Genomic DNA, 423,364 nt, shown 5'->3' with positions numbered 1-423,364 from the left:
TGTTTGTTGTGAAATTTATTGTTAGTTAAAAAAAGAGGAATTGATTTCCTCTCGTTGATTATAGCTCGGCAAATATGTGAACAAAATTATTAATAAAAAAATATTTTATCGTTGAATATTAGGAATTTTTTTTGCATGTTTAAACCGTTACCGAAACTACAAAAAAATAACGACAAATTAGTATGAAAGAGAATGAAATTTTTATAAGAATTAGATATGGTGAAACCGATCAAATGGGTGTTGTTCATCATGGTAATTACGCATTATACCTAGAAATGGGGAGGACAGAGTGGTTAAGAACGTTTGGTATTTCTTACAGCCAGATGGAAAAAGAAGGTGTGATGCTTCCTGTGATTTCTATGTCTTTAAATTATAAGAAATCAGCACATTACGACGAGGTTATTAAAGTAAAAACGCAACTTAAAAAGACGCCTGCTGTTAAAATTGAATTTGAATATGAAATTACAAACGAAGCTGGTGAAATTTTAGTACAAGCGAATACCGTTTTGGCGTTTATTAACATGAAAACTAGAAGACCGATGAAATGTCCAGATTATATTTTAGATAAACTGTAGAAACTTCTCGTTATACCACTTCGATTTTTATTTCAAATTGGTTGTCGAAAGTTTTAAATACAGATTCTGAGTCGTTTTTTCTTACAGATATAAAAACTTTGCAGTCCAATTCTAAAATTTGATTGGTAATATTTAGGTTTTTCTCTTTAATAATTCGCATCACTTTATTCATGTTTTTGTATTCAAAAGAGATGCAGTATTCTATATTAATAGTTTTTGTAATAATTTTGGAAGCTTCTAGAGCCATTTGTGCTCCCGTTCGGTACGCGTTTATTAACCCGCCAACGCCAAGTTTTACACCACCAAAATAACGCACTACTACAATTAGGATGTTGGTTACGTCAAAAGACTGTATTTGTCCGTAAATTGGCATTCCCGCGCTATTATTTGGTTCGCCATCATCATTTGCGCGATAGGAAAGGTTTTTTTCGTCGGTTCCAAATTGGTATGCGTAACACCAATGTCTTGCAGCATGGTGTTGTTTTTTTAAATCTTCTATATGTTGTTTTACTTCTTCCTCATTCTGAATTGGAAAGGCATATCCAAAGAACTTCGAGTTTTTATCTTTGAATAAAACTTCTTCCGAAGGCGTAGTAATGGTTCTATAGGTGTCTTTTTCTTCCATTTACGCTAAAGTAACTAATACAATAGAAACTATGGCAAGCCCAATTCCTATCCAATTCTTGTTTTGTAGTTTTTCTTTAAAAATAAGGAGTCCAATTAAAGTAGACAACATTACTATTGCTACATTATTTACGGTGAAAATAGTGGAGCTTTCAAATCCTTCAAATTGTAAGGCTTTTAATAGCATATAAATCGAGTAGTAGTTGGTGATTCCTAAAAGAATCCCACCAAAAATACTGCGGTAATCAAATTTAAATTTTCCTTTTAAAGCTTGTATACTAAGCAGCACAATTCCTATTAAACCTGCAATACAAAAAATGGTTGCAGAAAATATAGGAATCCCATTTGACGAAACATAGCTTGTTTCCACATATTTTATGGAAGTATCAATGACTCCAGAACCAAAGAATAAAACAATAGGTAGCCATAAATTCTTAAGGTTAAAAGTCGCAGTTTTCGCTTTTACAGAAGTTAAATATACAGCAACTAAAGCTAAGATAATACCAAGTCCTTTTTGCCAACCTAAACTTTCGTTATAGGCATATAAGCCAAAAATAATAGGAATCACCACACTCATTTTACTTGCTACAGATGTAACTGTTAGTCCGTTACGTTGCGCTGTTAATGCCATGACATTAAAAATGGAAATAAAGAGAAAGCCTAACCCAATAGCACCAATAAACCAATCTTCCTTTATAATCTTAGAAACATTTACCGTTTCCTCGTACATTAGAATACCCGTTAAACAGGCTGTGAAATAGTTAGCAACAATAGCCTGCAGCGTATTAATTTTGTATTTACCTAGCAGTTTGAAAATAATGAATATTAGCGTAGATGCTAGAATGCTAAATAAAAGGTATATCAAAATAAGTCTTTCTTAATGGTAAATAAATCGATAATATCTTCATTGGTTTCATCAATATTCCAAACATGGATTCCTAGTTTTTTTGCTGCTTCGGTGTTTTCTAAAGTATCATCAATAAAAAGTGATTCTTCTGCTTTTAGGTTGTTTTCGTTTAAAACGAATTCATAAATATTCGCATTTGGTTTGCGTAATTGAATCTCATGCGATAGATAAAACGGGTCAAAACACTTTTTAAAATCTTCATAAAACGAAATGTTTTCTTTAATCCAATCTATATGAAGTTCATTGGTATTGCTTAATAAAATAAGTTTATACTTTTTATCTGCAGCTAATTGTTGGATGAATTCTAATCGCTTTTGCGGAAAATCCTTCAGAATAAAATTCCATGTATTTATTATTTCATCTGCTGTTAACTTCGGAAAGTTTTCTAAGTAAAACTCTAAGAACTCTTCTGTATCCAATAGTCCTTGTTCGTATAAGGTATTGATGGCAATTAAGTCTTCTGGAAGCGCATCTGCATTAAATACGTCTAAAGCGTTTTGTATGGCTCCTGCTTTATCTAGGTTGATAAATACATCTCCAAAATCGAATATTATGTTTTTAATCATGTTTATTTCCTGCGTTGACAGGAATCTTTTTAATTATTAGTAAATATTTTAAGCGTATCATCTATTATCTTTTCTGTAGAAACAAGATCGCCATAAAAATTTGGAGCTTTAACACCTTCTTTAAATAAAACATTTCCTGTAAATACTCGAGCTTCATCCCAAAGATTTTCATCGATAAACATTTGCAAGGTTTTAGAGCCTCCTTCAATAATTATGGAATTTATGTCCTCCTTATATAATTGATTACAAATAGCTTTAGCTGTGTTCTCTTTAAGTGTAATGGTTTTGGCTTCGTCATTAAAAACAGCATATGCTTTAGAAAGAACATTATTTCTGTCTAACACCACGCGAATCGGATTATTTCCTGTATAATCTCTAACGGTTAAACTCGGATTGTCCGCAATAACCGTATTTGTGCCAACCAGAATAGCTTGTTCTTCTGCACGCCATTTATGAACTAATTGTCTAGAAATGGTATTCGTTATCCAAACTGGTTTGTTTTCGTCTTTTTGTTTCGGAGCGATAAAACCATCTGTGGTTTCCGCCCATTTTAAAATAATATACGGACGCTTTTTGTTGTGAAATGTAAAAAAACGTTTGTGGTGTGCTTTGCATTCTTCCTCTAAAACACCAACCGTAACATTACATCCAGAATCTCTTAGCTTTTTAATGCCTTTTCCTGCAACTTCCGGATTATCATCTACGCAACCAATAACTACATTCGGTATTTTATGTGTAATAATAAGATCACTACAAGGTGGGGTTTTTCCAAAATGGCTACACGGTTCTAGCGTAACATATAAAGTAGCTTCTTGTAAAAGGGATTTGTCTGTACAGGCGTTTATTGCGTTTACTTCGGCATGATTGCCACCATAAGCGCTGGTATAGCCTTCGCTAATAATACGATTATTATGTACAATTACAGCTCCAACCATTGGATTTGGCCTTGTGGTTCCTAATCCTAGTTTTGCAATTTGTATGCAGCGTTTTATGTAGTCTTCGTGTATAATAATAGCGTGGTTTAGAACTTGATTTTTACGTTTTCAGTTTGGTCTACATCATAAGTGTGTGAGAAACCAAATACTTTATATTTAATTTGCCCTTTGTATTGCACTTTCATTTTTTGAGAAAGTAAGCTTCCTAATAATCCGCTTAAACTTTTATCGCTAAAAATGCTATCTGTTGGTACATTTGCTTTTAACGGAATAGAGAATTCTTTTCTTGCAGGAACTTTAAAGCTCTCTGTAGTTACCGTTGCCATCTGATTATTATTAACAAACACTTTAATCTCGTCGGTTTTTAATTCTCCACTAATATCATTTTTATTCAAAAAATACGCATCCGCAGTAAGTGTAATGAATTTAGAATTAGAATCGTCTACCTTTATATTGTCTACTCTTAAAAATTCTGGTTTCTCTTTTACCGAACAACTTAAAATAGTAAGCGTTACTGTTAATAAGATTATAAACTTCTTCATTTCAATTTTTTTAGATTTAATGTATCTTCACCAGCAAAAATAATGAACTCATGTGAACTTTTTAGATTGTAGCGAAAAATAGTTTTTTTTGCTCAATTGAAATCTTTTTTGAGCAGCATAGTATCACTATGGAGTAATAAAAAGGTGAAAAGTGAGTGAAAAATCACATTTTGTAGCCAATTAAAAAAGTTTAAATGAGTTCAAAATTTAAAAAAGTGAGGAATAGCAATATCATTATAAGAGAAATTGAACAAAAGGATAATGCACAAATAGAAGCAGCTATTAGGTGGTGTTTTCATGAATATGAAATCCCTTTGGTTGGTACTGCTTATGAAGATGCCGAAACACCAAGAATGTTTGAATCTTATCAAAATAAAAATGAGGTTTATTATGTGGTGGAGTTGGACGGAAAGGTTTTTGGAGGTGCAGGAATACAACCTTTAAAAGATTTTGAAACGGAAGTATGCGAGATTCAGAAAATGTATTTTGCTCCAGAAGTAAGAGGAAAAGGAATAGGGAAACCGCTTTTTGAAAAATGCATGGAAGCTGCGAAAGCGTTTGGATATAAACAATGTTATTTAGAAACGATTCCGAATCTAAAAGCGGCAATTCATATTTATGAAACTTTCGGATTTAAGCATTTAGAAGCTCCTTTAGGAAACACAGGACATAATGCTTGTGGTATTTGGATGCTGAAAAATCTATAATGATAATGGAATTAATGAAGTTAAAAGAGATACAACAAACCTTTCATAAAGAACTAGATGTCATTTATGGTATAGACGAAGTAAATAGTTTTTTCTATTTGTTAATTGAAGCATTCTGTGATTTTTCTAGAATAAAACTAGCGTTAGTCCCAGGTAAAACCATTACTAAAGTAGAAGAAGGTGCTATTCGCGATGCGTTGCAAAGACTGAAAGAAGAAGAACCAATTCAGTATATTTTAGGAGAAACAGAGTTTTACGGATTGCCTTTTAAAGTGAATGCAAATACATTAATACCAAGACCAGAAACAGAAGAGCTTGTTGATCTTATTATAAACGATGTCAATTCGAGTGCATTTGAGAAAACTATTTCCATTCTAGATATTGGAACAGGAAGTGGTTGTATTGCTATTTCGTTAGCTAAAAACTTGCCGAAAGCGAAGGTTTATGCCTTAGATGTTTCCGCGAAAGCGATAGAAAAAGCAAATGAAAACGCCGCATTAAATAATGTGGAAGTGGAGTTTATAGAAGGGGATATTTTAAATGAAAAGTCTTGGGGTTTGAAATTTTCAAGTTTAAAATTTGACATCATTGTATCGAATCCGCCATACGTTAGAAACGTAGAGAAACAAGAAATGAAACCTAACGTTTTGCAAAACGAACCACATTTGGCCTTGTTTGTAGAAGACAATAATCCGCTGCAATTTTATGAAGCAATAACAAAATTTGCTTTGGATACCTTGAAGCCGAAAGGAGAATTGTATTTTGAAATAAACGAGTATCTTGGTAAAGAAATGATAGCTTTATTAGAAGAGAATGGTTTTGAAGATATAGAATTAAAGCAGGACATTTTTAGAAAAGATAGAATGTTAAAAGGAATGAAGATTAACGATTGCTGATAAAAGATTTTTGATTTCAGATTTTGATTAAGAAAATAGATACTTATATCTATCTGTTTACGGAAAGGTTTTTTAGGGAAAGAGATAAAAGAATTAAATGAATACAAAAGAATACATACAAAACTTACGTAACGAGCTTCGTGAGCACAACTATAATTATTACGTTTTAGATAATGCGACTATTAGTGATTACGATTTTGATATAAAATTAAAAGAACTTCAGGCGTTAGAAGAAAAGCATCCAGAATTTTACGATGCAAACTCACCAAGCCTACGCGTAGGAGGTACAGTAACTAAAAATTTTAATACCGTTGTACATACGCACAGAATGTATTCTTTAGATAATTCGTATTCCTTAGAAGATTTACAAGACTGGGAAACTAGAATTAAAAAGATGGTGGATGGAGAAATTCAATACACCTGCGAGTTAAAATACGATGGTGCATCCATAAGTTTAACCTATGAAAACGGAAGTTTGCTTCGCGCAGTAACTCGTGGCGATGGTATGCAAGGGGATGAAGTAACCGCAAATATTAAAACAATAAAGTCGGTACCATTACAATTAAAAGGAGATTACCCACCTGTATTTGATATACGCGGCGAAATTGTTTTGCCTTTTGAAGGGTTTAATAAAATGAACGAAGAGCGTATAGATATTGGGGAAGAACCTTATAGAAATCCGAGAAACACAGCATCTGGAAGTTTAAAACTTCAGGATAGTGCAGAAGTTGCAAAGCGACCATTAGAATGTTTGTTGTATAATATTACAGGAGAAAATTTAGGGATTGCAACACAAATGGAAAGTCTAGAAAAAGCGAGACAGATGGGATTTAAAGTTCCGGATGCAGCCAAACTAGTAAACTCTATTGATGAAGTTTTGGAGTTTATAAATTATTGGGACAAAGAAAGACATAATTTGCCTTACGAAACAGATGGAGTAGTAGTAAAGGTAAATGATTTACAGCAACAAGAAGAATTGGGTTATACGGCCAAAGCACCACGTTGGGCAATGGCGTATAAGTTTAAGGCAGAGCGCGTTTCTACGCGATTAAACAGCATTTCTTATCAGGTTGGAAGAACGGGAGCGATAACGCCAGTTGCCAATTTAGAACCTGTAGAACTAGCAGGAACCACAGTAAAAAGAGCTTCTTTACATAATAGTGATCAAATTGAAAAGTTAGATATTAGAGTTGGTGATGAGGTGTTTGTAGAAAAAGGAGGGGAGATTATACCTAAAATAATTGCCGTAGATTTTACCAAACGACCAGAAAATTCACAACCAACCATATACATAACGCACTGTCCGGAATGCAACACGCTTTTAGAAAGAGATGAAGGAGAAGCAAAACATTTTTGTCCGAATTATTATGGTTGTACCCCACAAATTGTTGGAAGAATTCAGCATTATATTTCTAGAAAAGCAATGGATATCGAAGGTCTTGGTGGTGAAACTGTAGCACTTTTAGTGCAAGCAGGATTGATTACCAATTATTCTGATTTGTATACGTTAACTAAAGAGCAGTTGATGCCTTTAGAAAGAATGGCCGAAAAAAGTGCTGAGAATTTAATAAAAGGCGTGGAAGCTTCAAAGCAAATCCCTTTTGAAAGGGTGCTTTTTGCTTTAGGAATTAGATATGTAGGTGAAACGGTTGCTAAAAAATTAGCAAAACATTATAAAAGTATAGATGCCATCGCTAATGCAACACAAGAAGAATTAGTAAATGTAGATGAAATAGGGATTAAAATAGCGGAAAGTGTTGTGCTGTTTTTTGCTTCGGAAGAAAACAGAAATACCATTGAAAAACTAAGAAGTTTTGGTGTGCAGTTAGAAGTTTCTGCTGAAAAATTAGCTAATCAAACCAACAAATTAGAAAATAAAATATTTGTCGTTTCGGGAGTTTTTGAGGTTGTTTCCAGAACCGAGCTTAAAAAATTAATAGAAGATAATGGTGGTAAAGTTTCGTCTTCTATATCTGCTAAAACGAGTTATATTGTAGCAGGAGACAAAATGGGACCAAGTAAAAAAGAAAAAGCAGAGAAATTGGGAGTATCATTAATTTCTGAACAGGAATTCTTACAAATGCTTGATTAATTCTGGTAAGTTTTTTTGAGGTTTAAACCGATAAAGATCATTAATTTAAGATAAATTACATTTTTTATTTATATTTGAAAGTTCATAACTTTACTTTATAGGGTGTTTAAATTATTTTATGTTAGCTGATTTTCTTGGTCTTACAGTATCTGCTATGCTAGATAGTTCTATTTTTTCTATTTTAGAATTGCTAGTAGTTCCTGTGCTTACTGTATTTTATTTTATTTCAAGAAAAGAAAAGTCCTTATTCTTTTTATTATTTCTAGTTAGTTATTCTTCCGCCGATATATTGCATATAATAGATGGAGATAATTTATCAGAAACATTATATTTTCTTTGTAATAGCCTTTATATTTTTGCTTTCCTGTTTTTGTTATTTGAAATTTTTAAAACATTAAATTTAAAAATTCTTATAAAGAAATTCTTAGTGCAAACTATTATACTGTTAGTTCTTGTGGTTTATCTATTTACTGTTTTGTGTGGTATTATAGATCCAATTTTGTTTGAAACGGAAGTTTTAGGGATGGTAAGACTGTTGGAACATAGCTATAATTTAGTTTTACTTGTTCTTTTAGCTGTTTCCTTTTTGAACTTTTTGGAAAATGATACAAGAAAATCTTTGTTTCTTTTTATCGGTTGTCTAACCATAAGTTTTTCAGATTTTTTATTAATAGGCTATTACTATCTTTCCGATATTGAAATACTTAATTATATCGCGATAGCTTTAAATATATTTGCTTTTGTAATGTTTTATCTTCAAACGGATGTTGAAATAGATTCAAAAAAAAAATCTAATATTTTCGCTTAAGTCGATTTAAAACATGCAATCTGCATAAAAGCAGTATCCTTCCTGAGGAAATAAAAATTGGAATTGTAGTGATGAATAATACGTTATTAGTTGTTATAATATCTAATTCTGTAATATGTATCCTAGTCGCTTCTCTTCCTGTTTTTAATGCGGACATTACTCTAACTTATGCTTTCTTGGTGTTAGTAATAATTATGCTATATGCTTCTGCTTTCTGCTGTAAAAAAAAATGTACGATCTAGTTATCCCATAAATTGAAACCCTAAAGTTGGTGTAAAAGGATAACAACAACAATTCCCTAATAGGAATGTGATAATCTTTAAATAGTTTGAAATTTAGTGGGTATACGAAGGTTTTGTTGTTTGCTTCATAATGAGAGAATTATACAGAAAATCGTATAAAAAGCATGTATTTCATCGATTAAGTGTAATATTTCATCGTTGTGTGTAATATTTATTTTATGTTTGCACTAACCTACTTATGATTATGATTGTTAAAAATTGGATAAAAAAATTTCCTAACAAGATGTTTTTGAGCATATTGTTTGTGCTTATGCTAATTAATGTAATAGCGACTATTAGTGCAAATGATTTGTTTCAGCAATTAACAAAGCCTCTTTTTGTTCCAGTATTCTTAATTTATTTTTTATTAAGAAATAAGCAAATTAAAATAAGCATTCTTGCTTTTTTGTTGTTTTCCTTTATTGGAGATTTCACTTCTGTTTTCACCTATAACTTGATGCTTGTAAATATTTCTAGTTTAGCATACTGCTTAAGTTATTCTTTTTTGATTATTGCAGTGGCAACTAGGATTAAAAAACTAGAACTAGATAAAGTAATTAGCTCGTATTTAGTTTTCGTGTTTTTAATTAATGCTTATCTATTGTATACACTTTTTGATGTTATCAAGTATTATATTCCAGACAGTATAGAGGTTTCGTTATTTGGAATTAAAAGTGCCACTTTAATAGCGCTTGCTTTTGTTTCGTTTGTAGATTACTTAAATTCAGAAACCAAAGTGTCTATTCAGTTTTTAATTATGGTTTTATGTTTTGTGTTTTCTGATGTGTTAAATTACATAAGTACGTATTATTTGTATAATTCGAGCTTTGTAATGTTGGATAGAGTTTTACACTTATTAGGTTTATTCTTCCTGTTTAGTTATGTATTGGAGCGGAATAAAGCGAAAAAGGAGCTTAATGTAAAAGCTGCCTTTTTTCTTCCAAAAAAGTTAAAAAATTTACACTAAAATAGAAGTTCCTTTTGCGGCTTTGTTTTTATCTGCATCAAAATAGAAGTCTATTTTTCCTAGGTTAATTCCGTAACAACCAACTTGATTTACTAAAACATTTTTCCCTATGCTATTTTTTGCAATGGTAGGCTTCGGTAAAAAAGTATGTGTATGTCCGCCAATAATTAAATCGATATCTTTTGTAGCCTTTGCAAGGTTTAAATCACTAATTTTTTCTGTAAAATTTTTGTAATGATATCCTAAATGCGATAAGCAAATTACTAAATCACATTTTTCATTTTCTTTTAAAATGCGACTCATATCTTGAGCGATTTCAGTTGGATCGAGATATTTGGTTTCTTTATATAGATTCTTATCTACTAAACCATTTAGTTCAACACCTAAGCCAAAAACACCAATTTTAATTCCACCTTTTTTAAATACTTTATACGGTTTTATATAAGCGTCCAGAACGGTATTAGAAAAGTCATAATTAGCCGACAGAAAATCAAATTTAGCATGCGGCAATTGTGCTAATAAACCATTTACTCCATTATCAAAATCGTGATTACCAATGGTTGCTGCATCGTATTTAAGCATGCTCATTAGTTTAAACTCTAACTCGCCACCATAATAGTTAAAATATGGTGTTCCTTGAAAAATATCTCCAGCGTCTAATAGTAACGTATTTGGATTTTCGTTTCTAAGATTTTGAATTAAACTAGCTCTTCTTGCAACTCCACCTTGGTTCGGATTTCTACCGTCTTCAGGTCCAAAAGCATCAATATGACTATGTACGTCATTGGTATGAAGTATCGTGATTTTGGTTGTTTTGCTTCCAGAGGTAAACGATTGTAGTCCTAAACCTCCTAATGTAATTAATGCAGCTGTAGCAGATGTTTGTTGTATAAAATCTCTTCTTTTCATCTGGTTTATTTTAATTGAATAAATCTGTCATCCATAACAGGGTTAATGGTGTCTTTTTTAAGAAAATAGTCTAATAGTGCATTTCTTACTTTATAATTTAAAACATGCAAGCTATCATTTGTTTGAAAAAAGGTCATTCTATCGCCTCCATGGTACAAATAGTCATTCGTTGCAACGTAATAGGTTTTATCTGCTTCAATTGGCTGGTTGTTAATACTAGCTTTAATAGCGTTAAAATCTTTATCAAGCGTCAATTTTAAACCAGCAATAGGATGTGCGCGTTTTGCTTTGCTTAAATAATTTATTAAACTGTCTTGTATTGTTTTTCCTTTCATTTCTGCAACTACTAAGCTGTTTTCAAAAGGCATAATCTCATAAGCTGTTCTGGTGGTTATGTCTCCTTTAGATATAATAGCGCGAATACCTCCGTGATTTAGTAAAACCATGTCTACGTTATGCCCAGTTCGTTTTTTTAAAATCGGACTAGATTCTTCAAGAACGGCATCTGCAAATAGATTTCCAATTGCGGTATTAAATTCTCCATCACTTTTAGAGTACGTGTCTACAGCATAAGAAATGATACTATCTAAATTCTTATTAACATGATCTCTATATGGTTTTACAAAGTCCTCAATTTCTTGATTAATTTCTAGGCTATCATTAATATTTATTTGTTTTCCTTCAATTTTAATAAGGGATAGATTTTCTTGTTTGCAACTATAAATGAAGAGCGCAAAAACAATTAAAAAAAGATGTTTAAATTTCATGTGTAAAGGACTAGGATTTAATAAACAAAACTAACTACTTTTGTTACCTTTGTAAGAAAGTATAAATATAAATGATTTTAAAGGGTTTTAAACAAAATTCTACTAAAAAACATCTTAGTAAATTATTAAATTCTAGACATGTTTTTTTAGACGAAGATAAAATAGCTAGTCTAGGTGTGATAATAAACATAGATGAAACGGATGATTTTGAGTCTTTTAGGAAGCTTGCAGAAGTAATGCATGTCAAACAAAATAAGCTTAAAATTATAGCGTTTACTTCTAATAAAAAAGAAGACATAAGCGCTTGGGATGTTTGTTTTAATCCAAAAGATTTTAGTTGGAACGGAAAAATAAAAAACAAAGAACTCCAAGAATTTTTAGATACACCATTTGATGCTTTAATTAGCTATTATGAACAAGATGTATTAGCGCTTAAAGTTTTAACAGCAGCATCTAAATCTAAATTTAAAATAGGCGTGTTACAGTCGGATAACAGACTGAATGATTTTATTATTAAAACCAATTTAAAACAGTTTGATTTATTTAAAAACGAGTTAATAAAATACCTTAATACATTTAATAAAATAAGTAATGAATAATAAATTTGTAGGTACAGGAGTTGCATTAATTACACCTTTTAATGAAGATTTAAGTGTAGACCACAAATCTTTAGAAGATATTGTAGCATATAATATAGAAAACGGAACAGATTATCTAGTAATAAGTGGTACAACAGGAGAAAGTGTAACCATTACAGCAGCAGAAAAAGCAGCAATTACTAAAACGATAATTAAGGCTAATAAGCAAAGATTACCATTGGTTTTAGGAATTGGTGGCAATAACACTGCGCAAGTAGTGGAAGAAATTAAAAACACAGACTTCTCTAATATCGATGCTATTTTATCGGTATCTCCATATTATAGCAAGCCAACGCAAGAAGGATTATATCAACATTTTAAAGCGATAGCCGAAGTGTCTCCTGTTCCAGTAATTTTATATAATGTTCCAGGTAGAACGGCTAAAGATATGACGCCAGAAACGACTTTACGTTTGGCAAATGACTTTGAAAATATTATAGCCGTTAAAGAGGCCGGAAATAATGTGCACCAATATTTACAGCTACTTAAAAATAAACCGGAAGACTTTTTAGTAATTTCTGGTGATGATGATTTAGCATTAGGAGTAGTGTTAGCAGGTGGAGCAGGAGTGATCTCTGTACTTGGACAAGCACTTCCTAAAGACTTTACAACAATGATTAATTTAGGGCTAGAAGGTAAAGCTAAAGAAGCTTATGCGCTACATTTTAAGCTTATGGAGATGACTGGTCTAATTTTTGCTGAAAACAATCCGGCAGGAATTAAAGCTGTTTTTCAAGCATTAAATATGTGTAATGCTAATGTGAGATTACCACTAGTGGAAGCTACAAATACGCTAAAACAAAAAATAGTAGAAGCGCTTAAAGTATTTGCTTAAAAGTTAAATATTACTTAAACCTTTAAATTACTTGAATTCATCAATTATTTTAGCAGAATAAAATATTTTTAAAATCCATATTAAAAGACTAATTTTGCATTCTGTTTTAAAATTAAGAAATAAGTATAGCTAATACAGGAAACATTAGTACACTTGATTCTATTATAGAATTGCATTAGATAGTTAAAAAACAGTAAAATTAACAAATGAATAGATTAATTTACATAGTATTAGTAGGCTTAGTATTAAGTTCTTGTAGTCCATATCAAAAAGCTGTAAATGGTGACGATATTGCTGCAAAATTTAAAGTAGGTGAAGAAATGTATAATAAAGGGAAATACATGAAGGCTAGTAGGTTGTTTGAGCAGATTATGCCGCAATACAGAGGGAAGCCTCAAGCCGAAAAGTTATCCTTTTTACATGCAGATTCTTACTACAAATCAAAAGAATATTACTTAGCAGGCTATCAATTTGACCGTTTTGCTGCAGCATATCCTAAAAGTGAAAAAGCAGAAGAGGCAGAATTTCTTTCCGCTAAAAGTAGCTATATGCTATCTCCAGCATACACTAAAGAGCAACATGCAACTAAAGATGCGATTGAAAAGTTTCAATTATTTATAAACGCTTATCCAGAGTCAGAATTTCTTGAAGAAGCAAATAAATTGGTACATGAGTTAGATGGTAAACTAGAGCAGAAATCTTTCGATATTGCATATCAATATTACAAAACGGTAGGATATACAAGAGATTATAATGCAGCGATAAAAGCTTTCGATAATTTTATATTTGAGTTTCCAGGATCTAAACTTCGTGAAACAGCGTTGTTTTATAGATTAGATTCTGCTTACCAATTAGCTATTAATAGTGTAGAAAGAAAAAAAGAAGATAGACTAATAAAAGCAAAAACATATTACCTTTCATTTGTAAATAAATATGCAAATTCAGAGCATATGGATGAGACAAAGGATATGTTAGAAAATTTAGAAGAAGAATTAAAAAAATACAGTACTAAAAGTTAATATACTATGGATTTAAAGAAGATTGATGCACCTACAAGTACAACAACGTACAATAGAAATGAAGTTGATGCTGCTACAGGGAACATCTATGAGTCTATTTCAATTATCTCTAAAAGAGCAGAACAAATAAATTCTGAAATTAAAAAAGAGCTAATTGAAAAATTAGAAGAGTTTGCAACTTACAACGATAGTTTAGAAGAGATCTTTGAAAACAAAGAGCAAATTGAAGTGTCTAAATTCTATGAAAGATTACCTAAACCACACGCTTTAGCAGTTAAAGAATGGTTAGATAATAAAATTTACTATAGAAATACAGAAGAAGACAACCAGTAAAAAAAACAAAGATGTCTATACTAAGTGGCAAAAACATACTATTAGGCGTAACTGCTGGTATTGCTGCTTACAAAACAGCATCACTAGTAAGGTTATTTATTAAAGCTGGAGCAGACGTAAAAGTTGTAATGACTCCAGCTAGTAAAGACTTTGTAACGCCTTTAACCTTAGCAACACTTTCTAAAAATCCAGTACATTATTCTTTTACAAATGAAGAAGAAGATAATGGTGTTTGGAACAACCACGTAGAACTTGGGCTTTGGGCAGATTACTTTATTGTAGCGCCAGCTACAGCAAATACCATGTCTAAAATGGCAAATGGTGTTTGCGATAATTTACTTTTAGCGACTTATCTTTCGGCTAAATGTCCTGTTTATTTTGCTCCTGCAATGGATTTAGATATGTATAAGCATCCATCTTCATTAGCATCCTTTAAAAAACTAGAATCTTATAATAACATAATTATTCCTGCAACAAGTGGGGAACTTGCTAGTGGTTTAATTGGTGAAGGTAGAATGGCAGAACCAGAAGAGATTGTTTCTTTTTTAGAAAATGATATTTTAAATACTCTTCCGCTACGGAATAAAAAAGTGATGTTAACAGCAGGGCCAACATACGAAGCAATAGATCCGGTTCGATTTATTGGTAATCACTCCTCTGGTAAAATGGGGTTTGAGCTGGCAAAAGCAGCTGCTAATTTAGGTGCTGAGGTTATCTTAATCACGGGACCAACACATCAAAAAGTAGCACACAGTTCCATACAAGTCGTTCCTGTAATTAGCGCTCAAGATATGTATGACGCAGCACATCAATATTTTAAAAATATGGATATTGCCATACTTTCTGCTGCAGTTGCAGATTATAAACCTAAAAATGTTGCAACGCAGAAAATAAAAAAGAAGGATACTACGTTAACCTTAGAGCTAGAAAAAACAAAAGACATATTAGCATCTTTAGGGCAAATAAAAGAAAAACAATTTCTGGTAGGCTTTGCATTAGAGACTAATAATGAGCTTGAAAATGCAAAAGGAAAACTAAAAAAGAAGAATTTAAACTTAATTGTCTTAAATTCGTTAAACGATAAAGGAGCTGGTTTTAAAAAGGAAACCAATAAAGTAACGCTTATTGATGTAAAGGAGAATATTACGGAATACGCTCTTAAATCGAAAGCTGAAGTAGCAATAGATATTTTTAACCAAATTATAAAACAAATACATGCGTAACATACTATTAGTTCTTATAATGTGTATTAGTTTTGCAGGATTTTCGCAAGAATTAAACTGTAATGTAGTAGTAAATGCACAGCTTACAGGTAATGAAAACTTGCAAATATTTAAAACACTAGAAAAGCAACTTAACGAATTTGTAAATCAAACCGAGTGGACTAAGAAAAAATTTGGACCACAAGAACTTATAGAATGTAGTATTGTTATTAATGTTACAGGACAAAGTAATGATTTATTTAACGCATCGATACAAGTACAATCTGCAAGACCTGTTTATGGTTCTACATATACCACTCCTGTTTATAATATCAACGATAAAGATTTTTCTTTTAAATATTTAGAATTTCAAAATCTTATTTATAATTCCAATCAGTTTGAATCTAATTTAGTTTCTGTATTAGCATTTCATATACATATGATTTTAGGGTTGGATGCAGATACTTTTAAATTAAGAGGAGGAGAAACCTATTTTAAACAAGCACAAAATATTGTAAACTATTCGCAACAAGAAAACTTTAAAGGTTGGAAATTAGAGGATGGTTTACAAAGTAGATTTATTTTAGTAGATAATATTCTATCCCCAACCTACAAAGATTTTAGAGAGGTTTTATACAATTACCATAGAAAAGGATTAGATATTATGAGTGAAAGCGATAAGGAAGCTAAAACTCAAATAGCAAATGCAATTATACAAATGGATGCGGTACACAGACAAAGACCAAATTCATACCTATCTCGTACTTTCTTTGATGCAAAAGCAGATGAAATTGAACAAATTTTTTCTGGAGGACCAAATGTAGATATAAGTAAATTAATGGGAATATTAAATAAAGTGGCGCCAATGCATTCTAGTAAATGGCGAAATATTAAGTTCTAAATAGATTTTTATTTATTTAAAACTGACACTGTATACTGATTACTGTTTACTGAATACAATAAAACATGCTAAGCTCACTATCCATAAAAAACTATGCTTTAATAGATGAACTTTTGGTTAATTTTAATCAAGGGTTTACTATAATTACTGGTGAAACAGGAGCCGGAAAATCTATTCTATTAGGAGGTTTGTCTTTAATCTTAGGAAAACGTGCAGACTTAAGTAGCCTAAAAAATAAAGATCAAAAATGTGTTATAGAAGCCGTTTTTAATATTGAAAACTACCAATTAGAAAATCTATTTAAAACCGAAGATTTAGATTTTGAGTCGCATACTATCATTAGAAGAGAAATACTTCCTTCAGGAAAGTCTAGAGCCTTTGTAAACGATACTCCTGTTAATTTAACCACATTACAATTGCTAGGGAAACATCTAATTGATGTACACTCACAAAACCAAACTATGCAGTTGGTAGATGATGATTTTCAGTTTCAAATAATTGATGCATTAGCAAATAATAAAGCCAGTTTAGAAAAATATCAAGCCCAATTAAATGGCTTTAAACAACTTCAAAAAGAATTAAAAGTACTTTTTAATCAGCAAGCTGAAGCATTAAAAGAACAAGACTATAATACCTTTTTATTAAAAGAATTAACCGAAGCTAATTTAGTAGATGGCGAATTTGAAACTTTAGAAGAAGAGTATGAAACCTTGAATAATATTGAAGAGATTCAAGAAAAACTTACACATTCCCATCAATTATTGCAAGAGGAAGAGTTAGGGATTCTTAGCATGCTAACCCAATTAAAAAATACATTACACAAACTCGTTAATTATTCTAATACCTACGAGGGTTTATATACAAGAGTAAATAGCAGTCTTATAGACTTAGATGATACTTTTGCCGAAATTGAAGCACTTCAAGAAAACCTGGATGCAGATCCTAAAAGGTTAGAAGTAGTTAATGCAAAGTTACAAACGCTTCATAATTTGATGCAAAAGCATGTAGCCGAAAATGTTTCCGAGCTAATAACTATTAAAAATGGATTAGTCGAAAAAGTTTCGGCATCCGAAAGTTTAGAAGAAAGCATCCTTCTGAAACAAAGAGAAATTCAGGAAAAAGGGATTAAACTAGATGCTGTTGCTGAAAAAATTCATCAAAACAGAAAAAAAACAATTCCGAAGCTTACCAAAGAACTAGAACGTATTTTAAACGATTTAGGAATGCCAAATGCACAATTCAAAATAGAAGTAGCATTGGTGAAGGATTATATGTATAACGGAAAAGATGAATTGTCCTTTTTGTTTTCCGCAAATAAAGGAGGTCAATTTAACGAACTTAAAAAAGCAGCATCAGGAGGAGAGTTAGCGAGAATTATGCTAGCCATTAAATCTATATTATCTAATTATATTCAGCTGCCAACCATTATGTTCGATGAGATTGATACCGGAGTTTCTGGTGAAATCGCCAATAAAATGGCAGACATTATGCAAGACATGAGTAAAACCATGCAAGTATTTGCTATTACGCATTTACCGCAAATTGCAGCAAAGGGACACACGCATTTTAAAGTATATAAAGAAGATGTAGATGAGGTAACTACTACCAATTTAGTGAAGCTTAATCATGACGATCGTATTTTAGAAATAGCACAAATGCTAGGTGGAATAGAAGTTTCTAGCTCTGCAATGGCACATGCAAAGGAGTTGTTGAATTAAGTAATATACTATGTATGCATAACTAATACCAATTGAATAAGTAGCCCATAAATATTAATTTAGCTACCTTTGAATAACAATTTATAAAACTAATAATACCAAATAACATATTACATATGTACAATTTATTAAAAGGAAAAAAAGGAATCATATTTGGCGCACTAGACGAGAACTCAATCGCTTGGAAAACAGCAGAACGCGTTCATGAAGAAGGAGGAACCTTTGTCTTAACTAATGCTCCTGTTGCTTTAAGAATGGGAACTATTAATGCTTTAGCTGAAAAAACAGGATCTCAAGTAATTCCTGCAGATGCTACTTCTATAGAAGACTTAGAAAATCTTGTTGAAAAATCTATGGAAATCCTTGACGGAAAAATAGATTTTGTTTTGCACTCTATTGGTATGTCTATAAATGTTAGAAAAGGAAATGCATACACGAATCAAAATTACGATTGGACTCAAAAAGGAACAGATATTTCTGCAATGTCTTTTCATAAAGTAATGCAAACCTTATATAAGAAAGATGCAATGAACCCTTGGGGAAGTATTGTAGCACTTACATATATGGCAGCACAACGTGTTTTTCCAGATTATAATGATATGGCAGATAATAAAGCATATTTAGAAAGTATTGCTCGTAGTTTTGGGTATTTTATGGGTAAAGACAAAACGGTTAGAGTAAATACAATATCACAATCACCAACACCAACAACTGCTGGTTCTGGAGTAAAAGGATTTGATGGTTTTATTGCTTATGCAGATAAAATGTCTCCTTTAGGTAATGCAACGGCTTTAGATTGTGCTAACTATACGGTAGCTATGTTTAGTGATTTGACTAAAATGGTTACCTTACAAAATCTATTTCATGATGGAGGTTTTAATAACGTAGGTGTAAGTAATGAAGTAATGGAAGCGTTTATGGACAACTAGTTCGCGAACAATAATATAGATGAAAAAGGCTTTGTGAAAACAAAGCCTTTTTGCATTAATAATAGGATTAGTTCATGAATCGAATACACTTTATCGTTAAAAAATGGTTATTATCGATTAATCAATGTATTAGTAAAAGGTTTCGATTATTATCAATAAATTAGGTATTACGCTTAGAATTAATCAACTAAAACTAATTTATCATGAAAAAAATTACATTACTATTATTCTTGCTAATTGCTTTTTCTATCAGTTGGCATGCACAAGCACAATATCTTACAGAAGATTTTGAAACGGCTGTTCCTCCAACCGGATGGACGCTAACCACAACGAATGCTGGTTTTACTTGGTATCAAGCTGCAAATCCGCATTTGGGAGCATCTTCTGCACAAGTAGATTATGATCCTGCTTTAGTACCTCAGGACGAAGTGCTTACAACGCCTGTTTTAGATTTTACAGCGGCTGCAGCACCAAGATTGAAGTTTTGGTTTAACATGAGTTATTATTGGGGAGTAGATCCTTTTGATAATTATGATTTCGCAGTTAGTATAACAGATGGTACCACAACAACGTTACTTTGGGAAGAAGCAGATTTTGGTGTGTTTGAAAATTTTACTTGGAACGAAATTACATTAGATTTAAGTGCGTACGCAGGTGCCAATAACATACAAATACTTTTTAGTTATGTTGGTAGTGATGGCGCATCTTTAAATATAGATGATATTTTAATTGAAGAAACACCTGCTTGTGAAGACCCTAATACACTAGCAGCTATGAACATTTCAGATGTTGCTGCAGATTTAAGTTGGACAGAAGCTGGTACAGCGACTACATGGAATATAGAATGGGGAACTACTGGTTTTACTCCTGGAGCAGGAACAACAATTACTGGAACGACAACTAATCCATATAATTTATCCGGATTAACAATAAACACAAGTTATGATTTTTATATTCAGTCAGATTGTGATACTAATGGAGTGAGTAACTGGGTTGGACCTTTTAATTTTTCTACGCTCTCTACAGCACCGCCTGCAAATGATTTATGTGCTAACGCCATACTTTTAGCTTGTAATCAAACCGTTACTGGGCAGACTACTGTAAATGCTTCTGGAGGAACTGCAGCTTCTTGTATTGGAACTATTGGAGACGAGGTATGGTATCAGTTTACTGGAAATGATATGGAAATTGAACTAACCGTAAATGCAACAGTAGAAGAAGCTCAAGTTGAAGTTTTTGAAAGTACAGATGGTACTTGTGCTGGTGTGGATACAACCGCTTGTTTTGCTTCAGCAGGAACCGAAGAAAACCCTGTTGTTGTTAATTTTATTGCAGCCTCAGGCACAGAATATTTTATAAGAGTAGGAAATTGGATTAATGGAGATCCTGGAGTAGATTTTTCTATAGAAACAGCCTGTATTGTTTGTACGGAACCAACAAATTTAACTGCTAATGCTATTACAACAGTATCTGCTGATTTAGGATGGACTGAAAATGGTTCAGCTACAGCTTGGGATATTGAATGGGGAACAGCTGGATTTGTGCCAACTGGGACTCCAATGATAAATGATACTACAAACCCATATATGCTTACTGGATTAACAGAAGATACTGCCTATGCGTTTTATGTACGTTCAGATTGTGATATGGATGATACCAATGTAAGTAATTGGGCAGGACCATTTACCTTTAATACTGCTTTTTTACCACCAGCATGTGGGGGTAATTTTTATGATTCGGGTGGAGCTAGTGCTAGTTATGCAGTTAGCGAATCGTCAACAACTACTATTTTTCCAGATAATGTTGGAGATGTAGTTACAATAACATTTACGTCTGTAGATATAGAAGCTTCCGCAACGACGAATGGTACTCAAGATGGCTGTTGGGATTTTATGACTATTTATGATGGTCCAGATGTTACAGCTCCAGTTTTAGCACAAACGTTGTGTGGTGAAGAAAGTGGAGACGGAGACGTACCATTTGTAGCAGCTAGTGAGTTAAATGTTGGAGACTCCTTTACATCAACACATACTAGCGGAGCATTAACTATCGTTTTTAGTTCAGATACAAGTGTCGTAGAAACAGGCTGGGAAGCTAATGTAGTTTGTGGGCCATTATCTGTTGAAGATTATGTGTTTGCAGGATTTTCCTATTATCCAAACCCAGCTAATGATTACTTAACATTAAAAGCACAAAAAAATATGGATAGCATATCTGTTTACAACATTTTAGGTCAAGAAGTACTGCGTACTGCTCCTAATGCTGTTAATACAGAAGTTAACATGTCTGCTTTACAATCTGGTGCTTACTTTGTTAAAGTAACAATAGGTAATGCTACAGAAACTGTAAGAGTTATTAAGAACTAATAATTTATTGTATTAATAAAAAAAAAGTCGCCTTTTAGGCGGCTTTTTTTTATGGGTAACAATTGTATTTATGTTAAGTAATTTCGCTGTTTCTTTATACTTTATTAGAATCACCAACAATTGCAGGTTCTAGAGTAAAAGGATTTGATAGTTTTATTGCTTATGCAGATAAAATGTCTCCATTAGGTAATGCAACCGCTTTAGATTTTGCAAATTATACCGTGGCTATGTTTAGCGATTTAACTAAAATGGTTACCCTACAAAACTTATTTCATGATGGAGGATTCAATAATATAGGTGTTGGTAATGAAGTTATGGAAGCTTTTGTAGAAGCTCAGGAGAAATAGAAAAATTACTAGTATTAAAACAATTAAAAAAGGCTTTGTGAAAACAAAGCCTTTTTTTAATATAGCACAGTCTAGCATGTATTTCACCGTGAAAATTGGAGTATTATCGATTAGTTAGAGTTTTGGTAAAAGTTTTCAATTATTATCAATAGTTTTAGTGCTTATGCTAATAATTAATCAACAAAAACCAATTTAATATGAAAAAAATTACCTTATTACTATTCGCAATGTTTGCCTTTGCTTGGCAAGCTAATGCGCAATTCACAGAGAATTTTGATACTGAAATTCCAGCAACTTGGACAGTAACGAATGTAGACGCTGGAAATACTTGGCTTCATGTGACCGCTGAAAATTACTTAGGTGATGGTCATGCTCGTATTTCTTGGGATTCTAATGCTCATGACGATTATTTAATTACACCACAATTCACAGTTACTGCAGGTGCTTCGGATAGAGTGTCTTTTTGGGCCGCAATCTCAAATAATTGGACAGAAACATTTGAAGTTAGATTATCCACTACAGGTTTTGCTCCAGCTGATTTTACTACCCTTTTGGGTAGTGAAACGGCAACTATTAACGTGCCAAATTATGCACAATATACATATGATTTATCATCCTATGATGGTATGACTGTTTATGTCGCAATTAGAGCTACAGATACTGATAAGTTCTATTTGCATATTGATGAGTTTGTTAATGATGCAGCTCCAACGTGTACTACAGCAGTAGTGAATAGTGCTACGGTGATGCCAGATTGTTCTAATGCACAATTTAGTGTAGATGTAGACGTGGCAACAGTAGGAGATGGTGCTAATGTTACCGATGGTTTAGGTGGAACTTTTCCTGTTGTTTCAGGAATTGTTACTGCAGGACCTTACGCAACTGGAGTTACAGTAACTTTAACTTTGGAGCATACAGATGCTGCTTGTGATTTCTCTCTTGGAGATTTTAGTTATGATGATTGTCCAACACAAGTTATTTGTGGGACACCAACAAATGCTACTGGTTGTTATGAAAACAATAGTAATTTAGACTGGTTGTTTGCAAGTTCAGATGGTACTAGTGGATTAAAAATCACAGTTAATTCTGGAACAGTTGAAAATACGTATGATGAATTTATTGTATATGACGGAGTAGATGCTACGGCACCAGAATTATATAACGGTTATGGTACTGCTGGAGATTTAACAGGATTAACATTTAATTCTACAGGTACTTCACTATTTGTAAGAATAGCAGGAGATTCATCAAACTCTTGTGGTAGTGCAGAGCAAACTTCAATAGATTTTAATGTAGAGTGTCTATCTTGTGCTCCTGCAACAGTAACAGCAACAGTGGTTGACGATTGTGCAGCTTCTGGAGGATTTAAGATTGAAGTAGATATTACAGATTTAGGTTCAGCGACGTCAATGACAGCTTCAGATGACCAAGCAAGTGCTTCGCAAACTTTAAACGCGGCAGGAATGTTAACTTTTGGACCTTATACAAACGGAACAGTTGTAGCTATAACGGTTGCTAATGATCAAGACCCAGTGTGTTCTTCATCATTTAATGGTTTAGTTCAAGATGCTTGCCCAGCAACAAATGATGAGTGTGCAAACGCTATAGATTTAGATTCAGTAATGAATGCAGACGAAGTAACATGTACTTTAACGTATACTGGTAGTAATCTTGGAGCAACTAATTCTGCAGGAGAAGTAGCTCCTAGTAGTACTTGTACAAATGCTACATCAGATCCAAATCCTAGTGATATTTGGTTTACTTTAACTGTTCCTGCTTCAGGAGGGTTTATTTATGATAGTATTGTGGGGCCTGGATATAGTTCTATTGTAGAAGTGTACACAGGAACTTGTGGTGCTTTAACAGCTTTAGATCCTGTCGTTTGTAATAGCTCTTTAGACGAAAAAATATTTGAAGGCTTAACTCCTGGAGATACAGTATATTTAAGATATTGGGATTATGGTAGTAATGATGAAGGTGCATTAGAGTTTTGTATTAAGCCAACACCTACATGTCCAGAACCAACTGCTGGTTCTGCAACTGCAATTACAGATTCTTCTGCTGATTTAGGTTGGACAGAAGGTGGAACTGCAACAACTTGGAATGTGGAATGGGGAACTGCTCCATTAACAATGGGAACAGGAACTATGATTACTGGTACCATGACAAACCCACAAGCATTAACAGGATTAACTGCAGAAACGGATTACGAATATTATGTACAAGCAGATTGTGGTGGTGGAGACACTAGTTCATGGTCGGGACCATATGCATTCTCAACTACAGAAGTATGTCCTGCACCATCTGCTGGTTCTGCAACTGCAATTACAGAAACTTCTGCTGACTTAGGTTGGACAGAAAATGGAACTGCAACAATGTGGAATATAGAATTAGTTGATGTTGCTGGTGGAGGAACTGTTACAGGAAATGCAACAGCTTCGGGGGTTACAAATCCTTATGCTGCTACTGGTTTAGTAGGAGATAATTCTTATGCGTTTTATGTGCAATCAGATTGCGGTGGTGGAGACACTAGTGCTTGGTCAGGACCATATACATTTGCAACACCTTACGTTGCTGTAATACCAAGTTGTACTAGTGGTGTTTTCTTAGATGCAGGAGGAGCCAGTAGTGATTATCCAAGTGGTGAAAATGTTACATATGTAATTGCACCAGACGTTGTAGGTGATGCTGTTACGGTTACTTTTACTGCTTTTAGCTCAGAAAATAATGGAACAACAGGTTGTTGGGACGGCTTAACAGTTTATAATGGACCAGATGATACAGCTGCTACTATTGATCCTCCAGGAGGTGGAACAATTTGGTGTTGGGATAGAGATGATATTATAGACCAAGGAACAGGAGATTTACAAGGTATGTCTATAACATCTACACATGCATCAGGAACTTTAACCTTTGTGTTTACTTCTGATAGTAGTGTAACAAGAGAAGGATGGGAAGCTACAGTAACTTGTTCTACATTATCTACGCAAAGCTTTGATAACGAATTAGCATTCACTTACTATCCAAACCCTGTATCTAGTGCTTTAGTTTTAAAAGCTCAAAAAGATATAAATAACATAGCTGTTTATAACATGTTAGGTCAAGAAGTACTTCGTACTGCTCCTAATGCTGTGAATACAGAAGTGAATATGTCTTCCTTACAAGCTGGAGCTTACTTTGTTAAAGTAACAATAGGTAATACTACAGAAACAGTAAGAGTAATTAAGAACTAATTTTTAGATCTTTATATAGTAATAAAAAGCCACCTTTTAGGTGGCTTTTTTATGTAATTAATCGTGATAATTTTACTTTTATCGATTAGTCAATCTTTAGAGCTAGCCATTCAATTATTATCAATAATTTTAGGGCTTACGCTAATAATTAATTAACAAATACAATTTAATATGAGAAAAATTACTTTATTAATGGTATTGTTTGCCATGTTTAACTTAAATGCGCAAACGGTTTTTACCGAAGATTTTAATGCGGCATTATCACTTCCAGCTGGCTGGACAAACAACGACATTGAAGGAGGAGGAGAAGTTTGGGCTTTTGCTACAGGAGGAGAAGCTATAGGCTATGCAGATGGCAATACTATTTATTATGAATATGGGGGAATGAGTGGTAATTACGGTGTTTTCGATAGTTTTGCTTATGCAGGTATCATTGCAGAAAATGCGGCTTTAGAAAGTCCAGCTTTTGATTGCTCTGGTTTAACTAATGTTACCTTAAATTACAACCACTTTTTTACTTCTGGTTATGGAGGTGCTGGTTTTGTAGAAGTATATAATGGTTCTGCTTGGGTAGAGGTGGCTTCTTATGGAGCAAGTACCGTTTACGGATTACAAAATATTGATGTTTCTGCGGAATTAGCAGGTGTTTCCAATGCAAAGGTGCGATTTAGATGGGTAGGTAACTATGCATGGGGTTGGGCTTTTGACAATGTGGAAGTGTATCAATGTACAGAAATAGCAGTTCCAGCGTGTACTATTCCTATAGCGCCTGTAGACACTGCAACAGATGTGGTAACCACAGAATCAACTGATGGCCTTAGCCGAGTAGTGGCTTTTTCATGGGATGCTATTCCGGGAGCACTAAATTATGATTTTGTATTTGAGGGAAATACCATAGCAAATGTGTCTACTCCAAATATAAATATTACAGGTTTAGATTATGATACAACGTATTCTTGGTCGGTTATTCCAATAAATTGTTTTGGTGCTAGTACCGGTTGTGCAACTTGGACTTTTACTTCTGAGTCTGCACCACCACCACCAGCAAATGATAATGTTTGTAATGCTGAAGGGTTAACTGTGGATGCAGCTCCGCTTGCAGGTACGAATGCATTATCTACTTTTGACGCGACCGAAGTTGCTGGTTCCTGTTGGGGATCTACAACAACCGGTAATACTGTTTGGTACTCATTTGTAGCTCCTGCATCTGGTTTAGTTGAAATAACTACGGATTTTGAAACAGAAATGACAGATTCTCAATTGGCATTATATGCTTTCACAGATTGCACAGATTATTCTACTGGTACAGAATTAGAATGTAGTGACGATGATGGAGAAACTGGATTTGGTTATATGTCTGTTATAAATACAGCTGCATCCCCATTAACAGGTGGTAGTACTTATTACATTCAAGTGGATGGTTATGGTAACGCAGTAGGTGCATTTCAAATTCAAGTAAAAGAACTGTTAATAAATGATGAATGTTCGGGTGCTATTGAAGTAATTGTAGGAGGTGCAGCAGTAGCTTATGATAATACGGCAGCTACAGATTCAGGAGTTGTGGACACAGCTTGTTTTACTGGTGCTACCGTTAATGATATTTGGTATACATTTACAACACCTGCAACTGGTATTTCTACTCTTGTTATTACAGGTCCAGCGACTATGTATGCTTTATATAGTGATTGTGCAACGGCTATTGATGGCGGTTGTTCTAGTGACAATCCTGAATTAGTTCCTAGTGCAACGTATCTTGTTGCAATAACGGATGATGGTGTTGCACGAGCAACAGGTGCTGGTACAATTTCAGTAACGAATACCTTATCTACACAAGATTTTGATAACGATTTAGCTTTTACTTATTATCCAAATCCAGTTTCTAATGTTTTAGTACTAAAAGCGCAAAAAGATATAGATAACATTACTGTTTATAATATGTTAGGTCAAGAAGTACTACGTACTGCTCCTAATGCGGTTAATACAGAAGTTAATATGTCTGCTTTACAAGCTGGAGCTTACTTTGTTAAAGTAACCATAGGTAATGCTACAGAAACAGTAAGGATTATTAAGAATTAATTTAAACCTTATTTTTATATTAAAAAGCCACCTTTTAGGTGGCTTTTGTTTTTTTGTTAATTTGTAGTTAATCATAATTTTTTAATTTTTATCGATTAATTAGTGTTTTACTTAAAACGTTCAATTATTATCAGTAGTTTTACATAAATCACTAATGATTCACTAACAAAAACCAATTTAATATGAAAAAAATTACTTTATTATGTATTGCCTTTATCGCATTTGCATTTTCTTTTCAAGCTAATGCACAATGTGATTACACTTTAGAAATGAACGATTCCTGGGGAGACGGCTGGACTGGTGGAACTGTAGATGTTCTAGTAAATGGAGCTGTAGTTTTAGATGAAGCTACATTGAATTCTGGATATCAAGGGACATTAACCTTTGCTGTAAATGATGGAGACGACGTAACAGTTATGCATTCTATGGACGGTACTTTTCCTGGTGATATGTCTTATCGGATTTTAAATCCTCTAGGAATAGTAGTTGGAACAGGTGATCCATTAAATGATATTCTTACAGGAACAATTACGGCAGCATGTCCTACATGTACGCTTGCTTTAACAGATGGAGGAATGGTTGTTAAAGATTGTGCTAGTAATCAATTCTCTATTGATGTAGATGTTACTCTTATTGGTGATGCTACTAGTATTACAGATGGTACAACACCTCAAACCATAACAACTACAGGGATTTATACTTTTGGGCCATATTTATCAGGAGATTCGGTTACAATATCTCTTGTTCATTCGGATGCGGCATGTAATTTTGATTTAGAAGCTATGGGTGGAATTTGTGGTCCTTCTGAAACTTCTTGCGGTGCTTATTCTAGTACGCCAGGAAGTTTTATTACTACAGGTTCTCCTGTTAATGATATCATTACTGTCACTGGAACATCTACTCAAGAAATTTTAGATTTAAACGTTATTATTGCTATTGATCATACTTTTTTAGCTGATTTAGATATTAGCTTAACAAGTCCAACAGGTACTGTTGTAGATCTTATGTTTGATCAATGTACTTCTAATGAAAATATGGATATTGAGTTTGATGACGAAGGTGTGGCTATTGATTGTGGTTCTGAACCAACAATTGGTGTTTTCACTGTTACAAATGCATCCGGGACATTATTATCTGATTTTGATACAGAAACTTTTGACGGAGACTGGACATTAACCGTTGTTGATGATGCTAGTGGAGATGATGGTACTTTATTACAATGGTGTTTAGTGCCTACATTACAAACTTTAGGTATTGAAGAAGTAACACGTATTAGTTTTTCTTACTATCCAAACCCAGTGAATAATACCTTAGCTTTAAAAGCGCAAAAAGATATTGAAAACGTATCTGTTTATAATATGTTAGGTCAAGAAGTACTACGTACTGCTCCTAATGCGGTGAATACAGAAGTTAATATGTCTGCTTTACAATCTGGAGCTTACTTTGTTAAAGTAACTATAGGAAGTGCTACAGAAACGGTAAGAATTATGAAGAATTAATAACCAGTAGTAAATTATTAAATATTAAAAATCCCGTTGCATAGCAACGGGATTTTTTTATTTAAGTGACATCATTAATTCTTTTTTTAACTAAATAACTTCGATTTTAATTTAGAAATAAAACCGTTGTTTGCGGGTGTTTTTATTATAACACTATCTTTTTTAAAGACGAGCTGTTGTTTATATAAATTAGAAGGGTTTCCTTTAAAAACATGATTCAATGCATTGCAAATTTGTTCCGTCTTTTTTAAGGGGTCCATTTCTTTATCTAATGTATTTAATTTTTTTGCTAATGGAGTATTAGTATAAGATGCATTCATGGAAGCAATAAAATAGTCGTTCCATAGATTTACATAGGTTTTACCATCTTTTATTTTAAGATGTTTATGCAGATAAAGATTTAAATCGTTAAAAAACTGTTGATGGGTATGTATAAAATTTTTTTCCTTTAGTCCAGTTTCTAATAAATTAAATCGTTCCGTATATTTTAAAACATAGTTGTATTTATCTCCTTTAAATTGAATTGCTTTCGCGTTAAAATCTTTTGTGTTCTCTTCAAATCTCTTTAAACAATATGCATAGAGTTTAAAATCTAAGGCATTATTTTTTTTGATTAATTCTTTGGTTTCTTCCGAAATGTTTTCCAGTTTTGGCCTATTAAGTGTAATGCGTTTTACATCTATATGCTTAGGTAATTTAATCCCGGTAATGGAGCTAAAATAAGATAAGGATTTTGCGTACGCTTCAAAAACACCAACATGAATATCTAAGTTGTTTATAGTATTAATAACCAATTCAAAATCATCTTCATTCACCAAATCTTCGTCATACATACGCTTTCCTAGTAAAAAGCCAACCATATAATTTTGAGTCTGTTTGTTTTTAATGTAATCGCTTAAGTTTTTTGGAACAGGTTTTATTAAAGACATAAATTCGGAACGGTCTTTAATAAAATAATATTCAGAAATTAAACGATCTATAGGGTTTCTTAAGAGCATGAAAATATTATAAGCTTCATACTTATCATAATTTAAAGGATTAAAAATATCTTTTGAATTAGATCGTTTTGTTTCGTATAAAATATGGCGATAATTAAAATCTGGTTTCGTTTGCCATTGGGTTTTATTCATTACACAATTTATAGTTGTGCCTCCAGTTTTAGGAATGTGAATAAAAATATTCTTAGAATTCATAGTGACTAAATTTAAAATTTAAAGATACTATTTTTTGAGTGATGAATATTTATTGGTTTGCTTACCTTTGTTGCCATGCAATTAGAGTTTTCTTTTATTATTCCGGTTTACAATAGACCTCAAGAAATTGAGGAGCTGTTGCATAGCTTTACATTATTAAAAACCAAAGTTAAGTATCAAGTAGTTATTGTAGAAGATGGTTCTACAATACCTTCTAAAGAGGTGGTAAGTAAATATGAAGACCAATTAGATATTGCATATTATTACAAACCAAATTCAGGTCCTGGTGACTCTAGAAATTTCGGTATGCAAAAAGCGACAGGAAACTATTTTATCATACTAGATAGTGATTGTATTTTACCAGCAAACTATTTAAATGCTGTTGTTTCTAGTTTAGAAAAGGAATATGTAGCTTGTTTTGGCGGTCCAGATGCCGCAGATGCTTCTTTTTCAAACCTGCAAAAAGCCATTAATTTTGCAATGACTTCGTTTATAACTACAGGTGGAATTAGAGGAAATAAAAATAGTGTAGATAAATTTCAACCTAGAAGTTTTAACATGGGGATTTCTAAAGAAGCCTTTTTAAAAACAAAGGGATTTGGCTCTATCCATCCGGGAGAAGATCCAGATTTGTCTATTCGTTTATGGAAACTTGGTTATACAACCAAATTAATTCCAGAAGCTTATGTGTACCATAAAAGAAGGATTTCTTGGTCTAAATTTTACAAACAAGTATTTAAATTTGGAATGGTAAGACCAATACTTAACACTTGGCATCCGCAAACAAAAAAAATCACATATTGGTTTCCTAGCCTTTTTAGTTTAGGTTTCATTCTAGCCGTAATTTTAAGCTTTTTCCATTTTAGAGCATTACTAATTGTTTATATTTTATACTTTGGTTTGGCATTTGTTTTAGCTATATTAAAAACAAAAAATATTATAATAGCAATACAGGCTATGCTAGCAATTTGTATTCAGTTTTTTGGTTATGGTTATGGATTTATTAAATCGACGATACTTGTTGGTTTGTTAAACAATAAACCAGAAGAACAATTCCCTGAATTATTTTTTAAGAAATAATGATAAAAAAAATTAAATCGGAAATTCTATCCTTTATAAAGACTAAGAAGATCAATATCTTTTTATTGTTTTTAGCATTAGCTTTTGGAATTTTATTACTTACAAAATTATCTAAGAGTTACACAAATACCTTTGTTTTTACTATTGATAAAATCAATATTCCAGAAGAGGAAGTCATTATTAATGATAGCAGTCAAGTGTTAGAAATTACTTTAAAAACCTATGGTTTCGATTTGTTACAATACCATTTTTCTAAACCTAAAATTAGCATCGATTTTTCGAAACATATCGATAAAACAGATTCTGCTTATATCTGGAGTAAAAACAAAGGGTTTTCTGCATTGCATAAACAATTTAATAAAAATATAGAGCTTGTTAATATCGTTCCAGATAGTTTATGGTTTACTTATGATGTCAATGCCGTTAAAACGGTTCCTGTTAAATTACTCTCAAAAATAAGTTATAGTCCTGGTTACAACCTTACCAATACTATTGTTTTAGAGCCTGATTCAATTAAAATTATAGGAGCAAAGGCCATCCTAGATAAAATAGATAAAATAGAAACAGACACTGTTGTTTTAACGAATGTAAAACAGAACATTTCAAAATTCACAAATTTAAATTTTCAAGGTTTAGATAATGATTTAAAGTTTTCTGTAAATAAAGTTGCTCTTAAAGCTAAAGTGGAAAAATATACGGAAGGTACATTGCCAATTACGGTACAAATAATTAATGTGCCCATAGATGTAAAGTTAAAGCACTTCCCTAAAAAAGTAAACGTTTCTTATTACACAAGTTTGGCTAATTTTAATACTATAGAAGCCAAAGATTTTAGGGTAATTTGTGACTATAGCAAATTAGTAAAAGGACAATCTTATTTAATCCCAGAGCTCGATAAAAAACCAGAATCTGTGAAGCATTATAAAATTAAGCAAGATTATATAGAATTTATTATTGCAGAATAAACTTTCCGTTATAGAAGGTTAGTAATCATAATTAATAGTATAGTACATGAAAATAGTTGGACTTACAGGTGGAATTGGTAGTGGTAAAACCACAGTAGCAAAAGAATTTGAAAAACTAGGCGTGCCTATCTATATTGCAGATGATGAAGCCAAGAAACTCATGAATAGGTCTAAAGTTATTAGACGAAAGTTAATTGCTCTTTTTGGAGATGATGCGTATAAAAACGACAAGCTAAACAGACCTTATTTAGCTAAGATTATTTTTAATGACAAAAGTATTTTACAAAAAATGAATGACATTGTGCACCCTAAAGTTGCCAGTCATTTTAAAAGATGGTTAAAAAAACAAGACGCACCATACGTCATTAAAGAAGTAGCTATTTTATTTGAAAACGGAAGCTACAAACAATGTGATTACATCATAACGGTTACTGCAACAATAGAAACGCGAATAGCACGTTTGTTAAAAAGAGACGAAACCACAGTTTCTAAAATTGAAGCTATTTTGAAAAATCAATGGCAAGACGAAGAAAGAATAGCATTGTCTCAATTTGTTATTCAGAATGATATTTTAGAAAATACTATTATTCAGGTGCAAAAAACCCATAATCAACTACTTAAATCTATTATAAGTCTATAATTTTAACATTTCTGTTAATGTAAGGTTAAAAGCGATAACACCTAAATGTTAAAATGTTAATTTTGACCAGATGAGCAAAAAACTATTCATCTTACTAATTATCTTAATGAGCTTATCGCTGATAGGAATTATTTCTGTACAGGCGTATTATATAAAAAACTCAATAGATAATAAGAAGGAGCAGTTTACATTTAATGTAAAAAAAGCATTAAGTTATACTACAGCTACGATAGAGAATAATGAAATAGATAAGTATTACACCTCGTATCAAAAGCTTGCGGAAGAAAAAAAGCAAGCAGATACAGTAGCAATTAGAAACTTATTTATTGTTCAGCAAAATCAAAACACTAACGAAACAATAGTGTATAAAAGTGGGATTTTTGAAGAGAATTACGCATTGTCTTCCGCGTTCTTTGACATAGGTTTAGATAGAGATAGTATTAATATTCAAAAAATAATAAGCAACTCGGAAACCAAGATTTATTCTAATGCTAGCGGAACGGATATCGATTTAAAAAGAAATCCAATATTGAGTATTTCCAATTCTGGAAGACTTACCGAAGCAGAAAAAATAAATTTTGAAAAAGCATCTAGAATATATGCAAGTAGAGTGCCTATTCATCAAAGAGTATTAAAAAAAGAACTTAATAGATTATTAAAAAAGCAGCTTAATGAAGATAATATTAATATTGATTTTCAATATGCTATTTATGATAATGATCTTGCAACAAAAGTGCATAGTGATGCTTTTGAATTACAAAATGCTTCGACCTTTAGTGTGCCAATTTTTGAAAACGAATTAAACGAAAACAATTATAGATTACTAGTTAATTTTCCGGAGCATAATAAATTTATTTGGTCTTCGGTGATTACCATGATGTTATTGTCTGTAATATTTACATCCATAATTATTATTGCTTACGCAAGTGCATTATTACAACTTTTTAAGCAACGTAAAATTTCTGAAATTAAAACAGATTTTATTAATAATATGACGCATGAGTTTAAAACACCAATAGCTACTATTAACTTGGCTTTAGACGCAATACGAAATCCGAAAATTATAGACGATAAGGAAAAAGTACTGCGTTATCTTGGCATGATAAAAGAAGAAAATAAACGGATGCATGCGCAAGTAGAAAATGTGCTAAGAATATCTAAACTTGAAAAAAATGAATTAAATATTAGTAAGGAAAGTGTAGACTTGCACGACTTAATAGAAGATGCAATTACACATGTAGCGTTAATTATAGAAGACAAGAACGGTTTCTTAAAAACAAATTTAGCCGCAGAGAAAACTACGGTTTTAGCAAACGATACACACTTTACTAATGTAATTGTAAATATTCTGGATAACGCCATCAAGTATTCTCCAGAAGCACCAGAAATAGAAGTTTCTACAGAAAATGTAGGAGAAAATATTCTGTTAAAAATTAAAGACCACGGAAGTGGTATGAGCAAAGTAGCTCAAAAACGTGTTTTTGAAAAATTTTATAGAGAACACACAGGAAATATACATAATGTAAAAGGTCATGGATTAGGTCTTGCTTATGTAAAAAGAATGATTGAAGATCATGAAGGTCATGTATCTGTAGAAAGTGAAAAAGACAAAGGAAGTACTTTTACCATAAGGCTTCCATTAATATCATAAAGCTATGAATGAACAACAAAAAAGGATATTACTAGTAGAAGACGATCCAAATTTCGGAATTGTTTTAAAAGATTATTTAATGATGAATGATTACGAAGTTACACATGCCAAAAATGGTATGGAAGGCTTTGAAAAATTTAAAAAAGATGATTTCGATTTATGTATTTTAGATGTAATGATGCCTTATAAAGATGGTTTTACGCTAGCAAAAGAAATACGAGAAAAAAATAAAGAAGTGCCTATCATTTTTTTAACTGCAAAAGCAATGAAAGAAGATGTGCTTAAAGGGTATAAAGTTGGTGCAGACGATTATTTAAATAAACCTTTTGATAGTGAAGTGCTTTTAATGAAAATTAAAGCAATAATTCAACGTAAAGGTTCAGATACTATTACAGATAGCAAACAATTTGAGTTTAAAATTGGAGGGTTTGATTTAAACTCTAAACTTCGTTTTTTAACTTATAATGGAGGGGATCAAGTAAAACTTTCTCCAAAAGAAAACGAGCTTTTACGTATGTTAGCATTACATGAAAATGATTTAATGCCTAGAGAATTAGCGTTAACCAAAATATGGAGAGACGATAATTACTTTACATCAAGAAGTATGGATGTATACATAGCAAAGCTGCGTAAATATTTAAAACTAGACCCTAAAGTAGAAATACTAAATATTCATGGAGAAGGCTTTAGATTGGTAGTGAATACCGAAGCTTAAATTATATGATACTAAGAATAAAAAAAATCCAGCGTTTGCGTTGGATTTTTTTTTGCTTCCTACTTTATTATAAAGCTATAAAATTGTTTTAAAACGAATTGCTCTTCAGTTTTGAAATAATAATGTCAACGTCCTTTTCTTCAAATTTAGCGATTACTTTTAATGCAAATTGTAGCATTTTAGATTTTGGTGATTTTATAATTTCTGATAATTTTAAAACCAGTACATCTATTTTATCTATGGCTTCTGTATTTGCATTATTCCCTATAGACCATAACAAATTGGTACTGTTCCATGCTTGTTGTCTGGCTTTTCGCATACTAAAATCTATAATTTTCTCATCTGTATTTTTGCCTAGTATATCTAACAAAAACATAAGGCGAGACACTTTGCTTAATCGGTCTTGCATTTCATTAACAATACTAAAAAGAATGTCATTTATTGTATTAAAATCGTTTTCAATATCCACTAAATCTTCTCCAGCCATGGTTGCACTTGTAGAAATACTTAAGTCTAAATTAATATGTGCATTCATGCCTAAGAGAATGTGCTGTAAAATGGTTAGACTTTCGGATTTAGTATGAAACGCAAATTCCCAACATTTACGTATTGGTTTATTATTTATGTAGTTGTTGTACGCATCTAAATAAAGGTTTGCAAAAGCTACGTCTAGTTTTTCTAAGCGAGCATTATCTTCAAAGTTTTTTAGTTGAATTTCTTTCAGGATTTCGGCAGTAGTCCTTCTGTAAATAAAGGCGAATAAGCCAATTCTATCATTATTAGCTATCGATTGCTCTATGATGATATCTAATTGGTTTAGAACTTCTGGAATGGTGGTAGGACGATGCATAGCATTGATTATTATTCCATTAAGATAATCAATTACCAGTAATTATTAAGCGTTTATTTTATTCGAAACTTTTTTAATTATTGTTTCTAAATCCGTTTCAAAGTCAAACCACAAGGTATTTTCATTTCTTTTAAACCAGGTAAGTTGTCGTTTTGCAAATCGGCGAGAATTCTTTTTTATTTCGCTAATTGCAAATTCTAAAGTCCACGTTTCATTAAAATAATTAAAAATCTCTTTATAACCGACCGTATTTAAGGCGTTTAAATTCTGATAGGGCGTTAGTTTTTTTACTTCGTCTAGCAAACCTTCTTCTAGCATAATATCTACACGTTTATTTATACGATTATAAATAATCTCACGATCTGCAGTTAAACCCAAAGTGATGGTTTTAAAAGGTCTATTGTTTTTGTCTTTATTTAAAAAAGAGGAATATGGTTTTTGGGTACCAATACAAACTTCTAAAGCGCGAATTACACGTTGCGGATTCTTTAAAGCAATGGTATTATAGGTTTCTAGGTCTAAGTCCTTTAATTGCTCCTGAAGTGATTCTAAGCCTTCCTTTTCTAATTCCGCATTTAGTTTTTCTCGGATGCTTTTATCTACCTCAGGAAAATGATCTAATCCTTTGGTAACGGCATCGACGTATAAACCAGAACCACCAACCATAATCACCACATCCTTTTCTTTAAATAAAGTTTCTAGTTTTTGTATGACATCTTTTTCAAAAGCACCCACGCTGTATGGTTCTTCAATAGATTTATGATGAATAAAATGATGCTTTGCTGCTGCTAATTCTAATGGAGTAGGAGCTGCAGTACCAATTTGCATTTCTTTAAAAAACTGTCTGGAGTCTGCCGAAATAATTTCGGTATTAAAATGTTTTGCGAGTTTAATGCTGAGGTTTGTTTTACCAATAGCAGTTGGACCTACAATAGAGATTAATATTTTATGTGAAGTTGTTGGTTTGATAATTTACTTATTTGTGGGTAAAGATACTTGTTATTAGCAATAAACAAAAGTGTTAACGATTGAAGTGTCATCCTTTTTTGTTTATGGGAATATTACTGTGGGAAAAATATATTTTTATAGGAAGCACAAAACATCTTCTAATCCGGCTCTCGACAAAAAAGACCTACCTGCCGGCAGGCAGGTATAAAGGAAAGCCTGGTGCTACGAAGCTTTTGCGTAGTAGAAAACGCCCAAAAATTAAAGATGTAATTTATGTCCGCAAGAATAACAAAATTCTGCATTGTCTTTATGACCTTCTTTAGAACAGTTTGGGCAAGCTTGTGTGTTGGTGTGAATCTTTTTATCTGGCCCCATCGTTTTAGTTAGCTCTGAAGTCACAATCCCTGTTGGTACTGCTATAATTCCATACCCTAAAATCATTACTATAGAGGCTATAAATTGGCCTATTGGGGTTTGTGGTGCAATATCTCCATAGCCAACCGTTGTAAGTGTTACAATACACCAATAGACGCTTTTTGGGATATTAGTAAAACCATTTTCTTCGCCTTCTACCATGTACATAATGGTACCTAGAATGATAGATATAATAACTACGGCAAATAGGAAAACAGAAATTTTTACACGACTTGCTTTTATTGCGGTTAGTAAATTATTAGAGGCTCCTAAATAACGAGCGAGTTTTAAAATCCTGAAAACACGCAGCAAACGTAAAGCACGTAAAGCCGCAAGCGCATGCACACCTCCAAATATTAGAGATAAATATTTTGGGATGGTAGAAAGTAAATCGATTACCCCATAAAAGCTAGTAATATATTTTAATGGCTTTTTTACGGTAATAATTCTCGCGACATATTCTAAAGAAAAAAGAATAGTGATAACCCATTCTGAAATATTAAGAAGATTGTGGTATTTTAAATCAATACTTCTTACGCTTTCTAGCATAACAAGTATAATACTAGCGATAATTGTTATAAGCAAGACTACATCAAATAGCTTTCCAGCAGGAGTATCTGCTTCGTAGATAATTTCTTGAAGTTTAAGTCGCCATTTATTTACTTTATAAGTAGTCATAGTGTCAAAAGTAGTGAAAAGATTTGTTAGTTTCTTTTTAAAACAATTGAAGAGTTGTTTTGTACGTTAACAACGGTACTCATTATTTCTTTTAAATACGGGTAAAACTCTTTAATATATATGGCTTTTTTGAAGGTCAGCTTAAAGTACATTATAATTTCATTATTTTTAACCGTCGTTTTAAAGATTAATTGGCCTGTGTTTTCTGGTAATTTAAGGGAAACGTCTTTAGGTGTCTCTACAATTTGAAAGGCGTCATCGATAGCTATTTTGTAGGAATAAACAAAAGCATCTTGATAGCCAAAATCTATGGGGTACGATCTTTCTTGAAGTTTAAAAGGGTTTTCTTTAAAAAATTTAAATAAAAAAGGATCTAAATAAATATTGTCTCCAATTTTTTCTGCTTCATAATTAATTTTAAAATTTTCTTTAAACTCTAAGCTGTTTTTGTCTTCTGTTTCCGCTTGATAATCAGAAATAGTAAAATTTTTATATTTTTCTATGAGTTTGTTTTCATGTTGGGAAGCATTTTTAAAGAAAGATTTTTTTTCGGATAATGCATGATGGCCTGAGGTTATATGGTTAACTTCTCCTTTAATATTTAAGGCTTCATCTAAACTAATATTTACTCTGTATCTTGAATTTGATATAGACGCGTCTTCAATATCTATCCATTTACTGCCATTTTTAAAATCTAAAAGTCTTCCATATTGATTTAAACACCTAAATGGTAATTGGCCAAAGTGCAAAAAGTTGTCGGTTGCATCTAAAAAATAGATTTTGTTATTAATAGTTACTTGTACAATTAAATAATTGAATTCGGAGATTACAGGAAAAACAGTTGTTGGTAATCCGTTTTTTCTAGTAGATAATAAAATGGGTTTTACAGGAATATTGTTTTGAGCTAGTAAATTATGCAGTAAGATATTAATTTCTGGAGCAGTTCCGGATTTAACTTTTATTAAGTTTTTTATGGAAGTGTCTCCAAAAAGATTATACTCTTGATTCCAGATATACTTATTTTTAACAGTTTCAAAAATGGCTTTTGCTTTTTTTAATGTGTCTGTTTGATTAAGAATAGATGCTTCTAAAATATCATTTGAAGGAACATTTTTATTAAGTTGCTTACCAATATTAGGGTCTAATTTTATTTCTTTATCTGTAGTTTTCCAGTTTTTAGTAATATAGTCTACGCCTCCTTCAAAATCTCTATATATTTTTAATTCATATTCAATTCTAGCAAGGTAATTATCCCTCGTTGTCATGTATTTTTCATTAACAAAAGCAGGAATATCTTTCATTATATACACATAATTTGAACAATTAGCACTTCCTCCATTTCCGGCTTTTAAACAATATTTTACAATTTCAGAAGTATTGGTCGTCAGTTTTTTTCCGCCTACAAGTTTTATGTTGTACTCGTAATTACCAGGAATACTTGCATGATACTCGCTGTGTAATTTTGGTATCTCACTTTGAAAATTCCAGCCTTTATATTTATATATGAATGGAGATTCTAAAGTGTAGGAATAGGTTAAAACAGATCCTTCTTTTATATTTGGAAAGGTGAACTTTATTATGGTATAATTATCATTGTATTTTTCTTCAAAAATGTCGCTTTCTTTTAATTGTGTTTTAACAACCTTGTTGTCAATTAAATTAGTTGTAGTAGCATTTATATCTTTTATTTTAACCTTTTTATCATCACTATTGTATAAATAAATCGAGATGTTTGCATGGTCAAACCCTTTTCTGTTAAAAATTTTTAATTTTTGTTTAAAGTCGGTATTTAGTTTAAAACTATGTTTGTCTACATAGCTATTTCCCAGTTCGTAAATAACTAATGCATTAGCTGTAGAATCTTTTTCAAAGGTATTGGTTTCAAGGTCGCTTCTGCTTATAGCAAAATCATTTGATTGAAATTTTTGGGATTGTGAAAAAATAATTGTTGTAAAAAGTAAGAATAGGAATAATAGCCTTTTTTTCATTTAATCTAAATTTATAACCTTCAGTCTTTTATTTCGTCTTAAATAGCTTTTAATAATATGTTGCGTGTCTTTATTATTTTCCATTGGAGTAATTATAGACTGCAAAACATCTATATTGGTTATTTGATAGTTTAAACTATAAAATCCAACACCTTTAAAAACACCATTTTGTATAAGTATGGCAGCACGTTCATCTACTTCACGACCTTTATCTATAATTACAATGTTTTCGTTAGAAAAAGCATTTTTATCTATAAGTTCTTGTACACGTTTATTGTAGGTTTCTGGGTTTTCTTCTTGTACACAAGCACCTTCACAGCTTTTTACGGTATAATTAAAACAGTTTGTTTTTGTTTCGTATAAACCGGTAAGTTTCTGACAAAGATTGTATTCTTCCACGCGACTAAACATAAAGCTTTTTGCACTTTGTCTATTGTTAAAAGTGGTTATTGGTTTTTTTCTACCATCCACTTTATCAATCTTTAGGTTGATATAACCCTTTTCATCTTCAAAACTGTAAAGTGCATGTGTGAAAACCGTTTTTCTTAAGGCTCTGTTATAAATGGGTTTGTTTTGTTTTATGGCTTCGCTTTCTTTTAATAAAGCAACCAACTCGCTACCACAAGCCTCATAAGTTACTGTTGCAACTTGTAGTTGTATTTTTTTAGCTTTATGGGAAGTACCCGTAAAATGCTGGTTAACCCGTTTTCTAATATTCTTACTTTTACCAATGTAAATAATTTCGCCATCTTCTTTATGCATAAAATAAACGCCAGTTGTAGATGGTAAAATTTCAATAATATTTAAAAGTCTAGATTCTACTTGGTTTTTAGGCTCTTGTCGAATAGATTCTTGAATAATGTTTTTTTTCAAATCTTTATCTAATAACATTTTAAATAGCTTCACGGTGGCAAAAGCATCTCCTGAAGCTCTATGTCTGTCGGCAATAGGAATTCCTAATGCTCTTGTTAGTTTTCCTAAGCTGTAAGAAGGTTGATCTGGAATAAGATCTTTAGAAAGTTCTACCGTACAAAGTGTTTTTCGTTTAAATTCGAAACCTAAACGTCTAAATTCTGTACGTAAAATTCGGTAATCAAACTTAGCGTTATGCGCAACAAGAATAGTGCCTTCGGTAATTTCTACAATACGTTTTGCTACCTCGTAAAACTTAGGGGCATTGCGTAACATATTGCTGTTAATTCCTGTTAGGTTGACTACAAATGGTTGTATTTCGCGCTCTGGATTTACTAAACTTATAAATTGATCTACCACTTCATGACCATCATATTTGTAAATGGCTATTTCTGTAATACCTTCTTCATTATACTTTCCACCAGTGGTTTCTATGTCTACTATTGTGTAAATAAGTGTATTTGTTTATTTGTTTTTCATTTATTTGATGTGTTAAAAACGAAAAACTAATTATTATAATTTCTGTCTCCAAAGATACTACTTCCAACACGAACCATCGTGCTTCCACAATTTATTGCTAGTTTAAAATCGCCACTCATACCCATAGAAATAGTAGTAAATTTATGGTTTACTTTTTTTAAGTCTTCGAATATGGATTTTAATAGCTGAAATTCGCTTCGGATTTGTTCTTGGTCTTCGGTAAATGTAGCCATTCCCATAACACCAATAACAGTAATGTTTTTTAATTCTGAAAATTCTGAAGATTGTAGTATTTCGGAAGCTTCGTCTGCAGTCATTCCAAATTTAGAATCTTCGGAAGCTATTTTTATTTGTAATAAACAGTCAATGTTTCTATCGTGTTTTGCTGCTTGTTTGTTTATTTCTTTTAGCGTTTTAAAATTTTCTACACCATGAATTAAACTTACAAAATGTGCCATGTATTTGACCTTATTGCGTTGTACATGACCAATCATGTGCCAAGCAATGTCTTTTGGCATTTCCTCATATTTATCTACCATATCCTGAATCTTGTTTTCTCCAAAAATGCGTTGACCGGCTTCATAGGCTTGCATGATGTCGCTTACAGGTTTGGTTTTAGAAACCGCAACAAGGGTTACGTTTTCAGGGACTTGTGATTGTATGTCTTGTAAATTTTTTGTGATGCTCATACTTATTTCCTGCGTTGACAGGAATCTTATTAATGTTATTACTTATTTTATTAATTCATGAGATTCCTCGACTGCGCTCGGAATGACAACTAATGCCTTCTTCTTTTTATCTTTTGCTATAAAACTTAAAACTCATAAATAGTAACGCCGCTTCTCAGCTTCGGTTCTATGTATGTGCTTTTTGGAGGCATTTTTAAACCATCGTCAGCAATTTGTTTCATCTCCTTTATAGTAACAGGAATCATACCAAAGCCAACGGCAAATTCACCATTGTCAATGCTGCTTTTTAAATTGATGATATCTGTTTTTCCGTTTAGATACTTGATACGACTATCATTTCTTAAATCGTCGATACCTAAAATGGGCTGTAAAACGGTTTTATACAATAATTGCGAATCTAATGCATCTAACGAATTATTAAAATTGTAATTCGTTTTTCTTAAATATAACGAATAAAATTCGCCATCCAAATACATACTAAAATGATGTTTTTTACTTGGCTTGTATGGTATTATTCCTCTGTTTTCAATTCGGAATGCGGTATCTAGTTTAATTAAAAAAGTTTCTTTAGTTAAACCATTTAAATCTTTTACTAATCTATTAAATTCATGAATACGTAATTCAGATTCCGGAATTAAAAAGCTCATAAAAAAATTATAAGGCTCTGTTCCGTTATGTTCTGGATTACTTTCTTTTAAATCTTTACTTAATAAATAAGAAGAAGAGGAACGATGATGCCCATCTGCAATATATATAGTTTCCATTTTTTGAAATTCTTTGGAAATGGTTTTTACTATAGCTTGGTCTTCAATTTTCCAAAGATAATGGGTGTCTCTATAGGTTGTGGTGAACTCAAATTCTGCTCGTTCCTTTTCTGTTTCCTTTAAAATAGAAGCAATAATTTTATTATCCGGATAGGTGAGTAGTACTGGTTCTGCATTAAAGCCAACGGTTTTTAAATAGTCTTTAAAAATAGTCTCGCGAAACTCTAAAGTGTCTTCGTGTTTTTTGATGGTATCTTTTTCGTAATCTTCGGCACTTGCAGCTGCTACAATACCATGAAAAACTTGATGTTCCCGATCTACAATTTTATAAATATAAAAGGATGGTTTTTTGTCTTGAACAAAAATATTGTCTTCTTTAAATTCGGAATAGCGATTTTTTACTAAGGTATAACGTTCTTCTCCCGTAATCTCATGTGCATACTTGTAGCCAGGATTTACAATATGTAAAAATGAAAACGGATTGTAATCTAATCGTGCCTCACGTTCTGCTTGTGTGTAGGTTTGGTACGAGCGTGATGCTACCAGACTTACTTTGTCACGAGTTGGACGAACGGCTTTAAAGGGAATTATTTTTGGCATAAATTTTAGTTTTCAGTCACCGTTTTCAGTCGCAGTAGCAGGACTGAGTATGACTGTGACTGCGACTGAAAGCTGCGACTGTTTTATTACTTAACAAACTGCTTCGAAACATGCTCGGCTTTTCTACTCTGCGAGTAATCATAAAAACCTTCACCAGATTTCACACCTAGTTTTCCAGCTCTTACCATATTTACTAATAACGGACAAGGTGCGTATTTTGGGTTTTTGAATCCGTCATACATCACATTTAAAATAGAAAGACAAATATCTAGTCCAATAAAATCTGCTAATTGTAATGGTCCCATTGGATGCGCCATTCCTAATTTCATAACGGTATCAATTTCTTCCACACCGGCAACACCATTGTATAGTGTTTCAATAGCCTCGTTAAGCATTGGCATTAAAATACGGTTTGCAACAAAACCAGGGTAATCGTTTACTTCTGTTGGTGTCTTTCCTAATTTTCTAGAAAGTTCCATAATGGTATTGGTTACTTCGTCACTGGTATTATAACCTCTTATAATCTCTACCAATTTCATAATTGGCACTGGATTCATAAAGTGCATACCAATTACTTTATCCGGACGATTAGTAACTGCAGCTATTTGTGTAATAGAAATAGAAGAAGTATTGGAAGCTAAGATGGTATCTGCAGCACAAGCTTCGTCTAACTGCTTAAAAATATTCAGCTTTAAATCCACATTTTCTGTAGCTGCTTCAACAACAAGACTTGCGTTTTTAACACCTTCAGGAATACTTGTAAAAGTGGTAATATTTCCTAAGGTTTCTGCTTTATCTGCTTCTGTAATTCTTTCTTTAGCCACCATTCTATCTAAATTTTTAGAAATGGTGTTTATTCCTTTTTCCAAAGAAGCTTCGCTTATATCTATAAGTTGTACGTTAAATCCAGATTGTGCAAAAGTATGCGCAATACCATTTCCCATGGTTCCAGCTCCGATTACTGCTACGTTTTTCATAAAAATAATTTTTATTTTTTATTTCCGCGAAAGCGGAAATCTGTTAGTTTAATATTCCCATAAGGCTGCCAACTGACAGGAAGGAATGGGAAGCTGTTTATCATTAATTTAAAACTCCTCTTTCTTTTGATTTCTTTTAAAAGTGAAATCAAAATTCATTCTCCTCTTTAACTAAAGAGGAGAGCAAGTTTCAAGTTTGTTTTTCTAAAATTGATCGATTATCATGGTTGCAACACGTAATGCTTCGGTACCATCATGTAAGGTTACAATTGGTTTTGTGTTGTTGTTTATGGCATCTGCAAAAGATTCTAATTCGTCAAGAATAGCATTGTTTCCTGCTACATCGGGATTATCGAAATAGATTTGCTTTTTAATACCTTCGGCATTTTGTAAAATCATATCGAAATCTCCTGGTTCTTTCGGAGCATCTTTCATTTTAACCACTTCACATTTCTTTTCTAAGAAGTCTACAGAAACATAAGCGTCCCTTTGAAAGAAACGTGTTTTACGCATGTTTTTTAAAGAAATTCGACTTGCAGTTAAGTTCGCAACACAACCATTTACAAACTCTATTCTTGCGTTTGCAATATCTGGAGTATCACTAATTACAGATACGCCACTTGCGCTAACGTGTTTTACTTTAGATTGTACAACACTTAAAATAATGTCTATATCGTGAATCATTAAATCTAAAACCACAGGAACATCAGTCCCACGAGGATTAAATTCTGCCAATCGATGTGTCTCAATAAACATGGGCTTATCTAGCATGTCTTTCACCGCTGTAAAAGCTGGATTAAATCGTTCTACATGTCCCACTTGTCCTTTTACACCATATTCGGCAACTAAAGTCCTAAGTGTTTCGGCTTCTTCTACCGTATTGGTTATTGGTTTTTCAATAAATATATGTTTGCCTTTTGCAATAGCTTGTCTAGCACATTCATAATGTGAAAGGGTAGGAGTTACAATATCTACCATATCTACAGCTTCAATAAGTTTTTCAATAGAATTGAAATAAGTGTACCCAAACTCGGCAGCTACTTTTTTTGCGTTTTCTTCGTTGGCATCATAGAAACCTACAAGTTCATATTTGTCAGATTGTTGCAGTAATCTTAAATGAATTTTCCCAAGGTGACCAGCACCAAGAACTCCAGCTTTTAGCATTCTTTTACGTTTTTAACAAAAATAAGATATTTAATTTTTTAATTGTTAATTCTTAACATTCTTTTTAAAGGATTTCATTTTAAGAAAGCCTTAACTACCTTTTAACGAGAATTTGTGATTTGTGCGAAATCTATTGTTAAAACCTTGTACGTAAATATAGTGTACGACTTATAAGAGCACACATTGTTTCACTTAAAACATATAAAATCATGAAAAAAATAATCATAACATTAGGCGCAGTATTTTTTATAGCAACGACTATTTCTGCAAACAACGGAACACAAACGTTACAAGATAAAGACTTGAAAACAAAACTCGATAGATTTAGTAATAACTATAAAAAAGACATGTATTTATGGGAAGTCGAAAGTAATTATGGTAAAGCGACAGGGTATTCGGTATCCCTTGAAAAAGCCAAAGAAATGATTGCTTTAGTTGGTAAAGAAGACGTTACAACGTACAAGATAATTGTATCCAATTAAAGTCATTTTTAATAAAAGGCAAAGCATCAAGTGGTTATAATTTGATGCTTTTTTTTGTCTTTTTATTCACCGTCTTTAAAATGTTTGTTTAATTTTAGCATTCTAAACGAACCCATTTTTTGAAAGACACATTTAAACACCAAGGATTAAGGCAAAAGCTAGTAGATGTTCTAGTTGCCAAAGGAATACAAGACAAACAAGTGCTAGCTGCTATTAGAAAAATACCACGACATTTGTTTATGGATTCTAGCTTTTTAGATCATGCATATCAAGATAAAGCGTTTCCTATTGGAGCAGATCAAACTATTTCACAACCGTATACCGTAGCTTTTCAGTCGGAATTATTACAAATAAAACCTACCGATAAAGTTTTAGAAATTGGTACAGGAAGTGGTTATCAAACGGCCGTTTTGTGCGAATTAGGTGCTAAAGTGTATAGTATAGAAAGACAGCAAGAACTTTTTAAAAAAACTTCTAAGTTTTTACCGAAGTTGGGTTACCGACCAAAAAAACTAATTTTTGGAGATGGTTATAAAGGTTTAAAAGAAGAAGCCCCTTTTGCGAGTATTATTGTAACTGCAGGAGCGCCTTTTGTACCAAAACCTTTGTTGCGACAATTAACCGTTGGCGGACGATTAGTAATTCCTGTTGGTGATGATGTGCAAACCATGACTTTGTTTATACGAAAAGGAGAAAAGGAATTTGAGAAATACGAATTTGGTGAGTTTCGTTTTGTGCCTTTATTAGAAGATAAGAATTAGTATTTCTATAATTTTGGAAAACGAAACTATAGGAATACAATATAAGCTTCAGGAATTTATTTTTAAAGTGTAAAGGAAATAATTCAGAAGAAAAGTTTTAATAATTAAAAAGTAGTTAATTATTAAAACTTTTTTTAATTCTAGCTAAGTCTCTTTTGTTATCATTGTCTTTCATGGTCTCTCGCTTATCGTAAAGTTTCTTACCTTTTGCTAAAGCAACAACTAGCTTGGCTAAGCCTCTTTCATTTAAAAATAGACGTAACGGAACAATCGTTAATCCTTTTGTGTTTACTTCTTTTTCTAGCTTTTTAAGTTCGCGTTTGTTTAATAAAAGCTTGCGTTCCGCTTTTGGAGCATGATTGTAGTAGTTACCATAAACATATTCTTGTATGGTCATGTTAATTACAAATAGCTCTCCTTTATCATTAAACTCGCAAAAACTTTCTGCAATAGAAGCTTTACTATCTCTAATAGATTTTATTTCGGTTCCCGTTAAAACAATTCCAGCAGTGTATTTATCGAGTATCTCGTATTCGAATCTTGCTTTCTTATTTTTTATGTTTACAGTGTTTTGCATGTTCGCCAAAATTACATAATTTAATTAAGTACTAAAATGTTATTAATTGATTAATTTTCCGACAACCTAAAGAAACGTATATTTCATGCAAAATTTAAAATACCTAATTGTAGTTTGTATCCTCTTTATAGCTTGTAAAACTGAAAAAGTAGAAACCGCAAATACTATTATTGATAAAGCAATTGAAGTAGCTGGAGGCGAAAAATATGTTGCTGCTGAAATAGTCTTTGATTTTAGAGATAAGAAGTACACTGCTATTCGTAAAAATGAAATATATCAATACGAACGTGAGTTTAAAGATGCTACACAGGTAATTCGTGATGTATTAAATAATGAAGGATTTAAAAGATTTATTGATAATAAAGAGGTGGTAGTTGCAGATACGATGTCCGTAAAATATGCAGCATCCGTAAATTCGGTACATTATTTTGCTTTATTGCCTTACGGATTAAATGATAATGCAGTTATTAAAGAGGATTTAGGAGTAGTTTCTATTAAAGGAAAAAAATATCATAAAATTAAAGTGACTTTTCAGCAAGAAGGTGGCGGAGAAGATTTTGAAGATGTATTTGTATATTGGGTAAATACCGAAACATATACTGTAGATTATTTAGCTTATTCTTATCAAGAAGATTCTGGTGTTGGTATGCGTTTCCGCGAAGCATATAACGTACGAACTATAAGCGGTTTGCGTTTTGTAGATTATAACAATTTTAAACCAAAAGACGAAAGCCTTAATCTTTTAGATACAGACAAGGCTTTTGATGCTAATAATTTAAAGCTACTTTCAAAAATAGAGCTTAAAAATATTACGGTAAAATAAATGCTTAAGCTAGTTCTAAAGCAATCTCTATCATTTCTTTAAAAGTAGTCTCTCTTTCTTTACTTGTCGTTTTTTCTCCAGTGACTAAAGAGTCAGAAATGGTAAGAATGGTAAGGGCATTCACATTATGCTTTGCAGCAACCGTGTATAAACCTGCAGTTTCCATTTCTACGCAAAGCACACCAAATTTGCTCCACTTTTTATACGATTCAAAATCGTCTGCATAAAATTCGTCACTTGTAAAAACGTTACCAGCTTTAATGGCAATTTTTTTCGTCTTTGCGGCATCTACAGCTTTTTGAAAAAGTTCAAAACTCGCAGTAGGAGCATAGTCGGCACCGCCAAAACGTAGTTCATTTACACCAGAATTAGAAGAAGCTGCCATTGCTAAAACTACATCTCTTATTTTAATATGTTCTTGATACGAACCAGAACTACCAACACGAATAAGATTTTTAACACCAAACTGCGTAATGAGTTCATGTGCATAAATAGAAATACTTGGTACTCCCATTCCTGTTCCCATTACAGAAACACGTTTGCCTTGATACGTTCCTGTATAGCCTAACATTCCTCGTACTTCATTAAAACAAACAGGGTTTTCAAAAAAAGTTTCAGCAATCCATTTTGCTCGTAAAGGATCTCCTGGTAATAAAATAGTTTCTGCAATATCGCCTTTGTTGGCTCCAATATGTATGCTCATTTGTCGTTGTTTTTTTTTGATTAGTAATTGTTTTCTTCGGAAGTATTTCCAGTTACAATTGCAATTCCGTTAGAGGTGCCAATTCTTTCTACACCAAGATTGATATATGTCAAAGCAGTTTCTGTATCTCTAATTCCGCCGGAAGCTTTTATTTTAGTGTTACCATTAGCAATGGCAGATTTCATTAGTTTTATGGCGTTAATGGTAGCTCCTCCGGTTCCAAATCCTGTAGAAGTTTTAATATAATCTGCTCCAGCATGAATAGCTAGCTCACTAGCCTTAATGATTTCTAGATCTTCTAAATAACAGGTTTCTAATATTACTTTTAAAGTATGATCTGGCATTACTTTTTTTACGGATTTTATGTCTTGCGCAACCGCTTCAAAATCTTTGCTTTTTAAAAAACCAACATTTAATACCATGTCAATTTCATCTGCTCCATCTTTTAAGGCTTGTTTGGTTTCTTCCACTTTTGCTTTAGTGCTCATGGCTCCTAAAGGGAAACCTATAACACTGCAAACTTTTACATCCGAGTTTTTTAGTGCTTCTTTCACTAAAGGAACGTAACAAGAATTTACACAAACCGAAAAGAAATCGTGTTCTAAGGCTTCTTTACAAACTTGAATAATATCTTCTTTAGTTGCTGTAGCTTTTAAAAGCGTATGATCTATATATTTGTTTAATTTCATTTAAGTAAGAATTGACTATAAAATTACTTCATTTTTTTTGAAAAATGAAGCGAGTTTAGAAGTAATATTGTTTTGTCAAAAAGAAAAAAAAAGAAAACTTCAACCTATGACTTTTGTCATCTTTTAAGGTTTATTTCACTATTAATTTTGTTTAAAATTTAAACCCAATTAATTATGAAAAAAATATTTATTACAGCTTTAATAGCATGTTTCGCTTTTATTTCTACTAACGCACAAGAGAGTACTACAGAAGATACCAGTTTTACAAAATTTCAACTTCGAGTGAGAGCTTTGGCTGTAGTGGCTAATGAATCTGCTACTATAGATGCCATTGGAGGAGATGTGAAAATAAAAAATGATTATGTTCCAGAATTAGATTTAACGTATTTCTTTACTAAAAACATTGCAGCAGAATTAATTTTAGCAACAACGCAACACGATGTGAAAGCAATATCTACAGCTGCTGGAGATATTCCTTTAGGCGATGTTAGATTATTACCTCCAACTTTAACGGTGCAGTATCACTTTGATAGTGAAATGGTACATCCTTATGTTGGAGCAGGAGTTAATTATACCTTATTTTACGATGAAAATTCTGGACCTGTAGCAGATAAAGTGGAATATGATAATGCATTTGGTTTTGCTTTTCAATTAGGATTTGATTTTGATATAACAGACAAATGGTTTGTTAATTTAGATGCTAAATATTTATTGCTAAACACAGATGTGACTGTCGATGCTACTACAGCATTAGGAGCTAAAGTTGGTGCAGATGTAGATATTAACCCTTTTATTGCAGGTGTTGGTATTGGTTATAGACTATTTTAACACTAATGATTTATTATAAAAGGTTGCTATATGCGGCCTTTTTTTTGTTTAAAAATTAAATATATGAAAGGACTTGCATATATTTAAGCCTAAATGATAGTATATAATTATGCAAGATATAAATGCCGTTAAAGAATACGATTTAATTTGTGTTGGAGGAGGAATCATGAGCGCAACGTTAGCGCTGATTTCTAAAATTTTAAAACCAGACCTTAAAATTTTAATAGTGGAACGATTAGATGCTGTTGCTCAGGAAAGTTCTGCAGCATGGAATAATGCAGGGACAGGGCATTCTGCACTTTGCGAATTGAATTATTGTCCCGAAAAGGAAGATGGTTCTGTAGTTATAGAAAAAGCAGTAAAAATTTGCGAACAGTTTGAGACATCAAAACAATTTTGGAGTTATTTAGCAGAAGAAGGTTTGCTAGAAAATCCGGAGGAATTTATTTCTCCTGTTCCACATCATAGTTGGGTTTTAGGAAAAGAAAATGCCGATTATTTAGAGAAGCGTTTTCATAGTATGAAAGATCATTTTATGTTTAATACTATCGAGTTTACTCGCGATAAAAGTAAAATGGCTAATTGGTTTCCTTTAATAATGCACGATAGAAAGGAAGACGAAATCATGGCTGCTTCTCGAATCGATAGAGGAACAGAAGTGAATTATGGAGCACTTACAAAAGCACTTTTTAAAATTCTAGAAACGAAATACAACACACCTGTACATTGTAATATGGAAGTGCAGGATGTTGACCCTAGTGCAGATATTGATTGGACTGTTGCAATGAAAAACCTAGAGACAGATGAAAAACACAATCTAGAATCTAAGCATGTTTTTATTGGAGCAGGAGGAGGAAGCTTACTATTATTACAAAAAGTAGAAATTGATGAAAAAGAAGGTTATGGCGGTTTCCCAATAAGTGGCGAATGGTTAGTTTGTAAAAATGAGGAAATTATAAAACAGCACAATGCTAAAGTATATAGTAAAGCAGGAATTGGAGATCCGCCAATGTCTACACCACATTTAGATACAAGATATATTGATGGTAAACGCGAATTGCTTTTTGGACCTTTTGCTGGTTTTAGTCCGAAGTTTTTAAAGGAAGGTTCTAATCTCGATTTATTTAAATCGGTGCAATTGGATAATATTTCACCTTTATTAGGTGCTTTTTGGCATAATTTACCTTTGACCAAATATTTAATTGAGCAAGTAACTTCTTCTCATGAAGATAGAATGAAAGAATTACGAAAATTTGTTAAAGATGCTAAAAGTGAAGATTGGGAAATTCTAGTTGCAGGACAACGTGTTCAAATTATTAAAAAGGATGAGTACGAAGGAGGCGTTCTTCAATTTGGTACAGAAGTAGTAAGTAGTAAAGACGGAAGCATTACTTGTTTGTTAGGCGCTTCACCTGGAGCATCCACAGCAACTTCAGTAATGTTGGAGGTTTTAGAAAAAGCATTTCCTGAAATTTTAAATAGCAAAGAAGGAAAAGAATTAATCCATAAAATAGTTCCTTTGTGGAAGAAAGAGGTGGATGCGGAAACTTTTCAGCAACAGCTGGAAAAATCTAAAAATTCGTTGAAGCTATAAATTAAATAATAGGCTATAGAAGAAATGTATTTAGGTTTTGTAAGCTGTGTTTCTGAAACTTTAAACCACGTATAAACCCTTGTTTTTGAGTAATTATGAGGTAGAGGAAATGCTATTTTGTTAAATTGATTTATCTTGCTAATGCTAATAATCAATTTAATTTATATTATGAAAAAACAAAATACTTATTTTTTGATGCTATGCATTGCGCTTAGCCCAACTTTATTTGCACAACAAGACGACCCAGGTAGTAGTTTTGCTCCTGTAGATACCAGTGTACAAGTGATTGCCGAAGATTTAGTGGTTCAAGGTAGTTTGGCAATTGGTTTTGATGTTACTTCAGCAGAAAGTTTTGGTTTTGATACCTTTAGGTTAAAAGAAAATAATCTAAGAATCCATTTTGATGATACGTCAGCTAGTGCCAGTTTCCCTGGTAATGATTGGAGAATTTCAATTAATGATACGGGTAATGGAGGTCTTAATTATTTTGCAATAGATGATGCTACGGCAGGAACAAATCCTTTTCGTGTTTTAGCAGGAGCAGGAAATAATGCATTATATATAGGGGCAGCTGGTAATGTTGGTTTAGGAACTGCAGCTCCAGTAGTAGAGTTACACGTTACAGATGGAGATACGCCAACTATGCGTTTAGAGCAAGATGGTGCTAATGGCTGGACTCCTCAAATTTGGGATGTTGCAGGTAATGAAACCAATTTTTTTGTAAGAGATGTTACGAATGGAAGTTTACTTCCTTTTAGAATACAGCCACAGGCAGCAACCAATTCTCTATATATTGCCTCTACTGGTAATGTTAGTTTGGGGGATGCTTCACCTTCAGAAAAATTAGAGGTAAATGGTAATGCAGCAATTACTGGTAATACGTTTATTGCTGGTCAAGCAGGGATTGCAACGATTACTCCAGATGCAAATGCGTCTTTAGATTTAGCTGCAACCGACAAAGCTTTATTATTAAATCGTTTAACAACAGCGAGTAGAACTGCTTTAGGAGCAACTGCTGTTGCAGGAATGTTGGTGTATGATACCGATGAAAATAAGACCTATTACTTTGATGGAACGGATTGGGTAGATCCTTCTAGTGACAATCAAAATTTAGCTTCTGCATCTTTAGCAGATACAACCTTAACTATCGCTATTGAAGGAGGAACTTCAGTAGATGTAGATTTAGCACCAATTTTAGTGCCTTTACAAACAGCAATTACAGATTTAGAAGATGTAAATACTGCACAACAAGCGCAAATTGATGCTTTAATGTCTCGTTTAGATATTATTGAAGCTTGTGCTTGTGGAGGAACACTAAGTATTGAAAATCCTGATGGTCCTTTAGGTGAAAGTGAGAATATTAGATTAAATCAAAATATTCCTAATCCATTTACAGGGAATACAACTATAGATTATTATATACCAACTAAATATAGTTCTGCTAACATTCAAGTAGTTTCTGCTTTAGGTCAAGTGGTTTATGATATTCCTATTAACCAATTTGGTGATGGTTCTGTTACCTTAAGTAAAAACAATATGCAATCTGCTGTTTATTTTTATACCCTTTATGTGGATGGAAAGAAAATAGCCTCTAAGCGTTTGGTAGTAAACTAATACGTATTGCATAGGTTACAAAAAAAAACAGCGCTCGTCTTTTAAAAAGATTCGCGCTGTTTTTCAACTAACTAACCAACTTAATATGAAAACGTATAAACTTTTAACTTATTTTACGTTAACAATACTTTATGATTTACTCGATATAGAACTGTTTTTTCTATAAAGAATATATCATTTTATGCTTCTTCAGTAACCAAATTATTTTGGTTTCTAAAAACTAGTTCTCCATCAAAAGCATCTAAGAGAATAATACTATCTGTACTTACAGTTCCTCCTAATATTTCCTTACTTAATTCGTTTAATACTTCTTTCTGAATTACTCGTTTTACTGGTCTTGCTCCATATTCTGGATTATACCCTTTTTCTGCTAAATAATTTATTGCTTCTTGTGTAGCATCAAAAGTGATGCCTTGTTGTGCAATCATTTTTGTGATACCTTTTAACTGTAAACCTACAATTTGTACAATGTTTTCTTTGCTTAAAGGTGTAAACATAATAGTGTCATCTATTCTGTTTAAAAACTCTGGTCTTACGGTTTGTTTTAATAAAGCTAAAACATCCACTTTTGCAGCTTCAATTGCAGAATTAACATCCTTGGTTGCTTCAAAACGCTCTTGAATTATCTGACTTCCCATGTTGGAGGTCATAATAATTATGGTGTTTTTAAAATCGGCAACACGACCTTTGTTATCTGTTAACCTTCCTTCATCTAATACTTGTAATAAAATATTGAAGGTATCTGGATGCGCTTTTTCAATTTCGTCTAAAAGCACCACTGAATATGGTTTTCTTCGTACCGCTTCTGTAAGTTGTCCGCCTTCATCATAACCAACATATCCTGGAGGTGCACCAACAAGTCTGCTTACTGCATGACGTTCTTGGTATTCACTCATATCTATTCTAGTCATCGCACTTTCATCATCAAAAAGGTATTCCGCTAATGCTTTTGCTAATTCTGTTTTACCAACTCCTGTTGTTCCAAGGAATAAAAAGGTTCCTATTGGTTTTTGCGGATTTTGTAAACCAGCTCTAGAGCGTCGTACAGCATCACTTACAGCAACAATTGCTTCTTCTTGACCAACCACACGTTTGTGTAATTCATCTTCCAGTTTTAAAAGTTTTTCACGATCGCTTTGAAGCATTTTTGTTACAGGAATTCCTGTCCATTTTGCTACAACATCTGCAATATCTTCATAGGTAACTTCTTCTTTAATTAAAGAGCTTTCACTTTGATTTTCTTGCAATTCTTTTTGCAATTTCTCCAACTGCTCTTGTGCATCCTTAATTTTTCCGTAACGTATTTCTGCTACTTTACCATAGTCGCCATCACGTTCTGCACGTTCTGCTTCCAGCTTAAACTCTTCAATATTAGATTTCGCTGTTTGAATGTTATCTACAACGTCTTTTTCGGTTTTCCATTGCGCATAAATCTCGTTACGATCTTCTTTTAAATTTGCTAAGTCCGCACGTAATGCCTTTAATTTCGTTTCGTCTTTTTCACGTTTAATCGCTTCAATTTCGATTTCTAATTGCATGATTTTACGATCTAAAACATCTAACTCTTCTGGTTTAGAATTTATTTCCATACGTAATTTAGAAGCAGCTTCATCCATTAAATCAATGGCTTTGTCTGGTAAATAACGATTGGTAATATATCTTTCAGAAAGCTCTACTGCACCAATAATCGCTTCATCTTTAATACGCACTTTATGGTGTGTTTCATACTTTTCTTTTATTCCTCTTAAAATAGAAATAGCACTTTCTGTATCTGGTTCATTAACCATTACTTTTTGAAAACGACGCTCTAAAGCTTTGTCTTTTTCAAAGTATTTTTGGTATTCGTCTAAAGTGGTTGCTCCAATAGCACGAAGCTCACCACGAGCTAATGCAGGTTTTAAAATGTTTGCTGCATCCATTGCTCCTTGACCACCTCCAGCGCCAACTAGTGTGTGAATCTCATCAATAAAAAGAACAATGTTTCCGTCACTTTCTGTAACTTCTTTTATAACTGCTTTTAGTCTTTCTTCAAATTCCCCTTTAAATTTTGCACCAGCAATTAATGCTCCCATATCTAGAGCAAAAATTTGTTTGTCAATTAAGTTTTCAGGAATATCACCATCTACAATTCGATGTGCTAAACCTTCTGCAATTGCTGTTTTACCAGTTCCTGGTTCTCCAACTAAAATGGGGTTGTTTTTGGTTCTACGAGATAAAATTTGAAGTATTCTTCGTATTTCTTCATCACGACCAATTACTGGATCTAATTTTCCATCTCTGGCTAATTGATTTAAGTTTTTAGCGTATTTATTTAAAGAGTTGTAGGTTTCTTCCTGACTTTGTGATGTCACGCGGTCTCCTTTTCGTAATTCATCTATAGCTGCTTGTAATCCTTTTTCGGTAACACTTTGGTCTTTTAAAACTTGGGCGATTTTACTTTTAGATTTAAAAATAGCAAGTATTAAATGTTCTATGGAAACATAATCATCGTTCATTTTCTTCGCAATAATAGATGCTTCATTTAGCATTTTTCCTGCTTCTCGTGATGCCATAATATCTCCTCCTGAAACTTTAGGGAAGCTTTCTAGCTCCTTATCTAAAATTTGTTGGAGCATTGGGACATTTACATTCAGTTTCTTTAATATAAAAGGTAAAACATTTTCGTCTACTTCAAAAATAGCTTTGAAAATGTGTTCATTCTCGATTTGTTGGTGACCATAACCTTGCGCAATTTGTTGCGCTTGTTGTATGGCTTCTTGTGATTTTATTGTATAATTGTTGAAGTTCATAGTTATGTTGTGTTTTATAGTTTATTATAAGATGTACGTCTTTTAGTTTTCTTTATTCTGAGTAGTATAAGTCAACAATCTTACCAGTTTTATTCGTAAGACAAAATGACTGTTTTTATCAGAATCAGGATGACGTTTTGTCTGTTTCTGTAATTGCGTTTACTTATAGTAAAGTTTTCGAAAATATTTCGACATAAAGAATGATTAATATCATTAAATGGATATTAAAGTATTTAATTTAAAATTAATTCCGTTTTATAGGAATAAAAATAGCGTCTATGTTTAAAAAAATATTCGGTTCATCAAAACCAAAAGAAGAAAAAGTATTGCCTTGGATTCCTTTAAATGATATGCAACAGTTGCAATTTATGGAAGAAAAATCTAAAACAAAAACACAAGTTATATTTAAACATTCTACGCGTTGTGGGATTAGCCGAATGGTAATGAATCAATTTGTTGCTATGTATAATTTAACCGAAAAAGATTTAGATTTATACTATTTAGATTTACTAAACTACAGAGAAATCTCTAATGAGGTTGGTGTTAAATTCATGGTCATGCATGAGTCTCCGCAATTAATTGTAATTAAAAATGGTAACGTTGTAAATTATGCTTCTCATGGAGGAATTAATGATATAGATTTAAGTAAATTTGTGTAAAACGTTAAGTATGAAAAATGTATTACTATTGTCTGCTGTAGTTTTGTTTCTTTTAGGATGTGACCAGCAAGAAAAAAAAGATGCTTTACCATCTAATAATTGGGAGTCCATAAAGTGGAATAAACCTCTTAGTGATTCCTTAGAAAGAGGTGCTACCTATTTATCTGTCTATTCCCAAGTGTATAGTACTACAGAGCATAAAACACATGATTTAACAGCAACGGTTAGTATTAGAAACATTAATAAGCGAGATACCATTTTTGTTCAAAACGCGAAATACTATGATACTAAAGGCGATTTAATTAGAACGTATTTTGAAGCGCCTATTTTTGTAAAACCTATGCAAGCTATTGAGATCGTTATTGCTGAAAAAGACAAATCAGGAGGAACTGGTGCCAATTTTGTTTTTGATTGGTTAGTACCAGATAATGCACAAGAACCTTATTTTGAAGCTGTAATGATTACCACTTACGGACAACAAGGTTTATCTTTTACAACACAAGGTATTCCTATTAATGATTAGTTTTTTTTATTAGAACGTTTCTATTAATTTAGTACTACATAGCCAAAACTACACAATGCAATTGCGATTAGAGATAAGGCGAATTTACTATTCTTTTTTAAGTCTTTAAACGAAATAAGTAAAGCAATAGCCATCACTATCATACAGCCCACAAAGTTTAACCATAAAAACGGAAGGTTTATCATTTCGTATTGGTTTAACATGAACAGTGCAATTACAAGTACTTGTGTAATTAAAGCAGCTACAAAAACAGCATTTGCTTTTACAGACTTAAAGAAAAAGGCTAATAGGAATATCCCTAAAACATTTCCATAAAAAATGGAACCTATAATATTTACTAGCTGAATTAAATTTTCGGCAAGATTGGCTACACAGGCTACACCAATAGCAATAATTCCCCAAGCTAATGTAAATAACCTAGAAGTTTTAACCATTTCTTTTTCGGTCTTTTCGCTGGTGTTACGTTTGTATAAATCTATAGTTGTTGTACTTGCTAATGCATTCAATTCACTAGATGTACTAGACATTGCTGCACTTAAAATTACGGCCAATAATAGACCGATTAAACCTCTTGGTAAGTTGTTTAATATAAAGTGAATAAATACATAATCTTTATCGTTGCTTTCTACTTTTACTTGTTGCGCTTCTCCAGCTTTATCGATTAAAAGTTTGGCTTCGTTTCTAATATCATCACTTGCTTCATTGGCTAAGTTAATGTAGCTTTTTAATTGTTCGCTTTCCGAATCTGTATACTTATTGATTAAAGTTTGCTTGTCGTTAAATATTTTTTCTTGTTCTAGCTGAAGGGATTTATACTCGGCTGCATATTCCGAATTTAAAACTAACTCTGTTGCTGTAGGATTAAAATTCATTGGCGCAGGATTGAATTGATAAAACACAAACACCATGACACCTACTAGCAAAATGAAGAATTGCATTGGCACTTTTAATAATCCATTAAATATTAACCCAAGTTGCATTTCCCTCAGTGATTTTCCTGACAAATAACGTTGCACCTGACTTTGGTCTGTACCAAAATACGAAAGCATTAAAAAGGTTCCGCCAATAATTCCAGACCAGAATGTATAGCGATTATTTAAGTTGAAAGAAAAATCTAAGACCTCCATTTTTCCGCTAGCTCCAGCAATATGTAGAGCTTTAGAAAAGTTGATATCAGCAGGAAGCTTATTGATTATTAAAATAAAAGCAATTACCATCCCTGTGAAAATCACTACCATTTGATGCTTTTGTGTCACGTTTACTGCACGCGTTCCTCCTGAAACGGTGTAAATAATTACGAGAACTCCAATGATGATGTTTAGTAATAATAAATTCCAACCCAATACCGCAGATAGTATAATTGCAGGCGCAAAAATGGTAATTCCTGCTGCTAAACCACGTTGTATTAAAAATAAAATAGCTGTTAATGTTCTCGTTTTTAAATCGAATCTGGTTTCTAGAAACTCATAAGCAGTATAGACTTTCAGTTTGTGATAAAGTGGAATAAAAACCATGCAAATTACCACCATGGCTATTGGTAATCCAAAATAGAATTGCACAAAACCCATTCCGTCATTAAAAGCTTGACCAGGAGTAGAAAGAAAGGTAATTGCACTGGCTTGTGTTGCCATTACCGATAAACCAATAGTCCACCATTTAGAAGAATTTCCTCCTCTTAAATAATCTTGAACGTTTTTACTTCCACGTGTTTGCCATGTTCCATAACCAACAATTAGTAATAAGGTGCTAATAAGTACAATCCAATCTAATGTTTGCATAATTTATAGTGCTTTGGTTATAAAGTAAAATGCAATGATATAGACTGCGTTGGCTACAAGTACTAAGGTGTACATGTTATTCCATTTGTATTTTGGTTGGTTCATTGTAGTCGGTTTTAAAGATGATGTGTAATTGAACTTGTCGAATTTTCACTTATTTGCATAAGAAGGCTACGATAAGCTCTGGCTGACAGTTTAGTTTTTTATTGCGTTTTCAGTATTCATATTTTCTTTCCCAATACTTAACATATTAGCAAAAAGTCGATATGCGCCAGAAACTCCAGCAGGAAACTCTCTAAAGAAACTTAATCCTGTGTATATATAATATCCTTTGCCATGTTTTGCGACTAGTAAACTTCCTTTTTTTGCAGATTCTCCTTTGTCATGCATCGATAGAATAGGAGTGAACTCTTTAGACCATTTGTTTGGAAAATATAAACCGCGTTCTTGCGTCCAGCCTTCAAAATCTTTTTCCGTTATTTTATTCGGAAAATTAAGTAACTTATGATTTGGTTCTAGTAAGGTTACTTTGGCATTTTCGTCGGTTACACGATCTCGAGAAAGCGCTAAAGAATACGGAGCAATTTCCTCTGTTTTTAATCTATGGTTGGTGTTGTATTGCACAATCATGTTTCCGCCATTAGCGACAAAATCAAACAAAGCTTGTTGTTTAAATTTTAAAGTTTCTACCGTGTTGTATGCTCTAATACCAACAACTACAGCATCAAACCTACTTAATGTTTCAGCATTAATGTCTTCTGGATTAATAGTAACTACGTTATAACCAATTTGCTGTAAGCTTTCTGGAACCACATCTCCAGCACCTTCAATATATGCAATGTTTTCTCCTCTTTTCTGAATGTCTAAACGTACTACTTTGCTTTCGCTTGGTAATAAAACCGTTTGAAATGGAATATGATCGTAGTCTATTTCTATAAGCTCTTTGGTGTATGTGTTTTCTCCAACATGTACCATCGGCGTTATTAATCCTTCGCTTTGATTTTTAGGAGGAATAACTGTAAATATTAATGTTTGTTCTTGACCTTTATAGGCTATGGATATTTTTTGCTTTTCCGGAAAAACACTCCAATCTTTTGGATGTGCAATTTCTACATAACCTTCTAGGTTATCTTTTCCTGCTTTAATAATTACAGGGATTTCTTTTTGCTTGTCATTTTCAAAAATGATTACTTTTTCTGCAATTTTTGCGGAAGCTTCAGATATGATTTCAAACGGTTTGTATACTTCTCCTTTTACTGGGTCGTTGGTTTTGTATATAATAGGTTTTGTAAAACTAATAGCAATATTGTTTATGCTTAAACCAAAAGTAACATTAAAATAACGAGGAGTTTCTGGTTTACCTATCAGACTTTTATCATCTACTTGATACATGCCAAGTGTTCCTTTTTTTGTTAACCAATATGGCGTTGTTGGTTCTTGGTTAGCATTTACAGTAAAAGATTTTTTAAGTGCTACTTTTTCATTTTTAGCTAAAACTTGCGTTTCTAAAATGGAAGCGTCGTTATTAATCTGTAACGTTTTTAATTGTACATTTTCAGCAGCTCTATTAATAAGTTCTATATTTAAATTAACCATTTCGTTTGCTGTTGCATGATTGCTTTCTGCAACGGCTTCTAGGTATAATCCTGCACAATTATAGATGAGGTTTTTAATTTCTTCCGATTTAATATTCTTCCAATGGGTATCTTCTAATTTTTCAATTAATTGATATGCTTTTAATAATTCAGGGATGGAAGCAGAAGGGTTTGTAAAATCGTAATCTTTTTCTACTTGGTATAAAATGTTTCCTATTGCTGTTCCTCCTTTAACACGATTCCATGTGGTATCAATTCCTTCAAAAACATTCGATGGATCGGAAGGCATTTCGCCTTTAATCAATTCTATATATTCCATTTGGCTACCACGAGTACCTGTGTTTCCAAAACCTTGTGATTTATGCTGACTTCTACTTAGTGAAGCAATTTCGGTATTACTCAATCCGCTAGAAGCGTAGTATTCGCCAATATCAAAATGTAGGAGTTTGCTTTTATCTGCTTTGTCAAATTTTTCTTGACTTCCATAAAACCACCATGAAGTATTAAAAAACACACGTTGTGCTTGCCACAAACCAGTATCTTTTAGTTGGTTGGTGTACTTCGTATTATCATTAGTAATATCAAAAGCCTCTAAGCTCAATATGGCCGAACTGGTATGGTGACCATGCGTTTTTCCTGGTGTTCTGTGGTCAAAACGATTAATAATAACGTCTGGTTTAAATTGACGAATTGCCAAAACGACATCGCTTAACACTTCTTCTTTATTCCAAATAGCCAAAGTTTCGTCTGGGTGTTTGGAGTAGCCAAAATCGTTTGCTCTTGTAAAACGTTGTTCGCCGCCATCTATATTTCTTGCAGTAAGTAATTCTTGTGTTCTAATTACCCCAAGAAGTTCTCTTATTTCTGGACCAATAAGATTTTGTCCGCCGTCACCACGAGTTAGCGATAAGTATGCTGTTCTTGCTTTTACATGGTTTGCCATATACGAGATTAAACGTGTGTTTTCGTCATCTGGATGCGCGGCAACATATAAAACAGATCCTAAGAAATTTAGTTTTTTTATAGATTCAAAAATTTGAGAAGCATTTGGTTTTTTAGGTTGTTGTGCTAGTAAGCTGGAATTGGTGAAAAAAGAAATGAAAAAATAGAGTAGTAGCTTGCGCATGATTATAGTTGGTTTAAGAGCCAAATATAAAAAAGATACGAGCGTAAGAACGGGTTTTAATGTTTATTTAACTTAATATTTAGATAAGGTCAGAGCCGTGTTCAAAATCTTCAATAGCATCTTTTTGTAATAGGGTAACGGCCTTCTGCAAAATGAGATTATTAGGGTACGTTACCAAATCACCATTGTCTTGTCTAAGGTGTAATTGAAACGCTCTAATGTCTTCAATAATGGCTACTATTGGAAAATCTTTATCGTGTATTTGAATTTTATCACCTACTTTATACGGAAAAGAGAAAAACATAATTACTCCAGAAGTAATATTGCTTAAAATAGACCAAATTGCAAATAAAGCAATACCAATAACTGCAAAAACAGAAGAAAATACTAGTGCCAGTTCTTCTAATTGCGCACCAAAAATAAAAGCTAAAATAAGTGCGAAAACAAAGAATAATGTAACCGAAGAATATCTAATAATTAAATGAATACGCGCATCATTGATGCCAGATTTTCTTCCGATTTTACGAATAGAAATTTTCTGAATCATCCAAATAATTATAAAGACTCCTAATAGAATTAAGGAATTAATTAATTGGTCGTTATATGTGGTAAAAAAATCTTTCATAAACTTTATTAAAGCACAAAGATAAATTAGATTTCGTTCTTAAAAACAAAAAAAGCGGTTAGTTTACAATTTCTAATAATGTTTGATACACTAAATGAAGGGGTAAACCCATCACATTATAATGAGAACCTTCAATTTTAGTAATTGCGATATAGCCAATCCAGTCTTGTATGCCGTAAGCACCAGCTTTATCATAAGGTTTATAATGGTCTAGATAGTAATTAATTTCGTCATCGGTTAATTCTTTAAAGGTAACTTTAGTAACATTACTTACTGTTTTTTGCGAATTTGTAGTCGTAAAACAAACGGATGTAATAACTTCATGTGTTGCATTGCTTAAGGCTTTTAATATTTGAAAAGCTTCGTCTCTATCTCTAGGTTTTCCTAATGCTTTTTCGTTTTGCCAAACAATAGTATCACTAGTTACCAAAATATTTTTGGCTTGTAAATCGGCTTTAAAAGGAAGGGCCTTTAGTTGTGCTAGATAATCTGTGATTTCAAAATGACGAAGTTTCTTAGGGTATTCTTCAACAACGGGTTTTAATTGAATAGTAAAATCTAGATCTAGATCTGAGAAAAATTTCTGTCTTCTAGGTGAAGCAGAAGCAAGAATCAGATTGTAATTTTTAAGTTTTTCTTTTAGCATTATTTTAAAATTAAAGGATAAAGTAGCATGGAAAGCATTCCGAAAAGCATAACAAGTTTTAATATAATACTAATATGTGAATATTCTTTTTTTGTTTTTGCTGAAAACAGTTTTATACTAATATAAATCAGGGGAGCTACTACGAGTATTAGGAAGTAAGCAACAGCAATTTCTTGTTTATATAAAAAATTAGTGATGTAAAATATAACAGCAACTATAGGGATTAATGAAAGAATAAAGATGATTTTATTCGCTCGATCTCTTCCAATAGCAATGGGCAATGTGTTCATCTGTGCTTTGTAATCTCCATCAATATCTTCCATGTCTTTAACCATTTCGCGAATAAGATTTATAATAAATGCGAAAAGAGCGTAGTCTAGAACAATTTTAAAAAAAGTTAATTGAGCTTCTTTATTGGAAGGGGTAATCGCAGGAAGTAAATCAAAAATACTGACAATAATTAAGCTTAAAGCGACTAAAGCAGAAATCACAATATTGCCAATAAAAGGCAGTTGTTTTAAATAGGAAGCATAAATGTAAAGTAGTGCTGAAATAATCACGAATAAGGTGAAAAACGGACTTTTACCAACCACATGCGACAAGTAAAAGCCAAGTCCAACACCAATAATATTAAGCGCGAAAAACAAGTTATAGGCTGTTTTTTCTGAAATGGTTTTACCAACAATTACGCGTTCTGGTTTGTTTACTAAGTCGGTTTCTACATCATAAATGTCATTTATAATGTTTCCTGCAGCAGCCAAACATAATGTAGCTAAAATTAAAACCGAAATACCTATGCCGTTTAATGTAATGGTTACTCCAAAAGGCTCGAAAAGCGCATATTTAATTAATAATTGCACCAAGGCAATCATGATTAAGTTTTTCCAGCGAATGAGTTTTAAAATACTTTGCATTTATTTAAAGTAAAAATTAAAAAGTAATAATTAAAAAAGGACAAGGATTACACGAGTATTTTATTTTTGGAACACTGCAACTGTGGCTGAACACTAAAACCTAGTCATACTTCGCATCAAAGCTACCATTCCATTTTCCTTGTACTTTTAGTACTTGCTCAATAACATCACGAACAGCACCTTTTCCTCCGTTTTTGTGTGAAATATACTTCGAAATAGCTTTGATTTCTGGAACAGCATCTTGCGGACAAGCAGGTAGGCCAACTAATTGCATAACTGGGTAATCCGGAATGTCATCTCCCATGTATAAAGCATTTTCTAATTTTAAGCTATGCTTTTCTAGGTAATCGTTAAGCTGCTCAATTTTATTATGTGCGCCAAGATAAATGTCAGTAAGACCTAAGTTTTCTAAACGTTTTCTAACGCCTTCATTACTTCCACCAGAAATAATACATACATGATACCCTTTATCTACAGCAGTTTTTAAAGCATAACCATCTTTGATGTTCATGGTTCTTAGCATTTCGCCATCTGTGGTAACCGTTACGGTTCCGTCTGTAAGTACGCCGTCTACATCAAAAATAAATGTAGTGATTTGGTTTAGGTATTCTTTATAGCTTTTGTCTTCCATGGTATTTATTTTTTATTTGGCTTCGCTTTCGGTTTAGTGAAAGTGCCATGTGTTTGTTGTATTGATTTAGTTAGCAACTCGTAAACGTCTTTATGATGTTCATCAGTTAGCGCTTTTAAATGTTTTTTTATTGTCTTTTTGTCGTTGCGTTTTGCAGGACCAGTTTGTGCTAGAAAAGGAGAAACTTCGTCTAGCTTTCTAGCTGTTTCTTTAATTAAGGGTTTTAATATTTCAAATTCTGCACCTTGAGATTCTGTGATTTCATGTGCTAGTCTGTAAATCTGATTGGTGAAATTATTCACAAAAACAGCAGCCAAATGTAAGGCAGCACGTTGATCGCTATTCACTTTATGTGGTTGACTACCAATTGCTTTTGCTAATTTTTTCAAGATAGGAAGATCTTCTTTGTTTTTTAAAGCTTCTAAACACAAAGGAACATCTGAAAAATCGACATTAGCAGCTTTGCTAAACGTTTGTAACGGATAGAAAACACCACGTTTGTGTTTTTTGTCAATAGCATATAAGCTAACACTACCAGAAGTATGCACCACTAATCTGTTTTCAAACGGAAGTTGTGAAGATAAATCGGCGACAGCATCGTCACTTACGGCTAAAATGTAAATGTCTGCTGCTACTAAATCCTCTAAATTATCTGTAATTGCAACTTTGTTTTTATGCTTTTCAATGGTTCTTAGGTTTCTATTATACCATTGTTTTACAGTTACTTCTTCCGCATTTGTAAAAGCTTTAAATAAGTGGGTTGCTACATTTCCTGCACCAAGTAATACTACGTTAATCATTTTGCTAAAATAATAAGAATAATCAATTACTAATTAAGAATATTTAATTCCTTTTTTCAAAATAAAGACTTAATTTCGATAACATGAATAAATCCGATATAAATACGCGAGAAGATATCTTTTTGTTAGTTTCTAATTTTTATAAAAAAGTTAGGAAAGAGGAAACACTTGGCCCGTTTTTTAATGAAACCATTACAGATTGGGAAGCACATTTGGAACACTTGACTACTTTTTGGGAAACGAGTCTTTTTATGACTCGAAAATTAGAAAAGAAATATCGTGGAAATCCGTTAGAAGCACATGTTAGAGTAGACAAGAAATTTAACCATACTATAGATAATCTACACTTTGGTATTTGGTTAAATTTATGGTATCAAACTTTAGACGAAATGTTTGAAGGGGAAATTGCAGATAATGCAAAACGAAGAGCCAGAAAAATGGGCACTTTTATGTATATGAATATTTTTGCTGCACGAGGAAAGGAGTAAGCAGGATTCAGTCACAGTATTCAGTCGCAGTATTCGGTCTCAGTATTCAGTCCTAGTAATTAGTGTCAAAAGCTTCAACGTTTTGCGATTTTTTGGAAGTGTGATTCTGTGGAACAAAATACTTGGCAAAGTTTATAGTGATTAGAGTGGTTTCGTAAATTCTTTTCAAAAACAGACGAAGTTATAAGGGAAGCATAATTTAACACAATATTTGTTTCGTTTAGACTCTTAAATAAACAAAAAACCCTAAATTTGCACGAGCAAAAAAAAGCTTGTGATTATGCTAAAGAAACTCTCCAATATTCTGTTCTCAACCAGACTAACTGCTATTCTTTTTATTTTATTTGCAACAGCAATGGCTGTTGGTACTTTTATGGATGCAGGAATGGATACCTCTCCAACGCCATACAGTAGGAATTTAATATATAACACGTGGTGGTTTGAAGGTATCATGCTGTTTTTTGTTATCAATTTTGTTGGAAATATTTTCAGATTCCGTTTATATAAAAAGGAAAAATGGGCAACTTTAGTGCTGCATTTGTCTTTCATATTTATACTACTAGGAGCATTTATTACTCGATATGCAAGTTTTGAAGGTATGATGCCAATTCGTGAAGGTGCCACCGAAAGTAAATTCTTATCGCAAAAAATATACATAACAACGTATATTGATGGAGACTACGAGATTGATGGTGTTCCACAAAGATTACCAGTAGAACGTGCCGTAGATTTTTCGCCACGTTTAGAAAATAGTTTTGAAGTAAATACTCATTATAATAACCAACCGGTTAGCATTGAGTTAGAGAAGTTTGTAGGTGGCGCAGAAGAAGATATTGTTCCAAGTGAAACCGGAGAAGAATATCTAAAAATTGTGGAAGCAGGAAGTGATGGACCTCATAATCATTTTTTAAAATCAGGAGAAGTTCAAAGTATTCATAATGTTTTAATAGCATTAAATAAGCCTACAAAGGGTGCTATAAATATTACACAAGAAGGTGATCGATTAAATATTCATTCTCCATTTGAAGGAGAATATCTAACCATGGCAACCATGGAATCAGGAAGCTTGATAAAGGACAGTTTACAACCATTAGTTTTACGTTCTCGTTATGTAATTGGTAGTATGCAAATGGTTTTTCCTAAGCCAGTGGTGAAGGGGGAATTTGATATTGTAAAGAAGTCGGAAATGTTTAAAGGTGACGAAGACGGTATTGTTTTAAAAGTAACTGCAAATGGGGAAACAAAAAGAGTAGGACTTCTTGGAGGTCCATATAAAAACAATGCATTTAAACAAGTTAAAATTGGTGGTTTGGACTTTGCGTTTCGTTATGGAGCAAAAGTTTTAGAGCTTCCTTTTAGTATAAAGCTAAACGATTTTATTGCAGAACGTTATCCTGGTACAGAAAGAAGTTATTCTTCTTATGCTAGTGAAGTAACTGTTTTAGATGAAAAAGAAGGCGATTTTGATTATAGAATTTATATGAACAATATTCTAAATCATGGTGGTTATAAGTTTTTTCAATCGAACTTTGATCCAGATGAAAAAGGAACTATACTTTCTGTAAATCATGATTTTTGGGGAACTTGGATTACCTATATTGGTTACTTTTTACTATATTTTGGTATGATAGCAATATTCTTTTCCAAAGGATCTAGATTTGGAGATTTAAGAAGGCATTTGGATAAGATTAAAGTTAAAAAAGCAAAGTTGCTTTCCGTAGTATTTCTGTGTTTCGCTATGCAGACTTTTGCACAGGAAGAACAGCATCAAGCACCAACTCCAGCACAAATAGATTCTATTTTGATTGCTAATGCGACACCAAAAGAACATGCAGATAAATTTGGACGATTAGTTATTCAGGATTTAAGTGGGCGTATGATGCCTATGAATACATACGCATCGGAGTTAGTTAGAAAAATACACCATAGTGAAACCTATGCAGGATTAACACCTAATCAAATATTACTTTCTATAAGCGAGAGTCCGTTACTTTGGTATAATGTCCCTATTATATACCTAAAGGCGATGAAAACAGATTCGCTTAAAACGATTTTAGGTATTCCGAAGGAGAAAAATTATGCAACTATTGTAGATTTCTTTGACGAAAACTTAAGTTATAAGTTGAATCCGTATTTAGAAGATGCGTATAAAACGAAATCACCAAACGGGTATCAAAAAGAATTAAAGTTAGCAGATCAACGTGCCACTGTTTTGTCGAATGCGATTGAAGGGTTAACATTAAAAATATTTCCTGTACCTGAAGACGACAATAATAAATGGATCTCTCCTTTAGAATATAGAAAGGAAGGTTATAAAGAAAAGATTACAGATTCCCTTTACGGAAACTTTGTGAATTCTGGGTTTTCAGCATATCTATTTACTTTAAATAAAGCGAAACAATCTGGAGATTATACCGAAGCTGAAAAATTATTAGAATCCTTTAATAAAACACAGCATAAATACGGAAGTGAGGTAATGCTTAGCGATAATAAAATAAGCGCAGAGATTAATTATAACAAATACAATATTTTTAAGAATTTATATAGATATTACCTATTGGCTGGATTCTTAATGTTTGTATTTTTAATAACACAAATATTAAGTAGTAAAAGAAAAGGTATTGATGTCGCTGTAAAAATTAGTAAATGGCTAATTATAGCTTTATTTATAGCCCACACTATTGGTTTAATAACACGTTGGTATATTTCAGGTCATGCACCTTGGAGTGATACGTATGAAACTATGTTATATGTAGCTTGGTCTGCAATGTTATTTGGTTTGTTCTTTGGTAGAAAAAGTGATTTAACTATTGCGTCTACAGCTTTTGTAGCATCTATTATTTTGTTCTTTGCACATCAAAACTGGTTAGATCCTGCAATTGCAAATCTGCAACCCGTTTTAAATAGTTACTGGTTAATGATACACGTATCTATTATTGTTGCAAGTTACGGGCCATTTGTTTTAGGAATGATTTTAGGAATCGTTTCTCTTATTTTAATGATTGCGACTACAGATAAGAATAAAGAGAAAATGTTAATCAACATCAAAGAGTTAACCATTATTAATGAAATGGCTTTAACTGTTGGTTTAGTCATGCTTACCATAGGAAACTTTCTTGGTGGTATGTGGGCAAACGAAAGTTGGGGAAGATATTGGGGTTGGGACCCTAAAGAAACTTGGGCTTTAATTAGTATTATGGTGTATGCGTTTGTGTTACACATGCGTATAGTTCCTGGACTTCGTGGTCGTTTTGGCTTTAACTTGATGTCGATAATAGCTTTTGCTAGTATAATGATGACCTATTTTGGAGTGAACTTTTATCTTGCAGGATTACACTCTTATGCAAGTGGAGATCAGGTGATGAGCGTTAAAATTATAGGAATCTCATGTGCTATTGTTACTTTGCTTGGTTTCTTTGCCTATAGAAAGTATGCTAAGTTTTATAAGAAATAGCGTTAAGTGTAGTTAAGGACTTGCCTTTCTTCGGTTTATTTCATTTAAATATGGGGTAGTATGGCTTGCTGTACTACCCCATATTTGGATAGTTGATTTTAAGTTTTTACTTTATTTGTAGAAATAAGAAGTGTTCGTTAAAATGTTAATAGATTGGTTGCTAGCGTATTAATAGTTATGCGCATATCTTTAATTTAGCATCGGTGAAGGTATAACAACGGTCTATAATGTCTTTTTAATATGAGATCCGATTCTGTGATTTTTCAATAGTTTTTATGTCTTAATAAATCGCTTTATGAAACCACAGAATGGTTTGGTATAGGGGAGTTCTGTTTTTTTTATTTAAAAGGAATGGATTTGTTTCTGTTCTAAATGAATATATTTGCAGCTTTAAATAATAGAAAGATGAAATTTTTAAAAGAGTTTAAGGAGTTTGCTGTAAAAGGAAATATGATGGATATGGCAATCGGTATCATTATTGGTGCATCTTTTAATAAGGTAATAGATGTATTAGTAAAAAAGGTAATGATGCCACCTTTGTCTTTAATGACCGATGGCTTAAATTTTCAGGATAAAAAATATATACTTCGTGATGCTGTAAATAATAGTGAAGGTGTGGCGACTACCAAAGAAGTTGTTATAGAGTACGGAACTTTCTTAGAAGTCTCTCTTGATTTTTTAATCGTTGGATTAACGGTGTTCTTGGTTGTAAAAGCAATGAATCGATTGCGCACAAAGGCGCACGATGAAAAAGACACAACTGTGGCTACTCCCAAAGATATTGAGCTTTTAGCAAAGCTCAATGATTTAATGGAGGAACAAAATAAATTACTAAAAGCTACTAAAAATTAAGGTAATTTAATTGGCTCTTTGTCTAAGTTAAGATCATCAAGCATATCTTGTGTAAACTTGTAATGACCACGACGTGTAATTACTTTAAATCTATCGTCTTTCATTCTAGATAAAACATCTAAGAAACGCCATTTAGATTTTAAAAGTGTAGGTTCTTCACTTTTTAAACCAATTTCAAAATAGTGCTTTCTTCCGGCTTTTTCTGCTACAATGTCAGGAGTTATGGAAGAATCAACACCTTTACTTTTTTTAGTATAAGATTTTGGTGTTTCATAACCTTCAACATCTGCTTGAATATTATCAAAGCCTTTGTTTTCTAGATATAAAATACTCTCTTTTAAAAATTCTAAATTTACTTGTTTGTCTGCTGCTGTCATAACGTGCAAGATACAAAAAAATAATAAATAATACCTAATGTATAATAAAAATATTAAAATGTAAACTATTAGTAAACAGGTGTTTAAGGTTTTGTTTTTTGTCGGAAATGAAAGTGAAAACAATTAAAATAATGGTTAAAACTTTAATTTTTAGAGTAGTATGTGCTTATTATTCCAATAGATTTAAAAAGTTACGAAGTAGCAAATGAGAGACTAAAAAGCATTTATTTTTTCTATTTCTCCTGACTTTAATTTTAGTAATATATCACCAATTCGTACTCTTACTAAACGCAAGGTTGGATATCCAACAGCTGCAGTCATTTTTCGGACTTGTCTAAACTTACCTTCTGTTAACGTTATAGAAACCCAAGACATTGGTCCGTGTCGCGCATCTCTAACTTTTCTATCTGCAAAAGGAAAGTCGTCTACAGTAATTACAGCCCTTACTTTACAGGGTTTGGTAGTGTATTTTGTGCCGTTTATTCCAATTTTCACTCCTTCTTGTAGCTGTTGCATTGCTTGCTCCGTAATTATGCCGTCTACTTGAGCGAAATATTCTTTTTCAACTTTAGCGCTTCGGATGGTTTCACTTACTTTTCCGTTAGTAGTTAAAAATAATAAGCCTTCTGAGTTTTCGTCTAATCTACCAATGGCCATAGTGCCTTCTGGAAAATCGTATAATTCGCCTAGTAAGCGTTTATTCTTCCTTTTATTTTGGTTGTTTATTAACTGACTTAAATAGCCATAAGGTTTATGTAGTATAAAGTGGTGATGTTGGATTAATGCATTCAAAATAATAGTAGTTTTCTATAAAAAGCAATTTAGTTACTTTATTTATAATACTTAAATTAAAAATTATTTTAAATTTACACATGCCAAAACCTAAAGGACAAAAAAACACGAAAAATAAAGCGAAGCATTCCAAGCTTATCGCTAGAAAAGTGAATAAACAAAAAGCAGAAAAAGCTTTACGTAAAGAACGTTTAAAAGAAATAGTACAACGTGCTAAAGAGGGAAACGCAGATTAAAGTGTTTTTCTGTTTATACCATTATAAATAAGGAGTTGTTTTATCCCGTTGTTTAACACAATTTTTCCATAACTTTATAGCACTAAAAAGTACTATTATTATGCAAAATAAAAAGTTAGGAATCAATACCATTTGTACGCATGTTGGTGAAACGCCAGATGAACAGTTTAAAGGAGCTGTCTCGCCAATGTTTATGTCTACTTCGTATGAGTTTATGGATGTGGATGTTAAGCGTTATCCGAGATATTTCAATACACCAAATCAAGATTATTTATCCAAGAAAATTGCTGCTTTAGAACATACAGAAGCTGCTATGATTTTTGGATCTGGAATGGCTGCTATTAGTACCGTTCTGCTTGCTTTTTTGAAGGCTGGAGATCATGTGGTGGTACAAAATGATATTTATGGAGGAACAAGAAACCTGATTGAAAAGCATTTTGAGAGTTATAATATCGCATTCACTTTTACGAAAGATTTAAAAATCACTTCGTTTGCAGCGTGTATACAGCCAAACACCAAACTTATTTATATTGAAACACCTTCTAATCCGCTTTTAAAATTAGTAGATATGAAAGCAGTAGCAACTTTAGCAAAGTCGGAAAATTTATTATCTGTAATCGATAATACTTTTGCTAGTCCTATTATACAAAACCCAATTGATTTTGGAATCGACATTGTTTTGCATAGTGCAACCAAGTATTTTGGCGGTCATAGTGATATTTGTGCTGGAGCAGTTGCAAGTACCCAAGCGCATATAGATACCATTTGGCAAACTGGAATTGCACTTGGCGGAAGTCTGAGTGATTTTACTGTTTGGATGCTAGAACGAAGTATGAAAACCTTAGCAATTCGTGTAAAAGCGCAACAACGAAATGCAAGAAAATTAGCCAAGTTTTTAGATGCACATAAAGCCATTGAAAAAGTATATTATCCAGGTTTAAAGAGCCATGAAAATCATGCGTTAGCAAAAAAACAAATGAAAGGTTTTGGTGCAATGCTTTCTTTCGAATTAAAAAAAGACATAGATGCAGAAGCGTTTTTAAAAGCATTATCGCTTATAAAACCTTCTATGAGTTTGGCAGGAATAGAAAGTACCATGCTATTGCCTTCTAAAACCTCCCATTCTTTATTAACTGCCGAAGCTAGAAAAGAACAAGGAATAAAAGATGGACTGATTCGTTTTTCTGTTGGAATCGAATCTAAAAAAGATTTGATAGCGGATATCGAACAAGCTATAAACAAAACAAAAAATGCATAAAAAAAACAAACATAGTAAAGGGTACGATTTTGAAACACTATTGAAGGAGTTTCCAAAACTAGAACCTTTTGTCTTTACTAATACCCACGGAACACAAACGATTGATTTCGCGAATCCGGAAGGAGTAAAAATACTGAATAAAGCATTACTTAAAAGTTATTATAATATAGATTATTGGGAGTTTGCAGATGCGCATTTATGTCCGCCAATCCCTGGTCGTGTAGATTATATACATCATTTAGCAACCCTTTTAAAACCATATTCTTTTAAAAATAAAATTCAGGCGTTAGATATTGGTACAGGAGCAACTTGTATTTATCCTTTGCTCGGTTTTGCGGAATATAATTGGCATTTTGTTGGAACAGATGTAGAAAGCGCTTCCTTGAAAAACGCACAAAAAATTATAGACAAAAATAAGTTGCAGGATGACATCTCCTTGCGTTTACAAAAGGAAAAGGCTCACGTCTTAAATGGAATAGTAAATTCCAAAGACACTTTTATGGTTAGTATGTGTAATCCTCCTTTTTATAAAGACGAAGAAGAGGCTTTGGAAGCAACACAACGTAAGTTGAAAGGCTTAGGGAATGAAGGAAAACAACTAGTTAGAAATTTTAGTGGAACAGCAAGTGAACTTTGGTTTACAGGAGGCGAAAAAGCTTTTTTACATACCTATTTGTATGAAAGTTCTTTGCATAAAAACAATTGCTTTTGGTTTACAAGTTTAGTTTCTAATAAATCCTTGGTGAAATCGATGCAGAAATCACTTAAGAAATTAGGAGCAACAGAAGTAAAGGTGATTAATATGCAGCTTGGTAATAAAATAAGTAGAGTAGTGGCTTGGACTTTTTTAACGGAAGAAGATAAAAAAGACTGGTTGTTGTAGTTAGAACAACAAGTTAATGAAGCTTTTGTTGATTAACGTGAGATTTAGATTTTCTGTAATCGGTTAGGATACTAATTCCTATTTGAATACGATTAAAATTCTTTTTTCTAATATGATGTTTTAAATAATCCATCTGTAGTTGTGTGTGTTTAAACAGGTGAAAACCAGCTCCAATGAAAAAACGATTTTCATGAAAAGCTTGATCCTGAAAATTAATAAAAGGTTCTTCTTTTATACCAAGGAATAGCGTTTTATTGATGTTATATTTTAAACTAAATCGATAACGTAATCTATTTTGCAATTCGTTTTTATCAGCTAATTGCAAAAAGCGTTGCTCTAGTCTAAAGCGATGCTGTACATTAAAAGCACCAAGTTTATGCTTATAATTGTATTGTTCATAGATTCTATTTTCTGTTGTATTGGGACGATTGTCTTCGTCAAAAACACTATCAATATCTAAGTACGCATATGCAATACTAAGGGTTTTATTCTGTTTAAGATGGTAATTTCCGGAAAGGCTAGTGAAAATTAAATTATAATTGGATATAGGTTCATAGAACCGTAGCTCGGCATATGTGGTTACACTAATTTTTTCTGTGAATCTATGGTTAATTCCTAGCGTATACCAAGAACCTAAGTAGTCTTCAGAAGTTTTTTGAGGAAACAATTGTGCTGGAACGAATAAGGAAAAAAGTAGTACGAATAGGGTGGTTTTTATAATCATGGAAAAAAAATAAAAAAGCCCATTTCTGGGCTCTTTTTAGTTATCATAATATTAAATATGTTCTTTTAAGTGATGGTGTTCATCAATTAATGGACCTCCTTCAATTATTTGTTCGGAAGCTTCACTCGCAAATTTTTCAAAATTTAAATGGAATGAATGTGCTAATTGAATCGATTTGCTGATATAAGCTCCTTTGTCAGTCCAAGTATTCATTGGGTCTAATAATTCTACAGGTACATTCGGACACGATTTTGGCATGAATAATCCAAATATGGGATGTTGAGAATAATCTACATTATCTAGATCTCCATTTAGGATTGCAGTAATCATAGCTCTAGTGTATTTTAATTTAATACGAGAACCAACGCCGTAAGGACCGCCACTCCAGCCTGTATTTATTAGCCAAACGTTAACGCCAGCATCTTGCATTTTTTTGCTTAGCATTTCAGCATATACTGTTGGGTGTAATGGCATAAATGGTTCTCCAAAACACGCAGAGAAAGAAGGTACAGGTTCTGTGATACCAGCTTCTGTTCCTGCAACTTTAGCGGTATATCCTGAAATAAAGTGATATGCTGCTTGGCCTGGAGTTAATTTAGATACTGGAGGTAATACTCCAAAAGCATCCGCTGTAAGGAAAAATATATTTGTAGGATTCTTAGCGTAGGATGGTTTTTGAATATTATCAATATGATAAATAGGGTAACTTACACGTGTATTTTGTGTAATACTACTGTCCATATAGTCAATTTCACCATTGTCTTTAAAAACTACATTTTCAAGAATAGCTCCTGGTTTAATAGCTCTAAAAATATCTGGTTCTTTTTCTTCGGAAAGATCAATAACTTTAGCATAACATCCGCCTTCAAAATTAAAGATGTTATTATCTGCTGTCCAGCCATGCTCATCATCACCAATTAGTTTACGATAAGGGTCTGCAGATAACGTTGTTTTCCCTGTGCCAGATAATCCAAAGAATATAGCAGTATCACCAGCTTCTCCAACATTAGCAGAACAGTGCATTGGTAAAACGTCCTTTTCAACAGGAAGAATAAAGTTTAAAGAAGAGAAAATACCTTTCTTTATTTCTCCAGTATATCCAGATCCTCCAATTAAAGCTATTTTTTTTGAAAAATTAAGTACTGAAAAATTACCTTGACGTAATCCAACAGATTTGGGGTCTTTTGCTTCGTAACCAGGAGCACAAAGTACTAACCAATCTTCTTTGAAATTTTCTAATTCAGACTCCTCAGAACGTAAAAACATATTGTAGGCAAACATGTTTGACCAAGGATATTCGGTAACGGTTCTCACATTTGTTTTGTATTCTGGATCTGCACATACATAAGCATCTCTTACATAGATTTCTTTACCGCTGAGATATTTTGTGATTTCAGATTGTAAATATTCAAAATTTTCAGGAGAGATTGGTTTGTTTGTTTTTCCCCACCAAACGCGATTTTTTGTATAATCATCTTTTACAATAAATCGATCTTGAGGTGAGCGTCCCGTATATTTTCCAGTGTTAATAGCTAATGTCCCGTTAGCAGTTTCTTTACCCATTCCTTTTTCAATAGTAATGGCTTGTAATTTTTCAGGGGAAAGATTCCAATGTGCATTGGTGTCTTTAATTCCGTACTTTGTTAGATCTCTTGTTTTCATAATCGGTTGTTTTAATGTATTGTTCCAGATGTAAAAATGTTAAAAAGGCCAAAATAATGGCACTAGTATTAATGATGTTATTAAGAAGAGTAGCAGCAATGGAGCTCCTACTTTTAAGTAATCCATAAATTTATATCCACCAGCTGTCATTACCATAGCATTTGTTGTTGTGCCAACAGGAGTTAGAAATGCGGTGGATGCACTAATAGCTACTATAATCATAAAGGGAGCAGCAGAAAGGTTTAGAGAATTTGCGGTAAGAATTGCTATAGGTGCCATTAATACAGCTGTAGCTGAATTATTAATAACCTGACTAAAGGATGTGGTTAATAGAAAAATACCTCCTAGTAGTACAATAGGATGTAAAGCTCCTAAAGTGTTAACAAGTCCATTGGCTATTAGCTCTGCCGTTCCTGTTTTTTGTAAAGCAACTCCCATAGGTATCATAGCAGCAATCATAATAACACTCACCCAACTAATACCTTTATATGCTTTAGCCATTGGAACACAGCCAGTGATTAATACAATGCCGGCAGAAATTAATGCCGCAATCGATCCAGGTACAAGTTTAAATACCAATAAAACAATCATTAATATTAAAGATAATAATGCGATATAAGATTTAAGGGTAATATTAGTTACGGTCTTAACCATGCCTTCCGGACTGCCACAAATTACGATATGTTCATGATGTTTTTTTAAATCGTCAATAGCACTCCATTCTCCTCTAATTAAAAAAGAATCCCCCGCTCTTACTGTAATTTCTCGTTCTGTTAGCGGTTTTGAGTTGCGTGAAGCAGCCATTAATTGTACATTATATCTATCAAAAAAGTGAATAGATTTTATTTGTTTTCCAACTAAAGAAGATTGAGGTGTTACCAATATTTCCGTCATACCAACTTCTCTATTAATGAGGTTGGTTCTTAGCTCATTTGCAATAGGTTTTAAAGGTAAAAGCCCTAGTCTTAAACTAATCATTAATGCATTTATAGCCTGCGTTTCTCCCTTTACTGTTATGATATCATGATACAAGAATTTTGTATCCTCTGTTGGAAGTTCAATATAAGGGTCCTTTCCTTTAAGACGGTTAGGGTGTCTTCTCTTAATACGAAGTATAGATACACCATATTTATTTTCAAAATCCCAATCTCCTAATTTAGTATTTAATAATGGCGACACAGACCTTACTCTTAATCTATAGTATTCACCATCTACTTGATAAGCTTCAATCCATTTATGAAGCGTATTACTTATATCTACAGGTTTATTATTCGTTTTGTTATCAGGTAAAAGTCTATGTCCGATAAATTTAAAATAGAGAAGAGTTATTAGTAATAACGGAATACCTATTAAACTAAATTCAAAGAAAGAGAAACCTTCAAGTCCACTTTCTATCATGGCGTTATTTACTATAATATTAGGAGGCGTTCCTGTTAGTGTTAATAAGCCTCCGGTATTAGAGCCAAAGGCAACGGGCATTAATAATTTAGAGGGCAATGTTCCAATACTCCAAGCAGAAGCGATGGTTACTGGCATTAGTGTTGCTACTGTTCCTGTATTACTTACTACTCCAGAAAGTAGTCCAGAACCTAATGTGGTTATTAGTAAAAGTTTCGTTTTACTTTTACCAGCCATTTTTATAAATTTTTCACCAGCCAAAGCTGTCCAGCCAGTTTGCGATAATCCTTCTCCAATAATAAATAAAGCAGCAATCATAATAACAGTTGGATTACTAAAACCGCTTAGTGTTTCTGTTAAGTTTAAAATCCCAAAAAGAAATAAACTTAACATTGATAGTAATGCGATAATATCTGGTGTAAATTTGCCCCAAATAAATAAGGCGATGGTGATAATAAGAATTGCTATCATTAAAGTCATAATTACTAAAAATTCATTGTATTTAATTATGGAATAAAGGTATAGTCATTAGGAAGTAATATTTATGACTATTATCATACTTCGAAGTATTGCAAATTTTATAATTTTGACTATTCTTTATTAAGAATTCTTTAATTTATTTCAAACAATAATGATTGCTAGTTAAAAAGAAAGCGGTTATCTGTCTTCTTTTTAATATTTTTGATATTCAGAAAAACGAAAAACACATATGAAACTAGATATATTAGCCTTTGGTGCACATCCAGATGATGTAGAATTAGGTTGTGGTGGTACTATAGTAAAAGAAATTAAAAACGGAAAAAAGGTTGGTATTATAGATTTAACGCGAGGCGAACTAGGAACTCGTGGTACTGCGGCAACTAGAAAACAAGAAGCTACAAATGCGGCTAAGATTTTAGGAGTTGCTGTACGTGAAAATCTTGGTTTTGCGGATGGTTTTTTTATTAATAACCGACAACATCAATTAGAGATTATAAAGATGATACGTAAGTATCAGCCAGAAATTATTTTATGTAATGCTATTGATGATAGGCATATAGATCACGGTAAGGGAAGTCAGTTAGTGAGTGATGCTTGCTTTTTAAGCGGATTAATAAAGATTGAAACCGAAGTAGAAGGAAGCCTGCAAGAGCAGTGGAGGCCAAAGCAAGTATACCATTATATACAATGGAAAAATATTGAACCTGACTTTGTGGTAGATATTTCTGGATCTATAGAAACCAAGATGGCATCTGTTCTGGCTTACCAAACACAGTTTTTTGATGCGAATAGTAAAGAGCCTGAAACGCCTATTTCGAGTAAGAATTTTACAGATAGTGTAGATTATAGAGCTAGAGACCTAGGAAGATTGATTGGAGTAACCCATGCAGAAGGCTTTACTACAGAGCGTTATGCAGCCGTAGAAAGTTTGTTTGATTTAAAGTAAAAATTTTGCAAAAAAATCTTTGCAGTAATTACTAAATAATTTACATTTGCACTCGCATTCTTAAAGAATGTCTTAAGGTAGTTCTTCACTAGTTAGTTAGAACGTCCTTTTGGAAAGCTTTTAAAGTTTGAAAATAAAATGGTTGCTTATTAATCTTTGTGGATTAGAGTGTTCCTTTTAGAAAACTGTTTAAAGTTGGATAATAAAACGGTTGCTTATTAACCCTTGTTGGTTAGAGCGTTCCTTTAGAGAAACTTTTTTAAAGTTTTAAAATAAAACAACATGGTGATTGTAGCTCAGTTGGTTAGAGCATCGGTTTGTGGTACCGAGGGTCGCGGGTTCGAATCCCGTCTTTCACCCAAAAGCAAAAGCTTCTCTTTTTAAGAGGAGCTTTTTTTGTATATATAGATTCCTTTTTTTTATTAACTATTAAAAATTTACATACCATGAAGAAAACAACGGTACTCTTAGTTCTAACTCTTATAGTCGCTTCCTTTTGTAACGCGCAGGAAATGACTTTTAAAAGACATTCGTTTACTGGATATACATTTTATGAGGATGGAAATAAATTAGCGCTTAACGAATTAATTGAAAAAGTAGAAACGAATGCCGAAGTTTTACATTTAGTACGAAGTGCGAAGTCGAAAAGTATTTTTGCTACGGTTATTAGTTTTTCTGGTGGAGCTTTAATTGGGTGGCCAATTGGAGAAGCCATTAGTGGAGGTGATCCTAATTGGGTGCTTGCAGGAATAGGAGCAGGATTGGCTATTGTTGCAATTCCTCTTGGGTCTAGTGCTAATAAAGATGCGAATAAAGCGGTGGAGTTATATAATGCGACTTTAAATGCCACGTCTTATAAAACGTTTAAACCAGAATATCAAGTTATAGCCAATGGTACCGGAATTGGTTTGGCTATGCGCTTTTAGTTTTTGTAAAAAGAGACAGGTAAAAAAAAAGAGTTATAAAATAAAATTTTATAACTCTTTTTTTTTGCGTTAGCGATAGTAACGGCATCCTTTTTTGCTTTTTTGTAAAAAGATATAGTGGATAGCGCGGTGCTACGTAGCTTTTTTTTAGCGTAGTAGTGAACGCCCAAGTTCGCTAAAACTTCGTTGGACAAGCCCAAATACTAATTTGCTTTATCTACAATAATTCTGTCTTTACGATTTGCTAATTCCCAAGCGGTATAGAAAATTAAACGTGTTCTGTTTTCTAATAAATCGTATTCAATTTTGTCTGGCGTATCACTTGGTTTGTGATAATCTGCATGTGTTCCATTAAAATAAAAGATTACAGGAATGTTGTTTTTTGCAAAGTTGTAATGATCACTTCTGTAGTAAAAACGGTTTGGATCATTATCATCATTAAAGGTGTAATCTAAATCGATGTTACAATATTTGGTGTTCATTTCTTCTGAAATGTTGTGTAAATCGGTACTTAACTTATCACTTCCAATTAGGTAAAGATAGTTTCTGTTAGTCTTTTCACGTTTCGGATCTGTACGCCCAATCATGTCTATGTTTAAATCGGCAACCGTATTTGCTAACGGAAAAATTGGATCTTGGTCTGTGTAATATTTAGAACCTAGTAAGCCTTTTTCTTCTCCTGTTACGTGTAAAAAAACGATAGAACGTTTTGGTCCTTGTCCGTTTTCTACTGCTTTTTGAAATGCTTCTGCAATTTCTAGAATCGCCACGGTACCAGAACCGTCATCATCTGCACCATTATAAATTTCACCGTCTTTGATACCTTCGTGATCTAAATGTGCAGATACTACAATATATTCTTCAGGTTTTTCACTTCCTTTAATGATAGCTACCACATTTTCAGATTCAAAAGTATTAGAAGCATTTTTATAATTAAATTCAATAGCGCTATTTAGTGTTTCTGTTTTGTCTGAAGTATCAATAGTGCTATGAATTGCTTTTGCTAAATCGGTATTTATAATGAAGTAGTATAGGTCTTTTGGTGGTTCTACTAAAGACATTCTACCATGACTTCCTCCAAATCTTTTGGCAACAAAACTGTAAGCATCTGCATTATAGAATAAAACTGCTTTTGCACCTTTGTTTTCTGCAGCCTCACGTTTGGCAACAAATTCTTGTCTTAGATTAGACCATTTTGAAGTTTCATCAGTTCCGGAAATCGTATAGTTTCCATCACTGTTTTTAGGTTCTCCTGCTTTAAAAAGAACGACTTTACCTTTTACATCTAAATTGGTATAGCTTGAGAATTTTTCATCATCAATACCATAGCCAACATAGATTATTTCTTTAGCATCAAAGGTGCCATCTGGACTAGAAATCACAGATACGTAGTCTTCAATATTTGTAAATGATTTTCCGTTTACTAATAAATCTATTTCTGGTGTACTTAATGTTTGTAATGGTACTTCTTGAAAGTAATCATTATTAGGTAATGCGGAAGGAATTCCTAGGTTTACATAATGATTTTTTAAATATTCTACTGCTTTCTTTTGTCCGGGATCTCCAGTGTTTCTACCTTCAAATTCATCGGAAGCATAGGTGTAAAGTGCTTCTTTAAGTTCAGCAGAAGTAATACTGTTTCCAAAGGTTGTAACATCTTGGGATTTTGTACTATTTGTTGCTGTTTTGTTTTGCGAAGACCCACAAGAAAAGAGTATTGTAGATATCCCAAAAAGGAATAACAGTTTTTTCATAAGATTGTGTTTTAATAAAATGAGTTGGTTTTGTTGTGTACTATAATGAATAGTAATCTACTATATTACGAAAAAGCGAAATAAAAGCAGAAATAATTAAAAAGGTTTATTAAAATTTTAACAACTAAATTTTAAAAATCGGTATTCATTAAAAGCTTATTTTCTTGATTAGCAAGTTGCCAAGCAGTAGCAAAGATGAGTTTTGTTCTTTTTTCTAAGACAGCATAATTTATTTTATCTGGAGTGTCTGTTGGTTTGTGGTAATCTTTGTGTTCTCCATTAAAATAAAAAATTACAGGAATATTGTGTTTTGCAAAGGTATAATGATCGCTTCTGTAGTAGTATCTGTTACTATCGTCTTCACTGTTATACTTATATTCTAAATGTAAATTGGTGGTAGTGTTGTTTACTTTTTCGCTAACATAATGTAGCTCTTTGCTTAGCCGGTCTGCACCAATAATATATATGTAATTCGGGTTTTCTATATGAAACGGATCTACTCTTCCTATCATATCTATATTTAGATTAGCGATCGTATTTTCTAATTTAAAAATTGGATTTTTGGTATAGAATAGGGATCCTTGTAAACCTATTTCTTCAGCAGTTAGGTGTAAAAAAAGGATGCTTCTTTTTGGTCTATAACCATCTAATTCTGCTTTTCTAAATGCTTTCGCAATTTCTAGTATAGCAACCGAACCAGAGCCATTATCATCTGCTCCAAAATGTATTTCATCATTCTCTATTCCTAAATGGTCTAGATGTCCCGAGATAATAAGCACTTCTTCTGGTTTTTCACTTCCTTTAATAAATGCTAATACGTTTTCGGAAGCATTTGTGCCTTCTGGTAAAAATTCTTTTGGTATGTTTTGATAATATGTAGTGTCTGCAATTGGTGATGCTATGCCTTGTGATTTATAAAAATCGGATAAAAAGTTAGCTGCTTTTTTTTGACCTTCTTCTCCTGTGGCGCGACCTTGAAAATCACTGGAAGCAAATTGGTATAGTTTTATTTTTAATGCTTTGGCGGTAATTGTAGCAGCATATTTTTTAGCTAAATCTCCATCTATAAGAACTATGCTATCTTTAAGGTTTTCAATTTTTGTAGCATATTTTTTTTCTGCACAAGAGCCAATAAGAATAAAAGCAGAAAGTAGAAAATACATCTTCATAAATCGTCAATTTTTTGAGCATCAAATATATACAAAATTTGGTAATGATTATTTAGATAAATCTAAACCTTCTAGTTCTTCAATGGCTTTATCTTCTGCTTCTTGTATGCGAATTTCTGGATCTATTTTAATATCAGATAAATCTAAATCTTCTAATTCTTCAATGGCGTTATCTTCTGCTTTTTGTTCACGAACTTCTAATTCTTTCGTATCACCAACCTTCGTTTCGCTAAAAACGGCTTTATATATAGAAAGACATAAAGAGACTATCGTTAGTAAAAATATTAACTGCACTACTTTTTTAGATTCATTTTCCTTTTTAGATGAATAAAAGGCTGCGAAACCAAAAGCTAAAGCAGCTAAAGCAGGAATAAATGCCATGTTAAATAATGGCAAAGAAGATAAAACAACTGCAATTATTGCTGCAATTAAACCCAAGATAATAAATAATTTTCTCATAACTATTTTAATTTTTTAAACCTGTTGCCGATTTTATTTTAAGTTCTCCACTACCAACTGCAACTCTAAATTTTGCATATACTGGTATTTTATTTTCGTCTGCTGTTAACCATAGTATGTTAGCATTATTTCCTCTTAAAACATCACTACCGTCTATTCGAATAGCTAGTTTGTAACATTCTTTTTTACCAATATTGGTGCTAATCGTTTCTTTTCCTAAAAGGGTAAAAGAAATTCTTGTTTCTTCATTATCAAATAATACTTTAAAAGAATCAGAAGCTCCAACAGGCGCTTTATGGATGTCTAAATTTCTAATATGGTAAATGGTGGTTACCAAATCTTTCGTTCCTGGATTTATTTTTACTACATCATTTCTATCCCAAAAACCAGAATCAAAATTTTTGCTTTTTTGTCTTCTTAAACTTTTTACCGTATTTGATTTATGATTGAAAGTATATTTCACAAATTTGTAATGTCCGCCTTCATCAATATCTCTTTGGTATAAGTAAGGTGTAAGTGTGTTTGGATTTACATAACTTTCGTAGATGTCTCGAATTTTAAAAAAGTTATCCCATTTGCTATAGGTTGTTGCTGTGCATTTAAGACGTAACAAAGTAGCTGAAGAAGTTTTAACTTGACTAGTTTCCATACGTACTTCTGCAAGGTCTGTTAATAAACCAGACATATTGTATGATGCTGTAAAACTTAATTTTTCACCAGCTTGAAATGCATTGTTTTGAGCAAACGAAACAGCACTTATGCTAAGTAAAAGGAGTAGGATTATTTTTTTCATAAATTCTAAAAATTTTTCAAATATACAAGTTTGTAACATTAATTATGCCGAAGCTTATATCTTAACCTCTTTTTATGCCTTTTATTTTAAATCAAAGGATTTAAATTTTTAGTTTCCTTTTATTTTGTACTTCTTAATTAGACTAATTCCGTATCTATTAAAACCTCACTTTGCAAGGTTCTGTGCACAGGACATTTAGAAGCAATTTCTTTTAATCTTTGTTTTTGCTTGTCGTCTAGATTTCCAACAAATTTTAATTTCTTTTGTAAATGATCAAAGCGTGTTGGTTTATCTACTTCCATCCTTAAATCATCGCTATGCTTTTTAGAATAGGTGATATACACAAAAACTTCTTGTAAATCCCATTTTTTTCTTTGGGCATACATTTTTAATGTCATTGCCGTACATGCCGCTAAACCAGCACTTAAAAAATCGTAAGGTGATGGTCCAAAGTCATCACCACCAGCAGCTATTGGCTCATCTGCAATTAGGTTATGATTTTTTGTTTGAATAGTAGTGGTGAAATTATCTTCTAATAGATTTAAATGACCAACCAATTGTTCTCCTTTGGTTTCTAGCATTTCATTTTCTACGGGTTCAAAATAGCGTTGTACCCAAGTACCAATCATATTTCCAGCATACACGCTATCTTTCGAATTAGTTAATAAATGATCGGCGCCATCCAACGTGATAAAACTCTTAGGATGATGTGCGTTGTGATAAATCTCTTCTGCATTTTTAATTCCGACTATAGTATCTGTTGGCGAATGCATAACCAGTATTGGTTTGCGCAAGTTTTTTACAATAGTAGGTAAATCGGTTTTGCTAAAGTTTTCAATAAAATCTTTATTAATAGTAAAAGGTCGGCCACCAATATTTACTAGCGCTTCTCCTTTTTCTTTTACCTCATTTATTCCATGAGAAAATAAATGTGTCACATGATCTACAGAAGAAGGAGCACCAATAGTTGCAATTGCTTTTATATTTTCTAATTGTGCTCCCGCCGCAATAACTGCTGCACCACCAAGCGAATGACCTACTAATAACGATGGTGCTTTGTAGTGTAATTGCATATAATTACTCACTGCTATTAAATCGTCTACATTGGCAGAAAAATGACTCTCGGCAAATTCTCCTTCACTTTTTCCTAATCCGGTAAAATCAAATCGGAGTACCCCAAAACCATGAGAAGTTAACGCACGACTAATATTTTTTACAGCACTTAAAGTACTACTGCAGGTAAAGCAATGTGCAAAAATAGCGTAGTAGTTTGGTTTCTGATTTGCGGGTAATTCCAGATGTGCTTGTAAAGCTTGTCCGTTTTTATTTTCTATTTTTAGTTTGGTGCTTTTCATAATGTTGGATTTATTTTTTAAGATACTCCGAAAACTTTTTAGAAAGCATTTCTAATTTCGGATGAATAAATTTTTTGCAAAAGGGCTTTTCAGGATTTTTAATATAGTAATTCTGAATCGCTTCACGCGACCCTTTAAATACCGAAAAAGGCAATACTTGTGTAATTAATTGATGATTAAACGCGGATTGAAAACTTTTAATTAAATCGGAAGCTTCCTCTTTTTGTGCTTCGGAAAATGTATAAATTGCAGAACGGTATTTCTCACGCATCGAATGATTGCTGGTACTTTTATGTGTTCTTAAATGTACTTCTGTTACTATTTTTAATGTTATTTCTTCCGGATTAAAATGCACAATAACTGCTTCCGAAAAACTAGAGTTTTCCTCATTGGAAGCAACAAAACCTTGTTCCACTTTTTCTACACCTTTTAAAGACTGAAAAACAGCTTCGGTACACCAATGACAACCTCCTCCAAATGCTATTTTAATCATAAAAAGTTTTCCTATTAATTTAATTCCACGCTAATTGTTTTCTTTCTTGCCAATATTCCATTGGATTGACTTTAAAGGTTTTTAGCAGATTTATTTCTTCTTCCGATAAGGTAATTGTATCTACTTGAAGATTCGATTTTAATTGTTCTGTATTACTTGCGCCACTTAAAACAATACTGTTTTTAATGTTTTGCTGACAAAATTTTAAAGCGATTACATCTAATCCTACTTGGTGTTTTGTTGCTAATGTTTCTAAAGTATCATATAATTTAGCGTACTCAGGATACTTAGAGTTTCTAAAGATTCTACCATTTGCAACGGCTTCTTTAATAATAATTTTCTTGTCTTGTTGTACTAGTTCCTTCGCTATGGCTTCTAAACTTTGATCTAAAATATTATAGGTAATCTGAAAACCATCAAACAGCTGTTTTCCTTCCACCGAAACATCTAATGCTTTTTTTATGACTTCCAATTGGTTGCTTCCAGTGGTTGTAATTCCAATTTGTGTGTTATGTTCGTTTTTTAAAAAAGCTAAATGCCTTAAGACGTCGGTATTATTTAGAATACCAGTTTCTAAGGTTGCAGAATGTATTTGATATATTTTTAAATTCGGAAGAAATGCATTCGATACTTCCCATTGTTCCTTTAGTTTTTCTAAACTGTGTTCTTTTACTTCATGCACTTTTGCATTTGCGTCAAAATTTGCGACATAGGTATAACCCCATTTTGTTGCTATTTGAATTGTAGGGTCGTTTTTGGTTTGTAGCCACTCTAATAATAAATCTTCTGCCAATCCGTAGCCAGGAGCAGTATCAAAATACCGAATTCCTAATTGGTACGCGTGCTCTAACACGTTAAAGCTATTCTGTTTAAAGGCTTCTAAATGCGGATTTACATTTTTATCCGTTCGTATATTAATGTATTGTGGTCTTCCTAATGCTGCAGTACCTAATCCTAACATTGTATTTGTTTTTAGTGTTTTAAATGCCTTCAGAATAACCTGCGGACAATTTGTGTTTTTATTTTAATTAACGAATTATGAACTACAAGATAACATAGAACAGCCGACTTTATTTCTTGCCCAATCCGGACGCTTGGCAAACCATTTTTCATTTTCTGGTTGCTCTTCGTATGGTTTTTTAAGTAGCTGAAATAGGGTGTCTATCAATTTGTAATCGCCTTTGTTGGCATCGTCAATGGCTAGTTGCGACATATAATTACGAAGGACATATTTAGGATTGACCTGATTCATTTTTTCCTTTCGCGCTTCGGCGGAAATACTTTCCTTTTGTAAACGATTGGCGTAATCTGTAAACCAAGTATTCCATTTTTCTTTTATAACCTCGGAAATTTCGTTTGGTGTATAAAAAGCATCCTGAATAATTTGTAATCCTTCCGAAGGGTTTTTCGCAGAAAAAGCACTTAAGTTTCTAAAAAAGATAGTCATATCCGTTTCGGTTAGCTGAAGGATTTCGTCTAAACTAAAAATTAAGGAAACATCATTTTCACTTTCTAAAAACAATCCTAATTTGCTTTGCATCATAGCTACGTATTGTTCTGCAGCCTTTTCGTTATACTGATTTAAAATATTTTCTAAACCTTCCGCTTCACCAATTAAAGGATACAGCGCATTTGCTAGTTGAAATAAATTCCAAAGACCAATTTCTAACTGCGCACCAAAACGATAGCGTTTATGTTGGTTGTCTGTAGTATTTGGCGTCCAATTGGCATCATAACCTTCTAGCCAGCCATATGGTCCGTAATCGATGGTTAATCCTAAAATAGACATATTATCGGTGTTCATTACACCATGTACAAAACCAACACGTTGCCAATGAATAATCATTTTTATAGTATCGTTTAGAACCGTTTCAAAAAACGCTAAATACGTTTCTTTACTTGGTTCCCCTAAATGCGAAAAATGATGTTTTATAGTATAATCTACAAGTGTTTTTAAGGTCTTGGTATCTTGTCTTGCTGCTAAAATTTGATAGCTTCCGAAGCGTAAAAAACTAGGAGCAATACGCGAAACAATAGCACCTTTTTCATAAGCAGCATTACCATCATATAACATATCTCGCAATACCTGATCGCCAGATAAACTTAAAGATAAAGCTCTGGTGGTTGGCACGCCTAAATGGTACATGGCTTCGCTGCATAAATACTCCCGAACGGAAGAACGCAAAACCGCCAAGCCATCTGCAGTACGCGAATATGGTGTTGCTCCAGCGCCTTTTAATTGGATTGCCCAATGTTTGTTGTTATGTGCAACTTCGGTTAAATTAATAGCGCGACCGTCACCTAATTGTCCTGCCCAATTTCCAAATTGATGTCCGCCATAACACATCGCATAGGGTTTTGTATTTGGTAAAACATCATTTCCAGTAAAAATCTTTAAAAATTCTTCGCTTTTTGCTTCTTCTTCTTCTGTGATACCTAATTCGCTAAGCATTTCGGGTGAAACATGTACGAGTTCCGGATTTGCCGTTTTTGTAGGTGTCACATAAGAAAAACAAGCGTTTTCCACCTGTCGTCTTGTGTTTTCCAGAATAGAATCTGCTGGTAATTCGGTATTAAATCTATCTTGTATATTCAGTTTCATTTTTTCCCTTTCCTTAAACTTCTTATTTTAGTTTATCGCTGTGTAGCTTTCTAAGCTTTGCTAATTTTGGGTCGATTACAAAAGAACAATAGCCATAACCAGGATTACTTCTGTAGAAATCTTGGTGCTCTTTTCCTGCTTCATAAAAGACATCAAAAGCACTGATTTCTGTTACAATTGTATTTTCATAAAATGGAGCAATCTCTTTAATAACTAATTTGGCAATTTCTTTTTGCTTTTCATTATGATAAAAAATAACCGAACGATATTGCGTTCCGCGATCGGCACCTTGTTGATTTAAAGTGGTAGGATCATGTGTAGTCATAAAAATAACTAAAATATCTTCATAAGAAATTACATTGGCATCAAAGGTAATTTGAATCACTTCGGCATGTCCTGTTAATCCAGAACATATCTCGCGATAGGTTGGATGTCCGGGAACTGTTCCGCCAGCATAACCAGAGATTACTTTTTCTACGCCTTTTACTTCAAGGAATACAGCTTCTGTACACCAAAAACAACCACCACCAATAGTGGCTAATTGTAGGTTTTTAGTTTTCATTTACGGTCCCTTTCTCTAATTGCATGGATGCAGAATTAATACAATAACGCAATCCGCTAGGTTCTGGTCCGTCCGGAAAAATATGCCCTAAATGTGCATCACAAGTATTACACATCACTTCTACGCGAACCATACCAAAAGCAGTATCTTTTTCATACTTAATGGCATTTTCTTTTATGGGTTGTGTAAAACTTGGCCAACCAGATCCTGAGGTAAATTTAATAGTCGAGTCGAACAAAGGCGTATTGCAACAAACGCAATTGTATTGTCCTTCGTCATAAATACTGCAAAGCGCGCCACTATGCGGAGCTTCGGTTCCTTTTTTTCTAGTAACTCTAAATTGTTCAGGAGTAAGTAGTTCGCTCCATTGGGTTTCGGTTTTTTCTACTCTTTTATCTGGAGTAGGGTTTCCGTTTACGGTGTAATTAATAATATGTTTCCAAGTAAGCATACTGTAGTTCCTTTCTTAAATTAATAGATGTTTTAAAGATACATTTTTAGACGCATTTTTGTTAAAAAACTTACAGCTTATTATAAAACCAGCAAACGTCATTAAAAGAATGGAAGCAATTGTTTAGGGGTTTTAAAAGTAGCTTCCGTCTTTGTGCCTAGGTGGTATAATTACCTAATAGGAGATTTAATAATTTTTACTATATTTTAAATATCCTGCTGATATATATCATTGTTATACAACTTGTATTGAGATATTTTTATATAATAATTTTAAAAAAAATATTATGAAAGCAGTTTATTTAGTAATCGTTTTATTTCTAATGGTTGGTTGTTCATCTACTAAAATGGGAGATAGTTGGAAAAGTCAAGAATATACAAACTACAAGCCTAAAAAAGTTTTAATTGTAGGAATGACAGATAATCTTACTGCCAGAAAGCAGTTTGAAGAACAATTAACTTCGGAATTTAAAAAAAGTGGTATCGAGGCAATGGGCAGTTCTGATGTATTTGAACCATCTTTTACCAATGTAAAACAAACAGAAGACGACATTAATACCGAATTAGAAAAAATTTCTAAAGATGGGTTTGACGCTGTTTTAATTTCGGCAGTAAAAGGGGTAGATGAAAAAGAAACATATTCTGGTACGACATATAGACCTGGATATTATTGGAAACGTTTTGGCCGATATTATTACTTATATCAAGATGTTTATTTTGATGATGGGTATTATGAAAAATATAAAGTATATCATATTGAAGCTTCTTTATATAATATAAAAGAAAACAATGACAAATCTTTAGTTTGGGTAGCTTCATATGATATTGTAGACCCAAAACAAATTAATACAACGGTTAAAGATTATGTAAAAGTTATTATGAAATCTTTAAGTGAAGAAGGTATTGTTAATATAAAATAGTAAAGATTATAAAACTACTTGTTTTTAGTACTGAAAACAAGTAGTTTTTTTATGCGTAAAATTACTTTTACAGAAGAACTTTGTTCGCTAGAACGTGTGTGAAGTCATCTAGTTATGAGTCTTGTAGCTTTTATTTATTCCGTGTTTCGAGGATAAATGAAGGATTACATTTTGAGATCAACCAAAAAGTCGGGACAGTAAATAGGGATAATAAAAAATACAAATACTAAAAATAAAACAGCCCAAAGCACCCACATTAAAAGCGGGAAAGTAATTAATTCCCCTTTTGATTTTGGGCGTAAGGAATGTGCAATTAACCCATGAATACCTAAACTCAATAGTAAAAAATCAAGAGTAGAAATGATAATTAAAAAACTTTTGGTATGGGATTCTTTTATTATAAAAAGGTAAATTCCTAATGCAACTGCTAGTAAAATAACGATTCTAAATATTCTTCTGGACATCTTATTATATGTTTTAGTGGTTAATTTTTATAAATGGAATATGCCATAATTTTTGGCGTTAAAACTTATCACAGGAATCTTTCCATAAGATTCCATTTTTTTAACTAAATCTCTATGGAATACGTGTGAGGATAGCATTTGGTTTTCTCGTTCTAGCATGCCAACTAGATCGGCATTGGAATTGCCAAAGTATGTTTTAAGGGTATTAAATATATCGTCTGCATATAAAATATCAAGTGTTACGTTGGTATATTTAATTTTTTCATGAATTTTATCTTCTACCTCTTTCTTTTCGGCTATGTTTAATTTTTCTTTTAATGGGAAAACATGAACAAGTTTGATTTTAGGTTGAAGAGGTTCTACAATTTCTGCTAGTTTATTTATGGCGCCTAAGTCTTCTTCTTCAAAATCTGTGGCATATACAATAGTATTAATTTTGGTATGGCTCGCATCTTCTGGAATAGTGAGTACTGGACAAGGTGAATTTTTAAGGAGGTTTTTAGCAGTGCTACCCATAATGATTTCCTTTATAGCACTAACACCTTTCATTCCTGTAATAATAAAAAAAGCATCCAACTCAGTCGCTTTTTTTGTAATGCCGTGGACTACAGATTTATCTTCAATAGCTTCCACTTTTATGTGCATTTTATCTAAATCGGAACCTAAATGTTCTTCACAAAACGCATAAAGTTTTGAAATATGTTTTTTAATAGCATCACCTTCCAAGTCTGGAAATGGATCTTCGGCTTTTAAACTAAAATGATCTAACAAGGTTGGATAATCAAAAACATGAATCACTTTTAATGTCGCTCGAAGGGCTTTACTTAGCGAATACGCATATTTTAAAGCAGGAACAGAATTTTCTGAATAATCAGTAGCATATAATATCGTTTTCATTTTTGCATCGGTTTTTTTATAGACACCTAAATTACAAACTATTAACTTGTGAGTAAATGATTTTCGTCAGTATGGTGTTTTTAAACAAAAAACCGAAGCAAATAGCCTCGGTTTTTTGATTCACAAGATCCTAATGAAGTTTTTTTTTCCATTATTTAATGGATTTGAAAAAAGAATCTATGAGTACTTTAGGGGATTTATCATGTTTTGTAATTTTAGGTATTTCCAAATCAATATTTAATAATTGATAGACTGCAGTTTGCGCAGCTCTAACAGAATATTCCACAGTAAATACAACATCATCTTTAAGTTCTACAAACTGGCTTACAAATGCTAGATTTTTGGAGCTTTCAGGAACCGGTTTTGGTCTGTCGTTGTAAGCACGTGGCATAAACATAGAAGTGATATATGGCATTCTGCATGGTACGCAAACTGCGTCTTCAAAGACACTGTCATCAAAATTAAAATGTCCCGCTAACTCTTTAAGTATGTCTTGCCCATTACTTTCAATCATTGTTTTTGGTATAAAATCACCAACACGGTTTCCATGTAAGGCATAACCCCAAAGAATATAGACATCATCCGGTTGATCAATAAAATGAGGTTGATTATAAAGTACAACAGACATTAACCAATTAGAATCTTTGAAGGTTACCAGTCCTCCAGTTCCAGCTTTATTACCGGTCATTTTTTCTATTTTATCAAAAAAATCAGAGGATTTAAAAGTTACTGTAAACGATTCCCAAAAAGACTCGGGAATACTGCTGTTAAATGATGCAGGATTTCCAAAGTCAGGTCTTCCTTTTGCAAGTTTTTCCCAAAGCGTCCAACCTTTACTATCTGCTTTTGTTTTTTTAATAGGAGGATGGTCCATAGAACCAATACTTGAAGCATCCACCATAGAGCCATTTTGGAAAATAACAATATCGTCAGGGTTAACTGCAACTTGTTTAGTGCCTTTTTTATTAATTACTGTAAGTGAAGTAACAGTAACTTTTCCATCGATATCTTCCACGTTTATATCGTCTACAGTAGTAGCTAATTCAAAATGAACTCCTTTATCTTGAAGCCAAGCTATAAGAGGAAGTACTAAAGAGTCGTACTGGTTATAAATAGTTCTTTTAACACCACCAAGTGTGTTGATTCTTGGAAATTCATTCATGAAACGGTGTAAATAACGCTTAAACTCTACGGCACTATGCCAAGGTTCAAAAGCAAATGTTGTTTGCCACATATACCAAAAGTTTGTTTTAAAAAAACCAGGAGATAACCAATCGGTAATTTTTGAGGTGCCTAATTTTTCTTCTGAAGCTTCAAGAAGTTTAACAAATTCTAATCTATCATGCATATCAAAACCCATAGTAGAAGTGTCTACAATATGACAGTTTTTATCTACTAAACGACCTTGAGAGTGTGCGATGTGTTTTTTATTAAAGGCAATTGTTTCGTCTTTTACAGACATACCTTTATTGTTAATGGATGGGATGTCTTTAAACAACCCCCAAAAACATTCATAAGCATCTGTGGTAAGCATTCTGCCACCACGAAGGGAATAACTGCCATCTTCAAGACGTGCACCATCTAAGCAGCCTCCTAGTGTTGGTAGTTTTTCGAAAACAGTAATTTGATTTCCTGAAATTCCGCCATCACGAATCATAAATACAGCTGCAGATAGGGAGCCAAGTCCACCACCTAAACAATATGCTTTAAAATTTTTAGTTCTCATATTTTTAATTTTTTTATATTAAATATTGTGTGTTCTACAAAATTAGAGTTGGCAATGGTTTACAGAAATGATATAGGTCAGTGGTCCTATTCCTTTTAAAATTGAAGAGATATATTATTTGCGAAATTTTACCGATCTGGTGTTTCATAATTTTAAACTGACCAAAGTCATTTCTTTGGGGGAATTTCATCTTTATCTTTATACTTTAAATAATACTAGTTATGAATGATTATAGAATCAGACCCAAAGACAACTTTATTCATGAAGCAACTTGGACACAGTTGTATGCGCTTACCGAGCACTGGAAATCGGATATGCAATTTTATAAAGGCGATTTAAATTTTCTGCATCATCTTATTGATAAATATTTCTTATATCTATCCAAAAAAGAGAATATAGATTTGGTGCTTGAAATGGAAGTAAACCTGCTTCAAGTGGAAAAACAATGTAATTCATTAGTAGATCGTATTAATAAACATTTTCATCATTTAGCGGAGTTGGTAGACGATCCTTTTACTTATGTTTCCGATAAATTTAGAACGGAACACGAACAATTGGAAGATGATCTTTCTCTATTTGTAAAAGACTACCGGAAAAATAGAAAAGAAATTTTTACAATAACAGAGCACATGATTGGAGGAGAAGAATTGATTAAGCAACTTAATGTTTTACATAAATAGTTGGTTTAAAATTTAGTTTTACCAATTGCAGTAAATATGGCATATGGTCCTTAATTACAGCAATTTTTCATACTGATTTATATCATTAAAACTTTGAATAGTTCAAGCTAATTTTATAATCATAAAATGATTAGGATATGAAAAAATACAAATGGTTAATTATAATACTAATTATTGTAGTTGCAGTAGTAGGCTATTTCTATTTAAAACCAAAATTGGAATCTAAAAAATTAGATTATACGTATACCTCCATACAAAAAGGAGATGTGGAGTCCGATGTTTCTAGTACTGGTACATTAGAAGCTATTAATACCGTTGATGTTGGTACTCAAATATCTGGTACGATTGCAAAAATCTATGTGGACTATAATGACAGGGTTACTGCAGGACAATTACTTGCCGAAATGGATATGAAAATGTTAAATACGTCTTTGGAATCTGCTAGAGCAAATTTAGCAGTAAGCCAAGCGCAACTAAATGAGGCGGAAGATAAATACAATAGAAATAAAGTATTGTTTGAAAAAGGGGTTATCTCTCAGCAAGAATATAACACGTTAAAATTTAGTTATGAGCAAGCCGAAAGCTCAAAAAAAGCAGCGCAAGCTTCATTAACGAATGCTCTGGTTAATATTAGTTATGCTAAAATTTCATCACCTATTAATGGAATTATTATTGAAAAAACAGTAGATGAAGGACAAACAGTTGCGGCTAGTTTCTCTACACCAACCATGTTTATTATTGCCGAAGATTTATCTAAAATGCAAATTTTAGCAGATGTTGATGAAAGTGATATTGGTTATATAAAAGATAGTATGCAAGTTCGTTTTACCATACAAACTTATCCTGAAAAAGAATTTTACGGAAAAGTGAGTCAGATTAGATTACAGCCTATAGAAATCAATAATGTGGTTAATTACCAAGTCGTTATTGATATCGATAATGAGGGTGGATTATTAATTCCTGGTATGACGGCAAATATTGAGTTTATTACTGCAAAGGCAAAAAATGTATGGCTTATTAATAATTCGGCTCTGCGTTTTAGACCTACCGAAGCAATGCTACAAGACATTAAACCTATATTAGAGGAAAGAGCAAAAACAATGCTTCCAGATTCGCTTCAAGTGAAATTTAACAAGGATATAAACAATGAAGAGTTATTTACTCCTACTAATTTTAAGAAAAATTTGCCCACAAATATAAATGGCTTCTTTTTTAAAAATGAAAGCGGAAACTTAGATTTTAAATTTATAGAGACAGGTATTAAAACAGGCTTACAATCTGAAATTATAAAGTTTTTAGATGGTTCAGAAATATCTGAAAGCATCAAAGCAATCAACGGAATTAAAGCAGAAAAATAAACAATATGCCCGTAAAAAAAGTCATAGAGACAAAAAAGCTAAGTCGTGTATTCAAAAACGGTGAGATTGAAGTGCACGCACTTACAGATATCGATATGGTTATTGAAGAAGGAGAATTTGTAGCTATTATGGGAGCATCAGGATCTGGTAAGTCTACATTATTGCACATCATTGGTTGTTTAGATAGAGCAACATCTGGTGAATATGATTTAGATGGTGTACGCGTAAATTCATTAGACAAAAATCAATTAGCAGATGTTAGAAATCAAAAAATAGGTTTCATTTTTCAAAGTTATAATCTATTGTCTAGAACCACCGCTTTAGAAAATGTAGAATTACCTCTTATTTATGATAGAACAGGGCAATTTTCAAACTCAAAAGAACTTGCAAAAAAAGCACTAGAACAAGTTGGTTTGGCAGATCGTATTTATCATAAAACCAATGAGCTTTCTGGGGGGCAACAACAACGCGTTGCAATTGCTAGAGCCTTGGTTAATAATCCAGCGCTTATTTTGGCAGATGAACCTACAGGGAATCTAGATAGCAAAGCGAGTATAGATATTGCAGACCTTTTTGTTCAATTGAATAATCAAGGAAAGACGATTGTAATGATTACGCACGAACCAGATATTGCTCAATTTGCTAAACGAATGCTTTATTTAAGAGATGGACGAATTATATCGGATAAAATTATTGAAAACAGAAGTACCAAAGCATTTGCTATTAAAGAATTAGAAAAACCTGTAACTCCTTAAAAACATAATTATGAGAAGGTTTTTTAAAATATTCAAAGTCGCTTTTAAATCCATAAATAAGAACCGAACACGGAGCTTATTGACCATGCTTGGAATTATTATAGGAGTTGCTGCAGTTATTATGACTATTTCTGCAGGAGAAGGAGCAACATTGCAGGTGGAAAATCAGATCTCAGGTTTAGGAACTAATCTATTGATGATTCAAACCAAGTCGGAACATAAGGCTGGTATAAACGTGAGAATGGGACGACCTATAGATGAGAAAGATTTTGATATGCTCCAGAAAAATTCTGTATGGATGCCTAAATTATCACCTTTAGTAGCTATTGGAGCACAAGCTATTGGTCCAAGTGGTTATAAATCCACAATGGTTTATGGTGTGTCCTATGATTATTTTTTTATTACCAGTAGAGATATACAGTCTGGTAGCTTTTTTACGGAAGACGATGTAAGAACTGCTAAAAAGTATTGTGTTATTGGTCAAACCATACGAGAAGAACTTTTTCCTGGTGAAGACCCTATTGGTCATCAAATACGAATTGATAAAGTGCCTTTTACTGTGATAGGTTTGTTAACAGAAGAAGGCTCAGGAGGAATGCAAGATATGGATGATATTATAATAGCTCCTTATACAACGGTACAAAATAGATTGTATGGTCACCAAAGAGGTTATACCATGATTATGGCAAGTGCGTTGAGCGAAGACCATATTGCGGACGCCGAAATGGAGGCTACAGAATTGTTACGAGAGTCTCATAAAATAAAAGATGAAGATGAAGACGATTTCGAGATTATGACGCAAATCGAACTTCAAGAAATAACAGGAAATATTACGGGGATTTTAACTATATTATTAGGAGCTGTAGCTAGTATTTCATTGCTTGTTGGTGGTATTGGTATCATGAATATTATGTTGGTTTCCGTCACAGAACGAACTCGTGAAATAGGAACAAGGCTTGCTATTGGTGCAAGGGAAAGTGATATTCTTACTCAATTTTTAATAGAAGCCATTGTATTGAGTCTCGTTGGTGGTCTTTTGGGTGTTTTATTTGGGATTATTGGGAATCAAATAATTTATAAAGCTACCAGTTTTTATATTCCAACAGCAATGTATTCTATATTGATAGGTTTTGGATTTGCAGCACTTGTTGGTGTTACTTTTGGATACTTTCCCGCTCGAAAAGCAGCAAAATTGAACCCAATTGATGCCTTACGTTATGAATGAAAAACAAATTATTATACACAATAATTAAAACTATAAATAATGAAAGATTTACACAACATTCTTACAGAAATTACACAGTTAACCAATAAAATAGAAACTAATTACCCGGAACTCTATCGGTCTCTTGATGAAAATCCATTAACGTTACCTGTTAGTAAAAGTCCGCACATGGATAAAAAAGTAATGGTCGAATATCTAGAAAGTTTAAAGCAACTTTTAGGGCATTATATCGAGGAAGAAAAAATAAAAAATCAATAGACTTTTAATCTTTAAATTATGGGAGAAATTGCAACATCAAAAAGACAAATAACAGTATACTATAATTCAAAATCGGATATAGCAAAACAAACCTTAGCCTATGCTAAAGCAGATGGTTTTAAGGTGCAAGAAATAGATGTATTAAAAACAAAAATTACAGGAACGCAACTTGTAGAACTTGCAGAAAGATTACACCTAGAAGTCGCAGATCTTATAAACCAAAATAGTCCGGCGTATACCTCTGTTTTTGAACCTCATAATCTATCTACAGATGATTGGATAAAAATGATACAACACAATCCGGAAATTATGAAGCAGCCAATAGCTTTACGTGGCAATAAAACTATTTTGGTGGAGACACCTACAGATATTCTAAAGATCTAATATATAAGGTCATCCCTTCTTAAAAGATAGGGTTTGGATAGCGTTACTGAAAGAAAATAGTCGAATTAATTAAAATTCTAGCTGTTCTCCGCGGAGTACTTTTAGATATGCTGCAATTTGTCCTCTATGATAAATTTCATGTTCTAAAACCTTTCGCATTATAAACCACCACAAAGTTGTTTTTTCATTATTATCTCCAGTTATTACTGCGTTTATTTTTAAAGTATCCAGCGAGCAAATAACAGTGTAACGTTTTTGTTGAAAATTTCTTAGTTTTTCTAGCATGGATTCATAAGTTGTTTTGTCAATTGCAACATGTGGTTCTTCAGATCCTAAAGTCCATTGAAACTCATTTTCTTTAGATTCTGCTAAACTAAAAAACAATTCATCAACATGGATTAGGTGTTGTACAATTTGCGCAAAACTCATCGCGGTATTGTTCAAACGCCAATGGGTAAAATCTTCAGGAACTTCTTGTAGTCTTTTAAGTGTGACTTCTCTTATTTTTGAAGAAAAAGAAGCTAAACGGTGTATGTTTTCTTTAGTATCCATAATGCTAATGTCTTTTTTAAATCATTATCTAATTTTACAATAATTTAATAAATAGAACACTGATAAAAATCATAGTAAATAGCATTGGTTTTTTTTAAATTACTAAAATTATTTGTGTAATAAACGATTTAATTCTTAATGCATTAAAAACCTGTTATTCCATTTCTTATTATGAAAAAAAGTACCTTAATTCCTTTTGTTGCATTTTTAATTCTTCTAGGATGTAAATCACAAATAGTGCAACAAAAACACGAATCTTCAAGAATAGAAAAGACAGATATTCCTATTCGTGAATATACTATTCAGGCCGTTTTATGGCAGCAGCAAGCAGCAGAATATCGTGCTTTATCGTATCAAGCATTTAATCTTGCTCAAATGCAGTTGCATACTATTTTAGATAGAAAATCAGACTATAAAAAGCCTATTGCTATTGTAACAGATATTGATGAAACGGTATTGGATAATAGTCCTTATAGTGGTAAGCAGATTGAATTAGATGAAACGTATTCTACATCAAGATGGACAGAATGGGTAAAGGAAAAAAAGGCAAATGCAATTCCTGGAGCTCTTGATTTTTTCAATTACGCAAAAAGTAAAGATGTAGTCGTTTTTTACATTTCTAATCGATCTACAAATCAGAAAGAAGAGACTATTGAAAATCTGCAAAGAATTGGTTTCCCTTATGCTGATCAAGCTCACGTCTTATTAAAAGACAGCACTAGCGAAAAGAAACCTAGAAGGCTTCTGGTGCAAAAAGAATATGATATTGTATTGCTAATTGGTGATAATTTATCCGATTTTTCTGCCATATTCGAGAATAGATCTACCATAGAAAGAAATAGAAGTGTAGATAGTTTGAAAGCTTTTTTTGGAAAAAAATTCATCGTATTACCCAATCCAACCTATGGGGATTGGGAAACCAAAGGTGTTTTAGAAGGAAAGTATAATTGGACCAATTTTCAAAAAGACTCTATTCGTCATCAAAAAATAAAAAGCTACTAATAAATTATTTAAAAGACTGACCTATGTCATTTTTAATGCCGTACAAAAAGGTAATCTTTGTTTTACTAATTATAAATAATAAACAATCATGGAAAAAGAAGTTTTATATAACTCTAATATGCATTTTGAACACGAACAATGGAAAGGGGAATTGGCATTTTGGAAAGACGAATTAATGTTCTTTAATAACAGATTAAGTGAACTAGTAACACGATGGACTAACAAAGATGTGCTTGCGCAATTAGAGCATTATCAAAACGAATTTATTCTTCATGGAGGTGTTATTGAAGATTTACAAGAAACCATAGAAAAACATGAAGAGCGTATTGCAGGACAAAGCATAGAAGGCGAAGACGCAATCGATGTGCAATTAGCAAAAGAGCATGTAGAATTTAGAAATAAAATGGAAACACAACGTGAGATTTACGCAGATCTTAAAAAAGAATTTTTCAGATTTTTAGAAAAATATATGTAATATTAAATGCAATGGTATCAGGAAATTAGTGAGCTCGTAGGGTCTTATATGCTAGGAGTTCTAATCAGTTTAGGGATAGGTCTTATACTTGGTCTAGAAAGAGAGTACGACAAACTCAAGGAAGACAAAGGTATAGCAGGTATAAGAACTTTCCCTATTGTTACCATTCTTGGATTCTCATTAGGTAATCTTACCGAAATATTTACGCCTTGGCTATTAATTATCAGTTTGGGCACTTTTATTCTCTTTTTGGCATTTAATACCTATTCTCAAAAACAAGACACACTTGGTCAAGACCTAACTACCAATTTAGCCTTAATAGCAACCTTTGTTTTAGGAGTCATGGTTTCGGTAGCATATTACCGAGATGCCGTAGCAACTGCTGTAATTATAGTAACCTTATTATCTCTAAAAACGAGGTTTCGTTCTGTAATTCAAAATATTACTTCCGAAGAGCTTTTCGCTTTCATAAAATTCGTAATCATAGCCTTATTAATTCTTCCTTTTTTACCCAACAAAACCTATGGCCCAGACAATCTATTAAATCCATTCGAAATTGGATCCATTATCGTTATTGTTTCTTTCTTAAACTTTATAGGTTACTTTCTTGTCAAATTTATTGGCTCGAAAAAAGGAATTATACTAACGGCAATCCTTGGCGGACTTATCTCAAGCACAGCAGTAGCTTGGAATTATGCATCCAGTAGTAAAGAATCTCCAGAGCTTTCCAAAAAGTATAGTGCAGGAATCATAGTAGCATCCGCAATTATGTTTCCTAGATTAGCCTTACTAGCATACATTTTTAATAGTAATATATTAACCCATTTAGCATTACCCTTTGGTATATTAACCTGCATTTGCGTGGCAGCAACGTTGTTTTTAATGCGCAAAGACGATGCAATTCCTGACACCAATATTAAATTAGGCAATCCATTAAATATCTTAAATGCCATAAAATTCGGAGCAGTATATGTCATTATTCTTTTCGCCGTTTTTTATAGCAATCTGTTTTTTGGCGAAAGTGGTTTGTATTATTCCGCGTTAATTGCAGGTCTGGCAGATACTGATGCCATTACCATTAGCATGTCTAAATTCTCTTTAGATGGCGACAAATTAACCCTCGCATCTTCCGTAATTATTGCAGCGACCATTAGTAATATGCTAGTAAAACTGGGTATCACCGTATTCAAAGGTTCTAAAGCAGCAGGTAAACTTGTTGGCTATGCTTTTGGAAGCGTTATTCTGGTTGGTATTCTTTATATTCTTATTATTCGTAGCTAATTGTATTTCTGTTTTTAAAAGTTGGGCGTGACCACAAGGGTCAGGCTTTACACTACAATTCCTCGCATCTCCTGCGTCGAGCTGCGGGATTTTCACTGCAATCCTTCACGCAAATTCGCAAAACAAAACACCCTTCAAAAAAACAGATTCTTTTTTTATCACGCTGACGTAGGTCAGTGTTTGTGTGCTTCAATACAAGTACTTTTATACTAGAAATTAAGACATTGGTTTTATCAATTTTCTGTCCAATAAATTACAAGACAATGAAAAAATTAAATGCACAAGAAGCAAAAGAAATTGGGGATAATCTTGGTATTCTATGGACAGATGTTCCATTAGATGAGTTCACAAAAGGAATAAATGTAGAATTTGAACACGGTTCAAGATATCCAGAAACTAATGTTACTAACGACGATAAAAGCATCACCGGAAAAATAGCTTGGGCGCATTTAAAAGAGTTTCCAGATTACTATACACGCTTAGAAAAAATGGAAAATGAAGCGGAAGAATTTTGGAACAAAAAGGAGTAAACTGATTTAAATCAGTTTACTAGTGCTGACGTAGGTCAGTGTGTCTCTCCTCATAACAATATAATTTTGAAGTGTAAACAGATATCAAAAATTAGATACTTCAAAACAAAAAATAAATATTTTAAATAGAAAGAACATGAAAACAAAATCAGAATTTTTAAGCGAAGCAATGGTGAAGTTGCTAAATTATAGAGTAGAACAAGAAGAATATTCTTCAAGAATATATTTAGCCATGTCTACTTGGTTAGATGATAAAGGGTTTGTAGGAGCAGCAAAATTATTTAAACAATATAGTGATGAAGAGTTGGTGCATGCAGCTAAAGCAAAAAAAATGCTTTTAGCAAATGGTATCCAACCAATCACTCCAGCTTTAAAACAACCAAAACAAGATTTTATTAGCCTTCCAGATGTTATTCTGGCAGCATTAGAACATGAAAAAGAAATTACCACACAATGCTATGCACTTACCAAAGCAGCACATACCGAAGAAAACTTTATGGTTGTAGAATTGGGTTTATGGTTTTGCAAAGAGCAAGCAGAAGAGTTAAGCAAAGTGCAATATTTAATAGGACGATTAGAAGCTTTTGGAGAAGAGTCTATCATGCTAAGAGAGTTGGATGAAGAGATGGGAGAATTAGCCGATTAACACATTCGTGTGATTAAAATCAAGATCAATTAAAACAAGTATTAATAGTTAAAAACTAGAAAAAATGGCAAATATTATCGTTATTCCTTTTAAGGAAGAGAAAAAAGCAATAGAAGCTTTACACAAAATGAAAGAACTAGATGTATATGGAGATATTACGCTCTATGAACATATGATGATTCGTAAAAAAGATAACAATCAATACGAAGTATTAAATGATCAAACCGATGGAGAAGGTTGGAGAACCTTTACAGGTATGGCTCTTGGTGGTATTGTAGGAGCTTTAGCAGGGCCTTTAGGATTAATTATCGGACTATATACAGGTGTAGTCGCAGGAGCCGTTTGGGATATTAGTCGCTATGATTTTGAAGATGCATTTATTAAAAGAGTGAGTAATAAAATGACTCCAGGAACTATAGCTATTGTGGCAGAAGTAGCAGAAGATAGTTCTATTTTTATTGATGAGGCTCTTAAAGGATTAAGCTCAGAAATTATTAGAAGTGAAGCAGGAATAGAATTCGATGATTATGTAGATGAAAAAGTAGAAGACATTGAAGATAGTATTGAAGACCAACGTCAAAAACTTAGAAAAGCTACAGCTGAAGAAAAAATTAAAATTAAAGCAAAGATTGCAGATCTAAAAGCAAAAAGAAAAGCCGAAATGGCAGCATTAGAAGTAAAGAGAAAAGCCACTTTAAATAAGATTAAAAACGAAACGAAATCTAGAATTAACAAATTAGAATCTCGTTTGGATGATGTGGAACATGATATTACAGATGCTTTTGCTAAAGCAAGAAAAAATAGACTGAATAAGAGAATCAAAAAGGAAGAAGAAAAGTTATATCAACTGCATAGTGCTTTAGGAGAAGATATTGAGGATTAACAAAGAAGAATATAGCGTTAGTAATATTTCAAAAATAAAATAGAAGTGGGAAAGCTCATATTAGTAAGACACGGAAAAAGCCTTTGGAATATAGAAAACATATTTACGGGATGGACAGATATCGATCTTGCTCCTCAAGGAATCCAGGAAGCTAAGGTAGCTGGTCAAATTATAAGGGATAATAAATTAGCTATAGATATCTGTTTTTCATCTTATCTAAAAAGAGCGATACGAACCGCATGGATTATTTTAGATACTGCCAATTTAATGCACATAGACTTCCTAAAAAGTTGGAAACTTAATGAACGAAATTATGGCGCTTGGCAAGGTCGAAAAAAAGAAGCGGTAAGAAAAGAAGTGGGAGATGATCTTTTTTTAAAGGTTAGAAGAGGTTTTAGTACGCCGCCTCCAAGCTTATCTATGGAAGACGAAAGGAATCCGAAATTTGATCCGAAGTATGCTAAGCTTCCTACCGAAGAATTACCATTAGGTGAATCCTTAGAGGAAACTAGGCATAGAGCTGTTCAATACTTCTTTGAAGCGATAGTCCCAGAATTAGTAGAAGGTAAGACCGTTTTAGTTTCGGCACACGGGAATTCTATTCGAGCATTAATGGGACATATTGAAAAAATTTCTCCCATTGAAATTTCTAATGTGGAGGTGAAAACTGGAGTGTTAAATATTTATGAGTTTGATACCGAAATGAGATTAAAAGATAAATATGTTTTAGAGCATGAAAAGTAATTCGCAATTTAAATAATGAGATATGAAAGCTAAAATATTTGCATCGGTTGTACTAGTAATTCTCTTAGGAATTGGATGCATTGGTTGCAGTTCTGCGACAAATAAAAGTTTAAAATTAGCTAATGAAAACAGTAAGGAAGCTAATCTGCAGGTAAATCAAGAAAGAAAAGATTCCTTAAAAGTAGATTGGGAGACATTTAAAAAAGATGCGGAAATAGCTGTTAAAGCAAGAGAGCGTCAAATTGAAGATTTAAAACGAGAATTTTCCGAGATAAATAAAGAAGAACAAAAATGCAGGACAGCACTGGATACCTTAGAACAAAAAAAGAACGGTCTCCAAGAGAGATTGGCTCAGATTAATAAAAAGATTACCACAGATATGGAACATTTTAATGAAAATGATGAAGCCATAAAAGCAACCTTTGAAAAGTCGTTTGTCCGTGATATGAATGAACTTATAATAGGCCTTAGAGAATTTTGTAAAAAAGAAGAGTATTAATTATTAACAAATAAAACAATCAATTATGAAAAAAAATATTTTATCCTTAACCGTAATCGTATTTATGGCAGGAGCAGTTTTAACTAGTTGTGGACAGTCATCTAAACAAGATGCTAAATCGGTTAAAGAAGACGTAAAAGAACTTAATAATGATCTAAAACAAGGAGCAAAAGACACTAGTGAAGAAATTAAAACTAGTGTGACTTCCGATTGGCAGAAATTTAAAACATCATCAGAAACTGCCATTGAAAATACAGAGCATAAGATTAAAGAGCTTCGAGAAAAAATTGCAGTAGCAAATAAAAAGGAAAAAGAAAAATTGACAAAAGAACTAGATAAGCTAGAACAAAAAAATAAAGAACTTAAAGAGAAATTAGCAAAAAGAGCTAAAGCGTTTGAAGACGGTGTGATTTCTTTTAATGCTGCTACTGTAGCAAGTGAGCTGAAATTCGAGCGTGAGTTTAATCATGATATGAGTGAGCTAGGGACTGCTTTAAAAGATCTTTTTAAAAATAATGTCGATTAATAATTTTAAATAAAAACGTTATGGCAACTACAATTTTAAGTTCCGCACAATCTGCAGTAAAAAATTGGTGGGTATCACTTTTAATAGGGATTCTATACATCATTGCAGGAGTTTGGGTGTTTCAAACACCCTTGGCAAGTTATGTTTCATTAAGCATTGTTTTTAGTGTGTTCATTTTTGTTTCCGGTATATCTCAAATCTTTTTTTCCTTATCGAGTAGAAATGAGGTCCAAGGTTGGGGCTGGTATTTGGCAGGTGGTATTCTAGATCTTATAATAGGTCTATTATTAATAACACATCCATTAATGACTATGGCAATTCTACCTTTCTATGTTGGATTTTGGCTTTTGTTTCAAGGTTTTATGGCCATTGGATTATCGTTTCAGTTTAAAGCTGCTGATGTTCCAAATTGGGGATGGTTGTTATTTTTAGGATTACTCACTTTAGTGTTTGCATTTTTGCTATTGGCAAATCCTGTTTTTGCAGGTTTAAGTATTGTTTACATGACAGCTATGGCATTTGTAAGCGCAGGCGTTTTTAGAATATTTCTAGCGTTTGATTTGAAAAAAATTAAAAAAGAATTTAGTTAACAACAACAATTTAAAGCAATGTTATAACCGTGAGTGGTCATAAGTTAGGGCTTGGTCTTTTATTATTTGCAAACTCACTAGTTGGTAAAACAGCTGTTGCCAATTTGCTTATAGAAAATACATAAACGGTTATCTCATTGTTTTTTAATTATTCTTATCAAAAAATTATACAAATAATGAAAACTAATATAAAAGATACTAAAGCCTATTTAGTAGGTGGAGGTATTGGGAATATGGCTGCTGCTTCATTTATGATCAGAGATGGAGGAATACCAGGAGAAAATATTACAATTTATGAAGCACTACCTGTATTAGGTGGCGTTTTAGATGCTGCTGGAAATGCAGAAAGTGGTTACTCTATGCGTGGAGGACGAATGTTATGCGCAGACATCTACGAGTGTATGTGGTCTCTAATGAAAACGATTCCTTCATTAACAGATCCTAATAAATCAGTTTATGACGAAACTGTAGAATTCAATAAAGTGGTTAAAACGGATGCTCATGCACGTATTATCAACAAAAACCGTGCGGTTCCAGATCTTTCTTCATTGGGTTTATCCATGCACAATCGATTTGAATTGCTTAGACTATTAGAAACCAGTGAAGAAAAACTTGGTAATGATAGGATTACAGATTGGTTGTCTCCAGAATTGCTAGAATCTAATTTTTGGTACATGTGGATTACTTCATTTGCTTTTGAACCTTGGCATAGTGCTGTTGAGTTCAAACGTTATATGCACCGTTTCTTAAAACAGTTTACACAAATTGCAACCATGGGTGGAATTTCACGTACGGTTTATAATGAATATGATTCTCTTGTGCGTCCTCTTGAAGCTTGGTTAGTCGAAAAAGGAGTTAAGATTTTAAAAGGACATACGGTTACAGATCTAAATCTTGATTTTGATGATGAAGATGGTAAATGGGCTGTAAACAAGATTGAATATGTGGTTGAAGGTAAGACAGAAACGATTCCAATAAGTAAGAATGATTTGGTGTTTTTCCAAAATGGCTCTATGGGAGATGCAACTAGTATTGGATCAATGACAAGTCCGCCTAAGCGTTTAACAAAAGCAGATAGTAAAGGTTGGGATTTATGGGAGAAACTAGCAAAAGGACGTCCAGAATTTGGTAATCCTGCTGTATTTAATTCTAGCATCCCAGAATCTAATTGGGAGTCATTTATTGTAACGTTAAAAGATCCCGTGTTTTTTGATAAAATGGAAGAATTGACAGGGAATAAACATGGTACAGGAGCTCTAGTGACTTTTAAAGATTCCAATTGGTTATTGTCAGTTGTATTAAAACATCAAAGACGTTATCCACAACAACCAGATGGTGTACAGGTCTTTTGGGGTTATTCTTTACGTCCAGATCGTATTGGTGATTTTGTTAGCAAGTCCATGACAGAATGTAACGGTCAAGATATCCTTAAAGAAATTTGTGGGCATCTTCGTTTTGATATGGATGAGGTGTTTTCAAATGCAACCTGTATTCCTTGCAAAATGCCATATATCACTAGTATGTTTATGCCACGTACCAATACAGATCGACCATTGCCAGTGCCAAAAAACTCAAGAAACTTGGCCTTTGTAAGTCAGTTTGTAGAAATACCACATGATACTGTTTTTACAGTAGAATATTCTGTTCGAGCAGCACAAATGGCAGTTTATGAATTACTGGATATCCATAAGAAAATTCCACCGATCACACGTCATGACAAAGATTTAAAAGTAAACCTTGATGCTGCGCTAAGAACGTTAAAAAATTAAGTAAACAAGTCCTCAAGGAAAGTAAAGACTTTTCTTGAAGATAAATAAACAAAAGTTATGAAGCATTGCTGTAACTGTATACGCGAGTTCGTTTTTTATTTGTGGATAGGTCCAAGTATTAAAACTAATGGAACAAAAAACGTAACAGTTGCTGCTTTGCTTTGTAATTATTACCTATAAAATCATGAAAAGAGCAAAAAATAAAAACTCAGAAGAAGCTAAAGTATATCTTATAGGAAGTGGAATAGCTTCTCTTGCAAGTGCCGTTTTTTTAGTTAAAGATGCAGGGGTACAAGGAAAGAATATACATATTTTAGAAAAAGATAATATCCTTGGTGGTGCCTTGGATGGAGCAGGCAATAAAGACGACGGTTATGTGGTTAGAGGTGGAAGGATGCACGAAAAACATTATGAGTGCTACTGGGATTTACTATCTTATATTCCATCTTTGGAAGACCCTAATGTTTCAATTCGAGATGAATCGTTTGAATTTAATGAAAGGTTTGTTTCAAACGGTAAAGCGAGGCTGTTAAAAGAGGGTAAAAAACTAGATGTATCTTCCTACGGTTTATCATTAAAACAGCAAGCAGATTTTTTAAAGCTATTAATGACATCTGAAAAGTTACTAGAAAACAAAAGAATTGAAGATTGGTATGATCATGATTTTTTTGAAACTAATTTCTGGTATATATGGTCAACGATGTTTGCTTTTCAAAAATGGAGCAGTGTTGCAGAAATGCGTAGATACATGAGACGTTTAATTCATTTAGTGGATGGACTTTACCGATTAGGAGGTGTAATGCGCACAAAATATAATCAGTACGATTCAGTAGTGCGCCCTATGAAAAAACACCTAGAAGAAAGAGGCGTTGTATTTGATATGAAATGTGAGGTTGTTGATATAGATTTTGATTTATCTTCAGATAAAAAAACAGCATCTGTCATACATCTAAAAGATAAGAATGAAATTGTGCTTGGTAAAAACGATTACGTGTTTATTACTAATGGTTCTATTACCGATAGTACAGACAATGGAGCTTGGGATAGACCTGCAAAGTTAAAAGGACTAGCAGAATCAGGATCTTGGAAACTTTGGAAAAATATTGCTAAAAAAGATAAAGCTTTTGGTAATCCTGGCGTTTTCTGCGATAATATAGATTTACAAAAATGGTATTCATTTACAGCTACGTTGAAAGATAGTACCTTCCATGATTATATGGAAAATTTTTCAGGCAATGTAGATGGTACAGGTGGTTTAGTAACCATGACCGATTCTAATTGGCTCATGTCTATTGTGATTGCACGTCAGCCACATTTTCCTAATCAACCCAAAGATGTTAAGGTATTTTGGGGTTATGGTTTATATCCAGATAGAAAAGGAAATTATGTCAATAAAACAATGGCAGAATGTACAGGTGAGGAAATCCTGGAGGAACTTTGGTATCATTTAAAAATTCAGAATTTAATGAAGCCTATTGTAGCTGAAGGAAAAGTAAACTGTATTCCAACAGCAATGCCTTTTATTGATAGCTTATTTATGCCAAGAGCGTATGAAGATAGACCAGAAGTTTTAGTTGAAGGTGCAACTAATTTTGCCTTTTTAGGTCAGTTTGCTGAGGTACCAAAAGATATTGTGTTTACTGTAGAATATTCAGTAAGAACAGCACAAATGGCAGTTTACGGATTGTTCGAAACAGGAAAAAAAGTAATTCCTGTTTATCCTTCAATTCATGAAGCAAAATCGCTTATTAAAGCTGCTAAATCTATTAGTAGATAGACTAAAATCGCTATTGCTGCTATGTGAAAAAGTATTAAAACACAAAGTGTCTTTAGTTTAGGATATCTAAATTAAATACAAGCTTATAATATGAAAAACAAGAAAAAAATTTTAGTTCTAGGATGTAATTTCGCAGGACTTACTGTAGCACGTTATCTGCATAGAGAAGCAGGTGACCAAATAAAAATTACGGTTATTGACCGTAAAAACTATATTAATTTTATTCCTAATATTCCTATTGAAGTTTTTAATAATCACAACCCAGCAGATACTTTAGAATTTCAGTTTCAGAAATTTTTAAAATCAGATGGAAGTGAATTCATTCAAGGAGAAGTGGAGCATATAGACGCAATTACTAAACAGGTTTATTATACTCCTAACGAAAGAAAAGGTTCTGCGCAAGAACATATTGTGTATGATTATTTGGTCATTGCTTTAGGTTGTAAACTTGCTTATGATAAAATTGAAGGGTTTGCAGAGTTCGGACATACTTTTTCGGATACTTTTTATGGTAATGAGGTTCGTCATTATTTAAATAACGATTACAAAGGAGGGCATATTGTAATAGGATCAGATCGCTTTATTCAAGGTCAAAGTCCAAAGCTTCCTAAAATTCCAATGGCATTAGCTGCTTGTGAAGGTCCTCCTGTAGAACTGGCTTTTTCTATGGCAGATTGGTTAAAAAATAATAAAAAAGGAGATGCTACCAATATAACGTTATTTACTCCTGGAGATGTTATTGCTGAGGATGCTGGTAAAACCATACTCGATCAATTACTTCCAATGGTATCAGAAATGGGCTATGGTTATAAAACCAATACAATTGGGATTAAAAGACTCTATAAAGAAGGAATAGAATTTAAAGATGGAACTAGCTTAGATGCGGAAATGAAAATCGTTTTTCCAAATTGGGAACCACATGCTTTTATGAAGGGACTTCCATTTGTAGATGATCAAGGATTTGTTATTACCGATTTATTTATGAGAAATCCAGATTATCCTGAAATTTTAGCAGTTGGTGATGCAGCCGCTGTTACCATACCTAAGCTGGGTTCTTTAGGACATATGGAATGTGAAATTGTATCGAAGGTTATAGCGAATGAAATTCTTGGTAAAGAGGAACAAATAGATCCACTGCACCCAATGCTTTTGTGTTATGGTGATATGGGGAATCATAAAGGGTTTTATATGCATACCGATGAATGGTGGGGCGGAAAAACAAGTATCTTGAAAATGGGATACACTCCATACATTTTAAAAATGGGGTTTAAAACTATGTATCAAACATTAGGTGGAAAAGTACCAAGTTGGGGATTACCATTATCTGAAATAGTGGGTGATCATTCCATAATATAAGACATAACCGCTAGTAATTTATGCTAGTAATCTTGTTTTTTTTTAACTATTGCTAACATATTATACCTTACCCTTTATATTTATAAAAAATATAAAGGGTAATTTTAAATTAGTATTATATGAAAATCAGCGGTATAATAACCTCAAAAAAGGTTTGGTTTGTTTTTTTATTTGTAGCAGTTTGGCTAAATTCATTCTTTGGTACTACAGACATTAAAAATTGGGGTATCGAAAATACATTAACGGTTATTGCACTGCTTTTTTTAATACTTACCTACGCAAAGTATCGCTTTAGTAATTTTAGTTATTTTTTAATTTGTATCTTTCTTTGCCTTCACGTGTATGGTTCTAAATACACCTATGCGCAAAACTTGTTTGGCTATTGGTTGCAAGAGGTTTTTCATTCTTCAAGAAATCATTATGACAGATTAGTCCATTTTAGTTTTGGCCTTCTATTGTATTACCCATTGCAAGAATGCCTTTCCAATTGGATTAAAATCCCCAAAAAAATAGCTTTAAAACTTCCCATTTTAGTTATTCTATCTGCAAGTGCTTTATATGAAATTATAGAATGGCTTGTAGCAACTGTATTTTTTGTAGAAGAAGGACTTTCTTATTTAGGTACACAAGGTGATGTCTGGGATTCGCAAAAGGATATGGCAGTAGCATTTTTAGGTGTTGTATTTGCTTCCGTGGGATATCATATCTATTCGGTATTAAAAAAATCTTAAAAATAGTGTCTACTGACCTAGGTCATGATAATTGTTTAAAGCATCGAATATCTTTACTTCATAATTAATTAAAAATCATAAAGATGAAAAAACCAAACATAGGAATTTCAGCAGAAAACAGACAAGCCATAGCAGATCAATTATCCAAAATACTAGCAGATGAATTTGTATTGTATTCTAAGACTTTAAACTTTCATTGGAATATTGAAGGTCCAGATTTTCATTCGGTGCATGTTTATTTAGAAACCTTATATGAAGAGCAACAAGAAGTTGTAGATACGGTAGCAGAAAAAATACGTATGTTAGGTCATTATGTGCCTGCAACTTTAGCAAAGTATTCAGAATTGACACATCTTACTGAAAAAACAAAAGGTAAAAATGATAGTCAAAGTATCTTTGCAGAATTGTTAGAAGACCACGAAAGTATTATCGTTTTTATTAGAGAAGAAATAAAACCTATTGTCGAAAAATGGCAAGCAGATGGTATTAGTGACTATATTACTGGACTTATGGAACAGCATGAAAAAACAGCATGGATGTTACGATCCCATTTACAATAAGCATTATAATTTATAAATGCATCTCCATTAAAAACCCAAATAGTAGATATACTGTTTGGGTTTTTTGTTAGAGAGATTAATGCCTACTAATAGAAGATTGCTTTGTTAAAGTTTTCAGAAAAAAGAACCATACTGATGTAGGTCAGCGTCAGTGTTTTAGGTTCCTTATATCTTTGGTGTATAATAATTGTATAATAATTGTTTAATTTAAAACATAGAAATTATGAGATCAGATTTAAGTATTAAAGAAGACATCTTAGATGAATTAGAATGGCAACCAAGTATTGATGAAACCCAAATTGGTGTTGTTGTAAAAGATGGTATTGTAACGCTAACAGGAACTGTAGATAGTTATGTTAAAAAGCGTGAGGCCGAAAAAGCAGCTATGAGTGTAGTGGGAGTGAAGGCTGTAGCCGAAGAGATTGAAGTACAGTATAGTGCTTCTTCACAAAAATCGGATACAGAAATAGCCAAAGCGGCAGTGAATGCTTTAAAATGGAATATTTCGGTACCTTCCAATAAAATTGACGTCAAAGTGGAAGATGGTTGGGTGTATCTAACCGGTGAAGTGATGTGGGATTTTGAAAAAACTGCAGCTAAAAAAGCGGTTGAAAACTTACAAGGTGTAAAATATGTGGTAAATAATATTGCATTAAAAAACCCGGTAAGAGCACAAGATATTAAAGAAAAAATTAAAAAAGCATTTGAACGTTCTGCAGATATTGACTCTAAAGGGATTACTGTAAAAGCCGATGGTCATAACATTAAATTGACGGGTAAAGTACATTCGTTAAAAGAAAAAGAAGATGCAAGACGAACTGCTTTTTACGCACCAGGAGTATGGAGCGTTGAAAATGAGTTAGAAGTTGAGTATTAATTTTTTTCGAAAACATATAGGAAGTCAATATGATTGTTTTTTATAGAAAATAGTCCTAATTTATTTATTGGATTAGGACTATTTTTTTACACTGACCTAGGTCAATAATTCGTACAATTTACTTTGGTAATTTTGTAATGAATTATTTGATACAAGAATAAAAAGTAGAGACCATGAAAATAGATTTAGAAATTAAAAATAACATCCTAGAAGAATTAATATGGCAGCCAATTCTCAGAAAAGCGGAAATAGGAGTAGAAGTTAAAAATCGTATTGTTACGCTTACTGGTATAGTTAGCAATTTAGCGGAGAAAATAATGACTATAAACGCTGCGAAAAAAGTAAAAGGAGTTAAAGCTGTTGTGGATGGTATTGAAGTTAAATGCAGAGCAAACTTTAATGATACAGACATTGCCAAAAAAATCCTTTTCGATTTAGAATGGAATACCTCTGTACCACAAGAAAAGATTAGTGTAAAAGTTAAAGATGGTTATGTTTTCTTATCAGGTACAGTAAAATGGGCCTATCAAAAAAGAGAAGCAATAGAAAGCTTAGAATATATTGATGGTATAAAAAGCATAACTAATGATATTATTATAAATGATGAAGAAATACCTATAAATATAGAACAAAAAATCAAAAAAGCGTTCGAACGTTCAGCAGATATTGATGCAAATAACATTACTGTAAAAATAGATGGTCATACTGTAACGTTAACAGGTAAAGTACATTCGTTAAAAGAAAAAGAAGATGCAAGACGAACTGCTTTTTACGCACCAGGAGTATGGAATGTGGAAAACGAGTTGGAAGTGGAGTATTAATTTTCTAAATTTATAAGAAACAATAATAGTGTTGCCTTATAAGAAATCACCCTAACACATTTCATGGTGCTAGGGTGATTTTTTTTGTACTGACATAGGTCAGCATATAATATTATTTACCGCAGTAACTTTATACTAAATTAGATATCAAAATATTTAAAGTATATGAATTATGAAAACAGATTTAGAAATTAAAAATGACGTTTTAACCGAATTAAAATGGCAACCCAATATTGAGGAAACCGAGATTGGTGTAACCGTAAACAATGGTATTGTAACACTTACTGGAATGGTAAGTAACTTACCAAAAAAAACAGCAATTGAAAATGCTGTTAAGCGTATCTCTGGCGTAAAAGCTGTGGCTGAAGAGATTAAAGTGAAATACACAGATAGCGATAAAAAATCGGATATAGAAATAGCAAAAGCAGCAATAAGTGCTTTAGAGTGGAATGCCTCTGTACCTTCCGAAGATATTATTGTTACAGTAGAAGATGGAATAATTTATTTAACTGGAGAACTAGAATGGGAGTACCAAAAGAGTTTTGCAAAAAGAACCATCGAGCATTTATATGGTGTTAAAGAAGTAATCAATAATATTGATGTAAAGCCGAAAGTAACGCCACAGAATGTGGAAAGTCAAATTAAAAAAGCATTTGAACGTTCGGCAAATATGGATGCCAAAAACATTAAAGTGGCTATTCATAATCAAGAGTTAACATTAAGCGGAACTGTGCGTTCTATGAAAGAAAAAGAGGATGCCGAAATCGCGGCGTATCATGCTCCAGGAATTGCGAATGTGATCAATCAATTGGAAGTCGAATATTCTCCAATATATTTATAAAAACAAATTAAAAAATAGTGCCATGAATTATAAAAATGTAACCATAGCAGGAAGCGGTGTTTTAGGATATCAAATAGCATTTCAAACAGCGTTTCACGGATTTAAAGTAACGGTTTACGATATTAATGATGCAGTTTTAGATAAAGCAAAAGCAAAATTTGAAACCATGAGTGAAGCTTTTAAAAGAGATTTAAACGCAACACAAGAACAACTAGATAAAACACGTCAAAATTTAAGTTATACTTCTAATTTAGCAGATGCTGTAAAAGATGCAGATTTATTAATTGAAGCAGTACCAGAAAATCCAAAAATTAAAATAGAGTTTTACCATAAATTAGCGAAAGTCGCTCCAGAGAAAACCGTGTTTGCAACAAACTCTTCTACACTTTTACCAAGTCAGTTTGCAGAAGCCACAGGACGACCAGCCAAGTTCTTAGCGCTACATTTTGCAAATAATATTTGGTTACATAATACAGCAGAAGTTATGGGGCATGCTACTACAGATCCACAGAATTTTAAAGATGTTGTAGCTTTTGCAAAGGCTATTGGTATGTTGGCTTTACCACTTCATAAAGAGCAGCCAGGATATATTCTTAACTCTTTGCTAGTGCCGTTATTAAGTGCAGCGACTAACTTATTGGTAAACGACGTTGCAGATGTGCAAACTATAGATAAAACGTGGATTAAGGCAACAGGAGCACCTGTAGGACCTTTTGGAATTCTCGATATCGTTGGGATTACCACTGCGTATAATATTAATCAAATAGCAGCAGAGAAAACCAATAATCCAATAACCATTAAAACGGTAAAATATCTAAAAGAGAATTTTATAGATAAAAACAAATTAGGAATCTCTACAGGAGAAGGTTTTTATAAATATCCAAATCCTGCGTTTAAGAATCCCGATTTTTTAAAATAAATAGTAAGTCATTTTACTTATTAATAAACATAAGGAATAGAAGTTTTAGGCACGTGTATTTATGAAAAAGCATAAAAAATTAAGCGAGTTGGCAGCAACTGCTATTTGTGGAAATGATATTAGTTCTTCCGTATTATACGTGTCTGCTTTGGCTATTGCTTTTGCTGGACAGTATGCCTGGATTACGTTGCTTATCGTGTCTTTGGTGCTTTTTTTGTTTCGAAAAATTTACGGAGAAGTCGTTGGTGCATTACCATTAAATGGAGGAGCTTATAATGCACTATTAAATACAACAAGTAAATTTATGGCCTCTTTTGCAGCCACACTAACCCTGTTGTCTTATATGGCTACTGCAGTTATTTCAGCAAATGAAGCCATTCATTATTTACATCATTTGGTGCCTTCCATTTCTGTAATAATTGCGACCATCATACTGCTTAGTTTTTTTGGAGCGCTCACTATTGTAGGTGTTTCAGAATCTTCCAAAGTCGCTATTGGTATTTTTCTTTTTCACTTACTGTCTTTTGCTATATTAAGTGGTTTTATTATTTTCTTCTTGATTAATAATGGCATTGGTTTATTTCTTGAAAATTGGCATTTCCCAACCACTTCAGGGAGTATAACCAAAGCCATTTTTCTTGGTTTTGCAGCTTCTATGTTAGGGGTTTCAGGATTTGAAAGTTCTGCAAATTTTGTAGAAGAACAACAGAAAGGCGTATTTCCAAAAACACTAAAGAATATGTGGATTGTAGTAAGTGTACTCAATCCGTTAACCGCATTGTTTGCACTGTCTTTATTTGCAATACCTTTATTACAAAGTGATGCATATCAAAATACACTTTTAATCGAAATGGCATCACATGTTGGTGGTAATTGGTTAGCGATTTTAATAAGTATAGATGCCTTTTTAGTACTTAGTGGAGCGGTATTAACAAGTTTTGTTGGTGTTTCTGGATTGTTAGAAAGAATGGCTTTAGATAGAGTTTTACCTCAGTTTTTTCTTAAGAAAAATAGTAGAGGAAGCTCGTATCGCATTATCCTAGTTTTCTTAATTTTAACCATTTCTGTTTTACTTATTACCAAAGGAAATGTAAAACTGTTGGCTGGTGTTTATACCATTTCCTTCTTATCTGTAATGACATTATTCGGAATAGGGAATGTACTTCTTAAAGTAAAAAGAAACAGTTTGCCACGTCCTGAAAAAGCAAGTTGGATTGCAATACTTATTGCAATTACGGCTGTGATTATAGCGTTAATAGGTAATGTAGTTATGCCTCCAATAGAAGGTGGTGCTAGTAATGTAGCTGTCTTTTTAGATTATTTTATTCCTGCTATTGTTTTTACAACGATAATGCTGAATAGAACTTTATTGCTAAAAGTGCTATTAAAAGTAATCCATACCATTTTTGATCCTGTTCGTAGTTTTGTGATGAAAACAGATAGTAAAATACTGGCAGTAATTGATACGATTAACTCTCAGGAATTTGTCTATTTTACAAAGGATGACGATGTGGAGACACTAAATAAAGTGTTGCTATATATTCAAAGAAATGAACATACCAAAAAATTAAAAGTCGTTACGGCAACTAAAAATGGTAACCCGATTACAGAACAATTTAGAAATGATATTGATGTCGTGGATAGAGAATACCCCTTAATTGAAATCGAGTTTATAGAACTAGATGCTAATTTTGGACCAGAACTAATCACTAAATTATCCAAAGAATGGAACATTCCAATCAACTTTATGTTTATCGGTTCGCCAGGAGACCATTTTCCGTATAAAATTGAAGAATTAGGTGGTGTACGATTAATCATTTGATGGAAGGTTTTTCCATTAGAAAGTCCAAATTTTAAAACGAATGTATTAAATTTATAAAAAAACCACTTTCCCATAATTTTTTAATGCAAACAAATAATTTTAACATAAAAGGGCTGACCAATGAAGAAGTATTGGCTGCACGAACTAAATACGGTTATAACAAGCTAGAAGCAAAAAAAGAGTATCCTTTTTTGGATGCTATTAAAAGTTTAGTAAAGGAGCCCATGGTTATTTTACTGTTGGTAGCTTCTTCCATTTACTTTATTAGTGGGAATATAGGAGACGGTATATTTCTTACGGCAGCTACAGTTCTTGTCGCCGCCATTTCCTTATATCAAGATTCTAGAAGTCGGAATGCTTTAGAGAAACTTAAAACCTTTTCAGAACCTAAATGTAAAGTCATTCGTAATGGCGAAACCGAGGAAATAAAAAGTGAATTATTAGTTGTAGGTGACAGCCTTATCCTGGAAGAAGGAGGAACTATCGCTGCAGATGGAATTATTGTCCATTCCAATGACTTTTCAGTAAATGAATCTATCCTAACCGGAGAATCTCTATCCGTTTATAAAGACAAAACAAAAGAAGATCATCAAGTATATCAAGGAACATTAGTTTCCGGCGGATTGGCTATTGTTACGGTTACTGCTATAGGTAGTGAAACGCAATTAGGAAAAATAGGAAAAAGCTTAGAAGGAATACAAAAAGAAAAAACGCCATTAGAATTACAGATTAACAATTTTGTAAAAAAAATGGCTATTATTGGTGCTGTTGTTTTTATAATTGTTTGGGGAATTAACTTCTACCATTCTCATAATATTTTAGATAGTTTACTGAAAGCTTTAACCTTAGCGATGAGTATTTTGCCTGAGGAGATTCCTGTCGCTTTCGCCACCTTTATGGCAATGGGAGCATGGCGATTAATGAAATTGGGAGTTATTGTGAAACAAATAAAAACGGTGGAAACTTTAGGTAGTGCCACTGTTATTTGTACAGATAAAACGGGTACTATAACCGAAAATAAAATGAGTCTTGCGAGACTTTACACTTTGTCTTCTAACAAAATATTCAAAATAGAGGATAGTTTTGGTGTTGCTGAAAAAGAACTAATTCGAATATCCATGTGGGCAAGTGAACCTATTCCTTTTGATGCTATGGAAATAGCCTTGCATGCTGCATATAAAAATACTAGCGAGATAGACGAACGTTCCCAATTCCAATTGGTACACGAATATCCTTTAGGTGGAAAACCACCAATGATGACACATGTCTTTGAAAACAAGCAAGGAAAAAGGATTATTGCAGCAAAAGGAGCTCCAGAAGCCTTAATGGCGATTTCAAATCTTTCCACTTTAGAAAAGGAACAAATAAATAATGCGATTAAAATAATAACATCAGAAGGATATCGTGTGTTGGGAGTGGCGGAAACGCATTTTGAAGGGAATGATTATCCAGAGAAACAGCAAGATTTTCCATTTCATTTTAAAGGAATAGTTGCTTTTTACGATCCGCCAAAGAAAAATATAGCATCGGTATTCGAAGATTTTAATTTAGCAGGAATAAAGGTTAAAATTATTACTGGTGATAATGCATTAACGACTAAAGCTATTGCCAAAGAAATTGGATTCAAAGGCTATGAAAAAAGTATTACTGGCGATGAATTAATGCAGCTAAATGCCACCGAATTACAGCAAAAAGTAGCAGACACTACTATATTTACAAGAATGTTTCCGCAGGCAAAATTAAAAATTATCAACGCTTTAAAAGCGAATAATGAAATTGTTGCCATGACTGGAGATGGTGTTAATGACGGACCTGCGCTAAAAGCGGCACATATTGGTATTGCGATGGGTAAAAAAGGAACTGAAATAGCGAAACAAGCAGCTTCCTTGATTCTATTGGAAGATGATCTATCCAAAATGGTAGATGCTATTGCTATGGGCAGACGGATTTATGCGAATCTAAAAAAAGCCATTCAGTATATTATCTCTATTCATATCCCAATTATTTTAACCGTTTTTATTCCTTTAGCCTTGGGTTGGGAATTTCCAAATATATTTTATCCGGTACATATTATTTTTTTAGAATTAATTATGGGGCCAACATGTTCTATTATTTATGAAAATGAACCGATAGAAAAAAATAGCATGCTTCAAAAACCGCGTCCGTTTACGGTTACTTTTTTTAACGGAAAAGAATTAGCCACGAGTATCGTGCAAGGTTTAATAATTACCTTGGGTGTGCTTATTGTATATCAATATGGCATTCAAAATGGTTATAGCGAAGCGCTAACACGAAGTATGGTTTTTACCACATTAATTTCCGCGAATATATTTCTAACCTTGGTTAATCGTTCTTTTTATTATTCCGTTTTAACGACCTTAAAATATAAGAATAAGCTAGTTCCATTAATAATTGGTATCACCATTGTTATTACAGTATCGTTGCTTTTTATAACACCATTCGCAAACTTTTTCACTTTTGAAACGTTAAACCTTTTTCAACTATTAATTAGCGTGGGAACTGGTTTTTTAGCTGTGATTTGGTACGAAGCTGTCAAGTGGTATAAACGTAAAAAAGCACAATAGTAAATGCGATTTCTATGGTGTTTATTTATTAATTAAAACGATATTTTTTAGGTTTAAATAATTTAAATATATTTTATATAAAAACAAATTAGAGGTAGTCGATTACACTAAAAAAAAATAGATTTTATGAAAATTGTGTCTTGGAATGTAAATGGAATACGAGCTATAGTGAAAAAGGATTTTTTTGAATCTATAGGGATTTTAAACCCAGATATTTTGTGTTTGCAGGAAACAAAAGCGCAGGATAATGAAGTGGAAAAAGCGCTGTTGTCGATGCATGGTTATGAACAGTATTATAATTCTGCAGATAAAAAAGGGTATTCTGGAACGGCCATTTTAAGTAAAACGAAACCACTGTCTGTTAGTAATGATATGAACATTTCAGAGCATGATACAGAAGGTAGAATACAATGTGCAGAATACGAAGATTTTTATTTAGTAAACGTTTATGTGCCTAATTCTGGTCAAAAATTAGATCGTTTAGACTATAGGCAACAATGGGATGCCGATTTTTTGAAATATTTAAAAAATTTGGAAAAGACAAAACCGGTTATTGTTTGTGGTGATTTTAATGTTGCACATAAAGCTATCGATTTAAAAAACGATGCATCTAATTACAATAAAACAGCAGGTTATACACAAATTGAAATAGACGGAATGGATCATTTTATCCAATCTGGATTTGTAGATAGCTATAGATATTTACATCCCAATACGATTGCATATACTTTTTGGAGCTATCGCTTTAAGTCTAGAGAGCGTAACACCGGATGGCGAATTGATTACTTTTTGGTAAGTAATTTACTAGTTGAAAAAATAGAAGCTACAAATATATTATCCGAATACTATGGTTCTGATCATTGTCCAATTAGCCTGGAAATCAATTTGTAAAACGCTTTACTTATTTAATGCTCATTAAGGAATTCTTTTAAAACATCTACTTGAAAGCTTCCTACAAGAGGTAAACTTTTATCGGCATTCAATATTACCAATCCATATCCTAAATGGGAAAGTTTGCAATCCTGAATAATTTGTTCATTTATTCCACTATATACTGGCATAAAATGTTTGTTTGTCTCCATACCAGATGTTTTTGCAATGCTAATGGCTGTTGCAACGGCATCTGTGATTTGGTCAGGAGATAATCCTTTTTGTAAAAGATCACTGGCCAAATGTGTCATATGTAAACTGTAGTATAAATCCATAAAATTATGAATAGTATCTGCCTCATTATATGTTTTAGTATATAGTAATAATTCCATAGTTGTTGTGCTTTAGTATTTTATGTTAAAAAATAACTACTGAAGAAATTGGGTTGTAAACTACAATGCTAATTTCTTCAGTAGTTATGATAATTATAGACCTTTTGCGTAATCAAAAACAATTCTTTTAAACGTTTTAAAATCTTTTGTAAACGTGTTCATCCTTGCTAAAAGTTGCGCGTGTTTTTCTCTGTAATTATAATCGGATAATCCTTTTTCGCCCAATTCAATTTTCGATAATAATTGCTCGTGTTCCATAACGCTTTCTTTTAAATCATCAAACAAATCAGCATGTACCTTGTCTAAGTTTTTTAGCATGTTTTCATATTCTGAATTGTTTTTTTCTGACCCTTCTTTTTTCTTTAATAAATCATTAAAAAATCTAATTTCATCTTTCCAGAAGTCAATAGTTTCTAGCCATTCTCTACTTTCAAAGTGTAAAACATCTAGTCCTGCACCAAGTAAATATTGTGTTTTTGGATTTGAAGTTGCTGTATTCATAATGGTATGTATTAAGTTGTATTATTTTATATTAATCGTTTGGATATCTATTGAAAAAACTTAGCTGTAAAGCTTTCTTCGCATCTTTTAAAAGTTGTGTTACTTCTTCCACTGTATTTTTTCGTATTTCGGCAATTTCTTCCAGCTCTAGTTTTTGGATGGTAGATAGTTCAAACACATTTCGCATAGCATATGGTAAGTTGTGTAATACCATTTCGATGTGATTTTTAATTTCTTCATCGCTTAAATCTGCATCTATTTTTTCAATCCAGCCTTTTTCTTTATTCTCAATAAATACATGATTTAAAGTGTAATCATTGTGATTGTAAGACCTGTCATCAAATTCTTCAATCAATCGTAAGTGTCCATCTCCTTCTGCATCCGAGCTATACTTTTCTTGCATAGCATCCCATTCTGGTCTAGAATAGTCATCAATGTTTTTAAAGAAAAAATCATCAAACTCTTCTTCTACAATAATATCATCCAACAATGCATTGGTTTTTTTAAATAGCCATAGATAAAAGTGTTCTTCTTTTTCAACCTCTTCAATATGGTCGTAAATTTCAATAAATAGTTGATCTATTATATCGTCAGCTTTATACTTGTTTTTGGAGAAATCCCCTTTTCTAATAGCAGCATTTAATTGTGTATTCACATACTGTCTTATTTGAGGCATTATTTTTAGCACTAATGCATTAAAGGAGGTTTGATCTCCTTCTTTTTTTAGTTTAATTAGATTCGGAAAGGATTTTGTTACGAATAATCGGAACTCCTTTTTATTTTCGAAATATGAAACATTTGTTTCCATGGTATAGGTCTTAAAAAGTTATATGTAAAGGTGGTAACTTAACATTAGATGTAAAATGACTTAGATCAGTTAATAAAAAAAAGATAGTTGGCTGACTTGTATCATTTTAAACTTCGATAAGCAGAAGTATATTTATATAAATTATTAGAGGTGTAGTGTTTAATTAAAAAACAACAACAACTTGATATTCATTTTTTTTAAGCCTAAAAATAGAACCTTATGAAGACAGATAATCACCATATACAAATTACTCATAAAGATAAAATTCTATTCCCTAATTCTGGAATACTAAAACAAGACGTAATGGCTTATTACGAAAAGATAGCCGATTATATCCTTCCTTATTTAAAGAATCATCCTTTAACCATGCAACGATTCCCCAATGGTATTGCTGAAGATGGATTCTTTCAAAAAAATGCATCTGCCTATTTTCCTGATTGGATAAAAACGGAAGAAGTTAGGAAAGTTGGAGGTTGGGTGAATCAAGTGATTTGTGACAATAAAGAGACACTCCTTTATTTAGTGAATCAGTATGTGGTTACTTTTCATATTTCATTAAGTAACATAGATAATATGGAGTATCCAGATACACTTATTTTTGATTTAGATCCTCCAAAAGAAAACTTTGCATTAGCAGTTGAAGGCGCTAAGGCTTTACGATTGTTACTAGAAAAGGATTTAGGTTTTACAACCTTTTTAATGACTACAGGTTCTAAAGGATTGCACGTTAATGTTCCCTTAAAACAAAAAGAAGACTTCAATAAAGTACATGCTTTTGCAAAGGATATATCCAATTATATTGCCATGCAAAACCCAGCTAAATTCACAACTGCAATACGCAAGAATAAACGCGAGGGACGTTTGTATATAGACTATCTAAGAAATTCTTATGGGCAAACAAGTGTTGCACCATATTCAGTAAGAGCTATAGAAAAGGCTCCTGTGGCTACACCTATATTTTGGAAGGAATTAGAGGATGAAAAGTTGCATGCACAGTTTTGTAATATTCAAAATATCTTTAAAAGACTAGAACAAATCGAAGATCCTTGGAAAGATTTTTCAACTTCTGGAAAACGCATTAAAAATGCTAGAAAGAAATTGGAGTTATTGGTGAAGTCAAGCTTGTAAAAAAAAAAATCTATAGAGGTAAATCTGCAATTTAATGTAGAACCTTATTTGTTATGAAATCCGTTTTGTTCCTCTGTTGTACTTTTATCTAGTCTTATATTTGGTAGACCAATCAAACCTCTTAAAAGACCATGAATAATTGCAATTGGTAATAAAAAGATACTTGTTATTAACGTTCCAAGTTCAAAAAACATAGAGCTGTCTTTGTACGGTTTGCCCTTTAGTCTGGATTGAAATGCACTAAACGGAATACCTAGCATATTGCCAACAGTTATTATTTGGATTACAGAAAGAATGACAAGTGTTTCTTTTTCACCATATTCTTTTACAACCACATCATAAGCATATTTTTTAGGAAAACCTCTGGAATCTGCAAAATGTTGGGCAAACATAATTGCTTTGGCTTCTTCTGGTTTTATAAAATGATCTTCGCCACTTAAAAAGCTACTTATTTCTTCACCACTCATACCTTGACGCAAGGCCATTTTAGTATGTCCATAGGAGCAGATAGCGCAACCGTTTACTTCCGTTACTGCCAATTGCAAACGTTTTGCAAAATCATTATCAACTAATTGGCTTTTGCTGTTCCCAATCATCTTTATCATTGCTCTAGGCAGGAAAACAAAAGCGCGATACATTTCCCGTAAACTGAACTTGTTTTTAAACTCGGTTTGTGGGCTTTTAACCTCTGATATTTCAATGGTATTTTTCATTTTCAGAATATATCAATTACTTTTTTAGTCAACTCTTTTATACTTGATTTAAAGAAAAATATTACGTTAAAAAAGGATTCTAAAAAAGTAAAGCAGTGACAAATTACCTTTAAGGAACCCTTTTCATAAATAAATACTCAATTACTACTAATCCATAATAGCAAAAGACACTTTTGTGGTCACACGATATTGAACTACTTGATTATTAGTAACTTTTGCCTCCATATCTTTTACGTAAACAGATTTAATGTTTTTTACTGTTTTGGAAACTTCTGCAACAACGTTTTTAACCGCATCATCAAAACTTACGGTAGAATTACCTAATACTTCAATTACTTTTAAAACAGACATAATATATTGATTTAATTATTAATATAAAACAAAAATAATTGGAATTCACGCCATGTCAAATGATTTGAGTCAGCCCGAAAATAATATTACATGAATCTATATTATTTCATAAAGCTCAATGAAGGCATTCTTTTATATATTTATATAAAAAGCTTGAAGTAGTTAGTAAGGCTCATAAAATGTAAATACTATTAGTTTGGATTGTTGTAAAATTAATTTTGCGTTTTTAAGAAAACTAAGGTGTTTACAAATCCCAGTTTTCTTTTTTAAAAGATTCCTCTATGGTGCTCTTATTCACTGTCTGTATTTAAAGACATGTTTACTCAATTCAACAAAACTTCATCAACTGATTCAAGTCATTTCGTCTCAAGACTATTCATTTTAAATTTGTTGTATAATTAATAGATTAGAAGCTTTTCTAAAATCCATAGTTAGGTATTTCTATCTATAGTTTTCAAATTAATTAATATCTAAAATTTAAAAAAATGAAAAAATTTATTTTAGGCCTAATTTTAATAGGGTTGACAATGCAATCTTATGGCCAAGGCGTGCTTTTTCAAGCAAAAATTAAAAAAGACAAAGTTCCAGGAGTCATTATTGAAGCCATCGATACTGACTTTGGTGATTTTGAAATGACGGAATTTTATGCAATTCCTATCGAATTCATTGAAGAAGAGGTATATGTAAATAGAAACATGGATGCTGAGGAAGACTATGAAACGTATCAAGTAATTTTGAAAGGAAAAAACAGTAAAATAGTGACCACTTACAATAAGGAAGGGGAGTTATTAAGTACCGTAGAGCACTTTAAAAATACGGCACCAAATTTAGAGGTTAGAAACGCTATGGCAAAAGCATTTCCTGGTTGGTTAATAACAAAGGATCATTATAAATTAACACACTATTCTGGCAAACAGAAAAAAGAACGATTTAAATTTATTATAACAAAAGGAAAAGAAAAAAAGGTGGTCTTTATGGATGGAAAAGGAGAAATCTTAAAAGTCCAAAAAAAATTAAACCTAGAATTGAAAAAAAAATGATATAAATACTAAATATCATTGCTAAATATTTTAACAACAAGCCTTGTGTTTTGTTGTAAGTAAAAAAGGAAGTCTTCATTGGTTGGCTTCCTTTTTTTATGCAATATCCTTTTACATTAATGAATAACGATTACGACTATGAAATGTTTTAATTTTTTTTAAAAAAATATTTATCACATCGATTTTTTTGAAAATTCGCAAAATACAATCCATTTACTATTTCGTTATAGAAGCAACAATCCTGAGATTGCAATAAAAAAAGAGCAAAATGACTTTAGTCATTTAGAATAGAAAACAGAATGAGTATTTTTAGGATGAAATTAAATAAATGAAAATATGGAATCGCGTATCAAAAAGTTTAGTGAAATTGCTATTAGTGATATAAGTCTTGTAGGAGGGAAGAATGCTTCTCTAGGAGAGATGTATAATAAGTTAACCTCAAAAGGAGTTCGTGTTCCAAACGGATTTGCAACAACTTCTGCAGCTTTTTGGGAGTTTTTAGAGGGGAATGAGATTCAAGAATCTTTAAAAGTACTTTTAACTCAACTCGACAGAGCGTCCTATTCTAATTTAGAAGCTATTGGAGAACAAGCTCGTAACTATATTTTAAATGGAACTTTTTCAGCCGTTTTTTCAGATGAAATAAAATCCGCTTATAAAAATTTATGTAAAGAAAGTAATTGTGCGGTTGCTGTAAGAAGTAGTGCCACAGCCGAAGACTTACCAGATGCTAGTTTTGCAGGACAACACGAAACCTTTTTAAATATAAAAGGCGAACAAGAATTACTAAAGGCAATTAAAAAGTGCATGGCATCTTTATATACCAATCGTGCTATAAAATATCGGGAAGACAAAGGTTTTAAGCATGATACCATAGCTTTATCTGTTGGCGTGCAACTTATGGTTCGTTCTGATAAAGGATGTTCTGGAGTGGGTTTTACCATAGAGCCAGAGTCTGGTTTTAATAATATAATTCACCTTTCTGGTGTTTGGGGTTTAGGGGAAAACATTGTGCAAGGTGTTGTAAGTCCAGACGAATATTATGTCTTTAAACCAAGTTTGAAAACGAATAAGTATCCCATCATTCAAAAAAAATTAGGAGATAAGAAGTTAACCATGATTTATTCAGAATCTTCTAATGACATTGCAACCATAAATATAGAAACCCCTGAAGAAAAACAACAACAATTTGTATTAACAGATGCAGAGGTAGTTATTATGGCAAAGTGGGCAAAATGTATAGAAGACCATTATCAAAAAGCAATGGATATTGAATGGGCAAAAGACGGTTTGTCTGGAGAGTTGTTTGTTACACAAGCGCGACCAGAAACGGTGCATCAAACAAGAAATAAAAATATCCATATTGAATATAATTTATTAGAAAAAGGGGAATTATTATCGCAAGGAAATGCGGTAGGATCTAAAATAGCAGTAGGAAAAGCACGCCTTCTAAAATCTCCAAAAGATGCAGATCAACTATCGTCAGATACTATTATTGTGACAGATACGATTACGCCAGATTGGGATCCATTATTAAAACAAGTAGCAGGTATAATAACTAACAAAGGAGGTAGAACAAGTCATGCTGCTATTGTAGCTAGAGAATTAGGTGTTCCAGCAATTGTTGGATGCGATAATGCTACAGATATTATCCAGAATGGTGAAATAATAACGGTTACTTGTTCCCAAGGAAAAACGGGATATATCTACCAAGGAAAGTGTGCTTTTGAAAAAAAAGAAATTGATTTTTCAAATATTAAACTACCCAAGACCGAAGTGAAAATGATACTTGCCGATCCAGAAAATGCATTCCAACTATCGTTTTATCCAAATAATGGAGTAGGATTGTTACGCATGGAATTCATTATCACACACTTGGTAAAAGTGCATCCTATGGCTTTGGTAAAGTTTAATACTATAGAGGATGTTGCCATTCAAAAAGAGATAATCGAAATTACTAAAACCTATTCTGAGAAAACGGAATATTTTGTAGATAAGTTATCACAAGGTATTGCAACTATTGCAGCTGCTTTTTATCCTAAAGAAGTCATTGTACGACTAAGTGATTTTAAAACCAATGAATATGCCAATTTAATTGGTGGAGCTCAATTTGAACCTAAAGAAGAGAATCCAATGTTAGGTTTTAGAGGAGCGTCACGCTACTATAGTGATCTGTATAAAGATGGATTTGCATTGGAATGTAGGGCGATTAAAAAAGTACGTGAGGTTATGGGACTTACTAACCTAAAAGTAATGGTGCCGTTTTGTAGAACAATAAAAGAAGGTGAAAAAGTATTGGTCAGTTTAGAGAATAATGGGTTGAAACGAGGTAAAAATGGACTGGAAGTGTATACTATGGTAGAGATTCCTAGTAATGTGATTTTGGCGGAACAATTTGCTGAAATATTTGATGGATTCTCCATAGGTTCTAATGATCTTACCCAACTAACATTAGGTATTGATAGAGATTCGCAATTAATGGGTAAGCTATTTGACGAAAATGATCAAGCAGCAAAAAAGATGATTTCCATGGCAATCCATTCCGCGAAAACAACAAAAACTAAAATTGGTTTGTGTGGTCAAGCACCTAGTGACTTTCCAGAATTTGCAACTTTTTTGATTAACGAAGGTATAGATAGTATTTCTTTTAATCCAGATGCTTTATTACAAGGTATCGAAAATATGAATAAATCAGAAAAAAGTATTTTGGATAAAAAGCCAATGCCTAATTAGAAAAAAAAAATCCAATTGGAAGTCATTTTACAGCAATCAAATATCCATTAATTTAGTTATATCATTAATGCCATATCGTTCTTTAAAAAAAATAGAAGTATGATTTTTTATGGTGGTAATGCATTTAAAATCGAGATGGTATGAAAAGTATGTTATACATTTTATACCTTATCAAGGTATCAAGGTATCAAGGTATCAAGGTATCAAGGCATCAAGGCATCAAGGTATCAAGGTATCACGGAATCGATGGATACAAACTGCTATAAGTAGAAAATAAAGCATGTATAATACTTGTAAAACAACCAATATGTTTGGGGTTTTGCGACTTAAAGCTAGAACGTATTTAGTACTTATCTTATATTTTTTTTATAACACTTTTAACTCCTTTTTGGTGCCTCTAATTATTAATAAGTAGCGTCCAAGTTGTAATGCTTTTAAATTTAATGCAGCACTTTCAGGGTATATTCCTAAGCCTCTTAAAATTCCATAAGGCCCCGTTAGCATGGCGCCAATTTCTTTGCGTTCTATTTCTTGTAAAAATGTGGATACAAGAAATCCTGTAATGAAAATGGTACCAATATCAGGATTGGAAAGAATGCCAAAGTCTATCGGGTATGGAAATAACGCTTTGCATTTTGTTTCCATTTCCTCTTCTAAAGCAGTTAAATTTTTAGTAGCATCCAAATGTTCTTCATCAAACTTACCAATAATAGAGATTTGTTGATTTTTATTCTCAGGTAGGTTCATCCCTTTTATTAGTGCTTCTATTTGCTGAAATTTTGGATATGATTTTATAAAAATGCGCTTTTGGGTTGTTTCTCTTATTTTAGATTCCATGGTAATTACTTATTGTAGGTCTAAAGTAAGATGATTTGTCTCAAAAAGGAATGACTTACATCATTTGGCTATTTTTTTTTATCCTGTTATTAATTTTTGTCAGAGTGACCTAGGTCATTCTAATTTCTAGTTTGTTGCCCTACTTTTGAGGTATAGAAATTAATTTACTAATCTTAAAATTATAGAATTATGTCAAGTACTAAAGAAAATACACTGTTAGCTTTATTAGCTGGAGCTGCAATAGGAGCAGGAATCGGAGTTTTATATGCGCCGGATAAAGGGATTAAAACTAGAAAAAAAATTAAACAAAAAGCAGACGAAACAAAACATGATATTTCGGAACGTGTATCGCATGCTAAAGCAGACCTTACAAGATCTGTACATGAGAAAAAACAAGAAATGAAAGAAAAGTTAGATGAAACTATTTCTCATATGAATGGTAAGGCAGAAGACATTATTTCTAGCTTAGAACGTAAGTTAGAAGAGCTTAAAAATATGGAGCCTCAAAAATAATAATTATGGCTTTTGAAAAATTAAAAGAAAACGTATTAGACACAGATGTCCATATTCACGCTTATTTAAAAAGCAGTGAAGATTACATGAAGCTTAAAAGCTTTAAAGTGCTTATGCTAGGCGTTACTTATATCACAAAAGTTATTGTGATAGGTTCTTTGGCCTGTATTACTTTATTAATATTATCTTTTGCAGTAGCTTTTAGGTTAGCGCAAATTTTAGATGATACGTTTTATGGTTTTTTAATTGTTGGATTGTTTTATGTGTTAGTTGTAATGGTTGTTTATTTTTTAAGAGATAGGTTTAACGGACCATTATTAAGAAAATTTTCTAAATGTTATTTTATAAAAGATGATACCAAATAGCTACAATTCGTTTGACGAAATAGATAATCAGTTAAAAATTTTAAGTCTGCAAAAACAGATTTATAAACAACATATAAAACTGAATTTAAAAAGCTCTAAAGATAGCCTTAGCGCAACTACTATTAAAAATGAGGTTAAAGTAGCTTTGCAAGAACAACTGCTAACATTTATAATGAATAGTTTGATTAAAAAGTTTAGATAATAAAAAAGAGTTTTACTTTGTGATTATAGTAAAACTCTTTTTTTATTTTATAACTATTATCCAAATTCTGAAATTTGTTTTAGACTTTCTTTGTCTAATATAACAAGCCTTCTGTTTGTTTCTACGTCAATTAAACCTTCATGTTTAAATTCGGTTAACATACGTATAGCCGTTTCTGTTGCTGTACCAATTAATCCTGCAAAATCTTCTCTAGGAATACTTATACCCGTATGTTTATTATCTTTAATTAGTCCTTTTTCATCTAGTTCTAACAATGCTTTGGCTGTTCTTTTTCGTACTGTAGCGTAGGCCATATCTACTAAATGTTCCTGCATGTCTATTAAATTATTAGAGATAATATCTATAAATTTATTAGAAACCTCTTTGTTGCCGTACAGGAGTTTGGTGAAATCTGCTTTTGGGATTCCGCAAATCTCTGCATCTTCTAGTACACTTGCCGTTTCTACGTATAAACCTTTATCGCCAAGAAGTGATAACTGACCAATAAAATCTCCAGGTCCATATAAGCCGGTAACAAATTCTTTTCCAGATTCGGTAGTTCTATATGTTTTTACATTTCCGCTTTGTATAAAATATAATTGATGGGCAGCAGTACCTTCATTAAAAATACAATCTTTCGTTTTATACTTTTCTAGATTGCGATCTTTAGATAGTTCTTCTAACTTTAGAAAGTCTGAAGCTTCGTTGATAAATTCACTAATACCTTCTATGTTTTTAGAGAATTCTTTTTTTAAAAAATCACTCTTTTTTATACGGCACACTATAGCGTCTAATAATTCCTCCTCTTCAAATGGTTTGGTTAGATAATCATCCACGCCAATATTCATTCCTTTTCTTATATCTGATTTTTCCGATTTAGCACTTAGAAAAATAAAAGGAATCCGTGCTGTTTTATGGTTTTTACTTAAGCTTTCAAAAACACCATAGCCATCTAAAATAGGCATCATTATATCGCATATAATAATATCAGGATGATGTTTTAGGGCTTTTTTAACACCTATTTCACCATTTTCTGCAGTAATGACGGCATAATTATTTAATTCAAGAATATCCGCGGTATTTTCTCGTACGTCTTGATTGTCCTCAATTAATAGTATTTTATTCATCTTTTGTTTCATTTAAAGGAAAGGTTATAGAAAAGGTAGATCCTTTATTTATTTCACTTTTAAAGGTAATGGTACCACCCATTAATTCGGTATATTGTTTTACTATATTTAATCCTAAACCAGTGCCTTGAATATTGGAAGCATTATTCGCACGATAAAAACGTTGAAACAAATGGTCTTGATCTTCGGCTGGAATACCAATACCTTTATCTTTTATGTCTATGCACACCAACTGGTTTTTAATTGCTATTTTAATGTTGATTTCTTGTTGTTCTTCGGAATACTTTATAGCATTCGATACTAAATTGTAAAGGATGTGTTTTAGAAGTTTTGAATCTAAAAACACTTTAATAGAAGAATGCTCACATTGTAAATTGATGATCTGGTCCTCTTTTTTGATGTCCTCCATTTCTTCAATTAACGATTTAGAAAAATCAATAAGATTGAAGGACTCTGGATGCGCAATGACTTTACCTTCTTGTAGTTTGCCTAAAGAAAGAAAGTCATTTAGTATCACGACGAGGTTTTTTACATTCGATCTAATTTTAGTTACATAACCTATTCTTTTATCTTCTTTTCCAGGCTCATTTTGTTTCTCAATGAGTATCGCTGAAGACAGAATAGCACTTAAAGGCGTTCTAAATTCATGTGAAGCCATAGAGATAAACCGCGATTTTAATTCGCTTAACTCTCGTTCTTTTTTAAGCGTATTTAACATTTCAAGTTCGGTCTCTTTTTGATGTGTGATATTGTGATGTACCATCAACACTTGATTTATTTTGTTTTCGGCATCGTAAAGTGGTGTAGAATTTATTAAATACGTTCTGTTTTGATATTCTACCTCGAAAGAGCAATGTTCGCCTTGAAACGTTTTTAGAACATTTCGTTTTACCTTCTCCTTTACATCATCGGGAACACCTATGACATCATTAATTAAGGTTTTTGCACTTGCTAGACCTTTAAAACCTAATTCATCTACTTCTTCTCCTTCAACTAATAGAAGATTAAAATCTGAATTACAAACAGCAACAAATCCCTTTGGAAAATTATGAGAAATATCATGAAGTAATGACATACTACTTAAAGCTTTGTTCTCTGCCTCCTTAGTTTCATTTATTTGGTCTTCAAGGCTTAAATTAGATTCTACTAATTTTTGAACAACCGTAGTCAATTCTTTGGTTCGTTCTGCTACTTTTTCTTCTAATACAAAAGTGTACTCCCGCAGTTTTTCTTCACTTTCTTTTAATTTTTCTTCTGCTAACTTTTGCTTTGTAATACTATTAGTTACGCCTATTATACGTTCTGGTTTGCCTTTTTGGTTTTTAAAAACCTTTCCTTTTTCTTGAAGCCAATGTATCGATAAATCAGGATGTGTTATTCTGTATTGTACGTTATAATTACTGGTTTTTTTTATTGCTTGCGTTATTGCTAATTGTACCTTATCTCTATCTTCGGGATGTATTTTATTTAAAAAATCGGAATAGTTAATTATATTTTCTTCTGCTTCCATTCCAAATAAAGAGTTTTGATATTTGTCTCTTACTATTGTATCGGAAAGTAAATTCCAATCCCAAGAACCAAACTCGCCTGCTTCTAAAGCTAATCGGAGTCTTTGTTCGTTGTCTAGAATCTTTTTTTCTGCATTTTCACTTTCAGTAATATCTCGTATGATGCATAAAAAATTATTGGTGTCTGTTTTTACTATTCGGGATTCAAAATGTGTCAACTTGCCCATAATGGTAAGTGAGTACTCTACAATTTGATTTTCTTTCGTTTTTTCGCAATCGGCAAACCCCTTTCTTATTTTGTCGCAAACCTTTTTTGGAAGTATCTTATCAATATTATTACCTATATGGTCATCGTAAGGAGCAACAAGTTGATAGTTTTCAGGAGCATGAACTTCTAGATGATTCCCATGCTTATCATAAAGAATCATTACATCTGGTAAAGCTTGTAGTAAGGCTTGAGTTTTTTCTTTACTCTTTTTTAGTTTTAATTCAATGTCTTTATGTCTTGTAATATCCTGGATGCTACCATATAGTTCTTCTGGCTTGCCTGCTGCATCATATATAGTTTTACCTTTTGCTAAAATGTGTCTTACAGTACCATCTGGTCTAACAATTTTTTGTTTGTGTTTATATGGTGTTTTATTTTTTACAGCTTCATTTATCGCTTGTATTGTACTTTCTTTATCATCTGGATGAATAAAACTTCTTACAGATTCTGAATTTAATCTTTTATCTCCAGGAGGAAGACCAAGGATTCTGTAAAATTCGTCAGACCAACTTCTCTCGTCTGTTTGTATATTCCAATGCCAATTTCCTACATGAGCAAGACGTTGCGCTTCTGCCATTCGGCTTTCACTAGCTAATAACGCTTGTTTTGCAGCCATACGTTCTGTTATGTCTATTACAAAAGCAATTACAAGCTGTTTATTCTCAATTTCTGTAGGGCTTAAACTTATTTCTAAGGGAAATTGTGAACCATCTTTTTTCAATCCCCATAAATCTAAATCCAATCCCATTCGTCTTGATTTGGGTTTTTTTGAATATTTGTCTCTATGGGATTTGTGATTTTTTTTGAATTGGTTTGGAATAAGATCCTCTACTGTTTTATTAATTAATTCTTGTTTGTTATAACCAAACATTTGCTCGCTAGCAGGATTGGCTTTAATAATAACACCAGAATCATTTATAACCAAAATCCCTTCTACGGAAGAATGGAAAATACTTTTAAAAAGGATATTATCTTTTAATTCATCTATCATTTTTTCTGTTTTATAGATAGTCTTTAATGTTTATATTTTAAATACTTCCATTTCTCTTATTTTAGGTAAAGATGCGGGGTGTTTTTCTTGTATAAAATCTATTAATTGTTCCCGTATATCACAACGCATCGTCCAAGTGTCTGAAGCATTTTTTGCACTAAATGTAGCTCGTAGTTCCATGGCTTTTTCATTGCTTTTTGTCACCAAAAGTTCTCCTGTTTTTTTATTCCATAAAGGATGTTCTTTTAAAATATCCATGAGTTTCGTTCTTAAAACAGAAACAGGAAAGGTATAATCTACATAGAGAAAAACAGAGCCAATTAATTCGGTAGAGTTAAAGGTCCAGTTTACAAAAGAATGATCATTAAAATAATTAAGAGGTAAAACCAATCGTCTTTGATCCCAAGTTTTAATAACAACATAGGTTAATGTAATATCTTCTACGGTACCAAATTCGTCTTCAATAACCACTTCGTCATCTATTTTAATAGGTTGGGTAAATGCGATTTGAAATCCGGTAATTAGGTTTGCAATCGATTTTTGTGCTGCAACACCTGCTATAATTCCAATAACACCAGCAGAGGTAAGTATAGTGGTACCTAGTTTTCTTACTCCTGGAATATTCCATAGTATGGCAGCAATGGCAAGTGTGAAAATAATAACAATAGAAAGGCTTTTTAAAAAGCGTAGTTGCGTCAATACTTTTCTATCCTTTGTTTTATGGCTGCCATTAACCATGAATTTTTCCTTAACTACTTCTTCTGAAGCATTTAATAAAGCAATTAGTATCCAAGAGAGATTAATAATAATAAGACTTTCAATAATTTTATGCCAAAAGGAGTCTAATTCTAAAAGAGAAAGCGAGCTGTAAATAAATAAAATGGGTAGGAGAAATTTGGCTGGTGCTTTTAAATGTTTAAATAACTGCGCTTTTAAAACGGTAGGTTTTCTTCGGTTAGAAAATTTAATAATTGAAAATAAAATCCATCTTAAAAGTAGACCGAGTAATATACAGCATAGAAGTACCAAACTATACGTGATCCAAGATTTTAAATGTAGCGATGTTAAAATGTTATCAATATTCATTTTATTATTTAATACTAGTCTTGTATTTTTCAATAAAAGACGATGTGTATAATTACTATGCTAATAAATTATTGTTTTCTTCCAGCGCTTTTTTTGTAGCAGTATATCCCAAACTAAAAATAGCATCTATACTGTTCATGTCAAAAGTGCCGAAATTAATTAATCCTTCCGGAGAAATAATTAAATCACAATCGGAGAATTTTGACATCGACTCGTTAGCAACTTTAATTTTATAGGCTCTTTCTACTACGCTATACGAATGTTTTAAATCTTTAATGCTAATTTTTTTTAGCGGATTAACGTATACACCAATAATTTTATCACAGTTTTTTTGTAACGGCTCTACAGGAAAATTATTTAAAGTACCGCCATCAATATAGAATTTCCCATTAATTTCGGTCGGTGTAAAAACCCCTGGAAAAGATGCCGAAGCGATAATAGGTTTAATGAGTTGTCCTTTACTAAAAACTTTTAAGGAACCGTCAATAACATTTGCAGCAGTGATAAATAGCGGTTTTTTTAAAGCACTAAAATCATCAATAGGAAGATATGTTTTGAGGTCATTATAGAATTTTTCCGAATTTATAAATCCGGGTTTATTACGTGCATATCTAGTGGTTTGAAAGATGGATATATTTTTGAAAAAATCTAACATTTCCGTCCAACCTACACCTGCTGCATATAAAGCGCCAATAATAGCACCTGCACTTGTTCCTGAAATATGTGTTGGAAAAATGCCAGATTCTTCAAGCGCTTTTATAGCACCAATATGAGCTGCTCCTCGAGCTCCTCCTCCAGAAAGGACTAATCCTGTATTCATTTGTGAGTTGTGTTATTTTAATGTAAATGTAATACGTTGATTACATAAAAATAATGATTATTATCAGTTGCTCATTAATTAGGGTTCAAAATTTTTGTTCCATCATTTTTTTAATGGGCTATTTTTAGTCTTTAATAGTGTTGTTGATTGTCCATTTAATCTCTCGTAAATTCTCTGTCCACCGCCTTTCCTAGTAATTAAATATGGATTAGAAATAGAGATGTCTTTTTGGATTAATAATTATTTGAAATAAAGTTGCGATGTCGAAGAGAATTTAAAACCTGTATCATTTGCAGCAATTTGTACTTTCTTAACATGGTTTGTTTCCGAATAAAAACGAAAAGTAGTAAACTAATAATATGAATTCTAAAATAAAGATTAATTGATATCCTCTTTGTACATGATTTAAGTCATTCATTTTTTTTCTAAGAGGAAGTACCTTTGAGGAATAATTTGAAATATGTATTTTTTATAAGCAGATGAAAAATCCGAATAAAAAAAATGTAAATATTCCTTTAAAAGCATTGTTAGCTTTAAGCATTCTAGTGCTATTACCTTTGTTTGTAAAAGGACAAGATCGAGAATTAAGTATTGCGGAGGCGTTAGCATGGAGTTATTCTAATAATGAGCAAATAAAACGGTATTCGGAGCGCGTAACCCAAAAAATTTACGAAGACAAAGCGGCCAAAGGAAATTTTTTGCCTTCTATTAATTTTTTAGCTGGTTACACCTATTTAAGTGAGAATATGGAAGTAAATACCTCGCAGGTTAAAAGCTCTTTAGATGATTTAGGTGGTAAATATGGAGCAGCATTTGTAGAAACCTATGGGGATGAAATAGGTTTGTCAGGAATAACCTCAGAAGCTGCTTATAGTACGATAGTAAATGCTTTGGGAGACCTTCCAGCATATAATGTTGTTGTTGATAATCAACAAATTCCAACAGCAGCAATTACAGCAACACAACCTATTTTTACAGGAGGGAAAATAATTGCTGGTAAAAAATATGCCGAAGCAGAGTTAGAGACGGCAAACATAGAGTTGAAACAGGTTAAAAATGACATTGCTCACGAACTTATAGAACGTTATTTAGATGTGGTACTCTTAAAACAAGTGGTTAAAACACGGTTTGAAGTTTATAACGGAATGCTAAAACATAAGGAACAAGCAGCACGTGCTATTCAATTGGAGATTCTTCCTAAACATGTTTTATTAAGAGCAGAAGTAGCAGTTGCCAATGCAGAGAGAGATTTAAGTAAGGATCAGAATACATTGCAATTAGCAAAAATGGCGCTGCGTACCACGATGAGTATGCCAGATTCTGAAATCTTTCAGGTAATGGATAGTATTCCATATCACGAACTAAATCTAGACTTTAATCAACTTTTAAATACCGCTTATACACAGCAACCTGTTTTAGAATTAATCGATCAAAAAGAGATTATGGCAAAGCAGTCTCATACTCTTGAAAAGTCTAAATTTCTTCCTAACGTGGCCGCTTTTGGTACTTATAATATGTATCGTGATCAGTTACCAATTATTCCTTCAAGGTTTATTGTTGGGGTGCAAGCTCAGATTAATATTTTTAATGGATTTAAAGATGTAAATAAGTTAAAAGCAAGTTCTCATTTGCAAAAGGAAGTAGAAAACGCCAAACAATATGCCACAGAACAGATTCATTTGCTAGTTAAGAGTAACTATATCAATGTTCTTAATCAAAGAAAACTATACCATAGCCATCTAACAACAGTAGATCTGGCTAAAGAAAATCTTAGAATCAATACGCGACGTTTTGAAGAAGGTTTAGGGAAATCTATAGATGTAATAGATGCCTCTTTATTATATGAAAAATCAAAAGTAGAACAATTGGTTGCTTTAAACGATTATTATAAAGCAATTGCTAGTCTGTATACAAGCGTTGGAGAACCAGAAAAAATTATTCCAATGATTGGGAGTAAATAAATGTTAATATGAAAAAAGCATACATCACATTAGTGATTCCTGTAGTAATTATCGTGTTCGCCATAATATTTTTTATGGTGAAAGCAAGTACTCCAGAACAGGAAGTATATTCGGGTTTATTAGAAACTACAGAGGTCAATGTATCTTCTGAAATTCCGGGAAGAGTACTTTCTATATTAATTGAAAAAGGAAATACGGTTAAAAAAGGAGATGTTTTGGCAACCTTAGAACCTGATGTACTAGATGCCAAAAAAAACCAAGCGGAAGGTATGGTGAAAGCAGCCCGTTCTTTGGTTGATAAAGCAGAATCTGGTGCTCGAAAAGAAGAAATTAGTGCGCTTGAAAACCAATATCAAATGGCTAAAAGTCAGTTTGATTTTGCAGAGAAAACCTATAAAAGATACCAAGCACTTTATGCCGATAGTATTATATCTAAACAAGAAATGGATGAGCTTCAGTTTAAATACGACGCTGCAAAAGAGCAAATGAATGCTGCGAAATCTATTTGGGAAATGTCTAAAAATGGAGCAAGAAAAGAAGATGTTAGAGCAGCCTACGGGAGTTATGAAAGTGCACAAGGTGCTTATAAAGAAGTAGAGACATATTATGACGAATTGCAGATTACAGCGCCCATTTCTGGGGTGGTAAGTAATCAAATAGCAGAAGAAGGAGAAGTTATGGATGCAGGATACCCTATAGTAACAATACAACGACCAGAAAAAATCTATGCCGTATTTAATGTAAGAGAAGATGATTTGGCTGATTTTAAAATGGATAATCTATATAAAGCAAAAGTGCCAGGATTGGCTAATGATGAAGTTAATTTTAAAGTCACTTATATAGCTCCTATGGCCGATTTTGCTACTTGGGTTCCGGTAAAAGCGAAAGGGGAATACGAGCTTAAGACTTTTGAGATTCACTTAAAACCTCAAGAACGTATTGAAGATTTACGTCCAGGTATGTCGATTCAGATTTACAAATAAATAGATGTTTAAAAATTGGCCTATATATCAAGTTTTTAAAAGGGAAATGCTAAGACTAGCAAAGCAGAAATCGATTAGAAATCTCTTTGTTATTATTCCTTTTATTGTTTTTTTTTTATTAGGTTCTATATATTACAAAGGATCTCTTAGAGAGGTTTCTATTGCTGTTTATGATAATGATAACAGTACGTTAAGTCGTATGTATATTCGTTTTTTGGAATCTTCTCCCTATCTAAATGTCACCCAATATTTGTCGTCTAAAGATGCTATAGAAAGTGCTTTTGTTAAAGACCATGTGCAAGGCGTTTTTTATATCCCAAAAGATTTTCACAAAGATGTGCTTAAAAGTAATCCCGTTCAGGTAAAAATATATACCAATTCTACCAATATTGTTTTTGGAAATCTCTTGTATAAAGCGGGAGTAGGAGTTACTCAGTCACTTAGTGGCGCAGTAGTGATGAAAAGAATAGCACCATTGGGAATTAATCCTTCAAAAATTATGGGAACCGTGCTACCTATTAAAATAAATACAAGAGTTTTAGGGAATCCGCAATATAATTATGTCTATTATTTATTGCCAGGTTTAACTACTGTTTTATTACAAATGATTATTTTTTTAGCAGCATCAAGAGCTTTTAATAAGGAATGGGAATCGCAAACGTATAATCAGTTATATGCAACGGCAAAAGGAAATATTTTAGCCATGATTTTGGGGAAATATTTTGCGTTTTTGGTATATGGGTTAGGATTGTGCGGACTCATATTCGCTGTTGTTTTTCCAGTTTTTAGAATCCCTATCTATGGGAATAGCATACATTTATTAGCGCTATTAATTCTTTTTTTAAGTGTTAATATTTTACTTGGTTTCGGACTTTCATTAATAGTGAAAAATCAAATTATCGCATTAGATATTGCCGTTTTTTATAATTCGCCAGCATTCGTTTTTAGTGGTTTTACATTTCCTATTTGGGCAATGCCTTGGTTTAATAGCGTGTATGCACAAGCAATACCATATACGCATTTTTTGACAGCGTTTCTTAAAATCTATCAATTAGACACTCCTTTGTTTTTTATTTGGCCAGAGGTGTGGAAATTGATGGTATTTCTTATTGTAGGTGTGTTTTTGATAGCATTAGGACTTATTATGAATAGGAAGCACATTTTTATAACTCCAAAATTAACTATAGTATGAACCTAAATGTTATTTGGAAATTATTAAAAAAAGAAGCCGAACTGGTATTTAATGATCACAGTATTTTGTTGGCTTTGCTAGTTGCGCCTTTGCTTTATTTTTTGTTGATGGGCTCGACTTATAGTAATAAAGATGAAGAAAAAGTAAGCGTTGGAATTGTGGATTTAGATCATACAAAAAGTAGTAGGACTTTTCTAAACAAGGTGAATGCGACACAAAAAATAGCAATTACCAAAACGTATACAAGTCTTTTAGAAGCTGAAAAAGGATTGCAAGCTTTCGAAATACAAGGCATTATTACTATTCCTAATGGTTTCGAAAAAAAATTAAAGAAGAATGAAAGTACACCTATTGGACTAATATTAAATAACACCAAGTTTTTATCCTCTAACGATATTAATAAGGCCGTAAATCTTGTTGCATTAGATTATGCTTTAGAAGTACGACAAAAGTTTTTTGAGTCTAAAGGTGTTAATCCTTCTTTCGCAAAACAAAAGGCAAATCCTATAACAGCTCAGGTTAACGCAGTATATAATCCTACCAATAATTATGGAGATTTTTTATTACCAGCATTACTGCTATTAATTCTGCACCAGACCTTACTCATTGGTTTGTCTGAAAGTGTGGCTTCCAATCGTCAAAAAGGAGAAATGAACCTTGATTTTAAAGCGAGCAAAAATAACTTCATTAATTATATATTTGGCAAAACAGGATTCTATTTAATATTATACTCTGCCTATATGCTATTCACTTATTTGGTAGTTTTTCCTTTTTTCAATTTACCAATTCATGGTAGTTATTTTACACTAATTGCGGTTTCGGTACTATTCTTTTTTACAACCCTTTTATATGGATGGTTTGTGTCTTCCTTTTTTAAATCGCAAGCAAGAGCAATGGAAGTCATGGCGTTTACCTCTTATCCTATTTTTTTAGTTACCGGAATAACCTGGTCGATCCCGGAAATGCCACTTTTTTTGCAGTTTATTTCGAATCTGATTCCGTTACAGCCTTTTTTTGCATTCCTAAAGAAAATAACGGTTATGGGAGTTTCAAGTAATTTGTATTCCCACGAGATCATTCATCTACTACTTCTATTATTGCTAGGGTATATAGCGGCTTTTTTAAGATTCCGTTATTTACAAAAACAGGTAATGAAATGGAAACCTGCTTTGTCCTAATACAACGAATTGTTTTTCGGATAGGTATTTGATTCCGAGAAAATTACACGCCTTATTTTTTTGTGATTAATATAAGAAGCATGACTTATGTCATTGGAATGCTTCATTGCTATCTGTACTTTTGAGTATATCCATATACATCATTTCAAAGAAGATATAGCATCTAAAAATAAAGAATTAGATGGTAAAAACTGGTTTTCTTTACAGATAGATGGAATGGGAAAAGTTTCAAAAGTTATTCTGAATAAATAATCAAGTTACTTAAAGTATTAAATAACAATTTTAATAGAAAACATATGAAAACGCAAAAAAGGTTAGGTATTTGGATGGATCATTCCACTGCAAATTTATTGGATTTAAATGCTAAGAAAGACAGTCGTTCTATAGTGTCCAAATTTAATGAAAGCACCAAAGAAGAAGCATTAAAAAGAAGTGAAAGCTTGATGCACAATAAAAGACAACAAATGCAAGAAGAATATTATAAAGAAATTGCAGATGTTATTTTGAAATATGATCATGTGCTTTTGTTTGGTCCAACAAATGCAAAAACAGAACTACATAATTTTCTGAATAAAGATTCCCATTTTAAAGATGTAAAAATAGATGTGGCATCTGCAGATAAGATGACTGAAAATGAAAAAAATGCATTTGTAAAAAAATATTTTGAGAACATACATTAAGCACATTCAAATGATATGCATGGCTAAAGCGGTATCCGTGTTTTTCTAATCAACGATCACGCTGGTGAATAATTTTCAGGAAAGCAATATAAAAAAGTAAAAAACAAGTTGGGAGTGGGGTAAGAAATGCATACATATCTCACCCATTTAAGGATTATTAATTAAATATATATAACATGAAAAATTTAAAATTATTAGTATTCGTATTATTTGCAACAGCAACATTAAGTGCGCAAGAATTAACAAAAACAGCAGTGCCACAAAGTTTTACAGAAGGACTTTTAAAAGAATATCCTAAAGCGCAAAACATAGAGTGGAAACGAAATGGTAATGACTTTAAAGTAACGTTTGACGTAGGAAACATGGAGCGCGAAGTTTGGTTCAACAGAGAAGGAACAAAGGTGCGTGTAGAAAAAGAAATTTCGCATGTAGAGTTACCATCTGCACTTGCAACCTTACTAAAAACGCAATATGCAGATTATAGAATAGATGGTGTAGAGTCTAACGAAAAAGAAGGCGTAATCACTTATAAAGTAGAGTTAGAAAAAGGATGGAATGAAGAAATAGAAATTACATTTACTAGTACAGGAAAGGTATTAAATATCTATAAAGAGTAATCTTAATAATTTTATTTAATGTTGTATGATTTGAATTGCTATAGAAGAAACTTGTAAATCGCATCTATAGGATACCGTTTTAAAGTATAAAAAGATTCTTTTGAATAATAAAAAAATTTGAAATTATATGAATGATAAAGAATTGTCTTAAAAAAAAACATTTTATGAAACAACTATTTAAAAACACTGCTTATTTTTTTTTGTAATACCTCAAAAAAAGATACAACAAATACAACAGTAACTGAAAAGGTAAACATTCAAGAAAATCCTTTGTATTCTATAGATACTGTTGGTATTTCCGTTTTATGGACAGCCTATAAGTTTACCCAATAAACTTGGTGTTAGTGGGAAGTTTGAAGATTTTAAATTTTCAGGAAGTAATGAAGCCTCTTCGATTGAAGAATTACTAAAACAGTCTAAAATTGCAATCTTTACCGCATCGGTAAATTCTAATTCCGAAATAAGAGACCCGAAATTAAGAGTATCTTTTTTTAAGGTATTTAACACTTCCACTATAGAAGGTGCTGTGTTGGAGACAAAGGAAGGAAAAGGGATTGTTAGTTTACAGATGAATACCGAGGCACATCCTTTAGAGTATACCTATTCCTTTAAAAAGGACACCATAGTTATGGAGGCCAAAATAGATTTAAATACATGGAATGGAGAAGAAGCGATGCAATCTTTTAATAAAGAATGCTATGATCTTCACAAACGAACTGACGGCATATCAAAATTATGGACAGATGTAGATGTTCTTATAAAATTGCCAGTCACTAAGACTGCAATAATAGATTAGCAAACTGTGAATTATAAAGAAATAAATATTCCAATAGAAGACATTACTTTAAAAGGTCGTTTACGACTTGCTGAAAATCAAAAGGGACTTATCATCTTTTCTCACGGAAGTGGAAGTAGCAGAATGAGTAGTCGAAATAACTATGTTGCAGACTTGCTTTTAAATGAAGGGTTTTCATCATTATTGTTTGATTTATTAACTGAAACAGAAGATTTAATCCGTGAAAACAGGTTTAATGTAAATCTACTTGCTCAAAGATTGGTAATAGTAACCCAATGGATAGATAAACAAAAAGAAACACAAAATGTTCCCATCGGATTTTTTGGTGCAAGTACAGGTGCTGCGTCTGCGCTAATTGCAGCATCAATTTTGGGTGATAATATAAAAGCTATTGTTTCTAGAGGAGGACGACCAGATTTAGCAGAACCCATTTTAGATAAAATAAATATTCCAACACTTTTAATTATTGGAGGTAACGATGGCATTGTAATAGAATTAAACCAAAAGGCTTATGCTCAATTACAGGGAATCAAGAAAATTGAAATCATAGAAGGTGCAACACATTTATTTTCTGAACCAGGAAAGTTAGAAGCTGTTGCAAAATTAACCTCCAATTGGTTTACTGAATATTTAAAAGCATAGAAGAAATGATTTTTAAAGATAGAATTGAAGCTGGCACTTTATTAGCTGCAGAACTGAGAGTTTATAAAAACGAAAACGCACTAGTTTTAGCCATTCCTAGAGGAGGTGTTCCTTTAGGTTATGTCGTGGCAAAGCAATTACATTTGCCTTTGGAAGTGGTTCTTTCAAAAAAAATAGGACATCCACTTCACAAAGAATTTGCCATTGGTGCAGTCACCTTGAAAAGTCGGGTTTTAAGTGATACAGCTTTAGAAGTATCTCAGAGTTATATTGACGAAGAGACTAAAAGGATTAAAGCCTTACTTGCCAAACGTTATCAAGAGTTTTATGGTAAAAAAACACCACTTCAATTAAAAGGTAAAATATTAATTATTATAGACGATGGCATTGCTACAGGAAACACTATTATATCAACTATTGAAATGTTACACGAAGAACAACCCAAAAAAATTGTGGTAGCTATTCCAGTGTCTTCTAAAAGTGCCTTAATAAAGCTGAAAAACACGCCTTTTGTGGACGAGGTTATCTGTCTATCTACTCCTGAAAATTTTAGAGCTGTAGGTCAATTTTATGAAACCTTTGATCAGGTTGATGACGCAGAAGTTAAAATCTTGCTGAATAAGAATACAGTAGATTAATTTTGTTTCTATCTATCCATTTGCCCAAAAGGGTGAAAATCTATAAGCTTAGTCCTTTCTGTTTGAGTTGCTATTGGTGTAATGGCTTTTGTTTTATTAAACCAAATATACTCGTCAAATTGCGAAGGTAAAGCAGCTTTAAAATAATGACTCATTCGTTCTGTTTCTGGTCTATAAATAACGCCAATAGCGCGCTCAAGTCTTGGTGTGCTTAAAAAATCTCTTAATTTTTTTTCAACATGTTCTTCGCGTAAAGGCAATGTAAAGTTAGGTACATTTGTTCTATGACAAAGGTTTTCATAGCTATCTTCCAGAGAATTATTTATACTCATAATTTCCATAGGTTCTCCCCAATTTTTGGAGGCTGCTACAGTTCCTGTATGTGTTCCAAAACCAATATTATAACATTTGTCACCAAAATTTTCTTTACATAAATGCCCAATATTTATTTCACCTCTAGAATACATTTCTGTTGCCAAGGCATTACCAATATGAGAATTATGCGCCCAAACTATGGCTTTAGAATCTTTGCCAGAATAAGATAATAATGACTTTAATGTATAAAACATATGAAAATCCCGTAAGTTCCAAGATTCTGCATTACCATAGTACATGGCTTTATAATAGCGTTCTGCATCCACTACAACTGTAGCATTTTGGTAGGCGTAAAAATAGGCTTTAGAATGGTTCAGTTTATTTTTGTTTTTTAATAAATCAAACAACATTTTTAAAACTTCCTTCTCACAACTCTTTAATTTATCATTTTTTACTAGTTGTCCATATACTGCTGGGTTTAACATATATGGCATAATGCATGAGTAACGTAATTTTGCAAGTGCTGCCAAGTCAGGGTCAACATCCTGTAGATAGTTAATTACTAAATCAATAGAATTCTCTAATCCATATAAATCCAAGCCATAAAACCCGATGGTATTATTATGTTTGGTATTATATTTTTTAAGCCATTCTACAAAATTGAGTACATCTGTATTTTTCCACATCCATTCTGGAAAGCGCTTAAAAGGCATCCAATTTTTTGATGTATATTCGTTTTGTACATAATTATTAATTTGTTCAGCATCAGACCAATCTGCTTCTGCGCAAACAAGATTAAACCCTTTTTTTTCTATAAGTGCTTTTGTGATTTCTTGTCTGGTTGCATAAAACTCTGAAGTTCCGTGAGAAGATTCACCTAATAACACAACTTTAGCATCACCAATTCTCTCTAATAACCCATCTATTGGAAACTTTTTAATAGTTTTAAAAGGAATGGAACTGATGCCTATTTCATCTATAATTTCATTTTCTGGATAGGTTTCAGCACCTATTTGAGGAAGTATTTTTGGCTTCGGAATAAAATAATTATCTCTTAATGCTTTTGTAACAAATTCGGTTTCAGAAATCCGTTCTATAGTTTCTAATATAATATGTGCCCAATCTGGACCAATTGGTGCCAATAATTTAGATCCAACTTTTAATTGTTCCTTTAGTAATTTTGGAGTTTTGTCAAATTCTGAAGCACTTAAAATAGCATTAAATGGTGCGTTCTCTTTCCATCCTTTTTCAAGAGAACCTATTTTTATATGCACATTGGTAATATCAATTGTTTTTAATACTTCTAATGCCCAATTTGCATAAGTTTCGGTTGTTTCAACAGCATAAACATTTTTATAAATTTTAGCAAGGACTGCCAAAATATAAACAGAATCTACACCAATAATAAGGATGTTTTCTTCTTTTTTTATTTCCAATTGCTCTAACATTCTGGCAATTACAATAACTCTTGGTTCTGTTTTTTCGCTGGATTTCCCAACGCTTAAATTTTCGTAATAATAGGGATGCAACGTTTCTGATAAAAAAAAAGCTTTAGGAATATCATGAAATGCTTTTAAAAGTAATGTATTGCTTATGCCCTTATCCTTTAATTGTTCTGTAATATTAATATCCTTCATCGCTTATATATTTTAATAGACTTATAAATTTATTAAGACGTAATCAATTATGGAATGATACAGGTCATCTTAAGTCATTTTAGTTTCTTGAATTGCTAAGCAATATTTTTGATACATTAAAATGTACCTCCAAAACGTTTTATAATCTGCGCTAAAGCCAATGAACCTATGGCAAAAACAAATACCAAACCTATTTGTTCTATCGATAACTCAGTTAAGAAAAGTGTTTTTGCAACAGGAGATATATAATATGCACTGATGGTAATAAATAACGATAGTATAATCGCAGCCCATACCCAAGGATTATTCGTGATTTCATTATTAATGAAAGGTATATTATTTTTAGTCATGTTAAATACGTTAAGCAACTGCGCCAAGACTAAAGTATAGAAAGCCATATTGTTTATTGTTTGGGCAGCTAGTTGTAATACAAAATAAGAATAGGCTGTAATACCAACAACAGCAAGCGTTATACAAAGTCCGTAGATAATGGTAGACAACCAAAGTTTTCGCGTCATAATGGGTTCGTTAGCTTTTCTTGGTTGTCGTTTCATAATATCCGCTTCACCTTTTCCCATACCTAAAGCTAATGCAGGAAATATATCTGTAACGAGATTTAGAAATAAGATTTGTAGTGGCAGTAAAGGAGCTGGCAAATTAAGTAATGCTGCTAAACCCACAGAAACCACTTCTGCCAAATTACACGATAGTAAATACACTACAAACTGCCTTATATGATCAAAAACAGCACGACCTTGACTAATGGCAAGCTCCATGGTTGTAAATTTGTCATTTTTAAGAATTATATCGGCAGCCTCTCGCGCAGCTTGCGTTCCCCTAATACCCATAGCAATACCAATATCTGCTTTTCGTAATGCAGGTATATCGTTTATTCCATCGCCAAACATACCCACAACATTTTTATTCTTTTGATAAAATGCTACTAGATTTAATTTTTGTTCTGGTGTGACTCTTGCAAAAACCGAAGCATCAAGTAGTTTCGTTTTTATTGTATGATCGGTTTGGTCTTCAAAATGTAAATCTTTACCATGTATAATACTATTTGAAGCTGCATTTTTTGATATTAATCCTATTTCTTCAGCAATTTTTTTTGCAGTTCCAGGATGATCTCCTGTCATCATAACAACTTTAATACCAGCTTCTTTATAAATTTTTATTGTTGGTTTTACATCTTCTCTGGCAGGATCTAAAAAGCCAATAACTCCTAAAAAAGTTATATGTGATAATAAATCTTCTTTTTTAGGTTTGGTTTCATAATTTTTAAATGCAAAAGCTAATACTCTTAGACCTTGAGAAGCCATATCATTCACACGATTAGTCCATTCTTTTTTATTTTCAAATTCTTGTGCTTTATTATCTTTTAAGATGGTTTCGCAATGATTAATAATACTCTCAAATGCTCCCTTTACATAAACAGTATAACCATTACCGTTTTTATTTAATGTTGCCATTAACTTACTGGATGTATTAAAAGGAATTTCTATTTTTTCAGGATTATTTTTTTTAATTATTTTTGGATTAAATTGTAATTTTTCAGCAAATTGAATAAGTGCAACTTCAATGCTATCACCTCTCATTTCTTCAGCATTTATATCAACATTATTACACAAAATACTAGTCCTCATTATAGCATTAAAAGCTTTAGATTGCTTTATATCACTAAAGTAAGCACTGTGTTTGTTTCGTATTTCGCTTAAAATTTCACCTTCAACAACCAGTGTGTGCACTTGCATTTTATCTTCAGTAAGTGTTCCTGTTTTATCAGTGCAAATAATATTTGTTGCTCCCAATGTTTCGACTGATTCCATTTGTTTAATAATGACTTGACGTTTAGAGAGTTTTAGCATTCCTCTTGCTAAAGCAATGGTTGCTACTACAGGAAGTCCTTCTGGTATTGCTGCAACAGCGAGTGCCACTGCTGTTTCTATAATCATTAGCATATCCTGAGTTCTTAAATATCCTGTAATAATAATGAGAACTGCAAAAATTAAGGTGAGCCAAATAAGCCCTTTACTTAATTTATTTAACTTTTTTTCTAATAGTGTTGGTTGTTCTTCAACATCGCTTCCCATTTTTTGAATTTTTCCAAGTTGCGTGTGAGATCCAGTATGTATCACGATTGCTTTTGCAGAACCTTGCTCTACCGTTGTTCCCTTAAATACCATATTCTTCCTACCTGATAATATGGTTTCTTTACTAAGCGAACTTGTATCCTTATATATGGTTCTACTTTCGCCTGTTAAGCTAGCTTCTTTAACAGTTAAATTATCTATTGTTATTAAGCGTGCATCAGCTGAAACCACATCTCCAGCTTCGATAAAAATGATATCTCCAGGAACTACTAGTGATGATTTTATTGTTTTAATTTTTCCTTCACGTAAAACCACACATTCTGTAAATCCCATTAGGCGAAGTGCTTCAAGAGAACGAATACCCTGTAATTCCATTACAAAACCAATCGTTATTGTTATTAAGACAACTGTAATTATGGCTATAGTCTCTAGTAAATCGTTATTAAAAAGAAATGTAAGTACTGCCGCTATGGCAAGAATAAAAATAATTGGACTATTAAATTGGTCTATAAGTATTTTCCATTTTTTCTTGGGCTTATTAGAGGTTATATCATTTTTTCCATACTTTTTGATTCGTTGCTTAACCTCATTTTCAGTTAAACCGTAATCGGAATTACTATTCAATTTTTCTACAATAATTTTTATGGAAAGAGTGAAAGGGGCTAACATAATAGTTGCTATTTTAATTATAACCAATACCTTTGTAAAGGTAAAATATTTAAAAACCCCTTGCCAATACTTTTAATTTAAGTTTAGGCAAGAGGTTGATTTGAATTACTCTAAAATAAAAATCATAAATTAAGCAATCTCTATTTTCTTCGGCTTATGATTTTTAGATGCTTCTGTTTTAGCTAGATTAAAGCTAAGAACACCGTCTTTGTATTTCGCTTTTACGTCTTCTTCTTTTACAGAATCTGGAAGTTGTAGTCTTTTTTCAAAAGAATTGTAACTAAACTCTTTACGCGTATAGTCGTCGTCTTTTTCTTCTTTCGTGTTGGAGCTTTCCGCTGAAATATTTAAGCAGCCATTATCAATGGTTACATCAAAATCTTTCTTTGCAAAACCAGGCGCAGCTAATTCCACTTCAAAGGCATTATCTGTCTCCTTAATATTCAATGCAGGTTCATCGAGTTTCTTATTCCACAAACGATTTTCAAAGAAATTATTGGTATCAAATAAATCTGCTGGAATAAGATTTTCTAAAGGGGTTCTTTTAAATTTTACTAGTGACATAATTTTTAGATTTAAGTTAAACAATTAATGAGTAGCTAATTTAAAATCAATGTGTTACTTAACAAATGATCTAGATCAGAGTAGTGAAATAATTTTGTTTACGGGTATCCGTAAGGATTTGTGTGGGAATGGGGGTAGGTTTGTTAGGCTGATAAAATTTGTTTTTTCGATGTATTACCTCCTTATTTTTTAAAAAGGTTATATATTGGAATCTCCTTAAGAATTTTAATAGCTGATTGTTTTAAGTTTAAATCAAATCAATGGCAAAACACATATCAGAGTCTGATACTAGAGCAAATTTTATAGATCCTAAACTATCTGATAGTCAATGGGATGCTATTCATATTGTTAGAGAATATTATTTTACGGATGGAAGAAAATTATTAGGAAACAAGCGAGGTAAGCGTTTGTTCCTGGATTATCTATTAAAATATAACAATACTAATTTAGCTATTGTTGAAGCCAAAAAGTTAGGAGATCATCCAACAAAAGGATTACAACAAGCATTAGAGTATGCCGAAAAATTAAAAATAAACTTTGTTTACGCTACAAATGGTAAGCAAATTTATGAGTTTGATAGAAGAATAGGAAAAGGAGGCTACGTGGATAATTTTCCAACACCTCAAGAATTATACAACAGACTTTTTGGAGTAAAAAATGAATTAAAAGAACAATTACATAATATTCCTTTTTTACTTACAGGAAACTTTGGACCACGTTATTACCAAGAAATTGCAGTAAGTAAAACAATGGAAAGTATTGCTGATGGACAAAAACGTATTCTTTTAACTTTAGCAACCGGAACTGGTAAAACCTTTATTTCTTTTCAAATAGTACATAAGTTATTGCAAGCCAAATGGAATATAGAAGGAGAAAACAGAAGACCTCGTGTGTTATTTTTAGCAGATAGAAACGTGCTGGCAGATCAAGCCATCAATACATTTAATCCTTACGAAAAGGATGTTATTAAAATTGATGGAGAAGAAGTTAAAAAACGTAATGGCGTAGTGCCAACAAATGCTTTTATCTTTTTTGCTATTTATCAAGCTATTGCAGAACGAGAAGATATTGGTGGTTTTTACAAAGAATATCCAAGTGATTTTTTCGATTTAATTGTAATTGATGAATGCCACAGAGGTTCAGCTAATGAAGAAGGATCTTGGCGAGCTATATTAGATCATTTTAGCCCAGCAGTACATTTAGGTTTAACAGCTACTCCAAAACGAGACGATAACGTAGATACCTACAAATATTTCGGCCAACCTATTTATGAGTATTCTCTAAAAGATGGGATTCAGGATGGGTTTTTAACACCATATAAAGTAAAACGCGTTACAACCAATATAGACGAATACATTCATACCAACGATAGCAAAATTATTCAAGGTGAAGTAAAAAAAGATCGTTACGAACTTAAAGATTTTAATAATAGCATTACTGTAAAACAACGTATTGAGTTGGTTGCGCAAACTATTTTGAAAGAGATTGGCAAAATGGATAAGACCATTGTGTTTTGTGCTAACCAAGATCACGCTCTCGATTTAAGAGATTACATAAACAAGCACAAAACAGTTACAGATATTAATTACTGTGTACGTGTAACTAGTGACGAAGGAAAACATGGTAGAGAATTACTAGAAGCTTTTCAGGATAATGATAAAGATATTCCTGTGATTTTAACCTCTTCAAAGATGCTAACCACTGGAGTTGATGCAAGAAATGTGCGCAATATTGTATTAACCGCACCCATTGGATCTATGGTTGAGTTTAAACAAATTATTGGTCGTGGTACGCGTGTGTTTGATGGTAAAGATTTTTTTACTATTATAGATTTTGTAGGAGCTACCAACTTGTTTTACGATGCAGCTTGGGATGGCGAACCTGAAGAGCCAGAAGGCGAAGGAACAGGAGGAGAACCAACACCAAAACCTCCACGTAAACCAAAAGTTAATGAACCAGGAGAACCTTACGAACGAAAAGAAAAATTAATTATAGAACTCTCTAATGGAAGACAATTAAAAGTTACAGATATTGATACACGTTATATAGACGAAAATGGAAAACCATTAACGGCTCGTGAGTTTTTAGAAAAGCTAATTGGGGAGTTGCCTACTATTTATAAAGACGAAACGCATTTGCGTAAAATATGGTCTAATCCAGATACACGAGCAGATTTATTAATAAAACTAGGCGATTTAGGTTTCGATAACGAACAATTAAACGACCTAAGAAATATGATAGCCACACCAGACTGTGATATTTTTGATGTACTCTCTCACATATCTTTCAATTCTAATTTAATGACACGTAAACAGCGTGTAAAATTTGTGAAAGATGAACCAGAATTTTTTGAGGTCTATAAAAACTTGGAAGCTAAAGACTTTTTAGCCTTTATATTAAATCATTATGAAGAGTATGGTATTGAAGAATTACAACGTGATAAATTAGGGGATTTGGTAAAACTAAAATTAGGCACTACTAAAGATGCTAAAACTGCTTTCGGAGATATGAAAACACTTTTAGGAGCTTATTACAAATTGCAAGAAAATATTTATAGAGCTGGATAAATGAAGCAAATAATAAAACATAGTGACCTAGAGATGTTTCTTAAAGATCTAAGAATTATTTCAAACAAACATAAAAATGAAAAGTCTAAGCATGATTTCAATATTTTTAGAATTATTCGTGCAGGACATGAAGAGGTAAGCTTACATTCTCAATTTTTATTTGAATTATTATCTCCATTAGGAACTCATAATAAAAAAAATGCGTTTTTAGAGTTATTTATAAATCAACTAAACATTAAATTTAATCTAGATAATATAGAGGTACATTGTGAAAAGGATAATATTGATTTGCTAATCCAAAATTCATCGCAAGCAATTATTATTGAAAATAAAATCTACGCTGGAGACCAACCAAAACAATTATCTAGGTATTATAAAATAGTTTCTAATAGTAGGATAAAAGATATTTATATAGTTTATTTAAGTCTCGATGGTAAACCACCATCATTTCAAAGTATTGAGAACTTACCATTAGAAATTATTGAAAATAAGCTTTATAGTAAATCATATAAGAAATTTATAAATCCATGGTTGTCTTTATGTTTAAAAGAATGTGCCACACAACCTGTAATCAGGGAAACCATTGTGCAATACCAACAACTATTAAATCATCTTACTATGAGTAATGAGGTAAAAGAACGTAAAGAATTATTAAATCTTTTAGGTCATGCTGATTATATGAAGCAAGCACAATTTTTGGCAGATAATTGGATACATATGAAATGGCATACAGAAATGGATTTTTGGAACGAGTTATTTACTCAAATTCCAAATGAATTAAAACCTTATCCTATCGTTGAAGAATTTTTATTTAATGATAAATTTCTAAATGGTGTAATTCATTCTAGTAGAAACAAAGATTTTGAATATGGTTTAATGTTAAAACTTTTTAATTTTAAAGATGAAGAGATTTGTTTTATGATTGAACGAGGAGAAGATCGTTTAGATTATGGTTTACTCATTAACTATTTGAACTTAGACAAAAAGAAATGGGAAATTAAAAAAACAGATTTTTCAGATTTTTTAAAAAAGAATATTTCTAATGACTTTTTCGGTGATAAAGATTCACCTTGGATTCATTGGAAATTCCCTAAACAAAATATCGATTTTGAAACATTTAATAATGAAACAACATTGGCATTAGCCAATCCTGAAAAAAGAAAACAAATTGTAAGTAACCTATGGAAAGAAGTCACTGGATACATAAATACAATTTTAAAATGGGAAGGTATCCGAGAATTGAAAGAAAACTAAATGAGCATACAAAACAACATAGACAGAATTACAGACATCCTTAGACGCGACGATGGTATTTCTGGTGCAATGCACTACACAGAGCAAATATCATGGATTCTGTTTCTTAAATTCTTAAACGATTACGAAGACAATAAAGCAGACGAAGCCTTTTTAGAAGGCACAGACTACACACATGTTTTACGTAAAGATTTACGCTGGCAACAATGGGCATGTCCAAAAGATGAAAACAACAAACTCGATGTAAAACGTGCCTTAACAGGTGACGATTTAATAGACTTTGTAAACAACACACTATTTCCATATTTAAAAGCCTTTAAAAGCACTACCAACGATCCTAAAAGTTTAACTTACAAAATAGGTGCAATCTTTGAATATTTAGACAATAGAATTGCGAGCGGACATACATTACGTGAGGTTTTAGATATTATAGATGCTTTAGATTTTCAGAGTAGCGATGAACTTTTTGAGCTTTCTCAAGTATATGAAAACCTATTAAAAAGTATGGGAACTGATGGAGGAAACTCGGGTGAATTTTACACACCAAGAGCCATTATAAAAGCCATGGTAGAAACTACCGATATTAAAGTAGGTGATACCATATATGATGGTGCAGTTGGTTCTGGTGGTTTTTTAGTGGAAGCGTTCGATTTTTTAACCCAAGATGGTAAAAAAGAAAAACTATCTGCTAAAGATTGGGAAACCATACAAAACGATACTTTTTTCGGGCAAGAAAAAACAAGTTTGGGGTATGTAATGGGCATGATGAACATGATTCTACATGGAATAGAAAGCCCGAATGTTTTTAAAGGCAATACGCTAACCCAAAACATACGCGATTACCAAGAAAAAGATAGACACGATGTTATTTTAGCAAACCCACCATTTGGAGGTAAGGAAAAAAAGCAAATACAACAAAACTTTCCTGTAGAAAGTAACGCAACAGAAATCTTGTTTATGCAGCATTTTATGAAAATGCTAAAACTAGAAGGAAGAGCTTCTATTGTAGTACCAGAAGGTGTTTTGTTTCAAACTAACAATGCGTTTACCAAAGTAAAACAAACCTTGTTAGAAAACTATAATGTACATACTATTGTTAGTTTGCCTAGTGGTGTGTTTTTACCTTATAGTGGTGTAAAAACCAATATTATTTATTTTGACAGAAAAGGTGCTACCAACAATATTTGGTATTATGATGTTACTCCACCTCATACGCTAACTAAAAACAAACCAATTTCTTACGAACACATAAAAGAGTTTGTACACTTATTTCATAACCCAAAAGAAAGAAATGCTACCAATGCTAAAACAGGTAAAGACTGCCATAATTGGACAGTTAATGTAGCCGACATAAAAGACTACGACCTTAGCGCAAAAAACCCGCACAAAGTAGTTGAAGTAATACACCAAAGCCCAAAAGATCTTTTAACTGCCATTAAGCAAAACGATAGCCAAATAAATACATTAATGAACCAAATTGAAAGCTTGATTAATGGATAAATTTGCATTTTTACCCGAAATTGTAAAGAAGGGAAAGACAAGTATTAAAAGAGGTCCTTTTGGCAGTGCTTTAAAGAAGTCTTTCTTTGTAGAAAAAGGCTATAAAGTATACGAACAAAAGAATGCTATTAAAGATGATTTTAGTTTAGGTCATTATTATGTCAACAAAGACAAGTTTGAAGAATTAAAAGGATTCGAAGTTAAATCAGGGGACATAATTATTTCTTGTTCAGGAACTATTGGAAAAATAGCAGTTGCCCCTCAAAATATTGAACAAGGAATAATTAATCAGGCTTTGTTGAAAATTTCTTTAAATAATGATATTATTACAACACCATATTTTAAATTTTGGTTTGAGAATTATGTTCTTCAAGGTGAATTAGAATCGATTGGTGCTGCAATAAAAAACATTGTCTCTGTAAAAGAATTGAAACAGATCCCTATCCCACTTCCACCATTACCAGAACAACAACGCATTGTTACAAAATTAGATGGTTTGTTTGCCAAAATAGACCAGGCTATTAGTTTACTAGAAGAAAATATTTTGCATACGCAGGCTTTAATGGGTTCTGTGTTGGATGAGGATTTTGGGAATTCAAATAAGAAATCAAAACCAATAAAAGACTTAGTATTAAAAACAAAAACATTAAGTCCAAAAGCAGAATATTCAAATAATGAGTTTACTTACATAGATATTACTTCAGTTGATAGAACTATTTTTCAGATTAAAAGTCCTAAAATACTTAAAGGTAATGATGCCCCAAGTAGAGCAAGAAAAGTTGTTGAAAAAGGTGATATTGTTTTTGCTACAACAAGACCTAATTTAAAAAATATTGCAATTGTTTCAGCAGAATATAATAATCCTATTGCTTCAACAGGTTTTTGCCTTTTAAGAACTAATAATGAATTATTGAATAATGAGTATTTGTTTTACTTTTTAATTTCAGAAAAAGTTCAAGAATACATTCAACCTTTTATAAAAGGAGCACAATATCCAGCAATTTCAGATAAAGATTTATTAAGCATTGAAATTCCTGTTTTATCCATAAAAGAGCAATCTGAAATTGTTTGTAGAATTAAAACAATTTTCGATGTTTCAAATAATTTAGTAAAAACTCAAACGGAAAAATTAACACATTTAAAAGCTTTAAAAAGCAGTTTGTTAGATCAGGCTTTTAAAGGAGAGTTGTAAACACTTTTATCAGTATTGAAAATTGAAATAAAAAAGAAAAAAAATGGCATTAGAAATTAATATAGGAGAAGAATATAAAATTAAAATTGAGAAAACTAAGGAATTTAAAGACTCTATTTTTAAAGAAGTATATACACAAGCTACAAAAAATGTAGAAGAGATCATTTTACAAGCAAATACAGTTGCTAGTAATAAAAGTATTAGTAATGATGATTACAATAATGTAATCGCTTTTACAGGAGAACGTGGTACAGGTAAAAGTTCTTCTATGATTTCTTTTGCAGATGCTTTAAAAAACAAGAAATCTGATGATGATTTTTGGAGAGCCACTCCTAATCTTGAAAAAGCTAAAATAAAATCTTTAGACATTATTGATCCTTCTTTATTTAGAAATGAAGATAAACTTTTTGAAATTATCATATCTAAAATGTTTTCTAAGTTTCAGAAGAAATTAAAGAAAGAAAATACTATTAAAAATGACCGTAAACGAGATTTAATAAAACAGTTTCAAAAGGTATTTAACAACCTTAAAGTAGTTCATAACGGAAAGTCTGATGTTTACGAAAAAGAAGCTATTGAAGCTTTAAGTGATTTAGCTTTCGGTACAAACTTGAAAGAGAATTTTAAAAAATTAGTAGATGAATATCTACTTTGCATGTACGGAATTGATAATTCAAAAGATAAAAAAGGTTTTTTATTAATTCCTATAGATGATTTTGATTTGAACATTTCTGGTGCTTATGAAATGTTAGAAGATATTCGCCAATTCTTAATTCAAAGTAATGTAATTATTTTAATTGCCTGTAAAATGGAACAATTACAAGATTCTATTAATAACGAAATCATAAAAGAATATAAAACACTTTTTGAGTACAAACAGAATAATAATGATTTAGAATTATCAGAAATTATTTCAAATAAATCAAATAAATATTTAACTAAGCTATTTCCAATTGAAAGAAGGTTAAAAACACCTGATTTATCAACTACCCAATCAACTAAAGTTATAATAAGCTATTAAGGCATGAAAACAAATAATAAAACAATTTATTCCGAAGATAAAAATATTGTAGATACTTTTATTAAAGTAGTTAAAGATAAAGCCAACTTCGTTATTATTAAAGATGATTCAGAAGAGAACATTATTATTCCTGCCAATATAAGAGAATATATAAATACAGTTACTTTTATATATAGAGAAAGCTCTCTTGATTCTTTTAAAGAATATTTAATGAGTGAAATTAATAGTAATTTATCTAAAGAAAATGTTCAATTCTTTAATGAATTAAATAATACGTCTAATAAAGTTTTAAATAGAAAAATAATTAATGGATTGGGTGTTATTTACAAAGATAAACTAGAAAGCTCAATAGATAATTTATATTCTTTAACACAAGCAACAAATTCTAATAATGTATCCTACGGTGACCTTTTATCTATTATAAGGTTCCTTGAAAAAACAAGATTTTTTTCAGAAAAAGAGACTCCTTTTTTTTTAACTTACTTATCAAATTACTATTCAATAAGAATATCTGAAGCTTTAAAAAATAATTTATTGAATTATAATAATTCTGACTTTTATTATTTAATCAATGATCAATTAACTAATAGATCTATAAAATATTTACCATCTGAAAGAAAAGGAAAACCTAGAGATTATTTTGAAATACATAAGTCTCCAAAAAAAATATTTGAGTTAATTTCTAGCCTAGATATTGATGGTAATAATGAAGAGTTATACTTTTGGTTATCATCTTTTTTTGATCGCTTAGGTGATAATATGAACTATGTGACTTCTGATGATGAAATAAAAAGTAGAACAATAAATAGACCTGGAAATCCCTTTGAATCTGTAACATTCAATGCTATTTCATTTTTATACAATACATTATCCCCAAAGAACATACTTCAAACTTATATTCCAAATACTATATCTGATAAAGTCAAAAAAACTGATCTATATATAGAAATGGAGGAATGGAAAAATTCATTACAACCAGATAATGATTATTTTCAAATATTCAACATAGCTTTATTTAATAAGTTTATTAATTTAATGTACAAAAGGGCAGGAACTAAAGATTCTCTAATCCATTTTGACACATACTTATATGAATATATTGTTAGAGGAATACCTGAACTAATTGATGACCTAAATAAAGATTATAATTTTGATTTCGGAAAATTATTAAACCATCCTTTACTTCAATATTGGAGCAACGAAACAAACAAAGAAAAGGTTAGTTTAGTTTTAAGAAAAGTGTTTGAAATACCAGAAAAAAGTTTAGAGAAAAAAAAGTATCCTATTAATAAAGATGCTTATTCTCTAGTTAAGAAATATAAATCCAATATAATAAATAGGATTAATACAAAAACAGTAATAACAAATTTAATAACTAGGCTCGAAGAAATACCTAACACTTCTCCAAATTATATTGATTTAATAAGAGATTTAAGAATAAAAATGGATGATTCATCTAGAGATTCGAATGATGTTAAAAATGAATTATTAAACTTAATTGATAATTCTATAATAAATAATGGATAATCTTAGAAAATCCATAGAAGCAATTTTTAATAATACTTGTCCTGATTTAATACTTCAGCATATATACAGTAATGTTTTAGAAAATGATATTTTTTCTAAAACAGGTTTTTTAGAACAAGGCTTGTCCCTCTTTGATAACTATAGTTTTGATGAAATTGAAAACTTATATAAAAAGTTAGATTCAGATTGGCTACTAGATGTGTATCAAGGAAAAAGTAGTAATAAATCCATTTTTAATTTATTAACTCATTTTAATAAACAAGTTTTAATAGAACGAGACAAAGAACCTTTTGTTTGTTATGAGCATTTATTACGTTGGAGAGATTTGTCTTTTTCTTTAGGAGAGGATTTATTTACCTGTTCTTACTTTGCCTATATGGATAACCGTTCTAAAAGAAAAAGAAATTTCTTTTCTTGGAGAACCGTTGCTTTTTCAAACAATAACAGACTAAAAAAATTATTAGATAAAGGGATTGCAGAAAATCATTTTCATTTAAAGGGTTCTGCTCCCGTTTTCGATTTGAATTGGATTTCTTTAATGAATACGATCAATAGTAATCATCATACTGAAAAGTTTAAGAAATTAAAAAAAGGACTCAAATTAAATGGTACTACCTCTCATTCCTTTAATAATCAAAATAAAGAAATAGACATCCTTGTTTATAAAGCTTCGAAAATTAGACTGGTGTTATTTCAATTTTTATTAGATGAAAATAGTGAAATTAACGTAGCTGATTTTAAGTACTTATTATATCCAAATTCTAATAAAAACGATTCGTTTGAGGTATTAATGAATTTGTCTAATATTCAAATTGAAATAAACGAGAAAAAGAAACTTTACGGCTATGAGTTTTATCATAAAGGAAAGCAAGACGTAGCAGATTATGCCATCACTAAAGACATGCATATTAATAACTTTGAAGGTTCTTTTATAATGTATGGTGAAAGGCAGTTACTCTACAGAGCTTTGAAGTATATCTATGCAGAAAAAAAAGAAAGCTTTAAGATAGAAAAATTATTACACGCATATATATCCATCAAAAATCAATTTAGATCAGAATTGATTCAGGTAAATAAAAAGGTTGGTTTTGCTAACTTTTCTACGTATCAGGATAGAAAAGAATACTTTATTCCAGATAATAGTATTTATGAAACAGCCTTATTACAAATGGCTATTAATGATAGTACAAAGTTTCAAAATATAACTTCTTTTGAAACTAGAATTGCTCCTAAAGACACCGCATTAGCTATTAATACGAGTTTAAAGAAATATCAAATTAATAGTGATCCTAAAGCATTAAAACAGACACACTATAATATTCCTCTCAAAAAGGTTTTAGGTACGTATAAAGCAAACAAAGAAAAACATTTTTATACAGTCCATTTTATTAAGTTTAAAGAGAAGAATACGAATTACAAATTGGCTCAAGAAGTATTACCAAGGCATCATCAATTAAGAAAAGATGTGAAAAAACAAGCCAGAGCAATCGTACAACTTAGAGAATCGTATTCTACCAAAGCAAAATTGATAAGAGGTATTGATGCTGCTTCAAATGAATTTAATGCAAGACCAGAAGTTTTTGCACAAGCCTTTAGGTATTTAAAAGACCATAAATTAAATGGAAAATACAATCATTTAAAGAAAGAGATTGTAGAAAATAAACTGTATGCTACTTATCATGCAGGAGAAGATTTTTATGATATTATAGATGGAATTAGATGTATTGATGAAAGCATTAAGTTTCTAAAATTTTGCCAAGGCGATAGAATAGGACATGCATTGGCACTAGGAATAGATGTTAAAGCATATTTTGATTTTAAAGGAAGAAAATTATTGATTCCGAAAGAGATGTTATTAGATAATATTGCTTGGTTGTTGGCTAAGGTTAGAAAATACAACATAAATGACCATACAAGCGAAATCTATAAATTAGAAAAGTTATTTGATTCTTTATTTAGAGAAATTTATCAATGTTATTTTGATAAAGATTCTAGATTTTATAATATAGATTTTAAACATGAAATATATTTTGATGCATGGAAATTAAGAGGAGATGATCCATATTTATATTTAGAAGATATAGATGACAAAATAGAAGACATTCCGAATATTACCTATTGGGAAAGATGTAGAATTAATCATTTTTATCCTAAAAGAGGAAACATAAGAAATGACAGCAAAACTAAATTTTTGTATCAGCAATATCATTTTAATCCTGCAATAAAAAAGAAGGGTAAAGAAATAAAGCAATTTGAAATTACAGAGGCTTATATAAAATTAGTTACTAGTATTCAAAAAGAATATCAAAACTACATCGTACAAATGAATATAGGAATTGAATGTAATCCAACATCCAATTATTTAATTGGAACTATAGATAAATATAACAAACACCCTATAAAGAATTTTTTCAATTTACACTTAGAAACTGATTTTGATAAGATAAAAGAATGTCCACAATTATTTGTATCCATAAACACAGACGATCAAGGTGTTTTTGGCACTTCTCTAGAAAATGAATATGCTTTGTTAGCTATTGCCATGGAAAAAGAAAAGAATGAAGACGGAAAACCTAAATATTGCCAAACCATGATTTATGAATGGTTAGATAAAATTAGAGAAATGGGTTTAGAACAAAGTTTTAAAAAGTAATGTTCAGTATTACTTTTTTAATTTTTCCAAAAAAGCGAGACATAATTCTCTGTAGGATTTTGAATTAGCTCTTTGTAATAATAAATTAATTATATAATATGCTATTCAATCAAGTAACTAAAGATCATATATTACAAGCTATAAAAGACTTTGAAGAAAAAGGATATCCAAATGAGTTCGGACCTTCATCAACTTATGATGTTTTTTATAATAATAAAACGTATCCACCAAAAGCCATAATGGCTTATGCTAATTTTCATGCAGAAGGTAGAAAAATAGAACGCTATTTTAAAGGCGGAAAAGGTACAGACTGTTTTAATGCTTTTGAACGTAATGGATTTACGATTGTAAAAAAAGAGAAAGGTATGATTACTTATAAAGATTATGAGAAACAAGTTTATAATTGGTTAAATAATAAAAATAAACAAGATGAAAATTTCACATTTTCTTTAAGGCAAAATGGCTCTAAAGGTGCTGAATTAGATTATTTTATTGGTACAGAAAAATCACGCTATTTCGCAGTTACATTTTGGACATTACCAGTGAATTTCCCTGGTTCCTCAAGTGATTGTATTGGTTTAATTTTTGAAATTTCTTCTGACTATTCCAAATTTAGTTATGATTTTAAGTTGTCGCAAACAAATTCTCCTCATAATACTCAAAATAAATCCGCTTTAAATTTAATAAAATCTGCGTTTGAATTTGTCGCGGAAAGCATTGGTGTTAAGCGTGTTAGTGGTGTTGATAATAAGATGTATACGATTAGAACAAAACCAAAACAAGAATCATATACAGACATAGCTGTTATGCTAAAAGATGTAGACAGGGATTTATCTAAATTAATACCAATAATAAATAATCAAATAGAAGTAGAAAAAAAGGTAAACCCAACATTTGACGCTCATAGAATTTCTAAAGAAGAGTTTTCGAATATGAAAGAGAAACTAAAAAAACGATTTGATAAATATAGGCCAAACAATCAGTCTGAGATAATAAAGGTACAATACTCAAACTGGCTAAAAGGAAATGAAAGTAGTGATAAAATAAATTATTATTTAAGAGCTATAGATATTTTAAATGAGCTTTTAAATAAAGATATCTATTCTGAAAAAAATATAGCAACACTCACATTGTTGTATCAAGATTTAATAGAAAATCAAAAAAATAAAAAAACTAAATATTATTATTCTGCTGATCCATCTTATGGTAGTAAGGGTTTATATTCTGATTCTATAAAAGCATTTATAGAATTTATTAAAGAAGGGCATGGTATTACTGTTAAAAAGGATTCATTTCAAAAAATAAATAGTACTGCTACAAACCAAATACTTTATGGACCTCCTGGAACAGGAAAAACCTATTATTTAAAAGCTCAATTGTTTGATAACTATACACTGAAAGAAAACGCGGTAACCAAAGAGAAGTATTTTGAAGAAACCGTTACTAAATTAACTTGGTGGCAAGTTGTTGCTTTAGCGCTTGTTGAAATTGGAACAGCTAGAGTAAATGATATTTTAGAAAACAGATGGGTTGCTAAAAAAGCAGCACTTTCTGAATCTAAAAATGTAAGAGCAACATTATGGGGAACTTTACAGATGCATACTATTGAAGAATCTGAAAACGTAGCTTATAAGCAACGTCAGAATCCATTAATTTTCGATAAGAATAAAAACAAAACATGGCAATTGTTATCGGATGAGGTAAAAGAACAAAGCCCAGAAATATTGGATATTTTAAAAGATGTAAATGACTTTAATATTAGTCCTCAAAAAGAAATTAAAAACTATGACTTTGTAACTTTTCACCAATCTTTTGCTTACGAAGATTTTATAGAAGGTATAAAACCAATTTCTCCAGAAGAAGGAGAGGAAACCACAAATTTAGGGTATCGAATAGAGAATGGTGTGTTTAAAGAATTATGCATTAGAGCTAAAAACGATCCAGATAATAGATATGCTATTTTTATAGATGAAATAAATAGAGGAAATGTCTCTGCTATTTTTGGAGAACTAATTACACTTATTGAAGTGGATAAGCGAAAAGGCGCTAAGAATGAATTAAGCATTAAATTACCTTACTCTAAAAAAGAATTTAGTGTACCATCAAACCTAGATATTTATGGCACCATGAATACTGCTGACAGAAGTGTAGAAGCCTTAGATACAGCTTTACGTCGTAGGTTTGAATTTAAAGAAATGATGCCTGATTATAGTGTTATTGAAAATGAATATGTAGAGGATGTTGAGCTGTCAGGAATATTAGAAGCCATTAATCTACGTATAGAATTATTAATAGATAGAGATCATACTATTGGACATTCTTACTTTGTAAATGTTGATTCTACTAAAAAATTAGCAAATGCTTTTAACAATAAAATAGTACCATTATTACAAGAATACTTTTATGGGGATTATGGTAAAATTGGTTTAGTGCTTGGAAAAGGATTTATTGAAAAAATAAAGAATGATAAAGTCGATTTTGCAAGTTTTGATTATGAAAATGCAAACGATTTTAAAATACCTAGTTATAAACTAAACCTAGTAAATGCAGATACTATTATGGATGCAGTTTCCGAATTACTTGGTAAAAAAGAAATACTTGAAAATTAATTGACAAAACGTAATAACATAGCTGTTTTTGAGCATCAACGATTGTGTATTGGTGAAAAAGGTTTTAAACAAACGCATTTAGATGCACTTTTAAAACTGAATGAATACCACGATGGTAATTACTTTGAGCCTATTGCTAAAGGCATCAAGTTTAATCAGTACGTTGGTGTTATTCAAGTGGATGGTTTAACAATTGAGATACACCCAAAAGCGGATAAAGAGGATGCTGATAATAAATGGAAAGGTGTATTATTAAAAATGTTACAGGCTTGTGGTAAGCTTAAAGCAGAGTCTTCTGGTGCTGCTCATGTAAAAAGGCAACACCTAAATTTATTAGAAGTATATTTTGAATTGTATTTACTAGAAGTAGAAAGTTTAGTTAGAAAAGGATTAATTAAAAAATATAGAAAGCAAACCAATAATACAAAAGCTTTAAAAGGAAAATTAGAATTTGCTGGTCATATTAGAAAAAATATAGTGCATAAAGAACGTTTTTATACTACACATCAAGTATATGATAGCAATCACTTTTTACACCAAGTATTACAAAAAGCTTTAACTGTTGTTAGTCAGTTTACTAGTGGTTCTAGATTACAAGACTTAGTAAATAGAGTGCAAATAAACTTTCCAGAAGTCGAAACTAAAACCATTACAGCAAAACAGTTAAATGCAATCCAACTAAACAGAAAAACGAATAGTTATGGTTATGCATTAGAATTAGCAAGATTGATTATTCTAAATTACTCGCCAGATATTACCAGTGGTAAAGAAAAGATGTTATCGCTACTATTTGATATGAATGAGTTGTGGGAAACCTATATTTTAAAGCAATTACAAAAAGCATGTGAAGGCACCAATATGGAAGTGTCTGGTCAGGAATCTAAATCGTTTTGGGGAAGTAATAGTTTAAGACCAGATATTGTATTACGACAAGGCAAGAAAACTTTTATCATCGATACAAAATGGAAACGACCACAAAAGAGTTCTGCTTCTGTTTCTGATTTAAGACAGATGTATACCTATTGTCGTTTTTGGGATGCCGAAAAAGCGATGCTTTTATATCCTGGTGATTATGCCGAAAATAAGTTTAAATCTTATTTAACAGATGATTATTCAAAACATGTAAGTGATGAAACCTCAGAAATTGACCATCAATGTAAAATGGGCTTTGTATCTGTTTTGGATGGGGATGGGAGTTTAGACAATTCTATAGGGAAGAGTATATTGCAAATTACAGGTTTAAATCTAACTAAATAAAAGATTTTTTGTGATGACGACATATTTTGTCGTAGCTGCCATATGATATTTGTATTCATTAAAAAATAAAACAATGGATAACGTATTAAAGGAATTTAAAGACTATTTAGAAGTATATGAGAATATGACTTTTAACGAAGCGCAATCCAGCGCAAATAACTTGAAACAGTTTGTAGCGAACTGTTTAAAAACAGTAAACATTAATATATTACAACTAAAGACGCACGAGGAGTTAGCACTAACAATGCGCGCTTATCATTATGTAAATAAAAATAAAGGAGAACGGCTTTCTTTTAAAAAGGTGTCCAAACAATTTAACCAGTATTTGTTACACAAAACGGTTATGGAGTGGTTGTAGTCAATAATAACAATAATATCTTCTCAGTAAAATTAATTTAACACTAAGTGAATGAAAGAATTAACAAAAAGAATTATAGCTTTTAAAAATAGTCAATCGACGAAGAAGCTGATGGATATTTATTCTACTAAATCTTTAATGGAGATTTATGGGGTAAATAGGAAAGAAATTAGGCATACTTCATTTTTGAAATGGCTTTTTAGTAAAGAATGTATGGTTTCAGAGGTTGCAGTGGGATATTTAATTGATGTTTTAATTGCTAGCAAGTTTTTTAATGAAAATACAATTGATATGGAGTTGTATAAAAAACTAGTACTTGGAGATTATTCTATTAATTCATTAAAAGTAATAGAAAATTTTAGAGAAGGAATTAATGGAGAAATTGATTTAATAATTGAATGTAATATTGACGAATTTAAATTGCAAATAATTGTTGAGAACAAGGTATATAGTGGTGAGTTTAATAAACAAACACTGCGTTATTTTGATTCGATTAATAATAAGAATAACAATGATATAAATACTTTCTTTGTTTATTTAACTCCGATTTCGCTTTTTGAATTAGATCAATTAGAAAGTCCTGAATGTATATGTAAAGATTTTATACAGATCAATTATCAAAATATATTAGATTTAATAATAACACCGCTTTTCGACGAGGATCTTAATGATTCTACTTTTCATATATTAAAAGATTACATTATAGCATTAAGGAATCCAGTAGAAAACATTAAAAACACACATCAATTTATGGCAATTACAAAGGAAGAAAGTGATTTGTTAACTCAGTTTTGGGAGGAAAATAAGGATTTAATACAAAAAGCAGTTGAGTCTTTACAGACGAATTTACATGTTGAACCAAGTATAAGAGATACAGCCAAAAATATTGCAGATCAGTTTAAAAATAACAATGAAAAGGAAAAAATCGGAAAATTTGTACAAAGAAAACTTAATGAATTAGTTGCAGGGAATTTTATTAATAATGACGAAATTTCACAAATGAAGTCTCAGGAAAAGTCTAAAGAATTATTTGATATACAATATCCATTATTAGAAGATAAAATTAATAGTACTAGTCCTTTACATTATTGGAAAGACCCAATTGAAATTAATGGCAATAGTTATTGGGTTTGTTGTGAATGGTTTGAAAATGAAAGAAATAATGATCGTGTTCATTTTGAAAAATGGCTAGAAAAATTTAAAAAAGTAAACTAGTATTTATTGACCATGCACTACCAAATAGAAACTAAATACTGGCGAAGAGCAGTACCCAATATTCATGATGAATCTCATAATGAAACACCTACTAAAGCCGATTTGGTAGAAACAAAAAAAGAGTTTCATCATGTGTCACCAATAGAAGCTAGAAAACAAGTTTTTCAGCATTACGGAAGTATTTTAGATGTATTGTACAGTGGTTTGGGGATTTCTCAAACCACTGACAAACAAGCCCGAATAGATTTACAGCAGTATTTTGACTCTGGTAATGGTATAGAGTATTTGAGTAAATATCCAGAGAAAAAATTTAAAATAAACAGTGTCGATATGCATAACCGCATAGCGATTTATATGGTTGTCAACGGTGTGAAAACAGTTATTCACAGTATGAGATATCTCGATTATGCGGATCGCTTAGATTATGATCTTCTTGAAGATTTAGAAGGTTTGGTTTTAGAGTATAATCAGTACTTAGAAAATGATTATGCTTCAGAAGGTTATGAAATAAACGTGGATTTCACCGCTATTGGTGGGACTGTGGAGACTTTTATAAAAACACCTGTAAGCTGGAAGGAATTAGTAAATGAGTATACTGGATTAGAGTTAATTTCTTAAATAGTAAAAATGTCTGTACAAGGAAAAATAAAACGGTATTCATTAATCATAGAAAAAATTAAAAATGGACGAGATACTTCTTTTGAAGCTATAAAAGACTTTTTATTTGATAATGGTTTTGAGCATACCAAGCGAACAATTCAACGTGATTTTGATGATTTAAGAAATGAGTTTGGGGTTGAGGTGTTATATGATAGTTCTAGAAACAACTATTATATTGATTATGATAATAGTCCGAATTTTGAAAACTTTGTTCGTTTTTTAGAATTAGTAAATACAGCAGATTTGCTAAAAGAAAGTTTTAAAACTAAAAGCAAATCTTTAGAGCATATTGTTTTTGATAATAGTGAAGGACTTCAAGGAATACAATATTTAGAGCTGTTTTTAACAGCAATAAAGCAACATAGAGAAATTAGCTTTACGCATTATAATTTTCAGAAAAACACAACTACAAAACGATTGTTAAAACCCTATTTATTAAAAGAGTATGCTAATCGTTGGTATATTATTGGAGAACAAGAAGGCGTAAAAGAATTTAGGAATTTTGGAATGGATAGAGTGTCTAACGTACAGTTAACTGAAAATACGTTTGAACCCAATACAGATGTGGATATTAACTACCTGTATCATGATGTTATTGGTATGGTGTATTCCGAAAACACCAAACAAAGAGTAGTATTGTCTTTTACTCCAGAACAAGGACAGTATGTAAAAACATTGCCTTTACATCATTCCCAGCAAATACTTCTGGATACAAATATTGCGTTTCAAATCTCATTGGATGTAATTCCTAATCGATCACTTGTAGAACGCATTTTAATGTATGGTAGTAGTGTTAAGGTGATGGAACCAATTACTTTGGTTGATGAAATTAAGGGAATGTTGAAAGCTACGTTTTTAAGGTATTAGAGGTGTTTTTTATATTCTTTATGCGGTAATTGAGAATGTAGTGTTTGATATCGGGTTAGGAAGTAGCGTGTTATAGCTTTTAGAATTGTTATTGATGCTAAACCTTAAATTTAGCCCTTAATTTTCCCATAAATCCTGTTTTTTCTCTATCTGTGATTTCAAATTCTGTTTTGCAGTTATATAAATAAACAGTAGTATTCTTTCTTTCTTTTATATGAGACATATTGATAATAGTGCTTTGGCTGATTTTTTCGAAATTATAACGGAATAGTTCTTTATTTATATCTATAATCTTCATTCTTACATTTTCAAATAACATTTCATCATTTTCACCATAAATATGTAAGTAGTTTTTATGAGGTTTATCTGCCTTAATTTTTTCAAATTTCTGAGATTTCTTACTAGGCTTCCATCCATTACTAATTAAGGAAGTACTAATGTAATAGACTTGTTCAGGTCTAAAACGCACTTCTTTGTTGCTGCCAATTGGTAAAGTGATGAAGTTTGTACTATTTTTATTAAAAGTAGTTTTCACTTTCCCCAAAATCTTATTTTTCAAAATTTCTTCAAATTCTTCAATATCAAAAGGTTTGCTTAAGAAACCAGAGATATCTAGACTATTGATTACTTTTTTTTCATTATTAGTTGTAGACGTTAAAAAAATAACTTTTTTATTCGTTGCTATTTTTTGAGCTAATTCAATACCGTTATACACAGGCATTTCAAAATCTACAATGAGTAAATCAAAATCATCTTCGTTTATCTCCTGGAAAGCTTGTTTAGAACTGTCATAGCTTTTTACGTGTTGTAAATCGTAATCTTTTGATAGAGTATCAATTTTAACTTTAACAGATTTTAAAACACTTTGGTCATCGTCTACAAGTATATACTTTATCATTTAATTTAAGCTTAAGGTTAGTTCCGACAAATATTGATTATTGGGCAATGTTTTATGTTCTAGTTTGCTATTTGGATAATAGGCAGTTAGTAATTGTTGTAAAGCATTTAGCCCAAAATTTGAAGATTCTGCGACTTTGGTTTCATAATCTAATCGCTGTTCTGCACTATTCACCAAGCAGTAGGTTAGTTGCTTGTTTTTATTTTCTTTTAACACAATACTTATAAACGAGTCTGTATTGTTTAAGCTTCCATGCTTTAATGCGTTTTCTACAAAAGGGAAAAACAAAGTGGGTTTGATCTTTATGTTTTCTTTTTGTTCTTGTCTTAAACTATTATCAAACTGTATGTTCGCATTTGGTTTAAGATATTTAATAAGATCTAAAAACATAGTGATATGTTCTAATTCTTCTTCTAAAGAGGTGTTTTCTTTATTTAAAGCTGAGACGTTATAATCTAATAGCTTAAAAATGTTTTTTAAGGCTTTTATTGGCGGTACTTTATTTTTGTTTTTACCCATTTTATAGTTAATTCCTAGAAAGGACTTGTAACTATTATCGGTTTCCTCCATGTCCACATAAATCTGACTAATTACATTTTTAATAAAATGCGCACCGAGTCTGGTATTGTTAGCTTCCACATTTTTATAGTTTACAAAACGTTCGTAAGCTCTTTTTTGGTGATTATTAGCTTCTTTGTGTTGTGCTATTTCTTTTTCTTTTTGACTTAAATAGGAATAGAATTTTTGTTTGTAATCTTCCATTTCTTGTTGTAGTTGGAAGATTTCCGTGTGTTTTTTATTTAATTTTCTTTCTAAGCTTTCTCCTTTTTTTAACTGTACATCATATTTGGAAGCGGCTAATTTAGTTACTTCTAATTCTTTTTTTAACTGTTTGTTCTTTTTTCGGAAGGATCGTTTTCTGAACAGGTTATACCAATTTCTAATGACTATTAATATTAATAAACCTAATAGTATAAAAGTTGCGGTTCTTAATACTTCTATTTGTTCATTTAACTCTGAATAGTAATACATAAAAATTGTCTAGTTGTTAGTAGTTACTTCTCTAAAAAAGGGATTTTTAAATCTACTCTTTTTTTAATATCACAAAAAAAGTACTCGATATCCCAAATATAGCCTCTCTATCCCAAATGTAATAATATAATTCTATTCTTCTCGACATTGCAGGTGTAATCAAAGGATAATTAGTAGAAAGCCTACTAAATAATAAGTCTTTGAGTATTTAATAAATATTTAAAAACATGAGTAAATCAAGACCAATGACAAGTAAAGCAGCTGCGAGAATACAAAGTAGTACTGCTAGATCTTCAAATTCAGGAGGTGTAACAAAAGGAAGTTTTACAGCAAGAGCACAAAGTGCAGGAGCTAAAAACGCAAACAAGTAAAAACTAACCTAATCTCATCCTTTTAGTTTAAGGATGAGATTAAAAAAACCAAAAATTATGAAAACCAAAATAACATTAAGCGGATTTGCAGGAACAGGAAAATCTACAGTAGGAAAACGTATTCAAGAACAATTAAACTTTGAGTTTATTTCTGTTGGAAATTATTCTAGGAAATATGCAATGGAAAAGTATGGATTGACTATTAACGAATTTCAAGAGAAATGTAAAACACAACCAGAATTGGATACTGAAATAGATGAGAAGTTTAGATTAGAATGTAATAGCAAAGAGAATCTTGTAATTGATTATAGATTAGGATTCCACTTTATAAAAAATGCATTTCATGTATTATTAAAAGCATCTGATGAAAGTGCTTCTAAAAGAATACATGAAGCGAATAGAAGTGACGAGTCCACAAGTGCCAAAGCTATTAAGCAAAGAAACCAAATTATGAAAGATCGATTTCAAGAAAACTATGGTGTAGATTTTACTAATGATAAAAACTATGATTTGGTTATTAATACGGGCGATTTAACAGCCAATGAAGTTGCAGACTTAATAATGGAACATTATCAAAAGAGTAATAGTGTAACTAAAATTCCAAGTATAAACTTTCATTTATGGGAACCATGCAACATGCGCTGTAAGTTTTGTTTTGCAACCTTTCAAGACGTAAAACAAACCATTTTACCAAAAGGACATTTACCAGAAACCGAAGCTTTAGAAGTAGTAAGAAAAATAGCAGCAGCAGGATTTGAAAAAATAACTTTTGCTGGCGGAGAACCTTTGCTTTGTAAGTGGTTGCCAAACCTTATTAAAACAGCAAAACAATTAGGTATGACTACTATGATTGTTACTAATGGTAGTAAATTAACAGATGCATTTTTAGAAAACAATAAACCGTACCTAGACTGGATTGCAGTAAGTATAGATAGTTTAGAAGATGAAAATAATATTAAAATAGGGAGAGCAATTACAGGAAAAAGAGCCTTAAGCAAAGCATTTTATTATGACTTGATAGATAAAATTCATCAATATGGTTATGGCTTAAAAATTAATACTGTAGTTAACAAAGTAAACTATAAAGACAACTTAGTAGATTTTATTGAACATGCAAAACCAAAACGTTGGAAAGTATTGCAAGTATTACCAATAAAAGGTCAGAATGATAATAAAATTGATGAATTTAAAATTACAAATGCAGAATACTCTCATTTTTTAAACACGCATAAAGATGTAAAAACTATAGTTCCAGAATCTAATGATGAAATTAAAGGAAGTTATGTTATGGTAGATCCTGCAGGACGCTTTTTTGATAATGCACAAGGAACACATAACTATAGTAAACCCATTTTAGAGGTTGGTATACAAGAGGCTCTAAAAACAATGGATTATGATTTGGATAAATTTGAAAAAAGAGGTGGTATTTATGATTGGGAAAATGACAAGAACCAAGATTTAAGAAAGGAGGAAAGCGTATCATGAGAAACTCTATAGCAGGTTTTAATAAAACAGAACATTTTAATTACAGACAATGGGACAGACAAATTAGCGATAATCTTTTAATCCAAATTTTAAGAAAAATAGAATTTAAAAATAGTAATACACTTCTGGTTGTTAGTAGAAACGTGATAAGGAAAATAAATAAAAACGCGAACAAAGAATTATTTATAAAGATAGATAATAACACTTTAATCACTTGTTTTTATTGTGAATTCCAAGAGTATAATGCATCAAAAAGGAAACAAAATTATTTATTAATTAGTAAAATTTAAAAAGGATGAAAAAAATAGTATTATTTGACATGGATGGTGTATTAGTAGAATTGGGGGAAGGACCATTTATAGAAAAGAAGAATACAATTGGGTTTTTCTTAAACAATAAACCAATGGATGGAGCTATTGATGCTTTTAAAAAATTAAGCAATAATTATGATTGTTATATTGTTACCACTCCGGTTTGGAGTAATCCACATTGTTGGATGGAAAAACGTTTATGGGTTGAAAAACATATAGGTTTGGAAGCTAAAAACAGACTCATACTTACACATCATAAAAACTTAGTAAAAGGGGATTATATTATTGATGATACTAAAAACCATGGCGTAGCCGATTTTGAGGGAGAACATATTATGTTTGGTAGTAAACCTTATGAATCTTGGAAACAGGTTCTTGAATATTTAAAAGTATAGGTATTAAAATACTATCTTAATTGTAGGTCCGACAGAGTTGGATCTGCAATTTTTATTGTTTGTCAAATCATTCAATAATTGAAAAAAAAAATTAAATTGTAAACAACAAACAGATTGCTTCGCTACGCTTGCAATGACATAACAAATAAAAATGCAACTAACCCAACTCCCAGGAACCTACCAAATAACCGGCTCCAACCAAGACGCAGCAGCAGCAACCTATCAAGGAACGCTAACCTTAAGCCTAGACGAAAACCAGCGCATACAAGCAGCGTGGCTCATCAACAACAACCAAAAGCAATCGGGAACCGGTTTTTTTAAAGACAATATCTTGGTTATTAATTTTAACTACTTAGGCGATGATGCGGTAATCTATAAAGGCGTAGTCGTTTATAAATGCATTACTAAAGATATTTTAGAAGGCTTTTGGTCGGAGAAACATGGGGATCCCCAATATCTTGGTGAAGAACGTTGTTATAGAATAGGTACACAAAAAGAGATTGTTAATTAGCATTCATTTTAGACTGTCACTGAGAGCTTTGCGAGGTAACGAAGTAAACCTGAAGCAGTCTTATGAATGGAAACGTAATCATTAAACAGATTGCTTCGTACCTCGCAATGACCAAAAGAGAAACAGATTGCTTCGTGCCTCGCAATGACACATACAATTATGAAACCAGGTTACATTTACATACTAGCCAATAAAAATAATACAACACTTTATGTTGGTGTAACGGCGTATTTAAAAATACGCATACTACAACATAAAGAAAAACATAATAAAAAATCGTTTACAGCAAGATACAATGTAGACAAGTTGGTATATCATGAAGCGCACCAAAGGATTGGAGATGCTATTGCTAGAGAAAAACAATTAAAAGGTGGAAGCAGAGCACAAAAAATAGAATTAATAGAAAGTATGAATCCAGAGTGGAAGGATTTGTTTGATGCATTGTAACGTCACTGTCTTTACTGTCATTGCGAGGACGTAGGACAAAGCAACCTCATTAAGTTTTCGTAAACAACAAACAGATTGCTTCGTGCCTCGTAATGACCAAAAAATAATCAGATCACTTAACTACACGCGCAATACCGTTCGCAATATCTTCTGCACATCCAAATTATCCTTTTGCGGAATCAAGAAATTCTCTAAATCCTCAGGAGTCGTTATTTGTTCCGATTTATCCACAAAACCATATCCCAAATACACATTCTTTTTAATAAGTACAAAAGCCTCTTCCTGCGCGTTTCGTCCTTTTTGTTTGAGCACTAAATCTTGTTTGCTTTCCGTGATATAGGTAATTGCTGCCGTGACCCTTGCATTATAATCGTTTACCGTTTCGGTATCGCAACAAACGCCTTTGCAAGTCGTAATCTTATAATGGGAGCATTGTGTAACCGCTTCTTGTAAATGGCAAAACTTCGGACACAGTTCAAATTCCGTACACATTTTTTCTAGATACTGTCTGCAATCGGCAATAGTAGAAAAGGTTTGCAAGGCGTTTGGTGTTGCTTTTAAGGTATTGTATGCCAAATGGGTTATTCCTTTTCTATCTTCATAGCTAAAAATAGCGTAGGCTTTTGGTGCGCGTTTGGAAACCACATTAAATTCCGGATAATGCTGTTTAATCGCAGCATCTTCCATTAGGAAAGCGATAAGTTCACTTCCAGAGAGCTCAAAGTCAATATCAGAAGTTTCCCGACAAAGATCTAAAGATTTCTGTGCCTTGCTGTAAAAATGGCTTAAAACACGTTTCTTGATATTCTTCGCTTTTCCAATGTAAAGGATCTTGCCTTTCTTATTTTTAAAATAATAAATCCCTGCTTTATCCGATAGGTTATTAAACACGGAAGTCGGTAAATGCGAAGGCAATGTCGCTTCTTTAGAGGTTTTCTTTAAGAAGTCATTAAAAACTGTTTCGGCACCTTCTTTCTGCAATAGCATTTCAAACAAAACAACGGTTGCTTCGGCATCGCCACGTGCTCTATGTCTGCCAACAATATCAATATGTAAAGCAGCACAAAGTTTTCCTAAGCTATACGATTTATGCCCCGGAATGAGCTTGCGTGACAAACGAATAGTACATAGTTTCTTTCGATTGAAATCGATATCTAAAGCCTTGAATTCATTACGTATCACATTATAATCGAAGTTGACATTATGTGCTACAAAAGTGGTGTCTTCGGTAATGGCTAATACATCGGCTGCGATTTCCGAAAAAGTAGGCGCATTAGCAACCATCACATTATCAATTCCGGTTAAGGAAGTAATATATACTGGAATGATCACTTCGGGATTGACAAGCGATGTAAACTCATCTACAATTTGTTTTCCGTCGTATTTAAAAATGGAAATCTCTGTAATTCGGTTACTAGTTCCGCTAGTTTCCACATCAATAATGGTGTACATCATCTTATAATTCGTTCTAAAGCTTTTAATTCTACGCCTAATTCGTTAAACATACCGAGAATACTACTAATTTTTAGTTCTTCTTCGGTGTATTCTTGGGTATTAATACTACAAGTAAACTCCCAAAGTTCTAATACTTCATTAATTGGCACACTATAATCGTTGTATATTTTATTGTCTGACATGAGTAACAAAGAGCCATTCAAATCGATATTATTGTACACGCGTTTATAGACCATACCATCATTTAAGGTGATTAAAACATAGGTTTTTCCTGTTTTTATTTCACTTCTATCTTCTACAAAACGGCCAATAACAAATGCGCCATTTTTCATGGGAAGCATGGAATCTCCTTTAATAGGAAATGCTCGATGTTTTCCTGTTGGTAAAAACGGCAATTTTATTTTTTGAAGTTGCTCAATATATTCCGGGTCGTCATATCCTGCTAAATACCCTGCAGAAGCTTTTACAGGAACAATTTCAATGAGGTTTTCATTATCGCTATCTACAGTAATAGGAAAGAGTACACGCTGGTTTCCTAATTCGATAAACGACGTGTCTTTTGCTTTCGTTAAATCATTGCGAAGCAAAATATCTATAGGAAGTTTAAAATAATCCGACAATTGAATGAGCATTTCAATGGTAGGCGCAGAGCGACCTTCTTCGTAAGAACTTATACGTGATCGGGTTACCTGTAAATCTTCGGCAAGCACTTCTTGCGTAACTCCTTTTAAACTTCTTAAATGACGTATGTTTTTAGATATAAATTTCATAATGCTACAAATATAAGCAATAATTGCTTGTAAATGTAGCTAATTTTACAACATGAAAAAAAATATTTTGCATCTGGATTTAGATACCTTTTTTGTGTCTTGTGAACGACTGATAGATAGTCGTTTACAGAAAAGACCATTACTGGTTGGAGGCACTGGAGATAGAGGTGTTGTGGCTGCTTGTAGCTATGAAACTAGACGTTTTGGAGTGCATTCTGGTATGGCAATGAAGGTGGCACGACGTTTATGTCCGGAAGCAGTAGTCATTCGTGGCAATGCTTCCATTTATACCAAACAATCCCATCTGGTGACCGAAATTATTAAGGAGAAAGTTCCCCTTTTTGAAAAGGCGAGTATCGATGAGTTTTATGCCGATTTAAGTGGTATGGATACCTTTTTTGGAAGCTATAAGTATGCTTCGGAATTGCGAGCAACTATCATTCGAGAAACCGGTTTGCCAATTTCCTTCGGGTTATCGGCAAATAAGATTGTTTCCAAGGTTGCTACAGGCGAAGCGAAACCCAATAACCAATTGCAAATAGATCCTGGTTTTGAAAAATCGTTTTTAGCACCTTTATCGATTAAGAAAATACCTTCGGTGGGTACGAAAACCTATCAAATTTTAAGAAATTTAGGCGTAGATACCGTTCGTGTGGTACAACAAATGCCTGTGGAAATGTTAGTCAGCGCTTTGGGAGTAAACGGTAGAACCATTTGGAAACGTGCCAATGGTATCGATAACCCGCCATTAATTCCTTTTCATGAACGGAAGTCTATTTCTACAGAACGCACGTTTACCAAAGATACTATTGATGTCACTAAATTGCGAACGACCGTTTTTGCGATGGCAGAAAATCTTGCCTATCAGTTGCGAAAAGGGGAGAAGCTAACCGCTTGTATTAGTGTAAAGATTCGTTATTCGGATTTTAATACCTACACCAAACAGCATAAGATTCCGTACACCAGTGCAGACCATGTGATTATTCCTAAAATTTTAGAACTCTTTGATCAGTTGTACCAACGCCGATTATTAATCCGATTGGTAGGCGTAAAGTTCACGCATATTGTTAGTGGGAATTACCAAATCAACCTTTTTGATGATACCGAAGAAATGCTGCGTTTGTATCATGCTATGGATACTATAAGAGGAAAATATGGCGAATTAAGTATCCAAAAAGCAGGATCGATAGGCGCAAAAACCATAGGGCGTTTTAATAACCCGTTCAATGGCGAACCACCAGTTGTATTAGCACATAGAAAACTATAATGTATATAAATTGTCATAGCTATTACTCCTTGCGTTTTGGTACCTTTTCGGAAGTCGATTTATTAGCATTAGCGAAAGAAAACGGTATCCAAACCCTTGCTTTAACCGATATTAATAATACTTCGGCATGTCTGAATTTTGTCCAAAAAGCGAAACAATATGCTATTAAACCTATTGTTGGTATCGATTTTAGAAATGGCGCAGCACAGCAGTTTGTGGGATTGGCGAAAAATAATGCCGGTTTTCAGGAATTGAATGCCTTTTTATCACAGCATAGCCATAGTAAAACGAAAATCCCTAATGTGGCACCAAGCTTTGAAAATGCCTTTGTTATTTATCCGTTTGAACAGGTTTTGCAACAGGAAAAGACTGTTTTTTATGCGAATGAATTTATTGGTGTTTCTGCGGAAGAACTTCGGAAGCTTCCTTTTTCCGTTTATAAAGATTTTAAAGAAAAGCTAGTCGTTCACCAACAGGTGACTATTAGAAGTCAACGGGATTTTAATGCCCATCGATTATTGCGAGCAATAGATAATAACACCTTGTTAAGCAAGCTTCAAAAAACGGAAGAATGCCGGGAAACAGATGTGATGCTGTCTTTAGAAAACCTGAAAAAAGCGTTTGCAGATTTTCCGTTTATTATAGAAAATACAGCACAGCTTTTAGATGCTTGTACCATTAATTTTTACTTCGGAAAAGATAGAGCTCCACAAAACCAAAGTGTGTATTTAGAGACTAAGGAAGCAGATTATAAGATGTTAGAAACCTTGTGTGCTACTAAATTGCATAGCAGGTATTCGAATCCGAATGAAAAAGTAATGCAACGTGTAGCTACCGAATTAAAAACCATTAAGGACTTGGATTTTGTATCCTATTTTTTAATCAATTATGATATTATTACCTATTCTAAAAGCATGGATTATATCCACGTTGGCAGAGGAAGTGGTGCCAATAGTATTGTCGCTTATATTATAGGAATTACTGATGTAGATCCTATTGAATTGGATTTGTATTTTGAGCGTTTTATCAATCCGTTTCGCGCATCACCACCAGATTTTGATATTGATTTTTCTTGGAAAGATCGCGAAGATATTACCAACTATATTTTTAAACGCTTTAAAAACGTGGCGCTGTTAGCAGTCTATAATACCTTTAAATATAAAGCGGTTGTTCGGGAATTGGGAAAAGTATTCGGCTTGCCAAAAGAGGAAATCGATAAATTGAGTAGCGGACGATTCTCTAAAGATGCTCTAGATGAGATTTCCGCTTTAGTTTTAAAATATGGCGATTTAATTAAAGGCTTTCCAAATTATATAAGCGTGCATTCTTGTGGTATTCTAATTCTAGATAAACCAATTTATTATTATTCGGCAACAGACATGCCACCAAAAGGCTTTCCAACGGTACAATTTGATATGATGATTGCTGAAGATGTTGGTGTTTTTAAGTTTGATATTTTAGGACAACGCGGATTAGCAAAAATTAAAGAAGCTATAGAAATTATAAGATACAACCGACCAGAATTACCGCCAATTGATATTACCCAAGTCGAGAAGTTTAAAAAAGATCCGAAGATTAATCATTTGCTTAAAAGCGGAAAAGCGATTGGTGCCTATTATGTAGAATCACCAGCCATGCGCGGATTGATGCAAAAGCTACAAACACAAGATTATTTAGGATTGGTTGCAGCAAGTTCTATTATTAGACCAGGTGTTTCCGGATCTGGAATGAAACAGGAATTTATAGTGCGGCAACGGCATCCTGAAAAACGCAAAGAAGCCAATCCGATATTGCTTCAGATTATGCCAGATACCTACGGAATTATGGTGTATCAAGAAGATGTTCTAAAAGTGGCGAATCAGTTTGCAGGATTAACGTTAGGCGAAGCAGATGTGCTAAGAAGAGGAATGAGCGGGAAATATCGTTCGAAATCGGAATTTGTAGCTGTAGAAGAAAAATTCATTGCTAATTGTAAAGCTAGAGGTTATAAAGACGAATTAACGTTGGAAGTCTGGAACCAAATTAAAAGCTTTGCAGGCTATGCATTTGCAAAAGGGCATTCGGCTTCCTATGCGGTAGAAAGCTATCAGAGCTTGTATTTAAAATGTTATTTTCCTTTAGAATTTATGGTAGCTGTTTTAAATAATGGCGGCGGATTTTATAGTGCAGAACATTATATTCATGAAACTAAAATGTGTGGCGGAATTATTAATCCGCCTTGCGTAAATACCAGCGATCATCCAACAATTATAAAAGGGAAACGTATTTATTTGGGTTTTGGGTATTTAAAAAGTTTAGAAGTTCTAGTTGTTAAACGAATATTAAGCGAAAGACAGCTTTATGGAAGGTTTAAATCGTTAGACGATTTTATCGATAGAGTCACCATTAGCATAGAGCAGTTAACGATTCTGATTCGGATTGATGCTTTTCGGTTTACAAAACGATCTAAGATTGCATTGTTGTGGCAAGCTATTTTTAAACTGCGTGTTTCTAAAGCAAAAACAGCGCAAGCCAAACTATTTAAAACAGAACATAAGCAGTTTGATTTGCCAACCATTACTACTTCTTTTGTAGAAGAAGCGTATGACCAAATGGAATTGTTAGGGTTTCCGTTGTGTGATTATTTCGATTTAATTGACGAGCCGCTAAACGATAGTATTTTGGTTAAAGATTTGAATACACATATTAATAAAACGGTTTTACTTTATGGCGTTTTGGTAAATACTAGATTTCATAAAGCTTCTAACGGAAAAATATTGCGTTTTTGCACCTTTACAGATCAAGAAGGGAATTATTTTGATACGGTACATTTTACGAAAGTGGTAGAGAAATATCCCATTCATGGTTTAGGTGTGTATGCTTGTTTCGGAAAAGTAACCGTGTCTTTCGATTTTTGCAGTTTGGATATTGTTTGGTCCAGAAAATTAGCGTTAAAACTAGATCCGAGAGGAAGTTAAATTTATTTTATAACTTTCCTTAAAATTATAGATAATGTGTTTTCATACTAGTACCACTCAAAAAACAAAAAAACTTGAAAAGCATTTTAAAGTTAAAATTAGTAACGATAACTTACGTCCTGTTTTTGATACACCAAATTACCATTTAAATGGTTTTGCACATCCAAATATGTTAGTAATTCCACAAGAGAAAGCAGAAGTAATAGCTCCTGGTGTCTGGGGAATTGTTCCTTCGCATAAACCTTCAGATCAAATAAAAGCATTTTACAAAGAAGCTGTTAAGTATGGAGGCGGATTAAATGCAAGGTCAGAAAAAATATTTGATCATTTTCTTTATAAGGAATCTGTTATGGAGAAACGTTGCATAATTCCTGTAACTGGTTTTTTTGAACCACATGAATATAATAAAAAGAAATATCCATACTTTATTCAGCACGCAGAAAAACAGCCATTAGCATTGGCGGGATTCTATTCTGTAATGGATACTTATATCACCTTTACCATTTTAACTAAAGAAGCTTCTCCATTATTTGCTAAAATTCATAACGTTAAAAAAAGGCAACCAGTAATTTTAAAGGAAAGTAATTATTCTAATTGGTTGTCTTCAGATTTAAGCGAAAAGAATATTAAGGATTTAATACTGGAAGATTTTCCAGAATCTAGTTTAGAAACGTATACGGTTAGTACCGATTTATTTAATCCGAAAGTAGATAGTAATATTAATACTATTATTCAAAAAGTTGCCTTTCCTGAATGGAATGAAACGTTGTTTTAAGATTTCCCATTGTGGTGTAGTAGAAATATGGAAGTTACCAGTCGTACAAGAATCGTACAATTTAGAATTATAAAACCGTAAATATGGAGTTTATGGGGTTCTTTTGCGGAGCATTCGGATTGCATATCCCGCCAAGGTAATCCAATACAAGCATAGAAAACCAAATGAAGTAAAGCTTGATTTGTATTTTTGTTTACATGGAATATTAAAGCAAAACTTTGCATTTTGTATAAAACAAAAAAACCATAACTTTCGTTATGGTTTTTCCTTTTGCGGAGCATTCGGATTGCATATCCCGCCAAGGTTATCCAATACAAGCATAGAAAACCAAATCAAGTAAAGCTTGATTTGTATTTTTGTTTTGCATAAAATACTAAAGCAAAACTTTGCATTTTATATAAAACAAAAAAACCATAACTTTCGTTATGGTTTTTCCTTTTGCGGAGAATGAGGGATTCGAACCCCCGGAGGTGTGACCCTCAACAGTTTTCAAGACTGCCGCATTCGACCACTCTGCCAATTCTCCTTGAGTGCCTCATTGGATATTCTCCAAATGCGAGTGCAAATATATAATCCTTTTTAGTTCCTACCAATAAAAAAGTGAAGTTTTATTACTTTTTTTTTATTCTGCTCCCAATAAGTTTTTGCAGAACTTGGTTATTAAGTCATTACAAATAGTATTTTTGCCAAAATAAGTAACTAGAATGAATATAATAGACCATTTATCTTGGCGATATGCTACAAAAACCTTCAACCAAGAACTGTTAGTTGATAAAAAATCTTTACAAATACTCTGTGATGCATTTAATCTAACAGCAACATCTTATGGCTTACAACCTATAAAGTTGGTGGTCATTCAGGATAAAAAATTGCAGGCAGATTTAGTAGAACATTCTATGAATCAGCAGCAAGTAGCACAAGCATCGCAGGTATTAGTATTCTGTATTGAAACCAATATTAATAAAGAATTCATACTAAACTATTTTAATAGAATTAAAAATATAAGAGATACGCCAGACGCTATTTTAAATCCGTTTCGCGATTTTTTAATCGATGACTTCTCTAAAAAACAACAAGAAGCCATTGAGGATTGGGCAACCAAACAAGCCTATCTAGCCATGGGAAACATGCTAACCGTTTGTGCTACACAAGGCATTGATTCTTGTCCGATGGAAGGATTTAGCCCAGAGAAATACGACGAGATATTAGATTTAAAAAGCAAAGGATTAAAATCGGTATTAATAATGCCAATTGGCTATCGCGCAGAAGACGATATGTTTGCCGGATTTAAAAAAGTAAGAAAAACGGTTTCCGAATCGGTAATCCTACACCAACAATAAACTGGCAAGATTGTTGTTATATTAAAAAAAAATATACATTTGTATAAATCACCATATCCATTTTAAAGATGAAAAATCTAATTCTAATAGTAGCTTTTGCTTTTGTAAGTAGTGTTTTTTCGCAAGAAGAAGAAATGTCTAACCTAAATTGGTTAACAGATATTGATCAAGCAAAATCCGTATCTTCTAAAGAGAAAAAACCGATTTTAGTATATTTCACAGGAAGTGATTGGTGTCCGCCTTGTAAAATGTTGAAAGAAGATTTTTTCAATTCGCCAGCATTTGAAGAGAAAGCAAAAAGCATGGTGCTTTTAATGGTAGATATGCCAAGAAGAATAGATATTATTTCTCCAGAACAAAAGGAGAAAAATATAGCACTAGTACATAAATATAATAAAAACGGTAGTTACCCAAATATTGTTGCCCTTAACGCAAGTGGAAAGGTTATTGGCGAAATTTCGGGATATACCTTTTTAAGAGAAACAGATAGACACGATGCATTTGTAGATTCTGTATTAGAGAATTATTAATGAAATTAAATATAAAAAAAGCGTCAATACGAATAGTTTTGACGCTTTTTTTATTCCTTATATTAAACGTAAATTTGCAATAACAATTACTATAAATTATGCCTGGATTTGAACTTTTTGGAGATAAAGAACGTAAAGAAGTAAACGATGTACTAGAAAATGGTGTGCTGATGCGCTATGGTTTTGATGCCATGCGAAACGGACATTGGAAAGCAAAAGAACTAGAACAAGCTTTACAAGATAAATTGCAAGTACAACACGCACAATTAGTGTCTAGTGGTACCGCTGCGGTTTCTATTGCAATGGCTGCTGCAGGAATTGGAGCAGGTGATGAGGTTATCATGCCTACATTTACTTTTGTTGCCAGTTTTGAAGCTATTATGATGCTTGGCGCTGTTCCTGTTTTAGTGGATATCGATGATACGCTAACTTTAAATCCGGAAGCCGTTAAAAAAGCAATTACACCAAATACAAAAGCGGTTATGCCTGTCCATATGTGCGGAAGTATGGCAAATCTAGATGCTTTAAAAAATATTTGCGATACGAATAATTTAATATTAATCGAAGATTCTTCACAAGCAACAGGAGCAACCTATAAAGGGAAACCTCTTGGTAGTATTGGTGATTTGGGATGTTTGTCTTTAGATTTTGTAAAAATAATTACCGCTGGAGAAGGTGGTGTGGTACTAACAAACAATCCGAAATACGCATTGCATGCAGATCATTTTAGTGATCACGGACATGACCATAAAGGAAACGATAGAGGTGCAGAAACACATCCTTTTTTAGGATATAACTTCCGTATTTCAGAATTACACGCAGCAGTTGGTTTGGCACAAATTAATAGATTAGACGAATTTGTAGCGATTCAGAAAAAAAATTATACCATTCTTCGGGATGCTTTAGCACAAATTCCAGAAGTTGTTTTTAGAACGGTTCCGGAAGGAGGAGAAGAAAGCTATTCGTTTTTAAGTTTCTTTTTAGCGGATTTAGAAACCACCAGAAAAGCTTCGGCAGCATTAAAAGAAAATGGTATCGATGCTTGTTTTCATTATTATGATAACCAATGGCATTATATTAGAAAATGGCAACATCTTAAAGATTTAAAAACATTATATCCTATTCCTGCAGAAGTGAAAAAAGGATTGAAATACTTAGAAACTGCAGATTATTCGAAATCTGACGATTTTATAGCTAGAAATATCTCTTGTTTAATAAAATTATCTTGGACGGAAGAAGAAGTAAAACTTCGTGCAGAAAAAATGGTTGCAGCAATTCGTGCTTCGATTTAAAAAAAAGATATAAATTCTTCAAATCCCTTTTAGGCAATAGCTTAAAAGGGTTTTTTTTTGTTTTAAAAAATAATATTGTGAAATGTTAACCTTTTGATTTTTAAGGTATAAATAAGAAGTAAACAGCTATTAATCCATTAAATAAAAATCAAAAATCATGAACTATTTTTACAAAAACCACGAATTCAAAAAGAGTAAATATCTAGCGAGTAAAAAAGCACTCACTTTATTTATGACTTTACTGTTAACGCTAAGTAGCATTGCCCAAAACGGAATTAACTATAAAGCGGTTATTAAAGACGCAACAGGTAACGTGATGGTGTCTGCACCAATAAGTATTCAATTTACTATATATGAAGGTGTAGCACTTACTAATAATGTGTATCAAGAAAGCCATACTTTAAATACCGATGCCAACGGCATGATTATCGTTAATATTGGAGAAGGGATATCTGGATACAATTTTTCTGCAATAGATTGGGGAAATGATGATCATTATTTAAACGTGCAGGTAAATGTTGGTGCTGGCTTAGTCGATTTAGGAACCACGCAATTTAAAACGGTGCCTTATGCTTTAGTCGCTAAAGATGTTGAAAATGCAGTTTGGGAAACCAATGGTATAAATGCTTTTTATAATGATGGGAAAGTGGGAATTGGTACCAATACACCGCTTGCAGAACTAGATGTAAAGGGAAGTGGATTTACAAAAGCTCGTGTGACTTCTGTATCTGAAACGGCATCGCTGCAACTTTTTCGACCTGGAGCATCAAATATAGATTGGTCCTTCAATAATGCTACAAATAATGAACTTCAGATTGCAAGCTCTAATGATGACATATTATCTGGAGCTGTGAGATTGAGATTGAAATCTAATGGAGATGTAACGATGGCACAAAATGAAGGTCGCGTTGGTATTGGTACTAATACGCCAGTAAATCCTTTGTCTGTACTGCAAACTTCTGGTACAGCAAATACCGTTCGTATTGAAAGTTTGGACCAACCCTTAGGAAAAGATCTTATAGAACTTATTGTTCCTACTGGATCTACATCGGGTTCTCAATTTATAGAAATGCAAAATGGATCGAATATCGTTGCTGCTATAAATAGTGATGGTTCTGCTGAATTTAAATCGGTGCAATTTGAAGATAATAGCGTACAAACTACAGCTGCTGTAGGTCCACTAGCATACGGTTTTGTTAGAGCTGCCGGGAATACACCTTCAGGTTCCGGAAACTATAGCTCCACTTGGGTTGCAGCAGAAAGTAGATATGAAATTACGATTCCTGGAGAATATTATTTCTGGTATCACTATACCACTGTTGTTACAAGTAATTCTGCTGCTGTTTTTGGAGAACGTGTAAATAGTGTGAACGGAAAATTACTGGTTTACTTATATAACGCTTCAGGAGCATTAATTCAAGGTGATTTCCAATTTATTACCTATAAATAATCTAAAAAAGAAGTATTATGAAAACATTATTAATTTTAGCATTCCTTTATAGTTATACCATATGCAGTACTGCACAAACTATAGATACGTTTAGTGTCGATAGTGGGGGAGCTTCGGAAACTGTTGGAAACATAAGTATACTTTATACTATTGGTGAAGTCCATATACAGGAGTTAAAGGTAGACCAAGTTCAGGTTTCTGAAGGTTTTATAAACGCCAATTTTAAAATAAAAATAGACCCGAAACTGTTTTTACAAGGTGCCCTTTTAAGTCCAGCAGTCACTGGTTTAATGAATGATAATTTACGTGCATCATTACTGCCAACTACTAGTCCGTATAAAGATGCAGCTACTTGTGATGCTTCGGTATTTACCATTACAGGAAACAATGCTATTGTAGATTGGGTTTGGGTAGAACTTAGAGCGGCAATTGATAATACCAAAGTCATTAATGGTAAATCGGCACTCCTACAGCGGGATGGGGATGTGGTAGGTGTAGATGGTGTAACCAATCTACTTATGAATGCAGCACCAAGCAACTATTATGTGGTGGTAAACCATAGAAATCATTTAGGAGCCATGAGTGCATCCACTATTGGTTTATCTGAAGATACCGCAACGGTAGTCAATTTTAAGAGCAGTAGTTTTCCCACTTTTGGAAATCATGCGCAAATTACACTTGCTTCTGGTGATATGGCACTTTGGGCAGGAAATGCAAATGGCGATAATGCCGTTCGTTATTTAGGGGGAGGTAATGATACTAACTTTATTAAAGATGAAGTGTTAAACCATCCTAATAATCCTTCTGGTGTTAATTTAATTCCGTTTTCGGGATATAATAATGCAGATATTAATTTAGATGGAACTGTACGCTATTTAGGTGCTAATAATGACACCAATATGATAAAGGATATTATTTTGAATCATCCGAATAATGGTTCCGGTTCCAATTTATTTCTATTACTAAGTCAAATTCCAAATTAAAAAATAAACCATTTTAAAATTTACAATTATGAAAAAACAATATTTAACTTTCGTTTTAGTCTTATTAACCATAATGCTTCAGGCGCAAGATGCTTATCAGTATAGTTTAAGTTTTCTTGGTGTAAATCCTGCAACAGACAACTATCAAATGGCTTTGCTAGCTACACCAAATTTTGATGCACCAAATGGGAATACGGCAGATCTTGGCGCTGCTTTTTATGTACCAGAAGGATTGGGGATATCCATTGGTAATTTTCAAGCAGCAGATTCTGGTATTCCGGCTGGTGAATGGATTGGTTATTCTAGTGGTACAGATGCTGGAAAAGAACTTTTTCAAATATTGAGAGTTCCAGGGGTTACTAATTATTTTATAAATGCCGAAAATGGCGTGCCTATTCAATTGGCTGTTTTTGATATTATAGCAACAACAAATCCAACAACAGGTACCATAACGTTAGCTAATAATGACGATCCTTTTGTTTTGGCTACTTTTTCTGAAAATTTCTTAAATGTGAGTTTTACAGGAACAACAACCAATTATTTCGGAGCGCATGATGCAACGGCAAATAGTATTAATTTTGAAACCTTGTCTGTAGATGAAATTTTGGTTACGGATAGTGTGAAGCTTTCGGTATACCCAAATCCTGCGTCCAATGTGATTCATATATCGGCTACATTTCCAGTAGAAAAAGTAGCGCTTTATGATGTGACGGGGAAACTCGTTTTACGTAGTAACGATACCAAACAAATACAAGTGAATACATTAAATGCTGGTATGTATTTGCTGAAAATATATGCGAATCAACAAACACTAACTAGAAAAGTGCTTATTGAATAAGAATTTAAAAATGCTATTAATCGAAGTAATTAGGGGAACTATTCTAGCGCAAGCTACAATAATTCCCCTTTTCTTTTACTTAAATATATATGGTAACGGGTTCTTTTAATACCCTACATACTCTACAATCTCCAAGCCATATCCAATCATACCAACACGTTTGGTTTGTTGCGTGTTAGAGATTAATTTTAGTTTATGGATATTTAAATCGTGTAGAATTTGTGCGCCAATACCGAAATCTTTAGAATCCATTTCAATACTAGGCGCTTTTACTACTTCACCTTCTGTTTGTGTTTCTTTTAAAATACTTAATCGTTTTAAAAGATTCATCGATTGCGATTGCTGGTTGATGAAAATAACGGCACCTTTTCCAGCATCGTTAATCACTTTAAACATGTCGTCTAGTTTTTCATCTGCATTATTGGTTAAAGTGCCAAGTATGTCATTATTAACAAGTGTAGAGTTTACACGTGTTAAAACCGTTTCGTTTGCAGACCAAGAACCTTTGGTTAGTGCAATATGAATTTGGTCGTTTGTGGTTTGATGATATGCTCTTAAACGAAAGTTTCCAAAGCGCGTTTCAATATTAAAGTCTTCTTTTTTCTCTATTAAGGAATCGTGCTCCATACGGTAAGCAACTAGATCTTCGATAGAAATAATTTTTAAGTCGAATTTCTTCGCAACTTTTACCAATTGTGGTAAACGTGCCATGGTTCCGTCTTCATTTAAAATTTCTACTAAAATCCCAGCAGGTTTTAAGCCAGCTAAACGTGCTAAATCTACAGAAGCTTCGGTATGTCCTGTTCTACGTAAAACACCTCCGTTTTTGGCACGTAAAGGAAAAATATGTCCTGGACGACCTAAATCTTGGGGTTTGGTGTCTTCTTTTACTAAAAATTCAATCGTCTTAGACCTATCGTGTACCGAAATTCCGGTGGTACAACCATGTCCTATTAAATCGACAGATACTGTAAATGGTGTATGGTGTAAAACAGTGTTGTTTTGTACCATCATATCCAGATTTAATTCTTCACAGCGATCTTCGGTTAATGGCGCGCAAATTAGTCCACGACCATGAGTAGCCATGAAATTAATCATTTCCGGAGTTACTTTTTCTGCTGCGGCAATAAAATCGCCTTCGTTTTCTCTATCTTCATCATCGACAACAATAATAACTTTACCGTTTTTAATATCGGTTATGGCTGCTTCAATAGTATCTAGAGTATACTCTTTCTTATTGCTTTCTTTTGTTGGTGTTATCATGTTGCAAAGGTATTCTTATTTTAATGTATTAGAAAAGTCTTCATTAATTTTATTTCGTCTTAAAAAATGCGTCAACGGATAAAAAACATAACCAAAAAGTAGTGTTGTTGGTTTTTTAGAAATTGTTTTTTCATCCATGAATCCATAAAGTGCATTTATGTTTAAAAACGATTTTATATAGTAAATAAGTAGCATTACAAACGAAACGATACTTAGTTGTACTGCTGCCGAAGCAAAATTAGGAAGTTCATTGTTTTTAAACACAAAGAATAATATAAATAATATTAATCCTGTGATATAGAAAATTAATGCCGTTTTAGAATGAAAGCTATACGCTGTAAAAATAGATTTTGCTTGCTCTATATTCTTTATATTAACTGCACTTTCTTCGGTATTTAAAACGACTTCGGTTTCTGTATCGGATTTAATTTTAAAGAGTTTTTTTATCGGTTCAATAATATGATCAAACTCAAATAAACCTCTGTCTGCCGTTGCTCTTCTTGTTAAAAATACTCCCAAAGGAAACATAATAATAGTAGAAAGCCAAGGGGCAAGTACCGGATTTATACTTCCATCATTAGCACTATTTTTTGCAAAAATCCCTATAAAGTGATAGGTTAAAAATAATAGAATAGCAATAACCATAGGTAAGCCAATTCCTCCTTTTCTAATTAATGCACCAAGTGGAGCACCAACAAAAAATAAGATAACACAAGCAAAACCTAAAGCGAATTTCTCATGTAAAGCAACGATATGTTTGTTGTAATTACGTTTTTTATTTTTTAAGAATTTCTCTTTAGAGACTATCATTTGCCTTGTGCTATTCGTAGAATTTAGTGCTAAATCTATTAATTGCATGTTTTTCTTAGTATCATACAAACTTAAAATATCCCCATTAAAGATGGAATATTTTTTGGGTTTTAAGCCTTTGTCTAAGGATGTAATTTGTGATCTGTTGTATAGATTTTCAGAAAATTCATCGTAAACTTTTTTATTCTCCAGAGCAAGCGAATCAATAGTATAGTTTAAGTCTTTTACATTAAGCATGCTGTATTTATCTGAAATATTTTTCTCATCTAAATCCTGGTTGTTCTCTTCCGTTAAGTCAATGTTGAACGTATATGTTTTAAAAGCGCTCTTTACTAAAGGATGTTTTTCTCTGTCCTTAAATTTTTTAGGAGGTGTATCATCATAAAAATAACCATCGTGTAGTATTAGTTTTAATACACTGGATTTATCATCACCAATAAGTTCACCTGTTTTAGATACTATAGTTGTGTTGTTTTTGTTACCTCTAGAAGTACTACTTTTTTTATGAATAACAACACCTTTAAGGTCTTTTCCGTTTAGACCACTTTTTTCTTCTACCTTAATATTAAAGTCTCCAACATCATTAAACTGTCCCTCCGCAATAGCCATTGCAGGTTTTAGTTTTTTAATATTGTTACGTAAATTATATGAATTGTATTCTCCCCAAGGGATTACACTATTGCTAAAAAAGAAGGTGGTAATACCAAGTATACCAATAAAGATTCCTAAACCAGTCATGGCGCGTTGTAGTGAAATCCCTGTAGATTTCATGGCTGCAAACTCATAGTTTTCGGCAAAATTACCAAATACCATAATAGAGGCAAGGAGGATGGTTAGTGGTAATACTAACGGAATTAACTTTGGTGAGTAGTACAGTAAGAACTTTAAAACTACAATTAAATCTAAGTCTTTACCCGCTAATTCTTTGATGAATAGCCAAATAGTTTGTAAAACAAAAATCAGCATGAGTATTAAAAACACGCTGATAAAGGTTTTGAGATAAGTGCTTAAAATGTATCTGTCTAATATTTTCACACTTTAAATGTATTGCTATTCTTTAATTAACCTAATCTAATTTTTCTATGTAGTAGTCTTTAAACTTACTTTTGTCAAAGGTAAATAAGGTTTTTGATATAGTCTCATTAGTTTTAAAAGAATTAACAGTTAAAGTGGTTTTTGTTCCATTTTTACCTGTTTCAATTAAATTGTAGATATTTTTTGTTTGTGCATCAATACCTAAAAGAACGGTTTTGATTTCCGAATTAGAATCTATAGGAGTTAATTGTACATACTGTATTTTTCTTCCTTGTACATTTTGAACAATGTCCATTTTGTAGGTGAACCCATCTTCGTAAAAGGACAACATTTTACTTGGCGTAATGCTTCCTTCTTCATCCATACTTTCGGTAGAAATGGTTACTTGTTCGTCTTCAGGACTGATGCTATATAGTATTTTTCCGTCGTAAACTCTAGTGACACCTAGTATGTTTAGTTTGTATTTTTCGCCTTGCATTACTACATCACCACGCGTTTCTTGTTTGATATTTTCGGCATTATTATGCAGCATATATTTAAAATCGATAGCTATATTATCGTAGCTTTTTACTTTCTGAGAAACTTCGTCTAATAAGGATTTTGCTTCGTTTTGAGCAAAACTAGTCATGCTTATTAAAATGGTAAATATGAAAATTAACTTCTTCATGGAATAATTTTTTTCATTTCCGCTTATGCGAAAATATTTAGTTTTTTATTTGTTATATACTTTCGTTTTCTAATAATTGATCAAGACTTACTAAATCTGGAACTAAAACTTGTCTAGCTTTACTTCCTTCAAAACCGCCAACAATTCCAGCAGCTTCCAATTGGTCTATTAATCGTCCTGCACGATTGTATCCTAATTTTAACTTACGTTGCAATAAGGATGCAGACCCTTGTTGTGCAATAACAATTAGTTCGGCAGCTTGGCGAAATAATTTATCTCTATCGCTTATATCTATATCAAGACTTGTGCCACTTTCTTCACCAACGTACTCTGGAAGTAAATGTGCATCCGGATATGCTTTTTGTGCACCAATAAAATCGACTATTCTTTCTACTTCTGGCGTATCTACAAAAGCACATTGTATACGTACTAACTCGTTTCCTTGGGTATATAACATATCTCCACGACCAATAAGTTGGTCTGCTCCAGAGCCATCTAAAATAGTTCGAGAATCTATTTTACTCGTTACTCTAAAAGCGATTCTTGCTGGGAAATTTGCTTTAATAATACCTGTAATTACATTTACCGAAGGTCTTTGTGTTGCAACAATTAAATGAATTCCAATAGCACGCGCTAATTGTGCTAAACGCGCAACAGGAGTTTCTACTTCTTTACCAGCAGTCATAATTAAATCGGCAAACTCATCTACCACCAAAACAATGTATGGTAAAAATGCATGTCCGTCATTCGGATTTAATTTACGTGCTTTAAACTTGGTGTTATATTCTACAATGTTACGACATAATGCATTCTTAAGCATTTCGTAACGGTTATCCATTTCGATACAAAGTGAATTAAGTGTATTAATTACTTTGGTATTATCTGTAATAATTGCTTCTGCTTCGTCTGGTAGTTTTGCTAAATAATGGCGCTCAATTTTATTAAATAAAGTAAGCTCTACTTTTTTAGGGTCTACTAAAACAAACTTCACTTCTGCAGGATGTTTTTTGTAGAGTAGGGAAGTAAGTACCGCATTTAAACCTACCGATTTACCTTGACCTGTTGCTCCAGCCATAAGCATGTGTGGCATCTTGGCTAAATCGACCACAAAGGTTTCGTTACTAATGGTTTTACCAAAAGCAATAGGTAATTGCATATCCGATTTTTGGAATTTCTGCGAAGCAATTACAGATCGCATAGAAACAATCGTCGAATTCTTATTTGGTACCTCAATACCAATCGTTCCTTTTCCAGGAATAGGAGCAATAATACGAATACCTAACGCCGAAAGCGATAAGGCAATATCATCTTCTAGGTTTTTAATTTTTGAAATACGAACTCCGGCTTCTGGTACAATTTCATATAATGTTACTGTTGGACCAATAGTAGCTTTAATACTTGCAATACCAATTTTATAATTGCTTAAGGTTTCAACAATTCGGTTTTTGTTTTCTTCAAGCTCTTCTTGGTTTATAGAAATACCTTCGTTATCGTATTTTTTTAATAAATCTAAAGGTGGGAATTGGTAATTACCAAGTTCTAAAGTCGGATCAAATTGTCCAAAGTCTTCTACCAGTTTGTTGGCAAGATTATCGGTTTCCGAAAGTTCTTCTTCCACTTTTTCCACTTTCATGGCTATTTCACCTTCTTCCACCTTTTCTGGAATTACTTCCTCAATTTCTTCTTCTTGTGCTATTTCTACTTGAAAGTCTTCCGTTTTAATTGCTACTTTGACTTCTTTTTTAATTTCAGGTTCTTTATTATCTAAAGGAACTTGATATGCTGTTTTTATTTCTTCCGCTTCCGCAGTTAAATCATTATCTATAGGAGTGAATTCTTCTTTAAAGTCTTCTATCTCTTCATTAATTTCTTTTTTAGCTTTTCTGAAAATCTTTTTAAACGTATCAACCGTCATTTCAAAACGAATCGCTAAATAGGTGATTAGACCAAAAACAAGTAATAGAATGGTTCCTATTTTGCCAATATAATCTTGTAGAAATGCATTGATTTCAAAACCAATAGTACCTCCTAATATGTCATTTTTATATGCGAAAAAACCAAATAGAATAGATAGCCAAATGACTATTAATGTTCCCCAAAACCAATGTTTGCCTAGTTTTTCTTTTTTTAGATTTAGTAAAACATAAACACCAGAAAGAAATATTAAACCAGAGAATATAAAGGATGCAATACCAAAACCACGTTGTATAAAAAAGTCGCTTAACCAAACACCAGATTTGCTTAACCAGTTTTGTGTTTCTACGTTTCTAGATGCAAATTCCGATAAAGTGCTTTGGTCTGCTTTTCCTGTAAAAAAGAAAGATAGAAAAGCTATAAAAAGCAATAAACCAAGTATTATTAATAAACTACCTAATACTAGTTTTTGCTGGTTGGATAACTTAAAACTTGGTGCTTTTAATGTTTTCGTTTTCTTGGTTGCAGTCTTTGTGGTCTTTGCAGTTTTCGTTTTCTTTTTTGCCATACTTATTTTCCACGAAAGTGAAAATCTTTAAATTCTAATTTTTCTGAATGTGTTTTGAAATATATTTTGTTCCGATGGAAACAAAAATACAAATTACAAATGGTAACGAAACTTTATTCTGAAAAATTGTAAACAATGTTTTCAAGAAAATTAATTCCTAAGGAATATATTAAAAAATCTTTGGGATATATATAATGCAACCTATAATAGATGCTGCAATTGCAAAAATAAAAACAGCGCCGGCAGCAAGGTCTTTAATAATTCCTATTTTTGTATGATGCTCTGGGTGAATAAAATCTGCAATTTCTTCAATGGCAGTGTTCATACCTTCTAAAGCCAGAATAAGTGCGATACATAATATTTGTATTATCCATTCTGTGCTAGAAAGTTGGTAATAAAACCCTAGAATGGTCATGATAATACCAATACAAAATTGGACTTTAATACTGTTTTCTGTGGTTATTAATAGAAAGGCACCTTTAAAAGCATATTTCACACTTTTAATTCTGTTTACAAGAAAAGATTCTTTTTTTGTCATGGAATAACTTTTAAAGCTACCTCTTTTTATGAATATTTTATTTTAAAGCTTCTAGTGCCGCTTTATAATTTGGTTCATCCACAATTTCTTGTACTTGTTCTGTGTATGTAATCACTCCGTTTTCGTCTATTACTACTACACAACGGGAATCTAAAGCATCTAAAGGACCATTAACAAAATTTAAACCGTAGTTTTTTCCGAAGCTTCCATCTTTATAATCGGAAAGGTTCACTACATTTTCTAAACCTTCTGCGCCACAAAAACGTGCTTGTGCAAATGGTAAATCGCGTGATATACAAAGTACTTTGGTGTTCTTTAAGGTACTTGCTTCTTTATTAAATGTTCTAACAGATTGTGCGCAAGTTCCTGTGTCCACACTAGGAAAAATATTTAATACCACTTTGCTTCCTGCAAAATCAGAAAGTGATTTAGTCGCTAAATCTGTTGTTGTTAATGTAAAATCAGGTGCTTTGGTTCCAACTTTTGGTAATTCTCCAGAAGTTTGTATTGGGTTTCCTTTTAAGGTTACTGTTGCCATATTTATGAAATTTAATTAATGTATAAATTTAAGAATAATTAGATGCTTAAACTATTTGTTTTCTTTTTTTTTGAATTTTTATGCCTTTTAAATCTTTCCGAGAAATCCATATAGGACTCTTTTCGTTTGACGGAGTACTCATTTATTATCAAAACCTTAATTTTTCTAGATTCGTTAAGATTTGTTTGCAAGGAAACTTCCATTTGAAGTCGCTTTTTTTTTGGTTTAATAGATTGGTTTCTTTAATTTTAAGGACAAGCTAAATTAAAAGTGATAAGTATTTATTATGGTAAAATAAAAACAATCAATTTTATTTATTCTTTTTCAGTTTAGTTATAGAGTAAATTTATCAGATATTAAACAAAATAAAGCGATACAATATGGATCATACTAATAATGGAGACGCAAGCAAATGTCCTTTTATGCAAGGCGCAATTACTACCACCGAAAAATCAGTAACAGATTGGTGGCCAAATACACTAAACCTTGATATTTTACACCAACATGATTCTAAAACAAATCCTCTAGGTAAAGATTTTAACTATCAGGAAGAATTAAAAAAGTTAGATGTAGATGCTTTAAAAAAGGATTTACATGCATTTATGACGGATAGTCAAGATTGGTGGCCAGCAGACTGGGGACATTATGGCGGATTAATGATTAGAATGGCTTGGCATGCTGCAGGTACATATAGATTGCCTGACGGACGTGGAGGAGCTGGAACCGGTAATCAACGATTTGCTCCATTAAATTCTTGGCCAGATAATGTAAGTTTAGATAAGGCAAGACGTTTACTTTGGCCTATCAAGAAGAAATATGGAAATAAAGTAAGTTGGTCAGATCTTATTATTTTGGCAGGAACCATTGCTTACGAAAGTATGGGATTAAAAACCTATGGTTTTGCATTTGGTCGTCAAGATATATGGCATCCAGAAACCGATGTGTATTGGGGAGCAGAAAAAGAATGGTTAGCACCAAGTGATGAACGTTATGGCAATGTGGATAGTCCAGAAACGATGGAAAATCCTTTAGCAGCCGTACAAATGGGATTGATTTATGTAAATCCGGAAGGTGTAAATGGGAAACCAGATCCTTTAAAAACAGCGCTGCAAGTTAGAGAAACATTTAAGCGTATGGCTATGAATGATGAAGAAACAGTTGCTTTAACTGCTGGAGGACATACCGTTGGAAAAACACATGGAAATGGAGATGCAAGTATTTTAGGTCCGGATCCAGAAAGTGCAGGTGTGGAAGAACAAGGTTTAGGTTGGTCTAATCCAACAAAATCAGGAAAAGGAAGATATACCGTTACAAGTGGTTTGGAAGGTGCTTGGACAACTCACCCAACAAAATGGGATAACGGCTTTTTTGAAATGCTATTTAACCATGAGTGGGAATTACGTAAAAGTCCAGCAGGAGCTTTCCAATGGGAGCCGGTAAGTATTAAAGAAGAAGATAAGCCTGTAGATGTGGAAGATTTGACAACGAAGCATAATCCAATGATGACAGATGCCGATATGGCAATGAAAATGGATCCCATCTACAAAGAGATTTCATTAAAATTCAAGAACGATTTTGATGCCTTTTCAGATGCTTTTGCACGTGCATGGTTTAAATTAACACATCGTGATATGGGACCAAAAGACCGTTGGTTTGGTCCAGATGTACCTCAAGAAGATTTAATTTGGCAAGATCCTATTCCAAAAGGAAATTATAATTATGATGTTGCTGCTGTAAAAAATAAAATTGCGAGTACTGGTTTAACAATTTCAGAATTAGTTTCTACTGCTTGGGATAGTGCTAGAACCTATAGAGGATCCGATTTTAGAGGTGGTACCAATGGAGCACGAATTCGTTTAGAACCTCAAAAAAACTGGAAAGGTAATGAGCCAGAACAATTACAAAAAATATTATCTGTTTTAGAACCTATTGCGACAGAATTTGGTATTAGCCTTGCAGATACTATTGTATTAGCTGGTAATGTTGGTGTAGAAAAAGCAATCAAAAATGCTGGTATGCAAGTGCCTGTTCCTTTTACTCCTGGTAGAGGGGATGCTACACAAGAAATGACCGATATAGAATCTTTTGAGCCTTTAGAGCCACTTGCAGATGGGTATAGAAACTGGCAGAAAAAAGAGTACGTGGTTAGTCCTGAAGAATTGTTATTAGATAAAACGCAATTACTGGGTTTAACAGCAATAGAAATGACGGTTTTAATTGGAGGAATGCGTGTTATGGGAACCAATTACGGTGGAACAAAACATGGCGTGTTTACAGAAAATGAAGGCGCATTAACAAATGATTTCTTTATAAATCTTACCGATATGAATTATGAATGGAAATCTCTAGATAATGGTATTTATGAAATTAAAAACCGTAAAACAGGAGAAGTTAAGTTTACTGCAACTCGTGTGGATTTAGTCTTTGGTTCTAACTCTATTTTACGTGCCTATGCTGAAGTATATGCGCAAGACGATAGTAAAGAGAAATTTGTAACCGATTTTGTTGCCGTTTGGACTAAAGTAATGAACGCCAATCGTTTTGATGTAAAATAAGAATAAAGAATAGTTTTTTTAAAAGGAGTGGGTTTAAAAACCCATTCCTTTTTTATTGAAAAAAAGTATACCATGAAAAATATAGATCAGGTTTTTGAAAGCATAAAAAATAAAGATAATAGCACTTTAAAGGCGTTGTTATCTGAAAACCCAAGATTAGCGGAAGCAAAAGACCAACGTGGTTTTACACCATTAATTCTTGCTACGTATTTTGATAACGAAGCTGCTACTAAAATATTAGTAGAAAGTAAAGTGCCAATTAATGATAAAGATGCCTCCGGAAACACGGCCTTAATAGGGGTGAGTTTTAAAGGTAATGTTGCTTTTGCGAAGTATTTAATTGAAAATGGAGCCGATTTAAATACAGTAAATAACCACGGAACCAACGCGTTAACTTTTGCAACACAGTACCATAAAGTGGATATTGTAAAATTGCTTTTAGAGCAGAAAGCAGATGTTACTATTAAAGATAACGAAGGGAAAACGGCTTTAGATTATGCCGAAGATAAAGGGTTTGCAGAAATTGCTGCCCTTTTAAAATAAAGGAAGTGGACTAAGAATAAAAACGGCGTTTAAAAAGGAGTTGTTCCTTTTTTAAACGCCGTTTTATTTGTTTTAGAGGTGTTATTATCAATTTTATTTTTCGCCATAGCCTATTATTGCCGAATGTGGAAAGGAATAGCCTTTGCCTTTTATAAATGCATCACAATTTTTAACGAAATCGTTTTTAATATCTTTTTGTTTCTCTTCAGGGAAGAGGTGTAAATTTCCCCAATCCCAACAGCCATTAATTAAAGGATCTAGAGAATCCATATTCCAACTGGTATCTAGTTTTTCTAATTGGAAATTTTTTAAACTAGCCGTTGTTGCAATATCATTATAGGTATCAAAATCGGTAACCCCAAATAATGGTCCGTGCGGAAGTGCAGACAATTCGTGATGCTTTGCAAAAGCTTGAAAAAAAGCACCTAAGGAACTTTGTTCTTCATTGGCGCCCCAAACTGCAAAAGCAAATTTTCCATTTGGTTTTAAAACTCTATGGATTTCTTTAAAAACGGTATTAGGTTCTGCAAAATGATGCACTACAAAATTGGCTATTACCACATCCATGGTATTGTCTTCTAGTGGAATATTCTCCGCATCCGATTGTTTAAAAGTGATACCTTGGTAGGCAGCATTAGCTTGGTCTATCATTTTTTGAGAAAAATCGATTCCTATAACTTTTGCCCCAGCTTCGCTAATTATACTTGTGGAGTTTCCAGCACCACAACCAATATCTAAGACCTTAAGATTGGCGTTTACATTTGTTTTGCGCATTAATAGCGGAAGTGTTTCATTGGTTAAAGTTGCCCAAGTTTCGTTATAACTTGGTGAGCATCTTGACCAAGTTTCTAATTCGTATTCGCGTACTGCTTTGTGGTTTGGTTGTTCCATAATGTTACATTTTTTATAAGATTCATGTTGCAAGTTTTAGGGAACTAGTATTTATACCATGATTTTTGATAAGGAAAGAAAACGAAGAAATAACGTAACTGTCTTATTTTTATTGAGATACGTAAATGTTTTTATATGGAGTTGGCAATAGTTATTTCTTGAATACGCCACTTTTTAGCTCCAATTTCCCCGTTTTTAAACGCGTTAGTAGATTCATTAGTTAGGGCTTTGTGGTTTCCCCATTAAGATATTTAATCCCATTTTTGGAGGTCCAGATGCTTTCAAGGTAAGAAGGTGTACCTCAAAGAAACAAGTTCATTAATTCTGGGAGTTTTCCGATAGTAAAATCAGATGTAATTCCTTATTCAGGCTGTTAGCGAAGTTTTATTCACTTCAACGTGAAGCGTATGCATCGATAAATTCAATATAAATATTTAAGAAATGCGGTGTATCTAATTTATCTTCCTCTTGCTGTTTATTCTTTCTACCTTTTATTAATTTAAGTTTCGCTTTCTTTTCTTTTTTGAATTGTTTATATTTCTCTTTGAATGATTTTCTAAAAGATTTACTTTCAAAAGATTTTCTTTTATCATTTAGATAGGTCAGAAAAGCAGGGCAATCACTTCCAGCTTCCTCAAAGGATTTCAAAAATTTATTATCCATCTTTCCTAAATTAAAGATATTGATTCTATTGTAATCTATTGGGATATAAGCGAAATCATGGTTTTTATTTTTAATATAAGCTATTACATACGTCATTTCACAACGACTGCCACTAGCACAATTATATGCTCTTAATCCGTACAAGTTTATTTCCCCTTCTCTAATTAAAGGAACCATTATTTCACGATTTAAATCCACCACTTCATTTTCAGAGTTGATAGTTTTTAATCTTAATTTTCATAGGTTGTGGTATCCGATTCTTTTAAAAGGATAGAATGAATGTCTTTTAAACTTAAATTCTCATTATTATCACTTATATCTTTACGAAACTTAAACGTTTTTCAATCTAATTTTAATTTGGATTCGATAGAGGTAAATTCATAACCAAAACTTCTAAATTCTAACGTTTTCGGTAAAGAAAAATCTTTCACATATCCATTTAGAATTTTACCATCGTTTAAAGTTATTTCACAAGGAATGAATTCTTTATTCGAAATAGTAAAAACTACGTCTTGCGCTTTCACGAAGGAAGTGAAAACAATAAATATTAGTAGTAGTATCGATTTATTCATTGGTTTTAAATTTTTGACAAGGTCTTTTTGTTAGACGAAAATTTCCAAGCGCCAAGAGCAAGTAACATATAAATTACAATTATGGCTACCATTTGTTGCCAGTTGTTGGTTAATTCGTAGTACAGAATAATAACCCCTCCAATAGTTAATCCTATTATGGATAGGATGGTTAAGAAAGTTGAGGAGTTCGTTTTTTTTCTGATTTTAAAATTTGCTATTGCCATTAATAGAGATACTAAAAGAAAAGTAACACTTCCAAATTCCAGAATTAATTCCAAGCCACCAATAGCGATTAAAAGAGACGAAATACATGCCATGGCGTATATTGCATTTTGCGGACTATTATTTTTTCGGATGGAAAGAAATGCAGGAAAATAACCGTCTTTTGCAATAACAGACATTTGACGTGACGAACCAAAAACAGTTCCGCTTATAGCGCTACTAGTTGCTAAAATGGCTCCTAAAATAACCAGATTGGTTCCTAAAGATCCTAAAATATTACCAGCTCCTGCTGCGAGTGCAAATTCTTTATTCTTAATAATTTCGTCTGTTGGTATGGCAAATAAAGCACCCATGGATATGACTACATATATTAAAACGGCTAAAGCAATGGCGCTATAAATGGCTCTTGGGATATTTTTTTCGGGATTTGTCATTTCATTAACCGCGTTAATTACTAATTGAAACCCTTCAAAAGCAACAAAGGTTAATGACGAAACGATTAATATGGAAAGAATACTGGAATGCTCTAAATCTAAAGCCATATTTTCAAGGAACGTATTAAAATCCGTGGTACCATGTGTCATTAATACTACCGAAATAATGGTTAAAACCACTAGTTTGGTATACACCATGAGATCTTCAATTTTCCCCATGCCATTTACACTCCAAATATTTATTAAGGTAAAAACACCAATAACGCCAATGGCAGTTCCTTTTCGAATCCAGATATTTTCTGCAAAATCGGTACTACTAATCGCGTAGGAGGAAAAGGTATAGGCATATAAAGCCAAGGTGCTGATATAACCGAAAATAATAAACCAGCCAATTGCGGCAGCAGAGAAATTTGAGGTAGGATATGTTTTTTTGAAAAAAGAATAGGTAGCACCTTCATCTCGATAATACAAACCTAATTTTACATAGGAATAGGCAGCCAAAGAAGCGATAACACCACCAATAATGATGGCAATTGGTGTAAGATTACCAATTAAGGAAACGGAAATTCCAAGAATGGTAAAAATACCACCACCAACCATACCACCAAGGGCAATAGCTATAAGTTCTGCAAGCCCTAAATTCTTATTTCTTTTTCTATGTTGGGTCATTTTTTCTAATTATGCCTTATGGATTTCTATCTGGAAAGTTGTCTGTTTAAGACATCAAATTTAACAAATAAAAACCGAACCAAGCTGTGACAGACAGATAGAATATGTGTGCGAATTTGCAAAAGTAGGGTAGTGTTAGCAATTAATTATCCATGGTGCGGAAGCCCTTTTTTATCTTCCGTGGTATTCCATATTAGGCAACGGTTCGTTATCCTTTAAATACGTGTTAAACCAATTTATAACTTGGGCGTTAACTTCTGTTTTGTGTTCCGAAATGCCGTGGTCACCACCTTCAAACATTATAAGTCTATAAGGCACTCTATTTTTTTCAAATTCTAAAGCAAGGTTTAGGCTTTGTTCTGGTTTTACTCTCCAATCTGAATTGCCGTGTAGCATAAGTATTGGAACATCTTTAGGGAATTTATCCGCCCATTTAATAGCAGATCTTTTTTCTAATTCGACCTCTTTATTGGTAGCGTAATTCGGAATTAACTGTGATAAAACACCCGTTTCCATATCCGGTCTATCTTGAATAGATCTATAATTATCAGAAACTGCTCCTCCAACTACAGCGGCTTTTATTTTATCTGTTTTTGTTAATGCAATATAGGTCATCATACCACCACGACTCCAACCGTACATGCCAATTTTATTGGTGTCGGCAACATCAATCTCTTTTAATACTTCGGTTAGAATGGTTATATCATTCACATCTTTACCACCAAATTCCTCTTGTCCTTCGCTTCCTCCATTTCCTCTATATTGACTAGCAATAACCACATAGCCTTCTTTTGCAATCTGACCAAGTGTCATTGCGCCGTGAGCAATTTTAAGTGAGCCAAACTCCCTGTTTCCACCTCGGTTGTATATTACACAAGGATATTTTCCTTTTTTCTTTGGCTTCACCAGTAACCCGTTTATTTTTAAACCATCACTTAAATAGGTTATTGTATATATATCAATGCTATCTAAATATTTAAAGTTTTCTTTCCATGCTATTTGCCCATTTACATTTTCTGTTAATCTTGGGTATATTGGTGTTTTAGATAAATCTGCAATTAAATTTTGGCGCAGAAGCAGTTTCGTTTCTTGCGCTTTACAGTTTATTGAGAGGAATAAAAAAGCGAAAAGGGTTATATATTTCATAAGGTGAAAAATAGTTTAAAACGGTTTTTAATTACATTGGTTATAGGCATCTATAGCATCTTTTATGTCCTTTTTTACATAAGTCTTTGTCTCTAATTTAGAAACGACCTCGGGACAATCTGAAAAATATGCCATGGCTCTATTTTTAAAGGAACTCGATATTCTGGCAGTAATTAACGGACTTGCTATTTTTTCATTTTCTCTAATGACATAAAACTCATTAAAATCACTAAAAGAATAATGCCAATAATTTAGGGGACTCGCATAAGCACCACCACCCATATACATTGGTGTAGAATGGCTAATGCTTACGCTTCTGGCATATAAAGTAGCTTTTCCTGCGCTGATTACTTTAAAAAGCCCCTTTTTGTTTTTGGAAGTTGGTATGTATTCAAAATATGCAATTTCGGTAGCCGATTTTCTAAAAATCACTTGAGCTATTTGGGTTTCGTCGTATTTCTTGGTTTTCGATTTTCTATCGGTTCGGTATTTTACTTTTTCTTTACCGTTAATAGCTAATATGTTTTTGGAAATCATGGGTAGTTTTATTTTCCCTTTTAAAGTGCTGCCGTTTTTTAATACTAATTCTCCTTCGGTCCAGTTGTATTGGCTATAAGAAAGCGAAATGGTTAAAAGACAAAAGAGTAGTGTAAGTTTTGTTTTCATGGTTTGGGGGCAATGGGTTGTGTTTATGTGTCTAATTTAGTAAATATAATCCGAACCGATTGTTGGCAGGCAGATAGAAAATCTGTGAGGATTTTGTAAGGAGGCTTGCGCTATTAATTCCTTTTATAGCTTGTTGTGCATAGGTTTTAATTTCTAATTGCTGTTTTCTTTATTATCTATCAACTTTATTTTTTTGCTATTCCAATTTAGAATAACACGATAATTTTTAAAAAAATTTACACCAAATCTCCTATCTAAATATTGCTCTGCATACACGTTTTCATTTTTTAGGGTAGCATTTCCGAATTCCAATTCCTTAATTACACTAGTGTAAGATTCCCTTGTTGTATTTTGTTTTCCATAAATACCAATAACACCTTTTGTATTCGTTTTTTTGAAATCTGAAATTTTACCATTTTCTGTCTGCTTTTTAAATTCCGAAAAAGGTATTACTGTCTCTCCATTATAGCCTAAATCGACAGCGAAATTCCAAACTTTTTCCCCATTTATTTTACATGCAATAGAAGGTAGTCCTGCATAACCAATAAATAACTTATTCTCTATTAGATCTTCCGGTAAGTTTAATGTGGATTCATTATCGGTAATGGTAATTTGTTTTTTGCTAAAATCAATATCCCAAATAGTGTGTTGCATTAAATTAGCACCTATAAAACCGTCAACATTTAAAGAAGACCACATTTTTACCGCGTTAAAATCATTTATTAAGGCTGTTGTTCCAACAAAATCGACAGTTCCAATTTTAATTGTTTCTATTCTCGTGTATTTATTTTGTTGTTTATTATTATACACATCAGAAGCATTTACAGAATCAATAACATTCATTTTTAAACTTTCCGCAAGTTCTTTTGATACAAGAGTGGGTGATCCTGTGTCTAAAATAAATTTATAAGTCTTGTTTTTTATTTCTATGGGTACAATTATCCATCCTTTATGCATTTCAAAAGGTATAGTAACTTTAAAGTTTTCTTGGGCTGTTTTTCCTTCTTTAAAATGTTTTAAGGCTTTGCTATTTGCACAACTAGATACTATTAATAATAGAACTAAGTAAGCTATTTTTTTTATTGGTTGCATAGAAATTTTATTTTCAAGTAAACATAAATTATAGATGCATGTTTTGGTGTTAAAATAACCCTAAAATCTTGTTAAACAAGATGCAAGAGGTGTTTGGTTTGTAACCATTCCTAAAATAGTGGCACTGGTATTTGTTTCTGCTTTTTTGTCTTTTTTGATGAAGCTAAATAATTCATAGAAATAATGCCGATGCAAAGTATCGTTAGTGGTTTTTTTATGTTTAAGCTTGGTTAAAGGACTGATTTAGGGAATGAAAATAGAATGGGGAATTTGTGAGGGTTTGTTGAAGTAGGGTAGATTAGTAATTAATTTTATACGGTGTTGTAGCCAGTTATTTTATTCAAATGCAAAGATGTTAATCGGTTCGCAATCATGCTCATTTCCATAAATCATTACTGGATTTTCAATTTCTATTCCATCCAATATTTTAATTCCAAGCTCATCGAAAGCTTTATGTAATATTATATAAGTTTTAAATTTAAACGAATTGTTTAGTGCTTGATAAATGTCTGACTCGATAATATAATCATCTATTTCAAATTTTTCTAATATATTATTGAATAAAATTAAATCTTTCCAAGCTAAACTGTAATCAACTTTTTCAATATTTATGTAGATTTCTTCAGTAGGATAAGATTCTAAATATTTTGGCTTTTCTAATATAGGATAGTTTCCTTTTCCATAGCCAGATATCGAGGCGATAGGTAAGAAATCATACTCTAAAAAGATTACTTGATTTTTAATTCCTTTTTGTTCAGATTGGACTTTTAGTTTTATTTCCGAAAAAGCATTTATCAAATCAGTTTTAAAGTTTGATAGTATTACATTTTCATCCAAATTCAGTTTGAGTGCTTTTTGAAAAGACTCTTTTATTTCGTTATTGTCTTTAAGTTTATTTAATTCAATTGGCTCTTCATCATCTAGATAATGATTAATTCCGATACTTAAATAATTTTGGTTAGTTTCATTAATATAATTCGTAATTATTTGTCCAATCGTAGCTCCTTTCGTAATGGAAAGTGATTGCTCTAATAGTTTCTCTAAATTATGTAGAATCTCGTTTTTCATTAATTGGCTACAACGGTTTTGTATAAAAATAGTTGCGTTTTTGCGAGCGAGGATTTTCCGAAGGAAAATCAGAAGTAGCAAAAGAGCAACGACTTTTAAATTAGTTCTAAATATAGCAATTTTTTTTATGCGTTGTTGCTAACTGTTGCGAGACATTTGAGTAATCACGTTTTTTTTATTCCGCTAAATTGCTCAATTCCGAGTGAAGTCCGAAAAGTGATTTTGTTCTTTTAATTCCGTTGGAGTGGCTATTCCGCAACTTGCTAAATTCCGCAAGAGTAAATTCAGCGAACGAGTAAATTATTCCGCAATATTTGATTCCGATTTTGAGTGGTTTTTTCAGTGTAAAGTTTGGCAGGATTTTGGTTGGTAATTTTTCCGAGCTATAGTTTGCAACGTGTTATATCATCACTTATATGATTTATATCCTGTAAATATGACGTGATATTATAAGTTTATTATTCCTATAATCCTATAAAGTCATAGCAACGAAGTTAGCTATTATTCGTCTACTAAAAAATACGTAGAACTACGTATTTTTCTTCCGCAAAGCCAAGTTATAAAACGCTCCGTTATCTATTTTACGGTAACCCGTAATCGCTACCAAAAAAGCATAAAAAAACCACCAAGCTTTCGTAAAACAGTTTTGTATCCACCCGAGCTTCGTTATCTTTGAAGGAATGAAAAAGAAAATAGTAATTATTGGCGCTGGGCTTTCGGGTTTGTATTTGGGATATAGATTGAAAAAAGAAGGTTTTTTAGTGCGTATTCTAGAAGCGAATGCTAGAATTGGCGGAAGAATTTTTACCAAAAACGTGCATCATACCCATGTAGAATTAGGCGCAACCTGGCTGTGGAAATACAATGAAGAACTATTGAAATTGTGTCGCGAATTAAACATTACCTTATTTGAACAAGACATGCATGGCGATGCTTTATTTGAAGCTACAAGTGCGAATGCAGTGCAACGTTTTCAGCTTCCACAAAATCAAGAAATAAGTTATAGAATTGCTGGTGGTACACGTGTTCTTTTAGACCAGTTAGCCATTGGTTTTTCTAAAGAGGAATTGTTGCTAAATCAAAAAGTACAGCAAATTAATACTACCGAAAGTGGTGTAGAAGTCCTTACCGAAAACATAGCTTTTACTGCAGATCTTGTGGTTTCTACACTGCCACCAAAAGTATTGGTGCATAGCGTGGCGTTTTCTCCTGCATTAGACGCCAATTTGATACAAGTTGCCAAGCATACACATACCTGGATGAAGGATTCTATTAAGTTTACATTGGTGTATAAAAGGGCTTTCTGGAAAGAAAAAGGTTTGTCTGGTGTTGGTTTTAGTAATGTTGGTCCGTTTACAGAGATGTATGATCATTCCGATTTGGAGCATAAACACTTTGCATTAATGGGTTTTTTACATGGTGCTTTAGCTAAGGAAACCAAAGCCTATAGAGAAGAAAAAGTACGGGAACAGCTTTTTAAGTTTTTTGGCCAAGATGGAAGTAATTATCTTTCGTATGAAGAAAAGAATTGGAGCGAAGAACCTTTAGTTACCACAGCGGATTCTGGATTTTTAAGTCCGCACGAAAACAACGGACATCCCATATATCAAAAAGCATATTTAAAGGATCGGTTTTTCATTGCAGGTTCGGAAACGTCACCAAGTTATGGTGGCTATATGGAAGGCGCCATTTATAGAGGGAACCAAATTGTAGCACAGATAAAAAGGGGGTTCGAATAAGCTAAAACCACCAAGCTTTCACAAAGTGGTTTTTAAAAACCATTAATAGGTTTATTTTATTATATGTTTAGCAATGTTTATTTCTTTTTACCACGGACCATTTTTGGTTACATTAACAAAGGATTGGCCGTCATAACGAAATAGTCCCATATAGCCGCCAAGCCATAATCGTCCGTCTTTATCTTCAAAAACACATTGAATCGCGTTGCTAGTAAGACCGTTTTGGATATTAAAATTGGTAAGGGATTTTTCATTGTAGCGGTACACGCCAAAACTTTCAATAGGAAACCAGATTTGACCAGCGGTATCTTCGAATAAACTCCAAACTTCGGTGCCACTTTCTCTTTGTTTGGTAGGCAAGCTGGTGAAGGTTTTTCCGTCCCAATAACAAACACCTTTGTAATGCGTAGCAAACCAAATGTTTCCTTTTTTATCTTCTAAAATATCATTTACCGAATTATTACATAAGCCATCCTTTTCCGAAATATTGGTTAAAGCTTTTCCGTCATACACATAAGCACCTTTATTGGTGCCAAACCACATTTGAGCTTTGCTGTCTTCCATAATACTGTGGACTATCTTCGAACTGGTAACGCCTCGGTTATAATCGGGTTCTGTTTCAGGGAGTTCGAAATCGGTGAATGTTTTTCCGTTAAAACGCGATACACCTTGTAAAGTACCTATCCAGATGATTCCTTTACTATCTATAAAAAGGCTCCACACATTATTGTGAATTAGGCCATCTTTTTCGGTGTAGTTTTTAAAGGAATTGCCATCGTATTTCGTTAATCCTCTTTCGGTACCAAACCAGATATTTCCGGTGTTATCTTCTACAATTCCGCGAACGGCACTACCACCAAGTCCGTTGTTTATAGAAAAATATTCTAGTGTATGGCCATTGTATCTAGCAACGCCATCGCCATTCGTCCCAAACCATAAATTGCCACTTTTATCTTGAAATATTCGGCGTACAAATTCACTAACCTGATCGTCTATAGAAGGTTCTAGCATTGGGAAATTTACGGGAAGGCTTTCTTTTACAACGCTATCTTTTGTTGTGGTATTCGTAGGAACAGGAAGCTCTTGTTTGGTAGGTATTTGCTTTTGCTCTTTACAAGCACTTACTAAAAGGAAAAGTAGGAGCATAAGAAGTGTGGCTATTCCTTTTCTGTTTTTGGTATGAAGGTGTATGAAACAAGGTATTCCCATTTTGTTCTGTGGTTTTAAATTCCGAATCGTGTATACGGAGTAAGGTACATTATTCGGGTATTATATGCAAAGCAAAACGAAGCTAGCAGCAATTGGTGAAAACCCAAATTGTATTGGAAACAAAAAACCACCTTGCTTTCGCAAAGTGGTTTCTTAAATACTAATTTTCTTTTCAATTATTTATCAATGGAACCTAAAACACGTTGCATAAAGTTGTTTACTGCATCTTTTTTAGTTGCACCTTCTTTAATCATTTTGTTTACTTCTATTGCGCCATACATATTAGAGATTAATTCTCCAATAACGTCTAGTTCTTCATCTTTTAAGGAAGGAACTTCGGTTAAGGCTTCTAGAGTTTCAATGGTTTCCACAATATAGTCTTCGTCATTGTCTTCTATAAACTGTGCTAAGTGTTTTATTACTGGTAATTTCATCGATATGTTTTTTTAATTCCGCTACAGCGAAAAGTAATAAGTTATGCTACTTCGTTTACTAATTCTTTTAAAACGTCAAATTTGTTAGTCTGTACTTGATTCACAAATTTCCCATCTTTAAAAGCAGCAAATGTTGGTAAATTATCTACGGTCGCTAATTTTCTAGATTCTGGAAATTTTTCCGCGTCAGCGATAACAAACGTAATATCTTCTAAATCACTAGCTAATTTCTTAACTTTTGGTTTCATGATACGACAGTTACCACACCAAGTTGCAGAGTATTGTACTACAACGGTTTTGTTAGCGGCAATAATTTCGGCAAGATTATCTTGATCTAATTCTTGAACCATGATAAATTAGTTTACGTGATTTGCTAAATACTCTGCAGTACCTAATCTATTTGCACTCATTGCATCTTTACCTTCTTCCCAGTTTGCAGGACAAACTTCTCCTTTTTCTTGCACATGCGTTAAAGCATCGATAATACGTAAAAATTCGTTTACGTTTCTACCAATTGGCATGTTGTTGATACCTTCGTGTTGTACTACACCATCTTCATCAATTACGTATGTTGCTCTGTATGTTACGTTGTCACCATCTACAGTTACTACTCCAGTTTCTTCGTTGTATTTTTCGTTAGTGATATCTAAAATACCTAAAGTGTTTGCTAAGTTACGGTTAGAATCTGCAAGAATTGGGTAAGTAACTCCTTCAATACCACCATTGTCTTTTGGCGTGTTTAACCATGCAAAGTGTACTTCTGGAGTATCACAAGATGCACCAATAACGATTGTATTTCTTTTTGCAAATTCTTCTTTTGCAGCTTCAAAAGCGTGTAATTCTGTTGGGCAAACAAAAGTAAAATCTTTAGGGTACCAGAATAATAATACTTTTTTGTTGTTATTTTTTGCTTCTTCAAGAACGTTTACTTTGAAAGTATCTCCCATTTCGTTCATTGCATCCACATTTAAATCTGGGAATTGTTTTCCTACTATAGCCATTATTTTAAAATTTTATAAATTATTATATTGTGTTTTCAGTGTGCAAAGATACATTGCAACACCAAAAAAACAAGCCTAATAAAATTTTTAAATCTTATTAGGCTATAAATTTTTGTTATAGTAAAATGTAAATAGAATAGTTTAAGGCTATTTATTTTTTAGTTGTCTTATTTTAATATTTAATGCAGCAAAAAGCAAGGTTGTAAAAGGACTTAACCAGTTGAAGATGGCATATAAAAAGTACTCGGATACACCAACACCTAAAACTCCAGATTGGTATGCACCACAAGTATTCCAAGGAATAAGTACCGAAGTTACTGTTCCAGAATCTTCTAGCGTTCTACTTAAATTTTCGGGAGCTAAACCTTTGTCTTCGTATGCTTGTTTAAACATTTTTCCAGGGATAACTATTGCTAAATATTGATCACTAGCAATAGCGTTTAAACCTAAACAGCTAATTACAGTACTTGCAAATAATCCAAATACGTTAGTTGCTAGTTTTAATAATTCTTTGGTGATTCTTGACAAGGCTCCAATAGCATCCATGATACCTCCAAAGACCATTGCACAACAAATTAAGAAGATAGTCCAAAGCATACCTTGCATTCCTCCAGCGCTAAACAGATCGTTTAATTTTTCGTTGTCTGTGACTATTTGTGTGTCTGTAAAAATAGCATTGGTAATTGCGGTAAAGTTAGAATCAGATAAACCATGTAAAACATCCATTTGAAAAACAAAAGCAAAAATAGCAGCTAAAAGCACACCAGCACCAAGAGCGATTAAGGGTTTTGTTTTTAGTAATATTAAAGCGATAACACCTAATGGGACCAAAAATAATAAAGGTGAAATAGTAAAGGTGCTTTTTATGCTAGCTAGTAATCCGCTAATGTCTGCACTTCCTGTGGTATCAATCGTTGCGCTCATAATAGCAAATGCAATAAGTGTAATAATAATGGTAGGTACCGTTGTAATGGTCATGTATTTAATATGGGTAAACAAATCGGTTCCAGCCATAGCAGGAGCAAGGTTTGTGGTATCACTTAAAGGCGACATTTTATCTCCAAAATAAGCACCTGAAATTACTGCTCCGGCAATCATTCCTGGATTGATGCCTAAGGCAGTACCAATACCAACGAGGGCAATACCTACAGTTGCAGAGGTCGTCCAAGAACTTCCAGTAGCAACAGAAATAATAGCACAAATAATTACAGAAGCTGGTAAAAATATCGCTGGACTTAATACTTGTAATCCGTAATACACCATTGCAGGAATAACACCACTGACTAGCCAAGTTCCTGCTAAAGCACCAACAAGAAATAAAATCATAATGGGTACAAAAACACTTTTAAGGTTTTCCCAAATCTCTTGCACCATAATTAAAGGCGTGACTTTATTAAATAAACCATCAATAAAAGCAACAAAACCTCCAATTAATAAAATGATTTGGTTGGAGTATTCTCCAAACATTTCGCCATCCGCAAAAAAGATATTATAAGCTAATAAGCTCATTAAGACGACAACAGGAATAAGTGCTTCCCATATATTAAGTTCTTTGTTATCTATAATTTTTTGGTCTTCAATATTAATTTCGGAAAGATTATCGTCTTTATGCATGAATTTGATTGGTTTAAGAAATGTAATGTTACGATTTTCGTATAAAGTATGCAAATGCAAAAGAGGTCCGAATTGCTTCAGACCTCTTATTTTATTATTATTTCATTTGATTATACCATTTCTGGTTTCAGAATATCTAATGTTTCCATACAGGTTTTCATGGTATTAAAAGTACGTTCTATATCTGCATCTAATCCGATAGAAAAACGAATTAAACCATCGCTTAATCCCATTGCAACTTGTTCCTCTTCAGGTATTTCTGAAGAAGTAGAACTTCCAGGAGCAGAGAATAATGTTTTGTAAAACCCTAAACTTACCGCTAAATAGCCAAGGTTTTTTTCTTGCATTAATTCCATTAAGGCATTGGCTTTATCTATAGAACCAACATCAATAGTTAGCATACCACCAAAACCATATTTATCATTCATCATCGATTTAAATAAATCATGAGAAGGATGTGATTTTAGTCCAGGATAGACTGTTTTTAGACCTAAGCTTTCAAATCTTTCCGCTAAATAGGATGCATTCAAACTGTGTTGTTGCATTCTAATATGTAAGGTTCTCAAGTTTTTTAAAACCGAAGCAGCGCGTAAACTATCCATGGTAGATCCTAGAAGCATACATGCACCATCGTTTACATTTCGTAAATCATTGATAAATTCTTGGGTACCACAAACTACACCTCCAACGGTATCAGAAGATCCATTGATGAATTTGGTTAAACTGTGAATAACTACATCTGCGCCTAGTTCTGCAGGAGAAATAGATAATGGTGAAAAGGTATTATCTACTACTAGTTTTAGGTTGTGTTTCTTTGCTAGTTTTGCTAATCCTACAATATCTGCAACCTCTAATAAAGGGTTACTTACCGATTCGCAGTATAAAATTTTTGTATTGGAAGTAATTGCAGCTTCGACAACATCTAATTTTGTAATATCTACAAATGAAGTAGAAACATTAAAACGCGGCGTAAAGTTTTTTAGGAAGGCGTACGTTCCTCCATAAATTGTTCTACTAGAAACAATATGATCTCCAGAACCACAAAGTTGCAAGATTACAGGTGTAATTGCACCCATTCCGGAAGCAGTAACGTTGGCAGTTTCTGTACCTTCCATGGCAGCAAGTGCTTCACCTAAATATAAATTAGAAGGCGTAGAATGACGGGAATATAAATAGCAACCATCTGCATTACCTTCAAAAGTATCGAACATGGTTTTTGCCGATAAGAAAGTATAGGTAGAAGAATCTGAAATGGAAGGGTTTACACCTCCAAATTCGCCAAAATATTGAAGATCTTGTATGTTATTTGCTGGTTTAAATGCCATAATAGTAATTGGTTTTAGTTTATATAAATGTAAATTACTATCTTGTTAGATTAATAATCAATAGATGATTGGTTATTTAGATTTTAAATCTGTATTTTGTTATTTTTGTAGTTTTATAATAATAAAGAATAGAATTATTTCTGTTTTTTCTGAAAATTTTTCAATATGACTTTTGACGCAATCGATAAAAAACTAATTCAGCTTTTACAAGAAGACAGTAAGCAGACCAACAAAGCGCTATCTAATAAATTAAATCTTTCGGTTACAGCAGTGTATGAGAGAATTAAAAAACTAGAAAATCAAGGCGTTATTAATAAGTATGTTGCTTTGGTGAATAAAGAAAAAGTGTCCAAATCTTTTGTTGCTTTTTGCCATGTAAAACTTACGCAACACACACAAGATTATGTGATTAAATTTGAAAAAGAAGTGGCGGATTTACAAGAGGTTTTAGAGTGTTATCATATTAGTGGAGATTATGATTACCTTTTAAAAGTACTGGTAAAAGACATGGAAGCTTTTAGAGAATTTATGGTGAATAGGTTAACTAAAATTAATCATATTGGGAGTACACATAGTATGTTTATGATTAATGAAGTGAAGCATACTACAGCAATTACAGTATAAGTTTAAACATATTTTTTTCTTAAAATTATGAATTCGAGGAGATTCTAAAATGATATAAATAGTATATTTAAAGTGTAATAAGCTGGTTAAAGGTTTATTTTGTTGTTAATCAGTGATATACGAATTTTATGAAAAAACTTTTACTTCTTTTTACCCTTACTATACTTTTAGCTTCCTGCTCTAGTGCAGAAAAATTCAATCAACAAATAACTTCATTGCATTCTGTTGAAAGTTTACAAAACGATGTAGATAAAACATATACCCAACTAAAGCGGAATCATCCTAATCTTCATTTATATATTTCTGAAGAACGCTTAGATTTTAAGTTTGATAGTTTAAAGCAAACCATAAACAAACCATTAACTACTTATGCGTTTTACACAAAATTAGGACCCGTTATAGGTAGTATAAGACAAGGCCATATTATTGTGTTTGCGCCAAAAAAACACTTGAATAGAAAAGATTATAAAGCATTCCTTAAAAAGAAATTTACGTTTAACGACTTAGATTTTGATTACTTAGAAGGTACCCTTTTGGTAACGAATATAAGATCGAAAGATTCTTTTTTGATAGGAAGCGAAGTGGTTAAAATAGAAGACGAAGAAATTTCAGATGTAATAGCTAAGATCAAAAGGCAAATCACATCTGATGGCTATAACACCACATTGCAGGATAGAATTTTAGGAAAAAGATTTGCCGCGTATTACAATAGTGATAAATACTTTATAGATAGTTTACAGGTTACTTTTAAAAAGGAAGACTCATTGTTTCAAAAAGTTTTTAATCGTGTAAATAAAGAAGAAAAAAAGAAAGATACCATACAGAACGATAGCATAAAAAAAGAAGTAGTTGTTAAACTTACCAAGGAACAGCGTAAAGAAAAGAAACAAAAAGCAAAAATTGAGCGAAAGCATAATGTGTTATATGGTTATAATAAAACAAGGGATGAATATATTCGAGATATAGACTTTATAGGAAAGGATAGTAGCGTTGCGTATATGAAAATAAGAGGTTTCATGGGAGGGGATATAAAGAAGTTTTATAAAGAAGTTTTTAAAGAAATAGATTCCGTAAAGGCAGAAAACTTAGTAATTGATTTACGTGATAATGGAGGAGGAAGTCTTGCCGAAATTGCAGAATTGTATTCGTATTTAGCAGATGAACCCTTTCAGTTTCTTAAAGCAGGAGAAGTAAATAGTAGAGTGCCCTTTTTAAAAATGGCAATGTCGAATACTTCTTCTACTGGATTAAAAATTTTTGTAGGTGTATTTTCTCCGGTTATTGTAGTCTATAATTGGCTTAAAACGAAAAAAGAAGATGGTAAATTATATTATAAATTTAAGCAAAGCAAATTAGCAGAACCTAAAGAAAATAATTTTAAAGGAGATGTTTATGTGTTAATTAATGGGCATTCGTTTTCGGCGTCTTCTGTTTTATCTAATCAATTACAAGCAAATAAAAGAGCTGTTTTTGTTGGTGAAGAAACCGGAGGAGCATACAACTCGACCGTTGCAGGTATTTTTAAAGTCTATGAATTGCCAGAAACAAAATTAAAAATTAGAATAGGTTTAATGGAGTTAGAAACACCACATAAACTAGAGCCAGGTGGTTATGGTGTAAAACCAGATCATGTAATTTTACCAACAATTAAAGATAGAAGAGAAAACAAGGATCCTGAATTAAATTGGATTTTAAATACCATTGAGAGCAAAAAAGAATAATACTTTTAACGATAACAGTTTTTTTATGAATTGTATTATTTAACGCTATTTTTTATACCTAAAATTATGCAAGCTAACCTTTATAGATACATAGAATTCTTTATTATTTTTATACTACTTCCGGTTAGTTATGCTTTTTCATATCCTGTTTATTTGAAGCTTGGATTGGGATGTATTGGTTTTGGTTATGTACTTTATATTTTACTTAAAGTAGAGAAGAATAAATTTAAAATAAACCCAAATTTAAACTGGAAACACTTTTGGAAAATGACTTTGCTAAAGTTGTTAATAATAGCGATTATCACCATAGTATTTGTTTGGTTTACAAGTAAAGAAAGTCTTTTTAATGTGGTGATAAATAAGCCTTTTTTATGGCTTGGAATCTTGTTCCTTTACAGTGTTTTTTCGGTATATCCACAAGAGTTGTTATATCGTACTTTTTATTTTCAGCGGTATCAAAAATTATTTAAAAGTGATGTTGTGCTCTTTTTAGTAAATGCCATTGTTTTTTCATTAGCACATTTATTTTTTAAAAATATTTTAGTCTTAATCATGACTTTTTTAGGAGGAATACTTTTTGCCATAACCTATAACAAATCTAAATCTACACTTTTAGTTACTATAGAGCATGCTATTTATGGTTGTTGGTTATTTACTGTTGGAATGGGAGAAATGCTTGGTTTTCCTAGTTAGGATTTTTTTTTTAAATTGCTTTATGTTTCTAAATGCCTACAAATTGCTTTTTTATGAAATACGCGCAAATCAAACAATTTTATAAATCTATTTTCGAGTCTTATGACACGCCATCCTTAGAGACGCATATTCAAAAAATTATAGATTTAGATTTTTATCTACCTTATAGTTCTACTTTTTTCTGCATTACCAATACCCAAGATCTTACTTTTGAATATATAAGTAAGAATTTTAATTCCTGTTTAGGCTTAGATACAAATGATTTAAAAGCAAAAGGAATGCGTTATTTTTGGAGTAGAATTCATCCGGAAGATATTGATATCTGGTTGAGTGCTTTAAATAGTTTAATGGAGTTTACTATTGGTGAAATACCTGCAGATAAAAGACAACACGCAAATTACACGTGGAATTATAGATTAAAAAATGCCAAAGGCGACTATGTAAACATTGTTCAAAATACAACACCTTTAGCTTTCGATTCTGATATGAAACCCATTATCGGTTTAGCACATTACACGGTTTTAGATCCTAGTATAAAAATGCAAATTACAGCTTCAGCAAAGCTATTAAATTATCAAAATGAATACGAAACGATATACTTTAATAACCATTCTCAAAAATTTCTAGAAGGCGGAATAAGTAAAAGAGAACGCGATGTTGTTCGGTTATTGGTGCAAAATCATACCAGTAAACAAATTTCAGAAAAATTAAATATTAGCTCCCATACTGTAGATACGCATAGAAGAAACATTCTGAAAAAGTTAAACATATCTTCCACAGGAGAACTAATCGGAATGCTAAAAACAAATAAAAATTTAATTTAACGTTTTTCTTACAAATTACTCAAATTGAGTATTGTAATTCATTCGTAATTCTAAGTAATTTGTATTGCTATTAATCAGTTTTTATAAATAAGCCTATTCTTTTCAAAAAGTTTTTTTTGAATTATTGAGTAGGCTTTTTATTATTCTTCCTTTAAAAAAGTATTCTTCTAAATTTCATTAATTGTAATTCGCAATTCATAAATCAATGTTGTACTTTTGCTTTAGTTTCCGCGAAAGTGGAAATCTTTTAAATATAAAAAGAAATTATTATGAGTAAATACGATGTAGCAATAATAGGTTCAGGACCTGGAGGATATGTAGCAGCAATACGTTGCGCACAATTAGGAATGAAAACTGCAATTATCGAAAAATATTCTACACTTGGAGGAACCTGTTTAAATGTTGGTTGTATACCAAGTAAAGCACTTTTAGATTCTTCACATCATTACGAAGATGCTGTCAAACATTTTGAAGAACATGGTATCGATATTCCGGGAGAAATAAAAGTGAATTTAAAGCAAATGATTGCAAGAAAGCAATCTGTTGTAGACCAAACTACTGGTGGAATTGATTTCTTAATGAAGAAAAATAAGATCGATGTTTATGTTGGTGTGGGAAGCTTTAAAGATGCAACACATATTACCATTACTGGTGAAGAAACAACAGAGATTGAAGCTAAAAATACGATTATAGCAACAGGATCTAAGCCTTCAACATTACCATTTATAAAATTAGATAAAGAACGCGTAATCACTTCTACCGAAGCTTTAAAACTTAAAGAAATTCCAAAGCATTTAATCGTAATTGGTGGTGGTGTTATTGGTTTAGAACTTGGTCAAGTATATAAAAGATTAGGTGCAGAAGTAACGGTTGTAGAATATATGGATAGAATCCTTCCTACAATGGATTCTGGTATTTCTAAAGAATTAAACAAAGTTTTAAAGAAGCAGAAATTTAAGATTAATACTTCGCATAAAGTAAAATCTGTAGAGAGAAAAGGAGATGAAGTTATTGTGAAAGCAGATAACAAAAAAGGAGAAGAAGTAACTTTTATAGGAGATTATGTTTTAGTTTCTGTTGGACGTCATGCCTATACAGAAGGATTAAATGTAGAAGCTGCTGGAGTAAAATTAACCGAAAGAGGTAAAGTAGAAGTAAATGAGCATTTACAAACTAGCACTTCTAATATTTACGCTATTGGTGATGTTATAAAAGGAGCAATGCTTGCACATAAATCGGAAGAAGAAGGTGTTTTTGTTGCAGAAACTTTAGCCGGACAAAAACCACATATCGATTATAACTTAATTCCTGGTATTGTGTATACATGGCCAGAAGTAGCTTCTGTTGGTAAAACAGAAGAGCAATTAAAAGAAGCAGGAGTAGATTATAAAGTAGGTCAATTTCCAATGCGTGCTTTAGGTAGAAGTAGAGCGAGTATGGATTTAGACGGATTTGTAAAAATTCTTGCAGATAAGTCTACAGACGAAATTTTAGGAGTACACATGGTTGGTGCACGTGCTGCAGATATGATTGCAGAAGCAGTTGTAGCTATGGAATACAGAGCATCTGCGGAAGATGTATCGCGTATGTCTCATGCACATCCAACATTTACAGAAGCAATAAAAGAAGCAGCGTTAGCAGCTAATGATAGAGCTTTACATATCTAAAAAAAATTCCTACGAAGGCAGGAATTTCATTATAGAAAACGACCAACTTAATTACAAAAAGTAATTTAAGTTGGTCGTTTTTATTTTTCTAGTACTTTTCCAACAACGCTAAAACATCCTTTTTGTAGCTTCTACTTATTGGTAAGGATTTGTCCTTTATAGTAACATGCTCATTGGTAAATGAAGTGATATTATGTAACGAAACGATAAACGATCTGTGGATTCGTAAAAATGTATTCGAAGGTAACTTTGCTTCAATAGCACTTATCGTTTCACGAGTAACTATAGTTTCGTTTTCTAAGTGAATCTTTATATAGTCACTATAACTTTCTACATAAAGGATGGCTTCAAAGTCTACTTTAAGCATACGTCTATCGGAACGCACAAACATAAAATCGGCTGTTTCCATTTCTTTTGCTGTCTCTACTTTCGTAGTACTATACACTTCAAAATAGGTGTTTACCGCTTTTAATAAACGTTCAAACGGAATAGGTTTTAATAGATAATCTACAGCCTGTAATTCAAAACCTTCTACGGCATAATCTCTATAAGCCGTGGTGAAAATAATCTTAATGTCTTTGTTTATCGATTTCGCAAAAGAGATTCCAGAAATCTCTGGCATATTAATATCCAGAAAAACCAAATCGATAGTGTGATTGCTAATTACATTAAAGGCTTCCATCGCATTACTGCAACTTGCGACAATGTTTATATTGTCGATTTTAGAAAGATGCGTAGCTATAATTTCTCGAGCAATAGCTTCGTCGTCTACAATCAGGCAGTGTATGTTTTTTTGATCTTGCAATTAGTCGTTATTTAGTTTTAAAGCTACTTTAAAAAAGTTTTCTGAAGCATCAATTTCTAAGTCGTATTTATTCTTATACAGTAAATCTAATCTTTTTTTTATGTTTTGCAAACCGATGCCTTTATTCGCGTTTTCGGGAGTAGCGCTTGTGTTTTTAATGGAAAAAAGAATGTTTTCTGGAGTGGTAGCTAAATCAATTTCAATTTTTAGAACGCCATTTTTTATGCTTCCATGTTTAAAACTATTTTCTATAAACGGAAGCAAAAGCATAGGGGCTATTTTAGTGGTTTCGTTAATCCCTTCACTATTAAAAGTAATATCTAGTGTCTTATTAAAGCGCATTTTTTCTAAAGCGATATAATCTTTTATATGATTTATTTCATCTGCTAAAAGCACAAAAGGTTTATCTACTTGATACAGTAAGTAATCTAATAAATTAGAAAGCTTTAATATCATTTCTGGTGTTTCATCTGCTTTTTTTAAAGCAAAACCATACATGGTATTTAAGGTGTTAAACAAAAAATGTGGATGAATTTGCATTTTTAAATAGTGCAATTCTTGTTCTTTTAGTTTTAGCTGACTATCTAGTATTTTAGTTTCTAATGCTTTTGTTTTTTCGGCATGTTTCAAATTTAATTTTAATAATTTAAAAGCACTAACCAATACCACCACGATGTAAACTGCTGTGGTAATTAAAATAATATTCCTCGTTAACGGATTCATATCCGCATATTTAAAATTGGATACATATATCAGACTAAAAAAAACGGAAACCATAATTAAATATCCCGAAATAATTATGGTGTAGACGCTGTATAAAACAAATCGGAAATACCGTTTGGTGACTAGATAATCTGGTATTAGTTTGTATATGGAAACATAGGTTGTTGCTATGGTTATTGGTAATAGAAATAACGAAAACGTTAAGGTCTCTTCATAGTTTTTACTACCAACACCAAAAAAATAAGTAAAAAACAAGAGTACAACACCCCAGAAAAGGATGTGAAGTGTAATTTGTCCTATTTTATTTAAAATGTCTTTTTTGGTAAACATCTAGTGGTTTAATTTATCCGTTGTCTTTTTGGTTTACATTTTGTCAATTCGAGTGGATTTCATGTTTTTTCGAACATGAAATTTGTATCGAGAATTAGTAATTTATTTTAAATAGTAATTCTTGTAAACGATTTTTATATCCCAAATTACTCGAACTTAATAATGCATATTATTTTATATAAAAACATACAGTCTTTGTAATTTACAATAATACTATATTTTTTGCGCGATTATATTTTTTGTAGACGAATAACAGATTTAGTACTTGTTTTAACATGGAGGTTGTATTAATTGCTAAACAGGTCGTTCGTCGCAAATAAAATTATTGTAGGTCTTTCTTATTTAGGTTTGTAGCATGTTTAATTTAAAACCGCACCAATGAAAAAAATACTTATTCTACTTCTATTTATTGTAGTTTTTAATAGCTCTAAAGCGCAAAATTTCAAACAGTTAGATCAATTTTTAGAAGTCCTTCATGGAAATAATAAACTCATGGGAAGTTTATCGATTTTAAAAGACGGGAAATCCGTTTACCATAATTCGTTAGGGTATCAATCTATTACTTCAGATGAAAAAACACCAAATACCATCGCTTCTAAATTTAGAATTGGCTCGGTAACAAAGACATTTACAGCGGTTATGATTTTTCAATTTGTAGATGAAGGAAAAATAAAACTAGAGGAAAAACTGTCGAATTACTTTCCTGAAATTCCAAATGCTTCAAAAATTACAATTGCTAATATGCTAAATCATAGTAGCGGATTGTTTAATATTCCTAGAGATGAGAATTTTAACGAACATAACCCGATTACGAAAAACGAAATGCTAGATTTAATTAAATCACATGCTGTCGATTTTCAGCCAAACGAAAAAAATGAATACAGTAATACCAACTATATTTTGCTCGGATATATTTTAGAAAGTATCGAAGATGAGAACTATAAAACGATTCTAAAAAAACGAATTACAGATAAATTGCAATTGAAAAACACCTATTATGGCGATGTAATTCATCCGAAAAATAATGAGGCACTTTCTTATTATTACGAAGACGATGCTTCTTTGCACGAAGCAAATCAAGCACATTTAAGTAATCCAGGTGGTGCAGGAGCAATGGTTTCTAATACTGAGGATTTAGTGGTTTTTATGGACGCATTGTTTAATAATAAACTGATGTCCAAAAAGAGTTTTGAAAAGATGACGACTATTAAAGACGAATATGGAAGCGGTATTATGAGTGCAGAAAAAGGCGGACAAACCATTTTTGCACACAATGGATCCATTGATTCTTTTAAGTCCATGGTGATGTATATTCCTGCAACTAAAACCGCAATTGCTTTTACCGCGAATGCTTTAGATTTCGGATTAATGCCAATTATGTTTAATGCGATGGCAACTATGCAAGAGGAAGCATTATTTATTCCCAATTTCAATACTATTCGTTTAACAGAAAAGGAATTGAAACAATTCGAAGGTGTTTATTCTTGTGAAGGTTTACCATTTAATTTAGTATTTAAGTCCAATGGCGAAGCATTGCAAGGAGGTCCAGAAGGAAGAGATTTAAAAACTTTAAATGCAACTAGTGAAAATGAGTTTGAATTAGATTTAGGTGTGGTCTTAAAATTTAATGTAAAAGAACAAACCTTATTGTTTAATCAGTCTGGCGAAACACCAAAAAAATGCTTTAAAAAAGGATAGAGAAGAAGTGGCTATTTTAGCTTCGGTTGTTTACGGAGCTAAATTGGTTATCTATCGCATTTTAATTTTTAAACTAAAAAATGAAACTATGTTTGTCACATCATTAATTATAAATCGAATACTTATGAAATTTTTAACCATTCAAATTGCAGATCGTTTTGAAGAAGGAGGATTCTTTATGATGACCTTAATACTAATCTGTTTATTACTTTCTATTTTCTTTTTAATTAAAGGATTTGTGGATCTAAAGAAGAATAATGCTGTTTCCAAAAAGATGCTAAAACTAGCAACAGATAGTAGTCTTCTTGGATTGGTAATTGGCTTTTTTGCTTCTGTTTTCGGATTAATTTCGGCTTTCGATTCTTTAGAAGCAATGGGAAATGCAGATCCAGCGGTTTTTGCTGGAGGATTAAAAGTGTCTTTATTAACAGCGCTATTTGGGTTACTAACTTTTATTATTGCTAGAATTGGAATTCTTCTTTTAAGAGCATTGCAAAAAGAATAATTATATTATAAAATATCCTGCAAGGCTTTTTTAACCTTGTAGGTATTTAAAATGAAAAGAATTTTATAATTCCCTTAATAAATCTCGAATACGAAGGCGTTTATTGTAATTGTGTTCATTAACATCTCTAACAAAACAGAAGATGCTTATTTTTTTGTTTTCTACTTTTTCAGAAAGTTGTGCTACGGTAAAAGGACCAAATTCTTCGGCTTTTTCAATATAGTAAAACTCGTGATCTGATATTAAACTGGCGGCTTTTTCCTTGTATTTGTCATGAAGAAATTGCTGTACGTCTTCCAAAGTATTTAAGATTTCCGAACAACGGTCTTCGTTTATAAAAACTGCACAATCGTCTGTTTGTGTTCTGTTTAATACTAAAATATCGTCGTCTTTAAAATATGCTTTTACGGTAGTTTTTCCGTCTTCAGTTTCAATAGAAAAAGTGTTTTTTACATCGATACACCAAGAAGTTTCTGAAGTGTTTTCGTTTTCTATAATGTGAAGTGTGTTTTCATCTTTAAAAACATAAACCGCTTTTTTATTGGTAATGCCATTTACTAAAACCCAATGCTGATTTAAAAACAAATCTTCATAATGGGTGTCATGATGAAAAGGTTCTAGGTTAGGAAATAAATTAAAAATAGCAGTAGACATGGACAATTTATTTATGGTGCTTCCATAAATCTAACGAAAAATTATTTTTTTTATTCTGAAACAGAACTATTTTCGATGAGTTACATCTGTTTTATGAAGTTGAAATTAAAAATGAAGTTGAAATAAAATTTTTAAATTGCTAACAGCCAATAACTCTAACGCTTCTTATTCTTATTATGCTTTTGGTAATTTTTATCCCCACGCGTTTTAGGCTTTTTATACTTCGCGGCAATTTTAAATTTGTACGAACCACCTAAGTTTTCTTTCGAATTTTTTTCCGATTTTTCATGGAAAGCAGGTCCTGGAGCATCCTCGTCTTTTAAACGTTTGTGCGGATTGTTACGTTCTTTTATTTGTGGTCTTTCTTCTTCTATTAATTCATCAGAAATAACTACTTCATCAGGAATGGCTAAATGCGGAATTTCCATTTGCATTAATTCTTCGATAGTTTCTAAAGAATCTTGCTCTTTTTCCGTAGTAAAAATAATAGATTGTCCTTCACGTTCTGCACGACCAGTTCTACCAATTCTATGCATGTAGTTTTCAGGGAAATCTGGCGTATCAAAATTGATAACATGACTTACATTATCAATATCTAATCCACGAGCCATTACATCTGTTGCGACCAAAATCCGATTAAAACCTTCTCTAAATTGCTCAATACTTCGCAACCTGTAGTTTTGTGTTTTGTTCGAGTGAATCACACAAAGTTCTTCATGAAACTCTTCGTCTAAAGCTTCAAACAAACGATCGGCCATTTTCTTATAAGCCACAAAAATTAAAACTTTATTATATGTTTCAGTATCTTGAAGCAAGTGTTTTAATAGATTCAGTTTGGTATGAAAGTTAGGTGTCGTATATTTTGTTTGTGCAATATTATCTAACGGTGTACCAGAAACAGCAATAGAAACGCGTTCTGGTTGGATAAAGAAATCATTAATAAGTTCACTAACATCTTCCGTCATAGTTGCAGAAAACATAATGTTCTGTCTTTTTTCTGGAAGGATATCAAAAATATTAATAAGCTGATGTCTAAAACCTAAATCTAACATCACATCTACTTCATCAATTACTAATTTCTGTATCGATTTTAACTGTAAAACTCTAGATAAAGCCAAATCGTACATTCTACCAGGAGTAGCAACAAGAATATCAATTCCTTCGGCAATAGCCTGCTTTTGGGTGTTAATATTCGTTCCTCCATAAACACCTAAAACACGATTGTTTATGTATTTAGAAAGCTTTTCAATTTCATCCACAACTTGTACAACCAATTCTCTAGTTGGTACTAAAACTAAAACTCTAGGGTTTTCTTGTCTAGAATAAGACAAGTTTTTTAGTATTGGCAACATGTAGGCAAAGGTTTTTCCTGTTCCTGTTTGTGCGATACCAACCATATCCTTTCCGCTAGAAACCACATTAAAGGCTTCTGCTTGAATAGGTGTAGGAATGGTAAAACCTAAATCATCTAAAGCGTTGTATAAAGGTGTGTTTAAATTTAAATCTTGAAAAGTACTCATGGTTTTGTTATAAGCTGCAAAGCTACTACTTATATATTAATTACACTAAATGCGCTTTATGTATTTCTATGGTGTATTTCGCTTTAAAAATACCGTTTGCATCTAGCTTCATAATGCCTTCTTTAGCGGTTATATCTTGGTTTGTGGTTTCGGTATCTGCATAACCTATCCAAGGTTCTATACAAACATAGTCGGCATTTGGTTTTGCCCAAATCCCTAAATGTGGGAAATCGGTGTGTGTTACCGTTAAAATAGGTCCTTTTGTTTTACTGTTTAGTGTTACTTTTCTAGATTTTAAATCTTTAAAAATAAGTGCGTCTTTGTTAAATAAATTATAATCTAAAGGTATGGCGTTGGTGCCATTAAAAACAGGTTTTGTACGATTAGAAATCAAACCATTTTCGGTATTTAATACATAGGTTTCCGCGGTTTCGGTATGTTCAAACAGAAGGCTGTAATCCGTATATTTTTCGTCTTTATATACCGGACATTTAAAAGCTGGATGTCCACCAAGATTAAAATACATCGCCTTTGTATCGAGATTACAAATTTCATGATGCACTATTAATTGGTTGTTTTCTAAAGTATAACTTATGGTATAGCTGCATCTAAACGGATACATTTTCAGTAGCGTGTCATTGTATGTAAGCTGAAAAGCAAGGCTGTTTTTCGTTTCTTTAATGCATTTTATATCCGTATTATGCCTAATAAAACCATGTTTTGGCATGGGATAGGTTTTGCCTTCAAAAATGTATGTATTATTTTTTAAAGCACCAATTACAGGAAATAGGTTAGGAGCAAAGCTTCCCCAAATATTAGGGTTTGCGTCCCACATAAATTGGGTGTTGTTCTTTACGGAAGAAATTTCGCAAAGTTCTGCGCCAATTTTTTTAATAGCAATCTGTAGTAACTCGTTGGATATCTGATACATTTAAGAAAGGATTTAATCTAATCCCGAAAAGATATTATTTTTTAACTATTCTCATTAACTTTACACGTAATATTTTTTTATTGAGAACAACAACAAAACATAAACCAAAGTCGATAGAAACCTTCAAGCAACAGTTGTTGTTATGGAGTCAGCAATTTGATGATGTAGTTTGGCTAGACTCTAATAGTCATACATCAAAATACTCCAATTATGATGCTGTTTTAGCTGTAGATGCTTTTACTAGTATACAAACCGATTATACCAGTGGTTTTGTGAAGCTGAAGGAATATCAATCCATAACCAACGATTGGATTTTTGGCTATTTAACCTACGATCTTAAAAATGATGCAGAGGAATTAGAGTCTGCTAATTTTGACGGATTACAGTTTCCGGATTTGTGCTTTTTTCAACCCAAAAAAATATTTTTAATTAAAGGAAATACGGTAAAGATTAAATATCTAAACGCGGTAGATGATGAATTGGAAGAAGATTTAAAAGAGATTCATTCTTTAACCGAATGTCACACGGAGCGCAGTCGAAGTGCTAAGGATGATGAAGTTGTCAAAATTAAACTAAGAATCCACAAAGACGAATACTTCCGTAAGTTGGATAAAATGCTTGCACATATCTATCGAGGAGATATTTACGAAGCTAATTTTTGTCAAGAATTCTATGCCGAAGAAACAGAAATCAATCCGCTAGAAACCTACAATAAACTCAACGCTATTTCGCAAGCACCTTTTGCTACTTTTTTAAAGTGTAATGATAAATATTTACTGAGTGCTTCGCCAGAAAGATATATTAAAAAGAAGGGCAACAATATTGTTTCGCAACCTATAAAAGGAACTGCAAAACGAAGCGCCAATCACAATGAAGATCAAGCTTTAAAATATGAATTAAAGCATGACGATAAAGAACGAAGCGAAAACATAATGATTGTAGATTTAGTCCGTAACGACTTGTCTAAAACTGCAAAAAAAGGAAGCGTTCAAGTCAAAGAACTGTGTAAAATATATTCGTTTGATCAAGTACATCAAATGATTTCTACGGTAGTTTCCAAAGTAAAAAAAGACACACATCCTGTAGATATTATTCAAACTACTTTCCCAATGGGAAGCATGACTGGAGCACCAAAAATTTCAGCAATGCAAATTATAGAAGACTTAGAAGAAACCAAACGTGGTGTGTATTCTGGTGCCGTTGGGTATTTTTCGCCAAAAGGGAATTTCGACTTTAATGTGATTATTCGCAGTATATTGTACAATGAAACCAATAAATATGTTTCATATTCTGTTGGTGGAGCAATAACGGCCAAAAGTGTTCCTTTAAAAGAATATGAAGAATGTTTATTGAAGGCAAAAGCAATGCGTGAGGTTCTAGAAAATTAATTTATATGGTACATAATACATTTCCGTTAACAATTGAAAAACAGGTTTTACATGCCGAATATTGGCAACCAGAAAACCCAAAAGCAACCGTAGTTTTGTTACACGGTATGGGCGAACATTTAGGCCGTTATAAACCTTTTGTTATCCCAAAACTAACAGCAAATAATTACGCGGTTTTGGCGTATGATCAAATAGGGCATGGTAAAACAGAAGGGAAACGCGGACATGTTTCTAATTACCAGTTGTTATTAGATAGTTTACATACCGCTGTTTTAGAAGCTAAAAGACGCAATCCAAACCTGCCTGTTTTTGTTTACGGACATAGTATGGGAGGAAATGTGGTGATAAATTATGCATTAAAAAATCCATCGCAAATTAAAGCGGTAGTTGCTACTAGTCCGTTGTTACGCCTAGCATTCAATCCACCAAAATGGAAAGTGTCTTTAGGGCGTTTTATGCTCAATATTCTACCAGGTATTACCTTGCCAAGTGAGTTGGATGCTTCAGGTATTTCTAGAGATAAAGCGGAAGTAGTACGGTATCAAAACGATCCGTTAGTCCACGATAAAATTAGTCCAATGTATTCTTTTCCTGTTTTTGATGCAGGCGAATATGCTATTGCAAATGCCAATACCTTAAATCTTCCAATGCTAGTTTGTCATGGTACTGGAGATAAAATTACGAGTTGGGAAGCTTCCAAAGCTTTTACCGATAATACACCAAAAGCAGATTTGAAGCTTTTTGAGGACGGTTATCATGAACTGCATTATGATTTTTGTAAAGAAGAATTAATGGAGACCATAATTGCATGGTTAGATGCTAAGTTGATTCATGAAATAGGATAAGAGAAAAAGAATACTTCGGAAGTCAAAAGTTAAATGTTTAAATTTGTGGAATGCAGCCGTTTTAAAAGAAATTAAATCGCTTTCCATGGAAATAGAGAAAATGCTTAACGTTTTAATTAAAAAGTTACTTAACTAATTGCCTTGTGCCTAATCCCTTTTAACTTGTTTCAAAAATTTCAAAAACATATAAACCAAAAACTTCCTTTCCTTCAAGAAAGTAAACTGCTTATTACCATTTCTGGAGGATTAGATTCTGTGGTTTTAACGCATGTATGCCATCAATTAAATCTTAATTTTTCATTAGCACATTGCAATTTTCACTTACGAGGAATAGAAAGTGATGGCGATCAAGATTTTGTAGAACAATTGGCAGCAGATTTACAAGTAGAAGTTTTTATCCAACATTTTGACACCAATACATTTGCTGAAACCCATAAGGTTTCTACCCAAATGGCTGCTCGAGAATTACGTTATAATTGGTTTCAAGAATTAAGTGAGCAACTACAATTCGATTATATTTTAACTGCACATCATGCAGATGATAATCTGGAAACCTTTTTAATAAACCTGACTCGAGGTACTGGATTAGACGGACTTACAGGAATTCCAGAAGTGAATGAAAATGTAGTAAGACCATTGCTGAAATTTACAAGAGAACAAATAGAAAGCTTTGCAAAAAGTAATAATCTTAAGTGGCGAGAAGATAGTAGTAATGCATCTACCAAGTATTTACGAAACAAATTACGTCATGATGTAATTCCTGTTTTAAAGGAAATGAATGCCGAATTGCTTCAAAATTTTGAAACCACACAAAACAATTTACAAGATGCCAAAAGCATTATTGAAGATGCGATAACTAGCGTGCAGAAAAAAGTAGTTTCGGTGGAAGGGGAAATCATAAAATTTAATATTAAAAAACTTCAAAAGCTATCCAATACCAAGGCCTATTTGTTTGAATTGCTTAAAGAATTCAACTTTACAGCATGGAATGATGTTTATAATTTATTAGAAGCTCAATCTGGAAAACAGGTCTTTTCTAGTACACACAGGTTATTAAAAGATAGAGAATATTTGTTGTTAACGGAAGTAGATTCTAATGTCTCCTCGAGCGCAGTCGAGACATTATTCATAGAAGAAAACACAAAAAAACTAAAAACGGATTTAGGAGTTTTATTCTTTGAGGAAGCAGATGCTGTTTTTGGGAAACATACCAATGTGTCTTTTGTTGATAAAGATTTGTTAAAGTTTCCGTTAACAGTAAGAAAATGGGAAAAAGGCGACTATTTTTACCCTTTAGGCATGCAAGGCAAAAAGAAGCTGAGTAAGTTTTTTAAAGACGAAAAATATTCCTTAATAGAAAAAGAGAAAACTTTCGTTTTGTGTTCTGGCGAAGATGTCGTTTGGGTAATAAATAAGCGTGGTGACAATCGGTATAAAGTCACAGAAAAAACAAAAAATATATTAAAAATCACATTACAATAATGAAGCATTTTTTATTAGTACTACTTACTTTTTTTTCATTTAGTCAATCTTTTGCGCAACTAGCACCTGTAAAATGGTCCACAGAAGTAGAAAAAATTTCAAAAACAGAATACAATCTTATTTACCAAGCGGAAATAGACGCATATTGGCATTTATACTCCCAGCATTTACCAGAAGGAGGTGCTTTGCCAACAGAATTTGAATTTGATTCTATTGCACAAACGCAAGACTTTAAAAGAATTGGGGCAGTTTTAGAAAGTGAAAGTATCACGAAATTTGATAAAGTTTTTCAAATGGATTTAACCTATTTTGATGGAGCTGCAACGTTCACCCAAAAAATAGAGCTTTTAAATCCTGAAATTACCACTATTTCTTCCGAAGTATTTTATCAAGCTTGTGATGATGAGAAATGTATTTTTGAAAGCGAAGTATTAAACTTTGAGCTTCCTGGTAATTCTGAGACTACAACTTCTAATATTTTAGATCCTGTAAGTTGGACAACAAATATTACAGAAATAGAAAAAGATGTATATGAAATTACATACGAAGCAACCATAGATAAAGACTGGCATTTTTACTCGCAAAAGGTTGTGGAGGATTCTGAATTAGGTCCAATACCAACCGAGTTTAGTTTTAATAATACATCGCAAGATTATGAATTGATTGGCGATATAGAAGAATCTAAAACCAAAGAAGTTTTTGAACAAGCGTTTCAAATGAAAGTGCGTTATTTTGAAAACAAAGCGGTTTTTAAGCAGAAGTTTAAAGTTTTAAATTCAGATTTAAAAACCATAGAAGCAGAAGTGTTTTATCAAGCTTGTGACGACGTAAAATGTCTTGCACCAACTACATATACATTTACAACCAATTTAGATGGAAGCTCTAATGCAAAAGCAGTAACAGCTATCGATGCAAGAAGCAAAGAGTTGTCGGATAAACTACAACTTAATGTTACCGGTTGGGATAAATATGAAAAAGAAGAGGTTAAAGAAAAATCGAATTTTGGAATCTTTGTTCTTGGTTTTCTTGGCGGATTAATAGCCTTGTTAACACCATGTGTTTTTCCTATGATTCCATTAACGGTTTCCTTTTTTACAAAAAGTGCAAGCAATTCGCAAAAAGGATTAGCAAATGCCATGCTTTACGGATTGTTTATTCTAGTAATCTATGTGCTTTTAAGTTTGCCATTTCACTTTTTAGATTCTTTGAATCCAGAGATATTAAATACCATTTCAACCAATGTTTGGCTAAATATTATCTTCTTTATTATCCTTGCTTTTTTTGCGTTTTCTTTCTTCGGATTTTATGAAATTACATTACCAGCATCTTGGGGAAATAAAATGGATTCGGCATCTAACGTTGGTGGAATTATCGGTATTTTCTTTATGGCATTAACACTTGCTATTGTTTCCTTTTCTTGTACTGGACCTATTTTAGGATCACTACTAGCTGGATCGTTAACTAGTGATGGTGGAGCGATGCAATTGACGATGGGAATGACAGGTTTCGGACTAGCATTAGCATTACCATTTACTTTATTTGCAATGTTCCCAAAATGGTTAAACGCATTACCAAAATCTGGTGGTTGGTTAAACACAACCAAAGTCGTTCTTGGGTTTTTAGAATTAGGAATGGCTTTTAAATTTTTATCTAATGCCGATTTAGTAAAACATTGGGGACTTTTAAAACGTGAAGTTTTTATTGGTATCTGGATTGTTTTAGGAATTGGTTTACTCCTGTATCTTTTAGGGAAAATTAAGTTTCCGCATGATAGTCCGCTTAAAAAATTAAGCTTCGGTAGAATCTCTTTCGCCGTATTAGTAGGTGCATTTGTAATCTATTTAATTCCGGGTTTAACCAATACAGAACATGCAAACTTAAAGTTGTTAAGTGGTTTTCCGCCACCTTTACCATATAGTTTATATGAAAAAGAATCCGATTGTCCGTTAGGTTTAAATTGCTACAAAGATTTAGAAGAAGGTGTTGCTGCAGCAAAAGCAGAGAACAAACCAATCATGTTAGATTTTACAGGTTGGGCTTGTGTAAACTGCCGAAAAATGGAAGAACAAGTTTGGAGTAAAGACAAGATTTATACTGTTTTAAACGAAGAATATGTTATTATATCTTTATATGTAGATGACAGAAAAGAATTGGAAAAAGACGAGCAATTTCAATTCTTAAAACACAACGGAAGCATTAAGAATATAAAGACTATTGGCGACAAATGGGCAACCTTACAAACGCTAAATTTTCAGAATAATTCACAACCATTTTATGTATTATTAGATCATAATATGGAACTTTTAAATCATACTACAGCATATACTCCAAATGCAGATGTGTATTATGATTGGTTGGTTAAAGGAGTGGAGAATTTTAAGAAGTAACTAATTTCTGTGGAAGCAGGAGTCTTAGTGATTAGAAATAAGAATTTTATATATTAGATTTTAAACCTTCCAATTTTGGAAGGTTTTTTTTTGGTATCTGTTAGTGTTTTAGAATTTTATGTGTATTTTCAATCCTTAAAATTAAAAAAGCATGAAAATAAAATACATTTGTTTACTATTTCTATTCTTTATCCAATTTACTTTTGCCCAAATAGGGTTTCAAGATAATATTCTTAATTCGGAAAACGTATATCCCGGCTATACCAATGGTTTTGTTCATTCTAATGATATCGATGGGGATGGAGATATGGATTTAGTCGTGATTTTAGGTAATGGTAATGAAGTTGCTTGGCTAGAAAACTTGGATGGACAAGGAGATTTTGGAACACCGGAAACGATAAGTTTAACGTCTTCTGGTTTTAGAACAGCCTATGCTCTAGATGTGGATGGTGATGGTGATACAGATGTTATTTCTAGTAGTGATGAATACATTACTTGGTATGAAAATACAGATGGATTAGGGACTTTTATTAGTCAGCAATCTATACCATTTGATGCATTTAGTATTAGTTATGCCGATTTAGATAATGATATGGATTTAGATATTGTAGCTTCTAATTATCAGGATAGCAAGTTGGTTTGGTTTGAAAATACAAATGGATTAGGAATTTTTGGTTCGGAACAAATTATTAACGATGGTTTTACAATACTAACATTACACATTACAGATGTGGATAACGACAACGATATGGATATTATTGCTGGTCGTGATAATGAAAATTTATACCTATATGAAAATACCGATGCTTTAGGGGATTTTGGATCTTCTCAACTCATTGGGTCCACACAATATAATGCAGATTCTATTTCTTCTATGGATTTTGATAATGATGGAGATTTGGATCTAATTACAGTAGATGGCTCTGTTTCTGGTACTTTAATTTGGTATGAAAACCAGAATGGTCTTGGAGATTTTGCAGATGGAATAAATTTTGGAACCGGAGGAGTGTTTATGGACGTTTCAGATATAAATAATGACGGATTTATGGATATAATTGTAAGTGGAGGTTACAACCATTCTTCCATCTATCACATAAATAATGGCACAGGAGGTTTTTCTAGTTTTGTAAATTTCTTAAATACGTATTCTGAAGGAACCACGAACATATATGCAACCGATTTAGATGGAGATGGAGATTTGGACGTCGTTAAATACTCGGAACAATACGAAACAATTTCATGGCATGCGTATTTAGATGGACAACCAGATTATGGTTCAGAGAAAGTTATATTAACGAATGCAGATACACCACAAGAGGTGATAGCTTTTGATATAGATGGAGACGGTGATGAAGATATACTTTCTAGGTCTTTAAATAATTTAGCCTGGTTTGAAAATACAGATGGGAATGGTCTTTTTGGTAATATAAGGTTTATTTCAAGTGATTATTGTGGTTCTATGTTTCCTACAGATGTAGACAATGATGGAGATAAAGACCTGCTTTGTTCGTCTGGTTCTAGGTTCTTTTGGATTGAAAATACAGGTAGCCAAAATTTTAGTATACAACATGAAATTGATGATAATACAGTCGTGAGATTTATAGATGTAAATGATATAGACGGTGATAATGATTTAGATATTATTGCGTACAAAACAAATCAAATATTATTATATGAAAATCTAGATAGTCAAGGTTCTTATAGTGCACCTCAAGTTCTAATTGATAATGTAAATGTAATTGGCAATGGATTAAAGATAGCAGATATAGATGGTGATACGGATATGGATATTGTTTTTGGAGAATATAATCTTATTTCTTGGAGTGAAAATACGGATGGAAATGGAGCTTTTGGAATTCCGCAGGGGATCGCTTCAGGTGTTGAGGATTTGCATTCTATTTATGTTATAGATATAGATGGTGATAATGATTTAGATATGGTATTCGGTTCCGATGATCGTAAAATAGCATGGTATGAGAATTTAGATGGTTTAGGTGCATTTGGTAGTCAAATAATAATAGCTTCAGATACCAATACTTCAGCTGTAGTAAGTTCTATTTTTCCAGGTGATGTAGATGGTGATGGGGATATCGATATTTTATCTACCTATAGTGTTTCTAATTATTCCGGAGAAGTACGTTGGCACGAGAACATAGACGGTCAAGGAACTTTTAATAGCGAACAATTGGTGTCTACAAGTATTGGGCGACCAGTATCACTTTTTTCTAGCGATATAGATAACGATGGAGATATGGATGTGGTATCTGCAGGAAAAAACTTTGATAATATTACGTGGTATAAAAACCTAAACCTTTTAGGTAATGAAATATACGGTTCAGTTCGTTTCGATATAAACGATGATGGTTGTAATACTAGTAATATGGAATTGCCAAATGTAATGATTCAAAGTAGTAATGGAACAGATGATTTTGCAACATTTACCAAAGAAAATGGGAGTTATCAAATAGCTGTAAATGAAGGTGATTTTGTAACTGCTATTTCAGGCTTGCCAAATTATTTTTCTTCTAATCCGGTTTCAAATTCTTCTAGTTTTTCTGGGCTGGGAAATACAGATATATCCAATTTCTGTTTATCATCTAATCAAACAATTAATGATTTAGAAATTGCTATCTATTCCCCTTTTAACGATCCAAGACCAGGTTTTGATATTACATACAGAATAGTGTATAAGAATTTAGGAACTACACAATTAAGTGGGGATATTACCTATATGTTTAATGCTAGTAAAATGCAGTTTTTAGGTGCTAACGAAACAGTCGTTGCACAAACGGCAAATAGTTTAACTTTTAATTATGCAGATTTAAATCTATTAGAAACAAGAACCATAGATTTACAATTTAATGTGTTTGGTCCTCCTACAACTAATATAAATAATACATTAGTTACCACGGCCACTATAAATCCAGTTTCTGGAGATAATATGCCAGACGATAATGTGTTTACATTAAACCAAACCGTAATTGGTTCTTACGATCCAAATGATATTCGAGTTTTAGAAGGTGAAGAAATTGTAATGGAAGATGTAGATAAATATTTGCACTATATCATTCGTTTTCAAAATACAGGAACTGCAAGTGCTATTAATGTGCATGTAGAAAATATTTTAGATGATAAATTAGATTGGACAACCATGCAATTAGAAAGTTTGAGTCATGCTGGTCGTGTAGAAATAAAAAACGGGAGTGAGGTAAACTTTGTTTTTAATAATATCAACTTAGCAGATAGTACCAATGATGAACCAAACTCGCATGGATTTATTGCCTATAAAATAAAACCGAAAAGCGATGTAGTAGTGGGTGATGTTTTTTATAATACAGCGGGTATTTTCTTCGATTTTAATCCAGCAATTATTACCAATACCGTTACAACAGAAATTATAGAAAACTTATCGGTTAGCGAGTTTAATAACAATACTTTTTCTGTGTATCCAAACCCAACAGAAAATCAATTAACCATTACCAGTAAAATACCTTTGAGTGCTATTACTATTTTTGATATTAATGGTAGAAAAATTAAAGATGTAAAACTATCCAATCATACATTACAATACCAATTAGATGTCGCTAATTTATCTAACGGAATGTATTTTATAGAACTAGTTTCTGAAAACTCGCATGAAACACAGAAGTTTATTAAAAAGTAAATTCTTGAACATTAGTATTTTAAAAAGCTTCCGTTTTTAAGGGAAGCTTTTTTTTGTTTTATATTAAAGTGACTTTTCAATTTAATTGTAGAGCACATTCTTCTGTTCTTGCAATTCGTTTTTAATTTGCTCGGGCAATTAATAATTTTGAAGACATTAAAAAGCTATAGGTGATTCTAGATTTAAAATGGACTAGTTTTGAAGTGTATGTGTAAAGTTATTTATTTATTTATTGTAAGTTAGTATCCTAAATCTATTAGACCTAAATTATGAAAAAACAAGTACTCCTATTCCTTTTTACTTTTTGTTTAACTTTTTGTGCTACTGCCCAAATAGGGTTTCAGGAAAATGTAATCATTGATCAATCCTTATTAATTGATGGAGTTGAATCTGTTTATACAACCGATATTGATGGTGATGGTGATCTTGACGTTTTGTTAGCGTCTTTTAATGACAATAAAATAACTTGGTATGAAAATATCGATGGTTTAGGTAATTATGGTAATCAACAAATCATAAATTCAGCAGCTAATGGAGCGAAGTATGTTTATGCTGCAGATATCGATGGTGATGGAGATATGGATGTTTTATCCGCGTCAAGTGATAATAAGATAGCTTGGTATGAAAATACAGATGGGCTAGGCAATTTTGGGAATGAACAAATTATAACTATAGTAGCGTATGGTGCGAAAACGGTTCATGCATTTGATATAGATGGCGATGGAGATATGGATGTTTTAGCCTCTTCTTCTGGAGATGGTAAGATTGGTTGGTATGAAAACACAGATGGTCAAGGTACTTTTGGTAATCAGCAGGTTATAACATTAAATGCATCCGATGTAAAATCTGTTTATCCGGTAGATCTTGATAATGATGGTGATATGGATTTAATAGCAGCTTCTGTATTATCTTCTTCTTCTAGCAGAATATCTTGGTATGAAAACACGAATGGTTTAGGTGATTTTGATCCGCATTTGTTAACTTTTTCAGTAATTGGAGTGGAATCTGTCTATGCAGCAGATATAGATAATGATGGAGATATGGATGTTTTATCTGCTTCGTCAAGTGATAATAAGTTAGCTTGGTATGATAACACAGATGGTCAAGGTACTTTTGGGACTCAGCAAATCATATCTACTATTGCAAATGATCCAAAAAGTGTTTATGCTTCAGATATAGATAATGATGGTGATATGGATGTTATATCTGCTTCCGATGATGATAAAATAAGTTGGTACGAAAACACAGATGGATTAGGTAGTTTTAGTACTTCCAATGAAATTGGATTAACAAATGGTACTGCAGAGTTTGTAATTACCTCAGATATAGATAACGATGGTGACATGGATGTACTAGCTGCTTCTTATGGTAGTAATGCATTAACCATATTTAAGAATTTAAATGGTTTAGGAAATTTTAGTAACCCACAATCTGTAACGTCATCTGCAGCTGGTGCTAAAACTGTATATAGTACTGATGTGGATGGGGATGGAGATTTAGATGTCTTGTCTGCAAGTTTAGACGGTAATATATCGTGGTATGAAAATCAAGATGGCCAAGGAAGTTTTTCTAGTAAAAAAATTATAAGCTATAATACCGCTCAAGCTTGGGCCGTTCATGCAGCTGATATTGATGGCGATGGCGATATGGATGTATTGTCAATTCATAATGGTGGTAATTTTGGTTGGTTTGAGAATTTGGATGGTATGGGGAATTTTGGAGAAAAACACCCTATAAGGAGTACAAATCAAGGAAAATCTGTTTATGGTGCCGATTTAGATAACGATGGGGATGTAGATGTATTAACTGCAGATCGTGATGGAATATCTTGGCATGAAAATATCGATGGTTTAGGTAATTTTGGTAGCGAAAAAGTTTTACTTTTTGGTAGTAATATAACATCAACTTCAGTATATGCCTCTGATTTAAATGGTGATGGAAATTTAGACGTCTTACAAGCTACACAATCTCAAAATAAAATATCGTGGTATGAAAATGATGGAAACTCCTATGATAATTTTGGTGGTGAAGATATTATTTCATCCTATGCAACTTATGTCCAATCCGTTTTTGCTTCGGACCTAGATGGTGATGGAGATATGGATGTGTTGTCCGCAAATCAAACTAGTAATTCCATAGTTTGGTATGAAAATATAGATGGTTTCGGTAATTTTGGACTTGGACAGACAATAACGAACTTGGCTTATAATGCTAAATCTGTATACGCGTCAGATATAGATGGCGATGGCGATATGGATGTGTTATCCGCTTCTAGTAACGATGGAGAAATAGCTTGGTATGAAAATATAAATGGGCTTGGTAGTTTCGGGAGTCAGCAAATTATAGCTGTAAATGCAGGAGCTGAATCGGTTTTTGCAGCAGATATCGATCAAGATGGTAATATGGACGTGCTTTTTGGTTCTTCAAGTAAGATTGCTTGGTATAAAAATTTAGGAACGCAGTTTAATGAAATTAATGGTACCATTCGAATGGATATGGATGCTAATGGCTGCGATGTTTCCGATAATGTAGTGCCTGATTTAATGGTTGTTACTGAAAGTACTTCAGATAGTTTCGCTACATTTACTTCAAGTAGTAATGGCTTATATCAGTTGTTTCCTAATGAAGGCGAGTATACAACTTCTATAACATCTCAATTACCTTATTACTATGTTTCTAACCCAACCTCTCAAATCTCTAATTTTACAGGCGTTGGTAATACCGATACAATTGATTTTTGTATAGAACCAATAGGTGCAATTAATGATTTAAACATTTCAGTATACCCATCAATTAACGAACCAAGACCTGGTTTTAATACAAGCTATCAAATAGTGTATAAAAATGTTGGTACAACGCAATTAAGTGGTAATGTTACTTTTGAATTTGAAAACACAAAGCTAAGTTTCTTAAATGCAAGTGAAACGATTAGTACACAAACGACAAATACATTAACGTTTAATTTCACAGACTTAATTCCTTTTGAAACTAGAATCATTAATTTAGAATTTAATGTATTTGCACCACCAACAACAAATATAGATGATGCGTTAATTGCAATTGCTACTATAACCCCAGTAGCAGGGGATGAAACAGAAGACGATAATGTATTTACCTTAAACCAAACCGTAATTGGTTCTTACGATCCAAATGATATTAGCGTTTTAGAAGGGGAAGAGATTCTACTAGAAGATGCAGATAAATACTTACATTATATCATTCGTTTTCAAAATACAGGAACCGCAAGTGCCATTAATGTGCATGTAGAAAATGTACTTGATGATAAGTTAGATTATACTACCATGCAGATAGAAAGTCTAAGCCATACCGGAAAAGTAGAAATTACAAATGGTACGATGGTTGATTTTATATTTGATAATATTAATCTAGCAGATAGTACCAATGATGAACCAAACTCACATGGATTTATTGCTTATAAAATAAAACCTAAAAGAGGAGTAGCGGTTGGTGATATTTTTTATAATACAGCAGATATTTTCTTCGATTTTAATCCAGCAATTACAACAAATACAGTTGCAACAGAGATTGTAGAAAACTTATCGGTTGGCGAGTTTAATACCAATACTTTTTCTGTGTATCCAAACCCAACAGAAAGTCTGCTTACCATTAAAAGTAAAGTAGCTTTAAATAGTTTGACTATTTATGATGTGAACGGAAGGAAATTAAATGCCATAGAATTATCAAATAATGCATTACAATATGAATTAGATGTCACTACCTTATCTAATGGTATTTACTTTTTAGAGGTGCATTCTAGTAATGCAAAACAAACGCAGAAGTTTATTAAAAATTAAATTCTTATATAATCCTATTTTAAAAAGCTTCCATTTTAATGGAAGCTTTTTTTGTTATATAGAAAGGTGAAAATCTCCAGTAAAATATGTATATTTATATTGTAAAATATTGATTTGTAGGATTTTACATTTGTTTTAGTGAATTAATTTTAAATATAAAGTTATGGCTGCAGTTGGAGATTACCCTTTGGCAAAATTTCATTTTTCCGTAGAATGGGGAGACGATTTTAGATTAGACTTCTTAGAAGTAAGTGGATTAGATTTTGAAACACAAGTCATAGAATATCGTTCCGGAAATAGTAAAAAATATAACAAAACAAAACAACCAGGTCTTACCAAGTATAGTGATGTAACCTTAAAAAGAGGCACGTATCAAGGCGACTTTGACTTTTTTAAAGAATGGCAAAAAACCTATTTTTTTCAAGAAGGAAGCAATACAGGATCTTTATATAGAAGAAGTGTATACATAAAACTACTTAATGAAAATCATGAACCTATAATAACTTGGGTTCTAGAAAACGCTTGGCCAAGTAAAGTACAATCGGCAAGTTTAAAAGCAGACTCTAATGAAATAGCTATTGAAACCATGATATTGGTACATGAAGGAATATCCATTTTAGAAGCAAAATAAAACGATGGCTACAGATCTATATCCTATTGTCGGTTTTCATTTTAACGTGACTTTTATTGGTTTGCCTAAAGCGAAGCAATTACAAGTCGGTTTTCAGTCTGTTGTCGGGTTGCATGTGCAATCAGAGAGTAAAACTTTAAGAGAAGGTGGCGAAAATAGATTCCTACATCAACTTCCTTCCAATATTATTTATACACCGCTCACCTTAAAAAGAGGTATAGTTACCGAAGAAAATAGGGCGCTAACCAATTGGTGTCAAGAAGCTTTTCAAAATCATATAAAGCAACCAATTGAAGCAATAGAAATTGATGTTTTAGACGAACAACATGCCGTTTTATTACGCTGGCGATTATTTCATGTCTGGCCAATGCGCTGGGAAATAGGAAAGTTAAATGCCGAAAAAGGAGAGATCCTTATAGAAACTTTAGTCTTGAAATATAATTACTTTCAATCGATTTAATTGCTACTATAAATAACCAGATTTTCACAATAAATATTAAAAAAAGGAATTATGGGAAGTCCAGATAAATTAATTAAGGTACTACTATTTGCGTATACAGATAGGAGTTTCTCTACATTAAGTAAAGTACAACCAAACCCAATTTCACTACCAGTTAATCCTAAAGGATTTTCTCAAAAACATCGATTAACAACTAGTGAAACATCGAATTCTTCGTATGTAGTTTCAGAGCCAAAAGAGTTAAATTTAGATTTTATTTTGGACGGCACAAATACCATTGCTGGTTATGCCTATAATTCCGGTAATCATGCGGTTAAAGACCAATTAGCTATTTTTATGCATACCGTTTATTTTAAAAAAGCTAGCGAAAAACATCCTCGGTTTTTGCTAGTTAAATGGGGTGATAGTCTAGCGTTTAGTGGAATTCTTTCCGATTTAAATTTAAACTATACCTTGTTTGAACCTAATGGCGATCCATTACGAATAGAAGTTAGCGCAAAGTTTTCTCGTATTTCTAATGCCATTAAAAATGTAGAAGTTTTACATACCGATTGGAATTGGGACCATCTAGTTTTGAATGATAAAACAAAGGAAGGAATAGACGATATTCTAGATTGGATAGAACATAGTGATGTGTTTTTTAAAGAATGGGAAATGTCCAATAAAATTAAACCTGGTTATTGGGCATTGTTTCATGGACCTCCAGGTACTGGTAAAACTTTAACTGCAAGTTTAATAGGAAAGAAAACAAATCAAAACGTATACCGAGTTAACCTATCTCGTATTATTTCGAAATATATTGGGGAGACCGAAAAAAATCTAATGGCTGTACTTCGTTTTGCTGAAAAATCGAATAGTATTTTGTTTTTTGATGAAGCTGATGCCATATTCGGCAAAAGGACAGAAGTAGGAGATGCGCACGATTCCTATGTAAATCAAGAAGTTTCCTATCTATTAAATGTAATGGAAAACTATAACGGAATACTCATTTTTGCCGTGAAATATAATATTCAAGATTCTGAAATCAATCAGAAATTTCAAGTAAAAGTTCCCTTTTTCTTACCCAATGCATCCGAAAGATTTAAACTTTGGAAAAATGCAATTCCTGAAAAAGGGAAACTAGATTTAAAAACAGATTTAGAAATACTTTCCGAAAAATATGAACTCAGCGCAACAGAGATAATGAATGTTATTCGCTTTGCAAGCTTAAAAACAATTAAAGAAAAAGAAAAAACGATTAGTAATACTTGGATTATTAAAGGCATTCGTCGGGAATACGAAAAACGTAACTAGTACTTTTATTACTTAGTTTCGGCAATAGCAAAACCATTTCAGTAATATATGGAAAATTAATTCTGCTAAAACAAAATAAAAAAAAAGCTTCCGTTTTTAAGGGAAGCTTTTTTGCTTTATCTTACATTTTTATAATTCAATTCCATTTTAATGATATTACAAGGAAACATAGTAGATATACCTAACAAAAGAATCTACAAAGGAGAAGTTACTATTACAGCTGGTAAAATAGCTTCGATTACAGAAAAGGAAACAACGAACAATCAATATATTCTCCCAGGTTTTGTAGATGCACACATACATATTGAAAGTTCTATGCTAGTACCAAGTGAGTTTGCAAAACTAGCAGTACAACATGGAACCGTTGCTACCGTTTCTGATCCGCATGAAATAGCAAACGTTTTAGGAGTTCCTGGTGTGGAATTCATGATTGAAAATGGAAAAAAAGTGCCTTTTAAATTTAATTTTGGTGCACCAAGTTGCGTTCCTGCAACTAGTTTTGAATCTGCCGGAGCGATTATCGATTCCGAAGGCATTAAGAAATTAATGGAAAATCCAGATATTAAATATCTTGCCGAAATGATGAATTATCCGGGCGTTTTATTTGATGATGAAGAAGTCTTGAAAAAAATAGCACACGCAAAACAAAATAACAAACCTGTAGATGGTCATGCTCCAGGCGTTAGAGGAGAAGATATTACCAAATATATAGCAGCAGGAATTTCTACCGATCATGAGTGTTTCACCTTTGAGGAAGGTTTAGAGAAATTGCAAAAAGACATGAAAATTCTAATTCGTGAAGGAAGTGCAGCAAAAAACTTTGAAGCATTAATCGATTTGATGCCAGAGCATTTTGAAAACATGATGTTTTGTAGTGATGATAAACATCCAGACGATTTAATTATTTCACATATCAACGCATTATGTGGAAGAGCAGTAGCCAAAAACATAGATGTGTTTAAAGTATTGCAAGCAGCATGTATAAATCCTGTAAAGCACTATAATTTAGATGTTGGTTTGCTACAAGTTGGCGATGCAGCAGATTGTATTGTAGTCGAAGATTTAAAAGATTTTAAAACCCTTCAGACTTATATTGATGGCGAATTGGTTTATGACTTCGGAAAAGTAAATATTAAAGATGTCGCTTTTAAAAACCTAAATAATTTCAATACGGAAAAGAAGACTATTTCCGATTTTAAATTCGATTCTTCCGCAGAAAAAATTAGAGTGATTGAAGCTTTAGAAGGACAATTAGTAACTAACGAGCTTATTGAAGAAGCAACTATAGAAAACGGAAATCTTGTTTCTAATACTGCAACAGATATCCTGAAAATGACGGTCGTAAATCGCTATAATAACGACAAACCTGCCATTGCATTTATTAAAAATTTCGGATTAAAAGAAGGGGCAATTGCAAGTTCTGTTGGTCACGATTCGCATAATATAATTGCTGTTGGTGTTTCTGACGAAGCAATTTGTAAAGCGGTAAATCTAATCATTGAAAACAAAGGAGGAATTTGTGCAATAAGCGATTCCGAAGAACATATTGTTGCCCTTCCAGTTGCAGGAATTATGAGCGATCAAGATGGTGCCACTATTGGTAAAGACTATGCCGATTTAGATAAAATGGCAAAACAATTAGGAAGTACGTTGCATGCGCCTTATATGACGTTATCTTTTATGGCTTTATTAGTAATTCCTGATTTAAAACTAAGCGACAAAGGACTATTTAGTGGTACTGATTTTAAATTTACGAGTTTAGAAGTCTAATGCCAATACTTAACACCACATACAAGCCATCCATTTTTTTTAGAAACGGAGATGTTGCTACCATTTATTCTGGTCTAATTCGTAAAGTAGATTTAACACAAGAAAGAGAACGTATTACACTTAGTGATGGCGATTTTATAGACTTAGATTGGAGTTACGCAAAAGAGAAATCCAGCAAGCTAATTATTGTTTTACATGGTTTAGAAGGTAATGCGCAACGACCTTACGTTACTGGTCCTGCAAAACTATTTAATGAAAATGGCGTTGATGCTATTTGTGTGAATTTTCGAGGTTGCAGTGGCGAACCTAACTTAAAATACAGAAGTTACCATTCTGGTGCAACTGATGATTTACACGAGGTCATTGAGTATATTCTAGAAACGAAAAACTACACCGAAATATTTCTCAACGGTTTTAGTCTTGGCGGCAATATTACCTTAAAATATTTAGGGGAAGAACGCAGTATTCCTAAGGAAATAAAAGGAGCTATTGCTATTTCGGTACCATGCTTTTTAGAAGGTTCTGCTAACGAATTACACAAGCTAAAAAACAAACCGTATGCTATCCGATTTAAAAAACATCTGGTAGATAAGTTAAAACCGAAGGTGCTTCAGTTTCCTGAAAATATTTCAGAAGAAGAAATTGATTCTATTAAATTATTAAGAGATGTAGACGCGGTTTACACTTCAAAAGCACATGGTTTTAAAGACGCAACAGACTATTATACCAAATCTAGCTGCTTGCAATTTCTTCCAAATATAAAGGTACCAACCTTGCTAATTAATGCCTTAAACGATTCGTTTTTATCTCCAGAATGTTATCCTGTAAAAGAAGCAAAAAGCAACGAAAATCTACATTTAGAAATGCCTGATTTTGGAGGTCATGTTGGCTTTATTCAAAAAGGAAAATATTACTATAATGAACTTCGTGCTTTAGCATTTGTGGAGCAATTATAGGTTAGTTGGTTTAGTATTCTTTTTATAAAACGTACAAGTAGATTTACCATTCCCTTTTTATTACAAACTATTTTCTCTACATTTATAGAAAATAGTCTATAATGTTAAAAAAAGTCTATGCAAGTGCTGTATTTGGTGTGGAAGCTTCTACAGTTACCGTCGAAGTAAATGTCGATTCCGGAATTGGTTATCATTTAGTTGGTTTACCAGATAATGCAATAAAAGAAAGTAATTTTAGAATTGCTGCTGCATTGCAAAATAATGGGTATAAGATTCCGGGGAAAAAGATAATTATTAATATGTCTCCTGCAGATTTACGCAAGGAGGGAAGTGCTTACGATTTAACACTTGCAGTTGGTATATTAGTGGCTACTAAGCAGATTCAAGCTGAAAATTTAGAAGACTTCCTCATCATGGGAGAATTATCATTAGATGGAAACTTGCAACCCATACGCGGTGCTTTACCCATTGCTATTAAAGCCAAAGAGGAAGGTTTTAAAGGTTTTATACTTCCTGTGCAGAATGCCAAAGAAGCAGCCATAGTCGATGACATACAGGTTTTTGGAGTAGATAATATAAAACAAGTTATAGACTATTTTGATAAAGGCGAAGCGCTAGAGCAAACCATCATAGATACTAAAAAAGAGTTTGAGAAAAATTTAGATTTCCCAGAGTTTGATTTTAGCGATGTAAAAGGACAAGAATCTATAAAACGCTGTATGGAAATTGCAGCAGCAGGAGGACACAATATTATTTTAATTGGTCCGCCAGGAGCAGGAAAAACTATGTTAGCCAAGCGATTGCCTAGTATTTTGCCTCCAATGACTATTCATGAAGCATTAGAAACCACCAAAATACACAGTGTGGTTGGAAGGGTAAAAGCGAATGCAGGTATTATGGCGCAAAGGCCTTTCCGTAGCCCACATCACACCATTTCAAACGTCGCTTTAGTCGGTGGCGGAAGTTATCCGCAACCAGGAGAAATTTCTTTATCGCACAATGGGGTTTTATTTTTAGATGAATTACCAGAATTTAAACGGGAAGTTTTAGAAGTAATGCGACAACCATTGGAAGACAGAGAAGTTACTATCTCTAGAGCAAAATTTACCGTAACATATCCATCTTCTTTTATGTTGGTGGCGAGTATGAATCCTAGTCCGAGTGGTTATTTTAACGATCCTGGAGCTCCAGTAACTTCTAGTCCAGCAGAAATGCAACGCTATTTGAGTAAAGTTTCTGGTCCGTTATTGGATAGAATAGATATTCACATTGAAGTAACTCCTGTTCCTTTCGAAAAACTTTCTGAAGAACGAAAAGGAGAAAGTTCTGTAGAAATAAGAAAACGAGTTACTAAAGCTAGAGATCTTCAAACCAAACGATTTGAAAATTCGGAGGTGGTACATTATAATGCACAAATGAACACGAAACAAATACGTAAACACTGTGTTTTAGATGAAGCTTCTAAAGGATTACTAAAAACAGCCATGGAACGTTTAAATCTTTCCGCAAGAGCGTATGACAGAATTTTAAAAGTGTCAAGAACCATCGCAGACCTTGAAAATCATGAAGAAATTAATGGTTCGCATATTAGTGAAGCCATTCAGTATAGAAGTTTAGATAGAGAAGGTTGGCTAGGATAATATTTTTCTTACCTTTATAGAGCTATAAATTAATATATAACTTATGAAAAAACTACTATTACTATTATTAGGCTTTGCTATTGGCTTTTTGATTTGTTATTTTTATTTGAATAAACCACAAAATGAAATAAATATGACAACACCAAAAGGAATTATTACACCAAAAGAAGCAATGGCTTTAGACGAAGCTTTTAACTCGAGACATGAATTAATTAGTGACTCTATTGTTAAACGACCAGACAATCGCTCTTCTTGGTGGTCTATAGAAGATATAGAAGCTTTTATTAGCCTAGCTAAAGAACAAAGTAAAGAATTAGGGTACGACATGAATGGTATTCGTGTGTATTTAGGAGCATATCCAAGTGATGAAAAAGAAGTAGGTTACACCACCATGTTTATGGTACCAACGGGTAATCCATCGCTATCTGAAGGTAAAGTGATTTCTGTAACTACTAAAAATAATGGAGATATTCCTGGCGGAAATGGATTAAATGAAGGAAGTGAAGGTGATCCGCCACAAATGAATTACCCTCAATAGTTGTGAGTACATTTATTCTCAATAATTATTTAACTTTAATTATGAGTATTGAAGTATTAGCAGCAGTAACTGGAGTAATTCTTTATCGGAAATATAAACATACTACTGCTAAGTACTTCATTTTTTTTCTCGTTTATGTGATTGTCACTGCTCTTATTGCGAGGTATACTCTATATGTGAAAAATAATGGACCATTAAGCTTTTTAGACGGTACATTAATGGAAAGGAACTATTGGTGGTTTACTATTTGTTGGAAAATAACAGCTGTTGTTTTTTTTGGATGGTATTATCTAAAAGTATTAAATAATGCAATTAGTAAAAGAATTCTAAAAATATCTTTAATCGGTTTTTCTATTAGTTCCATGCTAATTATTTTATTGACTTTACCAGATTTTTTCACTAAACCAATCCCATTGATTAGTATTTTAGGAGCAATAATAATCCTGCAATGTGTTTATTTTTATTTTATGGAAATTCTGCAAAGTGAAAATATTCTAACTTTCTACAAATCATTAACTTTTTATATAAGTGTTGCTATTCTTCTGTATTGGCTAATAAAAACGCCGTTAGTTTTTTATGAACAGTATTACCGAAAACTAGATATGAATTATGTTTCTTTACGACGTTATATTAATTTGTTCGTAATATTGTTTATGTATACTACATTTACTATTGGTCTAATCGTTTCTAAACCAGATAAAAATGAAGGGTAAATTATAGGGAATGACTTTATAATAAAAAAATCCATTTTAGTGGATTTACTTTTTTACTAATGGATTCATATATGCTTCTAATATTTTTATGTAAACTTATTTTGCAATAGGATTAATTGTTTCAAAACCACAACAATAAATAAACAATATGTTATTTAATTTAATTCAAGATCCTAGAGTATCTACAAGTGCAGAACGGTATCTTTTAATATACATGATAGGTGTTTTATTAATTGTAACTGCTTTAGTGGTTATCTTTTTTATTGTTTTTCAGAAAAGGAAAAATAAATTATTATTAGATAAAATCAAGCAACAGAAATTATTCGACGAAGAAATATCTAGAACACAAACCGAAATACAAGAGCAAACGTTAAAAAGTATTGGTTGGGAATTACACGATAATGTTGGGCAGCTTTTATCGGTTGCGAGTATGCAATTAAGTATTTTAGGTACGCAGGTTTCTCCAGAAATTAAAGATAGTGTAAGAGAAACTACAAATATTGTGAGAGATAGTCTAAAGGAAGTACGCTCCTTATCAAAATCATTAAATAATGAAGTGGTTTTAAATATTGGTTTTGAGAAATCTATTTCCAACGAGTTAGATCGATTAAAACGAATGAAATTTACAAGTGCAGAACTAATTGTAAAAGGAAATGCAATTCCTATTACAAACAAGAAGCATGAAATAATTATGTTTAGAATTCTTCAGGAGTTTTTATCCAATTCCGTTAAATACTCGGAAGCAAAAAACTTAAAGATTATTTTAGATTACCAAAACAACAACTTACTAATTCAGGCTAGTGATGATGGTAAAGGTTTTGATGTAGATACAGTAGCAAAAGGGGCTGGACTGTTAAATATGAAGAGTAGAGCAGCACTTATTAACGCTACGTTTAACTTAACTTCAGAAATTGGGGAAGGGGTTATGCTTACTATTAATTATCCATTTGAATAAAGAAAGTTAGCCAATCGGATCTTTTTTAATTTTTTCCTTGAAGAAGTTGACACCAACAGACTGAAGGTGTATTATTTTTTTACTTTATTCTTTTACTTTTGGAATTTAGAGACTAGGTTTTGAGTTTTTTATTCTGTACAAGCGTCCCAAATGGCATCTTTTGGTAAAGGAGCAATTATATGTATCTCTTCTTTAGAAACAGGATGTATAAACTGTATTTGTCTGGCATGTAAACTGATACTTGCATCTTTATTGCTTCTATCAAAACCGTATTTTAAATCGCCTTTAATAGAACAGCCAATACTTGATAATTGCGATCGTATTTGGTGATGTCTTCCAGTTTCCAAATTTACTTCTAATAAGAAATAGTTATCTAAAGCCTTCTTTATTTTATAATGAAGAATCGCCTTTTTGCTTTCAGGAACCTCTTTAATATATGCTGTCGATTTATTGTTTTTCGGATTCTTTTTTAACCAATGTACAAGTGTATCTTCGATTTTTGGAGGTTCATTTTTTACAATTGCCCAGTACGTTTTACTAATATCTTTAGAAACAAAAAGTTTATTTAGTCTAGGTAATGCTTTACTGGTCTTAGCAAAAATAACTAATCCAGTAGTTGGTCTGTCTAATCGATGTACAGTACCTAAATATACATTTCCAGGTTTGTTGTATTTATCTTTAATGTATTCTTTAACAATATCACTTAATGGCTTGTCTCCAGTTTTGTCACCTTGTACAATATCTCCTGCACGTTTGTTTACTATGAGGATGTGATTGTCTTCATAAAGTACTTGAAGGTTGTTTTTGTTCGATACTATTTTTTCTGAAAGTCTTGACACGGATAATTAATTATTTTTTACTGAACACGGTACACTAGTACTGTTCCGTGTCATTAGGAAAATCACCACTCTTTACATCTTCACCATATTGTGTAAACGCATTAGTCATTTCTTCGTATAAATTCATATATCGTCTTAAAAAACGCGGATTAAATTCATGGGTCATACCAATCATATCATGTGTAACCAAAACTTGACCATCTACACCATTTCCTGCTCCAATACCAATTACAGGAATAGAAACACTCTCGGCAACTTCTTGTGCTAATTTAGCTGGTATTTTTTCTAATACAATAGCAAAACATCCTGCTTTTTCAAGCATTAATGCATCCATTTTTAATTGTTCTGCTTCTTGCTCTTCTTTAGCACGTACGGTATACGTACCAAATTTATATATAGATTGTGGTGTTAATCCTAAGTGTCCCATAACAGGAATTCCTGCATGTAAAATACGTTTTATAGAATCTTTTACTTCTTTACCACCTTCCATTTTTACAGCATGTCCTCCAGATTCTTTCATGATTCTAATGGCAGAACGTAAAGCTTCTTTTGGATCACTTTGGTAACTACCAAAAGGTAAATCTACAACTACTAAAGCTCTATGTATTGCTCTAACGACTGAAGACGCATGATAAATCATTTGATCTAAAGTAATGGGTAATGTAGTTTCGTGCCCAGCCATTACGTTACTGGCAGAGTCACCAACCAAAATAACATCTATTCCTGCACCATCCACAATTTTAGCCATGGTATAATCGTATGCAGTTAACATAGAGATTTTCTCGCCATGCTTCTTCATGTCAACTAATGATTTTACAGTTACTCTTTTATATTCTTTTTTTGCTACAGACATCTGTTTTTGTATAATTTGATAGAATGTAAAAGTACTAAATTATGTGTATAATGTTAAACTTTTCTTTATAGAGCTCTTAAAACATTAATCTTCAATTATTTTAGACTAAAATTTAAGAATATGGCAAGAGTGATACTCTTTTTAGTAATGCTAATTTCAGGAAGTATTGTTGCACAAGAAAACCATGCGCAAGAAGAAGTAAAGCGTGCTATTGAAACTTTTTTTGAAGGCTTCCATAAAGGAGATACTACTTTAATGAAATCTGTAATGGTAGATAAATTTATTACACAAACAGCGTATAAAAATAAGGAAGGACAAGATATTTTAGTAACCGAAGAGGCTTCCAAACTAATTAAAGCAGTTGCAACAAGACTGGCAGACCAGAAATGGGAGGAACGTTTAATTGATTTTAAAATCCAAGTGAATGGTAATATGGCTAATGCTTGGGTGCCTTATGCGTTTTGGTATAATGATACTTTTATCCATTGTGGAGTAAATTCTTTTCAGTTGTTTCATGATAACGGACAATGGAAAATTATCTATCTTATAGACACAAGAAGAAAAGAAGACTGTCAGGATTAGTTTAACAATCTGACATATTTACGCTAACCGCTAAGCCACCTTCGCTAGTTTCTTTATACTTTGTATTCATGTCTTTGGCAGTTTCCCACATGGTAGCTACTACTTTGTCAAAAGGAACTTTTACATTGTTAGGATCGGTATCTAAGGCTAATTCTGCTGCATTAATAGCTTTAATTGCTCCCATTGCATTACGTTCTATACAAGGTATTTGTACTAATCCACCAATAGGATCACAGGTAAGACCTAAATGATGCTCCATAGCAATTTCTGAAGCTACTAAAACCTGTTCTGGTGTACCACCAAGTAATTCGGTTAAAGCCCCAGCTGCCATTGCAGAACTTACTCCAATCTCTGCTTGACATCCTCCCATTGCGGCACTAATAGTTGCCCCTTTTTTAAAGATGCTTCCTATTTCTCCAGCAACTAATAGAAAACGTTTTATGTCTTCAAAATTACCATCGTGGTTTTCAATCACCAGATAATACATTAATACGGCAGGAATTACTCCAGCGCTTCCGTTGGTTGGAGCAGTAACAACGCGACCTAAAGATGCATTTACTTCGTTTACAGCTAGTGCAAAACAGCTTACCCATTTTAAAATTTGTCGAAACTTAACTTCGGTATTTCTTATTGAATAAAGCCACTCTATATGGGTTGTATATGGTTTTTCGCCTTTTAGTTTTTGGTGCATGTCATAAGCGCGACGTCTTACATTTAAACCACCAGGAAGATTACCTTCGGTATGACAACCAAGATACATACATTCTAACATGGTGTTCCAAATACGTTGTAGTTCTTTGTCAATATCTTCCGTAGAACGAATAGATTTTTCGTTTTCTAAAACGACTTGCGAGATTGGTAAATCTAAATCTTTACAAAATTGTAAAAGCTCTGTTCCTTTATCTATAGGATATGGGAACGAGCATTTTATTTCAAAATTTCTTTTCGAGTTTTTACGCTCTTCTTTCACTACAAATCCACCACCAATAGAGTAGAAGGTAGACTTCTTTTTCGTGCCATCTATATGTGCCGTAAATGTCATTCCGTTAGAATGAAAAGGTAAAAACTTTCTGTTGAAAGTGATGTCTTCCGAAGGATTAAAAGAAATTGTTTTTTCGTTATTAAAAGATAAAACGTTTTTTTCCTTTATAGTAGAAATTATTTCTGGAATGTTTTCCGTTGGAATCGTTTCCGGATCAAATCCACATAAACCTAACATTACAGCATAATCTGTGGCATGCCCTTTTCCTGTTAACGACAAAGAACCGTAAAGATCTATTTGAATACCTTCTACCTTATCAAAAGTATTATTTGCTTTTAATTCTTTAATCCAACGTTCTGCTGCACGCCAAGGGCCTAAAGTATGTGAACTAGAAGGACCAACACCAATTTTAAGCATATCAAAAACCGAAATACATTCCATTTACTATAACCTTTTAGAGTTGGGGTAAATATACATTTTGTTATAGAAGTTACTTATAGAATATGGCTTATATTTATTAAAATAAAGGGGTAAATATAGTTTTAGAGCAATTTCAAATTATCTATGAAGTGGGGTTTTATTTTGTGTATTTTATAACTTCATCATAATTAGTGACATCGATGTTTTTACTGTTTACAAAATCTACAGGTAATACAACGATTCTAAAAACTTGGTTTAAAGTGTCACCAGAAAGTAAATTGTTATAATTAAATGTGGAAGGTGCATCTATAAAAATGGTTACAAAATCAAAATTGTGTTCAAAGTTATATTGAAATTCGTCACCAAAATTAGTGTAAACAGTTTCTGGAAGAGGTTTCCATATATCATAGCCACCAGATTGACCTAAAAGACGATAAACTAAAACCATATCTGTATCATATAAGTCAATACTCAAGGGGATTTCTATGGTTTGTTGATAATTATTTGTAGTGACTAAATCAATATTTCTTTCAAAAGATTGGCCTAGAAAAATACTTCCATTTTGACCGTCAATTCCGTCTTCTCCTTGGCAAGACATTAATAATAAGCTAAACACAAATAATACAGATACAATTTTTTTCATAATTCAATTTTTGTTTAAAGTTACAAATAGCTTTCAATATTACTGGTTAAAAAAATAAAAATTAAAGGATTTAACGATTTTATGACATCGTGTCAGTCATCTTGTATTGGCATAGTCATTGACTATAACATTATGAATTAAAAAATAAATTTCAACACACAAAAAATATAATTATGAGTAAGATTATTGGAATCGATTTAGGAACAACAAATTCCTGCGTTTCTGTAATGGAAGGTAACGAACCAGTTGTAATTCCAAATGCAGAAGGTAAAAGAACAACACCATCAGTTATCGCTTTTGTAGAAGGCGGTGAAATTAAAGTTGGTGATCCAGCAAAACGTCAAGCAGTAACGAACCCAACAAAAACGGTTTATTCTATTAAGCGTTTTATGGGAAATAAATATTCTGAATCTAAAAAAGAAGCAGAACGTGTACCATATAAAGTGGTAAAAGGAGATAATGATACTCCAAGAGTAGATATTGATGGTCGTTTATATACACCTCAAGAATTATCCGCAATGATTCTTCAGAAAATGAAGAAAACGGCAGAAGATTATTTAGGTACTTCTGTAAGTGAAGCAGTAATTACTGTTCCTGCATATTTTAACGATGCACAACGTCAAGCAACTAAAGAAGCTGGTGAAATTGCAGGTTTAAAAGTACGTCGTATTATCAACGAGCCAACAGCAGCAGCTTTAGCTTATGGTATGGACAAAAAAGGAACTGACCAAAAAATAGTAGTATTTGATTTTGGTGGAGGAACACATGATGTATCTATCTTAGAATTAGGAGATGGTGTATTTGAAGTGCTTTCTACAGATGGAGATACGCATTTAGGTGGAGATGATGTAGATCAAAAAATTATCGACTGGTTAGCAGATGAGTTTAACAAAGAAGAAGGTATTGATTTACGTAAAGACCCAATGGCTTTACAACGTATTAAAGAAGCTGCAGAAAAAGCAAAAATTGAATTATCATCTTCTGCACAAACAGAGATTAATTTACCTTACGTTACTGCTACAGCAAGTGGACCAAAACACTTAGTACGTACTTTAACAAGAGCTAAATTTGAGCAATTAATTGACGATTTAGTAAAACGTACTATCGAGCCTTGTCAAACGGCCTTAAAAGCAGCAGGTTTATCTAAATCTGATATCGATGAAGTTATTCTTGTTGGTGGATCAACACGTATTCCAGCAGTTGTAGAAGCAGTTGAGAAATTCTTCGGAAAAGCACCAAGTAAAGGTGTAAATCCTGATGAGGTTGTTTCTTTAGGAGCAGGAATTCAAGGTGGAGTTTTATCTGGAGATGTTAAAGATGTATTACTTTTAGATGTAACACCTTTATCTCTTGGTATTGAAACAATGGGTAATGTAATGACAAAACTTATTGAAGCAAATACAACAATTCCAACAAAAAAGAGTCAAGTATTCTCTACAGCAGCAGATAATCAACCATCTGTAGAAATCCATGTTTTACAAGGAGAACGTTCTATGGCTGCAGATAATAAAACAATTGGACGTTTTCATTTAGACGGAATTCCACCAGCACAACGTGGTACTCCTCAAATTGAAGTAACTTTCGATATTGATGCAAACGGAATTATCAAAGTTTCTGCAGGAGATAAAGCTACTGGTAAGACACAAGATATTCGTATTGAAGCATCTTCTGGATTAACAGAAGAAGAAATCAAAAAAATGAAAGCGGATGCAGAAGAAAATGCAGAAGCAGATGCTAAAGCAGCAGAAAACGCTCAAAAATTAAATGAAGCGGATTCAATGATTTTCCAAACGGAAAAACAATTGAAAGAATTTGGTGATAAAATATCAGATGATAAAAAAGCACCAGTGGAAGCAGCTTTAGAAGAACTTAAAAAAGCATACGAAACTAAAGATGTAGCGGTAATCTCTCCAGCTTTAGATACTTTAAACGAAGCTTGGAAAGTTGCTAGTGAAGAAATGTACAAAGCACAAGCAGATGCACAAGGAGGAACAGATGCTGGTCCTGATGCAAATGCTGGAGCAGACGCAACGGAAGGAAGTGACGTTGAAGATGTAGACTTCGAAGAAGTTAAGTAAGCAGAGAGCCAATTTTTATAAATAAAAATTGTGCGAATCGCTTATGCTCACGCAGGTGAGTATCTTTTTAAAGCTTTTTAAATATATTAAAAACGCAACCATTAATTTGGTTGCGTTTTTTTATTGAAAAATATTTAAATGTTTTTATGGCAGATTTTTTTTTGAATCATTTAAGCATATATGCTAAAAAAACAAATGAAAAGTGTTACTGTAATACATTAGGAGAACAAGTATTAAATAGCATGCCTAGCACCTTAAATGCAACGATTGATTCATATAACTTTAGTCCAGGATATTGTATTATTAAATGAAACGCAAATACGAACTCAGAAGGTATAACAGTATCGAAAATATAATTTAGAATTATATATAAAGAAAAACGCAACCATTAATTTGGTTGCGTTTTTTTAGTCTTTTAATGACCAAGATATTACTATGTAATTTCGCATAAAAAAGACTGCCTTTTTAAGGATAGCCTTTTTTTACGTATTATAAAATAAGAATTATTTTTTAATAACTCTTATTGTTTCTGTAGCGTTACCAATAGTTATTTTAACAAAGTAAGCTCCAGTTTGTAAAGAAGACATATGTACATCTGCATTAATACTATTAGGAGTAGAACGTTGTAGTTCTTGACCTAACATATTATAAACAGATATACTTTCAATATCTTTTTGTGCTTTAATAACTAAATTATCATTTACTGGGTTTGGATAATAAGTAAATGCTAAACTATTATCAAAATCTGCAGTAGATAATGTTGCACAAGTTACTATAGCTTCCCATCCTTCTCTAGTTGCAGATCCATCTGAAGTAAATACAAATGTTAAGGCTCCTGAAGCATCCGTAGAGGTAATAGTCATACCTTCTAAGTCACCTGTACCACCTGGTACAGTATCATCTTCATCCCAACACCAAATAGTGCCTCCTCCTGGAAGGTCCATTGTTGGAGCAGAAGCATCCGCACCATTATGAATTGTTAACCCATCATAACATGCCGTAGCGCCAATATTTTCAGTACTAAACGCTGTAAAGTTTACAGAAACAGCATTTCCTGGCATATATGGCATTAAAGTATAAGTAATAGTTTCGCTATTCGAATAATCAGCACTCATTCCACCTGAATCTAGGAATATTCCGTTAGAACAATCTGGAGCAACAGCTACATAAGGTGTAGCAAAGCTAAAAAGGTCCTGTCTATTCCGACGTTCCATCTACAGCACAATCCGCTTGCACATAATATTCGTAATCATTAGAAACTGTCAATCCTGTTATATTGTATGGATTTGCAATTCCAGAAGCTGTTGGCGTTCTGGTCGGAGTTCCAGCAGCAGTAATATCTACTAATTCAATATTCCATAGTGTAGCACTTCCATTTTCTGTCCATGCTAAATCTGCTGAAAAACCGTCTATATTAAATGCTGTTAATGTTATAGGATCTGGACAAGCAGGTGGTGTTTCAGAAGTAATTGTTGGTGATTGGAAACAGAATCCCCATTCATAACCAGCACCACCTAATGTATCATCAAAATAGATTCTATATCTAAATCCTGATAATTGTGTTGCAGTAAAAGATACAATGTTTAGCACATCTGTTGTATATGCTTCTGCTGTTCCTGAACAGAAATTGTCTTGAGGAGCTCCTGCTGTATCGGCATTAATTGGAGTACCAATTATGTTCCATGATGCTGCATCTGCATCCCAATATTCAAATTGCAAAATATCGTCATTGTTATTATTGTAAACAAAGTCAGCAGAAATGGTAACCCATGTTTCTGTAGCTCCATGAGCAGCGGTTAAATCGATGATAGGGGATTCTGCAGCGATATCATCATCACTTCCATTTCCAGCATCGTCATCATCGAAAGCAAAATTAGCATCCACAGTAGGATTTGCTTCAAATGCTAATGGGTCAGAGTTATACGTTCCAGTTACAGACCAAGCCCCGTTAGGCCACATGGCATTTTGGTTTAATGTTTGTAGGTAAGAGCAAAACACATTATAGCCAAAACTTTAAGAGTAGTTTTTTTTATGTTTTAATGTTTGAATTATTAAAGTCATAAATATAAGAATTAATTTGGTTTGTTTTTTTGTTTTTATAATTAAGCCTTAAAAGTTACCTTCGCAGCAATAATAAAATCACGTAATGTATCAATCCCTCAAGAAAATAATTAAAGGCTTTATGCCAAGTGGGTTTCTAAATAAAAACGAAACTTTACTTAGAAGCTGTATTGCCTTCTTTTATAAAGGGGGTACCTATCAATGTAATCTTTGTGGTTTTAAGCTTTCTAAATTTGTTGTTACAGAAAACTTTGGAAGCATTTGTCCTAAATGCGGAAGTATTTCTAGAAATAGAAGACTCTGGACCTTAATTAAAGATACCTTAAAGAATAAGAAGGTACTGCATTTTTCACCTTCGCATAGTTTAAAGGAGCAAATACAAAAAGCAAATACAAAAGAATATATAACAACCGATTATTTAGGCGAATTTCAAGCCATGAAAAAGCTTAATATTGAAGCAATTGATGAACCAGATAATTATTATGATGTTATTATTTGTTATCATGTATTAGAGCATGTTGCTCAAGACAGAAAAGCAATGCAAGAGTTATATAGAATACTAAAACCTAATGGAGTTTGTTATGTGCAAACACCTTTTAAAGAAGGTGATAACTACGAAGACAATACTATTGTAACAGAAGCAGATCGTTTAAAATATTTCGGACAAGAAGATCATTTAAGAATTTATTCGGTATCTGGTTTATCAAATCGTTTGCAAGAAGCAGGTTTTAAAATCGATGTTTTAGATTATGAAGAAGATGCGAAAAATGTCCTAGGGTTTTTAAAAAAAGAAAGTGTAATTATTGCTTCTAAAAACTAATTTTAAACTTCATTAGTAAATACTTGACTTTTAATGGGCTAATCTTGTTCTTTTAAAAGAAGTTTCCTTTTTATTGTAACTTATGGACACGTGAAGTCGTCTTATATGAAATCTATTCCGTGGAATAGTATTCATTAATCAATCAAAAATAATATTATGGAACAACAATCAAAAAGGCATGTGAGCAAAACCCATGTTTTAATCTTATTTGCATGCTTATTTTTTATGAACCTTACTTTTGGACAAGTAAGAGAAGCGCAAATCACTAAACTCATTGACACGTATACCGCATACAAAACCTTTAATGGTTCTGTTTTAATCGCCGAAAGCGGTAAAGTTATTTATAAAAAAGGCTTTGGATTTGCCAATATGGAATGGGGTATTCCTAATGCACCAAACACAAAACACCGATTAGGTTCTATATCCAAACAATTTACTGGAATGCTAATTCTTCAATTGGCAGAACAAGGTAAAATAGACTTACAAGCTCCAATAATAACGTATCTTCCAGACTATCCTAAAGCCACTGGAGATATCATTACAACACATCATTTATTAACGCATACTTCGGGAATTCCTAATTACACTTCTTTTCCAAACTTTTTTAAAGATAAAAGTAGAAATCCGTATACACCTGCAGCATTTGTAAATGAATTTTCGGAGATGGAATTAGATTTCTCTCCTGGTGAAAAATTTAGTTATAGTAATTCTGGCTATTTCCTTTTAGGTGTTTTAATTGAAAAAATTTCAGAAAAAACCTATGAGGAAATGTTACAAGAAAATATTTTGATTCCTTTAAATATGAAGGATTCTGGGTTTGATCATCATGAAACTATTTTAAAAAATAGAGCAACCGGATACGAAAAACAAGGAGGCGATTTTGTAAATGCAAGTTATTTAGATATGTCTATTCCTTATGCCGCGGGATCTTTATATGCTACAGCAGAAGATTTATACCTTTGGGATCAAGCTTTATATACGAACAAACTACTTTCTAAAGAATCTATGAAATTGTTTTTTGGCGAACATATAAAAGCATGGAGTGGTCATTATGGCTATGGTTGGACTATTGGTAGCGAACCTATTGGGGATACAGATACAAAAGTAGAAACGATTAGTCATGGTGGCGGAATTAACGGTTTTAATACCTTAATTACTAGAGCTCCAAAAGACAAATCATTAATCGTATTATTAAACAATACCGGAGGCGCTCCTCTTAATGAAATGGCAAAAGCAATTCGTGGTATTATGTATAATGAGTCTTACAGCTTTCCTAAAAAATCTGTAGCGAATGCCGTATACGAAAAAATAGAATCTAACGGAATTGAAGCGGCTTTAACGTATTATAATAGTATTAAATCTTTAAGTGATTATGAGGTAAAAGAAAGTGATATGAATAGCATTGGCTATAAATTATTACAAGCGGAAAAAGTAGACGAAGCAGTAAGCATTTTTAAACTTATTGTAGATGCATATCCAAATTCATCAAATGCATATGATAGTTATGCTGAAGGTTTAATGACACAAGGAAACAACGAACAAGCAATTGTAAATTATAAGAAGTCCGTAGAACTAAATCCGAATAACCAAAACGGAATTGATTTTTTAAAGAAACTAGGAGAAGATATTTCAGGTTTAGTACAGGAAGTTATTGTAGCAGACGAAATGCTACAAAGCTATGTTGGTAAATACCAATTAATGCCAGAATTTGTAATCGAAATTTTTAAGGAAGGAAACCAACTAAAAACACAAGCAACCGGACAACCAGTATTTGATATTTTTGCAAAATCGGATAACGTGTTTTATTTAAAAGTTGTTGCAGCACAATTAACCTTTAATAAAAATGCTGCTGGAGAAATAGAAAGCGTCACTCTTTTACAAGGAGGAAGAGAAATGACGGGGAAGAAAATGTAAAAAAAAACGAAAATCTAAGATAAAATAAGAACTATCTAAAAAGGAATTGTTTTGTCATTTTGATCAAAGAAGAGAAATCTAAATATTTAATTACAAGATTTTTCGGATAGGTGCAAGATGACATGCCATACTAACTTTTTAGATAGTTTTTTTGTTGGATAGCAACTTGATATTATCAAGTTTTTCAGCTAACTTCGTTTAACTTCTAGATAGGAATCCTTAAAACGGAAAGCTATCGTCCAAATAAAATAAACGATTAAAAATATGATTGAAAGACTCCACAATAAGAACCTAAGAGTTTCTGAAAAAATACGTTCCGTTTTTCAATTATCGTATAAGATAGAGGCGGAGTTATTAAAAGCTGTAGATTTTCCTCCTTTAAAAAGACCTCTTGAAAGTTACGTTAATAGCGAAACAGCATTTTTTGGATACTTAAAAAATGAAGAACTTGCTGGCGTTGTAGAAATAACACATAACAATACCTTTACACATATTAATAGTTTGGTTGTGGCTCCGCGTTTTTTCAGGCAAGGAGTAGCAAGAAAATTAATGGAATTCGTTTTTAATAACTACGATTCGGATCTTTTTGTTGTGGAAACAGGATTAGATAACGGACCAGCGACTGCATTGTATAAGAAATTTGATTTCAAAGAAGTTAAACAATGGGACACCGATCATGGCGTTAGAAAGATTAAATTCGAACGAAGAATAAATAACTAGGCACAACTATTCATATAACCCATTAAAAAAATGATACAACCATTAAAAATATTTTGCATTCTAGGGATCTTCTTTTTTCTTTCTTGTAAAAAGGATTCGAATATATCTAACAACCAAACCTCTTCTGAAAAGGAAAAAAGTGTAGTCGATTTAGGAGCTGCATTTAATGATTATTGGTACTCGGGTACAGCAGAACTGAATAGCTATGCTTTGAAACAATCTCGTTATGGTGAAATTCGCGAAGGCGAAGTGGTACTCGTATTTGTAACAGAACCATTCTCATTAAGCAAACAAGTAAAATTAGATAATCCTCAAGAAGCAGGAATAGATAATGTTTCTGTTTTAAAATTGAATCAGGTTAGAAAATTCACAACTGGAATCTATGATTACTCGATAGTTACTTCTACGTTTACTCCGGTGGACGCTGAAAATTATCCACATACTTTAAAATTAAATACGAGTATTCAAGAATGGTGCGGACATACATTCACACAACTAAATCTTAAAGAGGATGTGTATGATTTTAAACAGTTCTCTTACTTTGAAGCAGATGGAGATGAGCAGAAAGATATACCTGTAGCACTTTTAGAGGATGAACTTCTGACGCGTATTCGTATAAATAAAGGACAATTACCTTTAGGAGAAGTGGATATGATTTTTTCTACCATATACAGTCGTTTTGCTTATCAGGAATTAAAACCTGCCAAAGCAGAAATTAGTAAGACAGAGTCTGACTCCATAATTCACTATAATATAGCCTATTTAAATTATGATAGGAAATTATCTATTGATGTAGAAAATAGATTTCCATATAAAATACTATCCTGGACAGAAGGTGATGGAGACGGCCTAATAACGGAAGCTAAATTGAAAGTAAGTTTGAAAGAACCATATTGGAATCAAAAAAAACGTACCGATGAAAGGAAACGAGAGGAATTACAGTTGCTAAAGTAAAAACGAAAAAAGCCATCAAAATAAGAACGCGAAAAATAAGGATTTAACTCAATAGTTATAAAGATAAATTATAAGTAATGAAATGACAAAAGAGCCTCTATTTCAGAAATTATAGAGGTATTAAAAACACTTTGAGTTAAATAATACGAAACAAAGCACCTTGGATATTTTCAAGGTGTTTTTGTTGGATAGCAACTTGGCATTATCAATTATTTCTTCTAACTTCGTTTAACTTCTAATATAAGTCATTAATACGGACTCAAATCTTCTTATTTGTTCGTTATATGCAATTTGAAAAATCGAAATAAATGAAAATAAAATGTTTAGACATCAAGGTAAAAGCAGAACAATAAAACATAATTTGCGAATTGCCACAATTTTATCCTTGGTTGCAGGAATTGTGAATGTTACAGGGTTTTTAGCTTTTAGCCAATTGACCACAAATGTAACAGGACATTTTGCTCTTTTTATTAGAGATGTTGCCAATTTTGAGGTTTGGAAAGGAACCATTTATTTCCTTTATATTTTTTCTTTTCTCTTTGGTTCTTTTCTGTCCAGTTTCCTAATTGAAAAATTCAAAGGAAATAAAAAACTGAATGTTTTTGTTTTACCAACAATAATGGAAAGCTTTGTTTTATTATCGATTGCTGTCCTAAGTGATGCGGGAGAAATAAAATATCCAGACTTAATTGTTTGTATGTTACTCTTTGCAATGGGACTTCAAAATTCGTTAGTTACAAAAATTTCAAATGCAGTAGTTAGAACAACACATCTTACAGGATTGTTCACCGATTTAGGAATTGAATTATCACAACTATTTTTTCCTAAAACGCATCTAAAAAGAGAAAAAATTAAAGAGACAATAAAACTACGGGTTTATATTATTTGCTTCTTTTTTCTTGGCGGATTAGTAGGCGGGTTTTTTTACTCCAGACTGGGTTTAAAATTAAATACACTGATTATTGGCGCAGTAATTTTATTAACAAGCCTGTTTTATGACGATTTGAGATACCGATTAATTATGGCGAAAAGAAAATATAAACAAAGAAAAAAAGTAGTAAATAGCTTCTGATATAGATGTTAAAACGTTTTAACTTCAAACAAATCCTTGAAAAACTCCAGATTTTATTTCTGGCCATTCTTCTTTTAAAACACCATAACAACAAGTACTACGTTTAAAACCGTCTAACATTAAAGTGTCTTTTCGTAAAAGACCTTCTAGCGTTCCGCCAATTTTTTCTACCGCTTTTCTAGATTTTATGTTTCGTTCATCGATTCGAAATTCTACCTTATCAAATTGTAATACTTCAAAAGCATATTGAAGCATTAAAAATTTCATTTGTTTGTTTAATCCAGAACCTTGAAAATCTTTTCCAATCCAAGTCCAACCAATATGTACTACTTTGTTTTTGTAGTTTATTAAGCCAAACCTTGTACATCCTGCATAGGCTTGTTTTTTCTTATCATAAATAATAAAAGGAATTGCCGTTTGCTTAGTATAGCTATCTACAGCATGTTGCACATATTCTTTTAGTTTTTCAGGAGGAGAAATAGCGCTAGGAGAGTAGAAGATTAAACCTTTCTCTTCTGCAATTTTAGAAAGATGCTTGTAATTACTACCATCTAAAAGCGTGAGTTTTACGTATTCGTTTTCTAGTTGCAGTATTTTCATATTCATTTCCCACGAAAGTGGGAATCTTTTTTAATTAAACGATATTATTTAATTTTCAAATTGTCCCCTCGAGGGGACCTTAGGGGTGTTTTTAAACCAATCCATTTATCAACGCTACATTCACCGCATGTTTTCCCTCAAAAGGAATAATTTGCAAACGGTCACCAAATAATTCTTTTGCTCTAGTAGTTTCGTGAGTAATGCGTTCTTCGTTTAAATACTCGTCTTCGGTACCATAAATCATAGATACTTTTGCCTTTGAAAATGCAAAGTCTTCTGCTTTCAATTCTTTTGGTAATCCTCCAGAATGTAAAACCAATTGTGTGCAGACTAGTTTTCGTCTGGCAACAAATCGGGAAGCAATACTAACACCTTGTGAGTATCCTAAAACGATGAGGTTTATATTTTTTGGTAACGCTTCCGCAGTTAAAACAGCATCCAAATTACGCATGACGTTTTCGGTTTCCTTATCTGTGTTCTCTTTGGTTAACCAACTTGCTCCAACATGCTTAAATTTTGGAGAACTATAATATTTACTCTGTGCTTGTGGCGCAATAATATAATTTTCGTCTTTATTCAATCCGTCAAAATACCTTAAAAAATATCTACTTAAATACCCCATTCCGTGACAAACAAACCAAACATTTTTAGTTTTGTCGGTTAGTGTATTTAAAGTAGCATAACTATTGGTAGTTGTGTATGAAATTTCTTTTTCTTCTAAATTCATTTTGTACTTTTACAATCCGACAATAAAAATACATTATTTATATGCAAATATCTAAAGAAAGCATGTTAGCAAAAGCAAATGCTGCTAGTAAAAACACCTTAATGGAAACGCTAAACATAGAAATGGTAGACTATGGCGAAGATTTTTTAGTAGCCAGAATGCCTGTAGATTCTAGAGTGTACCAACCAGACGGCGTTTTACATGGTGGAGCAACTGCAGCTTTAGCAGAAAGCGTAGGTAGTTTTGCTTCGCATTTATTTATAGATACCGAAAACAAATTTGTTCGTGGTTTAGAGATTACCGCAAACCATTTAAAAAGTGTTACCGAAGGTTTTGTATATGCAAAAGCTACTTTTTTACATAAAGGAAGAACCACACAATTGTTAGATATTAGAATTACAGATGACCACGATAATTTGGTGTCTATTTGTAGATTATCTACCATCTCCTTACCTAAAAAGAAATAGGTTTCCGTTTTCACGGAAATCAAATAGATCTTATTCATGCAAACCTCCGAATTCTTAGAAATTGCCCAGAATCATTTTGACGATGCTTTGCCTTTTGTACTGTATCGTAAACCGAATGCTTCCGTTATAAAAGGAGTTTTTCAAGATGACGATATCGTTTATACCTCTAAAGATCTAACCGAAAGTGGTTTTGTTTTTGCTCCTTTTAACGCAGAAAAACAAACGGTATTGATGCCTTTTTCAGTATCGGAAACCTTAGAATCTTCCTTTGCTATTTCCGAAGTTACAGAACAAAATACACGAGACAAAAAAGAAGTGCAACAGGAAAGTGAAAACGTATTAAACGATGCGAAGGATTTTCATATTAATCTAGTAACCAAAGCTATAAATGGTATAGTTGAAGGGAGATTGAAAAAAGTAGTCGTATCCAGAAAAGAAGAAGTTAGGCTTACCGAAAGTAATCCTATGGCCCTTTTTGAACGCTTATTAGTAAAATACTCTACCGCTTTTGTGTATTGTTGGTACCATCCAAAAATAGGTTTATGGCTTGGTGCAACTCCGGAAACTTTATTAAGTATTACAGGAAATCGGTTTACAACCATGGCTTTGGCAGGAACACAAGCGTATCAAGGAGATGATAATCCGGATTGGAAAGCTAAAGAAACCGAAGAACAACAATTAGTAACCGATTATTTAATTGCTAGTTTAGAATCTTCAGTAAGTAATATTGTAGTTGCAGCTACTAAAACCATAAAGGCAGGAAGTTTACTGCATTTAAGCACTAAAGTTTCGGGTGTTTTAAATTCGGATTTAATGGAAGTTGTAAAAGCATTACACCCAACGCCAGCTGTTTGCGGATTACCAAAAACGATCGCAAAACAGTTTATTCTGGAAAACGAAAACTATGACCGTGAGTTTTATACCGGTTTTTTAGGCGAAATTAATAGTAAAGAAAAAACATCACGAAATACCAACCGCAGAAATGTAGAAAATAACGCATATGCAGCCATTAAAACGGTATCTAACTTGTATGTGAATTTACGTTGTATGCAGTTAACAGATGTGAAAGCAAGTATCTATGTTGGTGGCGGAATTACTAAAGACTCTATTGCAGAAAAGGAATGGGAGGAAACCGTTAATAAAACGGAAACCATGAAAGCCGTTTTGTAAACAAATCAAGAATTTACATTAACTTTTTGGCTGTTATTATAAAATTTAAAACCAAAATATTATCGGGTATTAGTAGCAAAAACTTACATTTGTATATCGCTTTTTCGTAATTTAAAAAGATTCCCATTTTCATGGGAAGTACGCATGAAACACCCAAAAATCCCTTTAGCACAAACCATTATTCAGCTTTGTAAAGCAAAGCATATAAACCATATTGTTATTTCTCCAGGAAGTAGAAATGCACCTTTAACCATAGGTTTTACAAACGATGACTATTTTACTTGTTACAGTATTGTAGACGAGCGTTGTGCTGCATTTTTCGCATTAGGTATTGCCCAACAAATACAAAAACCGGTTGCCGTAGTTTGCTCTTCGGGTAGTGCATTATTAAATTATTATCCTGCAATTGCAGAGGCTTTTTATAGCAATATTCCTCTAGTAGTTTTATCTGCAGATAGACCAAAATATTTAATAGGAATTGGTGACGGACAAACCATTAATCAAGAAAATGTATATGAAAACCACATATTGTATTCCGCGAATTTAAAACAAGATATAAAGGAAGAAAATAGCTTTGTGCAAAATGAAGAATTACCAATATTTAAGAATATTGAAAACAAGTTAGAAAAACTATTAGGTCTTCAGCAAAATATACAATCACAAAACGAAGCAGAAATCAATGAAGCTTTAAATATTGCAATACATAAGAATGGTCCTGTTCATATTAATATTCCCTTTGATGAGCCTTTGTATGAAACCGTGGATGCTTTAACTGTAAATCCTAAGGTAGTAGAGGTCACTAAGAAAGTCAATAAAATAGAAGAACTGCAGTTGTCTAATTTAGTATCCGATTGGTATGCTGCTAAAAAGAAAATGGTTGTTGTTGGTGTAAATAAACCCAATAGCATCGATCAAAAATGGTTAGATGAACTTGCTGAAGACGAAAGTGTGATTGTTTTTACCGAAACGACTTCTAATATCCATCATCCTCATTTTTTGAATAGTATAGATAAAATAATAGCGCCTTTAAACGAAGAAGAATTTAAAGCTTTACAACCAGATATTCTTGTAACTTTTGGCGGATTAATTGTATCAAAAAAAATTAAAGCTTTTTTAAGAAAATACAAACCGAAACAACATTGGCATATTGGAACAGAAAAGGCTAACGATACTTTTTTCTGTTTGGAGCAGCATATAAAAAGAACGCCAAATCAGTTTTTTGCCCAGTTTTTACAAGAAGTAACCCATCTTACTAAAAGCAATTATCAAGACTTTTGGACAGCTATAAAGAAAGACAGAAAAAAGAAGCATGCTGCTTATTTTGAGAATATATCGTTTTCCGATTTAAAAGCGTTTAAATCGATCTTAAAATCGATTCCTGATCACACTGTTTTGCAATTGAGTAATAGTTCTACCATTAGATACGCGCAACTGTTTCGAATAAATAAAACGTTAGAAGTTTTTTGTAATCGGGGTACTAGCGGAATCGATGGAAGTACAAGTACCGCAGTTGGTTGTGCCGTTGCCAATACTAAGCAGACTGTATTTATTACTGGAGATTTAAGTTTCTTTTACGATAGTAATGCGCTTTGGAATAATTACATTCCTAATCATTTTAGAATTATTGTTATTAATAATCAAGGAGGTGGGATTTTTAGAATTCTACCAGGAGATAAAAATTCTGAAAATTTTGATACTTTTTTTGAAACCAAACACCAATTATCCGCAAAGCATTTAAGTGATATGTATGGTTTTACTTATGAAAGTGCAACTAATGAAGAGGAATTACTAGCCGTTCTATCCTCATTTTATATAGAAACAAATACACCTAAAATTTTAGAAGTTTTTACACCAAGTACAGTTAACGACACCATATTATTGAACTATTTTAAAGCTTTACGGTAGTTAGTCGGTTTATTTTGATGTTTTGTCGGTAGATTGAAGTATTTAAGAATTTATTATTGTTAGAAAATGCGTAAATTCCTTATCTTTAAGATACTTAAAACAATCAGTAACTAAAAAAATAGAATAACATGAGTAAAAGAGATGATTTAATTGTAAAGTACGCAGCAGATTTAAAAGATAAAATTGGTGTAACTCCAGATATGGATTTGTTAACTAAAGTGACTATTGGTTGTGGACCATCTATTTACAATGCAGATGCAGCAACCGTTTCTGGATCTGATGCATCGGAACTTGCAACCGTTAAAAATAATTTTTTAATTAAAAAATTAGGTTTAGCAGATAGCGCAGATTTAGATAAAGCGATTGACTCTGTAATGGAAAAATATGGCAAATCGAATAGAAGTAAGTACAGAGCAGTTGTATATTACTTATTAACACAGCATTTTAAAAAAGAGTCTGTTTACAAATAGATTTTTTTTACTAAATAAAACGAAGCGCTACTTTAATGTAGCGCTTTTTTACTTTCTAGTAATTTCGTTTTTAAAAAATATCATTTTTAAATTTTAATATCCTTACTTTTGCACCATGATACATTTAGGAGAATACAATACGCTTACTATTATACGTGAAACAGAACCAGGATTATTCTTGAGTGATGAAGATGACAATGAAGTTTTACTACCAAATAGATACGTGCCAAATGAATTTAAAATTTGGGACAAACTAGAAGTATTTATCTATTTAGATAATCAAGAACGTTTAGTTGCTGTTACAGATAAACCATATATACAACGAAATGAATTTGCTTTATTACGCTGTAATGAAAAAACAAAACATGGTGCTTTTCTAGATTGGGGAATGGTAAAAGAATTATTCTGTCCTTTTAAAGAACAAGCCTATGACATGGTAAAAGGTGGTTGGTATTTAGTGTATTGTTATTTAGATGAAGAAACCAATAGGTTAGTAGCGTCTAGTAAAACTAATCAGTTTTTAGATAATAAAGATTTAACGGTTGCAGAATATGATGAAGTAGATTTAATAGCTTCTCATAAAAGTGATATTGGATGGAATGTAATTATTAATAAAGTACACTCTGGTTTAATTTATACCGATAATATTTTTCAAGATATTAGTGTTGGAGATAAGTTAAAAGGGATTGTAAAGAAAATTCGTCCAGGGAACAAAATAGATATTATTTTAGGGCAAGTTGGTTATAGAAATATCGAGCCAAATGCAGAAATAATAATGGGGCATTTACAAGATAATAATGGTTTTTTAAATCTTACAGATAAGTCGAAACCAGAAGTGATTAAAGATGTGCTTCAAATGAGCAAAAAAAGCTTTAAAAAAGCGGTAGGAACTTTATACAAACAAAAGCTTATAGAAATTAAAGAAGATGGTATTCATCTTGTAAACTAGTTTCGTTTTAGTTTGTTTATACTAAAAAGAAATAAGATTATTGTTTAAATGGTTTTTGTTTTTTAAATCTAAATTCACATTTTTAGCCCAAAGAATAGCGTGCTCTATATTTTTGAAACGCTCCATTTTCGAAGCAAAGAAGAATTTTTCAATCATGGCATTTATCCATCCATTTTCAGAATAAGAAACAATAGCATATCCGTTTAAATTTCTTTCCGATTTAAAGAATTTAAACCAATCTATTGGGTTTACAGAATATTTATTTACACGATTAGATATGTAGCAGATGGGTAGATTTTTGCCATAATATTGTTCTGCAGCTTCTATGATATCTTGCGAAGCTTCCCAATTATATATAACACCTTCATGTATTTCTGAAATAATAAAATCTTCAAAAAAGTAATATTTTCCATATTCAGAAATATGTGTGGATTCTATATAATGTTTTAAATCTGTATCTTTAATTCTCATAAAATAGCGTTTTATAGAATAAATTTAGAGTTATTAAAATAAGTTTTAATGTTTAGAACGCTGATAATTAAACAGTTCGATGAAGTGTTTGTTTTATCGATAATGTAGGTAAGAAGATTTGGGGCAAAAAAGTAAAGGAAGCTAAAAGTAGATTAAATTAGTTTTTAGGTGCTACTAATGTGTTTAGGGAATTTTTAATCTACTTTATTTAAGCAGTCCTTTTATTCGTTATTTTTGAAAAATTATTTATCGCTTCTTGCAAGCTTTTAAAGCATTCGGTTTTACAATTAATAAAGGTTTGTTCTAATTTTGCGTTAGAATAAGCCAATTCATTATAGTAAACAAAAGAAACACTTTTTAAGGCATCTGCATGTTCATTTTTATAAAAATCAAACCAATACGTAGGTTCTACAGAATAATTATTTATTCTATTAGATATTACATGAATATTGGTTTTTGTTGCATACTGTTCCAAAATTAATCTGGTTAATTCTTCAGAAGTTTCCGTCCCATATACCACACCTTCATTAATTTCGGTGACGACAAAGTCTTTGAAAAAATAAATAACACCAAATCTGGTGACATTTATGCCTTCTACAGATGGAGCAAATTTTGAATCAATTAATTTCATAGCGGTTATTAATGTGATACAAAATTATATTCTACACGTCTTATTATCAGTGTTTTAAAATTGTTTTTCAATAAACACGATGAAACGGATAAAAAATCAGTTAAAACACATGATTTTTGTAAGAAATTACAACTAATTAAATGTTTGGTAAAATATAAAGTGTTGTTTTATAGTTGTTTTTGTGCTGTATTAAAGTTGTTGAAATGTATGTTTTCATGCAGTGACGTAAATAATAAAAAAAATGTATTTTTACAGTCTAATAAGAGAACATGAGTCAAATAGATTGGAAAACCGCTAAAGAGTATGAAGACATTACTTACAAAAAATGTAATGGTGTTGCAAGAATAGCTTTTAACAGACCAGATATAAGAAACGCATTTAGACCAAAAACGACAAAAGAATTGTATGATGCATTTTATGATGCAGGAGAAGATACAAGTATTGGTGTGGTTTTATTATCTGCTGAAGGTCCTTCAACCAAAGATGGTATCTGGAGCTTTTGCTCAGGAGGAGACCAAAAAGCAAGAGGTCATCAAGGGTATGTTGGAGAAGATGGTTACCACAGACTAAATATTTTAGAAGTACAACGATTAATACGCTTTATGCCAAAAGCTGTAATTGCAGTAGTTCCTGGTTGGGCTGTTGGTGGCGGACATAGTTTACATGTGGTTTGCGATTTAACGCTTGCTAGTAAAGAACACGCCATTTTTAAACAAACCGATGCAGATGTAACTAGTTTTGATGGTGGTTATGGTTCGGCTTATTTAGCTAAAATGGTTGGGCAAAAAAGAGCACGTGAAATCTTTTTCTTAGGAAGAAATTATTCTGCACAAGAAGCGTATGAAATGGGAATGGTAAATGCCGTGATTCCACATAACGACTTAGAAGATACTGCTTTTGAATGGGCACAAGAAATATTGGAAAAATCGCCAACATCTATTAAAATGTTAAAGTTCGCGATGAATTTAACAGACGATGGTATGGTTGGTCAGCAAGTATTTGCGGGTGAAGCTACACGTCTAGCATATATGACAGACGAAGCTAAAGAAGGTCGTGATGCTTTTCTAGAAAAACGTAAGCCAAACTTTCCGAAAAAATGGATTCCATAATTTATGAGTAAACTTAAATATTGGATACAAGCCGCAAGATTAAGAACCTTACCGCTTTCTGTTTCCGGAATTATTGTTGGTTCCTCTTTAGCTGCATATAATGGTTTTTTTGATTGGCAAATTTTTATTTTGGCTATATTAACAACCATTAGTCTTCAAGTGCTTTCTAATTTTGCTAATGATTATGGTGATGGTGTAAAAGGAACCGATAATGAAGATCGAATTGGTCCGGAGCGTGCTTTGCAAAGTGGAAATATCTCTGCGGAACAAATGCTGGAAGTCATAAAAAAGAATATTCTTATATGTATTATTTTGTCCTTTGGCTTAATTTATTCTGCTTTTGGATCAAAACATTTATTGTATGCCCTAATCTTTTTTGTTATAGGATTGCTTTCTATTTATGCTGCCATAAAATATACCATGGGAAGTAATGCTTATGGTTATAGAGGTTTAGGAGATATTTTTGTGTTTCTATTTTTTGGTTTGGTAAGTGTAATAGGTAGTTATGTTTTGTATAGTAAACAAATAGATCATGTTACTTTTTTACCCGCTTGTACTTTAGGTTTATTAAGTGCTGCAGTACTAAACCTTAACAATATGAGAGATATTGAATCGGATAGAAAGGCAGAAAAAAACACGCTGGTTGTTAAACTAGGTAGTGCTAAAGCCAAGAAGTATCATTACTTTTTAATCATTTCGGCAATAGCTTTATCCTTTTTGTATGGTATTCTTTATTATAATTCGATATTTAATTTTTTATTCTTAATCGCGTATATTCCTTTATTTATACATCTAAAAACAGTAAAAAATAATACTGAGCCTGTTGCTTTAGACCCAGAATTGAAAAAATTAGCACTAACCACATTTTTATTTGCTATTCTTTTAGCTATTGGACATTTATTGTAATCTGTTTCTTATAGAATCCTTTTGAAATACGAATTTTCACATCTAGTTATTTGTAAATCAAATAATTATATGTATATTTATTTTGTTGATGCGACATAGTTTTTTTTAAAACGAAGGTATTAACTTCAATTTTGGGGATTGAAAAACTCAGACAAATTCTACAATATGTCTGAGTTTTTTTTGTATTTTTCTTTTCTAAAAAATAATTATGAAAATTACATTTTATGGTCATGCTAGTTTAGGTATTCAAATGGAAGATGTACATATCCTTGTAGATCCATTTATAACTGGAAACCCGAAAGCTTCACATATTGATATTGATACACTGAAAGCAGATTATATATTATTAACACATGCGCATCAAGATCATATTTTAGATGTAGAAGCTATTGCGAAACGTACAGACGCTGTAATTGTTTCCAATTTTGAAATTGTTACGCATTTTCAAAACTTAGGTTTAGAAGGGCATCCAATGAATCTTGGTGGTACTTGGGATTTTGAATTTGGAAGTCTTAAATACGTAAATGCTATTCATACTTCCTCTTTTCCAGATGGGAGCTATGGCGGACAACCAGGTGGTTTTGTTCTAGAAGGAGAGCATAAAAATATATACATCGCTGGAGATACTGCGTTAACCATGGATATGAAATTGATTCCGCTACAAACCAAATTAGATTTAGCCATTTTACCTATTGGAGATAATTTTACCATGGGAATTCCAGACGCTATTCTTGCTAGTGATTTTGTGGAATGTGATAAAATTTTAGGTTATCATTATGATACTTTTGGTTATATAGAAATTGACCATGAAGTTGCAAAAAAAATGTTTTTTAATGAAGATAAAGATTTGATGCTGTTGGAAATTGGGGATAGTATAGAACTTTAAGTTTATTGTTTTTAGACTAGTAACAAAATGTTAGAGATATTATTATCGGTTCTCGGTGAATTCGGACTTATTCGTGAAGATTATAAGCATCGTAAAAAGGTAAAAGCAAAGGAAAATGAAGATGGAGTAAAAAGACCATTCCAACGCTACTTTTTGCAACCAAGCACATTAATTTTCCTTTTTTTATTACTATTTACTATTATTGCTTCTTTTGTGTTTTTCAGGTATCAAAATAATTCTATTTATCCGGAGAAAACAAGAAAAGAATTAGTTGAAATTAATGTATGGACAGAGAAGTGGATAGAAAGTTATGGTCGATTTCCAACAGATTTAAATGAAATAATAGGGAAAAATCCTATAATGCAAGATTGGAAAAAAGATGCATGGAATCGATCTTATAAATATAAAAAAACTAAAAATAAAAAAGGATTTTCAATAATATCTGCTGGTTTTGATGGACAATTTGAAACGGAAGATGATATTAAATTGGAATAAAAACATGATTTAATCTAATCATCCTTCCAAATCCTCTAAAGCCATCGTATAATCATATTGCAAATCTTCATGCAAGCCATAAATAATCTTTTTTATAGCTGCTATTTGTCGGTCGTAAATATTAGTAAGGGTAACGTTTCTTTTTATAGATGGTTTAAAATCTTTAAGCTTTTGACAAAAGTAGAGTAGTAGTTCTACTTCGGTTTCCTTTTTTAAAGAATAGCGGCTAAACTTTTTAATGAGTCTTAATATTTTACGAACACTCTTTTTAATGTAAAAATAGCTATCTGTATTTATTGTTTCAAACTGGGTGTCTATTTCCTGTTTTACGTTTTCAATATAACTAGCTTCATCATGCGCTTCAAAAAGTAAATAGGTAAGTAGTTCCTTGTTTTCCTTTTTAAAGCGAGATAGACGTAAACAAAGATCCATTAACTCTTCGGTAGAGTTATGTTTCAATTCGTCTTTAAGTTGTTTTACAGTAGCTGTTTTCATCTTTACTTACCACGAAAGTGGAAATCTATTTTTAGTTAGCGCAATCTTTATACTCTTCTAGTATTTGTTTTAAGTTTTCCTTTTCGGAAAGATCAAACTCTTTGTTTTTAATGTCTTCCGAAACGCTAGAACAGTTAGAAATATATTCCGCTAAAGCGTTAGATAGTTTATCATTATTTCTATTATCAATCATGAACCCATCTTCCTTATCTGAAAATTTTAAAACATAGGTTCCGTTTTCTCCAGGTTTGCTTAGTAGCATATTACCATCTACCGTTTCTTCCACTTGATAGAAATACGAATTGTTGAATCCGAAATTAGTAGCATTAGCAATTTTCTTCATGGTATTCCCTTTTGTTTTTAATCCGTAAAAACACTTTTCTACACCATTATCCATAGCACAAAAAGAAACTTTATCTTTTGCTGTGAATTTTTTAATACGAGATCTTCCTTTGTCGTTTAAGTATTTTACACTCACATTTTTCCCGTAGTTATCTATAGAGGTAGCATCATAAACATTAGGTTCTTCTTGGTTGGGGTTTAATTCTAGTTGTTCAAATACGGCATAGATAGTTCCTTCATATTTTACACCTTCATCATCAATTACATATCCAGAAACGCCATAAAGATTCACGCTATTTTCTTTAGCAACTTTTACTTTAGCTTTATGTAATGCTGCTTTATTTGCTTTTGCTTGTCGGCCAAAGGTATAACCTTTCAGTAATAATTCTTCCACTAATAATTGTGAAAAGCTTCTTGAAAATTTACCCGTTATCATGGTTCTTGAACCATAATCGTAAGTGAAAGTATCTCCAGAATAGGTTAGTACATGAACGGAAGTATCTGTGTTTGATGTTTTTTTAGTTTGTGCCACAGAAATTTGATCAAGATCTGTAATGGTATATACATTATCATGAAACGACGCATGGCCAACAATGTTTGTACTTTGAAACCCACCGAATAAAATGGTTCCATCATCTTTTACAAAAGGATTATACTTGCGCATTAAGCTCTTTTTAAGTGCGTCTTTATTTTCTAAATCGGCAATATCACCAGCGTATTTTTCACTTAAAGATTCTCTTTCTTCTGCAAAGAAAGTCGCAACGTTTTCTTTATTAATTCCGTTAGTATCAATTAGATTGTATTTCTCGGAAAGTAAACGAACCATTATTTTTTTAGCACTAAAGGATACTTTTAAAATTTCGAAAGGAATTTCGGTTTTCACACCTTCGTTATTAATAACTTCTACCCATTGAAAACCTTCAATTTTAAATTCTTCTTCGCCATGAAAAATAGCATCAAAAGCTTTATCCCCATTTAAATAAGAGAAATGGTATGTTTTATCTTTAGAATCAAAATTGGCAACAGCAGTGTCATCAAATAGAAGTTTGCCTTTTTTTATTTTTATTTTCTGTGCGAAAGTTACTAATGGTAAAAGGAGTAGGATACATAATATGTTTTTCATAAACGGTTTTTGTTTTTCTATATAGAAGTTGCAAAAATACAAAAACTAAGCTAAGAAGGTTTTTATCTTTTTTAATGGCATCTTTCAACTGAAAACAGCATATTACTATTGTATTTTATAGTGCTTCTTTATAGTTTGTTTTACTCGAAATAAGCGAAAAATACCAATTAATAGTATTACAGGAGAAATTGCAACTAGTGCAATACCAAAGGTTTTTAGCTGCGAAAAAAGGTCTAGTTTTAAAATGGCAATTCCAGTGCCTAAAATGACTAGAAAGGTTCTAAAATACGCTAAAAATGTGCGCTCGTTTGCAAGTTTGGTTCTTTCTATTGCTAGCCAATCTCTAGTGGTTAGTGTGTTTTCTTCTTTCATTTAAATATTATCCTTTTAATAAATTAACGCTAACAGTAGCTAGCTCGTTATCTGGAAATCTTGAAAAATAATTCTTATCTGGTTGCAATCCCGCTTCGGCAGCTATTTTATTAAAAACATCTACCTCTAAAATAAATTGATCACTATAACCATGTGTGGCATCATAAGCTGTTGCTGCTGTTTTACCAATATTTCTTGCTGTAAATTTTGGATCTATAGTATGTAGTTCTATAATTAATAAACCAAATTGTTCTACATACGGTTTCCATTTTAATAGATGCTCACGTAAAGAGTCTTCTACCAAATTATTACTAATACGTTTTCCATGACTTGCATAAGCTCCAGTAGAAGAACTTATTTTATTGGTAATATTTTTTGGTGCTTCCCAAATTCTATTATGATCTAAAAATGTACGCACATTGAGTAAATCTTTAAGAGCAATATTATAATCTTCTTTAAGATCGTTTGCTAATAAATCGGGTCTACCAATATCTCCCCAAATTACTTTTGCCCAAATATCTGCTTTAATTAAATTGGCTCTAGTGACTTTTAATGCGGCTGAATTAAAATCTGCTCCAACTAATAATAAAGGGTATTCTTCTAGCATTTTACCACGTAAAGTTTGGTGTTCAATAACATCAAAAATATGATTTATAAAAGCACCATTACCACAACCCATATCTAGAATCCCTTTTGGTTGTTCGTCAATAGGTTTGTTAAAGAGTTTAATAATTACTTGGTCTATCACTTTAAAATAGGTAGAATGTGCGCCACCACTTCCCCAAACATTCATTTCCCGGTGTACGTGTTTTTCTATTTCGTCTGGTGAACTTGTTTGTAATATTAACGGATTACCAAAAAGTAATTCGTCTAATTGTAAAAAGGTTGGTAGATATGAAACGGTTACCCCATAAGCACTTGCTCGTTTAGCGAAGAACAATCCTTGATCTGTAAATTGATAGGTATTTTTCTTTTTGGTAAACCATCCTAAATGCGAAAAGAAATCCAGTATTTTTTTAAAGCTTTCCGGATCTTTATGATATTCTTCTGCTGTAAAAGAAGCTTCCATAAAGTATTTATGAAATAAGCCATTTACACCTAACATAACAATTATAGGGCCAACTATACAGCCTTCAATATGCTTTAAAACTTGTTGTTCTATTTTTGTTTCTGCTTGTAAATCGAAGTTATTTTGATACTTTTTGAAAATACGATCTAAAGCGATAAAAGCATCCGTACCAATATGTTTTTCTGGGAATTCAACCGAATAGGAGAGAAGCTTTACAGCATCTTCATATAAAGGAGCTAATTTAAATGCTTCCTCGCTATTTTCATTTGTTTGATAGCTAACCCTGTTAGAAACATTATCTATATGTTGCACTAGCCAACCTTGTGAAGCTAAAATGCGTAATGCAATGTTTAAATAGCCTTCGTTTGCTTCAAAATGAGTAGCAACTTCATCAATAGTTACTTTTTTGTTTTTCAGTAAAAAATCTAAAACATCTTTTTTATAAAGAGCAAAACTTGTTGTAGCAGTTGCAATGCCATCTAAATGTCTAAAAATAGTGCCGCGAAGTTGTTCTTTATCGTTTTTAGTTAGCATATTGTTTTAGGGTTGATTTTATAAATATAAAAAAAACCTTTCAAGTATTTCTTGAAAGGCTTCTTAATTGGTTTATAAATATAAAATTATCTCAATTTTGGAAAATCACCAGGATTCGCCTCATGCATTACTTTATATACCGCTTCAAAAATATCTTCTAGTGATGGTTTAGAAAAATAATCTCCATCCGTACCATAAGCAGGACGATGACTTTTAGCAGTCAAGGTTTGTGGTTTACTATCTAAATGTTCGTATGCGTTTTGTGTGTTTAATATTTCGTTTAAAATATAAGCAGAAGCTCCTCCAGGAACATCTTCGTCAATTACCATTAGACGATTTGTTTTTGCTATACTTTTTACAATATCGTGATTAAGGTCAAAAGGTAATAAGGACTGAACGTCTATAACTTCAGCATCAATACCAACTTCTATTAATTCTTTTGCAGCTTGCGCCACAATATTTAATGTAGAACCATAAGAAACTAAAGTAATATCACTTCCTTCTTTTACGGTTTCTACAACACCTATTGGTGTTTTAAATGCACCAATATTGTTTGGCATTTTTTCTTTTAATCGATATCCATTTAAGCATTCTACAATTAATGCAGGCTCGTCACTTTCTAATAAGGTATTGTAAAAACCTGCAGCTTTGGTCATGTTTCTTGGAACTAAAACATGAATACCACGAACTAAGTTAATAACACCTCCCATTTGCGAACCAGAATGCCAAATTCCTTCTAGTCTATGTCCACGAGTACGAATAATTAATGGTGCTTTTTGGCGACCATATGTTCTATAATGTAGTGTTGCTAAATCATCACTCATTATTTGTAAGGCGTATAAAATATAGTCTAGGTATTGTATTTCGGCAATTGGTCTAAGACCTCGCATTGCCATTCCAATTCCTTGTCCTAAAATAGTTGCTTCACGTATACCTACATCTGAAACACGTAAATCCCCATACTTTTCTTGCATGCCTTCTAGACCTTGGTTTACATCTCCAATATGTCCAGCATCTTCTCCAAAAATTAAAACTTCAGGATGGTTCGTAAAAAGGGCATCAAAATTATCTCTAATTACTAATCGTCCGTCTACCAATTTAGCATCATCGTCATACGTTGGTTTTACTTCTTTTACGTGTAAAGCGGAAAGTTTAGATTCACTATGTAAGTGCGAACTATATTTAGGTTGTATTTTATCTATATAGGTATTTATCCAATTTACAATTTGTGTTTTCTCGGAAGAAGTTTCATTAAGTACATAACGTAATGCTTTTCTAGCTGTAGAAAGGTTGTCTTTTCTAATCGGTTCTATAATTGCATTTAAATCATTTGTAAGTTTTGTGATAAATGCTTTGTTAGCACTAGAATTAGCTAGGTTTTGTAAAAGTGTAACAAGTTCATTTCGTTCTTGTGTGATAGGATTATTATAAGCAGACCAAGCCGCTTTTTTACCTTCACGGACTTGCTTTTTAATGTCTTTTTCAATGACTCTAAGTTCATCTTTAGTTGCAATGTTATTTGCAATTAACCATTCACGCATTTTAAGATTACAGTCGTGTTCTGCTTCCCAATTAAGGCGATCGGTATCTTTATAACGTTCGTGTGAACCAGAAGTGGAATGTCCTTGAGGTTGCGTTAATTCATTCACGTGAATTAATACAGGAACATGTTGTGTTCTTGCAATTTTAGAAGCTTTTTGGTAGGTATCTACTAAAGTAGGATAGTCCCAACCCTTTACTCTTAAAATTTCGTAACCGTTTGTACCTTTTTCTCTTTGAAATCCTTTTAAAATTTCAGATATGTTTTCTTTTGTAGTTTGGTGTCTTGCGTGTACTGAGATTCCGTATTCATCATCCCAAACACTCATTACCATAGGTACTTGTAAAACTCCGGCTGCATTTATTGTTTCAAAAAACAAACCTTCACTTGTACTTGCGTTACCAATAGTTCCCCAAGCTACTTCATTTCCTTTCTCCGAAAAATTGGTAGTATCTATTCCTTTTACATTTCTATAAATTTTAGATGCTTGTGCTAAACCCAGTAAACGCGGCATTTGTCCTGCAGTAGGAGAGATGTCTGCACTTGAATTTTTTTGTTTTGTAAGATTGTTCCAGTTACCATTTTCATCTAAACTATGGGTTGCAAAATGGCCTCCCATTTGTCTTCCAGCTGACATTGGATCATGTTTAATATCTGTATGGGCATATAAACCAGCAAAAAATTGTTCGATAGTTAATTCTCCAATGGCCATCATAAAAGTTTGATCTCGATAATAACCAGATCTAAAATCTCCATTTTTAAAGGCTTTTGCCCAAGCAAGTTGTGGGATTTCTTTACCATCTCCAAAAATACCAAATTTCGCTTTTCCTGTAAGTACTTCACGGCGACCTAATAAACTACATTCTCTGGAAGTTACAGCAATGGTATAATCTTTTAAAACTTCCGCTTTAAAATCGTTAAAAGAAATGTCTTCTAATACCTCTGGATTTTTTGTCATTTTAGATGCTTTCATATAGTTACAAATTTAAGAAAAATAAAAGGTTTTTGCAATATGGAAAAGTCTTAAAAAATTGTGAAATTATTAGTTAAGAGTAGTTTTTGTTGTATTATATTGAAAATAATGTAATTAAACGCCTTTTCGCTGAATATATTTTAAACTGTTTTTGATAATTTATATTTTTGTTATCCCTATAATATTGTTGTCTTTTTTAAGAGGTAACACACTCATTATTATAGTGGTATTTAATGAAAATAAAGAAATAGCAGGAATAAGTTTGCTTGTAAGTCCAATAGTTTCAGAAAAGAGGAAAAGTATTTCTAATACATACATGAAATAAGATTCATACTTATTATTCTGGTATTAATTTTACTGAATATTTTCAGAAAAAAGAAAAGCAATTAATACCAACGTCTTCTAAATAATCCTAATAACGATTGTATATCTGCAGTAAATTTAAAACGTATTTTCTGACTGTATTGTGGTTGTGCTATTTCCCAGCCAAGGTTAGAATATACAGGAAAATAGATTTCAAAATAATCTTCCACTAGATTTACTCGTACACCAGAATCATAAACAAATTTAGCATATTCGTGTTTGTTTTTTACGGCACCTAAATCTCCATAAGCATGAATGTATTGCCAGATGGAAGTACTTATGTTGGTGCTAGCCATCCATTGGTTAGCGAAAGAAGGTTTTATTTTAGATTTAAATCCCCCTTCTGCAATAATTAACTCTTGACTAAAAAGTCCTGTGCTTTCCGATCGTCCTAAATAACTATAATCAAATAAATAGTCGGTTGGTCTATCTAAAGCAAAACTAAAATAGTTATTATTTGCTTCGTTTTTATTTTTTAAAAATGCACCTGCAAAGAAACGTACATTAAGTTGTCTGTTGTTTTGGTATAATTTTCTGTATTCGTAATTAAAGGATACTTTACTAAATGTTTGTGATGCTTGAAAATCTGCAAACCAACTAGAAAATTCTATTAATCCTGGGTTTTTATGTATATATCTAAGGTTTAATATATTGTAGTTAGGTTCTGCTTCGTCTAATAAAATATTATTTACATCTTCATCTCTACGGATACTTATATATCTAAAATTTAAATACTCTCTTTTATTTGCGCGTAAGTTTTCTGTATCTCTTAAATGAAGTGTTATAGATGGTTTTATAGAAGTTACAAATAAGCCAGGTGCATAACTTTCATAGCTACCGGTTAAAACATATTGAATTTTAAATAAGTTTCTGTTGCTCGTGTTATATTGATTATAAACAAGATTTCCAGATCCAGTTATCGACTTCGATTTTAATCCGTATTGTGGTGCGATTTTATACGTTAAATCTTTTTTAAGCATGGTTTTATTATATGCTTTTGTGCCTACTACTATTCCATCATATATATTATTAAACTCTAAAATTGGCATAATTAGTACTTGATTGTATCTTGTGTCTTCTACGTCTTTTAAAAGTCTAATCTGTAAAGGTTTATTTAATAAAGAAGTAGTTAATGATTTTGTGTTATTTCTGTTATTTACTTCTGGTGTTATTTTATCTTGATTAATTACTAATTTGGTTGCATCGTTATTTGCTAATGTAATGGTATCAAACTTTTTGTTACTTGCCATCCATGTTTTAGATAGAATACTATCTTTTTGTAAAGCAAATAAGGAGGAAGGCATACTAGACTTGCTTTTGTTTTTTACGATTACTTTAATAGAGTCTTTACCTTTTTCTACGGTTTTAATTTTGTAATCTATCTTTTTTGAAGTTTTTAAATATTCATCGAAAAACCAATCAATGTTTTTAGAAGCTTTAGGTTTTATAAAATTTTCGAAATCTTTTGTGGATGTAGTTTTTAGTTTTTGATTGGATAGAAAATCAAGAATAGATGTATCCATATCTATACTTTGGTCATAACTATCTAAATATTCTAAACCAATTGCTGCTTTGTTAGGGTTTGCTATATTTTTGTTGAATTTTAATAAAGAATCTTTTTGCATGGTAAGCGGTTGATCCTGATAATCTTTAGCCATAATCATATACAAAAGGTTGTACTGATCATTAAAATCTAGCTGTGCGGCATAAAAGGATTTTATTCCCCAAATATTAGAAAGACTTCCAAGGAATTTCATATTTGGGTAATAGGTTTCGACATATTTTTTTAAATAATATATTTGAATTCCATCTATTAACCATTGGTCTTTTCTTGGGTTTATAAGAAGCGTGTTTTCTAAATAATTATATAATGCTGTTTTTAAAAGTTTTAATTCGTATTGAAAGCTATCTGGAAACGGACGAAAGAAATCTGGTAATAAATTAAGTCCGTATATAGGCTTCTGTTTATAGTCCGTTTTTGAAACTAATAAGCGTTCATGTGGATAATCACCTAGATTTTGAGTAATAAAACCAGCTACTTTATCGGTAATAAGTACTCTTTCTACTTGGTCTAAATTTTCATCATCAATACTAGATACCACACTAAAATAATCGGTTTCCACAGTATTAAATTGTGGTTGACGTAATAAAAATAGTTTGGTGTTAATTCTATTTTTTCCTTCTAAGGTTGTAACAATAGTGTTGTTCTCTTTTGTACTTTTTATTTCATTAAGTTCTGATGTTAAAATATAACGCTCCGGATATGTGATTTTAAAAGAGTGATCTGCCTTAGGAATATATGCGTCTTCTAAATCTTTATTGCTAAAGTAATGCCAAGATCCATCATAAACAGCAGGAGTAATGTACCAATATTTTAGTGTGATGTTTTGATCTTTATAAATACCATGACGTGTAAATTTTGCATTAGGTATTTGAACGATATAGTTTAAATGAAGAGTATATGTTTCGTTTGGAGCTAAAGGAGTGTTTAATTTAACTTTAATAATATCTAGTTGATCTTTTAATCTTTCGTGAGTAACCTCTTGGTTGTCTTGTTGTAAAGAGGTAATTACTGTATAACCTCTATCTTCATTTTTCGCAAAATGAAAGTCGTTTTTATATTCTTCCGCAAAACGTTTTGCTAAAGGAGTGGTTTTAGTGGAATAACTATTGCTCCAATCGTTTAAATAAATATATTCTAAAGTATTGTTTGATGTGTTTTGATATTGAATAGTTTGATCTATTTGTATTTTTTTATTTTCCACATCAAAAGTAGCTTTAAGGTCAATGGTATTTTGACTAAAACTATAAAAATTCACAAGTGTGAATAGGGCTATAAGTAGGTAACGATTTCTCAATTTACTTTCACAAACTTTAAAGGTTCTACATTAAAATTAGGTGTTGTAATGTAATATAAACCATTAGATAAATAAGAAACGTCTATTTGATGTGTTTCTGTATTATTTAAAGGAATAATTTTTACTAATTGACCTAAAGTATTGAAAATGTTTAGATTTTTATTGGCGAATAGTTGATTGTTGGTTTGTAAACTTAATGTATTAGAAATAACATTAGTGCCAATTATTTCATAATAATTAGAAGTAGTGTATTCTGGAACACTTAAAAATTGCTGATTAGCTTGTATTTGTAAGGTAACCGGAAGGTGATCGCTAAAATTATATAGAGCTTCTCTTATGTCTAAAGAAAAATCTTCCGTATTTGGATTGTTATCTTCTGCGCAATTGTTAGATGTAATATCTTGGTTATAACAATTAACGTTTGCGTTATTTCCAAATACTTGATAGGAGTCTGCAACAAAAAATAAATCTTCATTAGTACCAGTAGTATTATCCATACTTTCTGAGGTTAGTATAAAATCAAACCTGTCATCAAATCCACCAGTTGCTCCTCCCATTCCTGTAGTCGTTCTGGTAGATTGTGTAAAAACATCTATAAAATCAGTGTTGTTATGCCAGGAACCTATTTTATTAGCAGGATCTATAAATGTAATATGGTTTTCGCTATTAATTAATTCTTGAAAAGCAAGTTCTGAGCTTCGATACAAATTAAAATCTCCAGCAAGCAGGATGTGATTGTCTTCAGGTAAAGCATTTAAATAGGTATCTAAATCTTGTACCATTTGGAGTCTAAGCTCTTGATTTTCAATTCCGTTTGAGGCTTTTAAATGCCCAACAATTACATCTAAAAATAAAGGGGTGTTTTCTTGGCCTACCGTGTTCAGTTTTAGTCTATAGTGATTGAAATCTCTATAAAGTGTAGGAATAATAACTTGACTTTCTAGGCTAAATTTCTCACTATTAAAGAAGATTAGGTTTTGTAAATCGTTTTGATTTCCAATAGCATCGTCTGAAGTATTTAACTTAAAACCAGCCATTGCATAGTTAGGGTTAATATCTTGTTGCATCATATTAATAATGCTATTTGCGCCAGTTTCATTATTTAGCTCACAAACCATAAATAAATCTGGTTGGTAATCGGTTAAAATAATGCTTAAATGATTTATCCTATTGGCAGGAACTGTTTGTGAAGGAAAATTTAACAAATTATAAAACATAGCATTAAAAGTGTCTTGCGCTAAGACACTTTTAATGCTAATTAAACTTATAAAAAGAAATAATACTTTTTTGTTCATGCTTATTTTCCACGAAAGTGGAAATCATTTTTTATTTAAGTGATATTCACTTTAGAAGTTAGGACTAAAGCCATATTCTTTATAGAAAGCATCTAGAATATCTATTACTTCATCTTCTGTATCTACAAGGTGAATTAAATCTAAATCTTTTTCACTTATATTATTAAACTTACCTAATAAAGTAGATTTTACCCATTCAAATAAGCCTTCCCAGAATTCTCTACCAACAAGAATTATTGGGAATTTTTCAATTTTATTGGTTTGAATTAAAGTGATTGCTTCAAATAATTCATCTAAAGTTCCAAAACCTCCAGGCATTACTACAAAACCTTGTGAGTATTTTACAAACATTACTTTACGCACAAAGAAGTAATCGAAATCTAAACTTTTATCGTGATCTATATACGGGTTATCGTGTTGCTCGAAAGGTAATTCTATATTTAAACCAACAGAGGTTCCACCACCAAGATGTGCACCTTTGTTACCAGCTTCCATAATTCCTGGTCCACCACCAGTAATTACACCATAACCATGATCTACAATTTTATGTGCTACTTTTTCTGTTAATTTATAGTATTTATCTTCAGGTTTTGTTCTTGCAGATCCAAAAATGGAAACACAAGGGCCTATTTTACTTAGTTTTTCATAACCATTAACAAACTCTCCCATTATTTTAAAAATGGCCCAAGAATCATTTGTTTTCTTTTCATTCCAACCTTTTGGATGTTGTTCTTCTCTCATATTTTTTATTCCATTTGCCACGAATACACGAATGTTTATTTAATAATGTAATTTCTTTGAGCTTTGCTCTGTAGCTTCAAATAAAAATATTTTATTTTGGCTAATATTTTGAAATGACAATTTTATTCTAGTGTAATCGTATTATTAATATTTTTATTTTTTTCTTCAGTCTTCAGTCTTCAGTCTTCAGTCTTCAGTCTTCAGTCTTCAGTCTTCAGTCTTCAGTCATTTTTTTGCAACTTGCTAATTTACTTCTTTTTTTAGCACATCCACAAAAGTAGGTATTGTTATTTTAATTCAATTCTTTCTTTAAAAACTTAGCTGTATAACTCGTTTTATGTTTTGCTACTTTTTCTGGCGTACCTTCAACAATTATTTCACCACCATTTTTTCCGCCTTCATAACCAATATCTATGACGTGGTCTACGGTTTTAATAACATCTAAATTGTGCTCAATAATTAAAACGGTATTTCCTTTGTCTGCCAATTTATTTAGTACAATCATTAAAACTCTTATGTCTTCAAAATGTAACCCTGTTGTTGGTTCATCCAGAATATAAAAAGTATTTCCAGTATCGCGTTTGCTAAGTTCTGTAGCTAATTTAATACGTTGTGCTTCTCCTCCAGAAAGCGTAGTGCTTTGTTGTCCTAAAGTAATATATCCCAAACCAACATCTTTAATGGTTTTTAGTTTTCTATTAATTTTCGGAATATGTTCAAAGAAATCAACAGCTTCGTTAATCGTCATGTTTAAAACATCACTAATACTTTTTCCTTTGTAACGAATCTCTAATGTTTCGCGATTGAATCGTTTACCTTGACAGGTTTCACATTCGACATATACATCTGGAAGGAAATTCATTTCAATAACACGTAAACCACCACCTTGACAGGTTTCACAACGTCCTCCTTTTACATTAAAACTAAATCTTCCTGGTTTATAACCACGAATCATAGCTTCTGGTATTTTGGCAAATAAACTTCGCACTTCGCTAAAAGTTCCTGTATACGTTGCAGGATTACTTCTTGGCGTTCTACCAATTGGCGATTGGTTAATATCAATTACTTTATCTATATGTTCTAAACCTTTTATGCTTTTGTATGGCATTGGTTTTTTAACGCCATTAAAATAATATGCATTGAGAATAGGATAGAGGGTTTCGTTTATTAAAGTCGATTTCCCACTACCAGAAACTCCGGTTACACCTATCATTTTTCCTAAAGGGAATTTTACCGAAACATTTTTTAAGTTATTTCCTGTACAGCCTTTAAGCTCCAAAAATTTCCCGTTACCTTCTCTTCGCTTTTTAGGAACTTCAATTCTCTTGGTTCCATTAAGATAATCTGCCGTAAGTGTGTGGTGTTTTAAAACCTCTTCAGGAGTACCTTGGCTAATGATTTCGCCTCCGTGTTTTCCTGCATGCGGACCAATATCAATCACGTGATCTGCACGTAAAATCATGTCTTTATCGTGTTCGACAACAATTACAGAATTACCAACATCTCTTAACGAAACTAAAGAGTTGATTAGTTTTTCGTTGTCTCGTTGGTGTAAACCAATACTAGGTTCGTCTAAAATATAAAGCACGCCAACTAGTTGTGAACCAATTTGAGTAGCCAAACGAATACGTTGCGCTTCACCACCAGAAAGGGTTTTAGAACTTCGGTTTACAGAAAGATAATTTAAACCAACATCTAACAAAAATTGTAGTCTGTTTGTTATCTCTTTAATAATTTCTTCTGCAATTTTGAATTGTTTTTTAGAAAGGCTTTTTGGTAATTCTTTAAACCATTCCGCTAGATCTATAATATCTTTGTTTGCCAGTTCGGCAATATTCTGATCGTTAATTTTAAAGTAAAGCGATTCTTGACGCAGTCGTGCTCCATGGCATTCGCTACAATCTACTTTATCCATGTATTCTTTTGCCCAACGTTTTAACGAAGTCGAATCTGCGTTTACATACTGACTTTCAATAAAATTAGCAACACCTTCAAAATCTATTTTATAATCTCTTTTTATACCAAGGGATTTACTGTCTACAGAAAACTTTTCGTTTCCACCATACAAAATCATTTGTTTGGCTTCTTCAGGGATACTTTTATACGGATCACTTAATTTAAAATGATAACGCTGTGCAATAAGTTCTAACTGCTTAAAGATCCAAGAGTTTTTTTCTGGTCCGTGCGGCGCAAGAGCACCATTTTTTATAGAAATAGAATCGTCTGGAACAATCTTACTTTCGTTTACTTGGTATAAAGTACCGATACCATTACATTTCGGACAAGCACCTTTTGGGGAATTGAATGAAAAATTATTAGGCTCAGGATTTGGATAAGAAATTCCAGAACTAGGACACATTAAACTTCTACTGAAGAAACGTGTTTCATTTGTATCTTGATCTAAAACCATTAATACATCGTTACCATGATACATAGCAGTATTTATGGTTTCGGTTAACCGTTTATCATTATCTACAGATGCATCAATTTTCAATCTATCGATTACAATTTCAATATCATGATTCTTGTATCTGTCCAGTTTCATGCCTTTTACCAGATCTTTTATTTCACCATCTGCACGTACTTTCACAAAACCTTGTTTCGCAATTTGCTCAAACAATTCTCTGTAATGCCCTTTACGGGAACGCACAACAGGAGCAAGAATATTAATACGCTTACCAGAAAAACTCTCTATAATTAAAGCTTTTATTTGGTCATCGTTATAGCTCACCATTTTTTCGCCAGTATTATAACTGTACGCATCACTAGCTCTTGCAAAAAGCAAACGCATGAAATCGTAAATTTCGGTAATGGTACCAACGGTAGAACGTGGCGATTTACTTGTGGTTTTCTGTTCGATAGCAATTACTGGGGAAAGTCCATCAATTTTATCGACATCCGGACGTTCTAAACCACCAAGGAATTGTCTTGCGTAGGCAGAGAATGTTTCAATATATCTACGTTGCCCTTCGGCATAAATGGTGTCAAAAGCCAATGAGGATTTTCCACTACCAGACAATCCGGTAATAACCACTAGTTTTTCTCTAGGAATAGTAACGTCAATGTTCTTTAAATTATGAACACGAGCACCTTGAACTTCAATATTTTCTTCGAATTTGGACATAAATTTGCAAAGTTGCAAAGATACGATTTTTGTTAGTATAATAGAAGGGAACCTTATGCTAAGAATTTATTAAATATTTGTTACTATTTTTTAAGTTTTTGTAATTCCTATAAAAAAAGGAAAGCCCCAAAACATAGGTTTTAGAGCTTTCTTTATTTGGTTAACTATTAATTATTCGATAATCAATTTCTTTGTAATTCTTTTGCCACCATCTATAACCGTCATTAGGTACATTCCTGAACTAACGTTGTTTAAAGAAATGGTTTCATTAAATCTAGATGTTGCATCGTAGTTTTTGTTGTAAACTAATCTTCCTGAAATATCATATACGTTAACATTTATGTTTTCTCCAGAATTAGAATCGAAGGCCAAAGAGAAATTTCCTTTATTCGGATTTGGGTATAAAGCAAAGTTGCTTAATTCTAAATTTTCTGTGCTTAATGTTACAATTGTAGTTGTAGTACAAAGCTCTATAGACCATTCATTTACAACTCCAGCATCTCCATTATAAAAATCTACAAAAACAAGATTCCACGTTCCAGAAGGGTTATTACCAATAAACCCTGTCATAGGACTTGCTGGAGCATAGGTTCCTGTAGTTGGCGAAGCACATAGTATTGCTGGTTCACCATCTTTAAGTGTGACATCTATATTACCATATTGTGCATCACTGCAAGTTCTTGCCCAAATATTAGAAAATCCACCTCCATTAGGGGTTTGTAATTGCATGATTAAATCTCCAATATTACTATGTGTAACATCAGCACTTATTCTAACATCTGTAATTGGAGTGGTTTCTGTAACGGTTACAGGTATAAAAACTGGAGTTCCTTGCACATTTGCACCACTACTATCTGGAATTGCTGTAGCGATTGACCCTGTGGTATATGTATTACAGTTCGTGGTTGTTACTACCGTTGCGCCTATAGAAAAGGATTTTGACATAGCAAAAAAGATGTTTCCTACAGCTTCAATTTTAATTCTACAATATGGTTCTTGTCCTATTGGAAATGTAATAGATTCTGAACCATCATTAGGTGTGTTACCTGCTAAAGTACTTGTAAATGTTTGTCCGCCATCTATCGACAATAAGATATTTACATTTGCTGTATTAATACCATTGCCATTAGTTCCCGCAACATCCCAAGTAATAGTAGTTGTAGATCCAGAACTAAAGCTTTCATTGGTAGTGCTTGGTGCAGTAACGATAAAAGGACCTGCATTTGCTGTGGTTACTGTCATGTCATCTCTGTTGGTTTGTCCACCATTTGGAGAATCATTGTCTCTAACCGTTAAGGCAAAATCCATAGTTCTAGCTACATTAGGAACTACTTCCCATGTAGGTGTTAAGTTATCGTTTAAAATATAATTCAATTCTGGGAATGTACGATCTCCAGTTGTCTTTGGAGAATACGATCTAAATTGAGGGTCTGTTGTGCTTGTCGTAGAAGGAACGTTAGTGGAAACACCAACATCTGTTTGTTCCCAACAATAGGATAATGTGGTTCCGTCTGGATCGGTAGCAGTTCCTGTTAACGTAAATGCTGTTCCGTAAGGAATCGTGTAATCACCTCCTGCATTTGTAGTAGGAGCAGTGTTTCCATTCGGTGTCTCTGTAGAGCACGTTGGCTCTCCTGGAGGTGTGATACGTGTCCACATTTCGTCAATACTAATAGCGTGAAAATGATCATCACTATTTCCTTGTACATTGTCTGAGCCACAAATACCAGCATAAGCCATAATAGTTGTTCCACTTCCTGGTTCTACAGCAGTTGTAGCGCTTCTGTTTCCGCCAGAACAATTTCCTTGTCCACCATTGAATGTATGGTTTGCACCAAACTGATGTCCCATTTCATGAGCTACAAAGTCTATATCAAATGGGTCACCAACTGGATTTGGAGATCCAGTAACTCCTCTTGCTTTAGCATTACTGTAGCAAATACCACCACGAGCAGCTAATCCACCACCTCCTGTAGTAAATACATGTCCAATATCGTAGTTTGATGTACCTATATTAGCGTCCACAATGGTTTGGTTTTCATTAATTAATGAACTTGCGTCATCATCAGTAAACCCATCATTTTCAGCTAAAAATATTATACTTGCATTATTAACTAAAGTCATTGTTGTAGATAAGTCTCTTTCAAAAACAGCATTAACTCTAGTCATTGTAACGTTCATTGCAGCTAAAACAGTAGCTCTTTTTACAGCATCTGTTGCACCAGCTTGACCAGCTGCGTTAATGTGATAGTTTGCATATTCTTGCGTACAGGATAAAGCTAAACGAAAGGTTCTTAAGACGCCATCATTTGCATTTCTAGCGCCAGAACTAGTCTCTGTATTTCTGTTTTCGGTAGTGTCATCTACAAGACATCCAATTCTTTCTTCTAAATTAGAATAAAGATTTCCTTTGGCATACATCATGTAGTTCTTTAGATCTTTGGTTAATGGATCTATGTAAAACGTTTGCCCAATAGCATGAACGGTTGCATGGAAACCAAAAATGGTTGTAGAAAAACGAAGGATAGTTCCCGTTTTTTCTCTACTAACACCAACATAAGATTGAATTTCTGGATGATTGATAGCTAATTCTGAATCTAAAATAGAAGCATTATATACTTCGAAATTTTCCATTTTTCCTGCTGCTCCGGGAAATTGGATAACAACATTTGAACTTGAATTTAGATCTCTTTTAGGAGCTTCAGACAGTAGTTGTTTTAATCCGTTAAAGTCTAACGTATAGATATCATATACAGAAGGTATGGATTTTCGTTCTAGTAATTGGTCTTGGTTAAAATTAGTGTTATTTGATACTTTCCAAAAAGATTTTCCTTGGGAAAAACTAATCAAAGGAAGAAAAAATAAAATAATTAGGTATTTTTTTATCATGATTTATGGTTATTAAGGTTATTCAAAAATAACAATTTTTAAATTATATATTAAGACGAAAGGTAATATTTTGTATTTTATAATTTAGTGCTTTGCTTTTTATTTTAAATAAGTTACAAAACAGTAAAGGTATAACAGGTTTTTAATTAATGTTTTAGTTAGTAAAAAAGGATATGAAAATACTAGGAATAGGTTCCAGAATAAACCACAGCGAATTTGGAAAAGGAGTAGTAACCAATATAACCTCTAAACAGTATTGGGTTACTTTTATGGAAAACGGATTGGAAACCATAGATTTAGATGCTGATTTTGAAGTTATTGAAGCGGCCGAAAATGAAGTGGATACCATCAGTTTATTTGATGTGGAAAGTAGCTTGGTGCAAATTTTAAAAAAGTGGAGCGATGTATCGGAAATTGTGCCAATTGGCGATAAGTGGAAAGGTGGAAAACTTATTCTGCAACCAGAAGACACTAATCTTAAACCGAAAGAAATTAAAGTGGAAGACTTTTTTCATAAAATAACAATGGTTAGAGACCGACTTCGTGTTATGGAACAAAAGGTAAATTCTAGTAATCTGCAAGCTCAAGAAAAAACAGATTTACAACAATATATTACACGTATCTACGGAAGCTTAACCACTTTTAATGTGCTTTTTAAATCTAAAGAACAGCAGTTTGTTGGGCAAAAGAGTAAGTAGTCTCAGTCTCAGTCTCAGTCTCAGTTTTCAGTCTCAGTCTTAGTTTTCAGTCGCAGTCGCAGTTTGCAGTCACAGTTACAGTTTGCAGTCACAATTTGCAGTTGGGATTGGTGTTATTTAAATAACATAGATTACTTTAGAAATTAGTTTTTATAAGCCTGTACTTTCTTTAATATATTTTTTTTGGTTAAAGCAGTAGCAGTTAAAACACCAGAAAATAATGCCGATCCTATTCCTGCTGTCATAATATCTTGACCAGTTAGGTAGAAATTTTTAATAGGTGTTCTTGGCTTCAGGAATTTTTGTCTAAAGCGTTTCGGACTATGATCCAATCCGTAAATTTCCCCTTCTTCATAATTCACAAAATGTTGTGTGGTTAAAGGTGTAGATAATTCATAACAATCTACTTTTTCTCTAAGATGTGGTAGTTTTTTGAATAGTGCTTCTAGTAATCGTTGGGCTATTTTTTCTTTTAACTGTTCATAATCTTCGCCTCTTTTTTTCCATTTAGTACCTTTCCATTCGTTAAAAGTATCATTGGGCATGAGTGTAATAATATCGATGGCACTTTTTCCTGGATATCTATTTGGCCAATCTGGATCTTTAGCAGAAGGAAAAGAGATGTAAACCACAGGGAAAGGTTGGTCTGGGTCTTCTAAATAACGGGCAATACTTGCGTCATGATCTAAGTCTTCTGGATAAATCCAATAATTTGTTTTTGGTAATTTAAGTTCCTCGGGAGAGCCTTCTAAACCAATATATAAACAAGTTGAAGCAACCGATCGCTTCACTTTTTGTAATTGTTCTTTTAAGTGGTGTTTTGCAACAGTATCTTCCGGAAGTAACTTGTTATACGTTGTCATAATACCAGCTCCACTGATAATATTTTTAGCATAAAAAGATTTTCCATCTTTCATTTTTACACCTTTAGCTGTATTGTTTTCAATAATCACTTTATCTACTTCGGCACTAATTAAAAGTGTTCCTCCAGCTTTGGCTATTACGGGAACTATCGTTTTTACAATTTGTGAAGATCCTCCAACAGGAAAGCTACCTCCAGCAAAATAATGTTTTGCAACTGCAGTATGCATGACAAAACTACTTTCTTTTGGTGCTAAACCGTAATCGCCATATTGTCCGGTTAGTACTTTAATTAGTTCTTCGTTATCGGTAAGATTTCTTAAAACGTCGTAAGTAGTTTGATCGGAATATTTATTGTAAGGTTTTCGCATAAATCCGCCAATTAACTTGCTTAATAATGGCGGAAGAGATTTGTCTAAATAGAATTTTTTACTAGTTTTACTCGCTTTAAAAATAGTACTAATGTATTCGGTGATTGCTTTTTCTTCTTCCGGAAAATAAGAAATCATTTTATTTTTGAAGTTAGTAACTCCTTTTACAAAATCATATTCTTTATCGCCAATGATGATTTTATCATACATATCTCCCATATCTGCCCATTGCAAATTATCATCAGAAACATAACTAAATAGTTTTCTTAAAATGCTTTTTGGGTGTTGCATATCGCCTATATAATGAATACCAACGTCCCATTCATAACCTCTACGTTTAAAAGTATGTGTAAATCCGCCAGGTTCATAATGACGTTCTAGAATTAATACTTTTTGTCCTTGTTTGGCCAATAAAGCACCAGTTGCAAGACTACCAATTCCAGATCCAATAATAATAGCATCATAGTTCTCTTGAAGTTCTAGTTTCTTTTTATAAGATTGAATCATAATGCTTTTAATTTGTAAAGTGTGATTTTAAATATACGTTTTTATTTGGTTTGGATATCTTCCATTTCTAGACCTAAAACTAACAATTTATGAAAGGTTGGAAGCATGGCTCCGGTTTCGGTTGTGGTCCAATCGCTCCAAGAAGCTTCTAGTCCGTCAATGGGTAGAATGGAAGTCCACATTTTAAAACTTTTAGGTTTTCCTGTTTCGTCTAATAGCCATAAATACGAATCACCAGGAGTAGAACCACCAGAAGTATAGGTAATTAAAAGTGCATGTTGACCATTATCTAGAGTTACTAAACTTCGTGTTGTTCCGCCATCAAAAACTTTGTAAGGCGCTACGAGCCAAAAGGTATCGTTGTTAAAATAGTCTGTTGCTTTTTGTATTAATTCTTCCGCTAGAATAGCTTCGGTTTTTAAATCTCCTTGATACGCCTCGTTCTTAGAATTATCGTTAAAATCTAAATAGACTTTGTAGTTTTTCCAATAGACTTCACAAGTGTTTTCTTCTTTATTCCACTTATAATGATGTCGCTTTTTAAAAGTGAATTCTATATAATCTGTAGCTTCATATTTTTTATGATCTAGTGCATTCAGCATTTTGTAAGCCAAAGCATCTGCCTGTTTGCCAGTAATTCCCAATGGCAAATCTTCGTTATATTTAAAATATAAAAAACCAAAAAACAGGAAGGTTGGTAAGGTTAGGAATATAATGGCTCCTGAAATTATTTTTAATACTTTTTTTACGCTTGTTTTTTTCTTTCTCATGAAAGTGTATTTAATTATTGAAGGATTGCTTTGTGTTTCGCAATGCCCTTATATTTTGTTTTTTATCGCTTTTGCTAATACTTTTGCTGCTTCGGGATATTCTCTAAACCAAAGTTCAGGTTCTATAAGTTCTAATTCTGAAAGTGCAATGTTACCATTATTATCTTCAAAAATATCGACTCTTGCATACATTGGCATTTCTGCACATGCTTTGGTGCAATTTTCAGCAAATGCTATTTCTGCCTTAGTAGGTTCGTGGATTTGGATGGTTCCTCCAAAATCATCTTGCACTCTAAATTCTCCTGGTTTGGCTGTTTTTAAAATAGCGTGTGTAAATTTTCCGTTAAAAACCATCATGGATATTTCCCCTTTTTTAACAATATTATATTGAAAGGGTTGCAGCATCATGGCTTCGGTTTTAATTAATTCGGCAAAGATGCTTTCATGTGAAGCAAGGTTGCTTTTATTTAATTTATAGGTATGTCTTGCAGCTCCAGAAATACAAGGTTTTAAAACGGTTTCTTGTAAATTGAATTTGCTATGTAATTCTTGTAAAGTTTCGGTAGCACCTTGTTCAATAAAATGCGTTTCTGCGATGTGGACGCCATTTTTCTGTAAATCTAAAAGATAATGCTTGTCAATATTCCAACGGATAATGGCTTCCGAATTTAATAAAGTCGTCTGCTTAGATACTTTTTCTAACCAAATAGAAAAGGCTTCAAAACGATGAAAATAATCCCAAGTTGCTCTAAAAATGGCATATTTGGTAATGGTCCAATCAAAAGTAGGATCATCCCAAGAAATACGTTTCACCTTTAAACCTTGCGCTTCTAATGCCTTTTGAACGATTACATCTTCGTTTAAAACATTTTGAACATACGCATCCTTTTTCTTGGGGTTTATATATTCTTTTTGGGTTAGTATTACGATATCTAAATGCATCTAAATAATATTTCTAATCGCTTCTCTATGACTTAAAGGAGCTAATATATGGTTTTGTACAAATTTTAAAACGGCTTCGGGATTGCTTTTTTCATATTCACGTAAAGTCCAACCAATGGCTTTTTGAATAAAAAACTCCTTAGATTCTTTATGTTCTAAGCATAATTGAAACAGTAATGCTGCATCTGTTTTTTCTTTATATCCCAGTTGAAATAATAATACGCTTCTATTTAACCACATATTTTCATGTTTTGAAAAGGAATATATTACTTCTGGTATTTGATCAGGAAATTGTTTTAAATAATTACCTAAAATCCATTTTGCAATATAGTCTACCGTGTCCCACCAACTATTGGTTATTATTAGTTTTTCTATGTAATTAATATCTTCTTTTTGGTAGTTGTTTTTAAAATGTTTTTCAAAAAGTTCCATACCGCAATGGTGTAGTTCCCGTTGTGGTTCTGCATACAATTCGAAGGTAATAGAAATAATATTTGCTTTTACTTCCGGACTATGTTCTTTCACCGAAGCCTTTAAAATATCCCGACGCGGTTTCGATTTAACACCATAAAGCTCGAATTTATTTTTTAAATACGCTTTCATTTGCTGCGCGTATTCTGCATTGGAATTCTTGTGGAAACTTTCTTTTAAATGTGTAATGAAATCCATGATTATTTATTAAAAATAATAATAAATATAAAAAAGTATGTCTAATAAGAAAGGCATTTTGTTATTTTGAGCTTGTCGAAAAATCTTGTTATTTAATAATATAGATTTCTCCACTTTGGCCGAAATGACAATAGTTTTACTTTTCAGACAGCCTTATTATTAAAACCCTACTGCTGTATCATCGCCACGCGGGTCTGCACCACCTTCTAATTTTCCGTTATCTAAAACCAAAATAGCATCTACTTTTCCAATAACAGGAGCGTCTTCTTCATTGATATGATATCCTTTTTGTTTTAAATTGTTTATTGTTTCTGAAGGAAAAGAATTTGGTTCCATCATAATTTTATCTGGTAACCATTGGTGATGAAAGCGAGGCACATTTACTGCTTGTTGCATATTCATTTTATATTCATGCACATTTAAAATGGTTTGCATTACCGAAGTAATAATAGTAGAACCTCCTGGAGTTCCAACCACCATATGAAGCTTTCCGTTTTTCTCTACTATGGTTGGAGTCATAGAACTTAGCATGCGTTTTTCTGGCAGAATACTATTTGCTTCAGCACCAACTAAACCGTACACATTTGGTACTCCTGGTTTGCTAGAGAAATCGTCCATTTCATTATTTAAAAAGAAACCCAATTCGCTACAAAATAGTTTAGAGCCAAAACCACTATTCAGGGTTGTTGTAACAGAAATCGCATTCCCAAATGGATCAACAATAGAGTAGTGGGTGGTTTCATCGCTTTCTATAATTTGTACTTTTCCGTGGGATACATCTTCTGATTTCGTTGCTTTTTCAAAAGAGAAATCTTGCATTCTGTTTTCTAAATACGTTTTACTTATTAATTGCTCTTGCGGTACATTAACAAAATCTGGATCGCCTAGATAAAAACTTCTATCTGCGTAGGCACGACGTTCTGCTTCTGTGATTACCTGAATGGCTTTTTCTGAGTTGTGGCCTAGTTTTTCTAGTGGATAGGGTTCAATCATTTTCATGATTTGCGCTAAACAAATTCCGCCACTAGAAGGAGGTGACATGGAAATAATATTTAAATCATCATACGAAAATGTAACTGGTTTACGCCATTTTGGTTCGTAGTTTGCTAGGTCTTCTTCGGTTACAATTCCGCCATTATTTTGAATGTGTTTTGCTAGTATTTTTGCGGTTTCCCCTTTGTAAAATTCATCCGGACCATTGTGCATGATTCTGGTAAGTGTTTCGGCAAGATTATTATATTTAATAGTGTCGTTTTCTTTCCAGGCTTTCGTAAATAGAAAATCTTCGGTATTTGTTGTTTTAAAATCTTCTTGTTTTTCAGCAATTCGTAATTCTTGATTTTTGGTAACAATTACTCCTCTTTTAGCAAGTGCAATTACTGGTTTTAAAATGGTTTCAATAGGTAGTTTTCCAAAGCGTTTGTGTGCTGCAAAAGTTCCAGCAACGGTTCCAGGAATACCAACAGCAAGTGCGCCACGAGTACTTAAATTAGGAATGACATTACCAAGCGAATCTAAATACATGTTTTTTGTCGCTGCAGCAGGTGCTTTTTCTCTGTAGTCTAAAGCGCCAATCTCTCCATTCTCTAAACGATACACCATAAAACCACCACCACCAAGATTTCCTGCATAAGGATATGCAACTGCTAAAGCTAAATCTGTGGCAAGCATAGCGTCAAAAGCATTTCCGCCTTGTTGCATGACTTTGCTTCCTATTTTAGAAGCTTCTTCACGAGCAGAAACAACCATTGCTTTTTCGGTGATTAGTCCGGTAGCTTGTTTTTTGGTTTCTGTTTTACAAGAGAAAAAAGCAATACTAATCAATAAGATTAAAATGTAGTTTTTCATAATTATTATATTTGGTCTTCGACTGCCCTCAGACGGAAATTTTTATTTGATAGTTACACTGAGTGTAGTCAAAGTGCAATTTATCTATTTTCTATTTCTATTAATTTCTTCTTTGAAAACTGAATTAATTCTTCAAAAAAGCGTGTAAATTCATCTTCAAATTCATTATAAAATTCTTGTAGTTCGTTTACTGCTAAATTCATTTTAGAACGGTTTTCTGTTCGTTTATTCATTCCGACTAAAACTTTAGAAATACCTTCAATGGTTGCATAGCTTAGTAACCAATTATCTGCAATCATATATGGCATCATTTTTTGAATACGACTAGGAAGCATTTCAAAATTATCTTGTAAAGAATCGTAAAAAGTATCCACATATGTGTCTAATGGCATATCAGAATAGTTGCTCCAATTTTTAGCGAGAAAATGGTCATAGAGTATATCGACTATCACACCAGAATAATGTCCGTAATTTTTATGTAAACGTTTGGTGCTTTCTCTAACCGTTTTATGTGCATCTGTAAATGTGTCTATTTGGCGGTGTAATAATATTCCGGTTTGTATGTCTTTTGGAAACTTCAGGTATTTCTTACCACGTATACCATCCGCAATAAAATTACCAATAGTTACAGACTCGTTATTCCCAGAAAGATAAATGTGTGCGAGAAAATTCATAGTATTTCCCATGAAAACGGGAATCTTTTAGTTAGACTTTATTCTGACAGTGAATTTACAAATTCATACTATATAAATACAACTTTGAAATACTATATTTGTATTTAAATATAAAATATAATTTATGACCTTAATAAAATCAATTTCTGGAATTAGAGGAACTATTGGCGGACAAGTAGGTAAAAACCTTACACCAATTGATGCTGTAAAGTTTGCGGCAGCTTATGGTACTTGGATAAAAGAACAACGCGATAAAGAAAATTATAAAGTGGTTGTTGGTAGAGATGCTAGAATTTCTGGTGCAATGATTCAGAATTTGGTTATGAATACTTTAGTAGGTCTTGGTATTCACGTGGTAGATGTAGGTTTGTCTACAACACCAACCGTGGAAATTGCTGTACCAATGGAACATGCAGATGGAGGAATTATTTTAACAGCAAGTCATAACCCAAAGCAATGGAATGCCTTAAAGCTTTTAAATGCAAAAGGAGAATTTTTAAATGGTGTAGAAGGAGAGAAGATTTTAAATATTGCGGAAGCAGATACCATGGAATTTGCAGAAGTAGATGATTTAGGAAAAATAACAAAAAACCAAGCATATATTGATTTACATATTGATGCTGTTTTAGATTTAGACTTGGTTCATGTAAAAGCTATAAAAGATGCAGGTTTTAAAGTGGTTGTTGACGGGGTGAATTCTACAGGAGGAATTGCTATTCCGGAGTTATTAGAACGCTTAGGAGTACATCCTATTAAATTGTATTGTGAGCCTAATGGACATTTTCCGCACAATCCAGAACCGCTTAAAGAGCATTTAACAGACTTGTCTGAAATGGTGGTTAAAGAACGAGCAGATTTTGGGATTGTTGTAGATCCAGATGTGGATAGATTAGCTTTTGTGGATGAAAAGGGAGAAATGTTTGGAGAAGAATATACATTAGTTGCATGTGCGGATTATGTATTAAGTAAAACACCAGGAAATACCGTAAGTAACATGAGTTCTTCTAGAGCGCTACGTGATGTTACCGAAAAATATGGCGGAACTTATGAAGCAAGTGCAGTAGGAGAAGTGAATGTAGTAGAATTGATGAAAAAAAATCACGCAGTAATTGGAGGAGAAGGTAATGGAGGAATTATTTATCCTGCAAGCCATTACGGTAGAGACTCTTTAGTAGGTGTTGCTTTGTTTTTAAGTTTATTAGCGGAAAAAGATATGCCCGTAAGTGCATTGCGTAAAACGTATACCAGCTACTTTATGAGTAAAAAGAAAATACAACTAACACCTCAGATTGATGTGGATGCCATTTTGAAAACGATGGAAGCTCGTTATGCTAATAAAAACATAACTACTGTAGATGGTGTTAAAATTGATTTTCCAGAAAACTGGGTCCACTTACGTAAAAGTAATACAGAGCCAATTATTAGAATTTATACCGAAGCAAAATCGCAAGAAATAGCAGATAACTTAGCAGATAAGTTTATAAAAGAATTAAAGGAAATAGCAAATATTTAGGTAACTAACCTAATTAGATTAAATACGTTTCATTATGTTAATAGATGATAAACCGAAGGAGTATAGTACAGCCTTAGAAGAATACTTTGCTGTATTTAGAAAGGGCATTGTTGGTATAGATCAAGAATTTGAGTCTCCTTATGGAACTCAGAAAATTGTGTATTCCGATTGGACAGCATCTGGACGTTTATACAGACCAATAGAAGATAAATTATTAAAGGATTTTGGTCCTTATGTTGCCAATACACATACAGAAACAACGGTTTCTGGTACTGCTATGACCATGGCTTATCACAAAGCTAAAGAAATTATAAAGAGACATGTAAACAGTAATGACGAAGATGTGCTTATACTAGCAGGAAACGGTATGACTGGAGTTGTTAATAAGTTTCAACGTATTTTAGGTTTAAAAGTGCCAGAGAATATACGCAAGTTTGCCAACATTCCAGACGAAGTTAAACCTGTTGTTTTTATTTCACACATGGAACATCATTCGAATCAAACTTCTTGGTTAGAAACAATAGCTAAAGTCGAGATTATTCCTGCTAATGAAGAAGGGTTAGTATGTGTAAAGGAATTAGAAAAGTTATTAAAGAAATACAAAAACACAACATTAAAAATAGCTTCTATAACAGCGTGCAGTAATGTTACTGGTATTGAAACTCCGTATCATGAAGTCGCCAAATTAATGCATCAAAATGGAGGTGTCTGTTTTGTAGATTTTGCCTGTTCTGCTCCTTATGTAGATATAGATATGCATCCAGAAGATATAGAAGCGGCAATAGATGCTATATTCTTTTCACCACATAAATTTTTAGGTGGTCCAGGTAGTTCTGGAGTTTTGGTTTTTAATAAGAAATTGTATCACAATATGATTCCCGATTGTCCCGGAGGAGGAACCGTTGCATTTACAAACCCTTGGGGAGAACATAAATATATTGCCAATATTGAAGACAGAGAAGATGGTGGTACACCTGGATTTCTTCAAACCATTAGAGCTGCTTTGGCTATTAAATTAAAGGAACAAATAGGTACCGATAATATTATTGCTCGTGAGCATGAAATTATGACAAAACTTTTTGAAGCTTTTTTAGCAATACCTAATCTTCATATTCTAGCAGCACAGCATAAAAATAGATTGGGTGTTTTATCCTTTTATATAGAGGATTTACATTTTAATTTAGCGGTTAAACTATTAAACGACAGATTTGGAATCCAAACTCGTGGTGGTTGTAGTTGTGCAGGTACTTATGGACATTATTTACTTCATGTAGATTATGAAACTTCTCATGAGTTAACCGATGAAATTATGCTAGGAAACCTTTTTAGAAAACCTGGATGGATTCGTTTATCTATACATCCAACTCTTACATGTAAAGAAATTAAATACATCTGTGATAGCGTAAAGGCGCTTGCAGAAAACCATGAAGCTTGGAGCAAAGATTATATTTATAATAAGGATAATAATGAATTTGAACACAAAAAATTTTCAAATAAAATAAAAGATAAACAACTTATAAATTCTTGGTTTGACTTTTAGTTATTGAAATTTAGCAGGAATACTATCTTTATGTTTCCAGCGATTGTGTGTCCATAAATAATATTCTGGAGCACTGTAAATTTGCTCTTCTACTAGCTTTAAAAACATATCTGTAATTTCGTAGTTTTTATAATCATTGGCATTTTTAGCTAGGGTTTTAAAAGTCGTTTCGTAGTAGCCACGTTTTATTTTCTTCACGCCAAAGAAAACTACAGAGGAGTCTAAGCGTTTTGCGAGCATTTCTGCTCCTGTGTGCACAGGAACTTTAATTCCCATGAAATCATTCCAATGATACGCTTTATTTACTTTTGGTGATTGGTCAGATACAAAACCACTTATAGATAATTCACCTTTTTTAATAGACTCCATTAAAACAGGAATGGTTTCTTTTGTGGTTATAAGTTGTGTGTTGTATTTGGCTCTTTTTCGTTTAATTAAACGATCAAAATATTTATTAGCTAAACGTTTGTATACACCATATCCTTTATGTTTTACAAATTTTTGAGTAATAAAAATCCACTCAAAATTTGCATAATGTGCACACATTAAAACAATATTTCTATTTTCTTTTTCTAGTTTATGTATTTCTTCAATGTTTTTAAGCTTAAAACGTTTTATCATTTCGGCTTCAGAAATGGTTAAAGATTTTACAGATTCTAAAATCATATCGCATAAATGATGATAGAATTTTTTAGAAATCGTAGTGATTTCTTTTTCCGTTTTATCAGGAAACACAAGCTCTAAGTTGTATTTTACTGTTTTTTTTCTATACCCAATGATATAGTATACCAAATAATATAAACCATCTGAAACAACGTATAAAATTCTAAACGGAAGAATAGAAATAACCCATAAAAGTGGATAAATTAAAATGTAAGCTAGAAATTGCATGAAATAATTTTAGATTTGCAAGAACAAATATATGTTATATTTGATTTAAACGTTTCAAATTTATGGGCAATTTAAGTATTGTAACAATAGTAATTATTGTAGCAAATGTATTAATATCTTACAAAGGGTTTAGTGATTTTAACTTTTTCGAAAAATATAAGTTTCAAGTTGGTGCTATAAAACGTGGCGAAAAATTTAGAATGTTTAGCTCCGGGTTTTTACATGTAGACACACAGCATTTATTGTTTAATATGCTAACGTTATACTTTTTTGCAGATATCGTTGTGCAAGATTTAGGAACGTTAAGCTTTGTGCTTGTTTATGTTGGTAGTTTAATGCTTGGTAGTTTATTGTCTTTGTATTTTCATAAAGATGAATACCATTACAGTGCTGTTGGCGCAAGTGGAGCAGTAACTGGTATTTTGTATTCCGCAATTCTATTGCGTCCAGAAATGAGCTTGTATATGTTTTTTATTCCAATACCAATTCCTGCTTATGTTTTTGGAATAGGTTATCTTCTTTATTCTATTTACGGAATGAAAAATAAAACGGATAATATTGGTCACGATGCACATTTTGGTGGTGCAATTGGTGGTTATATAATAACACTACTTTTAGCGAATTGGCTTTTTGAAACCAATCTATTAATGATTGGATTGTTAGCTATACCAATTGTATTGTTGTTTGTGTTAAAACGAATGGGTAAGATCTAATAGGTCTTAATCAAGGAGCAAAAAAAATGTCATTTCGACCAAAGTGGAGAAATCTATATTATTAGTAATTAGCTAACAAGATTTTTCGACTATGCTCAAAATGACAAAATAATTATTTTTAAATAATCGCTATTTTAGTTAAGTAATTCTGCTATTTTATTCTCTAAAGCAGCACCTCTTAGGTTTTTAGCAATAATCTTTCCTTCAGCATCAATTAAATAAGTAGCAGGAATAGAATTAATATTAAATTGTTTAGCAATAGGATCATTAAAATATTGCAAGTTAGAAACGTGATGCCAAGTTAGTTTGTCTTTTTCAATCGCATCCTTCCAAGCTTGCTTCGCATCTTTTTGTTGTGGTGTACCATCTAAAGATACGCCAATAATTTCTAAACCTTTACTGTGGTATTTTTCATAAACTTTTACAACGTTCGGATTTTCTTTTCTACAAGGTCCACACCAAGCAGCCCAAAAATCGATAATAGTAATTTTTCCTTTTATATCATTTAAGGCAATCGTTTTTCCTTCCGGGTTTGGTCCTGAGAAGTTTGGAGCAACACTACCAATTGCAGTATTTGCATTTGCAGTAATATACTCTGCAATTACTTTTCCTGCACGTGTATTTTTTACCACTTCATCAAAATTAGCGTATATCTCTTTGATTTTTGTAAACTCTAATTTGTTAGTTGATAAAGCACGTTCTAAAATAAGACCAGATAAAACGGCATCATTATTTTTAGTCATAAAGTTTAAATCGTTTGCATCATTTTCTTCCATCATCACTTCGTATTCTTTACGTAAACTAGAAATTTTAGAAGTATCTTGTTTTTGTTGTGCTAATTTAAATTCTTCTGTTAGATGATTACTCCTTGTTCGTATTTTCTTGATAAACTCTTGGTAGTCATTAAAATAGTTGTTTTCTTTTCCTCCTTTAATATTAGATGCAAAGATGCTATCTGTATAGACTGTTAAATCTATAGTTTCGTTTTCAACAATAAGAGGAAGACTTCCTTTAATGCCTTCAATAGTTAAGAAGTACATATCTGGATTTTCTATTTTTCCTTTTAATGTAAATGTTTTTTCATTTATTCTAGTGGAATCTATTATAACTGTTTGTCTTCCTTCTGCTCTAAATAATTGCACCAAACTATTGTTTTTAACATTGTCTAAATTTCCATTAATTAAAAATCCATCAGTTTTTTCTTTGTTACAAGAAATAAGAAAAATAGAAATACATAAAAAGGATATAATACGTTGCATAAATTGTTTTTTTGTGCAAAGATAACAGTTATTACTTATTTATTTTCAAAATGTAAATATGTTAGTTTTATTTTAACAATTGCTTACTTTTGTGGTATGATATTAAACGATACTATAATTGCATTAGCAACACCTTCAGGAGCTGGAGCAATTGCTGTAATAAGACTTTCTGGTCCAGAAGCTATTACTATTTGTTCTTCCTTTTTTAAATCTATTCATAATAAAGATTTAAATAAACAAAAGACACATACTATTCATTTAGGGCATATTATAGAAAAAAAGAAAATACTGGATGAAGTTTTGGTTTCTGTTTTTAAAAACCCAAATTCGTATACAGGCGAAAATGTCATAGAAATTTCTTGTCATGGATCTATATTTATTCAGCAGGAAATTATACAATTGTTTTTGCGTAATGGTTGCAGAATGGCCAATGCAGGGGAGTTTACTTTACGTGCTTTTTTAAACGGAAAACTAGATTTAAGTCAGGCTGAAGCAGTTGCAGATTTAATAGCGAGTGATAATGAAGCATCACACCAAATTGCAATGCAGCAAATGCGTGGTGGTTTTTCTTCTGAAATTGCTAAACTACGTGAAGAACTTTTAAACTTTGCTTCTTTAATAGAATTAGAGCTAGATTTTGCAGAAGAGGATGTGGAGTTTGCAGATAGAGCGCAATTTAAATCGCTAGTAGAAAGAATTGTTTTTGTGCTAAAACGATTAATAGATAGTTTTGCTGTTGGTAATGTCATTAAAAATGGTATTCCTGTTGCCATTGTTGGAGAGCCCAACGTTGGTAAATCTACCTTGCTTAATGCACTTTTAAACGAAGAAAGAGCTATTGTTAGTGAAATTGCAGGAACTACAAGAGATACTATTGAAGATGAAATTGTTATTGGCGGAATTGGTTTCCGATTTATAGATACTGCAGGAATTAGAGAAACGAAAGACGTTGTTGAAAGTATTGGTATCAAAAAAACTTTTGAAAAAATAGAACAAGCACAAGTTGTTGTTTATTTGTTTGATGCCGAAAAATTTAAGACCAATAGCGAAAAATTTATTATAGAAATTGAAAAAATTAAAAATAAATATCCTTTAAAGCCTTTATTAGTTATCGCTAATAAGTTGGATAAACTTTCTAATGTTGAAGTGGAAGCTTTGCAAAGTTCTATAGATAACCTTCATTTACTATCTGCAAAAACAGGAATAGGAGTAGAGGAGTTAAAAGATAAACTATTAGGTTTTGTAAATACAGGAGCTTTACGCAATAACGAAACTATTGTTACCAATTCTAGACACTATGATGCATTACTTAAAGCTTTCGAAGAAGTAACTAAAGTAAAATATGGTTTAGAATCTAATTTATCTGGAGACTTACTTGCCATAGATATTAGACAAGCACTTTATCATTTTGGTGAAATTACAGGCGAAATTACTAGTGATGATTTGTTAGGTAATATATTTGCTAACTTCTGTATTGGAAAATAACTATTTAATGAAATAATAGCTTTTTATTAGTTATCCCTTGATTGTTATAAACTCGGACAATTCCATAATTCTGCTTGATGAAAGGTGTGGATAATCTCCATGTTTTTGCTTGTATATTTTCTTGCTTAAAAAGACGCTTTCCTAATAGGTCGTATACTTCTAATTTTGAAATATTCTGGTTTGACGTTATATAAATTTCTTTGGATTTTCTTAAAAAGGAAACTGAAGTTTCTTGTGTATCGTTTTCATTTATTGAAAGTTGCACATCACTAGAACTGTTGTAAACAGAACCATTTGTATTGTTTTTAAAAGCAATGAAATAACGGTCTAAATGTGTTCCTTGATCAACGTTCTCCTGAAAATCTAAATCGTTTAGTAAGGTGTAGGTATTGTATAGTGCGTCAAATAAAAAGACATCAATATCGGAGTCGAAATTTTCTAAAGTATCTAAAGCTATAGAAATATCTCCAGCATTAGAAATAAACATACTCAATGGATATTGTTTGTTATCCTGAAAAGCGCCAACACCTTGTATTACGTAATTTTCATCTTCTATAATCCAATTAAGGTCATTTGGAAAATTATCTAAACTTAATGCATCATACCCGTAGTCAACTCCGTCGGAAGCTGCGTTATTAGGAGTAAAACCTAAGAGTAAGTGTTTTATATAGCCGGTTGGCATAGTGAAATCGATTCTAACACGTTGGATATCGCTATAAGCCATAGCTGTTGCTGTATTCTTGGAAAATGGATTGGCGCTCATTAATGTGCTAGTAAATAGCAGCATAAGGCATAAGTAGGTTTGTTTATTCATTTTGTTAGGTTTTAAATGAATTGATATGATTTGGGACTGCGAAGATATGTGATTTTAATAAAAAAAATCTATTAAAAGCATAATTAATCGATGAAATACATGTTTTTTTCTTGTGCGTTTGGGTTAGAATGTGGATAGCAACTGTATTTTATCTTTGTGTTTTATTTGGATAACAGCTCGTAATGATAGATATAGTATGCGTTTGTAGAAATGCATAGCAAAAAAAAAGCGACCCAAAAGGATCGCTATTTTAATTTGTAATTTCGGATGTATTCGTTATTGTTTTACTACAATTTTCTTGTTAATGAGCGCATTATCTGAAGTTCGTACTTTAATTATGTAGGTGCCTTCTGATATTTTCTTAACCGGAAGTCTACATTCATGAGATAAAGGTGCATTCGTTCCATTCCAAGATTTCACTGTTTGACCCAATAAATTTACTAAGTACACTTGTTTAATATCTACAGAAGTTGGAACATTAATATAGATTTCACTAGTTGCCGTTAAGTAGTTTATTACTACGTTAGAGAATTGCTCGTCAGGAGTATTTAATGCGCTTCCATCTTTAAAACTAATAAAGTACCTATCGCTATGGCTTCCTGGATCTAATGTGATTTGATAATGGGTATCATTGATTCGCGTGTAAGTTTCTAATAAAGCATCATATACAAATACGTCAATATCTTCGTTAAAATTTTCCAGTTCTGCTAATGTAATCTGTATGTTTCCAGTAGTACCCAAATCTATGGTTACCGGATACATATTCTCGTCATTGAATGCTCCAACACCTTGAATTACATATTTTTCACCTTCTATGATAAAGGACATGTCGCTTGCAAAGTAATCGGTGTTTAAGGCATCGTAGCCATAATCCACTCCTTCACTAGCTTCATTGTTTGGTGTGAAACCTAATAGTAAATGACGAACGGCATTTTCCGGAGATTTAAAATCAATACGGATTAATTGATTTTCATTTCCATGATCATCAGATTGCTGATCTCTATTTTCTGTTCGCATAAAAACGGAATTACCACTCGTTTCTTTTATGAAAACACGTTGACTATTATTAAACTCGAATGTTCCACCAGCCGGCTTAGCAGTTACCATAAAACCTTGCCCAACTGGGATGAAGCGTTTAGGTAATGTAGTAGCATTTCCAACGCCATTTATTTCAGGAGGAGAAACGGCAGCAACTCCACCACCTAATAGATTGTAATAGGCATATCCACCTTCATAGGCCGCTGTTACATGCGAATTATTGCTTGGTGCATGTTCCCAATATCTTATCGTACCATCGAGTAATGTAGTTTGGTTACTTGCAATGACTGCATTAGCATCTATTGCGGATGGGTATGGATTTCCAATTAAAGACTCATTTCCAATTACAGGATCTATACTTGCACTTATGACATGTGTTATATCTCCATTATTAGGCTGGCCTACAAAGGTGTAATTTTGATAGGCAGTTGAATTTCCGCTTCCTTTCATGGTGAAACCTAAACCAACATTAATAGCGTAGGTTTGATCAATTCGGTGCCAATTGATGTAAGAATCGTATGCATAATTTTCAAATAAATATAACCAACGACTACTCATAGTTACCGGAGAACCTCCATTTGCATCATGAGCCGGCGTCCAATTTACAGGAGAAGTACCATCATATAGCACACTTCCAATTTGATACGTATTCCCATCTGAACTTACAGGGGATGACCAGTAGTTGTAATTATATAAGTTGGTTGTTCCTTGTTGATCCCTGTGTAAGTTACCATTTCCTGTATAATCGACTATACTTCCAATTGGTTGTAGCAACTGCGATTCACCTTGTAAATCTAAAATTCCATTTATTTTTAGGTATTTATTCACTATTAATGGTTGATCATTTGCAATACTTAATGTATTATTCTCAACTATTAATCCGAGCAAAACTGTTTTGCTTAACACGGTTGCTGGTCTATTTGTAATGACATTCGTTTCGGTTTGTACAATATTCCATGTTTGCTCAAAGCCATTTATACTATTTAATTTAGAGTTTGGTATTTGTTGAACTGAAGGACTCGACCATGTCGTGCTTAAATCCCAATCTGTGCCTGCGATAGAGACATATGGTATCGGAGCCGTTTCTAACTGATCAGTCGTCATTTTATTTAGATTTCCAGCTATTGGATTTGCAGTAGAAATATCTTGAATCATTCCTCCTGAAACAGATGCTTGTGATCCTGACTTCATTTGGTAATAACCAATCAAACTATTCCACTGTAAACCACCACTTATATTTAAAGGAACAACAACACCTGAAACATCGGTGCCATTAGCTTCAATTTCCTGATTCATCATTTCACGAATTTGCGTTTGGGATATGGCACTGTTCCAGATTCGAACTTCATCAATACCACCTCCAAAGAAATTTGTAGCACTATTGTTTGTTCTATCCATTGCACCAATAAGTGCTTTATTCGTATTTACTAATGGAGAAGCGCCCGCAGTTGCTGCTCGGATAACAAAACCATCAATATACATGGTGTAATTTGCACCATCATAGGTAACAGCTACATGATACCATTTGGTGTTATTCATAGTTTGTGTTGCAAATATTTCACTGTTATTCCAACGGAAATATAGTCTATTACCTATTAGACTTAAATCGTAACCAGAATTTAAATTATTACCATTTCGTTTAGATATAATGGTTTGTGTTCCTGAAACGGTATTTGGTTTTATCCAAGCTTCTATACTAAAAGAACCTGTATCTAATCCATAATTATCTGCAAAACTTATATTGTCATCTGTTCCATCAAAGACTAAGTTATTCGCACAATTAGGAATCGTGATTTCTACTGTATCGGTTGTGTCACTGCAAGGCGAAACGTTAGTTACTGTCCATGTTAATATATATGTTTCCCCGCTTTCTCCCGTAAAAGATGCATTATAAGCGGTTGGATCTGAAAAATATCCTGTATTAGGAGTAGCTGTCCAGTTTCCTGTAGTATTATTTGCGGCTAGTGTAACAGTTGTGTCTGAACAACTAGTTGTTAATTGATCTGGACCGGCAGCTGCAATAATAAAAGGAGTAATCTCTATATCTATACTATCTGTAGCCTCTAAACATGGACCTGTTGGGATATTTGAGGTAAACGAAAGCGTTACAGTTCCTGTTTCACCAATACCAAAAGTGTAGGTTGGTGCTAAGTTATAGATATCATCAAATGTTCCTGTGCCTGAAGTGGACCAACCAGAGCCTACGTTTCCTACCGTAGTTCCAGGTGTTAGACCAGCTTCGAGTAATATGGATGCATTAGATTGACAAACTGTTTGTGGTAAAGTATTAATAGCTACAACAGGTGCTTCATTAACTGTGATAATCCCAGTAGCTGTTTTAACATCACAACTGGAGGTGGTCTGAAGGGTATAATTAAAGGTACCTACCTGAGTCGGTGTCCCTGTAATAATAAATTCTAATCCATCGAAAGTTGTGGTTAAGCCTGCTGGTAATCCCGAAATACTTGGTGGTGTTAAACCTCCTCCAATATCATAAGTAATATCAGTTATTGGTGCATTTTGACAAACTATTTGATTATCTGTTCCTACTGGAGTTGTTAATCTAATGAAAGTAGATAATGTAGCAAATGAGATGTCATCTAATCCAAAATCATTTCCAGAGGCTGAATTGTTTAGATTTCTAATTTCTAGATCCACAGAAGTTTGGGTAGGACCGGTAGTATAAGTACCATAGAATCGAGTCCAGTTATCAGATCCAGGATTATTATTATCAGGGCGATTTGGTAGTGTAGGGGTAGTTCCAACATTGGTACCATTTATATTAAATGTTAATCGGGCTCTTCTAGAAGTTCTCCATTGGTAATTTAAACTCATACCATAAGCCGAAAAATAATAAGTGGTGTTTGGAAGAACGGGAACATTAGCTTGCTCCCATACAATTAAAGAGCTTCCAGCTCCATTAACAGCCATGAAATTTCCGGATCCTGTAGTATGATCTGCACCCCAAAAATTATTATGAACATTCTGGCCGTTTGTTGTTATGGAATACGTGTTTTGAGGTTGTAATTCATTGTTGCCAGCTACATCTTCCACGTAAGTATATCCGTTAGTAAAACCAATATTTCCTAGAGAAAAATCTCCGTTGGTAACGAGTTCTGAAGCGACATTTTGTATTGCTGATTCGGAACAACCATTGGCAGTTACACCTAAAACTTGGTATTCACCTGCGGTATCAACATATATAGTATTCCCATATTGCACGGGATCTGTAAGCCACGTCCAACTAGTAATTGGTTGATTTGAAGTTGCTACTAATTGTACCATTTGACTTTCGTCTTGTGATGTACTTGGATCATCTGTAGGACAATACTCAGCCTGAATTATAATTTCTGGCGAAGGAAACACATTTACTGTTACCGTTTCCGTTTCAGGACAGCCATCACTATTTGTTACGGTTACGGTATAATCTGTGGTAATCGTAGGGTTTACTGTTATATTATTATTTGTAGTTGAAGCTGTTGATGCCGTTGCGGGTAATCCAGCGTTTGCACCTGTATTTGCTGTCCATGTATACTCAAAAGTTGTACTAGCTGTAGCTCCTTCCACTTGAAAGTTATCTACTAAAACATCAGGTCCGTTATTGCTAAAACCAAAATAGTACCCGTCAGAAACTTGTAAGGCTATATCAATTCTGTTGACATTATTTGCTGCGGCTGGTAATGCCATTAATGCTTCCTGCCATTGTGTACCTGAGTTATTATTATTCAAGAATACATCATCTAAATAAACAAAATCGGCAATGTTAGTACTGTTAATTCTATAATATACATCAACGTACTTATCATCACCTCTAGTGTTTGTTCTTCTTGTTTGAAAATAGACTCTGAGATTTTCATAATTGGAGAGGTTAGCACCATTTATAGTAAACACCCAATAACCTGTGTTATCAGAAAATCTTGCGTCATCTTGTCTTAGAGCATTTCCTGCTGTTCCATTATTTGAAAATGCATTTCCACCAGTAACTCTACCATTGCCCGTTCTAAAAGGCATATTAAAACCTTCTGTTACAGCAGATGTAATTCCTGGCGCTTCTTGTCCATTTAAGGCAGCATAATTTCCTCCAGAATTAAAATTATAATTAACAAGAGTTTCATTAAGCGTACCTGCTCCTAGTACATTTACATCTAAAATACTAGGATCACCAGCACAAACAGGATCCTCCGAAACCGTTACTGAATTAATTACGGGTATATCTAACACTTCCATACTATTGGTTGTAGCACTACACCCATTAGCATCATTGAAGGTAAAAGTTACAAACCCAGGAGTAACACCTGTTATAGATCCTGTGTTTGTTATGGTTGCAACACTAGAATTACTACTAGTCCATGTACCACCAGTTGCAGGTGAAGCACTATTTATTTCATTAACACAGATGGTTGTAGGTGCAGATGCTATTGGCAATGCATTAATAACCACATTATTCGTAGTACTTGAACATATTGTTGTGTTATCTTGAAACGCAAAGGTTACGTTTCCAGGAGCAACAGGTGTAATCACACCAGCGTTAGTTACCGTAGCAATACCGGTATTACTACTTGTCCACGTTCCACCTGTATTTGGTGTTAGCGTTCCCGAATTTCCCATACAAATTTGTGTAGGAGCTGTTGTTGTTGGTGATGGATGTACTATAACAGAAATCGTATTACTCGGTTTAGGTAAAATACAAGCAGATAAACTCGATTGCATTTCTACATAAATAGTATTTGTACCAACTGGCAAAGTTGTAAACGGTGTAAATGTTGGACTATTTGTCCCAAAAGAAGTACCATTAATAAACCATTCATATATAGGTGTGGCACCGCCATCAAAAGGTGTTCCTGTAAAAGTTAAATTTTCGCCATTACAAATTTCATTATTAGCGTCATCAGAAAGAATACTTACACTTGCGCTAGCTGCAGGGTCTATAACGGTTACCGTAGCTGTACATGTTGATATATTACCAGATAAATCTCTAACCGTTAATATTACAGTATTGCTTCCTAAATCAGAACAATCGAAAAGTGTATTATCTAAAGATATGGATTGAATACCACAATTATCAGTAGATCCATTATCGATATCAGTTGCTAATACGGTTACGCTTCCTGTTACGTCTAATGTCACGGTTATATTTTGACAAATGGCTATTGGAGGTGTTGTATCTGTAATGATTACGTTTTGTGTTTGTGTTACTGTATTTCCATTTCCATCATTAAAAGTCCAAGTAACGATAGTTGTTCCTTGAGTTGTAATTGGGAACGTTGCACTAGTTGTACCTGTAATAGTTCCAGCACAGTTATCTGTAGTTGTTGGTGGTGTTAAGGTAACTGAACATTGATCATTGACTGCGGTTAAAGTGGGTATGACAGGATTCGTTGTATCATCGTAATTATAAGTTTGCGGAACCGAAATGGTATTTCCGTTACCATCATCAAAGATCCAGTTGATTGTTGTGCTACCACCTTCAACAAATGATAATGTATCAGACGTTGTTCCAGTAATTGATCCAGCACAAACATCAGTCGTAGTTGGAGCGGTTAAAGTTCCGTTACAATCTACAGTAACAGCAGCTAAAGTTGGAGCAACCGGATTCGTTGTATCATCGTAATTATAAGTTTGCGGAACCGAAATGGTATTTCCGTTACCATCATCAAAGGTCCAGTTGATTATTGTGCTACCACCTTCAACAAATGATAATGTATCAGACGTTGTTCCAGTAATTGATCCAGCACAAACATCAGTCGTAGTTGGAGCGGTTAAAGTTCCGTTACAATCTACCGTTACAGAAGCTAAAGTTGGAGTTACAGGATTCGTTGTGTCATCGTAATTATAAGTTTGCGGAACCGAAATGGTATTTCCGTTACCATCATCAAAGATCCAGTTGATTGTTGTGCTACCACCTTCAACAAATGATAATGTATCAGACGTTGTTCCAGTAATTGATCCAGCACAAACATCAGTCGTAGTTGGAGCGGTTAAAGTTCCGTTACAATCTACAGTAACAGCAGCTAAAGTTGGAGCAACCGGATTCGTTGTATCATCGTAATTATAAGTTTGCGGAACCGAAATGGTATTTCCGTTACCATCATCAAAGGTCCAGTTGATTATTGTGCTACCACCTTCAACAAATGATAATGTATCAGACGTTGTTCCAGTAATTGATCCAGCACAAACATCAGTCGTAGTTGGAGCGGTTAAAGTTCCGTTACAATCTACCGTTACAGAAGCTAAAGTTGGAGTTACAGGATTCGTTGTGTCATCGTAATTATAAGTTTGCGGAACCGAAATGGTATTTCCGTTACCATCATCAAAAGTCCAGTTGATTGTTGTGCTACCACCTTCAACAAATGATAATGTATCAGACGTTGTTCCAGTAATTGATCCAGCACAAACATCAGTCGTAGTTGGAGCGGTTAAAGTTCCGTTACAATCTACCGTTACAGAAGCTAAAGTTGGAGTTACAGGATTCGTTGTGTCATCGTAATTATAAGTTTGCGGAACCGAAATGGTATTTCCGTTACCATCATCAAAAGTCCAGTTGATTGTTGTGCTACCACCTTCAACAAATGATAGTGTATCAGACGTTGTTCCAGTAATCGATCCAGCACAAACATCCGTTGTAGTAGGAGCTGTTAAAGTTCCGTTACAATCTACCGTTACAGCAGATAGCGTTGGAGCAACCGGATTCGTTGTATCATCGTAATTATAAGTTTGCGGAACAGAAATGGTATTTCCGTTACCATCATCAAAAGTCCAGTTGATTGTTGTGCTACCACCTTCAACAAATGATAGTGTATCAGACGTTGTTCCAGTAATCGATCCAGCACAAGCATCCGTTGTAGTAGGAGCGGTTAAAGTTCCGTTACAATCTACAGTAACAGCAGATAGCGTTGGAGCAACCGGATTCGTTGTATCATCGTAATTATAAGTTTGCGGAACCGAAATGGTATTTCCGTTACCATCATCAAAGATCCAGTTGATTGTTGTGCTACCACCTTCAACAAATGATAATGTATCAGACGTTGTTCCAGTAATCAATCCAGCACAAACATCAGTCGTAGTTGGAGCGGTTAAAGTTCCGTTACAATCTACAGTAACAGCAGCTAAAGTTGGAGCAACCGGATTCGTTGTATCATCGTAATTATAAGTTTGTGGAACAGAAATTGAATTTCCGTTACCATCATCAAAGGTCCAGTTGATTATTGTACTACCACCTTCAACAAATGATAATGTATCAGACGTTGTTCCAGTAATCAATCCAGCACAAACATCAGTCGTAGTTGGAGCGGTTAAAGTTCCGTTACAATCTACAGTAACAGCAGCTAAAGTTGGAGCAACCGGATTCGTTGTATCATCGTAATTATAAGTTTGCGGAACCGAAATGGTATTTCCGTTACCATCATCAAAAGTCCAGTTGATTGTTGTGCTACCACCTTCAACAAATGATAGTGTATCAGACGTTGTTCCAGTAATCGATCCAGCACAAACATCCGTTGTAGTAGGAGCTGTTAAAGTTCCGTTACAATCTACCGTTACAGCAGATAGCGTTGGAGCAACCGGATTCGTTGTATCATCGTAATTATAAGTTTGCGGAACCGAAATGGTATTTCCGTTACCATCATCAAAAGTCCAGTTGATTGTTGTGCTACCACCTTCAACAAATGATAGTGTATCAGACGTTGTTCCAGTAATCGATCCAGCACAAGCATCCGTTGTAGTAGGAGCGGTTAAAGTTCCGTTACAATCTACAGTAACAGCAGATAGCGTTGGAGCAACCGGATTCGTTGTATCATCGTAATTATAAGTTTGCGGAACCGAAATGGTATTTCCGTTACCATCATCAAAGATCCAGTTGATTGTTGTGCTACCACCTTCAACAAATGATAATGTATCAGACGTTGTTCCAGTAATTGATCCAGCACAAACATCAGTCGTAGTTGGAGCGGTTAAAGTTCCGTTACAATCTACAGTAACAGCAGCTAAAGTTGGAGCAACCGGATTCGTTGTATCATCGTAATTATAAGTTTGCGGAACCGAAATGGTATTTCCGTTACCATCATCAAAGGTCCAGTTTATGATTGTACTACCACCTTCAACAAACGAAAGCGTATCAGTAGTAGTTCCTGTAATTGATCCAGCACAAGCATCCGTTGTAGTAGGAGCGGTTAAAGTTCCGTTACAATCTACAGTAACAGCAGATAGCGTTGGAGCAACCGGATTCGTTGTATCATCGTAATTATAAGTTTGTGGAACAGAAATTGAATTTCCGTTACCATCATCAAAGGTCCAGTTGATTATTGTACTACCACCTTCAACAAATGATAATGTATCAGACGTTGTTCCAGTAATCAATCCAGCACAAACATCAGTCGTAGTTGGAGCAGTTAAAGTTCCGTTGCAATCGACAGTAACAGGAGCTAAAGTTGGAGCAACCGGATTCGTTGTATCATCGTAATTATAAGTTTGCGGAACCGAAATGGTATTTCCGTTACCATCATCAAAGGTCCAGTTTATGATTGTACTACCACCTTCAACAAACGAAAGCGTATCAGCAGTAGTTCCTGTAATTGATCCAGCACAAGCATCCGTTGTAGTAGGAGCGGTTAAAGTTCCGTTACAATCTACAGTAACAGCAGCTAAAGTTGGAGCAACCGGATTCGTTGTATCATCGTAATTATAAGTTTGCGGAACCGAAATGGTATTTCCGTTACCATCATCAAAGGTCCAGTTTATGATTGTACTACCACCTTCAACAAACGAAAGCGTATCAGTAGTAGTTCCTGTAATTGATCCAGCACAAACATCAGTCGTTGTTGGAGCGGTTAAAGTTCCGTTACAATCTACAGTGACAGAAGCTAATGTTGGCGTTACAGGATCTGTTGTATCATCATAATTATAGGTTTGCGGTACAGAAATCGTGTTTCCGTTGCCATCATCGAAGATCCAGTTGATTGTAGTGTTTCCACCTTCAGAAAAACTTAGCGTGTCTGTTGTCGATCCAGTAATATTTCCAGCACAAACATCAGTCGTTGTAGGAGCAGTTAATGTTCCGTTACAATCTACAGTAACAGGAGATAAAGTTGGCGTTACGGGATCTTCATTATCTGTAACTATTACATCAAAATTACAGCTGTTTCCCGTTGGCATATTAAGAGCATCACGTTCTACATAAGTGACTGTGGTTATACCAACAGGGAAAGTGTCGCCATCACCTAAACTGGTTATTAAAACCATAGAGCCACCACTTATATCTGTCGTTGGAAGTGCAAATGTTACTACTGCACTACAAACTCCTGGATCTACATTTGCAGATACTGTAGAACCTGGACAGGAAGTAATACTCCTAAATATAGAATTACTTAAATCATCAGCTTGATAATCAGAAAACAAAGCGGCTTCCGTATTTAAAGACGTATTGTTGTATGCGCTAGTTGAAGTTGTGTCAAGGAATAGGTTCTTAACATTTGTCGAAAATCCATTATAACTATTAATAAAAATAGTTGTGAAAAGCGAGAAAAACAGTAGGTTTTTTTTCATAATAGCAATCATTTTATAGGTCGAGCCATTGGCATAACACCATGACAAAATCATATTCATTAAATAATTTGCTATTAATCTTAATGAGAGTGTCAAAAATATAGTTAGTTATTCTTCCAAAAGAATTTAATCGTTAAACTACTCAATTATTCTTTGAAGTTGTTGTGGGACACTTTTATTGATAATCAATGCAATTAAAAGGTGTTCTTAATGAATTAGAAAGGTATGTTTTATTAGTCCATTGAAAGCGATTTGTAGATGTAAAATAACGACGTGAAAATATGATATTCAGACTGTTATATGATCATTTTAAAATGACGCTATTCCGTGAGTATGTATTTCAACGGAAAAAATACACGATATACCGATGTTTTTTTTGAAGGTTAAAATTTGCTATAAAATTACAAGTAATTGATTTACAGTTATTTGTGTTTTGTTTTTTGTTTAGAGTAAAAGTTGGCACTCCTTTTGGCATTAGCTTTTAGGAATAAATTGACAGAACAATAAATAACCCAAATCTACCATTAATTTTAAACCTTAATTATGAGAAGAAAATACTTTATATGTAATAGCCTTATACTCTTTAATTTTTTGTGCTGTTACTCACAAATTGTAAATGAAGGTATATTAAATATTTCAGCAGCAACAGATGTGTATTTTGAAAATGAATATACGAATTCAAGTAGTGGTATTCATAAGAGTAGTGGAAACCTATATTTAAATAATAACTTTATTAATAATGGGACTACGGAATCTTCATTAGGTACAACCTATTTTAAAAGTTCCAATAATCCATTATTAAGTATCTCTGGAACCTCCAACGCTATTCATTTTAATAATTTGGAAGTTGATATTACAGCAGTAAATAAAAAAGGAATAACTGTAGCCGATGGATTTGCATTAAATGTTGCTAACTCCATTAGTTTATCAAGTGGTGATCTTAGGTTAATTGATGAGGCACAGCTAATTCAAACACATGTAGGTGTAGATGCTAATACTATTAGTATTGGTAAAATCTTGATAGACCAACAAGGCTATGCATCTGCATACAAATTTAATTATTGGGCATCACCGGTTAATAATAGTGGTACATTTTCTTTTTCTGGAGGCTTGTTTGATGGTACAGATTCTAGTCTTAATTTATTTGATCCACAACAAACATTGTTTAATACTGGTTCACCGCATAATGGTACACCTTCTGTTCTTGATGGATTAGATAATGTAACTACAGCATTATCCATTAATAGAAGATGGTTGTATAAATATTTACAGGGAACAGGTTCATATTATGATTGGGTTGGTTTAAATGAAAGTAGCTCTTTAAATCCAGGAGAAGGTTACACCATGAAAGGAACCAATACTCTTTTACCTAATCAAAATTATGTGTTTTATGGTGCTCCAAATAACGGAGATTATTCTTTGCCTATAAATATTGGAGAAGAATCATTATTGGGTAATCCTTATCCTTCTGCTTTAAATGCAAGTAAATTTATACTAGATAATTTATCTATTCTAGATACACTATATTTTTGGGTAGATGGAGGCTCAACTTCGCATTTAACTACAGATTATTTAGGTGGTTATGCTATTAGAAATTTATCGGGAGGTATTCCTGCATCTGTCAACTCTCCTTCCGTTGCTGGTGTTAGTAGTGCATGGAGTGTTACTCCTAAACAATATGTTTCTGTTGGTCAAGGGTTTTTTGTTAATGCTTACGGAAATGGACCTATTGTTTTTAATAATTCGCAAAGAGAATTTAAAACGGAATCTTCAGGGAATACTATTTTTCTTAAAACCTCTGATGCTGCAGATAATAATACCGAATTGGAAAGTAATAATCAATACCTAAGAATAGGTTATGAAGATCCTGAAGGATTTCATAGACAACTCCTTTTAGCTTTTTTACCAGACACAGATGCAGATATAAATTACAATCGTGGCTATGATGCTTTAATAATGGAACATAGAGATGATGATTTGTTTTATGTAATCGATAATGAATTAGATAAAAAATATGCAATTCAAGGTTTAGGCGGTTTTGAGGAAACATTAGAGTTTCCATTAGGAATCTTAATTTCAGAAACTGGTTCGCATCAAATAATGATAGATGCAGTTGAAAATTTTGAAAACACAGTTTATTTAAAAGATAATTTTTTAAATACTACGCATGATTTAAGCGCATCTAATTTTAATATCAATTTACCAATAGGAGAGTATTTAGATAGATACTCTATTGTTTTTTCACCAGAAGAAACATTATCTACCAATGATCAAACAGTTTCTAATATAGATGTTTTTTATGCTGGAAATGAAAATATTGTTGTGTACAACCAGAATAGAACTCAAATAAAAAGTATAAAAATATTTAATGTTTTAGGACAGGAAGTTTTAACACGTACTTCAAACCTAAATGCAAATGATAAAATAGAAATTCCTTTTAATAAAAGTAAGGGAATTTATTTTGTAAAAGTAGAAGCTATTAATAGCGAATTAACCAAAAAAATATCAAACTATTAATTATGAAAAATTTAAACCAACGATTACTAACACTAGGATTAATAGCTTTTATAAGCTTTAATTACAGCGCCTTTTCTCAAGTAGGAATAGGTGTATTATCACCAGACCCTTCTTCTATGTTAGATGTAACTTCTACAGATAAGGGAATTTTAACACCAAGAATGACTTCTGCACAAAGAATAGCGATATCCAGTCCTGCACAAGGTTTACTGGTATTTGATATCACGGAAAATGCATTTTATTTTTATAAAACGAGTTCTTGGTCGAAATTAGATTCAAAATCAAGAAATAATCATAAAATAATATCTTCTGAAGCAGATTTAAGTGCTGAACTTACCGCTGGAGGAGGAAGTAAATATTTATTATCTTCCAATACGTTGTATGAAATAAATGGAACAATTACTCTTGCACAATCTATAGATTTAAACAATGCGTACATTATAGGTTTAGATACCAATGAAGATATTTTATCGAAAACAGGAGGAACCATGTTTGTTGGTGCCACAGGAGGTAGCATAAAAGGTGTAACGCTTTATGCTCCTGGAGGAACTGTTTTTAATTTGAACGCAGCGAGTACAGAGAATTTTGTGTTACGAGATGCTATCGTTTCAGGCGCTACATCTGTGGGTACTGTTAGTGGTTACGGATTAGCATTTTTAAGTATTGTTCAATTTGCAAATAATACAACAGGAATAACGTATAATAATATTACTGATTTATTACTTAGTAATATGGGATGGTTTTCAAATAATTCAGGAACCTATGAAACATTTACAGGAACGTTTAGTAACCTTCAAAAACAAGGCGGTTTTACTGAAATCGACGGATCTGCAATTGGTATTGATGTTAGTAGTAGTCCTGCAGTTGAAAGCGGAGTATTAACAAGTGTTAGTTTTAGTGGTTCTAGTACAGAATATATAAAAAAGTATGGTTCTGGTTCTTTTACAGGGTATAATTTTACAAATTCTTGGACAGTAGATTGTCCTGGTATACCAGCAGAGTCAGATCAATTAGCTACAGGTCATATCTATTATAATGATGATATTACAACCGGTTTTGTTCAAACCGTTTCTGGTAGTAGTGCATTTAATCTGGCAGGAAATAGTAATTCTAATACTACTACAGCGGTAAATTTACTGAGAGTATCTTCTCCAGTATATAATAGATTGACTTATTTAGGAAAGAAAACTAGAACATTCCAAATTAGTGCATCGATATCTGTAAGAGGAAACGTTAGCGTTGGTGATTATTACGCATTTTTTATAAGAAAAAACGGAAGCGAAACATTAACAGAAACAAATACTTTAATGCGAGTGAATCTTTTAACAGACATTACAAGTAATTCTATTTCAGGAACAGTAGAGTTAGAACCAAATGAGTTTATTGAAATTTGGGGACAAAGATTATTAGGTTCTGGTACATCAATCACTGTTTTTTCTTTAAATCTTAATATGAAATAGGCCTTTAATTTTATTACAATTATAATTGCAATTTTATAGCAACAAAAACCTCTCTAGTTTTTAAAACTAGAGAGGTTTTTTATTAAAAGAGTTTGTCATTTTTTAAAGCAATTAAAACAAGTCTTTTACCTTATTAAAAGTTATTTCATTAAAATTGGAAACCACTTTATTTGCTAAAGAGTAATCTTGGTTTTTAGAGTTTAAGCTATCATAACCAACACAATAAATACCAGCATCATAAGCTGCTTTAATTCCGTTAGTAGAATCTTCAATGACTAAACATTCACTTCTTTTAAAACCAGAAGCTGTAGCCGCTTTAGTAAATATTTCTGGATGAGGTTTGGAAGCTTTCAATTCTGCTCCACTAAGTTTGGCAATAAAATATTGATCTAAATCAAATTTAGTGAATATATTATTTATAGTAAGCATGGAAGCAGAAGATGCCAAAACTAAAGTTAATCCGTTTTTATGATAATCTTTAATAATGTCGTGAACACCATCTATTAATTTTAAACTTGGGTCGTTAAAAAAAAGGTCTTTAAAATGGTGCCTTTTTCTTTCAACAAGCTCGTTCGCATTTACATTTAAATTAAAATGCGTGCATAATTTTTTACAAACATTTTTTGTAGACTGTCCAGTAAGACTTTCGTATAAAGTAGTATTTACATTCATGTTGTAATCGTCAAACATTTTGTGATATGCTTTATGATGTAATGGTTCTGTATCTACAATTACACCATCCATATCAAATAAAATAGCTTTTAGCATGGTTGTTTTTTTTTACGAAGATAAGTTATAGTATATTTTTTTATTCTCTAAAAAATAGAATATTTTGCAAATACAATTTGATAATATGATTTACACGCTTGTTTTTATAGTCTTTGTGATTTTTGTTTGCTATGCTTTTTATATCATGAAACCTAAAAAGGTAGAAGAGGCGCCAAAACATTGGCATGATATTTTAATGAAAAATGTGCTTTTTTATAAAAACTTAACTCCAGAAAACCAAGTGATTTTTAGAAAGCGAATCATGCTTTTTTTGAGTGAAATACATATAGAAGGTGTCGATACAGAAATAGAGGAATTAGACAAAATATTAATAGCTTCTAGTGGTGTTATTCCGGTATTTGGGTTTTCAAATTGGAGTTATAATAACTTAACAGGTATTATTGTTTATCCTGATAGTTTTAATGCCGATTTGCAGTTTTCAAATCAGGATGAAAATAAACAAATTCTTGGAATGGTAGGAACAGGTCGTTTTGAGAAACAAATGATTCTCTCTAAAAAAGCAATCCGATTAGCCTTTAATAATAAAACAGATAAATACAATACACCAGTGCATGAGTTTGTGCATTTATTAGATAAAATGGACGGAGAAACAGATGGCGTTCCTGCGTTTTTTCTTGGTAAAGAGTACATTGCGCCTTGGTTAGAATTAATGCACAAAGAAATGGAGGCTATTAATGCGGATGCATCAGATATTAGAAAATATGGAGGAACAAGTAAAACAGAGTTTTTTGCTGTAGCTTCAGAATATTTTTTTGAAAGACCTAAGCTTTTTAAACAGAAGCATCCAGAACTGTATGCTATGCTTTCCGTTTGTTTTCAACAGCCCAAAAAGTAGTATTTCGTTTATACTGGTATGGTAAAATAAAAAGTGGTTCCGACGCCTTCTTTTGATGTCAGCCAAATTTTTCCGCCATGCGATTCTACAATTTTTTTGCAATGTGCCAAGCCAATTCCGGTTCCTTCAAATATCTCTCTATTATGTAATCTTTGAAAGATAGCAAAGATCCGGTCTTGATAGTTTTCAGGTATACCAATACCATTATCTGTTACCGCAAATTGCCAATATTCTTGAGATTCTTCATCTTCTATTTTAACGCACGAAATCATTATGTTAGGCGTAGTGTTTGGATCTATAAATTTAATACCATTACTTATTAAATTTTGAAATAACAAACGTATTTCTACATCAGAACCAGTGATAATTGGTAAGTTTTTAGTGGTTATTTTGGCATTAGATTTAGAGATCATACTTCCTAAATCTATTTTTATAGCTTCAATTAAATTAGTAGTATTTATAGCATTGTACTCTTTAATTTTTCCCAGTCGCGAATATTCTAAAAGGGAATCAATTAGTGATTTCATTCTTAAACTAGATTCATTAATAAAGTTAAGACTCATTTTGCCGTCTTCATCTAGTTTGTCTTCGTATTCCTCTAGTAATAATACAATTAATCCAGAAATGGTGTTTAATGGTTCTTTAAGGTCATGACTAGTTATGTAGGCAAACTGTTCAAGTTCTTTGTTTTGCGATGCTAATTCTTTGGTTTGGTTATAAATAACCGTGTTTTTTTGCTTTAAAGTACGAAGTAGCCTCTTGTTAGAAGTATATATTCTATAAATACTATAACACGCAATTAGTGCCAATAAAACTAATGCTGCTAATAGATAATTAAATAGTTTTAATTTACTTATTTGATTATCATTTTGTTCTAGAATAGCTTGTTTTTTTTCAATATCTTGATATAAGGTCGTTAGAAAATCATTCTGAACTTTAATTTTTTCATTACTTTCTCTTATCGTTTCGCTTTGCAATTTTAAGGTGTCTATTTGCGATCTAATAATATGTTCTAACTGCTTTTCAATAGCAATTTTATCTTCTATCTTTTTGTTTTGTATTTTATTGTATTTGTTTAATTGTGTAATCCAATTTTTTTGGTCATTTAACTTACTAGAAATAGTATCTATTACATTGTTTTTATACAGAATAGTTTTTGTTTTATCTAGGATTTCTTTTTTACTGTTTTTAATGATTTCCTCTTGTAATGCTGAGGTATCTTTTGTTTTATTTAGATTTTTACTAGCATCTTTATAAAGTAGTTTCCATTTATCGGAAGAATTTATAGCGTTATTACCTAAGCTTTCTGCTATTTCAAACCCTTCATTTTCTAGGCTGTTTTTGTTGATTTCGTATTCAAAAGAATTCGCAACATTAACCATGTTTATCATAGAAACGTTGTAATTATAATCTTCTGTAATTAGTAAAATGTTTTTGGAAGCTATTTGTTCTAAAATAGCGTTAATGTCATAATTGTATTGATTATTAACATAAAGCACTTGAATATCTCGAATATCTTTTACCGAGTTGAAATTAATAACGGTAACTGGTTTGTTAAAAATTCTACGTTTTAGGGATAATGATTTTAAATCTATAATAGTTCTATCTGGACCAAGAACTCCAATTTTAAATTGGTCAAGGTTATCTAGGTTAGACCAACTTACTTGTTGGGTAAAGTTAAAAATAAAGATACTACGTTGTATACGTTTGATTTCTTCATTATTGGTTTCTTGTGCTTGTACAGAAACATTAAAAAGAAAACTAAGTAATAAAAACGCAAGAACAGTTTTTACATTTAAACTGTATTTATTCGTAACTTTTATCATAATTTTAATAAAAGTCTAATGTAATAATTAGAACCTTTAACACCAAATTGTTGAACCCTTCTGCTGTAAATAAAATTTCCATTTTCGGTATTGGCAGAATGAGCGTGCTTATCTGGATATACATTAAAGATATTTGTTCCACCAAGTGTAATATTGCATATTTTTTCGAAAGTGTATGATAAAGCTAAATCTGTAACTAACTTAGAAGAAAATGTTTGATCTCTACTTTCTAGTCCTCCAGAAAATTCATTTACCACCCAGTTTTCTTGTAGTTCGTCATCTGGATGCACATATTCTACTTTTCCGAAAAAAGTGTTTCCTAGTTGTATATTATATTTATCAAAATGATAAGATAGTATAGAGTTTATTTTATAATTTGGTTGCGCAGATTCTACTCTTGCAATGTCTTCTCTATTAAATAAAGTACTTTCTTGACCTTCTAAAAAATCGGAAACTTTATTCAGTTGTATTACTTCGGTTTTATTTATGTTTCCTGCTAAAGATGCATTGAATTCTCCGTTTCCTATTTTGTTTTTGTAATGTACCGCTACGTCTAAACCAATAGTTTTAGTATCTATAGCATTAGTAAAAAATTGTGCAGCACCAACATTAAATGGTTCTAGTGTTTCTTCATACCCTTCATCAAAACGTCCAGAGAGTACAATTCTATCTTTAATTTTTATATTGTAATAATCTGCGGTAAAAGATACATTTTTAGCTAATTTACCTGAAAAACCGGCGTTAAAATGGTTGGAAAGTTCTGGTTTTAAATTTTTAATATGAAATGCTTCCTTTGCAACAGCGCTCTCATTATTAAAAGTTCCTACTTGCACAATATCTCCATTGATAAATTGTGTACTTATATTTTGAAAATATACTTGGTGTAGGGAAGGAGCTCTAAACCCTGTAGACAAACCAACTCTAAAGTTTAAATCTTCTGTTATTTTATATCTTCCTGAAAGTTTCCAAATAAATTGAGCACCAAAATCGTTGTAAGCTTCATATCTAGCTGTGGCTTTTAGGAGTGTTTCTTTAGATGTATTTACTTCTACATCTATATATCCAGAACTATTGGTTCTAAATCTGCTTAATTCATTTTCGGGTTGAATTCCAGGAAATACTTGTGCTCCAGCAATGCTTTGCTGTTCTATACCATCACTATCTATATAGGTGTTGTCTCCATCTAGATAAGAATCTTCTTCACCAGCAATAATGTTATAATTTTCTACACGTAATTCTGCACCAAAAGCAATATTTACACCATATAACCAATCATATGCTCTGGAAACATCTAAGTTTGATGTATTTTGTTTATACGAAAAACCACCCGAATAAAAAGTACGAGGAGATGTAAAACCTAAAGATGCATTATTAGAATTATTAACGGTATAATCTAAAGTGTTAATACCAATAGTATGACTAAAATCTAAATTCCATTCATTTTTTTCTCCTCTAAAACCTAAAGAAATGGCATCATCCTGTATATCTGTTAATATTTCTGGAGAAAAACCATCTGGAAATAATTCTAATACAACACGATCTACCTCATTTGGAAATCTATAAAAACCTTTAGATTTTCCTTCTCTATAATTTCTTCCTCCATGAAAATAGAATAAAGAATTGTTAGAAATAGGAAATTCACCATTAAACGATAATGCCAGATTTTGTGTAGAAGCATTACCAATTTCCATTACTCGTTTTCCTGAATATTCATTTTGACTATAAAAATTATTTTCGGCAATTAAAATAGCGTCTTCCTCCGGATCCTTAGAATATACGGAGCCATTATAATCACCAGCTCTATTATAAGCTTCTCTATTTCTATATTCTCCTGTAATGTTTATAAATCCTTTTTTACCTACTACAAATCCAAAATTAGCCGAAAAATAGGTGGTAAGACCATCTCCTTCTGTTGTTAGTTCTGAACGTCCTTGTAGATCTATAGATTGGGTTTGTTTTTTAAGTATAATATTAATAACTCCAGCAATAGCATCCGATCCATATTGTGAGGTTGCTCCATCTCTTAAAATCTCTATTCTTTCAATAGAGGCTACTGGAATGGCATTAAAGTCTGTTCCAACGGTTCCTTTTCCAACGGTTCCGTTTACATTTAATAGCGAGCTATTATGCCTTCGTTTACCATTTACTAATACTAATATTTGATCTGGACCTAAACCTCTTAAGGTTGCTGGGTCTATATGGTCTGTACCATCTGATATGGTTTGATTTGTGGAGTGAAAAGAAGGTACTAAATAGTGTAATATATGACTTAACTCTATTTGCGGAGAGTTGGTAATATCCTGAGGAGAAATAATGTCTACAGGTGCAGTTGTTTTTAAAAGAGAACTTGGCTTTGCTCTAGAACCTAAAGAAACAGGTTGATCTATGGAAAAACCAGTTTCTAAAGTAAAATCTAAAATAGCTTCTTCTCCTGGTTTTACACTTACCAATTTTGTGGCAGTTTTATACATGATGAAGGCTACATTGATAACCAAATCACCTGCTTCTATATTTAAAACATAATCTCCATTAACATCACTAGTTGTGGATATGTTGGATCCTTCAATAGTAACTTTAGCACCAGGAAGACTTCCAAATTGATCTGAAATTGTTCCAGTTATTTTAGCTTTATTCTGTGAGAATAAAGAAAAACTAAAAAGTAATACAAATAAGAAAAATAAAGAATTTTTATTTAAATACCTAAAGGAAATATTTAGCTTTAACATGCCATATTAAATTAAGAAAAAAAATACTTATAAGTAAAAATTACAAGTGTAAAAAAACATCTTTGTAAAGGTCATAAAAGGTTTATGTTTTTTTACTTGAAGCTAATACGTAATGACTTTGTTTTACGTGATCTAAAATATCAGAAGATAATGGTTTGTTTATAAAATCGGAAATTACATTAATGGTTTTAGAACGTTCATAGTCATCCGGATTATTAGAAGTAGTCAATAAAATTACTTTAATAGAACAAGTAAATTCTGTATCAATTTTATTAAATTCTTCTAAAAACTCCCAACCATTCATTGCGGGCATATTAATATCTAAAAATATTAAATCTGGTTTTGCTATTAACCCATTTTTGGCATCTTTTAAGTAATCTAATGCGTTTTTTCCACTGTTAACTGAGGTTACTTGTCCGAAATCCGTATGTCTATTTACAATTTTTTCGTTGTAAAAATTAATAACTTTATCGTCGTCAATTAGGAGGGTGCAATTAATGGAGAAATTATTAGTCATATTGCAATTTTAAAAAAATAAATGATTTGTCTCTTCTGTAAGAATTTTATTTTATTTCTAATCGATGAAAAGCAAATAAAAACGACATAAACGCATGTTTTTTAGTCTACTAGTGTTTTTGCTCTTCAATAATTTTACAATATCGATTAACAATGAAGTTATTTATATAACTTTGTTTACGAAATAAATATTATGCTAGACGAATTACAACAACATTATGGTTATTTATTCGAGGATGAATTAATTCAAGAAATAAATAATGTAGGTACTTATAAAGATATTCCGGAAGGTTTTAAACTTATAGAAATTGGCGATTATATAAAATCCATGCCACTTTTAATAAGTGGAGCAATCAAAATTTTGAGAGAAGACGATGATGGAGATGAACTACTTTTATACTTTATTGAGCAAGGTGATACTTGTGCAATGACATTATCTTGTTGTTTAGGTAGTTCCAAAAGCGAGATTAGAGCTGTGGCAGAAACAGATACGAAACTAATAATGGTTCCTATTGAAAAAATGGAAGAATGGTTAGGTAAATATAAAACATGGCAAAAGTTTGTACTGCAAAGCTACCACAATAGAATGTCAGAATTACTGGAAGCTATTGATACTATTGCATTTTTAAAACTAGATGAACGTTTGTTTAAATATTTAAAAGATAAAGCAATGGTTAATCATAATGAAGTAATTCATGTCACACACCAAGAAATAGCTCGAGACTTGCATACTTCAAGAGTCGTAATTTCAAGATTACTTAAAGCGCTTGAGAATTTAGGAAAAATTGAACTACATAGAAATAGCATTAAAATTTTAGATTTGTAACTCAGGTTACATTCTGTTTATTTAGATCCATTACCTTTGTATTCATATGGATATACAACAAATAGTAACATACATAGCTGCTTTTTTAATAGGAGCTATTTTAGGCTTAATAGGAGGAGGAGGATCTATTCTTACCGTTCCTTTATTGGTTTATTTTTTGGCATATAATCCGGTATTAGCTACTGCATATTCATTATTTGTAGTTGGTTCTTCTTCATTGGTTGGTGTTATTCAAAAACATCAAAAAGGATTAGTAGATTTTAAAACTGGATTAGCTTTTTCTTTCCCATCCTTTATAGCGGTATATGTTTCCAGAAGATTTCTTGTTCCTGCAATTCCAGATACACTTTTTACTATTGGGGAGTTTTCTCTAACAAAAGGAATGGCAATCATGATCTTTTTTGCAATTATCATGTTGTTAGCTGCTTTTTCTATGATTAAATCGAAACCTCAAACTCAAGAAAATAATACTTCTCAGGCATATTATAAGACTTTTATTCAGGGGGTTATTATAGGAGTTATCACAGGTCTTATTGGAGCAGGTGGCGGATTTTTATATGTGCCAGCATTAGTACTTTGGGCTGGTTTAGACATGAAAAAAGCAGTAGGAACTTCTTTAATTATTATAGCAATAAATTCGTTAATAGGTTTTTTAGGAGATGTACAAGTGCTAGATATAGATTGGTTCTTTTTATTAAGCTTTTCTTTTTTAACCATTATAGGGATTTTAGTAGGTGGCTATTTTTCTAAATTTATATCTAGTAAAAAATTAAAAAAGAGCTTCGGATGGTTTGTGTTGGCAATGTCGATTTATATTGTTTTAAAGGAGTTGGTTTTTTAATTAAGTAACTTTTGTTGCAGGAAAAATTTAAAAACATTAGTAAATTTGAAGAATTAAAATGTCACCAGCCAAATGACGAAGACATTTTATAAAATATTAAATGGGGAAAAAATGAAAATAGAACAAATTTATACAGGTTGCTTAGCACATGCAGCGTATTATATAGAAAGCAATGGAGAGGCAGCAATTATAGATCCATTAAGAGAAGTACAGCCATATATTAAAAGAGCAAAGCTAGACGATGCTAAAATAAAATACATATTTGAAACACACTTTCATGCAGATTTTGTGTCTGGTCACTTAGATTTAAAAGAAAAAACAGGAGCGCAAATTGTATTTGGTCCTACAGCAAAACCTTCTTATGATGCTATAATAGCACAAGATGGTCAAATATTTGAAGTTGGAGATTATAAAATAAAAGCAATCCATACGCCAGGACACACGATGGAAAGTACCACCTATCTTTTAATAGATGAAAACGGTAAAGAACATGGTATTGTTACTGGTGATACTTTATTTATTGGGGATGTTGGTCGTCCAGATTTAGCTCAAAAAATAGCATCCGATTTAACACAAGAGAAATTAGCAGGTTATTTATTCGACTCACTTCGCAATAAAATTATGCCATTAAGCGATGATTTAATTGTGTATCCAAATCATGGAGCAGGATCTGCTTGTGGTAAAAATATGAGTAAAGAAACTACAGATACTCTAGGGCATCAAAAGCAAGTAAATTATGCCTTGCGCGCAGACATGACTAAAGAGGAATTTATTGCGGAGTTATTAGATGGTTTATCAGAACCTCCAGCGTATTTCCCACAAAATGTAATGATGAATATTCAAGGCTATGAAAGCTTCGATAAAGTAATGTCTAAAGCACATAAACCTTTAACGCCAAAAGCTTTTGAAGCAGCTGCTAATGAAACGGAAGCGATTGTTTTAGATGTGCGTCATCAAACAGATTTTGTAAAAGGCCACCTTCCTCGTTCTATTTTTATTGGTATCGATGGTGGATTTGCACCTTGGGTTGGTGCTTTAATAGCAGATGTAAGTCAACCAATTTTATTAATTGCACCAAAGGGTAGAGAAGAAGAAGTAATTACGCGTTTATCTCGTGTTGGTTTTGATAATGTGATTGGTTATTTAGATGGTAGTTTTGAAGCTTGGAAAAAAGCTGGGATGGAATATGATTCTATAACTTCTATATCTGCTGAAGAATTTGCAAAACGCTATAAAGCGAATCAAGATGTTGTTTTTGATGTAAGAAAAGATGGAGAGTTCCTTGCAGAACATGTAGAAGGAGCAAAACACACTGCTTTAGATAACATAAACAGTCATTTAAGCGAGTTTCCAGAAAACAAACCTTTCTTTGTGCATTGTGCAGGTGGTTACCGATCTGTAATTGCAGCTTCTATTTTAAAAAGTAGAGGTATTCATAATTTAATTGAAGTAGCAGGTGGATATGGTGCTATTAAAAATACCGAAATACCTACAACAAACTATGTTTGTCCTAGCACATTGAAATAAAAATTTAGTTTTTTAGTTAGTGAAAAGCGCGTATTACAGCAATGTAATAGGCGCTTTTCTATGTAACAAAGGTTACTTATAATTTGTGTTTTTTTGATTATATTTATGGTAAATAAAGCCATTCATGAAATACATAATAATCATAACATTTTTAACAACCTTATTAGGTTCAAATAGTATAGATCGCAATGTTGTTAAAGTACTTTCTTCGGAAGAATTTAAAACACAAATCGAAAATAAAAGCGTCCAATTAATCGATGTTAGGACCCCTAAAGAATTTCAATCCGGACATATTTCTGGAGCTGAAAATATAGATTTTTATTCCGATAAATTTGCTTTCGAATTCAATAAACTAGATAAGGATAAAGCTGTTTATGTGTATTGTAGAAGCGGAAGTAGAAGTAATAAAGCATCTAAAAAGTTAGTAGAATTGGGGTTTATTGAAATCTATGATTTAAAAGGAGGGTTTTTAAATTACAATTAAAATTAAAAAAGAACCAAGCCTTTATAGCAAACACATTTTACCATAATAAAAAATAAAAAATAAAAATGAAAACTTCCATACTAGTACAAAACTTAAAATGTGGTGGTTGTGCACATACCATTACTACAAAACTTTCAGAAATAGAAAATATTTCAGATATAAATATAAATGTTGAAGAAAGTAAAGTTTCCTTTAAATATACAAATGAAGCAGACGCTTTTGCTGTAAAAGATAAACTTAAAACTTTAGGTTATCCTTCCATAGATGACAATAATAATATAGTATCTAAAGCAAAATCTTTTGTGAGTTGTGCAACAGGTAAACTTTCCACATAAAATAAATTATTATGAAAAATGTAATAGTATGCATGGTCTTTTTAACGTTGATTTTTAGCTGTAATAATTCCAAAAAAGAATATACCGCTTTAGAACAAAAAATGGAGGCCAATACCCATCCAGGAAAAAAGCTAATGGAAACCAATTGCTATACATGTCATAGTCCATCGGCAAGTCAAGAAGATCGTATTGGACCTCCTATGATTGCCATTAAAAAACATTATATAAATAAAGGCACTACCAAACAACAGTTTATAGCAGCTTTACAAACTTGGATTAAAAACCCAAATGCTGAAGATGCTAAAATGTTTGGAGCAGTAAAACGTTTTGGAGTAATGCCAAAGCAAGCTTTTCCAGAAGAAACAATAGCTAAAATTGCAGACTATATGTTCGATTTTGATATTGAACAACCAGAATGGTTTGAATCCCATTTTAATGAAGAAAAAGGTATGCACAAAGGGCAAGGTAATGGAAAAGGAATGGGTAACGGAAAAGGTATGGGCAATGGAAAAGGCATGCAAAAGCAACAAGCCAACGCTACTTTGGATACATTAACCTATGCAGAACGTGGTTTAAAATACGCATTGACAACAAAAGCGGTTTTAGGGAAAAATCTAATGGGAACTATCCAAAAAAAAGGAACATTAGAAGCATTAGCTTTTTGCAATGAAAAAGCATATCCATTAACAGATAGCATGTCTGTAGTACATCATGCAATTATAAAACGGGTTTCCGATAAACCTAGAAATCAAAATAATTTAGCAAATAAAAAAGAATTATTGTATATTAATTCTTTCAAAAAAGATATAAAAAACAGTAAAGAACCAGAACCAATTGTAGATCAGTTAGACAATAAAGTACACGTGTATTATCCAATAACAACAAATGCAATGTGTTTACAATGTCACGGGAAACCAGATCAAGATATTAAAAAACCAACATTAAGTAAACTTGCTAGTTTGTATCCTCAAGATAAAGCTACAGGATATGCTGTTAATGAGGTTAGAGGTATTTGGAGTATAACTTTTGACAAATAAAATAAGTCCGTTATGAGTAAATTTTCAGAATTAATAAATCAAGACACTCCTGTATTAGTAGATTTTTATGCAGAGTGGTGTGGACCATGTAAAATGATGAGTCCTATTTTAAAAGATGTTAAAGACAATTTAAAAGATAGAGTATCCATTATTAAAATTGATGTGGATAAAAATCAAGCCCTTGCCGCAAAATACCAAGTTAGAGGCGTACCAACTATGCTATTGTTTAAAAACGGAAAACAGGTTTGGAGACAGTCGGGAATGCTTCAAAAAGATGAATTAATAAATGTAATTACAACACCTTATTAATGGATTTATCCGAAGGTTTTTGGGATAATAGATATAAAACCAGTGATATAGGTTGGGATTTGGGTGAAGTTTCTCCGCCATTAAAAAACTATATCAATCAGTTGTCCGATAAAGAACTGAAAATTCTAATTCCAGGAGGCGGGAATAGTTATGAAGCGGAATATCTTTATAATAAAGGTTTTAAAAATGTATATGTGGTAGATTTGTCACAAACGGCACTTAACAATATACAAGCTAGATTGCCTTTGTTTCCATCTTCACACCTTATTCAAAAGAATTTTTTTGATGTCGACATGACTTTTGATTTGATTATGGAGCATACTTTTTTTTGTGCAATAGATCCTAATTTAAGAGCAGCTTATGCAGCAAAAGCATTTGAAATGTTACATGATAATGGTAAAGTGGTAGGCCTGCTTTTTAATGTGCCTTTAAATAAAACCCATCCACCTTTTGGAGGTTGTAAAATAGAATACATAGAGTATTTTAAGCATTATTTTGATACTAAAATAATGGAAGCTTCTTACAATTCTATTACATCAAGACAAGACAAAGAATTGTTTTTTATCCTTCAGAAAAAGAATATAATAACCACAATTTATTAAAAGAATTATTTCATGTAAAATGGGATATATCTTATACCTATTAGATAAAAAGTTTGAAAATAAATCCAAAGTAAGTTTTTACTTTTAACGTAAAGAAACTAAAGAATAATAAGGATTCTAAAACCTAAAATAATAATATTATGAAAGTAAATATGAGTGGATTAGATAAAGGAATTAGAATAGTAATAGCAATAACGATAGCCATATTATATTGGCAAGATATTATACACGGCACTTTAGCGTATGTACTTTTAGCATTAGCTATAATTTTTGTATTAACTAGCCTTGTAAGCTTCTGTCCTTTATATACTCTATTCGGAATTAATACATGCAAAGTGAAAAAGTAAGCACTATTTTTTTTACAATACCTCTAAAAAAGGAAGTGTAACATTTGTTACTTAATGTTTTATTTGAATACTTTAATTTTGCAAAATATAAGTTGTTCAGACAACTATATGATTGATTAATAGCAAGGCATCTTATTTTATAAGATGCTTTTTTTTTTACTGATAAAAGTCATATTAATAAATACAGATAATTATTATTTTTATACTTTAAACACTAACACTTATTTTTATGATACCTCAAAGCATTGCATTAGCGAATTGGAATAACGGAGTAATTATGATAGCTATTTTTGGATTAGTTTGTCTAGCTCTTGTTGGTTTTTTAGTAAAATCTATGTCTAACAACGACAGAGATAAAGAAGAACCTAAAGAAAGATAGTTTTATTTTAAACATTCAATTATAAAAAAAAGTAGCGCATTTAAAATGCGCTACTTTTTTTGTTTATATCAAATTCTGTATTAAAATTTATACTGTAAAAAAGCGGAAAAATTACGACCTGGTTCTGTAATAGGTGTTCTTCCAAAATTCGCTTGGTTGGTAAATGAGAAGTTTAAATGGCTATTGTAAGCTTCATCTAAAGCATTAAGTACAGCAACACCTAATGTAATATTCTTCATAGGTTTTACTCCAAAACGGACGTCTAAAGTTTGATAACCGTCGGTCTCTGTTTCCCCAAAACTTTTAGAAATATTTTCTTGTTTTGAAACGACATTATATTGAACGCTTCCCCAGAATTTTTCTTTTTGAAATCCTAAACTTAACTTTGTAGTAAGCGGAGGAGTTAAAGGTAAAGATTCTTTTAAATCTTTGTTTTTTGCATATACATAAGCAAACTCTGTTTTAAAATAATAGTCATTTAAAAAATCGACTTGCGCCATAGCTTCAAAACCAGTTTTATATGCTTCGTCTATGTTTTGAAATACTTTCACACTAGTAGGATCTGTTGTAGGATTAAATTTTCTAGTAATAGTTGGATCTATTACACCAACAATATAGTTTTCAAAGAAAGAATAATAGAAAGACGTTTCGTATTTAAAGCTATTAAAACCATGCTGCAAAGGTTGTCTTCCTTTAAAACCAATTTCAAATTGATTATTAACTTCAGCTTTTAAATTTGGGTTTCCAATATATTCATAAGGATCTTGTCCAACAGTAAAGTGATTAATAAAGCGCTCTATCATATTTGCAGAACGAATTCCGCGACCATAAGCAGCCTCTAAAGTGAAATTATCAGAGACTCTGTTTTTAATAGAAACCGTTCCGCTAACATTATGTTCTGTACGTTTCTCTAAGTCATACATTGCAGCAAAATCAGCTTCAGGATCCTGAATATCTGATGTTACATTATCATAACGAATACCAGCTGTAAATATGTTTTTAGGGTTGATGTTGTATTTAACTTCTGTAAATACTCCTAAATCTGTGATATAAGAATCTTGCCAAACCTTATCATTAAATGTCATAGGAGTTGGTAATGGGTTGCCATTCATTATTTTAATCAATCGAGTTCTTCCTCCATCTCTAGCAATATGCATGGCATCCAAACCAGAAAACACATTTAGTTTTTCTAAAGGTTTCCAGTTCAATTCTAATTTTCCACCAATGGTTGTAGCATCTACAGCAGAAGCTGCTTCCATCATCATAAAAGACGGTCTATTGTCATTGGTCATTAAATGGTCCACATAACTATAATAGGCTTTTGCAGTTAATGATTTTACTACTTCACCAATATTATCCAGTTTATAATCTAAAGAGAGAATACTACTATTATCATATTCGGTATCCATTGGCAATGCAGCATGTAGTACATCACGACCAAAAGATTGTCTCCAATGCGCTTGTAAACGTTGGTCGTCAGAGAAGTTATACCCAAGTTTTATTCCGTAATCGGTACTTCTAAAAGACGAAGGGATTTCGGTGCCATCGCCATCTTCATAATTACCAAAATCTCTGTAACCAGCATTAGCAACGATATCATATTTTTCTTGAATATATTGCAGTTGTGCTAGGTTTACTAAAGAGTTTCCGTTGCTTTCATAACCAGCAGATACTTTTCCATGTACCCCATAATCTTCATAATCTGGTTTTTGGGTTACCAAATTTACAATACCTCCAAAAGTTGCTCCGTAACGCACTGTATATGGTCCTTTGATGATTTCAATTTTCGCTATTTCTTCAGGAATAATATGTGTGGTTATAGGATCCATTCTATTCGGACAAGCATGCATTGCTTTAGTACCTCCATCATATTGAATGTTTAATTGTTCGTATTGTGAAGCTCTAAAGGAAGGATCAATAGCATAGTTCCCTCTTTTTATTACCGAAAATCCGTTGATGTTATTAAACAAATCGGCAACGTTTTTAGGTTGTACAATTTTTTCGTCATATTTATTAGCAACAACGGTTAATACGGGATCCTTTTTTAGATTTCCAGTTACAATAACTTCATCTAGTTTGGTTTCTTTTTGTTCTGTAGTGTCTTTTTTGATTTCGTTTTGTTCTTGCCCAAAAGACATAGCTGTAATTAGGGTACATAGTAGTACCCCATATAATGTTTTCATATGTAATGTGTTTAATTTTATTTCTTTGCTTATGGTAGATGAAACTACCTATATTGGAATAAAATTATACTCTAGGAGGATGAAAACAATCGTTGCTATTGTGAAACGAATATAGATTCAAATAATCGCTTATATTCTTTTGTTTAATGTATTCTTTTTGGTGAAAAATAAGAGTTTCTAATGCCGTTGAAAATAAGATAAGTTCTTTAAAATCAATAATACTCTCTGGTGTTTTTTGATCCTGATCTTGTGATTGAACAACCTTATTTAAATGACATTTTCCATTACAATTTAATTCTGGCTTGTCTTTATTTATGCAAAAATTTTCTATAAATCCAACAGTATCCATATTATAGTACGCATAGGTTAACGACACTCTTGTACTATTAAATAGTAGTAGTGTTGTTAAAATAACGGCAAATATGTAAGTGCTTATTTTCATTGCTACAAAAATAGGAGATAGCAATTCTTTTAAAGATGATTTTTATCATGTTTCGAATTAAATAGGACTTTTTTATCCATTATTAATTATACTTATAATTGTATAAGATTTTTGTATGGTTTAAGTGACAAATGTTACAAACTGGCAACGATTTGTGGTTTAATTTTACAGTAGAAAAATAAATTAAATCGATATATAATTATGAATACTTTAGAAACAACACAACAGCAACAAGAGGTTTTTACTATGCCAAGAATAGGAGATAAAGCACCAGAATTTACGGCGGTAACCACACAAGGAGAGATTAATTTTCCTTCAGATTATAAAGGACAATGGTCTATATTATTTAGTCATCCAGCAGATTTCACGCCTGTTTGTACTTCAGAGTTTATCACATTTGCACATTTAGAAGAAAAATTTAAAAAAGCAAATTGTAGTCTTATAGGTTTATCTATTGATGGCTTGTACAGTCATATTGCTTGGCTAAGAACTATTAAAGATAAAATTGAATTTAACGGAATGAAAAACATCGAAGTTAAATTTCCTTTAATTGAAGATATCTCTATGAATGTTGCCAAAAAATATGGAATGATTCAACCAGGAGAAAGCAAAACACAAGCGGTTAGAGCAGTCTTTTTTGTGGATCCAGAAAGTACGGTTCGTGCATTAATTTATTACCCATTAAGTTTAGGACGTAATTTTGATGAACTTTACAGAGCTTTAATAGCAATGCAAACTTCAGACAAATTTAATGTGGCTACTCCAGCAGATTGGAATCCTGGAGATGATGTTATTGTATCTCCAGCTGGATCTTGTGGTGTTGCTGAAGAGAGAATGACTTCAACAGAAGATTTAGATTGTAAAGACTGGTTTTTCTGTACGAAGAAATTGGATAAAGACGTATTATTAGATGCTATTCTTAAAAAGTAAAATAAATTTAAACTAAAAAGAGTCTCTACATCAGGGGCTCTTTTTTTTATTTAATTCATAATACGTAGTATATTCTTATCAAAATAGAAAAATATAATGCTGCTTTTAAATTTTAGTTTTAAATTTAAAAGATGACTGATTTTTTCGTCATATAAATGAACCAATAAAGAAAAAAAATATGAATGTAATACAGTTTGAAGACAAACCATTGGCACATTATTCTTATGCTATAATAAGTAATAATGAAATGGCTATTATAGATCCTTCAAGAGATCCAAAACCTTATTACGAATTAGCAGAAAAACACGATGCAAAAATAATAGCTATTTTTGAAACACATCCACATGCAGATTTTGTGAGTAGTCATTTGCAAATACATAAAGAAACGGATGCAAAAATTTATGTGAGTAAATTGGTTGGCGCTACGTATGCCCACCAAGCATTTGATGATGGTGATACGGTTACAATTGGAGATGTTGCTTGTTCTGCAATTAACTCTCCAGGACATTCACCAGATAGCATTACCATTATTGCTACCGATTCAGAAAATAATCATGTGATGTTCTCTGGAGATACCTTATTTATTGGAGATGTTGGAAGACCTGATTTAAGAGAAAAAGCGGGTAATATGAAAGCGAAAAGAGAAGAGTTAGCACAAAGCATGTACTACACAATTAAGGATAAATTTAATCACTTAACAGATGCCACAATAGTATATCCTGCACATGGAGCGGGCTCTTTATGTGGTAAAAACATGAGTGCAGATCCTTCTAGTACCTTAGGAAGAGAACGTAATGAAAATTGGGCTTTTAAAGATTTAACAGTAGATCAATTTAAAAATCACATTTTAAAAGATCAACCTTTTATTCCTTCTTATTTCGGATTTAACGTTGCTATAAATAAAGAAGGTGCAGATGATTTTGAAACTACATTTTGCGGTGTACTTTTCTCATTTGGAATAACAGATTTTAAGTATGACGACAGTTTAATTATTGATGTAAGAAGTGCGTCTCGTTTTAAAAACAATCATCTTAAAGGAAGTATTAATATTATTGGAGAAACCGAAGAGGATAAGTTGGAAACCTGGTTGGGTTCTATAGTCGAGCCTAAGGAAGCATTTCATTTAGTAATTAACTCAATTGATGATCGAGAAAGAGTTCTTAGTCGTATAGCTAAAATTGGTTACGAAAAACAAATCCAATCCGTTATAACTCTAGGAGCTAATAAATTTGAAACATCCAAATTATTCGATATAGAAGATTTTAAAAAACATCCAAATCAATATACTATTATTGATATCCGAAATACTAGCGAAGTAGGGGAAGGTAAGATTTTTAAAAATGCTATTTCTATTCCTTTAAATCAGTTAAGAGCTTCTAAAAATGAAATACCTACAGATAAACCTATTGTAGTGCATTGCGCTGGTGGATATAGAAGTGCTGCAGGTAGCAGTATTATTTCAAATTTAATAGATACTATTGCAGTATATGACCTAAGCGACGCAGTTAAATCGTTTAATGAGTAAGTATAAACCTATAAATGAAATATTTGGATGGTTTTAAAAACAGTTTTATTTCGAATATATCTATTGGTTTTTCTGTATGAAGAAATTGGATAAAGAGGTAATAGTAGATATTATTCTTAAAAGTAATTAATTAAATTAATAATTTGAAAAAGCCTCTTTTTAGAGGCTTTTTGTGATAAAAGTTACACAGGATTAAAGGTATGTGTCGTATTTTTACAATCTAAAAATCAGGATATGGAAGACATGCTCTTTTACGATAGATTGCAGTTTGCATTTACTATCACTTTTCATTATATATTTCCGCAATTAACTATGGGACTATCATTATTGATAGTCTTTTTGAAATGGAAATATCTAAGAAATAATATTGAAAAATATAATAATGCTGCAAAATTCTTAATGAAGATATTTGCTATTAATTTCACAATGGGAGTGGTAACAGGTATTCCTATGGAATTTCAATTTGGTACCAATTGGGCAAAATTTTCAGAACTTACAGGTGGTATTATAGGTCAAACCTTGGCAATGGAAGGCATGTTTTCTTTCTTTTTAGAATCTTCCTTTTTAGCACTCTTTATTTTTGGTGAAAAACTAATGGGGCAAAAACTTCACTTCTTAACAGGTTTTCTCGTCTTTTTAGGGTCTTGGGCAAGTGGATGGTTTATTCTGGCTACCAATGCTTGGATGCAACATCCTGTAGGTTATGAAATTTTAGATAATGGTAAATATGTACTACAAAATTTTTCCGCCCTGTTTAGTAATCCTTGGTTGCTACCGGCCTTTTTACATAATCAATTAGCTTCTGTGGTAACGTCTTCTTTTGTTGTAGCAAGTATAGGTGCTTTTTATGTGTTAAGAAATAAACAAACAGAATACGGAAAGCTGTTCTTAAAAACAGGAGTGATTTTCGGATTAATATCTAGTGTATTAGTTGCTTTTCCAACAGGAGATTGGAATGCTAAAAATGTTGCAAAATACCAACCAGCATCTTTTGCTGCTATGGAAGGGATTTTTGAAACCGAAGAAGCAGGAGCCGAAATTGTATTAGTAGGTCAACCTAATATGGTGGAGAAAAAATTAGATAATAAAATTGCTGTACCAAATATATTAAGCTTTTTAACCTACCAAGAATGGGATAAACAAATCGCTGGAATGGATCAGTTTAAAGAAGAAGAGTTGCCAAGTAATATTCCAGCGTTATATTATTCGTATCATATAATGGTTGGTTTAGGTACTATTTTTATTGGTGTAATGGCACTTGCGCTTTTCTTTTTATGGCGAAAAAAATTATATACATTAAAACCATTACTTTGGACCATCATGTTTTTAGTTCCATTTCCTTACATCGCAAACCTTACAGGTTGGTATACGGCAGAATTAGGAAGACAACCTTACCTAGTTTACGGTTTATTAAAAACGAGCGATGGTATTTCGCCTACAGTATCTTCAGGTAACACATTATTTACCTTACTTGGTTTTGTTGCTTTATATATGCTGCTAGGTTTATTATTTTTAGTCCTAGTTGGAAAAACGATTAATCAAGGTCCTAAACCGCAAACACATTAATTATGGAAGTATTTTGGTATATAGCAATCGCTATTGTTTTAGCAGTATTTTTTATTTTAGATGGTTATGATTTTGGAACCGGAATCATTCATTTATTCTTCGCTAAAAAAGAAAAAGATAAAGAAGTAATCGCAAAATCTGCAGGTTTATTTTGGGATTCTAATGAGGTTTGGTTAGTAGCAGCAGGAGGTATGCTTTTTATGGCTTTTCCAACGTTTTACGCATCCGTTTTTAGTGGATTTTATTTACCGTTAATAATTGTTCTTTGGTTAATTATTTTTAGAGCCATTGGGTTGGAATTTAGAGGACAATTTAAGTATCAAATGTGGAAAGATATTTGGGATAAATCGTTTGGCGTTTCTAGTTTGTTATTGGCATTATTCTTTGGTATTGCTTTGGGTAATATTGTAAGAGGTGTAAATTTAGGAGGCGTGAAAAACGGAGTCTCCGTTTATGAAGGGCATTATTTTTTCCTTCCTTTATGGGATAGTAGTTTTAGTCCATTAAGTGATACCCCTGGAATAATCGATTGGTTTACACTAATTATAGGTTTAATTTCTGTGGTAACCTTAGCTATTCATGGTGCCAATTGGGTGATTTTAAAAACCAATGCATCCATTAATAAGAAACTTAAAGGCGTTATTTTTAAGTTGAATATAGCACTAGCAGTACTTACTGTTTTTTCCTTATTTGTATGGCAAATAGTAAATCCTAATTCGTTAGATAATTTTATGAGGAAGCCGTATTTAATTGTTTTTCCTCTTATTTATTTTACAGGATTAATTGGGTTGTTTTTTATTAAAAAATTCAAAAAAGAAAGTCAAGGGTTTGTGTTTTCAACCTTACTAATTTTAGGCGGAATCACATCTTCTTTAGCATCTTTATTTCCAGTAATATTGCCATCCATAAATAGCGTTAATCCCCACTTAACTATTTACAATACTGCTGCAGAAAATTATGGATTGTCTGTTGCTTTAAATTGGGCAATTATTGGTTTTATTCTTCTTATTGTTTACTTCATTGTTCAAAAAAGATTAATGGGAGGAAAAGTAGATAAAATGGATTATGGCCATTAGTATAAAAATACTATTATGACAGAAACATTAATTTCTTTATTAAGTATTCTAATAGGAATCATTGCAGCTAATGTAACTGGAGCTAGGTATAAAAAGTACTCCTTTGGTGTGATAGGAAATACCATTGCAGGTGTTTTTGGAAGCATATTCCTTATTAAATCCTTCGGAAGACTAGGTTTTGATCCCTTATCAATAATGGATAACGGTATGTTTCATATTGGCTTATTCCTTGTTAATTGTCTGGTTTCCATTTCAGGAGGCGTTTTAGGAGTAATAGCCATGAAGTTAATTTATAATAAGTTGAATAAATAACTATTTACTAAAGGTATATGATATAAATCATTTTATGCCATTAGAATTCATTATACATTTGTTAACCACTTGGTTAAACCATGTAGTTGTGATGAAAAAATTAAAAGACGAAAATACAGAAGAGCAGATTTTAGATGCAGCAAAACATATCTTTCAATCTAAAGGAATGGATGGGGCTCGTATGCAAGAAATTGCCGATAAAGCAGGAATTAACAAAGCAATGCTTCATTATTATTACAGAAGTAAGCAGTTGTTGTTTGAAGCGGTTTTTAAAAATGCATTTAGCTTATTAGCACCACAATTAAATGCTATTTTAAATGATGATTCTTCTATTGAAGAGAAGGTGAAAAACTTTACATCAGATTACATAACATTTATTGTGAAACATCCGTATTTACCAAATTTTATTATTCAAGAACTCAATAGAAACCCAGAGTTTCTTCTAAAAATGAAAGATACCAATGGTTTTCCAAATATTGAAAAATTCAAGAAGCAAGTAGATAGTGAAGTGGAACAAGGCATTATTAAACCCATTTCTGCAGAACAACTATTCCTGAATATTATGGCGCTAAACATTTTTCCTTTTGTAGCTAAACCTTTAATCCTGGCATTTATAAATGCAGATGATGAAGCCTACAATCAATTAATGGAAGCGCGTAAAACAGAAGTTGCCGACTTTATTATTAATGCAATAAAGAATACATAAAATGAAAGGAGCGTGTTAAAAGATTACCCCGAAAGGGAATGATTAATCAGCGAACAACAAATTCCTATAAAAAACAATAAATATAAAACATGAAACAGTTATTAATCATTCTATTACTCTCCTTTGGGTGGTCAAGTGTTGCGCAAGAAAGTATCACTTTAGAGGAATGTTACCATTTAGTAACCGCAAATTACCCATTGGCTAAGCAATCACAATTACTAGATGCACAAAACAAATTAGATGTAGAAGTTATTTCTACATCAAAATTACCGCAAATTTATTTAGATGCACAAGCAACATATCAATCAGATGTCCTACAATTTCCTCTTGCAATGTCTGGTATAGAACCATTAAATAAAGATCAATACCGTGCAACGGTTTCTGTAAATCAACTAATTTATAACGGAGGTGCAACAGATGCTTCTTTAGATTTAAAATCTGCGCAACTCCATACGAAGCAAAAACAGGTGGAAGTCAGTTTGTACCAATTAAAACAACAAATCAATCAACTCTATTTTTCTATTTTATTAGCACAAGAATCTCAGTTATTACTAAAGGCGAAACAAACGCAAGTAGAAGCCAAACTTAAAGAAGTACAGTCCGGAATAAAGTATGGTGTGATGCTACCAACTTCCGATAGGATTTTGGAGGCCGAATTATTGAAAATAGGACAACAGTTTCAAGAATTGGAAAGCAATAAAATGTCCCTGTTGGAAACACTTTCTAGCGTCATAAGTAAGCCTTTAACTACTGAAACATTATTTCAAAGTCCACTTTTAGAGACAGAATTACAAGCGGACTTAAACAGACCCGAATTGGAATTATTTCAACTTAAAAAAGAAGAAATCCAAAATTCGGAAAGTTTGTTGTCGAAGCAAAACGCACCTAAATTACTTGGGTTTGCAACTGGTGGTTATGGTAATCCAGGGTTGAATATGCTAGATAATTCCTTTCAAACATTTTATACGGTTGGTGTGAAATTAAATTGGAATGTTTTCGATTGGAATGCCAATAAAAAACAACGGGAATCCTTACTCATTAATAAGGATATTGTGGATAATGAAACCGAAGTTTTTAAACTGAATACCAACATCGAGTTACATCAACAACAAAAAGAAATCCATAAAATGGAAACTTTTATTTCTTCCGATCAAGAAATTATAAACCTCAGAAAAGAGGTACTTCAATCGGCAGATGCACAACTTAGAAATGGAGTGATTACGTCTTCAGCTTACATTACAGAACTCACCAATTTATACGAAGATGAGAATACGTTAGTAAAACATGAAATTCAGCTACAACTAGCGAAAGCAAATTACAATGTCATTAAAGGTCAATAAAAATAGTAATATGAGAAAGAACACATATATATTCGGATTAAGTTTTATAGCAATAAGCTTATTTTCCTGCGGAAACGATACCAAAAAAGCAGATGGCTATGGCAATTTTGAAGCAACAGAAATTACTATTTCTGCAGAGAATAACGGAAAACTAATGCAATTTGACGTGAATGAAGGTGATGTGCTTTTAAAAGAACAATTTATAGGTTATATCGATACCATTCCATTAACATTAAAACGGGAACAATTAAAAGTGTCTAAAACAGTAATTGGTTCCAAATCAAAAGGTGTATTATCACAAATTAATGTGCTAAATGCAAAATTGAAAACAGCAAACACCAATAAAGTGCGAGCAGAAAATTTAATAAAAGATAATGCAGGAACACAAAAACAATTGGATGATGTTGCTGGAGAAATAGATGTGATTAAAAATCAAATTAGAAGCGTAGAAATTCAAAATGCACCTGTGGTTAATGAATTGAAAGCTATCGATGTTCAGGTAAAACAAATTGAAGATCAAATTGGAAAAAGTAAAATCGTAAATCCTGTAAATGGAACAGTTTTAACCAAATATGCAGAGCCTAATGAAATTACAGCTTTTGGAAAACCATTGTATAAAATTGCCGATTTAAATACCATGCAATTACGTGTTTACATTAGCGAAACACAATTGGCGAATATTATAATCGGACAAGAAGTTACGGTGAAAATCGATGATGTAGACGCTATGAAATCGTATAAAGGTACAATTAGTTGGATTGCTTCCGAAGCAGAATTTACACCAAAAATTATTCAAACTAAAGAAGAGCGCGTAGCTTTAGTTTATGCCGTAAAAGTGGATGTGAAAAATGATGGCAGCCTAAAAATTGGAATGCCTGCAGAGTTATGGATACATGATTCTGAAGAAAATTAACAATAAAAAATCAGTAAAATAATTAAAATAGATTCTCATGGAAAAACATATTTATAACGTCAATGTAAATTGGACGCAAGACCGAAAAGGAACTTTATGTTCACCAGAATTAAAAAATAATACAACCAACGAAACGAATTGTATCGAAGTTGCAACACCTCCAGAATTCCCCGGTGGAATGCCTAATATTTGGACTCCAGAACATTTATTTACAGCAGCAATAAGTAGTTGCTTAATGACTACTTTTTTAGCAATTGCTGAATATTCTAAACTAGAGTATATCAGTTTTACATGTGAATCGAAAGGAATACTCGAAAAAGTAGATGGCAAGTTTGTAATTAGCGAAGTATTATTATTTCCAGAGGTTGTGATTACCGATGCGTCTAAAAGAGAACGCACAGAACGTATTTTAGAAAAATCAGAAAAAGCTTGTTTAATTTCAAACTCTGTGACTTCAAAAATAACAATGGAAGCTAAAATTAGTATTCAAAATTAAAACCTAGTGAGTATATCTGTCCGTCATATTAGCAAATCGTATAAAAACGTAAAAGCCTTAGAAGACATCTCTTTTGAAGTGAAAGAAGGGGAGCTTTTTGGACTCATTGGACCTGATGGAGCAGGAAAAACAACGCTGTTTAGAATTCTAACCACGCTTTTAATTGCGAATGAAGGTACAGCAACAGTTGCTGGTTTTGATGTGGTCGCAGATTATAAAAAGATTCGAAATAGTGTTGGCTATATGCCAGGAAAATTTTCACTCTATCAAGATTTAACAGTGGAAGAAAACTTGAACTTTTTTGCAACTATCTTCGGAACTACCATAGAACAAAATTACGATTTAATAAAAGAAATTTACGTTCAGATAGAACCCTTTAAAACGCGTAGAGCAGGAAAGTTATCTGGAGGTATGAAACAAAAACTCGCTTTGTGTTGTGCACTAATTCACAAACCGAAAGTGTTGTTTTTAGATGAGCCTACTACAGGAGTGGATCCCGTTTCTAGGAAAGAGTTTTGGGAAATGTTGAAACGTTTACAGCAAAAAGGAATTACCATTTTAGTTTCTACGCCGTATATGGATGAAGCGGCTTTGTGTGACAGAATAGCTTTAATTCAAGATGGGAAAATTTTGCAGATGGACACTCCTCAAGCTATTGTGAAGCATTATCCAAAACAGATTTACAACGTTAGGGCAAACAATACCTATCAACTTATTAATAGTTTAAAGGCCTATGAATACAACCATAGCGTCTATCCTTTTGGTGAGTTTGTACACTATACAGATCGTAGAGCAGATTTTAATCCTAAAGATTTAATGCTGTTTTTAGAATCTAAGAATCTTTCTAATGTGGAAATAAAAAAAACAGAAGCAACTATTGAAGATACCTTCATGGAACTAGCAAATTAACCTGCGAGGTTTTGAAAACCTTTTAGGTTTAAATAAAAAAAATGAACAATAACAACGTCATAGAAGCTCAAAATCTAACCAAAATGTTTGGTGATTTTACAGCAGTAAACGCTATTTCTTTTGAAGTTAAAAAAGGAGAAATATTTGGTTTTCTAGGAGCTAATGGAGCAGGAAAAACAACAGCGATGAAAATGTTGATTGGTATTTCTAAACCTACAGCAGGAAAAGCTAGTGTTGCAGGGTTTGATGTTTATAAACAAGCCGAAGACATCAAGAAAAATATTGGCTATATGAGTCAGAAATTTGCTTTGTATGACGATTTAACGGTGAAAGAAAATATTATGTTTTTTGGCGGAATTTATGGCGTATCTAGAAAACGAATAAAGGAAAAAACAGCAATCTTGATTGAAGAATTAGGATTGGAAGAAGTCGCAAACCAATTAGTTGGTGCTTTACCTTTAGGATGGAAACAAAAACTATCTTTTTCTGTGTCTTTAATTCATGATCCGAAAATTGTGTTTTTAGATGAACCAACTGGAGGAGTAGATCCTATTACTAGGCGACAGTTTTGGGAAATGATTTATAAAGCAGCCAACCAAGGAACAACCGTTTTTGTAACCACACATTATATGGATGAAGCCGAATATTGCGATCGAGTTTCTATTATGGTTAATGGGAAAATAGAAGCTTTAGATACACCAAAAAAATTAAAAGAGCAGTTTCAAGTAGATAATATGAATGATGTGTTTTTAAAACTAGCACGTGGATGAAAAAGTTTCCTGCGGATGTTTAAAAAATAGTATCCTGCGGATTTTGGAGATTTACGCAGAAAAGAGACTAAAAGAATCTACGATTATTTATGAAACCTGCGGAAGAAAAAAGAAATAACCTATGGAAGAAAAAACGGAAAATGAATTATCCTATATAATCAGAGGCGCAATTTTTAAAGTTTATAATGAATTAGGACCAGGTTTATTAGAATCAGTTTATGAAACTATTTTAATGTATGAATTAGAAAAGCAAGGATTATCTGTAAAAAGACAAGTAGCGTTGCCAATATTTTATGATGATATAGAATTAGAAATTGGCTACAGACTAGATTTATTGGTAAATAATAAAGTAATAATAGAAATTAAATCAGTAGAAACTTTAGCAAAAGTACATCATAAACAAGTTTTAACATATTTAAAGCTTTCCGAAATTAAGCTAGGTATTTTAGTGAATTTCAATGTCGAAGATATTACAAAAGGAATTTTTAGAAAAGTAAACGGATTATAAAAAATAGTATCCCGCGGATTTTGCAGATTTACGCAGAAAAGAGACTAAAAGAATCTGCGATTATTTGTGAAATCTGCGGGAGAAAAAATAAAGAACCTATGAAAGAAAAAAGGAAAATGAATTATCCTATATAATCTGAGGCGCGATTTTTAAAGTCTAGAATGAATTAGAAAAGTAAATGGATTATAAAAAAAAATAGTATCCTCGGATTTTGCAGATTTACGCAGAAGCAAATATAATGGGATTAAAAAGACCTGCGGTAATCAGTGAAATCTGCGGAAAAAATAATAAGAAATGAAAAGATTCATAGGCTTCATAAAAAAGGAATTCTACCATATTTTTAGAGATAGACGCTCGTTGTTTATTCTCTTCGGAATGCCTATTGCTCAAATTATGCTCTTTGGTTTCGCTATTACTAATGAAATCAATAATGTGGATATTGCTATTTTAGATCATTCTAAAGATGCAACCACAGAAGAAATTATTAATAAGATTTCAGCTTCAAAATATTTTAGCATTCATCAGTTTATGGACAGAGAAGCCGATGTGGAAACTATTTTCAAAAAAGGAAAAGTAAAAGCGGTTTTAAATTTTGAAAAAAATTTCAGTAAAAAGTTAATCAGAGATCACAAAGCAACTATCCAAATTATTACAGATGCTACAGACCCAAATACAGCGAATACTATTAGTAATTATGTAAATGCAATTCTTATTCAGTATCAAAAAGATTGGAATAAAGACATCACTATTGCATATCAAATAATACCAAGAACTCGTATGGTTTATAACCCCGAATTAAAAAGTGTGTACATGTTTGTTCCTGGTGTGATGACCATTATTTTAATGTTAGTTTCTGCAATGATGACGTCCATTTCCATTACAAAAGAAAAGGAATTGGGAACCATGGAAATCCTGTTAGTATCACCAATAAAACCAATTCAGGTTATTGTAGGCAAAGTGTTTCCGTATATTTTTCTATCTGTAATTAACGCAATAGTTATTGTGGTACTAAGTATTTTTATTTTTAAGATGCCTGTGCAAGGAAGCTTATTTCTATTAGCAATGGAGAGCATTCTATTCATTATTTCAGCATTAGCATTAGGTATTTTAATCTCAACAATTTCTGCAACACAACAAACAGCCATGATGATTTCTCTTATGGGACTCATGCTTCCGGTAATTCTGTTATCTGGATTTATTTTTCCTATTTCAAGTATGCCATTACCATTACAAATGATTAGTAATATTATTCCTGCTAAATGGTTTATCATCATCATAAAAGGCATTATGCTAAAAGGAGTGGGATTGCAATATCTATGGAAAGAAACCTTGATTTTAGTTGGAATGACTATCTTTTTTATTGCATTAAGTGTGAAGAAATATAAAATTAGATTAGAGTGAAAATAAACGATCCTGTGTAGTTTTAAATAATATGAAGAATAAAAGTGAAACGTAAAAACACCCCTAAAGTCCCCTCAAAGGGACAGCTCACTCGGTTGAATTGAAGGATTGTCCCCTTGAGGGGACTTTAGGGGTGTAAAATATAATAAAGTAAGGGGTGTTTTTTTTATGTAACTATGTTTAATTTAAAAGATTCCTGCCTACGCTGGAAATAATATGAAAACAATTCTATACATCATACAAAAAGAGTTCAAGCAAATCTTTAGAAATAAAGGCATGCTTCCTATCATTTTTGTTTTGCCATTATTGCAACTCGTTATTTTATCAAACGCAGCTACTTTTGAAGTGAAAAATATCAAGTTTGGTTATATTGATAAGGATCATTCGTCCACATCTCGAGCATTAGTCGAGAAATTTAATGCATCTACATATTTTAATGTTTTAACCGATTTTCCTTCGGAAGCTATAGCAAGTGCTGAAATGCTAAAAGGGGAAATAGATGTGCTTTTACAAATTCCGCAATACTTTGAACGGGATTTGCAAATAGAAAAACATGCCAATTTAGGAATAACTATTAACGCAATTGATGGTGCAGCTGCAGGTGTAGAAAATGTTTATGTCAACCAAATTATACAACGTTTTAATCAAAACATAAAAATGGATGTATTACAGGTTTCTGATAAACAAGTACAGCCAATTGCCATAGAAACCATTCCTTTATTCTGGTATAACAAAACCTTAAATTATAAAACTTTTATGGTTCCTGGTATACTAGTTTTACTAGTAACAATGATTACTCTCTTCCTTTCAGGAATGAATATTGTCCGAGAAAAAGAAATAGGAACTCTAGAGCAAATTAACGTAACACCTATTAAAAAAAGCCAGTTTATAATAGGGAAACTTTTTCCATTTTGGGTCATAGGAATGGGGTTGTTAACTATTGGATTAATTTTAGCAAAAGTCATTTTTGATGTACCAATGCTAGGTAGTTTAACACTTATGTATTTTTATACCTCTATTTATATTTTAGTGATTTTAGGCATCGGATTGTTTATATCCAATTTTACTGATACCCAACAGCAAGCCATGTTTATTGCTTGGTTTTTTACGGTTATTTTTATATTAATGAGTGGTTTATTCACGCCAATAGAAAGCATGCCAAAATGGGCGCAAACCCTTACCGAATTTAACCCCATACGATATTTTGTAGAAGTGATGCGTATGGTCATGCTTAAAGGTTCTGGTTTAAATGATATTCTTCCACAGGTATTAAAAACAGCACTTTATGCTTTTGTAATGAATGGGTTGGCAGTTTGGAGTTATAAAAAGACAACATAAAAAATCTTGTTATGAAGACTAATAATAAAATAAAGCTATCTAGAGATGAATCTTTGTTTGTTCGCGGACCTTTATCTCGTTTTAATGAATTATCCTTTGCCTTTAAAGTGTTTTTTAACTTTATAAAAGCCTTTCGGAAAATGCATTTTATTGGACCATGTGTTACTGTTTTTGGATCTGCAAGATTTACAAAAGATTCGGAGCATTATAAAAATGCGGAAAAAATTGGTGCAGCTTTAGCAAAAATAGGTTTTACAGTAATGACTGGTGGTGGCCCTGGGATTATGGAAGCTGCTAATAAGGGCGCTTTTGAAGCAGGAGGATACTCTGTAGGTTGTAATATTATTCTTCCATTCGAGCAAAAGCCTAATCCGTATTTGCATAAATGGATTAATATACCATACTTCTTTTTACGCAAAGTTATTCTTGTAAAATACTCTTATGGTTTTGTTGTGATGCCTGGGGGTTTTGGCACTTTAGATGAATTATTTGAGGCTTTAATCCTGATTCAAACCAAAGTAATTCAAAATTTTCCTGTGGTTATTTTCGATTCGGAATATCATAAGGAATTGTGTCATCACATTCAATTAATGGCAGAAAATGAAAGTATCAGTCCAGAAGATATGAAACTATTATTTGTTACTGATTCTGTTGAAGATGTGATTAAACATATTGAACTACATACCATTAAAAAATTTGGATTGGTGAAAAAGCATGTAAAACCAAAATGGTGGCTTGGTGAATCGTCTAATAATTCTTTGTCAAATGAAAAATAAAAAGATTATCAATACTGTAAGTGCTACTATTTTAGCACTGTTTGCATTGCTCACTTTATTTTTAAGTAGCTCTGTAATTTTCGATTGGTTTGGCATTAGAGCCAAAGAAGGAAATTATGTCTTGTTTATAGTTTGGACAAACTTTATGAGCAGTATTTTATATTTAATCGCCGTTTTCGGATTTTTAAAAAACAAAAAGTGGACGTTTTGGGCGTTAATTGTTGCTTTAGGCATCTTAATTATTGCTTTTATAGCTTTACTAGTTTATGTTAATAATGGTGGAATTCACGAAGCTAAAACAATAAAGGCAATGGTTTTTAGAATGTTAGTGACGTTAAGTTTTTCAATTCTGGCGTTTTTATTTATAAACAAGCAACTTAAATAAATGAAAACAAACAGGTACATCTTGGTTTTATTTTTATGGTTTACACATGTTGTTTTTTCGCAAAAGGAAGCTGATACAATACCACAACTTGATTTGTTCAAATTAGCTCTAATCAATCAAACAGATAGTTATATCACATTCCCAACAGATATTGGAAATATAGAACCCTTGATGTTTGAGGCTAATGTAAATCCGTCATTTGTTATTAGAAAACGAAATGATTCTAAACTTATGGCTGTATTAACACCTCAAGTTACAATCAGGATGTATCGAGAAGATTCGTATCCTGTTCGTACGCCAAGTTATATTCCGCAGATTTCCCTTTATTATCTAGCCAACAAAAAAGAAGCGCTTAACTATTTGGTTTTCTTTGGGAAAATAGCACATCATTCTAACGGTCAAGATGGTGAATTTTATAATGAAGACAACACGATCAACTTGCAATCTGGAAATTTTGCAACTAATTTTGTTGAATTCGGTTTTCTTAAAACAGGATATAGTAATAAGTTAAAAGCCATTAAAACTTTAAAAAGTGCCATTGAGATTCATCCTAAAAGTTGGTTATTACCAGAGTTAAAAGGAAGATATAGTGGGTTGCGTTTGCATAATAGTTTTACATCTTTTAAGTTTCCTTTAACCGATTCTAATAGCGATAGAGCAAATTTTTCTTTAAAAGCGGAAGCAACAGTAATGTTAGATAATTATAATGATTTAGACGTTTTTGATTTGGAAAGATTTAATGCCAGTGTTACCTTTTATTATCATCCAAAGTTTTTAGAAGATATTGGGTTGTTTGTTCAGTTTTATCATGGAATGGATTATTATAATATTTATTTTGAACAGCAATTGTCTGTTATCCGATTTGGAATTATGACCGAAATTTTAAGATTTTAAAACAATACGAAAGTATGGAAAAGCAAATTTATATTAAAAAGAGCAATGATGAGATGGAACTTTTTTCGTTTGAAAAATTAAAAAATTCCCTACAATCTGCAGGAGCATCAAAAGGTGTTATTGAAACTATTATACATGGAATTCAACCCGTTATTTATGATGGTATGTCATCTAATGAAATCTATAAGAAGGCATTTGCTTTATTAAAAAAACACAATAAGGTTTGTGCTTCACGATATAGTTTAAAACGTGCTATATTTGATTTAGGTCCTACAGGTTATCCATTTGAAAGGTTAGTTGGTGCTTTATTAAAAGAAAAAGGATATAAAACCAAAGTAAGTGTTATTTTAAATGGCGAATGTGTTACACACGAAATTGATGTATTGGCTGAAAAAGACGGGGATTTATATGCTGTAGAATGTAAATTTCATTCAGATGCTAAAGCTACAAGTAACGTTAAAGTACCATTATATATTAATTCTAGATTTTTAGATATTCAAAAACAATGGAATACCAATTCAGAGAATAATACACATATAAAACAAGGTTGGTTGGTGACTAATACCAGATTTACAGAAGATGCTGTAAATTATGCAAAATGTGTTGGTTTAACTTTGTTAAGTTGGAATTACCCAAAAAATAATGGATTAAAAGCTAATATTGACACGTTGGCTTTATATCCTGTTACCACTTTAACAACATTAAATAAAAGAGAAAAGCATCAGCTAATAGAAAATGATGTTGTTTTAGTAAAGGAACTCATTCTAGCTAAAGGAAAAATGAAAAATATAGGATTATCAGATTTAAGGATTCAGCGTGTTTTAGATGAAGTGAGACAATTATGTATAATTTAATTTTAAAATTATGAAAAATGACTTTCCAAAAGATAAAGGCTTTAATTTAAGTCAAAAGAAATTAGAAAAATATGATTCAAGAGGTGTACAAACGCTTTTTAAAACACTTTCAAGAAACCATTATAATCTTTTAAAAATGGTTGATAATAAAGCAAGAATTATTTTAACTGTTAACTCAATAATTACATCGCTACTATTTGGTATTCATTTTATTGATTCTAGTAGTAAAACGTTACAAGTAAATGTTGGCACTAAAATATTAGTGTTAAGTAGTATGATATCTATGGTATTTGCATTATTTAGCATGCTTCCTCATCGTTATTTGGGTAAAAGTTTTAAAATAAGTGGCTATAAAGGAACTTTATACGCAGGTAATTTTTCAAAACAATCACTAGTAGAATTCAAGCAAGAATTTGAGCGTATTATGAATTCTGGCAATTCTATTTATAATGAATTGATAGATGACTTATACTTTCTGGGACTAGTAATATCTAAAAAGCAACGGCTTTTATATTATTCTGTATTAGTATTTCTAATAGGTTTAATGACAACAATTATCTATACGCTTTCAAAACTTTAATAATCAATTTTAAAGGCTATCAATATTCTAATAATTAATTAATTTTTTGTGAGTAGTTTAAAAGCAGAAAGTTGTAGTAGTGTAACATTAGATACAATTTTTCATTTTTATTAATCCTAGATTTGTTTTTCAAACAACTATTTATGAAGAAAATTTATTTTTTATTAACACTTTTTTTATTAGCATGTGTGCATACATTTGCACAAGACCAGTTTACAGTTCAAATAGAACCTTTAATCCTTACTAATGCACCAAATGTACATTCATTTTCATGGGGAAAAACGACTGATGGGAAATGGATAATTATTGGTGGAAGAACTGAGGGGTTACATCAAAGACAGCCTTTCGCTGCTTTTCAAGAAAATAATAATAATAAAAGTGTTTATGTTATAGATCCTGCAGCTAATCAAACTTGGAGTACAACCATTAGTGTTTTGCAAGCAGCAATGTTTGAACAGTTGCAATCTACAAATCAAGAATTTATACAAAGAGGAAATACACTTTACATTATTGGAGGTTATGGTTATAGTACTATGCAAAACGACCATATTACTTATGGTAAATTAACAGCAATAGATATTGATGGATTAGCTAATGCAGTAATAAATAATACAAGTATAGTTTCCTTTTTTAGACAAATTACAAATACAAATCTTGCGGTTACTGGTGGACATGTAGGTTTATTAAATAATGTGTTTTATTTATGCGGAGGGCAATATTTTGAAGGAAGATACAATCCGATGGGACCAGATAATGGGCCTGGTTTTATTCAGAATTATACCGAAGAAATTAGAACTTTTGAAATAAGTGATGATGGTACAAATCTTTCAATAGTAAATTATTCAGCACAAAACGATACCGATAATTTACATAGAAGAGATTATAATATGTCACCACAAATTTTTCCTGATGGAAGTAGCGGTTTTACTATGTTTAGTGGTGTTTTTCAGCATATAGAAAATTTACCTTGGCTAAATACTGTAGATGTAAATACTTCTGGATATACAGTTAATAATTCGTTTAATCAATATTTAAGTCAGTATCATAGTGCTATAATCCCTGTTTATGATACTTCAAACAATATAATGCATACTTTGTTTTTTGGAGGTATGAGTCAATACAAATTAGATGAAAATGATAATTTAATACAAGATGATAACGTACCATTTGTAAAAACCATTAGTAAAGTTTCAAGATTTAGTGATGGATCCATGGAAGAAAGTAGTTTGGGTATTGAAATGCCAACATTTTTAGGTGCTGGAGCAGAGTTTATTCCATTAAATAATAACACCAATTATTTAACTAATGAAATAGTAGATATCAATAATTTACAAGAAGATACTACGCTTGTTGGGTATATTTTTGGAGGTATAGAAAGTACTCAAGAAAATATTTTTTTTATCAATGATGGTACACAGAGTAGTGCAAGTAACTTGGCTTTTAAAGTATTTATTAATAAATCTTCTTTAAGTGTGGATGAAGTTGCGCTTAATTCAAATAATATCTATAATTTAAAAGTATATCCAAACCCATCTAAGGGGATTTTTTCTGTTGAAGTATTTATTCCAAATACTGAAAAATCCACAATAGAAGTATATGATCTTTTAGGCAAGAAAATTAAATCTGTAATAATAGAGAAATCTATTGGGTTAAAAACGATTGCTTTAGACTTAACAAAAATGGATTCTGGCGAGTATATTTTGTTGTTTAAAAATAATGTAAATATTATAGATAAAGAAATAATCAAACTTTAAATATTTTTTTCATATGTGTAACAAAAGTTACTGTACACGTCCTTTAAAAACACAATCTTTACTTTATAATTAAGGTTTTTTATCCCTCAGATAATCAAACGGATAAATGTTTTTTGTGACCTTATTTTTAAATTAAATTCATAATACTAAATCATTTAAAATGTCTAAAATCGTCATTTTAGGAGCCGGAATTGCTGGCCACGTTGCAGCAACGCATTTGCGTAGAAAACTGCCCAAAAAACACGAAGTTGTTGTGGTGTCGCCTAACAGTAATTATCAATGGGTTCCGTCTAACATCTGGGTTGGAATTGGAAGAATGAAATCGGAGAAAATCTATTTCCCATTAGCTCCTCTATATAAAAAGAAAGGTATTGGCTATAAGCAAGCCAAAGCGATTTCGTTTTACCCGGAAGGAGATAAAATCGAAGATAAACCGTATGTTTTATCTGAATATGTAGTAGGAGAGAACAAAGGACAACAAGAAAAAATAACGTACGATTATTTAATTAATGCTACTGGTCCGAAATTAAATTTTGAAGCGACTGAAGGTTTAATTCCTGGTAAAAACAAAGCATATTCTGTTTGTACCTATACGCATGCAGATCATGCATGGGAAGGTTTAAATGCGCTAATTCAAGAAATGAAAGCTGGTAAAAAAGCTAAAATATTAATAGGAACTGGTCATGCAAAATCAACCTGTCAAGGTGCGGCTTTTGAGTATATATTAAATGTAGAACAGGAATTACGTAGACATAATGTGCGTGATATGGCAGAAGTTACATGGATTTCTAACGAATACCAATTAGGGGATTTCGGAATGGATGGTATGTTGTTAAGCTACGGAAGTATGACTATGAAATCTCATGAAATGGTCGAAATGGTTTTTGAAGATAGAGACATTAAATGGATACTTGGCGCAGGAGTTAATAAAGTGGAAGATGGAATAGCGCATTATGAAAATTTAGAAGGAGAATATAAAACGGAAGCATATGATTTTGCGATGCTAATTCCTTCGTTTTCTGGTCATGGTTTTAAAGCCTATGATAAAAATGAAAACGATATTACAGAGAAACTGTTTAAAGGATTTATGCTTGTCGACGCAGATTATACGCCAAAACCTTATGAAGAATGGTCGGTTAAAGATTGGCCAGAAACGTATCAAAATCCGAGTTATAAAAACATTTTTGCTCCCGGAATTGCATTTGCACCACCACATGCTATTTCTAAACCAAGAACTAGTAAAAATGGCACAGTGATTTCACCAGCACCACCAAGAACAGGAATGCCATCTGGTATTACCGCAAAATTAGTCGCTGACAATATTATCGATTCCATAAAAGGTGGAAAAGAATCTTTAAAACACAAAGGATCTATGGGTAATATGGGAGCCGCTTGTATTGCTTCTGCTGGTTACGGAATGACATCAGGAAGTGGTGTAAGTATTACAACGTATCCAATTGTTCCAGATTATGAAAAATATCCAAAAACACAAGGTAGACAATTAGGGAAGACCTTTGGCGAAATAGGTTTAGCAGGACATTGGCTAAAATTAGCATTGCATTATGCCTTTATTTATAAAGCTAAAATGAAACCATTTTGGTGGTTGATTCCGGAATAGGAATCCAACTAAAACAAGTTGATTCCGGAATAGGAATCCAACTAAAACAAGTTGATTCCGGAATAGGAATCCAACTAAAACAAGTTGATTCCAGAATGTTGATTCCAGAATAGGAATCCAACTAAAAAAAGGTTTTCTTAAAAATAAGGTTAGGGTAACTTATTGATTTAGAGTAATCATATCTGAGTAATGTCCCCTCGAGGGGACTTTAGGGGTGTTTTTTTAATCGTTTAATAAATGCTTTAAATAGGACACGTTCAATAGAACCATTAAAAAATAAAATATCATGACACAGAGAATATCAAAATATCAAAGATTTAAAATGATGAATCCTGTTATTCAGTTTTTCAAGTTTATTTATTTAAGTATAAAAATAATGCTTGTGGTTGCTGGCGGACATGGAGGTACGCGAAAGGTTAACTGATGCAGTAGTTTCGTTGTTTTATAAAGATGCAGATGTTATCATATGTACTCCCATAGCAATCATCTTGGTCTTAATATTTTCAAATGCTTCTATATCTAGTGCTTTTGAAGCATCTTCAATAAAAAAGCATTCAAACCCTTCTTTGATGGCGTCACAAATAGAAAAGTAAACACAAATATCGGAAGCAAGACCACAAAAATAGAGTTGCGATGCTCCTTTTTCTTTTAAATAACCGGTTAATCCAGTTGGTTTTAAATGGTTATTATCATAAAAGGCACTATAACTATCGATGTTTTTATCGGTTCCTTTTCTAAAAATAGCTTCGTATTTTGTAGTGTTTAATTCGGGATGCAATTTTGCACCTTTGCTACCTTGTATGCAATGTTCTGGCCATAAGGTTTGCATTTTTCCTCGCCATTCTATCTTCTCAAAATCCGATTTCCCATCATGATTTATAGCAAAACTGGAATGCGCTTTTGGGTGCCAATCTTGCGTAGCTACTATCAAATCAAATGTATCTTGTATACTATTTATTACAGGAACAATTTTATTACCGTTGGGTACCGCAAGGGATCCACCAGGCATAAAATCATTTTGTGCATCAATGACTAGAAGTGTTTTCATATTTAGCTTTTATGTTGGTTAATTAGATCATTTCGTTCGCTTTTAAGCTGACTGCTAAGTCCTATTTTATAGATATGCGGATTTTGAAAACGTTTATATTCATTTGGAAGTTTTTCTAAACGGGATTGTGAATATTTTGAAATTTCCGTAACTGTTCTAGCAGGTACGACACGTTTACCATGTTCCATGACTAATTCTAATAGAGGTTCTTTTTTTAGCAGGGTAATATCTATTTGTTTCGTAATATCAAAAGGGTGTTCCATTTTGTTAATCTCACCTTCAGAATATATAGCCACCGCATCTGCACCATAAAACATACCATCGGCATCTATCATTCGATACACTTGCTTTTTAAAAGGTAGTGATACTTTTATAATATTTTCCGAGAGTTTAATTCTTGGAGCCCCATTATATTCGGATAATTTATAGACACCATCTAGAGCTGCATCCGGTCTTCCGGTAACTAGGTTAGTCCCTACACCAAATACATCAATTGGTGCGTTTTGTTCTTTTAAACTTTTGATAACAAATTCATCTAACTGATTGGAAACTACAATTTTCACATAACCCAAGTCGGCAGCATCTAAAATGGCTCTCGCTTTTTTGGATAAATACGCTAAATCACCACTATCCAAACGTATTCCAAACAATTTATCTCCTCTTTCTTCCATTTCTTTTGCGACTATAATAGCATTTGGAAGCCCTAGTTTTAAAGTATTGTACGTGTCTATTAACAGCACACAGTTTTTAGGTCGTACTTGTGCAAAATCGCGAAAAGCCTCTAATTCATTATCATAACTCTGTATAAAAGAATGTGCCATTGTTCCTGTAGATGGAATATTGTAATCTTCTGCTGCTTTCACATTACTAGTACTATCAAAACCGCCAATTGCAGCAGCTCTAGACGCATAATAGCCTCCAGTAGCATGTGCGCGACGTAATCCCATATCTAATAATATAGCATCTTTAGCACTGTATCGTATTCTGCTTGCCTTGGTTGCGATTAAGGTTTGAAAATTAAGAATATTAAGTAAAAGTGTTTCTATGATTTGTGCTTCTATAATATTGGCTTCTACTTGTAAAATAGGACGGTTAGGAAAAACAATATCACCTTCTTTACTAGAGCGAATACTGCCTTTAAAGCTGAAATTTTTCAAGTACTCTAAAAACTCATTTTCAAAACCCTTTTGCTTTAAGTAAGAGATATCAGAATCGGAGAATTTAAGCGACTCCAGAATATCTAAAACATCTTCTAAACCTGCAAATATGGCATAGCCATTATCAAAAGGATTACGACGATAATAATAATCAAAGACAGCGTTACCATTTGGTTTGGTAACAAAGTAGACTTGCGCCATGGTAATTTGATATAGATCGGTATAAGCAGCAGTAATGTCCATAAATGTATAAGTTTAGTTTACAAGATATTCAAAATTTGAAAGACTTCTCATTCCAAATTTGAAAGAGGTTATTAGTTAATAGTTTCGTTGCAATTAATTCCCTTTTAATCGTTGCCATAATTCGGTTAGCAGTTTTTTGCCTTCCCGATTATTTTTAGGTTCTTCTGTAAATACAACCTTTCCAGAAGCATCTACATCTAGTCTGTATTTAAAAACAAAGTTGTCGGATTTTGGTGTTAAACTTAACAAGCCAAACCGTAAATCATTAAAAAAAAGTGTATCGTCTTTTTTATTGATGGTATACCAGCCTTCGGTAATAGTAATCATACGTTTTACGCTTTCATCTTCAACTAGATTTCCTAATAATTCATGATGTTTAGGGTAGCTTTCAAAAGTAATTGGTTGCGAATCAAAAAACGAATAATTTCCAAGTAAATATGCATCTTCGGTTTGCACATTGGCACTCCAAAGTATGGTGTTTAAAGGAGAAGGTCTCGTGTCCATATCTGAATACGCTATGTTTTGGGTAGCTAAAGCAGATTCAAATTTCGTATAGGAAATCCATTTTAAAACTAAGGTTAAAGCCAAATAAGATGTGCTTACTATCAATCCCATTTTGTTATAAAAACGTCGTTTTTCAGAAGTGCGTTTTTGTCGCATTGCCAAAATTAAAAACACTAAGAAAGGTAGGGTGTATAATGGATCAATTACAAATATGCTTTTAAAAGCTAATCGTAAATCCAAAGGCCAAAACAATTGTGTTCCCCAAGTAGTATGTGCATCTAGAATAGGATGGGTTACAAATGCCCAAAAGAATAACCAAGACCAATTTTTGAAATTTTTATAAGTCTCATATCGGGAAACAATCCAACCAAATAGGGGAGCGAAAAGTACCGAAAACACAATAGAGTGTGTAAATCCGCGATGTATAGCAAGAGCAGAAACGGTGTCTGTAAAATAAGAAGCAAACACATCGAAATCTGGAATAGTTCCTGCAATAGCACCATAAAGCATGGCTTTGTTTCCAACTTTTTTACCTAAAACAGCTTCTCCTACAGCTGCTCCTAATACTATTTGTGTTAATGAATCCATATAACAAACAAAAGTAAGGGATACCAATATATTTATACCAATACTTTGTTTTTAAGTTGCTTTTTAGCTTGTTTAATAAAAGGTGTTTATCATCCTGTTTTTCTTTGGCTTTTTAGAAACTATGTAATAGTCAGTATTTTATATGATAATTATCAGTGTGTATACTTTTTGTTTATTTTAATTTAGAACAATTAAAAATGTCTTAATTCAAATTGCTTTTCTTAAGTAACCTATGTTACTGACAAAAGTATATTCCTGAACTATTTTTGTACTGTAAACTAATAATTAATGAAAAACTATATTTATATATCAATATTGCTTTTAGGATTAACACTTTCAGTGCAAGCACAAGAAGTCGTACCTATTGCAAAAACGGAAGTTTTGACTAAAGTATCGGAGGATAACACGAGTATTAAAATTTCGGAAGAAGATTTTAATATTGCCAAAGCCGATTACCGACAAACAAACGCCGTGTTTTTACCAAACATTTCAGCTAGTCATACAGGGATTGCAACTACAAATCCGTTAATGGCTTTTGGTTCTAAATTGAATCAAGAAATACTAACTCAAAATGATTTTAGTCCAGCATTATTAAACAATCCTTCTCAGATTGAAAACTACGCAACAAAATTCGAAATTCAGCAGCCATTAATTAATGTCGATGGCATCTATCAGCGTAAAGCGGCCAAATCCAAAATGGAAGCGATGTCTTTAAAGACAGAGCGTACACAGGATTATTTAGTGTTTGAGGTAGACAAGGCATACATGCAATTACAATTAGCATATAAGGCCGTTGCCGTTTTAGAAAAAGCGTTAGTTGCTGCAAATGCCAATAAAAAATTAGCAGACGATAGCTTTAAACAAGGCTATTTGCAACGTGCAGATGTATTGAATGTAGAAGTACGCGTTACCGAAGTTCAAAACCAATTACAAACTGCTAAGAGTAATGTGCAAAATGCATCCAATTATTTGTCTTTTTTAATGAGTGATGAAAACTATGTGGTGTACATACCAACAGATGAATTGGTGATTACAACCTTTGCTTTGGAAGATAAAAAGATTTCCGAAAACCGTTCGGATATTAAAGCGATGCAATTAGCTTCGAGTGCATACGAAGCGATGAATAAAGCAGATAAAATGGCGTTTTTACCAAGATTGAATGCTTTTGGAAGTTACGAGTTGTATGATGATCAAATTTTTCAAGGCGATGCAAATGGTTATTTATTTGGAGCACAATTAAGTTGGGATATTTTTCAAGGTTCCAAACGTTTTGGCAAAGCACAAAAAAGTAAATCCGAATTCGAAAAATCGAAATTAGAATACAAACAATATGTATCACAAAGTAATTTAGAATTAAACAAAGCGAAACGTGCTTTTACTGATGCCGAGAATAAGCTAGAATTAACAACTTTAGCATTAGAACAATCGGAAGAATCTTTACGAATTCGAACAAATAGATTCAAGGAAGGTTTAGAAAAAACTTCTGATTTATTACTAGCCGAAACGCAATATGCACAAAAGCAATTGGAATATTACCAAACCATTTTTGAATACAATTACGCACAAGCATATGTACAATTTTTAACTAAAGAATAAAAATAGTTTGCAGTATTCAGTCTCAGTTTTCAGTAAGTAAATAACTAACGTAAAAATAATTATCCTTCAAGGTTTTAAAAATCTTTTAGGTATTAAAATAAAAACTAATAAAATGAAAAAACACTTATACCTATTAACAATATCCACAGCATTATTATTCTTAATTAGTTGTGGTAGCGAAGACAAAAAGCCAGTTGTAGATAATTCGCCAGCAATTAGCGTGAAAACGAGCCAAGTAACAACTAATGGAAGTAGTCCTTTTTTGTCTGTAAGCGGAAAAATACAAGCCACGAATAGTGCCGATTTAAGCACTAGAATGATGGGTTATGTAAATAAAGTACACGTTAACGTTGGAGATAAAGTGCGTAAAGGTCAATTATTAATATCGATTAATAATAGCGATTTACAAGCCAAAAGAGCACAAGTAAATGCAGGAATAACAGAAGCTAATGCTGCTTTAAAAAATGCGCAAAAAGATTACAATCGTTTTAAAAATCTGTTCGCAGATAATAGCGCATCGCAAAAAGAAATGGATGATATGACTGCTAATTATGAAATGGCAAAAGCTAGAGTAGAAGCAGCCAATCAAATGAAAAACGAAATCAACGCTCAATTTGCATATAGTAATATAACTGCACCTTTTAGCGGAACGGTGACTAGTAAAAATGTGGAAGCTGGTAATATGGCTAATCCTGGAGTATCATTAATAAGTATAGAAACGCCTGGAAATTTTGAAGTGATGGCAATGGTTCCTGAAACGGAAATTTCTGCTATTAACAAAGGAACTGCAGTGGATGTATTGGTGAAATCGATTAATAAAACCATAAAAGGAAAAGTAGCAGAAGTAAGTACATCTGCTAAAAATACTGGCGGACAATATTTAGTAAAAATAGATTTAGATAAAACAGATGCCAATATTTTATCAGGCATGTTTACCACGGTGCAATTTCCTGTGGAAAGAAAAGCAACGTCATCTATGGTTTTAATTCCTACCGAGGCTATTGTAACCAACGGACAATTATCTGGAGTGTATACTGTAAGTCAGAGTAATACAGCATTATTACGTTGGTTGCGCTTAGGTCGAACTTTTGGTAATCAAGTAGAAGTATTGTCTGGTTTAAATGCAGACGAGGCTTACATTGTTTCGGCTGAAGGCAAACTGTTTAATGGAGCGAAAATCACCATTCAATAACTAATAAGTTGCGTTAAGGATAGCAGTGGAAATCCTTTTTTTGCTACCATATATGGTAAAAAAAGATTGTAACGCATAGCCTGTTAAAACGCCCAAAAAAATATAAGTTTTCCACTTTCGTGGGAATGAAAAAAAAGTAATAATTATGAAAGAAGGAATCGCAGGTAAAATTGCCAAAGTCTTTATGCAATCGAAGCTTACAGTGCTTTTAATGATTGTATTTATGGTGGTTGGTGTGTACAGTTCGTTTTTAATTCCGCGTGAAGAAGAACCACAAATTGATGTGCCATTGGCAGACATTTTTGTGGGATATCCTGGAGCAAGTCCTACGGAAGTAGAGTCGCGTGTGATTAAGCCTTTAGAGCAATTAATATCGAATATTAAAGGGGTAGAATATGTGTATTCTACGTCGATGAAAGAGCAAGGAATGGTCATTGTACAGTTTTATGTTGGCGAAGATATTGAACGCTCTTTTGTGAAATTATACAACGAAATTAATAAGCACATGGATCAAATGCCTGCTGGTGTTACGTTTCCATTGGTGAAAACACGTGCTATTGATGATGTGCCAATGTTGGGTTTAACGTTGTGGAGTGAAAATTACGACGATTACCAGTTAAATCAAATGGGGCAAGAGTTGGAAGCTGAAATTAAAAAGATTAACGACGTCGCTGTTACGCATAAAATTGGTGGTAGAGATCGTCAATTACGGGTGGTTCTAGACAAAGATAAGTTGGCTGCAAGCGGATTGGATTTCTTATCGGTTTCAGAAATGATTAAAGCGAATAACAGCCAATTAAGTGCTGGTAGTTTTGATAAAAATGATACCGAATTTTTAGTAAATACAGGAGCTTTTTTAGCTTCGGTTACAGATGTTGAAAATTTAGTAGTTGGTGTGCAACAAAATCAGCCCATATATTTAAAACAAGTCGCTAAAATTATTGATGGACCAGAAGTACCACAAAATTATGTGAGTTTAGGTTACGGAAAAGGAAGTGTGAAATCGGCAGATTATAAATCGGAATATCCTGCAGTAACTATTTCAGTAGCAAAAAGAAAAGGAGCAGATGCGATGAAAATTGCAGAAGTTATTATTGATAAAGTGGATCATTTACGTACTACTTTAATTCCGGATGATGTACATGTGGAAGTGACTAGAAATTATGGGGAAACAGCATCGCATAAAGTATCCGAATTACTTTGGCACCTTATTGGTTCTATCTTTGCTGTAACCCTTGTGGTGATGCTAGCAATGGGATGGCGAGGCGGATTGGTCGTGTTTTTATCCGTTCCAATTACGTTTGCTTTGACCTTATTGAGTTACTATATGATGGATTATACACTAAACCGTATTACTTTATTTGCTTTAGTATTTGTAACCGGAATTGTGGTGGATGACTCGATTATTATTGCCGAAAATATGCACAGGCATTTCAAGATGAAACGCTTGCCATTTAAGCAAGCCGCTTTGTATGCGATAAATGAAGTTGGGAATCCAACCATTTTAGCAACATTTACGGTAATAGCGTCTGTTTTACCTATGGCTTTTGTTTCCGGATTAATGGGTCCGTATATGGCGCCAATGCCAATTGGTGCATCGATAGCTATGATATTATCCTTGTTTGTAGCATTAACGATCACGCCATATTTAGGCTATATTTTCTTAAGAGAAAAAGATAAAAAAGGAGCAGAAGAGAAACCAGAAAAAGCGGTTGAAGACACGCTTATTTATAGAATTTATAATAGGTTTGAGCGTCCGTTATTAGAAAGTAAAGCAAAACGTTGGTTGTTTTTAGGAGGAACATTTTTGGTGTTAATGGCAACGATGGTATTATTTTTTACTAAATCGGTTGCAGTAAAAATGTTGCCTTTTGATAATAAAAATGAATTTCAAGTAGTGATCGATATGCCAGAAGGTACCACCTTAGAGCGAACAGGAGTTGTAGCACAAGAAGTATCGCAATACCTATCTACGCGACCAGAAGTAGTGAATTATCAAAATTATGTAGGTACTTCAGCTCCAATTACTTTCAACGGTTTGGTACGTCATTACGATTTACGTGGCGGATCAAATATGGCAGATATTCAAGTGAATTTAATTGATAAAGAAGAACGTACCGCGCAAAGTCATGATATTGCTAAGTTAATGCGTCCAGACATTCAGAAGATTGCAGCGAAGTATAACGCAAATATTAAATTGGTAGAAGTGCCACCAGGACCACCAGTTATGTCCACTATTGTTGCAGAAGTGTATGGACCAGATTATAATGAGCAGATTAGAATAGCCAATAGCGTTCAGGATATATTAAAAAACACGGCGGATGTGGTAGATATTGATTGGATGGTGGAAGCAGATCAAACCGAATATCAATTCGATATTAATAAAGAAAAAGCAATGTTGTATGGTGTAGCACCACAGCAAATTGCATATACCATGAATATGGCATTGTCTAATAGAGCGATTACAACGTTATATGATGAAAATGCGGTGAACCAAGTTGGTTTGGTATTGGCTTTAGATGAAAAGGAAAAATCGACCATAAGTGATATTTCACAATTAAAGGTGAAATCGAAACAAGGTAATATGGTGCCTATTGCAGATTTGGTAACCATTACGGAAACGACTGCAGCAAAAAGCATTTACCGTAAAAACCAAAAACGCGTGGTGTATGTGATGGCAGATATGGCAGGAGAATTAGAAAGTCCGGCGTATGCTATTCTTGGAATGGAAGAAAAGTTGAAAGAAATTCCATTACCAAAAGGTTATGAATTAAACGAAATGTATTTAGGGCAACCTGATTTTGAAGATAATTATACGGTAAAATGGGATGGAGAATGGCAAATTACTTTAGAAGTTTTTAGAGACTTAGGAATTGCCTTTTTAGGAGCTATTATCTTAATATATATCTTAATTGTAGGTTGGTTTCAAAACTTTAAAGCACCAATTGTAATGATGGTTGCTATTCCTTTATCCTTAATCGGAATTATTCTGGGACACTGGATAATGGGCGCATTTTTTACAGCAACTTCTTTTATAGGTATGATTGCTTTAGCTGGAATTATGGTTAGAAATTCCGTATTACTTATTGACTTTATTAACCTAAGAACTACGGAAGGTGTACCACTAAAACAAGCTTGTATTGAAGCAGGAGCAGTACGTACAACGCCAATTCTATTAACAGCAGGAACGGTGGTTATTGGTGCATTCGTGATACTGTTTGATCCCATTTTTCAAGGATTAGCAATCTCGTTAATGGGAGGAACTATTGTGTCTACCGTGCTGACTTTATTGGTGGTTCCATTAGTTTACTATATGATAGAGAAAAAGAATTTTAAATAATAACTTGTCTAGTCGAACGCGGTCGAGATCTATATTTAGCGAATTAGTTGAAAAGAGTTTTCGAATGCGCTCGAACGGACAATAAATTGTAAACAAATGAAATTAGTAATTGTTACAGCGGTAGAAGAATTTGAAAAAGAGGTTTTAAAGCTTTTCAAAAAAGCAAATATTGAAAACTTTAGTAGTTCTGATATCGAAGGATACAAAAATGGATCCTCGTTATTAATGGCTTCAAATTGGTTTTCAGCAGAAAAAGGAGGGAATGAATCGAGTCTGTTTTTTTCTTTTACTGAAGACGAAAATATTGATGCTTTATTTCTTTTAATAAAAGAATTTAATTCAAATCTAGAAACTAAAACTCCTTTAAAAGCGGTAGTGGTTCCTATTGAGAAATTTATATAAATTTAAAAATTAATTAAAATGTTAAATACATATTTTAGAGTTATAGTAGGTGTAATGGTTTTGTTAAGCGTTGTGCTTTCTGTATATGTGAGTCCAAAATGGATGTGGTTTACCGTGTTTATTGGCGTGAATTTAATACAATCGGCTTTTACAAAATGGTGTTTGTTAGAAACAATATTAGTAAAGTTCGGTATTAAAAAAGAAGGAGCAAGTTGTAGTGTAAAATAAAACTCCATATTTTTATTAGATATAAGTTCTATAAATAGATTTTTAGCATGTACTTTTGCCGAAAATTTATTTATGGAATTTTTCTTACAACCTTGGCCTTGGTATCTTTCGGGCTTTTTAATAGCGTGCACCATGCTAATCCTATTGTTAATGGGGAAAAAATTTGGAATGTCCTCTAACTTAAAAACTTTTTGTGCTGCTTGTGGTGCAGGAAAAGTAAGTCCTTTTTTTCAATCCGATTGGAAATCTGATAAATGGAATTTATTGGTGGTAGTAGGAGCTATTCTAGGCGGTTTTGTCGCTTCTCATTATTTATCTAATGGGGAAATGCCTGCAATTAGTGAAGCTACAAAAGCATCTTTAGCAAGCATAAATATTTCTACTGAAAATCAATATATGCCTAGAGAGTTATTCTCTATTTCCGCTTTAAGCGATATAAAAACGATACTTATTTTAATAGTTGGAGGGGTACTCATTGGTTTTGGCGCTCGTTATGCTGGAGGTTGTACTTCTGGTCACGCTATTTCTGGTTTAAGTAATTTACAATTGCCTTCCTTAATTGCTGTTATTGGCTTTTTTATTGGCGGATTGGCTATGGTTCATTTATTATTCCCTCTAATATTTTAAAGATGAAAAGCATTTTATATATCCTTGTTGGTTTTTTCTTCGGAATAATTATGTACAAATCGGAAGCTGCTTCGTGGTTTCGTATTTACGAAATGTTTCAGTTTCAATCCTTCCACATGTATGGAATCATAGGAACGGCTTTAGCTTTCGGAATCGTATTTGTGCAAGTAATAAAACATTATAAAATAAAATCTATAGATGGTAATCCCATTGTGATCCTTCCTAAAGAAAAATCATTTTCGAGGTATATGATTGGTGGAATCATTTTTGGACTTGGTTGGGCTTTAGCTGGCGCATGTCCGGGACCCATTTTTGTGCTTGTCGGTGCTGGTTTTGTTCCAATACTCATTGTATTAGCCTCGGCAGTACTTGGTACTTTTCTTTATGGTGTATTAAAAGAGAAACTGCCGCATTAATTTTTTTATGGATTGTTGTAACATTTTATGATTCGGTGCGTCCTATAAGTATCAATCAATAAATCAATCATCATGAAAAGAGAAGACAAACAACTTTTAGTTATTACCCATTTAAGCCAATTAATTACATTAGTTACTGGTTTTGGTAGTTTAATTCTTCCGCTTATTCTTTGGGTTACTCAAAAAGAAAAAGTACAGCAAATGGATGTGCATGGTAAAAACATCATTAATTTTCAGTTGAGCTTAATTGTATATTGTATAATTTGCGTGCCATTAATTCTTTTATTCGGATTAGGACTTTTAGGTTTTATGGTTTTAGGAATTATATCTATAATCTTTCCTATTATAAATGCTATTAAAGCAAGTAATGGGGAAACACCAACCTATCCTTTATCTTTTAATTTTATTAATTAGGAATATGAAAAAGGAAAGCAAGTTCACAAAATATATTGGACTAGGAATCGCATTAGGTTCTTCTTTTGGAGTAACTACGGGAGCAGTTATAGGAAGTATAAAGAACGATGTTTCCACTTGGGTTAGTTACGGAATAATTATAGGAATGATTTTAGGTCTTATAATAGCCATTATTTACGGAAGCCTAATACTTGAAAAAACAAACATAGAAGAAAATAAAACATCATAATAAATACCTTTATCTTTTAATTTTATTAGTTAGTTAATTACTTAGATAAAGAAAAACGCAACCTGAAAAGGTTGCGTTTTTTATTTTATATAAAGCATGCTAAAGCCATTATTGCTTTATAAAATCGAATGCTGAAAAATCTGACAATAATAGATTACCATTCGAGGTAAACTTAAAAGTGGTGACTATGTCTTTGTCATTTTGAGTTATGGTTAATTTATCCTTATCGACTTTCCAGTCTATAGAAACAATATTAGAAATAATACCTTGTCCTGTAGTTTGTTGATCTACTATGTATCCAGTATTGTTTTCCTCAAAAGTTAATTTGTATTCAGAATTGGCCTTAAAATCATGGCGTAACCATTCTCCAATTAAGGCATTGCTACTATCTTTACAAGAGAACTGTAAAGCGCAAAGTATCACCAGTAAGAATAGATGTATTCTACTTTTCATTATTGTTAGATTAATTAATTTAATAAAATACCAATCACTAGATTTAAGGGAATCATTATGAGGTTATTGGTACGCGTAAAAGTAATGAAAAGAGCACAATATTAAAATAGTAACTGGATAATAATGTAATAAACAAAAAAAGCGCATCCTAAGAATGCGTTTTAGTTTAATAACATAATTCCTGCGAAGGCAGGAATCTCAATTATTAGGTTTAATAAATCCGTTCTAAAAGCAAAAAAAGCGCATTCTAAGAGTGCGCTTTAGTTTAATAATATATTTTGTGTTCTCTGTAAATAGATTCTTGCCTTCGCAGGAATTTACTAGCTATTTAACATCACAGGCATTACTAACATAGTAACTTGTTCTCCTTCATCTAATCCATCTACAGGAGTTAAAATTCCAGCTCTGTTTGGTAAACTCATTTCTAATTGTACTTCGTCTGAAGTTAGATTGTTTAACATCTCTGTTAAAAAACGAGAGTTAAAACCAATTTGCATATCATCCCCTTGATAATCACAAGTTAAACGTTCTTCTGCTTTGTTAGAATAATCGATATCTTCAGCAGAAATATTAAGTTCTGCTCCAGCAATTTTTAAACGTATTTGGTGTGTTGTTTTGTTAGAGAAAATACTAACACGACGCACAGAGTTTAAAAATTGTGTTCTGTCAATACTTAATTTATTCGGATTCTCTTTAGGAATTACTGCTTCGTAGTTCGGATATTTTCCATCAATTAATCTACAAACTAATTCGGTGTTTTCAAAAGTAAACTTCGCATTAGAGTCGTTGTATTCAATAGTTACAGCATCATCACTAGCAGCTAAAATTCCTTTTAAAAGATTTAAAGGTTTTTTAGGCATAATGAATTCTGCAACTTGGCTAGCTTGTACATCTGCACGCGTGTATTTTACTAGTTTATGTGCATCTGTTGCAACAAAGGTTAAACCTTCTGTAGAGAACTGAAAAAACACACCACTCATTACCGGACGTAAATCATCGTTTCCAGCAGCAAAAATAGTTTTGCTAATTGCTGTTGCTAAAATATCTCCAGAAATGGTTGTCGAACTAGGGTTTTCTAATGCTACAGCTTTTGGAAACTCAGCACCATCTGCATATGCTAATGCATACTTACCATGGTTAGAGCTAATTTCTATCGTGTTATTTTCTTCTACAACAAAAGTTAACGGTTGCTCCGGAAAAGTCTTTAAAGTGTCTAAAAGTAAACGAGCAGGAACTGCAACGCTACCTTCATTATCACTTTCTACATCTAGTTTAGAAGACATGGTAGTTTCTAAATCACTTGCAGAAACTGTTAGTTCGTTATGATTTAATTCGAATAGAAAATTATCTAAAATCGGTAAAGTGTTCGAGCTGTTAATTACACCTCCAAGAACTTGTAATTGTTTTAGTAAATAGGTACTTGATACTATAAATTTCATGTATATAATACGTTAATTCGTTTCAATATTGAATAGATACAAATATATTCTAAAGCTAGTGAAAATGGAAACAAACTTATTAACATTTATTCCTGCGAAGGCAGGAAACTTTTTATTGTTTTCTAGATACTATTTCGCATACTTTTTTCTTCGGAAGAAATTAAAAATAAATCCGAAAACACCTAATAAAACTAATGGTAACAGAATATTTACTATTTGCCATTTTGCTTTTTCGGATGCTACTTTTTTAGGATCTAAAAAAGCTACCGCAATTTCTTTTGTGCGAATGTTTATAAGTCCATCGTCGTCTAATAAGTAGTTTACGGCGTTTAGTAGGAATTCTTTGTTTCCGTAGGTTTGTCCAGTCCATTTATCAAAACCAAGTTCTTCTGGTCCGTTTCTACCCACATCATTTTTAATAATATCCCCATCTGCAATGACAATCATTTTAGTAGGTATGCTGGTATTTAATTCGTTTTCTAAAGCAAATGGCTTTATTCTATTGTTGTATACCGAAGTAAATTCTCCTTCTAACAACACCGCAAGATTCTGACTGCCTTTGTCATATTGTGTAGGGTCCGGTTCTTTTTGTGTCATTTCTAAACTCACCTCACGTGGTGTACCATCTAGCTTAGTAAGCACAGAGCTTTTTAAGAGAATAGTCTTATCAATATTGTTTTTTAAGGTGTCTATTGGATTCGCAAAATCAAACTTCACCAAATTTAAATTATTGGTAATCGCATGCTTACTTTCTGCATTTACTAATGGCGAATAGTACCAAGGAAGTTGCTGGAATTGCGATTGACTACCTTCTCCAGAAGCTAAAGTGATTGGAGCAGAGTAGAGGTCGTTTACCAAAGATGGATTAATACGAACACCATACTTAAAAAAGAAATCGGTAAGATTTAAATTTCTAGCAGTTGCAACACCTTTTCCTGTCGGATTATACAAGCTGTCTTTTTCTATCGCTACAGCATCTACTAACCAAAGGCTTTTTCCGCCTTTCATAGTAAATTGATCTAAGACCAGTTTTTCTTTTTCAGTGAATGCTTCAGTAGGTTTTGCCGAAATAATTAAATCGAATGCATTTAACGCTTTGGATGTTTTTTGCGGATTGGTTGCAACGCTATCTAAAGTAAAAGGAGCAATAAAATAGTAGTCGCCAATCGTTTTTACAAAATCGAAAATGTATTTATCTTCTAATTGATTATTTCCTCTTAGTATGGATACTTTGCGTTTTTTCGGATTTACTAATTTGCTAAATCCATCGGCAAAAGCATATTCTAAATGCTGTACGGAGTTGGTTACTAATTCTTGTTGTGTCGCTCCAATCTTCGTTTTTACTAAAGGGATTTTAACCGTTTCCCCATTATGACTCGCTAAAGCCCAAGGGAAAATTACTGCTTGGCTAGACTTTCCACTTTCTTGAACGGTTAATTGCATTGGGATTAAACCGCGATCATTTAACTGTTGCATGCTGCGTTCGCGAGTTGCTTCGTCTGCAATCGGATTGATGAAATGAAATTTGATGTTAGCATTCTGTGCTTCAAATTCTTCCAGCAGTTGCTTCGTTTCGTTTTTAAGTCGTCTAAATTCCGTAGGAAAATCTTCGCCTTCTAAAAATACATCTACTAAAATTGGCGATTCTACCTTATCTATAATCTGTAAAGCAGCATCACTAATGGTATAACGTTTGTCTTGCGTTAAATCATAGCGTTGGTATAATCCGCTTTTCGCTGAAAATATATTGAAAACCAAAAGACCTAAAGGCAATAAAAGAAAGATTGCATAGTCCTTTTTTACAAATGGTTTTGTTTGAATTTTTCTAGAAGTGAAGAAAATAAATAAAACAGTGACACTTAAAAAGTAAACAATATCTCGAGTATCTAAAACACCACGACTCATGCTTTTATAGTGTGCACTCATGCCTAATTGCTCTACAAAAGTGCTAGACATATAGTCGGCAATACCTTGAAAACCAATATAAAAAAGGAAACATAAAAATACCGAAGTAATAAATGCTACAATTTGATTATCAGTGATACTAGAAGTAAATAAGCCAATTGCGGTATACGCTGCGACTAGAAATAATAAGCCAAAATAGGAGCCAAGTGTGCTACCAATATCTAGATTTCCTTGCGGACTACCAAGTTGGTTTACTGTATATACATAAAGTAGTGTTGGTAAAAGCGCGATTAATATTAATACCAATGCGCCAAAATATTTTCCAAGTACAATGTGTAATTTACTAATAGGTTTGGTAAGTAAAAGTTCTAGCGTTCCTTGTTTTTTCTCGTCACTAAAACTGCGCATGGTTACTGCGGGAATTAGGAAAATAAGAATCCAAGGTGCTAGTAAAAAGAAGGAAGATAAATCGGCAAAACCATTATCTAGAATATTGAATTCTCCTTTAAATAACCAAAGGAATAAACCGTTTAGCAATAAAAATATAGCAATCACCAAATAACCTATTGGTGAAGCGAAGAAGGAGTTGATTTCTTTTTTAAGTATAGCAAACATATAATATATATTCTTTCATTACGAGTCGAATAGCGACTTGGTAATTAATTTCTTTTTTATTTCAATTAAAAAAAATGTCCCGCTTGGATAGCAAGGAATGTTTTATAATTTGGTTTTTTTCTTGTAAATCTCCATCACCTTTACAGGTAATTTTTCATCCGATTTTTCAAGTTTTAATCCGTATTTTTTTAATGCCTCATGAAATGTTTCTGTATTAGATAAATCCCAATCTAAATCAATATCATATTCTCCAGTTAATCCCGTTTGGTCAACAACAGGGAGCTTATTGAAATTTTCTATATAATCTACAAGTTTAGAAATTGTAATCTTTTTAGTTTTAAGAATTGGTCCCATAAACATGAATTCTGTTTCTTTTGCTGAAGATTCTTGAATACTATTATCTATGTTTTTTAAGACGTAACAGGCAAGAGTATCTATTCCCATTTGTGCATTTATACCTAATTGCTGGTTCAGAAAATCAATTCCAGTTTGTTTCCATTTATCTTGATATTTTGAGGAAGCTTCAATAAGCATATTGTATTTATGTGCTTCATCATACGGGAAATCGGCTTCGCTTAAACTGTCTTTATAAACCATTCTACTTGGCGATGATATATCGAAAAGTGTTTGGTATAATCTAGGAATGGTACTATTCCATATTTCGACACCATTAATATTCCCATCTATATCTTTTAAAACTTGGGAACCTCCTCTTTTGTCTTGGTCAAAAGTTTTTAATTCTATTCTGTAATTTGAATTAGAAATCGATTTTATTGTTTTTACTTCTAAATTTGGATCAATGTAATAGTCGTCTTTAACTTCTAAACTAATTTTATCATTAACAATAAGGTCTGTTAAAACTTCTTTATTTATATTTTCTGGACTTGTAATTGCTCTAACAATACCTTTTTTATCAATGATTATAGAATGCGGAATTATTTTGTACTTAAAATTATTTTGATGAATGGTATCTGAAACAATTCGTAGTTTCGTATTTGTACTTTTAATGAATTTTTCTAATCGTTCGCTATTTTCGGTGGAAATAGTAATTACTTCTATTTGGTCTTTAAATTCGGTTTTAAGGCTATCTAGTTTTTTCATTGCAGGAATGCAAGGTCCGCACCAAGTTGCCCAAAACTCTAGGATTACTACTTTCCCTTTTAAATCTTGAATGGTAACCTCATTATCCACACTGTTTAAAACGTTTTTAAATGTGTAATCAGGAACTTGCTCTCCAATTTTGGCAATTGGTGTTTCTTTTTTACAAGCAACTAAGCAGATGGTTAGGGTTAAAATAAATATTCTTTTTAACATGCTTTATTTATTTGTTTTTGTTGATGCGTTTATTTGTTTTGGTACCAATATTGATTTTTCACTTACGGAACACGGAACACGGAACACGGAACACTCCTTACTCCAGAGAAGCGACTTTATCCACACTCCAAGCTTCTGGTTTTCCATTAAATAATGGTTTTGTTTTTGCCCAGATATCTTTAAATAAATCCGATTGTCTGTAATTTTCTAAATCGGCTTCCGCTTCCCAATAACTATAGGTGAAAAATATATTCGGATTTGTTTTATCTCGGTATAACTCTAAGAAACGGCAACCATCAAAGTTTCGTATAGATTCTTTCTTTTCATTGAAATTTTCTAAAAATTCTTCAATTTTAGAAGGATCAAAACTCATTTTTACAATTCGAACAAACATTTTTTAAAAGTTAAAAGTTAAAAGTTAAAAGTTAAAAGTTAAAAGTTAAAAGTTTCAAAGTGAATTTCTCTAATTCAAAACTAATTTTCTATAATTTATTTGCTTTACGCTTCCAACGATGACTATAAACTGCGACTGCAAAAAAAATTATACTTTATTAATATTAATAGTTACCGTATCTCTAAGTTGTAAACCCATTAATGTAGCAGCACTACCAACGGTACTTGTGTTACTTTTATAGAGTGCAATTTCTAAATAGTTAGAAGAGTTAAAGACCACAACACCACGTCCTTCATCATGTCTTTTTTCTTCCGGAATATCGAAATCTATAATATCACTATACTTTTTGTGGATGGTTTTAAACTTGTAATTTCTAGCAGATATTTCAAAATCACGACCTTTGTGAATTTCTTCAAAAAAAGATTTTCTAATATTAGTAACCACATTACCATAATTATCAATATAAATAATGCTTCCTATAATTTGCGTTTTTTCATCGTTTACAAAAGGATGTATATTGTTTGTCGGTTTTATATCGGTTATTGCTTTTCCTATAACTTCTAGAGTTCCACCTCGAGCCATATGTGATGCTACTTTTACAAACACATCTAAAACGGGAAAGCTAGTAACTATTTTATCGTGAATATTAATTTCTACAATTTTCTCTGGCGCAATTTCGGCACAAATCATACTCATAATACCATTATTGGCACAAATAAAATAATGGCCATCTAACTTTACAGCGATGTGTTTGTTTTCCGGATTTATTTCTGCATCAATACCAATTAAATGAATAGTGCCTTTTGGAAAACTACTATATGCATTTTGGATGATATATGCCGCTTCTGGTATATTAAATGGCGACACAGAATGCGAGATATCAACAATTTTAACATCAGGAATTTCACTATAAATAGCTCCTTTTATCGCACCAGCAAAGTGATCTTTCTCACCAAAGTCAGTCGTTAATGTTATTATTGCCATGAATTATTGTTGATATTTTTTTAACATAACACACCTTAAAATTGTTTAAGTTTGTTTAGCTTTCTAATTGGATAACAAATCTAATAAAATGGAACAGATTAATATAATTAAATCGATGCGCTTTTGAACGAATTAATAATTGAACTTGAAGAAATTACTCCAAAAGAATTTTTTGGATCTGGAAATGAAAATATTAAACTATTAAAAAAACACTTTCCAAAATTAAAAATTGTCGCTAGAGGCAATGAAATTAAGGCTTACGGAGAAGAAGAGCTTTTGGACGAGTTCAATAGGCGAATCAACATGTTGATAAAACATTTCGCCAAGTATAACAAGCTAGATGAGAACGTTATTGAACGTGTTTTAACCAGCAATACTAGTGATGATTATGCTACAACCGCAAAAAGTGGAGAAGCTATAGTGCATGGTGTAAACGGAAAAATTATTAAAGCCCAAACCGCAAACCAACGTAAATTGGTAGAGCTTATGCGTAAAAACGATATGGTTTTTGCCATCGGTCCAGCAGGAACAGGAAAAACATATACAGGTGTTGCGTTAGCAGTAAAAGCATTGAAGAATAAAGAGGTGCGACGTATTATTTTAACACGTCCTGCAGTAGAAGCTGGTGAAAATTTAGGATTTCTTCCGGGAGATTTAAAAGAAAAATTAGATCCGTACATGCAACCTTTATATGATGCATTACGCGATATGATTGCTCCAGAAAAGTTGGCGCATTATATAGAAAACGGAACCATTCAAATTGCACCTTTGGCGTTTATGCGCGGACGAACTTTAGATAACGCATTTGTTATTTTAGATGAAGGCCAAAACACCACACACGCACAAATGAAAATGTTTTTAACCCGTATGGGGAAAAATGCAAAGTTCCTTTTAACTGGTGATCCCGGACAAATAGATTTACCGCGTCGTACGGTTTCAGGACTAAAAGAAGCGCTATTGGTTTTAAAAGATATTGAAGGTATTGGCATGGTTTTCTTAGATGATAAAGACGTTGTTCGTCATAAATTAGTGAAAAAAGTCATCGCAGCATATCGAAATATTGAAAATCTAGACGGTTAATTTTTTTAGAAGCCAGGAACCTGCTTTCCGCTATATCTTTTTACTTGTTCTCGATACAAATTTGCAAAAAAGCAAATCCACTCGAACTGACGTAAAAAGGATGCCGCTGCAATCAGGGCTGGAAATCGAAACTAAAAAGTTAATTTTGTCATTCTGTACTAAAATTCAGAAGCAATAATTTATAAAAAGGAATAAGTAACACAACTAATAGTTATATGTCATGCTGAGCTAGCCTGTACAGAGCGCAGTCGAAGTGAAGCATCTCAAATAAAGCAAAAAAAATGAGTAATACAATTACAGATACCAACTTTAATTTTCCAAACCAGAAAAGTCTTTACAAAGGAAAAGTAAGAGCTGTTTATAACATTAATGACCAAGAATTAGTCATGATAGCAACAGACAGACTCTCTGCTTTCGATGTGGTGATGCCAAAAGGAATTCCGTACAAAGGGCAAATACTAAACCAGATAGCAACCAGCATGATGAAAGCTACCGAAGATGTGGTGCCAAATTGGTTAACCGCAACGCCAGATCCTAATGTGGCTGTCGGACATTTATGTGAGCCTTTTAAAGTAGAAATGGTAATTCGTGGGTATATGTCTGGTCACGCAGCAAGAGAATATAAAGCAGGAAAACGTATGCTTTGTGGTGTTGCTATGCCAGAAGGAATGAAAGAAAACGATAAGTTTCCTGCGCCAATTATTACACCTGCAACGAAAGCAGAAATGGGAGATCATGACGAAGATATTTCTCGTGAAGATATTCTTGCAAAAGGAATTGTTTCTCAAGAAGATTATATTGTTTTAGAAGATTACACCAGAAAATTATTTCAACGAGGAACAGAAATAGCTGCTTCTCGCGGATTGATTTTAGTGGATACTAAATATGAATTCGGAAAAACTAAAGACGGCAAAATCGTTTTAATTGATGAAATTCATACACCAGATTCTTCGCGTTATTTTTATGCGGATGGTTATCAAGAGCGTCAAGATAAAGGTGAAGCGCAAAAACAACTTTCTAAAGAGTTTGTACGTCAGTGGTTAATTGCAAACGATTTTCAAGGTTTAGAAGGGCAAACTGTTCCTGTAATGAGCGATGAATATATAGAAACCGTTTCCGAAAGATATATCGAGCTTTATGAAAAAATCATGGGAGAGCCATTTGTAAAAGCAGATGTTTCTAATATTCAAGAACGCATTGAGAAAAATGTTTTAGCGTATTTGGCAAAATAGCATTAATAATACTTATAAAAAAAAGACCTAGTGATTACTAGGTCTTTTTTTATGCTTACTCTTTAGGATAACGATCTACATCTTTATATTGCCAGATCAAATTCACAATTTGCCAGTTTCCATCTAGTTTCATTAGATGTAAATATTCTACCCAATTATCAGATACTAGTTTCACATTTGCAATACGATTGTAAATATCCAGAATGATCACTTTGTTATTTGGTGGAACAGGGAATTGGGTATTCGATTTATTCCAAGAATTTGCAAAGACAATCATTTGCTCTTTTGTGGTTCTTTTGGAGTATTCTTTTTTTGTGCTTCTATCCCAACCAATGGTTACTTTGTTTAAGCTGTCATTCAATACCTCATTCATTAGTTCTGGTTTTAATTGTTGTAAACCAATTAAATAACCCAGTGCTTTTTCTTTGATTTCTGTAGAGTCTTTTACAGTAGTAGCTTTACTTAAAGCTATTTCAGCGTTAGAATAAACATACCTATCTCTAATAAATTTTCCAGCGGTATCATAATAATTAAGCTGAATATTATTACCAATACTATCGTATATTTTTTCACCAATAGAAAATTGCCATTGGTTCATTGTTAAATTGTTTTTACTATCATGATAGCTATATTTAACATGATTTTGCATAGCATCAAATGTATCTTGATAAGAGGCAACACCAACAATGTTTTCTGTGATTTCTAGTTTGTCATTTAAATTATAATGTCCTTTTGGAGTGCCGTTTTTATCCATTTTTATCAATGTTGTTCCAAATTCAAAATATGGAGAAACATTAACTTCTTCATCTTTTAGGTTAAAGCGTTTTTCAATAATGCCATCTTTTGTTTTTGTCCATTTATATGTAGCTATTTCCCAATTCGATACTATAGGATTATTGTCTAAATCATAAAATGCAAGCTTTATTTTGTTTCCTTTAGTGTCATAGGTATATACTTCTTTAAACACTTCTCGGTCGTTAGTAATAGGTTTATTGTTTGGATCAAAAAAAGTCCTTGTTTCTTTATTGTCTTCATAAGTAATACGCATTTTATAAACTCCAATAGAAGCTAAAGGATGCTTTTTTTCAGTGTGATAATGCGAATTAATAATTTCGATTAACCTATTCTCATTATCATAAATAAAGGTGTAATGAGATGTAGATTTTGCTGTTTCTTTTGAAATAGGATGAATTCCTGCAAGTACAATATATGGCGATACATGATTGTATCTTAAATGTCTGAAATGTTTTTCTTCCGAATGATCTTGAGCATGTAAAGAAACTGTAATACATAAAAAGAATAGTAATTTTAATGATTTCATGAGATTGATTTTTGATGGATGAGTATTAGCTGAACTAAATTAGCGTATTAAATTTATAAGTCAATAGCTTTTATTACATTTATAAAAAATACTACCATTGCAAAAACTAGATCAATTTATAGCAGATTTTGCCTCATTCGTTTGGGGACTTCCGTTACTCATTTTATTAATTGGAGGAGGTTTGTATCTTCTAATCTTATCTCGATTTTTACCCTTTCGTTATTTAGGTCATGCCATACAAGTACTTCGTGGTAAATATGATAACCCAGAGGATAAAGGAGAAATCACCCATTTTCAAGCCTTAACAACTGCTTTGTCTTCTACCATTGGTATGGGAAATATTGCAGGAGTAGCAGTCGCAATTTCTATTGGCGGGCCAGGAGCTGTATTTTGGTTATGGGTTAGCGCAATTATTGGTATGGCTACAAAATTCTTTACTTCTAGTTTGGCAATTATGTATCGTGGGAAAGACAGCGAAGGTAATACGCAAGGCGGACCCATGTATTTTATTATGGAAGGTTTAGGGAAACATTGGAAGCCTTTAGCGGTGTTTTTTAGTCTTTGCGGATTAATAGGCGCGTTGCCTGTTTTTAATGTAAACCAGTTAACACAGGCAATTAATGATATTGTTTTAAAACCCAATGGTGTAGCTGTGAATTTCACTTCTAATTTAATTATTGGTCTTATTTTAGTTAGTATTACTTCGGTGGTTATTTTAGGTGGATTAAATCGAATTAGTAAAGTGGCCTCTAGGTTAGTGCCAAGTATGGTATTGCTTTATTTTGTGCTAATTCTTATTATTTTGTTCGCTAATGCGGAAGTGGTTCCAACGTATTTCAAACTTATATTTACCGATGCTTTTACAGCAGAAAATTATAAAGGTGATGCCTTTTTAGGCGGACTTCTAGGAGGATTAATCATTTTAGGAATTCGTCGTGGTGCATTTTCTAATGAAGCAGGAATTGGTACAGCACCTTTAGCACACGGAGCAGCAAAAACAAACGAGCCAATTCGGGAAGGTTTAGTCGCGATGTTAGGTCCTGCAATTGATACCTTGATCGTTTGTACGCTTACTGCTTTGGCAATTTTAGTAACAGGAGTTTGGCAAACTACCGAAGCGAATGGCGTGAGTTTAACAGCAAATGCTTTTGGAGCGGCAATGCCAACCTATGGTAGATATTTACTGCTGCTTTGTATTGTGGTTTTTAGTGTGTCTTCCTTGTTTTCATATGCCTATTATGGTGGAAAATGTTTGTCGTTTTTAATCGGAGAAAAGAATAAGCATTACTACAACTATTTTTATATTCTAAGTATTATTCTTGGAGCAACCACATCGTTAGCATTAATGATTAATTTAATAGATGGTGTTTTTGCATTGATGGCAATACCAACTATGACAGCCACTTTAATTTTAGCACCAAGAGTAGTAAAAGAAGCGAAAGCGTATTTTAAAAGAATGAAATCTAGTTAACTTTAAAAAAAATAAAAGCATAGAACTAAAAGCGAATTAAGCCTTATTAATAGAAGCTTTAAACTGTTGCGGCGTCATCAATTCCATTTTTTTGAATTGTCTGTTAAAATAACTCGTGTTATTAAATCCGGATTTAAAAGCAATCTCAGACATCCTAAAATCGGAAGATTCTTTAATCAGTTTTTTTGAAAATTTAATTTTTTCCGAATTTATATAATCAATAGGAGAGATTCCTAATGTGTTTTTAAACTGCCTGTGAAAGTGAGAAGCACTCATATATGCTTTCTTAGCCAACACGTCTACAGACATGTCTTTATTGGTTAAATTTTCTTTAATAAACTTAATAACCGTTCCTATTCTAGTATCATTAAAAACTTGATGCGGATCATTTATTATTAAGGATTTAGCTTTTGTTTGCAACAGCCTAACAATTAACTCCTGAATCATTAAATCTAATAATACATCCTTCGATTTATTATTGTTGGTAAACGTATACGTTAATCGTTCTATTAGATGATTGACATCGGTATTGTTTATTAAATGTGAAGAGGTTTCGTCTAAATCCCAAGTGTTATTTTCATTTTCAATAGCTACTTGCTGATTGAATTTTTCAACAACCTCATCAATTTTAAAAGCATCAATGCCTAAGGCTAAACATTGCGTCGGATTCTCTTTTGTTGCCACTGGAAAATCAATAACCATTTCCTTATTAGTTGGCATGACTACAGATTCACCAGGGAAAAAATCAAAAGGTTCAAAACCGTCAATATGCATGATTTTCTTTCCAGTAAGCATACTTGCAATAATAGGAAAGTTAAATGTTAGGGATATTTTTTCCGCGAAAGCGTGTGTTTCAAAAATATTGAGCTCTGCATAATCTGCACTATAGGTGGTTCTATTCTCTACCAGAGTGGTGAGTTTTCTGTGGTTTCTATGTTGATGTAATAACGATTCCATACTCAATGTTACAAAATTTTAGTTAACAAATCTGTTAATAATAGATATGTTCAAAACTATGATAAATACGTGCAAGGTAATTAGGATATGATAAAATAACTTTATCAAAAATAAAGATAATATATTTTTTAGATTAAAAAATTATCTAATTACTAATTTAACAAGAATTTATATGAGTTATTCTAAACCGAAATTTAAAGAAAAATATGGCAATTTTATAAACGGAAAATTTGTAGAACCCATAGGTGGTCAGTATTTTGAGAATACGTCACCAATCGATAATTCCTTTATAGCAAAATATCCTCGTTCTCAAAAAGAGGATGTAGAAATGGCTCTAGATGCAGCGAATGCAGCAAAGGAAGCTTGGGGAAATACTTCGGCAACAGAAAGAGCAACCTTATTAAATAAAGTAGCAGATATTATTGAGGCAAATCTAGAAGAGTTTGCGCTTATTGAAACTTGTGATAACGGAAAACCTATTCGCGAAACGCTAAATGCAGATGTTCCTTTAGCAGTAGATCATTGGCGTTATTTTGCAGCTTGTATCCGTTCGGAAGAAGGAAGCGCAACCGAGTTAGATCAAAATACTTTGTCCATGAATATTAAAGAGCCTCTAGGTGTTATCGGACAAATTATTCCATGGAATTTTCCTCTGTTAATGCTGTCCTGGAAATTACCTCCAGCTTTGGTAACAGGAAACTGTGTGGTTTTAAAACCTGCAGAACAAACACCGTCTTCAGCGACTTTCTTAATGGAAAAAATTGCAGACGTATTTCCTCCGGGAGTTGTAAATATTGTACACGGTTTTGGTCCGGAAGCAGGAAAACCATTGGCGTCTAGCGCTAAAGTAGATAAAGTAGCGTTTACAGGAGAAACAACAACAGGACAATTAATCATGCAGTATGCGTCCAAAAACCTAAATCCGGTGACTATGGAATTAGGAGGGAAGTCTCCAAATGTGTTTTTTAATTCGGTGATGGATCATGACGATGCGTTTTTAGATAAAGCGATTGAAGGTGCTGTTTTATTCGCTTTTAATCAAGGGGAAGTATGTACAGCGCCTTCTAGAATTTTAGTGCAAGAAGATATTTATGATGCATTTATGAAGCGTGTTGTGGAAAGAACAAATGCTATCATTCAAGATAATCCGTATGATGTGAATACTATGGTTGGTGCACAAGCATCCAAAGACCAACACGAGAAAATAAAATCCTATATCGAAATAGGAAAAGAAGAAGGTGCAAAAGTATTATCTGGAGGTGCTGCAAATGAACTTAGTGGGAATTTAGCAAACGGTTTCTATATCAAACCAACGATATTAGAAGGGCATAACAAAATGCGGGTTTTTCAAGAAGAGATTTTTGGACCTGTAGTTTGTGTGACTAAATTTAAAGATGAAGCGGAAGCTATCGAGATTGCTAATGATACGCTTTACGGATTAGGAGCAGGAGTTTGGACGCGGGATGCACATCAATTATATCAGATTCCAAGAGCAATAAAAGCCGGTCGTGTTTGGGTAAATTGTTATCATGCATATCCTGCGCATGCGCCATTTGGAGGGTATAAAAAGTCTGGATTTGGTAGAGAAAACCATGTGATGATGCTTAATTATTATCGTCAAACCAAAAACATGTTAATCTCATATGATAAAAACAAATTAGGTTTCTTTTAAAATATTTTGATTAATAGCGCTAAAGGCTGAATTGAGTTATAATTCAGCCTTTTTTAATACCTTTAAATTATGGAAAGAATAGCAATTACAGATGCAGCAACAAAAGTTTTAGAACAGTTAAAAGCCAAACATGGTGACTTGATTTTTCATCAAAGTGGAGGCTGTTGTGATGGATCTGCACCAATGGTTTTCGAAAAAGGAGATATGTACTTGGACGAAAGTGATATCTTATTAGGAACTTTAAATGGAGTGAATTTCTATATGAACCAAGACCAATTCGAATATTGGAAGCACACACATTTAACGGTAGATGTAACGGAAGGTCGTGGTGCTAGTTTTTCTTTAGAAATTCCACTAGGACTTCGTTTTTTAATCCACTCCCGTTTATTAACCCAAGAGGAAGAAGCTTTTTTTAATAGCTGATATTCTTATCAATATTGCATTTTAATAATTTAAGCTCTAAAAATCCATGGTATTCTTGATTTTAGGGCTTTTTTTATGTTTAATAATTAAATTTTTAACAATTGATTTTTTATTTTATTGCTAAATTGATATATTTATGCTAAATTAATATATATGACAGTAGATTTATGTCCTAATTGCGGATCAGACCATTACATTAAAAGCGGAATTGTTAACGATAGACAGCGTTATAAGTGTAAAAAGTGCAATTATTTTTTCTCTGTGAATAAGATAGGAAAGAAGATAGATGACTACTACGTTAATAAATCGCTTCAATTGTATTTAGAAGGGTTAACCTATCGTGAAATCGAACGTATTTTAGGAATCTCTCATGTTAGTATCATGAATTGGGTGAAAAAGTACAATATTAAACGTCCGCATAATGCTAATTACCATCCAACATATAAAATTTTAAATGCTTCAGAATTAGGTGTTTATTTTAGTAATTCTGAAAATATAAAAGGAGCAGGTGTTGTAGTTACTGAGTTGGGAGATAAATTTATGCTTATTAAATGGGAACGATTTAAAAGTTAGTATAGTAATTTAACAAAAAGATATATTAATTTTTTGTTAACAGATTGTTTTTTAGAGATTAGTGGTGCACACAAAACCAATTATTACTAACTAATCCTTTAAACAATGAGAAAACAAACCCTTTTATTGGCAGGACTCTTTTTAATGTCCTTTCAATTTATGACCGCTCAAGGCTCTCCAGATTATGATGGAGGACTTAAGTTTAAATTTAACGAAGAAGGTTCTAAATATCTTCGACTTATTTCTTGGGCACAAGTCCAAGCAAATTATAATACAGACGAAACATTTGATGCTAACGGAAATGAAAATAGTAAATTAAACTTCAATTTACGTCGTGCTCGTGTTTTAATGTTTGCACAAATTAGCAAAGACTTCTTAATTTTAACACATTTCGGATTAAACAGCTTAACAAGTACTACTTTAAGTCCTACAGGAAAAGGAGATGGTTCACAACTCTTTTTTCATGATGTTTGGGCCCAATATAATGTAGGCAAAAATCACACTGTTGGTGGAGGGCTACATTATTTTAATGGTATTTCTAGATTAAATAACCAGAGTACCTTAAACATGATGACTTTAGATAATAATCGACAATCCTGGGCTACTATAGGGTTATCCGATCAATTTGCACGCCATTTAGGGATTTTTGCAAAAGGTAAATTTAACAAATTGCAATATCGCGTTGCCATTAACGATGCAGCCAATGCTACTTTAGATGGTAGAGATGCTTCAGATAGAACACAAGTTGCTGCTGGACAAGCAGTATATAATGGTCGTTCTACTTTAGGTTCTAAAGATGCAGGAAAAACGTATGCAGGATATTTTGATTACCATTTCTTCGATCAGGAATCTAATTTTTTACCATATAAAGTTGGAACCTACTTAGGTACTAAAAAAGTATTCAACGTAGGAGCAGGTTTCTTTTTACATCCAAAAGGATCTGTTGTAGATAACGGAACCTTATTAAATCCAGATTTAAAAGGGGAAGATGTTTCCATATTTGCTGTAGATGCTTTTTATGATGCACCAATAGGAGATAAAGGTAGCGCCATTACTGCGTACGCTGTATTTCAAAGTAATGACTACGGAAAAGATTATTTGTATAGTGCTTATGGTACAGGAGACATGCTATATGGTCATGTTGGTTATGTATTTAATGGGGATAAAACAAAAACAAGATTTCAACCTTATGTAAGTTATGGTTCGCATAGTTATGATGCTACAAGTGATGACAGAACAACATTAGGAATAGGTGTTAATGCTTTTATGAGTGGGCATAACTCAAAACTAACCTTAGAATATAACAATCAACAATTTGGTGCCGTAGATACAAACACTATTTCACTTCAAGCAATGATATATCTATAAAATAAATAACTATGAGTGATAAACAAGACAACGCTACCGCGTACTGGAAAGAAAACATCAAGTATTTAGCAATATTACTTGTGATATGGTTTGTTGTGTCCTTTGGATGCGGCATATTATTTAGAGAAGAATTAGATACCATTAGACTTGGCGGATTTAAACTAGGATTCTGGTTTGCCCAACAAGGTTCTATATATGTATTCGTGATTTTAATATTCGTTTACGTAAGACTAATGAATAAACTAGATAAAAAATACGGTTACGACGAGTAATCCTAAACTAATCTTAATAAAAAAACAAAAATTATGAGTGTACAATTTTGGACATGGTTATTAGTAGGGATTACTTTTGCCTTATATTTTGGAATAGCAATCTGGGCAAGAGCAGGCTCAACAAAAGAATTTTATGTTGCTGGTGGAGGCGTTTCTCCTTTAGCAAATGGTATGGCTACCGCAGCCGATTGGATGAGTGCCGCCTCCTTTATAAGTATGGCAGGAATTATCTCCTTTTCAGGATATGATGGCTCTGTGTATTTGATGGGATGGACTGGTGGATACGTGCTACTTGCATTATTATTAGCGCCTTACTTACGTAAATTTGGTAAGTTCACCGTTCCCGATTTTATTGGAGATCGATATTATTCAAACACCGCTAGAACCGTAGCAGTAATTTGCGCATTAATTGTATCATTTACGTATGTTGCAGGTCAGATGCGTGGTGTAGGTATTGTGTTTTCTCAATTCTTACAAGTAGATATTAATTTAGGAGTACTTATTGGAATGACCGTAGTACTAACATTTGCTCTTTTAGGAGGAATGAAAGGAATTACATACACGCAAGTAGCACAATATTGTGTCTTAATCTTTGCTTTTATGGTTCCTGCATTTTTCATCTCGATGCAAATGACAGGAAATATCATTCCGCAAATAGGAATGGGAGGAAAAGTAGAAGGTGGCGCTTTTCTGCTAGATAAACTAGATTTATTACATACAGAACTCGGCTTTAACGAATACACAAGCGGAACAAAATCTACATGGGATGTATTTGCAATTACTTTAGCATTAATGACAGGAACAGCTGGATTACCTCACGTAATTGTGCGTTTCTTTACAGTGCCTAAAGTGAAAGATGCACGTAAATCTGCAGGTTATGCGTTATTCTTAATCGCAATTTTATATACAACAGCACCTGCAATTGCCGTTTTCTCAAGAACAAATCTAATAGAAACGGTAAGTAATAAAGAATACAAAGAAATTCCTGTATGGTTTAAAAACTGGGAAGACACTGGATTAATTGCTTGGGCAGATAAAAATGGCGATGGGAAAATACAATACGTAGCGGGAAGCGCTTTATCCAGCAAAAAACCAGTGTATACAGATGCAAGAGGAGCTCATGGAGAACGTATGGTATCTAACGCAAGTGATGCTGAAAATGAATTGTATGTAGATAGAGATATCATGGTATTAGCAAATCCAGAAATTGCTAATTTACCAAATTGGGTAATTGCATTAGTAGCAGCCGGTGGACTTGCAGCAGCATTATCTACAGCAGCAGGATTGCTTTTAGTAATCTCTACATCTATTTCTCACGATTTAATTAAAAAACAATTAAAGCCAGATATTTCAGATAAAAATGAATTAACAGCAGCAAGAATTTCCATTTTTGTAGCAATTTTAATTGCAGGTTACTTCGGAATTAATCCTCCAGGATTTGTGGCAGCAGTCGTCGCACTCGCCTTTGGTCTCGCCGCAGCCTCCTTTTTTCCGGCCATTATTTTAGGAATTTTTGATAAACGAATGAATAGCCAAGGTGCCATTTCAGGTATGATTGTAGGTATCGTTTTAATGATGTTCTATATGATGAAATTTAAACTGAACATGTTTGGTGGTGGAACAAGTGAAGATTGGTGGTTTGGTACTTCTCCTGAAGGATTTGGTACCATTGCAATGCTAGTAAACGTTGTAATTTCATTAGTCGTTTCACGTATGACACCAGCACCACCTCAAAATGTACAAGACATGGTGGAAAGTATTAGAATACCTTCTGGAGCAGGTGAAGCTTCAGACCATTAAAATATTGAGTTTTGTCTTATATTCTTTTAGCTTTTGCTGAAAAATAAGGAACTTAATTTAATTTAGTTAGTTTGAGAATCAGCATTACATTTATGTAGTGCTGATTTCTTATATTAGTAGCATTACTATTTTTTCGCTTTCGCGGAAAGAAAAACAACCAATCCATGAAAAAACGCCACGAACAAAAGCTTGTCGTACTATCGATAGCATTGTTTCTTATTTTTAATATACCATTCATCTTAATTTTTAATTTTGAAGGCGCCATTTTTGGTATTCCAACTTTATATTTCTCCATATTTTCCATTTGGTTAGTATCTATCGTAATTTCATATATCGTTTTAAAACGCCATTATGAATAATTACGCTTTAATAATTATTATTATCATCTATTTAGCAGTGTTATTTTACATTGCTTTTCTAGCTGAAAAAAAACGCCAAAGCAAATGGGTGAATAATCCATATGTATATACCTTGTCTTTAGCTGTGTATTGTTCTGCTTGGACTTATTACGGAAGCGTTGGAATTGCAGCAAATTCCGGAATCAATTTTTTACCTATTTATTTAGGTCCTGTTATTGCTGCTCCTTTGTGGATTGTGGTACTTCGAAAAATTATCCGAATTTCTAAACAGCATAAAATATCATCTATAGCCGATTTTATTTCCTTGCGTTACGGAAACAATAGGTTTCTTGGTGCGTTAGTGACTATTATATGTTTGTTCGGTACATTGCCATATATCTCACTACAGCTAAAAGCAGTCTCCGAAACTTTTGAGATCATGTCGGATGATACCAGTTATATTTCAACAGTAGTTATAGATGATTCTACATTTTATGTGGCTTTAATATTAGCCATTTTTGCAACCTTTTTTGGAACGCAAAATGCAGATGCTTCCGAAAAACACAAAGGTATTATTGCTACAGTGGCTTTCGAGTCGGTTTTAAAACTCGTATTCTTTTTAGCTATCGGAATATATGTTACCTATTATTTATTTGATGGTACTACAGATATTTATAATAAAATTTCAGTGACACCAAACTTTAAAGAGCTCACTACGCTTGGCGGAATAGAGGATGGTTTCAATTGGTTTTTCTTAATCGGTTTATCTTTTATGGCTATTTTTTTACTACCAAGACAGTTTCAAGTTTCGGTTTTAGAAAACAATAGAGAAAAACATTTAAAAAAAGCAATTTGGTTGTTTCCATTGTATTTATTGCTATTTAATCTCTTTGTTATATTTATTGCTTGGGCAGGAAAACTAACCTTCGGGTCTACGGAAAATGCGGAATATTATTCCTTGTTATTACCATTAGAAAACGGAAACTCCTTTTTTGCAACCCTTGTTTTTCTAGGAGGCTTTTCAGCAGTAATATCCATGGTTATTGTATCCACCTTGGCCTTATCTACTATGGTAAGTAATAATCTGATTATTCCGTATGGATTTCTAGATAAATTCATTAAAAACCAACCAGAACGAAATTCCAAATACATTAAAAATATTCGTCGTATTTCTATTTTTACCATTATAATTTCAGCGTATTTCTTTTATGTATTATTTTCAAAAGAACTCTCGTTATATTCTATTGGCTTAATTTCATTCGTTATTATATCGCAATTAGCACCTTCTTTTTTTATTGGTTTATTTTGGAATCGCGGTTCTTCAAAAGCAGCTATAATAGGTATTATTGTTGGGTTTTTTATCGCTGTTTATACTTTGGTATTACCATTTACCATTCGGGTGTATACAGGAACAGACGATTTTACACAATATGGTTTAATGGGTATTTCAGCTTTAAAGCCTTATGCTTTATTTGGTATCGATTTTTTAAGTCCGCCAGCTCATGCATTTTTCTGGAGTATGACTTTTAATATGATGTCTTATTTGGTGTTTTCTTTAATTTCTAAAGGAAATTATCGCGAACGTAATTATGCCGAAATGTTTGTAGATAGTAAAAACTTCTCCTCCCTTCAAGACAGTGCGTTGGTATGGAAAGGGGAAGCGTATGTATCGGATATTAAAAGTGTGCTTGTCCGTTTTTTAGGCGAAAAAAGAGCCACTCGTGCATTAACTATTTTCTTTACCAAATATAAATTACCACAAGACACGCAGTTAGCAGATGCACGATTAATTAATTTTTCTGAAAAACTGCTTACCGGAAGCATTGGTTCAGCTTCAGCTAAAATACTGATTGCGAGCGTGGTAAAAGAAGAGCAGATTAGTTTGGTGGAAGTATTGAAGATTTTAGAGGAATCTAAAGAAAATATTGTTAGTAATAAAGTACTGATAGAAAAATCAAACGAGCTGTCTCAACTGTCTTCAAAACTAAAAGATGCTAATGAAGAATTAATAAGCAAAGACAAACAGAAAGACGAATTCTTAGACACTGTTGCTCATGAACTAAAAACTCCAATCACTGGTATTCGTGCTGCTACCGAGTTGTTGATGGATGAAGAGGATGATATGCCTAAAGATATAAAGGCACAATTTTTAAAAAATATACTCCAAGATTCCGATCGTTTAGGACGATTAATTCACAATATACTGGATTTTGAAAAGTTAGAAACGGGACGATTAAATTTGGATATGCAATACCATGACATTCAAAAAACCATCACCAAAGCAATAAGTAGTATCTCTCAAATAGCCGCTAAAAAAGAAGTGCAAATTAAAAATAAAAATTCACATGCATTTAATACAAATTATGACGAGGATCGTATTTTACAAGTATTAACCAATTTACTCTCTAATGCAATTAAGTTTTGTAGTCCTAAAACAGGAATAATTGAAATAGATTTTAAACTTGGTAATGCTTTTGTGGAAATCTCTGTAACCGACAATGGTAAAGGTATTCCAGAAGAAGATCACGATTTTATTTTTGATAAATTTTATCAGTCTAAAGATCAAAATACACGTAAACCTCAAGGGAGTGGTTTAGGTTTGGCAATTACAAAACAAATAGTAGATAAACATCACGGAAAAATTTGGGCTAAAAAAGGCAAAAAAGATGGAGCAATACTTGTTTTTACGCTACCATTTAAGTAAATTGTTGTCTTAAAGTATGAAGAAGAAAATTTTAATTGTGGACGACGAACCAAATATTGTAATGTCGTTAGAATATACCTTCAAAAAACAAGATTTTGAAGTGTTTATTGCAAGAGATGGAAGTGAGGCTTTAGAGATATTAAAACATCATATTCCTAATGTAGTTTTGTTGGATATTATGATGCCAAATGTAGATGGTTATCAAACCTTAACACATATTAAAAATACAGACAGTTTAAAAGATACCAAAGTAGTATTTTTAACTGCAAAAAATAAAGCTTCAGATATTGAAAAGGGTTTGAGACTTGGAGCAGATAAGTATTTAACAAAACCTTTTTCAGTAAAAAAAATAGTTTCAGAAATTATGGAACTAGTAACTTAGAAATCGTTTTTTAAGTTTATTTAAAATTGGTTTTGTGTGCAAACAAACTAAGTTTAATTAAAGTTTAAAGACATGAAATTTCACATCAACCCATTAGCGTCAGATATTATAATTAGTATCTACATTATTACTACGCTTTTTTTAAGGTTTAAATTTGAAAATCAAACCGCTGTAAGTCCTATGCTATCTATAGTTATGGGGATTTGTTTTGTGGTAATAATTTGGGCCCTCATCAAACTAAAAGTGCTTAATCCTAACTGGTTTGGCTTATTTAATTCTAAAAAAGCGTAGCCATGTTCTATCAAGATTTTTACAAAAAAAGTATACAGCATCCAGAACAATTCTGGAAAGAGCAAGCGAATCAACTAGATTGGTTTAAACATCCAGAAATTATTTTGTCAAAGGATAAACACAACTATGATCAATGGTTTGAAGATGGACAACTTAACTTAAGTTATTTGTGCATAGACAAACATATTAAAGATGGTTTTGGAGAACAAAATGCAATTATTTATGATTCGCCAGTAACCAATACAAAGCAACATATAACTTTTAATCAATTACATCAGGAAGTATCTAAACTTGCTGGTGGATTGCAACGTTTAGGATTGCAAAAAGGAGATACATGTATTATTTATATGCCAATGATTCCGCAAGCTGCATTTGCTATGTTAGCATGTGCTAGAATAGGAGTCATACATTCGGTGGTATTTGGTGGATTTGCACCACATGAGTTGGCTATTCGAATAGACGACTGTAAACCAAAAGCTATTATTACAGCTTCTAACGGTATTGAAATTGAGAAAATTATTCCGTATAAACCCTTTGTGGATCAAGCCATCGCTAAAGCGGAAAACAAACCAGAACATGTGATTGTCTTTGATAGAGAATTAGGTGTAGAGATTCCGAAGAAAAACTATGATATCGATTATACAACTTTAGTGGAAGAATCTCCTTCTATCGAAGCCATTTCTATAGCATCTACACATCCTTCCTATATTTTATATACCTCAGGAACTACAGGAACACCAAAAGGAATTATTAGAGATACAGGCGGTTATGCAACTGCTTTAAAATTTTCTATGAAATACATTTATGGTGTGAATGAAGGGGATACCTTTTGGGCTGCAAGTGATGTGGGTTGGGTTGTTGGTCATAGTTATATTGTGTACGGACCATTATTAAACAGAAATACTACGATTCTATTTGAAGGAAAACCAATACGTACTCCAGATGCTTCTACGTTTTGGCGTGTCATAAGTGAACATAGCGTAAAAGTAATGTTTACTGCCCCAACAGCAATTAGAGCGATAAAAAAAGAAGACCCTAACGGAAACCTATTAAAACAATATGATTTATCTTGTTTGAAATATCAATTTTTAGCAGGAGAACGTTGTGATGTAGCTACTTTAACATGGACAGAAGAGCATTTAAAAGTTCCAGTAATTGATCATTGGTGGCAAACGGAAAGTGGATGGCCAATGATAGCAAATATGGTTGGTGTTAAATTGCAAGAGGTGAAACCAGGTTCTGCGAGTTTCCCTGTTTGTGGTTATGATATTCAGATTTTAAATGAAGAAGGCGAAGAAGTAGAATCATCTGTTGAAGGTTACGTCGCTGTGAAGTTACCATTACCACCAGGAACATTAAGTAACCTTTGGGGAAATCCTGAGCGTTTTAAATCTGGTTATTTAGACCGTTTCCCTGGTTATTATTTTTCAGGAGATGGTGGATATAAAGATGAAGATGGTTATGTATTTATAACCGGTCGAGTAGATGACATTATTAACGTTGCCGGACACCGATTATCTACTGCCGAAATGGAAGAAATTGTAGCTTCACACAAAGCAGTTGCAGAATGTGCTGTATTTGGTGTGCATTGTGAGATTAAAGGTCAAAAACCACTTGGTTTAGTGGTCTTGAAATCGGGAGAAAACTATGATGAAGAAACCATTAAAAAAGAAATCATACAAGATGTACGTCGCGAAATTGGAGCAGTTGCATCCTTTAGAGATGTATTAATTGTAGACCGATTACCAAAAACACGAAGTGGGAAAATTCTTCGTAAATTGTTGCGTAATATCGCAGACGAGCAACAGTATAATGTACCATCTACTATTGATGATGTTGCTATTATAATCGAAATCAAAACCGTCTATCAAACCCATAGTATTGGGATTCATAAATAATATTAAACAAACAAAATATGAGTAATTATCACATAAAACATTTAGAAGAATACTATCAAGTCTATAGGAAATCCGTCCGAAACCCTGAGAATTTTTGGGAAGAAATTGCAGAAGAACATTTTTTATGGCGAAAAAAATGGGATAAAGTTTTAGAATGGGATTTCAAAAAACCAGAGATAAAATGGTTTCAAGGCGCACAATTAAATATTACTGAAAATTGTATAGACAGGCATTTAGCAACTCGAGGAGATAAAACGGCTATTTTATTTGAGCCAAATGACCCAAAGGAAGGAGCAGAACATATTACATATAATCAATTATACCATCGTGTAAATCAGTTTGCAAATGTGTTAAAAGAGCAAGGTGTAAAAAAAGGAGATCGTGTTTGTATTTATGTACCAATGATTCCTGAATTAGCAATTTCTGTTTTGGCATGTGCCAGAATTGGAGCAATACATTCTGTTGTCTTTGCAGGATTTTCATCCACCGCCTTAGCAACTAGAATTAATGATAGTGATTGTAAAATCGTTATTACTGCAGATGGTTCGTATCGTGGATCCAAAACGATAGATTTAAAAGGCATTGTAGATGAAGCTTTAGAAAGTTGTCCAGGAGTAAATACGGTTTTAGTCGCAAAGCGAATTAACTCCGATATAACCATGAAAGAAGGCCGCGACAAATGGTTACAACCATTATTAGATGCTGCTTCAGATGAATGTAAAGCAGAAGTGATGCAAGCGGAAGATCCGTTATTCATTTTATATACCTCTGGATCTACAGGTAAGCCAAAAGGAATGGTACATACTACAGCTGGCTATATGGTATATACGGCATACACATTTAAAAATGCCTTCCAATATAGAGAAAATGATGTGTATTGGTGTACTGCAGATATTGGATGGATTACAGGACATAGTTATATTGTTTATGGACCTTTATGTAATGGAGCAACTACGGTACTATTTGAAGGCGTACCTAGTTATCCAGATTTTGGTCGTTTTTGGGATATTGTTGATAAGCATAAAGTAAATCAGTTTTATACAGCACCAACAGCAATTCGTGCCTTAGCAAAACAAGGTGTTGAATTGGTTGAAAAATACGATTTATCTTCGCTTAAAGTTTTAGGAAGTGTTGGAGAGCCAATAAACGAAGAAGCATGGCATTGGTATAATGATAATATAGGGAAAAAGAAAAGTCCAATTATAGATTCTTGGTGGCAAACTGAAACAGGGGGTATTATGATAACTCCAATTCCGTATGTAACACCAACAAAACCAACCTATGCCACTTTACCTTTTATAGGAATTCAACCAGCATTATTAGATGAAAACGGCGAAGAACTTAAAGGCAATCAAGTAGAAGGACGTTTATGTATAAAATACCCATGGCCGAGTATTGCACGAACCATTTGGGGAAATCACCAACGGTATAAAGATACTTATTTTTCAACCTTTGAAAACATGTATTTTACAGGAGATGGTGCATTACGAGACGAGGTAGGTTATTATAGAATTACAGGACGTGTAGATGATGTAATCATTGTATCCGGTCATAATTTAGGTACAGCACCAATTGAAGATGCTATTAATGAGCATCCAGCAGTTGCAGAAAGTGCTATTGTAGGTTTTCCTCATGATATTAAAGGAAGTGCGTTATATGGTTATATAACCTTAAAAGATGCAGGAGAAAGCAGAAATCATGATAATCTTGAAAAAGAAATTAATCAAATGATTGCAGACAGAATAGGACCAATTGCTAAACTAGATAAAATTCAATTTACAGAAGGATTACCAAAAACACGAAGTGGAAAAATTATGCGTCGTATTTTACGTAAAATAGCCGAGAAAGATACCGATAACCTTGGAGATATCAGTACGTTGTTAAATCCAGAATGTGTTAAGGATATTATGGATAATGCGTTGTAGTTGTAGCAATTCTTATTGTATTGACGTCTAACAAATAGATAATCAATATGAAACACTAAAAACAAACGCCATTATGAAAAAACTATTATTTGGATTTAGCCTTATTTTTATTGGGTTTTCAGTACAAGCACAAAATGCTCTAATTTCTACGGAAGTCAAAGACCATATTAAAGCAAGAGTTGATAACCATATTAATGTAGGAATCGTTGTTGGCGTTGTAGATGGTGATAAAGTTGAATATTTCAATTATGGAAAAACAGCTTTAGAAAACGGATCGGATGTAGATGAAAATTCCGTTTTTGAAATCGGTTCTATTTCTAAAACATTTACAACTATTATGGTTGCAGATGAAGTGCTAAAAGGAAATATGAAATTATCCGATCCTATTCAGAAATTTTTCCCTGAAGGAGTAACAGTACCAACACGAAACAATAGGGTAATTACAGTAAAAGATATCGCTACGCATTCTTCGGGATTACCAAGAATGCCAGATAATTTTAACCCAAGTAACCCAAATAATCCGTATGCAGATTATACGATTCCCATGGCTTATGAATTTATGTCTCATGTCGAATTAACTCGAGATATTGGTTCTCTATATGAGTATTCTAATTTTGGAATGGGAATGTTAGGCCATATTTTAGAATTAATAAATGATAAGAGTTTTGAAGATTTATTAGTCGAACGTATTGCAAATGAATATGACATGAAGGATACACGTGTGGTATTTACAGATAATATGAAAGCCCATTTAGCTAAAGGACATGCAAAAGGTGTGGAAGTGGAGAATTGGGATCTTCCTGCATTAGCAGGAGCAGGTGCCATTCGATCTACAGCGAGTGATATGGTTAAGTATTTAAAAGCCAATATGGGCATGACTCCTTCACCAATGTATGAAGCCATGAAAATGACGCATGAAGTTGCGTATAAAAATGAAGCGCAAGATTTCTCCATGGGAATGGCTTGGCATTACGGATTAGACGATACTGTAGTTTGGCACAATGGAGGTACTGGTGGTTATATTTCGTTTGCAGGATTTTTAAAAGGAACCAATAAAGGGGTGGTCGTATTAACAAATACGCAAGAAAACATAAATGCCATCGGATTTAAATTATTGGGTGATACTACAGTATTAGAAATGCCTAAAAAATCAATAGCTGTAAAGGTTGAAAATGAAATTGAAGCTAACGGTATTGAAAGCGGAATTGCTTTATATAGAAAGTCTAAAGCAGCAGCAGATGGTAATTTTAATTTTGCTGAAGGAGAGTTAAACAGTTTAGGGTATAGTTATCTTAATAAAGATAAAAATGATATCGCTTTAGCCATTTTTAAATTGAATGTAGAAATGTTTCCAAATGCTTCCAATCCTTATGATTCACTAGGTGAAGCGTACTTAAAAATGGGAGATTCTACTTTGGCTAAGAAGAACTATGGTAAGTCTGTAGAACTTAATCCTGCTAATGCTGTTGGAATGGAAGTATTAGAAAGCTTAGGTGTTACCGCTGCAGTAAAAAATGTAGATGTCGCTCCCGAGGTTTTAGATACCTATGTGGGTAAATACGAATTAGCGCCAAACTTTATAGTTACTATTTCAAGAAAGGAGAATGAGTTATTTGCGCAAGCAACTGGGCAACCACAGTTTCCAATTTTTGCTTCAGAAGTAAATAAATTTTATTTTAAAGTTGTAGAAGCTAGCGTTGTTTTTAATGCAGATGAAGCTGGTGAAATAACGAGTATGACTTTATACCAAGGCGGACAAGTAGTTCCTGGTAAAAAAATAGAATAGTAAAACTTGTACTATTATAATTTTAAAACGCAACCATATTGGTTGCGTTTTTTTTTAATTTATATTTAAGTTTATTTGCTATTTTCTGTATTCCTTAAAAGATTTTATGAGGTAATATAAAATCATTTATAATTTAAACTTTATTTTTCGTATTTTTATAAGGTCTTAATTTTAAGGCTTTTACAATCCCTATTTAATTAATAGCATTTTAATCTTATTGTCTATTCAGATCGTTATTTATCTGTGTAAAGACGATGCGTTTTTTAACCTTGTAAATTAAATAGAATGACAAAAAAAGCGAAATTATACGGAAACGAAATAAAATTAGACAATACAGATACCATCTTACCTGCATACCTGAATTCTAAATTTCAATTAAAAACCATCATTGAAGTTTCTTCTACAAGATCAGAGAATAAGGCAATAATCATAGATATTGAAGACGAAGATATACTGTCTATTCAGTTTTCTGATAATACCGAGTGGATTGGTTATGCAGAAGATATTCAAGAGATATATGATCCAGAAACATTAGAAAAAAGATCGGTTAATGATACCGATTATCTATTCGAAACACAAATTTCAAGTCAAGATCAATCTAGAGGGTTAATCAGTAGAGCCTTAGTAAAATTGTTCAGTGTTTTTAGTCCCAATAAAGATCTTGCTAAAGTATCTATGAGTGCATTGGCCAAGACCTATGATAAAAAAATACAACCATTTCCAGGATTGTATAATGTAGATAGTGCATTTAGGTTAACTCCATTAAAAGGTATGGCAGAAAGTAAATACTTGCTTTTAATACATGGTACGTTATCTACAACTATAGATGCTTTTAGTAGCATAAAAACTAGTGAATCTTGGCAAGAGATGCAAGATTATTATAACGATAACATCATTGCATTAGAACATTATACCTTATCTATTAGTCCGTTACAAAATGCATTAGATTTTCTGAATAATTGTCCAGACGAATGTAGTATCGATATTATTAGTCATTCTAGAGGTGGTTTGGTTGCAGATATACTTGCCAAATGCGATTATAGAAATTATACATCGCAAATAGGATTTAGTGAGAATGAGCTAAGTATCCTTAAAAAAGAAGATAAAGCATCTTATAATTTAATGTTGAAGATTAATGAAATAGCAACCTCTAAACGGCTTAAAATTGATAAGGTAATTAGAGTAGCTTCTCCCGCAAGTGGAACCACTATTTTATCCAGAAGAATTGATCACTTTTTTAATCTATTACTTAACGCGGTGTCTTTAGCATTTGGTGTTAGTAATCCGATGTATAATGTGGTGAAATCTTTTTTACTAGAATTAATCAGTCAGAAAGAAAATCCAGAAGTATTACCAGGATTAAACAGTATGATGCCAGAATCGTCCTTTCAAAAAATGATGAATGCTGCAGATACTTTTGTAATGAATGATTTATATGTTATTTCGGGAGATTCGGATGTCTCCGGAATTAATTTTGACTCGCTAAAAGTCATTCTTGCTAATTTATTTTATCAAGCGCCAAATGATTTGGTAGTCGATACCGAAAGAATGGTGCATGGTATAGTACGAAAAAATGGTGTTTTTGAATATATATCCAAAGGAGGAGATACGAATCATTTCAGGTATTTTTCAAATTTAAATTCACAAAGTGCCATTATGGAAGCCATAACATGTACAAGTGAAAACCCTGTAATTAACTATAAGAAAATTATTCAAACAGAAGGTAGTCGTGGTATTGTGTTGGATTTATTCTCTATGGAAGGATTTTCATTAAAGCCAAAATCCATCACTAGAGATGTCGTTATTATAGTTCCAGGAATAATGGGTTCTAGCCTAAGTAGTAATGACGAAGAGCAATGGGTGAATATGCGAAACCTTAATAAAGGAGCAATACCAAACGACTTAAATATAAACGCTACTAAAGTTGCTGCTTCAGGAGTTATTAAGAAGTTTTACTTAAAAATAGCGGAATATTTTTCTTCCGATTATGATGTTTTTACTTTAGAATTTGATTGGCGAAAATCGGTTGCTCCAGCAGCACAAGAATTAGCAGATATTATCAACGATTTGGTAGCCGAAAATGTAAATATAAGCATCGTTGCACATTCCATGGGAGGATTAGTAGTACGTCAATGTATGATCTCTCATCCAGACATTTGGAAAAAGTTTTCTAAAAATAAAAGTAATAAGTTTTTAATGTTGGGGACACCTTGGCTGGGTTCTTATCTTATTATGGAAGTGCTAACAGGGCATAGTAAACGTGTAAAACAATTGGCTGCCATTGATTTTAAAAATAACAGAAAGGATTTGTTGAAAGTATTCTGGAAATTCCCTGGTGTGTTTGAATTACTTCCGATAGAAAAACAAGGAAAAAGAGCGTTCTGGGAAACCGATTTTTGGGAAGCCTTAGACAAAGAAGCAAACTTAAAACATATTCCTTCGGTGAACACCAATAAGAAATCCTTAAATACTTTTCAGATATTTAGAGAGGAAATTATCACCTTTTTAGATGGTGTAGAGAGTGATAATCGATTTTTTGAAAATGTATATTATATCTGCGGAAAAGCGGATAAAACCGTATTTGATTATAAGTTTAAAGATAAACTTTTTTCAAAATTTGATCAGCTAGTATATAAAACAACTTCTAATGGAGACGGTAGTGTAACGTGGCAAACCGGAATTCCGAAACAATTAAAAGGATCTAAAAATCTATATTATTCGAATACGTCTCATGGCGATTTAGCAAATGAAACCTATATTTTTGAAGGTATTAAAGACATCATAGAAACAGGGAGTACCAATAGATTAAAAACACAAGAACCTATTTCTAGAAGTGGTGAAATTATTGGTGAATCGTACGAGTATGCAGAACCACTTTACAATGAAGATGATGTGGTAAACGCTGTTTTTGGATGTGAAACAGTATCCGAAATAGAAACCGAACGTATTAATGTTACTGTAGTTAATGGCGACTTAAAAGTGTCTTCTTATCCGGTAATGGTTGGTCACTTTTTCATGGATTTAATTTTAAGTGCAGAAAAAGCTTTAGATGGATATTTAAACAATCGTTTGTCACAGCGTATGGATATTGGTTATTATCCAGGAAGAATAGGAGAGAGCGAAGTATTCTTTAATTTAAAAACGCAGCCTAAAGGAGCGGTTGTTTGCGGACTAGGAGATAACAGTGAGTTAACTACTTTCTTGCTAGCAAAAACAGTAAAGTTAGCGGCTTTAAAATACGCCATGTTTATGCGGGATAATTATACATTACCTCAAGCAAAACGTTATGCTAACGGCATTTCGGTGATCCTAATCGGTATTGGTTATGGTAAACTACCTATCGAAGATTCTGTCAAGGGAATCTTATTAGGCCTTTCAGCAGCAAATACATACATTAATGAACGTGGCGAAGGCTTAAAACCGATTAAAAATTTAGAAATCGTAAACTACTATGAGTCCACAGCTAGTCAGGCGTATTTTAGTTTGAGTAGACTAAAGGATAAGGATAATGATAATAGAATTTCTTTTAATTTAACCAAAGGAATTATCTCTAGATCTGGTGCTAAGAAAAAACAAATGTTTACCGAAAACCAATACAATTGGTGGTACAATCTTCATATTAGTAGTGTTATTAAACCTATAAAAGATGCAAATAAAAAACAAGTTATAGACGGATTTAAATACTTTTCATCTAACGGATTGGCTCGAATTGAAAAAGAGATGATTGGCATTGGTATGAATAAAATTAAGTATTTATTAAAAGAGAATTCGTATCAATCTTTCTGGGATAAATCGTTGTCTAAGACACTCTTTGAAATGCTAATTCCTAATGACTTTAAAGATATCTTCAGAAATCAAACCAATATGATTATCAAATTGGATAAGGCTGCTGCCGAAATACCTTGGGAGCTATTACATGATTCGGAAACAGATGATACTCCAGCTTCTGTAACTTCTAGTTTTATTAGACAATTAGTTATTGATAATTCCGACGATTATGTAGAAGTAGCATTAAATAATAATAATGTCTTTGTTGTTGGTGATCCTAATTACCATAGCGATAGTCTGCCGCAATTATCCGCAGCTAAAGAAGAGGCAGAGTGGCTAAACAGTCAATTGATTCATAATGGGTTTAAAGCATATTCCTTTATAAATAGTAATGCAAAAACTATTATGATGGAAATGTTTAATAGAAAATATAAGATTCTTCATTTTTCTGGTCATGGTTTGTATGATGTAGAAAACGATAATATAGGTATTGCAATAGGAGATGGTATTACTATAGACCCAGCGATGATAAAACAAATAGGATACGTTCCAGATTTCGTTTTTATTAATTGTTGCTATTCTGGAGTGATAGATGTAGAGGACGAAAGATTTACAAAAAACAGATATTTATTGGCAGCCAATATTGGTACTCAATTAATAGAAATGGGAGTGAAGGCTATTGTTATTTCTGGTTGGGCTGTAGATGATGCTGCCGCAAGAACGTTTTCAGAAGTGTTTTATAAAAGAATGTTTGAAGGTTATGACTTTGGAACCTCTGTGCAGAAAGCAAGATTAGCTTGTTATCAAAATCACCAAAGATCTAGTACTTGGGGCGCTTATCAATGTTACGGAAATCAGTTTTACAGATTTAATAACAGAAAGAAATCCATGAAGGATGAACTAGAGTATATTATTCCTTCGCAAATTTATACCGATTTAGACAATTTACTAATTGCTATTCGAGATAGAAAATACAATACCAATAAGGCGCTTAAAAAATTAGAAGGATACTTACTAAAAGTAGAAGAAGCGAATCTGTTAGATGCAAAAGTGTTAGAAAAAGAAGCATTAGTTTATAATGAATTAGGAAAAAGTGAAATTGCACTTCAAAAATTTAAAGACTTGTTTTTGTACACAAGTGGTAATTTCTCTATTGAAGCTTTGGAGCAATATTGCATTATTAAAACAAATAATCTAACAGCAGAGAATATGCAGGAGGATTTAAACGAAATAGAATTCTTAATACTCGTTGGTAAAAATCCAACAAGACTAAATATTGTCGCGAATGCATATAAGTTAGCTTCCACTCATTTTAATAAGAAAACAGAGCAAGTTAACTATTTAGAAAAAGCATTTCATCTTTATGAACATTCCTATAAAGCAGCAGTTGATCGGTATCATGGTAGCTCGCTAGATGCCATGTCTAATTTGATTTTTATTGGTCATATTCTGGAGCAATTAGGACAAGAGAAACTATTAGATAGAATGAATAAGAGTAAGGCATTCGAAAACATTGTAGATGTAGAAAGCTATCTTCTAGATTTTTATAATGAATTAGAAGATTATGATAAAACAGATTTAGACATCTCTGTGCTTATTGGTATGGCGGAAGCTAGTTATGGTTTAATACTCCTAAAAAGTAATTTTAAGCCAGATATAGAACTTCAGGTAATAGATAGATTTAAACACGTATTCACATTGCTGTATAGTCCTAAATTTATTCATTATGAAATCATTCAAATAGATTTCTTACTAAGTCATATTAAAGATGCTGTAATAAGAGAGCAGTTAGAGCAAATTAAAACAGAAATAGGAAAGCTTGTTATTTAGTCTAATCCATTAAAAAAATGGTCGAAATAGTATCCGAAAACAATAAATATAGTGCGCTAGTGCAAGTGCTACTAGAAAAAGAATATAAACTGAGGTTACATTCTGGACTTGCTGCTGTGAAAAGGAAAAGTGAAAAACCGACTTTTACTTTAGTAGATGAACGGAAACATTTTTATATAGATATATATCCAGATATAATGGATTTGGATACGGAAGGAAATGAAATTTTAGAAAATGTAACAAGTAAAATTAATTTTCTATTCGATTATTATAAGGCTTTTGAAATACGGTATATTCTAGTTTTTAGAAATGAAATTACTCGGGAATTTAGAAGCCTATTTACATCCAAACTTGCCTTCGGAAGAATGGAGCGCCATGCTTTTGCAACCTTATTGGATAAGGTAGATATTCTTAATTTGGCAGCAAGTCATACCATTGATGCATCTGAATATGTAGCGTTTTCAGAGGAAGAATTACTTGGTGAAACAGAAAGTGCTTCCGAAAACATAAAACGCAAAGCAAAGCCTAGAGGAAAATTTGAAAGAAATACCAGTGATTTTGAAGCAGCTACCAAAAGAAGTTCTAGAGAACAAACTTCTTCATTTGCATCAGAATCTTCTGAGGCTTTTTCAGAAGAACCAGCAGAAGAAACACCAGAAGAAAAAGACACAACTGGTACCGATAAAATTCCTTTTCATTTAGATTTAGTCGATGATGTAGATCGATTAAACAGAGAGCCCATTGCAAAATCCTTAACTCGTCTTTTAAACAACCAAATCTTTAAAACAAAAATTAATAATGAGGGCGAAGAGAAATCCAATTTTGCCTTTATGGTACATTTGCAAGGCGCTTGGGGAGATGGGAAATCTACATTTTTAAATTTAATAGAAAAAAACTTAGATTCTAAGGAGAACAAATGGATAGTAATTCATTTTAATGCTTGGCAAAACCAACATATTACACCGCCCTGGTGGCCATTTCTAGATCAAATATACAGACAAGCTGCTAGAAAAATACCATGGTATAAAAAACCATATTTATGGATAAAAGAACGATTAAGAAGGCTCATTAAATATCGAGGGTTTTCTAGGTTTATTATCATTTTGTTGGTCATTATATTTTCGGTTTCTATCTTAATATTTCAAGAGCAAGTGTTTCATTTTTTAATGCAACTTGGACTATTCACAAATACAGAAAACGAAGCTAGTTTAAAAACCGTATTCGATACTATTGTAGCAATAAGTTCTGTAATAGGCCTTTTTTATACACTCGCTAGTTTTTTAAGCAAGCCCTTTTTTGTATCCTCTCCAGAAGCTGCAAAAACCTTTTTAGAAAAGGCGGCAGATCCCATGCAAAAAATAAAAAACCACTTTCAATCCTTGATTAAAGATATAGATGCCTGCGGATTCAAAACAGCAATTTTTATAGACGATTTAGATCGCTGTAATGATAAATTTACGGTAGAATTATTAGAGGGAATTCAAACCCTTTTTAGAGACAAGCAAGTTTTGTATGTGGTTGCTGGAGATAAACATTGGATTAGCACCTGCTTTGAAAATCATTACCAAAATTATAATGCAGTCGTAAAAGAGCCAACACAAAAACTAGGCTATTTATTTTTAGAAAAAGCGTTTCAGCTAACCTTAAGATTGCCTAATGTTTCGGGAGATATTAAAAAAGAATATTGGAAATATATTCTACAAATAAACGCGAATAACGAAAACAAAGTAGAAAGCATTAATCCAGAAAGAAAAGCTTCCATAATACAAGAAATTCAAAAAGAATATAAAACAGCAGATTATTCTTCGCCTTCCGTTGTAAAAGAGTTTAAAGAAAAATACGATCTAAACGAAGAAGATGCAACAGATATTACTCTAGAAATTTTAGACAAAGATAATCAAGATGTACATCATGTATTGCAAGAGCATTTCGATTTGTTAGATACCAATCCAAGAGGGATTAAACGTCTTGCTAATCAATATAATATTTATAGAAATATACTCATTGCCGAAGGAAAATCTTTTAATAGAGATAAACTATTTAGATGGATAATTCTTCAAAATAAATATCCCGTTTTTACCGATTGGATAGAGCATAATTTACATGTGATTTCTGGAGATATTATGGATGATGAAAAATGGAATGAAGGAATAACTAACGATTCTCTTTGGAAAAAATTGGTGCACGATCAAAATAATTCAAAAGGAGGAAAGCTTGTTGTTGATGATATAAAAGTGTTTTCTGGTTTACAAAACGGATAATTATAAACAATATTCAAGTTAGCAATCCCAAGTTAGCAAACGCAAGTAAGCCACCTCTTTCTTTTATTGAAAAAAAGCGCAAGAGTTTCTTACTCCTAGGTTTTCTTTTATATTTGTTAAGCAATCAAAACAGCATAATGAATATTCAACCACTTTTAAATTATATAAATAAAATAGTAACTTTAACAGACGAAGAAATAACTTTTTTAACCAGTCAGGTTGCGTCTAGAAAATATTTAAAAGGACAGTATATTTTACAACAAGGCGATATTAATAAATCGGTTTGTTTTGTGGTATCTGGTTGCACCAAAATGTTTTATGTAGATACCGATGGTCAAGAACATATTCTTATGTTTGCGGTTGAAGATTGGTGGTCTTCCGACCTTGGAAGTTTCATTTCTCAAACGCCTTCCGATTTTAATGTACAATGTATAGAAGATACCGAATGTATTGTGTTTTCTCATAATAACATGGAAGAAACGTACGCTAAGATTCCTAAGCTAGAACGTCTCTTTCGTAAAACAATAGAAAAAGCATTTGTTGCTTCCCAAAAAAGAATAGTCCGAAATTTTAGTATGTCTGCAAAAGAGCGATATCTCATTTTTAAAGATAGTTATCCAGAGATTGAACAACGTATTCCGCAATATATGGTCGCTTCCTATTTAGGGATTACCAAAGAATTTTTAAGTAAAATTAAAAGTCAAATCGCTTTCCAATAAAATGTTAATCTACATTAACATCATTTAATAAACTAGGTCAACTTTTCTTTCCTATTGTTGTTCGATCTTTGCTGTATTCATATAAAAACATAAAAAGATGAAAACAATTTTAACAGCAATTATAACATTTGCAACATTTTCAACCGCTATAATAGCGCAAAACAAAGAGATTAATACTGCAGATAGTAAAGTGGTTTGGAAAGGCTACAAAGTAACAGGTTCTCATGAAGGAACGATAAACTTACAATCTGGAACCTTAACTTTTAAAGACGAAGTATTAACAGGTGGATCTTTTGTTATAGACATGACAACCATTAGCAGTACCGATCTGGAAGGAGAATACAAAGAGAAATTAGACGGACATTTAAAATCGGATGACTTTTTTGGAGTAAGTAACTTTGCAACCGCAAATTTAGTATTTACCAAAGTAGCAGTAACAGGAAAGAACTCGTATGCCGTTACTGGAGATTTAACAATTAAAGGAAAAACAAATCCGGTAACTGTAAATGTATCTGTTTACGGAAGCAAAGCAACAGCAACATTAAAAGTAGATAGAACAAAATTTGATGTAAAATATGGTTCTGCTAGCTTTTTTGATGGTCTAAAAGACAAAGCAATTTATGATGAATTTGATCTTGTAGCAGATTTACAATTCTAAATCTAACTATTTTTCTTTAGCATTATAGTAAATGCGTTAATCCTTAAATGGATTGCAATAAGATGTACTTTCTTCCCGCATTATATTTGTAGTATTATTAATTTAAAACACACAATACAATGAATGCAGATCAATTTAAAGGAAAATGGAAACAGATAAAAGGTGATTTTAAAAGCAAATACGGAAAGCTTACCGATGACGAGTATACAGAAGCGGAAGGCGATTTGGATAAACTAGCAGGAAAGATCCAAGAAAAATACGGTAAAACAAAAGCGGAGATTAAAAGCGAAATAGAAAACTGGTAGACTTAAATTATCACCTTAAAAAAGCATCCTTATTACTACAATAAGGATGCTTTTTTTATATAAAATAACGTTATTTGTAAGTAACAAAGAAATATGAAAAATATTAGAGCCTACATAGAAGAAACCATTACTGTAAACGATGCAGATTGGCAGTTGTTTTCTTCTAAACTAATAAAACGTGAATTCAAGAAAAAAGACAAACTTGTTGAGGTTGGTCAAGTAGAGAATTATATCTCTTTTATAGAATCTGGAATTGCTCGTTTTTTAATTCCTAAAGAAGAAAAAGAAAAAGAAATTACCTTTGGTTTTTGTTTTGAAAATGAATTCATTAGTGCTTACGATTCTTTTTTAACACATGAACCTTCTTTATACCAAATTGAAGCATTAACCAATCTTTCTATTTGGAGTATTTCGTATCAAGATCTTCAAGAAGTATATCAAAAAAGCTTTGTTGGTAATGTCATTGGTCGTATGTCTTCCGAACGTTTATTCCTTATAAAATCGAAACGCGAACAATCTCTTTTAAATGAAACTGCCGAAGAGCGTTACCTCAAGCTTTTCACAGAACGACCAAACTTAATTAAAGAGGTTCCTTTAAAATATATCGCTTCTTATATTGGTGTAACCGCACAAGCATTAAGCCGAATTAGAAAACGAATTTCTTAACCTAGGTTCATTGTAATTTCCATAGTATATTCAGACCTTTACATACAAAGTAAACATTATGACTATTCTTATATTTATTGCCATTTTATGGTATACTGGTTTGTTTTTTCAAACCTTCTTTTTACATCGTTATGCAGCACACCAAACCTTTACCATGTCTAAGTTTGCAGAGCGTGTATGCTTTTTTCTAACTTGGCTATTTCAAGGTTCCAATTATTTAAGTGCTTATGGTTACGGAGTTATGCATAGAATGCATCATGCCTATGCAGACACCGAAAAAGATCCGCATTCTCCAAAATATGACGCCAATGTATTTACCATGATGTGGCGTACCAAAAACATCTATCAAGATATCAATCAAAAAAGAATTGCTGTAGCAGATAAGTTTACCAAAAACGTTCCGCAATGGGAATCCTTCGATAAATTTGCAAGCTCCAGAGTATCTCGATTAGTTTGGGTTGTTTTATACACTGCATTTTTTGCTGTATTTGCAACCGCTTGGTGGCAATGGCTATTATTACCAGTAGCCTATTTAATGGCACCCATTCATGGGGTAATTATTAACTGGTTCGCACATATCTATGGCTATAGAAACTTCGAAGTTTCAGATACTTCAAAAAACCTTTTACCTGTCGATTTTTTAATGATGGGAGAAGGCTACCACAATAACCATCATTCGCATAGCGGACGTGCAAATTTTGGGATAAAATGGCACGAAATTGATCCTACCTATTGCATCATGGTTGTACTAGATAAACTACATTTCATTAAATTGAAAAAGGCTACTAGTTAAAAAAACTATTTACTTATTTGATGTCACTTCGAGTGATTTGCGAGGAACGAGCAAATTGTATCGAGAAGCGCAGTGATTTGTGAGGAATGAACAAATTGTATCGAGAAGTTGGGCATTACCTTTTGCCAAAAAAGGCAAAACGTCGGGCTTTCACTACTCGCTCTCTGCGAGGAGCTCAAACAAACCGTTCAATCCCTAATGCAGAAACAAAAAAAGCAACCATTAAAGGTTGCTTTTTTTGTTTCTAAAAACGGTAAGTCTTAAATAATTATTAGTTTTTATAATTCTTCCAAATGTGGTTTTTTATCATATACGGAGTTATTTTTTTCAAAGTGCCATCCGTAATGGGATGTTTTCCAAAACTAGTAAAATACTCTAAATCGCCTTTACTGTTTTTTCCGTACCATAAATTTTCCTTTCCATCTATTTTAAAAAAGGCATAAGTGGAGTCTGGGTTTATTCGTTTAAAATTTTCTAAAACATACATGTCTTTTAAAACGGATTCTAAATCTCCTTTTTCTTCACAAGACACTTTTTCATAATGTGTGTTATCTACCCAAATCATGCAATTTTCTTTTGTGCTATCATAAGTAATATAGCCAATACAAGAAACTATAATTGTAGAACCGATAAGGCTTAACTTTTTATGGAAGCTTACAGATTCCTTTTTATTCGCAGTTTTATTTTGTTTCAAAAAACCTGCAAAATTTTCAAAACCTACATACGAACTAAGCATATCTAGGTTAAAGGCATTCGGCTTGTTTTTTTTACCTTCTTTTTTTAATATATAACTATCATAATATCGTAATAATGTTCTTTCCGTTATTTTTTCATCTATAGCATGGTACAAATATTTTGAAATTGCATAGCCAGTAGTTGCTCCAGAATCTTCCTCTACTTTTTTAAATACTAAGCCCATTAATTTTTCAATTAATTCTTCATTTTTAATTTTATTTTGTTCTATTATTTTCATTTTAAATAACTGGTTAATAGCGGTTTGGTTTTGTGTCAGTATAATGTCAAACAGATGTCATTACGCTGTCACTAATCTTCTTTTAAATCTATCTTTTATTTGCTTCAGAATCGATATATGCCATAGACGTAATATGGTTTACGAAATATATCTAATCTAAAATGGAGTTGTAAAGTAAAATGGTATTGCCATTTAGGAAGTAACAAGAACTGTTTTACTTCTACACTTCAAACTTCCTAAAAAGAGAGACGTCTCTTTAATAATGTCCTGTATTGCTATGCAATAAAGCATCTGAGTAGGATCTCGGACAGCAACAGGTATGTCTAACTTTTAAAGATAACAAAATGAAAAAAATATATGTAATTCTCTTTACGGTTTTCCTCAATGTAGGTTTATTTTCTTGCACACCAACTAGTATGCAAGAGCAGGTACCATCTTCAACAGGAGAATGTTGTGGAGAGGATGGTGATTTAGAACCACCACCACCACCACCACCACCGCCCGAAGGAAAAACAATTAAATCAAGTAATTAACTAAAATTAGTTACTACTTTAGAGGAATGAAATTTTTAAAAAAATCATTCCTCTTTTTTCTTTTTTGTACTATTCTATTCGTGTGTAAAAAGGGATTCTCTCAGCATAAAATGGATAGTACGTTGTATTATGCAAACAAAATTAGTGAAAGCAAATCTTCGGATGCTTTAAAAAAAGCGTATCAATTTTTTAAAAAGGATATGGCAACTTCTTTAAGAATTGGTAGAAAAGATAGGGTAGTTTCTGATTTATTATATATATCGAGAATAGAATTTAAAACGGGGTTTTATAATGAAAGTGAAAGCTCTTCCGTTAAAGCACTATCTATACTTAACGAATTAGAGGAAAGCGATTATAATAAAGGTGTAAGAAAGGTTTTGTATAATCATTTGGGTCAAATATATAAAGAGAAAAAAATCTATTCTGAAGCGATTAAAATGTATAATGAGGCATTGGTTTTAACAGAAAAATCAATAGATAGTTTGGTGATATATAATAATATTTCTAATATTTTAAAAAGCCAAAAACAATTTAAAGAAGCGGAAAAACTATTACTTCAAGCGGTTGAAATGTTTGATCAGGTAAAGGATACCTTGGAAAGAGCTAGAGTTTTAGATAATTTAGGATTAATACAACTTAAACTAGGTAAAAAAGAAGAGTCGTTATCCTATTTAATGCAGGCTTTATCGCTTAAAACCAAAACAAAATCGAATTCAAGTTTGTATGCCAGTTATAAAAATTTAGCACTGTATTTTAGCAGTGAAAAAGACTCCGTAAAAGCTCATAATTATGCTTTGAAAGCTTATAATTTGGCTACTGTAATAAATAGTATATCTTATAAATTAGATGCGGGAAAAAGACTTATTGAATTAGGAGATTATTCTGAAGCGAAAAAGTTTGTATACCTTAATGATAGTTTAAATACCTTAACAAAACTTAGCGAAAATAAATATGCTTTATTAAAATACGATGTTAGTAACATGGAATTAAAATCGCAAAAAGAGAAAACAAAAAAACAGCAATATCGATTTATAGCTTTAATAATCTTCCTTTTAGGAACATTTTTGTTTTTTGTTTTAAAGGCACAACATAAAAAGGATAAAGTATTGCAGGTGTATAAAACGGAAACTAGAATTTCTAAAAAAGTACATGATGAGGTTGCTAATGATATTTATCAAGTTATGACAAAACTACAAGGCAAGATGGATATTAATGAAGATGTATTAGATGATTTAGAAGATATTTATGATAAAACCAGAGACATTTCTAAAGAAAGTAGTGCTGTTAATATGGAGGAGAACTTTGAAGACGGAATTACAGATTTACTCCTTAGTTATAAAAGTAATACTGTAAATGTTTTAACAAAAGGTATTGCTACCATAGAATGGCAATCTTTATCCGCTATTAAAAAGATAGCAATCTATCGCGTGTTACAGGAACTTATGACCAATATGAAAAAGCATAGCCAAGCGAGTATCGTTGTGCTTGTATTTAAAAATGTGAATAATAAAATAAGCATCAATTATAAAGATAATGGTGTAGGCTGTACACTAAAAAAATATAATGGTTTGCAGAATACGGAAAACCGTATGGAAACTATAAATGGAACTATTACTTTTGATTCTAGTACTAATAATGGTTTTAAAGTAAATCTTATAATTTAAAATATGTTTCATAAAGTTTTAGTTTCCGATGACCTTGGAAGCATCAATCAAGGTGTTTTGTCGGTCTTAGATAGCATGTCCATAAATAATGTTCAGCAAGTACAATATTGTGATGATGCGTATTTAAAGATTAAAAAGGCAGTTTTAGATAAGGTTCCTTTTGATTTATTAATAACCGATTTATCTTTTGTGACAGATCATAGAGAGCAACAGTTTCGTTCTGGTGAAGAATTAGTAATCAGATTAAAACAAGAATATCCCGAATTAAAAATAATAGTCTATTCCGTAGAAGATCGTTTACAAAGAGTAAGAAGCTTAATGGGGACACATAAAACCAATGCTTATGTATGTAAAGGAAGAAGAGGTTTAATAGAACTTGGTGAAGCCATAAGCGCAGTAAGTAATAATGAGCAATATGTATCTCTGCAAGTAGCTTCAGCGTTAAGTGCAAAATCCAATTTAGAAATAGAAGATTATGATATCGAGTTAGTAAAGCTACTTTCTAATGGTTTATCACAAGATGAAATAAGTGCACACCTAAAATCTAAAAATATAACACCAAGTAGTTTAAGTTCTATAGAAAAACGTCTTAATAAATTACGCATTCAATTTAAAGCTAACAACGCGATTCACTTAATAGCAATTGTTAAGGATTTAGGATTGATATAAAAATAATATCAGATTGCGGAAAACAGTAATGCGTATGGTAATTCTTTTCTTAAAATTGCGTGCTTATTATTTCAATCAGCATATTAGGGAAATAAAGAGGTAATCAGTAATGGTTACCTTTTTTTTTGTTTACAGTTAGAAAGGATATTATTTTTAGGGAGGTCTTTAGTTTCGTGAAATGGATATTTAAAGAAATACAAAAAGAACTTAAGTTTTTAGAGAAATAGTAGGAAGTAGAATTGAATTTTTTTTACTACATTTAAACTATAATTTAAAAGAAAAATCTAAAAATATATAATCATGGCTAAATCACAAGATTCAAAAAAAAACGTAAAGAAGGAAGCTACATTGACTCCTAAAGAAAAAAAAGCTGCAAAATTAGCAAAAAAGGCAGCTAGAAAATAAGAACTTTAGATAACACATATAAAACCACTTCATTTAGAGTGGTTTTTTTATATAATGCTATTATCTTTATACGGATTAATAAAAAGCACAAAATTTATGGATATTAAACTTGCAGTACTAATAGATGGCGATAATATTCCTTCAGCCTATGTAAAAGAAATGATGGAGGAGATTGCTAAATATGGTAATCCTACCATTAAACGTATTTATGGCGATTGGACCAAACCGCATTTGTCTAAATGGAAAAATGTATTGTTAGAAAATGCCATTACACCAATTCAACAATATGGCTATACAACAGGTAAAAATGCCACAGATTCTGCCATGATTATTGATGCTATGGATGTTTTGTATTCTGGAAAAGTAGATGGATTTTGTTTGGTTTCTAGTGATAGCGATTTTACACGTTTAGCGACAAGATTACGTGAAGCAGGAATGCAAGTATTTGGTATTGGTGAAAAGAAAACGCCAAACCCTTTTATTGTGGCTTGTGATAAATTCATATATATAGAAATTCTTAAAAACCAATCTGAAGAAAGTGAATCGGAATCGTCTAGCGAAAAGTCTGCTAGTAAAGAAAATAAATACGATAAAATAACACAAAAAGAGATCAAGTTTATAGCTGCAACTATAGATGATGTTGCAGACGATGATGGTTGGGCTTTTCTTGGTGACGTTGGTAGTTTGCTACAAAAGAAACAACCTAATTTTGATTCTAGAAATTACGGATTTCAAAAATTAACGCCTTTAATTAAATCGATTAGCAACTTTGAAATAGAAAGACGCGAAGATGCAAGAGGACGTTCGAAACTTATTTATGTGAAGATTAAAGAGGAAAAACCTAAAGGAGGAAAACCTAAAAATGTATTAGTGAAAAGTAAAGAAATAAAATCGAAAAGATAGAAAAGACGTAAGTGATGAGTGAAAAGTAAAAAGGTAAGGTCATTGCGAGCTTTACGAGGTAACCAAGTAAACCTGAAGCTATCTCATTAATGCATATAGCCGTTGTAATTTCTTTTTTAGAATTTGAAGCAAGAGGAGTTAACAAAAGTGCTTCGCCTTTTTCTACAAACCATCCGTTTTTTGTTAAAACAAAAACCACCTTCCTTTAGCTAAAGGAAGGAACTACAAAACGAGTATGTTTTTTATTAAATTAGAAGCTGTAAATATATCTTGAGGTTTAATACTACTTGAAATCCATGCAAAGCATGGAAACACCAAGACGAAGAATAAAAGAAGAAAAGTTCCGAAAACAGGAGAACACTATTCGACGCGGAATTTTCAAATTGGTTTTTCAGTTTCTTAACTGAAAAAATTCCTTGGCTTGGTCGTGATTTTTTGGTTCGTTTTTCATCAAGGAAAAATGAATGTTAAGAAAAAAACAGATCACAAAGTGCTTCGCCTTTTTCTACAAACCATCCGTTTTTTGTTAAAACAAAAACCACCTTCCTTTAGCTAAGGGAAGGAGCTCTAAAACGAGTATGTTTTTTATTAAATTAGAAGCTGTAAATATATCTTGAGGTTTAATACTACTTGAAATCCATGCAAAGCATGGAAACACCAAGACGAAGAATAAAAGAAGAAAAGTTCCGAAAACAGGAGAACACCGTTCGACGCGGAATTTTCAAATTGGTTTTTCAGTTTCTTAACTGAAAAAAATCCTTGGCTTGGTCGTGATTTTTTGGTTCGTTTTTCATCAAGGAAAAATGAATGTTAAGAAAAAAATAGATCACAAAGTGCTTCGCCTTTTTCTACAAACCATCTGATTTTGTTGCAACATAAACCACCTTCCTTTAGCTAAGGGAAGGAGCTTTAAAACGAGTATGTTTTTTATTAAATTAGAAGCTGTAAATATATCTTGAGGTTTAATACTACTTGAAATCCATGCAAAGCATGGAAACACCAAGACGAAGAATAAAAGAAGAAAAGTTCCGAAAACAGGAGAACACCATTCGACTCGGAATTTTCAAATTGGTTTTTCAGTTTCTTAACTGAAAAAATTCCTTGGCTTGGTCGTGATTTTTTGGTTCGTTTTTCATCAAGGAAAAATGAATGTTAAGAAAAAAACAGATCATAAAGTGCTTCTCCTTTTTCTACAAACCATCCGGTTTTAGTTAAAACAAACAAATCACCTTCCTTTGGCTAAGGGAAGGAGTTCCAAAACGAGTATGTTTTTTATTAAATTAGAAGCTGTAAATATATCTTGAGGTTTAATACTACTTGAAATCCATGCAAAGCATGGAAACACCAAGACGAAGAATAAAAGAAGAAAAGTTCCGAAAACAGGAGAACACCATTCGACGCGGAATTTTCAAATTGGTTTTTCAGTTTCTTAACTGAAAAAATTCCTTGGCTTGGTCGTGATTTTTTGGTTCGTTTTTCATCAAGGAAAAATGAATGTTAAGAAAAAAACAGATCACAAAGTGCTTCGCCTTTTTCTACAAACCATCTGATTTTGTTGCAACATAAACCACCTTCCTTTAGCTAAGGGAAGGAGCTCTAAAACGAGTATGTTTTTTATTAAATTAGAAGCTGTAAATATATCTTGAGGTTTAATACTACTTGAAATCCATGCAAAGCATGGAAACACCAAGACGAAGAATAAAAGAAGAAAAGTTCCGAAAACAGGAGAACAATATTCGACGCGGAATTTTCAAATTGGTTTTTCAGTTTCTTAACTGAAAAAATTCCTTGGCTTGGTCGTGATTTTTTGGTTCGTTTTTCATCAAGGAAAAATGAATGTTAAGAAAAAAACAGATCATAAAGTGCTTCTCCTTTTTCTACAAACCATCCGGTTTTAGTTAAAACAAACAAATCACCTTCCTTTAGCTAAGGGAAGGTGCGCCAAAACGAAATTCTTTTTTTTAGAATTTTGTATCGGTAATTTTTGAGTTAGATTGCTTCTCGATACCATTTGTTCATCCTTCACAAATCACTCGAAGTGACAAAAAGAAGTGTATAATATTTATCAATTTGAGTTGAATTATTTCTTGTCAGTTCGAGTGAAATTCTTTTTTTTAGAATTTTGTATCGAGAACTAAGACACGACTTCTAAAAATCACTTAACCTCAAATCTCTATTTTTCTTCTTTTTTAATAAAGCAGCAAACTTTAAAAATAAAACAGCAGTTAAATACGCGTCACCAGAAGCAGTATGCCTATCATGCATCGTAATATTAAAAGTATTGCAAAGTTGATCTAAACTATAATGTGTATGGTCTTTTACGTATTTCGTTTTTTTGTAAAGTAGCCCTGTATCTACTAGTTTATTTTTAAGTTTTGGTAAATCCATTCGTTTTAAAGCTTGGTTAATCATAGTCACATCAAAAGCGATATGGTGTGCTACCAAAACAGCACCTTCAATATGTTTTAAGAATAACTTTATGGCTTCCGTTTCTTCTATTTTACGAATAGATCCTGCTTTTAAAATACCATGAATTTTTACCGTATCCGCATTAAAATGTTCTTGTTGCACATAGCATTCCAAGCTATCGGAAACGTTTATACTGAAGTTTTGTATGGTTACTGTTCCAATAGATAAAATAAGATCTTCGTTTGGATTTAACCCTGTAGTTTCGGTATCAAAAACAACAAATCGTGTAGTTTCTAAAGGGTTGTTTTTGCCTTTAAAACTTTCCGCGTAAGCGTTATAAAAGTCTGGATATGTTTTGCGTTTAAACCAATTCATTTATAATAATTGAGAGAGTTTAAAACGGACTTTCAATAAATCTTGAATATCCTTTATGGGTTTAAAACAACCTTTAAGTTTTAGTCTGTCGGCTTTGCTCAGGCTATTCAAATCTATAAATCTCCCAGAATCGTTATTTTTCAAACCTTGTTGTGTTCTAAAGCGCAATAAAATGCGAAAAGCACTAATACAAGATTCGTATAAATCTTTGGTTTGCGGTTCTATCTCGGCAAGTTTTTTAAAACGTTCAATTGTACTGTTGACGTCTTTTGTGTTATGCGATAAAACGAGCAGTCGTGCAGCATCTACAAGTGGCATAATAGCACGTGCTTTAATATCAAACTGATCTTTATGTTCGCCAGAATCTTCTACTAAAAAATTTCTAAAAAAGCTTAAAGGTGCTGGGTTCTTTAGAGCATCACGACCCATGAAATTTAAGAAAATTTCATAGCTGTCAATAGCTTCAAAAATACTCGTGGACATCTCATTCACCAGGTCATGATTTCCATATACCAAATCGTAGTCAAAAAAGATATTGCAAAGCATGATTTTATCTTGGTCTGGATGGGTAATCCAATTTTTAAATTGGGCTTTCCATTCGGTAACCGATAAACACCATTTGGGATTACTAGCCATCATATTGGCTGGACAAAGTTCAAAACCAACCGTATTTAGCTTATTGTTAATCCCTTTTGCTAATTTTAAAAAATAGGAAGTGGTTGCTTCTTTTTTATCTTCGGAAACATCTTCAAATACTAGCGCATTGTCTTGATCTGTTAGTAATAATTGCTCTTTTCTACCTTGGCTACCAATAGCCAGCCAAGCAAAAGTTACAGGAGGTTCTTCTTGTATTTCGGTAATACTTAATAGAATAATACGTTTTGTAATGGCATCGTTAATTGCTGAAATAATATTAGCGATAAACGAAATAGGTATATGCTGTTCAATATAATTTTTAAGTAGTTCTTGTGCTTTTTCTCTTATGAATTTTAAAGATTCGGCTGAGGTTGCACGCTTGATTTCTTTAATTAATACGGAAGGATTATTGCCATGCATTACAATAATATCATGCTCAGATAAAATGCCAATCAATTCCGAATTTGGCGTGCCATCTGTAGTAATACATAAATGAGAAATTTCATTTTTTAGCATGGCTATTTGAGCCTCGGCAACGGTTATGGTTGGCGGAAACGTAATCACAGGAGCCGACATAATACTTTCTACTTCTTCGCTTATAGTGTGTAATCCTGTTGCTATTTTATTACGTAAATCTTTGTCGGTAATAATACCTATTGGCTGCTTGTTTTCGGTAATAATAATCGAACCTACTTTGCGTGCACTCATCACTAAACAAGCTTCTTTTATAATAGTATGTGCTTGGCAAACAATTGGGTTTTTAGAGAAGTTTGCAGATTGTACTTCGGTAAAACTATTGGTATTGGGTTGTAAAAAACTTTCGTTAGCAAATAGGGTTCCTTTGTCTTCTTCCGAATACGGATTGCGGGTATTAGTAGCAAAACTGGCAATTAAAAACTGATTCGCTTTTGGGTTGGTAATAATAATATCTTCTAAAACTTTAGAAGACATACTGTATACAATACTTTCTTCAATGGCTTTGGCATCTAGCAAATATTGATCTTTCCGAATTAAAGCACGCAGGCCAAAAATATCGCCTTCATCACATTCATCTACCAAGCTATTTCCTCTATAAATACCAATAGCGCCATCTTTTACCACGTAAAACGAATCGTGTAAATCTTCATTTTGCTTAAAAATATAGTTGTCTTTTTCTATATAATGCACTTTAACTTGGGTGGCAATATTAAATAATTGCTCATGCGTCAAGGCATCAAAAGGAGGAAAGCCTTTTAAGAAATCTAAAATACGTTCTGCAATAGTATTCTTCATGCTACTAAGTTATAGAAAAAGAAGCGGTAATATTCTGATAATTATCATATTGTTGCTAAAATACTATAGTTATTAAATGAGGATTTATTTCTTTAACTTAGTATTCTAAATCCTTCCGTTTTATGAAAATCAAAATAATAGTACTAGTCGTATTAAGTGTATGCTGTTTGAACTGTAAAAAAGAGCATACACAAGAACATGCTGGACATTTAGAATACGAAGCAACAAATAGTTCCGCTGAAAACTATCTAGTACCTCAAAAGGACGATCAATTTTTAGGCGGCATTAAAATGATTCCGATTACAACACCAAAAGGGGAATTTAAAGTATGGACTAAGCGTGTTGGTAATAATCCGACCATGAAAGTGCTTTTATTACATGGCGGACCAGGAATGACACATGAGATTTATGAATGCTTTGATGGTTACTTTCCGCAGGAAAATATAGAATACTATTATTACGACCAACTAGGATCGTATTACAGTGATCAACCAAAAGATTTAAGCCTTTGGGATTCAGATCGTTTTGTGGAAGAAGTAGAGCAAGTACGAATTGCTTTAGGTTTAGATAAAGACAATTTTTATTTATACGGACAATCTTGGGGAGGAATTCTTGGGATGCAATATGCTTTGAAATACCAAGAAAATTTAAAAGGATTAATTATTTCGAATATGGTGGCTTCTATTCCAGAATATCAAAAATATAGTGACGAAGTACTTGCTCCAAAAATGGATCCAGAAGTTTTAAAAGAGATTATGAGTTATGAAGACAAAGAAGATTATACCAATCCGCGGTACATGGAATTGATTGTCAATAATTACTATACAGAACACGTGATTCGAATGCCTGTTTCCGAGTGGCCAGAACCAATAAATAGAGGCTTTAAGCATTTAAATCCGGAGGTATATGTGACTATGCAAGGACCAAGTGAATTCGGAATAAAAGGAGATGCAACCCTGAAAAATTGGGATGTTACCGATCGATTGAAAGAAATTAAAATTCCAACATTAACTATTGGTGCAACGCATGATACTATGGATCCAGAACACATGAAATGGATAAGTACTGAAGTACAAAACGGACGCTTTTTACTTTGCCCTAACGGAAGTCATCTTTCGCAATTTGATGATCAGAAAGTATTTTTTAAAGGACTGATTGATTTTATTAAAGATGTGGATTCGGGGAGTTTTTAAGGAATAAAGACTTTTGTCAGTTCGAGTGTTTCGACGAAAGGAGAAATGTATCGAGAACAGGTTTGTGTTTATAGATGCTTCTCGATACAGTGCTTCATGCCTTAGCATCACTCGATGTGACAGCAAGGTTTAATTTGTGTTTTAAGTTTGAGGGAATTTTTTTGGAATTTGAAGAAAGCCGAGTTTATAAAAGAGCTTCGCCTTTCTCTGCAAACCATCCGATTTTTGTTACAACAAAAACCACCTTCCTTTAACTAAAGGAAGGAGCCATAAACGAATATGTTTGTAATTGTAATGACGCTGTAAATACATCTTAGAATTTGATGCTACTTGAAATTCGGACAACGTCGGAATCAACGATTTTAAGAAATAATGAGCAATTCTTAATGTTTTAAGTTAAAATCAAGAATTGAAAATATATACACCAAAAAAGGATGATTATTAATGTATCAGCGAATGGTACTTTAGTAATTTCCTACTTTTGATACTGATTTCCTGCCTGCCGACAGGCAGGTTTGGTTCGTTTTGTATCAAGGCAAAATAAACGTAAAGAAAAAAGAAAAGTTTTATTAAAAGAGCTTCGCCTTTCTCTACAAACCATCCGATTTTTGTTACAACAAAAACCACCTTCCTTTAACTAAAGGAAGGAGCCATAAACGAATATGTTTGTAATTGTAATGACGCTGTAAATACATCTTAGAATTTGATGCTACTTGAAATTCGGACAACATCGGAATGAACGATTTTAAGAAATAATGAGCAATTGTTAAAGTTTTAAGTTAAAATCAAGGATTGAAAATATATACACCAAAAAAGGATGATTATTAATGTAGCAGCGAATGGTACTTTAGTAATTTCCTACTTTTGATACTGATTTCCTGCCTGCCGACAGGCAGGTTTGGTTCGTTTTGTATCAAGACAAAATGAACGTAAAGAAAAAAGAAAAGTTTTATTAAAAGAGCTTCGCCTTTCTCTGCAAACCATCCGATTTTTGTTACAACAAAAACCACCTTCCTTTAGTTAAAGGAAGGAGCGCGTAAACGAGTATGTTTTTTTTGAAAATGGTGTTGAGAACAGCTAAATGTAATTAAGCATCCACCAAACTTCGCGAATGCAAAACACGCATACGAATAAAAATAAAGAAAGAAAGGGTTCCAAAAACGGTGAAACCTATAAATAGCGGTAAGGCAGTATCTTTAACAAAGCTTCCAATAAAATTAGCAATTGGCACAGCCATTAATGTCGATACAAATCCTGTAATTGCTGCCCCAATTCCTGCAATATGGCCAATAGGTTCCATGGCTATAGCTCTTAAGTTTCCAAAAATAAAGCCAATAGTAAAAAACTGAACCGCCATAAATAAGAGAATTATTGCTAAGGGTGGGTTTGCAGAATTCCAAAAAAGAAGCACATATATGAACGCATTTACACTAAATAGTATAATTGCTAAATAAGACAAACGCCACATACCTATTCGCATAACAAAACTACCATTTAAAAAAGTAGATAAACCAACACCGGCAGCTAAGCCAGCAAAAATGTATGGGAACTCATCAATCAAACCATATTGGTTTTCAAAAATGATTTGGGATGCGCTTAAATACACAATAAAAGCCCCAGAAATAAGACCAGAAATAACGGTAAATCCCATGGTTTCTTTGTGTTTTATTAATTCCTTTAAACCATCCAGAAAAACATGCTTGGTAAACTTAATTTTATATTCTGGTTTTAGGGTTTCTGGTTGTCTTTTCCAAAACCAAATACTGACTAATAAAGCCATGACTAATTGTACATAAAAAATGCCTTTCCAATTATAATGGTTTAAAATAAATTTCCCCATTACAGGAGCAATAACAGGAACTAAAATAAAAAAGGTAGTTACAAAAGACATGATTTTTGCCATGTAATCGCCTTTATACATATCCCTAATAACAGCAATGGCAATGGTTCTTGGTGCTGCTAAGCCAATACCTTGTAAAATTCTTCCAGCAACCATCCATTCTAGGGAAGGAGCGAGCACACAAATAACACTAGCAACAGCAAAAACAGAAAACCCAATATATACAATTGGTTTTCTTCCAAAACTATCGGACAATGGTCCAAATAATAATTGACCAAAACCTAAACCAAGAAAAATCATGGTAATTAGCAATTGGTTGTTGTTGGTATCCAGACTGTTAATTGAAATCCCGATTGCCGACATTGCAGGTAAAATAGCATCAATAGCTAAAGCAACAATAGACATTAAGGAAGCCATTAAGGCTATAAATTCAAATTTTACAGTTTGTTTTTTTTGCATTTGGCAAAAGTACGTTAAAAGTTAACATTACATCTTTCTTTTTTTGAATTAACAAAACATTAATTTATTAGGAGAAACAGATTGTTTTTTCAGCGTATCTTCGCATAATAAATTTAATAAAATGCAGCATTTAAAATCTTCGGATAATAAAGATAAAACAAAACCAAAAGTAACTATGGTTAAGGCCTTTAAGACCATTATTTGGCCAAGACGTAAATTGGTATTCATTGGTTTGATCCTAATCATCATTAAAAGTATTTCTGGGTTAATATTGCCTTGGCAAAGTAAAGTATTGCTTGATGACGTTGTGCCATCTAAAGATCCTAGTCAGTTATACACTTTAATAGGTATTGTATTACTTGCAATTTTAGTCCAAGCAGTTACTTCTTATTTATTGACAAAAATATTGAGTGTTCAGGCACAATACTTAATTTCAGAGTTACGAGCACAAGTACAAAAAAAGGTGCTATCGCTTCCTATTAGCTTTTTTGATAATACAAAATCTGGTGCATTAGTTTCTAGAATAATGACCGATGTAGAAGGTGTTAGAAATCTTATTGGTACAGGTTTAGTGCAATTAGTTGGAGGAACATTTACTGCAGTAGTATCTCTAATTATTTTAATTAAACTAAATGCTTGGATGACACTTTTTGTATTCATTCCATTATCTATTTTCGGAATAATCGCATTAAAAGCATTTAAATATATAAGACCCATTTTTAGAACTAG

Annotated in this window: 366 protein-coding genes, 2 tRNA genes and 1 pseudogene (1 of these 369 cut by a window edge); 228 read left to right on the top strand and 141 right to left on the bottom strand. The window is 32.5% G+C overall.

The features are described from left to right. The first annotated feature begins 182 nt into the window (after positions 1-182). Positions 183-575, top strand: coding sequence for a thioesterase family protein (locus FG167_RS17380; RefSeq protein ID WP_203459471.1), 393 nt, complete (start codon positions 183-185; stop codon positions 573-575). Positions 576-585: 10 nt separating this feature from the next. Here FG167_RS17380 and FG167_RS17375 read toward each other — a convergent pair whose 3' ends face one another. From FG167_RS17375 to FG167_RS17355, 5 genes are read right to left on the bottom strand one after another with little or no spacing between them, the layout of a single operon-like run. Continuing rightward, positions 586-1,200 (bottom strand): YigZ family protein, encoded by a 615-nt coding sequence (locus FG167_RS17375; protein WP_203459470.1) that lies wholly within the window; start codon positions 1,198-1,200, stop codon positions 586-588. Beyond that, positions 1,201-2,064: an EamA/RhaT family transporter gene (locus tag FG167_RS17370; RefSeq protein ID WP_203459469.1), complete on the bottom strand. Its 864-nt coding sequence runs from the start codon at positions 2,062-2,064 to the stop codon at positions 1,201-1,203. After that, positions 2,061-2,672 (bottom strand): HAD family phosphatase, encoded by a 612-nt coding sequence (locus FG167_RS17365; RefSeq protein ID WP_203459468.1) that lies wholly within the window; start codon positions 2,670-2,672, stop codon positions 2,061-2,063. Before FG167_RS17365 ends, FG167_RS17370 begins: the two co-directional genes overlap by 4 nt. Positions 2,673-2,701: 29 nt before the next feature. Further along, positions 2,702-3,685 carry a bifunctional diaminohydroxyphosphoribosylaminopyrimidine deaminase/5-amino-6-(5-phosphoribosylamino)uracil reductase RibD gene (ribD, locus tag FG167_RS17360; RefSeq protein WP_203461148.1) on the bottom strand — a complete coding sequence of 328 codons (984 nt, stop codon included), beginning with the start codon at positions 3,683-3,685 and terminating at the stop codon, positions 2,702-2,704. Between the two features lie 8 nt (positions 3,686-3,693). Further along, positions 3,694-4,149, bottom strand: coding sequence for an LEA type 2 family protein (locus FG167_RS17355; RefSeq protein ID WP_203459467.1), 456 nt, complete (start codon positions 4,147-4,149; stop codon positions 3,694-3,696). A gap of 194 nt (positions 4,150-4,343) precedes the next feature. Here FG167_RS17355 and FG167_RS17350 point away from each other — a divergent pair, with 194 nt between their 5' ends. The 5 genes from FG167_RS17350 (at position 4,344) to FG167_RS17330 (ending at position 9,900) form a co-directional block, all read left to right on the top strand. Continuing rightward, positions 4,344-4,856: a GNAT family N-acetyltransferase gene (locus FG167_RS17350; protein ID WP_203459466.1), complete on the top strand. Its 513-nt coding sequence runs from the start codon at positions 4,344-4,346 to the stop codon at positions 4,854-4,856. Between the two features lie 14 nt (positions 4,857-4,870). Beyond that, on the top strand, positions 4,871-5,752 hold the full coding sequence (prmC, locus tag FG167_RS17345; RefSeq protein ID WP_203459465.1) for a peptide chain release factor N(5)-glutamine methyltransferase: 882 nt from the start codon (positions 4,871-4,873) through the stop codon (positions 5,750-5,752). A 97-nt stretch (positions 5,753-5,849) separates the two neighbouring features. After that, a complete protein-coding gene (ligA, locus tag FG167_RS17340; RefSeq protein ID WP_203459464.1) occupies positions 5,850-7,844 on the top strand; it encodes an NAD-dependent DNA ligase LigA in 1,995 nt (664 codons plus the stop codon). Positions 7,845-7,962: 118 nt separating this feature from the next. Further along, positions 7,963-8,652, top strand: a complete 690-nt coding sequence (locus FG167_RS17335) for a hypothetical protein (protein ID WP_203459463.1) — start codon at positions 7,963-7,965, stop codon at positions 8,650-8,652. Between the two features lie 531 nt (positions 8,653-9,183). After that, a complete protein-coding gene (locus FG167_RS17330) occupies positions 9,184-9,900 on the top strand; it encodes a hypothetical protein (RefSeq protein ID WP_203459462.1) in 717 nt (238 codons plus the stop codon). On the opposite strand, the gene FG167_RS17325 is transcribed toward FG167_RS17330, so the two are convergent. Both FG167_RS17325 and FG167_RS17320 read right to left on the bottom strand, forming a co-directional pair. Beyond that, positions 9,892-10,809: a bifunctional UDP-sugar hydrolase/5'-nucleotidase gene (locus FG167_RS17325; protein ID WP_203459461.1), complete on the bottom strand. Its 918-nt coding sequence runs from the start codon at positions 10,807-10,809 to the stop codon at positions 9,892-9,894. The two genes, FG167_RS17330 and FG167_RS17325, sit on opposite strands and share 9 nt — an antisense overlap. A 5-nt stretch (positions 10,810-10,814) precedes the next feature. Continuing rightward, positions 10,815-11,576 (bottom strand): 5'-nucleotidase C-terminal domain-containing protein, encoded by a 762-nt coding sequence (locus tag FG167_RS17320; protein WP_203459460.1) that lies wholly within the window; start codon positions 11,574-11,576, stop codon positions 10,815-10,817. A gap of 71 nt (positions 11,577-11,647) precedes the next feature. Here FG167_RS17320 and FG167_RS17315 point away from each other — a divergent pair, with 71 nt between their 5' ends. The 13 genes and pseudogenes from FG167_RS17315 to FG167_RS17255 all read left to right on the top strand — a co-directional run bounded on the left by FG167_RS17315 (position 11,648) and on the right by FG167_RS17255 (position 28,672). Next, complete coding sequence (locus FG167_RS17315; protein WP_203459459.1) at positions 11,648-12,175, top strand: hypothetical protein; 528 nt, start codon at positions 11,648-11,650, stop codon at positions 12,173-12,175. Next, on the top strand, positions 12,168-13,049 hold the full coding sequence (dapA, locus tag FG167_RS17310; protein WP_203459458.1) for a 4-hydroxy-tetrahydrodipicolinate synthase: 882 nt from the start codon (positions 12,168-12,170) through the stop codon (positions 13,047-13,049). Before FG167_RS17315 ends, dapA begins: the two co-directional genes overlap by 8 nt. 206 nt (positions 13,050-13,255) lie before the next feature. Then, positions 13,256-14,068 (top strand): outer membrane protein assembly factor BamD, encoded by an 813-nt coding sequence (locus FG167_RS17305; protein ID WP_203459457.1) that lies wholly within the window; start codon positions 13,256-13,258, stop codon positions 14,066-14,068. Positions 14,069-14,074: 6 nt separating this feature from the next. Then, the gene (locus FG167_RS17300) at positions 14,075-14,401 is read left to right on the top strand and encodes a DNA-directed RNA polymerase subunit omega (RefSeq protein ID WP_203459456.1); all 327 of its coding nucleotides are present in this window, start codon (positions 14,075-14,077) and stop codon (positions 14,399-14,401) included. Positions 14,402-14,412: 11 nt separating this feature from the next. Continuing rightward, positions 14,413-15,624: a bifunctional phosphopantothenoylcysteine decarboxylase/phosphopantothenate--cysteine ligase CoaBC gene (gene coaBC / locus FG167_RS17295; RefSeq protein ID WP_203459455.1), complete on the top strand. Its 1,212-nt coding sequence runs from the start codon at positions 14,413-14,415 to the stop codon at positions 15,622-15,624. Beyond that, complete coding sequence (locus FG167_RS17290) at positions 15,617-16,504, top strand: DUF4835 family protein (RefSeq protein WP_203459454.1); 888 nt, start codon at positions 15,617-15,619, stop codon at positions 16,502-16,504. Before coaBC ends, FG167_RS17290 begins: the two co-directional genes overlap by 8 nt. A gap of 65 nt (positions 16,505-16,569) precedes the next feature. Beyond that, complete coding sequence (gene recN / locus FG167_RS17285) at positions 16,570-18,222, top strand: DNA repair protein RecN (protein ID WP_203459453.1); 1,653 nt, start codon at positions 16,570-16,572, stop codon at positions 18,220-18,222. Between the two features lie 116 nt (positions 18,223-18,338). Continuing rightward, positions 18,339-19,151, top strand: a complete 813-nt coding sequence (locus tag FG167_RS17280; protein WP_203459452.1) for an enoyl-ACP reductase — start codon at positions 18,339-18,341, stop codon at positions 19,149-19,151. Between the two features lie 203 nt (positions 19,152-19,354). After that, positions 19,355-21,517: a T9SS type A sorting domain-containing protein gene (locus tag FG167_RS17275; protein WP_203459451.1), complete on the top strand. Its 2,163-nt coding sequence runs from the start codon at positions 19,355-19,357 to the stop codon at positions 21,515-21,517. A 110-nt stretch (positions 21,518-21,627) separates the two neighbouring features. Then, positions 21,628-21,864, top strand: a pseudogene (locus FG167_RS17270) (SDR family oxidoreductase); the annotation flags it as partial. 197 nt (positions 21,865-22,061) lie between these two features. Further along, a complete protein-coding gene (locus FG167_RS17265) occupies positions 22,062-25,097 on the top strand; it encodes a T9SS-dependent choice-of-anchor J family protein (RefSeq protein WP_203459450.1) in 3,036 nt (1,011 codons plus the stop codon). Positions 25,098-25,268: 171 nt separating this feature from the next. Continuing rightward, on the top strand, positions 25,269-27,173 hold the full coding sequence (locus tag FG167_RS17260; RefSeq protein WP_203459449.1) for a T9SS type A sorting domain-containing protein: 1,905 nt from the start codon (positions 25,269-25,271) through the stop codon (positions 27,171-27,173). A 182-nt stretch (positions 27,174-27,355) separates the two neighbouring features. Further along, entirely contained in the window at positions 27,356-28,672 is a 1,317-nt protein-coding gene (locus FG167_RS17255) for a T9SS type A sorting domain-containing protein (protein WP_203459448.1), read from the top strand. 86 nt (positions 28,673-28,758) lie between these two features. Here FG167_RS17255 and FG167_RS17250 read toward each other — a convergent pair whose 3' ends face one another. Then, positions 28,759-29,865 carry a sulfotransferase family 2 domain-containing protein gene (locus FG167_RS17250; RefSeq protein ID WP_203459447.1) on the bottom strand — a complete coding sequence of 369 codons (1,107 nt, stop codon included), beginning with the start codon at positions 29,863-29,865 and terminating at the stop codon, positions 28,759-28,761. Between the two features lie 75 nt (positions 29,866-29,940). On the opposite strand from FG167_RS17250, the gene FG167_RS17245 reads away from it, so the two are divergent. The 5 genes from FG167_RS17245 to FG167_RS17225 all read left to right on the top strand — a co-directional run bounded on the left by FG167_RS17245 (position 29,941) and on the right by FG167_RS17225 (position 34,916). Further along, positions 29,941-30,945 carry a glycosyltransferase family 2 protein gene (locus tag FG167_RS17245; RefSeq protein ID WP_203459446.1) on the top strand — a complete coding sequence of 335 codons (1,005 nt, stop codon included), beginning with the start codon at positions 29,941-29,943 and terminating at the stop codon, positions 30,943-30,945. Next, complete coding sequence (locus FG167_RS17240) at positions 30,945-31,910, top strand: CdaR family protein (RefSeq protein ID WP_203459445.1); 966 nt, start codon at positions 30,945-30,947, stop codon at positions 31,908-31,910. Before FG167_RS17245 ends, FG167_RS17240 begins: the two co-directional genes overlap by 1 nt. Before the next feature lie 46 nt (positions 31,911-31,956). Beyond that, entirely contained in the window at positions 31,957-32,550 is a 594-nt protein-coding gene (gene coaE, locus FG167_RS17235) for a dephospho-CoA kinase (RefSeq protein WP_203459444.1), read from the top strand. A 70-nt stretch (positions 32,551-32,620) separates the two neighbouring features. Continuing rightward, positions 32,621-34,201 carry a sensor histidine kinase KdpD gene (locus FG167_RS17230; RefSeq protein WP_203459443.1) on the top strand — a complete coding sequence of 527 codons (1,581 nt, stop codon included), beginning with the start codon at positions 32,621-32,623 and terminating at the stop codon, positions 34,199-34,201. 4 nt (positions 34,202-34,205) lie between these two features. After that, a complete protein-coding gene (locus FG167_RS17225; protein ID WP_203459442.1) occupies positions 34,206-34,916 on the top strand; it encodes a response regulator transcription factor in 711 nt (236 codons plus the stop codon). A gap of 88 nt (positions 34,917-35,004) precedes the next feature. Here FG167_RS17225 and FG167_RS17220 read toward each other — a convergent pair whose 3' ends face one another. The 9 genes from FG167_RS17220 to FG167_RS17180 all read right to left on the bottom strand — a co-directional run bounded on the left by FG167_RS17220 (position 35,005) and on the right by FG167_RS17180 (position 45,380). Next, positions 35,005-35,766, bottom strand: a complete 762-nt coding sequence (locus FG167_RS17220) for a DUF5995 family protein (RefSeq protein ID WP_203459441.1) — start codon at positions 35,764-35,766, stop codon at positions 35,005-35,007. 45 nt (positions 35,767-35,811) lie between these two features. Further along, a complete protein-coding gene (gene miaA, locus FG167_RS17215) occupies positions 35,812-36,738 on the bottom strand; it encodes a tRNA (adenosine(37)-N6)-dimethylallyltransferase MiaA (RefSeq protein WP_203461147.1) in 927 nt (308 codons plus the stop codon). 234 nt (positions 36,739-36,972) lie between these two features. Continuing rightward, positions 36,973-37,806 carry an ion transporter gene (locus FG167_RS17210; RefSeq protein ID WP_203459440.1) on the bottom strand — a complete coding sequence of 278 codons (834 nt, stop codon included), beginning with the start codon at positions 37,804-37,806 and terminating at the stop codon, positions 36,973-36,975. Between the two features lie 26 nt (positions 37,807-37,832). Then, complete coding sequence (locus tag FG167_RS17205) at positions 37,833-39,794, bottom strand: DUF3857 domain-containing protein (protein ID WP_203459439.1); 1,962 nt, start codon at positions 39,792-39,794, stop codon at positions 37,833-37,835. Beyond that, entirely contained in the window at positions 39,795-41,159 is a 1,365-nt protein-coding gene (locus tag FG167_RS17200) for an exonuclease domain-containing protein (protein ID WP_203461146.1), read from the bottom strand. Between the two features lie 53 nt (positions 41,160-41,212). Continuing rightward, positions 41,213-41,875 (bottom strand): YggS family pyridoxal phosphate-dependent enzyme, encoded by a 663-nt coding sequence (locus FG167_RS17195; RefSeq protein WP_203459438.1) that lies wholly within the window; start codon positions 41,873-41,875, stop codon positions 41,213-41,215. A gap of 125 nt (positions 41,876-42,000) precedes the next feature. Next, positions 42,001-43,239 (bottom strand): DUF1015 domain-containing protein, encoded by a 1,239-nt coding sequence (locus FG167_RS17190; RefSeq protein WP_203459437.1) that lies wholly within the window; start codon positions 43,237-43,239, stop codon positions 42,001-42,003. Between the two features lie 86 nt (positions 43,240-43,325). Further along, entirely contained in the window at positions 43,326-44,216 is an 891-nt protein-coding gene (locus tag FG167_RS17185) for a 3-hydroxyacyl-CoA dehydrogenase family protein (protein WP_203459436.1), read from the bottom strand. A 204-nt stretch (positions 44,217-44,420) separates the two neighbouring features. Next, a complete protein-coding gene (locus FG167_RS17180) occupies positions 44,421-45,380 on the bottom strand; it encodes a Gfo/Idh/MocA family protein (RefSeq protein WP_203459435.1) in 960 nt (319 codons plus the stop codon). A gap of 209 nt (positions 45,381-45,589) precedes the next feature. On the opposite strand from FG167_RS17180, the gene FG167_RS17175 reads away from it, so the two are divergent. Both FG167_RS17175 and FG167_RS17170 read left to right on the top strand, forming a co-directional pair. Then, the gene (locus FG167_RS17175) at positions 45,590-45,862 is read left to right on the top strand and encodes a hypothetical protein (RefSeq protein ID WP_203459434.1); all 273 of its coding nucleotides are present in this window, start codon (positions 45,590-45,592) and stop codon (positions 45,860-45,862) included. Between the two features lie 119 nt (positions 45,863-45,981). Beyond that, positions 45,982-46,623 (top strand): protein-L-isoaspartate(D-aspartate) O-methyltransferase, encoded by a 642-nt coding sequence (locus FG167_RS17170; protein WP_203459433.1) that lies wholly within the window; start codon positions 45,982-45,984, stop codon positions 46,621-46,623. 115 nt (positions 46,624-46,738) lie between these two features. Here the strand turns inward: FG167_RS17170 and smpB are convergent, their stop codons facing one another. After that, on the bottom strand, positions 46,739-47,200 hold the full coding sequence (smpB, locus tag FG167_RS17165; RefSeq protein WP_055443508.1) for an SsrA-binding protein SmpB: 462 nt from the start codon (positions 47,198-47,200) through the stop codon (positions 46,739-46,741). A gap of 85 nt (positions 47,201-47,285) precedes the next feature. On the opposite strand from smpB, the gene FG167_RS17160 reads away from it, so the two are divergent. Next, a complete protein-coding gene (locus tag FG167_RS17160) occupies positions 47,286-48,023 on the top strand; it encodes a DUF6503 family protein (protein WP_203459432.1) in 738 nt (245 codons plus the stop codon). 4 nt (positions 48,024-48,027) lie between these two features. Here FG167_RS17160 and deoD read toward each other — a convergent pair whose 3' ends face one another. Together deoD and deoC are read right to left on the bottom strand one after the other, a co-directional pair. Continuing rightward, on the bottom strand, positions 48,028-48,726 hold the full coding sequence (gene deoD / locus FG167_RS17155; protein ID WP_203459431.1) for a purine-nucleoside phosphorylase: 699 nt from the start codon (positions 48,724-48,726) through the stop codon (positions 48,028-48,030). 20 nt (positions 48,727-48,746) lie between these two features. Then, positions 48,747-49,415, bottom strand: a complete 669-nt coding sequence (gene deoC, locus FG167_RS17150) for a deoxyribose-phosphate aldolase (RefSeq protein ID WP_203459430.1) — start codon at positions 49,413-49,415, stop codon at positions 48,747-48,749. Positions 49,416-49,589: 174 nt separating this feature from the next. Here deoC and FG167_RS17145 point away from each other — a divergent pair, with 174 nt between their 5' ends. The 3 genes from FG167_RS17145 to FG167_RS17135 all read left to right on the top strand — a co-directional run bounded on the left by FG167_RS17145 (position 49,590) and on the right by FG167_RS17135 (position 53,451). Further along, positions 49,590-50,243, top strand: a complete 654-nt coding sequence (locus FG167_RS17145) for an OmpW family protein (protein WP_203459429.1) — start codon at positions 49,590-49,592, stop codon at positions 50,241-50,243. Between the two features lie 109 nt (positions 50,244-50,352). After that, on the top strand, positions 50,353-51,837 hold the full coding sequence (gene mqo, locus FG167_RS17140) for a malate dehydrogenase (quinone) (protein ID WP_203459428.1): 1,485 nt from the start codon (positions 50,353-50,355) through the stop codon (positions 51,835-51,837). A gap of 168 nt (positions 51,838-52,005) precedes the next feature. Next, positions 52,006-53,451, top strand: coding sequence for a T9SS type A sorting domain-containing protein (locus FG167_RS17135; RefSeq protein WP_203459427.1), 1,446 nt, complete (start codon positions 52,006-52,008; stop codon positions 53,449-53,451). Between the two features lie 179 nt (positions 53,452-53,630). Here the strand turns inward: FG167_RS17135 and clpB are convergent, their stop codons facing one another. Beyond that, positions 53,631-56,240, bottom strand: coding sequence for an ATP-dependent chaperone ClpB (gene clpB, locus FG167_RS17130; RefSeq protein WP_203459426.1), 2,610 nt, complete (start codon positions 56,238-56,240; stop codon positions 53,631-53,633). Positions 56,241-56,518: 278 nt separating this feature from the next. On the opposite strand from clpB, the gene ytxJ reads away from it, so the two are divergent. Both ytxJ and FG167_RS17120 read left to right on the top strand, forming a co-directional pair. Beyond that, positions 56,519-56,899 (top strand): bacillithiol system redox-active protein YtxJ, encoded by a 381-nt coding sequence (gene ytxJ, locus FG167_RS17125; protein WP_203459425.1) that lies wholly within the window; start codon positions 56,519-56,521, stop codon positions 56,897-56,899. 10 nt (positions 56,900-56,909) lie between these two features. Continuing rightward, positions 56,910-57,422 (top strand): DUF3124 domain-containing protein, encoded by a 513-nt coding sequence (locus tag FG167_RS17120; RefSeq protein ID WP_203459424.1) that lies wholly within the window; start codon positions 56,910-56,912, stop codon positions 57,420-57,422. 23 nt (positions 57,423-57,445) lie between these two features. Here the strand turns inward: FG167_RS17120 and FG167_RS17115 are convergent, their stop codons facing one another. From FG167_RS17115 to FG167_RS17085, 7 genes are all read right to left on the bottom strand, one after another. Next, on the bottom strand, positions 57,446-59,200 hold the full coding sequence (locus FG167_RS17115) for a sodium:solute symporter (RefSeq protein ID WP_203459423.1): 1,755 nt from the start codon (positions 59,198-59,200) through the stop codon (positions 57,446-57,448). Positions 59,201-59,395: 195 nt separating this feature from the next. Then, positions 59,396-61,921 carry a PIG-L family deacetylase gene (locus FG167_RS17110; protein ID WP_203459422.1) on the bottom strand — a complete coding sequence of 842 codons (2,526 nt, stop codon included), beginning with the start codon at positions 61,919-61,921 and terminating at the stop codon, positions 59,396-59,398. A 79-nt stretch (positions 61,922-62,000) separates the two neighbouring features. After that, positions 62,001-62,546, bottom strand: a complete 546-nt coding sequence (locus FG167_RS17105; RefSeq protein WP_055443494.1) for a mechanosensitive ion channel family protein — start codon at positions 62,544-62,546, stop codon at positions 62,001-62,003. A 58-nt stretch (positions 62,547-62,604) separates the two neighbouring features. Then, positions 62,605-63,192: a Maf-like protein gene (locus FG167_RS17100; protein WP_203459421.1), complete on the bottom strand. Its 588-nt coding sequence runs from the start codon at positions 63,190-63,192 to the stop codon at positions 62,605-62,607. Then, positions 63,192-64,106: a geranylgeranylglycerol-phosphate geranylgeranyltransferase gene (locus tag FG167_RS17095; RefSeq protein WP_203459420.1), complete on the bottom strand. Its 915-nt coding sequence runs from the start codon at positions 64,104-64,106 to the stop codon at positions 63,192-63,194. The genes FG167_RS17100 and FG167_RS17095 overlap by 1 nt, the downstream gene beginning before the upstream one ends. 100 nt (positions 64,107-64,206) lie before the next feature. Beyond that, positions 64,207-64,737: an HAD family hydrolase gene (locus FG167_RS17090; RefSeq protein ID WP_203459419.1), complete on the bottom strand. Its 531-nt coding sequence runs from the start codon at positions 64,735-64,737 to the stop codon at positions 64,207-64,209. A 5-nt stretch (positions 64,738-64,742) separates the two neighbouring features. After that, complete coding sequence (locus tag FG167_RS17085; RefSeq protein ID WP_203459418.1) at positions 64,743-65,537, bottom strand: Rossmann-like and DUF2520 domain-containing protein; 795 nt, start codon at positions 65,535-65,537, stop codon at positions 64,743-64,745. An 83-nt stretch (positions 65,538-65,620) separates the two neighbouring features. Between FG167_RS17085 and FG167_RS17080 the strand changes: the two genes are divergently transcribed. From FG167_RS17080 to mscL, 3 genes are all read left to right on the top strand, one after another. Then, positions 65,621-66,025 carry a group III truncated hemoglobin gene (locus FG167_RS17080; RefSeq protein ID WP_203459417.1) on the top strand — a complete coding sequence of 135 codons (405 nt, stop codon included), beginning with the start codon at positions 65,621-65,623 and terminating at the stop codon, positions 66,023-66,025. A 280-nt stretch (positions 66,026-66,305) separates the two neighbouring features. Further along, entirely contained in the window at positions 66,306-69,479 is a 3,174-nt protein-coding gene (gene ccsB / locus FG167_RS17075; protein ID WP_203459416.1) for a c-type cytochrome biogenesis protein CcsB, read from the top strand. Between the two features lie 405 nt (positions 69,480-69,884). After that, positions 69,885-70,331 (top strand): large conductance mechanosensitive channel protein MscL, encoded by a 447-nt coding sequence (gene mscL / locus FG167_RS17070; protein ID WP_203459415.1) that lies wholly within the window; start codon positions 69,885-69,887, stop codon positions 70,329-70,331. On the opposite strand, the gene FG167_RS17065 is transcribed toward mscL, so the two are convergent. Next, a complete protein-coding gene (locus FG167_RS17065) occupies positions 70,328-70,708 on the bottom strand; it encodes a hypothetical protein (protein ID WP_055443487.1) in 381 nt (126 codons plus the stop codon). The two genes, mscL and FG167_RS17065, sit on opposite strands and share 4 nt — an antisense overlap. 213 nt (positions 70,709-70,921) lie before the next feature. After that, positions 70,922-71,506 (bottom strand): pseudouridine synthase, encoded by a 585-nt coding sequence (locus tag FG167_RS17060; RefSeq protein ID WP_370568428.1) that lies wholly within the window; start codon positions 71,504-71,506, stop codon positions 70,922-70,924. A 74-nt stretch (positions 71,507-71,580) separates the two neighbouring features. Here FG167_RS17060 and FG167_RS17055 point away from each other — a divergent pair, with 74 nt between their 5' ends. The 3 genes from FG167_RS17055 to rlmF all read left to right on the top strand — a co-directional run bounded on the left by FG167_RS17055 (position 71,581) and on the right by rlmF (position 73,877). Beyond that, on the top strand, positions 71,581-71,736 hold the full coding sequence (locus FG167_RS17055) for a hypothetical protein (RefSeq protein ID WP_203459414.1): 156 nt from the start codon (positions 71,581-71,583) through the stop codon (positions 71,734-71,736). A gap of 100 nt (positions 71,737-71,836) precedes the next feature. After that, positions 71,837-72,994, top strand: coding sequence for a PLP-dependent aspartate aminotransferase family protein (locus FG167_RS17050; RefSeq protein ID WP_203459413.1), 1,158 nt, complete (start codon positions 71,837-71,839; stop codon positions 72,992-72,994). Next, complete coding sequence (gene rlmF, locus FG167_RS17045; RefSeq protein WP_203459412.1) at positions 72,987-73,877, top strand: 23S rRNA (adenine(1618)-N(6))-methyltransferase RlmF; 891 nt, start codon at positions 72,987-72,989, stop codon at positions 73,875-73,877. The genes FG167_RS17050 and rlmF overlap by 8 nt, the downstream gene beginning before the upstream one ends. A 13-nt stretch (positions 73,878-73,890) precedes the next feature. Here the strand turns inward: rlmF and FG167_RS17040 are convergent, their stop codons facing one another. From FG167_RS17040 to FG167_RS17030, 3 genes are read right to left on the bottom strand one after another with little or no spacing between them, the layout of a single operon-like run. After that, entirely contained in the window at positions 73,891-74,601 is a 711-nt protein-coding gene (locus tag FG167_RS17040; RefSeq protein ID WP_203459411.1) for a DUF2490 domain-containing protein, read from the bottom strand. Positions 74,602-74,652: 51 nt separating this feature from the next. After that, on the bottom strand, positions 74,653-76,263 hold the full coding sequence (pckA, locus tag FG167_RS17035; protein WP_203459410.1) for a phosphoenolpyruvate carboxykinase (ATP): 1,611 nt from the start codon (positions 76,261-76,263) through the stop codon (positions 74,653-74,655). A 39-nt stretch (positions 76,264-76,302) separates the two neighbouring features. Further along, a complete protein-coding gene (locus FG167_RS17030) occupies positions 76,303-78,132 on the bottom strand; it encodes an SLC13 family permease (RefSeq protein WP_239004416.1) in 1,830 nt (609 codons plus the stop codon). Between the two features lie 238 nt (positions 78,133-78,370). Between FG167_RS17030 and bshB1 the strand changes: the two genes are divergently transcribed. The 3 genes from bshB1 to FG167_RS17015 all read left to right on the top strand — a co-directional run bounded on the left by bshB1 (position 78,371) and on the right by FG167_RS17015 (position 80,013). After that, on the top strand, positions 78,371-79,087 hold the full coding sequence (bshB1, locus tag FG167_RS17025; protein ID WP_203459408.1) for a bacillithiol biosynthesis deacetylase BshB1: 717 nt from the start codon (positions 78,371-78,373) through the stop codon (positions 79,085-79,087). A 284-nt stretch (positions 79,088-79,371) separates the two neighbouring features. Then, positions 79,372-79,447, top strand: a tRNA-His gene (locus tag FG167_RS17020). Positions 79,448-79,533: 86 nt separating this feature from the next. Next, on the top strand, positions 79,534-80,013 hold the full coding sequence (locus tag FG167_RS17015; RefSeq protein WP_203459407.1) for a hypothetical protein: 480 nt from the start codon (positions 79,534-79,536) through the stop codon (positions 80,011-80,013). A gap of 203 nt (positions 80,014-80,216) precedes the next feature. On the opposite strand, the gene FG167_RS17010 is transcribed toward FG167_RS17015, so the two are convergent. The 10 genes from FG167_RS17010 to msrB form a co-directional block, all read right to left on the bottom strand. Next, positions 80,217-81,767: a M28 family peptidase gene (locus FG167_RS17010; RefSeq protein ID WP_203459406.1), complete on the bottom strand. Its 1,551-nt coding sequence runs from the start codon at positions 81,765-81,767 to the stop codon at positions 80,217-80,219. A 131-nt stretch (positions 81,768-81,898) separates the two neighbouring features. After that, entirely contained in the window at positions 81,899-82,936 is a 1,038-nt protein-coding gene (locus FG167_RS17005) for a M28 family metallopeptidase (RefSeq protein ID WP_203459405.1), read from the bottom strand. A 48-nt stretch (positions 82,937-82,984) separates the two neighbouring features. After that, the gene (locus tag FG167_RS17000) at positions 82,985-83,395 is read right to left on the bottom strand and encodes an FUSC family protein (RefSeq protein WP_203459404.1); all 411 of its coding nucleotides are present in this window, start codon (positions 83,393-83,395) and stop codon (positions 82,985-82,987) included. Between the two features lie 7 nt (positions 83,396-83,402). Continuing rightward, positions 83,403-84,188: a DUF3108 domain-containing protein gene (locus FG167_RS16995; protein WP_203459403.1), complete on the bottom strand. Its 786-nt coding sequence runs from the start codon at positions 84,186-84,188 to the stop codon at positions 83,403-83,405. Between the two features lie 137 nt (positions 84,189-84,325). Continuing rightward, positions 84,326-85,543 carry a bifunctional alpha/beta hydrolase/OsmC family protein gene (locus tag FG167_RS16990; protein WP_203459402.1) on the bottom strand — a complete coding sequence of 406 codons (1,218 nt, stop codon included), beginning with the start codon at positions 85,541-85,543 and terminating at the stop codon, positions 84,326-84,328. 10 nt (positions 85,544-85,553) lie between these two features. Further along, the gene (locus FG167_RS16985; protein WP_203459401.1) at positions 85,554-86,036 is read right to left on the bottom strand and encodes a peptide-methionine (S)-S-oxide reductase; all 483 of its coding nucleotides are present in this window, start codon (positions 86,034-86,036) and stop codon (positions 85,554-85,556) included. A gap of 19 nt (positions 86,037-86,055) precedes the next feature. After that, a complete protein-coding gene (locus tag FG167_RS16980; RefSeq protein ID WP_203459400.1) occupies positions 86,056-86,997 on the bottom strand; it encodes an aldo/keto reductase in 942 nt (313 codons plus the stop codon). Positions 86,998-87,072: 75 nt separating this feature from the next. Continuing rightward, on the bottom strand, positions 87,073-88,638 hold the full coding sequence (locus FG167_RS16975) for a YdiU family protein (RefSeq protein WP_203459399.1): 1,566 nt from the start codon (positions 88,636-88,638) through the stop codon (positions 87,073-87,075). A gap of 22 nt (positions 88,639-88,660) precedes the next feature. Beyond that, entirely contained in the window at positions 88,661-89,200 is a 540-nt protein-coding gene (gene msrA / locus FG167_RS16970) for a peptide-methionine (S)-S-oxide reductase MsrA (protein WP_203459398.1), read from the bottom strand. Continuing rightward, positions 89,190-89,651 (bottom strand): peptide-methionine (R)-S-oxide reductase MsrB, encoded by a 462-nt coding sequence (msrB, locus tag FG167_RS16965; RefSeq protein ID WP_203459397.1) that lies wholly within the window; start codon positions 89,649-89,651, stop codon positions 89,190-89,192. The genes msrA and msrB overlap by 11 nt, the downstream gene beginning before the upstream one ends. 286 nt (positions 89,652-89,937) lie before the next feature. Between msrB and FG167_RS16960 the strand changes: the two genes are divergently transcribed. Further along, positions 89,938-90,570, top strand: coding sequence for a hypothetical protein (locus FG167_RS16960; RefSeq protein ID WP_203459396.1), 633 nt, complete (start codon positions 89,938-89,940; stop codon positions 90,568-90,570). 164 nt (positions 90,571-90,734) lie between these two features. Here FG167_RS16960 and FG167_RS16955 read toward each other — a convergent pair whose 3' ends face one another. The 3 genes from FG167_RS16955 to FG167_RS16945 form a co-directional block, all read right to left on the bottom strand. Beyond that, positions 90,735-91,034 (bottom strand): hypothetical protein, encoded by a 300-nt coding sequence (locus tag FG167_RS16955; RefSeq protein WP_203459395.1) that lies wholly within the window; start codon positions 91,032-91,034, stop codon positions 90,735-90,737. A gap of 27 nt (positions 91,035-91,061) precedes the next feature. Then, on the bottom strand, positions 91,062-91,931 hold the full coding sequence (locus FG167_RS16950; RefSeq protein ID WP_203459394.1) for a universal stress protein: 870 nt from the start codon (positions 91,929-91,931) through the stop codon (positions 91,062-91,064). Positions 91,932-92,082: 151 nt separating this feature from the next. Then, a complete protein-coding gene (locus FG167_RS16945; RefSeq protein WP_203459393.1) occupies positions 92,083-93,657 on the bottom strand; it encodes an oleate hydratase in 1,575 nt (524 codons plus the stop codon). 221 nt (positions 93,658-93,878) lie between these two features. On the opposite strand from FG167_RS16945, the gene FG167_RS16940 reads away from it, so the two are divergent. The 6 genes from FG167_RS16940 (at position 93,879) to FG167_RS16915 (ending at position 98,317) form a co-directional block, all read left to right on the top strand. Further along, entirely contained in the window at positions 93,879-94,337 is a 459-nt protein-coding gene (locus FG167_RS16940) for a hypothetical protein (RefSeq protein WP_203459392.1), read from the top strand. Between the two features lie 137 nt (positions 94,338-94,474). After that, on the top strand, positions 94,475-95,695 hold the full coding sequence (locus FG167_RS16935) for an efflux RND transporter periplasmic adaptor subunit (RefSeq protein WP_203459391.1): 1,221 nt from the start codon (positions 94,475-94,477) through the stop codon (positions 95,693-95,695). 5 nt (positions 95,696-95,700) lie between these two features. Beyond that, the gene (locus FG167_RS16930) at positions 95,701-96,450 is read left to right on the top strand and encodes an ABC transporter ATP-binding protein (protein WP_203459390.1); all 750 of its coding nucleotides are present in this window, start codon (positions 95,701-95,703) and stop codon (positions 96,448-96,450) included. 85 nt (positions 96,451-96,535) lie between these two features. Further along, positions 96,536-97,675, top strand: a complete 1,140-nt coding sequence (locus FG167_RS16925) for an ABC transporter permease (protein ID WP_203459389.1) — start codon at positions 96,536-96,538, stop codon at positions 97,673-97,675. A gap of 39 nt (positions 97,676-97,714) precedes the next feature. Next, a complete protein-coding gene (locus FG167_RS16920; protein ID WP_203459388.1) occupies positions 97,715-97,933 on the top strand; it encodes a hypothetical protein in 219 nt (72 codons plus the stop codon). Positions 97,934-97,951: 18 nt separating this feature from the next. Beyond that, the gene (locus FG167_RS16915; RefSeq protein ID WP_203459387.1) at positions 97,952-98,317 is read left to right on the top strand and encodes an arsenate reductase family protein; all 366 of its coding nucleotides are present in this window, start codon (positions 97,952-97,954) and stop codon (positions 98,315-98,317) included. Positions 98,318-98,386: 69 nt separating this feature from the next. Here the strand turns inward: FG167_RS16915 and FG167_RS16910 are convergent, their stop codons facing one another. Beyond that, on the bottom strand, positions 98,387-98,869 hold the full coding sequence (locus FG167_RS16910) for a DinB family protein (protein WP_203459386.1): 483 nt from the start codon (positions 98,867-98,869) through the stop codon (positions 98,387-98,389). Positions 98,870-99,040: 171 nt separating this feature from the next. On the opposite strand from FG167_RS16910, the gene FG167_RS16905 reads away from it, so the two are divergent. The 22 genes from FG167_RS16905 (at position 99,041) to FG167_RS16800 (ending at position 120,994) form a co-directional block, all read left to right on the top strand. Further along, positions 99,041-99,871 (top strand): 5'-nucleotidase, lipoprotein e(P4) family, encoded by an 831-nt coding sequence (locus FG167_RS16905; RefSeq protein WP_203459385.1) that lies wholly within the window; start codon positions 99,041-99,043, stop codon positions 99,869-99,871. 88 nt (positions 99,872-99,959) lie between these two features. Then, positions 99,960-100,346, top strand: a complete 387-nt coding sequence (locus tag FG167_RS16900) for a hypothetical protein (RefSeq protein ID WP_203459384.1) — start codon at positions 99,960-99,962, stop codon at positions 100,344-100,346. A gap of 6 nt (positions 100,347-100,352) precedes the next feature. Further along, the gene (locus tag FG167_RS16895; RefSeq protein ID WP_203459383.1) at positions 100,353-101,627 is read left to right on the top strand and encodes an MgtC/SapB family protein; all 1,275 of its coding nucleotides are present in this window, start codon (positions 100,353-100,355) and stop codon (positions 101,625-101,627) included. 263 nt (positions 101,628-101,890) lie between these two features. Further along, a complete protein-coding gene (locus tag FG167_RS16890) occupies positions 101,891-102,157 on the top strand; it encodes a DUF5661 family protein (RefSeq protein ID WP_203459382.1) in 267 nt (88 codons plus the stop codon). Between the two features lie 136 nt (positions 102,158-102,293). Further along, complete coding sequence (locus FG167_RS16885) at positions 102,294-102,803, top strand: ferritin (RefSeq protein WP_055443458.1); 510 nt, start codon at positions 102,294-102,296, stop codon at positions 102,801-102,803. Between the two features lie 64 nt (positions 102,804-102,867). Further along, the gene (locus FG167_RS16880) at positions 102,868-103,686 is read left to right on the top strand and encodes a DUF1269 domain-containing protein (RefSeq protein WP_203459381.1); all 819 of its coding nucleotides are present in this window, start codon (positions 102,868-102,870) and stop codon (positions 103,684-103,686) included. Between the two features lie 45 nt (positions 103,687-103,731). Further along, positions 103,732-104,430, top strand: a complete 699-nt coding sequence (locus tag FG167_RS16875; protein ID WP_203459380.1) for a 2,3-diphosphoglycerate-dependent phosphoglycerate mutase — start codon at positions 103,732-103,734, stop codon at positions 104,428-104,430. A gap of 22 nt (positions 104,431-104,452) precedes the next feature. After that, positions 104,453-104,929: a hypothetical protein gene (locus tag FG167_RS16870; protein ID WP_203459379.1), complete on the top strand. Its 477-nt coding sequence runs from the start codon at positions 104,453-104,455 to the stop codon at positions 104,927-104,929. 25 nt (positions 104,930-104,954) lie between these two features. Then, positions 104,955-105,455 (top strand): hypothetical protein, encoded by a 501-nt coding sequence (locus FG167_RS16865; protein WP_203459378.1) that lies wholly within the window; start codon positions 104,955-104,957, stop codon positions 105,453-105,455. A 20-nt stretch (positions 105,456-105,475) separates the two neighbouring features. Further along, positions 105,476-106,045, top strand: a complete 570-nt coding sequence (locus FG167_RS16860; RefSeq protein WP_203459377.1) for an HdeD family acid-resistance protein — start codon at positions 105,476-105,478, stop codon at positions 106,043-106,045. Between the two features lie 137 nt (positions 106,046-106,182). After that, on the top strand, positions 106,183-107,814 hold the full coding sequence (locus FG167_RS16855) for an oleate hydratase (protein ID WP_255564111.1): 1,632 nt from the start codon (positions 106,183-106,185) through the stop codon (positions 107,812-107,814). A 184-nt stretch (positions 107,815-107,998) separates the two neighbouring features. Further along, positions 107,999-109,591: an oleate hydratase gene (locus tag FG167_RS16850; protein ID WP_203459375.1), complete on the top strand. Its 1,593-nt coding sequence runs from the start codon at positions 107,999-108,001 to the stop codon at positions 109,589-109,591. A 90-nt stretch (positions 109,592-109,681) separates the two neighbouring features. Then, a complete protein-coding gene (locus FG167_RS16845; protein WP_203459374.1) occupies positions 109,682-110,947 on the top strand; it encodes an NAD(P)/FAD-dependent oxidoreductase in 1,266 nt (421 codons plus the stop codon). A gap of 119 nt (positions 110,948-111,066) precedes the next feature. Beyond that, positions 111,067-111,678: a DUF2238 domain-containing protein gene (locus FG167_RS16840; RefSeq protein ID WP_203459373.1), complete on the top strand. Its 612-nt coding sequence runs from the start codon at positions 111,067-111,069 to the stop codon at positions 111,676-111,678. An 83-nt stretch (positions 111,679-111,761) separates the two neighbouring features. Continuing rightward, a complete protein-coding gene (locus tag FG167_RS16835) occupies positions 111,762-112,238 on the top strand; it encodes a Dps family protein (protein ID WP_203459372.1) in 477 nt (158 codons plus the stop codon). A 223-nt stretch (positions 112,239-112,461) separates the two neighbouring features. Continuing rightward, complete coding sequence (locus tag FG167_RS16830) at positions 112,462-113,115, top strand: BON domain-containing protein (protein WP_203459371.1); 654 nt, start codon at positions 112,462-112,464, stop codon at positions 113,113-113,115. 173 nt (positions 113,116-113,288) lie between these two features. Then, on the top strand, positions 113,289-113,936 hold the full coding sequence (locus FG167_RS16825) for a BON domain-containing protein (protein ID WP_203459370.1): 648 nt from the start codon (positions 113,289-113,291) through the stop codon (positions 113,934-113,936). A gap of 172 nt (positions 113,937-114,108) precedes the next feature. Next, positions 114,109-114,777 carry a BON domain-containing protein gene (locus tag FG167_RS16820; protein ID WP_203459369.1) on the top strand — a complete coding sequence of 223 codons (669 nt, stop codon included), beginning with the start codon at positions 114,109-114,111 and terminating at the stop codon, positions 114,775-114,777. 22 nt (positions 114,778-114,799) lie between these two features. Next, positions 114,800-115,696: a 3-hydroxyacyl-CoA dehydrogenase gene (locus FG167_RS16815; protein WP_203459368.1), complete on the top strand. Its 897-nt coding sequence runs from the start codon at positions 114,800-114,802 to the stop codon at positions 115,694-115,696. Between the two features lie 61 nt (positions 115,697-115,757). Then, positions 115,758-117,518 carry an APC family permease gene (locus FG167_RS16810; protein WP_203459367.1) on the top strand — a complete coding sequence of 587 codons (1,761 nt, stop codon included), beginning with the start codon at positions 115,758-115,760 and terminating at the stop codon, positions 117,516-117,518. A gap of 83 nt (positions 117,519-117,601) precedes the next feature. After that, positions 117,602-120,103, top strand: coding sequence for a cation-translocating P-type ATPase (locus FG167_RS16805; RefSeq protein WP_203459366.1), 2,502 nt, complete (start codon positions 117,602-117,604; stop codon positions 120,101-120,103). A gap of 126 nt (positions 120,104-120,229) precedes the next feature. Beyond that, entirely contained in the window at positions 120,230-120,994 is a 765-nt protein-coding gene (locus FG167_RS16800) for an exodeoxyribonuclease III (protein ID WP_203459365.1), read from the top strand. Between the two features lie 14 nt (positions 120,995-121,008). Here FG167_RS16800 and FG167_RS16795 read toward each other — a convergent pair whose 3' ends face one another. From FG167_RS16795 to FG167_RS16785, 3 genes are all read right to left on the bottom strand, one after another. Then, positions 121,009-121,365, bottom strand: coding sequence for a hypothetical protein (locus FG167_RS16795; protein WP_203459364.1), 357 nt, complete (start codon positions 121,363-121,365; stop codon positions 121,009-121,011). Positions 121,366-121,458: 93 nt separating this feature from the next. After that, positions 121,459-121,866, bottom strand: coding sequence for a hypothetical protein (locus FG167_RS16790; RefSeq protein ID WP_203459363.1), 408 nt, complete (start codon positions 121,864-121,866; stop codon positions 121,459-121,461). A gap of 31 nt (positions 121,867-121,897) precedes the next feature. Then, complete coding sequence (locus FG167_RS16785) at positions 121,898-122,674, bottom strand: RNA polymerase sigma factor (RefSeq protein ID WP_203459362.1); 777 nt, start codon at positions 122,672-122,674, stop codon at positions 121,898-121,900. A 219-nt stretch (positions 122,675-122,893) separates the two neighbouring features. Here FG167_RS16785 and ligD point away from each other — a divergent pair, with 219 nt between their 5' ends. Further along, entirely contained in the window at positions 122,894-123,802 is a 909-nt protein-coding gene (gene ligD, locus FG167_RS16780) for a non-homologous end-joining DNA ligase (protein WP_203459361.1), read from the top strand. A gap of 44 nt (positions 123,803-123,846) precedes the next feature. On the opposite strand, the gene FG167_RS16775 is transcribed toward ligD, so the two are convergent. Both FG167_RS16775 and FG167_RS16770 read right to left on the bottom strand, forming a co-directional pair. Continuing rightward, on the bottom strand, positions 123,847-124,515 hold the full coding sequence (locus tag FG167_RS16775) for a carboxymuconolactone decarboxylase family protein (protein WP_203459360.1): 669 nt from the start codon (positions 124,513-124,515) through the stop codon (positions 123,847-123,849). A gap of 147 nt (positions 124,516-124,662) precedes the next feature. Then, positions 124,663-124,866 (bottom strand): dodecin family protein, encoded by a 204-nt coding sequence (locus tag FG167_RS16770; protein ID WP_194507748.1) that lies wholly within the window; start codon positions 124,864-124,866, stop codon positions 124,663-124,665. Between the two features lie 485 nt (positions 124,867-125,351). On the opposite strand from FG167_RS16770, the gene FG167_RS16765 reads away from it, so the two are divergent. Both FG167_RS16765 and ppsA read left to right on the top strand, forming a co-directional pair. Further along, complete coding sequence (locus FG167_RS16765; RefSeq protein WP_203459359.1) at positions 125,352-125,906, top strand: hypothetical protein; 555 nt, start codon at positions 125,352-125,354, stop codon at positions 125,904-125,906. 336 nt (positions 125,907-126,242) lie between these two features. Beyond that, positions 126,243-128,639, top strand: a complete 2,397-nt coding sequence (gene ppsA, locus FG167_RS16760; RefSeq protein WP_203459358.1) for a phosphoenolpyruvate synthase — start codon at positions 126,243-126,245, stop codon at positions 128,637-128,639. A 366-nt stretch (positions 128,640-129,005) separates the two neighbouring features. Here ppsA and FG167_RS16755 read toward each other — a convergent pair whose 3' ends face one another. Further along, positions 129,006-129,476, bottom strand: coding sequence for a hypothetical protein (locus FG167_RS16755; protein ID WP_203459357.1), 471 nt, complete (start codon positions 129,474-129,476; stop codon positions 129,006-129,008). A gap of 189 nt (positions 129,477-129,665) precedes the next feature. On the opposite strand from FG167_RS16755, the gene FG167_RS16750 reads away from it, so the two are divergent. From FG167_RS16750 to FG167_RS16740, 3 genes are read left to right on the top strand one after another with little or no spacing between them, the layout of a single operon-like run. After that, positions 129,666-129,989: a YtxH domain-containing protein gene (locus FG167_RS16750; protein WP_203459356.1), complete on the top strand. Its 324-nt coding sequence runs from the start codon at positions 129,666-129,668 to the stop codon at positions 129,987-129,989. Positions 129,990-129,994: 5 nt separating this feature from the next. Then, the gene (locus FG167_RS16745) at positions 129,995-130,354 is read left to right on the top strand and encodes a hypothetical protein (RefSeq protein WP_203459355.1); all 360 of its coding nucleotides are present in this window, start codon (positions 129,995-129,997) and stop codon (positions 130,352-130,354) included. Next, a complete protein-coding gene (locus FG167_RS16740) occupies positions 130,341-130,556 on the top strand; it encodes a DUF6327 family protein (protein WP_203459354.1) in 216 nt (71 codons plus the stop codon). Before FG167_RS16745 ends, FG167_RS16740 begins: the two co-directional genes overlap by 14 nt. Before the next feature lie 56 nt (positions 130,557-130,612). On the opposite strand, the gene FG167_RS16735 is transcribed toward FG167_RS16740, so the two are convergent. From FG167_RS16735 to FG167_RS16720, 4 genes are read right to left on the bottom strand one after another with little or no spacing between them, the layout of a single operon-like run. Next, on the bottom strand, positions 130,613-131,683 hold the full coding sequence (locus FG167_RS16735) for a response regulator (protein WP_203459353.1): 1,071 nt from the start codon (positions 131,681-131,683) through the stop codon (positions 130,613-130,615). Beyond that, a complete protein-coding gene (locus FG167_RS16730; protein ID WP_203459352.1) occupies positions 131,676-134,450 on the bottom strand; it encodes a PAS domain S-box protein in 2,775 nt (924 codons plus the stop codon). Before FG167_RS16730 ends, FG167_RS16735 begins: the two co-directional genes overlap by 8 nt. A gap of 30 nt (positions 134,451-134,480) precedes the next feature. Next, positions 134,481-135,536: a mechanosensitive ion channel family protein gene (locus FG167_RS16725; RefSeq protein WP_203459351.1), complete on the bottom strand. Its 1,056-nt coding sequence runs from the start codon at positions 135,534-135,536 to the stop codon at positions 134,481-134,483. A 55-nt stretch (positions 135,537-135,591) separates the two neighbouring features. Next, entirely contained in the window at positions 135,592-136,356 is a 765-nt protein-coding gene (locus tag FG167_RS16720; protein ID WP_203459350.1) for a patatin-like phospholipase family protein, read from the bottom strand. Positions 136,357-136,835: 479 nt separating this feature from the next. On the opposite strand from FG167_RS16720, the gene FG167_RS16715 reads away from it, so the two are divergent. The 9 genes from FG167_RS16715 (at position 136,836) to FG167_RS16675 (ending at position 145,043) form a co-directional block, all read left to right on the top strand. Then, on the top strand, positions 136,836-138,317 hold the full coding sequence (locus FG167_RS16715) for a TolC family protein (RefSeq protein ID WP_203459349.1): 1,482 nt from the start codon (positions 136,836-136,838) through the stop codon (positions 138,315-138,317). 8 nt (positions 138,318-138,325) lie between these two features. Then, positions 138,326-139,300 carry an HlyD family secretion protein gene (locus FG167_RS16710; protein ID WP_203459348.1) on the top strand — a complete coding sequence of 325 codons (975 nt, stop codon included), beginning with the start codon at positions 138,326-138,328 and terminating at the stop codon, positions 139,298-139,300. A gap of 46 nt (positions 139,301-139,346) precedes the next feature. Continuing rightward, complete coding sequence (locus tag FG167_RS16705; RefSeq protein ID WP_203459347.1) at positions 139,347-140,492, top strand: ABC transporter permease; 1,146 nt, start codon at positions 139,347-139,349, stop codon at positions 140,490-140,492. Beyond that, positions 140,489-141,670, top strand: coding sequence for an ABC transporter permease (locus FG167_RS16700; RefSeq protein WP_203459346.1), 1,182 nt, complete (start codon positions 140,489-140,491; stop codon positions 141,668-141,670). The genes FG167_RS16705 and FG167_RS16700 overlap by 4 nt, the downstream gene beginning before the upstream one ends. 296 nt (positions 141,671-141,966) lie before the next feature. Then, positions 141,967-142,350, top strand: coding sequence for a hypothetical protein (locus FG167_RS16695; RefSeq protein WP_203459345.1), 384 nt, complete (start codon positions 141,967-141,969; stop codon positions 142,348-142,350). Positions 142,351-142,526: 176 nt separating this feature from the next. Further along, entirely contained in the window at positions 142,527-142,967 is a 441-nt protein-coding gene (locus tag FG167_RS16690) for a PepSY-like domain-containing protein (protein ID WP_203459344.1), read from the top strand. A gap of 289 nt (positions 142,968-143,256) precedes the next feature. After that, positions 143,257-143,763: a YceI family protein gene (locus FG167_RS16685; protein ID WP_203459343.1), complete on the top strand. Its 507-nt coding sequence runs from the start codon at positions 143,257-143,259 to the stop codon at positions 143,761-143,763. A gap of 6 nt (positions 143,764-143,769) precedes the next feature. Beyond that, positions 143,770-144,405 (top strand): dienelactone hydrolase family protein, encoded by a 636-nt coding sequence (locus tag FG167_RS16680; RefSeq protein WP_203459342.1) that lies wholly within the window; start codon positions 143,770-143,772, stop codon positions 144,403-144,405. Between the two features lie 5 nt (positions 144,406-144,410). Then, complete coding sequence (locus tag FG167_RS16675) at positions 144,411-145,043, top strand: phosphoribosyltransferase (protein WP_203459341.1); 633 nt, start codon at positions 144,411-144,413, stop codon at positions 145,041-145,043. 8 nt (positions 145,044-145,051) lie between these two features. Here FG167_RS16675 and FG167_RS16670 read toward each other — a convergent pair whose 3' ends face one another. From FG167_RS16670 to FG167_RS16660, 3 genes are all read right to left on the bottom strand, one after another. Beyond that, the gene (locus tag FG167_RS16670) at positions 145,052-146,995 is read right to left on the bottom strand and encodes an erythromycin esterase family protein (RefSeq protein WP_203459340.1); all 1,944 of its coding nucleotides are present in this window, start codon (positions 146,993-146,995) and stop codon (positions 145,052-145,054) included. A gap of 116 nt (positions 146,996-147,111) precedes the next feature. Beyond that, complete coding sequence (locus FG167_RS16665; RefSeq protein ID WP_239004415.1) at positions 147,112-149,757, bottom strand: cation-transporting P-type ATPase; 2,646 nt, start codon at positions 149,755-149,757, stop codon at positions 147,112-147,114. Positions 149,758-149,886: 129 nt separating this feature from the next. Further along, positions 149,887-150,321, bottom strand: coding sequence for an Hsp20/alpha crystallin family protein (locus FG167_RS16660; RefSeq protein WP_203459339.1), 435 nt, complete (start codon positions 150,319-150,321; stop codon positions 149,887-149,889). 260 nt (positions 150,322-150,581) lie between these two features. Here FG167_RS16660 and hsdR point away from each other — a divergent pair, with 260 nt between their 5' ends. From hsdR to FG167_RS16595, 13 genes are all read left to right on the top strand, one after another. After that, complete coding sequence (gene hsdR / locus FG167_RS16655) at positions 150,582-152,888, top strand: EcoAI/FtnUII family type I restriction enzme subunit R (RefSeq protein ID WP_203459338.1); 2,307 nt, start codon at positions 150,582-150,584, stop codon at positions 152,886-152,888. Next, the gene (locus tag FG167_RS16650; RefSeq protein ID WP_203459337.1) at positions 152,889-154,142 is read left to right on the top strand and encodes a PD-(D/E)XK nuclease family protein; all 1,254 of its coding nucleotides are present in this window, start codon (positions 152,889-152,891) and stop codon (positions 154,140-154,142) included. Continuing rightward, positions 154,143-155,642, top strand: a complete 1,500-nt coding sequence (locus FG167_RS16645) for a class I SAM-dependent DNA methyltransferase (protein WP_203459336.1) — start codon at positions 154,143-154,145, stop codon at positions 155,640-155,642. Continuing rightward, positions 155,635-156,834, top strand: coding sequence for a restriction endonuclease subunit S (locus FG167_RS16640; RefSeq protein ID WP_203459335.1), 1,200 nt, complete (start codon positions 155,635-155,637; stop codon positions 156,832-156,834). The genes FG167_RS16645 and FG167_RS16640 overlap by 8 nt, the downstream gene beginning before the upstream one ends. Positions 156,835-156,877: 43 nt before the next feature. Continuing rightward, entirely contained in the window at positions 156,878-157,855 is a 978-nt protein-coding gene (locus FG167_RS16635; RefSeq protein WP_203459334.1) for a hypothetical protein, read from the top strand. Between the two features lie 3 nt (positions 157,856-157,858). Continuing rightward, a complete protein-coding gene (locus FG167_RS16630) occupies positions 157,859-159,382 on the top strand; it encodes a hypothetical protein (protein ID WP_203459333.1) in 1,524 nt (507 codons plus the stop codon). Further along, positions 159,375-162,035, top strand: a complete 2,661-nt coding sequence (locus FG167_RS16625; RefSeq protein WP_203459332.1) for a hypothetical protein — start codon at positions 159,375-159,377, stop codon at positions 162,033-162,035. The genes FG167_RS16630 and FG167_RS16625 overlap by 8 nt, the downstream gene beginning before the upstream one ends. A 98-nt stretch (positions 162,036-162,133) precedes the next feature. Beyond that, positions 162,134-164,644, top strand: coding sequence for an McrB family protein (locus FG167_RS16620; RefSeq protein WP_203459331.1), 2,511 nt, complete (start codon positions 162,134-162,136; stop codon positions 164,642-164,644). Further along, a complete protein-coding gene (locus FG167_RS16615) occupies positions 164,645-165,901 on the top strand; it encodes an McrC family protein (RefSeq protein ID WP_203459330.1) in 1,257 nt (418 codons plus the stop codon). 73 nt (positions 165,902-165,974) lie between these two features. After that, the gene (locus FG167_RS16610) at positions 165,975-166,259 is read left to right on the top strand and encodes a hypothetical protein (RefSeq protein WP_203459329.1); all 285 of its coding nucleotides are present in this window, start codon (positions 165,975-165,977) and stop codon (positions 166,257-166,259) included. Positions 166,260-166,310: 51 nt separating this feature from the next. Continuing rightward, a complete protein-coding gene (locus tag FG167_RS16605; protein ID WP_203459328.1) occupies positions 166,311-167,474 on the top strand; it encodes a PD-(D/E)XK nuclease family protein in 1,164 nt (387 codons plus the stop codon). Between the two features lie 12 nt (positions 167,475-167,486). Then, entirely contained in the window at positions 167,487-168,092 is a 606-nt protein-coding gene (locus FG167_RS16600; protein WP_203459327.1) for a hypothetical protein, read from the top strand. Between the two features lie 9 nt (positions 168,093-168,101). After that, complete coding sequence (locus FG167_RS16595) at positions 168,102-169,001, top strand: YafY family protein (RefSeq protein WP_203459326.1); 900 nt, start codon at positions 168,102-168,104, stop codon at positions 168,999-169,001. 97 nt (positions 169,002-169,098) lie between these two features. Here the strand turns inward: FG167_RS16595 and FG167_RS16590 are convergent, their stop codons facing one another. Together FG167_RS16590 and FG167_RS16585 are read right to left on the bottom strand one after the other, a co-directional pair. Then, on the bottom strand, positions 169,099-169,899 hold the full coding sequence (locus tag FG167_RS16590) for a LytTR family DNA-binding domain-containing protein (RefSeq protein ID WP_203459325.1): 801 nt from the start codon (positions 169,897-169,899) through the stop codon (positions 169,099-169,101). Further along, positions 169,900-170,931: a hypothetical protein gene (locus FG167_RS16585; RefSeq protein WP_203459324.1), complete on the bottom strand. Its 1,032-nt coding sequence runs from the start codon at positions 170,929-170,931 to the stop codon at positions 169,900-169,902. It lies immediately after the preceding gene. Between the two features lie 227 nt (positions 170,932-171,158). On the opposite strand from FG167_RS16585, the gene FG167_RS16580 reads away from it, so the two are divergent. The 5 genes from FG167_RS16580 to FG167_RS16560 all read left to right on the top strand — a co-directional run bounded on the left by FG167_RS16580 (position 171,159) and on the right by FG167_RS16560 (position 174,451). Beyond that, the gene (locus FG167_RS16580) at positions 171,159-171,302 is read left to right on the top strand and encodes a hypothetical protein (RefSeq protein WP_203459323.1); all 144 of its coding nucleotides are present in this window, start codon (positions 171,159-171,161) and stop codon (positions 171,300-171,302) included. 57 nt (positions 171,303-171,359) lie between these two features. After that, positions 171,360-172,787: a viperin family antiviral radical SAM protein gene (locus tag FG167_RS16575; protein WP_203459322.1), complete on the top strand. Its 1,428-nt coding sequence runs from the start codon at positions 171,360-171,362 to the stop codon at positions 172,785-172,787. Between the two features lie 295 nt (positions 172,788-173,082). Further along, positions 173,083-173,493 (top strand): hypothetical protein, encoded by a 411-nt coding sequence (locus FG167_RS16570; RefSeq protein ID WP_203459321.1) that lies wholly within the window; start codon positions 173,083-173,085, stop codon positions 173,491-173,493. Positions 173,494-173,644: 151 nt separating this feature from the next. Continuing rightward, the gene (locus FG167_RS16565) at positions 173,645-174,004 is read left to right on the top strand and encodes a hypothetical protein (protein ID WP_203459320.1); all 360 of its coding nucleotides are present in this window, start codon (positions 173,645-173,647) and stop codon (positions 174,002-174,004) included. A gap of 159 nt (positions 174,005-174,163) precedes the next feature. Next, complete coding sequence (locus FG167_RS16560) at positions 174,164-174,451, top strand: GIY-YIG nuclease family protein (protein ID WP_203459319.1); 288 nt, start codon at positions 174,164-174,166, stop codon at positions 174,449-174,451. 120 nt (positions 174,452-174,571) lie between these two features. On the opposite strand, the gene FG167_RS16555 is transcribed toward FG167_RS16560, so the two are convergent. Then, the gene (locus FG167_RS16555; RefSeq protein WP_203459318.1) at positions 174,572-175,906 is read right to left on the bottom strand and encodes an exonuclease domain-containing protein; all 1,335 of its coding nucleotides are present in this window, start codon (positions 175,904-175,906) and stop codon (positions 174,572-174,574) included. Beyond that, entirely contained in the window at positions 175,903-176,676 is a 774-nt protein-coding gene (locus FG167_RS16550) for a LexA family transcriptional regulator (RefSeq protein ID WP_203459317.1), read from the bottom strand. The genes FG167_RS16555 and FG167_RS16550 overlap by 4 nt, the downstream gene beginning before the upstream one ends. Positions 176,677-176,728: 52 nt before the next feature. Here FG167_RS16550 and dinB point away from each other — a divergent pair, with 52 nt between their 5' ends. Genes dinB through FG167_RS16535 form a run of 3 tightly spaced genes read left to right on the top strand, consistent with a single transcriptional unit; the run spans position 176,729 to position 181,675 of the window. Further along, positions 176,729-177,943 (top strand): DNA polymerase IV, encoded by a 1,215-nt coding sequence (gene dinB / locus FG167_RS16545; protein WP_203459316.1) that lies wholly within the window; start codon positions 176,729-176,731, stop codon positions 177,941-177,943. Continuing rightward, the gene (locus FG167_RS16540) at positions 177,943-180,900 is read left to right on the top strand and encodes a DNA polymerase III subunit alpha (protein WP_203459315.1); all 2,958 of its coding nucleotides are present in this window, start codon (positions 177,943-177,945) and stop codon (positions 180,898-180,900) included. The genes dinB and FG167_RS16540 overlap by 1 nt, the downstream gene beginning before the upstream one ends. Before the next feature lie 34 nt (positions 180,901-180,934). After that, on the top strand, positions 180,935-181,675 hold the full coding sequence (locus FG167_RS16535; RefSeq protein ID WP_203459314.1) for an SOS response-associated peptidase: 741 nt from the start codon (positions 180,935-180,937) through the stop codon (positions 181,673-181,675). Positions 181,676-182,116: 441 nt separating this feature from the next. On the opposite strand, the gene FG167_RS16530 is transcribed toward FG167_RS16535, so the two are convergent. Then, positions 182,117-182,201, bottom strand: a tRNA-Ser gene (locus FG167_RS16530). 178 nt (positions 182,202-182,379) lie between these two features. Between FG167_RS16530 and FG167_RS16525 the strand changes: the two genes are divergently transcribed. The 6 genes from FG167_RS16525 to FG167_RS16500 all read left to right on the top strand — a co-directional run bounded on the left by FG167_RS16525 (position 182,380) and on the right by FG167_RS16500 (position 188,108). Next, positions 182,380-183,015: a nitroreductase family protein gene (locus FG167_RS16525; protein ID WP_203459313.1), complete on the top strand. Its 636-nt coding sequence runs from the start codon at positions 182,380-182,382 to the stop codon at positions 183,013-183,015. A gap of 68 nt (positions 183,016-183,083) precedes the next feature. Continuing rightward, a complete protein-coding gene (locus FG167_RS16520; RefSeq protein WP_203459312.1) occupies positions 183,084-183,545 on the top strand; it encodes a thioredoxin family protein in 462 nt (153 codons plus the stop codon). A 98-nt stretch (positions 183,546-183,643) separates the two neighbouring features. Next, on the top strand, positions 183,644-184,837 hold the full coding sequence (locus FG167_RS16515; RefSeq protein ID WP_203459311.1) for a DegT/DnrJ/EryC1/StrS aminotransferase family protein: 1,194 nt from the start codon (positions 183,644-183,646) through the stop codon (positions 184,835-184,837). A gap of 157 nt (positions 184,838-184,994) precedes the next feature. Next, positions 184,995-186,287, top strand: coding sequence for a hypothetical protein (locus FG167_RS16510; RefSeq protein ID WP_203459310.1), 1,293 nt, complete (start codon positions 184,995-184,997; stop codon positions 186,285-186,287). A 17-nt stretch (positions 186,288-186,304) separates the two neighbouring features. Next, positions 186,305-187,270: a hemagglutinin protein gene (locus FG167_RS16505; protein ID WP_203459309.1), complete on the top strand. Its 966-nt coding sequence runs from the start codon at positions 186,305-186,307 to the stop codon at positions 187,268-187,270. 28 nt (positions 187,271-187,298) lie between these two features. Further along, positions 187,299-188,108, top strand: a complete 810-nt coding sequence (locus FG167_RS16500) for a T9SS type A sorting domain-containing protein (protein ID WP_203459308.1) — start codon at positions 187,299-187,301, stop codon at positions 188,106-188,108. 105 nt (positions 188,109-188,213) lie between these two features. Here the strand turns inward: FG167_RS16500 and ribB are convergent, their stop codons facing one another. The 6 genes from ribB to tpx form a co-directional block, all read right to left on the bottom strand. After that, on the bottom strand, positions 188,214-189,371 hold the full coding sequence (ribB, locus tag FG167_RS16495; protein WP_203459307.1) for a 3,4-dihydroxy-2-butanone-4-phosphate synthase: 1,158 nt from the start codon (positions 189,369-189,371) through the stop codon (positions 188,214-188,216). Between the two features lie 15 nt (positions 189,372-189,386). Then, positions 189,387-191,216 (bottom strand): LptF/LptG family permease, encoded by a 1,830-nt coding sequence (locus tag FG167_RS16490; RefSeq protein WP_203459306.1) that lies wholly within the window; start codon positions 191,214-191,216, stop codon positions 189,387-189,389. A 31-nt stretch (positions 191,217-191,247) separates the two neighbouring features. Continuing rightward, complete coding sequence (locus tag FG167_RS16485) at positions 191,248-191,883, bottom strand: outer membrane lipoprotein carrier protein LolA (protein ID WP_203459305.1); 636 nt, start codon at positions 191,881-191,883, stop codon at positions 191,248-191,250. A 52-nt stretch (positions 191,884-191,935) separates the two neighbouring features. After that, a complete protein-coding gene (locus FG167_RS16480; RefSeq protein ID WP_203459304.1) occupies positions 191,936-194,365 on the bottom strand; it encodes a DNA translocase FtsK in 2,430 nt (809 codons plus the stop codon). A 169-nt stretch (positions 194,366-194,534) separates the two neighbouring features. Continuing rightward, positions 194,535-194,903: a diacylglycerol kinase gene (locus FG167_RS16475; RefSeq protein ID WP_203459303.1), complete on the bottom strand. Its 369-nt coding sequence runs from the start codon at positions 194,901-194,903 to the stop codon at positions 194,535-194,537. A gap of 37 nt (positions 194,904-194,940) precedes the next feature. Next, complete coding sequence (gene tpx, locus FG167_RS16470) at positions 194,941-195,441, bottom strand: thiol peroxidase (RefSeq protein WP_203459302.1); 501 nt, start codon at positions 195,439-195,441, stop codon at positions 194,941-194,943. 380 nt (positions 195,442-195,821) lie between these two features. On the opposite strand from tpx, the gene katG reads away from it, so the two are divergent. Both katG and FG167_RS16460 read left to right on the top strand, forming a co-directional pair. Further along, positions 195,822-197,996 (top strand): catalase/peroxidase HPI, encoded by a 2,175-nt coding sequence (gene katG, locus FG167_RS16465; RefSeq protein ID WP_203459301.1) that lies wholly within the window; start codon positions 195,822-195,824, stop codon positions 197,994-197,996. A gap of 72 nt (positions 197,997-198,068) precedes the next feature. Continuing rightward, the gene (locus tag FG167_RS16460; RefSeq protein WP_203459300.1) at positions 198,069-198,539 is read left to right on the top strand and encodes an ankyrin repeat domain-containing protein; all 471 of its coding nucleotides are present in this window, start codon (positions 198,069-198,071) and stop codon (positions 198,537-198,539) included. A gap of 93 nt (positions 198,540-198,632) precedes the next feature. On the opposite strand, the gene FG167_RS16455 is transcribed toward FG167_RS16460, so the two are convergent. The 8 genes from FG167_RS16455 to FG167_RS16420 form a co-directional block, all read right to left on the bottom strand. Beyond that, positions 198,633-199,430, bottom strand: coding sequence for a class I SAM-dependent methyltransferase (locus FG167_RS16455; RefSeq protein WP_203459299.1), 798 nt, complete (start codon positions 199,428-199,430; stop codon positions 198,633-198,635). 393 nt (positions 199,431-199,823) lie between these two features. Further along, positions 199,824-200,270: a hypothetical protein gene (locus FG167_RS16450; protein ID WP_203459298.1), complete on the bottom strand. Its 447-nt coding sequence runs from the start codon at positions 200,268-200,270 to the stop codon at positions 199,824-199,826. A 164-nt stretch (positions 200,271-200,434) separates the two neighbouring features. Further along, positions 200,435-200,665, bottom strand: a complete 231-nt coding sequence (locus FG167_RS16445; protein WP_203459297.1) for a hypothetical protein — start codon at positions 200,663-200,665, stop codon at positions 200,435-200,437. A gap of 5 nt (positions 200,666-200,670) precedes the next feature. Next, the gene (locus FG167_RS16440; protein ID WP_203459296.1) at positions 200,671-201,990 is read right to left on the bottom strand and encodes an APC family permease; all 1,320 of its coding nucleotides are present in this window, start codon (positions 201,988-201,990) and stop codon (positions 200,671-200,673) included. Positions 201,991-202,161: 171 nt separating this feature from the next. After that, positions 202,162-203,136, bottom strand: coding sequence for a S9 family peptidase (locus tag FG167_RS16435; protein ID WP_203459295.1), 975 nt, complete (start codon positions 203,134-203,136; stop codon positions 202,162-202,164). A 27-nt stretch (positions 203,137-203,163) separates the two neighbouring features. Next, a complete protein-coding gene (locus tag FG167_RS16430) occupies positions 203,164-203,802 on the bottom strand; it encodes a hypothetical protein (RefSeq protein ID WP_203459294.1) in 639 nt (212 codons plus the stop codon). Positions 203,803-203,955: 153 nt separating this feature from the next. Next, entirely contained in the window at positions 203,956-204,894 is a 939-nt protein-coding gene (locus FG167_RS16425) for a retropepsin-like aspartic protease (protein WP_203459293.1), read from the bottom strand. A gap of 336 nt (positions 204,895-205,230) precedes the next feature. Next, positions 205,231-205,962, bottom strand: a complete 732-nt coding sequence (locus tag FG167_RS16420) for a hypothetical protein (RefSeq protein ID WP_203459292.1) — start codon at positions 205,960-205,962, stop codon at positions 205,231-205,233. Positions 205,963-206,642: 680 nt separating this feature from the next. Between FG167_RS16420 and FG167_RS16415 the strand changes: the two genes are divergently transcribed. Further along, positions 206,643-207,701, top strand: a complete 1,059-nt coding sequence (locus tag FG167_RS16415; RefSeq protein WP_203459291.1) for an FAD-dependent oxidoreductase — start codon at positions 206,643-206,645, stop codon at positions 207,699-207,701. Between the two features lie 87 nt (positions 207,702-207,788). Here FG167_RS16415 and FG167_RS16410 read toward each other — a convergent pair whose 3' ends face one another. The 6 genes from FG167_RS16410 to FG167_RS16385 form a co-directional block, all read right to left on the bottom strand. After that, entirely contained in the window at positions 207,789-208,910 is a 1,122-nt protein-coding gene (locus FG167_RS16410) for a two-component regulator propeller domain-containing protein (protein ID WP_203459290.1), read from the bottom strand. Positions 208,911-209,086: 176 nt separating this feature from the next. Beyond that, positions 209,087-209,344, bottom strand: a complete 258-nt coding sequence (locus FG167_RS16405) for a hypothetical protein (RefSeq protein WP_055443393.1) — start codon at positions 209,342-209,344, stop codon at positions 209,087-209,089. Between the two features lie 41 nt (positions 209,345-209,385). Further along, entirely contained in the window at positions 209,386-209,694 is a 309-nt protein-coding gene (locus tag FG167_RS16400; RefSeq protein ID WP_203459289.1) for a co-chaperone YbbN, read from the bottom strand. A 6-nt stretch (positions 209,695-209,700) separates the two neighbouring features. Further along, complete coding sequence (locus FG167_RS16395) at positions 209,701-210,345, bottom strand: peroxiredoxin (protein WP_203459288.1); 645 nt, start codon at positions 210,343-210,345, stop codon at positions 209,701-209,703. Between the two features lie 147 nt (positions 210,346-210,492). Then, on the bottom strand, positions 210,493-211,959 hold the full coding sequence (gene nhaC, locus FG167_RS16390; RefSeq protein WP_203459287.1) for a Na+/H+ antiporter NhaC: 1,467 nt from the start codon (positions 211,957-211,959) through the stop codon (positions 210,493-210,495). Between the two features lie 110 nt (positions 211,960-212,069). Then, positions 212,070-213,284, bottom strand: coding sequence for an aminotransferase class I/II-fold pyridoxal phosphate-dependent enzyme (locus FG167_RS16385; protein WP_203459286.1), 1,215 nt, complete (start codon positions 213,282-213,284; stop codon positions 212,070-212,072). 165 nt (positions 213,285-213,449) lie between these two features. Here FG167_RS16385 and FG167_RS16380 point away from each other — a divergent pair, with 165 nt between their 5' ends. The 5 genes from FG167_RS16380 (at position 213,450) to lpdA (ending at position 218,813) form a co-directional block, all read left to right on the top strand. Further along, positions 213,450-213,908: an Lrp/AsnC family transcriptional regulator gene (locus FG167_RS16380; RefSeq protein ID WP_055443387.1), complete on the top strand. Its 459-nt coding sequence runs from the start codon at positions 213,450-213,452 to the stop codon at positions 213,906-213,908. 128 nt (positions 213,909-214,036) lie between these two features. Then, positions 214,037-215,629 (top strand): S41 family peptidase, encoded by a 1,593-nt coding sequence (locus FG167_RS16375; RefSeq protein WP_203459285.1) that lies wholly within the window; start codon positions 214,037-214,039, stop codon positions 215,627-215,629. Positions 215,630-215,695: 66 nt separating this feature from the next. Beyond that, positions 215,696-216,322, top strand: coding sequence for a CPBP family intramembrane glutamic endopeptidase (locus FG167_RS16370; RefSeq protein ID WP_203459284.1), 627 nt, complete (start codon positions 215,696-215,698; stop codon positions 216,320-216,322). A gap of 53 nt (positions 216,323-216,375) precedes the next feature. Beyond that, entirely contained in the window at positions 216,376-217,146 is a 771-nt protein-coding gene (locus FG167_RS16365; RefSeq protein WP_203459283.1) for a LuxR C-terminal-related transcriptional regulator, read from the top strand. 269 nt (positions 217,147-217,415) lie between these two features. After that, positions 217,416-218,813 (top strand): dihydrolipoyl dehydrogenase, encoded by a 1,398-nt coding sequence (gene lpdA, locus FG167_RS16360; protein WP_203459282.1) that lies wholly within the window; start codon positions 217,416-217,418, stop codon positions 218,811-218,813. A gap of 88 nt (positions 218,814-218,901) precedes the next feature. Here lpdA and FG167_RS16355 read toward each other — a convergent pair whose 3' ends face one another. Together FG167_RS16355 and FG167_RS16350 are read right to left on the bottom strand one after the other, a co-directional pair. Beyond that, positions 218,902-219,618, bottom strand: a complete 717-nt coding sequence (locus FG167_RS16355; protein ID WP_239004414.1) for a LytTR family DNA-binding domain-containing protein — start codon at positions 219,616-219,618, stop codon at positions 218,902-218,904. Further along, positions 219,619-220,671, bottom strand: coding sequence for a sensor histidine kinase (locus tag FG167_RS16350; protein WP_203459281.1), 1,053 nt, complete (start codon positions 220,669-220,671; stop codon positions 219,619-219,621). 378 nt (positions 220,672-221,049) lie between these two features. Between FG167_RS16350 and FG167_RS16345 the strand changes: the two genes are divergently transcribed. Both FG167_RS16345 and FG167_RS16340 read left to right on the top strand, forming a co-directional pair. After that, positions 221,050-222,369: a serine hydrolase gene (locus FG167_RS16345; RefSeq protein WP_203459280.1), complete on the top strand. Its 1,320-nt coding sequence runs from the start codon at positions 221,050-221,052 to the stop codon at positions 222,367-222,369. Positions 222,370-222,493: 124 nt separating this feature from the next. Further along, positions 222,494-222,874, top strand: coding sequence for a MotA/TolQ/ExbB proton channel family protein (locus FG167_RS16340; protein ID WP_203459279.1), 381 nt, complete (start codon positions 222,494-222,496; stop codon positions 222,872-222,874). Positions 222,875-222,937: 63 nt separating this feature from the next. Here FG167_RS16340 and FG167_RS16335 read toward each other — a convergent pair whose 3' ends face one another. The 3 genes from FG167_RS16335 to FG167_RS16325 form a co-directional block, all read right to left on the bottom strand. Further along, positions 222,938-223,528 carry a hypothetical protein gene (locus FG167_RS16335; RefSeq protein WP_203459278.1) on the bottom strand — a complete coding sequence of 197 codons (591 nt, stop codon included), beginning with the start codon at positions 223,526-223,528 and terminating at the stop codon, positions 222,938-222,940. A 155-nt stretch (positions 223,529-223,683) separates the two neighbouring features. Next, on the bottom strand, positions 223,684-225,048 hold the full coding sequence (locus FG167_RS16330; RefSeq protein WP_203459277.1) for a DEAD/DEAH box helicase: 1,365 nt from the start codon (positions 225,046-225,048) through the stop codon (positions 223,684-223,686). Positions 225,049-225,088: 40 nt separating this feature from the next. Further along, complete coding sequence (locus tag FG167_RS16325) at positions 225,089-225,979, bottom strand: aldose 1-epimerase family protein (RefSeq protein WP_203459276.1); 891 nt, start codon at positions 225,977-225,979, stop codon at positions 225,089-225,091. A gap of 80 nt (positions 225,980-226,059) precedes the next feature. Between FG167_RS16325 and pabB the strand changes: the two genes are divergently transcribed. The 15 genes from pabB (at position 226,060) to FG167_RS16250 (ending at position 248,516) form a co-directional block, all read left to right on the top strand. After that, entirely contained in the window at positions 226,060-227,367 is a 1,308-nt protein-coding gene (gene pabB, locus FG167_RS16320) for an aminodeoxychorismate synthase component I (RefSeq protein ID WP_203459275.1), read from the top strand. A 5-nt stretch (positions 227,368-227,372) separates the two neighbouring features. After that, positions 227,373-228,212, top strand: a complete 840-nt coding sequence (locus FG167_RS16315) for an alpha/beta hydrolase (protein WP_203459274.1) — start codon at positions 227,373-227,375, stop codon at positions 228,210-228,212. Between the two features lie 162 nt (positions 228,213-228,374). Beyond that, complete coding sequence (gene tilS, locus FG167_RS16310; RefSeq protein ID WP_203459273.1) at positions 228,375-229,694, top strand: tRNA lysidine(34) synthetase TilS; 1,320 nt, start codon at positions 228,375-228,377, stop codon at positions 229,692-229,694. Further along, positions 229,694-232,081 carry a protein-disulfide reductase DsbD domain-containing protein gene (locus tag FG167_RS16305; protein ID WP_203459272.1) on the top strand — a complete coding sequence of 796 codons (2,388 nt, stop codon included), beginning with the start codon at positions 229,694-229,696 and terminating at the stop codon, positions 232,079-232,081. The genes tilS and FG167_RS16305 overlap by 1 nt, the downstream gene beginning before the upstream one ends. A 151-nt stretch (positions 232,082-232,232) precedes the next feature. After that, positions 232,233-235,745, top strand: a complete 3,513-nt coding sequence (locus FG167_RS16300; protein WP_203459271.1) for a T9SS type A sorting domain-containing protein — start codon at positions 232,233-232,235, stop codon at positions 235,743-235,745. A 269-nt stretch (positions 235,746-236,014) separates the two neighbouring features. After that, the gene (locus tag FG167_RS16295; protein ID WP_203459270.1) at positions 236,015-239,560 is read left to right on the top strand and encodes a T9SS type A sorting domain-containing protein; all 3,546 of its coding nucleotides are present in this window, start codon (positions 236,015-236,017) and stop codon (positions 239,558-239,560) included. Positions 239,561-239,723: 163 nt separating this feature from the next. Then, positions 239,724-240,191: a phage tail protein gene (locus tag FG167_RS16290; protein WP_203459269.1), complete on the top strand. Its 468-nt coding sequence runs from the start codon at positions 239,724-239,726 to the stop codon at positions 240,189-240,191. 4 nt (positions 240,192-240,195) lie between these two features. After that, on the top strand, positions 240,196-240,651 hold the full coding sequence (locus FG167_RS16285) for a phage tail protein (protein ID WP_203459268.1): 456 nt from the start codon (positions 240,196-240,198) through the stop codon (positions 240,649-240,651). A 51-nt stretch (positions 240,652-240,702) separates the two neighbouring features. Beyond that, positions 240,703-241,944, top strand: a complete 1,242-nt coding sequence (locus FG167_RS16280; RefSeq protein ID WP_203459267.1) for an AAA family ATPase — start codon at positions 240,703-240,705, stop codon at positions 241,942-241,944. 150 nt (positions 241,945-242,094) lie between these two features. Further along, a complete protein-coding gene (gene ade / locus FG167_RS16275; protein ID WP_203459266.1) occupies positions 242,095-243,714 on the top strand; it encodes an adenine deaminase in 1,620 nt (539 codons plus the stop codon). Further along, positions 243,714-244,670, top strand: coding sequence for a YheT family hydrolase (locus FG167_RS16270; protein WP_203459265.1), 957 nt, complete (start codon positions 243,714-243,716; stop codon positions 244,668-244,670). Before ade ends, FG167_RS16270 begins: the two co-directional genes overlap by 1 nt. A 101-nt stretch (positions 244,671-244,771) precedes the next feature. After that, positions 244,772-246,310: a YifB family Mg chelatase-like AAA ATPase gene (locus FG167_RS16265; RefSeq protein WP_203459264.1), complete on the top strand. Its 1,539-nt coding sequence runs from the start codon at positions 244,772-244,774 to the stop codon at positions 246,308-246,310. Between the two features lie 43 nt (positions 246,311-246,353). Beyond that, complete coding sequence (locus FG167_RS16260; protein WP_203459263.1) at positions 246,354-246,848, top strand: hypothetical protein; 495 nt, start codon at positions 246,354-246,356, stop codon at positions 246,846-246,848. Between the two features lie 41 nt (positions 246,849-246,889). Then, the gene (locus FG167_RS16255; protein ID WP_239004413.1) at positions 246,890-247,561 is read left to right on the top strand and encodes a hypothetical protein; all 672 of its coding nucleotides are present in this window, start codon (positions 246,890-246,892) and stop codon (positions 247,559-247,561) included. A 148-nt stretch (positions 247,562-247,709) separates the two neighbouring features. Next, a complete protein-coding gene (locus tag FG167_RS16250; protein WP_239004412.1) occupies positions 247,710-248,516 on the top strand; it encodes a sensor histidine kinase in 807 nt (268 codons plus the stop codon). Between the two features lie 128 nt (positions 248,517-248,644). Here FG167_RS16250 and FG167_RS16245 read toward each other — a convergent pair whose 3' ends face one another. Both FG167_RS16245 and panB read right to left on the bottom strand, forming a co-directional pair. Next, positions 248,645-249,355, bottom strand: coding sequence for an RluA family pseudouridine synthase (locus FG167_RS16245; protein WP_203459261.1), 711 nt, complete (start codon positions 249,353-249,355; stop codon positions 248,645-248,647). Positions 249,356-249,389: 34 nt separating this feature from the next. Then, positions 249,390-250,208 (bottom strand): 3-methyl-2-oxobutanoate hydroxymethyltransferase, encoded by an 819-nt coding sequence (gene panB / locus FG167_RS16240; RefSeq protein ID WP_203459260.1) that lies wholly within the window; start codon positions 250,206-250,208, stop codon positions 249,390-249,392. 120 nt (positions 250,209-250,328) lie between these two features. On the opposite strand from panB, the gene FG167_RS16235 reads away from it, so the two are divergent. Then, a complete protein-coding gene (locus tag FG167_RS16235) occupies positions 250,329-250,790 on the top strand; it encodes a nuclear transport factor 2 family protein (RefSeq protein ID WP_203459259.1) in 462 nt (153 codons plus the stop codon). 1 nt (position 250,791) lies between these two features. Here the strand turns inward: FG167_RS16235 and FG167_RS16230 are convergent, their stop codons facing one another. Together FG167_RS16230 and FG167_RS16225 are read right to left on the bottom strand one after the other, a co-directional pair. Further along, a complete protein-coding gene (locus FG167_RS16230; RefSeq protein WP_203459258.1) occupies positions 250,792-252,213 on the bottom strand; it encodes an L-serine ammonia-lyase in 1,422 nt (473 codons plus the stop codon). A gap of 136 nt (positions 252,214-252,349) precedes the next feature. Further along, on the bottom strand, positions 252,350-252,835 hold the full coding sequence (locus FG167_RS16225) for a dihydrolipoamide dehydrogenase (protein ID WP_203459257.1): 486 nt from the start codon (positions 252,833-252,835) through the stop codon (positions 252,350-252,352). Between the two features lie 173 nt (positions 252,836-253,008). Between FG167_RS16225 and dnaK the strand changes: the two genes are divergently transcribed. Beyond that, positions 253,009-254,913 carry a molecular chaperone DnaK gene (gene dnaK / locus FG167_RS16220; protein WP_203459256.1) on the top strand — a complete coding sequence of 635 codons (1,905 nt, stop codon included), beginning with the start codon at positions 253,009-253,011 and terminating at the stop codon, positions 254,911-254,913. 503 nt (positions 254,914-255,416) lie between these two features. Here dnaK and FG167_RS16215 read toward each other — a convergent pair. Together FG167_RS16215 and FG167_RS16210 are read right to left on the bottom strand one after the other, a co-directional pair. Continuing rightward, on the bottom strand, positions 255,417-256,127 hold the full coding sequence (locus tag FG167_RS16215; RefSeq protein WP_203459255.1) for a T9SS type A sorting domain-containing protein: 711 nt from the start codon (positions 256,125-256,127) through the stop codon (positions 255,417-255,419). Then, entirely contained in the window at positions 256,111-256,911 is an 801-nt protein-coding gene (locus FG167_RS16210; RefSeq protein ID WP_203459254.1) for a hypothetical protein, read from the bottom strand. The genes FG167_RS16215 and FG167_RS16210 overlap by 17 nt, the downstream gene beginning before the upstream one ends. Before the next feature lie 148 nt (positions 256,912-257,059). Between FG167_RS16210 and FG167_RS16205 the strand changes: the two genes are divergently transcribed. The 5 genes from FG167_RS16205 (at position 257,060) to FG167_RS16185 (ending at position 262,454) form a co-directional block, all read left to right on the top strand. Continuing rightward, the gene (locus tag FG167_RS16205; RefSeq protein ID WP_203459253.1) at positions 257,060-257,794 is read left to right on the top strand and encodes a class I SAM-dependent methyltransferase; all 735 of its coding nucleotides are present in this window, start codon (positions 257,060-257,062) and stop codon (positions 257,792-257,794) included. Between the two features lie 156 nt (positions 257,795-257,950). Beyond that, positions 257,951-259,708, top strand: coding sequence for a serine hydrolase (locus FG167_RS16200; RefSeq protein WP_203459252.1), 1,758 nt, complete (start codon positions 257,951-257,953; stop codon positions 259,706-259,708). Positions 259,709-259,972: 264 nt separating this feature from the next. After that, positions 259,973-260,428: an N-acetyltransferase gene (locus FG167_RS16195; protein WP_203459251.1), complete on the top strand. Its 456-nt coding sequence runs from the start codon at positions 259,973-259,975 to the stop codon at positions 260,426-260,428. A gap of 30 nt (positions 260,429-260,458) precedes the next feature. Continuing rightward, positions 260,459-261,382, top strand: coding sequence for a septum formation inhibitor Maf (locus tag FG167_RS16190; RefSeq protein WP_203459250.1), 924 nt, complete (start codon positions 260,459-260,461; stop codon positions 261,380-261,382). A gap of 319 nt (positions 261,383-261,701) precedes the next feature. Further along, positions 261,702-262,454, top strand: a complete 753-nt coding sequence (locus FG167_RS16185; RefSeq protein WP_203459249.1) for a YoaK family protein — start codon at positions 261,702-261,704, stop codon at positions 262,452-262,454. A 24-nt stretch (positions 262,455-262,478) separates the two neighbouring features. Here the strand turns inward: FG167_RS16185 and FG167_RS16180 are convergent, their stop codons facing one another. Then, entirely contained in the window at positions 262,479-263,054 is a 576-nt protein-coding gene (locus FG167_RS16180; protein WP_203459248.1) for a GNAT family N-acetyltransferase, read from the bottom strand. Positions 263,055-263,145: 91 nt separating this feature from the next. After that, positions 263,146-263,781, bottom strand: a complete 636-nt coding sequence (locus FG167_RS16175; RefSeq protein ID WP_203459247.1) for an alpha/beta hydrolase — start codon at positions 263,779-263,781, stop codon at positions 263,146-263,148. 41 nt (positions 263,782-263,822) lie between these two features. Here FG167_RS16175 and FG167_RS16170 point away from each other — a divergent pair, with 41 nt between their 5' ends. The 5 genes from FG167_RS16170 to FG167_RS16150 all read left to right on the top strand — a co-directional run bounded on the left by FG167_RS16170 (position 263,823) and on the right by FG167_RS16150 (position 268,742). Next, positions 263,823-264,248, top strand: coding sequence for a PaaI family thioesterase (locus tag FG167_RS16170; protein WP_203459246.1), 426 nt, complete (start codon positions 263,823-263,825; stop codon positions 264,246-264,248). A 36-nt stretch (positions 264,249-264,284) separates the two neighbouring features. After that, a complete protein-coding gene (locus tag FG167_RS16165) occupies positions 264,285-265,418 on the top strand; it encodes a chorismate-binding protein (RefSeq protein WP_203459245.1) in 1,134 nt (377 codons plus the stop codon). Positions 265,419-265,562: 144 nt separating this feature from the next. Beyond that, positions 265,563-267,323: a 2-succinyl-5-enolpyruvyl-6-hydroxy-3-cyclohexene-1-carboxylate synthase gene (menD, locus tag FG167_RS16160; protein ID WP_203459244.1), complete on the top strand. Its 1,761-nt coding sequence runs from the start codon at positions 265,563-265,565 to the stop codon at positions 267,321-267,323. A 128-nt stretch (positions 267,324-267,451) separates the two neighbouring features. Beyond that, positions 267,452-267,793 carry a DUF2853 family protein gene (locus tag FG167_RS16155; RefSeq protein WP_203459243.1) on the top strand — a complete coding sequence of 114 codons (342 nt, stop codon included), beginning with the start codon at positions 267,452-267,454 and terminating at the stop codon, positions 267,791-267,793. 115 nt (positions 267,794-267,908) lie between these two features. Next, on the top strand, positions 267,909-268,742 hold the full coding sequence (locus tag FG167_RS16150; protein WP_203459242.1) for a S1 RNA-binding domain-containing protein: 834 nt from the start codon (positions 267,909-267,911) through the stop codon (positions 268,740-268,742). A gap of 21 nt (positions 268,743-268,763) precedes the next feature. On the opposite strand, the gene FG167_RS16145 is transcribed toward FG167_RS16150, so the two are convergent. After that, positions 268,764-269,213, bottom strand: coding sequence for a hypothetical protein (locus tag FG167_RS16145; protein WP_203459241.1), 450 nt, complete (start codon positions 269,211-269,213; stop codon positions 268,764-268,766). Between the two features lie 208 nt (positions 269,214-269,421). After that, on the bottom strand, positions 269,422-269,844 hold the full coding sequence (locus FG167_RS16140; RefSeq protein WP_203459240.1) for a hypothetical protein: 423 nt from the start codon (positions 269,842-269,844) through the stop codon (positions 269,422-269,424). 269 nt (positions 269,845-270,113) lie between these two features. Between FG167_RS16140 and FG167_RS16135 the strand changes: the two genes are divergently transcribed. From FG167_RS16135 to FG167_RS16120, 4 genes are all read left to right on the top strand, one after another. After that, positions 270,114-270,953 carry a 1,4-dihydroxy-2-naphthoyl-CoA synthase gene (locus tag FG167_RS16135; protein WP_203459239.1) on the top strand — a complete coding sequence of 280 codons (840 nt, stop codon included), beginning with the start codon at positions 270,114-270,116 and terminating at the stop codon, positions 270,951-270,953. Between the two features lie 3 nt (positions 270,954-270,956). Further along, positions 270,957-271,859, top strand: a complete 903-nt coding sequence (locus tag FG167_RS16130) for a 1,4-dihydroxy-2-naphthoate polyprenyltransferase (RefSeq protein ID WP_203459238.1) — start codon at positions 270,957-270,959, stop codon at positions 271,857-271,859. A 208-nt stretch (positions 271,860-272,067) separates the two neighbouring features. Beyond that, positions 272,068-272,745 carry a metal-dependent hydrolase gene (locus FG167_RS16125; protein WP_203459237.1) on the top strand — a complete coding sequence of 226 codons (678 nt, stop codon included), beginning with the start codon at positions 272,068-272,070 and terminating at the stop codon, positions 272,743-272,745. A gap of 27 nt (positions 272,746-272,772) precedes the next feature. Next, entirely contained in the window at positions 272,773-273,240 is a 468-nt protein-coding gene (locus FG167_RS16120) for a type II secretion system protein GspG (protein WP_203459236.1), read from the top strand. An 18-nt stretch (positions 273,241-273,258) separates the two neighbouring features. Here FG167_RS16120 and FG167_RS16115 read toward each other — a convergent pair whose 3' ends face one another. From FG167_RS16115 to FG167_RS16070, 10 genes are all read right to left on the bottom strand, one after another. Further along, on the bottom strand, positions 273,259-273,735 hold the full coding sequence (locus FG167_RS16115; RefSeq protein ID WP_203459235.1) for a hypothetical protein: 477 nt from the start codon (positions 273,733-273,735) through the stop codon (positions 273,259-273,261). Between the two features lie 31 nt (positions 273,736-273,766). After that, positions 273,767-275,200 carry a hypothetical protein gene (locus tag FG167_RS16110; protein ID WP_203459234.1) on the bottom strand — a complete coding sequence of 478 codons (1,434 nt, stop codon included), beginning with the start codon at positions 275,198-275,200 and terminating at the stop codon, positions 273,767-273,769. A gap of 105 nt (positions 275,201-275,305) precedes the next feature. Continuing rightward, positions 275,306-275,572 (bottom strand): DUF202 domain-containing protein, encoded by a 267-nt coding sequence (locus FG167_RS16105; RefSeq protein WP_203459233.1) that lies wholly within the window; start codon positions 275,570-275,572, stop codon positions 275,306-275,308. A 7-nt stretch (positions 275,573-275,579) separates the two neighbouring features. Further along, positions 275,580-277,175, bottom strand: a complete 1,596-nt coding sequence (locus FG167_RS16100) for a class I SAM-dependent methyltransferase (RefSeq protein ID WP_203459232.1) — start codon at positions 277,173-277,175, stop codon at positions 275,580-275,582. 86 nt (positions 277,176-277,261) lie between these two features. Further along, entirely contained in the window at positions 277,262-279,673 is a 2,412-nt protein-coding gene (locus FG167_RS16095; RefSeq protein ID WP_203461141.1) for a thiamine pyrophosphate-dependent enzyme, read from the bottom strand. Between the two features lie 401 nt (positions 279,674-280,074). Further along, complete coding sequence (locus FG167_RS16090) at positions 280,075-282,909, bottom strand: metalloprotease (protein WP_203459231.1); 2,835 nt, start codon at positions 282,907-282,909, stop codon at positions 280,075-280,077. Beyond that, positions 282,906-284,204: an endonuclease/exonuclease/phosphatase family protein gene (locus tag FG167_RS16085; RefSeq protein ID WP_203459230.1), complete on the bottom strand. Its 1,299-nt coding sequence runs from the start codon at positions 284,202-284,204 to the stop codon at positions 282,906-282,908. Before FG167_RS16085 ends, FG167_RS16090 begins: the two co-directional genes overlap by 4 nt. 51 nt (positions 284,205-284,255) lie before the next feature. Continuing rightward, a complete protein-coding gene (locus tag FG167_RS16080; RefSeq protein WP_203459229.1) occupies positions 284,256-284,945 on the bottom strand; it encodes a TIGR00730 family Rossman fold protein in 690 nt (229 codons plus the stop codon). A gap of 292 nt (positions 284,946-285,237) precedes the next feature. Then, positions 285,238-288,069 carry an excinuclease ABC subunit UvrA gene (gene uvrA / locus FG167_RS16075; RefSeq protein ID WP_203459228.1) on the bottom strand — a complete coding sequence of 944 codons (2,832 nt, stop codon included), beginning with the start codon at positions 288,067-288,069 and terminating at the stop codon, positions 285,238-285,240. Between the two features lie 171 nt (positions 288,070-288,240). Continuing rightward, positions 288,241-290,958, bottom strand: a complete 2,718-nt coding sequence (locus FG167_RS16070; protein ID WP_203459227.1) for a zinc-dependent metalloprotease family protein — start codon at positions 290,956-290,958, stop codon at positions 288,241-288,243. 173 nt (positions 290,959-291,131) lie between these two features. Between FG167_RS16070 and FG167_RS16065 the strand changes: the two genes are divergently transcribed. Beyond that, a complete protein-coding gene (locus FG167_RS16065) occupies positions 291,132-291,656 on the top strand; it encodes a hypothetical protein (protein ID WP_203459226.1) in 525 nt (174 codons plus the stop codon). A gap of 143 nt (positions 291,657-291,799) precedes the next feature. Here the strand turns inward: FG167_RS16065 and FG167_RS16060 are convergent, their stop codons facing one another. The 6 genes from FG167_RS16060 to FG167_RS16035 all read right to left on the bottom strand — a co-directional run bounded on the left by FG167_RS16060 (position 291,800) and on the right by FG167_RS16035 (position 298,298). Beyond that, positions 291,800-293,395 carry an NAD(P)/FAD-dependent oxidoreductase gene (locus FG167_RS16060; protein ID WP_203459225.1) on the bottom strand — a complete coding sequence of 532 codons (1,596 nt, stop codon included), beginning with the start codon at positions 293,393-293,395 and terminating at the stop codon, positions 291,800-291,802. A 41-nt stretch (positions 293,396-293,436) separates the two neighbouring features. Beyond that, positions 293,437-294,165: a hypothetical protein gene (locus FG167_RS16055; protein ID WP_203459224.1), complete on the bottom strand. Its 729-nt coding sequence runs from the start codon at positions 294,163-294,165 to the stop codon at positions 293,437-293,439. Positions 294,166-294,213: 48 nt separating this feature from the next. Next, positions 294,214-295,107, bottom strand: coding sequence for a RimK family alpha-L-glutamate ligase (locus FG167_RS16050; RefSeq protein ID WP_203459223.1), 894 nt, complete (start codon positions 295,105-295,107; stop codon positions 294,214-294,216). Then, positions 295,108-295,776, bottom strand: a complete 669-nt coding sequence (locus FG167_RS16045) for a DNA alkylation repair protein (protein WP_203459222.1) — start codon at positions 295,774-295,776, stop codon at positions 295,108-295,110. Between the two features lie 159 nt (positions 295,777-295,935). Beyond that, positions 295,936-297,624: a gamma-glutamyltransferase gene (gene ggt, locus FG167_RS16040; RefSeq protein WP_203459221.1), complete on the bottom strand. Its 1,689-nt coding sequence runs from the start codon at positions 297,622-297,624 to the stop codon at positions 295,936-295,938. 80 nt (positions 297,625-297,704) lie between these two features. Next, positions 297,705-298,298: an ACP phosphodiesterase gene (locus tag FG167_RS16035; protein WP_203459220.1), complete on the bottom strand. Its 594-nt coding sequence runs from the start codon at positions 298,296-298,298 to the stop codon at positions 297,705-297,707. A gap of 124 nt (positions 298,299-298,422) precedes the next feature. On the opposite strand from FG167_RS16035, the gene glmM reads away from it, so the two are divergent. Together glmM and FG167_RS16025 are read left to right on the top strand one after the other, a co-directional pair. Further along, the gene (gene glmM, locus FG167_RS16030) at positions 298,423-299,811 is read left to right on the top strand and encodes a phosphoglucosamine mutase (RefSeq protein ID WP_203459219.1); all 1,389 of its coding nucleotides are present in this window, start codon (positions 298,423-298,425) and stop codon (positions 299,809-299,811) included. A 34-nt stretch (positions 299,812-299,845) separates the two neighbouring features. Continuing rightward, positions 299,846-301,351 carry an aminotransferase class V-fold PLP-dependent enzyme gene (locus FG167_RS16025; protein ID WP_203459218.1) on the top strand — a complete coding sequence of 502 codons (1,506 nt, stop codon included), beginning with the start codon at positions 299,846-299,848 and terminating at the stop codon, positions 301,349-301,351. Here FG167_RS16025 and FG167_RS16020 read toward each other — a convergent pair whose 3' ends face one another. Then, positions 301,352-302,242 (bottom strand): lysophospholipid acyltransferase family protein, encoded by an 891-nt coding sequence (locus FG167_RS16020; protein ID WP_203459217.1) that lies wholly within the window; start codon positions 302,240-302,242, stop codon positions 301,352-301,354. It abuts the gene before it with no gap. 62 nt (positions 302,243-302,304) lie between these two features. Here FG167_RS16020 and FG167_RS16015 point away from each other — a divergent pair, with 62 nt between their 5' ends. After that, on the top strand, positions 302,305-302,955 hold the full coding sequence (locus FG167_RS16015) for a rhomboid family intramembrane serine protease (protein WP_203459216.1): 651 nt from the start codon (positions 302,305-302,307) through the stop codon (positions 302,953-302,955). Positions 302,956-303,089: 134 nt separating this feature from the next. Here the strand turns inward: FG167_RS16015 and FG167_RS16010 are convergent, their stop codons facing one another. After that, a complete protein-coding gene (locus FG167_RS16010; protein ID WP_203459215.1) occupies positions 303,090-304,214 on the bottom strand; it encodes a TlpA disulfide reductase family protein in 1,125 nt (374 codons plus the stop codon). A gap of 96 nt (positions 304,215-304,310) precedes the next feature. On the opposite strand from FG167_RS16010, the gene mnmE reads away from it, so the two are divergent. Next, positions 304,311-305,699 carry a tRNA uridine-5-carboxymethylaminomethyl(34) synthesis GTPase MnmE gene (gene mnmE / locus FG167_RS16005; RefSeq protein ID WP_203459214.1) on the top strand — a complete coding sequence of 463 codons (1,389 nt, stop codon included), beginning with the start codon at positions 304,311-304,313 and terminating at the stop codon, positions 305,697-305,699. Between the two features lie 4 nt (positions 305,700-305,703). Here the strand turns inward: mnmE and FG167_RS16000 are convergent, their stop codons facing one another. Both FG167_RS16000 and FG167_RS15995 read right to left on the bottom strand, forming a co-directional pair. Further along, positions 305,704-306,513, bottom strand: a complete 810-nt coding sequence (locus FG167_RS16000) for a hypothetical protein (RefSeq protein WP_203459213.1) — start codon at positions 306,511-306,513, stop codon at positions 305,704-305,706. Positions 306,514-306,789: 276 nt separating this feature from the next. Continuing rightward, positions 306,790-317,091 carry a LamG-like jellyroll fold domain-containing protein gene (locus FG167_RS15995; protein WP_203459212.1) on the bottom strand — a complete coding sequence of 3,434 codons (10,302 nt, stop codon included), beginning with the start codon at positions 317,089-317,091 and terminating at the stop codon, positions 306,790-306,792. 543 nt (positions 317,092-317,634) lie between these two features. On the opposite strand from FG167_RS15995, the gene FG167_RS15990 reads away from it, so the two are divergent. Both FG167_RS15990 and FG167_RS15985 read left to right on the top strand, forming a co-directional pair. Further along, positions 317,635-319,608 carry a T9SS type A sorting domain-containing protein gene (locus FG167_RS15990; protein WP_203459211.1) on the top strand — a complete coding sequence of 658 codons (1,974 nt, stop codon included), beginning with the start codon at positions 317,635-317,637 and terminating at the stop codon, positions 319,606-319,608. A gap of 2 nt (positions 319,609-319,610) precedes the next feature. Further along, entirely contained in the window at positions 319,611-321,068 is a 1,458-nt protein-coding gene (locus tag FG167_RS15985) for a hypothetical protein (RefSeq protein ID WP_239004411.1), read from the top strand. Between the two features lie 111 nt (positions 321,069-321,179). Here FG167_RS15985 and FG167_RS15980 read toward each other — a convergent pair whose 3' ends face one another. Continuing rightward, complete coding sequence (locus FG167_RS15980) at positions 321,180-321,836, bottom strand: HAD family phosphatase (protein WP_203459210.1); 657 nt, start codon at positions 321,834-321,836, stop codon at positions 321,180-321,182. Positions 321,837-321,921: 85 nt separating this feature from the next. Here FG167_RS15980 and FG167_RS15975 point away from each other — a divergent pair, with 85 nt between their 5' ends. After that, positions 321,922-322,692 (top strand): zinc-dependent peptidase, encoded by a 771-nt coding sequence (locus FG167_RS15975; RefSeq protein WP_203461139.1) that lies wholly within the window; start codon positions 321,922-321,924, stop codon positions 322,690-322,692. A gap of 8 nt (positions 322,693-322,700) precedes the next feature. Here FG167_RS15975 and FG167_RS15970 read toward each other — a convergent pair whose 3' ends face one another. The 3 genes from FG167_RS15970 to FG167_RS15960 form a co-directional block, all read right to left on the bottom strand. Then, on the bottom strand, positions 322,701-324,518 hold the full coding sequence (locus FG167_RS15970; RefSeq protein WP_203459209.1) for a YfiR/HmsC family protein: 1,818 nt from the start codon (positions 324,516-324,518) through the stop codon (positions 322,701-322,703). Continuing rightward, on the bottom strand, positions 324,515-327,244 hold the full coding sequence (locus FG167_RS15965) for a TonB-dependent receptor domain-containing protein (RefSeq protein WP_203459208.1): 2,730 nt from the start codon (positions 327,242-327,244) through the stop codon (positions 324,515-324,517). Before FG167_RS15965 ends, FG167_RS15970 begins: the two co-directional genes overlap by 4 nt. A gap of 82 nt (positions 327,245-327,326) precedes the next feature. Beyond that, positions 327,327-327,761 (bottom strand): response regulator, encoded by a 435-nt coding sequence (locus tag FG167_RS15960; protein ID WP_203459207.1) that lies wholly within the window; start codon positions 327,759-327,761, stop codon positions 327,327-327,329. 192 nt (positions 327,762-327,953) lie between these two features. Here FG167_RS15960 and FG167_RS15955 point away from each other — a divergent pair, with 192 nt between their 5' ends. The 10 genes from FG167_RS15955 (at position 327,954) to FG167_RS15910 (ending at position 334,447) form a co-directional block, all read left to right on the top strand. Further along, a complete protein-coding gene (locus FG167_RS15955; protein ID WP_203459206.1) occupies positions 327,954-328,586 on the top strand; it encodes a Crp/Fnr family transcriptional regulator in 633 nt (210 codons plus the stop codon). A 46-nt stretch (positions 328,587-328,632) separates the two neighbouring features. Then, entirely contained in the window at positions 328,633-329,427 is a 795-nt protein-coding gene (locus FG167_RS15950; protein ID WP_203459205.1) for a sulfite exporter TauE/SafE family protein, read from the top strand. 111 nt (positions 329,428-329,538) lie between these two features. Then, on the top strand, positions 329,539-330,954 hold the full coding sequence (locus FG167_RS15945; RefSeq protein WP_203459204.1) for a rhodanese-like domain-containing protein: 1,416 nt from the start codon (positions 329,539-329,541) through the stop codon (positions 330,952-330,954). 124 nt (positions 330,955-331,078) lie between these two features. Continuing rightward, complete coding sequence (locus tag FG167_RS15940) at positions 331,079-331,438, top strand: rhodanese-like domain-containing protein (RefSeq protein ID WP_203459203.1); 360 nt, start codon at positions 331,079-331,081, stop codon at positions 331,436-331,438. A 65-nt stretch (positions 331,439-331,503) separates the two neighbouring features. After that, the gene (locus FG167_RS15935) at positions 331,504-331,773 is read left to right on the top strand and encodes a heavy-metal-associated domain-containing protein (RefSeq protein WP_203459202.1); all 270 of its coding nucleotides are present in this window, start codon (positions 331,504-331,506) and stop codon (positions 331,771-331,773) included. Between the two features lie 11 nt (positions 331,774-331,784). After that, positions 331,785-332,810 carry a DUF3365 domain-containing protein gene (locus FG167_RS15930; RefSeq protein ID WP_203459201.1) on the top strand — a complete coding sequence of 342 codons (1,026 nt, stop codon included), beginning with the start codon at positions 331,785-331,787 and terminating at the stop codon, positions 332,808-332,810. A gap of 12 nt (positions 332,811-332,822) precedes the next feature. Beyond that, positions 332,823-333,119, top strand: a complete 297-nt coding sequence (gene trxA, locus FG167_RS15925) for a thioredoxin (RefSeq protein ID WP_203459200.1) — start codon at positions 332,823-332,825, stop codon at positions 333,117-333,119. Continuing rightward, on the top strand, positions 333,119-333,721 hold the full coding sequence (locus FG167_RS15920; protein WP_203459199.1) for a methyltransferase domain-containing protein: 603 nt from the start codon (positions 333,119-333,121) through the stop codon (positions 333,719-333,721). The genes trxA and FG167_RS15920 overlap by 1 nt, the downstream gene beginning before the upstream one ends. A gap of 140 nt (positions 333,722-333,861) precedes the next feature. Next, on the top strand, positions 333,862-334,068 hold the full coding sequence (locus FG167_RS15915; RefSeq protein ID WP_203459198.1) for a DUF2892 domain-containing protein: 207 nt from the start codon (positions 333,862-333,864) through the stop codon (positions 334,066-334,068). 229 nt (positions 334,069-334,297) lie between these two features. Next, positions 334,298-334,447 (top strand): hypothetical protein, encoded by a 150-nt coding sequence (locus FG167_RS15910; RefSeq protein ID WP_203459197.1) that lies wholly within the window; start codon positions 334,298-334,300, stop codon positions 334,445-334,447. Between the two features lie 80 nt (positions 334,448-334,527). On the opposite strand, the gene FG167_RS15905 is transcribed toward FG167_RS15910, so the two are convergent. After that, positions 334,528-336,630 (bottom strand): TonB-dependent receptor domain-containing protein, encoded by a 2,103-nt coding sequence (locus FG167_RS15905; protein WP_203459196.1) that lies wholly within the window; start codon positions 336,628-336,630, stop codon positions 334,528-334,530. Positions 336,631-336,694: 64 nt separating this feature from the next. After that, a complete protein-coding gene (locus tag FG167_RS15900; RefSeq protein ID WP_203459195.1) occupies positions 336,695-337,072 on the bottom strand; it encodes a hypothetical protein in 378 nt (125 codons plus the stop codon). A gap of 201 nt (positions 337,073-337,273) precedes the next feature. Between FG167_RS15900 and FG167_RS15895 the strand changes: the two genes are divergently transcribed. The 21 genes from FG167_RS15895 (at position 337,274) to FG167_RS15795 (ending at position 357,723) form a co-directional block, all read left to right on the top strand. Further along, entirely contained in the window at positions 337,274-338,002 is a 729-nt protein-coding gene (locus FG167_RS15895) for a peroxiredoxin (RefSeq protein ID WP_203459194.1), read from the top strand. Positions 338,003-338,180: 178 nt separating this feature from the next. Beyond that, positions 338,181-339,527: a rhodanese-like domain-containing protein gene (locus FG167_RS15890; protein ID WP_203459193.1), complete on the top strand. Its 1,347-nt coding sequence runs from the start codon at positions 338,181-338,183 to the stop codon at positions 339,525-339,527. Positions 339,528-339,761: 234 nt separating this feature from the next. After that, complete coding sequence (locus tag FG167_RS15885) at positions 339,762-341,093, top strand: cytochrome ubiquinol oxidase subunit I (RefSeq protein WP_203459192.1); 1,332 nt, start codon at positions 339,762-339,764, stop codon at positions 341,091-341,093. Between the two features lie 2 nt (positions 341,094-341,095). Beyond that, complete coding sequence (gene cydB, locus FG167_RS15880) at positions 341,096-342,169, top strand: cytochrome d ubiquinol oxidase subunit II (RefSeq protein ID WP_203459191.1); 1,074 nt, start codon at positions 341,096-341,098, stop codon at positions 342,167-342,169. A 15-nt stretch (positions 342,170-342,184) separates the two neighbouring features. Next, positions 342,185-342,481, top strand: coding sequence for a hypothetical protein (locus tag FG167_RS15875; RefSeq protein WP_203459190.1), 297 nt, complete (start codon positions 342,185-342,187; stop codon positions 342,479-342,481). 34 nt (positions 342,482-342,515) lie between these two features. Further along, entirely contained in the window at positions 342,516-343,187 is a 672-nt protein-coding gene (locus tag FG167_RS15870) for a TetR/AcrR family transcriptional regulator (protein WP_370568389.1), read from the top strand. Positions 343,188-343,276: 89 nt separating this feature from the next. Then, complete coding sequence (locus FG167_RS15865; protein WP_203459189.1) at positions 343,277-344,527, top strand: TolC family protein; 1,251 nt, start codon at positions 343,277-343,279, stop codon at positions 344,525-344,527. 10 nt (positions 344,528-344,537) lie between these two features. Next, complete coding sequence (locus FG167_RS15860; protein WP_203459188.1) at positions 344,538-345,440, top strand: HlyD family secretion protein; 903 nt, start codon at positions 344,538-344,540, stop codon at positions 345,438-345,440. A 37-nt stretch (positions 345,441-345,477) separates the two neighbouring features. Further along, positions 345,478-345,936 carry an OsmC family protein gene (locus FG167_RS15855; protein WP_203459187.1) on the top strand — a complete coding sequence of 153 codons (459 nt, stop codon included), beginning with the start codon at positions 345,478-345,480 and terminating at the stop codon, positions 345,934-345,936. A 6-nt stretch (positions 345,937-345,942) separates the two neighbouring features. Then, positions 345,943-346,845 (top strand): ABC transporter ATP-binding protein, encoded by a 903-nt coding sequence (locus FG167_RS15850; RefSeq protein ID WP_203459186.1) that lies wholly within the window; start codon positions 345,943-345,945, stop codon positions 346,843-346,845. A 41-nt stretch (positions 346,846-346,886) separates the two neighbouring features. After that, a complete protein-coding gene (locus FG167_RS15845) occupies positions 346,887-347,615 on the top strand; it encodes an ABC transporter ATP-binding protein (protein ID WP_203459185.1) in 729 nt (242 codons plus the stop codon). Between the two features lie 121 nt (positions 347,616-347,736). Then, positions 347,737-348,123 carry a GxxExxY protein gene (locus tag FG167_RS15840; protein ID WP_203459184.1) on the top strand — a complete coding sequence of 129 codons (387 nt, stop codon included), beginning with the start codon at positions 347,737-347,739 and terminating at the stop codon, positions 348,121-348,123. A gap of 294 nt (positions 348,124-348,417) precedes the next feature. After that, positions 348,418-349,524, top strand: a complete 1,107-nt coding sequence (locus FG167_RS15835; protein ID WP_203459183.1) for an ABC transporter permease — start codon at positions 348,418-348,420, stop codon at positions 349,522-349,524. Positions 349,525-349,740: 216 nt separating this feature from the next. Then, positions 349,741-350,862 carry an ABC transporter permease gene (locus FG167_RS15830; RefSeq protein ID WP_203459182.1) on the top strand — a complete coding sequence of 374 codons (1,122 nt, stop codon included), beginning with the start codon at positions 349,741-349,743 and terminating at the stop codon, positions 350,860-350,862. Between the two features lie 11 nt (positions 350,863-350,873). After that, positions 350,874-351,638, top strand: coding sequence for a TIGR00730 family Rossman fold protein (locus tag FG167_RS15825; RefSeq protein ID WP_203459181.1), 765 nt, complete (start codon positions 350,874-350,876; stop codon positions 351,636-351,638). Beyond that, positions 351,628-352,023, top strand: a complete 396-nt coding sequence (locus FG167_RS15820; RefSeq protein WP_203459180.1) for a hypothetical protein — start codon at positions 351,628-351,630, stop codon at positions 352,021-352,023. Before FG167_RS15825 ends, FG167_RS15820 begins: the two co-directional genes overlap by 11 nt. Beyond that, positions 352,024-352,917: a hypothetical protein gene (locus FG167_RS15815; RefSeq protein WP_203459179.1), complete on the top strand. Its 894-nt coding sequence runs from the start codon at positions 352,024-352,026 to the stop codon at positions 352,915-352,917. A 14-nt stretch (positions 352,918-352,931) separates the two neighbouring features. Further along, positions 352,932-353,771, top strand: coding sequence for a restriction endonuclease (locus FG167_RS15810; RefSeq protein ID WP_203459178.1), 840 nt, complete (start codon positions 352,932-352,934; stop codon positions 353,769-353,771). 10 nt (positions 353,772-353,781) lie between these two features. Next, entirely contained in the window at positions 353,782-354,351 is a 570-nt protein-coding gene (locus FG167_RS15805) for a Pycsar system effector family protein (RefSeq protein ID WP_203459177.1), read from the top strand. Between the two features lie 143 nt (positions 354,352-354,494). Beyond that, positions 354,495-356,105, top strand: coding sequence for a T9SS type A sorting domain-containing protein (locus FG167_RS15800; protein ID WP_203459176.1), 1,611 nt, complete (start codon positions 354,495-354,497; stop codon positions 356,103-356,105). Between the two features lie 160 nt (positions 356,106-356,265). Beyond that, the gene (locus FG167_RS15795) at positions 356,266-357,723 is read left to right on the top strand and encodes an NAD(P)/FAD-dependent oxidoreductase (RefSeq protein ID WP_203459175.1); all 1,458 of its coding nucleotides are present in this window, start codon (positions 356,266-356,268) and stop codon (positions 357,721-357,723) included. 442 nt (positions 357,724-358,165) lie between these two features. Here the strand turns inward: FG167_RS15795 and pncA are convergent, their stop codons facing one another. From pncA to FG167_RS15780, 3 genes are all read right to left on the bottom strand, one after another. Then, positions 358,166-358,771, bottom strand: a complete 606-nt coding sequence (gene pncA, locus FG167_RS15790; protein ID WP_203459174.1) for a bifunctional nicotinamidase/pyrazinamidase — start codon at positions 358,769-358,771, stop codon at positions 358,166-358,168. 2 nt (positions 358,772-358,773) lie between these two features. Beyond that, the gene (locus tag FG167_RS15785) at positions 358,774-360,171 is read right to left on the bottom strand and encodes a nicotinate phosphoribosyltransferase (protein WP_203459173.1); all 1,398 of its coding nucleotides are present in this window, start codon (positions 360,169-360,171) and stop codon (positions 358,774-358,776) included. Positions 360,172-360,264: 93 nt separating this feature from the next. Continuing rightward, positions 360,265-361,263 carry a metal-dependent hydrolase gene (locus FG167_RS15780; RefSeq protein ID WP_203459172.1) on the bottom strand — a complete coding sequence of 333 codons (999 nt, stop codon included), beginning with the start codon at positions 361,261-361,263 and terminating at the stop codon, positions 360,265-360,267. A 288-nt stretch (positions 361,264-361,551) separates the two neighbouring features. Between FG167_RS15780 and FG167_RS15775 the strand changes: the two genes are divergently transcribed. The 9 genes from FG167_RS15775 to FG167_RS15735 all read left to right on the top strand — a co-directional run bounded on the left by FG167_RS15775 (position 361,552) and on the right by FG167_RS15735 (position 369,707). Continuing rightward, positions 361,552-362,859, top strand: a complete 1,308-nt coding sequence (locus FG167_RS15775) for a TolC family protein (RefSeq protein WP_203459171.1) — start codon at positions 361,552-361,554, stop codon at positions 362,857-362,859. A 112-nt stretch (positions 362,860-362,971) separates the two neighbouring features. Beyond that, positions 362,972-364,051, top strand: coding sequence for an efflux RND transporter periplasmic adaptor subunit (locus tag FG167_RS15770; RefSeq protein ID WP_203459170.1), 1,080 nt, complete (start codon positions 362,972-362,974; stop codon positions 364,049-364,051). A gap of 145 nt (positions 364,052-364,196) precedes the next feature. After that, the gene (locus FG167_RS15765; RefSeq protein ID WP_203459169.1) at positions 364,197-367,391 is read left to right on the top strand and encodes an efflux RND transporter permease subunit; all 3,195 of its coding nucleotides are present in this window, start codon (positions 364,197-364,199) and stop codon (positions 367,389-367,391) included. A gap of 96 nt (positions 367,392-367,487) precedes the next feature. Beyond that, on the top strand, positions 367,488-367,793 hold the full coding sequence (locus FG167_RS15760; protein ID WP_055443276.1) for a hypothetical protein: 306 nt from the start codon (positions 367,488-367,490) through the stop codon (positions 367,791-367,793). 18 nt (positions 367,794-367,811) lie between these two features. After that, complete coding sequence (locus FG167_RS15755) at positions 367,812-368,021, top strand: DUF2892 domain-containing protein (protein WP_203459168.1); 210 nt, start codon at positions 367,812-367,814, stop codon at positions 368,019-368,021. Positions 368,022-368,093: 72 nt separating this feature from the next. Next, positions 368,094-368,648 carry a YeeE/YedE family protein gene (locus tag FG167_RS15750; protein WP_203459167.1) on the top strand — a complete coding sequence of 185 codons (555 nt, stop codon included), beginning with the start codon at positions 368,094-368,096 and terminating at the stop codon, positions 368,646-368,648. A gap of 2 nt (positions 368,649-368,650) precedes the next feature. After that, positions 368,651-369,064, top strand: coding sequence for a DUF6691 family protein (locus FG167_RS15745; protein ID WP_055443273.1), 414 nt, complete (start codon positions 368,651-368,653; stop codon positions 369,062-369,064). Positions 369,065-369,136: 72 nt separating this feature from the next. Then, positions 369,137-369,478, top strand: coding sequence for a DUF4870 domain-containing protein (locus FG167_RS15740; protein ID WP_203459166.1), 342 nt, complete (start codon positions 369,137-369,139; stop codon positions 369,476-369,478). Positions 369,479-369,482: 4 nt separating this feature from the next. Continuing rightward, positions 369,483-369,707: a hypothetical protein gene (locus FG167_RS15735; RefSeq protein ID WP_203459165.1), complete on the top strand. Its 225-nt coding sequence runs from the start codon at positions 369,483-369,485 to the stop codon at positions 369,705-369,707. A gap of 108 nt (positions 369,708-369,815) precedes the next feature. Here FG167_RS15735 and FG167_RS15730 read toward each other — a convergent pair whose 3' ends face one another. The 6 genes from FG167_RS15730 to FG167_RS15705 all read right to left on the bottom strand — a co-directional run bounded on the left by FG167_RS15730 (position 369,816) and on the right by FG167_RS15705 (position 376,811). Continuing rightward, on the bottom strand, positions 369,816-370,160 hold the full coding sequence (locus tag FG167_RS15730) for a hypothetical protein (protein WP_203459164.1): 345 nt from the start codon (positions 370,158-370,160) through the stop codon (positions 369,816-369,818). Positions 370,161-370,480: 320 nt separating this feature from the next. Continuing rightward, positions 370,481-371,599 (bottom strand): DNA polymerase III subunit beta, encoded by a 1,119-nt coding sequence (dnaN, locus tag FG167_RS15725; RefSeq protein ID WP_203459163.1) that lies wholly within the window; start codon positions 371,597-371,599, stop codon positions 370,481-370,483. Positions 371,600-371,728: 129 nt separating this feature from the next. After that, positions 371,729-374,119, bottom strand: coding sequence for a gliding motility-associated ABC transporter substrate-binding protein GldG (gldG, locus tag FG167_RS15720; RefSeq protein WP_203459162.1), 2,391 nt, complete (start codon positions 374,117-374,119; stop codon positions 371,729-371,731). 102 nt (positions 374,120-374,221) lie between these two features. Continuing rightward, positions 374,222-375,433, bottom strand: coding sequence for a TIGR03435 family protein (locus tag FG167_RS15715; RefSeq protein WP_203459161.1), 1,212 nt, complete (start codon positions 375,431-375,433; stop codon positions 374,222-374,224). A 97-nt stretch (positions 375,434-375,530) separates the two neighbouring features. Further along, positions 375,531-375,827, bottom strand: a complete 297-nt coding sequence (locus FG167_RS15710) for a putative quinol monooxygenase (protein ID WP_203459160.1) — start codon at positions 375,825-375,827, stop codon at positions 375,531-375,533. A gap of 147 nt (positions 375,828-375,974) precedes the next feature. Next, positions 375,975-376,811 carry an S-adenosyl-l-methionine hydroxide adenosyltransferase family protein gene (locus tag FG167_RS15705; RefSeq protein ID WP_203459159.1) on the bottom strand — a complete coding sequence of 279 codons (837 nt, stop codon included), beginning with the start codon at positions 376,809-376,811 and terminating at the stop codon, positions 375,975-375,977. A gap of 123 nt (positions 376,812-376,934) precedes the next feature. Here FG167_RS15705 and FG167_RS15700 point away from each other — a divergent pair, with 123 nt between their 5' ends. Both FG167_RS15700 and FG167_RS15695 read left to right on the top strand, forming a co-directional pair. Then, on the top strand, positions 376,935-377,891 hold the full coding sequence (locus FG167_RS15700; protein WP_203459158.1) for a PhoH family protein: 957 nt from the start codon (positions 376,935-376,937) through the stop codon (positions 377,889-377,891). A gap of 281 nt (positions 377,892-378,172) precedes the next feature. Continuing rightward, positions 378,173-379,123, top strand: coding sequence for a phosphoribosylaminoimidazolesuccinocarboxamide synthase (locus FG167_RS15695; RefSeq protein ID WP_203459157.1), 951 nt, complete (start codon positions 378,173-378,175; stop codon positions 379,121-379,123). A 55-nt stretch (positions 379,124-379,178) separates the two neighbouring features. Here FG167_RS15695 and FG167_RS15690 read toward each other — a convergent pair whose 3' ends face one another. Beyond that, positions 379,179-380,444, bottom strand: a complete 1,266-nt coding sequence (locus tag FG167_RS15690) for a nuclear transport factor 2 family protein (protein ID WP_203459156.1) — start codon at positions 380,442-380,444, stop codon at positions 379,179-379,181. A 97-nt stretch (positions 380,445-380,541) separates the two neighbouring features. On the opposite strand from FG167_RS15690, the gene FG167_RS15685 reads away from it, so the two are divergent. Next, on the top strand, positions 380,542-381,915 hold the full coding sequence (locus FG167_RS15685) for a sodium:alanine symporter family protein (protein WP_203459155.1): 1,374 nt from the start codon (positions 380,542-380,544) through the stop codon (positions 381,913-381,915). 36 nt (positions 381,916-381,951) lie between these two features. Here the strand turns inward: FG167_RS15685 and FG167_RS15680 are convergent, their stop codons facing one another. After that, positions 381,952-382,872, bottom strand: coding sequence for an AraC family transcriptional regulator (locus FG167_RS15680; protein ID WP_203459154.1), 921 nt, complete (start codon positions 382,870-382,872; stop codon positions 381,952-381,954). 172 nt (positions 382,873-383,044) lie between these two features. Between FG167_RS15680 and FG167_RS15675 the strand changes: the two genes are divergently transcribed. The 18 genes from FG167_RS15675 (at position 383,045) to FG167_RS15590 (ending at position 409,304) form a co-directional block, all read left to right on the top strand. After that, the gene (locus tag FG167_RS15675; protein ID WP_203459153.1) at positions 383,045-384,544 is read left to right on the top strand and encodes an aldehyde dehydrogenase family protein; all 1,500 of its coding nucleotides are present in this window, start codon (positions 383,045-383,047) and stop codon (positions 384,542-384,544) included. 69 nt (positions 384,545-384,613) lie between these two features. Beyond that, positions 384,614-384,967 (top strand): DUF779 domain-containing protein, encoded by a 354-nt coding sequence (locus FG167_RS15670; protein WP_203459152.1) that lies wholly within the window; start codon positions 384,614-384,616, stop codon positions 384,965-384,967. 153 nt (positions 384,968-385,120) lie between these two features. Beyond that, on the top strand, positions 385,121-385,540 hold the full coding sequence (locus FG167_RS15665) for a helix-turn-helix domain-containing protein (protein ID WP_203459151.1): 420 nt from the start codon (positions 385,121-385,123) through the stop codon (positions 385,538-385,540). A gap of 105 nt (positions 385,541-385,645) precedes the next feature. Then, complete coding sequence (locus FG167_RS15660; protein ID WP_203459150.1) at positions 385,646-386,908, top strand: hypothetical protein; 1,263 nt, start codon at positions 385,646-385,648, stop codon at positions 386,906-386,908. Between the two features lie 11 nt (positions 386,909-386,919). After that, positions 386,920-387,180: a DUF4212 domain-containing protein gene (locus FG167_RS15655; RefSeq protein ID WP_203459149.1), complete on the top strand. Its 261-nt coding sequence runs from the start codon at positions 386,920-386,922 to the stop codon at positions 387,178-387,180. Positions 387,181-387,213: 33 nt separating this feature from the next. After that, positions 387,214-388,980, top strand: coding sequence for a sodium:solute symporter family protein (locus tag FG167_RS15650; RefSeq protein ID WP_203459148.1), 1,767 nt, complete (start codon positions 387,214-387,216; stop codon positions 388,978-388,980). A gap of 351 nt (positions 388,981-389,331) precedes the next feature. Further along, entirely contained in the window at positions 389,332-392,022 is a 2,691-nt protein-coding gene (locus tag FG167_RS15645) for a sensor histidine kinase (protein ID WP_203459147.1), read from the top strand. A 16-nt stretch (positions 392,023-392,038) separates the two neighbouring features. Next, positions 392,039-392,404: a response regulator transcription factor gene (locus tag FG167_RS15640; RefSeq protein ID WP_055443251.1), complete on the top strand. Its 366-nt coding sequence runs from the start codon at positions 392,039-392,041 to the stop codon at positions 392,402-392,404. A 293-nt stretch (positions 392,405-392,697) separates the two neighbouring features. Next, on the top strand, positions 392,698-394,593 hold the full coding sequence (locus FG167_RS15635; RefSeq protein ID WP_203459146.1) for an acetate--CoA ligase: 1,896 nt from the start codon (positions 392,698-392,700) through the stop codon (positions 394,591-394,593). Positions 394,594-394,610: 17 nt separating this feature from the next. Next, complete coding sequence (gene acs / locus FG167_RS15630; RefSeq protein WP_055443248.1) at positions 394,611-396,518, top strand: acetate--CoA ligase; 1,908 nt, start codon at positions 394,611-394,613, stop codon at positions 396,516-396,518. A 73-nt stretch (positions 396,519-396,591) separates the two neighbouring features. After that, on the top strand, positions 396,592-398,304 hold the full coding sequence (locus FG167_RS15625) for a serine hydrolase (protein ID WP_203459145.1): 1,713 nt from the start codon (positions 396,592-396,594) through the stop codon (positions 398,302-398,304). Between the two features lie 285 nt (positions 398,305-398,589). Beyond that, positions 398,590-403,902, top strand: a complete 5,313-nt coding sequence (locus FG167_RS15620; protein ID WP_203459144.1) for a CHAT domain-containing protein — start codon at positions 398,590-398,592, stop codon at positions 403,900-403,902. A 17-nt stretch (positions 403,903-403,919) separates the two neighbouring features. Beyond that, entirely contained in the window at positions 403,920-406,163 is a 2,244-nt protein-coding gene (locus FG167_RS15615; protein WP_203459143.1) for a P-loop NTPase fold protein, read from the top strand. A gap of 137 nt (positions 406,164-406,300) precedes the next feature. Then, positions 406,301-406,882 carry a Crp/Fnr family transcriptional regulator gene (locus FG167_RS15610; protein ID WP_203459142.1) on the top strand — a complete coding sequence of 194 codons (582 nt, stop codon included), beginning with the start codon at positions 406,301-406,303 and terminating at the stop codon, positions 406,880-406,882. A 97-nt stretch (positions 406,883-406,979) separates the two neighbouring features. Further along, positions 406,980-407,540 carry a YceI family protein gene (locus tag FG167_RS15605; RefSeq protein WP_203459141.1) on the top strand — a complete coding sequence of 187 codons (561 nt, stop codon included), beginning with the start codon at positions 406,980-406,982 and terminating at the stop codon, positions 407,538-407,540. Between the two features lie 119 nt (positions 407,541-407,659). Beyond that, a complete protein-coding gene (locus tag FG167_RS15600; RefSeq protein WP_055443241.1) occupies positions 407,660-407,845 on the top strand; it encodes a CsbD family protein in 186 nt (61 codons plus the stop codon). A 93-nt stretch (positions 407,846-407,938) separates the two neighbouring features. Continuing rightward, positions 407,939-408,511, top strand: a complete 573-nt coding sequence (locus FG167_RS15595) for a Crp/Fnr family transcriptional regulator (protein WP_203459140.1) — start codon at positions 407,939-407,941, stop codon at positions 408,509-408,511. Positions 408,512-408,569: 58 nt separating this feature from the next. Next, positions 408,570-409,304 carry an acyl-CoA desaturase gene (locus tag FG167_RS15590; protein ID WP_203459139.1) on the top strand — a complete coding sequence of 245 codons (735 nt, stop codon included), beginning with the start codon at positions 408,570-408,572 and terminating at the stop codon, positions 409,302-409,304. Between the two features lie 271 nt (positions 409,305-409,575). Here FG167_RS15590 and FG167_RS15585 read toward each other — a convergent pair whose 3' ends face one another. Further along, positions 409,576-410,277 (bottom strand): hypothetical protein, encoded by a 702-nt coding sequence (locus FG167_RS15585; protein ID WP_203459138.1) that lies wholly within the window; start codon positions 410,275-410,277, stop codon positions 409,576-409,578. 344 nt (positions 410,278-410,621) lie between these two features. On the opposite strand from FG167_RS15585, the gene FG167_RS15580 reads away from it, so the two are divergent. The 4 genes from FG167_RS15580 (at position 410,622) to FG167_RS15565 (ending at position 414,451) form a co-directional block, all read left to right on the top strand. Beyond that, on the top strand, positions 410,622-410,810 hold the full coding sequence (locus FG167_RS15580) for a hypothetical protein (protein ID WP_203459137.1): 189 nt from the start codon (positions 410,622-410,624) through the stop codon (positions 410,808-410,810). 110 nt (positions 410,811-410,920) lie between these two features. Then, on the top strand, positions 410,921-412,474 hold the full coding sequence (locus tag FG167_RS15575) for a tetratricopeptide repeat protein (protein WP_203459136.1): 1,554 nt from the start codon (positions 410,921-410,923) through the stop codon (positions 412,472-412,474). A gap of 3 nt (positions 412,475-412,477) precedes the next feature. After that, positions 412,478-413,143 carry a response regulator transcription factor gene (locus FG167_RS15570; RefSeq protein WP_203459135.1) on the top strand — a complete coding sequence of 222 codons (666 nt, stop codon included), beginning with the start codon at positions 412,478-412,480 and terminating at the stop codon, positions 413,141-413,143. A 501-nt stretch (positions 413,144-413,644) separates the two neighbouring features. After that, the gene (locus FG167_RS15565) at positions 413,645-414,451 is read left to right on the top strand and encodes an NYN domain-containing protein (protein ID WP_203459134.1); all 807 of its coding nucleotides are present in this window, start codon (positions 413,645-413,647) and stop codon (positions 414,449-414,451) included. Positions 414,452-416,599: 2,148 nt separating this feature from the next. Here FG167_RS15565 and FG167_RS15560 read toward each other — a convergent pair. Further along, positions 416,600-417,235: a PolC-type DNA polymerase III gene (locus FG167_RS15560; protein WP_203459133.1), complete on the bottom strand. Its 636-nt coding sequence runs from the start codon at positions 417,233-417,235 to the stop codon at positions 416,600-416,602. Next, entirely contained in the window at positions 417,236-419,143 is a 1,908-nt protein-coding gene (locus tag FG167_RS15555; RefSeq protein WP_203459132.1) for a DUF294 nucleotidyltransferase-like domain-containing protein, read from the bottom strand. A 122-nt stretch (positions 419,144-419,265) separates the two neighbouring features. Between FG167_RS15555 and FG167_RS15550 the strand changes: the two genes are divergently transcribed. Beyond that, a complete protein-coding gene (locus tag FG167_RS15550; RefSeq protein ID WP_203459131.1) occupies positions 419,266-420,336 on the top strand; it encodes a proline iminopeptidase-family hydrolase in 1,071 nt (356 codons plus the stop codon). A gap of 1,087 nt (positions 420,337-421,423) precedes the next feature. On the opposite strand, the gene FG167_RS15545 is transcribed toward FG167_RS15550, so the two are convergent. Beyond that, a complete protein-coding gene (locus FG167_RS15545; protein ID WP_203459130.1) occupies positions 421,424-422,635 on the bottom strand; it encodes a multidrug effflux MFS transporter in 1,212 nt (403 codons plus the stop codon). A 121-nt stretch (positions 422,636-422,756) separates the two neighbouring features. Between FG167_RS15545 and FG167_RS15540 the strand changes: the two genes are divergently transcribed. After that, a protein-coding gene (locus tag FG167_RS15540; RefSeq protein WP_203459129.1) for an ABC transporter ATP-binding protein crosses the window boundary here: on the top strand, positions 422,757-423,364 show its start. Its footprint extends 1,162 nt past the window's final position; 608 of the gene's 1,770 nt are visible here — the first part of the coding sequence; the start codon lies at positions 422,757-422,759; its stop codon lies beyond the right edge, outside the window.

The sequence above is a fragment of the Lacinutrix sp. WUR7 genome, assembly GCF_016864015.1.
GTDB lineage: Bacteria > Bacteroidota > Bacteroidia > Flavobacteriales > Flavobacteriaceae > Oceanihabitans.
Note: the sequence above shows the minus strand (reverse complement) of the source record. Positions and strands in the feature narration are given on the sequence as shown.

Bases quoted from the DNA above. Each gene is read 5' to 3' on its own strand.
- FG167_RS17380 (WP_203459471.1), top strand. From the start codon at position 183: ATGAAAGAGAATGAAATTTTTATAAGAATTAGATATGGTGAAACCGAT.
- FG167_RS17375 (WP_203459470.1), bottom strand. From the start codon at position 1,200: ATGGAAGAAAAAGACACCTATAGAACCATTACTACGCCTTCGGAAGAA.
- FG167_RS17365 (WP_203459468.1), bottom strand. From the start codon at position 2,672: ATGATTAAAAACATAATATTCGATTTTGGAGATGTATTTATCAACCTA.
- FG167_RS17355 (WP_203459467.1), bottom strand. From the start codon at position 4,149: ATGAAGAAGTTTATAATCTTATTAACAGTAACGCTTACTATTTTAAGT.
- FG167_RS17350 (WP_203459466.1), top strand. From the start codon at position 4,344: ATGAGTTCAAAATTTAAAAAAGTGAGGAATAGCAATATCATTATAAGA.
- prmC (WP_203459465.1), top strand. From the start codon at position 4,871: ATGAAGTTAAAAGAGATACAACAAACCTTTCATAAAGAACTAGATGTC.
- ligA (WP_203459464.1), top strand. From the start codon at position 5,850: ATGAATACAAAAGAATACATACAAAACTTACGTAACGAGCTTCGTGAG.
- FG167_RS17335 (WP_203459463.1), top strand. From the start codon at position 7,963: ATGTTAGCTGATTTTCTTGGTCTTACAGTATCTGCTATGCTAGATAGT.
- FG167_RS17325 (WP_203459461.1), bottom strand. From the start codon at position 10,809: ATGAAAAGAAGAGATTTTATACAACAAACATCTGCTACAGCTGCATTA.
- FG167_RS17320 (WP_203459460.1), bottom strand. From the start codon at position 11,576: ATGAAATTTAAACATCTTTTTTTAATTGTTTTTGCGCTCTTCATTTAT.
- FG167_RS17315 (WP_203459459.1), top strand. From the start codon at position 11,648: ATGATTTTAAAGGGTTTTAAACAAAATTCTACTAAAAAACATCTTAGT.
- dapA (WP_203459458.1), top strand. From the start codon at position 12,168: ATGAATAATAAATTTGTAGGTACAGGAGTTGCATTAATTACACCTTTT.
- FG167_RS17305 (WP_203459457.1), top strand. From the start codon at position 13,256: ATGAATAGATTAATTTACATAGTATTAGTAGGCTTAGTATTAAGTTCT.
- FG167_RS17300 (WP_203459456.1), top strand. From the start codon at position 14,075: ATGGATTTAAAGAAGATTGATGCACCTACAAGTACAACAACGTACAAT.
- coaBC (WP_203459455.1), top strand. From the start codon at position 14,413: ATGTCTATACTAAGTGGCAAAAACATACTATTAGGCGTAACTGCTGGT.
- FG167_RS17290 (WP_203459454.1), top strand. From the start codon at position 15,617: ATGCGTAACATACTATTAGTTCTTATAATGTGTATTAGTTTTGCAGGA.
- recN (WP_203459453.1), top strand. From the start codon at position 16,570: ATGCTAAGCTCACTATCCATAAAAAACTATGCTTTAATAGATGAACTT.
- FG167_RS17280 (WP_203459452.1), top strand. From the start codon at position 18,339: ATGTACAATTTATTAAAAGGAAAAAAAGGAATCATATTTGGCGCACTA.
- FG167_RS17275 (WP_203459451.1), top strand. From the start codon at position 19,355: ATGAAAAAAATTACATTACTATTATTCTTGCTAATTGCTTTTTCTATC.
- FG167_RS17265 (WP_203459450.1), top strand. From the start codon at position 22,062: ATGAAAAAAATTACCTTATTACTATTCGCAATGTTTGCCTTTGCTTGG.
- FG167_RS17260 (WP_203459449.1), top strand. From the start codon at position 25,269: ATGAGAAAAATTACTTTATTAATGGTATTGTTTGCCATGTTTAACTTA.
- FG167_RS17255 (WP_203459448.1), top strand. From the start codon at position 27,356: ATGAAAAAAATTACTTTATTATGTATTGCCTTTATCGCATTTGCATTT.
- FG167_RS17250 (WP_203459447.1), bottom strand. From the start codon at position 29,865: ATGAATTCTAAGAATATTTTTATTCACATTCCTAAAACTGGAGGCACA.
- FG167_RS17245 (WP_203459446.1), top strand. From the start codon at position 29,941: ATGCAATTAGAGTTTTCTTTTATTATTCCGGTTTACAATAGACCTCAA.
- FG167_RS17240 (WP_203459445.1), top strand. From the start codon at position 30,945: ATGATAAAAAAAATTAAATCGGAAATTCTATCCTTTATAAAGACTAAG.
- coaE (WP_203459444.1), top strand. From the start codon at position 31,957: ATGAAAATAGTTGGACTTACAGGTGGAATTGGTAGTGGTAAAACCACA.
- FG167_RS17230 (WP_203459443.1), top strand. From the start codon at position 32,621: ATGAGCAAAAAACTATTCATCTTACTAATTATCTTAATGAGCTTATCG.
- FG167_RS17225 (WP_203459442.1), top strand. From the start codon at position 34,206: ATGAATGAACAACAAAAAAGGATATTACTAGTAGAAGACGATCCAAAT.
- FG167_RS17220 (WP_203459441.1), bottom strand. From the start codon at position 35,766: ATGCATCGTCCTACCACCATTCCAGAAGTTCTAAACCAATTAGATATC.
- FG167_RS17210 (WP_203459440.1), bottom strand. From the start codon at position 37,806: ATGACTACTTATAAAGTAAATAAATGGCGACTTAAACTTCAAGAAATT.
- FG167_RS17205 (WP_203459439.1), bottom strand. From the start codon at position 39,794: ATGAAAAAAAGGCTATTATTCCTATTCTTACTTTTTACAACAATTATT.
- FG167_RS17195 (WP_203459438.1), bottom strand. From the start codon at position 41,875: ATGAGCATCACAAAAAATTTACAAGACATACAATCACAAGTCCCTGAA.
- FG167_RS17190 (WP_203459437.1), bottom strand. From the start codon at position 43,239: ATGCCAAAAATAATTCCCTTTAAAGCCGTTCGTCCAACTCGTGACAAA.
- FG167_RS17185 (WP_203459436.1), bottom strand. From the start codon at position 44,216: ATGAAAAACGTAGCAGTAATCGGAGCTGGAACCATGGGAAATGGTATT.
- FG167_RS17180 (WP_203459435.1), bottom strand. From the start codon at position 45,380: ATGCTAAAAGCTGGAGTTCTTGGTGCTGGTCACCTTGGGAAAATTCAT.
- FG167_RS17175 (WP_203459434.1), top strand. From the start codon at position 45,590: ATGAAAAAAATAATCATAACATTAGGCGCAGTATTTTTTATAGCAACG.
- smpB (WP_055443508.1), bottom strand. From the start codon at position 47,200: ATGCAAAACACTGTAAACATAAAAAATAAGAAAGCAAGATTCGAATAC.
- FG167_RS17160 (WP_203459432.1), top strand. From the start codon at position 47,286: ATGCAAAATTTAAAATACCTAATTGTAGTTTGTATCCTCTTTATAGCT.
- deoD (WP_203459431.1), bottom strand. From the start codon at position 48,726: ATGAGCATACATATTGGAGCCAACAAAGGCGATATTGCAGAAACTATT.
- deoC (WP_203459430.1), bottom strand. From the start codon at position 49,415: ATGAAATTAAACAAATATATAGATCATACGCTTTTAAAAGCTACAGCA.
- FG167_RS17145 (WP_203459429.1), top strand. From the start codon at position 49,590: ATGAAAAAAATATTTATTACAGCTTTAATAGCATGTTTCGCTTTTATT.
- mqo (WP_203459428.1), top strand. From the start codon at position 50,353: ATGCAAGATATAAATGCCGTTAAAGAATACGATTTAATTTGTGTTGGA.
- FG167_RS17135 (WP_203459427.1), top strand. From the start codon at position 52,006: ATGAAAAAACAAAATACTTATTTTTTGATGCTATGCATTGCGCTTAGC.
- clpB (WP_203459426.1), bottom strand. From the start codon at position 56,240: ATGAACTTCAACAATTATACAATAAAATCACAAGAAGCCATACAACAA.
- ytxJ (WP_203459425.1), top strand. From the start codon at position 56,519: ATGTTTAAAAAAATATTCGGTTCATCAAAACCAAAAGAAGAAAAAGTA.
- FG167_RS17120 (WP_203459424.1), top strand. From the start codon at position 56,910: ATGAAAAATGTATTACTATTGTCTGCTGTAGTTTTGTTTCTTTTAGGA.
- FG167_RS17115 (WP_203459423.1), bottom strand. From the start codon at position 59,200: ATGCAAACATTAGATTGGATTGTACTTATTAGCACCTTATTACTAATT.
- FG167_RS17110 (WP_203459422.1), bottom strand. From the start codon at position 61,921: ATGCGCAAGCTACTACTCTATTTTTTCATTTCTTTTTTCACCAATTCC.
- FG167_RS17105 (WP_055443494.1), bottom strand. From the start codon at position 62,546: ATGAAAGATTTTTTTACCACATATAACGACCAATTAATTAATTCCTTA.
- FG167_RS17100 (WP_203459421.1), bottom strand. From the start codon at position 63,192: ATGCTAAAAGAAAAACTTAAAAATTACAATCTGATTCTTGCTTCTGCT.
- FG167_RS17095 (WP_203459420.1), bottom strand. From the start codon at position 64,106: ATGCAAAGTATTTTAAAACTCATTCGCTGGAAAAACTTAATCATGATT.
- FG167_RS17090 (WP_203459419.1), bottom strand. From the start codon at position 64,737: ATGGAAGACAAAAGCTATAAAGAATACCTAAACCAAATCACTACATTT.
- FG167_RS17085 (WP_203459418.1), bottom strand. From the start codon at position 65,537: ATGATTAACGTAGTATTACTTGGTGCAGGAAATGTAGCAACCCACTTA.
- FG167_RS17080 (WP_203459417.1), top strand. From the start codon at position 65,621: ATGAATAAATCCGATATAAATACGCGAGAAGATATCTTTTTGTTAGTT.
- ccsB (WP_203459416.1), top strand. From the start codon at position 66,306: ATGCTAAAGAAACTCTCCAATATTCTGTTCTCAACCAGACTAACTGCT.
- mscL (WP_203459415.1), top strand. From the start codon at position 69,885: ATGAAATTTTTAAAAGAGTTTAAGGAGTTTGCTGTAAAAGGAAATATG.
- FG167_RS17065 (WP_055443487.1), bottom strand. From the start codon at position 70,708: ATGACAGCAGCAGACAAACAAGTAAATTTAGAATTTTTAAAAGAGAGT.
- FG167_RS17055 (WP_203459414.1), top strand. From the start codon at position 71,581: ATGCCAAAACCTAAAGGACAAAAAAACACGAAAAATAAAGCGAAGCAT.
- FG167_RS17050 (WP_203459413.1), top strand. From the start codon at position 71,837: ATGCAAAATAAAAAGTTAGGAATCAATACCATTTGTACGCATGTTGGT.
- rlmF (WP_203459412.1), top strand. From the start codon at position 72,987: ATGCATAAAAAAAACAAACATAGTAAAGGGTACGATTTTGAAACACTA.
- FG167_RS17040 (WP_203459411.1), bottom strand. From the start codon at position 74,601: ATGATTATAAAAACCACCCTATTCGTACTACTTTTTTCCTTATTCGTT.
- pckA (WP_203459410.1), bottom strand. From the start codon at position 76,263: ATGAAAACAAGAGATCTAACAAAGTACGGAATTAAAGACACCAATGCA.
- FG167_RS17030 (WP_239004416.1), bottom strand. From the start codon at position 78,132: ATGATAGCAATTCTTATTATCACCATCGCCTTATTTATTTGGGGCAAA.
- bshB1 (WP_203459408.1), top strand. From the start codon at position 78,371: ATGAAACTAGATATATTAGCCTTTGGTGCACATCCAGATGATGTAGAA.
- FG167_RS17015 (WP_203459407.1), top strand. From the start codon at position 79,534: ATGAAGAAAACAACGGTACTCTTAGTTCTAACTCTTATAGTCGCTTCC.
- FG167_RS17010 (WP_203459406.1), bottom strand. From the start codon at position 81,767: ATGAAAAAACTGTTATTCCTTTTTGGGATATCTACAATACTCTTTTCT.
- FG167_RS17005 (WP_203459405.1), bottom strand. From the start codon at position 82,936: ATGAAGATGTATTTTCTACTTTCTGCTTTTATTCTTATTGGCTCTTGT.
- FG167_RS17000 (WP_203459404.1), bottom strand. From the start codon at position 83,395: ATGAGAAAATTATTTATTATCTTGGGTTTAATTGCAGCAATAATTGCA.
- FG167_RS16995 (WP_203459403.1), bottom strand. From the start codon at position 84,188: ATGAAAAAAATAATCCTACTCCTTTTACTTAGCATAAGTGCTGTTTCG.
- FG167_RS16990 (WP_203459402.1), bottom strand. From the start codon at position 85,543: ATGAAAAGCACCAAACTAAAAATAGAAAATAAAAACGGACAAGCTTTA.
- FG167_RS16985 (WP_203459401.1), bottom strand. From the start codon at position 86,036: ATGATTAAAATAGCATTTGGAGGAGGTTGTCATTGGTGTACCGAAGCT.
- FG167_RS16980 (WP_203459400.1), bottom strand. From the start codon at position 86,997: ATGTTAGGATTAGGTACTGCAGCATTAGGAAGACCACAATACATTAAT.
- FG167_RS16975 (WP_203459399.1), bottom strand. From the start codon at position 88,638: ATGAAACTGAATATACAAGATAGATTTAATACCGAATTACCAGCAGAT.
- msrA (WP_203459398.1), bottom strand. From the start codon at position 89,200: ATGAAAACTAAAAACCTACAATTAGCCACTATTGGTGGTGGTTGTTTT.
- msrB (WP_203459397.1), bottom strand. From the start codon at position 89,651: ATGCTTACTTGGAAACATATTATTAATTACACCGTAAACGGAAACCCT.
- FG167_RS16960 (WP_203459396.1), top strand. From the start codon at position 89,938: ATGAAAGCAGTTTATTTAGTAATCGTTTTATTTCTAATGGTTGGTTGT.
- FG167_RS16955 (WP_203459395.1), bottom strand. From the start codon at position 91,034: ATGTCCAGAAGAATATTTAGAATCGTTATTTTACTAGCAGTTGCATTA.
- FG167_RS16950 (WP_203459394.1), bottom strand. From the start codon at position 91,931: ATGAAAACGATATTATATGCTACTGATTATTCAGAAAATTCTGTTCCT.
- FG167_RS16945 (WP_203459393.1), bottom strand. From the start codon at position 93,657: ATGAGAACTAAAAATTTTAAAGCATATTGTTTAGGTGGTGGACTTGGC.
- FG167_RS16940 (WP_203459392.1), top strand. From the start codon at position 93,879: ATGAATGATTATAGAATCAGACCCAAAGACAACTTTATTCATGAAGCA.
- FG167_RS16935 (WP_203459391.1), top strand. From the start codon at position 94,475: ATGAAAAAATACAAATGGTTAATTATAATACTAATTATTGTAGTTGCA.
- FG167_RS16930 (WP_203459390.1), top strand. From the start codon at position 95,701: ATGCCCGTAAAAAAAGTCATAGAGACAAAAAAGCTAAGTCGTGTATTC.
- FG167_RS16925 (WP_203459389.1), top strand. From the start codon at position 96,536: ATGCTTGGAATTATTATAGGAGTTGCTGCAGTTATTATGACTATTTCT.
- FG167_RS16920 (WP_203459388.1), top strand. From the start codon at position 97,715: ATGAAAGATTTACACAACATTCTTACAGAAATTACACAGTTAACCAAT.
- FG167_RS16915 (WP_203459387.1), top strand. From the start codon at position 97,952: ATGGGAGAAATTGCAACATCAAAAAGACAAATAACAGTATACTATAAT.
- FG167_RS16910 (WP_203459386.1), bottom strand. From the start codon at position 98,869: ATGGATACTAAAGAAAACATACACCGTTTAGCTTCTTTTTCTTCAAAA.
- FG167_RS16905 (WP_203459385.1), top strand. From the start codon at position 99,041: ATGAAAAAAAGTACCTTAATTCCTTTTGTTGCATTTTTAATTCTTCTA.
- FG167_RS16900 (WP_203459384.1), top strand. From the start codon at position 99,960: ATGGAAAAAGAAGTTTTATATAACTCTAATATGCATTTTGAACACGAA.
- FG167_RS16895 (WP_203459383.1), top strand. From the start codon at position 100,353: ATGCAATGGTATCAGGAAATTAGTGAGCTCGTAGGGTCTTATATGCTA.
- FG167_RS16890 (WP_203459382.1), top strand. From the start codon at position 101,891: ATGAAAAAATTAAATGCACAAGAAGCAAAAGAAATTGGGGATAATCTT.
- FG167_RS16885 (WP_055443458.1), top strand. From the start codon at position 102,294: ATGAAAACAAAATCAGAATTTTTAAGCGAAGCAATGGTGAAGTTGCTA.
- FG167_RS16880 (WP_203459381.1), top strand. From the start codon at position 102,868: ATGGCAAATATTATCGTTATTCCTTTTAAGGAAGAGAAAAAAGCAATA.
- FG167_RS16870 (WP_203459379.1), top strand. From the start codon at position 104,453: ATGAAAGCTAAAATATTTGCATCGGTTGTACTAGTAATTCTCTTAGGA.
- FG167_RS16865 (WP_203459378.1), top strand. From the start codon at position 104,955: ATGAAAAAAAATATTTTATCCTTAACCGTAATCGTATTTATGGCAGGA.
- FG167_RS16860 (WP_203459377.1), top strand. From the start codon at position 105,476: ATGGCAACTACAATTTTAAGTTCCGCACAATCTGCAGTAAAAAATTGG.
- FG167_RS16850 (WP_203459375.1), top strand. From the start codon at position 107,999: ATGAAAAGAGCAAAAAATAAAAACTCAGAAGAAGCTAAAGTATATCTT.
- FG167_RS16845 (WP_203459374.1), top strand. From the start codon at position 109,682: ATGAAAAACAAGAAAAAAATTTTAGTTCTAGGATGTAATTTCGCAGGA.
- FG167_RS16840 (WP_203459373.1), top strand. From the start codon at position 111,067: ATGAAAATCAGCGGTATAATAACCTCAAAAAAGGTTTGGTTTGTTTTT.
- FG167_RS16835 (WP_203459372.1), top strand. From the start codon at position 111,762: ATGAAAAAACCAAACATAGGAATTTCAGCAGAAAACAGACAAGCCATA.
- FG167_RS16830 (WP_203459371.1), top strand. From the start codon at position 112,462: ATGAGATCAGATTTAAGTATTAAAGAAGACATCTTAGATGAATTAGAA.
- FG167_RS16825 (WP_203459370.1), top strand. From the start codon at position 113,289: ATGAAAATAGATTTAGAAATTAAAAATAACATCCTAGAAGAATTAATA.
- FG167_RS16820 (WP_203459369.1), top strand. From the start codon at position 114,109: ATGAAAACAGATTTAGAAATTAAAAATGACGTTTTAACCGAATTAAAA.
- FG167_RS16815 (WP_203459368.1), top strand. From the start codon at position 114,800: ATGAATTATAAAAATGTAACCATAGCAGGAAGCGGTGTTTTAGGATAT.
- FG167_RS16810 (WP_203459367.1), top strand. From the start codon at position 115,758: ATGAAAAAGCATAAAAAATTAAGCGAGTTGGCAGCAACTGCTATTTGT.
- FG167_RS16805 (WP_203459366.1), top strand. From the start codon at position 117,602: ATGCAAACAAATAATTTTAACATAAAAGGGCTGACCAATGAAGAAGTA.
- FG167_RS16800 (WP_203459365.1), top strand. From the start codon at position 120,230: ATGAAAATTGTGTCTTGGAATGTAAATGGAATACGAGCTATAGTGAAA.
- FG167_RS16795 (WP_203459364.1), bottom strand. From the start codon at position 121,365: ATGGAATTATTACTATATACTAAAACATATAATGAGGCAGATACTATT.
- FG167_RS16790 (WP_203459363.1), bottom strand. From the start codon at position 121,866: ATGAATACAGCAACTTCAAATCCAAAAACACAATATTTACTTGGTGCA.
- FG167_RS16785 (WP_203459362.1), bottom strand. From the start codon at position 122,674: ATGGAAACAAATGTTTCATATTTCGAAAATAAAAAGGAGTTCCGATTA.
- ligD (WP_203459361.1), top strand. From the start codon at position 122,894: ATGAAGACAGATAATCACCATATACAAATTACTCATAAAGATAAAATT.
- FG167_RS16775 (WP_203459360.1), bottom strand. From the start codon at position 124,515: ATGAAAAATACCATTGAAATATCAGAGGTTAAAAGCCCACAAACCGAG.
- FG167_RS16770 (WP_194507748.1), bottom strand. From the start codon at position 124,866: ATGTCTGTTTTAAAAGTAATTGAAGTATTAGGTAATTCTACCGTAAGT.
- FG167_RS16765 (WP_203459359.1), top strand. From the start codon at position 125,352: ATGAAAAAATTTATTTTAGGCCTAATTTTAATAGGGTTGACAATGCAA.
- ppsA (WP_203459358.1), top strand. From the start codon at position 126,243: ATGGAATCGCGTATCAAAAAGTTTAGTGAAATTGCTATTAGTGATATA.
- FG167_RS16755 (WP_203459357.1), bottom strand. From the start codon at position 129,476: ATGGAATCTAAAATAAGAGAAACAACCCAAAAGCGCATTTTTATAAAA.
- FG167_RS16750 (WP_203459356.1), top strand. From the start codon at position 129,666: ATGTCAAGTACTAAAGAAAATACACTGTTAGCTTTATTAGCTGGAGCT.
- FG167_RS16745 (WP_203459355.1), top strand. From the start codon at position 129,995: ATGGCTTTTGAAAAATTAAAAGAAAACGTATTAGACACAGATGTCCAT.
- FG167_RS16740 (WP_203459354.1), top strand. From the start codon at position 130,341: ATGATACCAAATAGCTACAATTCGTTTGACGAAATAGATAATCAGTTA.
- FG167_RS16735 (WP_203459353.1), bottom strand. From the start codon at position 131,683: ATGAATAAAATACTATTAATTGAGGACAATCAAGACGTACGAGAAAAT.
- FG167_RS16730 (WP_203459352.1), bottom strand. From the start codon at position 134,450: ATGATAGATGAATTAAAAGATAATATCCTTTTTAAAAGTATTTTCCAT.
- FG167_RS16725 (WP_203459351.1), bottom strand. From the start codon at position 135,536: ATGAATATTGATAACATTTTAACATCGCTACATTTAAAATCTTGGATC.
- FG167_RS16720 (WP_203459350.1), bottom strand. From the start codon at position 136,356: ATGAATACAGGATTAGTCCTTTCTGGAGGAGGAGCTCGAGGAGCAGCT.
- FG167_RS16715 (WP_203459349.1), top strand. From the start codon at position 136,836: ATGAAAAATCCGAATAAAAAAAATGTAAATATTCCTTTAAAAGCATTG.
- FG167_RS16710 (WP_203459348.1), top strand. From the start codon at position 138,326: ATGAAAAAAGCATACATCACATTAGTGATTCCTGTAGTAATTATCGTG.
- FG167_RS16705 (WP_203459347.1), top strand. From the start codon at position 139,347: ATGCTAAGACTAGCAAAGCAGAAATCGATTAGAAATCTCTTTGTTATT.
- FG167_RS16700 (WP_203459346.1), top strand. From the start codon at position 140,489: ATGAACCTAAATGTTATTTGGAAATTATTAAAAAAAGAAGCCGAACTG.
- FG167_RS16695 (WP_203459345.1), top strand. From the start codon at position 141,967: ATGAAAACGCAAAAAAGGTTAGGTATTTGGATGGATCATTCCACTGCA.
- FG167_RS16690 (WP_203459344.1), top strand. From the start codon at position 142,527: ATGAAAAATTTAAAATTATTAGTATTCGTATTATTTGCAACAGCAACA.
- FG167_RS16675 (WP_203459341.1), top strand. From the start codon at position 144,411: ATGATTTTTAAAGATAGAATTGAAGCTGGCACTTTATTAGCTGCAGAA.
- FG167_RS16670 (WP_203459340.1), bottom strand. From the start codon at position 146,995: ATGAAGGATATTAATATTACAGAACAATTAAAGGATAAGGGCATAAGC.
- FG167_RS16665 (WP_239004415.1), bottom strand. From the start codon at position 149,757: ATGTTAGCCCCTTTCACTCTTTCCATAAAAATTATTGTAGAAAAATTG.
- FG167_RS16660 (WP_203459339.1), bottom strand. From the start codon at position 150,321: ATGTCACTAGTAAAATTTAAAAGAACCCCTTTAGAAAATCTTATTCCA.
- hsdR (WP_203459338.1), top strand. From the start codon at position 150,582: ATGGCAAAACACATATCAGAGTCTGATACTAGAGCAAATTTTATAGAT.
- FG167_RS16650 (WP_203459337.1), top strand. From the start codon at position 152,889: ATGAAGCAAATAATAAAACATAGTGACCTAGAGATGTTTCTTAAAGAT.
- FG167_RS16645 (WP_203459336.1), top strand. From the start codon at position 154,143: ATGAGCATACAAAACAACATAGACAGAATTACAGACATCCTTAGACGC.
- FG167_RS16640 (WP_203459335.1), top strand. From the start codon at position 155,635: ATGGATAAATTTGCATTTTTACCCGAAATTGTAAAGAAGGGAAAGACA.
- FG167_RS16635 (WP_203459334.1), top strand. From the start codon at position 156,878: ATGGCATTAGAAATTAATATAGGAGAAGAATATAAAATTAAAATTGAG.
- FG167_RS16630 (WP_203459333.1), top strand. From the start codon at position 157,859: ATGAAAACAAATAATAAAACAATTTATTCCGAAGATAAAAATATTGTA.
- FG167_RS16625 (WP_203459332.1), top strand. From the start codon at position 159,375: ATGGATAATCTTAGAAAATCCATAGAAGCAATTTTTAATAATACTTGT.
- FG167_RS16620 (WP_203459331.1), top strand. From the start codon at position 162,134: ATGCTATTCAATCAAGTAACTAAAGATCATATATTACAAGCTATAAAA.
- FG167_RS16610 (WP_203459329.1), top strand. From the start codon at position 165,975: ATGGATAACGTATTAAAGGAATTTAAAGACTATTTAGAAGTATATGAG.
- FG167_RS16605 (WP_203459328.1), top strand. From the start codon at position 166,311: ATGAAAGAATTAACAAAAAGAATTATAGCTTTTAAAAATAGTCAATCG.
- FG167_RS16600 (WP_203459327.1), top strand. From the start codon at position 167,487: ATGCACTACCAAATAGAAACTAAATACTGGCGAAGAGCAGTACCCAAT.
- FG167_RS16595 (WP_203459326.1), top strand. From the start codon at position 168,102: ATGTCTGTACAAGGAAAAATAAAACGGTATTCATTAATCATAGAAAAA.
- FG167_RS16590 (WP_203459325.1), bottom strand. From the start codon at position 169,899: ATGATAAAGTATATACTTGTAGACGATGACCAAAGTGTTTTAAAATCT.
- FG167_RS16585 (WP_203459324.1), bottom strand. From the start codon at position 170,931: ATGTATTACTATTCAGAGTTAAATGAACAAATAGAAGTATTAAGAACC.
- FG167_RS16580 (WP_203459323.1), top strand. From the start codon at position 171,159: ATGAGTAAATCAAGACCAATGACAAGTAAAGCAGCTGCGAGAATACAA.
- FG167_RS16575 (WP_203459322.1), top strand. From the start codon at position 171,360: ATGAAAACCAAAATAACATTAAGCGGATTTGCAGGAACAGGAAAATCT.
- FG167_RS16570 (WP_203459321.1), top strand. From the start codon at position 173,083: ATGAAAAAAATAGTATTATTTGACATGGATGGTGTATTAGTAGAATTG.
- FG167_RS16565 (WP_203459320.1), top strand. From the start codon at position 173,645: ATGCAACTAACCCAACTCCCAGGAACCTACCAAATAACCGGCTCCAAC.
- FG167_RS16560 (WP_203459319.1), top strand. From the start codon at position 174,164: ATGAAACCAGGTTACATTTACATACTAGCCAATAAAAATAATACAACA.
- FG167_RS16555 (WP_203459318.1), bottom strand. From the start codon at position 175,906: ATGATGTACACCATTATTGATGTGGAAACTAGCGGAACTAGTAACCGA.
- FG167_RS16550 (WP_203459317.1), bottom strand. From the start codon at position 176,676: ATGAAATTTATATCTAAAAACATACGTCATTTAAGAAGTTTAAAAGGA.
- dinB (WP_203459316.1), top strand. From the start codon at position 176,729: ATGAAAAAAAATATTTTGCATCTGGATTTAGATACCTTTTTTGTGTCT.
- FG167_RS16540 (WP_203459315.1), top strand. From the start codon at position 177,943: ATGTATATAAATTGTCATAGCTATTACTCCTTGCGTTTTGGTACCTTT.
- FG167_RS16535 (WP_203459314.1), top strand. From the start codon at position 180,935: ATGTGTTTTCATACTAGTACCACTCAAAAAACAAAAAAACTTGAAAAG.
- FG167_RS16525 (WP_203459313.1), top strand. From the start codon at position 182,380: ATGAATATAATAGACCATTTATCTTGGCGATATGCTACAAAAACCTTC.
- FG167_RS16520 (WP_203459312.1), top strand. From the start codon at position 183,084: ATGAAAAATCTAATTCTAATAGTAGCTTTTGCTTTTGTAAGTAGTGTT.
- FG167_RS16515 (WP_203459311.1), top strand. From the start codon at position 183,644: ATGCCTGGATTTGAACTTTTTGGAGATAAAGAACGTAAAGAAGTAAAC.
- FG167_RS16510 (WP_203459310.1), top strand. From the start codon at position 184,995: ATGAACTATTTTTACAAAAACCACGAATTCAAAAAGAGTAAATATCTA.
- FG167_RS16505 (WP_203459309.1), top strand. From the start codon at position 186,305: ATGAAAACATTATTAATTTTAGCATTCCTTTATAGTTATACCATATGC.
- FG167_RS16500 (WP_203459308.1), top strand. From the start codon at position 187,299: ATGAAAAAACAATATTTAACTTTCGTTTTAGTCTTATTAACCATAATG.
- ribB (WP_203459307.1), bottom strand. From the start codon at position 189,371: ATGATAACACCAACAAAAGAAAGCAATAAGAAAGAGTATACTCTAGAT.
- FG167_RS16485 (WP_203459305.1), bottom strand. From the start codon at position 191,883: ATGAAGAAGTTAATTTTCATATTTACCATTTTAATAAGCATGACTAGT.
- FG167_RS16480 (WP_203459304.1), bottom strand. From the start codon at position 194,365: ATGGCAAAAAAGAAAACGAAAACTGCAAAGACCACAAAGACTGCAACC.
- FG167_RS16475 (WP_203459303.1), bottom strand. From the start codon at position 194,903: ATGACAAAAAAAGAATCTTTTCTTGTAAACAGAATTAAAAGTGTGAAA.
- tpx (WP_203459302.1), bottom strand. From the start codon at position 195,441: ATGGCAACAGTAACCTTAAAAGGAAACCCAATACAAACTTCTGGAGAA.
- katG (WP_203459301.1), top strand. From the start codon at position 195,822: ATGGATCATACTAATAATGGAGACGCAAGCAAATGTCCTTTTATGCAA.
- FG167_RS16460 (WP_203459300.1), top strand. From the start codon at position 198,069: ATGAAAAATATAGATCAGGTTTTTGAAAGCATAAAAAATAAAGATAAT.
- FG167_RS16455 (WP_203459299.1), bottom strand. From the start codon at position 199,430: ATGGAACAACCAAACCACAAAGCAGTACGCGAATACGAATTAGAAACT.
- FG167_RS16450 (WP_203459298.1), bottom strand. From the start codon at position 200,270: ATGGTTCCTTTAATTAGAGAAGGGGAAATAAACTTGTACGGATTAAGA.
- FG167_RS16445 (WP_203459297.1), bottom strand. From the start codon at position 200,665: ATGAATAAATCGATACTACTACTAATATTTATTGTTTTCACTTCCTTC.
- FG167_RS16440 (WP_203459296.1), bottom strand. From the start codon at position 201,990: ATGACCCAACATAGAAAAAGAAATAAGAATTTAGGGCTTGCAGAACTT.
- FG167_RS16435 (WP_203459295.1), bottom strand. From the start codon at position 203,136: ATGAAATATATAACCCTTTTCGCTTTTTTATTCCTCTCAATAAACTGT.
- FG167_RS16430 (WP_203459294.1), bottom strand. From the start codon at position 203,802: ATGAAAACAAAACTTACACTACTCTTTTGTCTTTTAACCATTTCGCTT.
- FG167_RS16425 (WP_203459293.1), bottom strand. From the start codon at position 204,894: ATGCAACCAATAAAAAAAATAGCTTACTTAGTTCTATTATTAATAGTA.
- FG167_RS16420 (WP_203459292.1), bottom strand. From the start codon at position 205,962: ATGAAAAACGAGATTCTACATAATTTAGAGAAACTATTAGAGCAATCA.
- FG167_RS16415 (WP_203459291.1), top strand. From the start codon at position 206,643: ATGAAAAAGAAAATAGTAATTATTGGCGCTGGGCTTTCGGGTTTGTAT.
- FG167_RS16410 (WP_203459290.1), bottom strand. From the start codon at position 208,910: ATGGGAATACCTTGTTTCATACACCTTCATACCAAAAACAGAAAAGGA.
- FG167_RS16405 (WP_055443393.1), bottom strand. From the start codon at position 209,344: ATGAAATTACCAGTAATAAAACACTTAGCACAGTTTATAGAAGACAAT.
- FG167_RS16400 (WP_203459289.1), bottom strand. From the start codon at position 209,694: ATGGTTCAAGAATTAGATCAAGATAATCTTGCCGAAATTATTGCCGCT.
- FG167_RS16395 (WP_203459288.1), bottom strand. From the start codon at position 210,345: ATGGCTATAGTAGGAAAACAATTCCCAGATTTAAATGTGGATGCAATG.
- nhaC (WP_203459287.1), bottom strand. From the start codon at position 211,959: ATGCATAAAGACGATAATCTTTCCGAAATTAATATTGAAGACCAAAAA.
- FG167_RS16385 (WP_203459286.1), bottom strand. From the start codon at position 213,284: ATGGCATTTAAACCAGCAAATAACATACAAGATCTTCAATATTTTGGC.
- FG167_RS16380 (WP_055443387.1), top strand. From the start codon at position 213,450: ATGACTTTTGACGCAATCGATAAAAAACTAATTCAGCTTTTACAAGAA.
- FG167_RS16375 (WP_203459285.1), top strand. From the start codon at position 214,037: ATGAAAAAACTTTTACTTCTTTTTACCCTTACTATACTTTTAGCTTCC.
- FG167_RS16370 (WP_203459284.1), top strand. From the start codon at position 215,696: ATGCAAGCTAACCTTTATAGATACATAGAATTCTTTATTATTTTTATA.
- FG167_RS16365 (WP_203459283.1), top strand. From the start codon at position 216,376: ATGAAATACGCGCAAATCAAACAATTTTATAAATCTATTTTCGAGTCT.
- lpdA (WP_203459282.1), top strand. From the start codon at position 217,416: ATGAGTAAATACGATGTAGCAATAATAGGTTCAGGACCTGGAGGATAT.
- FG167_RS16350 (WP_203459281.1), bottom strand. From the start codon at position 220,671: ATGTTTACCAAAAAAGACATTTTAAATAAAATAGGACAAATTACACTT.
- FG167_RS16345 (WP_203459280.1), top strand. From the start codon at position 221,050: ATGAAAAAAATACTTATTCTACTTCTATTTATTGTAGTTTTTAATAGC.
- FG167_RS16340 (WP_203459279.1), top strand. From the start codon at position 222,494: ATGAAATTTTTAACCATTCAAATTGCAGATCGTTTTGAAGAAGGAGGA.
- FG167_RS16335 (WP_203459278.1), bottom strand. From the start codon at position 223,528: ATGTCTACTGCTATTTTTAATTTATTTCCTAACCTAGAACCTTTTCAT.
- FG167_RS16330 (WP_203459277.1), bottom strand. From the start codon at position 225,048: ATGAGTACTTTTCAAGATTTAAATTTAAACACACCTTTATACAACGCT.
- FG167_RS16325 (WP_203459276.1), bottom strand. From the start codon at position 225,979: ATGTATCAGATATCCAACGAGTTACTACAGATTGCTATTAAAAAAATT.
- FG167_RS16315 (WP_203459274.1), top strand. From the start codon at position 227,373: ATGGTACATAATACATTTCCGTTAACAATTGAAAAACAGGTTTTACAT.
- FG167_RS16305 (WP_203459272.1), top strand. From the start codon at position 229,694: ATGAAGCATTTTTTATTAGTACTACTTACTTTTTTTTCATTTAGTCAA.
- FG167_RS16300 (WP_203459271.1), top strand. From the start codon at position 232,233: ATGAAAATAAAATACATTTGTTTACTATTTCTATTCTTTATCCAATTT.
- FG167_RS16295 (WP_203459270.1), top strand. From the start codon at position 236,015: ATGAAAAAACAAGTACTCCTATTCCTTTTTACTTTTTGTTTAACTTTT.
- FG167_RS16290 (WP_203459269.1), top strand. From the start codon at position 239,724: ATGGCTGCAGTTGGAGATTACCCTTTGGCAAAATTTCATTTTTCCGTA.
- FG167_RS16285 (WP_203459268.1), top strand. From the start codon at position 240,196: ATGGCTACAGATCTATATCCTATTGTCGGTTTTCATTTTAACGTGACT.
- FG167_RS16280 (WP_203459267.1), top strand. From the start codon at position 240,703: ATGGGAAGTCCAGATAAATTAATTAAGGTACTACTATTTGCGTATACA.
- ade (WP_203459266.1), top strand. From the start codon at position 242,095: ATGATATTACAAGGAAACATAGTAGATATACCTAACAAAAGAATCTAC.
- FG167_RS16270 (WP_203459265.1), top strand. From the start codon at position 243,714: ATGCCAATACTTAACACCACATACAAGCCATCCATTTTTTTTAGAAAC.
- FG167_RS16265 (WP_203459264.1), top strand. From the start codon at position 244,772: ATGTTAAAAAAAGTCTATGCAAGTGCTGTATTTGGTGTGGAAGCTTCT.
- FG167_RS16260 (WP_203459263.1), top strand. From the start codon at position 246,354: ATGAAAAAACTACTATTACTATTATTAGGCTTTGCTATTGGCTTTTTG.
- FG167_RS16255 (WP_239004413.1), top strand. From the start codon at position 246,890: ATGAGTATTGAAGTATTAGCAGCAGTAACTGGAGTAATTCTTTATCGG.
- FG167_RS16250 (WP_239004412.1), top strand. From the start codon at position 247,710: ATGTTATTTAATTTAATTCAAGATCCTAGAGTATCTACAAGTGCAGAA.
- panB (WP_203459260.1), bottom strand. From the start codon at position 250,208: ATGTCTGTAGCAAAAAAAGAATATAAAAGAGTAACTGTAAAATCATTA.
- FG167_RS16235 (WP_203459259.1), top strand. From the start codon at position 250,329: ATGGCAAGAGTGATACTCTTTTTAGTAATGCTAATTTCAGGAAGTATT.
- FG167_RS16230 (WP_203459258.1), bottom strand. From the start codon at position 252,213: ATGGAATGTATTTCGGTTTTTGATATGCTTAAAATTGGTGTTGGTCCT.
- FG167_RS16225 (WP_203459257.1), bottom strand. From the start codon at position 252,835: ATGAAAAAAATTGTATCTGTATTATTTGTGTTTAGCTTATTATTAATG.
- dnaK (WP_203459256.1), top strand. From the start codon at position 253,009: ATGAGTAAGATTATTGGAATCGATTTAGGAACAACAAATTCCTGCGTT.
- FG167_RS16215 (WP_203459255.1), bottom strand. From the start codon at position 256,127: ATGGAACGTCGGAATAGACAGGACCTTTTTAGCTTTGCTACACCTTAT.
- FG167_RS16205 (WP_203459253.1), top strand. From the start codon at position 257,060: ATGTATCAATCCCTCAAGAAAATAATTAAAGGCTTTATGCCAAGTGGG.
- FG167_RS16200 (WP_203459252.1), top strand. From the start codon at position 257,951: ATGGAACAACAATCAAAAAGGCATGTGAGCAAAACCCATGTTTTAATC.
- FG167_RS16195 (WP_203459251.1), top strand. From the start codon at position 259,973: ATGATTGAAAGACTCCACAATAAGAACCTAAGAGTTTCTGAAAAAATA.
- FG167_RS16190 (WP_203459250.1), top strand. From the start codon at position 260,459: ATGATACAACCATTAAAAATATTTTGCATTCTAGGGATCTTCTTTTTT.
- FG167_RS16185 (WP_203459249.1), top strand. From the start codon at position 261,702: ATGTTTAGACATCAAGGTAAAAGCAGAACAATAAAACATAATTTGCGA.
- FG167_RS16180 (WP_203459248.1), bottom strand. From the start codon at position 263,054: ATGAAAATACTGCAACTAGAAAACGAATACGTAAAACTCACGCTTTTA.
- FG167_RS16175 (WP_203459247.1), bottom strand. From the start codon at position 263,781: ATGAATTTAGAAGAAAAAGAAATTTCATACACAACTACCAATAGTTAT.
- FG167_RS16170 (WP_203459246.1), top strand. From the start codon at position 263,823: ATGCAAATATCTAAAGAAAGCATGTTAGCAAAAGCAAATGCTGCTAGT.
- FG167_RS16165 (WP_203459245.1), top strand. From the start codon at position 264,285: ATGCAAACCTCCGAATTCTTAGAAATTGCCCAGAATCATTTTGACGAT.
- menD (WP_203459244.1), top strand. From the start codon at position 265,563: ATGAAACACCCAAAAATCCCTTTAGCACAAACCATTATTCAGCTTTGT.
- FG167_RS16155 (WP_203459243.1), top strand. From the start codon at position 267,452: ATGAGTAAAAGAGATGATTTAATTGTAAAGTACGCAGCAGATTTAAAA.
- FG167_RS16150 (WP_203459242.1), top strand. From the start codon at position 267,909: ATGATACATTTAGGAGAATACAATACGCTTACTATTATACGTGAAACA.
- FG167_RS16145 (WP_203459241.1), bottom strand. From the start codon at position 269,213: ATGAGAATTAAAGATACAGATTTAAAACATTATATAGAATCCACACAT.
- FG167_RS16140 (WP_203459240.1), bottom strand. From the start codon at position 269,844: ATGAAATTAATTGATTCAAAATTTGCTCCATCTGTAGAAGGCATAAAT.
- FG167_RS16135 (WP_203459239.1), top strand. From the start codon at position 270,114: ATGAGTCAAATAGATTGGAAAACCGCTAAAGAGTATGAAGACATTACT.
- FG167_RS16130 (WP_203459238.1), top strand. From the start codon at position 270,957: ATGAGTAAACTTAAATATTGGATACAAGCCGCAAGATTAAGAACCTTA.
- FG167_RS16125 (WP_203459237.1), top strand. From the start codon at position 272,068: ATGAAAATTACATTTTATGGTCATGCTAGTTTAGGTATTCAAATGGAA.
- FG167_RS16120 (WP_203459236.1), top strand. From the start codon at position 272,773: ATGTTAGAGATATTATTATCGGTTCTCGGTGAATTCGGACTTATTCGT.
- FG167_RS16115 (WP_203459235.1), bottom strand. From the start codon at position 273,735: ATGAAAACAGCTACTGTAAAACAACTTAAAGACGAATTGAAACATAAC.
- FG167_RS16110 (WP_203459234.1), bottom strand. From the start codon at position 275,200: ATGAAAAACATATTATGTATCCTACTCCTTTTACCATTAGTAACTTTC.
- FG167_RS16105 (WP_203459233.1), bottom strand. From the start codon at position 275,572: ATGAAAGAAGAAAACACACTAACCACTAGAGATTGGCTAGCAATAGAA.
- FG167_RS16100 (WP_203459232.1), bottom strand. From the start codon at position 277,175: ATGCTAACTAAAAACGATAAAGAACAACTTCGCGGCACTATTTTTAGA.
- FG167_RS16095 (WP_203461141.1), bottom strand. From the start codon at position 279,673: ATGACAAAAAATCCAGAGGTATTAGAAGACATTTCTTTTAACGATTTT.
- FG167_RS16085 (WP_203459230.1), bottom strand. From the start codon at position 284,204: ATGAACAAAAAAGTATTATTTCTTTTTATAAGTTTAATTAGCATTAAA.
- FG167_RS16080 (WP_203459229.1), bottom strand. From the start codon at position 284,945: ATGAGAGAAGAACAACATCCAAAAGGTTGGAATGAAAAGAAAACAAAT.
- uvrA (WP_203459228.1), bottom strand. From the start codon at position 288,069: ATGTCCAAATTCGAAGAAAATATTGAAGTTCAAGGTGCTCGTGTTCAT.
- FG167_RS16070 (WP_203459227.1), bottom strand. From the start codon at position 290,958: ATGATAAAAAAATACCTAATTATTTTATTTTTTCTTCCTTTGATTAGT.
- FG167_RS16065 (WP_203459226.1), top strand. From the start codon at position 291,132: ATGAAAATACTAGGAATAGGTTCCAGAATAAACCACAGCGAATTTGGA.
- FG167_RS16060 (WP_203459225.1), bottom strand. From the start codon at position 293,395: ATGATTCAATCTTATAAAAAGAAACTAGAACTTCAAGAGAACTATGAT.
- FG167_RS16055 (WP_203459224.1), bottom strand. From the start codon at position 294,165: ATGAGAAAGAAAAAAACAAGCGTAAAAAAAGTATTAAAAATAATTTCA.
- FG167_RS16050 (WP_203459223.1), bottom strand. From the start codon at position 295,107: ATGCATTTAGATATCGTAATACTAACCCAAAAAGAATATATAAACCCC.
- FG167_RS16045 (WP_203459222.1), bottom strand. From the start codon at position 295,776: ATGGATTTCATTACACATTTAAAAGAAAGTTTCCACAAGAATTCCAAT.
- ggt (WP_203459221.1), bottom strand. From the start codon at position 297,624: ATGAAAAACTACATTTTAATCTTATTGATTAGTATTGCTTTTTTCTCT.
- FG167_RS16035 (WP_203459220.1), bottom strand. From the start codon at position 298,298: ATGAATTTTCTCGCACACATTTATCTTTCTGGGAATAACGAGTCTGTA.
- glmM (WP_203459219.1), top strand. From the start codon at position 298,423: ATGACCTTAATAAAATCAATTTCTGGAATTAGAGGAACTATTGGCGGA.
- FG167_RS16025 (WP_203459218.1), top strand. From the start codon at position 299,846: ATGTTAATAGATGATAAACCGAAGGAGTATAGTACAGCCTTAGAAGAA.
- FG167_RS16020 (WP_203459217.1), bottom strand. From the start codon at position 302,242: ATGCAATTTCTAGCTTACATTTTAATTTATCCACTTTTATGGGTTATT.
- FG167_RS16015 (WP_203459216.1), top strand. From the start codon at position 302,305: ATGGGCAATTTAAGTATTGTAACAATAGTAATTATTGTAGCAAATGTA.
- FG167_RS16010 (WP_203459215.1), bottom strand. From the start codon at position 304,214: ATGCAACGTATTATATCCTTTTTATGTATTTCTATTTTTCTTATTTCT.
- mnmE (WP_203459214.1), top strand. From the start codon at position 304,311: ATGATATTAAACGATACTATAATTGCATTAGCAACACCTTCAGGAGCT.
- FG167_RS16000 (WP_203459213.1), bottom strand. From the start codon at position 306,513: ATGAATAAACAAACCTACTTATGCCTTATGCTGCTATTTACTAGCACA.
- FG167_RS15995 (WP_203459212.1), bottom strand. From the start codon at position 317,091: ATGAAAAAAAACCTACTGTTTTTCTCGCTTTTCACAACTATTTTTATT.
- FG167_RS15990 (WP_203459211.1), top strand. From the start codon at position 317,635: ATGAGAAGAAAATACTTTATATGTAATAGCCTTATACTCTTTAATTTT.
- FG167_RS15985 (WP_239004411.1), top strand. From the start codon at position 319,611: ATGAAAAATTTAAACCAACGATTACTAACACTAGGATTAATAGCTTTT.
- FG167_RS15980 (WP_203459210.1), bottom strand. From the start codon at position 321,836: ATGCTAAAAGCTATTTTATTTGATATGGATGGTGTAATTGTAGATACA.
- FG167_RS15975 (WP_203461139.1), top strand. From the start codon at position 321,922: ATGATTTACACGCTTGTTTTTATAGTCTTTGTGATTTTTGTTTGCTAT.
- FG167_RS15970 (WP_203459209.1), bottom strand. From the start codon at position 324,518: ATGATAAAAGTTACGAATAAATACAGTTTAAATGTAAAAACTGTTCTT.
- FG167_RS15965 (WP_203459208.1), bottom strand. From the start codon at position 327,244: ATGTTAAAGCTAAATATTTCCTTTAGGTATTTAAATAAAAATTCTTTA.
- FG167_RS15960 (WP_203459207.1), bottom strand. From the start codon at position 327,761: ATGACTAATAATTTCTCCATTAATTGCACCCTCCTAATTGACGACGAT.
- FG167_RS15955 (WP_203459206.1), top strand. From the start codon at position 327,954: ATGCTAGACGAATTACAACAACATTATGGTTATTTATTCGAGGATGAA.
- FG167_RS15950 (WP_203459205.1), top strand. From the start codon at position 328,633: ATGGATATACAACAAATAGTAACATACATAGCTGCTTTTTTAATAGGA.
- FG167_RS15945 (WP_203459204.1), top strand. From the start codon at position 329,539: ATGAAAATAGAACAAATTTATACAGGTTGCTTAGCACATGCAGCGTAT.
- FG167_RS15940 (WP_203459203.1), top strand. From the start codon at position 331,079: ATGAAATACATAATAATCATAACATTTTTAACAACCTTATTAGGTTCA.
- FG167_RS15935 (WP_203459202.1), top strand. From the start codon at position 331,504: ATGAAAACTTCCATACTAGTACAAAACTTAAAATGTGGTGGTTGTGCA.
- FG167_RS15930 (WP_203459201.1), top strand. From the start codon at position 331,785: ATGAAAAATGTAATAGTATGCATGGTCTTTTTAACGTTGATTTTTAGC.
- trxA (WP_203459200.1), top strand. From the start codon at position 332,823: ATGAGTAAATTTTCAGAATTAATAAATCAAGACACTCCTGTATTAGTA.
- FG167_RS15920 (WP_203459199.1), top strand. From the start codon at position 333,119: ATGGATTTATCCGAAGGTTTTTGGGATAATAGATATAAAACCAGTGAT.
- FG167_RS15915 (WP_203459198.1), top strand. From the start codon at position 333,862: ATGAAAGTAAATATGAGTGGATTAGATAAAGGAATTAGAATAGTAATA.
- FG167_RS15910 (WP_203459197.1), top strand. From the start codon at position 334,298: ATGATACCTCAAAGCATTGCATTAGCGAATTGGAATAACGGAGTAATT.
- FG167_RS15905 (WP_203459196.1), bottom strand. From the start codon at position 336,630: ATGAAAACATTATATGGGGTACTACTATGTACCCTAATTACAGCTATG.
- FG167_RS15900 (WP_203459195.1), bottom strand. From the start codon at position 337,072: ATGAAAATAAGCACTTACATATTTGCCGTTATTTTAACAACACTACTA.
- FG167_RS15895 (WP_203459194.1), top strand. From the start codon at position 337,274: ATGAATACTTTAGAAACAACACAACAGCAACAAGAGGTTTTTACTATG.
- FG167_RS15890 (WP_203459193.1), top strand. From the start codon at position 338,181: ATGAATGTAATACAGTTTGAAGACAAACCATTGGCACATTATTCTTAT.
- FG167_RS15885 (WP_203459192.1), top strand. From the start codon at position 339,762: ATGGAAGACATGCTCTTTTACGATAGATTGCAGTTTGCATTTACTATC.
- cydB (WP_203459191.1), top strand. From the start codon at position 341,096: ATGGAAGTATTTTGGTATATAGCAATCGCTATTGTTTTAGCAGTATTT.
- FG167_RS15875 (WP_203459190.1), top strand. From the start codon at position 342,185: ATGACAGAAACATTAATTTCTTTATTAAGTATTCTAATAGGAATCATT.
- FG167_RS15870 (WP_370568389.1), top strand. From the start codon at position 342,516: ATGCCATTAGAATTCATTATACATTTGTTAACCACTTGGTTAAACCAT.
- FG167_RS15865 (WP_203459189.1), top strand. From the start codon at position 343,277: ATGAAACAGTTATTAATCATTCTATTACTCTCCTTTGGGTGGTCAAGT.
- FG167_RS15860 (WP_203459188.1), top strand. From the start codon at position 344,538: ATGAGAAAGAACACATATATATTCGGATTAAGTTTTATAGCAATAAGC.
- FG167_RS15855 (WP_203459187.1), top strand. From the start codon at position 345,478: ATGGAAAAACATATTTATAACGTCAATGTAAATTGGACGCAAGACCGA.
- FG167_RS15845 (WP_203459185.1), top strand. From the start codon at position 346,887: ATGAACAATAACAACGTCATAGAAGCTCAAAATCTAACCAAAATGTTT.
- FG167_RS15840 (WP_203459184.1), top strand. From the start codon at position 347,737: ATGGAAGAAAAAACGGAAAATGAATTATCCTATATAATCAGAGGCGCA.
- FG167_RS15835 (WP_203459183.1), top strand. From the start codon at position 348,418: ATGAAAAGATTCATAGGCTTCATAAAAAAGGAATTCTACCATATTTTT.
- FG167_RS15830 (WP_203459182.1), top strand. From the start codon at position 349,741: ATGAAAACAATTCTATACATCATACAAAAAGAGTTCAAGCAAATCTTT.
- FG167_RS15825 (WP_203459181.1), top strand. From the start codon at position 350,874: ATGAAGACTAATAATAAAATAAAGCTATCTAGAGATGAATCTTTGTTT.
- FG167_RS15820 (WP_203459180.1), top strand. From the start codon at position 351,628: ATGAAAAATAAAAAGATTATCAATACTGTAAGTGCTACTATTTTAGCA.
- FG167_RS15815 (WP_203459179.1), top strand. From the start codon at position 352,024: ATGAAAACAAACAGGTACATCTTGGTTTTATTTTTATGGTTTACACAT.
- FG167_RS15810 (WP_203459178.1), top strand. From the start codon at position 352,932: ATGGAAAAGCAAATTTATATTAAAAAGAGCAATGATGAGATGGAACTT.
- FG167_RS15805 (WP_203459177.1), top strand. From the start codon at position 353,782: ATGAAAAATGACTTTCCAAAAGATAAAGGCTTTAATTTAAGTCAAAAG.
- FG167_RS15800 (WP_203459176.1), top strand. From the start codon at position 354,495: ATGAAGAAAATTTATTTTTTATTAACACTTTTTTTATTAGCATGTGTG.
- FG167_RS15795 (WP_203459175.1), top strand. From the start codon at position 356,266: ATGTCTAAAATCGTCATTTTAGGAGCCGGAATTGCTGGCCACGTTGCA.
- pncA (WP_203459174.1), bottom strand. From the start codon at position 358,771: ATGAAAACACTTCTAGTCATTGATGCACAAAATGATTTTATGCCTGGT.
- FG167_RS15785 (WP_203459173.1), bottom strand. From the start codon at position 360,171: ATGGACATTACTGCTGCTTATACCGATCTATATCAAATTACCATGGCG.
- FG167_RS15780 (WP_203459172.1), bottom strand. From the start codon at position 361,263: ATGGATTCATTAACACAAATAGTATTAGGAGCAGCTGTAGGAGAAGCT.
- FG167_RS15775 (WP_203459171.1), top strand. From the start codon at position 361,552: ATGAAAAACTATATTTATATATCAATATTGCTTTTAGGATTAACACTT.
- FG167_RS15770 (WP_203459170.1), top strand. From the start codon at position 362,972: ATGAAAAAACACTTATACCTATTAACAATATCCACAGCATTATTATTC.
- FG167_RS15765 (WP_203459169.1), top strand. From the start codon at position 364,197: ATGAAAGAAGGAATCGCAGGTAAAATTGCCAAAGTCTTTATGCAATCG.
- FG167_RS15760 (WP_055443276.1), top strand. From the start codon at position 367,488: ATGAAATTAGTAATTGTTACAGCGGTAGAAGAATTTGAAAAAGAGGTT.
- FG167_RS15755 (WP_203459168.1), top strand. From the start codon at position 367,812: ATGTTAAATACATATTTTAGAGTTATAGTAGGTGTAATGGTTTTGTTA.
- FG167_RS15750 (WP_203459167.1), top strand. From the start codon at position 368,094: ATGGAATTTTTCTTACAACCTTGGCCTTGGTATCTTTCGGGCTTTTTA.
- FG167_RS15745 (WP_055443273.1), top strand. From the start codon at position 368,651: ATGAAAAGCATTTTATATATCCTTGTTGGTTTTTTCTTCGGAATAATT.
- FG167_RS15740 (WP_203459166.1), top strand. From the start codon at position 369,137: ATGAAAAGAGAAGACAAACAACTTTTAGTTATTACCCATTTAAGCCAA.
- FG167_RS15735 (WP_203459165.1), top strand. From the start codon at position 369,483: ATGAAAAAGGAAAGCAAGTTCACAAAATATATTGGACTAGGAATCGCA.
- FG167_RS15730 (WP_203459164.1), bottom strand. From the start codon at position 370,160: ATGAAAAGTAGAATACATCTATTCTTACTGGTGATACTTTGCGCTTTA.
- dnaN (WP_203459163.1), bottom strand. From the start codon at position 371,599: ATGAAATTTATAGTATCAAGTACCTATTTACTAAAACAATTACAAGTT.
- gldG (WP_203459162.1), bottom strand. From the start codon at position 374,119: ATGTTTGCTATACTTAAAAAAGAAATCAACTCCTTCTTCGCTTCACCA.
- FG167_RS15715 (WP_203459161.1), bottom strand. From the start codon at position 375,433: ATGTTAAAAAGAATATTTATTTTAACCCTAACCATCTGCTTAGTTGCT.
- FG167_RS15710 (WP_203459160.1), bottom strand. From the start codon at position 375,827: ATGTTTGTTCGAATTGTAAAAATGAGTTTTGATCCTTCTAAAATTGAA.
- FG167_RS15705 (WP_203459159.1), bottom strand. From the start codon at position 376,811: ATGGCAATAATAACATTAACGACTGACTTTGGTGAGAAAGATCACTTT.
- FG167_RS15695 (WP_203459157.1), top strand. From the start codon at position 378,173: ATGAGTAATACAATTACAGATACCAACTTTAATTTTCCAAACCAGAAA.
- FG167_RS15690 (WP_203459156.1), bottom strand. From the start codon at position 380,444: ATGAAATCATTAAAATTACTATTCTTTTTATGTATTACAGTTTCTTTA.
- FG167_RS15680 (WP_203459154.1), bottom strand. From the start codon at position 382,872: ATGGAATCGTTATTACATCAACATAGAAACCACAGAAAACTCACCACT.
- FG167_RS15675 (WP_203459153.1), top strand. From the start codon at position 383,045: ATGAGTTATTCTAAACCGAAATTTAAAGAAAAATATGGCAATTTTATA.
- FG167_RS15670 (WP_203459152.1), top strand. From the start codon at position 384,614: ATGGAAAGAATAGCAATTACAGATGCAGCAACAAAAGTTTTAGAACAG.
- FG167_RS15665 (WP_203459151.1), top strand. From the start codon at position 385,121: ATGACAGTAGATTTATGTCCTAATTGCGGATCAGACCATTACATTAAA.
- FG167_RS15660 (WP_203459150.1), top strand. From the start codon at position 385,646: ATGAGAAAACAAACCCTTTTATTGGCAGGACTCTTTTTAATGTCCTTT.
- FG167_RS15655 (WP_203459149.1), top strand. From the start codon at position 386,920: ATGAGTGATAAACAAGACAACGCTACCGCGTACTGGAAAGAAAACATC.
- FG167_RS15650 (WP_203459148.1), top strand. From the start codon at position 387,214: ATGAGTGTACAATTTTGGACATGGTTATTAGTAGGGATTACTTTTGCC.
- FG167_RS15645 (WP_203459147.1), top strand. From the start codon at position 389,332: ATGAATAATTACGCTTTAATAATTATTATTATCATCTATTTAGCAGTG.
- FG167_RS15640 (WP_055443251.1), top strand. From the start codon at position 392,039: ATGAAGAAGAAAATTTTAATTGTGGACGACGAACCAAATATTGTAATG.
- FG167_RS15635 (WP_203459146.1), top strand. From the start codon at position 392,698: ATGTTCTATCAAGATTTTTACAAAAAAAGTATACAGCATCCAGAACAA.
- acs (WP_055443248.1), top strand. From the start codon at position 394,611: ATGAGTAATTATCACATAAAACATTTAGAAGAATACTATCAAGTCTAT.
- FG167_RS15625 (WP_203459145.1), top strand. From the start codon at position 396,592: ATGAAAAAACTATTATTTGGATTTAGCCTTATTTTTATTGGGTTTTCA.
- FG167_RS15620 (WP_203459144.1), top strand. From the start codon at position 398,590: ATGACAAAAAAAGCGAAATTATACGGAAACGAAATAAAATTAGACAAT.
- FG167_RS15615 (WP_203459143.1), top strand. From the start codon at position 403,920: ATGGTCGAAATAGTATCCGAAAACAATAAATATAGTGCGCTAGTGCAA.
- FG167_RS15610 (WP_203459142.1), top strand. From the start codon at position 406,301: ATGAATATTCAACCACTTTTAAATTATATAAATAAAATAGTAACTTTA.
- FG167_RS15605 (WP_203459141.1), top strand. From the start codon at position 406,980: ATGAAAACAATTTTAACAGCAATTATAACATTTGCAACATTTTCAACC.
- FG167_RS15600 (WP_055443241.1), top strand. From the start codon at position 407,660: ATGAATGCAGATCAATTTAAAGGAAAATGGAAACAGATAAAAGGTGAT.
- FG167_RS15595 (WP_203459140.1), top strand. From the start codon at position 407,939: ATGAAAAATATTAGAGCCTACATAGAAGAAACCATTACTGTAAACGAT.
- FG167_RS15590 (WP_203459139.1), top strand. From the start codon at position 408,570: ATGACTATTCTTATATTTATTGCCATTTTATGGTATACTGGTTTGTTT.
- FG167_RS15585 (WP_203459138.1), bottom strand. From the start codon at position 410,277: ATGAAAATAATAGAACAAAATAAAATTAAAAATGAAGAATTAATTGAA.
- FG167_RS15580 (WP_203459137.1), top strand. From the start codon at position 410,622: ATGAAAAAAATATATGTAATTCTCTTTACGGTTTTCCTCAATGTAGGT.
- FG167_RS15575 (WP_203459136.1), top strand. From the start codon at position 410,921: ATGGATAGTACGTTGTATTATGCAAACAAAATTAGTGAAAGCAAATCT.
- FG167_RS15570 (WP_203459135.1), top strand. From the start codon at position 412,478: ATGTTTCATAAAGTTTTAGTTTCCGATGACCTTGGAAGCATCAATCAA.
- FG167_RS15565 (WP_203459134.1), top strand. From the start codon at position 413,645: ATGGATATTAAACTTGCAGTACTAATAGATGGCGATAATATTCCTTCA.
- FG167_RS15560 (WP_203459133.1), bottom strand. From the start codon at position 417,235: ATGAATTGGTTTAAACGCAAAACATATCCAGACTTTTATAACGCTTAC.
- FG167_RS15555 (WP_203459132.1), bottom strand. From the start codon at position 419,143: ATGAAGAATACTATTGCAGAACGTATTTTAGATTTCTTAAAAGGCTTT.
- FG167_RS15550 (WP_203459131.1), top strand. From the start codon at position 419,266: ATGAAAATCAAAATAATAGTACTAGTCGTATTAAGTGTATGCTGTTTG.
- FG167_RS15545 (WP_203459130.1), bottom strand. From the start codon at position 422,635: ATGCAAAAAAAACAAACTGTAAAATTTGAATTTATAGCCTTAATGGCT.